This is a genomic window from Streptomyces sp. NPDC059201, assembly GCF_042754585.1.
Taxonomy (GTDB): Bacteria; Actinomycetota; Actinomycetes; order Streptomycetales; family Streptomycetaceae; genus Streptomyces.
In genome coordinates this window covers 173,216-630,214 of sequence record NZ_JBHZBB010000001.1, presented here as the reverse complement: position 1 = coordinate 630,214, position 456,999 = coordinate 173,216, and the positions used below count along the sequence as shown (strand labels likewise).

At 71.6% G+C, this 456,999-nt stretch carries 387 protein-coding genes and 17 pseudogenes; 201 read left to right on the top strand and 203 right to left on the bottom strand.

All coding sequences use genetic code 11. The annotated features are described in order from the left end of the window. Positions 1–468: 468 nt before the first annotated feature. The 12 genes from ACFXMG_RS02840 to ACFXMG_RS02785 are packed head-to-tail and all read right to left on the bottom strand — an operon-like array spanning position 469 to position 11,147. A complete protein-coding gene (locus ACFXMG_RS02840; RefSeq protein WP_383816316.1) occupies positions 469–1,020 on the bottom strand; it encodes a phage tail protein in 552 nt (183 codons plus the stop codon). Positions 1,021–1,025: 5 nt separating this feature from the next. Then, complete coding sequence (locus ACFXMG_RS02835) at positions 1,026–3,002, bottom strand: putative baseplate assembly protein (RefSeq protein ID WP_383816313.1); 1,977 nt, start codon at positions 3,000–3,002, stop codon at positions 1,026–1,028. After that, positions 2,999–3,403 carry a GPW/gp25 family protein gene (locus ACFXMG_RS02830; protein WP_383816311.1) on the bottom strand — a complete coding sequence of 135 codons (405 nt, stop codon included), beginning with the start codon at positions 3,401–3,403 and terminating at the stop codon, positions 2,999–3,001. Before ACFXMG_RS02830 ends, ACFXMG_RS02835 begins: the two co-directional genes overlap by 4 nt. A gap of 6 nt (positions 3,404–3,409) precedes the next feature. Next, on the bottom strand, positions 3,410–3,691 hold the full coding sequence (locus tag ACFXMG_RS02825) for a PAAR domain-containing protein (protein ID WP_383816308.1): 282 nt from the start codon (positions 3,689–3,691) through the stop codon (positions 3,410–3,412). A gap of 17 nt (positions 3,692–3,708) precedes the next feature. Then, positions 3,709–5,550 carry a VgrG-related protein gene (locus ACFXMG_RS02820; RefSeq protein WP_383816305.1) on the bottom strand — a complete coding sequence of 614 codons (1,842 nt, stop codon included), beginning with the start codon at positions 5,548–5,550 and terminating at the stop codon, positions 3,709–3,711. Next, positions 5,550–6,359, bottom strand: a complete 810-nt coding sequence (locus ACFXMG_RS02815; RefSeq protein WP_383816303.1) for a LysM peptidoglycan-binding domain-containing protein — start codon at positions 6,357–6,359, stop codon at positions 5,550–5,552. The genes ACFXMG_RS02820 and ACFXMG_RS02815 overlap by 1 nt, the downstream gene beginning before the upstream one ends. 5 nt (positions 6,360–6,364) lie before the next feature. Then, positions 6,365–6,805 carry a phage tail protein gene (locus tag ACFXMG_RS02810; protein ID WP_383450770.1) on the bottom strand — a complete coding sequence of 147 codons (441 nt, stop codon included), beginning with the start codon at positions 6,803–6,805 and terminating at the stop codon, positions 6,365–6,367. Between the two features lie 53 nt (positions 6,806–6,858). Continuing rightward, a complete protein-coding gene (locus ACFXMG_RS02805; protein ID WP_383816300.1) occupies positions 6,859–8,514 on the bottom strand; it encodes a hypothetical protein in 1,656 nt (551 codons plus the stop codon). 18 nt (positions 8,515–8,532) lie between these two features. Then, on the bottom strand, positions 8,533–8,676 hold the full coding sequence (locus tag ACFXMG_RS02800; RefSeq protein ID WP_319012562.1) for a DUF6760 family protein: 144 nt from the start codon (positions 8,674–8,676) through the stop codon (positions 8,533–8,535). Beyond that, on the bottom strand, positions 8,676–9,116 hold the full coding sequence (locus ACFXMG_RS02795; protein WP_383816297.1) for a hypothetical protein: 441 nt from the start codon (positions 9,114–9,116) through the stop codon (positions 8,676–8,678). Before ACFXMG_RS02795 ends, ACFXMG_RS02800 begins: the two co-directional genes overlap by 1 nt. Then, the gene (locus ACFXMG_RS02790; RefSeq protein ID WP_360315393.1) at positions 9,116–9,559 is read right to left on the bottom strand and encodes a phage tail protein; all 444 of its coding nucleotides are present in this window, start codon (positions 9,557–9,559) and stop codon (positions 9,116–9,118) included. Before ACFXMG_RS02790 ends, ACFXMG_RS02795 begins: the two co-directional genes overlap by 1 nt. 10 nt (positions 9,560–9,569) lie before the next feature. Further along, positions 9,570–11,147, bottom strand: coding sequence for a phage tail sheath family protein (locus ACFXMG_RS02785; RefSeq protein WP_383816293.1), 1,578 nt, complete (start codon positions 11,145–11,147; stop codon positions 9,570–9,572). 236 nt (positions 11,148–11,383) lie between these two features. On the opposite strand from ACFXMG_RS02785, the gene ACFXMG_RS02780 reads away from it, so the two are divergent. Beyond that, positions 11,384–15,019, top strand: a complete 3,636-nt coding sequence (locus ACFXMG_RS02780; protein ID WP_383816290.1) for a hypothetical protein — start codon at positions 11,384–11,386, stop codon at positions 15,017–15,019. A gap of 45 nt (positions 15,020–15,064) precedes the next feature. Further along, the gene (locus ACFXMG_RS02775) at positions 15,065–15,763 is read left to right on the top strand and encodes a hypothetical protein (RefSeq protein WP_383816287.1); all 699 of its coding nucleotides are present in this window, start codon (positions 15,065–15,067) and stop codon (positions 15,761–15,763) included. Positions 15,764–15,766: 3 nt separating this feature from the next. Here ACFXMG_RS02775 and ACFXMG_RS02770 read toward each other — a convergent pair whose 3' ends face one another. The 4 genes and pseudogenes from ACFXMG_RS02770 to ACFXMG_RS02755 form a co-directional block, all read right to left on the bottom strand. Continuing rightward, the gene (locus ACFXMG_RS02770; protein WP_383816419.1) at positions 15,767–17,731 is read right to left on the bottom strand and encodes an ATP-binding protein; all 1,965 of its coding nucleotides are present in this window, start codon (positions 17,729–17,731) and stop codon (positions 15,767–15,769) included. A 38-nt stretch (positions 17,732–17,769) separates the two neighbouring features. Then, positions 17,770–18,345, bottom strand: a pseudogene (locus ACFXMG_RS02765) (DUF4255 domain-containing protein); the annotation flags it as partial. A 7-nt stretch (positions 18,346–18,352) separates the two neighbouring features. Next, positions 18,353–20,428: an HYR domain-containing protein gene (locus tag ACFXMG_RS02760; protein WP_383816284.1), complete on the bottom strand. Its 2,076-nt coding sequence runs from the start codon at positions 20,426–20,428 to the stop codon at positions 18,353–18,355. 142 nt (positions 20,429–20,570) lie between these two features. Then, complete coding sequence (locus ACFXMG_RS02755) at positions 20,571–21,200, bottom strand: response regulator transcription factor (RefSeq protein WP_383816282.1); 630 nt, start codon at positions 21,198–21,200, stop codon at positions 20,571–20,573. Between the two features lie 226 nt (positions 21,201–21,426). Here ACFXMG_RS02755 and ACFXMG_RS02750 point away from each other — a divergent pair, with 226 nt between their 5' ends. Further along, positions 21,427–22,788, top strand: coding sequence for a hypothetical protein (locus ACFXMG_RS02750; protein WP_383816279.1), 1,362 nt, complete (start codon positions 21,427–21,429; stop codon positions 22,786–22,788). Between the two features lie 63 nt (positions 22,789–22,851). Here the strand turns inward: ACFXMG_RS02750 and ACFXMG_RS02745 are convergent, their stop codons facing one another. The 6 genes from ACFXMG_RS02745 to ACFXMG_RS02720 all read right to left on the bottom strand — a co-directional run bounded on the left by ACFXMG_RS02745 (position 22,852) and on the right by ACFXMG_RS02720 (position 28,639). Beyond that, on the bottom strand, positions 22,852–23,697 hold the full coding sequence (locus ACFXMG_RS02745) for a DUF4157 domain-containing protein (RefSeq protein ID WP_383816277.1): 846 nt from the start codon (positions 23,695–23,697) through the stop codon (positions 22,852–22,854). A 168-nt stretch (positions 23,698–23,865) separates the two neighbouring features. Then, the gene (locus tag ACFXMG_RS02740; RefSeq protein WP_383816274.1) at positions 23,866–24,495 is read right to left on the bottom strand and encodes a hypothetical protein; all 630 of its coding nucleotides are present in this window, start codon (positions 24,493–24,495) and stop codon (positions 23,866–23,868) included. Beyond that, positions 24,488–25,123, bottom strand: coding sequence for an RNA polymerase sigma factor (locus ACFXMG_RS02735; RefSeq protein ID WP_383816417.1), 636 nt, complete (start codon positions 25,121–25,123; stop codon positions 24,488–24,490). The genes ACFXMG_RS02740 and ACFXMG_RS02735 overlap by 8 nt, the downstream gene beginning before the upstream one ends. A 231-nt stretch (positions 25,124–25,354) precedes the next feature. Further along, positions 25,355–25,825: a hypothetical protein gene (locus ACFXMG_RS02730; protein WP_383816271.1), complete on the bottom strand. Its 471-nt coding sequence runs from the start codon at positions 25,823–25,825 to the stop codon at positions 25,355–25,357. A gap of 279 nt (positions 25,826–26,104) precedes the next feature. Further along, the gene (locus ACFXMG_RS02725; protein ID WP_383816269.1) at positions 26,105–26,404 is read right to left on the bottom strand and encodes a hypothetical protein; all 300 of its coding nucleotides are present in this window, start codon (positions 26,402–26,404) and stop codon (positions 26,105–26,107) included. Positions 26,405–26,497: 93 nt separating this feature from the next. Then, complete coding sequence (locus ACFXMG_RS02720; protein ID WP_383816267.1) at positions 26,498–28,639, bottom strand: hypothetical protein; 2,142 nt, start codon at positions 28,637–28,639, stop codon at positions 26,498–26,500. 108 nt (positions 28,640–28,747) lie between these two features. Here ACFXMG_RS02720 and ACFXMG_RS02715 point away from each other — a divergent pair, with 108 nt between their 5' ends. Continuing rightward, on the top strand, positions 28,748–29,050 hold the full coding sequence (locus tag ACFXMG_RS02715; protein ID WP_383816265.1) for a DUF6225 family protein: 303 nt from the start codon (positions 28,748–28,750) through the stop codon (positions 29,048–29,050). A 19-nt stretch (positions 29,051–29,069) separates the two neighbouring features. Here the strand turns inward: ACFXMG_RS02715 and ACFXMG_RS02710 are convergent, their stop codons facing one another. From ACFXMG_RS02710 to ACFXMG_RS02695, 4 genes are all read right to left on the bottom strand, one after another. Further along, entirely contained in the window at positions 29,070–29,537 is a 468-nt protein-coding gene (locus ACFXMG_RS02710; protein WP_383816263.1) for an SHOCT domain-containing protein, read from the bottom strand. A gap of 28 nt (positions 29,538–29,565) precedes the next feature. Next, positions 29,566–30,207 carry an HdeD family acid-resistance protein gene (locus tag ACFXMG_RS02705; protein WP_383816260.1) on the bottom strand — a complete coding sequence of 214 codons (642 nt, stop codon included), beginning with the start codon at positions 30,205–30,207 and terminating at the stop codon, positions 29,566–29,568. Positions 30,208–30,421: 214 nt separating this feature from the next. Beyond that, on the bottom strand, positions 30,422–32,806 hold the full coding sequence (locus ACFXMG_RS02700) for an ABC transporter permease (protein WP_383816258.1): 2,385 nt from the start codon (positions 32,804–32,806) through the stop codon (positions 30,422–30,424). Next, positions 32,803–33,555: an ABC transporter ATP-binding protein gene (locus ACFXMG_RS02695; protein WP_383816255.1), complete on the bottom strand. Its 753-nt coding sequence runs from the start codon at positions 33,553–33,555 to the stop codon at positions 32,803–32,805. Before ACFXMG_RS02695 ends, ACFXMG_RS02700 begins: the two co-directional genes overlap by 4 nt. A 242-nt stretch (positions 33,556–33,797) precedes the next feature. On the opposite strand from ACFXMG_RS02695, the gene ACFXMG_RS02690 reads away from it, so the two are divergent. From ACFXMG_RS02690 to ACFXMG_RS02680, 3 genes are read left to right on the top strand one after another with little or no spacing between them, the layout of a single operon-like run. Next, positions 33,798–35,093 (top strand): sensor histidine kinase, encoded by a 1,296-nt coding sequence (locus ACFXMG_RS02690; RefSeq protein WP_383816415.1) that lies wholly within the window; start codon positions 33,798–33,800, stop codon positions 35,091–35,093. Further along, positions 35,090–35,779, top strand: coding sequence for a response regulator (locus tag ACFXMG_RS02685; protein ID WP_383816253.1), 690 nt, complete (start codon positions 35,090–35,092; stop codon positions 35,777–35,779). The genes ACFXMG_RS02690 and ACFXMG_RS02685 overlap by 4 nt, the downstream gene beginning before the upstream one ends. Before the next feature lie 32 nt (positions 35,780–35,811). Next, complete coding sequence (locus ACFXMG_RS02680) at positions 35,812–36,477, top strand: phosphatase PAP2 family protein (RefSeq protein ID WP_383816412.1); 666 nt, start codon at positions 35,812–35,814, stop codon at positions 36,475–36,477. Between the two features lie 45 nt (positions 36,478–36,522). Here ACFXMG_RS02680 and ACFXMG_RS02675 read toward each other — a convergent pair whose 3' ends face one another. The 22 genes from ACFXMG_RS02675 to ACFXMG_RS02570 form a co-directional block, all read right to left on the bottom strand. After that, entirely contained in the window at positions 36,523–37,848 is a 1,326-nt protein-coding gene (locus ACFXMG_RS02675) for a glutamate-1-semialdehyde 2,1-aminomutase (protein WP_383816250.1), read from the bottom strand. A gap of 7 nt (positions 37,849–37,855) precedes the next feature. Then, a complete protein-coding gene (locus ACFXMG_RS02670; protein WP_383816248.1) occupies positions 37,856–38,407 on the bottom strand; it encodes a dTDP-4-dehydrorhamnose 3,5-epimerase family protein in 552 nt (183 codons plus the stop codon). After that, positions 38,404–39,669: a polysaccharide pyruvyl transferase family protein gene (locus tag ACFXMG_RS02665; protein ID WP_383816247.1), complete on the bottom strand. Its 1,266-nt coding sequence runs from the start codon at positions 39,667–39,669 to the stop codon at positions 38,404–38,406. The genes ACFXMG_RS02670 and ACFXMG_RS02665 overlap by 4 nt, the downstream gene beginning before the upstream one ends. After that, positions 39,666–40,613: a glycosyltransferase family 2 protein gene (locus ACFXMG_RS02660; RefSeq protein WP_383816243.1), complete on the bottom strand. Its 948-nt coding sequence runs from the start codon at positions 40,611–40,613 to the stop codon at positions 39,666–39,668. The genes ACFXMG_RS02665 and ACFXMG_RS02660 overlap by 4 nt, the downstream gene beginning before the upstream one ends. Then, positions 40,610–41,947: a hypothetical protein gene (locus ACFXMG_RS02655; protein WP_383816240.1), complete on the bottom strand. Its 1,338-nt coding sequence runs from the start codon at positions 41,945–41,947 to the stop codon at positions 40,610–40,612. Before ACFXMG_RS02655 ends, ACFXMG_RS02660 begins: the two co-directional genes overlap by 4 nt. A gap of 4 nt (positions 41,948–41,951) precedes the next feature. Then, on the bottom strand, positions 41,952–43,226 hold the full coding sequence (locus ACFXMG_RS02650; RefSeq protein ID WP_383816237.1) for a DUF4910 domain-containing protein: 1,275 nt from the start codon (positions 43,224–43,226) through the stop codon (positions 41,952–41,954). Beyond that, entirely contained in the window at positions 43,223–44,248 is a 1,026-nt protein-coding gene (locus tag ACFXMG_RS02645) for an NAD-dependent epimerase/dehydratase family protein (RefSeq protein ID WP_383816234.1), read from the bottom strand. The genes ACFXMG_RS02650 and ACFXMG_RS02645 overlap by 4 nt, the downstream gene beginning before the upstream one ends. 3 nt (positions 44,249–44,251) lie before the next feature. Further along, entirely contained in the window at positions 44,252–44,899 is a 648-nt protein-coding gene (locus ACFXMG_RS02640) for a PIG-L deacetylase family protein (RefSeq protein ID WP_383816231.1), read from the bottom strand. Next, a complete protein-coding gene (locus ACFXMG_RS02635; protein ID WP_383816228.1) occupies positions 44,896–45,690 on the bottom strand; it encodes a glucose-1-phosphate cytidylyltransferase in 795 nt (264 codons plus the stop codon). The genes ACFXMG_RS02640 and ACFXMG_RS02635 overlap by 4 nt, the downstream gene beginning before the upstream one ends. Then, a complete protein-coding gene (locus tag ACFXMG_RS02630) occupies positions 45,687–46,922 on the bottom strand; it encodes a class I SAM-dependent methyltransferase (RefSeq protein WP_383816226.1) in 1,236 nt (411 codons plus the stop codon). Before ACFXMG_RS02630 ends, ACFXMG_RS02635 begins: the two co-directional genes overlap by 4 nt. After that, a complete protein-coding gene (locus tag ACFXMG_RS02625; protein ID WP_383816223.1) occupies positions 46,919–48,130 on the bottom strand; it encodes a glycosyltransferase in 1,212 nt (403 codons plus the stop codon). The genes ACFXMG_RS02630 and ACFXMG_RS02625 overlap by 4 nt, the downstream gene beginning before the upstream one ends. 7 nt (positions 48,131–48,137) lie before the next feature. Next, complete coding sequence (locus tag ACFXMG_RS02620; protein ID WP_383816221.1) at positions 48,138–49,379, bottom strand: O-antigen ligase domain-containing protein; 1,242 nt, start codon at positions 49,377–49,379, stop codon at positions 48,138–48,140. Continuing rightward, a complete protein-coding gene (locus ACFXMG_RS02615) occupies positions 49,369–50,922 on the bottom strand; it encodes a right-handed parallel beta-helix repeat-containing protein (protein WP_383816409.1) in 1,554 nt (517 codons plus the stop codon). Before ACFXMG_RS02615 ends, ACFXMG_RS02620 begins: the two co-directional genes overlap by 11 nt. A 66-nt stretch (positions 50,923–50,988) precedes the next feature. Beyond that, complete coding sequence (locus ACFXMG_RS02610; RefSeq protein ID WP_383816218.1) at positions 50,989–52,947, bottom strand: alginate lyase family protein; 1,959 nt, start codon at positions 52,945–52,947, stop codon at positions 50,989–50,991. Continuing rightward, positions 52,944–55,130, bottom strand: a complete 2,187-nt coding sequence (locus ACFXMG_RS02605) for a bi-domain-containing oxidoreductase (RefSeq protein WP_383816215.1) — start codon at positions 55,128–55,130, stop codon at positions 52,944–52,946. Before ACFXMG_RS02605 ends, ACFXMG_RS02610 begins: the two co-directional genes overlap by 4 nt. A gap of 16 nt (positions 55,131–55,146) precedes the next feature. After that, entirely contained in the window at positions 55,147–57,081 is a 1,935-nt protein-coding gene (asnB, locus tag ACFXMG_RS02600; protein WP_383816213.1) for an asparagine synthase (glutamine-hydrolyzing), read from the bottom strand. A 3-nt stretch (positions 57,082–57,084) separates the two neighbouring features. Next, positions 57,085–58,602, bottom strand: a complete 1,518-nt coding sequence (locus ACFXMG_RS02595) for a Wzz/FepE/Etk N-terminal domain-containing protein (protein WP_383816210.1) — start codon at positions 58,600–58,602, stop codon at positions 57,085–57,087. Next, entirely contained in the window at positions 58,599–60,008 is a 1,410-nt protein-coding gene (locus tag ACFXMG_RS02590; RefSeq protein ID WP_383816208.1) for a polysaccharide biosynthesis protein, read from the bottom strand. Before ACFXMG_RS02590 ends, ACFXMG_RS02595 begins: the two co-directional genes overlap by 4 nt. Next, positions 60,005–61,252: a glycosyltransferase family 4 protein gene (locus ACFXMG_RS02585; RefSeq protein ID WP_383816205.1), complete on the bottom strand. Its 1,248-nt coding sequence runs from the start codon at positions 61,250–61,252 to the stop codon at positions 60,005–60,007. The genes ACFXMG_RS02590 and ACFXMG_RS02585 overlap by 4 nt, the downstream gene beginning before the upstream one ends. Then, complete coding sequence (locus ACFXMG_RS02580) at positions 61,242–62,558, bottom strand: nucleotide sugar dehydrogenase (RefSeq protein ID WP_383816202.1); 1,317 nt, start codon at positions 62,556–62,558, stop codon at positions 61,242–61,244. Before ACFXMG_RS02580 ends, ACFXMG_RS02585 begins: the two co-directional genes overlap by 11 nt. A gap of 73 nt (positions 62,559–62,631) precedes the next feature. Then, on the bottom strand, positions 62,632–64,110 hold the full coding sequence (locus ACFXMG_RS02575; RefSeq protein WP_383816199.1) for a sugar transferase: 1,479 nt from the start codon (positions 64,108–64,110) through the stop codon (positions 62,632–62,634). Between the two features lie 677 nt (positions 64,111–64,787). Further along, positions 64,788–65,075 carry a hypothetical protein gene (locus tag ACFXMG_RS02570; protein ID WP_383816198.1) on the bottom strand — a complete coding sequence of 96 codons (288 nt, stop codon included), beginning with the start codon at positions 65,073–65,075 and terminating at the stop codon, positions 64,788–64,790. Positions 65,076–65,134: 59 nt separating this feature from the next. On the opposite strand from ACFXMG_RS02570, the gene ACFXMG_RS02565 reads away from it, so the two are divergent. Then, a complete protein-coding gene (locus ACFXMG_RS02565; protein WP_383816197.1) occupies positions 65,135–65,626 on the top strand; it encodes an HIT family protein in 492 nt (163 codons plus the stop codon). Here the strand turns inward: ACFXMG_RS02565 and ACFXMG_RS02560 are convergent. Next, the gene (locus ACFXMG_RS02560) at positions 65,623–66,459 is read right to left on the bottom strand and encodes an NAD-dependent epimerase/dehydratase family protein (protein WP_383816194.1); all 837 of its coding nucleotides are present in this window, start codon (positions 66,457–66,459) and stop codon (positions 65,623–65,625) included. The genes ACFXMG_RS02565 and ACFXMG_RS02560 overlap by 4 nt on opposite strands. Before the next feature lie 207 nt (positions 66,460–66,666). Here ACFXMG_RS02560 and ACFXMG_RS02555 point away from each other — a divergent pair, with 207 nt between their 5' ends. The 3 genes from ACFXMG_RS02555 (at position 66,667) to ACFXMG_RS02545 (ending at position 70,114) form a co-directional block, all read left to right on the top strand. Beyond that, the gene (locus ACFXMG_RS02555) at positions 66,667–67,404 is read left to right on the top strand and encodes a translation initiation factor IF-2 (RefSeq protein WP_383816193.1); all 738 of its coding nucleotides are present in this window, start codon (positions 66,667–66,669) and stop codon (positions 67,402–67,404) included. A gap of 205 nt (positions 67,405–67,609) precedes the next feature. Then, the gene (locus ACFXMG_RS02550; protein ID WP_383816190.1) at positions 67,610–69,049 is read left to right on the top strand and encodes a Gfo/Idh/MocA family protein; all 1,440 of its coding nucleotides are present in this window, start codon (positions 67,610–67,612) and stop codon (positions 69,047–69,049) included. Between the two features lie 33 nt (positions 69,050–69,082). Then, positions 69,083–70,114 (top strand): NEW3 domain-containing protein, encoded by a 1,032-nt coding sequence (locus ACFXMG_RS02545; RefSeq protein WP_383816187.1) that lies wholly within the window; start codon positions 69,083–69,085, stop codon positions 70,112–70,114. Between the two features lie 207 nt (positions 70,115–70,321). Here the strand turns inward: ACFXMG_RS02545 and ACFXMG_RS02540 are convergent, their stop codons facing one another. The 4 genes from ACFXMG_RS02540 to ACFXMG_RS02525 form a co-directional block, all read right to left on the bottom strand. Further along, complete coding sequence (locus tag ACFXMG_RS02540) at positions 70,322–71,128, bottom strand: DeoR/GlpR family DNA-binding transcription regulator (RefSeq protein WP_383816185.1); 807 nt, start codon at positions 71,126–71,128, stop codon at positions 70,322–70,324. Positions 71,129–71,237: 109 nt separating this feature from the next. After that, complete coding sequence (locus ACFXMG_RS02535; RefSeq protein ID WP_383816182.1) at positions 71,238–71,900, bottom strand: HisA/HisF-related TIM barrel protein; 663 nt, start codon at positions 71,898–71,900, stop codon at positions 71,238–71,240. Positions 71,901–71,973: 73 nt separating this feature from the next. Beyond that, positions 71,974–72,963 (bottom strand): 4-hydroxythreonine-4-phosphate dehydrogenase PdxA, encoded by a 990-nt coding sequence (gene pdxA / locus ACFXMG_RS02530; RefSeq protein WP_383816179.1) that lies wholly within the window; start codon positions 72,961–72,963, stop codon positions 71,974–71,976. Continuing rightward, positions 72,960–74,165 (bottom strand): four-carbon acid sugar kinase family protein, encoded by a 1,206-nt coding sequence (locus tag ACFXMG_RS02525; RefSeq protein ID WP_383816176.1) that lies wholly within the window; start codon positions 74,163–74,165, stop codon positions 72,960–72,962. The genes pdxA and ACFXMG_RS02525 overlap by 4 nt, the downstream gene beginning before the upstream one ends. Positions 74,166–74,274: 109 nt before the next feature. On the opposite strand from ACFXMG_RS02525, the gene ACFXMG_RS02520 reads away from it, so the two are divergent. The 11 genes from ACFXMG_RS02520 to ACFXMG_RS02470 all read left to right on the top strand — a co-directional run bounded on the left by ACFXMG_RS02520 (position 74,275) and on the right by ACFXMG_RS02470 (position 83,286). After that, entirely contained in the window at positions 74,275–75,171 is an 897-nt protein-coding gene (locus tag ACFXMG_RS02520; protein ID WP_383816173.1) for a LysR substrate-binding domain-containing protein, read from the top strand. Between the two features lie 87 nt (positions 75,172–75,258). Then, positions 75,259–75,846, top strand: coding sequence for a YdcF family protein (locus ACFXMG_RS02515; RefSeq protein WP_383816171.1), 588 nt, complete (start codon positions 75,259–75,261; stop codon positions 75,844–75,846). A gap of 98 nt (positions 75,847–75,944) precedes the next feature. Then, positions 75,945–76,796, top strand: a complete 852-nt coding sequence (locus ACFXMG_RS02510; protein WP_383816169.1) for an NAD(P)H-binding protein — start codon at positions 75,945–75,947, stop codon at positions 76,794–76,796. A gap of 192 nt (positions 76,797–76,988) precedes the next feature. Continuing rightward, on the top strand, positions 76,989–77,165 hold the full coding sequence (locus tag ACFXMG_RS02505) for a hypothetical protein (RefSeq protein ID WP_383816167.1): 177 nt from the start codon (positions 76,989–76,991) through the stop codon (positions 77,163–77,165). Between the two features lie 58 nt (positions 77,166–77,223). Beyond that, positions 77,224–77,406 (top strand): hypothetical protein, encoded by a 183-nt coding sequence (locus ACFXMG_RS02500; RefSeq protein WP_383816165.1) that lies wholly within the window; start codon positions 77,224–77,226, stop codon positions 77,404–77,406. Between the two features lie 53 nt (positions 77,407–77,459). Beyond that, positions 77,460–78,029 (top strand): GNAT family N-acetyltransferase, encoded by a 570-nt coding sequence (locus tag ACFXMG_RS02495; RefSeq protein ID WP_383816163.1) that lies wholly within the window; start codon positions 77,460–77,462, stop codon positions 78,027–78,029. Between the two features lie 119 nt (positions 78,030–78,148). Then, entirely contained in the window at positions 78,149–78,625 is a 477-nt protein-coding gene (locus ACFXMG_RS02490) for an SRPBCC family protein (protein ID WP_383816161.1), read from the top strand. A 722-nt stretch (positions 78,626–79,347) separates the two neighbouring features. After that, positions 79,348–80,115 (top strand): glyoxalase, encoded by a 768-nt coding sequence (locus tag ACFXMG_RS02485; RefSeq protein ID WP_383816159.1) that lies wholly within the window; start codon positions 79,348–79,350, stop codon positions 80,113–80,115. 86 nt (positions 80,116–80,201) lie between these two features. Then, entirely contained in the window at positions 80,202–80,939 is a 738-nt protein-coding gene (locus ACFXMG_RS02480) for a TetR family transcriptional regulator (RefSeq protein WP_383816157.1), read from the top strand. A 167-nt stretch (positions 80,940–81,106) separates the two neighbouring features. After that, on the top strand, positions 81,107–82,717 hold the full coding sequence (locus tag ACFXMG_RS02475) for an MDR family MFS transporter (protein ID WP_383816406.1): 1,611 nt from the start codon (positions 81,107–81,109) through the stop codon (positions 82,715–82,717). 296 nt (positions 82,718–83,013) lie between these two features. Beyond that, positions 83,014–83,286, top strand: coding sequence for a hypothetical protein (locus ACFXMG_RS02470; RefSeq protein ID WP_384899904.1), 273 nt, complete (start codon positions 83,014–83,016; stop codon positions 83,284–83,286). 96 nt (positions 83,287–83,382) lie between these two features. On the opposite strand, the gene ACFXMG_RS02465 is transcribed toward ACFXMG_RS02470, so the two are convergent. From ACFXMG_RS02465 to ACFXMG_RS02450, 4 genes are all read right to left on the bottom strand, one after another. Beyond that, entirely contained in the window at positions 83,383–84,999 is a 1,617-nt protein-coding gene (locus ACFXMG_RS02465; RefSeq protein ID WP_383816153.1) for a serine/threonine-protein kinase, read from the bottom strand. Further along, positions 84,996–86,606, bottom strand: a complete 1,611-nt coding sequence (locus ACFXMG_RS02460; protein ID WP_383816151.1) for a serine/threonine-protein kinase — start codon at positions 86,604–86,606, stop codon at positions 84,996–84,998. The genes ACFXMG_RS02465 and ACFXMG_RS02460 overlap by 4 nt, the downstream gene beginning before the upstream one ends. 192 nt (positions 86,607–86,798) lie before the next feature. Beyond that, positions 86,799–87,350, bottom strand: a complete 552-nt coding sequence (locus ACFXMG_RS02455; RefSeq protein WP_383816148.1) for a hypothetical protein — start codon at positions 87,348–87,350, stop codon at positions 86,799–86,801. Between the two features lie 54 nt (positions 87,351–87,404). After that, complete coding sequence (locus ACFXMG_RS02450; RefSeq protein ID WP_383816147.1) at positions 87,405–87,743, bottom strand: thioredoxin family protein; 339 nt, start codon at positions 87,741–87,743, stop codon at positions 87,405–87,407. Positions 87,744–87,975: 232 nt separating this feature from the next. On the opposite strand from ACFXMG_RS02450, the gene ACFXMG_RS02445 reads away from it, so the two are divergent. Next, positions 87,976–88,197, top strand: a complete 222-nt coding sequence (locus ACFXMG_RS02445) for a hypothetical protein (protein ID WP_383816145.1) — start codon at positions 87,976–87,978, stop codon at positions 88,195–88,197. Positions 88,198–88,298: 101 nt separating this feature from the next. Continuing rightward, a complete protein-coding gene (locus ACFXMG_RS02440; RefSeq protein WP_383816143.1) occupies positions 88,299–88,751 on the top strand; it encodes a VOC family protein in 453 nt (150 codons plus the stop codon). Positions 88,752–88,754: 3 nt separating this feature from the next. Here the strand turns inward: ACFXMG_RS02440 and ACFXMG_RS02435 are convergent, their stop codons facing one another. Both ACFXMG_RS02435 and ACFXMG_RS02430 read right to left on the bottom strand, forming a co-directional pair. Next, on the bottom strand, positions 88,755–89,354 hold the full coding sequence (locus ACFXMG_RS02435; RefSeq protein WP_383816140.1) for a GNAT family N-acetyltransferase: 600 nt from the start codon (positions 89,352–89,354) through the stop codon (positions 88,755–88,757). A 27-nt stretch (positions 89,355–89,381) separates the two neighbouring features. Beyond that, entirely contained in the window at positions 89,382–90,338 is a 957-nt protein-coding gene (locus ACFXMG_RS02430) for a helix-turn-helix transcriptional regulator (protein ID WP_383816138.1), read from the bottom strand. Between the two features lie 252 nt (positions 90,339–90,590). Between ACFXMG_RS02430 and ACFXMG_RS02425 the strand changes: the two genes are divergently transcribed. Both ACFXMG_RS02425 and ACFXMG_RS02420 read left to right on the top strand, forming a co-directional pair. Then, the gene (locus tag ACFXMG_RS02425; RefSeq protein ID WP_383816136.1) at positions 90,591–91,628 is read left to right on the top strand and encodes an MFS transporter; all 1,038 of its coding nucleotides are present in this window, start codon (positions 90,591–90,593) and stop codon (positions 91,626–91,628) included. A gap of 236 nt (positions 91,629–91,864) precedes the next feature. Beyond that, positions 91,865–92,725 (top strand): aldo/keto reductase, encoded by an 861-nt coding sequence (locus ACFXMG_RS02420; protein ID WP_383816134.1) that lies wholly within the window; start codon positions 91,865–91,867, stop codon positions 92,723–92,725. Here ACFXMG_RS02420 and ACFXMG_RS02415 read toward each other — a convergent pair. Then, the gene (locus tag ACFXMG_RS02415) at positions 92,715–93,983 is read right to left on the bottom strand and encodes a hypothetical protein (RefSeq protein WP_383816131.1); all 1,269 of its coding nucleotides are present in this window, start codon (positions 93,981–93,983) and stop codon (positions 92,715–92,717) included. The two genes, ACFXMG_RS02420 and ACFXMG_RS02415, sit on opposite strands and share 11 nt — an antisense overlap. Before the next feature lie 282 nt (positions 93,984–94,265). Then, complete coding sequence (locus ACFXMG_RS02410) at positions 94,266–96,263, bottom strand: hypothetical protein (protein WP_383816128.1); 1,998 nt, start codon at positions 96,261–96,263, stop codon at positions 94,266–94,268. A 207-nt stretch (positions 96,264–96,470) separates the two neighbouring features. Here ACFXMG_RS02410 and ACFXMG_RS02405 point away from each other — a divergent pair, with 207 nt between their 5' ends. Then, positions 96,471–97,553 carry a TerC family protein gene (locus ACFXMG_RS02405; RefSeq protein ID WP_383816126.1) on the top strand — a complete coding sequence of 361 codons (1,083 nt, stop codon included), beginning with the start codon at positions 96,471–96,473 and terminating at the stop codon, positions 97,551–97,553. 316 nt (positions 97,554–97,869) lie between these two features. Here the strand turns inward: ACFXMG_RS02405 and ACFXMG_RS02400 are convergent, their stop codons facing one another. The 7 genes from ACFXMG_RS02400 to ACFXMG_RS02370 all read right to left on the bottom strand — a co-directional run bounded on the left by ACFXMG_RS02400 (position 97,870) and on the right by ACFXMG_RS02370 (position 107,315). Then, positions 97,870–98,937: an ABC transporter permease gene (locus tag ACFXMG_RS02400; RefSeq protein ID WP_383816123.1), complete on the bottom strand. Its 1,068-nt coding sequence runs from the start codon at positions 98,935–98,937 to the stop codon at positions 97,870–97,872. Further along, entirely contained in the window at positions 98,934–100,526 is a 1,593-nt protein-coding gene (locus ACFXMG_RS02395; protein WP_383816121.1) for a sugar ABC transporter ATP-binding protein, read from the bottom strand. Before ACFXMG_RS02395 ends, ACFXMG_RS02400 begins: the two co-directional genes overlap by 4 nt. Positions 100,527–100,638: 112 nt before the next feature. Then, a complete protein-coding gene (locus ACFXMG_RS02390) occupies positions 100,639–101,691 on the bottom strand; it encodes a substrate-binding domain-containing protein (RefSeq protein ID WP_383816118.1) in 1,053 nt (350 codons plus the stop codon). A 354-nt stretch (positions 101,692–102,045) separates the two neighbouring features. Then, positions 102,046–103,797 carry a beta-galactosidase gene (locus ACFXMG_RS02385; protein ID WP_383816115.1) on the bottom strand — a complete coding sequence of 584 codons (1,752 nt, stop codon included), beginning with the start codon at positions 103,795–103,797 and terminating at the stop codon, positions 102,046–102,048. A 138-nt stretch (positions 103,798–103,935) separates the two neighbouring features. Further along, the gene (locus tag ACFXMG_RS02380) at positions 103,936–105,270 is read right to left on the bottom strand and encodes an ABC transporter substrate-binding protein (protein WP_383816113.1); all 1,335 of its coding nucleotides are present in this window, start codon (positions 105,268–105,270) and stop codon (positions 103,936–103,938) included. Between the two features lie 80 nt (positions 105,271–105,350). Continuing rightward, positions 105,351–106,340, bottom strand: coding sequence for a carbohydrate ABC transporter permease (locus ACFXMG_RS02375; protein ID WP_383816404.1), 990 nt, complete (start codon positions 106,338–106,340; stop codon positions 105,351–105,353). Positions 106,341–106,388: 48 nt separating this feature from the next. Further along, a complete protein-coding gene (locus ACFXMG_RS02370; protein ID WP_383816111.1) occupies positions 106,389–107,315 on the bottom strand; it encodes a carbohydrate ABC transporter permease in 927 nt (308 codons plus the stop codon). Between the two features lie 282 nt (positions 107,316–107,597). On the opposite strand from ACFXMG_RS02370, the gene ACFXMG_RS02365 reads away from it, so the two are divergent. Beyond that, the gene (locus tag ACFXMG_RS02365; RefSeq protein WP_383816402.1) at positions 107,598–108,596 is read left to right on the top strand and encodes a LacI family DNA-binding transcriptional regulator; all 999 of its coding nucleotides are present in this window, start codon (positions 107,598–107,600) and stop codon (positions 108,594–108,596) included. 74 nt (positions 108,597–108,670) lie between these two features. Here ACFXMG_RS02365 and ACFXMG_RS02360 read toward each other — a convergent pair whose 3' ends face one another. Next, positions 108,671–109,666, bottom strand: coding sequence for a LacI family DNA-binding transcriptional regulator (locus ACFXMG_RS02360; RefSeq protein WP_383816108.1), 996 nt, complete (start codon positions 109,664–109,666; stop codon positions 108,671–108,673). A gap of 494 nt (positions 109,667–110,160) precedes the next feature. Between ACFXMG_RS02360 and ACFXMG_RS02355 the strand changes: the two genes are divergently transcribed. Together ACFXMG_RS02355 and ACFXMG_RS02350 are read left to right on the top strand one after the other, a co-directional pair. Further along, positions 110,161–111,600, top strand: coding sequence for an RICIN domain-containing protein (locus tag ACFXMG_RS02355; protein WP_383816105.1), 1,440 nt, complete (start codon positions 110,161–110,163; stop codon positions 111,598–111,600). 162 nt (positions 111,601–111,762) lie between these two features. Beyond that, positions 111,763–114,183 carry an RICIN domain-containing protein gene (locus ACFXMG_RS02350; RefSeq protein WP_383816102.1) on the top strand — a complete coding sequence of 807 codons (2,421 nt, stop codon included), beginning with the start codon at positions 111,763–111,765 and terminating at the stop codon, positions 114,181–114,183. Positions 114,184–114,244: 61 nt separating this feature from the next. Here ACFXMG_RS02350 and ACFXMG_RS02345 read toward each other — a convergent pair whose 3' ends face one another. Further along, on the bottom strand, positions 114,245–117,157 hold the full coding sequence (locus ACFXMG_RS02345) for an RICIN domain-containing protein (RefSeq protein ID WP_383830457.1): 2,913 nt from the start codon (positions 117,155–117,157) through the stop codon (positions 114,245–114,247). 304 nt (positions 117,158–117,461) lie between these two features. Here ACFXMG_RS02345 and ACFXMG_RS02340 point away from each other — a divergent pair, with 304 nt between their 5' ends. The 11 genes from ACFXMG_RS02340 to ACFXMG_RS02290 all read left to right on the top strand — a co-directional run bounded on the left by ACFXMG_RS02340 (position 117,462) and on the right by ACFXMG_RS02290 (position 129,474). Beyond that, entirely contained in the window at positions 117,462–118,511 is a 1,050-nt protein-coding gene (locus tag ACFXMG_RS02340; protein WP_383830460.1) for a DUF6083 domain-containing protein, read from the top strand. 82 nt (positions 118,512–118,593) lie between these two features. Then, a complete protein-coding gene (locus tag ACFXMG_RS02335) occupies positions 118,594–119,721 on the top strand; it encodes a hypothetical protein (protein WP_383830463.1) in 1,128 nt (375 codons plus the stop codon). A 120-nt stretch (positions 119,722–119,841) separates the two neighbouring features. Further along, positions 119,842–120,222, top strand: coding sequence for an FKBP-type peptidyl-prolyl cis-trans isomerase (locus ACFXMG_RS02330; RefSeq protein WP_383830465.1), 381 nt, complete (start codon positions 119,842–119,844; stop codon positions 120,220–120,222). 241 nt (positions 120,223–120,463) lie between these two features. After that, a complete protein-coding gene (locus tag ACFXMG_RS02325; RefSeq protein ID WP_383830468.1) occupies positions 120,464–123,088 on the top strand; it encodes a S8 family serine peptidase in 2,625 nt (874 codons plus the stop codon). 80 nt (positions 123,089–123,168) lie between these two features. Further along, on the top strand, positions 123,169–124,113 hold the full coding sequence (locus ACFXMG_RS02320) for a helix-turn-helix domain-containing protein (RefSeq protein WP_383830470.1): 945 nt from the start codon (positions 123,169–123,171) through the stop codon (positions 124,111–124,113). Positions 124,114–124,311: 198 nt separating this feature from the next. Beyond that, positions 124,312–124,623 carry a hypothetical protein gene (locus ACFXMG_RS02315; protein ID WP_383830473.1) on the top strand — a complete coding sequence of 104 codons (312 nt, stop codon included), beginning with the start codon at positions 124,312–124,314 and terminating at the stop codon, positions 124,621–124,623. Further along, on the top strand, positions 124,620–125,975 hold the full coding sequence (locus ACFXMG_RS02310; protein WP_383830476.1) for an MFS transporter: 1,356 nt from the start codon (positions 124,620–124,622) through the stop codon (positions 125,973–125,975). The genes ACFXMG_RS02315 and ACFXMG_RS02310 overlap by 4 nt, the downstream gene beginning before the upstream one ends. A gap of 326 nt (positions 125,976–126,301) precedes the next feature. After that, positions 126,302–126,889, top strand: a complete 588-nt coding sequence (gene sigK / locus ACFXMG_RS02305; RefSeq protein ID WP_383813939.1) for an ECF RNA polymerase sigma factor SigK — start codon at positions 126,302–126,304, stop codon at positions 126,887–126,889. Continuing rightward, positions 126,886–127,632: an anti-sigma factor domain-containing protein gene (locus ACFXMG_RS02300; protein WP_383813937.1), complete on the top strand. Its 747-nt coding sequence runs from the start codon at positions 126,886–126,888 to the stop codon at positions 127,630–127,632. Before sigK ends, ACFXMG_RS02300 begins: the two co-directional genes overlap by 4 nt. Before the next feature lie 199 nt (positions 127,633–127,831). Further along, entirely contained in the window at positions 127,832–127,993 is a 162-nt protein-coding gene (locus ACFXMG_RS02295) for an LPXTG cell wall anchor domain-containing protein (RefSeq protein WP_383813935.1), read from the top strand. Then, positions 127,990–129,474 carry a glycosyltransferase gene (locus ACFXMG_RS02290; RefSeq protein WP_383813933.1) on the top strand — a complete coding sequence of 495 codons (1,485 nt, stop codon included), beginning with the start codon at positions 127,990–127,992 and terminating at the stop codon, positions 129,472–129,474. The genes ACFXMG_RS02295 and ACFXMG_RS02290 overlap by 4 nt, the downstream gene beginning before the upstream one ends. Positions 129,475–129,508: 34 nt before the next feature. Here the strand turns inward: ACFXMG_RS02290 and ACFXMG_RS02285 are convergent, their stop codons facing one another. Next, complete coding sequence (locus ACFXMG_RS02285) at positions 129,509–130,606, bottom strand: thioester reductase domain-containing protein (protein ID WP_383813930.1); 1,098 nt, start codon at positions 130,604–130,606, stop codon at positions 129,509–129,511. An 18-nt stretch (positions 130,607–130,624) separates the two neighbouring features. Here ACFXMG_RS02285 and ACFXMG_RS02280 point away from each other — a divergent pair, with 18 nt between their 5' ends. Further along, entirely contained in the window at positions 130,625–131,191 is a 567-nt protein-coding gene (locus ACFXMG_RS02280) for an EF-hand domain-containing protein (RefSeq protein ID WP_383813928.1), read from the top strand. 123 nt (positions 131,192–131,314) lie between these two features. On the opposite strand, the gene ACFXMG_RS02275 is transcribed toward ACFXMG_RS02280, so the two are convergent. Together ACFXMG_RS02275 and ACFXMG_RS02270 are read right to left on the bottom strand one after the other, a co-directional pair. Next, a complete protein-coding gene (locus tag ACFXMG_RS02275) occupies positions 131,315–133,324 on the bottom strand; it encodes an ATP-binding protein (RefSeq protein WP_383813926.1) in 2,010 nt (669 codons plus the stop codon). A gap of 40 nt (positions 133,325–133,364) precedes the next feature. After that, positions 133,365–135,188, bottom strand: coding sequence for a cytochrome c biogenesis protein DipZ (locus ACFXMG_RS02270; protein ID WP_383813924.1), 1,824 nt, complete (start codon positions 135,186–135,188; stop codon positions 133,365–133,367). Between the two features lie 470 nt (positions 135,189–135,658). Here ACFXMG_RS02270 and ACFXMG_RS02265 point away from each other — a divergent pair, with 470 nt between their 5' ends. Together ACFXMG_RS02265 and ACFXMG_RS02260 are read left to right on the top strand one after the other, a co-directional pair. Further along, on the top strand, positions 135,659–136,291 hold the full coding sequence (locus ACFXMG_RS02265; RefSeq protein ID WP_383813922.1) for a fasciclin domain-containing protein: 633 nt from the start codon (positions 135,659–135,661) through the stop codon (positions 136,289–136,291). Between the two features lie 48 nt (positions 136,292–136,339). Next, positions 136,340–136,483 (top strand): hypothetical protein, encoded by a 144-nt coding sequence (locus ACFXMG_RS02260; protein ID WP_383813920.1) that lies wholly within the window; start codon positions 136,340–136,342, stop codon positions 136,481–136,483. A 107-nt stretch (positions 136,484–136,590) separates the two neighbouring features. Here the strand turns inward: ACFXMG_RS02260 and ACFXMG_RS02255 are convergent, their stop codons facing one another. Then, positions 136,591–139,716, bottom strand: coding sequence for a BTAD domain-containing putative transcriptional regulator (locus tag ACFXMG_RS02255; protein WP_383813919.1), 3,126 nt, complete (start codon positions 139,714–139,716; stop codon positions 136,591–136,593). A gap of 242 nt (positions 139,717–139,958) precedes the next feature. Between ACFXMG_RS02255 and ACFXMG_RS02250 the strand changes: the two genes are divergently transcribed. The 3 genes from ACFXMG_RS02250 to ACFXMG_RS02240 all read left to right on the top strand — a co-directional run bounded on the left by ACFXMG_RS02250 (position 139,959) and on the right by ACFXMG_RS02240 (position 143,173). Next, positions 139,959–141,437: a GDSL-type esterase/lipase family protein gene (locus ACFXMG_RS02250; protein WP_383813917.1), complete on the top strand. Its 1,479-nt coding sequence runs from the start codon at positions 139,959–139,961 to the stop codon at positions 141,435–141,437. A 216-nt stretch (positions 141,438–141,653) separates the two neighbouring features. Next, a complete protein-coding gene (locus ACFXMG_RS02245; protein WP_383813915.1) occupies positions 141,654–142,418 on the top strand; it encodes an IclR family transcriptional regulator in 765 nt (254 codons plus the stop codon). A 119-nt stretch (positions 142,419–142,537) separates the two neighbouring features. Beyond that, positions 142,538–143,173 (top strand): carbonic anhydrase, encoded by a 636-nt coding sequence (locus ACFXMG_RS02240; protein WP_383813914.1) that lies wholly within the window; start codon positions 142,538–142,540, stop codon positions 143,171–143,173. 70 nt (positions 143,174–143,243) lie between these two features. Here ACFXMG_RS02240 and ACFXMG_RS02235 read toward each other — a convergent pair whose 3' ends face one another. Continuing rightward, complete coding sequence (locus tag ACFXMG_RS02235; protein WP_383813913.1) at positions 143,244–143,768, bottom strand: VOC family protein; 525 nt, start codon at positions 143,766–143,768, stop codon at positions 143,244–143,246. A 117-nt stretch (positions 143,769–143,885) separates the two neighbouring features. Next, the gene (locus tag ACFXMG_RS02230) at positions 143,886–145,082 is read right to left on the bottom strand and encodes a S8 family peptidase (protein WP_383813911.1); all 1,197 of its coding nucleotides are present in this window, start codon (positions 145,080–145,082) and stop codon (positions 143,886–143,888) included. Positions 145,083–145,330: 248 nt separating this feature from the next. Between ACFXMG_RS02230 and ACFXMG_RS02225 the strand changes: the two genes are divergently transcribed. Beyond that, complete coding sequence (locus ACFXMG_RS02225) at positions 145,331–146,149, top strand: isocitrate lyase/phosphoenolpyruvate mutase family protein (protein WP_383813909.1); 819 nt, start codon at positions 145,331–145,333, stop codon at positions 146,147–146,149. Here the strand turns inward: ACFXMG_RS02225 and ACFXMG_RS02220 are convergent. Beyond that, positions 146,121–147,032 carry an acyl-CoA thioester hydrolase/BAAT C-terminal domain-containing protein gene (locus ACFXMG_RS02220; protein ID WP_383813907.1) on the bottom strand — a complete coding sequence of 304 codons (912 nt, stop codon included), beginning with the start codon at positions 147,030–147,032 and terminating at the stop codon, positions 146,121–146,123. The genes ACFXMG_RS02225 and ACFXMG_RS02220 overlap by 29 nt on opposite strands. 53 nt (positions 147,033–147,085) lie before the next feature. On the opposite strand from ACFXMG_RS02220, the gene ACFXMG_RS02215 reads away from it, so the two are divergent. Continuing rightward, positions 147,086–147,718: an SMI1/KNR4 family protein gene (locus ACFXMG_RS02215; protein WP_383813905.1), complete on the top strand. Its 633-nt coding sequence runs from the start codon at positions 147,086–147,088 to the stop codon at positions 147,716–147,718. Positions 147,719–147,761: 43 nt separating this feature from the next. Here ACFXMG_RS02215 and ACFXMG_RS02210 read toward each other — a convergent pair whose 3' ends face one another. From ACFXMG_RS02210 to ACFXMG_RS02200, 3 genes are all read right to left on the bottom strand, one after another. Then, complete coding sequence (locus tag ACFXMG_RS02210; RefSeq protein WP_383813903.1) at positions 147,762–148,118, bottom strand: hypothetical protein; 357 nt, start codon at positions 148,116–148,118, stop codon at positions 147,762–147,764. A 93-nt stretch (positions 148,119–148,211) separates the two neighbouring features. After that, the gene (locus ACFXMG_RS02205) at positions 148,212–149,507 is read right to left on the bottom strand and encodes a UDP-glucose dehydrogenase family protein (RefSeq protein WP_383813901.1); all 1,296 of its coding nucleotides are present in this window, start codon (positions 149,505–149,507) and stop codon (positions 148,212–148,214) included. 157 nt (positions 149,508–149,664) lie between these two features. Next, on the bottom strand, positions 149,665–152,073 hold the full coding sequence (locus ACFXMG_RS02200) for a hypothetical protein (protein WP_383813899.1): 2,409 nt from the start codon (positions 152,071–152,073) through the stop codon (positions 149,665–149,667). Positions 152,074–152,198: 125 nt separating this feature from the next. Here ACFXMG_RS02200 and ACFXMG_RS02195 point away from each other — a divergent pair, with 125 nt between their 5' ends. After that, positions 152,199–152,399, top strand: coding sequence for a hypothetical protein (locus tag ACFXMG_RS02195; protein ID WP_383813897.1), 201 nt, complete (start codon positions 152,199–152,201; stop codon positions 152,397–152,399). Positions 152,400–152,410: 11 nt separating this feature from the next. On the opposite strand, the gene ACFXMG_RS02190 is transcribed toward ACFXMG_RS02195, so the two are convergent. Continuing rightward, a complete protein-coding gene (locus ACFXMG_RS02190; protein WP_383813895.1) occupies positions 152,411–153,577 on the bottom strand; it encodes a sensor histidine kinase in 1,167 nt (388 codons plus the stop codon). Continuing rightward, complete coding sequence (locus ACFXMG_RS02185; RefSeq protein WP_383813893.1) at positions 153,574–154,341, bottom strand: response regulator transcription factor; 768 nt, start codon at positions 154,339–154,341, stop codon at positions 153,574–153,576. The genes ACFXMG_RS02190 and ACFXMG_RS02185 overlap by 4 nt, the downstream gene beginning before the upstream one ends. A 199-nt stretch (positions 154,342–154,540) precedes the next feature. Here ACFXMG_RS02185 and ACFXMG_RS02180 point away from each other — a divergent pair, with 199 nt between their 5' ends. The 26 genes from ACFXMG_RS02180 (at position 154,541) to ACFXMG_RS02055 (ending at position 185,034) form a co-directional block, all read left to right on the top strand. After that, entirely contained in the window at positions 154,541–155,077 is a 537-nt protein-coding gene (locus ACFXMG_RS02180) for a hypothetical protein (RefSeq protein WP_383813891.1), read from the top strand. Further along, on the top strand, positions 155,074–156,141 hold the full coding sequence (locus ACFXMG_RS02175) for a peptidoglycan-binding protein (RefSeq protein WP_383813889.1): 1,068 nt from the start codon (positions 155,074–155,076) through the stop codon (positions 156,139–156,141). Before ACFXMG_RS02180 ends, ACFXMG_RS02175 begins: the two co-directional genes overlap by 4 nt. Next, positions 156,138–156,908, top strand: coding sequence for an ABC transporter ATP-binding protein (locus ACFXMG_RS02170; RefSeq protein ID WP_383813887.1), 771 nt, complete (start codon positions 156,138–156,140; stop codon positions 156,906–156,908). The genes ACFXMG_RS02175 and ACFXMG_RS02170 overlap by 4 nt, the downstream gene beginning before the upstream one ends. Further along, positions 156,905–158,110: an ABC transporter permease gene (locus tag ACFXMG_RS02165; RefSeq protein WP_383813886.1), complete on the top strand. Its 1,206-nt coding sequence runs from the start codon at positions 156,905–156,907 to the stop codon at positions 158,108–158,110. The genes ACFXMG_RS02170 and ACFXMG_RS02165 overlap by 4 nt, the downstream gene beginning before the upstream one ends. Positions 158,111–158,172: 62 nt before the next feature. Next, a complete protein-coding gene (locus ACFXMG_RS02160) occupies positions 158,173–158,826 on the top strand; it encodes a class I SAM-dependent methyltransferase (RefSeq protein ID WP_383813884.1) in 654 nt (217 codons plus the stop codon). Positions 158,827–159,087: 261 nt separating this feature from the next. After that, on the top strand, positions 159,088–159,570 hold the full coding sequence (locus ACFXMG_RS02155) for a hypothetical protein (RefSeq protein ID WP_383813882.1): 483 nt from the start codon (positions 159,088–159,090) through the stop codon (positions 159,568–159,570). A 161-nt stretch (positions 159,571–159,731) separates the two neighbouring features. Beyond that, positions 159,732–160,307: a hypothetical protein gene (locus tag ACFXMG_RS02150; protein WP_383813880.1), complete on the top strand. Its 576-nt coding sequence runs from the start codon at positions 159,732–159,734 to the stop codon at positions 160,305–160,307. A 393-nt stretch (positions 160,308–160,700) separates the two neighbouring features. Beyond that, positions 160,701–163,487: a hypothetical protein gene (locus ACFXMG_RS02145; RefSeq protein ID WP_383813879.1), complete on the top strand. Its 2,787-nt coding sequence runs from the start codon at positions 160,701–160,703 to the stop codon at positions 163,485–163,487. Between the two features lie 42 nt (positions 163,488–163,529). Continuing rightward, positions 163,530–164,300 (top strand): hypothetical protein, encoded by a 771-nt coding sequence (locus ACFXMG_RS02140; RefSeq protein ID WP_383813877.1) that lies wholly within the window; start codon positions 163,530–163,532, stop codon positions 164,298–164,300. Positions 164,301–164,369: 69 nt separating this feature from the next. Further along, a complete protein-coding gene (locus ACFXMG_RS02135; RefSeq protein WP_383813876.1) occupies positions 164,370–165,800 on the top strand; it encodes a hypothetical protein in 1,431 nt (476 codons plus the stop codon). 11 nt (positions 165,801–165,811) lie between these two features. Then, the gene (locus ACFXMG_RS02130; RefSeq protein WP_383813874.1) at positions 165,812–166,210 is read left to right on the top strand and encodes a hypothetical protein; all 399 of its coding nucleotides are present in this window, start codon (positions 165,812–165,814) and stop codon (positions 166,208–166,210) included. An 18-nt stretch (positions 166,211–166,228) separates the two neighbouring features. Beyond that, entirely contained in the window at positions 166,229–166,441 is a 213-nt protein-coding gene (locus ACFXMG_RS02125) for a hypothetical protein (RefSeq protein WP_383813872.1), read from the top strand. 22 nt (positions 166,442–166,463) lie between these two features. Continuing rightward, the gene (locus ACFXMG_RS02120) at positions 166,464–166,667 is read left to right on the top strand and encodes a hypothetical protein (RefSeq protein ID WP_383813870.1); all 204 of its coding nucleotides are present in this window, start codon (positions 166,464–166,466) and stop codon (positions 166,665–166,667) included. Positions 166,668–166,897: 230 nt separating this feature from the next. Next, positions 166,898–170,872: an AHH domain-containing protein gene (locus ACFXMG_RS02115; RefSeq protein WP_384119501.1), complete on the top strand. Its 3,975-nt coding sequence runs from the start codon at positions 166,898–166,900 to the stop codon at positions 170,870–170,872. A 22-nt stretch (positions 170,873–170,894) separates the two neighbouring features. Next, positions 170,895–171,404, top strand: coding sequence for a hypothetical protein (locus ACFXMG_RS02110; protein ID WP_383813866.1), 510 nt, complete (start codon positions 170,895–170,897; stop codon positions 171,402–171,404). Beyond that, a complete protein-coding gene (locus tag ACFXMG_RS02105; protein ID WP_383813864.1) occupies positions 171,401–171,826 on the top strand; it encodes a hypothetical protein in 426 nt (141 codons plus the stop codon). Before ACFXMG_RS02110 ends, ACFXMG_RS02105 begins: the two co-directional genes overlap by 4 nt. Further along, positions 171,817–173,562, top strand: a complete 1,746-nt coding sequence (locus tag ACFXMG_RS02100; protein WP_383813862.1) for a hypothetical protein — start codon at positions 171,817–171,819, stop codon at positions 173,560–173,562. The genes ACFXMG_RS02105 and ACFXMG_RS02100 overlap by 10 nt, the downstream gene beginning before the upstream one ends. Continuing rightward, positions 173,562–173,933: a hypothetical protein gene (locus ACFXMG_RS02095; RefSeq protein ID WP_383813860.1), complete on the top strand. Its 372-nt coding sequence runs from the start codon at positions 173,562–173,564 to the stop codon at positions 173,931–173,933. The genes ACFXMG_RS02100 and ACFXMG_RS02095 overlap by 1 nt, the downstream gene beginning before the upstream one ends. Before the next feature lie 134 nt (positions 173,934–174,067). After that, positions 174,068–174,586 (top strand): hypothetical protein, encoded by a 519-nt coding sequence (locus ACFXMG_RS02090; protein WP_383813858.1) that lies wholly within the window; start codon positions 174,068–174,070, stop codon positions 174,584–174,586. Next, positions 174,583–175,908, top strand: a complete 1,326-nt coding sequence (locus ACFXMG_RS02085) for a baseplate J/gp47 family protein (RefSeq protein WP_383813856.1) — start codon at positions 174,583–174,585, stop codon at positions 175,906–175,908. The genes ACFXMG_RS02090 and ACFXMG_RS02085 overlap by 4 nt, the downstream gene beginning before the upstream one ends. After that, positions 175,905–180,380, top strand: a complete 4,476-nt coding sequence (locus tag ACFXMG_RS02080; protein ID WP_383813854.1) for a LamG-like jellyroll fold domain-containing protein — start codon at positions 175,905–175,907, stop codon at positions 180,378–180,380. The genes ACFXMG_RS02085 and ACFXMG_RS02080 overlap by 4 nt, the downstream gene beginning before the upstream one ends. After that, complete coding sequence (locus ACFXMG_RS02075) at positions 180,373–180,963, top strand: hypothetical protein (RefSeq protein WP_383813852.1); 591 nt, start codon at positions 180,373–180,375, stop codon at positions 180,961–180,963. Before ACFXMG_RS02080 ends, ACFXMG_RS02075 begins: the two co-directional genes overlap by 8 nt. A gap of 46 nt (positions 180,964–181,009) precedes the next feature. Next, entirely contained in the window at positions 181,010–183,070 is a 2,061-nt protein-coding gene (locus tag ACFXMG_RS02070) for a hypothetical protein (protein ID WP_383813850.1), read from the top strand. A 90-nt stretch (positions 183,071–183,160) separates the two neighbouring features. Continuing rightward, positions 183,161–183,826 carry a DUF6308 family protein gene (locus ACFXMG_RS02065; protein ID WP_383813848.1) on the top strand — a complete coding sequence of 222 codons (666 nt, stop codon included), beginning with the start codon at positions 183,161–183,163 and terminating at the stop codon, positions 183,824–183,826. 22 nt (positions 183,827–183,848) lie between these two features. Beyond that, positions 183,849–184,421, top strand: a complete 573-nt coding sequence (locus ACFXMG_RS02060) for a 2'-5' RNA ligase family protein (RefSeq protein ID WP_384899867.1) — start codon at positions 183,849–183,851, stop codon at positions 184,419–184,421. A 157-nt stretch (positions 184,422–184,578) separates the two neighbouring features. Continuing rightward, positions 184,579–185,034: a hypothetical protein gene (locus tag ACFXMG_RS02055; protein WP_383813845.1), complete on the top strand. Its 456-nt coding sequence runs from the start codon at positions 184,579–184,581 to the stop codon at positions 185,032–185,034. A 16-nt stretch (positions 185,035–185,050) separates the two neighbouring features. Here ACFXMG_RS02055 and ACFXMG_RS02050 read toward each other — a convergent pair. Further along, positions 185,051–185,164: pseudogene (locus ACFXMG_RS02050) on the bottom strand (DUF664 domain-containing protein); the annotation flags it as partial. A 37-nt stretch (positions 185,165–185,201) separates the two neighbouring features. Then, positions 185,202–185,654, bottom strand: coding sequence for an Lrp/AsnC family transcriptional regulator (locus ACFXMG_RS02045; RefSeq protein ID WP_383813843.1), 453 nt, complete (start codon positions 185,652–185,654; stop codon positions 185,202–185,204). A 107-nt stretch (positions 185,655–185,761) separates the two neighbouring features. Here ACFXMG_RS02045 and ACFXMG_RS02040 point away from each other — a divergent pair, with 107 nt between their 5' ends. After that, positions 185,762–186,727 (top strand): SMP-30/gluconolactonase/LRE family protein, encoded by a 966-nt coding sequence (locus ACFXMG_RS02040; protein WP_383813841.1) that lies wholly within the window; start codon positions 185,762–185,764, stop codon positions 186,725–186,727. Between the two features lie 35 nt (positions 186,728–186,762). On the opposite strand, the gene ACFXMG_RS02035 is transcribed toward ACFXMG_RS02040, so the two are convergent. Then, positions 186,763–187,725 carry a GlxA family transcriptional regulator gene (locus ACFXMG_RS02035; protein WP_383813839.1) on the bottom strand — a complete coding sequence of 321 codons (963 nt, stop codon included), beginning with the start codon at positions 187,723–187,725 and terminating at the stop codon, positions 186,763–186,765. A gap of 115 nt (positions 187,726–187,840) precedes the next feature. On the opposite strand from ACFXMG_RS02035, the gene ACFXMG_RS02030 reads away from it, so the two are divergent. Next, positions 187,841–188,773 (top strand): NADP-dependent oxidoreductase, encoded by a 933-nt coding sequence (locus ACFXMG_RS02030; protein WP_383813970.1) that lies wholly within the window; start codon positions 187,841–187,843, stop codon positions 188,771–188,773. 52 nt (positions 188,774–188,825) lie between these two features. Here the strand turns inward: ACFXMG_RS02030 and ACFXMG_RS02025 are convergent, their stop codons facing one another. Beyond that, complete coding sequence (locus ACFXMG_RS02025; protein ID WP_383813838.1) at positions 188,826–189,299, bottom strand: MarR family winged helix-turn-helix transcriptional regulator; 474 nt, start codon at positions 189,297–189,299, stop codon at positions 188,826–188,828. Between the two features lie 82 nt (positions 189,300–189,381). On the opposite strand from ACFXMG_RS02025, the gene ACFXMG_RS02020 reads away from it, so the two are divergent. Beyond that, complete coding sequence (locus tag ACFXMG_RS02020; RefSeq protein WP_383813836.1) at positions 189,382–189,762, top strand: cupin domain-containing protein; 381 nt, start codon at positions 189,382–189,384, stop codon at positions 189,760–189,762. A 123-nt stretch (positions 189,763–189,885) separates the two neighbouring features. Continuing rightward, a complete protein-coding gene (locus ACFXMG_RS02015) occupies positions 189,886–190,326 on the top strand; it encodes a VOC family protein (protein ID WP_383813834.1) in 441 nt (146 codons plus the stop codon). Positions 190,327–190,351: 25 nt separating this feature from the next. Here the strand turns inward: ACFXMG_RS02015 and ACFXMG_RS02010 are convergent, their stop codons facing one another. Beyond that, positions 190,352–191,026, bottom strand: coding sequence for a TetR/AcrR family transcriptional regulator (locus ACFXMG_RS02010; RefSeq protein ID WP_383813832.1), 675 nt, complete (start codon positions 191,024–191,026; stop codon positions 190,352–190,354). A gap of 210 nt (positions 191,027–191,236) precedes the next feature. Between ACFXMG_RS02010 and ACFXMG_RS02005 the strand changes: the two genes are divergently transcribed. Both ACFXMG_RS02005 and ACFXMG_RS02000 read left to right on the top strand, forming a co-directional pair. Continuing rightward, a complete protein-coding gene (locus ACFXMG_RS02005) occupies positions 191,237–192,316 on the top strand; it encodes a serine hydrolase domain-containing protein (RefSeq protein ID WP_383813968.1) in 1,080 nt (359 codons plus the stop codon). A gap of 43 nt (positions 192,317–192,359) precedes the next feature. Continuing rightward, complete coding sequence (locus ACFXMG_RS02000) at positions 192,360–192,755, top strand: cupin (RefSeq protein WP_383813830.1); 396 nt, start codon at positions 192,360–192,362, stop codon at positions 192,753–192,755. A 95-nt stretch (positions 192,756–192,850) separates the two neighbouring features. Here the strand turns inward: ACFXMG_RS02000 and ACFXMG_RS01995 are convergent, their stop codons facing one another. Then, complete coding sequence (locus ACFXMG_RS01995) at positions 192,851–193,750, bottom strand: GNAT family N-acetyltransferase (protein WP_383813828.1); 900 nt, start codon at positions 193,748–193,750, stop codon at positions 192,851–192,853. A 208-nt stretch (positions 193,751–193,958) separates the two neighbouring features. Then, positions 193,959–194,696 (bottom strand): hypothetical protein, encoded by a 738-nt coding sequence (locus ACFXMG_RS01990; RefSeq protein WP_383813827.1) that lies wholly within the window; start codon positions 194,694–194,696, stop codon positions 193,959–193,961. A 79-nt stretch (positions 194,697–194,775) separates the two neighbouring features. Here ACFXMG_RS01990 and ACFXMG_RS01985 point away from each other — a divergent pair, with 79 nt between their 5' ends. After that, entirely contained in the window at positions 194,776–195,678 is a 903-nt protein-coding gene (locus ACFXMG_RS01985) for a LysR family transcriptional regulator (RefSeq protein ID WP_383813825.1), read from the top strand. A gap of 30 nt (positions 195,679–195,708) precedes the next feature. Here the strand turns inward: ACFXMG_RS01985 and ACFXMG_RS01980 are convergent, their stop codons facing one another. The 7 genes from ACFXMG_RS01980 to ACFXMG_RS01950 form a co-directional block, all read right to left on the bottom strand. Further along, a complete protein-coding gene (locus tag ACFXMG_RS01980; RefSeq protein ID WP_383813824.1) occupies positions 195,709–197,220 on the bottom strand; it encodes an alkaline phosphatase family protein in 1,512 nt (503 codons plus the stop codon). Positions 197,221–197,356: 136 nt separating this feature from the next. Further along, entirely contained in the window at positions 197,357–200,218 is a 2,862-nt protein-coding gene (locus ACFXMG_RS01975) for a ricin-type beta-trefoil lectin domain protein (RefSeq protein ID WP_383813822.1), read from the bottom strand. Between the two features lie 64 nt (positions 200,219–200,282). Next, positions 200,283–201,899: a beta-N-acetylhexosaminidase gene (locus ACFXMG_RS01970; RefSeq protein WP_383813821.1), complete on the bottom strand. Its 1,617-nt coding sequence runs from the start codon at positions 201,897–201,899 to the stop codon at positions 200,283–200,285. Between the two features lie 6 nt (positions 201,900–201,905). Next, the gene (locus tag ACFXMG_RS01965; RefSeq protein WP_383813819.1) at positions 201,906–202,772 is read right to left on the bottom strand and encodes a carbohydrate ABC transporter permease; all 867 of its coding nucleotides are present in this window, start codon (positions 202,770–202,772) and stop codon (positions 201,906–201,908) included. Then, the gene (locus ACFXMG_RS01960; protein ID WP_383813817.1) at positions 202,769–203,749 is read right to left on the bottom strand and encodes a carbohydrate ABC transporter permease; all 981 of its coding nucleotides are present in this window, start codon (positions 203,747–203,749) and stop codon (positions 202,769–202,771) included. The genes ACFXMG_RS01965 and ACFXMG_RS01960 overlap by 4 nt, the downstream gene beginning before the upstream one ends. 128 nt (positions 203,750–203,877) lie before the next feature. Then, the gene (locus ACFXMG_RS01955; RefSeq protein WP_383813815.1) at positions 203,878–205,206 is read right to left on the bottom strand and encodes an extracellular solute-binding protein; all 1,329 of its coding nucleotides are present in this window, start codon (positions 205,204–205,206) and stop codon (positions 203,878–203,880) included. Between the two features lie 145 nt (positions 205,207–205,351). Continuing rightward, positions 205,352–206,539 carry an ROK family transcriptional regulator gene (locus ACFXMG_RS01950; protein WP_383813813.1) on the bottom strand — a complete coding sequence of 396 codons (1,188 nt, stop codon included), beginning with the start codon at positions 206,537–206,539 and terminating at the stop codon, positions 205,352–205,354. Between the two features lie 368 nt (positions 206,540–206,907). Here ACFXMG_RS01950 and ACFXMG_RS01945 point away from each other — a divergent pair, with 368 nt between their 5' ends. Next, positions 206,908–209,718, top strand: a complete 2,811-nt coding sequence (locus ACFXMG_RS01945; RefSeq protein WP_383813812.1) for a TIM-barrel domain-containing protein — start codon at positions 206,908–206,910, stop codon at positions 209,716–209,718. Positions 209,719–209,740: 22 nt separating this feature from the next. On the opposite strand, the gene ACFXMG_RS01940 is transcribed toward ACFXMG_RS01945, so the two are convergent. Beyond that, positions 209,741–210,199, bottom strand: coding sequence for an SRPBCC family protein (locus ACFXMG_RS01940; RefSeq protein WP_383813810.1), 459 nt, complete (start codon positions 210,197–210,199; stop codon positions 209,741–209,743). Positions 210,200–210,374: 175 nt separating this feature from the next. Between ACFXMG_RS01940 and ACFXMG_RS01935 the strand changes: the two are divergent. Both ACFXMG_RS01935 and ACFXMG_RS01930 read left to right on the top strand, forming a co-directional pair. Then, a pseudogene (locus tag ACFXMG_RS01935) lies at positions 210,375–210,593 on the top strand (helix-turn-helix domain-containing protein); the annotation flags it as partial. A gap of 174 nt (positions 210,594–210,767) precedes the next feature. Beyond that, positions 210,768–210,947, top strand: a complete 180-nt coding sequence (locus ACFXMG_RS01930) for a hypothetical protein (protein WP_383813975.1) — start codon at positions 210,768–210,770, stop codon at positions 210,945–210,947. 5 nt (positions 210,948–210,952) lie between these two features. Here the strand turns inward: ACFXMG_RS01930 and ACFXMG_RS01925 are convergent, their stop codons facing one another. The 3 genes from ACFXMG_RS01925 to ACFXMG_RS01915 form a co-directional block, all read right to left on the bottom strand. After that, positions 210,953–211,111, bottom strand: coding sequence for a hypothetical protein (locus ACFXMG_RS01925; RefSeq protein WP_384899854.1), 159 nt, complete (start codon positions 211,109–211,111; stop codon positions 210,953–210,955). Between the two features lie 198 nt (positions 211,112–211,309). Then, positions 211,310–211,915: an Asp23/Gls24 family envelope stress response protein gene (locus tag ACFXMG_RS01920; RefSeq protein WP_383813807.1), complete on the bottom strand. Its 606-nt coding sequence runs from the start codon at positions 211,913–211,915 to the stop codon at positions 211,310–211,312. Next, positions 211,912–212,496, bottom strand: coding sequence for an RNA polymerase sigma factor (locus ACFXMG_RS01915; protein ID WP_383813805.1), 585 nt, complete (start codon positions 212,494–212,496; stop codon positions 211,912–211,914). Before ACFXMG_RS01915 ends, ACFXMG_RS01920 begins: the two co-directional genes overlap by 4 nt. A gap of 288 nt (positions 212,497–212,784) precedes the next feature. Here ACFXMG_RS01915 and ACFXMG_RS01910 point away from each other — a divergent pair, with 288 nt between their 5' ends. From ACFXMG_RS01910 to ACFXMG_RS01895, 4 genes are all read left to right on the top strand, one after another. After that, the gene (locus ACFXMG_RS01910) at positions 212,785–213,333 is read left to right on the top strand and encodes an Asp23/Gls24 family envelope stress response protein (RefSeq protein ID WP_383813803.1); all 549 of its coding nucleotides are present in this window, start codon (positions 212,785–212,787) and stop codon (positions 213,331–213,333) included. Between the two features lie 63 nt (positions 213,334–213,396). Then, a complete protein-coding gene (locus ACFXMG_RS01905) occupies positions 213,397–213,582 on the top strand; it encodes a hypothetical protein (RefSeq protein ID WP_383813801.1) in 186 nt (61 codons plus the stop codon). Further along, entirely contained in the window at positions 213,579–214,553 is a 975-nt protein-coding gene (locus ACFXMG_RS01900) for a DUF6286 domain-containing protein (protein WP_383813799.1), read from the top strand. Before ACFXMG_RS01905 ends, ACFXMG_RS01900 begins: the two co-directional genes overlap by 4 nt. After that, positions 214,550–215,113 (top strand): hypothetical protein, encoded by a 564-nt coding sequence (locus ACFXMG_RS01895; protein WP_383813797.1) that lies wholly within the window; start codon positions 214,550–214,552, stop codon positions 215,111–215,113. The genes ACFXMG_RS01900 and ACFXMG_RS01895 overlap by 4 nt, the downstream gene beginning before the upstream one ends. On the opposite strand, the gene ACFXMG_RS01890 is transcribed toward ACFXMG_RS01895, so the two are convergent. From ACFXMG_RS01890 to ACFXMG_RS01840, 11 genes are all read right to left on the bottom strand, one after another. Beyond that, positions 215,084–217,084, bottom strand: coding sequence for a hypothetical protein (locus ACFXMG_RS01890; RefSeq protein ID WP_383813796.1), 2,001 nt, complete (start codon positions 217,082–217,084; stop codon positions 215,084–215,086). The two genes, ACFXMG_RS01895 and ACFXMG_RS01890, sit on opposite strands and share 30 nt — an antisense overlap. Positions 217,085–217,114: 30 nt before the next feature. Next, entirely contained in the window at positions 217,115–217,876 is a 762-nt protein-coding gene (locus ACFXMG_RS01885; RefSeq protein ID WP_383813794.1) for an alpha/beta fold hydrolase, read from the bottom strand. Continuing rightward, positions 217,873–218,688 carry a DUF1295 domain-containing protein gene (locus tag ACFXMG_RS01880; RefSeq protein WP_383813792.1) on the bottom strand — a complete coding sequence of 272 codons (816 nt, stop codon included), beginning with the start codon at positions 218,686–218,688 and terminating at the stop codon, positions 217,873–217,875. The genes ACFXMG_RS01885 and ACFXMG_RS01880 overlap by 4 nt, the downstream gene beginning before the upstream one ends. Continuing rightward, positions 218,685–219,965: a class I SAM-dependent methyltransferase gene (locus ACFXMG_RS01875; protein ID WP_383813790.1), complete on the bottom strand. Its 1,281-nt coding sequence runs from the start codon at positions 219,963–219,965 to the stop codon at positions 218,685–218,687. The genes ACFXMG_RS01880 and ACFXMG_RS01875 overlap by 4 nt, the downstream gene beginning before the upstream one ends. After that, positions 219,962–220,687, bottom strand: a complete 726-nt coding sequence (locus ACFXMG_RS01870) for a DUF1365 domain-containing protein (RefSeq protein ID WP_383813966.1) — start codon at positions 220,685–220,687, stop codon at positions 219,962–219,964. The genes ACFXMG_RS01875 and ACFXMG_RS01870 overlap by 4 nt, the downstream gene beginning before the upstream one ends. Positions 220,688–220,746: 59 nt before the next feature. Beyond that, the gene (locus tag ACFXMG_RS01865; RefSeq protein ID WP_383813788.1) at positions 220,747–222,003 is read right to left on the bottom strand and encodes an NAD(P)/FAD-dependent oxidoreductase; all 1,257 of its coding nucleotides are present in this window, start codon (positions 222,001–222,003) and stop codon (positions 220,747–220,749) included. 245 nt (positions 222,004–222,248) lie between these two features. Beyond that, a complete protein-coding gene (locus ACFXMG_RS01860) occupies positions 222,249–223,370 on the bottom strand; it encodes a zinc-binding dehydrogenase (protein WP_383813786.1) in 1,122 nt (373 codons plus the stop codon). 28 nt (positions 223,371–223,398) lie between these two features. After that, positions 223,399–224,217 carry a phosphonate ABC transporter, permease protein PhnE gene (gene phnE / locus ACFXMG_RS01855; RefSeq protein ID WP_383813784.1) on the bottom strand — a complete coding sequence of 273 codons (819 nt, stop codon included), beginning with the start codon at positions 224,215–224,217 and terminating at the stop codon, positions 223,399–223,401. Continuing rightward, the gene (locus ACFXMG_RS01850; protein WP_383813782.1) at positions 224,217–224,927 is read right to left on the bottom strand and encodes a phosphonate ABC transporter ATP-binding protein; all 711 of its coding nucleotides are present in this window, start codon (positions 224,925–224,927) and stop codon (positions 224,217–224,219) included. Before ACFXMG_RS01850 ends, phnE begins: the two co-directional genes overlap by 1 nt. Next, positions 224,927–225,835 (bottom strand): phosphate/phosphite/phosphonate ABC transporter substrate-binding protein, encoded by a 909-nt coding sequence (locus ACFXMG_RS01845; RefSeq protein WP_383813780.1) that lies wholly within the window; start codon positions 225,833–225,835, stop codon positions 224,927–224,929. Before ACFXMG_RS01845 ends, ACFXMG_RS01850 begins: the two co-directional genes overlap by 1 nt. Positions 225,836–226,066: 231 nt before the next feature. Beyond that, positions 226,067–228,151 carry an alkaline phosphatase D family protein gene (locus ACFXMG_RS01840; RefSeq protein WP_383813778.1) on the bottom strand — a complete coding sequence of 695 codons (2,085 nt, stop codon included), beginning with the start codon at positions 228,149–228,151 and terminating at the stop codon, positions 226,067–226,069. Positions 228,152–228,313: 162 nt separating this feature from the next. On the opposite strand from ACFXMG_RS01840, the gene ACFXMG_RS01835 reads away from it, so the two are divergent. Then, positions 228,314–229,042 carry a GntR family transcriptional regulator gene (locus ACFXMG_RS01835; RefSeq protein WP_383813776.1) on the top strand — a complete coding sequence of 243 codons (729 nt, stop codon included), beginning with the start codon at positions 228,314–228,316 and terminating at the stop codon, positions 229,040–229,042. Positions 229,043–229,201: 159 nt separating this feature from the next. Here the strand turns inward: ACFXMG_RS01835 and ACFXMG_RS01830 are convergent, their stop codons facing one another. Together ACFXMG_RS01830 and ACFXMG_RS01825 are read right to left on the bottom strand one after the other, a co-directional pair. Then, the gene (locus ACFXMG_RS01830) at positions 229,202–229,855 is read right to left on the bottom strand and encodes a CoA transferase subunit B (protein WP_383813774.1); all 654 of its coding nucleotides are present in this window, start codon (positions 229,853–229,855) and stop codon (positions 229,202–229,204) included. After that, positions 229,855–230,631: a CoA transferase subunit A gene (locus ACFXMG_RS01825; RefSeq protein WP_383813772.1), complete on the bottom strand. Its 777-nt coding sequence runs from the start codon at positions 230,629–230,631 to the stop codon at positions 229,855–229,857. Before ACFXMG_RS01825 ends, ACFXMG_RS01830 begins: the two co-directional genes overlap by 1 nt. A gap of 348 nt (positions 230,632–230,979) precedes the next feature. On the opposite strand from ACFXMG_RS01825, the gene ACFXMG_RS01820 reads away from it, so the two are divergent. From ACFXMG_RS01820 to ACFXMG_RS01805, 4 genes are all read left to right on the top strand, one after another. Further along, complete coding sequence (locus ACFXMG_RS01820; RefSeq protein ID WP_383813770.1) at positions 230,980–232,428, top strand: tannase/feruloyl esterase family alpha/beta hydrolase; 1,449 nt, start codon at positions 230,980–230,982, stop codon at positions 232,426–232,428. Positions 232,429–232,605: 177 nt separating this feature from the next. After that, positions 232,606–233,400 carry a 3-hydroxybutyrate dehydrogenase gene (locus ACFXMG_RS01815; protein ID WP_383813768.1) on the top strand — a complete coding sequence of 265 codons (795 nt, stop codon included), beginning with the start codon at positions 232,606–232,608 and terminating at the stop codon, positions 233,398–233,400. 157 nt (positions 233,401–233,557) lie between these two features. Continuing rightward, positions 233,558–234,925, top strand: a complete 1,368-nt coding sequence (locus tag ACFXMG_RS01810) for an MFS transporter (RefSeq protein ID WP_383813767.1) — start codon at positions 233,558–233,560, stop codon at positions 234,923–234,925. 164 nt (positions 234,926–235,089) lie between these two features. Beyond that, complete coding sequence (locus ACFXMG_RS01805) at positions 235,090–237,039, top strand: helix-turn-helix domain-containing protein (RefSeq protein ID WP_383813765.1); 1,950 nt, start codon at positions 235,090–235,092, stop codon at positions 237,037–237,039. A 28-nt stretch (positions 237,040–237,067) separates the two neighbouring features. On the opposite strand, the gene ACFXMG_RS01800 is transcribed toward ACFXMG_RS01805, so the two are convergent. Then, positions 237,068–237,679 (bottom strand): hypothetical protein, encoded by a 612-nt coding sequence (locus tag ACFXMG_RS01800; RefSeq protein WP_383813764.1) that lies wholly within the window; start codon positions 237,677–237,679, stop codon positions 237,068–237,070. Positions 237,680–237,965: 286 nt separating this feature from the next. On the opposite strand from ACFXMG_RS01800, the gene ACFXMG_RS01795 reads away from it, so the two are divergent. After that, positions 237,966–238,169, top strand: a complete 204-nt coding sequence (locus ACFXMG_RS01795) for a cold-shock protein (protein WP_383813762.1) — start codon at positions 237,966–237,968, stop codon at positions 238,167–238,169. A gap of 228 nt (positions 238,170–238,397) precedes the next feature. After that, on the top strand, positions 238,398–240,134 hold the full coding sequence (locus ACFXMG_RS01790) for a fibronectin type III domain-containing protein (protein WP_383813760.1): 1,737 nt from the start codon (positions 238,398–238,400) through the stop codon (positions 240,132–240,134). A gap of 85 nt (positions 240,135–240,219) precedes the next feature. Here the strand turns inward: ACFXMG_RS01790 and ACFXMG_RS01785 are convergent, their stop codons facing one another. After that, complete coding sequence (locus ACFXMG_RS01785) at positions 240,220–242,205, bottom strand: galactose oxidase-like domain-containing protein (RefSeq protein ID WP_383813758.1); 1,986 nt, start codon at positions 242,203–242,205, stop codon at positions 240,220–240,222. A 325-nt stretch (positions 242,206–242,530) separates the two neighbouring features. Here ACFXMG_RS01785 and ACFXMG_RS01780 point away from each other — a divergent pair, with 325 nt between their 5' ends. Beyond that, positions 242,531–244,798 carry a Dyp-type peroxidase gene (locus ACFXMG_RS01780; RefSeq protein ID WP_383813756.1) on the top strand — a complete coding sequence of 756 codons (2,268 nt, stop codon included), beginning with the start codon at positions 242,531–242,533 and terminating at the stop codon, positions 244,796–244,798. Between the two features lie 25 nt (positions 244,799–244,823). On the opposite strand, the gene ACFXMG_RS01775 is transcribed toward ACFXMG_RS01780, so the two are convergent. The 12 genes and pseudogenes from ACFXMG_RS01775 to ACFXMG_RS01720 form a co-directional block, all read right to left on the bottom strand. Further along, positions 244,824–245,363 carry a hypothetical protein gene (locus ACFXMG_RS01775; RefSeq protein WP_383813754.1) on the bottom strand — a complete coding sequence of 180 codons (540 nt, stop codon included), beginning with the start codon at positions 245,361–245,363 and terminating at the stop codon, positions 244,824–244,826. Between the two features lie 43 nt (positions 245,364–245,406). Continuing rightward, positions 245,407–245,925: a ricin-type beta-trefoil lectin domain protein gene (locus ACFXMG_RS01770; protein WP_383813753.1), complete on the bottom strand. Its 519-nt coding sequence runs from the start codon at positions 245,923–245,925 to the stop codon at positions 245,407–245,409. Positions 245,926–246,063: 138 nt separating this feature from the next. After that, positions 246,064–246,243: a hypothetical protein gene (locus tag ACFXMG_RS01765; protein WP_383813973.1), complete on the bottom strand. Its 180-nt coding sequence runs from the start codon at positions 246,241–246,243 to the stop codon at positions 246,064–246,066. A 91-nt stretch (positions 246,244–246,334) separates the two neighbouring features. After that, a pseudogene (locus tag ACFXMG_RS01760) lies at positions 246,335–246,595 on the bottom strand (serine/threonine protein kinase); the annotation flags it as partial. 25 nt (positions 246,596–246,620) lie between these two features. Beyond that, on the bottom strand, positions 246,621–246,875 hold the full coding sequence (locus ACFXMG_RS01755; RefSeq protein ID WP_383813751.1) for a hypothetical protein: 255 nt from the start codon (positions 246,873–246,875) through the stop codon (positions 246,621–246,623). A 320-nt stretch (positions 246,876–247,195) separates the two neighbouring features. Beyond that, positions 247,196–247,819 carry a hypothetical protein gene (locus ACFXMG_RS01750; protein WP_383813749.1) on the bottom strand — a complete coding sequence of 208 codons (624 nt, stop codon included), beginning with the start codon at positions 247,817–247,819 and terminating at the stop codon, positions 247,196–247,198. A gap of 199 nt (positions 247,820–248,018) precedes the next feature. After that, positions 248,019–248,597, bottom strand: a pseudogene (locus ACFXMG_RS01745) (serine/threonine-protein kinase); the annotation flags it as partial. Then, positions 248,594–248,758: a hypothetical protein gene (locus ACFXMG_RS01740; protein WP_383813747.1), complete on the bottom strand. Its 165-nt coding sequence runs from the start codon at positions 248,756–248,758 to the stop codon at positions 248,594–248,596. The gene ACFXMG_RS01740 and the pseudogene ACFXMG_RS01745, both read right to left, overlap by 4 nt. 263 nt (positions 248,759–249,021) lie before the next feature. Continuing rightward, positions 249,022–249,816, bottom strand: a complete 795-nt coding sequence (locus tag ACFXMG_RS01735; protein ID WP_383813965.1) for a DUF429 domain-containing protein — start codon at positions 249,814–249,816, stop codon at positions 249,022–249,024. 42 nt (positions 249,817–249,858) lie between these two features. Continuing rightward, positions 249,859–250,566: a hypothetical protein gene (locus tag ACFXMG_RS01730; RefSeq protein WP_383813745.1), complete on the bottom strand. Its 708-nt coding sequence runs from the start codon at positions 250,564–250,566 to the stop codon at positions 249,859–249,861. A gap of 103 nt (positions 250,567–250,669) precedes the next feature. Continuing rightward, positions 250,670–251,473 carry a phosphatidate cytidylyltransferase gene (locus ACFXMG_RS01725; RefSeq protein WP_383813743.1) on the bottom strand — a complete coding sequence of 268 codons (804 nt, stop codon included), beginning with the start codon at positions 251,471–251,473 and terminating at the stop codon, positions 250,670–250,672. Then, positions 251,470–253,233 carry an aminotransferase class I/II-fold pyridoxal phosphate-dependent enzyme gene (locus tag ACFXMG_RS01720; RefSeq protein WP_383813741.1) on the bottom strand — a complete coding sequence of 588 codons (1,764 nt, stop codon included), beginning with the start codon at positions 253,231–253,233 and terminating at the stop codon, positions 251,470–251,472. The genes ACFXMG_RS01725 and ACFXMG_RS01720 overlap by 4 nt, the downstream gene beginning before the upstream one ends. 316 nt (positions 253,234–253,549) lie before the next feature. On the opposite strand from ACFXMG_RS01720, the gene ACFXMG_RS01715 reads away from it, so the two are divergent. Beyond that, positions 253,550–254,119: an EF-hand domain-containing protein gene (locus ACFXMG_RS01715; protein WP_383813739.1), complete on the top strand. Its 570-nt coding sequence runs from the start codon at positions 253,550–253,552 to the stop codon at positions 254,117–254,119. Positions 254,120–254,213: 94 nt separating this feature from the next. Here ACFXMG_RS01715 and ACFXMG_RS01710 read toward each other — a convergent pair whose 3' ends face one another. Continuing rightward, positions 254,214–256,139 (bottom strand): ABC transporter ATP-binding protein, encoded by a 1,926-nt coding sequence (locus ACFXMG_RS01710; RefSeq protein WP_383813738.1) that lies wholly within the window; start codon positions 256,137–256,139, stop codon positions 254,214–254,216. 473 nt (positions 256,140–256,612) lie between these two features. Between ACFXMG_RS01710 and ACFXMG_RS01705 the strand changes: the two genes are divergently transcribed. The 3 genes from ACFXMG_RS01705 to ACFXMG_RS01695 all read left to right on the top strand — a co-directional run bounded on the left by ACFXMG_RS01705 (position 256,613) and on the right by ACFXMG_RS01695 (position 258,838). Further along, the gene (locus tag ACFXMG_RS01705) at positions 256,613–257,437 is read left to right on the top strand and encodes a hypothetical protein (RefSeq protein WP_383813736.1); all 825 of its coding nucleotides are present in this window, start codon (positions 256,613–256,615) and stop codon (positions 257,435–257,437) included. Between the two features lie 183 nt (positions 257,438–257,620). After that, the gene (locus tag ACFXMG_RS01700) at positions 257,621–258,370 is read left to right on the top strand and encodes a 2OG-Fe(II) oxygenase (protein ID WP_383813734.1); all 750 of its coding nucleotides are present in this window, start codon (positions 257,621–257,623) and stop codon (positions 258,368–258,370) included. Positions 258,371–258,406: 36 nt separating this feature from the next. Beyond that, positions 258,407–258,838 (top strand): hypothetical protein, encoded by a 432-nt coding sequence (locus ACFXMG_RS01695; protein ID WP_383813732.1) that lies wholly within the window; start codon positions 258,407–258,409, stop codon positions 258,836–258,838. A gap of 29 nt (positions 258,839–258,867) precedes the next feature. Here ACFXMG_RS01695 and ACFXMG_RS01690 read toward each other — a convergent pair whose 3' ends face one another. After that, on the bottom strand, positions 258,868–259,500 hold the full coding sequence (locus ACFXMG_RS01690) for a translation initiation factor IF-2 (protein WP_383813730.1): 633 nt from the start codon (positions 259,498–259,500) through the stop codon (positions 258,868–258,870). A 374-nt stretch (positions 259,501–259,874) separates the two neighbouring features. Between ACFXMG_RS01690 and ACFXMG_RS01685 the strand changes: the two genes are divergently transcribed. From ACFXMG_RS01685 to ACFXMG_RS01670, 4 genes and pseudogenes are all read left to right on the top strand, one after another. After that, positions 259,875–261,599: an FG-GAP repeat domain-containing protein gene (locus ACFXMG_RS01685; RefSeq protein ID WP_383813728.1), complete on the top strand. Its 1,725-nt coding sequence runs from the start codon at positions 259,875–259,877 to the stop codon at positions 261,597–261,599. Positions 261,600–261,790: 191 nt separating this feature from the next. Beyond that, positions 261,791–262,009 (top strand): annotated as a pseudogene (locus ACFXMG_RS01680) (GNAT family N-acetyltransferase); the annotation flags it as partial. A gap of 72 nt (positions 262,010–262,081) precedes the next feature. Further along, on the top strand, positions 262,082–262,549 hold the full coding sequence (locus ACFXMG_RS01675; RefSeq protein ID WP_383813726.1) for a hypothetical protein: 468 nt from the start codon (positions 262,082–262,084) through the stop codon (positions 262,547–262,549). Positions 262,550–262,750: 201 nt separating this feature from the next. Further along, entirely contained in the window at positions 262,751–263,593 is an 843-nt protein-coding gene (locus ACFXMG_RS01670) for an oxaloacetate decarboxylase (RefSeq protein ID WP_383813724.1), read from the top strand. A 28-nt stretch (positions 263,594–263,621) separates the two neighbouring features. On the opposite strand, the gene ACFXMG_RS01665 is transcribed toward ACFXMG_RS01670, so the two are convergent. The 5 genes from ACFXMG_RS01665 to ACFXMG_RS01645 all read right to left on the bottom strand — a co-directional run bounded on the left by ACFXMG_RS01665 (position 263,622) and on the right by ACFXMG_RS01645 (position 270,559). Next, positions 263,622–265,181, bottom strand: a complete 1,560-nt coding sequence (locus tag ACFXMG_RS01665; RefSeq protein ID WP_383813722.1) for a serine/threonine-protein kinase — start codon at positions 265,179–265,181, stop codon at positions 263,622–263,624. 172 nt (positions 265,182–265,353) lie between these two features. Further along, a complete protein-coding gene (locus ACFXMG_RS01660; RefSeq protein ID WP_383813720.1) occupies positions 265,354–266,724 on the bottom strand; it encodes an FG-GAP-like repeat-containing protein in 1,371 nt (456 codons plus the stop codon). A gap of 146 nt (positions 266,725–266,870) precedes the next feature. Beyond that, positions 266,871–267,917 carry a LuxR C-terminal-related transcriptional regulator gene (locus tag ACFXMG_RS01655; protein ID WP_383813719.1) on the bottom strand — a complete coding sequence of 349 codons (1,047 nt, stop codon included), beginning with the start codon at positions 267,915–267,917 and terminating at the stop codon, positions 266,871–266,873. Between the two features lie 40 nt (positions 267,918–267,957). Further along, positions 267,958–269,400, bottom strand: coding sequence for a F0F1 ATP synthase subunit beta (gene atpD, locus ACFXMG_RS01650; RefSeq protein WP_383813717.1), 1,443 nt, complete (start codon positions 269,398–269,400; stop codon positions 267,958–267,960). 259 nt (positions 269,401–269,659) lie between these two features. Further along, on the bottom strand, positions 269,660–270,559 hold the full coding sequence (locus ACFXMG_RS01645) for a LysR family transcriptional regulator (protein WP_383813715.1): 900 nt from the start codon (positions 270,557–270,559) through the stop codon (positions 269,660–269,662). Positions 270,560–270,699: 140 nt separating this feature from the next. Between ACFXMG_RS01645 and ACFXMG_RS01640 the strand changes: the two genes are divergently transcribed. After that, entirely contained in the window at positions 270,700–271,449 is a 750-nt protein-coding gene (locus ACFXMG_RS01640) for an SURF1 family protein (RefSeq protein ID WP_383813713.1), read from the top strand. Between the two features lie 41 nt (positions 271,450–271,490). Here ACFXMG_RS01640 and ACFXMG_RS01635 read toward each other — a convergent pair whose 3' ends face one another. Beyond that, positions 271,491–271,970, bottom strand: coding sequence for a GNAT family N-acetyltransferase (locus ACFXMG_RS01635; protein ID WP_383813711.1), 480 nt, complete (start codon positions 271,968–271,970; stop codon positions 271,491–271,493). 156 nt (positions 271,971–272,126) lie between these two features. Between ACFXMG_RS01635 and ACFXMG_RS01630 the strand changes: the two genes are divergently transcribed. Both ACFXMG_RS01630 and ACFXMG_RS01625 read left to right on the top strand, forming a co-directional pair. Then, positions 272,127–272,546 carry a DUF6578 domain-containing protein gene (locus ACFXMG_RS01630; RefSeq protein WP_383813709.1) on the top strand — a complete coding sequence of 140 codons (420 nt, stop codon included), beginning with the start codon at positions 272,127–272,129 and terminating at the stop codon, positions 272,544–272,546. Between the two features lie 257 nt (positions 272,547–272,803). Then, positions 272,804–273,445, top strand: coding sequence for an SMI1/KNR4 family protein (locus tag ACFXMG_RS01625; protein WP_383813707.1), 642 nt, complete (start codon positions 272,804–272,806; stop codon positions 273,443–273,445). A 57-nt stretch (positions 273,446–273,502) separates the two neighbouring features. Here ACFXMG_RS01625 and ACFXMG_RS01620 read toward each other — a convergent pair whose 3' ends face one another. The 3 genes from ACFXMG_RS01620 to ACFXMG_RS01610 form a co-directional block, all read right to left on the bottom strand. Next, the gene (locus ACFXMG_RS01620; protein WP_383813963.1) at positions 273,503–274,390 is read right to left on the bottom strand and encodes a D-alanyl-D-alanine carboxypeptidase family protein; all 888 of its coding nucleotides are present in this window, start codon (positions 274,388–274,390) and stop codon (positions 273,503–273,505) included. A 108-nt stretch (positions 274,391–274,498) separates the two neighbouring features. Then, positions 274,499–275,848 (bottom strand): sensor histidine kinase, encoded by a 1,350-nt coding sequence (locus ACFXMG_RS01615; RefSeq protein ID WP_383813705.1) that lies wholly within the window; start codon positions 275,846–275,848, stop codon positions 274,499–274,501. Continuing rightward, the gene (locus ACFXMG_RS01610; RefSeq protein ID WP_383813703.1) at positions 275,845–276,501 is read right to left on the bottom strand and encodes a response regulator transcription factor; all 657 of its coding nucleotides are present in this window, start codon (positions 276,499–276,501) and stop codon (positions 275,845–275,847) included. Before ACFXMG_RS01610 ends, ACFXMG_RS01615 begins: the two co-directional genes overlap by 4 nt. A gap of 196 nt (positions 276,502–276,697) precedes the next feature. On the opposite strand from ACFXMG_RS01610, the gene ACFXMG_RS01605 reads away from it, so the two are divergent. From ACFXMG_RS01605 to ACFXMG_RS01590, 4 genes are read left to right on the top strand one after another with little or no spacing between them, the layout of a single operon-like run. After that, positions 276,698–277,225, top strand: coding sequence for a hypothetical protein (locus ACFXMG_RS01605; RefSeq protein WP_383813701.1), 528 nt, complete (start codon positions 276,698–276,700; stop codon positions 277,223–277,225). 2 nt (positions 277,226–277,227) lie between these two features. After that, positions 277,228–278,415, top strand: coding sequence for a peptidoglycan-binding protein (locus ACFXMG_RS01600; RefSeq protein ID WP_383813699.1), 1,188 nt, complete (start codon positions 277,228–277,230; stop codon positions 278,413–278,415). After that, a complete protein-coding gene (locus ACFXMG_RS01595) occupies positions 278,412–279,116 on the top strand; it encodes an ABC transporter ATP-binding protein (protein ID WP_383813698.1) in 705 nt (234 codons plus the stop codon). Before ACFXMG_RS01600 ends, ACFXMG_RS01595 begins: the two co-directional genes overlap by 4 nt. Further along, on the top strand, positions 279,113–280,309 hold the full coding sequence (locus ACFXMG_RS01590; RefSeq protein ID WP_383813696.1) for an ABC transporter permease: 1,197 nt from the start codon (positions 279,113–279,115) through the stop codon (positions 280,307–280,309). The genes ACFXMG_RS01595 and ACFXMG_RS01590 overlap by 4 nt, the downstream gene beginning before the upstream one ends. 157 nt (positions 280,310–280,466) lie before the next feature. On the opposite strand, the gene ACFXMG_RS01585 is transcribed toward ACFXMG_RS01590, so the two are convergent. After that, a complete protein-coding gene (locus ACFXMG_RS01585; RefSeq protein WP_383813694.1) occupies positions 280,467–281,213 on the bottom strand; it encodes a phosphotransferase family protein in 747 nt (248 codons plus the stop codon). A 107-nt stretch (positions 281,214–281,320) separates the two neighbouring features. Between ACFXMG_RS01585 and ACFXMG_RS01580 the strand changes: the two genes are divergently transcribed. Then, positions 281,321–282,685 carry a hypothetical protein gene (locus ACFXMG_RS01580; RefSeq protein WP_383813692.1) on the top strand — a complete coding sequence of 455 codons (1,365 nt, stop codon included), beginning with the start codon at positions 281,321–281,323 and terminating at the stop codon, positions 282,683–282,685. Positions 282,686–282,758: 73 nt separating this feature from the next. Here ACFXMG_RS01580 and ACFXMG_RS01575 read toward each other — a convergent pair whose 3' ends face one another. From ACFXMG_RS01575 to ACFXMG_RS01555, 5 genes are all read right to left on the bottom strand, one after another. Then, entirely contained in the window at positions 282,759–283,841 is a 1,083-nt protein-coding gene (locus tag ACFXMG_RS01575; protein WP_383813690.1) for a C40 family peptidase, read from the bottom strand. A gap of 28 nt (positions 283,842–283,869) precedes the next feature. Next, a complete protein-coding gene (locus tag ACFXMG_RS01570; RefSeq protein ID WP_383813689.1) occupies positions 283,870–284,352 on the bottom strand; it encodes a poly-gamma-glutamate biosynthesis protein PgsC/CapC in 483 nt (160 codons plus the stop codon). An 88-nt stretch (positions 284,353–284,440) separates the two neighbouring features. Then, positions 284,441–286,078 (bottom strand): poly-gamma-glutamate synthase PgsB, encoded by a 1,638-nt coding sequence (gene pgsB, locus ACFXMG_RS01565; protein WP_383813687.1) that lies wholly within the window; start codon positions 286,076–286,078, stop codon positions 284,441–284,443. Positions 286,079–286,086: 8 nt separating this feature from the next. Continuing rightward, the gene (locus ACFXMG_RS01560; RefSeq protein WP_383813962.1) at positions 286,087–288,378 is read right to left on the bottom strand and encodes a HAMP domain-containing protein; all 2,292 of its coding nucleotides are present in this window, start codon (positions 288,376–288,378) and stop codon (positions 286,087–286,089) included. 327 nt (positions 288,379–288,705) lie between these two features. Beyond that, the gene (locus ACFXMG_RS01555; protein ID WP_384899821.1) at positions 288,706–289,908 is read right to left on the bottom strand and encodes a CapA family protein; all 1,203 of its coding nucleotides are present in this window, start codon (positions 289,906–289,908) and stop codon (positions 288,706–288,708) included. Between the two features lie 116 nt (positions 289,909–290,024). Between ACFXMG_RS01555 and ACFXMG_RS01550 the strand changes: the two genes are divergently transcribed. Beyond that, positions 290,025–290,894: a hypothetical protein gene (locus ACFXMG_RS01550; protein WP_383813685.1), complete on the top strand. Its 870-nt coding sequence runs from the start codon at positions 290,025–290,027 to the stop codon at positions 290,892–290,894. Positions 290,895–291,077: 183 nt separating this feature from the next. Here the strand turns inward: ACFXMG_RS01550 and ACFXMG_RS01545 are convergent, their stop codons facing one another. Continuing rightward, on the bottom strand, positions 291,078–291,434 hold the full coding sequence (locus ACFXMG_RS01545) for a hypothetical protein (protein ID WP_383813683.1): 357 nt from the start codon (positions 291,432–291,434) through the stop codon (positions 291,078–291,080). A 115-nt stretch (positions 291,435–291,549) separates the two neighbouring features. Here ACFXMG_RS01545 and ACFXMG_RS01540 point away from each other — a divergent pair, with 115 nt between their 5' ends. Continuing rightward, on the top strand, positions 291,550–291,792 hold the full coding sequence (locus tag ACFXMG_RS01540; RefSeq protein ID WP_383813682.1) for a hypothetical protein: 243 nt from the start codon (positions 291,550–291,552) through the stop codon (positions 291,790–291,792). A gap of 36 nt (positions 291,793–291,828) precedes the next feature. On the opposite strand, the gene ACFXMG_RS01535 is transcribed toward ACFXMG_RS01540, so the two are convergent. Beyond that, the gene (locus tag ACFXMG_RS01535; RefSeq protein WP_383813681.1) at positions 291,829–293,565 is read right to left on the bottom strand and encodes an amidase; all 1,737 of its coding nucleotides are present in this window, start codon (positions 293,563–293,565) and stop codon (positions 291,829–291,831) included. A gap of 237 nt (positions 293,566–293,802) precedes the next feature. Between ACFXMG_RS01535 and ACFXMG_RS01530 the strand changes: the two genes are divergently transcribed. Further along, positions 293,803–294,537, top strand: a complete 735-nt coding sequence (locus tag ACFXMG_RS01530; protein ID WP_383813680.1) for a TetR/AcrR family transcriptional regulator — start codon at positions 293,803–293,805, stop codon at positions 294,535–294,537. A gap of 42 nt (positions 294,538–294,579) precedes the next feature. On the opposite strand, the gene ACFXMG_RS01525 is transcribed toward ACFXMG_RS01530, so the two are convergent. Next, positions 294,580–295,482 (bottom strand): HAD family hydrolase, encoded by a 903-nt coding sequence (locus ACFXMG_RS01525; protein ID WP_383813678.1) that lies wholly within the window; start codon positions 295,480–295,482, stop codon positions 294,580–294,582. A gap of 181 nt (positions 295,483–295,663) precedes the next feature. Here ACFXMG_RS01525 and ACFXMG_RS01520 point away from each other — a divergent pair, with 181 nt between their 5' ends. Beyond that, the gene (locus ACFXMG_RS01520) at positions 295,664–296,527 is read left to right on the top strand and encodes a hypothetical protein (RefSeq protein ID WP_383813676.1); all 864 of its coding nucleotides are present in this window, start codon (positions 295,664–295,666) and stop codon (positions 296,525–296,527) included. A 397-nt stretch (positions 296,528–296,924) separates the two neighbouring features. On the opposite strand, the gene ACFXMG_RS01515 is transcribed toward ACFXMG_RS01520, so the two are convergent. The 3 genes from ACFXMG_RS01515 to ACFXMG_RS01505 form a co-directional block, all read right to left on the bottom strand. After that, the gene (locus ACFXMG_RS01515) at positions 296,925–298,742 is read right to left on the bottom strand and encodes a TerD family protein (protein WP_383813674.1); all 1,818 of its coding nucleotides are present in this window, start codon (positions 298,740–298,742) and stop codon (positions 296,925–296,927) included. 293 nt (positions 298,743–299,035) lie between these two features. Further along, entirely contained in the window at positions 299,036–299,548 is a 513-nt protein-coding gene (locus ACFXMG_RS01510; protein WP_383813672.1) for a DUF3995 domain-containing protein, read from the bottom strand. Further along, positions 299,545–299,895, bottom strand: a complete 351-nt coding sequence (locus ACFXMG_RS01505; protein WP_383813958.1) for a DUF6191 domain-containing protein — start codon at positions 299,893–299,895, stop codon at positions 299,545–299,547. The genes ACFXMG_RS01510 and ACFXMG_RS01505 overlap by 4 nt, the downstream gene beginning before the upstream one ends. Positions 299,896–300,630: 735 nt before the next feature. Between ACFXMG_RS01505 and ACFXMG_RS01500 the strand changes: the two genes are divergently transcribed. The 8 genes and pseudogenes from ACFXMG_RS01500 to ACFXMG_RS01465 all read left to right on the top strand — a co-directional run. Next, the gene (locus ACFXMG_RS01500) at positions 300,631–300,846 is read left to right on the top strand and encodes a hypothetical protein (protein WP_383813671.1); all 216 of its coding nucleotides are present in this window, start codon (positions 300,631–300,633) and stop codon (positions 300,844–300,846) included. 137 nt (positions 300,847–300,983) lie between these two features. Then, positions 300,984–302,633, top strand: coding sequence for an IS21 family transposase (istA, locus tag ACFXMG_RS01495; protein WP_383813669.1), 1,650 nt, complete (start codon positions 300,984–300,986; stop codon positions 302,631–302,633). After that, positions 302,630–303,463 (top strand): IS21-like element helper ATPase IstB, encoded by an 834-nt coding sequence (gene istB / locus ACFXMG_RS01490; RefSeq protein WP_383813667.1) that lies wholly within the window; start codon positions 302,630–302,632, stop codon positions 303,461–303,463. The genes istA (ACFXMG_RS01495) and istB overlap by 4 nt, the downstream gene beginning before the upstream one ends. 79 nt (positions 303,464–303,542) lie before the next feature. Beyond that, positions 303,543–303,863 carry a hypothetical protein gene (locus tag ACFXMG_RS01485; RefSeq protein ID WP_383813665.1) on the top strand — a complete coding sequence of 107 codons (321 nt, stop codon included), beginning with the start codon at positions 303,543–303,545 and terminating at the stop codon, positions 303,861–303,863. 1,243 nt (positions 303,864–305,106) lie between these two features. Further along, the gene (locus tag ACFXMG_RS01480) at positions 305,107–305,412 is read left to right on the top strand and encodes a DUF6247 family protein (RefSeq protein WP_383813663.1); all 306 of its coding nucleotides are present in this window, start codon (positions 305,107–305,109) and stop codon (positions 305,410–305,412) included. Next, the gene (locus ACFXMG_RS01475; RefSeq protein WP_383813661.1) at positions 305,409–305,672 is read left to right on the top strand and encodes a hypothetical protein; all 264 of its coding nucleotides are present in this window, start codon (positions 305,409–305,411) and stop codon (positions 305,670–305,672) included. The genes ACFXMG_RS01480 and ACFXMG_RS01475 overlap by 4 nt, the downstream gene beginning before the upstream one ends. Positions 305,673–306,015: 343 nt before the next feature. Continuing rightward, a complete protein-coding gene (locus ACFXMG_RS01470; RefSeq protein WP_383813660.1) occupies positions 306,016–306,384 on the top strand; it encodes a hypothetical protein in 369 nt (122 codons plus the stop codon). Between the two features lie 103 nt (positions 306,385–306,487). After that, positions 306,488–306,583, top strand: a pseudogene (locus ACFXMG_RS01465) (hydrophobic protein); the annotation flags it as partial. A gap of 723 nt (positions 306,584–307,306) precedes the next feature. Here the strand turns inward: ACFXMG_RS01465 and ACFXMG_RS01460 are convergent. Next, positions 307,307–307,918, bottom strand: coding sequence for a TetR/AcrR family transcriptional regulator (locus ACFXMG_RS01460; RefSeq protein WP_383813659.1), 612 nt, complete (start codon positions 307,916–307,918; stop codon positions 307,307–307,309). A gap of 80 nt (positions 307,919–307,998) precedes the next feature. Between ACFXMG_RS01460 and ACFXMG_RS01455 the strand changes: the two genes are divergently transcribed. From ACFXMG_RS01455 to ACFXMG_RS01445, 3 genes and pseudogenes are all read left to right on the top strand, one after another. Next, entirely contained in the window at positions 307,999–308,406 is a 408-nt protein-coding gene (locus ACFXMG_RS01455) for a RidA family protein (protein WP_099284266.1), read from the top strand. Between the two features lie 35 nt (positions 308,407–308,441). Then, positions 308,442–309,379, top strand: a pseudogene (locus tag ACFXMG_RS01450) (IS5 family transposase); the annotation flags it as partial. A 511-nt stretch (positions 309,380–309,890) separates the two neighbouring features. Then, positions 309,891–310,328 (top strand): ATP-binding protein, encoded by a 438-nt coding sequence (locus ACFXMG_RS01445; protein WP_383813656.1) that lies wholly within the window; start codon positions 309,891–309,893, stop codon positions 310,326–310,328. A 179-nt stretch (positions 310,329–310,507) separates the two neighbouring features. Here ACFXMG_RS01445 and ACFXMG_RS01440 read toward each other — a convergent pair whose 3' ends face one another. Beyond that, the gene (locus ACFXMG_RS01440; protein ID WP_383813654.1) at positions 310,508–310,765 is read right to left on the bottom strand and encodes a WhiB family transcriptional regulator; all 258 of its coding nucleotides are present in this window, start codon (positions 310,763–310,765) and stop codon (positions 310,508–310,510) included. A 475-nt stretch (positions 310,766–311,240) separates the two neighbouring features. Further along, positions 311,241–311,663 carry an ATP-binding protein gene (locus tag ACFXMG_RS01435; protein WP_383813653.1) on the bottom strand — a complete coding sequence of 141 codons (423 nt, stop codon included), beginning with the start codon at positions 311,661–311,663 and terminating at the stop codon, positions 311,241–311,243. A 370-nt stretch (positions 311,664–312,033) separates the two neighbouring features. Between ACFXMG_RS01435 and ACFXMG_RS01430 the strand changes: the two genes are divergently transcribed. After that, positions 312,034–312,885 (top strand): RNA polymerase sigma factor SigF, encoded by an 852-nt coding sequence (locus ACFXMG_RS01430; RefSeq protein ID WP_383813651.1) that lies wholly within the window; start codon positions 312,034–312,036, stop codon positions 312,883–312,885. Positions 312,886–312,948: 63 nt separating this feature from the next. Here the strand turns inward: ACFXMG_RS01430 and ACFXMG_RS01425 are convergent, their stop codons facing one another. Further along, entirely contained in the window at positions 312,949–313,839 is an 891-nt protein-coding gene (locus ACFXMG_RS01425; RefSeq protein ID WP_383813649.1) for an oxygenase MpaB family protein, read from the bottom strand. A gap of 845 nt (positions 313,840–314,684) precedes the next feature. Between ACFXMG_RS01425 and ACFXMG_RS01420 the strand changes: the two genes are divergently transcribed. Further along, complete coding sequence (locus ACFXMG_RS01420) at positions 314,685–314,927, top strand: hypothetical protein (RefSeq protein ID WP_383813647.1); 243 nt, start codon at positions 314,685–314,687, stop codon at positions 314,925–314,927. 63 nt (positions 314,928–314,990) lie between these two features. On the opposite strand, the gene ACFXMG_RS01415 is transcribed toward ACFXMG_RS01420, so the two are convergent. Beyond that, positions 314,991–315,671, bottom strand: a complete 681-nt coding sequence (locus ACFXMG_RS01415) for a DUF4230 domain-containing protein (protein ID WP_383813645.1) — start codon at positions 315,669–315,671, stop codon at positions 314,991–314,993. Between the two features lie 182 nt (positions 315,672–315,853). Here ACFXMG_RS01415 and ACFXMG_RS01410 point away from each other — a divergent pair, with 182 nt between their 5' ends. The 7 genes from ACFXMG_RS01410 to ACFXMG_RS01380 all read left to right on the top strand — a co-directional run bounded on the left by ACFXMG_RS01410 (position 315,854) and on the right by ACFXMG_RS01380 (position 324,070). Further along, complete coding sequence (locus tag ACFXMG_RS01410) at positions 315,854–316,570, top strand: VanZ family protein (RefSeq protein ID WP_383813643.1); 717 nt, start codon at positions 315,854–315,856, stop codon at positions 316,568–316,570. A gap of 512 nt (positions 316,571–317,082) precedes the next feature. Then, positions 317,083–317,823: a dienelactone hydrolase family protein gene (locus ACFXMG_RS01405; RefSeq protein ID WP_383813641.1), complete on the top strand. Its 741-nt coding sequence runs from the start codon at positions 317,083–317,085 to the stop codon at positions 317,821–317,823. Between the two features lie 237 nt (positions 317,824–318,060). Then, a complete protein-coding gene (locus tag ACFXMG_RS01400; RefSeq protein ID WP_383813639.1) occupies positions 318,061–318,516 on the top strand; it encodes a hypothetical protein in 456 nt (151 codons plus the stop codon). 276 nt (positions 318,517–318,792) lie between these two features. Then, entirely contained in the window at positions 318,793–321,933 is a 3,141-nt protein-coding gene (locus ACFXMG_RS01395; RefSeq protein ID WP_383813637.1) for an alpha/beta fold hydrolase, read from the top strand. Positions 321,934–322,052: 119 nt separating this feature from the next. After that, entirely contained in the window at positions 322,053–322,244 is a 192-nt protein-coding gene (locus tag ACFXMG_RS01390; protein WP_383813636.1) for a hypothetical protein, read from the top strand. Between the two features lie 46 nt (positions 322,245–322,290). After that, positions 322,291–323,130 carry a proline hydroxylase gene (locus ACFXMG_RS01385; protein WP_383813634.1) on the top strand — a complete coding sequence of 280 codons (840 nt, stop codon included), beginning with the start codon at positions 322,291–322,293 and terminating at the stop codon, positions 323,128–323,130. A 100-nt stretch (positions 323,131–323,230) separates the two neighbouring features. After that, positions 323,231–324,070 (top strand): PhzF family phenazine biosynthesis protein, encoded by an 840-nt coding sequence (locus tag ACFXMG_RS01380; RefSeq protein ID WP_383813633.1) that lies wholly within the window; start codon positions 323,231–323,233, stop codon positions 324,068–324,070. Positions 324,071–324,105: 35 nt separating this feature from the next. On the opposite strand, the gene ACFXMG_RS01375 is transcribed toward ACFXMG_RS01380, so the two are convergent. Then, positions 324,106–324,591 (bottom strand): RidA family protein, encoded by a 486-nt coding sequence (locus tag ACFXMG_RS01375; protein ID WP_383813631.1) that lies wholly within the window; start codon positions 324,589–324,591, stop codon positions 324,106–324,108. Positions 324,592–325,087: 496 nt separating this feature from the next. Between ACFXMG_RS01375 and ACFXMG_RS01370 the strand changes: the two genes are divergently transcribed. Continuing rightward, positions 325,088–325,618 carry a hypothetical protein gene (locus ACFXMG_RS01370; RefSeq protein ID WP_383813629.1) on the top strand — a complete coding sequence of 177 codons (531 nt, stop codon included), beginning with the start codon at positions 325,088–325,090 and terminating at the stop codon, positions 325,616–325,618. Positions 325,619–326,046: 428 nt separating this feature from the next. Here ACFXMG_RS01370 and ACFXMG_RS01365 read toward each other — a convergent pair whose 3' ends face one another. From ACFXMG_RS01365 to ACFXMG_RS01355, 3 genes are all read right to left on the bottom strand, one after another. Beyond that, positions 326,047–327,444 carry an MFS transporter gene (locus ACFXMG_RS01365; protein WP_383813956.1) on the bottom strand — a complete coding sequence of 466 codons (1,398 nt, stop codon included), beginning with the start codon at positions 327,442–327,444 and terminating at the stop codon, positions 326,047–326,049. Between the two features lie 200 nt (positions 327,445–327,644). Further along, entirely contained in the window at positions 327,645–328,250 is a 606-nt protein-coding gene (locus ACFXMG_RS01360; protein WP_383813627.1) for an NAD(P)H oxidoreductase, read from the bottom strand. A gap of 90 nt (positions 328,251–328,340) precedes the next feature. After that, complete coding sequence (locus tag ACFXMG_RS01355) at positions 328,341–329,099, bottom strand: SDR family oxidoreductase (RefSeq protein ID WP_383813625.1); 759 nt, start codon at positions 329,097–329,099, stop codon at positions 328,341–328,343. A 127-nt stretch (positions 329,100–329,226) separates the two neighbouring features. Between ACFXMG_RS01355 and ACFXMG_RS01350 the strand changes: the two genes are divergently transcribed. Further along, the gene (locus ACFXMG_RS01350) at positions 329,227–332,649 is read left to right on the top strand and encodes a BTAD domain-containing putative transcriptional regulator (RefSeq protein ID WP_383813623.1); all 3,423 of its coding nucleotides are present in this window, start codon (positions 329,227–329,229) and stop codon (positions 332,647–332,649) included. A gap of 120 nt (positions 332,650–332,769) precedes the next feature. On the opposite strand, the gene ACFXMG_RS01345 is transcribed toward ACFXMG_RS01350, so the two are convergent. After that, complete coding sequence (locus tag ACFXMG_RS01345; RefSeq protein WP_383813972.1) at positions 332,770–332,991, bottom strand: hypothetical protein; 222 nt, start codon at positions 332,989–332,991, stop codon at positions 332,770–332,772. Here ACFXMG_RS01345 and ACFXMG_RS01340 point away from each other — a divergent pair. Further along, a complete protein-coding gene (locus ACFXMG_RS01340) occupies positions 332,891–333,961 on the top strand; it encodes an MFS transporter (protein ID WP_383813955.1) in 1,071 nt (356 codons plus the stop codon). The genes ACFXMG_RS01345 and ACFXMG_RS01340 overlap by 101 nt on opposite strands. A 259-nt stretch (positions 333,962–334,220) precedes the next feature. Here the strand turns inward: ACFXMG_RS01340 and ACFXMG_RS01335 are convergent, their stop codons facing one another. Further along, positions 334,221–334,625: a hypothetical protein gene (locus tag ACFXMG_RS01335; RefSeq protein WP_383813621.1), complete on the bottom strand. Its 405-nt coding sequence runs from the start codon at positions 334,623–334,625 to the stop codon at positions 334,221–334,223. 701 nt (positions 334,626–335,326) lie between these two features. Here ACFXMG_RS01335 and ACFXMG_RS01330 point away from each other — a divergent pair. After that, the gene (locus tag ACFXMG_RS01330) at positions 335,327–337,570 is read left to right on the top strand and encodes an MFS transporter (protein WP_383813619.1); all 2,244 of its coding nucleotides are present in this window, start codon (positions 335,327–335,329) and stop codon (positions 337,568–337,570) included. 215 nt (positions 337,571–337,785) lie between these two features. Further along, entirely contained in the window at positions 337,786–338,133 is a 348-nt protein-coding gene (locus ACFXMG_RS01325; RefSeq protein WP_383813617.1) for a hypothetical protein, read from the top strand. 320 nt (positions 338,134–338,453) lie between these two features. On the opposite strand, the gene ACFXMG_RS01320 is transcribed toward ACFXMG_RS01325, so the two are convergent. Next, positions 338,454–339,035 carry a dihydrofolate reductase family protein gene (locus ACFXMG_RS01320; protein WP_383813615.1) on the bottom strand — a complete coding sequence of 194 codons (582 nt, stop codon included), beginning with the start codon at positions 339,033–339,035 and terminating at the stop codon, positions 338,454–338,456. A gap of 510 nt (positions 339,036–339,545) precedes the next feature. Here ACFXMG_RS01320 and ACFXMG_RS01315 point away from each other — a divergent pair. The 4 genes from ACFXMG_RS01315 (at position 339,546) to ACFXMG_RS01300 (ending at position 342,176) form a co-directional block, all read left to right on the top strand. Then, positions 339,546–340,373, top strand: a complete 828-nt coding sequence (locus ACFXMG_RS01315) for an isocitrate lyase/phosphoenolpyruvate mutase family protein (protein WP_383813953.1) — start codon at positions 339,546–339,548, stop codon at positions 340,371–340,373. A gap of 393 nt (positions 340,374–340,766) precedes the next feature. After that, positions 340,767–340,988 carry a hypothetical protein gene (locus ACFXMG_RS01310; protein ID WP_383813614.1) on the top strand — a complete coding sequence of 74 codons (222 nt, stop codon included), beginning with the start codon at positions 340,767–340,769 and terminating at the stop codon, positions 340,986–340,988. After that, positions 340,985–341,188: a Tn3 family transposase gene (locus ACFXMG_RS01305; RefSeq protein WP_383813612.1), complete on the top strand. Its 204-nt coding sequence runs from the start codon at positions 340,985–340,987 to the stop codon at positions 341,186–341,188. The genes ACFXMG_RS01310 and ACFXMG_RS01305 overlap by 4 nt, the downstream gene beginning before the upstream one ends. Positions 341,189–341,438: 250 nt before the next feature. Further along, complete coding sequence (locus tag ACFXMG_RS01300; protein ID WP_383813610.1) at positions 341,439–342,176, top strand: dienelactone hydrolase family protein; 738 nt, start codon at positions 341,439–341,441, stop codon at positions 342,174–342,176. Between the two features lie 314 nt (positions 342,177–342,490). Here ACFXMG_RS01300 and ACFXMG_RS01295 read toward each other — a convergent pair whose 3' ends face one another. Both ACFXMG_RS01295 and ACFXMG_RS01290 read right to left on the bottom strand, forming a co-directional pair. Then, entirely contained in the window at positions 342,491–343,030 is a 540-nt protein-coding gene (locus ACFXMG_RS01295) for a hypothetical protein (RefSeq protein WP_383813608.1), read from the bottom strand. Positions 343,031–343,393: 363 nt separating this feature from the next. Then, positions 343,394–343,888 carry a hypothetical protein gene (locus ACFXMG_RS01290; RefSeq protein ID WP_383813606.1) on the bottom strand — a complete coding sequence of 165 codons (495 nt, stop codon included), beginning with the start codon at positions 343,886–343,888 and terminating at the stop codon, positions 343,394–343,396. 340 nt (positions 343,889–344,228) lie between these two features. Here ACFXMG_RS01290 and ACFXMG_RS01285 point away from each other — a divergent pair, with 340 nt between their 5' ends. The 3 genes from ACFXMG_RS01285 to ACFXMG_RS01275 all read left to right on the top strand — a co-directional run bounded on the left by ACFXMG_RS01285 (position 344,229) and on the right by ACFXMG_RS01275 (position 346,179). Continuing rightward, entirely contained in the window at positions 344,229–344,786 is a 558-nt protein-coding gene (locus ACFXMG_RS01285) for a S1 RNA-binding domain-containing protein (protein WP_383813604.1), read from the top strand. A 543-nt stretch (positions 344,787–345,329) separates the two neighbouring features. Continuing rightward, positions 345,330–345,884, top strand: coding sequence for a tellurite resistance TerB family protein (locus tag ACFXMG_RS01280; RefSeq protein ID WP_383813951.1), 555 nt, complete (start codon positions 345,330–345,332; stop codon positions 345,882–345,884). A 67-nt stretch (positions 345,885–345,951) separates the two neighbouring features. Beyond that, positions 345,952–346,179, top strand: a complete 228-nt coding sequence (locus tag ACFXMG_RS01275; RefSeq protein ID WP_383813602.1) for a DUF6296 family protein — start codon at positions 345,952–345,954, stop codon at positions 346,177–346,179. A gap of 890 nt (positions 346,180–347,069) precedes the next feature. On the opposite strand, the gene ACFXMG_RS01270 is transcribed toward ACFXMG_RS01275, so the two are convergent. The 3 genes and pseudogenes from ACFXMG_RS01270 to ACFXMG_RS01260 form a co-directional block, all read right to left on the bottom strand. Then, a complete protein-coding gene (locus ACFXMG_RS01270; protein ID WP_383813601.1) occupies positions 347,070–347,882 on the bottom strand; it encodes a hypothetical protein in 813 nt (270 codons plus the stop codon). Positions 347,883–348,915: 1,033 nt separating this feature from the next. Beyond that, positions 348,916–349,160 (bottom strand): annotated as a pseudogene (locus ACFXMG_RS01265) (transposase); the annotation flags it as partial. A 16-nt stretch (positions 349,161–349,176) separates the two neighbouring features. After that, the gene (locus tag ACFXMG_RS01260; RefSeq protein WP_383813599.1) at positions 349,177–349,749 is read right to left on the bottom strand and encodes a TetR/AcrR family transcriptional regulator; all 573 of its coding nucleotides are present in this window, start codon (positions 349,747–349,749) and stop codon (positions 349,177–349,179) included. Positions 349,750–349,858: 109 nt separating this feature from the next. On the opposite strand from ACFXMG_RS01260, the gene ACFXMG_RS01255 reads away from it, so the two are divergent. The 3 genes from ACFXMG_RS01255 to ACFXMG_RS01245 all read left to right on the top strand — a co-directional run bounded on the left by ACFXMG_RS01255 (position 349,859) and on the right by ACFXMG_RS01245 (position 352,396). Then, positions 349,859–350,740 (top strand): NAD(P)-dependent oxidoreductase, encoded by an 882-nt coding sequence (locus ACFXMG_RS01255; protein WP_383813597.1) that lies wholly within the window; start codon positions 349,859–349,861, stop codon positions 350,738–350,740. Positions 350,741–351,138: 398 nt separating this feature from the next. Then, positions 351,139–351,333, top strand: a complete 195-nt coding sequence (locus ACFXMG_RS01250; RefSeq protein WP_383813595.1) for a hypothetical protein — start codon at positions 351,139–351,141, stop codon at positions 351,331–351,333. A 538-nt stretch (positions 351,334–351,871) separates the two neighbouring features. After that, a complete protein-coding gene (locus ACFXMG_RS01245) occupies positions 351,872–352,396 on the top strand; it encodes a hypothetical protein (protein WP_383813593.1) in 525 nt (174 codons plus the stop codon). A gap of 44 nt (positions 352,397–352,440) precedes the next feature. Here the strand turns inward: ACFXMG_RS01245 and ACFXMG_RS01240 are convergent, their stop codons facing one another. Then, a complete protein-coding gene (locus tag ACFXMG_RS01240) occupies positions 352,441–352,818 on the bottom strand; it encodes a hypothetical protein (protein ID WP_383813591.1) in 378 nt (125 codons plus the stop codon). Between the two features lie 906 nt (positions 352,819–353,724). On the opposite strand from ACFXMG_RS01240, the gene ACFXMG_RS01235 reads away from it, so the two are divergent. The 4 genes and pseudogenes from ACFXMG_RS01235 to ACFXMG_RS01220 all read left to right on the top strand — a co-directional run bounded on the left by ACFXMG_RS01235 (position 353,725) and on the right by ACFXMG_RS01220 (position 356,257). Then, entirely contained in the window at positions 353,725–354,168 is a 444-nt protein-coding gene (locus ACFXMG_RS01235; RefSeq protein ID WP_383813589.1) for a TIGR03618 family F420-dependent PPOX class oxidoreductase, read from the top strand. 480 nt (positions 354,169–354,648) lie between these two features. Next, positions 354,649–355,368: pseudogene (locus ACFXMG_RS01230) on the top strand (ISL3 family transposase); the annotation flags it as partial. A gap of 241 nt (positions 355,369–355,609) precedes the next feature. Then, positions 355,610–355,765, top strand: coding sequence for a hypothetical protein (locus ACFXMG_RS01225; RefSeq protein WP_383813587.1), 156 nt, complete (start codon positions 355,610–355,612; stop codon positions 355,763–355,765). A gap of 84 nt (positions 355,766–355,849) precedes the next feature. Further along, positions 355,850–356,257 (top strand): transposase, encoded by a 408-nt coding sequence (locus ACFXMG_RS01220; RefSeq protein ID WP_383813586.1) that lies wholly within the window; start codon positions 355,850–355,852, stop codon positions 356,255–356,257. Positions 356,258–356,280: 23 nt separating this feature from the next. Here the strand turns inward: ACFXMG_RS01220 and ACFXMG_RS01215 are convergent, their stop codons facing one another. Next, positions 356,281–356,841, bottom strand: a complete 561-nt coding sequence (locus ACFXMG_RS01215) for a YrhB domain-containing protein (RefSeq protein WP_383813584.1) — start codon at positions 356,839–356,841, stop codon at positions 356,281–356,283. A 244-nt stretch (positions 356,842–357,085) separates the two neighbouring features. Between ACFXMG_RS01215 and istA (ACFXMG_RS01210) the strand changes: the two genes are divergently transcribed. After that, positions 357,086–357,961, top strand: coding sequence for an IS21 family transposase (gene istA, locus ACFXMG_RS01210; RefSeq protein ID WP_383813582.1), 876 nt, complete (start codon positions 357,086–357,088; stop codon positions 357,959–357,961). After that, a pseudogene (locus ACFXMG_RS01205) lies at positions 357,951–358,280 on the top strand (ATP-binding protein); the annotation flags it as partial. The gene istA (ACFXMG_RS01210) and the pseudogene ACFXMG_RS01205, both read left to right, overlap by 11 nt. Positions 358,281–358,369: 89 nt before the next feature. Here the strand turns inward: ACFXMG_RS01205 and ACFXMG_RS01200 are convergent. Further along, the gene (locus tag ACFXMG_RS01200; protein ID WP_383813580.1) at positions 358,370–358,861 is read right to left on the bottom strand and encodes a hypothetical protein; all 492 of its coding nucleotides are present in this window, start codon (positions 358,859–358,861) and stop codon (positions 358,370–358,372) included. Between the two features lie 423 nt (positions 358,862–359,284). On the opposite strand from ACFXMG_RS01200, the gene ACFXMG_RS01195 reads away from it, so the two are divergent. Continuing rightward, positions 359,285–360,724, top strand: a complete 1,440-nt coding sequence (locus ACFXMG_RS01195; protein WP_383813578.1) for a hypothetical protein — start codon at positions 359,285–359,287, stop codon at positions 360,722–360,724. 1,454 nt (positions 360,725–362,178) lie between these two features. Beyond that, positions 362,179–362,709, top strand: a complete 531-nt coding sequence (locus ACFXMG_RS01190; protein WP_383813576.1) for an EF-hand domain-containing protein — start codon at positions 362,179–362,181, stop codon at positions 362,707–362,709. A gap of 201 nt (positions 362,710–362,910) precedes the next feature. Here the strand turns inward: ACFXMG_RS01190 and ACFXMG_RS01185 are convergent. From ACFXMG_RS01185 to ACFXMG_RS01170, 4 genes and pseudogenes are all read right to left on the bottom strand, one after another. Then, positions 362,911–363,078, bottom strand: a pseudogene (locus tag ACFXMG_RS01185) (TetR/AcrR family transcriptional regulator C-terminal domain-containing protein); the annotation flags it as partial. A 654-nt stretch (positions 363,079–363,732) separates the two neighbouring features. Next, the gene (locus ACFXMG_RS01180) at positions 363,733–365,316 is read right to left on the bottom strand and encodes a prenyltransferase (RefSeq protein ID WP_383813574.1); all 1,584 of its coding nucleotides are present in this window, start codon (positions 365,314–365,316) and stop codon (positions 363,733–363,735) included. Continuing rightward, complete coding sequence (locus ACFXMG_RS01175) at positions 365,313–366,773, bottom strand: cytochrome P450 (protein ID WP_383813572.1); 1,461 nt, start codon at positions 366,771–366,773, stop codon at positions 365,313–365,315. The genes ACFXMG_RS01180 and ACFXMG_RS01175 overlap by 4 nt, the downstream gene beginning before the upstream one ends. Positions 366,774–366,820: 47 nt before the next feature. Further along, positions 366,821–367,714 (bottom strand): hypothetical protein, encoded by an 894-nt coding sequence (locus tag ACFXMG_RS01170; protein WP_383813570.1) that lies wholly within the window; start codon positions 367,712–367,714, stop codon positions 366,821–366,823. Positions 367,715–368,330: 616 nt separating this feature from the next. Here ACFXMG_RS01170 and ACFXMG_RS01165 point away from each other — a divergent pair. Both ACFXMG_RS01165 and ACFXMG_RS01160 read left to right on the top strand, forming a co-directional pair. Continuing rightward, the gene (locus ACFXMG_RS01165) at positions 368,331–368,750 is read left to right on the top strand and encodes a nuclear transport factor 2 family protein (protein WP_383813568.1); all 420 of its coding nucleotides are present in this window, start codon (positions 368,331–368,333) and stop codon (positions 368,748–368,750) included. Between the two features lie 25 nt (positions 368,751–368,775). Beyond that, entirely contained in the window at positions 368,776–369,102 is a 327-nt protein-coding gene (locus tag ACFXMG_RS01160; protein WP_383813566.1) for an SSI family serine proteinase inhibitor, read from the top strand. Between the two features lie 571 nt (positions 369,103–369,673). Here ACFXMG_RS01160 and ACFXMG_RS01155 read toward each other — a convergent pair. Then, positions 369,674–370,411, bottom strand: coding sequence for a TetR/AcrR family transcriptional regulator (locus ACFXMG_RS01155; RefSeq protein ID WP_383813564.1), 738 nt, complete (start codon positions 370,409–370,411; stop codon positions 369,674–369,676). Between the two features lie 107 nt (positions 370,412–370,518). Here ACFXMG_RS01155 and ACFXMG_RS01150 point away from each other — a divergent pair, with 107 nt between their 5' ends. Next, entirely contained in the window at positions 370,519–371,943 is a 1,425-nt protein-coding gene (locus tag ACFXMG_RS01150) for an MFS transporter (RefSeq protein WP_383813563.1), read from the top strand. A gap of 566 nt (positions 371,944–372,509) precedes the next feature. Here ACFXMG_RS01150 and ACFXMG_RS01145 read toward each other — a convergent pair. From ACFXMG_RS01145 to ACFXMG_RS01125, 5 genes are all read right to left on the bottom strand, one after another. Beyond that, positions 372,510–373,007 (bottom strand): DinB family protein, encoded by a 498-nt coding sequence (locus ACFXMG_RS01145; protein ID WP_383813561.1) that lies wholly within the window; start codon positions 373,005–373,007, stop codon positions 372,510–372,512. A 47-nt stretch (positions 373,008–373,054) separates the two neighbouring features. Next, a protein-coding gene (locus ACFXMG_RS01140) for an IS5 family transposase (protein ID WP_383813949.1) occupies positions 373,055–373,862 on the bottom strand; the annotation gives its coding sequence in 2 pieces (ribosomal slippage) (positions 373,055–373,526 and positions 373,525–373,862; 810 coding nt in all). 87 nt (positions 373,863–373,949) lie between these two features. Continuing rightward, positions 373,950–374,252, bottom strand: coding sequence for a hypothetical protein (locus ACFXMG_RS01135; protein ID WP_383813559.1), 303 nt, complete (start codon positions 374,250–374,252; stop codon positions 373,950–373,952). A gap of 138 nt (positions 374,253–374,390) precedes the next feature. Then, positions 374,391–374,957: a TetR family transcriptional regulator gene (locus ACFXMG_RS01130; protein WP_383813557.1), complete on the bottom strand. Its 567-nt coding sequence runs from the start codon at positions 374,955–374,957 to the stop codon at positions 374,391–374,393. Positions 374,958–375,782: 825 nt separating this feature from the next. Further along, on the bottom strand, positions 375,783–376,256 hold the full coding sequence (locus ACFXMG_RS01125; RefSeq protein ID WP_383813555.1) for a hypothetical protein: 474 nt from the start codon (positions 376,254–376,256) through the stop codon (positions 375,783–375,785). 79 nt (positions 376,257–376,335) lie between these two features. On the opposite strand from ACFXMG_RS01125, the gene ACFXMG_RS01120 reads away from it, so the two are divergent. Next, positions 376,336–376,752: a PPOX class F420-dependent oxidoreductase gene (locus tag ACFXMG_RS01120; RefSeq protein WP_383813553.1), complete on the top strand. Its 417-nt coding sequence runs from the start codon at positions 376,336–376,338 to the stop codon at positions 376,750–376,752. Between the two features lie 698 nt (positions 376,753–377,450). Here the strand turns inward: ACFXMG_RS01120 and ACFXMG_RS01115 are convergent. Next, a complete protein-coding gene (locus ACFXMG_RS01115) occupies positions 377,451–378,965 on the bottom strand; it encodes an MFS transporter (RefSeq protein WP_383813551.1) in 1,515 nt (504 codons plus the stop codon). A 112-nt stretch (positions 378,966–379,077) separates the two neighbouring features. Between ACFXMG_RS01115 and ACFXMG_RS01110 the strand changes: the two genes are divergently transcribed. Further along, complete coding sequence (locus ACFXMG_RS01110) at positions 379,078–379,602, top strand: MarR family winged helix-turn-helix transcriptional regulator (RefSeq protein ID WP_383813549.1); 525 nt, start codon at positions 379,078–379,080, stop codon at positions 379,600–379,602. Between the two features lie 934 nt (positions 379,603–380,536). Continuing rightward, complete coding sequence (locus ACFXMG_RS01105; RefSeq protein ID WP_383813547.1) at positions 380,537–380,851, top strand: hypothetical protein; 315 nt, start codon at positions 380,537–380,539, stop codon at positions 380,849–380,851. A gap of 570 nt (positions 380,852–381,421) precedes the next feature. Here the strand turns inward: ACFXMG_RS01105 and ACFXMG_RS01100 are convergent. Beyond that, the gene (locus tag ACFXMG_RS01100) at positions 381,422–382,168 is read right to left on the bottom strand and encodes an NAD(P)H oxidoreductase (RefSeq protein ID WP_383813545.1); all 747 of its coding nucleotides are present in this window, start codon (positions 382,166–382,168) and stop codon (positions 381,422–381,424) included. Between the two features lie 44 nt (positions 382,169–382,212). On the opposite strand from ACFXMG_RS01100, the gene ACFXMG_RS01095 reads away from it, so the two are divergent. Beyond that, positions 382,213–383,142 carry an AraC family transcriptional regulator gene (locus tag ACFXMG_RS01095; RefSeq protein ID WP_383813543.1) on the top strand — a complete coding sequence of 310 codons (930 nt, stop codon included), beginning with the start codon at positions 382,213–382,215 and terminating at the stop codon, positions 383,140–383,142. Positions 383,143–383,261: 119 nt separating this feature from the next. On the opposite strand, the gene ACFXMG_RS01090 is transcribed toward ACFXMG_RS01095, so the two are convergent. Together ACFXMG_RS01090 and ACFXMG_RS01085 are read right to left on the bottom strand one after the other, a co-directional pair. After that, entirely contained in the window at positions 383,262–384,470 is a 1,209-nt protein-coding gene (locus tag ACFXMG_RS01090) for an APC family permease (RefSeq protein WP_383813948.1), read from the bottom strand. 522 nt (positions 384,471–384,992) lie between these two features. Next, complete coding sequence (locus ACFXMG_RS01085) at positions 384,993–385,646, bottom strand: hypothetical protein (protein ID WP_383813541.1); 654 nt, start codon at positions 385,644–385,646, stop codon at positions 384,993–384,995. A gap of 408 nt (positions 385,647–386,054) precedes the next feature. On the opposite strand from ACFXMG_RS01085, the gene ACFXMG_RS01080 reads away from it, so the two are divergent. The 7 genes from ACFXMG_RS01080 to ACFXMG_RS01050 all read left to right on the top strand — a co-directional run bounded on the left by ACFXMG_RS01080 (position 386,055) and on the right by ACFXMG_RS01050 (position 394,203). Further along, positions 386,055–386,801, top strand: coding sequence for a hypothetical protein (locus tag ACFXMG_RS01080; protein ID WP_383813539.1), 747 nt, complete (start codon positions 386,055–386,057; stop codon positions 386,799–386,801). Between the two features lie 382 nt (positions 386,802–387,183). Next, positions 387,184–389,574 carry a S8 family serine peptidase gene (locus ACFXMG_RS01075; RefSeq protein ID WP_383813537.1) on the top strand — a complete coding sequence of 797 codons (2,391 nt, stop codon included), beginning with the start codon at positions 387,184–387,186 and terminating at the stop codon, positions 389,572–389,574. Positions 389,575–389,784: 210 nt separating this feature from the next. Then, positions 389,785–390,258 carry a tyrosinase family oxidase copper chaperone gene (locus ACFXMG_RS01070; RefSeq protein ID WP_383813535.1) on the top strand — a complete coding sequence of 158 codons (474 nt, stop codon included), beginning with the start codon at positions 389,785–389,787 and terminating at the stop codon, positions 390,256–390,258. A gap of 35 nt (positions 390,259–390,293) precedes the next feature. After that, positions 390,294–391,175: a tyrosinase family protein gene (locus ACFXMG_RS01065; RefSeq protein WP_383813534.1), complete on the top strand. Its 882-nt coding sequence runs from the start codon at positions 390,294–390,296 to the stop codon at positions 391,173–391,175. Between the two features lie 46 nt (positions 391,176–391,221). Further along, positions 391,222–391,893 (top strand): response regulator transcription factor, encoded by a 672-nt coding sequence (locus ACFXMG_RS01060; RefSeq protein WP_383813532.1) that lies wholly within the window; start codon positions 391,222–391,224, stop codon positions 391,891–391,893. A 5-nt stretch (positions 391,894–391,898) separates the two neighbouring features. Then, positions 391,899–393,200 carry a sensor histidine kinase gene (locus tag ACFXMG_RS01055; RefSeq protein ID WP_383813530.1) on the top strand — a complete coding sequence of 434 codons (1,302 nt, stop codon included), beginning with the start codon at positions 391,899–391,901 and terminating at the stop codon, positions 393,198–393,200. 214 nt (positions 393,201–393,414) lie between these two features. After that, positions 393,415–394,203 (top strand): DUF4344 domain-containing metallopeptidase, encoded by a 789-nt coding sequence (locus tag ACFXMG_RS01050; RefSeq protein ID WP_383813528.1) that lies wholly within the window; start codon positions 393,415–393,417, stop codon positions 394,201–394,203. 103 nt (positions 394,204–394,306) lie between these two features. Here the strand turns inward: ACFXMG_RS01050 and ACFXMG_RS01045 are convergent, their stop codons facing one another. The 8 genes from ACFXMG_RS01045 to ACFXMG_RS01010 all read right to left on the bottom strand — a co-directional run bounded on the left by ACFXMG_RS01045 (position 394,307) and on the right by ACFXMG_RS01010 (position 411,050). After that, entirely contained in the window at positions 394,307–396,742 is a 2,436-nt protein-coding gene (locus ACFXMG_RS01045) for a LuxR C-terminal-related transcriptional regulator (RefSeq protein WP_383813526.1), read from the bottom strand. Positions 396,743–397,077: 335 nt separating this feature from the next. Further along, positions 397,078–398,910: a S8 family serine peptidase gene (locus tag ACFXMG_RS01040; RefSeq protein ID WP_383813525.1), complete on the bottom strand. Its 1,833-nt coding sequence runs from the start codon at positions 398,908–398,910 to the stop codon at positions 397,078–397,080. 351 nt (positions 398,911–399,261) lie between these two features. Next, a complete protein-coding gene (locus ACFXMG_RS01035) occupies positions 399,262–401,694 on the bottom strand; it encodes an immune inhibitor A domain-containing protein (protein WP_383813523.1) in 2,433 nt (810 codons plus the stop codon). A gap of 235 nt (positions 401,695–401,929) precedes the next feature. After that, positions 401,930–403,588 (bottom strand): alpha/beta hydrolase, encoded by a 1,659-nt coding sequence (locus ACFXMG_RS01030; RefSeq protein WP_383813521.1) that lies wholly within the window; start codon positions 403,586–403,588, stop codon positions 401,930–401,932. A 384-nt stretch (positions 403,589–403,972) separates the two neighbouring features. Next, entirely contained in the window at positions 403,973–406,723 is a 2,751-nt protein-coding gene (locus tag ACFXMG_RS01025) for a LuxR C-terminal-related transcriptional regulator (RefSeq protein ID WP_384899778.1), read from the bottom strand. Between the two features lie 75 nt (positions 406,724–406,798). Next, positions 406,799–407,344, bottom strand: coding sequence for an ATP-binding protein (locus ACFXMG_RS01020; RefSeq protein WP_383813517.1), 546 nt, complete (start codon positions 407,342–407,344; stop codon positions 406,799–406,801). A gap of 232 nt (positions 407,345–407,576) precedes the next feature. Then, positions 407,577–408,074, bottom strand: a complete 498-nt coding sequence (locus ACFXMG_RS01015) for an ATP-binding protein (RefSeq protein ID WP_383813516.1) — start codon at positions 408,072–408,074, stop codon at positions 407,577–407,579. A 171-nt stretch (positions 408,075–408,245) separates the two neighbouring features. Beyond that, positions 408,246–411,050, bottom strand: coding sequence for an ATP-binding protein (locus ACFXMG_RS01010; RefSeq protein WP_383813514.1), 2,805 nt, complete (start codon positions 411,048–411,050; stop codon positions 408,246–408,248). Positions 411,051–411,421: 371 nt separating this feature from the next. On the opposite strand from ACFXMG_RS01010, the gene ACFXMG_RS01005 reads away from it, so the two are divergent. The 5 genes from ACFXMG_RS01005 to ACFXMG_RS00985 all read left to right on the top strand — a co-directional run bounded on the left by ACFXMG_RS01005 (position 411,422) and on the right by ACFXMG_RS00985 (position 415,433). Next, a complete protein-coding gene (locus ACFXMG_RS01005; RefSeq protein ID WP_383813512.1) occupies positions 411,422–411,934 on the top strand; it encodes a hypothetical protein in 513 nt (170 codons plus the stop codon). 264 nt (positions 411,935–412,198) lie between these two features. Continuing rightward, positions 412,199–413,263: an NAD-dependent epimerase/dehydratase family protein gene (locus ACFXMG_RS01000; protein WP_383813510.1), complete on the top strand. Its 1,065-nt coding sequence runs from the start codon at positions 412,199–412,201 to the stop codon at positions 413,261–413,263. A gap of 186 nt (positions 413,264–413,449) precedes the next feature. Beyond that, positions 413,450–414,145 (top strand): glycosyltransferase family 2 protein, encoded by a 696-nt coding sequence (locus tag ACFXMG_RS00995; RefSeq protein WP_383813508.1) that lies wholly within the window; start codon positions 413,450–413,452, stop codon positions 414,143–414,145. Continuing rightward, positions 414,142–414,774 carry a DUF2064 domain-containing protein gene (locus tag ACFXMG_RS00990; protein ID WP_383813507.1) on the top strand — a complete coding sequence of 211 codons (633 nt, stop codon included), beginning with the start codon at positions 414,142–414,144 and terminating at the stop codon, positions 414,772–414,774. Before ACFXMG_RS00995 ends, ACFXMG_RS00990 begins: the two co-directional genes overlap by 4 nt. After that, positions 414,771–415,433, top strand: a complete 663-nt coding sequence (locus ACFXMG_RS00985) for a class I SAM-dependent methyltransferase (RefSeq protein ID WP_383813505.1) — start codon at positions 414,771–414,773, stop codon at positions 415,431–415,433. Before ACFXMG_RS00990 ends, ACFXMG_RS00985 begins: the two co-directional genes overlap by 4 nt. On the opposite strand, the gene ACFXMG_RS00980 is transcribed toward ACFXMG_RS00985, so the two are convergent. Both ACFXMG_RS00980 and ACFXMG_RS00975 read right to left on the bottom strand, forming a co-directional pair. After that, the gene (locus ACFXMG_RS00980) at positions 415,409–415,813 is read right to left on the bottom strand and encodes a hypothetical protein (RefSeq protein WP_383813503.1); all 405 of its coding nucleotides are present in this window, start codon (positions 415,811–415,813) and stop codon (positions 415,409–415,411) included. The genes ACFXMG_RS00985 and ACFXMG_RS00980 overlap by 25 nt on opposite strands. Before the next feature lie 11 nt (positions 415,814–415,824). Then, entirely contained in the window at positions 415,825–416,994 is a 1,170-nt protein-coding gene (locus ACFXMG_RS00975) for a molybdopterin-dependent oxidoreductase (RefSeq protein ID WP_383813501.1), read from the bottom strand. Between the two features lie 113 nt (positions 416,995–417,107). Here ACFXMG_RS00975 and ACFXMG_RS00970 point away from each other — a divergent pair, with 113 nt between their 5' ends. The 6 genes from ACFXMG_RS00970 to ACFXMG_RS00945 all read left to right on the top strand — a co-directional run bounded on the left by ACFXMG_RS00970 (position 417,108) and on the right by ACFXMG_RS00945 (position 426,682). After that, positions 417,108–418,523 (top strand): glycosyltransferase 87 family protein, encoded by a 1,416-nt coding sequence (locus tag ACFXMG_RS00970; RefSeq protein WP_383813499.1) that lies wholly within the window; start codon positions 417,108–417,110, stop codon positions 418,521–418,523. A gap of 474 nt (positions 418,524–418,997) precedes the next feature. Beyond that, a complete protein-coding gene (locus ACFXMG_RS00965; RefSeq protein WP_383813497.1) occupies positions 418,998–420,590 on the top strand; it encodes a DUF4331 domain-containing protein in 1,593 nt (530 codons plus the stop codon). 78 nt (positions 420,591–420,668) lie between these two features. Then, positions 420,669–422,021, top strand: coding sequence for a tetratricopeptide repeat protein (locus ACFXMG_RS00960; protein WP_383813495.1), 1,353 nt, complete (start codon positions 420,669–420,671; stop codon positions 422,019–422,021). Beyond that, positions 422,018–423,676, top strand: coding sequence for a sulfite exporter TauE/SafE family protein (locus ACFXMG_RS00955; protein WP_383813494.1), 1,659 nt, complete (start codon positions 422,018–422,020; stop codon positions 423,674–423,676). The genes ACFXMG_RS00960 and ACFXMG_RS00955 overlap by 4 nt, the downstream gene beginning before the upstream one ends. A 150-nt stretch (positions 423,677–423,826) precedes the next feature. Further along, a complete protein-coding gene (locus tag ACFXMG_RS00950) occupies positions 423,827–424,696 on the top strand; it encodes a DUF4394 domain-containing protein (protein ID WP_383813946.1) in 870 nt (289 codons plus the stop codon). Positions 424,697–425,356: 660 nt separating this feature from the next. After that, entirely contained in the window at positions 425,357–426,682 is a 1,326-nt protein-coding gene (locus ACFXMG_RS00945) for an FAD-dependent monooxygenase (RefSeq protein WP_383813492.1), read from the top strand. A 108-nt stretch (positions 426,683–426,790) separates the two neighbouring features. On the opposite strand, the pseudogene ACFXMG_RS00940 reads toward ACFXMG_RS00945, so the two are convergent. Continuing rightward, positions 426,791–427,384: pseudogene (locus ACFXMG_RS00940) on the bottom strand (nucleoside deaminase); the annotation flags it as partial. 358 nt (positions 427,385–427,742) lie between these two features. Between ACFXMG_RS00940 and ACFXMG_RS00935 the strand changes: the two are divergent. Continuing rightward, positions 427,743–428,111 carry a hypothetical protein gene (locus tag ACFXMG_RS00935; RefSeq protein ID WP_383813491.1) on the top strand — a complete coding sequence of 123 codons (369 nt, stop codon included), beginning with the start codon at positions 427,743–427,745 and terminating at the stop codon, positions 428,109–428,111. Between the two features lie 1,173 nt (positions 428,112–429,284). Here the strand turns inward: ACFXMG_RS00935 and ACFXMG_RS00930 are convergent. Continuing rightward, positions 429,285–430,148: an NAD(P)-dependent oxidoreductase gene (locus tag ACFXMG_RS00930; protein WP_383813489.1), complete on the bottom strand. Its 864-nt coding sequence runs from the start codon at positions 430,146–430,148 to the stop codon at positions 429,285–429,287. A gap of 95 nt (positions 430,149–430,243) precedes the next feature. Here ACFXMG_RS00930 and ACFXMG_RS00925 point away from each other — a divergent pair, with 95 nt between their 5' ends. From ACFXMG_RS00925 to ACFXMG_RS00905, 5 genes and pseudogenes are all read left to right on the top strand, one after another. Then, entirely contained in the window at positions 430,244–430,816 is a 573-nt protein-coding gene (locus ACFXMG_RS00925; protein ID WP_383813487.1) for a CGNR zinc finger domain-containing protein, read from the top strand. Between the two features lie 149 nt (positions 430,817–430,965). Then, positions 430,966–431,553, top strand: coding sequence for a DUF6597 domain-containing transcriptional factor (locus ACFXMG_RS00920; RefSeq protein WP_384899766.1), 588 nt, complete (start codon positions 430,966–430,968; stop codon positions 431,551–431,553). 30 nt (positions 431,554–431,583) lie between these two features. After that, positions 431,584–431,994, top strand: a complete 411-nt coding sequence (locus ACFXMG_RS00915) for a hypothetical protein (protein ID WP_383813482.1) — start codon at positions 431,584–431,586, stop codon at positions 431,992–431,994. 148 nt (positions 431,995–432,142) lie between these two features. Further along, positions 432,143–432,268: pseudogene (locus tag ACFXMG_RS00910) on the top strand (deaminase); the annotation flags it as partial. 224 nt (positions 432,269–432,492) lie between these two features. Further along, positions 432,493–434,412 (top strand): SMI1/KNR4 family protein, encoded by a 1,920-nt coding sequence (locus ACFXMG_RS00905; protein WP_383813480.1) that lies wholly within the window; start codon positions 432,493–432,495, stop codon positions 434,410–434,412. Between the two features lie 347 nt (positions 434,413–434,759). Here the strand turns inward: ACFXMG_RS00905 and ACFXMG_RS00900 are convergent, their stop codons facing one another. After that, positions 434,760–435,437 carry a recombinase family protein gene (locus ACFXMG_RS00900; protein ID WP_383813478.1) on the bottom strand — a complete coding sequence of 226 codons (678 nt, stop codon included), beginning with the start codon at positions 435,435–435,437 and terminating at the stop codon, positions 434,760–434,762. Between the two features lie 240 nt (positions 435,438–435,677). Between ACFXMG_RS00900 and ACFXMG_RS00895 the strand changes: the two genes are divergently transcribed. Further along, a complete protein-coding gene (locus ACFXMG_RS00895; protein WP_383813476.1) occupies positions 435,678–436,397 on the top strand; it encodes a hypothetical protein in 720 nt (239 codons plus the stop codon). A gap of 83 nt (positions 436,398–436,480) precedes the next feature. After that, positions 436,481–436,963: a hypothetical protein gene (locus ACFXMG_RS00890; RefSeq protein ID WP_383813474.1), complete on the top strand. Its 483-nt coding sequence runs from the start codon at positions 436,481–436,483 to the stop codon at positions 436,961–436,963. 12 nt (positions 436,964–436,975) lie between these two features. On the opposite strand, the gene ACFXMG_RS00885 is transcribed toward ACFXMG_RS00890, so the two are convergent. Continuing rightward, the gene (locus ACFXMG_RS00885; protein ID WP_383813472.1) at positions 436,976–439,039 is read right to left on the bottom strand and encodes a transposase; all 2,064 of its coding nucleotides are present in this window, start codon (positions 439,037–439,039) and stop codon (positions 436,976–436,978) included. A 719-nt stretch (positions 439,040–439,758) separates the two neighbouring features. Then, positions 439,759–440,121: pseudogene (locus ACFXMG_RS00880) on the bottom strand (DUF4158 domain-containing protein); the annotation flags it as partial. Between the two features lie 187 nt (positions 440,122–440,308). Here ACFXMG_RS00880 and ACFXMG_RS00875 point away from each other — a divergent pair. Continuing rightward, a pseudogene (locus tag ACFXMG_RS00875) lies at positions 440,309–440,719 on the top strand (dihydrofolate reductase family protein); the annotation flags it as partial. A gap of 73 nt (positions 440,720–440,792) precedes the next feature. Here the strand turns inward: ACFXMG_RS00875 and ACFXMG_RS00870 are convergent. Next, positions 440,793–442,481: an FG-GAP-like repeat-containing protein gene (locus ACFXMG_RS00870; protein ID WP_383813470.1), complete on the bottom strand. Its 1,689-nt coding sequence runs from the start codon at positions 442,479–442,481 to the stop codon at positions 440,793–440,795. Positions 442,482–442,986: 505 nt separating this feature from the next. On the opposite strand from ACFXMG_RS00870, the gene ACFXMG_RS00865 reads away from it, so the two are divergent. From ACFXMG_RS00865 to ACFXMG_RS00845, 5 genes are all read left to right on the top strand, one after another. Then, positions 442,987–443,940 (top strand): ABC transporter substrate-binding protein, encoded by a 954-nt coding sequence (locus ACFXMG_RS00865; RefSeq protein ID WP_383813468.1) that lies wholly within the window; start codon positions 442,987–442,989, stop codon positions 443,938–443,940. Positions 443,941–443,954: 14 nt separating this feature from the next. Then, positions 443,955–444,923 (top strand): amino acid ABC transporter permease, encoded by a 969-nt coding sequence (locus ACFXMG_RS00860; RefSeq protein ID WP_383813466.1) that lies wholly within the window; start codon positions 443,955–443,957, stop codon positions 444,921–444,923. A gap of 8 nt (positions 444,924–444,931) precedes the next feature. Continuing rightward, positions 444,932–445,684, top strand: coding sequence for an amino acid ABC transporter ATP-binding protein (locus ACFXMG_RS00855; RefSeq protein ID WP_383813944.1), 753 nt, complete (start codon positions 444,932–444,934; stop codon positions 445,682–445,684). Continuing rightward, the gene (locus ACFXMG_RS00850; protein WP_383813464.1) at positions 445,681–446,898 is read left to right on the top strand and encodes a M20 family metallopeptidase; all 1,218 of its coding nucleotides are present in this window, start codon (positions 445,681–445,683) and stop codon (positions 446,896–446,898) included. Before ACFXMG_RS00855 ends, ACFXMG_RS00850 begins: the two co-directional genes overlap by 4 nt. 81 nt (positions 446,899–446,979) lie before the next feature. Next, positions 446,980–448,269: a cyanophycinase gene (locus ACFXMG_RS00845; RefSeq protein ID WP_383813463.1), complete on the top strand. Its 1,290-nt coding sequence runs from the start codon at positions 446,980–446,982 to the stop codon at positions 448,267–448,269. A gap of 72 nt (positions 448,270–448,341) precedes the next feature. Here ACFXMG_RS00845 and ACFXMG_RS00840 read toward each other — a convergent pair whose 3' ends face one another. From ACFXMG_RS00840 to ACFXMG_RS00830, 3 genes are all read right to left on the bottom strand, one after another. After that, on the bottom strand, positions 448,342–449,220 hold the full coding sequence (locus ACFXMG_RS00840) for a MurR/RpiR family transcriptional regulator (protein WP_383813461.1): 879 nt from the start codon (positions 449,218–449,220) through the stop codon (positions 448,342–448,344). Positions 449,221–449,425: 205 nt separating this feature from the next. Then, complete coding sequence (locus ACFXMG_RS00835) at positions 449,426–451,180, bottom strand: ThuA domain-containing protein (protein WP_383813460.1); 1,755 nt, start codon at positions 451,178–451,180, stop codon at positions 449,426–449,428. A 22-nt stretch (positions 451,181–451,202) separates the two neighbouring features. After that, the gene (locus ACFXMG_RS00830; protein ID WP_383813458.1) at positions 451,203–454,058 is read right to left on the bottom strand and encodes a PQQ-dependent sugar dehydrogenase; all 2,856 of its coding nucleotides are present in this window, start codon (positions 454,056–454,058) and stop codon (positions 451,203–451,205) included. Between the two features lie 435 nt (positions 454,059–454,493). Here ACFXMG_RS00830 and ACFXMG_RS00825 point away from each other — a divergent pair. Beyond that, positions 454,494–456,831, top strand: a pseudogene (locus ACFXMG_RS00825) (lectin). The last annotated feature ends 168 nt before the right edge of the window (positions 456,832–456,999 follow it).

Sequence of the window (456,999 nt, the reverse complement as noted above, 5' to 3'; positions counted from 1 at the left end):
GCCCAGGGCCAGCCCCAGCCCCAGACTCCGCGCCAGCGCCAGTCCCGGCGCCGGCCCCCAGCCTAGGTGCAGACCCCGGCCTAGGCGGAGACCCAGCGCCAGTCCCCGCGCCAGCCCCAGACCCCGCGCCAGCCCCAGTTCCGGCGTCAGGCCCCGGCCTGGGCGCGGACCCAGCGCCAGTCCCACGCCCATACGCAGCCCCAGCGCCAGGCGCAGACCCCGCCGCAGCCCCAGTCCCGGCGCCAGGCCCCGGCCTAGGCGCAGTCCCAGCGCCAGCCCCAGGCCCATGCGCAGGCGCGGCGCCAGCCCCAGCCTCAGCGCCAGCGCCACCCCCAGCCTCAGCGCCAGCGCCACCCCCAGCCCCCGACCCCGCCCCCGCCCCCTCCTCCCCGTCCCAGTCCAGAAAGGCTCCGCACGAGGCGCAGAACGGGGTTCCCGGGGTGTTGCGGAGGGCGCAGGTCGGGCAGGTCATGGGGTACCCCCGGGCAGCAGTTCCAGCGTGAAGCCGACGTGGGCCGGGATCTCGGCCGTGACGAGTTCCTCCAGGCGTGCCCGGTTGACCCGGCCAGGGTCCGGCACGCCGAGCCGGATCGTCACCCATGGGCGCGCGGTGCCCGGCAGGGGGGTGCCCGGGGTGGACGACCAGACCGTGCCGCCGCTCTCGGCGATCTCGACGCGCGCCCCGCCCGTCTCCAGGCGCAGCGCCTCCGCGAGGCCGTGGAGCGTTCCGCGCGTGCGGTGGCGGTCGACCGCGCCGAGGACGGCGGCGCGGCGGCGCTCGGGCGGGCTGTCGTCGTGGGGTTCGACGGCGACCCAGCCGGCCAGCCAGTCGAGGAGGTCGTCGGGCGCGGTGCGCGGGTCCAGGTGCGCGGGCAGGTTGTCCAGGCTCAGCAGCACCGGTGCCAGGACCTCGTCGAGCGCGGCCAGGAAGCGGGTCAGGAAGCCGTGCTCCAGGTAGACGGCGGGCAGCAGGTCGATCAGCGGGTGCGGGCTCGGCAGCCCGGGGACGTCGGTGCGCACGGCGGTCAGACCTCCCGGACCCGCAGCTGGTGCTCGTACGAGAAGACGAGGGCGTGCCGGTCGAGGGGGATGCGCCCGTCGGGCACCTCGGTGCGCTGTCCGGTGACCGGGTCGGCCCGGTAGAGCCGTACGTCGTCGACGAGGTCGACGCCCGGGACCCGCTGGAGCACCGCGTACGCCTCGCCGGTCTGGACCGGGCGACCGAAGGGCCAGCCGGTGCCGGCGGGGCCGCCGGTGAGCGCGTTGAAGTAGCCGTCGAGGGCGGCGAGGGCCTCCTCCCGTACGCGCTCCGCCGCCGCGCCCCGGCTCGCCTGCACGGTCGCGACGAAGGTGACGCCCTGGTAGTACGGGGGTTCCACGACCACCCGCGCGCCGATGGGGCGGCGGGCGTCCAGGTACTCGGCGATCCGCGCGAGGGTGCGCGGCGGGGGGATCAGCTCGTCGAAGGCGATCCGGCCGCGTGCGTCACCGCGCCCGGACGGCACGATGAGCAGCCGTACCCCGGCCTCGGCGTCCTCGGGGACGCAGTGCACGCGGGCCGCGTCCGGGGCCACCTCGCGGGCGAGGAGTTCGTAGTCGCGCGGGACGACGGCCCGTTGCAGCGTCCGCAGGGTGAGCGGGCCGCGTACCCGCGCGCTGTCGACCGTCTCGCCGTCGACGCCGCCCAGCGCCCGGCGGCGGTTCTCCACGCGCGCCACGAACGGCACCGTGCCGCGCAGCACGCGCAGGGTGGAGCGGGCCACGTTTCCGCGCACCCCGCCGCCGGTGCGGTAGGCGCGGACCCGTACGGTCGCCCCCTTGTCCGGCACGGCGCCGAAGTTCCTTACGGAGCCGTCCTGTTCGCGGACGGCGGGGCCGAACTCGACGCGGCCGGTGCCCTCGTCGAGGGTGAAGTGGCGGTCGGCGGGCCCGGAGTGGGCGAAGTCGTCGACCCGGGTCCAGGGCGCTTCGGGTCCGTCGGCGTCCTCGGGCGCGATCACCTCCAGGGCGAACTCCCCGGGCACCACGGGAGGTCGGGCGACCGTGAAGGACTGCCCCGCCACTCCCTCGGCCGCGCCGAGCACCTCGTCCGTGATCCGCTCCGCGTGCTCGGCGGGCACGGTCGCGCCGATGGTGAAGGCCGTGATCCCGCGCACCACGGGAGGCGCCACGTACGTCGGCTGGTCGGGCGCCGCCGCCACGAGCCGGCAGCGCAGCCAGCCGGCGGTGCGCCGGACGATGCTCAGGGCGGTGTGCGTCGGGGGCAGGTGGAGGATCAGCTCGCCGGACCGGTTGAAGCCGCCGGTGTCGTCCTTCTCCACCTCGCAGGCCGTCCAGCGGCGCCCGTCCCACGCCTCCCACAGCAGCGGCGGCCGCAGCGGGTCGACGCCCACGCCCTGCACGTCGCAGTCGAGGCGCAGCACCACGACCCCGGCGGGCACGGCCGCCGACAGGCCCACGTAGAGGGCGTCGCCGGGGGTGGGCGCGGGGGAGAAGCAGGGGACGTCGCGGCGCAGCTCCAGCTCCTCGGTGCGGTCGACGGCGGCCGCGTCCGCCCCGGCCCCGGAGGCGGCTCCCGCCGCGGGCAGCGTGGCCAGCGCCGCGTACGCGCACGGCACGATCGTCAGGTCCCGGGTGGTGCCGAAGACGACGGCCGGCTCGGTCTCGGTGCGGACCGTCGCCACCTCCGTACCGGCCCGGACGAACACCGGCTCCCGCTGCGGCGCCGACAGCCGGAACGTGACGTCGGTGCCGGCGGCGGTCGGCGGGTGGAGCCGTACCCCGATGAGGTCCAGGAAGGTCAGATAGCTCTTCTCCGGCACCCGGTTCACCCGGTAGACGAGGTGGTCGACCATGGTGGCGAACGCCTCGATGAGGGTGACGCCCGGGTCGGACACGTTGTGGTCGGTCCACTCCGGGCAGCGCCGCTGCACCAGCCGTTTGGCCTCGTCCACCAGGCTCTGGAAGTGCCGGTCGTCCAGGTTCGGGCTCGGCAGGGTCATGCGCGGTCCTCTTCCGGGATCACATAGAACGGGAACACCAGGTTGCGGGGGTCGTTGGCGCCGCGCAGCGTGTAGCCGATGTCGATGTACAGCACGCCGCTGTCGACCTCGTCGAAGCGGACCGCGACCTCCGTCACCTCGACCCGGGGCTCCCACCGCTCCAGCGCGAGCCGTACCTCGTAGGCGAGTTGACCGGCCGTCCCCGCGTCGGCCGGAGCGAAGACGTAGTCGTTGATGGCGCAGCCGAACTCGGGCCGCATCGGCCGCTCCCCGGGCGAGGTCGCGAGGATGAGCCGGATCGACTCCTCCAGCTCGCGCTCGCCCCGGACGAGCGCGATCGACCCGGTCGCGTCCGTGCGCGGCGGGAAGGCCCAGCCCGCGCCGACGAACTCCTGGCCCATGGTCCCTCAGCCTCCGATCAGCACGGACGGGCAGCCCGACACGATCGCCGAGCCGCACGCGGACAGGTCGCCGACCCGGGCGGCCGGACGGCCCCCGATCAGGACCGTGGTGGAGCCGGGCGGCGCGAGCGCCGACGGCGGGTGGGCCGCCGGTGACGCGCACTGGTGCGCGGTGCCGACGGTGGCCGCCGGCTGCCCGCCGATGAGGACCGACGACACCCCGGAGGGGCCGATCACCCCCGGATGCGCGGTCGGATCACCGACCCGCGCTGCGGCTGCCTGTGCCATGTCTCCCCCCGTACCCGTCAGTTGATCTTCACGAGGGGGGCGCTGACCGACAGCGTGGAGCCGCCCTTCAGCTCCGTCCGCTGGGTGCCGTCCACGGTGACCGTCGCCCCCTGGACGTCGACCGTGCCCCCGGTCGCCAGCCTGACCGCCCCCTGCCCGCCGTCCACCTTCACTCCCTGACGCGCCGTCACCGACACGCTGTCACCGCTCAGTTCGAGAGCACCCCGCTCGGCCGCGACGCTCACCCCGCCCGAGGCCGTGATCGACACCTTCTCCTTCGCGGTGATCCGCACCGCCCCGTCGCTGCCGATCGTGACCGCCGTCCCCGACTGGTCGAGATCGATCGTCAGCTTCCCGTCGCCGGTGCGCAGCCGCACACCCTGTGCCCCGCCCGCCGTGTCGAGCAGTTCGAGCTTGTGCCCGCCCTTGGACGCGAAGGCCCGCCGGTCGACCGCCCCCGACGTCGGGTCCACCGCGCCGCCCCCGGACGGCCGGTCCTGGCCGTTGTACAGCCCGCCCAGGACGTACGGCCGGTCCAGCCGCCCGAGTTCGAAGCCGACCACCACCTCGTCCCCCACCTCAGGGATGTACGGCTCCCCGCCCCCGGTGCCGGCCGCCTGCGCGGTCCGCGCCCAGTCGCTCGCGTACTCGTCCGACAGCCACGGGAACGTCACCTTCACCCGGCCCGACCCCTCCGGGTCCTGAGTGTCCGTCACGGTCGCGTTGACGAGCCCGCCCGACCGGGGCCCCTCGGCCGGCGCCCCGCCCGTGAGCCCGAGCAGCGAGCGCTCCTGCTGCCCCGACACCGTGATCCACGTCTCGTACCCGCGCAGCGCGTCGAAGACGTGCCGCGAGGACGTGACCGTGTACCGGCCCTCGAAGGGCGCGCCGACCGCGTTGAGCGCCACCGCCGTGCCCGCCCGCACCTCCGGATTCCCCCGGATCACCGCCTCCAGCTCCGCGAACGAGCCCGCGATCCGCTCGGCCAGCGCCTTCGCCGCCCGGTCCACCCGCTCCTGCGTGCCGTAGCCCCCGTCCGTCACCACGTGCCGCGCCTCGCCGAGCGGCTCCGTCACCTGCGCCGCCGTCACCCCGAGCGCCAGCGTCGACGAGGAGCCCGCCGGAGCCCGGCCCACCAGCGCCCGCTTGCCCCGCACGTCCCAGCCCCGCACCTCCACCTCGGAGACCTGCTCGGCGGCCGACACCGACGCCCGGCAGCGCAGCAGGTTCGCCCCCCGCTCCAGGACCAGCGGATCCCGGTCCGCCCGCGCCGACGCGTCCGGCGCCCCGCCCGCCTCCGCCGGCTTCACCACGTGCAGCATCCCGTCCCGCACGTACGCCTGCGCCCCCGCCTCCTCGGCCAGCCCGCGCACGAACGCCCAGTCGCTCACGTTCGCCTGCGCCACGTGGTCGAGCACCGGACCGGCCACGTCCACCGTGCCCGGCTTGAGACCGGCCCGCTGGGCGACCTGGCCGACGATGTCGGAGAGCGTCATGTTCTGGTACGCCGCCACCCGCGCCCCGCGCAGCAGCTTGTACGTCTCGTCGAGCCCGCGCACCACCGTGTACGTGCCCGACTCGTCCAGCTCCAGCTCCAGCGCCGTCACCACCCCGCTCAGCAGCGGCCGCGGCTCCGTGCCGCCCCCGCTCCGCGCGAGCAGCGCGATCTCCGTGCCGACCGCGATCCCGCCCTGCGCGAGCAGCGCCCGGTCCGGGTCGCGGAACCGCAGCAGGAACAGGTCCGGCAGCGTACGGCTGTCGTCGACGTACCCCTCGACCAGGGTGTTCATCAGCCGTGCGGGCAGCGGACGCCCGCCGACCTCCACGACGAGGGCCGAGGCGACCCCGGGCGCCGCCATCAGGGCCCCCGCCGGACCGGGGCGGCACCGGACGAGGCGTCCTCGCGCAGCCGCCCCAGCTCGTCCGGCGCGGGCAGCAGCAGGCGCGTACCGGGCACGAGCCGCAGCGGGTCGTCGATGCCGTTGGCCTCCGCGATCACCCGCCACGCCGCCGGATCGCCGTACTCGCGCTGCGCGAGGGACGGCAGCGAGTCGCCGGCCGCCACCCGGTGCGTACGGCGGGCGGTCAGCGCCCCCGACGTCGGGTTCTGCCCGGGCGTCTCGCCGCTGATCTCCTCCATCGTCACCAGGCAGACCGCCCGGATCGGCACCCCCGAGGTCGTGAACAGCGTGTACTTCGCCTGCACTTGACTCACGTACCCGGGAAATCCGGTCAGCCCGCCCCAGTGGAACACCACCCACGGCGGCGACGACCGCTGCTGCTGCCGGGACTCGCTCGTCGGCACACAGCACGCGAACAGCTGCTCCACCGAGGTCACCACGCGCGTGTCCTGGGTGTCGCCCGCGTCGAAGAACATCTCCACCGTCAGCTTGCTCGGCTGCGGACCCTGGTACTCCGGAGGCCCGGCGCTCTTCGCGCCCTTCGCGGGCGTGCGCTTCCAGGCGGCGGCCTTGGTGAGGCTCAACTCCTTGGGATTGAACTGGAAGTCGATCCGCCCGCACGGCGCCCCGGGCGTCAGCCCGCCGCCCGACGGCGGCGTCCGCAGCTCCAGATACGCGTGCTCCAGCTTCGGCCGCGCGGAGCCGCCCTTCGCGGCGGACGCGACACCGGACGCGCCGGCCGCGCTGAAGGCGATGGGGGCGCTCATCCCGCTCAGCCCTCCATCACATAGCCGTGGTGGGCGATCTCGATCGTCTCGATCGCCACCTTCGGCGACTCGGGCGTGAACGAGGGCCCCGTCCACCGCACCGGCACCACTTCGAGCAGCCCCCACTGCGCGACCTTGCGCCCGTCCCCGGTCCGCGCCTCGATGTGGGCGGTCTTGCGCGTGAACCCGGTCGTCATGCTCGCGAACCAGCGCGCCACCTTCTCGGTCTCCCGGGTGAGCGGGCGCGAGAGCTTGACGTTCGAGTACTTGAGGCGTGTCGGCAGCTGCCAGACATGCCCGTTGTTGCCGCCCTCCTCGCGGGTCTCCAGGACGACCTCGCAGCCCAGCCCCTCACAGGTGTTGAAGGACCCGAGCTCGATGTCGTCGATCGTGACGACGAAGCAGACGCTGACGGCGGGTTCGTCGCTCTGCGCGGCGGTGGCCATGGGTCGCTCCTTCCGTTCGCGTGTCTGGGGGTGGTGCGGTGGCCGTGCCCCGGTCAGAACCGGGTCTCGATGAGCCGCCCGGCCCGCTCACGCTCCAGCCGCAACTCGGCCTTGAGGAGCCGGGCCAGCGGCGGGTAGAGGGCACGGACGAACTCGTCGGTGACGGGGGGAGAGCCGGGGGAGGGGGCGGCGGACGTGGGTGTGGAGATGGCTGCCGTGGTGGGGTCCGTGCCCGTGGGGCCGTCGGTTACGGGGTCGGATTCCGGTTCCGGTGCGACCGCCGGAGGGTCGTCGGGCGGTGGCGGCGGAGGCTCCTCGACGGCCACCTCGCGCTGGACGAAGGGAGTCGGCGGAAGCACGCGCTGCACGGGCGGCGGCTGCGGCGCGAACACCACACTGCCGTCGGCCATGCGCTGCGCGATGCCGGCGGCGACGGCGACGTCACCCGCGTTGCGGGGGGCTTGGACGGGGGCGGGAGTGGGGCGGCGCTCGGCGGGGCGCGCGGCGGGGCGCGCGGTCGTTCGCTGGACGGGGGTGGGGATGGTCGGGGTGGTGGGTACGTGGGTGTGGTTGCGCTGTACGGCGGGGGTCTCCCACCGGACAGGGGCGGCGACCGGTTCGGGGGACGGGCCGATGGCCGGGGGAGCGGCGTCCGGGGTCACGGTACGCAGCACCAGGGGGCGGTCGGCGAGCAGCGGGGCCACCGGGTCGGGGTCGGGGGTGGGGGCCGGTGCCGGGCCTGGGGCGAGGCTTGGGGATTCCGGCTGTACGGGGGCGGGCGCGGCGGCCGGAAGGGGAACGGGACCGGGACCCGGACCGGGGGCCTCGCGCTGGGCGGTCGGCGGGAGGGCCGGGAGCGGCGCGCCGAGGCCAGGGGCGCGACGGGGCGCCGGAGAAGCGGAGGGCGCCGGCGGCAGGGACCGCTGGACAGGGGGAACGCTCGCGGGGTGAGTGGGGATCTCGGTGACGGGCCCGGGGCTTGTGTCGGGTTCCGGCAGGTCCAGCAGTGGCTGCTCGCCGACCAGGGGGCGTACGGAAGGCTCGGCTGCGGCCTCGACGGTTCCGGGCTCTCCGGCTTCGGCAGCCCCTCCGGGCTCGACGGCGGCGGGCCCCTCGGCCGCCGGAGCCGGGAGCTCGACGGGTCCGACGTTCCTCGCGGTGTCCGAAGTGCCCGAGCTGGGCGGGACAGCCGAGATCCCTGGTGTTCCTGAGGTCTCAGAGGGGGCCACCGTCCGCTGGACCCCCGCGTTCACCACCGGCCCCGCCGCCTCCGGCTCCGACGGAAAGGCCACGCGCGTAGGCTCAGGCGCCCCGGCCGTCCGCTGTACGGGCGGCCTCAGGGGCTCGCCCCCCGGAGCCGCCCCCAGCGTCGGTGCGCGCCGGCCACCGTCCCGTACAGGAAAGTCCACCACCGAGCGCTGGACGGGCGTCGTCACGCCCTGGATGAGCCCGCTCGGGGCCTCCGCGCTGACCAGGTGGCCCAGCGGGGTGGTCAGGGCGGTCGGCTGCCGGGTGGGGAGCCCGCGCTCGAAGGCCGAGGGGTCGGTGATGAGGGTCGGGGCGCCCAAGGTCCTCTGGATGGCCGGGAGTTCGACGACGTCGAACCGATCCTCACGTGACGCGGGCACGGGTGCGGGCGTGTCCGCCGGGCGGTCCGTACCCCGCCCGCCACCGCCACCGCCTCCGCGCAGCCAGGACAGCAGTCCCATGGTTCCCGTCCCTCCCCGTCATCCTCCGCCGAGGCGGGCCACTTGGGCGACGAACCTCTGACGTTCCGCGTGCTCCAGGTCGAGGAGCTGATCCAGTGGCCAGTGGAAGTGGTAGGCGAGGTACGCGACCTCCTCGTACAGCTGGTCGGCCGCGTACGTCACTATTCCCCCAGGCGGCCACCGGCGAGGTCCACCGCGAACTCCTCCTGGCACGACGGGCAGGTGACGGCGGCGCGGGTGTGCCCCTCCGCGTTGACGCGCCGGTAGAAGTCCTGGAGGAAGGCGAGGTCGGAGGCGAAAAGGTCCTCGATGATCCCGGGATGGATGTCGTCGACCGCGCCGATCCTCGTGACGACGCGAGAGATGAGCACCACCGACAGGTACGCGGAGTTCTCCCGGACCCGGTCGTCCCGCAGCGGCACCAGTTCGTCGCGGGCGGTCGCGAGCCGCATGACGCCGTCGCGGTGGACGGTGCCGTGCTCGTCGACGTACCCGCGGGGGAGCCGGAACGGGAACTCGGTCCGCAGCCCGGCTCCCGCCCCGTCGTCAGGTCCCGCGTGGCCGGCGTGGGACGGCGCCGCCGCCGCCGTCGTACGCCGCATCAGTCGACGTCCATGCTCTCGTAGGTGATCACGAGCTTCTCCGTCAGGACGGAGGTGTCGCCGGCCTTGAGCGCGCCGATCTCCAGCGACTTGGGCCAGGCGTTGATCAGCTTGTAGCGCTTGATGGGGAGGCCCTCGTAGTCGTAGACGATGATCGCGCCGTTGCGGCGCGCGTCGCCCATGCGGCCGAAGCGCGAGTCCTTGATCCACCGCTCGAAGCTGTTGTCCTCGGTGAGGCCGCGGGAGACCGTGACCTCGCCCGCCTTGGGGCGGCCGGGCAGCTTCTTGATGGCGTACTTGCCGTCCGCGGTGTTCTGCTTGAGCTCGATGACGTCCTGTTCCATCTTCAGACCGCTGACCTCGGTGATCTGCCGGATGATGACGCTGTCGAACTCCAGGCCGAAGGAATGCCCGACGGAACTGTCGAGATCGGGAAGGGGCACGAGGGACTCCTCACTCGTCGACGGCACCGGTGCCGCTGGTCAGCTGGGACAGGCGGAAGACCACGAACTCGGCCGGCCGGACCGGCGCGACGCCGATCTCGCAGACCACGTGGCCCGAGTCGACGCTCTCCGGAGGGTTCGTCTCGCGGTCGCACTTCACGTAGTACGCCTCGTCGGGAGTCAGCCCGAACAGGGCACCCTTGCGCCACTCGTTGACGAGGAAGGCGCCGACGGTGCGGCGGATCCGGGCCCACAGGGCGTCGTCGTTCGGCTCGAACACCACCCACTGGGTGCCGGCGAGGATCGACTCCTCCAGGTAGTTGAAGAGCCGCCGCACGTTGAGGTAGCGCCACGCCGGGTCGGAGGAGAGGGTGCGCGCGCCCCAGATCCGGATGCCCCGGCCGGGGAACGCGCGGATGCAGTTGACGCCGATGGGGTTGAGCCGGTCGTGCTCGCCCTTGGTCAGCTGCGTCTGGAGGGCGACGGCGCCCCGGACGACCTCGTTGGCCGGGGCCTTGTGCACCCCGCGCTGGTCGTCGTTGCGGGCCCAGACGCCGGCGACGTGACCGCTCGGCGGGACCGGGGAGACCCGGCCGGTGGACGGGTCGGCGACGTTGATCCAGGGGTAGTAGAGCGTCGCGTACTTGGAGTCGTACCCGGCGCGCTCGGAGCGCCAGCCCGCGACCTCCTGGGGGCTGAGTCCGGGCGGCGGGTCGAGCACCGCGACCCGGTCGCCCATCAGCTCGCAGTGCGTGATGAGCGCCTGCTGGACGGCGAGCACCCCGTCGAGGTCGGTCAGCCCGCGCTCGTACGCGCTCATCAGGTCCGGCACGGCGACGGTGGTGATGTCCTCGACCGCCTCCAGGCCGCCGATCCCGGAGCGGCGGTCCGCGTCGCCCACGTACACCTCGGGCGTGAAGGGCGCGCCGGATCCGGCGGGGACGGGCAGGGCGGGGGCGAGTGTGACCGTCTGCGGCTCGGGGCGGACGGGCGCGGCGCCGGTGCCGGGCTCGGTGATCTCGATGAGCGCGGAGGCGGCGTTGACGCGGGTGGCGACGTTCTCCTTGCTCCGCTTGGTGGTGACGGAGGGGTACGTCTCGACGGCCTTGCCGTTCTGGCTGACGATCAGCCGGAAGGCGTCGGACGGCGGGTCGTCGCCCTCGACGTCCGCGACCTCGACGGTGATCGTGCCGGTGACGCCGAGCCGGGCGACGACGGAGTACGCGCCGAGGGCGGTGGGGCCGGGGGCCGCGTCCACGGCGGGGCCGGCGCCCTCGGGAGCGGTGGTGCCGTCGGGGGTTGCGGTGCCGTCGGGAGTGGTGGTGCCGTCGTCGACGCGTACGACGTAGCAGGTCCCGCCCCCGTTGGCGAAGAAGCCGTACACCGAGGCGGCGAGGTACGTCCCCTCGACGAAGTCGCCGAAGCGGCTCACGAACTGGCTCCAGTTCGTGATCAGCGTCGGCTCGTCGAAGGGCCCCTTCCGGGCGAAGCCGACGAAGGCGGCGACGGAGGTGCCCACTCCCTCGATCGGGCGGGAGCCGGACTGGACCTCTTCGACGTAGACGCCCGGGGACAGGTACGACGGCATACGGTGCTCGCTCTCCTCTACGTCACTCCTCGACCGGGGAACCGCTCCCGCTGAACCGGGCCATTCTCACCACCGCGCCGATCACCCGGAACGGATGATCGGCCGCCCACCTGGGCAGCGTGAACTGCCCGAAGGTGCAAGGGAGTCGGCGTCGTACGGGTCCCCCCGCGCCCTCCGTACGGCCCCGGCCCCGCGGGCAGCCTGGCCGTGCGGCCACGGCTACCGGGAGGGCACGGATGAAGGAGGTCCCGGAGAAGAAGCCGACGCCCGACCGTCCGGCCGGCGACCGTCCGACCGGCCCGGCCTCACCCTCCGCCTCCCGCGCGGGCGGACTCTCGCCGCACAGCGTGCAGCGCCTCCAGGGGGCGGCCGGTAACGCGGCGGTGGCGCGGCTGGTGGCTCAGCGTTACACGGCTCCGGTGAAGACGCCCGCGAGTGCGGCGCCGGGTTTCCGGCGGGTGGGTGCGGATGTGGTGGCGAAGAAGCGGACGATGGCCGCGCACGCGCCTGCGGCGGCGGAGTCGCGGTCGGCGCAGGACGCGGCGGTGGCGCCTCCGGACGACAAGGAGGCGCAGGGCAAGGCGGCGAACGCGGAGAAGATGAACGCGGCGAAGCCGGGGGAGTTCGACAAGGCGGCGTTCGTCGCGGCGGTCGACAAGGCGATCGAGGCGCAGGCGCCGAAGAACCTCGACGAGGCCGACAAGTTCTCCAAGTCCGGCAAGGCGGACAAGGTGAAGGACGAGGTCGACGGGAAGGTCACCGACGGCAAGAACACCTCGGCGAAGGACATCGAGACGGCGACGAAGGCCCCGCCGGACACGTCGGCGGCGAAGGACAAGCCGGTCACCCCTCTCGATCCGGACCGCCCGCCCGGCAACCCGGGCGCCCCTGCCGCGAAGGACGCGATCCCGCAGAAGCAGCCGCCGGCGGTGACGGACTTCTCGCAGGGCCCCGCGGAGAACGACAAGGCGATGGCCGACGCCGAGGTGACGGAGGAGCAGCTCGCCAAGGGCAACGAGCCGGAGTTCAACGACGCGCTGAAGGCGAAGAAGACCGCGGAGACGGACTCCGCGAAGGCCCCGGGCAAGGCGCACACCGCCGAGGACCGGCAACTGTCGGCGGCGAAGGCGGGCGCGGCGGCGGCCGGCGCGCAGGCCATGAACACGCTGACGGCGACGAGGGCGGCGTCGGGCAAGGCGGTCGACGGCGGCAAGGGCGAGACGAAGTCGAAGGACGAACAGAAGCGCGCCGAGGTCACGGCGCGTCTTCAGAAGGTCTTCGACGCGACGAAGAAGGACGTGGAGGCGACGCTGGCGGGCCTCGACACGAAGGTCGACGCGGCGTTCACGTCGGGTGAGAAGGCGGCGCGGGACGCGTTCACGGCCGACCACAAGGCCCGCATGAAGAAGTACAAGGACAAGCGCTACAGCGGCTTTTGGGGCAAGGGCAGGTGGCTGAAGGACAAGTTCGCGGGCCTGCCGAAGGAGGCGAACGACCTCTACCAGGAGTCACGCAAGCTGTATGTGGCCCGCATGCGCACGGTCATCTCGCAGGTGGCGGACATGATCGGCGTGGAACTGGGCCGCGCGAAGACCCGCATCGCGCAGGGCCGGACGGACCTGAAGGCGGAGGTCGACAAACTCCCCGCCGACCTGAAGGCGTTCGGCGAGGAGGCGCAGAAGGACTTCGAAGGCAAATTCGAAGACCTGGAAGCCACCGTCGACGAGAAGTCGGAACAGCTGGTCCAGGACCTCGCCAACAAGTACACGGCCGCCCTGAACGCCGTGGACGAGGAGATCAAGAAACTCCAGGAGGCCAACAAGGGCCTCATCGACAAGGCGAAAGACGCGATAGCCGGCGTCATCAAAACCATCAACGACCTGAAGAACCTCCTCCTCGGCATCCTGGCAAAAGCAGCCTCCGCCATCATGAAGATCATCAAGGACCCCATCGGCTTCCTGGGCAACCTGGTGAAGGCGGTAGGCGCCGGTCTCAACCTCTTCCTCACCAACATAGGCACCCACCTGAAAACGGGCCTGGTCTCCTGGCTCCTGGGCACAGCGACAAAGGCCGGCCTGGAACTCCCCCCACGCTTCGACCTACGCGGCATCATCCAACTCATCGCCTCCCTCCTGGGCCTGACCTGGGACAACATCCGCACCCGCATCACCCGCAAGGGCGTCCCCGACGAAGCGATGACAGCGGTCGAGTCGACGGTCCCGGTGGCCCAGTCCCTGGCGAAAGAGGGCCCGGCGGGAGCGGTCAAGGAGATCCAGGCAGAAGCAGGCGACCTCAAATCGACGATCCTGTCGAAACTGACGGAATACCTGATCCCCACTGTCATCATCGCCGGCATCACCTGGATCCTCTCCCTCCTCAACCCCGCCTCCGCCTTCATCCGCGCGGTCAAGGGCATCATCGACATCGTCACCTTCGTCGTGACCCAAGGCGCCCAGATAGCCGACTTCGTCAACGCCGTCCTGGACGCAGTCATCCACATAGCCAACGGCGGCGCAGCCGGCGTCCCCAAAATGGTCGAAACAGCCCTAGCCGCCAGCATCCCCCTCCTCATCGGCTTCCTCGCCTCCCTCCTCGGCATAGGCAGCCTCGCCAACAAGGTGAAATCGGTCTTCCAAGCGGTCTCAAAACCCGTCAACCGAGCCATAGACAAGATCGTCGACTTCATAGCCAAGAAGGGCAAAACCCTCTGGCAGAAGCTGAAGGATAAGTCTCGTCCCAAGAAGGAGGGGCAGGAGGACATTAAGGGGAACGCGAGCAAAGCTGCCACGTCGTTCCCGCTTCCCCGAAAGGGGTTCCGATCGCTCGATAAGGAGAGCCACAAGGTTCAGTTCGATGCGAAGAGTCCAGGTGCCAGGCTGATGGTCCACAGCAGCCCGCAAGACATCGAGAAGTACCTGACGGGCTGGGAGACCGAACTGGAGACCGCTGCCGACCCTGGCGGTGCTTCCCGCGCGGCGCTGAACGATGCCGGTCGACAGAAACAAGAAGTCAAGAAGCGGCACGATGCCTTCCAGGCCCTGCCCGCGGGGGCTAGCGCCAGTCAAAAGGCATATGACGATCTCCTCGCCGCCCTTGCGCAGCTCGCGCAGCTCCTTGCGAACCGACCGGGTGCTACGCCCCCGTTGCCCCCGCCGGTGCTCCCTCCGATGGTGTCGGGCGTCCTCGCGAGTCCGTTCAAGGCGAGCTACATCGACCAGGGCATCAAGAAGGGGACCGAGGCGAACTCGTACGACGGTGCGACGCTGAACGGCTGGGCCATAGCCAGGACATACAACTACCCGGCGCGGGGCCACCCAGACAGCAACGCCTGGGTCAAGATGCACCTGTTGCCCGCCTTCCTCGGCGGAGATGCGGTCGACTCGAACCTGGTTCCGGCACGAGGATTCGTCAACAATCCGATGTTCTACAGCGGTATCGAGAACCCTGCCAGGAAGTCGCTCCACAAGGCTGTGTCGGATCCGGCATACGAGCGAATGGTCTGGTACCGAGTAGGTGTCAACTACTTCTCAGGGCACCCGGGATTTCCAGAAGAGATCGAGGTCGAGTGGGGTGGATACGATCACTCGAACGGCACGTGGACCGAACGTGCTCCTCGCGGTGGCGGCGGATCATTCTCGGATCGGCAGGACCCGCCAGAGCCTCTTAGTAATGATGTGTTGCGCGTAAATGCGCGAGGGGTGAAGTACAGTGTTTTCGATTCCCTCGGAATATCTCGAACGGATGCGGAAAGGGTCAAGGCGGAGTCGAAGAAGAGAGAGTTTGTCGACTTCGCTGACCTCGTCGGGAGATTTCCGCACCTCGCGCCGCAGTTCACCGCTGCTGCCACGGCGGGTCGCCTCAGGATCGACTGACCTTCGCTTGCAGAAGAGATCAGATGAGCGTAACGAGGAGGAGACGTGGAAACCGACTACGAGCGCCAACTCCGAGAGATGGTGGAGCAGGTACAGGCGTGTGAGGCCCTGCGCGTCGACACCCATGATCGCGGGCCGCTGGCGGCCTACATGGAGAGTGTCGAGGACGCCTTTGACATCGTGCGGGCCGTGGAGAGGACCCCGCTGCCCCTTGCTTTGACTCAGAATTTCCACCGACACTCCGGCTTCGTGTTCGCCTGGCGAGCCCTGGAGCCCTGCCAAGCGATCGCCGGGGAATTTCACCTGAGGCACTTCGCTGAGGCGGTGCTCCTCGGCGCTGCCAAGAAGCCGGTCTCCGCGACGGCATCCGAGGAAGAGCGGCTGATTCATGGGCTAAGAATCTTCGAGACCCATCCCATCGGCGGAACAGGCACGTACACCGCCATGCGACTCGTTCCCGACCAGGCTCCCCCTGAGCTCTGGTACGTCGATCTCAGACAGGGACCTACCCGGCTCCACCTCGACTACGGTGAATATCTCGACACAATGCTGCGCGCCAAGGGCCTATATGACTGGCAGTACCTGTTCTCGGATCCGGATCCGGACAACTACGGCCTGCGCGTCTCGCTGCCCTACTTGAGTGAGGGACTCGACTTCCTCATCAGAGAGTTTCCCGATGACGACCTGGCGGATCTCCGGGCTAGGCTGGAGGAGCTCATGAGTGTGCTGGGCGAGGACACGTAACCTTCAGATCAATAGTTCCGCGTACGACCCGAATTCCGAGGCCAAAGTCAGCCGCCCCAGTTTCTGGTACTCGCGCTGTACCGCGTGGATCAGCATCGGCATCGTCAGGGGGCCGGCTGCCTCCGCCGCCAGGTACGCCGCCGTTACTGCGATCGAGCGGATGTTGCCGCCTGACAGTTCGAAGGCTTCCGCGCAGAAGGGCAGGTCCAGGTCCGTGGCGCGGGGGAGGTTCGGGCCTAGGGTTCGGTCCCAGAGGAGGTGGCGTTGGGGGGCGTCTGGGACTGGGAAGTCGATGATGAGGTCTAGGCGGCGGGTGAAGGCGTCGTCCAGGTTGGCTCGGAGGTTGGTGGCCAGGATGGCTAGGCCGTCGAAGGATTCCATGCGTTGCAACAAGTACGCGGACTCTACGTTGGCGTAGCGGTCGTGGGCGTCTTTCACGTCCGAGCGTTTGCCGAAGACGGCGTCCGCCTCGTCGAAGAGGAGGACGCCGTTGACGCCTGCCGCTTCCGTGAAGATGCGTTCCATGTTCTTTTCCGTCTCGCCTACGTATTTGTCTATGACTGTCGCCAGGTCGACCGTGTAGAGGTCCAGGCCGAGGTCCGCCGCGATGACCTCCGCCGACATCGTCTTTCCCGTGCCCGAGTCTCCGGCGAACAGGGCCGCCACGCCTCGGCCCCTGCCTCCTCCCGGGCGCATCGACCACGTGCCCAGGACGTGGTCGCGGTGGCGGGCCCTGGCCGTCAGCTCGCGGAGTTGGGTCTCCGTGTCCGGGGGGAGGACCAGGTCTCGCCAGCCGACCGTGGGTTCTATGCGGCGGGCCAGGCGGTCCAAGCCTGCCGCGTTCTGGGCGCGGGCTCCCTGGCGGATGTGGTCGGGCGTGACCTCGGTCGATTCCAGTCGGGCCTTCTGCGTCGCCGCCCTCGCCGAGCGCACGATCTGCTCCGGCGTGAGGAGGAAGGGGGACAGGAGGTCCCGCACCGGGAGGTCCACCTCCTGGCCCGCGTTCTCCCGCCACAGGTCCGCCCGCGCCTCCGGGCCCACCCTCGGCGCCCTCACCAGCAGCGGCGGGGCCGTCGACCACGCCGCGTCCCAGGGGAGGCGGCCCACCAGGGCCACCGGTACCGGCAGGTCCGTCACCGCGCGCAGCAGGCCCGGGCGCTCCCTCGCCACCGCGTCGACGGGCGCGCACACCAGGCCCGCGCCCGTCAGGCGCGCCTCGCGGAGGAGGCAGCGGACCGCTTCCGCCGGTGCCGGGTCCTCGGCCAGGCGGGACAGGTCCACGCCCAGGACCGCGTGGCCCGCCGCGTCCAGGGCCGACGCCGCCAGGGCCGTACCGGCACCGCCCTGGTCCTCCTGGAGGTAGACCAGGCCGGCTTCGTCCGAGGACAGGAAGCGGGCCAGCGGCGCCGGGTCGCCCACGCCTCGCACCGGCTCCCACGGGGCTCGTACGTCGGCCAGCCGCGCGTCCGGGGTGTCGTCGCCCAGCAGGTACGCGGTCACCCGGTCCGGGACGCGTAACGCACGGCCCAGGAAGGGGCCCTCCCGGTCCTCCACCAGCAGCAGGCCGCCCGCCCGCAGGGGCGCGCGCTCGCCGAGGCGCGCTCTCGCCTCCCGGTCCGCGTGCGGCATCCCGCACAGGCCCAGGGCCAGGCCGGCCGACGGCCTCCGGCGCGTCACGTCGTCGTTGAGGTAGCCGTAGAAGGACTCGAAGCGGTCGTCCAGGTCCGGCAGCAGCGCGATCAGCAGGATGTCCACGTCGAGGGCGGAGAGGCCGAAGTCCGCCACCAGCGACCCCAGTCGGGATTCCGCAGGCACCTGCGGAAGGGGGTCCGGCCGGGGGAAGACGCGCGGCGCCTCCAGCAGCCGCTCCACCGCCTCCTCCGTCAGGTACAGGCCCCGGAACGCGTCGTCCGGGTCCGGGTCCACCGCTCTCCGGGCCTCCACCGCGCGGCGGATCCGGAGCTCCATCTCACGGGCCCTGGCGAGGAGTTCGGCGGTCACCTGGTGGGCCCCTCGCCGAAGCGGACGTCCAGCCGCTCCTCGCTGACCGGCGGACCGACCGCGTACCTCGGCGAGGCCGTCACCGGCACGCTCACCACCAGGTCCAGGGACGGCTTCAGCTCGCCTCCCAGGGCGCTCCACACGTCAGCGAACGACCGGTCCTCCGGCGGCGGCAGCGCGATCGACAGCGGCACCGCCGCGCCGATCTCCGCGAGCGTGCCCGTGAGCCGCGCCGGCGGGAGCGCCTCGTACCGCAGCAGGCAGGCCAACAGGGAGGACAGCAGGCGGTGTTCGTCCTCCGGGCGCTTCGTCCACGCCGTGATCAGGTACGACAGTTTGAAGTAGCGCGGCGGGCGGCGGCGGGCGACGACCACGCCGCGCTCGTCGTACTCGTTGTGCAGACCGCGCTCGCGGCGGCGCATGTCCTCGCGGATGTCGTACAGGTACAGGTTCACCATCGGGGCGTTGACCTTCGCCGCCCACTCGCGCGTGGGCGCGTCGAAGACCACGGCCACCTGTCCGCCCTCCAGGACCTCCGCGCGGATGAGGGAGCGCAGGACGTCGTCGACCTCGTGGATCAACGGATCCTCACCCCCGGCCCGCGAAGTCCGGCGGCTGGAGCGCGTGTTGCACCACCAGTACGGGCTCCTCCAGGCGTTCGAGGCGCGCGACCTCCGCGCGCAGCAGGCGCGGTCCGATCTGGTCCTTGCGGAGCACGAGGACCTGGGTCTCGAAGCGGCCGTCGCGGGCCACCGTGAGGGGGGTGGTGTCGGCGGTCAGGCCGGTGGACCAGGTGAGCCGGACGCGTGCGCCGGGCGGGAAGTCCGTGCCGCGTACGGTCACGGGCTCGCCCGGCCTGAGCACCAGGGGGGAGACTTCCAGGCGGGGCTGGATCACCCGCAGCGGCGCCGTGGCGGTGTTGTCCGCGGGCTCGGGGTCGGAGAGACGGCCGTGTACGGTCGCCCGGACCGTGCCGGACGCGGCCTCGGCGTAGGTGGCCGTCTGGGTCACCACGATCCGGCCGCCGGGCGGGATGGAGCAGGGCGCGGCGGCCGTGCACCGGCTGGTACGGGAGAGGGCGCGGCCCGCTCCGGCGGGCCACGCGGCGTCGACGGTGACGTTCCGCGCCGTGTCCGGGCCGGCGTTGGTGAGGGTGTAGCGGGCGGCCACCGCCCGTCCCGTGTAGGTGCGTTCGGGGGAGAGGGACAGGGACACGGCCAGGTCCGCGAGCGGCGGCACGGGCGGGGGCGGGTCGCCGCCGGGCGGCGGTGTGACCGGCGGCAGCACGCGGAACTCCGCTGTGTCCGAGGCCGTGTTGCCCGCCGAGTCGGTGGCCGTGCAGGTCACGGTGGTGGTGCCCACGGGGAAGACGGATCCCGACGCGGGGGTGCATGTCGGCGTCAGAGGACCGTCGTTGGCGTCCTCGGCGGTCGCGGTGAACGCGATCGGGGCGCCTTCGAGGCCGCCCGCGCGGGCGGTGCGGTCGTCGACCGTGACGACGGGGGCGGACACGTCGTTGACCGTGATCGAGATCTGCTGTTCGTAGGCCGGATCGACGGCGGCCGCCCCGATCGCCGCCGTGTCCGGTGCCTGGGTGCCGAGCAGGAACTCCACGGTGCAGCTGAGGGTGGCGCCCTGCGGGGCGTCCGGCGCGACCGTGATCGTCTCGGCGAAGTCGGCGGTCTCGCCGCTGACGACGTCACGCGTGGGCGGGTCGAGGGTCACGGTGAGCGCGGGGTCGCAGTCCCTCAGGCGGTGGCCGACCCGGGTGGGCAGATTGCCGAGGCCCTCGACGATGGCCTCGGCGACCCGGTCGGGGTTGATGCCGCTGAGCTTGCGGCCGCCCGTCGCCTCGATGATGCGGGTGGCCTGGCCGGGGGTGGTGCGCGGCACCTCGATCTGGTCCTCGATGCCCGCGTAGCCGGTGCCGTCCAGTCCGTCGCCGACCGGGGTCTCCACGTCGACGCCGAGGACGCGGGCGTTCTTGTCCTGGAGGGCGAAGATCGTGTCCTCGATGTAATGCCCGTTGCTGGGGTTGTGGCTGGAGGCGTCGCTGACGAGGACGATCACCGGGCTGGAGTTCTCCCGGAAGACCGTCTTGCCGCCGGCGCCGTTCGCGATCTGCCAGAGGCCGTTGATCCAGTCCTCCGAGGGGCCCATGCTGCCGTTGCCCCGGCCGATTCCCAGCGCGTCGACCCCCTCGCGCAACCGGACGTCGTCCTGGGTGAGTTCGGCCGTGACGTCGAACCCCGCGCCCGGATCGACCTGCTGGTCACCGAAGGTCGTCACCGCGAACCGGGCGTCGGGCTGGTTGGACCGCACCTTGGTGATGATGTCCGACAGCCCGGCCCGTACGTCGGTGACCACCGGCTCCATGCTCCGCGTCCCGTCCACCAGCAGCACCACCTCCGGCATCGGCGGCACCACCGGAGTCGTCACCCGCTTGTCCACGCCGATCGAGGCGCCGGGATCCAGCGCCTGCGACACGCTCGCCGGAGTCACCGGCTCCACCGGCACGGGCACCGCCGAGGCGGACGTCGACGCCGGTACGGCCCCGGCGGCGAGCAGCAGCAGGGCGAGCGAGGCCCGGGCGGACGTGCGGCGACCGGGCCGGCGGGGCGCCGACGGCTCCGTACGCCCGGACGACGACTGGAACCAGCGCACGGCACAACCCCCTCGGCCTCACGTCCCTCGACGGCCCGAGGATGCCGTATCCGGACCTCGTCGTCTGCGTGCTGCAAGTCACCTTCAAGGGAAGGGAGTTCTGCCTCTACGGGCAACCGGGAGAACCCCACCCGTCCTTGGCTCAGATCAGCCCCTGCCGCATCGCGTACGCCACTGCGTGCGAGCGGTTGCGCAGTTGGAGCCGGGTGATGACCGCGTGCAGCACGTTCTTGATGGTGCGCTCGGAGTACGAGAGCTTCGCGGCGATGTCCGCCGTGTCGTAGCCCTCCGCCACCAGGCGCAGCACGTCCACCTCGCGCGCGGCGAGCCCCGTGAAGTGCAGCCCGCGCGGGCCGAGGACCTGGCCCTGGAGCCGGCCGACCTCCTCCAGGAGGCGTCCCACCAGGTCGGAGGGGAGGTGTCCGGCGCCCTTGGCGACCGTGCCGATGACGTGCACCAGGTGTTCCGGTGTCGCCTCGGCGCGCCGGATCACCCCGGCGACCCCGCACTCCGCCGCGCTCACCAGCTTCTGTTCGTCGATGTCCGTCGTCACCAGGACCGGGCGCGAGGTGCTGGTGCGCCTGATGTGCCGCAGCTGCCGCAGCACGTCCTCGTCGACGGTGTCCACCACGAGCACGACGACCTCGGGCGCCGGGTCGGCGGTCTCGCTCCATTCCGTCACGTTGATCTCGGGGCGCGTGCGTAACTGACTCGTCACCCCGGCCTGCGAGATCGGATCCTGCGCGCGCAGCGCGACAGCCGTACGTTCCATGTCAAGCTCCCCCCCCGGGCTGGCAGAGGCCGACGCGGGTGACGCATGGGCCCCGTGGAAACCGTCTGCAACGTCAACAACGCCATTCTCTTTGGTAGTTCGGCGGACGGGAGATTCCCTGACTGACCGTCATGAAAACTGAATCGTTGCTTCGGGCACTGAATCTGCCCGAAAGTGTTCCTTCTCTGACGATGCTGTGGAGGAGCCCGGATCCTACGGTGCGCCCATGAGTCTTACGGCAAGCCTCGACGCATCGTCCGTCACCGCCGTACCGGGCGAAGAGACGAGCCTCCCTCTTCAGGTGCGCAACTCCGGAACCACCGTGGAGGAGTACCGCTTCGAGGTGGCCGGCGCCTGTGCCGCCTGGACGACGGTGGAACCGGCGACGCTCTCCCTGTACCCCGGGAGCACGGAGACCGTCTCGGTCACCTTCCGGCCGCCCCGCGACCCGTCCGTGCCCGCGGGCGAGACGCCCTTCGGTGTCCGCGTGGTCCCCACCAGCGACCACGCCGAGCCCGTCGTCCCCGAAGGGCGGGTGACGGTCGCGCCGTTCACCGAGGTCACCGCCGAACTGGCGCCCCGGGGCTCGCACGGCGTGCGGCGCGGCGCCCACAAGGTCGCGGTCGACAACCGGGGCAACGCCCCCCTCACCGTCGGGCTCACCGCCCGCTCCGGCACCGAACGGGCCGGGATCTCCTTCTCCCACCCGGAGCTGCGCATCGAGCCGGGCCGCGCGGCCTTCACCGAGCTGCGCGTCAAGCCCGCCAAGCGCCTGTGGCGCGGCACCCCGGTCGTCCACACCTTCCAGGCCGTCGTCGTGCCGCCCGCCCCCGAGGGCGAGGAACCGCCCGCGCCCGTCCTGCTCGACGGCTCCTACCAGCAGGAAGCGATCCTGCCGCGCTGGCTGCCGCGCGCGCTCATCCTCGCCTGCGTCCTCGCGCTGATCCTGACCGGCTTCTGGTACGGGATGCTCCGGCCGGCGGTGAAGTCGGCGGCCCGCGAGGCGATCACCCCCGAGGTCATCGCCTCCGCGACCTCCGGCCCCGACCAGAGCGGCGGCCAGACGGGCGGCGGCTCCGACGGAGGCGCCTCGCCGACCCCGACGCCCACGCCGACCCCGACGCCCACCCCCACGCCGACCGCGAAGCCGAGCGTCAAGCCGAGCCCGAAGCCCACGGCGAAGCCCAGCGCGAAGGCCACCGGGAAGCCGCTGCCGCCGCCCGCGCCGACCAGCGCGCACGTGCAGGTCAGAGACGGTGTCGGCGGCGGATCGCGGAGCGGTACGGCGCTGACCGTGCCGGCCGGGAAGGCGTTCCAGCTCACCGACATCGTCGTCCAGAACCCGCAGGGCGACGCGGGCACCGTCGTCATCACCGTCGGCCAGGGCTCCCCCTTCCTGACCCTGGCCCTGGAGAACTTCCGCGACGCCGACAACCACTTCGTCACCCCGATCGTGGTGCCCGCCGGCGGCGAGGTGGTCATGACCGTCAACTGCCGCAAGGTCGGCCGGCCGGTCAACGCCCCGGCGCCCAGCCGGTGCGCCCAGTCCCTCTTCATCGGCGGGATCATGGAGTCCGTCAAGCCCTAGGCGACCGGCTCCCAGGCCGAGGCCCCCTCCGCGTACGGCACCCGGATCCATGAGTGACCCGGCCTACGCGGGCGGGGCCTCTTCCTCCTCGGGCCCCGCCTCCTCCGCCCGCTGCACGAACGAACCCTGTACGTCGGCCGGCTGCTCCTCCTCGTCCTCCGTCGCCGCCCGCTGCACGGCGGGCGCGGCGGGTGCGGCGGCCGCCTGGGGCGCGGGTGCGGGCGCCGCCTCCGGAGCGGGGCCTGCGGGCTCGGCCATCACCCGCTCCGCGTTGGAGACGGCCTCGCGCTCGAAGCGGTCCGAGGGGTCGCTCACCCGGATCCCGCCGGGCGCCTCCGTACCCTCGACCGGGCCGCTGCGCTGCTGGATGACGTGGGTCAGCTCGTGCGCCAGCGTCGTCCGGCCCTGCGGCGACGCCGGGTCGTACGCCTCCCGCTGGAACACGACGTTGTTGCCGACCGTGTACGCGTGCGCGCCGATGCCCTTGGCGGAGGCGTCCGCGGCGGAGTCGGTGTGGATCCGTACGTCGGAGAAGTCGGCGCCCATCCGGGCCTCCATGTCGCCGCGGGTCGCGGTGTCGAGCGGCTGCCCGCCGCCCGAGGCCAGCACGTCGTGCACCGGCGAACGCGCGCCCTCCTCCGCGCCGGCCTCGGCGTCCGCGCTGCGGCTGCGCTGGACCATCGCGCCCACGGCGCCGTTGCCCACCGCCCGCTGGAGCGCGCCGAGCCCGGACGCCCCGACGACGTCGGCACGTCCGGCCGCCGCCGCCTCGAAGAGCCGCGCGGCACCGGGACCGCCGTCCTGAGCCCTCTCGTCCCGGAGCCGGTCGTCCCCCACGTGCGCGGGGCCGTGCCCCTGGTGATGGTCGTGGTCGTGCTCCTGGCCATGCTCGTGCTCGTACGCACTCATCGTCAGCTCCCCGAACGGCCCCGAAGACGCCCTCCGCGACGCCCTCCACAGGGGCACGGCGGCCCCCTGCCCCCCAGCCTCCCCACCGGCCCGGTGCCCCGTCCAGCCCCCGCCCCGGCCGCCGGGGGCAGGAAGCGCTGCCCCTTCGCGCAGGCCCAGCCGGCGGCCTCAACGGCCGGACCGACGAGGACCACCGGCCCGCCCGGGCTCCGCACCGCCGCGCCCCGGCGGCTCCTTCGCGGAGCGGGGCGCCCGGGAACCCGGAGGGTGCTTCTCCTTGTCGGGAGCCGGTACGCAGGACGGGGCGTCGGCGCGCGAGGGCTCGGCCTTCTCCGGCCCTCGCCCGTGCCGGTGCTTCTGGCACCGGGCCTTGGAGGTCGCGTGTCCGGGGACGGCGGGAGCGGATGGCCGTGCCACGGGGAGAGAGGGGCGCGGGGCGGGGGAGGGAGTGGCGCCCGCGGGAGGGGGCTTCTCGGGGGGCGGGGCGGTGTCGGGGGCGAGGCCGGCCGATGCCGCGGCGACACCGCTGAGGGACAGGCCGGCGAGGGCGGCGGCGAGCCAGGTGCGCAGCGTGAAGCGGGACGCGCGGGCCGGGGTACGGGGGCGCCAGTCGTCCTCGGGGCGCGGCTCGGCGTCGAGCGCGCCGGAATCGCGCGCGGCGCGGAACGCGGCGAGGGCGGTCGCCTCGGCGGCGGGCGACGGCGCAGTGGGCACGAGGGCCTCGCCGAGGAATCGGGCAATCTCGGGGTCAGACGGGGAGGCGGAGGAGGGGACGGCGGCGGCCGGGCGCTCAGTCATCAGGGCCTACAGGAGTCGGGACGGCGGGCGGACGGCGTACGGGCAGGGCAGCGGCCGGGCCGCGGTCCGTGTCCGTTAAGGGGAGTCTGCGGCGGAGGGTGGCGAGTCCCCGGCTGACGGCCATGCGTACGGCGCCCGGGCGCTTCCCGAGGACGCGCGCGGCCGACGGGTGGTCGAGGCCGACGACCGTCGTGAGCAGCACGGCTTCCGCCTGCCCGCGCGGAAGCTCGGCGAGCCGGGCCAGCACCTGCTCGGTGGCGAGAGCCTGGAGCGCCTGATCGTCCGTGAGGTCCGGGGACGCGGGGTGAGGCAGGTCCTCCATGGCGATGGAGGACCGCTGGGGGCGCACCTTCTGACGGCGCAGGAGGTCCAGGGCGCGATGGCGGGCGATGGAGACGGTCCAGGCCCGGAAGCCCGGTCCGTCACCGCGGAACCGCCCGAGATCACGGGCGATCTCCAGCCAGGCCGTGGCGCAGACGTCCTCGGCCTCGTCGCCGACGATGCCCCGCAGGTAGCCGAGGAGGAGCGGGTTGACCAGGCGGTAGGCGAGGGAGAAGCCGTCCTCGTCCCCGCGCTGGGCCCGCCGCACCGCCTCCTCCAGCTCGCCGTCGCGACTCCGGCCCCCCAGGCCCCCCTCCCGGCTCCGGCCCTCCCGGCTCTCCTGCCGGCTCCGGCCCTTCAGGCCCCTCTCCCGGCTCCCCTCCCGGCCCCCGTGCCGGGACGCCTGTTTCTGCTCGTGCACCCCTGAAGTCCCATTCCGTACGTACGTCCCCGGACCCGTTCGCGCCCGCCCCCGAACCCGGTGATCAACTCGCACAGGAGTATCACAGCGCACCCACAGTCCGGCCGTCGCACCAGGTCAGGGCCGTGCGCGCGGGCGGCGGGAGCGGCCGGGGAGCGTCAGGTAGAAGGCGTACAGCGACTCCTCGGCGCCGAGACGGAACCGGTTCTCGACCTTCGAGAGCGGGCTGCGTATGCGGCCGTCCGGCATCCTCACCCCCACCCCCTGGCCGAAGAACTCCCGTTGGGATTCGTCGAGGTCGACCCAGACCGCGCCAGCCCTCCGCACCAGGACCTCACCGACGTACGCGCCCAGCCCGAAGAGCAGCGGCCGCAGCGTCTCGGCGGCCAGGCCGCCGCCGTCCCGGCGCAGCCCGTCGATGAGGAAGTCCACGACGCGCAAGCTCGGGCCCGAGTAGTCCAGCGGCAGCGGACCGTGGGCGGTGGCGGACCGGCGGGCGGCGAGCTGCCGGAGGAGTCCCGTCGCGTGTCCCGGCATCTCGGCCGCCGTGGTGTTGCCGTGCTGGTCCAGGTCCAGGTCCAGGTCCATGGCGGTTCCCTCGAAGTCGCTCCGGAACCGACGGTCTCGATTCCCTCGCTTCCACAGCGGACCGGGGCGCGGAACTGTCACACCCGCCCCGAGAGGCCCGGGTGTCCCGGGCATGACTGTGCCCCACACCCGAAGGATGTGGGGCACGACAGGAGCGAGATCCAACGACCAGTCGGCTCTCCCTCCGTGCTTCTCAACCTACCGGGTGCGCGCCCCCGCGACGGCCGATTCCGGGGGTGGACGACCCGAATGAGTGACGCCCGGCGGGCAGTTGTCAGGTCAGGCGGAGAAGGACCCGGCGCCGCCGGGGACGTGGGTGCCGTAGCCGGGCTGGACGACCACCGAGGGGCCGAGGCAGAACGGGTTGCCGTAGACCCTCACCGGCCGGTCCGTCTGGTTCGTCAGCACGTGCGCGACCGTCGGCAACTGCCGGCAGCCGGACGGGTCCTGGTAGACGTCCAGTGGCTGCGCCTCGGTCGAGAAGACGACGACGTCGCCGGTGGCGGCCTGGGCGGACCCGGCCAGGCCCAGCACCGCGCTCGCGGCGACCAGGGAGATCAGAACTGCTCGTGTACGCATGGTCATCCTCACCACAGAAGATCCCGCCTCGACGCGGGCTCCCTCCACAGCTATCGGGACACGACGTTCAAGATCCACTTGAACCGGCCGGTTTCACTCTCCAGGGCTAGCCGAACGCGCCGCTGAGGATGAGGCGTTGACGAGCCACTGCGCCGCCGCGGCCTGCTCGGCCTCGGTCGGGGCGGGCCTCAGCTGGTCGGGGTAGCGGAGGAGGTAGTGCTCGCGGGCCGCCTTCAGACCGACCGCGCGGGCCTCGGGGGAGAGGCCGGGGTGATCGGCCACCGTCACGGCGCGCTGCCACCAGCCCCGGCTGCGGGGGTTGACCGCGTAGTACCACAGCGGCTGTTCCGGGTCGGCCACCGCCAACAGTGCCCGGTGCAGGGCGGGTTCGCGCACCCCGGGGGTGCCGAGCAGCCGGTCGGCGACGAGCAGCGGGTGCTCGCCGTCGAGGCGCGCCCGGACCAGCACCCAGGTCATCAGCTGCCCGACGTCGTGGGTGCGGGAGGTGACGAAGTCCCACAGTTCGGCGGCTTTGGCCTCGTCGGGGGCGCCAAGATGGGTGAGGAGCCGCAGCTCGTTCTTCCAGACCGGCCGGGGACCGTTCCACCAGGAGACCAGCTTCCCCGCAGCCGGGTGACCCAGGTCGAGGGCGAGGCAGGTCAGGGTGACGAGCGGATGGCGCCATTCGGTGTACGTGGTCCGGTACTTCTTCGTGAGGTCCTTCCACCGCCGCGGCAGCAGCGCCTCGACCTCGGCCGGGCCCGCCAGACCGTGGGCGTGGAGCAGTTCGAGGCAGAAGCCGAGCCCCTGGAGGCCGGTGCCCGAGTCGGCGACCCGCTCCCGCAGCCAGCGCACGTCCGCGTCGGTGAGCGTGCGGTACCGGTGCCACACGTCTCCCAGCGCGCTCTCGACGGCGGTGAGGTCGGGGCCGGCGCCGGACAGCAGCTCCTCCCGCATGGCCTCGTACCGCGCGATCGCGTCCGGCGCGGAGGACAGCTCGGCGGCGAGCGCGGGGGGATCGGCGTCGGGCACGGTGGGCTCGGCAGCGGTACCCGCTGCGGCTTCGGCTCGCTGCGCCCGCTCGCGTACGAGTTCCACCTGGTCCCGCGCGTCGAGGGCGGCGAGGGCACGCAGGGCGCGCGGCAGGCGGGCGTCCGTGGTGAAGCGGATCGCCGCTAGGGCGGCGTAGGACTGGCCGGTTCCGTGGTTCGCCCCGGTCTCCTGGCGCCAGTCGTTCGTGACGGCGCCGATGAGCGCGTGGTACAGCCCGCGCAGCGCCGCCTCCGGCGCGTCATGGGCGGTGAGGTCGGCGGCGAGGGCGACCACGGCCCGTACCGCGTCGGGCTCGTGGAGCGCCCGGTGCAGGGCCAGCCAGGCGGAGACCGTCGTGCGGTCGCCCGCGAGCGCGGAGGCCCGTACGACCTCCAGGGCGCGCCCGGACGGGACCTCGGCCAGCACGCGCGCCGTCATCGGCCCGAGGTCCGCGACGACCTCCCACGCCTCCTCGCGGTCGAGGCGCAGCAAGGCATGCAGCAGTTCCGGCCAGCCGATCCACTTCACCAGCCGCCCCGCGTACGCCTCCCGCCAGGCGTGCAGCAGCCGTTCCGCCTCTCCGGGGGTGAGGCTGTCCCGCCGTTCCAGCGCGACCGCGCACCGGGTGACCGCGGCGAGGTCCGGAGGGCCGGCGAGCCGGTCGTGGAGCCATGCGGCCTCGCCGGGGGACAGCGCCCGGTAGCGGAGGACGGACGCGCCGCGGTCCACCGGCTTGTCGAGCGCTTCGAGGAACTGACGTACGCCGGCGGGGTCCGCGGGGTCGGGCAGCCCCGCGTCGTCGCGGCGCGTGATCCGGTCCAGCTGGAAAGCGCCCTGAGGCCCGCCGTCGGCGAGGCGGAAACCGGCCGGACCCTCCCCGAGCCCGGCGGCGACGACCGCGTGGTCGCCGCCCCAGTGCAGCAGCAGTTCGCCCCTGAGGGCGCCCGCGCGGTCGAAGGCCCGCCCATGGGACTGCCAGTGCCAGTACGCGAAGGAGACGGGCCCGGCGAGACCCTGCCGGGCGGCCAGTTCGGCCGCGTCCTCGTGCCCGTCGGTCTGGGTGTACCGGCCGCGCCCCGGCGGCGGGAGCACGAGGAAGCCGTCGCCACCGAGCCCCCGCCACCAGGCCGTGACCACCGCGAGGTCCGAGCGCCGCCGCTTCGTAGGGCCCTCGCCGATCGAGGTGCTGCCGGGGTCGTTCACGTACCGCTCCTGAGTCCTCCGCGATCGCACGGGAACCCTCGGGATCCCCGGGGACGGTGGCCCCGTCCACGGGCCACCCTGTCACAGGGGCCCGCTAGCCTCCGGCGCATGGCAGAGAACGGAGAACAGAGGGAACATCGCCCCGTCGTCTGGACGGCGGGGCGGCTGCGCGAAGCGCTGAAGGACGTGCCGGACGACGCCGCCGTCCACATCGCCGTCGCACCCGTCCCCGGGGCCGAGGACTTCGACGACCGCGTCCTCGTCGGCTACGCGGCGGTGAGGATGGTCCGCCCGGCGACCGAGGAGTCCCCGCCGCGGGTGGAGATCGAGCACACGCTGTTCGCCGACTGGCCGGCGGGCACGTACGAGGCGGGTTGCGGGCCGTACGACGAGGAGGACGGGCTCTGCTGAGGGCGGGGCCGTACGGGAGTCACTGACCGGAAGCCGACGTCGCCGGGGACTGCGTCTCCGTGGCGGATGTGGCGGGCTGCTCGTCGGCGAGGACGAGCGCCTTCGCCCTGCGGAACTCCTCGTCCGTGATGTCCCCGCGCGAGCGCAGCTCGGACAGCCTGGCCAGTTCGTCGACGCTGCCGCGCCGCCCGGAGCCGGAGGCGGCGTTCCGGATGTACGCGTCGAACTCCCGCTGCTGGTCCCGTGCCTGGGCGATCTCGCGCCGGCCCATGTCCTTGCCGCGGGCGATGACGTAGACGAGGGCGCCGAGGAACGGCAGGAGGATGACGAAGGCCATCCAGCCCGCCTTGGCCCAGCCGTTCATCTCGTGGTCCCTGAAGAGGTCCGTGATGATCCGGAACAGCAGGATGAACCACAGGATCCACAGGAAGAACCAGAGCATGCTCCAGAACACACTGAGCAGCGGGTAGTCGTAGGCCAGGTACATCGTCCACTCCGTTCGCGGGTACGGGCGCTCAGGCCGAGGTGCGGGTGTCCCCCCTGTCCCCGTCGGTGATCCCCGCCTTCTGGAGGGCGGAGCGCCAGGCCAGGGCGAGCGCGGTCTCGGCCAGGCCCAGCAGGACGAGCCAGAGGCCGAGCAGGCGGGTCAGGACGCGGGCCGACTCGGCCGGCATCGCCAGCACCACGATCCCGGCCGCGATGCCGAGGACGCCGAGCGCGAGGACCAGGCCCCGGTGCGGCAGGCTCCTGGCGGCGAGGGCGCCGTACAGCGTGACGACGCCGGAGACCAGCCAGACGGCGCCCACCACGAGGGAGAGCGCGCCGATCGTCTGGAGCGGGTGGCGCAGGCACAGTACGCCGCCCAGCACGAACAGGACGGCCACGATCAGCCCCGGCAGCCGCTCACCCGCCTCGCGGCGGCCGAAGACCATGACGAAGCGGAAGCCGGCGGACACCAGCAGGTACAGCCCGACGAGCACGCCAAGGACGTGAAGGGTCGCCTTCGGCCAGACCAGCGCCAGGATGCCGGGCACGAGCGTCGCGACGGCCCCGCCGAGCAACCACCACCACGACCGGCCCCATCGCGCCAGCAGATCCTCCGGATCGGGCCCGCCGTGGGGCGGAGCTCCGGGTGGAGCCCCGGGTGGAGAGACCATGTCTCCTCCTCGCCGTGCCGAGAGGACGCTACGTCACCATCCGGGATATTGGAGGAACTATCCGATATCCGGCCTATCGACCGTACCCTGCGGCCCACCGGCTGTCTCGCGGAGAGTCAGCGGCGGGCTACTGAGCCGGACCGGCCGGACCGGACCGAGCCGGACCGGCCGGACCGGACCGAGCCGGACCGGACCGCGCATCCCTGGACCGCCCCTATTCCGTGCGCACGGCCGTGGCGGTCCGGGCCCTGGCCGCCCAGCCGGCGGGCAGCAGGGCGCCCAGGACGGCGATGACCAGGCCCCCGAAGGCGAGCGGGAGGACGTCCGCCGCGCCGTAGACGGCGAGCACGGAGTCGGGGAGGCGCAGGCCCACGCTCTCGCCCATCGTGGGGACGACCCAGCCGTGCAGCGTCATGCCGAGCGGGACCCCGGCCGCGCCCGCGGCCAGTCCGGTCAGGACGACCGAGGTCAGGACCATGGCGACGGTCTGGCGCGGGGTCATGCCGAGCGCCTTGTGGACGCCGATCTCCCGGACGCGCTCGCGCGTGTCCAGCAGGACGCCGTTCAGCACGCCGAGCGCGGCGACCGCCACGATCATCAGGGTGAGGCTCAGAGAGAGCGCGCCGAGCGTGACGGCCATGTCGCTGCCCGAGCCGACACCGCCCGCCTGCGCGGCGGCCCCCAACGGCGCCAGTTCCCCGTTCAGTCCGCCGACGTAGGCGGTCACGTCGGTCCCCGGCACGACGGCGATGTGATGGCTCGTGTACGTGAGGTCGGGCCGGGCCGCCGCGAGGGACGCGGCGTCGGTGAAGACCTGCTTGCCGTCGTTGCGGGGGTCCAGGAGCTCGCCGACGATCCGGACGGTGACGGGCCGGCCCCACCCGTCCAGGGTGACGGTGTCGCCGACGCGGGTGCCGGTGGCGGACAGGAAGGCGGTCGGGACCACCGCCTCGCCCGGCGCCTCGAACCAGCGGCCCGAGACCATCGTGTAGCCACCCCAGGAGGCGTCGCCGGTGAAGGCGAGGACGTCGACGATGCCGGGCAGACCGGACACGGTTCCCCGCACCTTCGCGGAGCTGTAGTGCTTCGCGGTGCCCGCCGCCGCGTCGATGGCCTTCGCGATCCGTGCCGCGTCGGCCCGGGGCGGGCCGTCGGCGCGAGGACCGCCGGGGCCACCGGGACCACCGGGACCGCCGGGGCCTCCGGGGCCGAAGTCCGGCGCGGGCGCGGGCACCACGACATCGGCCGCGTCGTGCGCCCGGGCCTCCATCACCTGGCCGAGCGAGGCGCTCATCCCCACCGTGAACGTGACGGCGACGGTTCCGAACAGGATCGCTGTGCCCATGGCCAGCGCTCGGGCGGGCCGGGCGAACGGCCGGGCCAGGCCGAGGGCGACGGGCTGCGGCAACGGCAGCCGTCCGGCCAGCCGGGCCGCCCACCGGCCGCGACCCGCCGAGGTGGCCCGTCCCACGGCCAGCGCGTCGACCGTACGCAGCCGGCCGGCCCGCCAGGCGCTCGCCCACGCGGTCACCGCCACCAGCCCGAGGACGCCGGCGACCACCGCCACGTCGACCCAGGGGGCGACGGCCGGGGACGGCGTGCCGTACACCTCGCCCGTCTCGCTCAGGACGGGCACGGCGAGCAGATGCCCGGTCAGCACACCGAGGGCGGTACCGGCCGCCGCCGGCACCAGCGCCTGGCCCACGTACGCCCGGACGACCTGCGACGGGGTGAAGCCGATCGCCTTGAGGATGCCGATGCGGCGCGTCGCCGTGCCGACGGCGGAGGCGACGACGTTGCCCACGACGAGCACCGACATCACCAGGCCCAGGGCGCCGAAGGCGACGAGGAACGGCACGTAGACGGCGGTGTCGCGCTCGGCCTCCTCCTTGACGGTGAGCCAGGACTGCCTGCCGACGGCGGCGTCCGGGGGCAGCCCGTCCGTCACCGTCGCGCCGCCCGCGGCGACCCGCGCGGCCGTGCCCGCGTCGGCGAAGCGGTACAGCATCTGGTAGCCGCCCCCGCCGGGGACGGTGAGCGCCGGCATCTGCTCCGGAACCACCCAGGCGTCGGCGGTCTCCGTGACCGAGCGCGCCACCCCGACCACCGTCAGGGCCGGAGCGCCGGGCAGATCGGGGAAGGAGACCCGCGCGCCGAGGACCGGCGCGAGCGGGGAGCGGGCCGCGAGGACGATCTCGCCGGCGCGCGCGGCCCACCGCCCTTCGACGAGCGCCACCTCGTCCACCCCCCGGCCCGGATCGCCCCGGCCGACCACGGTGATCGGCCACCCGGAGCCGGGCCCTTCCGACCACGGGGCGACCGTCGCCGTACGGAACGGACCCGCCGCGGCGCTCACCCCCTCGGCGTCCGCGGACTCCGCCAGCGCTCCCGCACCCACCTCGTCCGCGTCGAACCGCACGGACAGGTGCGCGCCGAGCTGCCGCGCGAAGGCGGCGTCGAAGGGCGCGCCCGAGACGACGAGCAGCGAGCCGCCGAGGACGGAGGCGGCCACCGCGATCATGGTGGCGAGGGTGATGACCAGGGTCTGCACCCGGCGCTTCCCCACCCCCGAGCGCACCACCGTGCCGAGCGCGCTCATCGCACGACCTCCGAGGCACCCGAGGCACCGGTTCCCGAGGCGCCGATGCCGGAGGCGACGGCGGCGGCCCGCGACCGGACGTCCTCCGTGATCCGGCCGTCGGCGATCCGCACCGTGCGGCCCGTGCAGGACCGGGCGAGGGCCAGGTCGTGGGTGACCACAACGATCGTCTGGCCCTCCGCGTGGAGGTCGGCGAGGAGCGCGCTCACGTCCTGACCGGCGGCCGTGTCCAGGGCCCCGGTCGGCTCGTCGGCGAGGAGCAGCGCCGGCCGGTTCATCAGGGCGCGGGCCACCGCGACCCGCTGCCGTTCGCCGCCGGAGAGCCGCCCGGGGTAGGCGCGGGCGTGCCGGTCGATGCCCAGCAGCTCCAGGAGTTCGGCCGCCCGCCGTTCCGCCCGGCCGCGTGCCGCACCGGCGAGACGCGCGGGCAGGACGACGTTGTCGGTGACGGTGAGGTCGTCGAGCAGGTGGAAGAACTGGAAGACCATGCCGATCTTCGTCCGCCGGTAGAGCGCCGATCCGGCCTCGCCCAGCTCGTCCACCCGCACCCCGTCCACGGTGACCGTCCCCGCGTCGGGCCGGTCCAGACCCGCGATCAGGTTGAGCAGCGTCGACTTGCCGCTGCCCGACGGGCCGACGATCGCGACGGCCTCACCCCGCGCGACGGTCAGCGACAGCTCGTGCAGGGCGGGCGGCCCGCCGTCGTACCGACGGCTCACCTCACGCAGTTCGATCACCGGCAGGGTCATGACGTTCTCCTCGGGTACGAGCGGTCGGGCTCGTGCACGCTAGGAGCGGACCCGGCCCGCCCGCGTCGGCCGCCCGGACCCCTTGCCGTACCGCGCTGGGACCAGGCGTTCCGGACGTCATCCCTGAGATGTAGGCGCCCGATGTACGCCGCGCGCCGAAAGCCGCCTCGGAGTCGGACTCGCCGGGGCCGGGCGGCGGTGACAATGAACCGGTGACGGATCGACGGACGACGCCGGAAAGGCTGCGGGAAGCCGCTTGCGGGACGCTCCGCGACCTCTGGGTGCCGAGCGGGCCCCCGCCACGGCCCACGCGGCGCGCCTGGCACTTCGACGTGCTGACGGCCCTGGTCCTCGGCGCCACCACCGTCTACTACGGCATCGACAACGTCGGCGTCGTCCTGGTGCGGGAGATCGCCCCCGGCATGGAGCGCGTCGTCCTGACGCGCCCCTCCGGCGCGGGCGGTCTGGCGCTCATGGTGACGCTCGCCGTCCTCGCCTCCGGCGCGCTGGCGTTCCGCCGCCGCTACCCCCTCGCCGTGCTGTGCGTGGTGACCGCCGCGACCCTGGCCACGCCCCAGAGCGTCCTGCGGCTGACCTTCTACGCGTTCGTCATCGCCGTCTACAGCGCCGCCGTGTACAGCCCCTACCGCGTCGCGACCCTCGCCGCCCTGCCCGTGTCGGTCGCCCTGGTCGGCACCTCGGGGAACTCGGTGACGCCCATCGTCCCCAACGAGTACATCGCCCTGCTGATCCTGGTCCCGATGGCGGTGGCGGCCGTCGGCCTGCGGACCTGGAGACTGCGGACCGACGAGGGCCGCACCCGGCTCTCCGCCCTCGAACGCGAACAGGCCGAGGCGCTGCGCCGGGCCGTCGAGCACGAGCGGGCCAGGATCGCCCGCGAACTCCACGACGTCGTCACCCACAACGTCAGCGTGATGATCATCCAGGCGGGCGCCGCCCGCACCATCATGAAGACCTCCCCGGACCAGGCCGCCGAGGCGCTGCTCGCCGTCGAGGCGGGCGGACGGGCCGCCATGACCGAACTCCGGCACGTCATGGGCCTGCTGACGATGGACGATGACGACGACGCCGCCGACGACACCGGAACGGAGACGGACGGGGGCCTGTCGGGTACGGAGGCGGAACTGGCCCCGCAGCCCGGCCTCGACCAGCTCGGCACGCTCGTCGGGCGGGTCCGTGACGCGGGGCTGCCCGTGGAGCTGACGGTGACCGGCCCGCCCCGCCCCCTCCCGCCCGGCCTCGAACTCGCCGCGTACCGCGTGGTCCAGGAAGCGCTCACCAACACCGTGAAGCACGCGTCCGGGGCCACCGCCGCCGTCACCGTCGAGTACCACCCCGACCGGCTCCGGGTGGAGGTCACCGACACCGGCGGCCGGCCGGCCGCCGGAACCGGCAGCGGCCGGGGCCTGATCGGCCTGCGCGAGCGCCTCGCCGTCCACGACGGGACCCTGCGCGCGGGCCGCCGCCTGACCGGCGGCTACCGTGTGGAGGCCCTGATCCCCCTGGAGACCACATGAACCGGCCGCCGCGGGTGGTCCTCGCCGACGACCAGACCCTGGTACGCACCGGATTCCGGCTGATCCTCGGCGCGGACGGCATCGAGGTCGTCGCCGAGGCGACCGACGGGGCGGAGGCGGTCGACGCCGTGCGGCGTACGCGTCCCGACGTCGTCCTCATGGACGTACGGATGCCCGAGATGGACGGCCTGGAGGCCACCCGCCGCATCCTCGCCGGCGGCTCCGACGCGCCCCGCGTCATCATCCTGACCACCTTCGACCTCGACCGGTACGTCTACGCGGCGCTGTCCGCCGGGGCGAGCGGCTTCCTCCTCAAGGACGTCACCCCCGAGCAACTGACGGCGGCCGTCCGTACCGTGCGCACCGGCGACGCGCTCCTCGCGCCCGCCATCACCCGCCGCCTCGTCCAGCGCTTCACCCGTCGCGGCGCCGACACCGCCGCCCTCCACCGCGACCTCGCCGCCCTGACCCCGCGCGAACTGGAGGTCCTCGGCCTGCTCGCCCGGGGCCTCAGCAACGCCGAACTCGCCGCCCGGCTGCACCTCGCCGAGGCGACCGTCAAGACGCACGTCGCCCGCATCCTCGCCAAGCTCGGCCTGCGGGACCGCGTCCAGGCCGTCATCGTCGCGTACGAGACGGGGCTGGTCAGCGCGGGCACACGCGAAGACAAGCCCCAGTCCGACTAGGGGCCCGACAGGAGGGGGAGGTGCGGCGCACGATGCTGGACGGGGTCAGGGGCCGGGGGGCGGCCGTGCTGCCCGCCGCGCTGCGTGCGTGGCTGGGAGTGACGGCGGCTCTGGCCGCGCTGGTGGTCGTCGTGCTCGGGGTGCTCTTCGCCGGTGCCAGCGGGCCCGGACGGGTGGACCAGCGGGTCTTCGGCGTGGTGGACGGGGTGGGCCCGTCGTGGCGGCCCTTCGCCGACGCCACGGACTTCCTGGGGGAGCCGTACGGCGCGGCGGCCCTGGTCGGCACGGGCGTGCTGGGCTGTCTGCTGCTGAGGCGTCCGCGCGCGGCGGTTCTGGTGGTGGCCGGGACCGGCACGGCCGTCGTGGCGACGAAGCTGCTCAAGCCCCTGGTGGGGCGCACCATCCACGGCGGCCACCTCGCCTTCCCGAGCGGCCACACCGCCTTCCTCACCGCCTTCGCCATCGTGGCGGCCCTGCTCGCGACCGGCCGGCTCGGCCTGGGCAGGACGGCCGGACTGTCCCTCGTCCTCACCGCCGCCCTGGCGGCGGGCGCCGCCATGGGCTGGGCCCAGGTCGTCCTGGGCGCCCACTACCCGACCGACACCCTCGGCGGCTGGTTCACGGCGCTGGCGGTGGTGCCGGCGACGGCCTGGGCGATCGACGGGATCGCCGACGCCCGTCGGCCGGACCGGCGCTGACTTCGCGTCACCTCAGGCCCGGCGGCGTCACACCCGCCCGGCACCTCACGCCCTGCGCCGGAACACCGGCTTCACCGGGCGTCCCGCCAGCCAGGGTGTGGGGTCGGGGGCGTCCAGGGCCTTGCGGTAGACCGCGCACGCCTGGGCCACCACGTCCACCGTGTGGTCGATGTCGGCGTCCGTGAGGGCGCTGCTCACCACGAACGAGGGGGCCAGGACGCCGCCCGCGAGGAGTTGGTGGAGGAACAGGGTGCGGTACTCCTGTGACGGCCGGAGCTCCGCGTCGAGGGTGGCGAAGACGAGGTTGCTGGGCCTGCCTCGTACGAGCAGGTGGTCGCCTACGCCCATGGCGGCCGCGGCTTCGCGGACTCCGGTGGCCAGCCGTTCCCCGAGGGCGTGCAGGTGGGCGGTGACGCCCTCCTCGGTGTAGGTGGTCTGGACGGCCACGGCGGCGGCCAGCGCGTGCGTCTCCGCGCCGTGCGTGGTGGACAGCAGGAAGACGCGGTCCCCGGAGTGGCGCAGCCCGCCCCGTTCCATGAGTTCGCGGCGCCCGGCAAGCGCGGAGACCGCGAAGCCGTTGCCGAGTGCCTTGCCGAAGGTGGAGAGGTCGGGGACGACGCCGTACAGGCCCTGGGCGCCTGCCTCCGACCAGCGGAAGCCGGTGATCATCTCGTCGAAGACGAGGACGCAGCCGTGGCGGTCGGCCAGTGCGCGCAGGCTCGCCAGATAGCCGGGCGGGGGCTCGGTGTGGGTGGCCGGTTCGAGGATCAGGCAGGCGATCTCGTCCGGGTGGCGGGCGAACAGCTCCTCCGTGGCGGCCAGATCACCGTACGGGAAGGCCACCGTGAGGTCCGTGGCCGACGCCGGGATGCCCGCGGACATCGGCGTCGTACCGATGAACCAGTCGTCGACGGAGAAGAACGGGTGGTCGGCGCAGACCGCCACCCGCGGGCGCCCGGTCGCGGCGCGGGCGAGACGCACCGCGGCGGTCGTGGCGTCGGAGCCGTTCTTCGCGAACTTCACCATCTCGGCCGTGGGCACCGTGGCCAGGAACCGTTCCGCCGCTTCGATTTCCACCACGGACGGCCGGACGAAGTTGCCGCCCCGGTCGATCTCCCGCCGCACCGCCTCGGTCACCCGGGGGTGCGCGTGCCCGAGGCTGACCGACCGCAGCCCGGAGCCGTACTCGACGTAGCGGTTGCCGTCGATGTCCCACACGTGCGCGCCGCGGCCGTGGCTGATGACCGGCGCGAGGTTCTCGGGGTACTGGTCGTCGCCCTTGGCGTACGTGTGCGCGCCCCCGGGAATCAGGGCGTGCAGCCGCTCGTTCGCCGCCCGCGACCGGGGCAGCCGGAACTCCTCGGTGTCCACGCGGGCCTCAGCTCTCCTTCTGCTTCAGGGCCTCGGCGAGGCCGGGGGCCTCCCGGTCCCGCCGGGACATGGAGGTGACCGGCAGCGGCCACGGGATGGCGAGCTCCGGGTCGTCGAAGGCGATCGTCACGTCCTCGGCCGGGTCGTGGGGGCGGTCGATGCGGTACGAGACGTCGGCGGGCCCGGTCAGCGCCTGGAAGCCGTGCGCGCACCCCGCCGGGATGTAGAGGGTCGTCTGCGTCTCGTCGGACAGCTCGAAGAAGGCCCGGTTGCGGTAGGTCAGCGAGTCCGCCCGGAGGTCCACGACGACGTCGAAGATCCTCCCGTACGAGCACCGCACCAGCTTCGCCTCGCCGGCGCCGGAGCGCAGGTGCAGCCCGCGCAGCACGCCCCGGACCGAACGGGACAGGCTGTCCTGGACGAAGGCGTCCGGGTCGATGCCCACCGAGCGGACCACGTCGGCGTCGAAGGTGCGGCAGAAGGAGCCGCGTTCGTCGGCGTACGGGGTCGGCTCGAACAGGTACGCGCCGGCGATCTCCGGGACTTCGGTCGCTTTCATGGGGCCTTCCTCGGAACGGGGGCAGGGGCGTGATGGTGGAATTCGTCGCGGTCTTGGGTCGGGAACAGGGCCGCCGTCAGGGCCGTGAAGTGGTCCGACAGTTGCCGGGCGGCGACCTCGTTCCGTTCGGCTAGGGTCGCGCGCAGGTCCGCCGAGCGCTTCTCCAGCGCCCGGAACTGTTCGAGCAGCCGGCCGGCGTCGACCTCGCGCGCCGGATGGCGGTACGCGCCGAGCCCCATCCGCTCCATCAGCGCGTCGCTCTTCGCGGCGTAGCTGAGCGCGAGCGTCGGCGTCCCGGCCTTCAGCGCGCAGACCAGGTTGTGGTAGCGGGTCGCGACCACGGTGTCGGCCGCCGCCGCCTCCGCCATCAGGTCGGCGAGCGAGGCCGTCACGGCGGCGGTGACCAGCGGCGAGTCCACCGCGGCGAGGATCGCCTCGACTACCGGCGCGTCGCACGCGTCGCCCGTGAGCAGCCGTACCGACCGCCCCTCCTCGGCGAGCGCGCGGACGAAGGCCGTCGTCCCGTCGAGGTAGCGCCGATGGATCTCCTCGGCCCGAGCGCGGTCGTCGTTGCCGCCGTGGAAGGCCATGACGCCGACGCAGACCCGGCCCGTCGCACGCGAGGACGCACCTGGGGACGCGTCCGCCTCCGGGCCCGCCCCCGGCGTCGGGAGGGCGAACGCGAGGTCCGGGTGGACCTCGTCGCGCGCGGTGTCCACCCCCATCGCCCGCATCGCGTCGCGGGACAGCTCGTCCCGGTAGGAGCGGTACGCGGCCAGCCGTGCCGACCAGCGCACCAGGGCGCGGGTCGGCCGGTCGCGGATCGCGGCGGCGCCGACGCCGACCAGCGCGACCGGGGTACGGGACAGCCGGCCGGCCGCGCAGAGCAGGAACAGCGCGTACGGGAAGCCCCACGGCCGCAGCGGCAGCGTGGCCTCCAGGACGCCCATCCCGGGGACGATCACCACGTCGTGCCGGCGTACCCAGGCGGCGGTGCGGACGGCGTCGACGAGTTTGCCGAGGCCCTTGCCCGCGACCGCGCCCGCCCGCGACGCGGTCCGGTACTCGCCGCGGTACCAGTGCAGCCGTGTCGCGGGGATCCCGTACCGGGCCGTCACCGCCTCGGGGCCCCCGCACAGCGCGTCCACGACCGCGTCCGGGTGCGCGGCGCGCAGGTACCCGAGCACGGCCTCCAGCGAGCCGTCGTTGCCGAGGTTCCCCGAGCCGAGCAGGCCGAAGACCCCCACCCGTACCGGAGTCACGCCCGCCTGCCCTCGCGTCCCGCGACGAGCGCGTCGACGGAGACCGAAAGCTTCGCCGGGTCGACCGGGGCGCGGTCCTCGACCCGCTCGCCCGCGCCCGGCCGGGCCCGGCTGGCCGCCCACTCGGCCAGGTGCCGGTAGCAGGCGCGCCGGTCGGCAGGGGACAGCGGCGCCCGCCGGATCGCCGCGACGAAACCCCACACGTACTCGGCGAGCAGCCGCGGGGTCGGGTGCAGGAGGCCCGCCCGGCGCGGGTCCAGGTTGACGCACCGGGAGCGCTTGGACGGGTTGGCCCGCTCGGCCCGGGTGGGGTGGTCGCGGCGGAAGTACAGCAGCTCCGGCACCTGGTGGAAGGGGCCGTGCAGGCCGATCTCGGAGACGAACGTGCGGTCCGCGTGGTGGTAGCTGTCGTGCGGCTTCACCCGGCGCAGCACGTCGGCGCGCATCACGCCGTAGAAGTCGTCGCCGCCCGGCTCGAACAGCATGCTCCGGAAGCGCTCCGGCGCGGACGGGGAGGCGGTGGCGAGGGTGTAGTCGTACGGGACCTTCACCCGGCCGTCCTCGTCGATGACCGCCTGGTCGGCGTGGGCGAGGATCACCTCCGGCCGCTCGTCCAGGGCGTCGACGCAGCGCCGTAGCAGGTCCCGGGCGTACAGGTCGTCGTGCGAGGCCCACTTGAACAGTTCGCCGTGGCACTGGGTGAAGACGTGGTTGTGGTTCGGGGCGGCGCCGATGTTGCGCGGCAGGCGTAGGTACCGGATGCGCGAGTCCTTCTCCGCGTAGCGGCGGCAGATGTCCCGCGTACCGTCGGTCGAGGCGTTGTCGGAGACGACCAGTTCGAAGTCCTCGTAGGTCTGGCCGAGCAGGGCGTCGAACGATTCGGCGAGGTACTCCTCGCCGTTGTACACGGGCAGGCCGATGCTCAGCCGGGGTCGGGCGGTCATGAGGTCCTCACTTCGGGTACTTCCGGAACTTCGGGAACGTCGGGAGCATCTGACAGGTCGGCACGGTGGTTCCGGTGGTGCTCCCGCAGGGCGGAGCGGAGCTGGAGCCACCACACGGCGGAGCCGCAGAGGGTCGCGGCGGCGACGCCCCAGGCAGAGCCGGCGGTGCCGTACGCGGCGGCTCCGCCGAGCCCGCCGGTGACGTAGCAGGCGGAGGCGACCAGTTGGCTGCGCAGGCTGCGCCGGGCCGCGCCGAGCGCGCGCAGCCCGGCCGCCGCGCCGGTGCCGAGGCCGGCACCGGCGACGCCGAGCGTGACCGGCACGATGAGCTCCGAGGCGGCGCCCCAGACGTCGCCGAGCACGAACGCGCCGGCCCCGTCCGGGACGAGCAGCAGCGCCCCGCCCCAGAGCAGCGCGGCGACGGCCTGCCCGCCACCGAGGAGCAGGCAGAAGGCGCCGAGGCGGTGCGGGGCCCGCCGCAGCACCCGCGCCGCCTCCGCGACGGTGACCAGGGAGAGGCCCATCAGCACGGCGAGGAACGGGCCGAGGAGCAGCTCGGCGCCGCGGATCACCCCGACCGCGCCGACCCCGGCGATCACGCCGAGCCCGTACGCCCGCAGCTGGCTCGCGCCGCTGTTGGCGACGTTCTCGACCAGGTAGCGGGAGCCGAGGTCGCGGTGCTCCCGCAGCCACGCCCGCGCCCCGCCCGGCCGGGGCCGGATGCCGGACTGGAGCCAGCCGTAGACTGCGGCCACCGCGGCGGACGCGCCCCAGGCGAGCACGAAGGCGGCCACGCCGCCCACGCGGGTCGCCAGCACCATGGCCGGGACGAGCGCGATGCCCCAGACCAGGTCGTTGACGAACGCCTTCCGCCCGGCCCCGGCGGCGAAGAACGCGAACCGCCACGCGTCCATCAGGAGCAGTCCCGGCAGGACGACGCCGAGGCACGCGAACGCCGTGCCCAGGCCGCCGCCGACCACGAGGCCGACCACCAGGGACACGGCGCCGAGGGCGGCCCCGACGCCGAGCGCGGTGCCCGATGCCCGGGCCACCGCCGCCTGCCAGGCCGGGGCCGGCACGCCGCTGAAGCGCACCATGAGCGGGTCCGTGGCCAGGCCGCGCGAGACGTTGAGCACCACGCCGTACGTCAGCCAGGCCAGGCTGAACACGCCGAAGGCGGTCAGCCCGAGCGAGCGCGCCACGCAGATGCCCACGGCGAAGTTGGACAGGCTGGACACCGCCTGGTCGGCCAGTCCCCAGGACAGGCGCCCCGCCACGGCCCGCTTGGCGGTCCGCCGCTCCGCCGGTGTCGTCGTCTCCTCCTCGGTGCTCATCGCGTCAGACCTTGATCAGCCCGGCGGCGCCCAGCGCGTCGGCCGCGTCGGCGACCGTGTCGAACGGCAGCCCGGCACGCTCGGCGACGTCGAGCAGACTGTGCCCGCCGTCGGAGAGGCTCAGCACCCAGAGCATGGCCATCTGGGCCTGCTGGGCGTCGCTGCGCCCGCCGAGGGACGCGTACAACCCCCTTCGTCCCAGCTGGGGTTCGCCGTACGGGCTGAGGTTGACGTACGTCCGGTTGCGGTCGAGCACGGCGAACGCCTCGCGGCACACCGCGAGGGTGTCCTCCATCGCCTCGGGGGAGACGAAGTCCGGGTTGTCCGCCGAGGTGTGGTACTCGGGATAGCCGGCGTACGGCGTCCGGCTGAGCGAGCCCACGCCGAGGTCGAAGCCGGGCGAGCAGTACTGCCGCTCGTCGTAGCCGTACGGGGTGAACTCGGCGATGTGGTGCGGCCGTTCGGACGAGGTCAGGACGTGCCGCATCACCCGGTCGATCTCCGCGTCGCCGCGCCTGCTCCGCTTGTACGTCAGACGGCCCGGGTCCCCGGCGCAGGCCAGCACGAGCCCGTGCTTGACCCGCTCGATCCTCTCCCTGTTACGGGCGAGCCAGGTGATCGCCCCGATGGTGCCGGGCGCGTAGATGAACCGGTAGGTGTAGTACGGCGTCCGCTCCGCGAGCGCCCGGGCGAGGAACGTCGCCACCGCGATACCGGCCAGGTTGTCGTTGGCGAGCGAGGGGTGGCAGACGTGGCAGGAGACGATCACCTCGTCGGCGACCTGCCCGGGGACCACGTGCTCGGCGTAGGTGAGGTGCCCGTCTTCGAGCGTCGAGTCGACGCGCACCTCGTACGCGCCCTCCGGCAGCGCGTCCAGGGTCTCCTGGGCCAGGCAGAACCCCCACTGCGGCGTGTAGTAGCTGGTGCGGTACGGCACCCAGGACGGGTGGTCCGGCAGGGTGTGGAGGTGTCCGCGCAGCTCGGACAGCGGCATGGTCGCCGACACCGGCACGCTGTAGCCGAGCACGTGCAGGCTGGACGCGGCGAAGTCGACGACCCTCCGGCCCGTGGAGTCGGCGACGTACGCGTCCCGGATGTTCCACTCCTGCGGCACCGTCCAGTCGAGCACCTGGGTCCCGGTCGGCACCTCGTGGACCTGGAGGGGGACGTACTCGCCGACGATGTCCAGGGTGGCGCGCACCCCGTCGCCCGTGATGCTCCGGCACAGCGGGTACAGCCGCTCCACCAGCGCGTGCATCTCCTCGCCGGCCGTCGTCATCGGCGCCACCGCAGGGTGTCGTCGACGGTGCCTTCCCCGGTCGCCGCGCGCAGCACGGCGAGGCGGGTGAAGCGCCGCTCGAAGTCCTGGCGGGTCAGGCTGTGTTGCCGGTAGGCGTCGGCGAGTTCCAGCGCGCCGCGCTTCACCGACCACTCGCAGTCGAAGCCGGGGACCGCGGCGCGGAAGCGGGAGAAGTCCACGCGGTACGACCGCGGGTCGGCGCCGGTCTCCCCGGTGATCACCACCCGTGAGCCGTCGACCGCCTCGGCGACCTGCCCGGCGATCTCGGCGACCGTCACGTTGTTGGCCTCGCTGCCGATGTTGAAGGCCCGGTCGTGGACCGACTCCCGGGGCGCCGTCAGGGCGGCGGCGAAGGCGCGGGCGATGTCGGCGGCGTGCACCAGCGGGCGCCAGGGGGTGCCGTCGGAGAGCACCCGGACCTCGCCGGTCAGGAGCGCGTGGCCCACCAGGTTGTTCAGCACGATGTCGGCGCGCAGCCGGGGGGAGAAGCCGAAGGCGGTGGCGTTGCGCAGGTACACCGGGGTGAAGTCGCCGTCGGCCAGCGCGCGCAGGTCGTCCTCGACGCGCACCTTCGACTCGGCGTACGGCGTCACCGGGCGCAGCGGCGCCTCCTCGGACACCAGCTCGTCGCCGCCGGCGGCACCGTAGACCGAGCAGGTCGACGCGTACAGGAAGCGCCGCACGCCGGCGTCGCGGGCCAGCCGCGCCAGCCGTACGGAGGCGTGGTGGTTGATGTCGTAGGTCAGCTCCGGCGCCAGCGATCCCAGCGGGTCGTTGGAGAGTGCGGCCAGGTGGATCACGGCGTCCACCCCGGCCACGTGCTCGGCGGTGACGTCGCGCAGGTCCACCCGAGGCCCGGGCGGGTCCACGGGCCGGGGGCCGAGGACGCAGTCGGCGAACAGGCCGGAGTCGAGCCCGACGACCTCGTGCCCGGCGGCTTCGAGGACCGGGACCATCACGGTCCCGAGGTAGCCCTGGTGTCCGGTCAGCAGTACACGCACGTGTCATTCCCCCAGGTCGAGAGTGAGTTTGGTGACGTCGAACGCCTCGGCGTAGCGCGCGTGGCACTCGATGCCGCGGATCCGGGCGAGTCCGAGGAACGCCTCCCGGTCGTACCAGGGCCGGTGCCGCTGCGAGGGGTAGTGCTCCTGGAGCAGCCGCACCTTGTCCTCTGCGGTCTCCGGTGTCAGCGGCTGGTAGGCCGTGGGGCGGCCGAGGTCGGCGTCCCACTTGACGATCTCGTAGCCGAGCACCAGGTGGTCGCGGAACGCGGTGGGCATCAGCCGCGCCAGACCGCGGTGGTCCTGGTGCGCGTCGGCGGTGCGCGGGGCGAGCACGAGGTCCGGCTCCGTCCCCGCGCGCAGCTCCTCGACCGCGGCCTTGGCCTCGTCCCAGTACGCGGGCAGCCGGCCGTCCGGCAGCTTGAGCACGGTCAGCCGCAGGTCGGCGTCCGGGCAGAAGGCGGCGAGCGCGGCCCGCTCCTCCCGCTCCCGCTCGCCGCCCCCGCCGGTGAGGACCAGCGCGTCGACGCGGACGCCGGGCCGCGCCCGGCACAGCGTCAGCAGGGTCCCGCCGGCGCCGATGGCGATGTCGTCGCAGTGCGCGCCCACCGCCACGACCCGCTCCAGGGGCCCGGCCCCGAGCCGGATCACGCCCGGACCCCGGCGGCGGCCCGCTCCCACACGGCCCAGGGGCGGTCGCCCCGCGCGTAGGCGTCGTCGAGCGCCGCCCGCTCCTTCACCGTGTCGGTCGGCTTCCAGAAGCCGCGGTGCCGGTGCGCCACCAGCCGGCCCTCCTTCGCGAGCCCGGCGCAGCCGTCGGCGACCAGGTCCCCGTCCTCGGGTATGTGGTCGAAGACCTCCTGGCGGAGCACGAAGTAGCCGCCGTTCTCCCACAGCGGCAGCTCGCTCACCGGGGTGATGCCGCCCACCAGGCCGTCCTCGCCCAGGTCCACGCAGTGGAACGAGGACTGCGGCGGCACCACCATCATCGACGCGCCCGCGTCGCGCCGCGCGAACCGGTCGATCATCTCCGGCAGCGGGGCGTCGGTGAGCACGTCGGCGTAGTTGGCGAGGAACATCTCGTCGCCGTCCAGGTGGTGCCGCACCCGGCGCAGCCGCTCGCCGATCGGCGACTCGATGCCGGTCTGCGCGAACGTGATGCTCCAGTCGGCGATGTCGGTGGACAGCAGCTCGGTCCGCCCGCCGCGCAGCACGAAGTCGTTGGACGTCGTCTCCTCGTAGTGGAGGAAGAAGTCCTTGATGTGGTGGGCGCCGTAGCCGAGGCACAGGATGAACTCCTTGTGCCCGTAGTACGCGTAGTAGCGCATGACGTGCCAGATCAGCGGCCTCGGGCCGACCATCGCCATCGGCTTGGGCATGTCGTCGGAGGCCCCGGCGCGCATGCGCAGCCCGTAACCCCCGCAGAACAGGACGACCTTCATCGCGTCACCTCGACGATGCTCAGTTCCGGGATGGGGAAGACCAGACGGCCGCCCCAGTCGTGCACGAAGGACAGCTGCTCGACCAGCTCGTCGCGCAGGTTCCACGGCAGGACGAGCACGTAGTCCGGCCGGTCGGCGGCGATCCGCTCGGGCGGCAGGATCGGGATGCGGGTGCCCGGGGTGAACCTGCCGTGCTTGTAGGGGTTCCGGTCGACCGTGTACGCGAGCAGGTCGGGCCGGATGCCGCAGTGGTTGAGCAGGGTGTTGCCCTTGCCCGGGGCGCCGTAGCCGACGACCGTCTCGCCGCGGTCGGCCGCCTCGACGAGGAACCGCAGCAGGTCCCGGCGCACCTTGGCCACCCGGGCGGAGAACTCCGCGTACCCGGACAGCTCCTGGAGCCCGGCCGCCTTCTCCCGGTCCAGGACCTCGGCGACCCTGCGCGTCGGCTCGCCGGCCGCCTCGGACGGGCGGGCCCACAGGCGGATCGACCCGCCGTGCGTGGGCAGCAGCTCCACGTCCACCAGCGATAGCCCGCCGCTCGCCAGGGCCCGGATCGCGGACGCGACCGTGTAGTACTGGAAGTGCTCGTGGTAGATCGTGTCGTACTGGTTCTCCTCGATCAGGGTCAGCAGGTGCTGCACCTCGATCGAGACCCAGCCGTCGTCCGCGACCAGCGCCCGCAGCCCCCGGGTGAACCCGACGACGTCCGGGATGTGCGCGTACACGTTGTTGGCGACGACCAGGTCCGCCGCGCCGTGCCCGGCCCGCACCGCCGCCCCGGTGGCCTCGTCCAGGAACTCCGTGACCGTCGGCACGCCCGCCTCCCGCGCCGCCGCGCCGACGTTCACCGACGGCTCGACGCCGAGACAGCGGATCCCCCGGTCCACCACGTGCCTGAGCAGGTACCCGTCGTTGCTCGCGACCTCGACCACGAACGAGTCCGGCCCGAGCCCCAGCCGCTCCACCGCGCCCGCGACGAACGTCCGCGCGTGCTCCACCCAGGACGTCGAGTACGAGGAGAAGTACGCGTACTCCTTGAACGTGTCCTCCGGCGTGATCAGCGGCGGGATCTGCGCGAGCCAGCAGTCGGTGCAGACCCGCAGGTGCAGCGGGTACGCGGGCTCGGGCAGGTCCAGCTGGTCCGCGGCGAGAAAGCTCTCGCACGGCGGGGTCGCCCCCAGGTCGACGACGCTCCCCAGCGCCGCCGAACCGCAGAGTCGGCACCGTGTCATTGACTGCCCCCCATCGATTCCGTCCGCCCCGCGATCGCGGCGCGGTACTCCTCCACCAGGCGCTCCAGCCCGACCGCCGGGCTGAAGAACCGCTCGTAACGCAGCCGGGCCGCCCGGCCCATCTCCCGGTCGCGGGCCCGGCCGGCCGCCACCTCGCGCAGACGGGACGCGAGCGAGGCGGGATCGCCCGGACGGTGCAGCAGCCCGGTCACCCCGTCCTCGACGAGCTCCACGAACGCGCCGTGACGGGCGGCGACGGCCGGTACCCCCGCCGCCATCGCCTCCGCGACCACCAGACCGAAGGTCTCCAGGGACAGCGAGGGCGCCACCACGGCCACCGACCGCGCGACGGCCTCCCGGCACTGGACCGGGTCGTACAGGCCGACGTACCGCACGTCGTCCCGGTCCGCCGCCCACGCGGCCACCTCGCGCTCCAGCGGCCCCGCGCCCGCGATCACCAGCGGCACGCCCACACCGCCGCCCGCCGCGACCTCGTCCCACGCGGCCATGAGCAGCCGTACGCCCTTGGCCTCCGCGAGCCGCCCGAGGAACAGCAGATGGTCCCCGGCGCCCGTGCGGCCCGTACCCGGATCGGGTACGAAGTTGTGCTTCACCACCAGCCGTTCGGCCGGCATGCCGGACCGCACCAGGACGTCGCGCTGCGCCGCGGAGATGCAGAAGAACCGCTCCACCCCCGACCACCACCGCCGCCGGTTGACCGCCAGACCGACCGCCAGCGGCACCGTCGCCAGCCGGGAGTTCCGGTAGCAGCCGTGCCGGACGGCGGGCAGCGGCACCTTCGGCCCCACGCACTCGCCGCACGCCCGCCCGTCCCGGTGCAGCGTGCCCGGCGGGCACACCTGCGTGTAGTTGTGCAGTGTCGCCACGACCGGCACGGCCACGTCGGCGCAGGCGGCCAGCACCGCGGGCGACAGCAGCGGGAACACGTTGTGGACGTGCACCACGTCCGGCCTCCCGGCCCGCAGCCGGGCTGCGAGCTCCGTCCGGACCGCCGGGTTCCACGGCACGAGCAGCGGCACCGCCACCTTGCCCAGCAGCGACCGGGCGGCGATGTCGTCACTGCGCCGCTCGAACAGCTCGACCTGGTGGCCGGCCGCCCGCAGCAGCCCGACCTCCTCGTCGACGACTCTGTTCTCCCCGCTCGGCTGCGCCGAGGAGTAGCGGTTGTGCACCACAAGGACACGCATGTTCAGGTCACCTCCTGGCCCATCGCGGGACGTGTCGTGGGGGAAGCCCGCCCGCCACCGGGGGAGCCGCCGGGTGAGCCGCCTGCGGAGCCGTGGTGGGGACCACCAGCAGCGAGGCGGCCAGGGCGAGATGCAGCAGATAGGCCGAGGCGTCACCGAGCCCGACCTCGGTGTACGAGGAGAGCGCGCAGTAGCTGATCAGGAAGATCGCGCAGGCCCTCGGCAGCGACGGCGGGCGCAGCAGCGCGACGCCGCCCAGGACGACGAGGAGCGCCGCCACGAGGCTGACGCCCAGCAGACCCTGCTCGTGGTAGACGGCGAGCCAGCTGTTGTCGATCGGCAGCCCGTCGAAGGACTTGTCGCCCAGGCCCACCCCGAACAGCCGCTCGCCCGCCGTGCGGGGCGCCGCCAGCAGGGCGTCCCAGACCTTCGCCCGGCCGGTGAGGTTGGAGAAGTTCTCCTGGCTCTGCCCGCGCAGGAACCACGCCCGCAGCGCGGAGCTGAACACCAGCGCGGCCACCGTGGCGCACAGCACCGCCCAGGCGAAGACCTTGCGAGCGGCGGCGCTGGTCAGGAAGAGCGAACCGATCGCCAGCCCCAGCCCGATCAGCAGCCCGAGCGTGGCCGTACGGGTATGGGTCATGGCGAGCAGGACCAGGGACGGCACGACGACCACCGCCGCGCCGAACGGGGTGGTCCTGCGGCCCAGCAGGAGCAGCACGGTGAGCCCGATGACCACCGCCGCGTACTGCCCGATCTGCGGCGGGGTGAGCGGCCACAGCGCGCCGACCAGCCGCCCGCCGTAGTACTCGGGCATCGCCGTGCCCGGCGCGACGACCAGGCCGGCGGCCACCAGCCCCAGCACCGCGACGTACATGCGGATGTGGTGCCGGACGAAGGTCAGGCCGCCGTCCCACCAGCGGGTGAGCAGCCACAGGGTGGCGACGAAGAGCGTCAGCCGGGTACACCGGAACAGCGCGCCCAGCCCGACCTCCAGATGCACGCTGGCGATCACGCTCGGCACCAGCAAAAGGGTCAGCAGGAAGACGAAGGCGCTGGGCCGGACGCGCAGCGGACGGTTGACGGCCAGCGCCAGCGCGAACGCGACGACCAGCGCGCCCATGGTGAGCATCTGGATCAGCGAGCGGGGGATCGGGACGACGGTCTTCGCCCCGGCGGAGCCGAGGGTGTTGAGGGCCAGCAGCGCCCAGGCCACCCCGACGATCCTCGGCGTGCTCTCAGCGGTCATCCCCGTCACCCCCCTGCGCGAGGAACGTGCTGCCCGCGTCCTGCCCGTACGGCGCCGCCCGCCACTGCCCGGCGTCCAGGTTCCGTCCCGGGTCGCGGGCGGTGAACGTCCAGGGCCCGACGTAGACGTTGTCGTGCCAGCGGTTCTCCTGCCGATGGGTGATCGCCTCGGCCACCCCTCCGCCCCGGTACGGCGACCAGTCCGGAGCGCTGCCCTGGTTGGCCAGCACCGCCATCCGGCCGCACGCCCCGGCGCACCCGGCGGCGGACTCGCCCAGCACGAAGCGGTTGTGGTGGACGTCCACCCGCCGGGTCTTCCAGCGGCAGTCGGAGTGGAGCGGCGCGGAGGCGATCGCGGGCGGGGCGCAGCGGGCCGGATCCTTCACCAGGAGCGTGCAGTAGTCGGCCGAGGTGTTCGACGGGCTGTTGCAGAACCGGTCGGCGTCCTCCCACAGCGTGATGCCCGACCAGTTGTCCTCCAGCACGTTGCCGTGGATCTCGATCCTGTCCGTGCGGGCCGGGACCCGCGGCTCGCCGCCGGACTCGGAGACGTAGACGGTCCCGTACGGGAAGTCGTCGCCGGTCTCGGCGGCCGCACGGCCCTCGACCTGGCCGTTCCGCCGGATCGTGTTGTTCCGGACGACCGCGTTGTAGCTGATCTCGTAGATCAGCGCGGCGCCGTCGTTGGCCTCCAGCACATTGCCCTCGAAGAGGAAGTCGTTGTTGTTCGTGTCCGCCCACAGCCCGGCCCCGCGGTTGTCGTGCACCCAGTTGCCACGGATGTCGGCACCGTCGACGGCCCAGAACTTGATGCCCCCGGTACAGCCGCAGCCCGGCTGCCGCCGCTCCCAGTCGTCGGTGTTGTTGCCCGTGATCTCGTTGCCCTCCACGACCAGGCCCCGGATCGAGTCACCGGTCTTGTACGCGTTCATCCCGTACTGGCCGTTGCCGCGCAGGCAGCTGGCGCGCAGGTGCTGACGGGCGCCGGCCATCAGCCCGGCACCGGAGTTGTCCTCGATCCGCGTGTGCTCGATCACCCACCCGTCGGCCATGTCGTGGTTGACCACGCCCTCGTCCTTCGGCGCGGCGAAACCCCGCACGGTCAGATGGCGGAGGGCGACGGCGGGGGCGGTGCCGCCGAACGCGTACTGGTTGACCCTCCGGCCGTCGAGCACCGCGCCCGGCGCGCCCACGTACCGGTTCCCCTCCTTGGTCTCGACCTGCGCGTACGGCTCCGGGGCGAGCGTGTGCGTCCCCGGCCGGAGCCAGAACGTGGTGCCGGGCGGGCTGCTCTCGGTCTTCGCCGCGAGGTCGCCGACGACCCCGGGGTCGACGGTCACCGCGCCCGCGGGCGGCGTCGCCGGGCCGGGGGTTGGCGCGGCGCACACACGGGCCAGGGCGGGGGAGGGCGCGCCGGGCGTGGAGGTGTCTGATGCGGAGGTCCCGGGCGCCTTCGACGGGGTGCCCGGGGTGCCGGGCGCGCCCGCCGTGCCTGTACAGCCGGTCGCCGCCGCCAGCGACAGCACCGACAGCACCGACAGCATCAGCGGCACCAGAGGTGCCCTCGGCACCCTCCGGTGCCGCCGCTCTGTCACCACGCGTTCCTCCCCCTAGCCGTGGAACCTGAGGACGGTGGTGAACCCCGCCATGCCGTCGGCGGTACCGGTGCCGACGAGCGCGGTGGCGGGTTCCTTGCGCCCGAAGCCGGGGGAGTACCAGCCCAGCGGCGGGGCGCTCTCGCCGCGGTGCGCCCGCCAGGACAGCTCCTCGGGCAGCTCCAGCACCGCGGAGCGGTCCTCGCCGTCCCGGCTCCACGTCAGCACGGCCCGGTTGTCCACCAGCTCCGCGCCGACCGTGGGGCCGAGGTGGAAGGCGAGGCGTAAGGGCCCCCGGCCGCCGTGCACCTCGTCGACCACCCGGAGCTCCCGGCTCGCGGCGGTCAGCTCCACCCGGCGGCGGTGCACCACGCCCTCGTAACCGTCGTGTTCGGCGCACCAGCGGGCCACCGGCCCACCGGAGGCGTCCGCGACGAGGACGCGGGTGCGGGCGTGCCGGGTCCACAGGAACGGGCCGCCGGAGACGGACTGGTCGGCGCCGTCCCACTGGAGGGTGTTGTGGGCGAGGGTGGAGCGGAAGTACCGCCGCCACTCGGGCTGTCCGTGGTAGCAGTACGTCCCCGGGTCGGCGAGCACGTCGACCCCGTCGTGGCGGACCTCCACGGACAGGGCGTCCGCGTGGGCGTGCGCCGCGATGGACAGGAAGCCGTGCGGACCGCCGTCGCAGCGGCACCAGATCCCGTCCGGGCCGCGCAGGATGGTCAGGCCCGCGTCGGCGAAGTGGGCGGGCCGGCTCGACGGGCGGGTCACGACCGGTGTCGTCCCCGGCTTCGCGTACGGCCGCAGGAGCGCGGCGAGCAGCGGTGTGCGCACGTCGGTGCCGGTCACCTCCGGCCACCAGGGGAGCCGGCCGAAGACGGCGTCCCCGGTGGCCAGCAGCGAGCCCCAGCGGTCGGTGCCCGCCCCGTCCACGATCAGGCCGTGCCCGTCGTCCGCGTCGCCCTGGCGCGGCGGCCGGAGCCGGCCGTCCACGACGGCGGCGAGCGCGTCGGTCATCCGCAGCAGCACCAGCCGGGCGGTCGCGGGCACCGGCACGCCGGCGGTGTCGGCCTCGGCCAGCGCGGCCAGGCCGAGTTCGAGGACGAGGCCGTGGTACTCGGTGGCCAGTTCGCGGTTGAGGCCGGACGGGAAGGTGTTGCTCCGCAGGTGCTTCTCCAGCGAGCGCAGCGCGTCGTCCCGCCACCGCGCCGACGAGGGGAACCAGCCGAACGCGCAGGACGCGGCGAACTGCCCGGCGGCCTCGGCGACGATGTGGTTGTTCGCCGAGGACCCCCGGCTGGGGAAGGCGGCCAGCCAGCGCTGGTGGTGCCAGATCTGGCCCACCGCCACCGGGTTGTCCTCGAACAGCGCGGCCGCCCCCGGCCAGCCGTCGAGCAGCCGCCGGATCCAGACCCAAGACAGGAGCCGGATGCCCAGTTCGATGCCGCTGGTCCAGTGCACCCCGCGCAGCGGCGCGTTCGCCGCCCACCACGAGCGCAGGTGCTCGGCGACGCGCTCGGCGTACCGCTCGTCCCCGGTGAGGGCGTAGGCGGCGGCGAGCACGGTGAGGTACTGGTGCCGGGACAGCTCCCAGATCTGCTTGATGTCCCCGACCGCCTCCTCGTCCCGGTACGGCACGTCGAAGGCGTAGCCCCACGGGGCGCGGCGGCCGGTCTTCGGGTCGTACCACCAGTCCGGGTCGGCCAGGTCGTCGCGTTCCACCCCGAAGTACTCCGCGTGCCCGGCCATCAGCCGGTCCGCCTCGGCGACGAGCCGCTTCGCCGCGTCCGGCGGCACCGCGGCGAGCGCCCCCGGCGGGAGGACCGCCGTGAACCGGGCGCCGGTCACGCCGGGGCGGGCCGGGCGCGCCGACCGCCACCGCCGCCTGCGCACCGCGTCGCCCACCCGGCCGCCGACCTCGCGCGGCCCCATCCGGGACAGCCGTCGCAGGTACCAGCCCGTGCTCATGGTCATCGCGCCGCCGCCGTCGTCACCGGTACGCCGGCGGCCAGCGAGGCGCCGACGGCGAGGGTGGCCGCCGTCGTGGCCACCAGAGACTCCAGCGGCACCGGCATCGGCCCGCCGGTCCGTACGGCCCTGACGAACGCGGCCAGCTCGGCGGACTGGCCCTTGTCGCGGGCCTTCGGCAGCCGCGAGCTCACCCACCGCTTGGGCCCGTGGACCGAGGCGCGGACGAAGTCGTCGAGCCGCAGCACCCTGCCGTCCGCGAGGAGGTCGAGCGTCTCCTTGGGGAAGCCGGACGCGCCGCTGGTCACGTAGCTGAGGGTGGCGGTGGACCCGTCCGGGTAGCCGAGGACCACCTGGAGGTCCTCGTTGCCGGGCGTGGCCGCCGCGTACACGGAGACCGGGTCGGCCCCCAGCAGCCAGCTCGCCGTGTCGATGAAGTGCCCGCCCTCGCCCTCGAACCGCGAGCCCTCGGAACCCTGCCGGAGGTACCAGCTGCTGTGGTCGAGCCGGCCCGCGTTGACGAGGTACCGGAGGCTCGCCGGGCCGGTCCGGGCCCCGAACCGCTCCTTGGCCTCCCGCAGCAGCGGCGCGAACCGGCGGTTGAAGCCCACCTGGAGGCGGTCGTTGCCGGACTCCTCCACGGCCTTGAGCACCCCGGCCAGCTCGTCCTCGCTGAGCGCCAGCGGCTTCTCCACGAAGACCGCCTTGCCGGCGAGCAGCGCCCGCCGGGTCAGCTCGGCGTGCGAGCTGTGGCGGGTGACGACGAACACCGCGTCGACGGACGGGTCACCGAGCACGGCGTCGAGATCCGTGGTGGCCCGGGCGAAGCCGAACTTCCGCTCCGCGTTGGCGGCGGACAGCGCCGTCGTGGTGACGACCGTGGACAGCTCGACGCCGTCGCGCCCGGCCAGGTGCGGCAGCAGCATCGACGTCGCGTAGTTCCCCGCGCCGACGAACGCGAGGCGCACCGGCCGCCCGGTGATCCGGGCCGGGGCGGGCGCCCCGGCGGCGCGCCGCACCGAGGGCACGGCCACCGAGGGCGCCTCCGCCGGCGTCTCCGCGGTCTCCCCGGGGTACCGGAACAGCACGGCCACGGCCCTCAGTTCGCCGTCCGTCAGCCGCCGGTACGTCTCCACGGCGTCGTCGAACGGGGCGACGTGGGACACCAGGGGCTCCACGTCCACGCTGCCCCGGGCCATGAGGTCGAGGAAGCAGGCGAGGTTGCGGCGCTCGGTCCAGCGCACGTAGCCGATCGGATAGTCCCGGCCCTCCAGCTCGTACTCCGGGTCGTAGCGCCCGGGGCCGTAACTGCGGGAGAAGCGGACGTCCAGCTCCTTCTCGTAGTACGCGTTCCACGGCAGGTCCAGGCGGCACTTGCCGATGTCGACGACCCGGCCGCGGTCCCGGCACAGCCGGGCGGCCAGCTCGACGGGCTGGTTGCTGCCGCCGCCGGCCGCCAGGTACACCTGGTCCACGCCGTGGCCGCCGGTGAGTTCGGCGACCGCGTGCTCCACCGCCGCCGAGTCGGGGTCTCCGCAGGCCGCCGCGCCCAGGCGCTCGGCGAGCGTGCACCGCGCCGGGTCGGGGTCGACGCCGACGACCCGGACGCCCGAGGCGGCGAGGAGCTGCGTCACCAGCTGCCCGATCAGCCCGAGGCCGATGACCAGCGCCACCTCGCCGAGCCGCGGCTCGCCCTGGCGGACGCCCTGGAGCGCGATCGACCCGACGGTCCCGAAGGCCGCGTGGCGGGCCGCGAGGCCGTCCGGCACCGGGGTGTAGAGGTTCTTCGGCACCCAGTTCAGCTCGGCGTGCAGCGCGTGCTCGTTGCCCGCGCAGGCCACCAGGTCGCCGACCTTCACGTCGTCGATCCCGGCGCCGACCCGCTCGACCACCCCGCACAGCGAGTAGCCGAGCGGCGTGTAGGAGTCCAGCTTGCCCATCACCTTGCGGTAGGTGGCGGGCACCCCGTTGGTGGCCACGCTCTGCACGACCTTGGCCACCTGGTCGGGCCGGGAGCGGGCCTTGCCGACCATCGACATGCCCGCCTCGGACACCTTCATCAGTTCGGTGCCGGTGGATATCAGGGAGTAGGCGGTCCTGACCAGCACTCCGCCCGGCTTGCAGCCGGGCACCGGCACGTCGAGCAGCGCCAGCTCGCCGCTCTTGTAGTTCTGCACTACCTGTTTCACCGAAGTCCTCTTGTCTCTACGCAGTGAGGGAAGGGCTCTGGCCGGCCTTGGAGGTCGCGCCGCGGTACCAGTACTCGAGGGTCAGCACGTGCCACAGATGCTTGGAGTAGTCGCGGTGTCCGGCCGCGTCCTCGGCGACGAGCCGCTGGAGCGCGTCGCGGCGCAGCAGCCCGGAGCGGACCAGCTCGCCGTCGTGCACCACCTCGCGCACCAGCGGCGCGAGATCCCGGCTCATCCAGGCCCGCAGCGGGGCGCTGAACAGGCCCTTGGGCCGGTACACGATCTCCCGGGGCAGGATCGAGGACGCCGCCTCCTTGAGGACGGCCTTGCCCTGCCGCCCGACGATCTTGCGGTCGCCGGGTACGGCGAACGCCGCCCTGACCACCTCGACGTCCACGAACGGCACCCGCACCTCGGTCGACGCGGCCATGCTCGACCGGTCCGTGTACGCGAGGTTCAGCCCCGGCAGGAACATCCGGGCGTCGCCCAGGCACATGCGGTTGACGAAGTCGTCGAGATCGTTGTCCCGGTAGACGTCCGCGTGCTCGGTCAGCACGTCGTCGACCGTCCCGGCCAGGTCCGGATCGACCAGGGCCAGCAGCTCCGCCCGGTCGTACATGGTGTAGCTGCGGCGGAACGCGGTCTCCTCCGGCAGGTCGGCGAAGGAGAGGAACCGCTTCGCGAAGCGCACCGACCGGTACCCCCGGCGCGCCGAGGCGACCGGCAGCCGGTCCACGGCCCTCGACAGGCCGCGCCGCAGGGGCCGGGGGACGCGCTGGTAGCGCAGCGCGAGCAGGTTGGCCAGGTGCTTGCGGTACCCGGCGAACAGCTCGTCCGCCCCCATCCCCGAGAGCATCACCTTCACCCCGGCCTCCCGGGCGGCCGAGCAGATCAGGAAGGTGTTGATCGCCGCCGGGTCGCCGATCGGCTCGTCCAGGTGGTACGTCATCCGCGGCAGCAGTTCCAGCACGTCCGGCGCGATCTCGATCTCGTGCAGGTCGACGCCGAACCGCTCGGCCACCTGCCGGGCGTACCGCAGGTCGTCCGGCATCGCCTCGAACCGGGCGTCCTCGGCCCGGAACCCGATCGTGTACGCGGAGATCCCCGGCTGGTCGCGGGCCGCCAGCGCGGTCAGATAGCTGGAGTCGAGACCACCGGAGAGGAAGGTCGCCACCGGGACGTCCGACAGCAGGTGGCGCCGGGTCGACTCCTCGACGACTGCGGCCAGATCCGGCACCTCGCCCGCCCGGGCCCGGTCCCGCCCCTCGGCGGCGACGTCCCTCAGGTTCCAGAACCGCCCGCGCTCCACCCGCCCGTCGGGCCGGCACCGCAGCCAGCTCCCCGGCGGCAGCTTCTCCGCCTCGCGGAACGCGCACCGGGAGTCCGGCACCCAGTAGTACAGCAGCGAGGCCACCAGCGCCGCGTGGTCCACCTCCAGCGACCCGCCCGTCACGGCGGCGAGCGCCTTCAGCTCGGACGCGAAGACCAGACCCCCGCCCCGCCGGAGCAGGAACAGCGGCTTGATGCCCAACTGGTCCCGGGCGAGCACCAGTTCACCCGTGCGCTCGTCGAAGACCCCGAACGCGAACATGCCGCGCAACCGGGGCAGACAGTCCGTGCCCCAGCGCCGCCACGCCTCCAGGACGACCTCGGTGTCCGACGTACCCCGGAACCGCGCCCCGGCGGCGGCCAGTTCGGCCCGCAGCCCGGGCGCGTTGTACAGCTCGCCGTTGTACGTCAGGACCAGCCCGTCCGAGACCATCGGCTGGGCGCCCGTCCCGGACAGGTCGATGATGGCCAGCCGGCGGTGCCCCAGGTGCACCTCGCCGTCACCGACGGGGTGGCTGTAGCGGCCCTCCCCGTCCGGACCGCGGTGGGCGAGGGTGTCGGTGAGCCGGTCCGCCACGGCCTTCCCGTCCGGCCAGCGGTACGTGCCTGCGATGCCACACATCTCCTACCGTGCCTCCTGGTCGCTGTCCGGGACCCGCGCCGCCCACATCGGCAGCCGCTCCGTCCGCCACCGGCCCTCCCCGTCGTGAGGGACCGGCCGTTCCTCCTGCCCGAGCGCCGCGAGCCCCGGCCCGTCCCACAGCGTCCCGTCGGTCCGGTCCCGCGGATCGGGATCGACCAGCACCACACCGACCACCGGAACGCGCTGGTCCGCGAGCTGCCGCGCCACGGTGTGCAGCCACGCCGCGCTGCTGTGCCCGGCCCGCACCACGAGAACCGTCCGGGCGCCGAGATACGGGAGATCGGCCCACGCCGCACCGGGCGCCACCGAGCCGACGCCGACCCTGCGCTCCCGGTACGACAGCTCCGTGACCCGGTCGCCGGTGACCACGGCCGGATCACCCGGCTTCGGGCGGCGCCCGGCGAGCGGCAGACCGGGCAGACCGTCGACGACGACCACCGGCCCGTCCGCGCCCAGCGCCGCCGCGAGGTCCAGGGCGAGCGCGCCCGTCACGCGCGCGCAGCCCAGCTCCAGCAGCGACAGCGGCTCCGCCGAACCGCGCACGGTACGCGCCAGGGACCGGGTGAGCCGCTCGTGCCCCGCCCGGACCGCACGCCGCCGCCAGGGCCCGGCCGGGCGGGGCAGCTCCCCGACGACCGAGGCGCCGAGGTGCACCGCGATCTCCCGCCGCAGCACCGGGCGGTCCGCCACCACCGTGCCGACCGCGGCCACCGCGAGCCCGAGGGCCAGCCCGAGGACGACCCCGATCGCCGCGTTGGTGGCCGCGCTCTTCGGCAGGGAGTGCCGCACCGCGCGCGGCGCGTCCACGATCTGCGTCCCGGCGATCAGATGGGGCGTGCCGACCCGCGCCTCCGCGGCGCGCTGGTCGAAGTCGGAGATACGGGACGTGAGTTCGGCCCGGCGGGCGAAGAGCGACTCCATGTCGGCCGACGCCTCCGGCCCCTGCTCCCGCGCCCCCTCCCCGATCGTCTCGTTGACCCCGGCGAGCTCGTCCCGCATGCGGTCGCGCTGGTCGAGCAGCGCCTTCGCCTCGGCGTCCGCCGCCTCCCGGATCCGCCGCACATGGTCCGCGACGAACGCGTCGGCCAGCGCCCCGGCCCGGGCCACCGCCTCCGCGTCGCTGTCGCCCGACACCGTGATCTGGAGCAGGTTGTTCGTCAGACCCAGACCCTCGTAGTCCCGCATGAACTCCTCCGGATCCACCGGGGACTTGAGCGACCGCAGCGCCTCACCGGCGATCCGCGTGGTGTGCAGCAGCGCGACATCGGTGCGGATCAGCGTCCCGGGGTCGTTCGGCTGGTCCTCCTGATGCGCGACCAGCAGCTTGGCCGTCGCCGTCGGCGGCGGCACCAGCAGGAACGACAGTGCCACGCCGACGAGCAGCCCGAGCAGCGCCAGCGACGACCAGAGACGGCGCCTCCCGCGCACCGCCACCACCAGCGTCTGGAGGTCGATCAGCGGAGCCGCGGCCGGCGGCTCCGGAGCCGTACGCCCACTCACCGCACACCCCCCGCCGCGTCGCCGCTCGCCACGGACGCCGGGGTCCCGGCGTGCCGGGACCGGCCGGAGCCACGCGCCGGACGCCCCCGGACCACCCCGGCCAGGACGACACCGACGACGTCCTGCCCCGCGTCCCCACACGCCTCGGCGATGCCGCCGAGCTCGCCCGAGGTCCAACTGCCCGGACTGACCACCACCAGGACACCGGACTCGTCGTCGCGGTCCGGCAGTATCGGATGCGACGCCGTCACCCCCACCAGCCGCAGCATCGGGAAGCCCTGCCCCGGGGCGCCCGGCGCACGACCGCTCCCGGCCTCGGCGACGAGCTCCCCGGCGGCCCGGTGGGCGACCTCGTCGCCGTCCGGCACGACGACCAGGAGCCGCCGGGGAGCCGGCACCTGCTCCCGGAGCCGGGCGCACACCCGCCGGTAGCGGATCCGCCGGTCCGCCTCGTCGCCGGAGGCCCGGGGCGCCGGGACGTCCCAGCGGACGTCGAGCCCCAGCAGCCGGCGGAACCAGGCCCGCGGGCCACGACTGCCCGCAGGCCGGTGCGCGGGCCTCCCGCCGGACACGTCGACGGTGCCGACCAGCGCCGTGCCCAGCGCGGCGGCGATCTCCGGCTCGGTCCGCGGCCGGCGGCTCATCCGCGCGGCGGCGAGATGCCCGACCACCGCGAGCAGCAGGAACAGCAGCGCCCCGGCGGCGACGAGCTGCGTCCTGGTCGGCGGCGCCTCACCGGCCGGCCGGGCCGCCGGCCCCATCACGACCATGGCGGCCCTCCCGGACCGGTCGGCCGCCGGGTCGGTCTCGTCCAGCTTGGTGAGGGCGTCACGCAGCGCCGTACGCAGCTTCTCCAGCTCCGTACGGGCCTGCACGCTCTCCACCGTCCGCCCAGGGTCGGCCGCGTCGGCCAGCTCGGTGATGCGGCGGCCTGTCTGCTCGACCGTCTTCCGCAGCGTCTCCAGCCGCGTCGCCGCCTCGGGATCGGCGTCGCCGCCGACGATCCGCGCGGCGAACGCGACGAACTGCTCGGCCATCCGGTCGGCGAGCCGCTGCGCGCGCTCCGGGGTGTCCGCCGTCCCCGTGATCCTGATGATGTTCCCCTCGGCGGCCTCCGCGCTCACCCGCTCCCGCAGCTCGATGCCGTCGACCCCGCTCCAGCCGAGCCCGTCGGCCACCCGGTCCACCACCACCGAACTGGTCGCGACCTCCGCCTGCGTCACCAGCTCGCGCTCCTCCCACGACCCCGGCAGCAGCACCGACACCGACGTCGTGTAGCGCGGCGGGATCAGCAGCGAGGTGCCGTGGCCGACGAGCGCACCCACCACGGCGAGGAGGACGAGGAGCCGCCCGCGCCGACGGAGAATCCGCCCGATGGTGACCAGGCGTATCGTGTCGTCGCTCAACTGCGCGACCTCGTCCCCGCCCGGCCCGGAGCGCCCCCCGACACCGCGGCGGCGTAGGCGGCGAGCAGCGCCCGCTGGGAGTTCCGCCAGGCCAGCGGCCCGCCGATCCGCTCCTGCCCGATCTTCCCCATCAGGGCCCGCTTCTCCGGGTCGTCGAGCAGCAGCGCGACGAGCCGGGCGAACTCCGACTCGTCGTTCGCGGGCGCGTAGACGGCGGCGTCACCGGCGGAGACGCGCGCCTCCCGCAGGTCGAAGGAGACGATCGGCCGGCCCATCACCATGTACTCCAGGACCTTGTTCATGGTCGACACGTCGTTGAGCGGATTGCGCGGGTCGGGGGAGAGACACACGTCGGCGGACGACAGGTAGCGCACCAGATCGGCGTCCGGCACCCGCCCGGTGAACTCCACCTGCTCCGAGAGCCCCAGCCGCCGGGACAGTTCCACCATCGCGTCGAAGGTGTCACCGCCGCCGACGAACACCGCGTGCCAGTCGGTACGTCCACACTCGTCGCGCAGCTTCGCGAGGGCCCGCAAGGCGTAGTCGACACCGTCCTGCGGCCCCATCACCCCCAGATAGCACAGCAGATGGGGCTTGCCCCGCTTCAACTCCGGCTCGGCGGGCACGGGATGGAACCGGTCGGTGTCGGGCGCGCTGCGCACCACGAACACGTCCTCGGGCCGCCGGCCGCCACGGCGCACCGCGACGTCCCGGTAGCTCTCGTTCGTGGCGAGCACCACGTCCGCCGCCCGGTAGGTCATCCGCTCCAGCGCGCACACGGCCCGGTGCAGCAGGTCCTCACCCCGGCCGAACCGCGACAGGTACAGCTCCGGCACCAGGTCGTGCTGGTCGAACACGAACCGCGCCCCGCGCCGCTTCAGCCACCGCGCCGGAAGGAACAGCAGGTCGGGCGGGTTGCAGGCGTGCACCACGTCGACCGGTCCGACCCGCCGGGCCAGCCGGAACGTGTGCCACAGCGCGGAGCCGTACTCCCGCAGATAGCCGGCCGGGCCACCGGTGGCCGCCCGCAGCGGGTAGCGGTGGATCCGCACCCCGTCGATCACGGCCTCCGGTTCCGTGTCCCGCTTGCCGCCCGCGGGACAGATGACGTGCACCTCCCAGCCCGCGTCCCGGAGCGTCGTGCACTCCTGCCACACCCGCCGGTCGAACGGCACCGACAGGTTCTCCACCAGGATCAGCGCACGCCGGCCGTGCCGGTCGCCGCTGGTCGCTTCACCAAGCAAGGCCCACGTACCCAGGTTCGGCCCGGCGCGCGTCGGCGTCGGGAAGGTGGATGAGATCGACGATCACCGGCTCGCCCCCGTGGGGCAGCGCCGCCAGGACGGCCGGGTCCCTGGTCCCCACGAGGCACACCTCGGCGTGCTCCAGCACCTCGTCGACGGAGTCCGCGAGCAACTGCGCGAGGTGCGGCAGCCGGGTCTCGATGTACTCGCGGTTCGCGCCCAGGAGCCGCGACAGGTTCACGTTGGCGTCGTGGATCCGCAGGTCGTACCCCCGGCCGAAGAGCCGCTCCGCCAGCTCGACCAGCGGGCTCTCGCGGAGGTCGTCGGTGCCGGGCTTGAACGAAAGACCGAACAGGCCCACCCGGCGCTTCCCGGTCCGCTCGACCAGCTCCACCGCACGCTGGAGGTGGTCGGCGTTGGAGGGCAGCACATGGGACAGGATGGGCACCGACACGTCGGCCCGCTGCGCCGCGTGGACCAGGCTGCGCAGGTCCTTGGGCAGGCAGGAGCCGCCGAAGGCGAAGCCGGGCCGCAGATAGGCGGGGCTGATGTTCAGCTTGCGGTCGGCCAGGAACACGTCGATGACCTGGTGCGAGTCCACCCCGAGCGCCCGGCACACCGCGCCCAGCTCGTTCGCGAAGCCGATCTTGAGGCCGTGGAAGGCGTTGTCCGCGTACTTGATCGCCTCGGCCGTCGGCACCGGCACCCGGAACACCTCGCCGGGCAGCCCGTCGTACAGCGCCGCCACCACGTCGCCGCTCGCCGGGTCCAGCTCGCCGACGACGGTCTTCGGCGGATCGAAGAAGTCCCGCACGCTCGTGCCCTCGCGCAGGAACTCCGGATTGACCGCCACCCCGACGTCCACGCCGGCCGTGCCGCCGACGTACTTCTCCAGGATCGGCACCAGCAGGTTCAGGCAGGTCCCCGGGAGCATGGTGCTGCGGAAGACCACGGTGTGCCGCCCGCCCCGCTCGGCGAGCGCCGCGCCGATCTCCTCGGTGACCCGCTCCAAGTACGTCGTGCACAGGCTGCCGTTGGGCTCCGACGGCGTCCCCACACAGACCAGAGACACCTCACTGGCCAGGATCGCCTCGCGCACGTCGGCGGTGGCGCGCAGCGCCCCCTTCGCCACGACCTCGGCGACGAGCTCGCCGATCCCCTCCTCGACCACCGGCGCCCGGCCGTCGTTGACCAGATCGACCTTCACCGGGTTCACATCGACCCCGATGACCTCGTGCCCCAGACTGGCCAGGCACGCGGCCGACACGCAGCCCACGTAGCCGAGCCCGAAAACGCTCACCCTCATGACCCGCTCCTCCCCCCGGGCAGACCCTTCCGGCCTGCCCTCCACGTGCCGGTCGGACGACGAACTCCTTGCATCAGTAGGCCCCTTGACCATGGATCACCGCACGCAGCGTCTTCCAGAGGATCACCGTGTCCAGGGCGAGCGACCAGTCCTCCACGTACCGCAGGTCCAGCCGCACCGCCTCCTCCCACGACAGGTCGCTGCGCCCGCTGATCTGCCACAGCCCGGTGAGGCCGGGCTTGACCAGCAGCCGCCGCCGGATGTCCGGGCTGTACGCGGCGGACTCCTCCGGCAGCGGGGGCCGCGGCCCGACCAGCGACATGGACCCGGTCAGGACGTTGACGAGCTGCGGGAGCTCGTCGAGCGAGTACCGGCGCAGCACCGCCCCCACCCGGGTCACCCGCGGATCCCGCCGCATCTTGAACAACAGCCCCGCGCCCTCGTTGAGTTGGGCCAACTCGTCACGGGCCCGGTCGGCCCCCGCGACCATGGTGCGGAACTTGAGGATCATGAACTCGCGCCCGTCCTTGCCGACCCTCCGCTGGCGGTAGAACACCCCGCCCCGGCTGTCCACGAGCACGAGCACCCCGACCGCCACCATCAGCGGCGCGAGCAGCACCAGCAGCACCGCCGCGCCCAGCCGGTCGACGACCTCCTTGACCGCCCGGCGGCCGCCGGTGAAGGCCGGCATGCTGACCCGCAGCAGCGGGATCCCCAGCACCGCGTCGACGTGCAGCCGGGGTCCGGCCACCTCCATCAGCACGGGCGCCACGACCATCTCGGCGTCACTGCCCTCCAGGTTCCAGGCAAGCCGCCGCAGCCGGTTCGGCGACCAGTGCGGGTCCGGCGTGACCGCCACGACCCGGAAGCCGTCGCGGTGCACGTGGTTGGCCACGTCCGCCAGCCGGCCGACGACCGGCACCCCGTCCAGCTGGTCCCCGTCGGGCCCCAGCCCGTCCGTCGTGCACACCGCGTCCACCCGCCAGCCGAGGTGCGGGAACTTGCGGGTCCGGTTGATCAGATCACGGACGGTGGCCATGCTCCCGGCGGCGAGCACCGGACGCAGACACCGTCCCTCCTTACGCTGCTTGTGCAGCCACAGCCGCAGCAGATACCGCGCGGTCATGGTGACGAGCGCGATCGCCGGGATCGCGACGAAGATCCAGAGTTTGATGTTGCGCGAGGTGAGGGCGATCCCGCCGAGCGCCAGCACGACGGTCGCCATGAACAGGGAGCGGCCCAGCCGCCGGAACTCCTCGGCGCCCTGTCCGAGCACCGCCGGAGCCCACGACCGGCTCACCGCGAGCGCCCCCAGCACCAGAAGTTCGGTGCCGAAGGCCAGAATGCCCCACTTCTCATGCCAGTTGGCCGCGTCCCGCGCCCCGAAGAAGTCGCCTATCGTCGCCACGACGAAGGCGGTGGCCAGCGTGTCGCTGGTGATCACGGTACGTCGGTACCGCTGCTCCCAGTCCATGGCCGGCCTGCTGATGGTCCCGTTCGCCAGACGCTCGCGCGCAGACGGAAACGGGCTGAGTAATCCCCCTTGCCGCACAGAACCCCCCAGGTCCCCAGTGGTTCGACGTGTTCGCCAAGCACTGTTCCTCAGCCCGGGAGGCCCCTCGCCCTCCCCGCACGGCATCCCGGATGCTCCCCGCATCCAGGACCCCTTCCGGACCCCTAGTACGCAATCGCCCCACGTCCGGCACCAGGGACACGGAGGCTGGTCTTCCGCGGTGCCGGACTTAAAGATCATTACTGGTCGCCTCGTGCCCGATCGGCCGAAGCATGGTCAATCTAGAGCATGGGAACCGGCTTGGAGAGTGGATGTGTGGAATTTGTGCGTTAGCTTTGAGACGTGATCCACGGGGCGCTCACCAGCCACAGACGCCTTCACGCCACCATGTGCTCCACCAGCCACTCTCTCCCCTCAACCACGTTTCCGCCGCGCCGAGTTGGGGGATTCTGGTGACCCGTCAGATCGTGCTTCCGCCGTCCACCGGAATGCGCGCCCGGTGATCCCCGAGCCCGCGTACGAGGCGAGGAGAAGGACCGCGACGGCCACCTCGACGCGGCGGGCGGTCCGGTACGCAGCAGGGCGGCCAGGCGGGCGAAGTCGTCGGCCACCGCCGAAGCCGCGAGCGTCCGGGTGGAACGCGTACGGAACCCTGAGCTGCGTGGTGCCGATGCCCGGCATCTCGGCCGCCGCCCCAGCGCCTGCCTACGACACTCTCAGCCGAGCCCGCGATGCGCGCCCCACAGCTCGGCGGCACGGCTCGCTGCGTCGGCGACCAGAGCCGCCAGTTCGGGCTCGTCGGGAACCGGGAACGACACGTACGCGCCCCGTCCGCCGGCCACCGGCCGCCCGTACGCCTTCACCGCGAGGCGCCCGTCCGGAAGGAGCCGCACGTTGAGCGTCGACAGCGCGAACTCCTCGCCGCGCCGGGTGTCCGTCCAGCGCAGCGCCGGAGGAATCGTGACATTGATCGCCAGCGCACTCACTTCCAGCTCACCACTCATCCCCCGATGATCGCACGCGAGGCCACCCGGGCCGACGTCGCCCGGCACCACGGAGGAGCATGATGGAGCACCGGACTCCCCTGGACATGAAGGCGTACGAGGAACGGGCCCGCCGAGGCCCCTGCTTCGTCTGCGCCTTCCTCGACGGACACCCCGACTACCGGCATCACGTCGTCTTCGAGGACGCCGACCACGTCGCCTTCCTCGACCGCTGGCCCACACTCCCGGGCAAGGTGCTGGTCGCCCCCAAACGCCACATCGAGCACGTCGTCCGCGGCTTCACCGAGGACGAGTACACGGCCATCATGCGTGTGGTGCGCAGAGTCGCCCTGGCCGTGGAGAAGGTGTTGACGCCCGAGCGCACCTACCTCCTCTCCCTGGGCTCCCAGGAAGCCAACGCACACGTCCACTGGCACATCGCGGGCCTGCCCGCCGGCGTCCCGTACGCCCAGCAGCAGTTCCACGCCCTGATGTCGGAGCACGGCGTGCTCGACACCTCGCCCACCGAGACCGCGTCCATCGCGGCCCGTCTCCGTGAGGCCCTGGCCTAGGCGTCCTGGTCGGCGAAGCCGGTGCGCCAGGAGGGGCGGGTCGGGGTCCAGCCGAGAGCGCGGGCGCGGGTGTTCAGGGCGCCTCGGGCCCAGGGGGTGCGGCCTTCGGTCCGGCGGGGGGACGTTACACCCAGGGCCGCCGCCAGGACCGGGAGCCAGGTGTGGGCGGGGGCGGGGTCGTCGTCGACCACGTTGTACGGGCCCGAGGGCCAGGTGAGGGCGCGTACCGCCGCTTCGGCGGCGTCGGCGACGTGGACGAAGGAGCTCACGGACGCGTCGGCCGTGGTGCTGCCCAGGAAGCTCGCCTCCGGGTTCCCGCCCAGCGCCGCGGCCACCGCGCCGCCCGGCGCGTACCAGGTGCCGGGGCCGTAGAGGATCCCGTACCGCAGGACGACGGCCTCCGGGAGCTCCGCCACCGTGTCCTCCAGGGCGCGCACTCCGGCGACGATCCGGGCGCGCGGTGACTCCGCCGTCCCGTCGAGCGGCACGGACTCGTCGGCGGGCGCGTCCCCGGGGGCGTACGCCCAGCTGATCGACTGCGCGACGATCCGGCCGACCCCCGCGGCGCGCGCGGCCTCGACGAGGTTCCGGGTGCCCTCGATCCGCAGCCGGTTGTTCGCGGCGCCGTCCGCCGCGCCCAGGTCCGTGAGCTGGTGCACCACCGCGTCGGGCGCGACCTCGGCCACCACCCGCCGTACCGCGTCCGCGTCCAGCACGTCCACCGGGCGCGGACCGCGCCGGGAGAGGCCCGCGACCTCGTGCCCCGCCGCCTCAAGGCGAGGGACGAGCTGACGACCCACGGCGCCTGTTGCGCCCGCGACAAGTACCCGCATGGGGCCCAGCGTAGAAGATCTTCTCGTCCGGACGGCGGGGGAGGGGGTGTGCGCGGCGGGCAGGGCGACCGAAATCAACTACCAGGGAAGGGACTTGGGCGGTCTGCCCCGTCGCGTGCTCGCCCCACCGGCTGAGTACGATCGCCTACGCCCGCCTGAGTACGCGACCCGTTGCCCCGCCGAACGCGGCGCCGGAAGGGTGGAGCCATGCGCCGACTCCTGCTGCTCACACCGCTGTTGCTGTTCGCCACCGGCTGCGGCGTGCTCCAGAACTCCGAGGACGAGGCGACCGACGAGGCGCGGGACGTCGCCCGGAACGCGGCCCAGCGCCTCGACAGCCAGCGCCCGCGCACGGCGGAGGAGGTCGGGCGCTCCGCCGCCCGCCTCGACGGCGTGGAGGTGATGCGGCTGACCGGCACCTCCACCCACGACGGCGAGGGCGTCGACGTCGTCGTCCGCACCTCCGGCTCGGCCTACGACTCCTGGTACGACGCCCAGGAGATCGTCGTACGGCGCTGCTTCGAGCTGCGGGTGTCGCCGAAGACGGAGTGGGGCGGCGAGGAGCCCCGGGACGTGGACTGCCCGGACGGCCTCGCGCTGACCTTCGCCCCGCCACCCGCCCCGCCCCAACTGCCCTACGAGGAACTGGGCGAGAAGCTCCCCAAGGTGCCGAAGGGCGGCCGCGTGGACGAGGCCGCAGTGCGCCGCGCGCTCGCCGCCCTGGACCTCCACCCGGAGATCCGCACCGAGGTGCTGGCGGAGGCGGGCCAGGTGGGGATCCTCCTCTCGCTCAAGCCCAACGGCTACGACCCACAGGACTGCGTCCTCGCCCGCGTGCGCCCCGGCGCCACCGAAGTGTGGTCGCCGACCCGCATCCAGCGGATGCCGGGCGAGGGCGGCTGCTCCGTCGGCTACGCCCTCCGCCCGCTCCCGCCACCGCACTGAACGGGGCGGCCGATGCCCGCTCCGGGGCCTCCGGGTGACGAGTTGGCGGACCCGATTGCGTACGGCATGCGCGATTCCGCCCCCAGTGTTGCGCATTAATGCTTCCAACGAGGGCTGAATGAACAACTATTGACATGTCCGGGACCGCCCCGTCAGAGTCGTTGCCGCACCCGCTGCCCGTACGTGTCGAGGAGCGATGACGAACATGCCAGAGATCCGAGCCGTCTCACGCCGCCTGCTTCTGGGAGGTGCTCTGGCGACGACCGGGGCCCTCGCGGCCGGAGCGGGGGCCTCACCGATCGCGGCCGCCGCACCGCCGGCGGCAGCGGCGGCCGTCCCCCGCAGGCGACCCGGCCAGAAATCCATGATCGACGTGCCCTACACCGCCCACCAGACCGTACGCGTCGGTGTGATCGGGCTGGGCAACCGCGGCTCCGGCATGACCACGGGCTGGTCCGTCGTCCCCGGCTGCACCGTCACCGCCGTCTGCGACATCCGCGCCGACCGGGCCAAGCGCACCGCCGACGCGCTCGTGAGGGCTGGCAAGCCCCGCCCCGCCGAGTACGGCGGCTCCGCCGACGCGTACGCGCAGATGCTGAGCCGCGACGACATCGACCTCGTCTACATCGCCACTCCCTGGGAGTTCCACTACCAGCAGGGCAAGGCGGCGATGCTGGCCGGCAAACACGTCATCGTGGAACTGCCCATCGCCACGGAGCTCGACGAGCTGTGGGACCTCGTCGACACCTCCGAGCGCACCCGCAGGCACCTCATGCTCGCCGAGAACTGTAGCTACGGCCGCAACGAGCTGGCCATGCTCAAGATGGCGCACGAGGGCCTGTTCGGCGACATCACGAACGGACACGGCGGCTACCTGCACGACCTGCGCGCCCTCCTCTTCTCCGACACGTACTACACCGACTCCTGGCGCCGCCTCTGGCACACCCGCAGCACCGCCTCCTTCTACGCCATGCACGGCCTCGCCCCGATCGCCGCGGCCATGGACATCAACCGGGGCGACCGGATGGCCACGCTCACCGCCACCGCGACCGCGCCGAAGGGCCTCGCCGACTACCGGGCCCGCTTCGTCCCCCAGGGCCACCCCTCGTGGAACGAGACGTACGTCAACGGCGACCTGGTCACGTGCCTCATCGAGACGGCCAAGGGCCGGATCATCCGCGCCGAGCACGACGTGAGCTCGCCACGCCCGTACAGCCGGATCAACACCCTCGCCGGCAGCCGGGGCATCTTCGAGGACTACGCGGGCGTGGTGTCGGCCGGCGGCGGCCGGATCTACGTCGAGCCGGACCACGGCGGGCACTCCTGGCGGGACTTCGGCTCCTACCGCAAGGAGTTCGACCACTGGCTGTGGAAGAAGATCGGTGACGACGCCGCGAACAACGGCGGCCACGGCGGCATGGACTACGTCCTCCAGTGGCGGACCGTCCAGCTCATGCGGGCGGGACTTGTGCCCGACATCGACGTCTACGACTCGGCGGCCTGGTGCGCCCCCGTCCCGCTGAGTGTCATGTCCCTGGAGGCCAAGGGGCGCCCCGTGCAGATCCCCGACTTCACCCGGGGCGCCTGGGTCAACCTCCGTATGGGCCTCGACTCGCGCACCACCGAAATGCCCCCCGTCGCCTGACGCAGCCTCCGCCCCTCCCCGAAGGAGCAGCACGTGAGACCAGCAGGACTGATCGGATGGCTCGGAGCCACGGCCGTGGCGGGCGCGTTCACCCTCCTCCCGGCCTCGTCCGCCACCGCCACCACCGCGACCCCGACTGAGGCTGTGATCGTCGCCGAGGCACGGCCGGCCGCCGCCGCGGCCGCGACCGGGGTGGCGATCTCGTCCGTCGACCTGGACGGACCCGCGATCTCGACCGTGAAGGTGACCGTCACCAACGCCGGGCCGGAGCGCATGCGCGCGCTCAAGGTGTCCTTCGGCGGGCCGGCCGGCTGGGCCGTACAGCCGTCCGTCCTCCAGGTGGACGGTTCCCTCGCGAAGGGCGCCTCCGCCGAGGCCACCTTCCGGATCCAGGTGCCGGAACGGCGCGCCGGATTCACCGTCCGCACGTTCACCGCGACCGCGACGTACAAGGGCGGGGACGGCGCCGGATCCGCCACCGCCACCAGGTCGCAGCACAGCGGCACCCCCCTGGCGAACCTCGCCGCCGCGTACAACAACGTCGGTGTGACCGACGAGAGCGCCACCGCACCCGGGAACTACGACGGCGAGGGGAACAGCTTCTCCGCGCAGAAGCTCGCCGCCGTCGGACTGCGCCCCGGGGAGCCCGTCACCGCCCTGGGCGCCACACTGCGCTGGCCGAACGTACCGAGCGGCACCCGGAACAACGTCTCCGCCGCGGGCCAGGCCATCACCCTCGGCGGCTCGGGCAGCCGGCTCGTCCTCCTCGGCTCGGGCGTCACCAGCGGCGCGTCGGGCACCGTGACCGTGTACTACACGGACGGGACGACGGGCTCCGGCCCGATCGGCTTCCCGAACTGGTCGTTCGACCCCGCGAACGCCCACGGCGCGACACTCGTGGCGTCCAGCGACGGTCGCAACCGGCCCAGCGGCTACGGCAACGCGGGCATCGCGTACCGCGTCTTCGCCCACTCGGTGCCGCTCGACCCGGCGAAGAACGTGGAGTTCGTGGTGCTCCCGGCGAACGCCAACGTTCATGTCTTCGACATGGCCATCGCCCCCTGATCGTCCGTCGGTACGCGGTGGCCCCGGGTGTCATGAGACGCCCGGGGCCGCGGCGTACCGCTGGGCGCCGGACGCCGGACACGTAATACCGGATACCAGGTATTGGATACCGGATACCGGATACCGGATACCGGATACCTGATACCGGATATTGGATACCGGATGCTGGCCGATGGGCGCCGGGCGATGGGCCCCGTGCCCGCGGCCTCAGACCCGGATCACCTTGATGCCGGCGTCCTCCAGACGGGCCACCGCGTCCGCCGGGGCGGCCGCGTCGGTGACGAGGGTGTCGACGGCGTCGAGTCCGCAGATGCGGGCGAAGGCCCGCTTGCCCAGCTTCGACGAGTCGGCGACCAGGACGACCCGCTGGGCGCGCTCCGCGAACAGCCGGCTGACGCTCGCCTCGTCCTCCTGGCGGGTCATCACGCCGAGCTGCGGGTCGAGCCCGTCCGCGCCCAGGACGGCGATGTCGAGGACGACCTCGTTCAGCACCCCGGCCGTCAGGGGGCCCACCAGCTCGTACGTCTGGGGACGGGCGACGCCGCCGGTGACGACGAGCTTGATCTGGGGACGTACGGCCAGTTCACCGGCGATGTTGAGCGCGTTGGTCACGACGGTGAAGACGGGCGCGGTCGTGTCCGTGGCGGCCGACGTCTCCTGCCGCCCCCCACCGGCCCGCAGCGCCAGCGCGCGGGCGACCTCGGTGGTGGTCGTCCCACCGTTGAACCCCACGACCTCCCCGTCACCGACGAGTTCGACGGCGGCGGCCGCGATGCGCTGTTTCTCGGAGGCGTGCCGCGACGACTTGTACCGCAGCGGCAGCTCGTACGAGACGCCCTGCGCGAGAGCCCCGCCCCGCGTCCGGACCAGCATCTGCTGCTCGGCCAGCTCGTCCAGATCCCGCCGGATCGTCGCGGACGAGACCTGGAGGGCCGCGGCGGTCTCCTCGACCTCCAGCCTGCCCTCGTTGGCCAGCAGTTCCAGGAGTGTGTTCCACCGCTCCCGCTTGGACATGCTTGGGGACCCCTTCGGCCTCTGAACCACGAGCTGCGCCCCCACCATACGCTCGCCACACCCATACGCCCGCCCCGCCGCCGGCAGCCTCGTCAGGCGGCCGGAGAACTCACGCGAGCGCGACCACGGGAGCCAGCTGGGACCGGATGGTTCCGGCGTGGGGCTGAAGCGACCCGTCGAACGCGGCGGATCCGATGGTGAAGGCATCGGCCCCGGCCGACGCGAGCGCCTGGATCTGGTCGGTGGTGCTGATGGAACCGGCGACCACCAGACGCCCGGTGGTGGCCGCGCGCGCGGCGCGGACGAGGTCGAGCGGGTCGGCGTCGGTGGCCCGGTACGCGAGCAGGTCCACGCCCGCGCAGCCCGCCGCCTCCGCACGGCGGCAGTCGTCGGCGATGCGGTCCGGGTCGCCGGCGAGCCGGGTGGGATGCCCGAGGGGCTCGCCTGCGAAGGGGAGGTACCGGACGGACGTGCCGTCCAGGAGGCGGAGGGTCTCGTCGATCCAGGTGCCGCCCATCAGCCAGTCGACACCGAGCTCGGCGGCGGTCCGTACGGAGGCGAGGGCGGCGTCCCGGTCGGTGCTGACCACTTCGAGGTAGGTGGTGGCGCCGCTGTCCTTGATGCGGGTGTGGAGCCGGCCGAGGGTGTCGCGGTCGACGCCGACGTCCTTGAACCCGATGTGGGTGACGCCGAGGTCCGTGATGGTGTCGAGGACGTCGAGGCAGTCGGTGACGGTGCGGTCGTCGCGGGTGAGCATGAAGATGAAGTCCATGGTGTCTTTGGGCCCTTCTGTCCTTCGGGTGTCTGTGGCGGGGTTCCGGGTGAGTCGGCCGCCGACGGCCGGGTCACGGGCGGTCCGTCGCCCGGGAGGACAGAAAGTCGGCGTGGCGGAGCGCGGCCAGGAGACTGGTGGGGTCGGCCGTGCCGAGACCGGCGATGTCGAACGCGGTGCCGTGGTCGACGCTGGTGCGCACGAAGGGCAGGCCGATGGTGATGTTGACGCCGTGCTCGATGCCGAGGTACTTGACCGGGATGAGGCCCTGGTCGTGGTACTGGGCGACCACGGCGTCGAAGGCCCCGGCGCGGGCCCGCATGAAGACGGTGTCGGCGGGCCAGGGCCCGCTCGCCTGGATGCCCTCGCGCTGCGCGGCCCGGACGGCGGGGCCGATGATGTCCAGGTCCTCCCGGCCGAACAGGCCGTTCTCCCCGGCGTGCGGATTGAGGCCGGCGACGGCGATGCGGGGGACGGCCACACCGCCGCGCCGGAGTGTGTGATGGGTGAGGCGGATGATGTCGAGTTCGCGGGCGGCGGTGATCGCGTCGAGGGCGTCGCGGAGCGACTGGTGCACGGTGACCAGGACGACGCGCAGCTCGTCGGTGGCCATCATCATCGCGTACTCCGTGGTGCCGGAGAGATCGGCCAGGATCTCGGTGTGCCCGGGGTAGGGGACACCGGACATGCGCAGCGCCTCCTTGTTGATCGGCGCGGTGACCAGGGCCCGTACCTCGCCGTCCAGGGCGAGTGCGATCCCCCGGCGGACGTACTGGAAGGACGCCGCCCCGGCGCGGGCGTCGAGGGCGCCCCAGGGCAGGTCGTCCGGCAGGGCGCCCTCGGTGAGGACGTCCACCGTGCCCGGCGCGAACGCCGCCTGGCCGACGGACGCGACCGGCCGGAGGGTGAGGCCGGTGCCGGCGACCTTGTCGGCGCGCGCGAGGACGTCCACGTCGCCGATGACGACGACGGGCGCGGTGCGCCGGGGATCGGCACAGGCTTTGAGGGTGATCTCGGGACCGATCCCGCAGGGGTCGCCCATGGTGATGGCGATCGGGGTCATACGTGCTCTCCCTGGTCGAGGGGGTGGCGGTCGACGGGGTGTCGGTCGACGGGGTGTCGGATCAGCCGGCACAGGCGCAGGAGCAGGGCGTCGTCCCCGAAGCCGCCCGCCTTGATCAGTACGGGGAGGGGGAGCGGCCCGAGCAGGGATCCGCGGGCGACGCCGGGCTCGGGCTCGTCGACGAGGCGGATGCAGGTGGCACCGAGGGCGGGGAGGACGGTCGCGGCCGTCTCGCCCCCGGTGACGACGAGCGCGTCGACGACCTGCTCCTCGGCCAGCCCCCGGACGACCGCCGCCAGGGACCGGGCGAGCGCGCGTGCCGCCTGCGGCGCACGGCGTTCCCCGGGCATCTGGAGGGTCAGTACGGGCGCGGTCGAGCGGCTCAGCGACTCCACCGCCCGCTCCGGATCGCCGCCGACGGTGACCCCCTGGACATCGCCCCGCCTGCGGAGCGCGGCCACCTGCCGCAGGGCCGCGGGGTTGGCGCTGCCGACGACGAACAGGGGCCGTAAGGCCGGCTCGGGCACCGGAACAGCCCCACCGGCACGCGCGCACGCGCGGGCCAGCGCGGCCGCGAGCCCGGGGGAGCCCACCCACAGCACGTCACCCAGGCGCGGTACGCGTTCCACGAGCCGGTCCAGATCGCCGTCGGAAGCGGCGGAGCAGACGATCAGGCCGCCCCTGCCGATCAGTTCGGGCAGCTCGGCCGCCCGGTCCGACCCGACCTGTACGGCCTCCGGGAACAGCGCCGCCAGGTCCGAGCACCGTACGGGGTGCACCGGGTCACGGGCGAAGTCGCTCTCGTGGACCGGCACGCCCCGCACGTACTGGACTCCGGCCACCGTCATCCGCTCCTCCCCGGGGAAGGCGGGAGCGATGACGACGGCCCGCCTCCCCGACCCCGCCCACGCGGCCCGGACCTCCGCCGCGACATGACCGCGCAAGGTGGAGTCGACGGTCTTGAAGAGCAGCCCGGAGCCGGAGAACAGCCGCGCCGCCCGCTCCGTACGCAGCGCGGCGGCGCCCTCGTCCAGCACCCGGCTCCCCAGGTCGATCGCGGCCACGTCCGTGGCCCCGTTCCGCGGCAGCAGCCCCGGGACGGAGAGCAGGATCCGGGCCTCGTGCCCGGCCCGGCGGAACGGAGCGGCACCGTCCCCGGCGCTGGTGAGGTCGTCCGCGAGGATGACGATGCCCGACCGCATGGCCCACCCCTCCAAAGTTCAGGATTCCTGTGACGGAATCGATGCTGACGCAGCCAAATGAGCAGGACAACCGATTCGTTCTCACGACCTCTGTGACTAAAATTCACGCATGCGATGGCCGTCCCTACCGCCCCTGAACACCCTGCTGCCCTTCGAGGTGACCGTCCGGCACGCGAGCATGACGGCGGCGGCCCAGGAACTGCACGTGACGCACGGCGCGGTGAGCCGGCAGATCCAGAACCTGGAGCGCCACCTCGGAACCGCGCTGTTCGAACGCCGGACACGCGCCCTGCGCCCCACCCCGGAGGCCCACCGGTTGGCGGCAGCCGTCCGGAACGCCCTCGACGAGATCGAAGCGGCGACCCGTCAGATCTCCCACCGCGCACCCACGGGACCGCTCACCCTCTCCTGCGAACCCACGCTCCTGATGCGGTGGCTCATCCCCCGACTGCCCGATCTGGCGGAGCACGTACCGGACGTCACCGTCCACCTGTCCGCGGGCGGCGGCCCCGTCGCCTTCGAACGCGACAACATCGACCTGGCGATCCGCCGAGACGACTTCCCCTTCCCCGAGAACATCACCCGCACCCGCCTCTTCGCGGAACACATCGGCCCCGTCTGCCGCCCCGACCTGGCACCGAGCGACGTACCGAACGCGCCCCTCCTCCACACCGCGACACGACCGGGAGCATGGGACGACTGGCGCCGCATCACCGGCATGAAGGCCGAGCCGGCCTCCCAACAGACCCTGGAACACTTCTACTTGACGCTCCAGGCCGCCACGGCCGGCGTCGGCATAGCGATCGCCCCCTACGCCGTAGCCCGCGACGACCTGGCCCGAGGTACCCTGACCGCCCCCTTCGGCTTCACCCCCGACGGCACCAGCTACCACCTCCTCTGCCGTCCGAACCTCAAACAGGACGCACGCGTGGACCGCCTGACAACATGGCTACGGACCCAGGCGAGCCAGCTGGAAGCCGCTGCCGAGGTGAGGGACGGGGCATGACGGAAACGGACGGCCGTGCGGAGGAGGAAGCGGAGACGGGCATCGGCAGCGGGCCGACTGCGGGTGGTGGCCGACTAGAGTCGCCGCATGCGAAGGCGGGCTGCGTGGGTGTCAGCAGGGGCTGCGTTACTGGCCTGGAGCGAGTGGGTCAACTGGCGCTGGTCCCGGACTCTCGTCGGGAGCCGCGAGGGAGGCACCGAGGCGGTGGTCGTTCTGGGCTTCCGGAACCCCCAGCCGAAGGCGAACCTCGTCAACCGCTGGCGGGTTCGCGCCGGCCTGCGCTCCATCGACGCCGACGGATCTCGTGAGACGCGCGTGATCTTCAGCGGCGGGGCGGTCGGCGGCAACGAATCCGAGGCCAGGCTCATGGCCACCTACGCCCGGGAGATGCTCGCCTTCGACGGCAACGTGCTCCTGGAGGAACACAGCACAACGACATGGGAGAACGTCACGAACGTGATCCCGCTCCTCGAAGACGTCGACCGCATCAAGTTCGTCTCCCAGCCCGCCCACGCACTCAAGGCCCGCGCGTACCTCCAGCGGCAACGCCCGGATCTAGCGCACAAGCTCGTACGCGCAGACGACTACCGCCTGGCGGAGTGGCTCCCCGCCAAGCCCCTGCTCGCTTTCTACGGCCTCTGGTCCCTCCGACGTCTACGCCCCGAGGAGCGCTGACCGGAGCGCGCGGCGACGACCAGGAGGCCAGTGCTTGACCTCAACCTTGGTTGATGTACGAGAGTCATGTCATCGAACGGCGAGACGAGGAGATTGCGATGACACAGCCCAGGATCCTGGTGGCCGGTGCGACGGGAAAGGTCGGCGGCGCCGTGGTGAGCCAACTGCACGCGGCGGGCGTGCCGGTGCGGGCGCTGGTGCGAGGGGAGGCGGACTTCCCGGAGGGTGTGCAGGCAGTGCGCGGCGATCTCGGTGATCCCGCGTCGCTGGGCGCGGCTCTGGAGGGCGTCGACGCGGTCTTCCTGGTGTGGCCGTTCCTGAGCGCCGAGGGCGCGTCGGACGTCTTCGACGTGATCGGGAAGCACGCCCGGCGGGTGGTGTATCTGTCGTCCGCCGGAGTCGGGAACGAGACGGAAGAGCCGGGCGAGGCCATCACCATGTTCCACACGGAACTGGAGCGGCTGGCCGAGGCATCGGGCCTGGAGTGGACGGCGCTGCGGCCCACCGGGTTCGCGAGCAACACGCTGGGCTGGGCGGAGGAGGTCAGCACCACTGGTGCGGTACGGGCTCCGCTCGCAAGGCTGGCCCGTCCGCTGATCCACGAGGCGGACATCGCCGCGGTCGCCGTCAAGGCGCTGACGACCGACACCCTGCTCAACGCCCGCCCCGTGCTCACCGGCCCCGAACTGATCACCCAGGAACAGCAGGTGGCCCTGATCGGCGAGGCGATCGGTCGACCGGTGAGATTCGAGGAGACCTCGCTGGCCGAGGCCGCCGAGCAGATGAAGGCCGCAGGCTACCCGGCAGAACTGGTGGACGCCGTACTCCCGGCCCAAGCGAAGCTGCTCGACGATCCGGAGCCGGTCAACGACGAAGTGCTGCGCATCACGGGCACCCCGGCCCGCTCCTTCCACCAGTGGGCGCTGGACCACGCAGCGGACTTCCGCTGAACCCAGAGAGCTCGACGCGGCTCTCCTGACCGGGAGCCGCGTCGCGGCCTTCCTCAAGCGGGACGGCATCCGTGACGCCCTGCCCCCGATCCGCGCCTGGCCACCCTTGAGCCGAGCCAGTCGCCTAGCCGGCGGTAGCCTCGTCCGAGCGCTTGTGCCTTAGCGCGCGGCAGATGGGGGATGACAGTGGACGTGACCGAAGAGAGCCGTGACTCCGCCGAGCTCCAGGCGGTCATCGAACGAAGCCGGAAGGCTGAACGACTCGGATGGTCGGCCATCGCTGTGGTGGTGGGTCTCGGGGTGCTGGCCGCGCTCGCCGTGCTCGTGGCTGTCGTGTGGTTCGCCCTCGCGGCAGTCAGCGTGAACTGACGCCGTCGCGGCTGTCGCCGAGCTCGTCGGTTTGCCGAGAGGTTGTCGAGGAGGAGGTATGGGGGCGGGGCGTAGTTGGGAGCACGGACTGATTGACGGTGCGGTTGTCGTCACCGACCCATACGGTTACCTCACCCACCTTCAGCTGTCGTACACCCCGCTCGGCTACAGCCCCGACCTGCCGGCCGAGCAGGACGGCGCCGCTCTGGAGCGCTGGGTCATCGCTCACGTCGACTGGTGACCTTGGCCTCCGTGCTGGTGCGGCGTTGCGCGGCCTCCAGGCATGGTGGAGGGATGCAGACACCGTTCATCGTTCCCCGGATCGCCGTCGGCGACGGGCTTGTGCTGAGGCCCTGGCATGTGGGCGACCTGCCGCTGGTGCGTGAGGCGGCCGAGGACTCTTACATCCCGCTGGTCTCGACCGTGCCCAGCCCGTACACCCACGACGAAGGTGTCGCGTTCCTCGCCCGGCAGGAGGATCGGGCGCTCAGCCGCACCGGCTATCCGTTCGTCATGGCGGAGGCGGCGGGCGACCGTGGCCTCGGCCAGATCGGGCTGTGGCCGAACGCCACCGACGGGGGCAGGGCGTCCGTGGGGTACTGGACGGCGGGGTCCGCCCGCGGGCGCGGTGTCGCCGCCGTGGCCTTGCGCGCGATCGCCTCCTGGGCCTTGCGTGACCTCGGCTTCGAGCGGGTGGAGCTGTACGTCGAGCCCTGGAACACCGCCTCGCGCAAGACCGCCACCAAGGCCGGCTTCTCCTGCGAAGGCATCCTGCGGAGCTGGCAGTCGGTGGGCGGTGAGCGCCGGGACATGGCGGTCTACTCCCGGATCGCCACGGACCCGGACGCCGGCGATGGAGTGTAAGAGCTCCCACCCTGTCCGGGACACGGAGGCGTCTGTGCGTGTGAGGGAGGCGGGTTGGGGATAGCCTCGGCCGAGTCCACGGACGCCCATTTGTATGGAAATGAAGGCAGGCGGTCATAGTGTCCCGGAATCGCCGTTTGATCCTGAGCCCGCCGTCCCGGGTGTGGGGCCTATTGGCCGATGGTCTTCGTTACGGGGAGTGGGTCTCGGGTACGCAGCAGGTCATGGCCGCCGACCCGCACTGGCCCGAGGTCGGCGCCCGGCTCCGCGTCCGGGTGGGGCTCGGCCCCCTCACGCTCGACGACACCTGCGTCGTCCGTATCTGCGAGCCCGAGCGCCGCCTGGAACTGGAGGCGAAGGCGGATCCCTTCGGTGCCGCCCGCATCGCCATGAACCTGATCCCCTGGGGCGGGAACACGCTCTTCCTCCTCGAATGGCACCCCCTGCGAGGCCCCGGCACCCGCATGCACGGGCTCCCCGTCGACTACCTCGTCTCCATCCGCAACGGCATGATGCTGACGAAGCTCGCCCGCATCGCCGTCCGTGAACAACGCACCAGCACCGCCGGGCCTGTGCCGGAGAGCGTCGATCGCTGAGGCTGCGGCGGTGATCACGCCATCGCCCCCCCAGGACGAGCCGGCTCAGCATCTGCGATGCCACCACGCCAACTCCGGGTCCGCCATGGGCTCGTGATGCGTCCGCCTCAGCAGCACCTCATCCAGACGCTCCACCTCCACCCGAAGTTCGGTGGCAGCGTGCGGAGGCAACATGAGCAGCGCATCTTGCAGCTTGTCCCGAGCCCAGCCCTCACCGCAGCACGCGCAGGTGAACTCCGCCTCCTCACGCCTCCAACGCCGCTTGCTCCCGTGGACACGGGCGGACCACACACTCAACGCCACCGCCACGATGCCCGGGCTCAGCCGCTCCCGCTCAAGGGTCCGTACGGCCGCATTCGCTGCCCCCGACAGTCCGGGGACGTCGCGATAGCGCGCCCAGGGTCGCCGTCCCCGTCTGCGATCAGGCGACCGAAGCGCACCTGGCCTTCTACGCGGCACGATCCCTTCGAACATCAGCATCAGTCATGAACGGCATCCTTCCACAGCCCAAGATCGGCCGGCCCTCTCCTTCGCGGAGAAGCCTGATGCGGCGAACCCGGCAGTGGCCTTGTCAACATGCCTTGCCACCCCTCCCTCCACAGACACCCCTCCCACCTGCGGAGATAAAGGGCACATAAAAGCTCCACAGGCGTCAGATCTCGTTCTGCCCGAGGCTTGAGGGGTCCCGGACGGGGACGGTTGCACGAGAAGAGGCGGAGTACATGACGGAAGCGACGACGCGGGCCAACGAGACGGCGGTGCCGGTGATGCCGTGCGTGTCGGTGGACGAGACCGTGGAGTTCTACGAGGGCCTCGGTTTCAAGACCGTCTACAAGCAGAAGAGGCCGTACGTCTACCTGGCGTTCGCGTGGAGCGGTTTCGAGCTGCACTTCGGGGACGCTCCGGCGCACCTCGACCCGTCTCTGGAGAACGGCGGGGGCTGCCTGGTGCTGGTCGACGCGGTCGCGCCGTACCACGCCACCTTCACCCGGGCGATGCGGGAGAAGTACGGGAAGGTGCTGGTCAAGGGGAGGCCGAGGATCACCCGGTTCCGGCCCGGGGCCAGCCGTTTCACCCTGGTCGACCCCTCCGGGAACTCGATCATCTTCATCCAGCGCGACGAGCCGATGGAGCTGGAGTACGGCGGCTCGAAGGAGCTCGAAGGTCTGGCCAAGGTGCTGGACAACGCGCGGATCTTCAGCGAGTTCAAGACCGACGACCGCACCGCCTTCCGGGCCCTCACGGTCGGCCTGCGCAAGCACGGGGACACCGCGCCACCGGCGGACCTGGCCCGGGCGCTGGCCACCCTGATCGAGCTGGCGACGGCACTGGAGGAGTACGACTCCATCGACCAGTGGCGCCGGCGGCTGGCCGAGATCGAGCTCACCGACGCCGAGAAGCGACTGGTGGAGGACGGGCTGCGCAACGCCGACGCCCTCCAGCTCTGGCGGACACCGGGCGGCGGCACAGCCGGCACCTCGTCGAACTGACACCCCTATCTCTCCGTCCCTCTCTCGGTCGGGTCGTCGTCGGGGACCTTTTTTGCACGTCGTGCATTTTTGCGTACCATGCACGCATGGCTGAGAGTGTGCCGGCCCGGGGTGGGCTCAGAGAGCGTAAGAAGAAGGCGACGCGTGCCGCGCTGGTCGAGGCGGCCGTGCGGCAGGCGGCGGAGCACGGGGTCGAGCACGTCACCGTCGACGCGATCAGCGCGGCGGCGGGGGTGTCCACCCGGACGTTCTTCAACTACTTCGACTCGCGCGACGAGGTCTTCGTCATGATCGGCGCGGACTCCGGCGAACGGGTCCGCCAGGCCGTCCTCGCCGCCCCCGCCGACCTCTCCCCGCTCGACGTACTGCGCCAGGCCCTGGCCGCCGAGCTGGTGGAGGTCGAGCACCAGCAGGAGCTGTGGCGGCTGCACGCGGAGGTCCTCGGCAAGAACCCGCAGCTGCTCGCGCGGACCCTCGGAGCGCACATGAGCGACGAGATCCTCCTCGCCGAGGCGATCGCCGAGCGCATCGGCCAGGGCTCGCCGCTCTTCACCCAGGACCGCCCCGCCCACGCCTCCCCGGAAGAACAGGACCGGCGTCGTGCCCTCGCCCTGTACCCGCGCCTCCTGGCCGCGGTCGGCGGCACCGCCGTCCGCATCGCGGTCGAGCACTGGTGCGTGCGACAGGCCGAGGTGACCTTCGCCGACGTCTTCCGGGAGGCGTTCGAGCACCTCGCCGCGGGCCTCCCCGAAGCCCCCGGAACCCCCGAAGCCCCCAGAACCCCCGGAACCCCCGAACCCTCCGTTCACGACAGCGGGCGCTGAAGCGTACGCACCCGTGCGCTCCGCCCCGCCGGACGGATCCCCTGGAGGGCCGTCACCCGCACCCGCACCAACACCCACACACCGCGGGCGGCACTCCGCACCACCGAACCCCTGAGAAGGAAGCTGTGAACTCAACAGCGGCGCCGGTCGAGGCGCCACCGACCTCCATGTCGGACCGGCAGATACTCCAGGCCATGTCCGGCCTGATGGCGGGCATGTTCGTCGCCATCCTCGCCGGAACCGTGGTCGCCAACGCGCTGCCGCGGATCATCGCGGACCTGGGAGCGAGCCAGTCCTCGTACACCTGGGTCGTCACCGCCGAACTGCTCGCCATGACGGCGACGGTGCCGCTGTGGGGCAAGCTCGCCGACCTCTACAACCAGAAGCTGCTCCTCCAGATCTCCCTGGGCCTGTTCGTGGTCGGCTCGCTGCTGGCCGGGTTCTCCCAGGAAGTCGGACTGCTGATCTTCAGCCGTGTCGCCCAGGGCATCGGCGCCGGCGGTCTGACCGCCCTCGCGCAGGTCGTCATGGCGGCGATCATCCCGCCGCGCAGGCTCGGCAAGTACGCCGGCATCTTCGGTGCCGTCTTCGCCGTGGGCACCGTTGCGGGCCCCCTCATCGGCGGCGTCCTCGTCGACACCTCCTGGCTGGGCTGGCGCTGGTGCTTCTTCATCGGCGTCCCGTTCGCGCTGCTCGCCATCGTGCTGCTCCAGCGGACCCTGAAGCTGCCCGACCTGCGCCGCGAGGCGAAGATCGACTACCTGGGCGCCTTCCTGATCGTCGCCGGCGTCTCCGCGCTCCTCATCTGGGTGTCGCTGGCCGGCAACAGCTTCGACTGGGCCTCCTGGCAGACCGCGGCCCTGACCGGCGGCGGACTGGTGCTGCTCGTCGCGGCCGTCATCGTCGAGTCCCGGGTTCCCGAGCCGATCATCCCGCTCGGCATCTTCCGCAACCGCACCGTGTCGCTGACCACCGTCGCCAGCCTCTTCGTCGGCCTGGCGATGTTCGGCGGCACCGTCTTCCTCTCGCAGTACTTCCAGATCTCCCTCGGGAAGTCCCCGACGGTCGCGGGCCTCATGAGCCTGCCCATGATCCTCGGCCTGCTGGTCTCCTCCACCGTCGCCGGACAGATCATCAGCAAGACCGGCCGCTGGAAGGTCTACCTCGTCGCGGGCGGCATCCTGATGACCGCGGGACTCGGCCTCCTCTCCACGATCGGCGCCGACACCCACTTCGGTCTGACCAGCGTCTACATGGCCGTCATGGGCGTCGGCGTCGGCATGCTGATGCAGAACCTCGTCCTGGCCGCCCAGAACGACGTGCCGGCCACCGAACTCGGCGCCGCCACCTCCGTCCTGTCCTTCTTCCGCAGCCTCGGCGGCACCATCGGCACGAGCGTGCTCGGCGCGATCCTCGCCAGCCGGGTGGCCTCCGAGATGAGCAAGGGCCTCGCGGACGCGGGCGTCCCCGCGGGCGGCGGCGCGGCGGGGCACGGCGCGATGCCGGACATGACGACCCTCCCGGCCCCGATCCGCGAGATCGTGGAGCACGCGTACGGCGTCGCCACCGGCGAACTCTTCCTCGTCGCCACCCCCTTCGCCCTCCTCGCGGTGATCGCGGTCCTGTTCATCAAGGAGAAGCCGCTGAAGACCACCAGCGGCATGGAACGCCTCGCCGAGGAGTCCGGCGCCGCCGGGCACGAGGGCGGTACGGACGCGACCGAGCCGCCCGTGGTGACCGCCGCCGGAGTCCCGGCCGCGTCCGCCGAGAAGGGCTGACAGCCCCGGGCGGCAGGTGCATGCGTACCACCTGCCGCCCGGCAGCGGCCTCTCCCACAGGGGACGGTGGGGGAGGCCGCTCTTGTGTACGGTCATGGCCACCACGGCACCCGCGAGCACGGCCACCTGCCCGCACCGCGACTCCCCGATCCGCGAGTCCTACGCCGGCCGAAGCGCCAACGGGGCCCATGAGGGACGATCCCCTCATGGAGCGGGTTATCGATCTTGATGAAGCGGCCGCCGTTCTGTCCCAGCGGACCCCGAGCTGGACGGCGGCCGGCCTTGAAGTCGGCCCGGTGACATGGAGAGACGCGGAGGCCCCATGGCCCCAGCCACTGGAGACCGACAGGGCCCGGGTCCGCGATCCGGACTCGCTCGGCGTGGTCGTCTCCGGGCGGGCGGAGGCCGCGCTGTCGGTGGTGCTGTTCCGCGGCGGCTGGGCGGACGTGGACTACGTGGCCGACCTCGACGACGCCGGCTGCCTGCCGGCTTCCGGAATCACCTCGGCGGCGGACTTCGCCGCCCGCATGGACCGGTGGGTCACTCGCGTCTTCGGGAGCCTCGGCTGAGGGCTGCGCTTGCGTCACGGGCCGGTCGGCTCATCACGGTCAGGACGCCTACGACTTCGGCCACAGTGCCAGCCTTAGTGCGAGCCTTTCTCGCTCTCACGTCGTGCTCGGGACCGCGTGCACGGCTGCCTCGGCGATCTTCGTCGCCTCCTCCTCGCAGGTGCCGGTCGGGTGGCGTTCGCCGGCCAGGGCGACGTACACGGTGAGGTTCGCGGTGCGGACGGAGAGGGCGCAGGTCCAGCTGCCTGCGGAGGCCGATGCCCAGAACGCTTCGTCGGCGAAGGCCAGGCCCGTCGCCGGGCGCCCGCCCTTCGCCTCGTCCGCGAACTCCTCCGCCTGGCGCTCCGTGGCGTTCTCGGAGTAGCCCGCGGAACGGCGCAGGTACCAGCGGACGTCCGCGTGCGCGGAGACGTCCCAGCCGTCGGCGAGCAGCTCGTTCCGGTCGTACCAGGAGCAGGAGGTTTCGGCCGAGGAGGTGAGGTCGCTGGTCCTGTCCATGTCCTTCCGCCGCTCCGGGAGAGGGAGACCCCGCGTTGCCTCCGCGCAGGTCGGCATCGTCAAGTACCGATCCTGCGGCCCGGCTTCACCCTCGTCCCGTACGTACCACCAGGCACCTGCGCCCAGGAGGGAGAGGGCGACCGCGGCCGCGGTCCATGCGGCTGGAGCCCGGCGGCGTCTCCGGCGCGGGGCGGGAACGGTGGGAGCCGTGGGGCTGGAGAGCTGGGTGACCACGGCTGTGGCGGTGCCGCCCGCCTGCGGCAGGAGCACCGTCCGCTCGCGGTCACGGTCACGGTCTCGGTCATGGTCGGAGTCCGGGCCCATGGCCAGGAGTGTCTCGACCCCCGCCCGTTGTTCCGCGATCGCCGCGTGCACCGCCGGTGGCCAGCATCGGGGCGCGGGCGTCGCAGGGCCCAGGGCGGCGAGGAGTTGCCCGGGGGTCGGGCGGCCGGCCGGGTCCTTGGCCAGGCAGGCGGCGACGAGGCTGCGCAGTTCGGCCGGTACGGCGTCGAGCGCGGGGGCGGTGTGCGCGACGGCGTACAGCTCCTGGAGGGGCGAGGGTCCGGCGAACGGACTCGTTCCCGTCGCCGCCAGGACGAGCACCGAGCCGAGCGAGAACACGTCGCTCGCCGGGGTGAGTTCACGTCCCTCCGCCTGCTCGGGCGACATGTACGCGGGGGAGCCGACGACCAGCCCCGTCCCGGTCAGCTCCGCCACCTGCCCGCTCTCGGCGGCGCGCGCGATGCCGAAGTCGATGACGCGCACCCCGTCCTCCGACAGCAGGACGTTCTCCGGCTTCAGGTCGCGGTGGATCAGCCCGGCCCGGTGGATCTCTTCCAGCGCCGTCGCCAGCCCCACGGCCAGGCGCCGTACGGTCTCCGTGGGCAGCGTGCCCGAGCGCGCGACGGCCGCGCCGAGCGAGGGCCCGGCCACGAACACGGAGGCCAACCAGGGCGTCGCCGCCTCCGTGTCGGCGTCCAGGACGGCCGCCGTGCAGGCCCCCGACACCCGCCGCGACGCCTCCACCTCGCGCCGGAAGCGGGCCCGGAAGCCCTCGTCCGCCGCGAGCCGCGCATGCACCTGCTTCACGGCGGCGAGCCGCCCGTCCGGCGCGACGCCCAGGAACACCCGCCCCATACCTCCTCGGCCCAGCTCGGCGAGGAGCCGGTACGGGCCCGCCCGGCGCGGGTCCTCGGGACCCAGCGGGCGCGTCACCGGGCCTTCACCGCCGCCACGGCCTGCCGGCCGATGTCACCGGCGACGGCCTCGCAGCGCCCCACCGGGTACGCGGGGCCCTGGACGACCACGAAGACCATCAGGTTCCGGTCCCTGCCGCGCAGGACGCAGTACTGGTCGCGGGGCTTCTCCCAGAGGGCCTCCTCGACGAAGCCGAGCGAGACGTCACGCGGCGTCACACCGCGCCGGTGGAACTCCTCGTACCGCTCCTTCATCCGCTCCGCCCCGGTCCGGCCGCCGCCGGTCGCGTACTGGTCCCAGGTGATGTTGATCCGATCGCCGGAGCGAGTGATCCACGTGCACTGCGTCGACCGCTTCCCGTCCTGCGGGGTGACGCGGGTCGGGGGATCCATGGTGGGCTGCGCCGCGAACCCGGCGGGCGTTCTCACGTCGGCGAACACGCGGTCGCAGGTGGGCAGCGCCTCCGTGTACCGGTCGGCGACCTGGCTCAGCGGTACGCCCCCCGGCGTCGGGACGGGCTCCGGCACCACCATGTAGTACACGTCAGCCGCCCACCCCGTCGCGGCGCCCACCGCTCCGACGACCACGAGGACCCCGGCGGCGACGGCCGCGGCGATCCGCCCCCGGCGGCGCCGGGGAACCGGGGCGGGGGGAGGGGCTGGGGAAGTGGTCGGGAGAGTGGGCGGGAAAGTGTGCGGGAATGCGGGTGGGGGAGTGGGCAGGGGAGCGGCGGCCGGTGGCGTACGGTCGAGCCGGTCGACCTCCGCCCGCTGTGCCGCGATCCGGGCGTGTACGGCCTCCGGCCAGGGGCGCGCGGCGGCGGGTACGGCCCCGAGCCAGGCGGTCACCTCCTGCGGGGAGGGTCGCAGGGCCGGGTCCTTGGCGAGGCAGGCGGTGACGAGCTCGCGCAGGCCGGGCGGTACGGAAGCGAGGTCGGGCTCCTCGTGGACGACGGCGTGCAGGACGGCGGGGACCGAGCCGCCGTCGAAGGGCGGCCTGCCGGTACAGGCCACGACGAGGGTGGCGCCGAGCGCGAACACGTCGGCGGCGGGCCCGGGGTGGCCGCCCTCGATCTGCTCGGGCGCCATGAAGGCCGGGGAGCCGATGAGGGCGCCGGTGTGGGTGATGCGGGTCGCGTGGTCGGCGGCCCGGGCGATGCCGAAGTCGATGACCCGGACGCCGTCCTCGGTGAGGAGGACGTTCGACGGCTTCAGGTCCCGGTGGACGAGCCCGGCCCGGTGCACGTCGGCCAACGCCAGGGCGAGCCCCGCGGCGAGCCGCCGCACCGCCTCCTCGGGCAGGACGCCCGCCGCCTCCAGCGCCTCGCTCAGAGTGGGTCCTGGCAGGAAGAGGGAGGCCAGCCAGGGCGCGGCGGCGTCCGGATCGGCGTCGACCACCGGCGCGGTGTAGGCCCCCGAGACCCGGCGCGAGGCGTCCACCTCCCGCCGGAACCTGGCACGGAACCCCGCGTCGTCCGCGAGGTCGGCGTGCACCCGCTTGACCGCGACGAGCCGCCCGTCGCCCGCCGCCCCCAACAGAACCCGCCCCATGCCCCCCTGCCCGAGCACGGCGACCGTCCTGAACGGCCCGACGTACGGCGGGTCGCCGGGTCCCACTGCCTGCATGCCGATGTCTCCCCCGAGAAGCCCTGCGCATCCTGTGAACTAGAACGCGATCCTAGTACTCCAGGAAGGGCCGTCCCTGAGCAGGTCGGTGAGGCGGCGTCACCTCGGCCGTCAGGCGGGGGACGACGCCGTACCCGGAGCGCGGCCGGGAAGCGTCGACACGCCGCCCACGGCACGCACTCCCGCCGGGGGTCAGGAGCCGGTCGTCGGGAGGGTCAGGAACAGGTCGAAGTAGGTGCCGAGCGACAGGAGCAGTCCGAGGCCGCCCAGGACGGCACCGGCGACGGCGACCGCGCGGACCCAGGCGGGCTGACGGGGGCGGGTGAGGACGAGGGCGGCGACGATCAGGGCGAGGAGGGCGAAGACGCCGTTGACCAGGGCGGTGCTGTGCCAGGCGTCACCGTAGATCTCGCTGATCTGCTGCGCGGGAGTGCCGCCGGAGGAGGTCTTGATCTGCCCGATGAGCGTCTCGCGCTCGGAGACGACCTTGGCGGTCCAGGTGCCGCTGAGCGCGACGCCGGAGAGGACGGCGGACACGACAGCCGCGGCGGCGGCCCCGACGCCGGTGGCCTCCGGGCGGGAAGCCGCCTCTTCGTCCTCGTCCTGATCGTCATCTTCGTCGAGCAGGTCCGTGACGTCGTCGACGTTGTCGATGTCGTCGGTGGCGTCCTCGACGGGCTCGACGGGCTCGGCGTCCGGCCGTGAGGTGGTGTCTTCGGTCTTCTCGGTCGTCTTCGTGTCCATGGGGCGCACGCTAGGTGCTCCACATGAGAGCGGCCTTAACTGATCGTTCTCCGCTCAGAGGTGCGGGTCCAGGAGTTCCCGTACCTCGGTGGTCGTCATGAGGCCCGTGCCGTGCGCCACCGCCTCCCCGTCCTTCAGGAGGACGTAGGACGGCGCCCCGGTGACCCCGTATCGCTTGGTCGCGGCCGGACAGCGCGTGATGTCGGTGCGGACGGCCGTCAGACGGCCCGTGTACTCGTCGGCGATGCCGCCCACGACGAGGTCCATCGCCCGACAGGGCTCGATGGCCTTGGGCCATGTCCCGGTGAAGTAGGCGAGGACCGGGACCTGGCTCATCCCGAGGATGAAGTCGAATTCCGCGTCCTCACGGGGTTGGTGAACCCGCTTCGCCATGGAAGTTCCTGCCTTTGTGTTCCGTCGTGACGATTTCTAGCCCGAGTATCTCCTGTTCAGCCCACCACTGAGCCCCCCCTACGCTGGCCCTGGTGGGACATCGACACCGGAAGTGACCTCATCCACTGGAACGGGGTCATGGCCCTGGGCGTGGAGACCGGAGGGCGGGCCACGGGACCGGAGGTGGGGCTGTTCCGGACCCATCCGGCGGCGCCCGACGAGTTGCGGGCTGGTGACGCCTGCATGGCGCTTCGACGGGCCCTGGAACTGGACCCCCTTCGACCAGGAGCCCGCCGGCAGGGGCCTCGAGTGGCCGCTCACCCTGCTCACCCGGGCGGCCACCCCCTGCACCACCGAGGACGCGCGGGCGGTGGGCGCAAGCACGGCGAGCGGCTCACACCAGGAGACCGTCCAGGAGTGGATGACCCTTACCGAGGCTTCCCCTACGCCCTGAGCCGGGACACCCGAGAGCCGGTACACGGCGAGTGTCAGTGCTCCGTTGCAGACTGGAGTCGAGTTGAGGGAAGGGACCACTGTGAGAGAGACCGGGACCGGATGCGGCGCGCGCGTCGAGGGGGTGGCCTTGTGAGCGGTGGGCCGACGCATGGCACCCTGCATCACGTCGAGCTGTGGGTGCCGGACCTTGGACGGGCGCTGGGCTCGCTCGGGTGGATGCTGGAGGCACTGGGTTACGTACCCTTCCAGAGCTGGGGCGGCGGCCGGAGCTGGCGGCTGGGGCCGACGTACCTGGTCGTCGAACAGTCCCCGGCCCTCACCGCCGTACAGCACGACCGGTGCCGGCCGGGACTGAATCACCTGGCCTTCCACGTCGAAGACGCCGCCACCGTCGAGAAGTTGACGGCGGATGCCGCTCAGCACGGCTGGCGCCTGCTGTTCCCCGATCGGCATCCGTACGCCGGAGGCGGACAGCACTACGCCGCGTACCTGGAGAACGACGACGGCTTCGAGGTCGAACTCGTCGCGATCAAGCCACCCGAACGAGACTGAGGCTCAGGCTTCGGGGTCGCGCAGGCCGACGCAGTCGAAGGCCCAGAAGGTCTCCGAGTAGACGAAGGTGCCCGTCATCCAGGGCTCGTGCGCGGACAACCGGGCGACCTGGAAAGCGGGTTCAGGGATACGGAGCGACGGCGAACGGAAGCCGACCGGGCCGGCGGCCTCGAAGCCGCGGGTGCTGTAGTAGTGCGGTGAACCCTCCAGGAACACCAGCGGCACGCCCTCGCTGTCGGCCGCCTTGAGGGCGTGGGTGATGAGCTGCGTACCGATGCCCTGGCGCTGGAACTCCGGGAGCACGCCCAGCGGTGACAGCGACAGGACGTCCACGATCCGGCGTGGAGCGTCCAACCGCGAAGCGCTCAGCAGCACATGCCCGACGACCCGGTCGTCGACGACAGCGACGAACGACATCGGCGCCAACGGGGCGTCCGCGACGCGCAGCGCCTCCACGAGCCCGGGAACCCGATCCCCGTCACCGAACGCGCGCGTATGAACCTCGCGTACCTCTCGGTGATCGTCGGCGCCCTCTCGCCGGATCACCAGCCCAACACCCTCGTGAGCGATCCGGGAACCTTCAAGTGCATCGTGTGACGTCATGCGCGCGAGCGTAGATCGCGAAGCGGCTCACACGCGAGGCATTTGCGGACCGGGCCGCTCGTCTCCGTGGCGTGTCCCGGGCCTGCTCGTGTCGCTGGACGGGGGTGTGGTCATGTCGAGGAGGATCATCGCGTCGTGGTCGGGGGTGCCGGGTTCGGCGGTGTAGACGCCGAGGCGCCGGCCGGGGGTGCCGTCGAGGAACATGGACTGGCCGGTGAGGTGCAGGGTGCCCACCAGGGGGTGGTGGAAGGTCTTGAGGGCGGGCTTGTCGGCGGTGACCTCGTAGCGTTCCCAGAGCCGCGCGAAGTCGGGGCTCTTGAGGAGGAGTTCGCCGACGAGACCGGTCAGGTCGGGAGCGTCGGGGATGGTCCCGGCGGTGGCGCGCAGGCGGACGACGCAGGCGCGGACCTGGCGGTCCCAGTCGGGGAACAGCTCGCGCGAGGCGGGGTGGAGGAAGAGGTAGCGGGCGAGGTTGCGCTGCTTCACCGGCCAGTCGGCCAGACCCGCGTAGAGGGCAAGCCCGCCGGGGTTGGAGGCGAGGAAGTCCAGGCTGCGGCTGACGATGTACGCGGGGTTCGGGCGCATGGTCTCCAGCAGCAGCCTCAGATGCGGGCGCACGGTGCGGCTGGGCGGCGGGGGCGGTTCGGGGGCGTAGCGGGCGGCGTGGACGGCGAGCTCGCGCAGGTGCTGGTGCTCCTGGTCGTCGAGGTGGAGCGCGCGGGCGAGGGAGTCGAGGACGGCGGGGCTCGGCCGGGTCTCCTTGCCGCGCTCCAGGCGCACGTAGTAGTCGATGCTGATCCCGGCGAGCGTGGCGAGCTCCTCGCGGCGCAGGCCCGGGGTGCGGCGCAGCCCGGCGCCCACGGTGAGTCCGACCTGCTCGGGACGTGTCTGGGTACGGCGTGCCCGGAGGAACCGGCCCAGTTCAGTGCCGCCGCCAGCGCCGTTGCTGCTGTTGGGGGTCGGGGTGGTGGGCTCGTGTGCCATGCGTTCAGTGTCACACCGCCGTGACCGGGCCGGTGGCAGCGTGAGGGGCCCTGTCACTCCCTGCGAACAGCCCGGCCTGCCACGGAGCGGGAGACGGCGCGAGGGTGGAGGAACACCTTGCCCACCCCCTCTCTCCCCCCCGTACTGCGGAGATCCTTCGTGTCCTCCACCTCCGATACATCGCTCACACCCCCTACGTCCTCCGGATCTCAAGCCCCCGCTCGACCGGCGGCGTCCGGTCTGTCGGCGGCAGTGCGCACGCCCGGATCGCAGTGGGTCGTCGACGGCTACACCCTCTCCTTCGCGGCGTTCCTGCTCTCCGCCGGTGCGATCAGCGACCGGATCGGCGCCCGGCGGGCCTTCGCGGCCGGCCTCGTCCTGTTCACCGTCGCCTCGGCCGTGTGCGGTCTCGCCCCTGACCTGAGCGTCCTGGTCGCGGCGCCGATCGTGCAGGGCGTGGGCGCCGCCGTGGTCCTGCCCTCCTCCCTGGCCCTGCTGCGTGAGGCGTTCCCCGACCCGGCCGGGCGGGCGAAGGCGATCGCGCTGTGGGGCGTGGGCGGCTCGGTCGGCTCCGCGGCGGGACCGGTGGCCGACGGGCTGCTCACCATCGCCGACTGGCGCCTGATCTTCTGCGTCAACCTGCCCGTCGGCGCGGCTGCCCTGCTCCTGCTGCGCCGGGCCGACCGCTCCCCGGTGTGGCCGGCGCCGTTCGACTGGACCGGGCAGATCGCCGCGGTGCTCGTGATGGGTGTGCTGACCTTCGCGGCGATCGAGGGCGGAGCCGACGGATTCACGACGGCGCCCGTCCTCCTGGCCCTCGCGATCACGGCCGTCGCGGCGACCCTGTTCGTGTTCGCGCAGGCGCGCGGCCGGCACCCGATGACCCCGCTGCCGCTGCTGCGGAGCCGGGTGATGTCGCTGTCGTCCGCGATCGGCTTCGCCCTGAACGTCGCCTTCTACGGAATGATCTTCCTGATCGGCCTGTACTTCCAGCAGGTACGGGGCCTGAGCCCGCTCGCCACCGGCATCGCGTTCCTGCCCATGGCGCTGACCACCGCCGCGATGGGGCCCGTGGCCGCCCGCCTAGCGAACCGCTTCGGTGCCCGCACCCCCGTCCTTCTGGGCCAGGCACTGATCATCGGCGGCCTGCTCGCGATGTCCGCCGTGTCCGCCGGACCCGCCGCGGCGCCTGTATGGCTGCTGGTCGTGCTGATGGTGCCGATCGGCTCCGGCGGCGCGCTCGCCGTCACGGCGCTCACCGCCCTGCTGCTGGAAAACGTGCCCGCCTAACGAGCCGGCACCGCGAGCGGGGTCCTCAACACCTCCCGCCAGACCGGCGGAGCCCGGCCGTCGCCGCCGCCACGGTCCTCGCCGCCGTCGCGGCGACCCTCCGCCTTCGGACCCTGCCGGCGCGCGAGGAACGCCGGGGTGCGCGAGCGTGATCAAGAGCCGCCGTACCCGCCCGACCTTGTCCCCATCCCCGTACAGATCCCCGTGCGCGCACAGAACGGAAGAACGGAAGAACGATGCAGCACGTCACCCTGAACAACGGCGTCCAGATGCCCATCCTCGGCTTCGGCGTCTACCAGATCCCGCCGGAGCAGACCGAGCGGGCCGTCGCCGACGCGCTCGCCGCCGGCTACCGCCTGCTGGACACCGCAGCCGCGTACGGCAACGAGGAGGCCGTCGGCCGCGCGATCAAGAGCAGCGGGATCCCCCGCGGGGACCTCTTCGTCACCACGAAGCTGTGGGTCCAGGACGCCCCCGCCGAGGACAACACCCGGCGCGCCTTCGAGACCTCCCTGACCAAGCTCGGCCTCGACCACCTCGACCTCTACCTGATGCACCAGCCCTTCGGCGATGTCTACGGTCAGTGGCGCGCCATGGAGGCCCTCCACCGCGAGGGCCTCACGCGGGCGATCGGCGTCGCGAACTTCTACCCCGACCGCCTGGTCGACCTGACCCTCAACAACGACATCACCCCCGCGGTCAACCAGATCGAGACCCACCCCTTCTTCCAGCGCACCGACTACCACGACCTGATGCGCGAGCGCGGCGTCCAGCACCAGTCCTGGGGCGGCTTCGCCGAGGGCAGGAACGACCTGTTCACCACGCCTCTCCTGGCCGAGATCGGCAAGGAGTACGACAAGTCCGTGGCCCAGGTCGTCCTGCGCTGGCTGACCCAGCGCGGCGTCGTCGCCATCCCCAAGTCGGTCCGCCCCGAGAGCATGGCCGAAAACATCGACATCTTCGACTTCACCCTCACTGACGAGCAGATGTCCGCCATCGCCACCCTCGACACCGGCCACACCCTCTTCTTCGACCACCACGACCCCGCCATGGTCGACTGGCTCGCCAAGCGCCGACTCGACGCCCCTACGCCTTGAACCGGAGCTCAGGGTCGGCCTCGGGCCATGTGGTGGTCGAAGGGTGGCGCGGACGGGGTTCGGTCTGGCGGAGGGCGGCCACGGCTTCTTCGGTTCGGCCGAGGTCGATGAGGTAGCCGGCCAGGGCGTGACTGTTCGCGGGCGCGTGGCGTCGCAGCATCGCGACAGCCTCCTCGGTACGGCCCGCGCCGGCGAGGAGCTCGGCAATGTGCGGTGCCGCGTACGAGGTGCCGCCCTCGGGGTGGGCCTGCGCGCGGTTCAGCGCTTCTTCGGTCTGCCCGCAGGCGGCCAACAGAGGGAGCCGTATCCAGAAGAGGTCCCACTCCTCCTCTCCACGGCGTTCCTTGAGGGCGTCGAGGTGGGCCAGGCCGTCCTCGGCGCGGCCCTGGTCGAGGTAGAGGGAGCTGAGGATGTGGAGGATCCAGTCCTCGGCACCGCCCGAGGCGTCGGCCAGGGTTCGCATCGTCTCGATCGCCTCGTCCCCTCGTCCGTGTCGAGCCAGCAGGTGTGCGAGGTGCACCGACATGTGGCCCTGGTGAACCGATGAGGTTCGGGCGTGCCGGTACGCGGCGATCGCGCCCTCCACGTCACCGCGTTCCTCCAGCAGTTCCGCGAGGCGCTGTGTGGCGTGGCCCAGTTCCTCGGACAGCGCGTAGGCGCGCAGCTCGTCGGTCCGGTCATGCCGGGCCAGCAGCTCGGCGAGCTGGTCCCGGCCGTTGGCGGAGGTGTGGTTGCGCGTACGGAGCAGGGCGATCGCTTCGTCGATGCGGCCCTGGCGTTCGCGGATCGTGGCGAGCAGGCCGACCGCCGTGTCGGGATCGAGGCCGCGGCAGCACCACGGCGCGTCGCAACGGTGCTCGTCCGGGATCCGGGCGGCGAGCAGGGCCGCGGCCTCCTCGTCGCGGCCGGCGTTCTCCGCGACGTCGACGAGTGCCGTAGCGAGGGACCGGTCGTCGACGTGTGGGCGCAGCAGCGTGAACGCCTCGTCGCCGCGGCCGTGCCGGGCGAGCAGACGCGCGTACGACTCCAGTGCCTGCGGATGCCCGACCTCCATACGAACTCGGGTCAGCGCGATCGCCTCGTCCGCCCGCACCCAGCTCTCCAGCAACTCCGCCGTGGCGCTCGTCGCCGTCCACCAGCCCGTAGCGAGGTACGGGGCGAGTACCTCCAGCGCCTCAGCCTGTCGCCCCCGCTCACCGAGCAGCCGCGCCCACTCCCGCGCACAGAACCACTCCCCGCGCCCGGCCCAACGCTCCACCTCCTCAAGATGCCCGAGCTCAAGAAGCCGGGAGACCAGAAGCGGCGGGATGCACCCGGACTGGGTCCGGGCCCCATAGTCAAGATCAGCAACGTCCACAGCGACGTACCGTAATCCCTCCCCCTGACACGACCATCGCCACGACCTTCAACTCCGAACACGGCGTACCCGTTGACCCGAACCGGCTCGGCGTCCGCCATGGTCCCGCGGGCGGGGCCCCGATGCCTGCCGCGACTGGCTCGCCCTCCGGTGGGCGACGTCCCCGTCCGGCGGTCTCGGTTGTCATGGGCGGTGGCGGCGGGCCAGGTGGGTCTGGAGTTCGTGGTGGCGGAACTGGTAGGCGGCGCCGGCTGTGCGCAGGATTCCTGCCTGGTGGCAGGTGTGGAGGAAGCGGGTCAGTCGCCAGGGCAGCGTTCCGCGGGCCAGGATGAGGAAGACCGCGTAGCGGAACGCCAGGGTGTGGAAGGTCAGGGCACCGAAGAGGGCCAGGGGGAAGAGTCCCAGGAGCATGCCTCGTGGGCCGGTCGCTCCGTAGCCCAGGAGGGTGAAGATCGCTACGACGTCCGCCAGGAACAGGGCCCAGGAGACGATGTCGCGGCGCACCAGGGCGCGGGGGCCGTCCCGGCGTTCGTCGGGGGTGACGGCGATGCCCATGGCACCGCCGATCATCAGGGCGAAGGCCACCGCGCCCGCCGCCCAGGCGCCTGCCGATCCCGTCGTGGGAACGGTGAGTTCGATGAGTATGAAGGGGGCGGATCCCAGGGCGCATCCCAGGACGAAGCGACGCGGACGCAGAAGCATCAGGTCCTCGCCCTCCCACAGGTTCACGCCGAAGGCATACATGAGGGTGAGCAACGGGAGGAAGGAGAGGGCGAGGCGGTCCCAGGACGTCGTGGCCGCCGCGACCACCACCGCCAGTTCGAGCGTCGCGGCCCAGGCCAGGCACGTCCGGCGGATGGCGCGTGTCGTGCGCTCCGCCCCGACGATCGGCCACAGATCGGGCAGCACGAGGTCCGTGGGGGAGAGGGTGCGGCCTTCCGCGCGTCTGCCGTGGCGGTTCGCGTCGAGGTAGGAGGCCAGGACGGCCAGCCAGTCCCGGGCCGGGCCGTCGGGGTCCACCGTCGCGTCGCCGCGCGCGGCCAGCATCGCCGGGACGTAGAGGTCGAGGAGGTGGTGGTGGAGCGTTCCGGACGCGGCGAGCGGGAGGAGCTCGGCGGGGTCGCGCCGGTAGTGGCCGTCGGCGGTGCGTTCCTGGTACACCGCGACGGTGAGCGACAGGCGCCAGGGGGTCGCCAGTGCCTGGCGCAGCCGCATCACGGCGGGCGTCTGCGCGGACGGGGTCCCGCGCGAGGCGGTGGCCAGCGCGTCGAGTACCGGCCGCCACCGGCTCAGACCCGCCTCGGTGTCGGCCACGCTGCCGCGGAGGAAGGCGTGGCTCTGCTCCGCGTCGACCGGCGCCAGCCGCACCACCGCGGCGGCCCGCAGGTGCGCCTCCGCGCCGACGAGACCGTCGTGGACGCCGCGCCGGCAGGTGACGACCACGGCCGCCGGCTGCGTGCCGTGCTGCCAGGCGTTCAGGAGGCGTACCAGGTCGGCGGCGCGGCTGGAGTACGGCGCGGTGCCCGGCGGGTCCAGCTCGTCGATGCCGTCGACGACGGGGAGCACGAGACGTTCCTCCACCAGCCGCCGCGCCGGGCCCCTGCCCACGCCGAACGTCGTCACGAGATGCCGGACGAGCCATTCCTCCAGCTCCTGGCCGGTCCACGAGGTGGCCGCCATGCGCAGGGCGACGGCCTGGCCGGGCTGTCTGTCCCGCGCGAGGTCGAGCACCATCGACAGGGCCGCCAGGGACTTGCCGGTCCCGGCGTCGTCCAGGACGTCGGCGCCGGTGATGACCATGCGCGACGGCGAGAGCCGAGCGAGCAGGGCGGTCAGCTCACCGAGCCTTCCCTCCGTCGGCGCGCCGTCGACCTGGCCGTGGACGAGCACGGTGTACGCGAGGTCGATACGTCCTCCGGCGCTGCCGTCCAGCCATCGCACGTACTCGCCCTGCTCCCGCCGCACCACCTCGCCCGCCAGCCGGTCCGCCAACTGCCCCGTGTCCAGCGGAGCGATCAGCGCGTAGGTCAGGCCCGCGACGCCCGCCAGCGCTCCCACGACACTGGCGACGGGATCCGCGAGATCCCACCCACCCCAAATCCCTAACGCCAGCAGCCACACCGCGACCGCGCCCGCCCCCGACCACAGCAGACGGCGCTGGATCGCTCGCCGTATCCCCATGCGCGGAATCCTGCCGAACCGAGGACGGGAGGCGCCAGACGCCGTACCCGACAGGCGTTCGGGCCGGTTCGTGGCGCGCGCAGGGCGCGTACAGGGCAGGTGGTGGTAGCGGGTTCGCGGCTCCTGGAATCGCCTCGGTGCGGTTATGGACGGAGAATGCAGGAAACGGGCCTGTGCGTCGGCGTGGGCCATCGGGGAGTGACTGGCGTGCTTGAGGTCCCGCTCTGGTTGTGGGGGGCGTTCGCCGCGACGGTGGTGGTGTCGCTGGCGGTGGACTTGCTGGCCCACCGCACCGCGCACGTCATCGGCTTCAAGGAGGCCGCCGCGTGGAGCGCCCTGTGGGTCGGGCTTGCCATGATCTTCGGCGGGGTGGTCTTCGTCGTGCTCGGCACGACCGCCGGCACCGAGTACACCACCGCGTGGCTGCTGGAGAAGAGCCTGTCGGTCGACAACCTCTTCGTCTTCGCCGTGATCTTCGCGTACTTCAAGGTGCCCCGCGCCTATCAGCACCGCGTGCTGTTCTTCGGCGTCATGGGCGCGCTGATCTTCCGCGGCATCTTCCTGTCGCTCGGCGTCGCCGTGGTCAGCCGTTTCACCGCGGTGCTGTTCGCCTTCGCCGCCGTGCTCTTCTACAGCACCTACAAGCTCATGAAGGACGAGGAGGAGAGCTTCGATCCGGGGAAGAGCTTCGCCGTACGGATGCTCCGCAAGATCATGCCGGTCCGCGACGAGTACGCGGGCACGAAGTTCTTCGTCAAGGAGGCCGGCAAACGCGTGGCCACGCCGCTGCTCGCGGTGGTGGCCGCGATCGAGGCGGCGGACCTGATCTTCGCCGTCGACAGCGTTCCCGCCGTCCTCGCGGTGAGCGACGACGCCTTCATCGTCTACACCAGCAACGCGTTCGCCATCCTCGGCCTCCGAGCCCTCTACTTCATGCTGGCCGGGCTGCTGGACCGGTTCCACTACCTGAGCAAGGGCCTCGCGATCATCCTCGCCTTCATCGGCGTCAAGCTGATCCTCCAGGCGTCCCACAAGATGATCAGCCCCAGCGTCCCGGAGATCCCCTCACCGATCAGCCTCGCCGTCATCGCCGTCGTCCTGGCCGGCTCCGTGGCCCTCAGCCTGCTCAAGCCCCCCAAGCCTCTGCATCTCCCTTCCCCCGTGGGCGAGGACGAGGGCGAGGACGAGGTCGCGGCAGCAGAGGCCCAGCCACCCGAGGACGCGCCTGCCGAGGGCAGGAACGATCCGCCGCCCCCGCCCCCACCTCCGCCCCCACGGCCGCCGGGCTGATCAACGGCTCAAGGGCAGGCTGCCGCGGTCGCTCCTGTACCCCCTTTCGGCACCCAGCGCCTATCGTTAAAGAATGAGTAAAGCCGAGCATGAGACCGGTCCCCAGGGGCGGCTTGTCTGCCCGGTCTGCAAGCAGCCCGTCTCCACGACCGTGAAGCGACGACACAAGACGCTCGGGACGTTCGTACCCGTATGGCGCCCCGGCCCTTGCCACAACCCCGACTGCCCCGAATACCTGGAGGACCCGGAACACCCCGGGCACGCCGACCACTGACCGTGGACGGCGGCCGGGGGCTGCTGGTGCCCGACCACGCACTCAGTGGGGTAGTCCGACGGCGCGCTCGCCGTTGCGGCGCTGCTGGATCACCACGGCGGCCACGAGCAGGGCACCCTGGGCGACGTTCTGCCAGAAGGTGTTGATGCCCTCGACCGTGAGGCCGTTCTCCAGGGCGCCCAGAAGGGCTACGGCGAGGAGCGTGCCGCCGACGCCTCCCTTGCCGCCCTTGAGCGCGCAGCCGCCCAGCGCGGCGGCGGTGATGGCCTTCAGTTCCAGGCCCTCGCTGCCGGAGACGGGCTGGCCGGAGCCGGTGCGGGCGGTGAGCAGGATGCCGGCGATCGCGGCGACGACGCCGATGAGTGCGTAGACCGCGACGAGGTACTTGTTGATGTTGATGCCGGCGAGGCGGGCGGCGGTGTCGTTGCCGCCGATCGCGTAGAGGTTGCGGCCGATGTCCGTGTACCTGAGCATCACGTGCACGGCGACCGCCACGAGGATCAGGATCCAGATCATCACCGGCAGACCGGCGATCTTGCCGCGCCCGAGGAACACGAAGACCGGGTCGTTGAGGACGTACCCCTGCGCCCGCCCGTCGGAGACGAGCTGCGCGACGCCCTTGTACGCGGCGAGCCCGGCGAGCGTGGCGATCGTCGGGTTGACGCGTCCGTAGACGATCGCCACGCCGTTCACGATGCCGACGAGCGCCCCGATGACGAGTGCGGCGCCCATGCCGAGGTACGGGTTGGCGCCGGTCGACGTAAAGGCCATCGCGCTGATCACGGAGGCCAGGCCCGCCTGCGAACCGACCGAGATGTCCAGGCCGCCGCAGATGATGACGACGGTCTGGACGACGGCGAGGAGGCCGGTGATCGTTACGGCCTCGCCGATGACCTGGATGTTGCCCCAGCTCAGGTAGTTCTCGTTCAGGGCGCCGAACAGCCCGAGGACCAGGACGAGCGCGCCGATGAGGCTGAGGTTCTGCGCACCGAGGGCCGCCAGCGGCGAGCGCGCGCGGGCCGCACCCGAGCCCTTCCCGGCCCCGGCCGGCCCCCCGTTCTCCGGCGGCTTCCCGGTCCCGGCCGGGGAGGTGGTCGCGGTGCTGGTCATCGGGGGCCTCCATGGGCGGAGTCGGTACGGGGGAGGGCGGGGGCGGCATCGGCCACGGCCAGGTCATCGGCCATGGCGAGGTTGAGGATCGATTCCTCCGTCGCCTCGCCGCGCCCCAGCTCGCCGGTGATGCGGCCGTTCTGCATGACCACGACGCGGTCGGCGAGGCCGAGCACCTCGGGGAGTTCGGAGGAGATCACGAGCAGGGCGACGCCGTCCCGCGCGAGGTCGGCGATGATCCGGTAGATCTCCGCCTTGGCGCCGATGTCGATGCCCCGCGTGGGCTCGTCGAGGATCAGGACCTTCGGGCGGCGCAGCAGCCACCGGGCGAGGACGACCTTCTGCTGGTTGCCGCCGGACAGCTTGCGCACCTCGTGCTCGATGGACGGGGTACGCACCCTGAGCCGGTCGGAGAACTCCTGGGCGACGGCCCGCTCCTGGCCGGTGCGGACGAACCGCATGCGGCGCAGGCGCTCCAGGCTGACCAGGGAGGTGTTGTCGCGGATGGACCGCTGGAGGAAGAGGGCCTGGGCCTTGCGCTCCTCCGGGGCCAGGCCGATGCCGGCCCGGATGGCGTCCTTCGGGCTGCGCAGCCGCAGGGGCCGGCCGTTCAGGCAGATCCGTCCGGAGCGCAGGGGGCGGTCGCCGGCGAGGGCGAGTCCCAGTTCTGAGCGCCCGGCGCCCATCAGTCCGGCGAGGGCGACCACCTCCCCGGCCCTGACCCGGAGGCTGATGTCGGTGACGTCGTCGGTGGTGACGCCGTCCAGTTCCAGGACGACCTCGTCCCGGGCGACGTCCTGGCGTACGAACAGCGAGGAGAGGTCGCGCCCGACCATCATCCGTACGACTTCGCTCTCGTCGGTCCGTGCCGCGTCGAGGACGCCGGCGGAGGCGCCGTCGCGGAGCACGGCGATCCGGTCCGCGAGGCGGAAGATCTCCTTCATGCGGTGGGAGACGTAGATGATCGCGATGCCCTGGGCGCGGAGCCGGCCGATCAGGGCGAAGAGCGCCTCGGCCTCGTTCTCCGCGAGCGAGGAGGTCGGCTCGTCGAAGGCGATGACCCTGGCCTCGCCGGTGAGGGCGCGCAGGATCTCCACCAACTGCCGCTGTGCTGCGGTCAGTTCGGAGCCAAGCTGGTCGGGGTCGATGACCTTCTCGAACCCGAGCCGCGTCAGGTCGGCGGTGATCCTGCGGCGCAGTTCGGCGCGGTCGAGGCGCCGGCCGGCCCTGCGGGGGAGGGATCCGGCGTAGACGTTCTCCGCGACGGAGACGTGCGGAATGATCTCGGGCTCCTGCGGGATGATGCGGATCCCGGCCCTGCGCGCGTCCTGCGGCGAGGCGAAGGAGACCGGTGTGCCGTCGAGGAGGACGCGTCCTTCGGTGGGCTGGTGGTCGCCGGTGAGGATCTTCAGCAGCGTGGACTTGCCCGCGCCGTTCTCGCCCATGAGGGCGGTGACCTGCCCGGGGAGGAAGGACAGGGTGACGCCGCCCAGGGCCTGGACGGCGCCGAAGCGCTTGGTGATGTTCTCGACGGCGACACCGACACCTGGGGTGGTCGGCGTGGAGGGTGGGGTGCCGGGTGTGGTCATGCTGGCCTCACGTGCGGGAAGCGGGAAGCGGGAAGCGGGAAGCGGGAAGGACGGGGGAGAAGCCGGTGCGGCGGGCGGGACGGTCCGCCACACCGGCGCCTGGGGGCGGGGCTCAGCCGCAGGTGACTCCGGCGGACTTCCAGCTGGAGGCGTCGACCATCGTGGTCGGGGCGAAGGCTTCCTTCGGGAACTCCTTGCCGTTCTTGAGCTTGTCGTACATCGTCTGCACGGCCAGCGCGCCGACGTCCTCGCCGTTGATGAACAGCGCGGCCTTCATGCCGGACGGCTTGCCCGAGCTCCAGTTCTTGCAGGCCAGGTAGGCGCCGAGGCCGACGCCGATGATGTCGTCGGCCTTGAAGCCGGCGTTCTCCAGGGCGGTCACCCCGCCCTGAACGTTCTCGTCGTTGCAGCCCCAGACCACCCAGTGCTTGACGCCGGGGTTCGCGGTGATCGTGGCGGCGATCTTGTCCTGCGCGCCGGTGGGGCTGTTGTCCGTGGGGACGTCGATGTTCTGCACCTTGGCGCCGGAGCCGGCGGCGAAGGCGTCCTTGGACGCCTGGACGCGATCGGTGCAGACGGTCACGTCCTGCTTCCAGGCGGAGATCGTGCGGGTCTCGGCGGGGTTCCACCCGGCCTTCTTGAACTCCGCGGCGGCCCGCTTGCCGACCTCGCCGCCCATCTGGGCGCCGCTGAAGCCGATCCGGGGCACCAGCGCGTCGGCCGGGCAGGAGGACGGGTCCGGCCCGGTCGTGCAGATCTGGTCGTCGGAGGTGAGCAGGGCGACCTTGGCGTCCTTGGCGATCTGGGCGACCTGGGGGCCGACGGCCGGGTCGGGGACGACGACGATCAGGCCGTGGCTCTTCTGCGAGATCGCCGACTGGGCCTCGCTGATGGTCTTGTTGGCGTCGGTGCCGAGGTTGACGACCTTCAGGTCGATGCCGAGCTCGTCCGCCTTGGCCTTGGCGCCGGCCGCCTCGCCGACGAAGTACTCCTGGTCGCCCTGCTTCTGAAGGTACGTCAGGGAGATCTTGCCGTCGACCTTCGTGTTCTCCCCGCCGCCCGGGCCGGCCGTCTGCTGACCGCTGGAGCAGGCGGACAGCGCGAGTACGGAGGCCAGGCCCAGGGCGAGCGCCGTCACCGGCCGCTGGTTGGATTCAGTGAACATGTCATTCCCCTTGCTGGGACGGGCCGCACATGGCCGATCGGTGAGGCGCGGAATCTGGTGGGCTCGCGGAGGGTCGTGGCGAGGGAGGGAACGACGGTTCCGGTCCGGTCCGGCGACGGTGCGCGAGCGGGCGACCGGGCTCTTCGTGCGCGCGAAGTCACCACAGTCGATCGTTAATCAACTCAGCAGGTCATATGAAATCGCGATATCCAACAAAAGGCAACAGTGTTGAGGCGTTGAAAAATGTTGGACTCGGCGCGGGGAAGGGCGGTGTGCCGGACCGGTGCCAGGACGGCGAAAGGCCGGGCTCGGACGCACGGGGGACGCGTCCGAGCCCGGCCTCGCCGGGTGTTCCTACTCCTCGGTGGGGCCGAGGTCGGGCTGCTCGCGGAAGTCGACGGTACGGGCCCGGGGGCCGGCGTGGAGCTCCAGGACGACGATCTCGTTCGTCCCGGCGCGCAGCACGGGGGCGGGGACGTACAACGACCGCTGCGGGCCCCGGGACCAGTAGCGCCCGAGCGGGAAGCCGTTGACCCAGGCGTTGCCCTTGGTCCAGCCATCGAGGTGCAGGAAGGTGTCGGCCGGTTCGGCGACCTCGAAGGTGCCCCGGTGGAAGGCGGGGCCCACGGGGGTCGTCGTGCCGGCCGTGAAGGGTACGTCCTCCAGCGCGGTGAGCGGCAGCGGGCGGTTCGTCCAGGCCGCCGGCTCGACGCCGTCGACGAGGACCGCGCCGAGCAGCCCCTTGCGGTCGTGGATGCCCTGGCCGTAGTTCACCCGGCCCTGGTTCTCCACCAGGATCGAGAGCACGCTGCCGGACCGGGGGGCCGTGAAGGCCAGGGAGTGTTCGTGGTTCTCGCGCTCCAGGACGCCCACCGGCTGCCCGTCGACGAAGACCTGGGCGCGGTCGCGGACGTGCTCGACCTCCAGCAGGGCCGGACCGCGCACCGGCACGGTCGTCTCGTACAGGACGAAGCCGAAGTCCTGCTCCAGCTCCTCCATGGTCAGCGGCCGACGGGAGTCGACCCGCGAGGCGAGCGCGTCCGCGCTGGGCAGCAGTGCGGCGCTCTCGGTCAACTCGACCGGCGGGAGGCCCAGTTTGACGCCGGGCGCGGGCAACGGACCGTCGGGCACGGGGGCGTACTTGGCGATGACGTCGCGGAAGGCGGTGTACTTCTCCGTCGGGTCGCCGGCCTCGTCGAGCGGCGAGTCGTAGTCGTAGGAGGTGACGGTGGGGCGGTAGGTGTGCTTGTCGTTGGCGCCGTTGGTGAAGCCGAAGTTGGTGCCGCCGTGGAACATGTAGAAGTTGACGGAGGCGCCGGTGGCGAGGGCCTCGTCGAGCTCGCGGGCCGCCTCGTCGGGGTCGCGCACCACGTGCCGCGCGCCCCAGCGGTCGAACCAGCCGATCCAGAACTCCGTGGTCATCAGCGGCCCTTCGGGACGCTGGGCGCGCAGGTCGGCCAGATGGTGGGCCGAGCGGCTGCCGAAGTTGGCCGTGGCGAGGATGCCGGGCAGGGCGCCCCGCTCCAGGTCGGCCGGCTGGTCGCAGGTGAACAGGGGTACGTCGACCCCGCACGCGCGCAGCGAGTCGGCGATGTGCTCCATGTAGGCGGTGTCGTCGCCGTAGGCCCCGTACTCGTTCTCCACCTGCACGGCGAGGACCGGGCCGCCCCGTGAACCGAGGTACGGCTGGAGGGGGGTGAGCAGGCGGTGGAAGAAGTCGTCCACCGCTGCCAGGAACCGCGGGTCGCGGGAGCGGAGCCGTATGTCCGGCTCGGTGAGCAGCCACGAGGGCAGACCGCCGCCCTCCCACTCCGCGCAGATGTACGGGCCGGGGCGAAGCAGCACGTGCAGCCCCTCGGCGGCGGCGAGATCGAGGAAGCGGGGGAGGTCGAGCCCGCCGTCCATCACGAAGCGGTCGGGGCGCGGCTGGTGGAGGTTCCAGGGGACGTACGTCTCGACGGTGTTGAGCCCCATGAGCCGGGCCTTGCGGAGCCGGTCCTGCCACTGCTCGGGGTGGACCCGGAAGTAGTGCAGTCCGCCGGACAGGAAGCGGAAGGGGCGTCCGTCGAGCAGGAATCCGGCCTTGTCTGTCTGGAGAACGGGCATGCGCTGCTTGCTCCTGTAGGTGAAGGGTGGTGCGAGGTGAGGTGCCAGGCCCCGCATGTCTGTTGATCTTTGTTTACGCAAACATGCGGGTCATGGCGCGCTCGGTCCGAGGGCTTGCGAGGGCGGGGCCGAACGGGACTACTTGTTGACGGTGAAGCCCTGGGCGTTGCCGTACTTGACGCTGGCCTCCTGCCAGGCGTTCAGGCCGTCGGAGATCTTCGTGGGGGAGACGTACGCCTTGCCGACGGTGTCGTTGAAGATCGAGTTCGCGTACACCTGGAAGGGCAGGTAGGACCAGTGGGCGCCGACGTTGCGGGCGGACTCGGCGAAGATCCGGTTGGCCTGCTGGCCGCCGAAGTACGGGAACTTGGTGTCGAGAAACGCCTTCGACTCCAGGTCGGCGCGGGTGGCGGGGAAGGCGCCCTCGGCGACGCGGCTGCTCGCGCCGGCGCCGGTGGTGGCGAACTCGGCGAAGGCGTAGGCGAGTTCCTTGTTCTTGGCGGCCTTCGGCACGGCGAGCGAGCTGCCGCCGTTCTCGGCGGTCGTCTTGTCGCCCTTCGTCCACTGCGGCAGCGGGGCGACCCGCCAGTCACCGGACGCGGAGGCGACACCGGAGGTGAGGTTGGCCGGCATCCAGGCGCCGATCGACAGGGTGGCGATGGAGCCGTCGGCCAGTCCCTTGTACCAGGCGTCGCTCCAGGAGCTGATCGGCGCGACCAGCTTCTCGTCGAGGAGCTTCTGCCAGGTGGTGGCGTACTTCTGGGTGCCCGCGTCGCCGAAGTCGACGGTCACGTTGGTGCCGTCCGTCCGGTAGGGGCGGCCGCCTGCCTGCCAGATGAGGCTGGTCGTGGCGCCGGCGTCACCGGTGTCGTTGGTGATGAAGATCTTCGGGTCGGCCTTGTGGAGCGCGCGGGCCGCCTCCACGTACTCGTCCCAGGTGGTCGGCACCTTGATCCCGTGCTTGTCGAAGACCTTCTTGTTGTAGAAGAACGCCATCGGGCCCGAGTCCATGGGCAGGGCGTAGATCTCCTTGTCCTTCGTCACGGCGTTCCACGGGCCGGGCGTGAAGGCCGTGCCGTACTTCTGGGCGCCGTAGGGAGCGAGGTCCTCGACGGTCTTGCCGATGGAGAACTGGCCCAGGGCGTAGTACTCGACCTGCGCCACGTCGGGCGCGCCGGAGCCGGCGGCCATCGCGTTCTGGAGGGCGGTGTACTGCTTGTCGCCGGTGCCCGCGTTGACCAGCTCGATGTCGACCTTGGGGTACTTCTTCTCGAAGTCCTCCGCCACCTTCTTCAGCGTGGGCTCCCAGGCCCAGACCGTCACCTTGCCGCCCTTCTCGAGCGCGGCGGCGAGGTCCTTCGGGGCGCCGCCGCCGGTGTCCCCGCCGTCGGAGCCGCAGGCCGTGACGGTCAGCGAGAGGGTGGCGAGGACGGCGAGTGCGCCGAACAGTCTGCGGTTGGTGTGGGTACGCATGGGAGTGCTCCTGGTCGGTGGTGGGTCGGTGGTGCGGGTGGGAGGGACTTCCGGGACGGGGATGGATCGGAGCCGGTCCGTCATTCCTTGACGCTGCCGGCGGCCAGGCCGGACTGCCAGTACCGCTGGAGCAGCAGGAAGACGGCCACGATCGGGACGATCGTCAGCAGGGAACCGGTGACGATCAGGTCGAAGACGGCCTCGCCGCCGGCGGTCTGCGCCTGGGCGTTCCAGGCGTTGAGGCCGAGGGTCAGCGGGTACCAGTCGGGGTCCTTGATCATGATCAGCGGCAGGAAGTAGTTGTTCCAGGTCGCGACCATGGAGAACAGCAGCACGGTCACGGTGCCCGGCACGAGGAGCGGCAGCGCGATCGTGAAGAAGGTGCGCAGCTCGCCCGAGCCGTCGATGCGGGCGGCTTCGAGCAGCTCGGCGGGGACCGCCTCCGCGGCGAAGACCCACATGAGGTAGAGGCCGAAGGGGGAGATCAGGGAGGGGATGATCACGGCCCAGGGGGTGTTCGTCAGGCCCATGTTGCTGAACATCAGGAAGGTGGGCACCGCGAGGGCCGTGCCGGGGACGGCCACCGCGCCGATGACGACGGCGAAGACCGCCTTGCGGCCGGGGAAGTCGTACTTCGCGAGGGCGTAGCCGCCGAGGACGGCGAGGATCGTGGCGCCGCCCGCGCCGGCGGCCACGTACAGCAGGGTATTGAGCAGCCAGCGGACGAAGACGCCGTCGTCGTAGGTGACCGTGCGGGTGATGTTGTCCCACAGGTCGAAGTCGTCGGCGAACCACAGTCCGAAGGAGTCGAGCAGTCCCCGCTGGCTCTTGGTGGCGTTGATGACCAGCCAGGCGAGCGGGAGCAGGGTGTAGACGAGGACCAAGCCGGTGACGAGGGTCAGCGGGATGCTGGGCCGGGGGTTGAGCGGGGTGTGCGGGAGCCGCCCGCGGCGCCCGGTCGTGGCCTTGTGCCCGGCCGTGGCCTTGCGGGCGCGGCCCGAGGAGGTGGCGGCACCGCCGGTCCGCGGGTCCGCGGGGGAGGGGGTGGGCTCGGTGGCCGCTGTGTTCATGGACGTCGTGGACGTGGTCACGGACGTGTTCATGGACGGGGTCATGGCTCAGCCCTTCCGCATGCCGCGCAGCTGGACCGCGTAGGCGATGATCGCGGTGATCACGCCCATCACGATCGCCACGGTCGCCGCGTAGTTGTGCTGCTGGCCCGAGAAGGACAGCGAGTACGTGTAGAGGTTCGGGGTGAAGTCGCTGGTGATGGCGTTGGGGGCGAGCTTCTGGAGGATGCTCGGCTCGTTGAAGAGCTGGAAGCTGCCGATGATCGAGAAGATGGTGGCGATCACCAGGGCGCTGCGGATGGCGGGCAGCTTGACCGAGGCGACGATCCGCCACTCCCCGGCGCCGTCGATCGCCGCCGCCTCGTAGAGCGAGCGGGGGACGACCTTGAGCGCGGAGTAGAAGATCAGCATGTTGTAGCCGACGAACTCCCAGGTGACGATGTTGCCGATCGAGGCGAGGACAAGGGAGGGGGAGAGCGGGTCGGGGAGGCTGACGCCGAGCGCGTCGTTGATGTTCCCGACCAGGCCGAACTGGTTGCCGTAGATGAATCCCCAGATCAGGCTGGCGACGACGGCGGGCACGGCGTACGGGAGGAAGATCGAGACGCGGAAGAAGGACTTGCCGTAGAGCCGGCCGCTGTCGATCGCGAGGGCCACCAGGAGCGCGATGCCCAGCATGACCGGCACCTGGACCAGCAGGAAGAGGCCGACGCGCATCAGGCCGTCCCAGAAGCGGGGATCGGTCAGGGCCTCGCCGTAGTTGTCGAGACCGACGAAGGAGGTGCCGCCGATGAGCCGGTCCTGGAACAGGCTCAGGTATCCGGCGTACCCGATCGGCGCGAGGAAGACGAGGCCGAAGACCGCGACGAACGGGCCGGCGAACCCCCAGCCCACGAGGGCCTCCTTGCGGAGGCGGAAGCGGGCTCGTGGGCGGGGCGGTGGTGCTGCCGTAGCACGCGTCGACAGGAGCGTCATGGCTTGGTTCCTAGCGTCGGTGACCGAGCGGTCCGGAGACGGGAGCGGGGGGAGGGGGTCTGGGGCCGGCCTGTGGCCGAGAACCGACCCTGCGGAAGGGCTGGCCGACGAGAAATGTTTACGTAATCATCGGTAGCGTGATGGTGACACTCCCACTGAGGGGCGTCAAGCACGAAGTGGCAGCGAATGAGAGGGAATCGGGTGACCGAGCAGAACGCGACCGGCCGGCCGGCGGCGAACGACGGCCGGCGGGGTACGCGCACCAGACCGCGCCGTGTCTCCATGGCGGACGTCGCCCAGCGGGCGGGGGTCTCGTCGCAGACGGTCTCCCGGGTCTCCAACGGCGACTCCGCCGTCGTCGAGTCCACCCGGAAGCGGGTCCTGGAGGCGATGAAGGAGCTGGGATACCGTCCGAACAGCGCGGCCCGTGCCCTCAAGCGGGGCGAGTTCCGCGCGATCGGCGTCATCACCATGGGGCTGACCAGCACGGGAAACGTCCGGACCCTGGACGCCATCGCCGGCTCGGCGTCCCGCGCCGGCTACGCGGTCACCCTCATCCCGCTCGACGCGCCCACGCAGGACAACGTCAAGGGGGCGTTCACCCGCCTCGACGAGCTGGCCGTCGACGCGGTCGTCCTGATCATGGAGGTGCACCTGCTCGACGCCGCCGCCCTCACCCTTCCGCCGCACGTCAAGGTGGTCGTGGTGGACTCCGACGCCACCGGACGCTTCCCGGTGGTGGACACGGACCAGCGGCAGGGCGCCCGCACCGCCGTCCGGCATCTGCTCGGCCTCGGCCACGGCACGGTGTGGCACGTCGCCGGACCCGAGGAGTCCTTCGCCGCGGGCCGCCGCACCGAGGCGTGGGAGGTGGCGCTGCGCGAGGAGGGGCGCCCGGTGCCGCCCGTACTGCGCGGGGACTGGACCCCCGAGTCGGGTTACGAGGCCGGCCTGAGGCTCGCCGAGGAGTCCGACTGCACGGCGGTGTTCGTCGCCAACGACCAGATGGCCCTCGGCGTGCTGCGCGCCCTCCACGAACGGGGCGTCCGCGTCCCCGAGGACGTCAGCGTCGTCGGCTTCGACGACATCCCCGAGGCCGCCTCCTTCATCCCGCCCCTGACCACCGTCCACCAGGACTTCGCCCAGGTCGGAGCGCTGTGCGTCGACGCGGTCCTGCGGGAGCTGGCGGGCGAGACGGTCACGGGCGTGCAGCTCGTGGCGACGACGCTGGTGGAGCGGAGCAGCACGGCGGCCCCGGGCGGGCGGGGCCGGGAGCGCTGAGGAGGGTCAGCCGAGGAAGTTCAACCGAGGGAGTTCAGCCGAGGGGGTTCAGGGGGTGGCGTCCGGCCGTGGGCTCAGGCCGTGGCGCCCGGGCGGGGCGGGGCCGTGCTGGAGCGTACGACCAGGACCGGTTCGACCGCCCTGCGGCGGGGGCCGTCCTTGCGGCCTTCGATCTGGTCGAGCAGGAGTGCCACGCAGTGCTTGCCGACGACCTCGAAGTCCTGGTGCACGGTGGTCAGGGGTGGGTGGAGGTACGCGGCCTCGGCGATGTCGTCGAAACCGGCCACGCTCACGTCCCCGGGGACGCTCTTGCCCGCTTCGTGCAGGGCGCGCATCAGTCCCATCGCCATCTGGTCGTTCGCGGCGAAGACCGCGGTGATCTCCGGGCGCCGGGCGATGTCGAGGCCGATCTGGTAGCCCGACCTCGCCGACCAGTCCCCGTGCACCACCGGCGGGACGGGCGCGCCCGCGTCCGTCAGGGTTCGGCGCCAGGCGTCGGCGCGGCGGCGGGCGGCGAAGGAGTCGGGCGGGCCCGCGAGGTGCCAGACCGTGCGGTGGCCGAGGCCGAGCAGGTGGGAGACCACGCTGTGGGAGCCGTGGGCCTGGTCGAAGTCGACGTTCGGGTACGCGTGCCCGGTGTCGCCGTCGGCGACGACCACCGGCATCGACGGCGGCAGGCGCAGCGACGGGGTGTCGAGCATCTGCGACTCGACGAGGACGATGCCGTCGACGGACTGGAGCATCAGATGCTGGAAGGCGTGGCGTACGGCGGCCTCGGTCTGGGCCCGTACCCCCATGAAGTTCACGGAGAAGTCGGCCTCGCGAGCGGCGTCGGCGATCGCGCCGAGCGTACGGGCGTTGCCGTGCGCACCGACGTCGAAGCTGACCACGCCCAGCGCCCCGAAACGGCCGGTGACCAGCGCGCGGGCCGCCGTGTTGGGGCGGTAGCCGAGCGCCTGCATGGCGGAGAGCACCTTCTCGCGGGTGGCGGAGTCGACGTTCTGCCGGTTGTTCGCCACCCGGGACACCGTCTGCGAGGAGACGCCCGCCATCGTGGCGACGTCCGCCATGGACGGCCACTGACGGGCCGGCCGTGAGCGGGGCGACCGTGTTCTGTTGTCCGTCGCCATCGCGTGACCTTCCGTCGCGAACGTCCGGGGCGGCCCGTGCGGAGGGGGCCCGCGGTGTGTTGGCGTAAACATACCAGTCAGTCGACCTTGAGCGGATCGTGTCCGAATCCTTGACAGCCCTGGCCGCCCCTCCCAAACTCTCGTCCCAAGCGCTCGTGTTAACGCGAACACGACCAGGCGACATCTCCCCGTAACGCGGCGGCCACGCGCCGCCGGCGTCCCCGGACCCTCCGGCGGTCGCCTCTGGCGGTCGCCTCCGGCGGGCCGCGATCCCGCGGGCGCCCTCCCTCCCGGCCGCAGGCATCCCCGTGCCAGAAACAGGCCCACGCCTGCCCCGTCCGCCACACCAGACACCTTCGCCACACACCTCTGCCACAGCACACACCTCCGCCACACCAGCCACATCCCCCCTCCAGACCACGAGGTACGCGATCATGCGACGCACACCCTCGAGGACGGCCATGGTGCTCACCGCGCTCTGTGCCGTTCTCCTCTCCCTGCTGGGCACCGCCGGCACCGCCCACGCGGCGGCCGTGACCGTCACCAACGCCACCCAGTTCACCGACCCGGCCGGCAACCCCGTCCACGCCCACGGCGGCGGGGTCGTCAAGGTCGGCGCGTACTACTACTGGTTCGGCGAGAACCGCAACGCCGACAACAGCTTCAAGTACGTCTCCGCCTACCGCTCCACCGACCTGAAGACGTGGGAGTTCCGCCACCACGTCCTCACGGCCGCCAGCCACCCCGAGCTCGCGGGCGCCAACATCGAGCGGCCCAAGGTCATGTACAACGCCTCGACCGGCCAGTTCGTGATGTGGATGCACAAGGAGGGCAGCGCCACCGACTACTCCGAGGCCCGGGCAGCGGTCGCGGTCTCCTCGACCGTCGACGGCGACTACACCTGGCGCGGCAGCTTCCGGCCGCTCGGCCACATGTCCCGTGACATCACCACGTTCGTCGACACCGACGGCACCGGCTACATGATCTCCGCCGCCAACGAGAACGCCGACCTGCACGTCTACCGGCTGACGCCCGACTACACCGACATCGCGGCCCAGGTGCAGAAGCTGTGGGCCGGACACTGGCGCGAGGCGCCCGCGATGTTCAAGCGCAACGGCGTCTACTTCCTGCTCACCTCCGGCGCCACCGGCTGGTCCCCGAACCAGCAGAAGTACGCCACCGCCACCAGCGTCACCGGCAGCTGGAGCGACCTGAAGGACATCGGCGACTGGAACACCTACGGCACCCAGACGGCGTACGTCCTGCCGGTCCAGGGCACGTCGGGCACCTCGTACCTCTACATGGGCGACCGCTGGGGCAACTCCATGGGCGGCATGGTGAACGACTCCCAGTACGTCTGGCTCCCGCTGAGGTTCCCCACCGACACCACCATGACCATGGACTACTACCCGCAGATCACCGTGGACACGGCCGCCGGCACGGTGCAGGGCCTCGGGACGTGGGAGACGCTCACCGCCTCGCACAGCGGCAAGTGCGCCGACGTCGCCGACCGCTCCACCGCCGACGGCGCCGCCCTCATCCAGTGGGGCTGCGCCAACGCCGTCAACCAGCAGTTCTGGCTCAAGGCCGCCGGCACCAACCGGGTGCAGATCGTGTCCCGCTTCAGCGGCAAGTGCCTCGCCCCGAAGGACGGTTCGACCGCCGACGGCGCCGCGATCGTCCAGTACCCCTGCAACGGCACGGCCGCCCAGCAGTGGAGGGTGACCGGCTCCGGCGGCACCGTGCAGCTGTCCACCGCGCCGAGCGGCAAGTGCCTCGACGTGACCAACCAGTCCACGGGTGACGGCACGGCGCTCATCCAGTGGAGCTGCAACAACGGCGCCAACCAGAAGTGGACCCGTACGGCCGCCTGATCGCCGTCCCACACCACCACCGACCCACCACTGACCCACCGCTGAACCACCGCTGACCTTCTGTCACGACCACACCGGGCAGGCCCCGCACACCAGTCGGGGCCTGCCCCCCCCACGACGGCCGACGGCCGACGCCCCACGAACCACTCAGGGAGACCGACCATGCGCTCCACCCGTGAACGACCCCCGACCCGCGTGCGCCGGAGCGGCGCGGTCCTGGGCGCCGCCGCCGTGGCCGCGCTCCTCGCGAGCGGGCTCACGCCCGTGACCGCCGCGGCGGCCGAGGAGGCCGGGCAGGCGGTGACGGTACGCCCCGACCCCAGCTACCAGCAGCAGCCGTTCGAGGGGTGGGGCACGGCGCTCGCCTGGTTCGCCGAGGTGACCGGCGGCTGGCCGGACGCCCAGCGCGAGGCGCTCGCCGACGCCCTCTACGGCGCGGACGGCCTCGGTTTCACCATCGCCCGCTACAACATCGGCGGCGGCGACAGCCCCGAGACCACCCCCTACATGCGGGCCGGCGCCGCCGTCCCCGGCTGGTGGAACCGCCCCGGGCCCGAGTCCCCCGACTGGTGGGACCCGGCCAACCCCGCCCACTGGAACCCGAACGCCGACGCCAACCAGCGCTGGTGGGTCACCGCCGCGAAGGCACGCGGCGCCGACACCTTCGAGGCGTTCTCCAACTCCGCGCCGTACTTCATGACGAACAGCGGGCTCGTCTCCGGAGCGTGGGACCCGAACCAGGACAACCTCCGCTCCGACCAGTACGAGCGCTTCGCCGCGTACCTCTCCGGCGCCATGAAGCGCGCCGAGAGCGCCACCGGCGTCACCTTCGACTCCCTCTCGCCGATCAACGAGCCGAACACCGGCTACTGGCGCGCGGGCGGCAGGCAGGAGGGCTCGCACTGGGACCCCGCCTCCCAGGCGCGCATGATCACCACCATGCGGGCCCGGCTGAACGCCGACGGCCTCACCACGCCCATCGCCGCCATGGACGAGACCAACCCCAACATCTTCCGCGCCAACTGGGACGCGTACGACCCGGCGGTCAAGTCCTCGATCGGACGGCTCAACACCCACACGTACGGCACCGGAGGCCGTACCGGAGTCCGTGACATCGCCAAGGGCTCGGGCACCCCGCTGTGGATGTCCGAGGTGGACCTCGGCGGCAGCGTCGGACAGAGCTTCACCGACATGAGCCCCGCCCTCGACCTCACCCAGCGCGTCAACGAGGACTTCCGCGAACTGGAGCCCCGCGCCTGGGTCCTGTGGCAGGCCGTCGAGGACTACGAGAACATGACGCCGGGGCGCGAGAACTCCAACTGGGGCCTCATCCAGACCGACTTCACCCCGGACGACGCGGCGACCGAACCGCTCCGCAAGAACAAGAAGTACTGGGCGATGGCGAACTACACCAAGTTCGTGCGGCCGGGCGCCCGCGTCATCAACACCGACAACGCCGACACCTTCGCCGCCCTCCGGCCGGCCGGCCAGGGCGCGGTCGTCGTCCACACCAACCCCACCGGCGAGCCCCAGCGGCTCACCCTGAACCTCGCCGGGTTCCAGAACGTGGGCACGGGCGCCGTCCAGCGCTACACCACCGACGGCACCAAGAACCTCCAGCGCGAGACCGACCTGACCCCCGTCGGCAAGACGCTCACCGCCACCGTGGGCGCGGGCTCCGTCACGACCTTCGTCCTGCCCGGCGCCACGGGCGTGAACGCCTCCGACACCACGGCTCCCACCGGCGCCGCGCGGCAGCTGCTCAACGACCACAGCGGCAAGGCGCTGGCGGTCGCCACGGCCAACGGCCAGAGCACGCTCGTCCAGCGCACCTCCAGCCCCGGCACAGCGGCGCAGCAGTGGAAGTTCACCAAGCTGTCCTCCGCCGACTGGGGCAACACCGCCGCCTACCGCATCACCAGCGCCGCCAACGGCAAGGCGCTCGCCGCCCAGGGCGACTCCCTCGCCCTGGTGAACGCGGGCTCCGCCGCCGACCAGAAGTGGATGCTCTCCACCACGGGCGACGGACACCACACCCTCGTCAACAGCGCGAGCGGCAAGCTCCTCGACGTCAGCGGCGAGTCCACGGCCGACGGCGCGTCCGTCGGCGTCTACCGTCCGACGACCGGTGCCAACCAGTCCTGGACCCTCCGCTCCGTCGCCGCCGACACGTGGACGCCGCTGCGTGTGCGCCACAGCGGCAAGTGCCTGGACGTGAGCGGCGCCTCCACCGCGGACGGCGCCCAGGTCGTCCAGTACACCTGCGGCGGAGCGACCCACCAGCAGTGGTCCCTGCGCCCCGCCGGCGGTGGTTACGTGAACGTCGTCGCCCGGCACAGCGGCCGCTGCCTCGACGTCACCAACGAGTCGACCGCGGACGGCGCCATCGTCTTCCAGTACGGGTGCAACGGCGGCGCCAACCAGCAGTGGTCGGCGCACAGGTCGTCCGACGGGTCCCTCACGCTCGTGGCCCGCCACAGCGGCAAGTGCCTGGACGTGAGCGGGGCTTCGACGGCGAACGGCGCCGTGGTCGTCCAGAACACCTGCGGTACCTCCGCCGCCCAGCAGTTCGCCACCTCGTAACGACCGAAGGCCGGTCCGGCAGCCCTCCGGCTGCCGGACCGGCCTTTTCGCGTCCTCCTCGTCAGAGGGCGACGAGCGTCCACTCCTGGCCGGCGGTTCCGTCGGCCGGCGCCTGGACGATCCGGGCGCCGTCGCTCGTGGCGCCGTTCTCCACGGCCGCGTACATCCCGCTGGATCCGTTGACCAGGTGGTAGCCGCCGCTCGTTCCGGCGGGCACGAGCTTCCACCACTGGTTGGGCGCGTCCGTGTCCGTCCACTGGTCCAGCGCCTGGCCGGCGGTCGTGGACGCGCCCGGGTTGTCGAGGACCTTGCCGCTGTGGACGTTGGACAGGCGGAAGGACCCGTCGTAGTTCGGCCACAGCCGCCACCGCTGGTTCGCGCCGCCCGACCAGGGCCACTGGATCACGGCGGCCCCGTTGCCGGTCGACTCGTCCGCGACGTCCAGGACCTTTCCGCCGGCCCGGTTCACCAGACGGTAGGTCCCGGTGAGCATGCCGACGGTGATCTGTGTACGCGTCCCCGCCGTGAGGGACAGCCTGCGGGCGTGGCCGCCGAGGGTGGAGGCCGTCACCTGCGCCGAGCCCGCCGGGGAGACGGACAGGGAGGTGATGCCCCGGCGGCACACGAGGTCGAGGGTCTGGGTGACGTCCGAGACGAGGGTGACCGTGGCGGTGCGGGCCGCGGTGTCCCAGGTCAGGCTCTCGACGAGGACGCGGTTACGGCCCCGGACGCCGCGGATCGTGCCCCGGGCGAGCTGCTCGGGCAGGGCCGGCAGGAGCTCCAGGTGGCCCGGCCGGGTGTAGAGGAGGGACTCGGCGATGATCGCCGGGAGGGAGTGGGCGGCGTCGCAGTTGTAGATGTGCAGGTCGGGGTTGTGGGAGGTCACCAGCGAACGGAAGACCATGTTGCCGCCGAGGACCTTGCGGAGGTTGTCGTAGACGCCCGCGCCGTCCTTCAGGCGGCTCCAGGCCAGCGCGCGGTGCAGGCTGCCGTGGGCCGAGGAGTTCTCGTCACCGCGCATCCTCAGAGCCTTGCGGGCGGAGAAGACCAGTTCGGACGTCTCCTCGGGGTTGATCTCGTGCAGGGGCCACGCCCCGTAGAGGTGCTGGATGTGGCGGTGGTTGTAGCGGTCCTGAAGACCGGGCCAGGACCACTCGGCGAGGGCCCCGTCGCCGTTGACGGTGTACGCGGGCAGCCTGGCCAGCAGCGCGGTCCAGCGCGCCACCCCTTGGCCGACGCCCTGCTCCACGCCCTGCGTGTTCGCGGCGTCGATGGCGGCCTGGAGGGCGTGGCGGCCGGCCATGATGTCGCCGGTGGCGTTGATCGACAGCATCTGCCCGGTGTTGGAGGGGGAGTTCTCCATGGAGAACGACGGAACGAAGACGACCTTGCCGTCACGGTCGGTGCGGGTGAGGAAGTCCTCGTAGAACAGGGCGAGTTCCATGAGGGCAGGGCCGAGCTTGTCGCGCAGGAACGCGGCGTCCCCGGTCACCTGGTAGTGCTCCAGGAGCGGGTAGAGCATCCAGTCGGCGCCGCCGGTCCAGCACTGACCGGGGAAGTCGGCGCCGTCGAAGTGCAGCATGTGCCCGTGCTCGCCGTCGGTGCGGGACGGTACGTGGAAGCCCCGGGCGCCGTAGAGGTGGGTGGCGTTCGTCCGCCAGTCGTCGAGCTGGCCCAGGACGAGGTCGAAGAACCCCTTCATGGCGTCGCCGTGGCTGAGGATGTTGCCGCCCGCGACCTGGAGGTTGACGTTGGCGTCGGTGGTGAAGTCGTCGGCCCAGGCGCCGTTCCAGCTTCCGGCCCAGATGCCGGTGAGGCGCGGGGGGAGGATGCCGGAGGAGCTGACGAACAGGTAGCGCCCGGAGTCGTACATGCGCTCAAGGAGCGCGAGGTCGACGGTCCACCGGTCGCTGTTCTGGCGTGCCGTCAGCTCCGAGGTGGACAGCCGGCGGTCTGCGGCGCTGACACCGAGGTCCAGGCTTGACCCGTCGAACATCGCCTGATGCAGGGGTGCATGACGACTCATCAGGAGGCCGTAGTCCGTGGTGAGCGCGCTCACGGCGGCGTGGAGCGGCTTGGCGTTCCAGTCGCCGGCGTTCTCGTAACGGCCCAGTTTGGTCAGGAGCAGGACCCGGGTCGCGCGGGCGACGGTCAGCTTTCCGCCGCTCGCCGAGACGGAGGCGCGTGCGCCGGTGACGACGACGCGGGTGACGCCCTCGTACCCGAACGCGCCCTTCCCGGAAGGGTAGGTGGCGCGCAGGTTGAGGTAGCCCTGTCCACCGGAGACGGTGGCGGTCGTGGTGAAGCCGACGTCGCCCGGCACTCCTTCGAGTGCGGTGTCGACCGAGAGGACCGTGTCGACGGTCTTCCCGGCGGCGGGCAGCAGCTCGTGCACGAGGACCTTGTCGGCCCGGGAGGCGAACGCCCGCCGCTTCCAGGTCCCGGCGCTGTCGGACCACGAGTGCGTGACCTCGCCGGTACGGAAGTCGGTGACCCGGGCGTAGTCGTTCGCGACGGTCGCGCCCGGCGTGCTCAGGTGCAGCTCGTACCCGGGGTGGAACGCCTGGGTCCAGCGCAGCGACCAGCCGTCGGCGAACTCGCCCGCCGCGCCCCAGTAGTCGCCGGCCAGCGCCCGGTCCCGCGCCGACTCCAGGCGATCCGACAGGACCGGGGGCTTCACGTCACGGGTGCCGTTGGGCAGCACGAAGCGGTGATGGTTGAGGACGACCTTCTCCAGCTGCGGCGCCCCGTGGAGCACCGCGCCGTACTCGCCGTTGCCGGTGACGAATCCGTCCGTCCACGACCAGGCCGGGACGGTGTCGTACATACCTCGCTGCGGCAAGGTGACCTGCGGCGGCACGGCGGCGGTCGCCGGCGGCGCCAGGACGCCACCGGGAAGCGCGACCGCGCCCGCGGTCACCGCGGCCGCTGTGATGAACCCTCTGCGGCCGAGAGGGGCGTCAGAAGACGACATGACACGACTCCTTCAATGCAAGGAGAACAGTAGGGGGACACGCCGAAGCGACCTGCGACGACAGCAGCCCCGGCGGCGTCCCGTCCGCCGCGGTCATCGTCAATGGCAACGTAAACATGCGTGCCGAGTCAGTCCAGCACGGCGTTCGCGAGCCCGTCAATAGCCATGCCGCCGCATGGTGCGGGTGGCGGCCGAGCTCCCGACCGTGGCCTCCGGGGGAGGGATCCGGTCATTCATTCGCTCAAAAGAGCTGGCGTTCAGGAATCAGCTCATACACGGACATCATCTGATCTACGAATCCCTTGTGACAGAACGGAACTGGGACGGCACGCCGATCGACGGCGGATCCACCGCCCACTGGGCTCGTCGACACCTCCGCATCCACAAGAACAGCGCGTCCAAGACCCTGCGCCGGGAAGCCGTGGAGCGGTGTCGCTACTGCCATCACCCCATCGACTGGTATCAGCGCTACGACAACGACGCCTGGATCCCTCTCCTGTTGGGGGAGTTCCCCGCTCACAGACTGCACCCTCGCCTTCACTGGTCGGTCTTCAACGGCGTCGCCCACAGCGGCGACGACGGCACGACCCGGTGCCGGATCCCTCACCCGGCCGTCTGCCCCGCGCTTCAGCACGACGACGACCTCACCGAACTCGAAGGACTCCGGCGCAGCTACGCCGTGACGACGCGAGGCTGGATCGACGAAGGCGTGTTCGTTCCCGCCCAGCGCCAGGTCTCCGAAGAAGAGATCACCGAGCAGTTCATCGAGGGCGTCGGCGTCATCCGGCACACGGTCTCCTACGCCTCCGTCCTGCTCCTCGCGCCGACGACGGTCGACGAGCTCCGCTGCATCGCCAGGGCCGCCACCACGGGTGGCCGCTGCCAGAGGACGGTCTTCGACACGGGCCGGCCGGAAGGGCACTGGGACGAGGTCCACATCCCGGTCCCGTCGGGAAGGGCGGGGCAGGCCACGTTGTGGGACGGGCAGAGGATGTGGATCTACAGCCTCGACGCGCTCTACCCACTGGAGTGGAAGCGGTGGCGCAGCCAGCGCTGCACGGATCACGCCGAGACCTCGGCGCCGTCCGTGGGCAAGGAGGAGTGGCTGCCCTTCCACGCCCTCCGGCACGACGACTTCATCGTCCGCGACCGTCCCGCCGACCTGTACACCCGCGACCGAGGCATCGGCCTCGGCGGCTCGCTGTTCCAGCCCAAGGTGGGCCAGTACAGGTGCGCGAGCTGCACGAACCGCAGCTACGAGCCGCAGTCGAAGGACTGGTTGTGCTGGGAGTGCGCGCCGGTGGCGGCGCGCCGGGCCAGGACGCACGCGAAGTGGCAGTCGCCGGGAGGGTGAAACATTTCCGGGGGCTCGTGGCGTCGGAGGTACGGAGAGCACGAAGATCAGCTCTTCTCCTTCGATCCGAGGACGCACTTTCATGCTTCTTTCCCTCCCGCGCGCGGCAACGGCCCTCGCCCTGGGGTTAACCGCGGTCGTCGGCATCGCCGCCGCACCCGCCGCCGCTCAGACCCGGAACTGGCGGGACATCAGTCCCTCGGACAGCAACGGAAGTGTGCTGTACGAGGTCGAGACGGCGGGAGGTGCGACGTGGGCGGTCGGTCTGCGCAGTGACGCGACCACCCGCCCCTTCGCGCCGGTCGCGATGCGCTGGACGGGTACGGGCTGGCAGGCGCCCCCGCAGCCCGCCGAGCACGGTCGCCTCGACGACCTCGCCGTCGGCGCGCCCGACGAGGTGTGGGCCGTCGGCAGCCGCAACGACCCGGTGAGCGAAGAGGACTGGGGCCGTGGGCGCGCCCTGCTCCAGCACTGGAACGGCACCGAGTGGAGCGAGGTCGCCCCGCCGATCCCGGAGGGCGCGGTCGACTCGTCGCTGTCCGCCGTCGACGTGGACGCGCGCGGCTCCGTGTGGGTGTATGGCACGTACCTCGACGAGGCGGGCCAGTACACGCCCGTCCTGTTCCGCGGGGAAGCGGACGGAGGCGGCGGCTGGACCCGGCTGCCGGGGGACACCGGGCTCAACTGGGTCTCCCAGCTGGAGGCGGGCCCCGGCGGCGTCGTCCACGCCATCGGCGACGGCGTCTCCGTCTTCGACGGCACCGCGTGGACCAAGCGGAGCCTGCCGCCCGCGCTCGACGGGGCCATGTACGACGGCATCGAGATGCGGTCGGCGAACGACATCTGGGCCGTCGGCCACATCAGGGACGAGAACCTGTGGCGGCGCCCCGTGGTCGTCCGCTACGACGGGCGTACGTGGCGCACCGTCCCCACCCCCGCCGAGACGGGCCAGCTGTTCGACATCGCCTTCGACGGCTTCGGGCGCCCCGTGATCGTGGGCGAGACCATGAACCCCGCCGTCAACCCGGACGGGAACTACGTCCTGACCCCCGGCCCGCTCGGCCGGCTCACCCGTACCGAAGAACCGCCCGGCGCCGGATACCTGTACGGAGCCGCGACCGACGCGGCGGGCCGGGTCTGGACGGTGGGCGGCACGGCGGGCGCGGAGGGCGGCATCTCCCCGGCGGCGTACGCGGGCATCCGACGCTGAACCGGACGCGTCGGTCCGCACGGTCAGCACCGCCCGCACCGTCGCTCTGTACCGTGATCACCTGTGCTGCGACGCGTCCGTGCGTCCGCGGGTGTGTGTCCGGAGAGTGGTGAGGCCGCGATGAGTGAACCGACGAAGCCCGAGGTCGTCGTTCCGGAGGGGGACGCTCCGTCCGAGCTCACCGTCCGGGACCTGGTCGTCGGGGAGGGCATCGAGGCGAAGCCGGGCATGGTCGCCCGGGTCCACTACGTCGGGGTCACCTTCGAGACCGGGAAGGAGTTCGACTCCTCCTGGGACCGGGGCGAGCCGTTCAAGTTCGCCCTGGGCGGCGGCAGGGTCATCAAGGGCTGGGACCGGGGTGTGAGGGGGATGAGGGTCGGTGGCCGGCGCGAGATCATCGTTCCCCCGCGCCTCGGCTACGGCAAGCAGTCGCCCTCGCCGCTGATCCCGGCCGGCTCGACCCTCGTCTTCGTCGTCGACCTGGTCGCGCTCGCGGTCTGAACCCCGGACCCGTGGTCGGTCGGCCCGTTCACAGCGACGGGTGGCACAATGACCGTGGCTTCCGGTATCCCCCGTATACGGAGGCCCCGTCCGGTCCCATCGGATCCCCCCGTTCCGGTGGGACCGGACCCCACCGCCTCTCCCCGTCCCCGGGCGAGCGGATGACGGGATTCCGCCAGGGCGGCAACGCGCCAGGTCAGAGCATTGATGCCCGCCGCGTTTCCCTCTTGGATCGTGCGTTGTGTACAGACAAGCGATCCCGGCCGCCGCGGCCCTCATACTCTTCCCGGCGGTCCTCCCAGGCAGTCCGGCGCCCGCCGGCCCGGAGGACCGTACGGGTCCCACCGTCACCCGTATCGTCACCCTCGACGGCGCGCCCGCCGCGCGGCAGGCGGCTCCGGGGGAGCGCGACGGGGCCCGCCGCGCCGTCGACACCTCCCAGCGGGCCCTCGTCGCCGCGGCGCGCGAGGCCGGCATCGACCTCACCGTGCGGCGCTCGTACCGCGAGGTGGTCAACGGGCTCACCGTACGGGTGCCCGCCTCCCAGGCCGCGCGGCTCGCCGGACTGCCGGGCGTCGCGCAGGTGTCGGAGCCCGTCGTCTACGCGGCGCCCGAGCGTCCCACAGCCGTCCCCCAGGAGGTCGTGGACCGGGCCATCGCCCAGGCCGGCCGGGAGGAGGCGCGTACCGGAGGACCGGCATCGGGACGCGAGATCGTCACCGTCACGGAACTCACCCGGGTCCCGCAGGCCCACGACGCCGGCCACACCGGACACGGCGTCACCGTCGGCGTCATCGACAGCGGGATCGCCTACGACCACCCGGCGCTCGGCGGCGGCGGGTTCCCGAACGCCAAGGTCCTCGGCGGGTACGACTTCGCCGACGAGGACGCCGACCCGTACGACGACGTCTACGGCCCCGCAGCCGGCCACGGCACGCACGTCGCGGGCATCGTCGCCGGTGACGACGGCCGGATCCGGGGCGTCGCGCCCGACGCCACCCTGCGCTCCTACCGCGTCTTCGGACAGAAGAACCAGGCCACCGACGAGATCGTGATCGCCGCGCTCGACCGGGCCGCCGCCGACGGGGTCGACGTCGTCAACATGAGCCTCGGCGCCACGGGGGAGCGCAGCAGCGGGGTGCTCTCCGAGGCCGTCGACCGCCTCGTCGCCACCGGCACCCCCACCGTCGTCGCCATCGGCAACGGCGCCGCCGGTCCCTTCAACGCCGGCGCGCCCGCGATCGCCGAGGGCGCCATCGCCGTCGGCAGCACGTACAACAGCCGCTACCCCTACCTGGCCTTCACCCTGGACGACGGCTCCACCGCGCCCGTCCCGTACCTGGACTCCGGCCGCGCGCCCGCCGCGCCCGCGACGGGGACCCACCCGATCACCCGGATCCCGTCGAGCTGCGACCCGCTGCCGGCCGGCAGCCTCGCGGGGCGGAGCGCGCTCTTCGCGCCGTACAAGGGCGTGGACTCGTACAAGTGCCGTCCCCTGGACATCGCGCGTGCGGCCCGGGCGGCGGGCGCCGTCGGGGCGATCCACTACGACCCGTCCGACACCTCGGGCCAGCTCCCGCTGGCGCCGTGCTGCGGCAGCATCGACATCCCCGTGGTCGGCGTCCGCCTCGCCGACGCGCAGCGGATCGACGCCGCGCCCGGCGCCTCCCTCACCTGGGGCGGCTACGCGGGCGCGGCGCTCAACGCCGACGCGGCCGGCCTCATGGACCGGACCTCCTCCTGGGGGCCCGGCAACGAGCTGGAGTTCAAGCCCGACGTCGCCGCGCCCGGCGGCTACATCCTCTCCACCCTGCCCCGCGCGCAGGGCTGGTACGGAGTGAACTCCGGGACCTCGATGGCCGCGCCGCACGTCGCCGGGATCGTCGCGCTGCTGCGCGAGGCCCGCCCCGACCTCACCCCCGCGGCGCTCCGCACCGCGCTGAAGAACACCGCCACCCCGCTCGCCATGACCGGCGACCACCAGCGCGGCGCCCAGCCGCTCGCCCAGCAGGGCGCCGGCCGCGTCGACGCCGTCGCAGCGCTCGCCGCCGCCACGGGCACGACGCCCACGGCGTCGCCCTCCGCACTCGCCCTCGGCGACCTCGAAGGCCGGCAGGCCGTCCGGCGCGTCACCCTCACCAACCCGACCGACCGGGCGGTGACCTACCGCACCGGCCACACCGCGGCCGTCTCCGCCGCCCCGCCGTACACCGGCTGGTGGAAGCCCGAGGACGCGTCCGCCGACGTCAAGCCGAACAAGCGGGAGATCACCGTGCCCGCCCACGGCTCCGCCTCGGTCACCGTGCGCGTCAAGGAGCCCCGGGACGTGCCGGCAGGGACGCTGTTCACCGGCTGGGTCGAGTTCACGCCCGTGAAGCCCGGCGGAGCCGTGCTCCGCGTCCCGTATCTGGGCGTCGCCGGCGACCTCGACGCGGTGTCGGCGATCAACTCCTCGTTCGTCGAGGTCAACCCCCTCCTCGACAACCCCGCCCTGCGGCCCGGCTACTACAGCTTCGGCAGGAACGAGCCGACCACCGTCGACCTCACCGACACGGCCACCGGCAACGACAAGGCATGGGTCATGCTCTCGCACGGCTTCCCCATGCTCGAACGGCTGCGGCTCCAGGTCCTCGACCAAAGCGGCCGGGTGATCGCGACCCCGTACGACGCGGCATGGCTGAAGCGGAACTCCGGCGCCGGCACCGGCATGCAGTTCTACGACTGGGACACCCTGCACGCCGACGGCACCCCCGCCGCCGCGGGCACGTACCGCCTGCGCTTCGTCTTCGACAAGGCCCTCGGCGACCCCGACCGGGCACCCGGCACGGAGACCTGGACCTCACCGGAGATCACCCTGGTCAGGTGACCCCCGAGCCCGAGGGCGCCGCCCGGAGCCGGCCCCCCGTCTGCGAGGATCCCGTCGGAACATCGGTACGGGAGGTCGGCATGGCACTGGAGGAACTCGGGCTCGCGGCCGACGAGGAACGCGTCTACCGCGTCCTCGTCGAACGGGCCTCCGCTACTCCGCAGGAGCTGGCGGAGGCCCTCGCCGTACCCGCCCCCCACGTCGTCGCGGCCCTCGGCGGCCTCGCCGAACGCGACCTCGTGAGCAGCCCGCCCGGCACGGAGCGGTACGTCGCCGCGCCCCCGGCCGTCGCGCTCGGCGCCCGCCTCGCCGCCCGCCGCGAGGGCCTCCAGCGGGCCGAGGTCGCCGTGGCCCGGCTCGTCGAGGCGTACCGCACGGGCAGCATGGGGCGCGCCCAGCGGGACCTCGTCGAGGTCGTCGAGGGCCGCGACGCGGTCCGCCAGCGCTACCTCCAGCTCCAGCTCGCCGCGCGCCGCTCCATCGACACCTTCGTCACCGGCGCGGTCCAGGTCGTCGGCCCCGCCAACACCGAGGAGCCGACGGTGCTGGCCCGCGGCCTCACCGCGCGCGGCGTCATCGACCAGAGCTTCCTCTCCGAGCCGCGCGGCGCCGACAACGTCGACGAGTCGATCGCCGCGGGCATGGAGGTGCGGACGGTGGAGTCCATACCGCTCAAGCTCATCGTCTGCGACGGCGAGGCGGCCATGCTGCCCCTCCAGGGGCGGGGCGACGAGGTCGACCCCAGCCTCGTCCTGCGCGGCGGCCTCGCCGCGGTGGCCCAGGAGCTCTTCGACTCGGTCTGGCACCGCGCCCGCCCGTACGGCGCCCCGCGCCACGACGTCGACCGCCTCGACACCCGCATCCTGCGCCTCCTGCTCGCGGGCCTCACCGACCAGGCCGTGGCGACCCAGGTGAACGTGTCCCTGCGGACCGTACAGCGCCGCATCCAGGGCCTGATGACCAAGGCCGACGCGACGACCCGCATCCAACTGGGCTGGCACGCGCGCCACAACGGCTGGGTGTGACCCCAGGCCGTCGCAGGCGGGCGGAGGGGGCACGGCACTGAGCCCGCTCAACCACGCCCGCCTGCCCAACCACGCCCGCCGCGTCAGCCGCGCCCGCCGGGCTCCGCCGTACGGTGGCCCGCCTCGGCCAGGCCCTCCGAGACCGCGTCGGCGAACGCCGCGATCGCCTCGTTGTGACGGCCGGGGACCCAGGAGGCAGTGCTGCGCCGGCACCCCGCAGTCGCCGACGCCGGAGTGGTGGGTGTCCCGGACCCGGTCCGGGGCCAGGCGGTCAAGGCGTGGATCGAGCTCGCGCCCGGCCGCGAACCGGACGCCACGCTCGCGGAGGAGATCTCCGCCTTCGCCCGCGAGGCGCACTCCCGCTTCGCCTACCCCCGGCTGATCGAGTTCGTCGACGCGCTGCCCCGCTCGGCCACCGGCAAGATCCAGCGGGCCGCCCTGCGCGCCCGTGACCTCGACCCCGCCGGCCGCCCGGCCGCCACGTCACCCCGGAAGGACGGCCGGCCATGACGACCGACAGCCGCACGCCCCAGCCGCCCGCCGCAGCCGCCGCCGTGGCACCCGAAGGGCCCGACGCGCCCGCCGTGCGCCGCAAGGTCGCCACCGCGACCGCCATCGGCAACTTCGTCGAGTGGTTCGACTCCGGCGCCTACGCCATCATGTCCGCCACCATCGCCGGACTCTTCTTCCCGCAGTACGACAAGACCGCGGCCCTCCTCGCCACCTGGGCCGTCTTCGCCGGAGGCTTCATCGCCCGGCCCCTCGGCGCCGCGTTCTTCGGCCGCTACGGCGACCGCATCGGCCGCAACCGCATGCTGGCGCTCAGCGTCCTGTGCATGAGCGGCTCGACGCTCCTCATCGGCCTGCTCCCCAGCTACGCCACCCTCGGCATCGCCGCACCCGTCCTGCTCTTCCTCCTGCGGGCCCTCCAGGGCTTCTCCACCGGCGGCGAGTACACCGGCGCCTCCGCCTTCATCATGGAGTACGCCCCCGAGGGCCGGCGCGCCCGCTACGCCAGCGTGGTGCCGCTGACCGTCGGCCTCGCCTCCGTCGCCGGAGCCCTCACCGGACTGCTGATCACCTCCTCGCTCGACGAGGCGGCGCTGAACAGCTGGGGCTGGCGCATCCCCTTCCTGCTCGCGGGACCGCTCGGCCTCATCGGCCTCTACCTGCGCAGCCGCATCGACGACACCCCGGTCTTCCGGGCGATGGAGCAGCGTGAGGCGGTCCAGGAGGCGCCGCTGCGCGAGGCGTGGCGGGTCTGCCGCCGCCAGGTCCTGACCCTGTTCGGCTACAGCATCACCAACGCCGTCGGGTACTACCTGACGAGCAGCTACATGATCGCCTACATGTCCGAGGAGGTCGGCTACACCAAGTCGGAGGCGATGCTCACCAGCGTCATCGCCATGCTCGCGTACAGCGCCGCCTGCCCGTTCATGGCGGCCGCGAGCGACCGGTTCGGCCGCAAGCCGATGCTCCTGGTGGCCTGCGGCGGCTTCGCGGTGGCGACCCTGCCGGCGTTCTGGCTCATCGGCACGGGCCTGCCGGGAGCGATCACCGGCACCGTCGTCCTCGCCGTCCTGGTCTCGGTGATCGGCACCTCGAACGTCCCGGCGATGGTCGAGATGTTCCCCGGCCAGCTGCGCGCGAGCGGCTCCGCCATCGGCTACACGGCCGCGTACGTCCTCTTCGGCGGCACCGCCCCGTTCGTCGCGACCGGACTCGTGTCCCTGGCGGGCACCCCGCTCGCCCCCGGCTTCTACCTGATGGGCCTGGCGGTGGTGTCGGCGCTCGTGGTCCTGTTCTCCTTCCGCGAGACCCTCCACCTGCCGCTGACCCGGACCACCGTCCTGGAGAAGTAGCGCCCCCGCGCGCGGCACGACGGCATGAAGGCATGAAGGCGGGAGGGAGGGCCGGTCCGGGACACCCGGACCGGCCCTCCCTCCCGCGTACTCCCTCACCGGCAGGTTCACTCGCACGGGTGGACATCCGGTCGGCGACGGGCCGAAACCGCCTCCCATCCGTGCACGCGTCCGCTACGAAGACCGTGCAAGAGACAGCCGGCCCCGCGTGTCCCGCGCGAGGCCCGGTCCGTACACGGTCTAAGGACACGCATGCGATGGACACCCCACTCACGGCCGGCAGGATCCGGACGCTTCGGCCGGTCCCGTCGACCGGAGCCCGGCCGGTGAACCGACCGCTCCGCTCCGGTGCCGAGGAGGACCCCGGCCGCGGCGAGCTCGCCGCGGTCATGCGCGAGGTCGCCCAGGGCGACAAGGACGCCTTCTCCACGCTCTACGACGCCCTCGCCTCCCTCGTGTTCGGCATCGTCGTCACCGTCGTGCGCGACCGGGCGCAGTCCGAGGAGGTCGCCCAGGAGGTCATGATCGACCTGTGGCGGCAGGCCGGGCGCTACCGGCCCGAGGCCGGGTCCGTCACCACCTGGGCGGCGACCATCGCGCACCGCCGGGCCGTGGACCGGGTCCGCTCCGCGCAGGCCGCCTCCGACCGCGAGCACGCCCAGGCCGCGCGCGAGCACACCACCGCCTTCGACGAGGTCGCCGAACAGGTGGAGACCCGGCTGGAGGGGGAGAGGGTACGCCGCTGTCTGCGCGCCCTGACCGAGCTCCAGCGCCAGGCCGTGACCCTGGCGTACTACCAGGGGCTCACCTACCGTGAGGTCGCCGAGGCCCTGCACGCACCGCTTCCCACCATCAAGACACGCATGCGCGACGGACTGATCCGGCTCCGCGACTGCATGGGGGTGACCGCATGAAACGACACGCGTCCGTCCACACCCTCGGCGCCGCCTACGCGCTGGGCGCGCTCGACGCGGACGAGCGGCGGGAGTTCGCCGCCCATCTGCGGGAGTGCGACGCCTGCCGTCAGGAGGCCGTGGAGTTCGAGGCGACCACGGCGCGCCTGGGGGCGGCCGTCTCCCGGACACCCCCGGCGGGGCTCAAGACGACGGTCATGTCCGCCGTCGACGGGGTGCGCCAGCTTCCCCCGGAGACTCCCGCCACCACGACCGCGGCCGGCTTCGGCGTCGCCGTACGGCGCAAGGCGCCGGCCCTGGCCCTGGCCGCCAGCGTGGCCGCCGTCGCGCTCGGCGGCCTGGCCGTGAACCAGACGCAGAACGCGCAGGAGTACCAGGACCGGGCGCAGCAGGCCGAGCAGCGCATGGACGACGTCAGCACGGTCCTGGCGGCACCCGACGCCCGGACCGTCCACGGCAAGGCCACCAACGGGGCGCTCGCCACCGTCGTCGTCTCCGACACCCAGGACAGGGCCGTCTTCACCGCAGGCGGTCTGCCCGCGCCGGCGGCGGGCAAGACGTACCAGCTGTGGCTCGACCACGACGGGACGATGCTCCCGGCCGGTCTCATCGCCGCCGACGGGACCGTGCCGATGACCGGCAGCCCCGCCGACGCGACCGCCGTCGGCCTCACCCTGGAACCGTCCGGCGGCTCGGACACCCCCACGAGCGACCCCCTCCTCCTGATGTCCCTGCCCGCCTGAACCCCACAGCGGCACCGCCCGGTGCTCAGACCCACCCCAGCCGGGCGGCCCGCCGGCCCAGCTGGAGGCGTTGCTCCATGCCGGTACGACCGCACGGCCATCGGGGGCTCTCCGTGGACGCGCCTCCCCGAGTGGCGTGTCGGGGACTTCCTAGCATCCCGGCATAAGTAGGAAAAGCCTACGAATGGGAGGATGGTTCATGTCGTACGGATCGATCGGCGGGCCGGGCGGGACCCTGGCGGCGACGGGGATGGCGACCGGGCAGGCATGGCTCGTCGCGGCGAGCGCCGCGTTCGTGCTCGCGGGCGTCACCCTCGTACGGTTCCGCTTCCGGCGCGGCCGCGGGCCGGTCTCGCTGTGACCCAGCCCGCCGGCGCGGTGGCACCCGGAGCCTCGGCTCCGGGTGCCGTCAGCCCCGGTTCTCCCCGGAAGGCACCGGTCACCGGCCGCTGGCCGGGAGTCCCCGTCCTGCCCTCCGCGTGGCACGTGTCGTCCTGGTTCCTCGTCCTGCTGGGCGTGGGGCCGCTGGCCGCGTTCTCGGCGTGGGGCATCGCGCACGCCGTGACCGTCGTCCAGCACGCCGGCGGCGTCGAGGCCGGCGGCCTGGCCGTGCCGTGGCTCGTCTCGTTCCTGCTCCTGTGGTGGGTCCCGCTGGCGTGGCTCGAACGGCCCAGCACCCCCGCCGGGCCGGAGGCGGACACGGTCGACGCCCTCACCGTGACCGTACAGATCCCGGTCTACAACGAGGACCCCGCCGCCCTCCGCGCCTGCCTGCACTCGGTGCTCGTCCAGTCCCGCCCGGTGACCCGCGTCCGGGTCGTCGACGACGGCTCCGTCCACGCGGACGGAACCCCGATGACGTACGCGGACGTCAAGGCCGAACTCCTCGAACGCGCCGCCGCCCGGGACATCGAGGTCACCTGGGACCGCACGCCCAACCGCGGCAAGCGGCACGCCCAGATGCACGTCCTCGCCGACGACGACGCCGACGTCTTCGTCACCCTCGACAGCGACTCCGTCCTCGACGTCGACGCCATCGCCGAGGGCCTCAAGCCCTTCGCCGACCCGAAGGTCCAGTCGGTCGCGGGCCAGGTCATCGTGCTCAACCACGCCGCCAACGCCCTCACCCGCCTGATCGGCGTGCTCTACCTCCCCTTCACCCGGGGCCTGCGCAGCGCCCAGTCGGTCCTGCGCCGCGTCACGATCAACTCGGGCACCCTCGCGTTCTACCGCGCGGACGTGGTCAGGGGAGCGGCGGGAGCGTACGAGAACGAGCGGTTCCGCGGCCGGCCGATGCAGATGAACGACGACTCGATGCTCACCTTCTACGCCCTCCTGGCGGGCGACACCGTCCACCAGCCGTCGTCGCTGGTGTTCACGCTGGTGCCGGAGCGGTGGCCGCACTACCTGCGCCAGCAGATGCGCTGGATGCGCGGCACCACCGTCCGCCACCTGTGGTGGCTGCGCTACATGCCCGTCCGGGGCGTCGTCTTCTGGAGCACCGTCGCCGAGTACCTCCACCTCGTCCTCGGCCTCGCCATCCCGGTCGCCCTCGTCTCGCACCCCGGCTTCCGCGACCACCTCGGCGCCGTGCTCCTGCTGGCCGTGGTGATCGGCGTCGCCATGAGCTACCTGATGGCCCTGCGCCTGTTCACCGTCTCCCGCACGGACATGACCCTGCGTCAGACCTTCCTGCTCTTCGCGCTGGCCCCGCTGGCGTCGCTCTGGCGGGTCGTCGTCCTCCGCCCGATGTACCTGTACGCGATGGCCACCTGCCACCGCGTCAACCGCTGGGGCACCCGCGAGAGCGTCGAGGTCGGCCTGAGCGCGGCCCGCGCCTGAGACGGCGGGATCCCCGACGGACCGGAAGGGCGGATCAGGGCGCGGGGATGATCCGGCGGTCGATCAGGTGACGGAGCATCCGGTCGAGCAGCTCGGGACCGGTGGTCGTCGAAGGGGTGGCGCCGATGCGGGCGAGCTCCGCGTGGGTGGCCCGGGAGTCGACCCGGGGGACACGGTAGTGGGGTTCGGTGGCGAGGAGGCGCTCCACGCTGTCCCACAGGGCCAGGACGACGAGGGCCTCGGGGCGGGCCAGGTTGGTAGAGAGCACCTCCTTCCACTCGGCGGGGGTGCACCGGCGGAGGGGGTAGCCGAAGGCGCGCAGATGCTCGAAGACGTCGTCGAACCGCAGGTGTTCGGGGTCGATGAGGTGGAAGGCCCGTCCCGTGTGGCCCGGTTCGAGCGAGAGGGCGATCAGCCCGCGGGCCACCTCGTCGACCGGGCCGACCGGGATGTCGCCGTCGGAGTCGGGGGCGACCCCCAGGGCGATGGCGGCGCGGACGACGCGGACCAGCAGGTCGGTCTCCGCGCACGCGCCGGTGCGGCTGTCGGCGACGATCACCCCGGGCCGGTACAGCGTGACGTCGGCCGCAGCGTCCCGCGTGAGGAGCTCGGCCTGGTACTTGGTCCGGGTGTAGCCGGTGGGGCCGGTGAACTCGCTCCGGGGCAGCGTGGTCTCGTCGACGTCGGGCTGGTCGCAGGCGCGCGCGTTGGTGAAGATCCCGAGGGAGGAGACGTGGTGGACGGGCTTGGGGCGGCGGTGCCCGGCCAGGTGCAGGATCGTCCGGGTGCCGCTCACGTTCGTGAGGGCGAGCCGGTCGTCGCCCGCGGCGAGGTTGACGGAGGCGCCGCAGTGGTAGAGGGCGTCCGTGGTCTCGGCGAGGCGGTCGTAGGCGTCCGCGGAGAGACCGAGCAGGGGCTCGCGGAGGTCGCCGCGCAGGGCGACGAGACGGCCGGGCTCGACGGGGCGCCGCGCGATCGACGTGACGTGGTCGTGCAGGCGGCGGGCGGGACCCGGGCCGGGCCTGCCGCGGACCAGGCAGTGGACGGTGGCGGACGTACGGTCGAGGAGCTCCGCGGCCATCCGGCCGCCGAGGAAGCCGGTCGCACCGGTCAACAGGACATGGTCGGTCATGTCACATAACGTACACGCATGACCACAACGAGTGAGGTCTTCCCCCGGGAGGACCGCATCCAGAAGAGCTTCCGCCACCTGGACGTGGACGGCAACGGATACATCGAGTACGACGACGTCATCGCGCTCGCGTCGCGGATCATGTCGGCCTTCGGCGAGACCCCCGCCGAACCCAAGGGCCGGGCGCTCCTCGACGGGTTCGAGACCTGGTGGCAGGCGCTGCTCGCCTCCCTGGACCTGGACGGCGACCGGAGGATCAGCCCGCAGGAGTACCTCCAGGGCATCCCCGAGGCGTTCGCCGACCGGCACCGCTTCGACAAGGCGTTCCGGCCCGTGGCCTCGGCCGTCTTCCGCATGGTCGACACGGACGACGACGGCGGCATCACGCCGGACGAGTGGGGCCGGCTCCAGCGGGCCTTCCGCAGCAGCGAACAGGACGCCGAGCTCTCCTTCCGGCACCTGGACACCGACCGCAACGGCTACCTCGACGTGGACGAACTCGTCGAGGTCGCCCGGCAGTACTACACCGGCACGGACGACTCCGCCGCCGCGAACTGGCTCTGGGGCCGCGTCCAGCCCTCGTGAACCCCGCAACCCGAGCACCCCGAGCGGCGACCCGCAGGCTCCCGGCCACCCGGCCGGGAGCCCACGCGTTGTGGCATCCACGGACGGATTCACGCCCACGGACGGATTCACGCCCACGGACGTTCAATCCGCCCCCAGCACCCCCTCCAGCGTCACGAACGGGTCCGCGAGCGAGGCCAGGGTGTAGACCGTGTCGTACGCGGCGCTGCCGAGCTGCCGCCGCGCCGAGCGTTCCGACCGCTCCCGCAGCGGACCCAGCTCCGGGGTGCCCCGCTGCGGATGGCCGACCATGTTCCAGAACGCCTGCCCCGCCCCGTACGCCACGGCCGACTCGCCCGCCCGCTCCAGCGACGCCAGGGCGGCCGCCAGCAGATCGAGACCCAGACCGAGCCCGAAGGCGTCACCGATCGCCCGCTTGTCCCGCAGCATCGCGCGGGCGTGCGAGGCTGCGTCGGCCGGCCTCCGCTCGTACAGCGCTATCACCGCCAGCTGGTACTCGGTGTAAGCCCGGGTCCACTGCTCGCCCGCGTCCACGGCGTCCGCCCGCAGGGCCTCGGCCTCGGCGCGCGCGGCCTCCAGGGCACCGGAGGCGGTCAGCCCGAACACCCGCACCAGCCGGCAGCGGGCGCGGGCCGAGGCCGCGTCGTGCGGGATCGTCAGCGCGCGGTCGGCGGTGGCCAGGGCGTCCCTCGGGCGCCCCCGGAGCAGCATCACCAGCCCCTGCACGTACGCGGCGTCCGCGAGCAGCCGGCCGTCCCCCGCGAGCACCGCCTCCTCCCGCGCGCGGTCCCCGAGCCGGGCCGCCGACTCGTACTCCCCCTGGAGGGAGCGCACGACGCCGAGCGCCCAGCACACCTTCGCCAGGACCGCGGGCGGCCCCGCGACCACCTGCATGCACTCCTCCAGGTAGTGCCCGGCCTCGTGCAGTTGACCGCAGCACGCCCAGAAGAAGCCGAGACCGCCGGCCATCGCCGCCGCCCGGGTCGGATCCACCGCCAGCAGGTGCTCCAGCGCGGCGCAGAGATCGCCGAAGCAGCCGGCGATCATTCCGTACGCCTCCGCCTGCTCCGGCCCCCACCAGGCGGCCTCGGCGGAGACGACCAGGTCGTGGAAGCGGCGCGCGTGCCGGTCGCTCGTCGCCCGCGCCTCGCCGAGCTCCGCGAGCCACATCCGCCCGTACTCGCGGACCGTGTCCAGCATCCGCAACCGGTCGCCGTGGAGGGTGACGAGGCTCTTGCGCCGCAGCCCGGCGAGCGCCCGTACCAGCGCGGCGTCGGTCAGCGGCCCGCCGAGACAGACCTGCACGACGTCGTCCACGGTGGCGTCCGAGCGGAACACCGAGAGCCGTGCCCAGAGCAGCCGTTCCTCGGGATCGCAGAGTTCGTGGCTCCACCCGATGGTCGTGCGGAGCGCGCGATGACGCGCCGGCCGGACCCCGCTGTCCGCCCGCTCCTCCAGCGCGAGCCGGTCGCGCAGGAGCCGGGCCATGATCCCGACCGGGCGGTCGGGCAACTGGGCGGCGGCCAGCTCCAGGGCCAGCGGAATGCCTTCGAGCCGGCGGCACACCTCGGCGGCGGCCACGTGTTCGCCGGGGGTCTCCCAGCGCACGCCGACATCGGCCGCGCGCCGGGTGAACAGCTCCATCGCGTCCGGCTCCGCCGGCAGCGGCTCGACGGAGAACACCGACTCCCCGGCCGCCCCCAGCGGTTCCCGGCTCGTCGCGAGCACCACCAGGGCCGGGCAGCGCGCGAGCAGCGTCTCCACCAGCGCGGCGCACGCGGCGACCAGATGCTCACAGGAGTCCAGCACGAGCAGCAGGCGCCGCGCGCCGATCCACGAGGCCAGCGCGTCGGCCGGCTCGCGCGGCGAATGGTCCGACAGGCCGCAGGCGTCGGCGACCAGAGCCGTCAGCAAGGTCCCGCCGTCCAGCGACCACAACGGTGTCCAGTGCACGCTCCCCACGGTGTCCGGCGCGAGCCCGCCCGCGACGCGCGCCGCGAGACGGGACTTGCCGACCCCGCCCGCTCCCACCACCGTCACCAGCCGGTGCCGCCCCAACCGCCCCGCCAGCTCGGCGACTTCCCTCTTCCGCCCCACGAACGCCCCGCGCTCCGGCGGCACCCAACTCTCCACACCCACATTGTGCTCGCGTGCGGACCCGTTATCGGTCCGGTCACCCGAAGGTGAACGCGAACGCTTGCAGTCCGGGAGTCAGCCGGAGCTCCAGGCGGACCTCGCGGGCGGTGTCGTGGTCGGTGAGCCGGTACAGGGTGGGTGTGCCGCTGACCCGGATCGTCTCCGTGCGCTTGCCGTCGACGAGGACGGTGACGGTGCCCTCACCGGCGAGGACCAGCCCGGCGTTCTTCGCGAAGTACGTGAGCGCGACGCGGGCGTCGGCACCGGCCGTGAAGTGCTCGTACGACGCCTTCCAGGTACCGGCGAGGGACACCTTGTTCAGCGGCACCCCGTCGGCCGGGAAGGAGTAGACGACGTTCTTGTCCGGCGTGATGTCGGGGGTGCCGGTGTATCCGCGGATGCGGTGCGTGCTGAGGTACGTCTCCGGGGTGCGGCCCTCGGTCAGCTGGTCGTCCGCCTGGTCGGTGGGCGGCGGGAGCGGGACACCCGGGTCGGCCTCCTTCAGCAGCTCGCGGATGTGTCCCTCCGTCTGCGCGTACCGGCCCTCGCCGAACGCGAAGTACCGTACGGTCCCCTCCGCGTCGATCAGGTACTTCGCGGGCCAGAAGCGGTTCCGGTAGTTGTCCCAGGTGTCCAGGTCGTTGTCGAGGGCCACCGGGTAGGTGATGCCGAACTTGCGGGTCTGGTCGGCGACGTTGCCCTCGTCCTTCTCGAAGGCGAACTCGGGGGAGTGCACCCCGATGACGGTCAGACCGCTGTCCCGGTAGGCGCGGTCCCAGTCCTTGATGTGCGGGAGGCTGCGCTGGCAGTTCACACAGGAGTAGGTCCAGAAGTCGAGGAGCACGACACGGCCGCGCAGCGCTTCGAGGTCGACCGGGCTGCCGTTCGGGGTGTTGAGCCAGGCAGCGATGCCTTCGAGCGGCGGTGCCTGACCGCAGGAGCGGAGCTCGTCGACCCCGTCCTCGCAGCGGGAGAGCTCCTTGTTGGAGTCGTCGTAGAGGCCCGAGAGCTGCTGCCGGGCGAAGTCGCTGTCCTCCACCTGCCGCTGCGCCGCCGAGGTGTAGTTCGGCAGTGCCCGCTGGAGGGCGGTCGTCACGTCGAAGGCGAGGGCGAAGGCCAGCGCGATCATCACGATCCCGGACACGATCCGGAGCTTGCGCGCCCGGGTCCGGAAGGCGGCGACCCGCTCGGAGACCCGACGGCCGGCGAGGGCGAAGAGGAGGAGCGGGATCGCCGTGCCCACCGCGAACGCCAGGGTCAGGGCGACGATGTCGGCGGAGATCTCACCCCGGGCGCCCGCGACGGTGATCGCCGCGAGGACCGGCCCCGCACAGGGGACGTACAGCAGTCCGAGACCGAGCCCGAGGACGAAGGCGCTGCCCTCCTTGTTGACCCGGCGCTGCGGGATCCGCGCGAACGGCCTTTCCAGCTGCCGTTCGATCGGCGGGAAGATGAGGCTGAGCCCGATGAGCACGAGGAGCGAGAGGCCGAGGTACCGCAGGACGTCCTGCGGCAGGCCCAGCGCCGAGATGATCGTGACGCCGAGCAGGGTGAAGAAGCTGAAGCTCAGGACGAGGCCGGCGACGACCGCGTAGGGGCGCCAGTTGCGGGCGGGCCGGGGCGGAGGCGCGGGCGTCGGCCCGTCCGCCGTACCGCCGTCCCGCTCACCCCCGTCCTGTGGCTCCCCCTCGCCTGGTACGCCGCCCACCCGGGCGCGCTCACGTGGCGCCGGTGCGTCCTTGCCCGGTGTGTCCGTACCCGGGCCGCCCGTGAGGAAGACGACCGGGAGGACCGGCAGGATGCACGGCGAGACCGCGGTGATCAATCCACCGAGGAGGCCGATCAGGACGAGCGTGAGCATGAGGACCGCCTCTTCCGGGGAATTCCGATGAACCCGACGAGTCCCGCCGTGTTCCGTCGTTCCGTCGTTCCGTGGTGCAGCGTCTTTCGACGCCTATTCGGACCGGGCGCGCGGCCGGATGGGCGGACTCGCGGAAAGGACGGGGCGGGCGGGGGTTTCCGGGGTGATCGCGCGGCTACCGTGACAAGCTCCGGTCCGCCGCCGGGAACCACTGCGCGGGCCGGGGCCTGCCCCGGGCCGCGGGCGGGGTGCGTGGTCGACGCACCCGGCACGCAGAGCCGCGGCCCGGACAGGCCGGCCGCCGCGCCTCCCGCACACCGTTCCGATGCGTCGCTCCTTCGGGGGACGGACCAATCCGTCCCCCGGCCTCGCGCCGAATGCCTGGTGTGAGCGCCTTCCGCGTCAGTGCGGAAGTCCCGCCGCACCGACCGCTCCCCGATGGGGAGCGACCCTTCCAAGGAGCGCAGATCATGAACGCCATTTCCCTCCGCCGCGTAGCCGTAGCCGTGTCCGTCGCGGCGTTGCTGCCCCTCTCGCTCGCCGCCTGTTCCGACTCCGGCGGCTCCGACGCCGGGCGGAACGCGCCCGCCGCCGACGGGGCCGCGATGGCGCAGAGCCCGGCGACCGGCGACGAGCCCTTCGGCCCGGGCTGTGCCGGAGTTCCCAAGGAAGGGGCCGGATCGTTCGACGGGATGGCCAAGGACCCGGTCGCCACGGCCGCCTCCAACAACCCCGAACTCTCCACCCTGGTCACGGCGGTCCAGAAGGCCGGCCTGGTCGAGACGCTCAACGACGCCGAGAACATCACGGTCTTCGCGCCGACGAACGACGCCTTCGCGAAGATCCCGAAGGCCGACCTCGACAAGGTGCTCAACGACAAGGCCATGCTCACCAAGATCCTCACCTACCACGTCGTCGGTGAGCGGCTGACCCCGGAGCAGCTGGAGAAGGGCTCCTTCGACACGCTGGCGAAGAGCAAGCTCACGACCAGCGGATCCGGTGAGAACTACACCGTCAACGACTCCGCCAAGGTGGTCTGCGGGAACGTGCCGACCGCGAACGCCACCGTCTACATCATCGACACGGTTCTGATGCCCAAGTAGTGCCCGGGTACGGCCCCGGGCGCGACGGGCCACAGGTGGTGAACCGCCATGACCGACGAAGAGTTCCTCCGGCTCCAGGAGGCGGCGCGGGCCGAGTCCCGCAGGAATCTTTTCCCGCCGCCGATGGACGACGACGACTCGCGGTACGAGCGGGCCACCCGGCACGCGGAGTCCGGGGCCGCGGCGCACTGACGCCGTCGCCGTCAGTCCCTCAGTTCCTTCAGTTCCTCAATTCCTCGGTTCCTCGGTTCCTCACAGCGTGGCCCGCCCGGCGGGCCACGCTGGTTCTCTGCCCGGTGTCAGGAGGTGGGGCGGGGGAGGGCGGGTACGCGCGTCCCGCCGCCGGCGCGCAGCGAGGCCAGTGCCTGTGCCGCGGCCCGGCTCTCCGCCGTCAGGCCGCCCAGCGGCAGGGACCGGTCGATCGCCTCCCCGAGCACCGCGATCGCGTCCCGCCGCCGGCCGTGCAGCGCGAGGGCCCTGCCGAGGACGGTGAGCGCCGTGACCTCCTTGCGGGCGAAGCCCAGCTCCCGGCTCAGGTCCCTGGCCGTCTCGGCCGCCGTGAGGGCGGCCGGGGCGTCCCCACACTCCAGGTGGGTCTCGGCGACCATGACCAGCACGGCGGCCTCCACGAACCGCAGGCCGAGCATCCCGGCCAGCGTCAGCGCGCGGCCGTAGCACGCCTGCGCCGCGGCGAAGTCGCCCAGCATGCGCCGGGCGGTGCCGTGGTGGACGAGGACCTGGGCCTCGCCCATGGGATCGCCGAGCCCCCGGTAGAGCAGCAGCCCGGCGGCACCGGCGCGGACGGCCTCCGCGACCTGGCCCAGCGCGATGTGGGCGGCGGCGAGATTGCCCAGGGTGTTGGCCTCGCCGGAGGTGTTCCCGGTGCTCTGGTGGATCTCGGCGGCCTGGCGCAGCAGCGCCACCGTGTCCGGCGCGTACCCGTTCCGGGACGCCGCCACCAGCGCCGTGACGGTCAGCGCCTCGGCCAGGATGAGGGGTTCGTCCTGCGCGTGGGAGAGCCGGGCGGCCGCGTGGATGTGATCGCTCGCCTCCTCCGCGCGCGACAACTGCCACAAGGCGCCCGCGAGCATGTAGCGCACGGCCGCCTCGGCGCTCGGCAGCCCCGCCCGTACGGCGGCGGCGGCCAGTTCCAGGCCGGGGTCCACGATGTCGGGCCAGGCGTAGCCGCGCTCCAGGAGGGGGTCGAGGCCGAGGAGCAGCCACGCGGCGCGCTCCACCAGCCCGGGCGCCCCGCCCGCCGCCTGCCGCATCACCCGCATCAGGAAACCCCGTTCACGGTCGAACCAGGCGTGGGCCTCCTGCGGGGTGGGGAAGGGAGCGGGATACGGCCCATGGGCGGCGCCGGCGTCGGCGGGGGCGGGGGTACGCGCGCCGAGCCGGTGGGCGAGCCCGTGGCCGGGGCGCAGGAGGAGATAGGCGGCGCGGGCCCTGTCCAGCAGGTCGTCGAGGAGGCGGACGAGCGCCTCGTGGACGGCCTCCCCGGACTCGACGGCCTCGCACCGACCGCGTGCGAAGAGCCGCAGCAGGTCGTGGAAGCGGTACGTACCCAGGGCAGGGGACTGGAGCAGCCCCCGGCGGACCAGCTCGTCCAGCCGGCGCTCGGCCTCGTACGGGTCGAGCGCGAGCAGCGCGGCCGCCGAGGACAGCGACAGGCTCACGGCGTCGGGGACGGCGAGCAGCCGGAACGTACGGGCGAGGGCGGGGTCGAGCTGGTCGTAGCCGATCCGGAAGCAGGACTCGACGTCCAGGTCGCCCGTGCTCAGCCGCCCCAGCCTGCCCCGCTCGTCGGCCAGGTGCCCGACGCAGTCGGCCAGCGGAGTGCCGGGACGCGCGGACAGCCGGCAGGCGACGACCCGTACGGCGAGCGGCAGATGGCCGCACAGGGAGAGCAACTGCTCGGCAGCCCCGGCCTCGGCCTCCACCCGCGCGGGGCCGATCACCGAGCGCAGCAGCTCCCTGGCCTCGTCCGGGGAGAACGCGTCGAGCTCGACGGAGTGCGCGGGGACCGCGCCGAAGCGCCCCCGGCTCGTCACGATCACCGCGCACGCCGGGTCGCCGGGCAGGAGCGGCTTGACCTGCGCCGCGTCCGCCGCGTCGTCCAGCACCAGCAACACGCGGCGGCCGGCCAGCGTGGAGCGGAACAGCGCCGCTCGTTCCTCCGTGGCGCCGGGGACGGTGTGGTGAGGGACGCCGAGGGCGCGCAGCAGCCCGCCCAGCACCTGGTGCGGGTCCGTCGGCCGTTCCCCGGCCCCGTGGAGGTCGACGAACAGCTGCCCGTCGGGGAACGCCGCCCGCACGAGGTGGGCGACGTGCACCGCGAGCGCCGTCTTGCCCGCGCCGCCGATCCCCGCCACCACGCACACGCGCACGGCCGTGCCCGACGGCCGGAGCAGCACCTCGCGCAGCTCGGCGACGGCCTCCCGCCGACCGGTGAAGTCCATGGCGTCGGCGGGGAGCTGGGCGGGGCGGGGAAGGGACGCGCGGCCGGGCGGCGGTCCGGAGTCCTCCGCGCCGCCGGACGCCGGTCCGCCCGGAGCCGAGCCCGCGTCACCGGGCACGGCGACGCCCGTGGTGACGACCTGTACGGCCGCCACGGTCGACGCGGTCGGCGCACGAGGTGTCAGACCCGGGTCGGAGCGCAGGATCCGCTCGTGCAGCTCGCTCAGCCGCCGGTCAGGGTCGATCCCCAGCTCCCGCGCGAGCAGCGCCCGCGCACGGTGGAAGACCTCCAGAGCGTCGGCCGTACGGCCTGACCGGTGCAGCACCCGCATCAGGAGCTCCCACAGGCTCTCCCGCAACGGATTCGCCTCGGCGGCGGCCGACAGGACCCGCACCCACTCGGAGAGCTCCCACGCGTCGTCGCACTCCAGGTCGGCCCGGGCGGCGGATTCGAGCGTCGCCAGGCACCACTGGGTCAGATGCTCCCGCCACGTTTCGGCGAACGGCCCCGGAAGCCCTTCGAGCGGAGAGCCCTGCCACCGCGCGAGAGCCTGGCGGAACGACCGCCGCGCCAGCTCGGCGTCCCCGTCCCGACGGGCCCGCACCGCCGTCTCGGACTCGCGCCGCGCGAGGGCCACGTCCAGCGCCCCCTCGGGCAGACGCAGCGCATAGGCGGAACCGTACGAGGAGAGCACGCTCGGAGCGCCCTCCACCCCGGACCCGACCTCCAGGACCGCGCGCAGCCGGGAGACGTAGGTCCGCACGATCGTGGCGGCCGTCTTCGGCGCGTGATCCCCCCACAGCCCCTGGATCAGCTCGGCGACCGTCACCGACCGCCCCTCAGCCAGCAGCAGCGCGGCCAGCACGGCCCGCTGCTGCGGCCCGCCCAGAACGAGTTCCCTGTCACCCCGCCGACCCCGCAGGGGCCCCAGAAGCGTGAACGAAAGAGGCGTACCGGAGCCCACCCTGAAAGACCTTCCGATCGTGCCGCCCCGCGGTCCGTGCGTACCCGCGTGCCCCCGCACCTCCCCGGACCCGTGCCACGGCACCCGCCGACCCGAAGGCCCCGAACGTACAGGCCAGCGCCCCCACGACTCCTCAGTCGTCCATGCAATGAGACAAAACGGCCCACATGCCGGATCGCGAGATACGTCCGGGTGGCCCTCTCGGGGAGCCGTGGCCGGTCGGCGTGCCTACTGTGACGGGCATGCCGAGTGCAGCAGCCGACCAGCTCAGCAGGCGGGTCGGCCTTCGACTGAGCCGTCTCCGGTCCGCCGTGGCCCGGGAGGCGTGGGCGTGGCTCGAACGGCACGGCCGCATCACGTCCGACGACCCGGGCGGGCGCCGCTTCGGGTATCTGGGCCGTGGCGTGTCCATCGGCTTCCCGGTGGGCTCGCTCTACGGCGAACCGTGGATGGAGATCGGGGACGGCACCCTCGTCGGCAGCCAGGTCACCCTGACGGCCGGACTGCTGCCGGGGATGGACCTCGGGCCCGAGCCGGTCCTGCGGATCGGGGCCGGCTGTGTGATCGGGCGCGGCAGCCACGTCGTGGCGCACGAGTCCCTCACCATCGGCGACGACGTCTTCATCGCCCCGTACGCCTACCTCACCGACCAGAACCACGGCTACACCGACCTCCGCGTCCCCGTCGGCCGCCAGCCGCCGCGCAACCGCCCGGTGGTCATCGGCGACGGCTGCTGGATCGGCGCGGGCGCCGTCGTCCTGCCCGGCACCCGGCTCGGCCGGAACGTCGCCGTGGCCGGAGGCTCCGTCGTCCGCGGCGAGTTCCCCGACCACTGCCTCATCGGCGGCGTCCCCGCGCGCGTGCTGCGCCGCCACGACCCCGTCAGGGGCTGGATCCGGCCGGGAGCGGCATCGGCACGCACCACGTACCCCGAGACGAAGACGAAGGAGACCCTGATGGACCTGGCCCGTCCCGAACGCACCCCCGACATGATCAACATCATGATCGTCGGCGACTCGATCAGCCACGGCAGCAGCGGTGACTGGACCTGGCGCTACCGCTTCTGGAGGCACCTGCGCGACCACGGTGTCGAACTCGACCTGGTCGGTCCCAAGGCCACGCTCGACAACATCCGCACCGAGGAGGTCGGCGACGACGACGCCACCTACGCCGACCCGGAGTTCGACCCCGACCACGACGCGCAGTGGGGCCGCCCCTACCTCTCCGAGAAGGACGAGATCGAGGAGAAAGTGCGAGAGCACCGGCCCGACCACCTGCTGGTGCTCCTGGGTATCAACGACCTGTTCTGGTACGGGGTCGAACCGCCGCAGTTCGAGGAGAACCTCCGCGCGTTCGTCTCCCGTGCCCGCAACGCCAAGCAGGACCTGAACATCACGCTCGGCACCGTCCTCCAGTGCCAGAAGGGCGTGGACGAACCGGACTTCGGCGCCCGGATCGACGCCACGAACGAGCGGATCCGGGCCGTGGCGTTCGACCTCGACAGCCCCGCCTCACCCGTCCATGTGGCCGAGACCGCCGCCGAGTTCGTGGCCGCCGAGCACACCTGGGACGGCACGCACCCGAACCCGAACGGCGAGCTCCGCATCGCCGCCGCCTTCGCCGACGCGCTCGCCTCCCGCTTCGGCATCGGCGCACCCTACCCCCGCCCGTATCCGGACGTGCCGCCGGTCACCCCGCAGGCCAAGGCGAGCGTCGACTGAACCGACTCACGCGCATACAGGCGGGTTTGCGCCATGGCGTAAACCCGCCCAAGGAAAGGCTTGCCGGGCGCTGGCCGGCCTGGTTGTCTCTGGACCCCTGCCCTCTGTGTCACGCCCGTGCTTCATGCCTCATCACTCCGGAAGTGCCGTGATGCCGCTCGCGCCGCCGACCGCGACGGCTTTGAACCCGCCTCATTCAGATCGAGAGAACACTCAGTGTCGTCGGCACCACCAGCGTCGGACCCCAAGACGCTCATCCACTCCGTCCAGCGGGCGCTGCGCCTGCTCCGGATCCTCGAAGAGCGGGGCGGCCACGCCACCGCGAAGCAGCTCGCCCGGGCGGCGGAGCTGCCGCTGCCGACCGCGTACCACCTGCTGCGCACCCTCGCGCACGAGCGGGTGGTGTCCAAGGAGCGGAGGACGTACGCGCTGACCGGCATCCCGGAGCGGTACACCGCCTCGGAGGCACCGATGCCGCTCCAGGGGTGGGTGGACCACCTCAGCCTCGACCTGGACGCGGCCGTGTACTTCGCGACCTACCAGGAGGGTGAGATCCGCGTCTCGAACGTGTCCCGGAACCCCGAGCGCCCTCCCGTCGAGGAATGGGCCGACTTCGGCGCCACGGGCCACGCCCACGCGTTGGGACGGGCGATCCTCGCGCACCTGGACCCGGAGGCGCGCGCCGACCACCTCAGCCGCCATCCGGTCACCGCGCTCACCCGGTTCACCGTGCCCGGCCGCACCGCCTTCGACCGCCTCATCGCCGTCTCCGGCCCCAGGACCCCGGTCCTGGAACAGCAGGAGTACGCCCTCGGCACGGTCTGCGCGGCCGTCCCGATCACCGTCGGTTCCTCGGTCGCCGCACTGGCCCTGTCACTCCCGTCCGCGAGAGCCCAGGAGCTGAAACCCCTGGCGGAACGCCTCCAGACCCGCGCCGAGAACGTCCTCCTGGGCCTCCACTTCAGCATCCGCCCCGCTTGAAGGGGCGACCCCGCCCCCTCGTTCACGGCCGTCGTGGCGAACAGGACACCCGTCTCGGGATCCGGACGTGGGGGTGTGCCCGTACGGGATTAGTGGTGGTCGGCCGCTAGGGTGACGTCATGCCCAGGACCTCTCCCACAGTCGCCCTCGACGCCCTCCTCGCCGGCAACCGCCGCTTCGTCGCCGGTACGCCCGAGCATCCGAACCAGGACGCCGCGCGGCGTACGGAACTGGCGCCCGGCCAGGACCCGTTCGCCGTCGTCCTCGGCTGTTCCGACTCGCGGCTCGCCGCGGAGATCATCTTCGACCGGGGGCTCGGCGACCTGTTCGTCGTCCGCACCGCCGGTCACGTGACCGGCCCCGAGGTCCTCGGCAGCGTCGAGTACGGCACCAGCGTGCTCGGGGCCCGCCTGGTCGTCGTCCTCGGCCACGACTCCTGCGGTGCCGTCGCCGCCGCCCGCGCCGCCGTCGCCGACGGCTTCCCCGCCGGCGGCTTCGTCCGCGACGTGGTCGAGCGCGTCATGCCGAGCGTGCTCGCGGCCAGGGCCGCCGGCCTGACCTCCGACAGCGACATCATCGACGAGCACGTCCGCCACACCGTCGACCTGCTGCTCGACCGCTCCCGCGTCCTCTCCGAGCAGGTCGCGGCGGGCGAGACCGCCGTCGTCGGTCTCGGCTACCAGCTGACCGACGGCCGCGCCCGCGTCGTGACCACACGCGGCGTCACCGCCCCCGAGGCCGTCCCGGCCATGTGACCTCCCGCTCCGGCCCGGGGTTTCCGGGCCGGAGCAGGTCGTCGGCGCCTGGCGCGCCGCGGCCCCTGAATCAGTTCTTCGGAAGCTGCGGGGCGCTGGACACCCCTGTCTCCCGGCCGCTGAGCGCCGCGTCCAGGGTCTCCTGGGCCGTGCTCATCGCGTCGGCGTACTTCGGCTCGGACATCCGCTGCCAGGCAACGTCGGGATCGACCTCTTCGACCCGGCTCACCACCCACCAGATGTTGCCGAACGGGTCGCGCACCCGGCCGCCGCGATCCCCCCAGGCGCTGTCACTGACCTCGGTGATCACCTGTGCCCCGTGCGCGACGGCAGAGGCCATGGCGGCGTCCGCGTCCGGGACGTAGATGCGCAACAGCGAGGGCATGACCGGCCAGTCGGGCCGCCGGTCGAAGGCCAGCACGACCGTGTCGCCGACGCGGATCTCGCCGTGGCCGATGGTGCCGTCCTCGACCGGCACGCGTGCGATCTCCTCGCCCTCGAAGGCGAGGGTGATGAAGTCGAGCAGCGCGGCGGTGTCGTCGGTGACCACCCACGGCGCGACGCTGGTGTAGCCCTCGGGTGCGGTGTGACGCATCGGTGTCGTCCCCTTCTGTGGTTCTGCGGATGAGATGACGCTAAGGCCCAACTAGGCCAACCAGTGTCCTAGATGAAGCAGGAACCCAGCGCCATCCCACGCTGACCCGATGGGGACTTACAGGCCGCCGGTGAACAGCAGCTTGTTGGGGGTGTTGTTGCTGAGGTTGGTCAGGACCCCCTTGGTGGAGTTGCCGTCGAGCCACTGGCTGATCTCGGCCGGGGAAGCCGTGGGGTGCTCGGCCTTGTAGAGCGCGGCGACGCCCGCGACGTGCGGGGCGGCCATGGAGGTGCCGTCCAGCGAGACGGAGCCGCCGCCGAGCTTCGCCGACACGATGTCCTGGCCCGGCGCGAAGAGTTCGACGCACCGGCCGTGGTTGGAGAAGGACGTCTCCTCGTCCCACACGTTCGACGCCGCGACCGTGAGCGTCCCCGCCGCCGAGGCGGGCGAGACGGTGCAGGCGTCCTTCGCGGAGTTGCCGGCCGCGATGACGGGCAGCACGCCCGCGGAGTAGAGGGCCGTGGCGGCGTTGTTGAGGGCCACGGACCTGTCCCCGCCCAGCGAGCCGTTCAGTACGGCCGGCTGCTTGGCGTTCTTGGCGACCCAGTCGAGACCGGCGATCATGCCCGAGTACGCGCCCCGGCCGTCGCAGCCGAGGACGCGGACGCTCACCAGCGCGGCCTTGCCGGCGACCCCGTACGTGTCGCCCGCGACCGTGCCCGCCACGTGCGTGCCGTGGCCGTTGCAGTCCTGGCCGGAGCGTCCGTCGCCCATCGCGTCGAAGCCGAACGTGGCCCGGCCGCCGAACTCGTCGTGGGCGTAGTCGATGCCGGTGTCGAGGATGTACGCGGTCACCCCGGCACCGCTGCCCTGGGTGGTGAAGTCGTTGTCGAGCGGCAGGCTCCACTGGTTGATCCGGTCCAGGCCCCACGTGGCGGCCGGGCTGCGGGTGCCCACCGGCGTGGTCGGCTGGGGCGGGGTGAGGGCCACCGCGTCCTCCTCGACGGACGCCACCCCCGGCGTCTTCCTCACGAGGTCCAGCTGGAGCGCGGTCAGCGGCGCCGCGAACCCGTTGAGCGCCTTCTCGTAGACGAACGTGGGCTTCAGACCCAGCTTCTCCGCGGCCGCGGCCGCGTCGACCGTCTTGTCGAGGGTCACGATGTACTTGCCCGGCACCGCGTTGGTGGCGGTGACGAGCGGCGCCGGAGTCGGGTCCGGTGCGGCGGCGGACTCCGAGGCGAGGGCCGCCGGGCCGGCGAGGGCCAGGGCGGCGGTGGCAGCGCTTGCGAGAGCGAGCCTGGTACGTGTGTTCATGGCGGGAGGGCATCATGCAGAGACGATCACTGACTATGACATTCGCTCTGATTCCGGCAGATGCGCGAAAGATCACCGCAATGCGCTCCGCCGAAACGGTGTCGTACGCCTCCGAACAGTGGACGCGGGCCCCTTGCCCGCCCCTTGCCCGCCTCTTGCCCGGAGGGTGTACTCGGGTACCCGCGGCCCTGACCTTGGTGTCGGATTCCTGCCAGACAGGAGACGTGGGGCGTTGCTTGACTGAGTCCATGATCACGAGCCACACGGACAAGACCCTGCTCTTCCGCTCCCTCCACACCTCCGCCCGCCCCCTCGCGCTGGCCAACGCCTGGGACGTGGCCAGCGCCCGCGTCATCGAGACCGCCGGGGCACCCGCGATCGCCACGACCAGCGCCGGGGTCGCCTGGTCGCTCGGTCGTCCGGACGGCGAGACCCTCACTGCCGATCAGGTGGTGGACCTGGTCGCCCGGATCGTCGCGGCGGTCGACGTACCGGTCACCGCCGACATCGAGGGCGGCTACGGGCAGGACGCGGCCGGCGTCGCGGAGACCGTCGCGCGGGTGCTGGAAGCAGGTGCCGTGGGCATCAACATCGAGGACGGCACCCGTCCGCCGGCCGAACTCAGGGCACGGATCGCGGGCGCCAGGGAGGCGGCGGAACGAGCGGGGGTGCCCCTCTTCGTCAACGCCCGTACGGACACCTACCTGTTGGGCCTCGGCGACCCCGCCACCCGACTGGCGGACACCCTGGAGCGGGCGCGCGCATACGTGGACGCCGGCGCCGACGGCATCTTCGTCCCCGGCGTCACCGACCCCGCCACCATCGCGGAACTGGCCGCGGGCATCTCCGTCCCGCTGAACGTCATGGCCGGCCCGGGAGCACCGGACGTCGCCGCACTGGGCGGCCTCGGCGTCGCCCGCGTCAGCCTCGGAGCAGGACTCGCCCAGGCCGCCTACACCGCCACCCGCCACGCCGCGCAGCGGCTGTACGGCACCGGCGACTACCAGCCGCTCGCCGACGCCATCCCCTTCCCCGAACTCAACGGCCTGTTCCCGAACCCTCACTGACAGACCGTGAGACTCGACCATCGCGCGGGCTTCCGCCGTGGAGCGCGTCCAGGATGTGTGGCCAGGCAGCGGCGCCCAGGAGTGCGTCCGCGCCGGGTGTGCCTCCGTACAGGAAGTGCGGGGAGTCCGGCGCCGGGGTCTCTCCCGGAAAGCGCGGCCGGTGGCCGGCATCGGGGCGGGTGATCAGCCGCACCTGTGCCCCGGCCGCGCGCCGGCGTCGCGCGAGCTGTTCGGCGAAAGGCAGGGACGGCCACATCGCGTCGTCGCCGCCCGCGACGAGCAGCAGATCAGCGCGGGCCTTCTCCGCGGGTATCTCCGCAAGGGCGACCCGATGGCCGAAGGCCCTCTCGCTCCTTTCGTACCATCCCCGAAGGGCGACGGGACCGCCCGCCGGTTCCGGCGCAGTCCAGGAGTCGTCCATCGGTACGAACGGAAGCGGCCGCTCCCGCCACGTCCAGGACGATCGGTACGGCAGCAGCCGGCCGTCGTGACCTGGTCCGACGTTGCACCAGACCCGCGAGGTCGGCGACAGTGCGATCACCACGTCCACGCGCGGATCGCGCACGGCGGTGAGCAGCGCGGCTTCAGCGCCTTTGGAGGCGCCGAGGACGCCGATACGGCGGACCCCGCTGTCGTGGAGCAGATCGACCGCGGAAGTGAAGGATTCCAAAGGGACTTCGCAGATCCCCGGAGACTGCCCGGGCCCGCCGAACCACCGGATCGCGAGCGCCGCCACTCCCTGCTCCGCAAGGACACGCGCCCTCTCGCGATCGATCCGCCCGCTGGACCCCGCCAGAACCAGAACGCCGACATCGGCGCCGGCCGCGGGCGTGATCAGAACGCCTTCCCACGGCCTGGTCAACTCACGCTCTCTCAGTGCCACGTGCTCACCCCCTTCTCGTCCTTCGGCCCGCGCCGTCCGGCAGGATGGCGTTCATGGCACAACAGACCCTGCACCCGTCGGAATCCTGGCGCCGGATCGACGCCTGGCTGGCGAGGCACGCGGCGTCCGACTTCGCGCTGCTCAATCCTCCCGCGACACGGGACGACATCCAGCGCGCGGAGCAACTCCTCGGCACTCCGCTGCCCGGCGATCTCGCCGCGTCTCTGCGTTGCCATGACGGCGTGAGCGCCTGGGCGACCTTCCTGCCGGAGCAGTCACCGCTCACGGTGAGCGGCATCGTGGAGCACTGGCAGACCCACATGGATGTCGCGGCCGAGAACGACGGCCTGACCCGTCGCCCCTGGGACGACGAGCCCTGGTGGCACCCCCTGTGGGTTCCCTGGGCGGAGAGCGCCGATGGCGGGGCGCAGGTGATCGACCAGCGTCCCGGCCCGGACGCGGGTCGCATCGGGTGGGCGGGCCACGGGGGTTGCGGCGACTTCACCGATTCCTGGCCCGATCTGGCGAGCCTCCTCGATGCCGTTGCGCATGCGCTGCACGAAGGCGGTGGCGTGCGCGGGCTGTATCCCTACCTCACCGCACAAGGGGGGATCTGGTGGGACGAGGACGGCCAGGAGGAGATCGGCGGTCACCCGCTGAGGAGAGCCCCCATCGGGCTGTCCTGACCTGCCGCCCCCCGAGACGCCCCCGCCGGCAGCCACTACCGGGTCATGGAGTGGGTGGGCGTGGGGGACCGGCCTCTGGCTTTTTCGGTGGGTACTCGATCCGGTCGGGCTGCCAGTACCAGTCCTCTCCCTGGTGGACCGCCCGTCCGGGACGGGGGTTCGGGCCGTCCCGGCCCGCGTGCCAGTGGATGAAGGCGACGACCGCGACGAAGAAGAGCACCATGCCGAGGCCGGTCCACGCCGTCGGATCGCCCTCGGCAAGCCGTGGCACACCCGTGGTCCAGAGGAAGCGCCCGAGCCGCCAGGCCGCCATCACCAGCACGTACGCAAGCCCCAGGATGAACGGCAGGAACACCAGTCCGACAGCCAGGCAGCCCTTGTCCACACCCTTACGACTCATGGCTACCCCCGTATGCCCGCCCGCTCGGTGTCGTCGGGGCGGGGCATACCCTGCCTCGGCCGTCCCGACACCGCAGGCGGGCGGGTGCCCGCGCTACGGCCGTCCGACCGACATGTACGTGAACCCCCACGCCCGCATCCGCGCCGGGTCGAGCAGATTCCGACCGTCGAAGAGGACCGGCCGCCGCATCGTCCGCGCGGCCGCCGCCCAGTCGACGTCCGACAGGTGCGGCCACTCCGTCACGATCACCGCCGCGTCCGCGCCCTCCAGGGCCTCCTGTGGGCTGGCGTACCGGGTTGCGGACGCCCACGGCTGCACGTCGTCAGGGCGGGCCAGGGGGTCCCAGCACCGTACGCTCGCGCCTTCGGCGAGGAGCCGGGAGGCGAGGACCGTCGACGGCGCCTCGCGCATGTCGTCCGTACCCGGCTTGAACGCCATCCCCAGCAGGACGACCTCCCGCCCCGCCAGATCACCGCCCAGGACGTCCTTGAGCTTCTGGACCGCCCGCCGTTTCTGGATGTTGTTCACGTCGATCACGGCGGACAGCAGCATCGGGTGGAAGCCCGTGTTCGACGCGATCTGCCGCAGCGCCTCGGAATCCTTCGGGAAGCACGACCCGCCCCACCCGATCCCCGGGCGCAGGAAGTGCGGGCCGAGCCGGTGGTCCAGCCCCACCGCGCCGAGCACCTTCATCGCGTCCGCCCCCGTGTTCTCGCACAGCGTCGCGATCTCGTTCGCGAAGCTGATCCGGGTCGCGAGCAACGCGTTCGACGCGAGCTTCACCATCTCCGCCGACCGGACGTCCATCACCTCGACCGGCGCGTCGATCCCCGCGTGCAGCCCCGCGACGAGCCCGGCCCCTTCCGGATCGTCACACCCGACGACGATCCTGTCCGGGCCCATGAAGTCCCGCACCGCCCGGCCCTCGGCCGTGAACTCCGGATTCGACACGTACGCGACGCCGCCGAGCCCCGCCTCGTCCAGCAGCGCCCGCGCCCGGGCCCCCGTACCCACCGGCACGGTCGACTTCATCACCACGGCCCTCAGGCTCGCCGCGCCGACCAGGGAGCCGACGACGGACCACACCTTCGACAGATCGGCGTCACCCGACGCCGACGGAGGCGTGTCCACGCAGACATAGGCGACCTCGGCCCCCTCCAGGGCCTCACGAAGGTCGAGCGTGAACCGCAGCCGCTCCTTGTTCCGGGCGATCATGTCGCCCAGGCCCGGCTCGTAGATCGGCACCTCGCCGGCCCGGAGCACCCGCACCTTCTCCGGATCGATGTCACGTACGACGACGTCGTGCCCCAGCTCCGCGAGGCAGGCGCCCGTCACGAGCCCGATGTAGCCCGCGCCGAACACGGCGACCCGTCGATTCCGGAACGTCATAGTGGCCCGTCCAATCCCGGCCGCCGAACGAGCATGCCGAAAGGGGGAGTTACCGCAGAATCCCGCGAAAGGTGGCCCCCACCCTATCCCCGCCGCAGTCCTCACCCGGTGACGCGAGGCCGCCCCCGCCCCCACCCCGCCCCGCTTCACCCCACGGTCATGAGGATTCCCAGCGCGGTGTCGGGGTGCCGTCCGGGTCCAGGCCGTGCGGCCACAGCTTCTCGAAGATTGGCCGGTTCACCCTGCTGCCGCCACGGTCGGCCGCTTCGCGGTAGAGGGCTTCGGCGCCGCGCAGGTCTCCCGTCTCCTCCCGCATCGCGGCCAGCCGCGACAGGGCTTGCGTGTCGCCGAGGTCGGCCGCCTGCCGGTAGAGGGATTCCGCGCGGTCCCGGTCCCCGGCCTCCTTCCGCCGCCGGGCGAGGTCATGCACGGCGAAGTTGTCGTCCAGCCGGGCCGCCCTCAGAGCCAGGGCCTCGGCGGCTTCCTGGTCCCCGGTCTCCTCACGCATCCGGGCGAGGTGGGAGAGGGCGAAGCTGTCGTTGCGGTAGGCGGCTTGCTGGTAGAGGGACTCGACGCCTTCCGGGTCTCCCGCTTCCTCCCGCCGCTGGGCCAGGTAGGACAGGGCGATGCTGTCGCCGTGCAGGGCCGCGTGCCAGTAGAGCGCTTCGGCGCCTTCCTGATCCCCGGCCATCTCCCGTATGACGGCCAGCCGGGACAGGACGAAACGGTCACCGCCGCGCGCCGCTCTCAGGGCCAGGGCTTCGGCGGCTTCCTGGTCCCCGGCCTCTTCCCGTATCCGGGCCAGATGCGACAGGGCTTGCGTGTCGCCGAGGTCGGCCGCTTGCCCGTAGAGGGCTTCGGCGCCCGCGCGATCCCCGGCCTCCTCACGCTCCACGGCCAGACCGAACAGCGTGGGACCGTCGCGGCCGAGGCCGGCCGTTCCCCTGACCAGGGCTTCGGCCTCGGAGCCGTATCGGATACTCGCCTCCCGCGACTGCCGGGCCGGCGCGAGAGCGCTGTCGCGCTTCCTGAAGTCCGCAGCGCGGCGGTTCAGTTGATGGGCCCATTGCAGACGGTGACGCTTCTCGGCCGCCTCGGCGAGGTTGTGGAGGTCGTCGGCGTGGGTGAGGTGGAGGTGGGCGGCGTGCCAGAAGGAGGCGGGCGGGCAGAGGTGTCGGCGGGTGGCCCGGCCGTGTTGTTCGAGGTAGTCGGCGAGCCGGAGGACGGGCCCCGGTCCATGCCCCGACCCCGACCCCGACCCCGGTTCCGGTTCCGTCCTCGCCGTGGAGGGGCGGCGTGCGGGCCGGAGGGTGGTGCGGCGCAGGGGGCTGTGCTTGCCGTGGACGGGTTCGGTGAGTTCGGCGAAGGCCCGTTCCGCCCAGTCGTCGGTGAGGTGGTCGTACTCGGTGTCGGTGAGGTAGTCGATGGCGGCGTCGGTCAGGAAGGCCCGGGGGAGGTGGAGGCCGACGCCGAGGCGACGTGCGTCCATCGCCGCTTCCAGCAGCGCCCGGGCGGCGGGTGTGGCGTGGCGGAGCCGGTCGAGGAGTGCGGGAGCCCCGGCCAGATCCTGGGTCACGCGGCCGTCGGCACCGGCGCGGGTCAGGGCGTCGGCCAGCAGTTCATCGCCGCGCTTGGCGAGCGTGGCAGCCGCGGCCAGAGCCTCGGCGTCGAAGAACTCGGGAAGGGGCGACGTACGACCGGAGAGCAGTTCACGGACGCGGCTGTACGGGTCCGGCCCACCCGGCACGGGCAGTGCCGTGTACCGGTGGGCGTACTCGGGCCACAGGGTGCCGAGCAGGAGGACGGGTCCCCGCTCGGGAGTGACGAGCAGGTGGTGCAGGGCGGCGGCGATCCGCTCGCCGTGGGCCCGGTCGCCGAGGTAGTGCTGGGCCTCGTTCAGCCACACCACCGTGCGCGGGCCCACGCGGCACAGGTCGTCGAGCGCGGCTTCGGCCCGGGTCGGGTCGAAGGGATGCCACAGGTGCCAGCCCTCGGCGGCGAGCGGCTGCACCGCCTCCCAACAGGCCCGCGTCTTACCGGTGGACGACGACCCCACGAGTACGAGCATCCTGCTCCGCCCCGCCGCCGCGTCGTTGACGGCCGCGGCCAGGACACGATCGTGCTCCCGCCGTACGTACCCGGCCAGCGCGCGACCCGGAGCCGTGCCCGGACTGCCCGCGTCCGGCACGGCCGGAGTGACCGGGCCGGCCGGATGCACCTCCAGCGCATGCGGCTCCCACTCCCGGATGGGGCGCCCCGGCCCTGGCGCGTCGACTCCTGCTCCTGCCGCGTCCGCGCCGGAGTCGGCCACCGTCGCCGCTGCGGACCGGCGCAGTCCGAGCATCTCGTCCACGTCGAGGTGCAGGACTCCGGCGAGGGCCGCCACGGTCTGCTCCGACGGCACAGGCCCCCCGTCCCGAAACGCCTCGGACACCGTCGTACGCCCCAACGCGGCCTGCCGCGCCACCTGCGTCTTGGTCCACCGGCGCGTGGCCAGCGCGCTGCCGAGCCGCCTCCGAAGCTCGGCGAGAGCCGCCTTCCCGCCCTGCTGCCCGTCCCCGTCCACGTACGCACTCCCCGGCCCGTGTGGTGTTCGCCGATGTTCATCTTCGCCCGGCGCGCACCACGGCGAACACCGTTTCCGCGACCTTCGATCACGTCAGCATCCCCCCTTCCCACCAGGAGCCTGCCGTGACCCTCACCCTTCCCCTCGTCCTGCTCACGGCCACGCTCGTCGTCGTCATCGCACTCCTGGCAGCGGCCGGCGCGGCCAAGCTGGCGCGCCTGGACGGCGCCACCTACCCCACCGCCCTCACCCGCGCCGCCATCGCCTTCACCACCGTCATCACCCTGGCCACCGCCCTCACCAGTACCTTCACAGGACTCCTGTAGCGGTCGGCATGTCACGGGAACGTGATGGTGATGGTGAGGCCGCCGTCTTCGTTGGCTTGGGCCGTGGGGTCGGCGTGGTGGGCGTGCGCGATGGAGGCGACGATGGCCAGGCCGAGGCCGGCTCCTTCGCCGGGGGTGTGGGTGCGTTCGGTGAGGCGGCGGAACGGTTCGAAGAGCTGGGGGGCGATGGGGGGAGGGATCTTCGCGCCGGTGTTGGAGATGGTGAGTGTCCTGCCGGTTAGGGAGACGTGGACGTGGCCGCCGGGATGGTTGTAGGTGAGGGCGTTGGCGAGCAGATTGCGGACCAGATAGCGCAGCAGGACGGGATCGCCGGTGACGGTGGTCGGCTCCAGGGCGAGGTGGAGGCTGATGTCGTTCTCCCGGGCCTGGTCCGAGAAGCCGGTGGTGACGTCGGCTGTGATCTCGTCGAGCGCGCTCGGTTCCCGTCGCTGAAGGCCCTGGTCGGTGGCGGCGAGCAGGAGTAGGGAGTCGATCAGTTTCTCGCTGGTGTCGGCGGCTTCGAGGAGTTCGCGGCGGATCCACTGGACGCGTTCGGGGTCGGGGTCCGCGAGGCCGATCTCGGCCGCCGCGCGCTGGATCGCGAGCGGGGTACGCAGTTCGTGGGCGGCGTTGGCGGCGAACCGCTGCTGCGCGCTGACGAGCCGCTCCAGGCGTTCCAGCATCGCGTCGAACGTGTCGGCGAGGTCTTTGAGTTCGCCGGGCGGCGCCTTGAGATCGATGCGCTGGTGGAGGTTCTGACCCGAGAGTTTCCGTGCGGTCGCGGTGATGACGCCGACCGGGCGCAGGACCCTGCCCGCCATCCACCAGGCCAGGAAGAGGGAGACGACCGTGTACAGGGCGAAGGCGATGGCGCAGACGGTCAGCAGTCGGCTCAGGGTGGTGGCGGTGATGGCGTCCACGACCACCGTCTGGGCGTAGCGGCCGGCCTGCTCGGACGGGACGAGGTCGCCGGGCGGCGGGGTGGTCGGGGAGACGTGATGGCCGACGGTGGCGTCGGTGAACGCGCCTTGGATACGGCTGTCCAGGCCGTCCTGGACCAGCAGATAGATCACGGCGCTCAGGACACACCCCGCCAGCACCAGCAAGCCCCCGTACAGGGCGGTCAGGCGGGCCCGCTCGGTCGTCGGCCGGAGGCGGCTCGAAAGTCGGCGGATCATGCCCCTGTCTCCCTTCTCTCCCCTGTCTTCCCTGTCTCCCCTGTCTCCCGTGTTTCCCCGGTCTTCCCGGTGGCGGTGGGGCGCTCGTTTTCCGTCCCCCGTCGGCCGGTCGGGATGCGGTAGCCGGCGCCGGGAACGGTCTCGATCACGGCCGGGTCGCCGAGCTTCGCGCGCAGGCGGCTGAGGGTGACGCGTACCGGGTTGGTGTCGTAGCCGGCGCTCTCGTCCCAGACCTTCTCGATGAGGTCCTCGCCGCTGACGACCGCTCCGTCCGCGCGCATCAGCGTCTCGAGGACGGCGAACTCCTTGCGCGACAGGGGCAGCGGTGCGCCGTCCCGGAACGCCTGGCGGCGTGCGGTGTCCAGACTGATGCCGGCGCGCTCGATCACGGGGGGCAGCGCGGGCTGGGCACGCCGTCCGAGGGCGAGGACGCGGGCGAGGAGCTCGTCGTACGCGAACGGCTTGGTCAGGTAGTCGTCCGCGCCGAGGCCGAGGCCCTGGACGCGGTCGGGGACCGTGGTGGAGGCGGTGAGCATCAGCACCCGTGTGAGCAGGCCCTGCGCCACGAGCCGGCGGCAGACCTCGTCCCCGTGCATGCCGGGCAGGTCCCGGTCGAGGACCACCACGTCGTAGTCACCCAACTGGAGCTTGCGCAGCGCGGTCAGACCGTCGAGCGCCACATCGACGGTGATCGCGTCGCGGCGCAGCCCGTCGGCAATCATCGCGGCCAGGAACGCCTTGTCTTCCACTACCAGAACACGCATGTCCCCTGTCTACCTGACCTGCGCCTTTCACCGCTGTTACAGCAGGGCGGCATCGCGGCAGCAGGACAGGCAGGCGGCTGTAAGGGAAATGAAACAGCCCTCCTGGTCACGATGCCCTCGTCCGCAATCAGGCGGGCCACCGACGCGACACGACGCGACGCGAAACGACGCCGCCCCGGTGGCCCCTGCGCGAGGAGACATGACCTTGAGGAATCAGAAGATCGCCCTGGCTTTGATGTCGGCCCTGACCGGGGTGACGCTGTTCGCCACCGGCTGCTCCCAGTCCTCCGACAGCCCCAGGCCGGAGGAATCAGCCACCTCCGCCTCGGACGCCTCGGGCGGCTCGGGCGGGTCCGGTTCGGACACGGCCGGGTTCGACAAGGCGCAGGCGCTGCGCAAGTGCCTGCGGGACAAAGGCGTGGACGTGCCCGACCTTCAGCCGGGTGAGAACCCGTACGCCACGATGCTCACTCCGCCGGAGGGCACGGACCCGGCGAAGTGGTCCAAGGCGCTGGAGGACTGCGGCTCGGGCACGAGCGGCACCGGCGGTGGCGGGGGCGCCGGCGATCAGCAGGCGATGGACCAGCAGGTCAAGATCGCCGAGTGCCTGCGCGGGAAGGGCTTCGACATGCCCGACCCCAAGGCCGGGCCCAACGGTTCCAGCAGCGGGTACAAGATCCCCGACGGCGCGGACCCGGACAAGTTCATCACGGCGCTGAACGAGTGTGCGGCATGAGGCGTACGACCCTGATCGTCTCGGTCATCGCTGCCGCCGCCGTCGTGGCCGGCGGCGGTTTCGCCGCCACCACACTGACCGGACGCGACGCGGCCGACGCCGGGCAGGCGCGGGCGAACCTGCCGGCCGCCACCGAGGCGATCGTCCAGGGCGACCTGGTGAGCACCACCAGCGTGGACGGCACCCTCGGCTACTCGAAGCAGCGCAAGATCAACTCCGGTACCGGCGGCACCCTCACCTGGGTCGCGGCGGGCGGTGCGAAGGTCGGGAGGGACGGGAAGCTGTACGCGGTCGACGGCACGGCGGTCCGCCTGTGGTTCGGCACGGAGCCGATGTACCGGAAGCTGAAGAACGGTGACACCGGTACGGACGTCAAGCAGGTGAAGCAGAACCTGATCGCGCTGGGGTACGGCGCCGGTCTGGCCGCCGACGACAGGTTCACCGACGGCACCACCAAGGGCGTCAAGCGCTGGCAGAAGGACCACGGGCTCAAGCAGACCGGCGAGATCGGTCCGGAGACGGTCGCCTTCGCGTCAGGGCCGGTGAGAGTGGCGGGCGCGGAGGCGTCGGTCGGCGACCGCACCGGTCCGGGGCAGTTGGTGCTGACGACCACCAGCGCCGACAGGGTCGTACAGCTCAAGGTCAAGGTGTCCGAGGCGGCTCTGGCCAAGCCGGACGGCAGGGTGGAGATCCAGCTGCCCGACAACACCACCACCAGCGGCACCATCGCCTCCGTCGGCACCATCGCGAAGAGCGGCGACGGCCCGGACGACAAGACGCCCCGGATCGATGTGACGGTCACCTTCGACGATCCGGAGAAGGTCTCCGGCATCGACCAGGCCCCCGCGACGGTGAAACTGACCGGGCAGACCCGCGAGGGCGTGCTCAGCGTGCCCGTCGGAGCCCTGCTCGCGCTCAAGGACGGTTCCTTCGGCGTCCAGGTCGTCGACGGCGACCAGGTGCGCGAGGTCGGGGTGACGCTCGGCATGTTCGCCCAGGGCCGCGTCGAGATCACCGGGGACGGCCTGAAGGCCGGCATGCGGGTCGGGGTGCCGTCGATATGAACGACACCGCCCACATCCACGGGGCCGCCGGCGGACGCACCGCCCCGGCGGGCCCGGTGGTCGAGCTGGCCGGGGTGACGAAGACGTACCCCGGGGGTGTCCACGCCCTCCAGGGCGTGGACCTGACCGTCGACCGCGGGGAACTCCTCGCGATCGTCGGTCCCTCGGGGTCGGGCAAGTCCACCCTGCTGCACATCGTCGGGACCCTCGACCCCGCCACCACCGGCTCGGTGCACATCGCCGGCCACGACACCGCCGCCCTCACCGACCGGCAGCTGTCCGCGCTGCGGGCCCAGCACATCGGGTTCGTCTTCCAGGCGTTCCACCTGGTGCCCGGCATGAGCGCGCTGGACAACGTCGCCGAGGGCCTGCTCTACTCCGGCCTTCCCCGCCCCCAGCGCCGTCGCCGCGCAGCCGAGGCGCTGGAGCGCGTCGGCCTCGGGGACCGCGCGCGACACCGGCCGCACGAGCTGTCCGGCGGGCAGAAGCAGCGGGTCGCCATCGCCCGCGCCGTCGTCGGCGAGCCCGACCTGCTGCTCGCCGACGAGCCGACCGGCGCCCTGGACACGGCTTCCGGTCAGGCCGTCATGCGGCTCATCCACCAGCTCAACCAGGAGGGCGCCACCATCGCCGTCATCACGCACGACACCGAGATCGCCGACCGTCTGCCCCGCCAGGTCCGCGTCCGCGACGGCCGCGTAGTCCAGGACACCGCCGGTAAGCACATCGCCGGCCCGCGTACGCTCACGGTCGGGCAGGAGCGGTGAGCCGCCGCCGGCCGGACCTCAAACCGGCCCGTCTGAGCCCGCGGGACATCCTGCACACCGGCTCCGCCGGGATGCGCGCCCGTCCCATGCGGATCGTCCTGTCCGCACTCGGCATCGCCATCGGCATCGCGACCATGATCTCCGTGGTGGGCATCTCCGCCTCCAGCAAGGAGCAACTCCTCCAGGAACTCGACAAGCTCGGCACCAACATGCTCGTCATCACCCCCGGCACCGACCTGCTCACCGGCAAGAAGATCCCCCTCGCCGAGGACGCCGCCGGACGGGTGGCCCGCCTCGACGGCGTCGAGCGCACCGGCGCCACCGGCCTGCTGCCGCACACGGTGCGCCGCTCGGAGAAGATCGCCGACACCATCACCGGCGGCATCACCGTCCAGGCCGCGACCGACGACCTGCCGGCCACCCTGCGCGCCACCCTCCACTCAGGGACCTGGCTCAACGCGGCCACCGGCAAGTACCCGGCGGTGGTCCTCGGCGACGTCGCCGCACAGCGCCTGGGCATCACCGCGCCGGGCCAGCAGGTCTACATCAATCGGCAGTACTTCACCGTGATCGGCATCCTCGATCCGCTCCCGCTCGCCCCCGAGATCGCCCGCTCCGCCCTGGTCGGCTGGGAGGTCGCCGCCGGACGGCTCGGCTTCGACGCCCGGCCGACCACCGTCTACGAACGCTCCGCCGACGACAGGGTCAAGGAAGTGCACCAGCTCATCCCACGCGCCGTCGACCCCCAGACACCACGGAACGTCGAGGTCTCCGACCCCTCCGCCTCCCTCCAGGCCAAGGCCGCCACCGAAGGCGCCTTCAGCAGCCTCCTGCTCGGCCTGGGCGGAGTCGCCCTCCTCGTCGGCGGCGTCGGCGTCGCCAACACCATGATCATCTCTGTGCTGGAGCGCCGCCACGAGATCGGCCTGCGCCGCTCCATCGGCGCCACCCGCGGCCAGATCCGCGGCCAGTTCGTCACCGAGTCCCTCCTGCTGTCCACACTCGGCGGCGTAGCCGGCATCCTCCTCGGCGCCGCGGCCACCGCGGTCTACGCCCTGGCCGGCGACATCCCCTGGGTCATCCCCCCATGGGCCGTAGCCGGCGGCTTCGCCGCCACCCTGGCCATAGGCACCCTCGCCGGCCTCTACCCCGCCGTCCGCGCCGCCCGCATCTCCCCAACCCTCGCCCTCCACGCCGCCTAGGCAGAAAGGACACCCCCGCGCGCAGGGCGCACAACCTGCCCCGGACGTCTAGGGTCGCCCGCATGGCTGAGCCCTCCTTCCTGACCGCCGTCCGCGCGTCGTACGACACGGTCGCCGCCGCCTACGTCGAACGCGTACCGCCTCCCGGCGCGATGGATCCGCTGTCACGCGCGATGCTGGCGGGGTTCGCCGAACTGGTGCGGACGGGCGGGCGGGGGCCGGTCGCGGATCTGGGGTGCGGGCCCGGGCGGGTGACGGCGTACCTGGCCGGGCTGGGGGTGTCCGTCTTCGGCGTCGATCTGTCGCCGGAGATGGTCGGGCTGGCCCGGCGCGCCTATCCGGACCTGCGGTTCACCGAGGGGTCGATGACCGCGCTGGAGTTGGATGACGACGAGCTCGGCGGCATCCTGGCCTGGTACTCCACTCATCACACGCCCCCGGAGTGGCTGCCGGAGGTGTTCGCCGAGTTCCATCGCACGCTCGCGCCCGGCGGTCACCTGCTCTGGGGAGACTACGTCGGCGATGAGCGGCTGCGGCCGACCCACGGCTATGGCCGTCCGGTGTCCTACGAGTCGTACCTCCTGCCCCTGGACCACGTGGCCGACCTGCTGGAACAGGCCGGACTCGTCGTCACCGCGCGCCTGGAACAGGAGCCCGGCGGGCTCGCGAACAGGCCGCACGCCTGCCTCGTCGCTCGCAAGCCCGAAACGCCCTGACGCACGGTGCTCGTGCCGGCCCGCCGGCTCCGTCAGCGGCCCAACTGGCCCCCGCCGGCGGGTTCGGCGGGCTCACGCCCCGGTGTGGGGTGGGGGCATGCTGTGCGGATGAGACGGATACGCAGGGTGGGAGCGGCGGCGGCCGGTGTTGTCGCGGTGGTCGTGTGGGTGGCGGGCTGCGGTGGCGGTGGGGGTGGGGAGAGTGAGCGGGTTACGGGGGCGACGGAGGAGCCGGCGGGGCCCTGGGCGGAACTGGAGGCCATGGCCGAGAGGGGCGGCTGGCAGGTCGACGACGAGTCCTCCTCCGTGGCGCGGTACGTGGACCAGTTCTGCCGGCGGATCGCGAAGGAGAGGCTGGAGGAGCAGACGCGGCCGCAGTGGGTGGTCGAGAACGGCTACTTCTGGGAGGACGGGCCGGTGATCCTGGAGGCCGGGGTCCCCATGCTGTGTCCGGAGTGGACCGACGAGGTGACGGCGGCGGCTTCGGGGACGTACGAGCGCTGGTTCACGGCGGGTCAGTACAGGGTGTCCCCGAAACCGACGCGGGAGTTCCGGGAGATCGCGGCTGGTGTGTACCGGGCCGAGAGGCCGCTGCCGGGCTGCTCCTGGAAGCGGGCCGCGAAGGGCGGCGACGTTCTCGACGGGCGGCCCGCCGAGGGTGCCCGCACGGCCACGGTGACGCTCGCCGCTTCCGACCGGGTGTTCATGTCGGCGAACTGCGGGACGTGGAAACCTGTGACGTAGCAGGCGGGGCGACTCAACCGCCGACAGTGTTGTCACTCGCCGGTGGAATATGCGGGGATTCGCCTGCGGACGCTCCGTACCGTACGTCACCGTGGAAGCGAGGGCCGCTGCCGGTGAAAGGCAGCGGCCGTGCCTAGCGGGTGAGATGGGGAGGACCGGTCATGTGGGAGCCGGACGGTGCGGAAGGGCATGTGGGCAAGGTCGGGGTGGTGCTGGAGGACGGCACGGTGCCGGGGCCGGTGTACATCGACATCGGCAGTTCGGGGCACGTCCCCAGCTTCACCGACTGGTGGTACTACAACGGCGCGAACAGCCGGCCGCTCGCGGACCGGATGCGCGCGGTGTGCGCCTGCGGCTGGCACGCCGAGACGTCGTATCCGATCGACTGGAAGCGGGTACCCCGCCGCGAGCCCTACCTGTACGACACCTCGGGACCCGAGCGGGACTGGGAGACCCACACCCGGAAGATCAACGCCGTCGCGGTGCCGCTGCCCGAGGACGTCGCCCGCCTCATCTCCCAGATCCGCGAGCGACTGGACGAGTTCGAGGACTCCGACCCCCTGACCGCCCTGCGGATCGTGGGCGCCCTGGACGCCGTCGTCGAGACCGACGGGCCGTACGCCACCCGCCTTGCCACCCGTAAGCACACCGACGAGGAGATCGCCACGGCGCTCGGCAGCACCGAGAAGGCCCTCGCCGCCCGCCTGCGCCGGTACGACAACACCCGCTATTACTGAAAAACCGGCGCCGCCCCTGTCGTGACCGTGGGGAACCTGTCGGGGCCGCACCTGTCGTGAGGGGTCGTCAGAGGCCGGGCCGTCCGGCGCCCGGCCCGGAGCCGTACCCCCGCCGAACCAAGAATCTTCAAACAATCTTCCACCCTCTTCAGCGGCTTCGACCCGTCCGGTCGCGTGGTCCCCTTGCCGACACGGTTCTAAGCTGGTGTGGGGGACGCCGCCGCAGGCGATGGGAGCAGAAGCCATGGGCGGCAGCAGACAGAACTGCTGCATCTTCGGAACGTACGCGGCGGTCGCCGGTGGTGACCGTCCGGCCGCTGTGCCCGTGCGACGGCTCCAGGCCCCGGGGTGGGCCCCAGGGGGTTGGGATCCGTGTGTGCAGAGGAGCACGTCATGGGCCGGAACGAGGTACGCAAGGGCGGCACGGTACGGAGGCACAGGAACGATCCGGGGCCGCTGCCCGGCCTGCCCCTGAGGCTGGCGCCCGGGGTCGGTGAGCACAGGAGCGCCGGAGGCGTCCTGCGCAGGTACCTCGATCCCGGCGCGACCCTCTTCCGCGCGCCGACCGCGCGCAGGGCCATCAACACCTTCGTACGCGAGCGGGCGAAGGAGCTCGGGACGGAGGGGGCGGATCTCCGCGAGGTCGGTCACGACGAGGGGCCGGCGACGCTGAACGTCCGCTATCAGCAGTTCCACCGGGACGTTCCCATCCGGGGCGCCACCCTCCAGATGGTCGCCGACACCGGGCAGGCCGCCGTGGTGCAGGTCGAGAACGCGACGGAGCTCGACGTCTCCGACGCGCCCGACGTGGGGGAGGCCCGGGCCGCCGACGTCGTCGAGAGGAGCGCCCTGGCCCCCTTCCGTACCGGATACAGCGCCGCCGCGGTCGTCCGCGACGAGCTGGTCTACCTGCGGGACACGGCCAGGCCCCCGCTGCCGGAGGCCGACCGGCCCACCGCCCCGCTCGCGCTCCTGCGGAAGGGGAAGAGGCGGCCGGACGGCAGGCTGCACCTCGTCCACGACCTCGTCGTCGAGACCACCGGGCCCTTCGAGCACTTCCGGGTCGTCGTGGACGCCGTCGACGGGAAGCTGCTCTGGATCGAGGTCGCGGGGAAGTACGTGACGGCGACGCTCAAGGTGTACCTGCCCGACCCGGTGACGGAGTCCGGGAACGGGCTGCTGAATTCCCAGTCCACCCACGACGAGCTGAAGGGGCTTGCCCACGAGGTCCAGACGGAGATCGCGGAGGCCGACGGGCACGGAGACTTCCACCTCGCGGGGGAGTGGTGCTTCTGCACCGACTGGGACGCCCCGGCCGTCGAACAGCCGGTCTCGGAATCGCCCACCTTCGTGTTCGACAGCCATCGCGAGAACCCGGGGTTCCTCAGCGCGAACGCCTACTACTGGACCGACTCCTTCGCCCGCTACCTCCGCGACTTGGGCAACGCGACGCTCAACGCCCGCATGGCCCGCGTCGAGGTCGACCCGCAGGGGGCCCAGAGCACCGACAAGAGCGAGTGGATCGGCACGACGACACCACCGCGGATGCGTTTCGACATGAAGCACGTCCCCGGAGCCGCCGACCTCGGCATCATCGTGCACGAGTACACGCACGGGGTCGTCCAGTGGCTCAGGACCGGCGCCACGGGACCCCTGGAGTACGAGCACAGCATCTGCGACGTCATGGCCGGCGTATACCGCGACCGCTTCAACCCCGCCGGCAACCGGCGGACCGAGACGTTCCCCTTCGACAACAACGTGAAGGACGAGTGGAGCAAGGAGCGACGGCTCGACCTGACCCAGCGCTTCGACGACGCGGGCTTCGCCGGATACGGCCCCGACCTGCGCACCTCCATGCTCGCCTCGGCGCTGTGGCAGTGCTACCTCGGCATGGGCGGATCGTCGAACGACAAGTTCGTCCGGGCGAAGGCGGCCGACAAGATGATCAAGGTGCTCCTCGCGATGGTGCCGCGCCTCGGGCCGGACACCCCGCAGAGCAAGGACAACGCCTTCCACCTGGCCAACATCTGCATCGCCGCGGACGCCGAGGTCCACGGCGGTCTGCACCACAACGTGATGCACGACGCCTTCGTCCGCCAGGGACTCTTCGCCAAACCCGACGTCGACGTGTTCATCGCCGACAGGCCGGGAGACACCGGCGACGAGCCGAGCGGCGGCGACCACGACCCGTTCTGGACCTCGCCCGACATCTGGGTCCGCCACGAGAAGGACGGCGGGAACGAGCACCAGGAACCCATCGTCAACCAGCCGAACTACCTGTACGTGCGCGTGCACAACCGAGGGACGGACGAGGCGCGTGCGGACAGCTTCAAGGTCGAGGCGCGCCGGTGCGCCCCGGGCACCGGCATGACGTGGCCCCAGCACTTCACCCCCATCGCCTCGGAGACGATCCGCGCCGCGATCCCGCCCGGCGGATCGGTGCGCGTCGGACCCTTCCCCTGGACGCCGACCATCGCCGACCACGAGTGCCTCATCGCGTACGTGCACGGTGCGGACGACCCCGCCGTCGTCGCGACCTCGGGTGACCCCGTCGCCCACGACAAGCTCGTCCGCTTCGACAACAACGTGGGTCAGCGCAACGTGTACCCGCGGCCCTCCCTCCTCGGCGGCCAGACCAAGATGACGATCCTGCTCAACGGCGGGCCGACGGCGACCGACTGCGCGTGGGAACTGGACGCCACGGCCATGCCGCCGGACACCCGGATCACCATCAAGACCCTGAACCGCGTCGTCCAGCCCTCCACCCTCAGCAACATCCAGGTGACGGAGACCGGGGAGATCCGGTCCACCCTCCAGATGAACGGCGGGGTCACGGCCGTCCTCGACGGCTTCCCGCTCGCCGCCGAGGACGTGGTGTCGGCCGACGTCACCATCGACTTCGCGCACGAGGCGGTGCACATGCAGCACTACGACCTCGTCGCCACCCAGCTCCAGGACCACCAGGTGGCCGGACGCCTGACGATCGTGATCACCGCGGTCAAGGAGCTGGACGAGTGGTTCTTCGGCAACCGGAAGACCCACGAGGTGCACATCGGCACCTGCTCCTTCTGGAAACTGATGAGCCAGGCGAACAAGGAGCCGTTCCCGCGCATCGATCTGGCCATGGCCCACGGCTACAACGGCTGCGCGTACTGCCTCCCCGAGTTCAACTCCGGCTGACCCGGTCAGCGCTCGACGTACGCGGGAAAGGGTGACAGCGAGATGCCGGCGACGATTCCCTTCACGGACGGACTGATGCTCCGGTACCTCCGGCCGGAGAACGTGAAGGAGCTGCTGCTTCCCGCCGGTGACCCGGAGCTTCGGCGCATGCGGTCGCTGCTGGTCTCCGTCTACGACCCGACCTTCCTCGACATCGCGTCGCTGGAGTCCGTCGAGATCGGCCTGCCGGAGTTCCAGGCAGCCGTCCACGCCTCGCTCGCCGTCCACGGGACGTGGGACAAGTCGATCCCGGCGACCGAACAGGCCCGGGCCACCGTCGAGATCCCGGCGACACCCCCCGTCCAGTGGATCGACATGTCGCTGGAGACCGTCGTCGTGGTGAGAGCCGCCCCGGTCGGCAGCCTGCTCACCTCCGTGGACGCCGACGCCTGGGCGGCCGCCGACGGCGCCGGGGCGCGGGAGGACGCGTACGAGCGCCGCTACCGGCTCCACTACGCCGATCCGGCCGACCCACCCCATCCAGCCGATCCGTCAGCACCGGCCCGCAGCCTCCCGCTGCGGGTGTCGGTGCTGTTCTTCGACCGTCTCGACCTGGTCGACGCGCTGCGCCGGCTCAGCCAGGCCAAACGGGCGGTCGACACGGCGAGCCCGCAGCCGGAGATGCACGACGGCGGCGCCATGCTCGCCTCCAGCGCGTGGCTGGCGGTCTTCCCCGCCACCACGAGTGACGACCCGTCAGAGGCGACCGAGCAGATGGTCGGCGCCCTGCTGGCGACCCAGGGATTCGTCGCCGCCTTCGAGACGGCGCCCTGAGAGTCCGGCGGACCCCGGCCGCGTCCAGCCCCCGGAGAGAGCGGGCGCGTACACGGTGAGGAGCACTCCATGCCGTTCAACTACGTCACTGTCACAGCGAGCAGTGATCTCTTCACACCCGCCACCAGAGCCTTCGGGGACATCCTCGTCATCGGCAAGGGAACCGTCGGGGGCAGGTCCTCGGACCCGCAGTCGTTCTCGTACCCGGGCGAGGCCGTGAAGGCGTACCCGCTGGGGACGACCAAACTGTTGGCCAAGGCCGAGGCGGACGCGAACACGGTCACCGTCGAGGCGCGCTTCCCGGTCGGCACCCAGGTCGCGATCGGGTCGGAGGAGAGCGCCGAGGTCCGCAGGATCACGGCGCTGAACGCCCCGGCGGACGAGAAGGCGGACGAGAAGGCGGACGAGAAGGCGGACGGGAAGGCGGACGAGAAGGCGGACGGGAAGGCGGACGGGAAGGCGGACGGGAAGGCGGACGGGAAGGCGGACGAGAAGGTCGTCTGGACCCTCAACGCGAAGCTGAAGACCGCTCACGAGGTGAACGAGCCGGTGGTCGGGCTGAGCCTCAGCGACCTCGCCGCCGCCATCGCCACGGCCTTCCGGCAGACCCCGCCCCCGACCCGGATCTGGGGCATCGAGGTGAACTCCGGCAATCCGGTCTGGAGCAACGCGTTCACGCAGGCGAAGGACGTCCCGGCACAGATCGTGGTGCTCGCCAACACCCCGCTGAGCGACGACCCGGACACCGAGCACCCCGTCGAACTCCTGGCACAGCACGTCGTCGAGGTCTCCAACACAGGCGGAGACGGCAACGAACGCATCGGGGTCGCCATGCTCGACCCGACGCTGTCCCAGAGCGAGCAGGTCGCGCTGAACAAGGGGGCGATCCACGACAACCGCATGGTCCTCGTCGCCGCCCACTCGTCGGTCAAGGGCGACGTGGCAGCGGCCGTGGCCGGAGTCATCGCGGGCCGCGAACCCCACGTCTCCCTCCTGCTCAAGCCCGTCTCGATCGAGATGCCCGAGCTCTTCACGGCCACCCAGATCGAGAAGTACTACGAGCACTCGATCAACTGGGTGACGAGCCCCGTCATGCTCCCCGGGCACGGCCTCTACCTGGGCGAGGGCCTGACCGCCAGCCCGAGCGGCAACAAGAAGTACATCGACATCGTGCGCACGCTCGACGACATCAGCTTCCGCGTCAAGGCCGCGCTGATCGAAGCCGTCGGAGACCTCCGCATCGACCGCCCGGGCCTGCGCACCGTCGTGACGCTCGTCCAGAGCGTGCTGTCGCCGCTCGTGACCCGCGGCGTCATCGAGGACTACGCCATCCACATACCGCTGCTGGTCCTCCTGGAACGCGAGCGCGCCACCCTGAACGCCGCCGAGCTCAAGCAGATCGGCACGGGGCGGAGCGGCCGCAGCGTCGACATGGAGGTCTCGGTCGTCTACGCGGGCGTGATCCACCAGATCGCCGTCAAGCTGGTTCTCAAGGGTTAAGGAGCGAAGAGATGCCCGAGGTCAAGTGGGACACCCGGTTGGCGGTGATGCTCGACACCACCGTGATCACCCCCATCGACTCCTTCAACCCCACGTTCAACAGTCCGGTGCAGCCCCTGCACTCCCTGGAGGCCGACAACGTCGCCCATGTCGTCCAGCCCAAGGCGTTCACCTTCTCCATGGCGGTGAAGGCCATCGGCCCGGCCGTCGCCAAGCTCACGCAGATGGCACTGGAGCACCAGAGCTTCAACATCGGGCTCCAGGAGGCGTCCGGCAGCGACTGGACCTTCCAGCAGATCGTGTTCAACGACTGCTTCATCACGTCCGCGGCGAGCACGATCCTCATCGACGGCGTGCCCACCACCACCTTCAACTGCGTCTGCCTGGAAGTCACCCCCACCAGCGCCTGACCCGAGTGCGGAGGAGCCATGTCGCCGTCGCAGCAGTGGGAAACCGCCCCCGAGCCCTGGAGCGGCCCGCCCGAGGCCGGAGGGCCGGAACCGATCGTGGTCTCCGGCCCCGAAGCGGACCTCCACTTCCACTTCCCGATCGAGGTGGTCCTGGCCGGGGACATCGCCGAGGAGACCCGCCAGGAGCTCGTGACCGGAATCTACGAGGCCCTGCACGAGGCGCTCAGCTGAGCGCACGGCCTGGAGGGTCTCCATGACCAGGATCACCTGCCACTTCCCCATCACCGTGAGGATCACGGGAACCCCCTCGCCCGCCGCGCTCGAACGCCTGGGAGAAGTGGTCGAGAAGGCCCTGGCCGAGCGCCTGCGCTTCGCACGCGCCAGGATCGCGGCGGCCGGATACCCCGAGATCGTCCCGGCCGAGGAGGAGCCGGACGGCGCAGGGACGGCGCCGTGAAGACGGCGGTAGGCGGAGTGGCGTACCGGCGACTCCATCTCCCGACCTCGGTCACGTTCACCGGGGACGACGAACGGCACTCGTACGAAGGGCCGCTGGAGGCCCTGCTGCTCCGTGCCGTAGCCGACGCGATCGACGAGGACGACGAGCGGGCGGGGATCAGCGGGCCGCGGCTTGGGCGGAGGCCGGAACCCGCTCCTGTGGAACCTGCTTCAGTGGAATCTGCCCCAGTGGAACCCGTTCCGAGCGGGCGTAGCCATCTCACCTTCGCCATGGCCGTGGCCGGCCCGGACGAGGGCGGGGGAGAAGGGGCGGGGGAGAAGGAGGCGACCGACCAGCCTGACCAGGGCGAGGACCGAGTCGCCGGTACGGAGGGGACCGAAACCGTCGCCGCGCAGCCCGCCGCCCCTCCGCCGGTCGCCGCGCCGAAGAAGGGCTCTGGCGCAGCCGTCGCCGGCAGCGGAGCCCGTACGCAGACGAGTACCGCCCCCGCCACCGTCACCGACCCCTCTGCCCCCGCCCCCACGCCGGTCGACATCGAGGCGGCGCCGGGAGGCTCCGAGAAGGACCCCGATGTGACCGTGACGACGGAGCCGGAGAGCGAGGTGATCCAGGGGCCGAGTCCGGTCGACGGGCGGGCGGTGATGGTCATCGGGGCGACGCAGCTCGTGATGCTCGGCGAGGCGACGCGTCACGCCCGCTCGCTCAGCCTCCTCCACGCGGTCCAGCTCGGTGACCACCTCTTCGGCGCCCGCTCCTACGCCGTTCTCGAAGGCCCGCTCGGTACGTCGGCCAGCCACTTCTGGGCCGTGGCCACCGCCCCCACCGTCACCGACGAGACCATCGGCACGGCCGTGGCGAACTGGGAACTGGAGGGCCAGAAGATCAGCACCTTCGCGGGCTTCCGGGTCCTGCCCGTCGTCACCACGCTGGACGGCCACCGGTACGGCGTCAACCTGCTCTGGACCAAGGAGCGTGGCTGGGTGTGGGGGGACGTGGCGGAGGGCAAGCGCTGGATCCAGCTCAGCCGGTCCTCGTACGAGCACTGGCTCTCGGCCGAGGAGCTGAAGATCCTCACCTTCCAGGAGATCGACCGCCTGGTCGACGCCGGACTCGCCGGGGACGACGAGAGTCTGGAGAAGGCCGCCGCCCAGCTCGGCGAGATGAACGCGAAGGCGTTCTCCCTCGTGGACGAGGAGACGAGGGCGCGGTATCTGGAGGTCCTGGTCAAGGCGTGGACGTTCGAGGAGCAGCGGCACGCGATCATCCAGATCATGATCTCGCTGGACGGCCTGGCGCAGTTGCAGACCGTACGGGACCGGCTGATCCAGGCCGGACTCTACGAGCAGCTCTTCGCCGACCTGGGAAGCGACCTCTGGGACCTGCTCACGGCGGTCGGCAAGAAGTTCGGCGACCAGAAGTCCCTGACCGTACGCGAGTTCATCGGCCTGGTGGCGGAGGCGCTCAACCTGTCGATGCGCCACGACGCCGGGCTGACACAGAACGTGGAGGCGGAGCGGACCGCCGTCATCGGCCTCAAGAAGCTGGTCGAGATCGAGGAGGCCGTCCGGGCGGCGACGGGATTCGTCCTGGGGACGCTCGAATCCTTCAAGATCATGCTGACCCAGCCGGAGAAGATCCTCTCCGGGCTGTGGGAACTCCACAAGCTCACGGTCTCCTGCTACATGGCCCAGTGGGGCGACCCCGTGTCGACCCGGCAGATCGAGGAGCTGCTGCGGAAGGTCGGCGGGGCGCTCGTCGACGGTCTGCGCGGTGCCGCCCTCTTCGGGATCGGCCCGCGCGCCCTCACGAGGATCAAGTGGGCCGTGATCATCGAGGCCCTCACCTGGATCACGGAGATCAAGGCCGCCGTCGAGGCGCTGGTCAAGCTGGAGAAGGTCGTCTCCATCCTGCGCTTCCTCAAGATGCTCAAGGTGTTCGAAGGTGAGCAGATCGCCGCCCGGTTCACCCGGCTGGCCGAGGCCCTGCACGGCGGCAGCGCCGTCCTGAGGGGGCTCAAGGACGAGCACGCCGTCGCGGAGTTGCTGATCATGCTGCCCGAGGAGGACGGTGTCCGGCTCGGCGCGGTGCTGAGCGAGGTCGAGGTGCCGAAGGGGAGCCGGCTCGCCGAGCTGATGGAGCATCCCCGCCTCGGCCCCGTACTCGCCGAGATCCGGCCGAAGGCCGAGGTCCTCCGGGTGCTGGGCGCCAAGTCGGGCGGCCTCACACCGGAGCTGGCGCAGACCTTCGCCCGGCTGACCGGCAAGGACGGCTTCACGATCGCCGAGGTCGCCAAGGTGGCCGAGGCGCTCCAGGAGGGCGAGGGCGCCCGGTTCGCCACGATGCTGGAGGAGATCGGCTTCGGCCGGATCGGGGCCCAGTCCCAGGTGAAGGCCGACCTGCTGGCGATGCTGGCCGGGGACAGCCGGCGGATGGACGCGGTCCACCAGTACGGGATCGGTGTGGTCGGTCAGATGCACGCGCGCTCGGCGGGGAGGGCGGAAGCCTTCGACGTCATGCTCGCGAGACTGGAGAAGCTCCGCGCCCAGCACGTCGCCGACGGCAAGGCGGTGGAGTTCAGCGAACTCGTCGGCAAGCTCGGGGAGGGACAGAAGGGTGCCTGGCGGCGGGTGGACCGGCCGCTGAAGGCGCCTCGCCCCAAGGCACCTCGCGCGACCGCCGCTGAAAGGGCACCCGTACGACAGCGGATCAAGGAACTGCGCGAGCGGTACCCGAAGAACACGCTCAAGGACCCGAAGGCGATGGACGACGCGCTGCGGCAGATCGCGCGGATGTCCGAGACCGACCCCGCGAAGGCGATGGAGCACCTGGAGAACTTCGAGGACCTCCTCAAGGCCCGGGGGACGACCGAGGGCCACGTCGCCGAGATCGTGGCCGAGGCGGAGGCGAAGGCGAGCCGGGAGGCCAAGGCCCTGCACCACGAGCCCGACGAAGCGCCACCGGAGCGGCTGACCACCCGCGAGAAGATCAAGACGAAGACCGGAGAGGCCGGGTCGCCGTCGCACCAGCTCACGGAGGCCATGGAGGCCATCGGCCAGCACAAGGGCCACGGAAACGACGCGCACCACGCGCTGGCGGCGTCGGACCGGCGCGCCGAGCCGGTGCGGGAGACCCTCGAATGGGCGGGGGTCAACCCCGACGCCGATCCGCTGAACGGCGTCTACCTGCCCAGGACTTCCATGGACCCGAAGATCATCCCGCAGGCCGCGACACGCCACCAGGTGCTGCACACGGACAACTACTACAAGGAGATCACGCGGCGCATCGTCGAGGCCAGGAAGACCGGCGGGGCGGACGGGGTGATCCACGAGATGTCCCGGATCAAGGAGGACCTCCTCCACGGCTGGCACCCGCCGGCCGCCACGGGCACCAACCCGGAGAACTTCGCCCAGTGGTTCGCGAAGTACCGGCACAACCTGGAGTGGCTGACCGATGCCGAGCAGCTTGAGCTGCTGGAGAGGGTGAGGGCACCGGCGCGCAAGAAGCGGGCGGCGGCGCCGAAGGTGGTCCGGAAGGCGGCACCGAGGCCGACGGGGCCTGAAGCGGCACCTCAGCAGCCTCCGGTGAAGGCGAGGGCCAAGCCGAAGGCCACGGTGGAGCCGAAGGCTGAGGTGAAGTCGAAGTCGAAGTCGAAGGCTAAGGGTGAGGTTGAGGCCCGGCCCAAGTCCGAGCCGAAGCCCAAGCCCAAGTCCGAGCTCAAGGCTGAGGAAGCGAGGCCCAAGGTCAAAGCCAAGCCCAAGACGACGGCGAAGGCGAAGGCGAAGGTCAAGTCCAAGGCGAAGACCAAGTCCAAGGTCGAGACGAAGCCGAAGGCCAAGCGCAAGGCCGAGACGAAGCGGAAGGCGCCCGAAGCCGCGCCCAAGTCCAAGCCCAAGGCAGAGGTGGAGCCCGAGCCCGCGACCACGCCCGAGCCGCAGTCCGAGCCTGACGTGCACGTACGCGTGGACATCGAGGGCGAGGCCGCAGCCGCCGACGTAGCCGCCGAGCCCGCCGCAGCCGGCCCCCGCGTACACCTCGGCCCAGAACCCCACATCCGCGTCGGGCCCAAGCCCCAGATCCGTGTGGACGTGGGGGCCGAGGACGTGGCGGGTGAGCCGCTGTTCGACGTCGTCGTCGTGGACGACGCGCCGAAGCCGGAGCAGAAGAAGAAGCGGGCGCACCGGCGAGGAGGCGGGGGGTCATGAGCAGGGAAGGGAGGCGCGGACCATGCCCGCCGGTGTGAACGTCCCCGTCCTGATCGGCGCGGTGCCGCTGTTCACGGTCACCAGCCTGTCCCTCAGCGAGGGGTACCAGGTGGCCAGGATCGCCGGCAGCCGTCTCGCGCAGCTCGTCGCGCCGACGACGAGGACGATCAGCGTGGAGGCCGTCCTCGTCGGCCGGACCCGGCTGCTCTCCAAGAAGGGCCTGGAGGCGATGGCGCTCACCTCGCGCGCCCTGGCGGCCTCCACGGCGCCGCTGATGAAGGTGGCGGGACTGCCGGTGGTCTGCGGGATGACCGTCAGCCTCGACATGCAGATCACCAGCCTGCGCTTCACCCAGTCCAACCAGAAGCGCGACGCGCTCGACGTCTCCATCAGCCTCGAACAGGTCCCCCGCTCCAGCCTCACGGCGATGCTCGGCGAAGCCATGGACCTCGCGCTCGCCGCCGGTACCGTCGCGATCCCCAGCGTCAGCGAGATGATCTCGCCGGCCCGGCAGCTGGGAGGTGGCCTGTGACCGCCGAACCGCTCTTCCACCGGCTCCCCGTCGAGCCCGACCTGGGGCTGCCCCAGGCGTTCCGGTGCCCGGTGGGCGAGTTCGCGTACGACTTCGCCCTGTACGCCAACTTCTCCGGGGGCGAGGACGACCCGCCCGAGACGCTGTACGACCTCGCGGAGTGGAGCCGGGCGCCCCAGCCGATCGACCCCGGGCTGCAACGCGTACCCCCCGGCCATCTGGTGCTCAGGGTGACGGCCTCGGGCCCCGACGGGCCGCGCGTCCTCTTCCTGCGCAAGCTCGTACCGGAGCCGGACCTCGTCCACGCGGCGGGCCCACTGGCCGTCAAGCTCGTCGAGGCGACGGTGGCGCGCGGCAACCTCAACGGAAGCGGCCACTACGGCTCCCGGATCGTGATCGGGGTGGCGCGGCGATGGGCGTGATCCTCTGGTACATGCTGGACTTCCCGATCCTGCGGCAGAAGATCTCCAACGACGTCCGCAGCGGCTCGGTCCTGGCCGACGCCGAGATCGTGGTCAAGTACGAGATCGGTGAACCGGGCACGTTCGACATCACCTTCGCGGACCTGCCGATCGCCCTCCACAAGGCGCTGACGGCCGCCCTCGTGGAGAAGACCGGCCCCGACGCCGGGATCGACGTCGACATCCACCTCGGGTACATGGACGACCCGTCAGGGCGGGAGGTGGTCCTGTCGGGCCGGGTCGACGCGATCAGGTCGACGACCCGGTTCCCGCCGCTCGCGATGCGCCTCACCGGGTTCGAGGAGGCCGCGTTCCGGCTGCTGAACCACACCGATCCGGGCAGCGATCCGCCCAGGGCCGCCTACTCGCGGCCCCTGACGAACCCCGTCGAGGCGGCCCAGCACATCGCCGGGCTCGCGGGAGTCGAGGTGGTGGGGCCGAAGGAGCCCTGCCCCCTCCTCCGCGAGATCAACAGGACCGGCAAGAACGCCTTCGCGCTGCTCAGGGGAGTGGCCGACGCGTGGGGGTACGAGATCCTCGTCCAGGACGGGGTCGTCCAGTGCGGCAAGACCCTCAGCCATCCGCCCGAGCAGAGCCTGATCCCCGACATCCCCAAGGACGCGGTGCTGGCGGCCATGATGCTCAGCGAGGAATGCCTCGTCGCGCACAAGACCATGACCGTCGCCCGGCTGGCGGAGTTCAAACCCGCCCAGCTGCAAGCCGTCGGCAAACAGGCCCTGGTCGGCGACCCGGCGGACCCCACCAAGGTGGAACTCTTCGACTTCACCGTGCTCGGAGTCCCCTCCCTGCGGGCCGGGCAGTTGGTGGCCGCCGGAGTGGAGGGGTACGAGAAGCCGCTCCGCAGCTTCCGCGTCCTCCAGCTGACCCACACCTTCTCGCCGCGCAACGGATACACCTGCTCCGGCCGCGCCGTGCAGTTCAGCACCCGTGACGGCAACCACCGGCGCAGCGGGCTCGCCCGCAAGGCGAGCGCCCACTCGATCGCGGACCTCATCGCCGGCAAGGCGCAGGAGAACGCCGCCGCCACCCCCTCCGTCGACGTCGGCCACGTCGAGAAGGCCCAGCCGGGCCGACGGGTGGCGAGCGTGACCGTCGGACAGCGGCCCAACGAGGCCGTCGCCTCGCCCAGCGTGGACGTGGCGGTCACCGCGGAGAACGGGGAACGGCGCGACAAGCCCGTCGCCTCCCCCTTCGCCTGGCACAAGGTCGGCCTGTCGGTCCCGGTGTACAGCGGCATGCGCGCCCTCCTCAACCACGTCAGGGACGACCCCGACGACGCCGTGGTGACGGGCTTCCTGTGGGCCAACGACCCCGAGACGGACCGCCCGAAGTCCAAGGACGGCGACTGGTGGCTCTGCCTGCCCACCGAGCTCACCGGCGACATGCCGCCCAAGCCCACCGGCAAGGGCGCCAACGACCTGATCGCCGCGGACGGGCGCCGGGTCGTGGAGGCGGTCGGGCTGAAGATCGCGATCGGGGGGAAGGCGTGCTCGCCCGTCGGCGAGCGGCCCACCGAAGGCGATGCCGACGTCTTCCTGCTCACCCACACGTCGGGGACCACCGTCTCGATCGACGCCGGCGGGAACGTCACCGTCGACGGCGGCCCGCAGGACGTGGTCCTCAAGGCCGGGGGAGTCACCCTCACGATCGGCAAGGGAAAGGTGGCGATCAGCTGATGCCCCTCGTACTCGTCGAAGGCGCGATCATCCAGTGCACCCACCAGGGCCGGCTCACCCTCGCCAGGGGCGACCCCCGGGTCACCGTCAAGGGCAAAGGCGTCGTCCTCGCCGGCAAGGAAGGCGGCCTGACGTTCGGCTCGGCCGCCACCCCCGTACCCGGCATGATCACCCCCTGTACCGCGACCACCCCCAGCGGCCCCCAACCCTGCGTCACCACCCCGGCGACCCCCGACGGCTGGTCCAAGAAACTCACGGTCGGCGGCAGCCCGGCCCTCCTGGCCACAGCCTCCGGCATCACCGCCAGCGGCCAGGGCCCCGGCCGCTGGACCGTGGCGAACCCCGGCCAGACCATCCTGGAGTCCCAGTGACGCCTCCGAACGCACCACTGGAACCGCCCCCGGCGAGGCCCGGCGAAGGCGGCGGCTCCGCCGACCAGCCCGGCGGACAGTCCGGCGGACAGTCCGGAGGCCCGTTCGGCGCCGGCGCCGGCCCCGCGCCCCCCATGGCTGCCTTCCGTGATCCGGCAGCCCGCTTCAGCGACCCCGCGAGCGAGGCGCCCCGCGACGGCGCGCCGAGCCTCGGGCGCAGCCTCGCGCTGGAGGACGGGGACCTCGTCCTCGACGGGCGTACGCACGACCTCGCCCTCGTCTTCGGTGCCGACGCGCTGGAGCAGGCGCTGGGGCTGGGGGTCGCCACGCAGACGGGGAGCGACCGGCTCAACACACGGTTCGGGTTCGACCGGCTGGCCATCGGGGCGTACGCACCGGACCTGGCCACCCGCAAGGAGTTCCTCACGATGGAGCTCGTCCGCTGCGTCAGCTCGGACCCGCGGGTCACCGACGTGCGCGAGGTGTTCTTCGACGACGACCAGCGGTACCGGGAGCTGCGGCCGGGGCTCGACGAGGAGACCCACCGCCGGCAGGTGGCCGCCGCCCACGCGGCGCGCGTCTACGCGGTGTACGCCGTCGTCGACACCATCGCCCGCTCCACTCTCACCCTCCGCGCAAGGGGCACCCCATGACCTCCGAGGAACGGTTCGGCGTCGGCGAGGACGGGTTCGTCGTCAAGGGCATCGACCGGATCATCGCCGACCAGCAGGCCCGCGCCCGGGCCATGTTCGGCGACGACGTCGACCTCTCCTCCGGCAGCGCGCTGCGCAAGGTCCTGGACGCCGCCGCCCTCGACACCCACGAGCTGTGGCGGGCCCTGGAATCCCAGTACTACGGCGCCTTCGTCACCACCGCCGAAGGCCCCAGCCTGGACCTCCTCGGCTGCGACCTCGGACTGCCCCGCCGCGAACTCCGCGCCCGCGGCCCCGTCCTCCTCGCGCTCGCCGCCCCGGAGGACGACCGGCGGTACGGCCTCCCGCAGGGCACGCTCCTCCTGACCGTGCCCGAGGCCGACGAGCCCGTCCTGGCCTTCCGGAGCACCGGAGCCGCCCTCCTCACCGCGGAGCGGAAGACCGCCACCGTCGAGGCCGAGGCCATCGCGCGAGGTGCCGAAGGGAACATCGCCAGCGGCCGGAAGCTGCGCCTCGACCCCGACTGGGCCCGGCACAACCTCGACCTGGGCACCGCCGAGATCGAGGGCGTCGCCCAGCAGACCTTCGGCGGCGGGGACCTCGGCGAGTCCGACGCCGCCTACCGGGCCCGGCTGCTCGGCGTCCCCCGCACCGTCTGGACCCAGGAAGCGCTGCTCGCCCAGGTGCTCGACGTGAACGGCGTACGCGACGCGGCGATCTTCGATCCCCTCGGCGGCGTCGAGGCCACCCGCCACACCTACGGAACCTTCCGCTTCGGCAGCCGCACCTTCTCCGGAGAGCGCCGGACCGGCTCCCCCTACTTCTTCGACCTTGTCGTCGCCGCCGAGCCCGGCTGGCCCTGGAACAGCGGCGAGGCGCACGTCACCGGCGTGTACGACGAAGTCCTCGACGTCGTACGGCAGTGGCGGCCGGTGTCCGTCTTCCCCGACATCCTCGCGGCCAACCAGGTCGACGTCGGGATGCGCGCCACGCTGGTCGTCGAGGCGGGCCACGACGGGGAAGCCGTCAAGGGCGCGATCCTCGACGCCGTACGCGCCTCCGTCAACCGGCTCCGGCTCGGACACGGCGTGCTCTACTCCGACGTCGTCCTCAGCGCCCGCACCGCCGCCGGCGTCACGGACGTCCAGAACCTGCGGCTGCGCCGCTTCGCCCCCGCGTTCGGACAGACCTCCTACGGCGGAGGGACCTACGGCGCCTCCCAGGAACTGTCCGTGGGGGAGAACCTGGACCTGGCCCCCGACGAGATCGCCCGCTTCTCCGTGGACACCTCCATGGCCGACCTCCGGGTCGTGGTCACATGAGCACCAAGCAACCCTGCGGCCACTCCCACCCCAGCCTCCGCGCCCCGCTGCCGGACGGCGCCCTCGCCGTCATGCGGGACGCGCTCCCCGCCCCGTACGACCGGGGGATGGAACGCATGACCGTTCCGCTCGACACCCCGCAGGACGGCGGGCCGGTCACCGTCCCCGCCTACGACTTCGACCGCTACGAACGCTTCTACGGCAGGCCGCCCGCCTCCCCCCGCTATCTGCTCGCCCCCCGGCAGGACGTCACCGAACCCCTCACCGTCCGGGTCGCCTTCACCCGGGCCACGGGCGCGGAAGCGGAGCACGACGAGCACGTGGAGCACGTGGAGCACGTAGACGTACGGATCCCGGCGGGACACCCGGGCGGACGCGCCGTGACGATCCCGATCCCCGGCCGCGCGGCCGAGGTCACCGACCGGCTGCGGCTGGCGAGCCTCGCGCCCCTCGCACCCGCCACCACCTTCGGCACCGTCACCTGGGAGGTCACCGCCCTCCTCGGGAACCTGGCCAAACTGCTCTGGGTCATCGGCGCGGAACACGAAATCGTCGCGGAGCAGCTCCGCGACGTGACGGCCCAGCGGAACACCGAAACCGCCCACGGCGTGAGCCTCGACCTCCTCGGTCTCGACCTGGGCGCACCCCGCTTCCCGCCCCGGCCACACACCGTGGACGGCGCGACGATCGCGCTCTTCCACCTCGACGACGTCCCGCCCTCCGACTCCGGCGAACTCCCGGCCATCGGCGCCGAGGTGACCACGGTCACCGACGCCGCCGCGCCCACCCGGCAGGGCGTGAACAAGGGCGCCCGCAGCGGCCGGACCGGGCGTTTCGCGCACGCCTTCGGCTTCGGACCGGGCGAGAGCGTCATCAGCGTCGCCGACGCTCCGGCCTTCGCCCTCCCGGCCACCGCCGACTTCACCGTCGAAGCCGTCGTACGACCTGACGGGACCGCCGCGACCGGGGCGACCGCGCCCGGGGCCCCCGGCGTCGTCGTCGCCAAGCAGGAGAAGCCCGGTACTCCCGAGGCCAAGGGCTGGGCCCTGACGTTCGGCACCTTCCGTGGCATCGACCACAACCTTCGCTTCTCCGTCTCCGACGGCCGTCGCACGGTCGAGGTGTTCGCCGACCGCGACCTCGCCGACGGCGCCTTCCACCACGTCGCCGGCGTGCTCGCCCGCGAGGCGGAGACCGCCGCCGTCCTGCTCCACGTCGACGGACGGGAGGTGGCCCGCAAGGGAACCGAGACCTCCCTCGGCGTGCTGACCAGCACCGCCAAGCTCGTGATCGGCCGGGCCACGGACACCCCGGAGGAAGCGGCGAGCAGCACGCAGTACACCGGTCTGATCGAGGAGGTACGGCTCTCCAGCGCCGCCCGTGACGCCTTCGACCCCGTCACCGGCGAACCCGACGAGCAGTACCGCCGCAGGCTCCGGATCTTCCACCGCTGGCTCCTCCCCACCCCCGACGGGCTCCAGGCCGCGGTGAACGCGGCGGCCGGACCGGTCGCCGACCCGGACAACCCGGACGAACCGGGCGACCCCGAACCCTTCGTGGTACGGGAACGGACCGAGGTGCTCGCCACCGGCGGACGCAACCTTCGCGTCCTGCCGACCCAACTCCCCGTGAGCCAGTCGATCACCGCCGAGGGCGCCTTCGGCACACCCGAGGAGACCGCCGTCGGCACCGCCGCCCGCGACGAACCCGACTTCGACCCCGCCTGGCTCCTCAGCCACCCCGACCGGCCCGGCCTCACCTTCGCGGACGACGAGAACAGCCGCAGGATGCAACTCGGAGTCGTCCGCGCCCTGGACGCCCTCCTCGACCGCCTCGCCGCAGGCCCGGACCCAGGCCCGGACCGAGGCCCGAACCGAGGCCCGGACCGCCCCCCGGGTGACGCCCCCGCGCAGCCCGCCGGTACGGCCGCCGCCGCCGGCACCCTGCGCGTCCTCAAGGCGTACGACCCCACCGCCACCGGCCTGCACGGCGTCGGCCGCGCCGTGCTGCTCACCCACGAGCCGACCATCGGCCCCGCACGGCTCGGCGCGCTGGCGCACGCGGCCGGGTTCGGCTGGGTCCACCACACCAGGGACGGCCACATCTACGCCGCCCAGCCGCGCGGCGACGTCTTCCGCATCGTCACGCGGCCCACGGAGGCGCCTCCCGGTCAGCCGGACGTCACGGAGGGCGGCGCGCTCGTCCTCGGCATCGAGCCCGACCCCTCCCGCCTCCCCGACGCCGAGGTCCACTGGTCCGTGCTCCGCTCGGGAGCGGGCGACGCCGTCTTCCCGCCGCGCGAACCGGGCACCCTCCGCGCCCGCGCCGCCGGCGACGTCTCCGTCCGCGTCGAGGTCGTCCGCCACGGCCACGTCGGCAGCGGCACCCGCGTCCTCCGGATCGGCCTCTCCGACTCCTCCCTCTCGGCCGGACACGCCATCAGCGGCACGGGCCGCCGGGACGCCACCGAGGCGGCCGCCGCCGGGCCGCCCACCCCCGGCTTCGACCCGCGCATGCTCCGCGTCCGCACCGACGACCTGACCCAGCCCCCGCGCCGCGTCGCCTACGGCACCGAGCCCGGCAACCGCCTGACGCAACGCGTCACCGCCGCCGCCCTCGACCGCCTGCTCGACCTCCTCTCGGACACACCCGGCAACCTCCTCGTGCTCACGTCGTACGTCCCCGAGGCCCCGACCGCACCACCCCCGGACGACCCCACCCCAGCCGACCCCGACACCGCCCTCCACACCCAGGGCCGCGCGCTGCGCCTCCGCCACCCCACGCTCACCGCCCCGGCCCTCGCGGCACGAGCGTTCGCCGCCGCCTTCGACCACATCCGCATCGACGCACCCCCGCCCACCGAGCCGGACGAACCGGAGACCGTCCGCGTCGCGGTCGCACCCGGCGAACAGCTCACGGTGACCGCACGAGCCGGGCCCGAAGCCGAGGATCCCGTACCACTCCGGCCGGGAGCAGAGGATCCCGTACCGCTCGGGACCGAAGTCGAGGATCCCGTACCCCTCCACGTCGAAGCCCGCCGCTCCCTCCTCGTCGAGGTCGACCCCGCCGCCGAACCCTCCGCCGCCTGCTTCGCCGCCGACGGTTCGCGGGTCTTCCTCGCCGAACCGGGCACCCACCGGATCACGTCCTTCGCCCTCGCGGCGAACCCCCCGCGCCCCGCACCCCGGATCCGCCTGGACACCTCACGCCGGGTGGCCCCCTTCCCCGGAGCCCTCGCGTTCGGCGGCGGCCACCTCTTCGTGGCGCACGAAGCGCTCAACCGCATCGCGGTCCTGACCCCCGCGACGCTGGAACCGGCCACCACCCCACCGGGCGACCTCACCTGCCCCGGACCGGCCGCGCTGGCGACCGACACCACCCGGCTCTACGCCGGCTGCGGCGACAGGACGCTGCGCGCCTTCGCCCTCACCACCGGCGCGCAGGCGGCCTCCTTGGCGTTGCCGGCCGCGCCGCGATCCCTCGCGGTCGCCGCCGACACCCCCTCCCTCTTCGCCGTCCTGGACGACGGCCGATGGTGCCGCGTGGAACGCTCGCCGCTGGCCGTGCGCGAAACGGTCGACACCCAGGACCCGAACGCCCACTCCCTCGCCGTCACGGCGAACGGGAAGAAGCTCTACGTCATCTGCCCCGGACCGGGCCGCCCCGCCGGCGCGGCGAGGATCCTGGCCTACCGTCCCCCGGACCGGAACCCGAAGGTCGTCATCGACGGATTCCCGTCCGGCACCGAGCCGGTCGCACTGACCCTCAGTGGCGACGGGAAGCTGCTGTACGTGGCGACGGAAGGCCCGCCCCCGGCGACCGGCCGGGTGTACGTCGTCGACGTCGCCACCGACAGGCGCCTGCCGCAGACGTTCAGCCCAGGCCGGGGCGGGCCCGCCCTCGCCGCGAGCCCGTCCGGCGCCGCGTACCCGCCCTGCCTCGTCATCGCCCCGCGCCACGGAGGCACCGTGCTCCTCGCGGATCCGGCACCGCTCGCCGCGAACCCGCCCGGCCCGCCGCGGCTCGACGCGGAGCTGCCGCTCGGCACCGGTCTGGGCGAGGTCCTCGCCTGGTCGTCCACCCCGGACGGCCACGGCGCCGCCGAACCGGAGACGCCCGGCGCCCCGGTGAGCGCGGTCGCCGGTGTCGTGCCCGGACGGGTCCTGCTCCGGGCCATGTACCTGCCCGCCGAGGGGCTGCGGCCCTACCAGTGCGAGGTCCGGCTCAAGCCCGCGCTGGAGTCGAAGCCGGGCGTGGTCGTCACGAGGGAGCAGTACGACCTGGTCCTCAACGTCCTCAACTGGTTCCACCCCCTCGGCGTGGAATGCCGCACGGACCGCCTGCGGGCGTCGGCGGGACTCGACGGCGAGGGCGCGGACGGGCCGCGCCTGTACACCGTCCCGGCGTACCACGTCGCCGACCCCTTCTCGTCCCCCTTCATCCGTCTACGCAAGGACGGCCGTGATGATTGAGCGCTACGTACCCAAGTTCAGCCACAAGGACTGGATCGACCATCAGGACCGTGTCCAGGCGGGTGGCAAGGACGGTCTCAACAGCCGGTTCCACCGGCTGGAGGAGGAGTTCGCCGGTCTCGCGGACAACCAGATCAACCGGATCCTCGACGTGCTGGGGGCGCCGACGAGACATCTCACGCTCGTCCCCGCCCTCATCCGCTACACGGACGCCGAGGCCGAGGTGCCGCCCTGGGCACAGAGCGTCGACAGCGTCGAGAAGCCGGACGGCGAGACGGAGGCGCACGGCGTCATGAACGTGCTGCTGCCGGACGGGGTCTTCGTACGCTCCCTGCTCGTGACGGGCGACAACCAGTCCAGTACGGGCACGCTGACGGTGACCCTCAAGAGCCGGAAGATCGACAACACCGGCGGGGGCGCCAAGGCGCTCATCACCTCCACGGCGCTCGACATCCCCGCCGTGCCGAGCACGGAGGTGAAGATCCAGAACGACGCGAACCGCTACTTCCTGACGGTCGATGTCGAGCGCGCGGAGGCGAGCGAAACGGTCAGTGTGTTCTGCGTCCAGCTCGTCTACCAGTGACCGTCCGTCCGGAACGGTCTTCGGCACCCCGGGAGAGGAGACGGACATGTCACCCGTGCAGCCCCCTGAAGCGCAGGACGGCGCCAGCCAATTCGACCCGGGGACACGCAAGTTCGGTGTGTGGGGAGACTGTAGCTCGGGCAACGGCGTACTCGGCAGCAGCGGCAACGCGGGCACGGCGGAGGATCCGATCGGTGGCGTCGCGGGTGTCCACAACCGCTCCGGCGGCGTAGGGGTGGTGGGCCGGTCCCGGCATCCCGGCGGAGGCACCGGAGTCGTCGGCATCAGTGCGGGCGGGGTCGGCGTGTCGGGCGTCAGCGAGGGCGCCGGCGCCGGCGTGTCGGGCACCGGCGTCCAGGGCCCGGGCGTCCACGGCACCAGCACCCAGGGCCCCGGAGTGACCGGTACGGGCGGATCCGGCCACCCCGGCGTGACCGGCACCGGCACGGACGCCCCCGGCGTGGCGGGCACGAGCACCCAGGGCGCGGGCGTGTCCGGCACCGCCACCGGGTCGGGACCGGGACTGCGCGGGACCTCGGAAGAAGGCCCCGGAGTCTCCGGCGAGACCACCGGCACCGGCCCGGGCGTGACCGGCACCGGAGTCACCGGCCCCGGAGTCGCGGGCACCAGCGAACAGGCCGACGGCGTCATGGGAAAGGGCGGCGGCACGGGCGCGGGCGTCCTCGGCACCGCGTCCGACGGCCCCGGACTCTCCGGAACGAGCACCGGCGGTGCCGGAGTCCTCGGCCAGGGCGGCGGCACCGCGCCCGGCGTGGACGGCAAGGCCACGGGCGGCCCGGGAGTCTCCGGTACGAGCACCGACGGCGCGGGCGTCGCGGGCACCAGCGTGAAGGGCGACGGCGTCACCGGCCAGGGCGGAGGCCAGGGCGCGGGCGTCAGGGGCCGGGCGACCGAAGGTCCGGGCGTTCAGGGAAGCAGCACCACCGGAGCCGGCCTGCACGGCGAGGGCGGAGGGACCTCCGCGGGCGTCGAAGGCGTCGGTACGTCCGGCGTGGGCGTGCTCGGTACGAGCAGCCAGGGCGCCGGGGTCTCCGGCACGAGTACGCAGGGAGTGGGCGTCACCGGCGAGGGTGGCGGCGCGCACCCGGGCGTCGAGGGAACCGGCACCTCGGGCCCGGGCGTGTCCGGCACCAGCACACGGGACGCCGGCGTGTCCGGCACCGGAGGAGGCACCGGCCCCGGAGTCCTCGGTACGGGCACCGCCGGCGCCGGCCTCAAGGGCGTCAGCGCCAGCGGTGCGGGGGTCCTCGCCGAGAGCGCGAGCGGCGCGGGCGTCTCCGCGTCGAGCACCCGGGGCGCCGGTGTCGCGGGCACCAGCGAGCAGGGAGCGGGCGTCACCGGCAAGGGTGGCGGTACGAAGCCCGGCGTCGAGGGCACCGGAGGCGCGGGGCCCGGCCTGTCCGGCAGCAGTACGGGCAACGCCGGTGTACACGGCAAGGGCGGCGGCATGCACCCCGGCGTCAAGGGCACCTGCACCCTCGGCCCCGGCGTCACCGGCACCAGCGTCCAGGGCAACGGAGTGGAAGCCCACGGAGCCGTCGGCCTCTACGCGAAGGGATCGTCACAAGCCGCCTACCTGGACGGCGACGTCGTCATCACCGGAACCGTCTCCGACGGCGCGGCCCTCATGCGCATCGACCACCCTCTCCAGCCCGAGGACCGCTACCTCGTCCACGCGACGGTCGTGTCCTCCGAGCTGAAGAGCGTCTACGACGGCACGGTCGTCCTCGACGACGACGGCCACGCCACCGTCGAACTCCCCGACTGGTTCGAGTCGTTGAACCAGTCCTTCCGCTACCAGCTCACCTCCGTCGGCGCCCCCGCCCCCGAACTCCACGTCAGCCGCCCCCTCACCGACCACACCTTCGCGATCGCGGGCGGCGCGCCGCACCTCGAAGTCTGCTGGCAGATCACCGGAGTCCGCTGCGACAGCTGGGCCCGCGCCCACCCGCTCACCGCGGAGGAGAGCAAACCGGCGGAGGAGAAAGGCTACTTCGTCCACCCGGAACTGATAGGCCAGCCGCCGACCCGCTCCCTCGCCACACGCGTGGCGAGCGAAGCGGCCCCCAGGGAAAGTACGGACTAACACCTCCCAGACCAGCGCGAACTGACTACGATCACCCGAGAGATCACTCAGGGACCACCCCAGCCGGACCACAACCGAAGCGGAGCACGAATGCCCAAGGCCACCCCTCCGCACCCCACCCCGGCAACCCTGACCACCCTCCTCCAGGCCCACCTCACCGCCCCCCGAGCCATCAAGGACCTGCGCGACTACTTCGCCACGTACACCGGCCGCCACTTCGAACACCTGGCAGGCGGCGGCGACCGTCCGGAGACAGCCCACCGCATCACGGCAGAAGACCTGATCGCGGTCCAGACACTCTCGGTGACCGTGCCCACTGCTGTAGCGCTCGACATCCTGGAGGGCCCACTAGGCACGCGCCTCTCCGACCTGCTCCGCGCCATCCCGGTGGACAAGGACATGGCCGATGCCGAGCCCACCGACCTGTCCGGCGGCTCACCGGCGCACCAGGCATGGCATCTCCTCGTGGCCCAGCCCAAGGTCGGACCGGTCATCGCAGGCAAGCTCCTGGCACGCAAACGCCCCCGTCTGCTCCCCGTCTACGACAAGGTCGTCCGCTGCGCCCTGGGCAGCCCGACCCCCTCATTCTGGCTAGCCCTCCACACGGCCCTACGCGCCGACGACCACACCCTCCACCACCAACTCCTCGCCCTACGCCAGTCCGCCGAACTACCGGACACGATCAGCGCCCTGCGCGTGTGCGACGTAGCGGTGTGGATGGGACACCGCGCGGAGAAGCACGCCTGTCCCCGCTGACGACTTCTGCCAAGGAGGCGTGGTGTGCAGGGCAGAGGTGGCAGCATGCGGTGTCATGGCAGAGGACAGCACCCGTGCGTTTCAGGCGGGCCAGACGGGTCTCATCGTCCGGATCCCGGAGGCGGAGCCGTCCGTCCGCGGGTGGCGTGAACGGCTCGACCCCTCCGCCCAGGCCGGTGTCCCAGCCCACGTCACCGTGCTCTTCCCGTTTCTCGACGAGAGCCGGATCGACACGCTCGTCCATGCCGCTCTCGCAGACGTCCTGGTCAGCCACGATGCCTTTGACCTACGGTTCGAGCGCTGCGGACGGCTCCCGGAAGTCCTCTACCTCGCCCCGGAGCCTGACAAGCGGTTGCGGCAGCTCACGGAGGCGATCGCCGATCGCTGGCCCGAGGCTCCGCCGTACGGCGGCCGCTACGCCGAGATCGTGCCGCACCTGACCATCGCTCAAGGCCAGGAAGACACCGTCCTGGAGGAGGTCGCGGCCGACCTCGCCGGCAGCCTCCCGTTCACGGCTCACGTCTCGTCGGTGGAACTCATCGTTCACGACGGCACGAAGTGGCAAGAACGAGCATCGTTCGCGCTCGGAGGGTGAACCAGTTCAGGGACGGGACAACAGCGCTGTACAGCGTGTTGCAGCAGGCGCTCCTGGTGCAGGTGGGCTCGGTGAGCGGGGTCGGGGGAGACGGAGAGAGACGGACCGGATTCAGGCGGAGGCGAGAACCGAGACGGAGCGCGACTGGCTGGCCGCGATGCCCGCGGGGCTGGAGGGGACTGCCGACCGGATCCTCGACCTGTCCCGCACCGGCGGTGGCCCGTCTCCCGAGTTGCTCGCGGATCTCACGGACCGCCTGCAACGGGCGTTCCCCGACCCGGTGGACCGGGCGCTGGCCCTGCTCGGCTGGTACGGCTCCGGCAGCGGGCGCTGCTCCGGCTATCCCGTCCACGAGGGCGTACCCGGCGAACTGCTCGGCACGGTACCGATCGCCGATCTGCTCGCCGCCTTGTCCGACCCGCGGGCCGACGAGCGGCACGACGCCGGAGCCGTTCGGCACCTGGTGGGCTGGAAGACCCGCCCGCGCCAGAAACGCGACGTCGCCCGCCTGACGGAACCCCTGCGTATCCGACTATTGGCACACGCCCGCCGCTCCGAAGACTCTGACAAACAGAACCGCGCCGAACGGTGGCTGGCACCGCCGAGGGCCTGACATGCAGGCTGGTGCGTCACCTGCCGGTGGAGCCGTCAGCCTCCTCGCGGAGGATGTCGGCGTGGCCGGCATGGCGGGCCGTCTCCTTGATCATGTGGACGAGCACCCACCGCATCCGCGGTGTACCCGTCCACCGGGGCGCGACCGAGGTCGACGGTGTGAGGCGATCACGGCGCCTCTGCGGTCAGCGGTGAGAGCGGTCGCTCGAAGAAGGTTTCCAGGGCCACCGTGGCCTGCGTTCCGCTGACCCCCTCGATCGCGTAGATCCGGCGCAGTACGTCCTGGAGTTGCTCGGTCGTCGCGGTCCTGACCTTCACCAGCACCGAGGCGCTGCCGGCGATGACGTGCGCCTCCAGGATCTCGGGGAGCGCGGCGAAGGCCGGTCCCGACTCACCCATCCAGGACGTCGAGTCGACCATGACGTAGGCCAGGACGCCGCTGCCCACGGCCGCGGGGTCCACCTCCACGGAGGTACGCCGGATGACGCCGCGCTCCCGCAGCTTCCGCACCCGCTCGTGTGCTGCACCGGCTGACAGGCCGACGGCCTGGCCGAGCGTGGCGTACGGCTGTGTGGCGTCCTGCTGGAGCTGAGCCAGCAGTGCACGATCGATGTGATCCACAAATCTCCATTCGGAATCCACTAGCCTGGTCAGTATCTCATCTTGCAGGATCGGTGACAGGCTGATTCTGGTTCGGTGTATGACCGTTACCTTGAGGAGTGGACTCCATGAGCGGCGAGCGCCCGGGGCTGTACGAGATGCTGGACGACCGGTTCCGTACCGGCAGGTGCATGAACGGGGACGACGCGCTGGAGGTCCTGTTCACCGGCTGCCGTTGGGCGGAGGGGCCGATCTACCTGCCGGCCTGGCGCCAGGTGGTCTGGAGCGACATCCCCAACGACCGGATGCTGCGGTGGGACGAGGAGACCGGCTCGGTCGGCGTCTTCCGCCGCTCCGCCGGACACACCAACGGCAACACCCTCGACCGCGAGGGCAGGCTGATCACCTGTGAGCAGGGCAGCCGCCGGGTCACCCGGACCGAGCACGACGGCACCGTCACCGTGCTGGCCGACCGCTGGCAGGGCAAGCGCCTGAACAGCCCGAACGACGCGGCCGTGAAGTCCGACGGCTCGATCTGGTTCTCCGACCCGGACTTCGGCATCACCAGCGACTACGAGGGCTACCGCGCCGAGAGCGAGATCGGCGCGAACAACGTCTACCGCATCGACCCCGCCACGGGCGAAGTCCGCCTGGTAGCCGACTGCTTCGACGCGCCGAACGGACTCGTCTTCTCGGCCGACGAGCGCCAACTGTACGTCTCCGACACCCGCGCGGGCCTCGTCCGGGTCTTCGACGTACGCGACGACGGCACGCTGTCCGAGGGCACGGTCTTCGCCGACGCGGCGGCCCGCGAGAAGGCCCGCTTCGACAACCTCCGCTTCGACGACGGCGGTCGTCTCTGGGTCGCCGCCATGGACGACGGCGTCCACTGCTACGACCCCGGCGGCACCCTGATCGGCCGCCTCGACGTCCCCGAGGCGGTCGCCAACATCGCCTGGGGCGGCGCCAAGCGCAACCGCCTCTTCATCACCGCCGAGACCAGCCTCTACTCGGTGGTCATGGGCGTCACCGGCACCCACCCGACCGGCCCGGGACGACGGCCCTGGCTGGAGGCGGCGCCCCTGCCCCGATGAACTCGCCACCGATCGTCACCCTGTCGACACGGCACTCACCGCGCCGACGCGGCGGTCCCCCGGAAGGTGCGGCGGTACGCCATCGGCGAGACCCCGATCGCGGAGTGCAGGTGCTCGCGCAACGAGGTCCCGGTCGCGAAGCCGACCTGTCCGGCGATGTCGTCGACGGCCAGGTCGGTGATCTCCAGGAGGTGCTGCGCCCGGGACACGCGCTGCTGGATCAGCCAGCGCCCCGGGCTCATCCCGACTTCCTCGTTGAACCGCCGGGTGAACGTGCGCAGGCTCATCCGGGCATGCCGGGCGAGCTGCGCCAGGGTCAGCGGCTCGTGCAGGTTCTCCAGCGCCCACTGGCGCGTCGCCGACGTGCCGTTCGCGGCTGACGGGGGCACCGGATGTTCGATGTACTGCGCCTGGCCGCCGTCCCGCCACGGCGGTACGACGCAGACCCGCGCCACGTGATTGGCGACGGCCGCACCGTGATCCCGCCGCACGAGATGGAGGCAGACGTCGACGCCGGAGGCGGCACCGGCCGAGGTCAGGACGTCGCCGTCGTCCACGAACAGCACATCCGGGTCCAGCGCGACCGCCGGATACCAGGACCGGAAGACGCCGGCGACCGCCCAGTGGGTGGTGGCGGGCCGGCCGTCGAGCAGCCCGGCCGCCGCCAGGACGAAGGCACCCGTGCAGATCGACACGATGCGGGTCCCCGGCCGGACCGCCGCGAGGGCCTCGGCCACGGCCGGCGGCAGCTCGCGCGAGAGCCGGGAGATGTCGAACGGCGGCAGCAGCACCGTGTCCGCCGTCGCGAGGACCTCCGGGCCGTGCGCCACCGTCACCGAGAAGTCGGAGTTCGTGGCGACGGGGCCGCCGTCGACGGAGCAGGTCACGACCTCGTACCGGTCCTGGAGCGCGCCGAGGATCCGGCTCGGGATGCCGAGCTCGAAGGGGTACACCCCGTCCAGGGCGAGGACGACGACACGATGGACAGCGGTGGTCATGGCACGATCCCGTCGGAAGTTGTCATTCATGCCATGGTACGGGGGAGCGGCTCCGGCAAGGCTGGTGCACATGACGAACCCCACCACCCCAAACTCCACTCCCACCACGCCCACCATGCGCGCCATCAGCCAGAACACCCACGGCACCCCCGACGTCCTCGCGGAGGTCGTCGTGCCCCGGCCCGCGCCCGCCCCGGGCCAGATCCTCGTCGCCGTCCGCGCCGCGGGCGTCAACCCGACCGACTGGAAGCACCGCGCCGCCGGGCTCTTCCTCGGCCGTCTGCCGCTGGTCCTCGGCTGGGACGTGTCCGGCGTCGTCGAGGCCGTCGGCTTCGGCGTGACCGTGTTCAAGCCGGGGGACGAGGTCTTCGGGATGCTGCCCTACCCGCACGGCGTCGGCTCCCACGCGGAGTACGTGACGGGCCCCGCCCGCGGCTTCGCGCACAAGCCCGCCGGCATCGACCACGTCCAGGCCGGAGCCCTGCCGCTCGCCGCCCTCACCGCCTATCAGGCGATCGTCGACACGGCCGCGGTCCGCCCCGGACAGCGTGTCCTGGTCCACGCGGCCGCCGGTGGCGTCGGCCACCTCGCCGTCCAGATCGCCAAGGCCCGCGGCGCGTACGTCATCGGCACCGCCAGCGCGCCCAAGCACGACTTCGTCCGCTCGCTCGGCGCGGACGAGGTCATCGACTACCGCACCACCGACTTCCGCGACGCCGTCCAGGACGTCGACATGGTCCTCGACCCGCTCTCCGGCGACACCCGCGCCCGCTCCCTCGACGTCCTGCGCCCCGGCGGCGTCCTGGTGTCGCTCCTGCCGGGGACCGACCCCGACGAGGCCGCGAAGGCCGCGGCCCGCCAGGTCCGCGTCGAGACCCTCCTCGTCGAGGCCGACCACGCCGGCATGAACGCCGTCGCCGACCTGGTCGCCTCCGGCTCCCTGCGCGCCCACATCGAGGCCGTCTTCCCGCTCGCCGAGGCGGCCAAGGCCCACGCCCTGGGCGAGACGGACCGCACCACCGGCAAGATCGTGCTCACCGTTTCCTGAACCTGAACTGGAAGCAGACCCCAGGGCCGGTAGCCGGGCTTGGCCCCCGACGTCACCAGACGGGGCGCCAGGGTGGGATCGAGTCTCCGGCCAGCGCGCGGATGAGCGCCGCGAGTTCGGCACGCGGAACGTGATGGCCGGCTTCGTGGAGCTGCTTCGTCACCTGCGCCTCCAGTTCGTGCAGGGTCCGCCCGGCCACCGTCAGGTGCTCCCGCGCCTTCGCGGTCAGGACGACGAGCTTCCGGCGCCCGCCGGCGGGGTGCGGTTGCCGCTCGACGTAACCCCGCTTCTCCAGGTCGTCGATGATCTGGCCGGCGGCCTGCTTGGTGACCCCGAGTCGCTCCGCCAGCTCGCTGCTCGTCGCGCCGGAACCCCGTAGCGCCTGGAAGACGAGCCCGTGCATGGGCCGCAGATCGTCGTAGCCGGCGGCGTCGAGACGGCTCACGAACTCGGAGAGGACGAGCTGGAAGGCCATACCGAGCAGGAAGGTGAGCTCGGCACGCTCAAGGGGGTCAGGAGTCTCCACCGGTTCATCTTGACACACCTGAATAAAGCGCCTTTACTCGCAGCGAGTGAGTAAAGGCGCTTTACGCGGGAGGAACACGCAGATGCGGATGCACGTAGTCAGTGAGAGCGAGCAGCGGACGACCACGACGCCGGCCGGCTCGATGTTCGGCCTGGCCGGACCCAGCCAGGGCAGTGCCGAGGTCAGCACCTGGCGGGTGGCACTCGGCGCGGACTCCGCCACGCCGGTGCACATCATCGACCGCGAGCAGGTGTGGATGCCGCTGTCGGGCGAGTTCGAGATCGAGACGGACGGCGACACCGGATACGCCAAGCCCGGCCAGGCCATCATCGTCCCCGCCGGAGCCGTACGGCGGCTGAAGGCCGCGCGCGGCCCGGCGGAGGCACTCGTCGCCATGCCCGTGGGCGGCAAGGCGATGATGCCCGGCGGCGAGGACAAGATTCCGCTCCCGTGGGCCGAGTGACCCGATAGCGACCCGATACCGAACGATGCCGATGCACGGGTGTCGCGAGCGGGCCGCCCGCTCCGTCCTCGGTATACCGGTGGTGGCCTCGGAGGACTGTGCACAGCAGTAGGGAGCACCACCATGACGCTTCAGCGGATGGACAACGTCGGGATCATCGTCGAAGACCTGAACGCCGCCGTCGCCTTCTTCACCGAGCTGGGAATGGAGGTCGAAGGCAGGGGGCGGATCGAGGGCCTCTTCGCGGACCAGGCCGTCGGAATCGACGGAGTCCGTAGCGAGATCGCGATGATGAGGACCCCGGACGGCCGCGGCAAGCTGGAGCTCGCGCGGTACGACACCCCCGCGGCGATTGGCGACGGCTCGCACCACCCGGCGCCGAACACGCTGGGCCTCCACCGGGTCATGTTCGCCGTCGACGACATCGACGACACCCTCGCCCGTCTGCGCCCCCACGGCGCCGAACTGCTCGGCGAGGTGGCGCGGTACAAGGACATCTACCGCCTCTGCTACCTCACCGGCCCCTCGGGCATCCTCCTCGCCCTGGCCGAACAGATCGGCTGACGGCCGCGGCCCTTCGGGCCGGCCCTCACACGGAGGTCGGCCGGCCCGTCGGGATCGCGGCCTCGATGTGGGCGAGGTGGGCGGCGAGGATCTCTTCGAACGCGGCGTGGCGGTCGACCCCGAGGGGGCGGAGGTCGCGGCCGAAGTGGGCCAGGGCGGGGAAGCGTTCGGGGTCGGCGCCGAGTACCGCGACGCGGAACAGCTCCATGCCCTGCTCGTACTCCTCCGGGGTGATGGTGCTGACCCCCGCCTCGGAGGCGATGAGCGAGGCGATGAGGACGGCGAGCCGGTGATAGCGCGCCGGGATCTCCTCGTCGGGCAGTCCCGACGCGCGCAGGGCCTGTAGCGCCTCTTCCATGACCAGCCGCGAGCCGGCGCCGCCCGACGCGTACCGTCCCCAGACCGCCGCGAGCTGGGGCTGCTGGCCGAACGCCTCCCTCACGCGCAGGGCCAGGGTGGTGATGCGCTGCTTCCAGTCGCCCTCGGCGCGGTAGCCGTCCATGGAAGCCAGGAGGATCCGGTCGGCGACCGCGCGTAGCAGCTCCGTCTTGCTGCGGAAGTGCCGGTACAGGCTGGAGGAGTCGGTCCCGAGGGTCGCGGCGAGCTTGCGCACGCTGAACGACTCCGTGTCGCTCGTGCGCAGCAACTCCGCTGCCGCATCCAGGATCTCCTCGGTCGACCAACGCCTTCGACCTGCCATTTCGCCCCTCTCGTCGCACTCATTCTAACCATGCACTTGGTGTTGCACGCGCTGCGTGCATAATGAGGACATGAGCGTGCCGAGCGTCGCGGCAAGACCGGGCCGCCGTGGAGTTCGCCTCGAAAGCCATGCGAAAGGACGGATGTCGTGGGGAAGTTACTGGATCCGACGGCGCTGGACGCCGCCTTGGAGAACGTCCACCAGGCCGGGATGCCGGGCCTGTTCGCCGAGGTGCGTGACGGCGACCAGGTCTGGCGCGGTGCGGCCGGGGTCGCCGATGTGGCCACCGGCCGCCCCGTCACCGCCGACATGCGGCACCGGGTCGGCAGCATCACCAAGACCTTCACCGCCGCCGCGGTTCTCCAGCAGGTCGAGGCCGGTCGGATCGGTCTCGACACACCGATCGGCCGGTACCTGCCGGGTCTGGTTCCCGGCGCACGCGGTGACGCGATCACGGTCCGGATGCTGATCAACCACACCAGCGGCCTCGCCGAGTACCTCCCGTACGCCTACCCCTCGTTGAAGGCGTTCCCCTCCCTCGCGGACACCAGCCCCCAGAGCCTGGACGACCACCGCTACACGCTCTTCGACCGCACCGAACTGATCGAGCTGGGCGTCGCCGCCCCTGCCGTCGGCACGCCGGGCGGCACCCTGGGCGTGTACTCCAACACCAACTACCTGCTCCTCACCCAGCTCCTGGAGCACGTGACCGGCACGACGGCCGAGCGGTACATCACCCGGAACGTCATCGAGCGCGCCGGACTCCAGGACACGGCCTTCCCCGCCGGACCGCACATCGACGGCCCCCATGCGCGGCACTACGAGGCGTGGTTCGGCATGATCGACCCGCCGCGTGACTACAGCGTCTACGACATGTCATGGGTGGGGCCCGCGGCCTCGCTGATATCGACCGTCGCGGACCTCAACCGCTTCCTCGCCCTGCTGCTGGCCGGCGAGATCATCAGCCCGTCGTCGCTGGCACAGATGCAACGCACGGTCAGGATCGTCTCCCAGGAGGGAAAGACGGTCGACTACGGCCTCGGTCTGTACCCGATGGAGACGCCACATCCTCGCACCGAGCAGCGCACTGAGCAGTGCACCTTCTGGGGCCACGGCGGCACGGTCTGGGGTGCCGGAGCGCTGGCCATGATCCGTGCCGACGGCCGGCGGCAGATGGCCGTCGCGGTGAACCTCCAGCGGTGGAACAGGCTCGACACCTCCGGCAAGCCCGAGCCCCACCCCATCGACGAAGCGCTCGCGGCCCTGTACCGCGTGGCGATGTACGGCTGACACCTCACCCGATGCAGGACCACATCAGGAAGGACGTCCCCGCATGACCGTCACCCCGATCGAACTCTTCGGATCCTTGATCCACCTTCACCCCAGCGGCCGGATCGACACCGAGCAGCCCGCCACGGACACCGAGCTGGAGCGGGACGGCTGGCTGCTGATGGTCGCCCACGCGGAGACCGACGACGACGTCCACGGCGACCACTGGGAAATCCACACGGAGGCGGACGAGTTCGTCTCCTGCCTCACCGGCGGCATACGCGTCATCCTCCGCCCGGACCAGCCGGGAGACGAAGAGGAGGAGATCGCACTGCCGGCGGGAACCGCGGCGATCGTGCCCCGAGGCCGATGGCACCGCCTCGCGGTGGACGCCCCGAGCACCATGATGGCCGTCACCCTGCCCCGCGGCACCCACGAGGAAAAGCGCACCGAAGGCTAGCCCGAAGCCCCACCCGCGGGCCGCAGACAGCCAGAGACCGGTGAGTGGTCCGGCCCTGCCCAAGGACCGGACCACTCACCACGGGCTACTCCTCGCTAGGAGGCGTCGCCCGTCGGGTGGAAGTTGATGCGTTCGCTGATGACGGGGAAGCCGGCCTTCGCGAAGTTCGCGGCCATGGGGAAGTTGCCCTGGTCGGTCGCTCCGGTGATGAACTCGGCGCCCTGCTCGACGAGGTGGTGCGTGCACTCCGCGAGGAGGTCGTAGGCGTAGCCTCGGCCGCGCTGTTCCGGTACGACTCCGATGAAGCCGATCGTCGGACCGGAGGGGTTGTGGGCCGGGATGTGGATGCCGGCCAGCTCGCCCTCCGGCGTGCGAGCGATCTGCCACCACTCCCGCGGGGAGGGGCACCAGTGGAAGAAGTCGAGCTCCTCCTGGGCTGCCCGGTCGAGTCCGCCCTCCTCGATGGCCCGGATCGCGTGGGCGTCCAGGGTGACGGAGTGGATACGGCGCAACGCGTCGAAGAACGCGGCGTCGTCCGGCTCGGCGCTGAACCGCAGGCGTCCGGGCCGCTCGGGCAGACCTCGCTCCGGAGTCCAGCGGTACAGGAAACGTTCCACCAGGAGCTCGTACCCAGCGGCTCGCGCGGCGGCGAAGCGCGCCTCGGCGCTGGCGCGCAGGTCGGCGCTGTCCCGCCAGCCACCGGGCAGGTTGATCTCGAGTTCGACCTGCCAGGGAGCGGAGCGGAGCAGCTCGACCCCGGCCTCCTCCTCGCCCTCGGCCACGTCGAACCAGTTGATGTTGACAGGCTCCGAGTCCTCGGGCCCGCCCCACCACGCCCCGCGCGCGACGACCTCGCCGTCGCGCAGGGCGACGCGCTTCCACTCGGTACGGAACTGGGTGCGCCGATGCTTCTCACGGGCGCCCAGCGGGTCGGGGAGTGCGTCGAAAAGATGAGCGTCGCTCGCGGAGAGCGCGCGGATGACCAGATCGGTCATGGATTCCTCCGGGAAAAAAGCTGCTTGGAGCGCTCCCGGTCAGAACTCGCGAATCACGCCGGGACAGCGAACGAGGGAGCGCTTGGTGAAAGATCTGAACCGCACAGCACTCGCCTCCTTCCATCCGTCTCAGGGCGTGCAGCCACACAGTACGTGATCTTCCGCGGATCCGCCCACGAATTACCGCGAGGTTCGAACGAAGTCTCGATCACGGGGTCGGCGGGGCCGTCAGCGCCGCGACGAGGCGGGCGAACTCCGTGCGTTGCCGGGCGGTCAGGGTGGCGTAGAGCGGTGTCTGGAGTTCGTCGGTGAGGTGCTCGGCGCGCTGCCACCGGGGGATCAGGGTCTCGGGGGCCGGTGTCGGCTCCGGCCAGCCGTAGTGGCGGGCCTGGTCGACGCCGAGGTTGACGGTCATCGCTTCCCAGGCGCTCAGCCCGCTCGCCCGTACCGCCGCCAGGTGGCAGGCGCCACGGTGCTCGCGCAGAACGTGGAGGCGCTGCATGGCCGCACCGACGGGGTCGTCGGCGGGGCAGGGCAGCGTATGCCACCCGGCGAACAGGGGGAGTGCGTCGGCGTCGGCGGCGTCGATCAACCGCTGGGCCAGGTCGTTGACATGTTCCACGTCGACGTCAGCGGGGATGTGGGCCCGCCCCCACGCACGGACCGCCTGCGCATACAGCTCGGCGGCTTCCTCCGCCCGCATCGCGGAACGCCCCGCCAGCCAGCCCGCGGTGACCAACTCCGGGCCGAGGAAGCCCTGCACCGCCTGGACCACTTCGACCGGCACCTCGCCGAGCACGCCGAAGCGGCCCCGGCAATAGAAACCGCGGCCCGGGGGAAAGCCGGCGTCCCGTCCCACGGCGGCGGTCGCCTCGTCGGACATGAACTCGTCACCGAAATCGTGGATGGGCCGGGCGACGGCCGCGATGCAGCTCAAGATCTCCATGCGCTGACGGTCGCTCATCACGAAACAGCAGGTCAAGGGGATCTTTCCTGAGGTGACCCTTTAGGTAACCTCACGCTTCATGCTCGATCTCCGCCGTCTGCACATGCTCAGGACCGTCGCCGCCCGAGGCTCCATCACCGCGGCCGCGCGATCGCTGGAACTGTCCGCCGGGGCCGTGTCCCAACAGCTCTCCGCGCTGCGGCGGGACGTCGGCGTCGAACTGCTGCGCCCCGACGGGCGCACCGTGGCGCTGACGGAGGCGGGACGGACCCTCCTCGACCACACCGACCGGATCCTCGCCGCCGTACGGGAGGCGGAGAACGCCGTCGCGGCCGTCAAGGGAACGGTCGGCGCGACCGCCACCCTCGCAGGGCTGCCGTCGACGGCCTCCCGGATCCTCGCCCCCGCCCTGGACGCCCTGCGCACCCGCCATCCAGGGCTCACCCTCACCTGCCTGATCACCGACCAGGCCCAACTGCGAGAACTCACCCTCGGCACCGTCGACGTGGTGGTAGGACAGCGGTACCACCACCTCCCCGACGCCACACCCCAGGGCATCGAGGTCACATCCCTCCTCGACGACCCCCTGCTCATCGTCACGGCAGCAGACCGAGCCGACGAACACCCCGTCCCCCTCCGCGAACTGGCCACGCGCGACCTCGTCCTGCCACCGCCCACCACGGACTGTGGCCAAGCCGTCCTGCACGCCTGCCACCAGGCCGGCTTCACCCCCACGCCCCGCTACGTCACCGCCGACATCGCCGCCCAGCTCACCCTCGCACGATCCGGCCTCGCCACCGCGCTCGTCCCCCGAACGGCCATCGACCCGACGGCATCCGGAATCCGCACGACCCCCATCGAGGACCGCCCGATCACCCGCCTCCTGTTCGCCGCGACCCGCTGCACCGAAACCCCGAACCCGACAACCACCGCCGTCGTCACGGCCCTGCACACCGCCGCCCACGCCCACCACCACCCGTGACCACCGCTCCCAACCCGCGCCTTCCAGCGCCTAGTTCGTCGTGACGCGGACCTGGTCGATGACCCAGTACCAGTTGTTCTCGCCGGTGTAGCGGAATCTCACGCGGACGTTGGTGGCGCCGGTCGGTACGTTCAGCTGGAGTTGCTCGGTGCGGGAGAGGGCGTCGCTCGTGTAGGTCTTCACGCTGATCGGGGTTCCGCCGTTGTAGCTGACCAGCACCTCGCCCTTCTGGGGGCTTTCCTGGAGGTAGTGGGTGACGTAGGTGAGGGTGGCGGTTCGGCCGGCGGTGACCGGCCAGGCGGGGCTGATCAGGGTGGAGTCGAAGGTGCCGGTGCGGGGGGCGTCGTACCACTCGTCGCCGTCCGCTACCGCGAAGACGTCGCGCGCGCGGACGTTGGACTCGCGTGACTGGTCGGGGGCCGCCTTGGTCCAGAACTCGTCGGTGGTGAACGTCCAGCCGCGCCACTCGGTGACCCCGCCCGTACCCATCCGGGAGTTGTCGACGGACCAGCCCGCGGGCGGGGCGTGCGTGAAGCCGACGACGCCCGCGCCGATGTGCGTCTCGTCGACCGGCCCCTGGAGCTGCGCGCGCAGGGCGTCGAAGTCGTCCGGGGAGGGCTGGGAGAGAGGGCGGCCGTCGAGTGCCCAGGCGGGGTCGATCGGGATCCCCAGGTGCGCGAGGGCAGAGGCGGCGACATCGGGCAGCTTCACGTCGTACCGGACCGAACCCGGTGCCGTGGTGCCTCCGGTGGCGATGACGAACGTCTGCCGCTCGGGCCAGCTCGATCCGCCGTGACCGCCTCCGTCGGTGTGACCGTGGTCCGTGGTCACCATGATCAGCCAGTCCTCGGAGGCGTACGAGGCCCGGGACTTCACGGCCGCCACGATCTCGCCCACCCTGCCGTCCACACCATGGATGGCGTCCAGGTACGCCTGGCTCGCCGCGCCGTGGTTGTGGCCGGCGTGGTCGACGTCGTCCAGGTGGACGAAGACGGCGTCCGGGTTGGCGTGACGCAGCTGGGCGACGGCCCGGGAGGTCGTACCGGCGTCGTACTCGGCACCGGGCGTCGAGATCCGGGTGTCGACCTTGGCGGAGAGGATCGTGTCGGTGATCGAGTTCCAGGAGGCGACCGCGTACGTGGACAGCGAGGGCCTGGCCGTCTCGATACGCGTGAGGAAGTCCGGGTACTGGGCCAGCCTGTGCCCACCGAACGAGTTGTCCCTGACGTTGTGCTTGTCCGGCCAGACCCCGGTGAGGGCGGTCGACCAGCCAGGGCCGGACATTGTGGGCGCCATGGGCTGCGCGTAGAGGGAGCTGGTGGCGGTGAGGCCCTGCGCCATCAGAGACTTGAGGTGCGGGGCGTCGGCGTCCCTGACCCGCTTGAGCAGCGTGCCGTCGAGTCCGATGACGAGCACTTTCGGCGTACGAGCGGCGGCGCGGGCCAGGGTGGCGAGGGGGCCGGCCGAGACCGCGAGGGCCGCGGCACCGGCGAGCAGCGAACGGCGGCTCAGGTGCATGTTCCGTTCCGTGTTCCGTTCCATGTTCCGTCTCCTGTGGGCTATCTGGGTCCTCCGGCCCGGCCGGAGGAACGGTGCGGAAGAGCGGTGGGGAAGGGCAGCGAGGGGACAACGGCCCGGGCGTCCGGAGATGCCCGGGCCGCTGGATGCCGGGTCCCGGCTAGAAGTCGTAGACCTCGATCGACCAGAGCGAGTAACCGAACGCGCTGCCCCGCTCGGTTCCGTACACGCGCAGATAGCGTCCGGAGCCGTTGAGGTTGATCAGGTCCTCGGTGCCGCCGACGCCGGCGGTCGTGGCGTGGACGGTCGTCCAGGTCGTGCCGTCGTCCGAGGTCTGGATCTGGTACGCCTTGCCGTACGCGGCTTCCCAGGCGAGCTTGACCTGCTTGAAGGAGCGCTTGCTGCCGAGGTCGACCCGGATCCACTGCGGGTCGGAGTACGTACTGGCCCAGCGGGTGGAGGCACTGCCGTCGGTGGCGCGTTCGGCGCCGAGGCCGGCGGCTTCCGTCGAGGACGCCGTGGTCGGGCGGCCTCGCGCGAGGTCCGTTCCGGTGACGGTCCACTGGAAGGTGGCGAAGCCCGAGGCTCCGGTGGTGTCGGTGACCGTGAGGGTGACGCTCCGGGATCCGACGCTGACCGGGGTGCCGCTGATCTGCCCCGTGGTGGCGTTGACCGACACCCCGGCGGGCAGCCCGGAGGCCGCGTACGTCAGGGCCGCGCCGGACGAGCTGGCCGCCTGGACCTGGATCGGGGCGATGGCGCTGCCCGCCGCGCCGGTCCTGTCACCCGGGTTCGTCACCGTCACCGTGCCGACCGAGCCGCCGTCCACGGGCGTCAGCTTGAGGCTCTGCGCGGCGACCGGGCGGGTGTCCCCGGCCGTCCCGCCGTTGTCCCAGCCGCGCTGCGGGGAGGTGAGGACGGACTGGGTCCCCTGGTCGGTGAGGCTGAGGGCGAGACCGCTGTAGCGGTTGACCAGGCGGAAGGAGCCGGTGGCGACAGAGGGGCCGCTCGTGGCCGGCGCCTGGGTGATCTCCTGGATCGCCCACTGCTGGCCGACGGCCGGGGCGGCTCCGAGCGTGCCGAGGATGACGCCGGCGCCCCACGCGCGTCCCGCGTCGCCGCCGCCCACTCCGAGGGCCTGGCCGGAGGAGGCGTTGGTGATGCTGTAGAAGCCGTCGCCGGTGGGCTTGAACCTCCACTGCTGGGCGGGGGCCGTTCCCGAGGGGGAGGTGCCGAGGGCGGAGCCGTTCTGGGCGAGGTGGCGCCCGTTCGCCGCGCCGATCCGGTAGGTGCGGCTCGCGGTGACCGGCGGGGTGGGCAGGTCGGCCGAGGAGCGCGGGGTGATGGTGATCTCGGCCCCCGTGCTGGGGCAGTCGATCAGGCAGTACGAGCGGAAGGTCTTGCCGACGATCGTGGTGCTGGTCTTGCTGACCGGGTCCAGCATCCAGCGGTACCAGGCCGCGTTCGGCACCTCGGGGACCCAGCCGATGTCGGTCCACTTCTGGGTGGCGAGGTCGTCGGTGGCGTAGAACTTCAGCGGGGTGCGGGTGCCCGTGGCCTGGGCGATGTTGTTCTGCGGGGTGCCGATGTACTTGCCCAGGTACGCGTTCCACGTGATGTTCATGACGGCCAGCTGCGAGTGGTCCGGCATGGTGCCGTTGGCGACCTGGGTCTGCACCGTCCCCTTGGTCATGGGGGAGTAGTCCTCGGCCGGGGCGGTGTAGCCGCTGCCGATGCCCTCGGACGGGATGATGTTGCTCTCCGCCCCGCCGGTCCCGGGGGTCGACCAGGCGCCGTCGTACCACTTCCTCCACGAGGAAGGCGCCATCTTCTGCGAGATGGGGGCCCGGGCCACGTGCTGGAGCCAGATCGCCTTGCCCGTCTTGTTCAGCGCGCGGCTCGCGTAGAAGACGTAGAAGTAGCCGGAGGGGTGGTCGACGAAGAGCCGCGGGTCGCCGTCCCCGTAGTAGTACGTGTCGTGCGGGAACGCGGCGGTGTCGCCGCGCTTCGTGCTGAACGGGGAGGTGATGGCCTCACCCGCGATGTTCCAGGTCTTTCCCTTGTCCTTGGAGACCGTGTAGTCGATGGAGTCGTAGTGCAGGCCGTCGCCGAAGGGCTGGGGCGTGAACTCGTTGTGCACCAGGCCGTACCACCAGCCGGTGTCGGGGTCGACCCAGACGCCGAGGAGGTCGCAGTAGTTGCGCTGCGTGTAGTGGCTTCCCGACACGTACGTCGACTTGAGGCCGGTCGGGCTGTTGTCGCAGCGCTTGGTGGTGTCGTCGTTCCGGTCGGCCGGGTCGGCCGGGTTGACCGCCGTACTGATCGGGTCCTTGGTGACGGTGTCGAAGTCCGTGCCGGAGTAGAAGTCCCAGCGGCGCGGCGCGTTGCTCTCGTACAGGGCGAGGGCGTCCTGGCTGTAGAACTTCCCGTTCGCGTCGATGTACACCGAACGGGGCGTGTCGCTGCCGTTGTGGAAGGGGACGTCGGCGCCGGCGGACAGCAGGTACTTCGGCTGCGGCGCGGTGGACGCCTGCCACTTCTGCGCCGTCTGGACCGGATCGCAGGACGCGAGGCCCACGCGCGCGTTGTTGACGACGCCGCCCTGGACGGCCAGGCACTTGCCGGACTTGGCGCTGTAGATGGTGCCGTCCGGCAGGTACCTGAACCTCTGCCGGTCGGAGCTGGAGCAGTCGTAGAGCTGGACGAGTGCGCCGGTGGCGTTGGAACCGCCGGTGACGTCCAGGCACTTGGTCTGCGCGTTGACGGTGATCGTGACGCGGCCGTCGTCCTGCCAGGTCCAGCTCTGGGCCGCGCTGCCGTTGCAGCTGTAGAGCTGGACGACGGCGCCGTTGTTCGTGTCGAAGTCGGCGTCGTCGAGGCACTTTCCGCCGATGGTGATCGCTCCGGGGCCGGCCGCGGCGGCCGCCGCGGGCGTGAGCGCGGCGGTGACGCCGGCCGCCAGGGCGAGAGCCGTGCAGGCGGCGAGTCCGGTCCGCGCGACCGGGGTTATTCTTCGTTGCACAGTTTCCTCCAGTGTGGCTACGGGACGGGTACTGCGCTGAGCGTGCTCGTCCTACCGGGCACGCTCAGGTCTTGATGTGGGCCACCAGACCTTCGATGAAGGCCGCCCACTCGTCGCGGGTCGAGGTCTTCCCCTCGACCCCGGGGCGCGTCTGCCAGGGCAGCGGGCCGCCCTCGCGGCGGTACTCCACGCCGATCGCGTCCAGCCGGAGCAGATGGGGCCGGAGCCGGTCGCGGAACTCCTCGAAGTCGCGCTCGCCGGTGCACCAGAGCGCCTCGGCTATCGCGCAGAGCCGGGGGAAGGCGTAGTAGTCGACGGTGCGCGGCGAGTCCATGTGCTCGGTCCACACGTTCGCCTGGCCGCCGAGCACCCGTGCCGCCTCCTGGGGGCCGAGCCCGCCCGGTACCGGGTCGAAGCCGTACGCGTCGCGCAGCGTGAGGGGGACGGCGAAGGGGATGGGCTCGTCCGGCAGTTCCGACTGCCGGTAGTCGAGGTAGACCTGGTCGTCCGGGCAGGACACGACGTCGAAGCCCCGCGAGGCGGCGGTACGCGCCCCGGTCATGCCCCGCCACGAGGCGACGACCGTGCTGTCGAGCAGGCTGCCCTCCAGTACGTCGTCCCAGGCGAAGACGCGCCGGCCATGCGTGGCCAGGTGCTCGGCGAGGTTCTTCAGGAACCACGCCTGGAGCTCGCTCTCGTCCCTCAGACCCCGAAGGCGCATGAGTTCCTGCGTACGCGGATCCTCGCGCCACTGGTCCTTCGGGCACTCGTCGCCGCCGATGCCGACGTACGGCGAGGGGAAGAGGTCGACGATCTCGTCCAGTACCTCACGGAAGAACGCCACCGTGGAGTCCTCGGTGTTCAGCAGATGCGGGCTGATGCCCCACTCGGTGCGCACCTGGAGCGGTTCGCCCGACACACCGAGCTCCGGGTACGAGGCGATGGCCGCCTGGGAGTGCCCGGGGACGTCGATCTCGGGCACGACGGTGATGTGCCGCTCCGTCGCGTAGGCGACGATCTCCCGGATGTCGGACCGGGTGTAGTAACCGCCGTGCGGCCTCCCGTCGCCCGGCGCCCCGTCGCGCGCTCCCAGCTGGGACTCGCGACGCCAGCAGCCGACCTGGGTGAGCCGGGGATGGCGGCGGATCTCCACCCGCCAGCCCTGGTCGTCGGTGAGGTGCAGATGCAGCAGGTTGAACCGGTGCAGCGCCAGGAGGTCGATGAAGCGCAGGAGTTGGTGCTTGGGCATGAAGTGGCGTGCCACGTCGAGCATCACCCCGCGCCACCGGAACCGAGGGGCGTCCTCGACGGTGACGGCCGGCATCCGCCACTCGCCCGGCAGCGGGGAGCGCCGGTACACGGCCGGCGGGAGGAGCTGGAGCAGAGCCTGGCAGCCGTAGAACACCCCCGCCGCGTCCCCGCCGGTGACGAGGACTCCCCGGGGGCCGCTGGCGAGGCGGAAGCCTTCGGGCGCCGACTCCCCGTCCAGGGCGAGGACGATGCGGTGCGGTCCGGCTCCGGACGGGGACACCGGGAGGCGGAGACCGGTGGCGGGCCGCAGGGCCGCCTGGAGCCAGTGTGCGACGGATGTGAGCTCGGCGGGGGCGACGATCGTCGTCGCGTCCGTGAGCGTGAACTCGCCTTCGTCCGCGCGGAACGACGCGGGGCGGGGCAGGAGCATGGGGCGTCAGCCTTTCACTGCGCCGGCGGAGACGCCGGAGACGAGCTTGCGCTGGATGAGCAGGAAGAAGACGACGACCGGCAGGGAGAAGAGGACCGAGCCGGCCATCTGCCCGCTGAAGTCGGTGCCCGTCGTCGGGTTGGTGAAGGACTCCAGCCACACCGGCAGGGTGTACTGGCTCTGGTCCTTCATGAAGGTGTACGCGACGAGGTAGTCGTTCCACGCCGCGATGAACGCGAAGACGCTGGACGCGACCACGCCCGGCGCCACCAGGGGGAACAGGATCTTGTAGAGGACCTGCCAGGTGGAGGCGCCGTCGATCCGGGCGGCCTCCTCGACCTCCGGCGGGATCGCGATGAAGAAACCCCGCATGACCCAGATGGAGAACGGCAGGACCGTGGCGACGTACGCGAGGATCAGACCGGCGTACGTACCGAGCAGTCCCATGCGGTTGAAGACGAGGAAGGTCGGGATGAGCAGGGCCGTGGCCGGCAGCATCTGGATGACCAGGATCGTCACCATGATCGTGCGCCTGCCCCGGAACCTGAACCGCGACAGCGCCGCCGCCGCGAACATCCCCAGGAGCACCGCCAGGACGACGGTGCCGCCGACGACGATCAGGCTGTTCCACAGGTTCGTGAGGAACGTCGTCCCGTTGACGGCGGTGTCGAAGTTCGCCAGGGTCGGCGACGTGGGGACGAACCGTGGCGTCGTCGTCATCGCCTCGGACCGAGGCTTGAACGCCGTGTTGACCATCCAGTACACCGGGAAGATCCACACCAGGCAGAAGAGCACCGCCAGCGTGTTCACCAGCGGCCCGCCGCGCGGTCCGCTCGCCCGGTCCCGACGGCGGACGCGTACACGGGTGCTCACAGGTCCTCCCCGGAACGCAGCAGGCCACGGATGTAGAAGGCGGTGACGGTGACGAGGATCAGGGTCGTCACCACGGAGAGCGCGGCGCCCTGCCCCACCTCGAAGCCGACGAACGCGGTGGTGTACGCGAAGATCCCGAGGGTCGTCGTCGCGGAGTCGGGACCACCCGCCGACACCAGCCAGATCTGGTTGAAGACGTTGAAGTCCCAGATGACCGACATGAGGGTGACGAGCATGAGGGTGGGACGGAGGAAGGGCAGGGTGACCGACCACCACAGGCGCCATTCCCCCGCGCCGTCGAGCCGGGCCGCTTCCTGGAGTTCGGCCGGAAGCTGCGTCAGCGCCGCGTACAGGGTGAGGGCGATGAACGGCACCGCCTGCCACACGACGAGCAGCCAGATCGACAGGGAGGCGAGGAAGGGGCTGTTGGCCCAGTCCGTGTCGGTCATGTCGCCGAACAGACGCGTCTGGGTCAGCATCCAGTTGACGACGCCGTACCCGGGCTGGAAGAGCCACTTCCACACGAGGGACGAGGCGACCGTGGGCATCGCCCACGCGAGGATCAGCACCACCGTCACCAGCGTGCGCAGCCCGGCTGCCAGCTTGGTCATCATCTGGGCCACCGCCACACCCGCGACGATGCTGCCCGCCACCATGGCCGTGGTGAACAGGGCGCTGCGCACCAGGGCGTCCCAGAACCGTCCGTCGGACAGGAGGGCCGTGTACTGCCGGCCGCCGACGGAGTCGTACGCCCCGGTGAACAGCGACCGCTGGTCGTAGTCGGTGAACGAGGTGAAGACCAGGAAGACGATGGGCGCGACCGTGACCGTGAGCATCACCAGACCGGCGGGGGACAGCAGGAGCCAGGCGGCGCGGGTGAGGTGGCGGGAGTGGGAGGGGGAGCGGGAGCCGGAGCGTGCGGGGGACGGCCTGGCGTGAGGCACGCGGGGCGTCGGTGCTGAGGGACTCGTCGTCATGGGCTTCTCTTGTCGGCTTCGGGACGTGAGCGCGGGGGTGCCCCGAGCGGGGCGGGGCACCCGTTGCGCTGGTGCTCGTGCCTGTACGGGTACGTGTGCACCAGGGGAAGGCTCGGCCTGCGCGGCGGCTAGCGCGCGGCGTTGAGCGTCGTGTCGAGCGCGGCGTCGAAGGCGCTCGCGGCGTCCGAGGTGCTCTTGCTGCCGGAAGCGACCGCGGAGAAGAGCTTGTCGATGTCCTTGGTGCCTTCGACCTTCGCCCAATGGGCGCTGGCCGGCGTCGCCTTGGACCGCAGGGCGGCGTCGAAGAAGCCGCGCTTCAGCTCACCGATGGTGGATCGCGCCGCCTCGATCCCCTCGGAGCTGTTGGGGATGAAGCCCTCGTGACCGACGATCCACTGGGTCTGGATGTCGGGACTCGCCGCGATCTTGATCCACTGGAGGGCGAGGTCGGCGTGGGCGCTGCGGGCGGGCACGCCCCAGTCGGAGCCGCCGAGCATCACCGGCTGCGCATGGCCCGAGCCGCCGGGCAGCGGGAACGTGCCGAGGGAGGCGTCCGTCAGCTGGGGGTTGGCCTCCTTGATCCGGCCGATGAACCCGGACGTGGCGATGATGGCGGACGCCTTGCCGTCCGCGAAGACCTGCACCTGGTCCGGGGTGAGGGCGTCGACGGTACGGGAGGCGGGCGCCGAGAACGTGTTCTGGAAGTCCTTGAACGCGGCCAGGCCCTTCTGCCCGGCGGGCGAGGACAGGCCGCCGGCCCAATTCTGGCCCTCCTGGGCGGCTATGTCGCCGCCGGCGTCCCATACGAACTGCATCCCGGCCGGCCAGTTCTGGCCGGGGAAGTAGAGCGCGGAGAAGTCGCGGGCCGGATGGGCGGCCTTGACCTTGGTGAGGGCTTCGGTGAGCGCCTTGAAGGTCGTGGGGGCCTTGGTGACGCCGGCCTTCCGCCACATGTCCTTGTTGTAGATGACCGCGCGGGCGCCGGCGAACCCGGGGACGGCGTACAGCTTCCCGTCGACGGTGGCGGGTTCGACGAGGCCGGGCAGCCACGTCTGCCCCTGCCGCAGGTCGTCCGCGAAGGCGGTCAGGTCCTTCAGGCCGCCGTTGGTGGCGAAGCTTGCGACCTGTGTGTTGCCGAGGTCGAGGACGTCCGGCGGGGACGAGGTGGCGAGCGCGGTCGTGATCTTCGTGGCGATGCCGTCCCAGCTCTGGATCTGGACGTCGACCTTCGCTCCGGTCCGCTGGGTGAATTTGGCCGTGATGGCGTCGAGCGTCTTGGCGGAGTAGTCGCCGTCCATCACCCACACGGTGATGGACTTTCCGTCACCCTTGGTCGTCGGTACGGCCTGCGGGGAGGAGGTCCCGGAACCGCCGGTGCCGGAGCTGGAACAGGCGCCGAGCGTGACGGTCGCCGCCAGTGCGGCAACGAGGGCCGCACCGTTTCTGAAGGGTTTCATCTGCGATGTCCTTGGGTTCTTCGCGGCCGGTGGGCCGGCCGCGCGATGGTGAGAGACCGGCGGACCGGCATGGGCCCGCCGCGGCTCGGGTGACAGCCGTGCCGCGTGCGGCGGACCCGGCCGGGCACGCCCCGCCCCGAAGGGCTCAGAAGACTCCCAGCTCCGCCGCGAGTACGAGACAGGCGGCGCCGAGCGTGTTGAGCTCGGCGTCCCCCACCAGGTGCCGGATGCTGAGAGACGCGCCGATCGGCGGCAGGGTGCGAGCCCGTGCCGTCTCCAGCGCGGTCGTGATCAACGGCCCGTCGAGCAGTTCGGCGGGTCCGGTGAGGACCACTTCGTTGAGGTTGAGGGCACTGACGATGGGCGCGACGACGATGCCCAGCGCCCGCCCGGCTTCCGCGAGGAGGGCGTCGCGCCGCTCGGCGGGCGACCTGTCCAGGCGCCGGCGCAGGTGACCGGCGTCCAGGAAGCGGTCGAGGCAGCCGCGCCGCCCGCAGACACACGGCTCACCGTCCTCGTCGACGGTGATGTGCCCGATCTCGCCGGCCGCGAACTGGTCGCCCTCGACGAGCCGGCCGCCGACGATGAGACCCGCGCCGACTCCGTGCTCCGTGGTGACGACCATGAGGTTCCGTGCCTCGGTCTTGCCGAAGTGGAGCACGGCCAGGGCCGCCAGTTTGACGTCGTTCCCCACGTGCGCGGCGATGCCGAACCGTTCGGTGAGCAGGTCGGCAAGTGCCCAGTCGTTCCACCGCAGATGGGACGCCAGACGGATGACGCCCCGGTCGTCGATGATGCCGGGGGACGCGACGCCGATGCCCAGGACCCGGCGCTCCGCCTGCCGCAGCAGCTCGCCGGTGAGCTGGAGGACCAGGTCCTGCGCGGCCGTTCCCAGGGCCCCGTCGAGCGGGACCCGGGCCCGGGTGACCACCTCGCCGCGCAGGTTGGTGAGCGCGCCGTAGAAGTGGCCGGCCCGGGAGAGGTCGAGGATCAGGAGATGGGCGCCGTCGTCCTGGATCTCGACGAGCGTGGACGGTTTGCCCCGCCGCCCGGTGTCGGGGGCGGGACCCGTGTCCGCCACGAGGCCGTCCGCTTCCAGGTCGGCGACCAGTGCCGAGATCGTCGGGGCGGTCAGCCCCGTCGAACGGGCGAGGTCGGCGCGGCTTTTGGCCCCCTCGTGGTAGAGGACCGACAGGACCAGCGAGCGGTTGTGGACCCGGCTGTCCCTCGTGCGGGCTTTGGGACGTGCGATGGACCGCGGACGCGGCGACGCGTGCAGGGTCGTGGTGGTGGGACGGTTCGAGCGCTTCACCGTGTGGGCGGAGCGACCCATTTCAAGACACCCCCTTCGCCGCGGGCTGCCCGGGGGGACAGCTTTTCTTAGGCGGCTTTACTTAATCCGCCCCGAATGATTGGGCGTTGAGCAGTCGCTGTCAAGAGTGTGCGTATCCGTTGTCAGGGGGATGCGCGACCACCCTGCCGTTCACCTGCGGCTTCTCCGGTCCAGACCGTTTCGCGGCCCGTTGGGAGAGGGCGTCACCAGGTCTATCGGTGCGCAAAGATGCTCGAAACTGCGATGTTTCACGCACTTGACGTCAGTGAGAGGGGCTGCTGCCATGGGTGCCGCCGCAGTGGCGCCCGCACCACCGAACTGGCCGGCCCGGACCATCCGGGATCACAGACCTCGTGAGGTGACCTCTCATGCGTTCCGCTGTCCTCTCCGTGCTTCCCCGCCCCGGCAACCGGGGCATCAGACGCTCCGCCCTGGCCCTGGCCGTCGTCCTCGTGGCCGCCCTCCTGTCCGTCCTCGCTCTCACCCCCGCCGCGCACGCGGCGACGGCGGGCAACGTCACCGGCGTGACACAGGCGGGGGACACCTTCACCGTCACCTCCTCCAGCGGCGCCGCCGCCCGCGTCGTGATCGCACGCGCGGACATCCTCCGCATCTGGCTCTCGCCGGACGGCACGTTCACCAACGACCCGGCGGGAGCGGACCTCGCCGTCCAGACGTCCTTCGGGGCCGTCGGCTCCACGCTCACCGACGCCGGCTCGTACTACCGCGTGAAGACCCCGTCCCTCAGCCTGCGCATCAACAAGTCGCCCCTCACGTTCGCGCTGTACAAGGCCGACAACACCACCCTGATCTGGGCCGAGTCCCAGCCGACCAGCTGGAACGGCTCACAGACGACCCAGTACCTGACGCGCGGAGCGGACGAGCAGTTCTACGGCACCGGCCTCCGGCTCGGCGAGTGGGCACTGCGCGACAAGACCGTGCCCGTCGCGGTCAGCAACCAGTGGACCGAGAACACCAACGCCAGCCCCGCGCCCTTCTACATGTCCACCAACGGCTACGGCGTCATGCGCAACACCTGGGCCCCGGGCTCGTACGCCTTCGGCGCGCCCACGTCCCTGCGCCACAACGAGAACCGCTTCGACGCCTGGTACTTCGCGGGCGACTCCCTCAAGCAGGTGCTGAACGGCTACACCGACGTCACGGGCAAACCTTTCCTCGCTCCGATCTGGGGGCTCGAACTCGGCAACGCCGACTGCTTCAACGCCTCCAACCCGGACTACCAGGGAGACCACAACCGGGCGCGGCACCGGACCACTCCGGACGTCGTCGGCTACGCAACGGACGCCCGGGCCGCCGACATGCCCTCGGGGTGGTTCCTGCCCAACGACGGATACGGCTGCGGATACACCGACCTGCCCGCCACCGCCGCCCAGCTCAAGGCCAAGGGCTTCCAGACCGGCCTGTGGACCTCCACCGGCCTCGGCAACATCGACTGGGAGGTCGGCACGGCCGGCTCCCGCGCGGTGAAGACCGACGTCGCCTGGATCGGCGGCGGTTACAAGAGCGCCTTCGCCGGCGTGAAGCAGGCGGTGGACGGCATCGAGAACAACTCCGACGCGCGCCGCTTCGTCTGGACCGTCGACGGCTGGGCCGGCACCCAGCGCAACGCCGTCGTGTGGACCGGCGACACCAGCGGCACGTGGGACGCCATGCGCTGGCACGTCCCCGCCATCACCGGCGCCGGCCTGTCCGCGCTCAACTACGCCACCGGTGACGTGGACGGCATCTTCGGCGGAAGCCCGAAGACGTACGTCCGCGACCTCCAGTGGAAGGCGTTCACCCCTGCCTTCATGACGATGTCCGGCTGGGGCCCCACCAACCCCCAGGCCGGATACCAGGACAAGCAGCCGTGGCGCTTCTCCGAGCCGTACCTGTCGATCAACCGCAAGTACCTCAAGCTCAAGATGCGGCTGACGCCGTACCTGTACACCATGAGCCGCACGGCCACCGAGACCGGCGTGCCCTCCACCCGGGCCATGGTGCTGGAGTACCCGAACGACCCGGTGGCGCGCGGCAACCGGACCAGCGGCCAGTTCATGGCCGGTGACTCCTTCCTCGTCGCCCCCGTCGTCAGCGACACCAGCACGCGTGACGGCATCTACCTGCCGGCTGGCAGCTGGACCGACTACTGGACGGGCAAGGTCTACAACGGCCCCGGCTGGCTCGACGGATACGCGGCTCCGCTCGACACCCTGCCCCTGTTCGTCAAGGCGGGCGCGATCGTCCCCATGTGGCCGCAGATGAACCACAGCGGCGAGAAGCCCATCTCCACGCTCACGTACGACATCCACCCGCGCGGCACGTCGTCGTTCACCCTGTACGAGGACGACGGCCTGACCCGCGCCTACAAGTCGGGCGCCTACGCCCGCCAGCGCGTCGACGTCACGGCCCCCACCTCCGGCACCGGTGACGTCACGATCTCCGTCGGCGCCTCCACGGGCACCTACACCGGCAAGCTCGCCTCGCGCGCCTACGAGTTCACCGTCCGCACCGCGAGCAGGCCCGCTTCCGTCACCAGGGGTACGACCACGCTCCCGACCCTGGCCACCAAGGCGGCGTACGACTCTGCCACCACCGGATGGTTCTACGACCCGGCCGACCGCGCCGGCACCCTCTGGATCAAGGCGGGCGACGCCTCCGGCGCCTTCACGGTCACCGCGACCGGCGTCGGCATCCCCGCAGGCTCACCGGTCGGCGGCTCGACGAGCGGCCCCCTCGACCGGTCCGCCTGGACGGTGGCCCACACCGACAGCCAGGAGACCGCCGCCGAGAACGGCGCCGCCACCAACGCCATCGACGGCAACACCTCCACCATCTGGCACAGCCAGTGGTCGAGCGGCACCCCCACCCTCCCGCACGAGCTCCAGATCGACCTCGGCGCGCGGTACGACGTCGACTCCGTGACCCTCCTCCCACGCCAGGACGGCGGGATCAACGGCCGCATCGGACAGTACGAGCTGTACGTCTCCGACAGCACCAGCGCCTGGGGGCCGCCGGTGGCGACGGGCACGCTCGCGGACGTCGCGACCGCCACGAGAGTGACGTTCACCGCGAAACCGGGCCGCTACCTGAGGCTCAGGGCCCTCACCGAGGCCGGCGCCCGAGGCCCCTGGACAAGCCTGTCCGAACTGAACGCCACAGGCCGCCCCGCCGCCTGACGACCTTGGGAACGGCGCCGGATCAGGCGCCAGGAACGGCGCCGTTCCCGGGACGGATGGCGGCGGTCGGGAGCCGCTCGGCGACCGCGTCGCCCATGCGCTCGAACTCGGCCCTCAGGAGCGGTGTGGCGAGTCTCGCCAGCCCCTTGAACCGCAGCGACGCCCGGTAGGTCAGCCGGGTGAGGGAAGCGGACTCGGCCGCGAAACGGAGATCGTCCGTGGCGGTCACCGTCTTGTTCTCCCCGACGAACACGAGGCGGGCGGGCTCGCGCCGCACGAGCTGATAGTCGAGGTCGGTGGTACGGCCACGGAAGCGCGAGGTGTTGCGCCACCGGGCCCCGGGCCGTACCGGCCCCTCGTCCAGACGCACGCAGCGGACGGTCCCGGGATCCCACTCCTCGGCACGGCTGAAGTCCTCCATGTACGCGACGAGCTCGTCGAGCGGCAGCCCGACGACGAAACTCCGTTCAACCGTGATCACGGTACTGACCTCCACTTTTCCGCGACAGGACCCAGCGCCCCGCTAGGAACACCCGCCGTAACCTGCTTCCCGGTCCGGCCCCGAACGGATGCACCCTCGCCGCTTCCGATTGCGGCATTCGAGGTATTCCTCTTCCCGCTTCATCACATAGTCGGACCTTCACTGTCGTACGGGCATGACGATCCACACGCAAGTCCAGGCACACCCCTCACGCCCTCGCCACCGGTCCGACCAGCCGGCGCTACCTGCACCCGCGGAACGGGGAGCCCTGCGCCAGGCGTGGCATCTGTCCGAGCACCAGGTCGCCGAAGCCTTCGGCGTGACCGCCGCGACCGTGCGGTCCTGGGAAGCGGGCCGCACCTCGCCCACGGGAAGACGACGCGCCGCCTACGCGGCCTTCCTGGGCGGACTCGCCTCCGGCATGGCTTCCGGCATGACGTCTGCCGGGGCCACCGGCCTCAGCAGGCCCCCCGCACAGGCAACCCGAGCGGTCCTACGGGACCGCTCCCGACCGCAGAGCACCGACGAGCCTCGAAACCCCGCGCCACCGGAGATCCGCAGCGCCCCCGTGCCGGCACAGCGTGCCACCGTCCGGCGCGCTGTCGAGCTCACGGGGCTGCCCGTGGGCGGCGGGTTCGACCCCGTCTCTCCCGAGCGGAAGCGCAGGCTGCGTCTCGCGGCGGCGGCCGTCGGCGTGTGGACGGTGACGCTGCACCTGATCCTGACGGTGCCGCCACCACTCCTCTGAACCGCTCACACCAGGCCGGTGATGGTGACGCTCACCTGCGCCGCTCCGACCGTCTGCGCCGGAAGCAGCGCGGCGAGGCGTGCCTCGACGGCTGTGCGGGCCGCCCGCGCGACGTCCACGGAGCGCCGGGACCGCAAGGCGACGAGACGGACCTCCACCTGCAAGGGCGAGGTACCGTCTCCGCCGCGCACCCGGACTCCCGCCGAGGACGAGGAAGCGGCCGTCGTCCGTGAGGCGACGGGCAGACCGGCACGGAGCAGCCCCGAGAGGCCCGGTCTCAGGAAGGCGACGCCCGGCACGTTCCGGGCCGTCCGGGCGATGTCGTCCGCGAGCGCGGCTTCGCGTGAGGGGCTGGGACCGAGTCACGACTCACGGCCTTCCTGGTCAGGTGTGGGACCGACGAGATCGCTGATGAGGATGTCCACCGGCGAGACGGTCATACCGAGCTCGCCCGTCGCCGCCGACCGGACCGCGGTCCGGATCCGTTCGGCGATCTCGGGCAGCACGGCGTCCGCCGGCGCGTGCACCTCCATCCGGACCGCGACCTCCGGGGCGTGCGGGCGGAGTTCAAGACGGCAGGAGCCCGCGTGGACGCCGGGAACGGTCTCGGCCGCTTCCCGCAGGGTGCGGGCGACGACCGCCTCCATGATCGAAAGGTTCTCCAGAGGATCACCGAGCGGGAGCGGTCGCCCCGGACGCAGTTCGAGCCGTACGACGTCCATCACCCGCCGCGTCAGAGCGGTCACGTCCGCGCCCGTCGGCTCCGTGTCGTCCCGCAGCCCGTGCACGGCCGACTCCAGCCGTTCCAGGTCCTCCACCTCGTGACGGCAGTGCTCACAGTCCGTCAGGTGGGCGTCGTGATCCTCTCTCTCCCATCGGTCCCAGACCTCGGAGATCAGCCGCCCGCAAGGCAGCCGGGCGTCCTCGTCGCCGGTGTCGTCCGTGGGCGGAGTGACGTGTGCGTTCATCGCCAGGCCCCCAGTGCTTGTGTCAGACAGCGTCGTGCGCGGAAAACGCGGGCCCGTACGGCTTCCTGGCTGATGCCGACCGCTTCCGCGATGAATTCATAGGACTGGCCGTCCAGCTCCCGCAACACCCAGCAGGCGCGCTGTTCGGCGGACAGCAGATCCAGGGCATCGCGCAGTTCCCGTACCGCGTCCCTCCCCTCGGCGATTCTCGCCGGCGACACCGTGTGCTCGGCCGCCGCGACATCGCCCGCCGCCTCCAGCGACACCGCGGCCTGCCTGCCGCGCAGCACGTTGAAACAGCGATTGGTGACAATACGGTAGAGCCAGGTGCCGAACGCGGATCGGCCGTGGAACTCGGGCAGTCTGCGCCACGCACTGATGAATGCCTCCTGCACGGCGTCCTCCGCCTCCGTACGGTTGCCCAGCAGGCGGGTCGCCAGCCCCAGCAGCATGGCTGTGTGGCGCTCGACGAGCACGCCGAACGCCTCCTCGTCCCCCTCCGCGGCTCTGGCCACGAGCAGGACCTCACCCTCGGCGTGGCCGATGCCCGCTGGCGTGATGCCTGTGCCGACGCCCGTCACGGGGCAGCTCCTCTCCTTCGCCTTCACCAGTGAGACACCGATGGGCCGCACTCGTTACGGAGCACTTCGTGGCAGGCGCGAACGCGGATGCACGGCCCCACGCTGCGAACGCCGGCGCCCCGCCGACGTCACCCCGAACTCCCGAGCGGGCGCCTTGCCGACGAAGCCTCGCCGGGTGGCCTGCGAAGAGCGGCGAGAAAACTCGTCGAGATTTCTGCGTCACAGCTCCGCGCGACCCGTGTCGATACGGGTGAGAACGGCTCAGCGACACGGACGAGAGGGAACACCATGACCACCACCGCCACGGCAGCCACGGCAGCCACGAGGAACGCCCCCGCTCCGCAGAACACCCGGAACGGACAGGCCCCTTCGCCCGCGCAGGGGGATCACCACCGACAGACCGAGCCGCAGACCGAGCCGCGGACCGAGCGGCCGGCCGACCTGCCGATCGGCGAGCGCGGCAGGACGGCGATCGGGGACGTCGTCGTCGTGAAGGTCGCGGGCATGGCCGCCCGGGAGATCCCCGGGGTGCACGACATGGGAGGCGGCCTCTCCCGGACCCTCGGCGTCGTGCGGGAGCGGGTGCCGGGCGGGCGGCCGAACGTCGGGCGCGGCGTGAAGGTCGAGGTCGGAGAGCGGCAGGCGGCGATCGACCTGGAACTCGTCGTGGAGTACGGCGTCGCCATCACGGACGTGGCGCAGGACGTCCGGGAGAACGTCATCGTGGCCGTCGAGCGCATCACCGGACTGGAGGTCGTCGAGGTGAACATCACCATCAACGACGTCCACCTCCCGGAGGACGACCACGTGACCCCGGTGGACTCACGGGTGGAGTAGGCACGCACCACGCATCCGTAGGTCTTTCGACATGTCTCCCGACGAGCGGAACAAGGATCGGCAATGAGCAAGGCGTTCACAGGTATGGCCGCCGGCATCGCCCTGGCCTTCGCGGCCTTTTTCGGAGGGGTGGGGGCGTTCCTGCTCGTGGCCGCGCTGGGGGGCCTGGGCTGGGCGATCGGCGCCTGGCTCGACGGCGGCGGACGCGTCCAGGATCTGCGCGAGACCGTCGAGAGGAGCCGACGATGACGACGCCAGGCCGCCGGGGTACCACCCGTGTCTCGGAGAAGGCGGTCCGCACGACCGCCCACCACGCGACCACCGAGGCGCTGCCCGCAGGCAGCACCGCGAACCGGACGACGGCGAAGGTGAGGGGAGGCCAGGCGCACGTACACCTCGATGTGAGACTGCACCGCCCAGACTCCGTGCCGGACGCAGTGAAGAGCCTGCAAGAGCATGTGGCCAGCCGTACACAGGACCTGACGGGCCTTCACTGCGAGAAGCCCGGCGTCCGGGTCTCCGCCCTGACGCTGTCGTCTGCCGAGACCCCGCCGTCACCGGAGTTCACCGCGAGTGGCGCCGCACCGACGCCACGGACGCCACGAAGGTGCTGGTCGCAGCGCCGGATCCCTGTGGCGGTCCTGTCCCTGCTGGGCTCACTCGCCCTCGGCGCCCTGGCGGTGGAGGTCGCGATGGACCGCCTCCAGGGGCGCCGGGTCACCGTCTGGCCGGCCGCCACTGACGCGGGAGCGCTCCTGACGGCCCTCGCGGCTGGGGCGGCCCTCGCCATGGGGATCCTCATGATCCTCATGGCGCTGACTCCGGGGCACCGACGCCGATGGACGGTCTCCTCCGCACCAGCCCGGACCGCCTCCGTCGACCGAACGGTGATCGAGACTCTCCTCCGTGATGCCGTGGGCGCCGTGAGTGGCATCGGACCAGTCGAGGTACGAGTGAGCCGCCGCACGGCCGCCGTACGAGCCACGCTGACGTCCGAGGACCGAGAGACCGCACTCGCTGAGGCTCAGCAGGCAGCTCACCAGGCGCTGAGTGCCTGCCGGCTGGCGCGCCCACCCCGACTGCGCGTGGCCGTCAGAACCACTGTCCCAGAAGTCCCCGTGCCCGAGCCCGGATCCGTATCCGGCCGTTTCGGGGCTCCCAGAACCCCGAAGGACGACGACACGCCGTCGATCGCGATCCGTGAAGGAGCAGACGCGTGACACCACGACACCTCACCATCGCCAACCGCACTTTCCTGGCCCTCGCCAGCCTCGTGTCGGTCGGGTGCGCGGTTCTCCTCATGAGTCGGCGCGACCAGGGATCGCAGGGCTTCGGGATCGCCACGAGAGTTCTGGCGGAGCTCCGACTCCAGGTGTGGTGGCCGGCGTCCGTGGTCGCCGTGGCGACCGTGACCTCCGGGCTCCTCGCCCTGTGGTGCGCGCGGCAAGTCAGGCGCGGCGCGCATGCGAAGCTTCCTCTCACGACGCGTGACACGGTCATGCTCCGGAGAGCGCTGGAGCGAGCCGTCACCGAGGAGGCACTAAGAACAGGCGGAGTGGCCCGGTGCAGGACCCGCGTCACCCGCGACGGCCGCCACCTGAGACTGCGCATGAAGATCGCACTCCGACGCGACGCCTCCCCCGACGAAGCCCTCCCCGCGATCGACGTGCTGCTGGCGGGAGTCAACGACACCCTCGCCCCGCAGACGGTGAGAGCGGACATCCACTTCGTCTCGGCCGCATCCCACCGCTCACGGCCCCGGCTCTCCCCAGCCCCGTAGCTCACCCGAGCCGGGCACCGAGCCGGTCAGACGGACTTGGCCGGTCGCGTTCGTGCGGACGGCCAGGATCTGTCCTCGGACGGTGGCGGAGACGGGGCCGCGGGCGGTGATCGTGGTCAGGGCGCGGCTGCCGGCGGCAAGGTAGTAGCGGGCTCCTGACGGGGCCGTCCAGTACGTTCCCGCCAGCAGGTGCTGGCCGAAGCGACTGCACGCCGCCGTGTCCGGGGGCGGCGGGCCCGAGGCTCGTACCGGCGTCGGGCGGGAGCGGGGGTCCGGTCCCTCCCACGCCACCGTCACGCGGGCGCGACCGTCCCAGCTCTCCGCGCGGGTGCAGGTCCAGGTGGCGCGTCCGGCCCGTTCCGGGAGGGTCTGCTGGGCGAACTCCCACCGGTTCACGGCGCGAACGCCGGTTCCCCGCAGCTCCGACAGCGCGCAGGCCGAACGGGCCCAGGCGGCGAGGCCCGCCGAGGACGTCGCCTCGCGCGGCTGGCGCGCGGGGGCTCCGGTCCCGGGTGCCGGGGTCCACGTCAGGTGGGCGGGGGCGAGCTCACCGAGGTCCGTCAGGAGGAAGGAGTGGTCCTCGACGATTTTGGTGGACGAACGTACCTGGAGCGCGGGAACGCGGGCGCAGTCGTCCGGTGCCTGCGGTACGGGGTCGGTCACGCCGTCCTTGGAGACGGGCAGTTGTTGGGCGGGCACGTCGGGGCGCAGGAGGTCGCGGAGTGCGCTCTCGTCGATCCAAGGGGCGAGCAGGAACCGCGTTCCGAGGGGCGTTCGGCTCACGGCCACGGCCGCGCCGCTGGTCACGTCCGCGTCGTCGGCTCGGGCCAGTTCGAGCACCGTCTCGCCTCCGCCGGTGAGCGGCTCGGCGTACCGGACGAGCCGGCTGCCGTCGTACAGGAGGACGACGGCGGAGTCGTCGACCGGGCCGGCGAAGAGCAGCCGGGCCGGTGTGGCGGGTGGGGTCTTAGGGGTGTCCGGTGTGACGGTCACCCGGACGCCGGGGCGGTCGTCGGCGCCTCGGGCCCAGGCGTCGAGGGCACGGGACAGCAGGGCCGTGTCGCCGGTCCGTGCCCCGCGGGCGGGCCACGCGGTCAGATCGACGCTCGCCGTGTCGGCCCACTGCTCGCCGGGGGCACGGACCAGGAGCCCGGGGTCCGCCGCGCGGGCGGACGCGGCGGCGAGAGCCGTGACGGGCGGCGCGGGTGCGGGTGGTGCGGGCGGCGGAGGGCGCAGCGCGAGCACGGCGGCGGTGGACGCGGCGAGCAGTCCGGCGGCGGAGAGGGCGGCCAGTCGTGTTCGGTGCCGGCGGCGCAGAAGGTCCGTGGGGCGGGCCTGCACGGTGCAGGGGTCGAACTCGACGCCGTGCAGGAGCGATTCGCTAGCGGCGCCGACGGTGGCGCGGAGGCGTTCGGCGGCACGGAGGGCTTCGCCCGGCGAGGGCACGCCCGCGGCGGAGAGGAGAAGGGAGGCGGAGGGCTCGGTCAGTCCTTCGAGGACGCGCAGGGCGAAGGCGGCCCGCACCTCCGGGGCCACGGTGGCCAGTTCGGATTCCAGCGCGAGTTCGTCGTCGCCGCCGGCCCGGGGGAAGACCCTCAGGCCGAGGACGGCGGGGAGGGGGGCACGCCAGAGGGACCAGCGGGGACGGGCCGCCGTGTGCAGAGCGGCGGACACGACGCGTTCCCGCAGCCAGGCGAGGACCGGTCCCGGTTCGCCGCGCTGTGCCGGAACCGTCGGGCCGGTGGCCGGGCCGGGGCGTGTCGGGGCCGCCGACGCGAGGGACTTCTGTACGAGCGCGTGTGCGGCGAGCACGCGGCGGTGTCGGCCGAGGGCGGGAGGGAGAATCAGATGGGCGAGCCGGACGAGCCGTGGATAGTGCTCGACGAGCGCCGCCTCGGCGTCGTTCCGGCCGGGGCGAGGGGGTGCGGCGGGCGATATGTCGGTGCTGGGGAAGGTCTCGTGCGGCTGCATGACAGTGCAAACGAGAGGGGCACGGAGCGGTCACCTCGGACGGGTGCTCTGAGTGTCCCCCGGATCGAGCGGAATCACCGTCGCATCGTTTGCGCGTCGTTCCATCGGAGCCGCGGGAGCTGCGGGAGCCGCGGGGGTCGCACCAGGCAGTAGCGAGGCGGTGAGTTCGGCGGTGCGGCGGTGCCAGTCGGCGGCGCCGCGGAGCATCGAGTGGCGTCCGGTGGGCATCGGGATCCCGAACGCCTGAGCGCCCGCCGCTCGGGCTCTGCGTACGAAGTCCCAGGACTTCCGGGCGGAGGTGATCCGGTCGGACTCGTCGTGCAGGACGTAGATCGTGCGCCCCGTGAGGTGCTCGACGGGTTCGCCCGGCGGGCACCAGGGCGCCAGGGCCACCACGCCGCGGACCATCGGGTCGCCGGCGGCGCTCAGCGCGGCGCGGCCGCCCATCGAGTGGCCGACGAGGACGACGGGGAGGGGTCCGGTTCGCTCCCGAAGTTGTGCGAGGGCGGCCGTCGTGTCCCGGGCGGCGTCGCGGCGGGTGCCGTTCCAGCCCCGGTGGCGGTAGCGGACCTCCGCGACGAGCACGTTCCGGTCGGCGAGCGCGCGGGCGACGGCGGTCGCGAACGGGCGCATGCGCAGGGCCGGCAGGTCGACCCGGGGTGGTGGTCCGAGGCCCTCGGAGCGGCCGCCGGGGAGGAGGAGCACAGCCGCTTCCGGGGCGGGCGGTGCGTTGCGTACGACGAGACGGCCGGCGTCGCCGCGCCGGGGAGTGGGGGTGGCGTCGGGCGTCATCGCGCACCGGTCCGGTGTGCGGGTCGGCGGGGCGGGCGAGGGAGGAAGCCGCTCGTGCGGGCGGCGTAGTCCGCGTAGCCGGGGCGGTGCGCCATGTGGGCCTCCAGGAGCCGCTTGCCGCTTCCCCAGATCAGCAGGGCACTCATCACCAGGGGCGACACCAGGACGAGGGCAGCCGTCGGCCAGTTCGCGCAGGCGGTCAGGTAGAGCCCCCACCAGACCAGGAAGTCACCGAAGTAGTTGGGGTGCCGGGTCCAGCTCCAGAGCCCCCGGTCCATGATCCGTCCCCGGTTCGCGGGGTCGGACTTGAAGCGGGCGAGCTGGTGGTCCCCGACCGTCTCGAAGGCGAGGCCCGTCGCCCAGAGGAGGAGGCCGAGCGCGAGCAGCAGGTCGGGTCCGTCCGGCAGGTAGGCCGCCGCCTGGACGGGCAGGGAGACGAGCCAGACGAGGGCGCCCTGGAGGAGGTAGATGGAGCGGAGCGCGTAGAGGCGCGGACTGCCGGGGGCCCGGGCGAGCATCTTCGCGTAGCGGGGGTCCTCGCCGTGGCCACGGCCTCTGCGGGCGATGTGGAGGGCGAGGCGCAGCCCCCACAGGCAGGTCGCCAGGGTGACGGCGAGCCTGCGGCCGTCGTCCCCGTACCCGGCGGAGAGCGCCCAGGTGACGGCGGCGACGGCGGCGAACGCCAGGCCCCAGGCGATGTCGACGATCCGGTGCACGCCCTTGACCGAGGCGATCGCGAAGGTCACCAGCATGACCGCGAGGGCCGCCCCGGCCGACGCGGCCAGATTGACCGCCAGCGCGGACCAGGTCATCGGGACGCTCCGGGGGAGTCCGCGGCGACGAGGCGGAGCTGGCGGACGTCCAGGTAGTGCGCGCGGAAGCCCGCCTCGGAGTACGCCAGGTACAGCTCCCACATGCGGTGGAAGGCCCGGTCGAAGCCGAGTGCGCCGACCGCCGCAGACTCCCGGACGAACGCCTCCCGCCAGAGCCGGAGCGTCTCGGCGTAGTGCGCCCCGTAGCCGGTGTCGTGGGTGATGCTCAGGCCGGCGGCGGCGCTCTCCCGGGCGAGGGCGTCCGGCGACGGGATGAGGCCGCCGGGGAAGACGTACTTGCTGATCCAGGTGTGGGTGCGGGCGGTGTGCAGCATCCGCTCGTGCGGCATCGTGATGGCCTGGACGGCGACGGCCCCGCCGGGCGCGAGGACGCGGCGCAGGGACGCGAAGTAGGTCGGCCAGTACTCGGCGCCCACGGCCTCGATCATCTCGACGCTGACCACGGAGTCATACCGGCCCTCGACTTCCCGATAGTCGCGCAGTTCGACGCGTACCCGGTGCGCCACACCCGCCTCGGCGATCCGGCGCAGGGCGAGCGCGCGCTGCTCCTCGGAGAGCGTCACGGTGAGGACGTCGGCGCCCCGGGACGCGGCGCGTATCGCGAGTTCACCCCAGCCGGTGCCGATCTCCAGGAGCCGGGTCCCCGGGCCGACTCCGGCCAGGTCGAGCAGGCGGTCGATCTTGCGGTGCTGGGCGGTGGTGAAGGCGTCCGGGGTGGCGGGGAGGGCGTCGAACACGGCCGAGGAGTAGGTCATGCTCGGGTCGAGGAAGCGGGCGAACAGGTCGTTCGACAGGTCGTAGTGCCGCTGGACGTTGTCGCGGGCGCCTTCGAGGGTGTTGCGGTCGCGGGCCGGGCGGCGGTGCACCCAGGCGCGCCGGAGCCGGCGCAGCGGAGCCGGTACGAGGTCGTCCACGTGCGTGGCGAGCACGGTGAGGAGGCCCACGAGGTCGTCGCTGTCCCACTCGCCGGCCATGTACGACTCGCCGAAGCCGATCAGCCCGTCGGCGCCGATCCGCCGGTGGAAGGCGGCCGGGTCGTGCAGCGTCAGGGTGGGCTGCGCCGGGGGGAACGGGGTCGTCTCGCCCGTCCGGAGCGGCAGCCGGGCGAAGGCGCGGGCCAGGACGCGCCGGGCGATGGCGGTGCGGAGGGCCGAGGCGCGCGGGAGGCGGGCGACGTCGGGCCAGCGCTCCGGATCGACGGGCGGGAGGCCGGGGGCCGCGACAGGAAGGGCGGCCGACGGGACGGAGACGGTCACAGCATGCCTTCTCTGGTGGGCGGGACGGGACGGGGACGGACGGGAACGCCCTTGAGGTACAGGCGGATCCCGTGCCATCGGATGCCGGCGCTGACGGCGGCGGTGGACCAGGGGTGGCGCAGTGCCGCCGTGAGGAGGCCGCGTGTGCCGGCCTGCCTGCGGTGGCCGCGGACGGTGGCGGTCAGCGGCCGGCTTCCGTCGGCGTGCCGCAGTTGGACCGTGAGGTCGAGGCGCTCGCCGGGGAGGGGGAGCCGCATCCGGTAGGAGCCCTCGACGTCGAAGAACGGGGAGACGTAGAAGTCCTTGGCGACGTCGGCGCGGCCCGTGGCGTCGGGCCGCAGGAGGTAGCAGTGCCGGCCGCCGTAGGTGTTGTGGACCTCGGCGACGACGCAGACGGGGCTGCCGGTCCGGTCGTGGCACCAGTACAGGGTGAGCGGGTTGAAGACATGGCCCAGCACGCGCGCGTGGGCCAGCATCAGCACCCGTCCGTCGGCGTCCCGTACGCCGTGGGACGCGAGGTAGGCGTCGAGGCCCGCGCGGAGGGTGGGGGCCCGGCCGCCGAAGTGGTCGCGGGCGTCGAAGCGGGCCAGCGGGCGCAGGAGGCGGGGCAGCCGGGGCAGGTCGTCGAGGTCGACCAGCCACAGGTACGTGCGCTGCCGCAGGGCATGGTGCACCGGCTGGACGCGGGTGTGGGCGACCTCGCAGGGGTAGAGCGCGGGCACCGTCGGAGCCGTCGGCGCCACAGGCTTCACCAGGGGGGCGGGTGTGCCGCGGTCGGTGGTCACCAGGTCACCCCCAGGGCGCGGGCCGCCTCGACTCCCGAGCGGCAGCCGTCCTCGTGGAATCCCCAGCCGTGGTAGGCGCCGGCGAAGGCGGTCACGGACGTGGCGAGGCCGGGGAGTTCGCGCTGGGCGGCGACGGAGCGGGGCGTGTAGACGGGGTGCTCGTACACCATGCGGGCGAGCACCGTGCTCTCGTCGACGCGGCCGTCGGCGTTGAGGGTGACGATGTGCGGTTCGTCGACCGGGAGGCGCTGGAGCCGGTTCAGGTCGTAGCTGACCTTGACCGCCTCGGGGCGCGCGTCGCAGGAGGGGAGCCAGTAGTTCCACGAGGCGCGGGCGTGCGGCGCGGCCGGAAGGACGCTGGTGTCGCGGTGGAGCACGGTGGGGTTGCGGGAGTACGTGAACGCGCCGAGGATCCGGCGTTCGTCGGGGGTGGCGTCGGTGAGCATCCGCAGGGCCTGGTCGGGGTGGACGGCGACGACGACGGCCGCGTGGGTCTCGGACTCGCCGTCCTCGGTGGTCACGCGGACCCGGTCCGTGCCCCGTTCGATCGCGCGGACCGGGGTGGCGGTGCGGACGGCGGCGAGTCGCTTGGCCACCTTTTCGACGTACGCGCCGGAGCCTCCCGTGACGGTCCGCCACTGCGGCGAGCCGGTGGTGGAGAGGAGCCCGTGGTGGTCGAGGAACCGGAAGAGGTACGCCGCCGGGTACAGGAGCGCGGTGTCCGGGGCGCAGGACCAGACGGCGGACACGAGCGGGACGGCGAAATGACCGACGAAGTACGGCGAGAACCCGCCGCGTGCCAGGAACATGCCGAAGGTCTGGCTGTCGTCTCCCGCGGCGAGCAGCCGGCGGGCCGCCCGGTGGAAGCGCGGCACGTCGGCGAGCATCCGCAGATGACGGCCGCGGCGCAGGTTGCCGCCGCCCAGCAGACCGCGCGGGCCGCGGGCGCCCGCGTAGGCGAGACCGCAGCCGTCGCACCGTACCGACATGCTCATCTCGGCGTCCTGGGTCTCCACGCCGAGTTCGCGGAAGAGCCGCAGGAGCAGCGGGTAGGTCCGCTCGTTGTGGACGATGAAGCCGGTGTCCACGTGGACGGTGCCGCCGCCCCGGGTCGGCAGCTCATGGGTGTGCGCGTGTCCGCCGAGCCGTGCGTCCGCCTCGTACAGCACCACGTCGGCGGTCCGCGACAGCACGTGAGCGGCGGTCAGGCCGGCCACTCCCGCCCCGACGACCGCGACGGTTCGCCGGTTCATCCGTTCCCCCTCGCGTCACGGGGCGTCCGCGCACCGATTGCGCGGAGCGTCCCCGCGGGTGCTTCGGCGCCGTGGGCCGTACGGATGGGTGCGGATGTGGCTGTGGGTGCGGGTATGGATGGGGGTGCTGGTGCCGCTGCGCTCATGACGACTCCTCCTCCGGCCCGCTGCCTGGGCGGGGGCTCCGTCCTCCTCAGGTTCCGGGGAACGGCGGCAGGTCCTCAAGGCGCATCGTTCGTGCGTCGTTATGAGACCGGGGGAAGGACGGCGACGCGCGGTGCGGTGCCCTCGCGGGCGGCGGCCACGGCCGCGTCGAGGTCGTTCAGGGGGAGCGCGTACGGCACCAGGGCGGCGAAGCGGTCCTGGAGGGGGGTCCGGTCCAGGAAGCGGACCGCTTCGGCCAGGTCGTCGACGGTGTAGTTGTGGGTGCCGACGACGCGCGAGAGGTTACGTACGAAGGCGTCGGGCGCGAAGTCGACGCGGGGGCCGGGGGAGACCGAGCCGACCAGGGCGACGCGCCCGTCGATCCCGACGACCTCCAGGGCCGACCGCACGGCGTGGTGGTTCCCGGAGAGTTCGAGGACGACGTCGGCGCCGTACGCTCGGGCGAGTTCCGCCAGTCCGTCCGGTCCGCACACGGCGGTGGCCCCGAAGTCCAGGGCCTGCCGCCGCCTGCTCTCGTCCACGTCGCAGGCGACCACGTGCTCGGCCCCCAGTTCGCGGGCGTAGGCGATCGCGGTCAGGCCGAGCATGCCGCAGCCGATCACGATGACGGAGTCGCCTGCCGACAGACCCGCCCGGCGTGCCGCGCAGACCACGGTGGCCGTCGCGCAGTTGGCGGGAGCCGCCACCTCGGCGGGGAGGCTCGCGGGCACGGTCACGAGGCCGGTGCCCGCGACGAGGTGGCAGTGGGTGGCGAAGCCGCCGTTGAGCCGCCAGCGGTCGGTGAGTGCCTCGTGCCCGTACTTGCGCAGGTCGGAGCACTTCTGCGGGACGCCCCGGGCGCACCGGCGGCAGCTTCCGCAGGAGGTGCCGACCGTCCAGGTCACGCGCTGTCCGGGGGTGACGGGCCGGCCGTCCGCCGTGCGGACGGAGCCGGCCACCTCCTCGACGTGGCCGACCGCCTCGTGGCCGAGGACGGTCGGCACCGGGGTCGGCCGGTCGCCCGCGAGGGTGTGGAGGTCGCTGCCGCAGATCGTGGCGAGCTCGACGCGGACCAGGACCTCGCCGGGGGCCAGCTCGGGGCGGGGCTGGGGGACGAGGGCGAAGCCCCCGTCTGCACCCGACCACACGGCCGCCAGCGGCGGGGCCGCGGCCTCGGGGGAGGCGGGGCCGGGGGACGAGGGGCTGGGGAGGGAAGCAGTCATGGGGGTCTCCGCGGGGGGTCGGCCGGGGTCAGGACAGGCGGCGCCGGACCAGCGCCGACAGCCGGTCGACGGCCACGATCAGGACGAGGACGACCAGGATGTGCGTCAGCATCTCGTCGAACTGGAAGAGCTTGATCGACTGGTTGATGAGGAAGCCGATGCCGCCCGCGCCGACCAGCCCGAGCACCAGGGAGGAGCGGACGTTGACGTCGAGCCGGTACATGAGCAGTCCGATGAACTGGGGCGTCACCGTCGGCAGCAGGGCGTGCGCCGCCACCTGGATCCGGCCGGCGCCGGCAGAGCGGAGCACGTGCGCCGGCCCGGGGTCCGCGTCCTCCAGCGCCTCCGCCCACAGCTTGCCCATCACGCCGACGTTGTGGAGGAGCAGGGCGAGGACTCCGGGGAAGGGGCCGAGGCCCACCGCCGTGACGAAGACGAGGGCGAACACGACGTCGGGCACGGCGCGCAGGAACGACAGCAGGGACCGGGACGCCTGGTAGACCGCCTTCGACGGCGCGGTGCCGCGCGCCGCGAGCAGGGCGAGGACGAGGGAGAGCGGCACGGACAGGGTGGTGCCGAGGAGGCCGATCCAGAGCGTGACGAGGGCGCCGTCGAGGCTGGGCCGGAGGACCTCCCAGCTGAGGTCGGGCGGGACGGCCTCGGCGAGGAAGTCCACCATGCCGCCCCAGCCCTCGGCGAGCGCGCCGAAGGACATCTCGGTGGCGTCCCAGGCCAGGAGGTGGGCGGCGACCACGACGGTGGTGACGGCCGTGCCCAGGAGCACGGCCCGGGGCCGGCGCGGCTTGGCGGGTACGGGGAGCCTCCGTACCTCGTGGGTGAGGGTCATCAGACGGCCTTCAGGATCGTGGGCTGGTACAGGATGTCGACGTCCTGGCGCGGGGGGCCGTCCAGGACGACGTGTCCGTCGCGCAGGCCCACCACTCGGTCGGCGTGCCGGGCGGCGAGCGCGGGCTGGTGCAGGACCGCCAGGACGGCGAGCCCTTCCTCGTGGGCCAGCTCGGCGAGCAGGGCGAGGACCTGTTCCGAGGCGGCGGGGTCGAGGGCGGAGACCGGCTCGTCGGCGAAGAGGACACGGGGGCGCTGGCAGAGCGCGCGGGCCACCGCGACCCGCTGCTGCTGGCCGCCGGAGAGGCTGCCCGCCCGGTCGTGGGCGCGGTCGGCGAGGCCGACGCGGTCGAGGCAGGCCATGGCCTCCTCGCGTACGGCGCGCGGGAAGAGGGCCGGGACGAGCGACTGCCGCAGCGACAGGCGGCCGAGGGCGCCCGCGCACACGTTGTCGAGCACCGAGCGGCGCCGGACGAGGTGGATGTGCTGGAAGACCATGGCCACGTCCAGCGGGCCCAGGGACGTACCGTCGAGGGTGACGGTGCCCGCCGCCATGGGTTCGAGGCCGGCGGCGGCGCGCAGCAGGGTCGACTTGCCGGAGCCGTTGGCGCCCAGGACGGCGAGGAGCTCCCCGCGGGCGACGGTGACGTCCACGCCGTGCAGGACCTGCCGCTCCGCGTAGCGCACGGTGATGCCGGTCAGGTCGAGCATCAGACGTCCTTCTCGGTCAGCTTGAGCGTCTCGGCGAGGTCGAAGAGCGGCTTGTAGGTGGACGAGTCGACCGGGACGAGCGGGGCCGGCGGGTCGACGTCGAGCAGGGCGCCGATCTCGCCGACCTTGTCGGCCGGCAGGCCGAGGAGCGCGTCCTTGACGGCCTTCTTGAACGCCGGGTCGAGGTCGCCGCGGACGGTGATGGGGTCGTTGGGGATCGGGGCCGAGGACCAGACCTTCGTGAACTTCGACGCGTCGAAGGTGCCGGAGGCGGTGGCGCTCGCGAGCTGCTGGGAGTTGATCTCGGCGGCGTCGACCTTGCCGTTGACGAGGGCGAGGAGCGCCTCGGGGTGGCCGCCCGCGTAGGTGACCTTGACGTCGTCCTTCTTCAGGCCGGCGTCGAGCAGGGCCTTGCGGGGGAGGGCGTCGCCGGAGGTGGAGCCGACCGAGCCGAGGGCGAGGGAGCGGCCGCGCAGCTCGCCGACGGAGGTGACGGGCGAGCCCTTGGGGACCCAGATGCCCGCGGTGTAGCTGGAGAGCACGCCCTTCTCGTCGCCGAACGAGACGAGGGCCTCGGCCTTGGCCCGCTTCTCGGCGAAGACGTAGCCGAGGGGGCCGAAGAGGCCGATGTCGAGCTTGCCGTTCTCCATGGCGAGGACCTCGGCGGCGTAGTCCTCGGTGACCGTGAGCTCGACCGGGCAGTCGAGGCTCTCCGAGAGCGCGTCGGCGAGCACCTTCGCGGCCGGGGTGAGCTTGGCGGGGTCCTCGAAGGGCTCGACGCCGAAGCGGATCCGCCCGTCGGGGCAGGTGGCGGAGGCCGGCTTGCCGGAGTCGCCCGCGCAGGCCGTCAGGGCGAGGGCGAGGGAGACGGTGAGCAGGCCGGCGAGGGCGGGGCGGCGGACGGACACGATGGGCTCCGGTGAGTGAGGTGAGGCGAGGTGGGGTGAGCGGAGGGCGGGGCCGGGCGGGGTGGGGGGCCCGGACCGGGGCGGGGTGGGGCGGCGAGGGGGAGTGCGCCCCGGCGGGTTGTCCCGTACGGGGTCGGCAACGGCACGTTTTCAGGCGCTGCCGACCCCGGTCAATGACTTGTATGGACAAGTCGTTCGTTGTTCATCTGACAGTCGGGCGGACGTCTCCCGTCACACCCGGTGGCCCATTTCCGATGCCTTCCGGCGCACCTCGAAGAGCCGCCGGCCGTCGCGGTTGATCCACGTGGCGGTGAGGGTGGGGTCGCTCACGGTGGTGTCGGCGACCAGCTTCAGGAAGGTGTGCGGTTCCACGGCGCTGTGGACGAGGTGGGGGCTCGGCACGTTGAGGCTCGGGATGGTGCGGTCGTGCAGGGGGCTGACGATGAACTGCCAGAGGTCGTAGCCGACGCGCGGGCCGTAGTCCAGGGCACGGGAGACGTGGATGTCGCCGCCGACGAGGAAGCAGCCGGGGATGCGCTCGGCCGTGATGAAGTCGAGGATCGCGTCCCGCTCGTGCGCGTAGTAGCCCCAGTCGTCGGACTCGCTGTTCTGCTTGTCGTCCCAGATCATCCCCGTGGCGAGCGCCTTGAACGGGGCGGTGCTCTCCCGCAGCCGCTCCCGCAGCCAGTCCCACTGCACCCGCCCCAGACAGGTCGGCTTCGACGGGTCGGCCCAGCTGGGTTCCGTACGGCTGAACCAGCGCGGGTCCAGCAGGAAGACCTCGATCGGGCCGCGGCGGAACGAGGTGTAGACCCCCTCGCCCGACCCGCGGTCGGTCAGCGGGAACCCGTCGGCGTCGTGGCCGAAGGTGGCGTTGGCGCGGTGGTCGACGAACGCGGTGCGGTTGTTCGCCTTGCCGGTGTAGTCGCCGTGCTTGTCGTTGCCGCCGAAGTCGTGGTCGTCCCAGGTCGCCCAGACGGGCATGGAGCTGATCAGCCGGGATATCTCGGGCTGGACGAGGAACTCGCGGTGCTTGCGGCGGGCGACGGCCACGTCGGAGCTGTCCACATAGGGGGTGTCGCCGAGCATGACGAAGCTGTCGCACCCCTCGTCCATGACCCTCGTCCAGACGTGGTCGGGGGTCGAGGGGGCGCAGGAGCCCAGGCCCATCGTGACGACGCCCGGGCGGCGGGGCGGAGGGGCGGTGGTGAACGACCCCGTCAGCGGCGTGAACCCCGGGGCGGGCGCGAACGGTTCGAGGGTGAACTCGTACCGTGTGCCGGGCCGCAGTCCGCACAGGTCGACCAGGAGGGTGCGGTCGTTCTCCTCCGACAACTCGGCGACGACCGTACGCCGGGGGCGCGACCCGGTGCGGAAGGTGCACCGCCACGCCGGGTGGAGGGCGGCGTCGAGTCCGGGCCGGGCCCAGATCCGGGCGCTCGCCGTGTCCACGTGCCCGACGAGGGGTCCGGCCGGCGCCTCGGGCGGCATGGGCGTGGGCGTCACGGCCGGAGCCGTGCCCGCCCGCACCAGGCGGACGTACCGCGCGAGCGCCGTGAAGAACGCGACGCTGTCCTCGACGGCCGCGGCGGGCTGGGTGGCCGCGCCCGTGGCGCCGAAGCACTTGTCGACGGTGAGGCTGGAGACCAGGAACCGGCCGGAGCCGTGCCGCCCCTCCAGCAGCGCCGGCGGGAACACGGTGGCGTCGCACGCCATGAGCACGCGCATCGAGCGCCACTCCTTGACGGTCTCCCAGCTGACCCGGACGCCCGTCGCGCGCCCGGTGAACAGGCGGCCGCCGTCGGTCCGGAGGCCCGCGACCAGCGGGTGGTCGGGGGCCGTGGGATGGATGGTGTCGTAGTCGGCGTCGGTCCGCACGGCGCCGAGCCCCTCGGGCAGGTAGGCGACGCGCGCGCCGAACTGGTCGGACTGCGCCAGGTCGAGGGCGACGCCACCCGCCGCGACGAAAGCGCGCAGCGAGGCGCCGTGCGCCGCGATGTACGCGTCGTAGCGCGGCTCGTTGTTGGTGAAGCTGCCGAAGGCGATGAGGTCCACGGGCTCCGGCTGCGCGTCCGCCGGCCGGGAGAGGTCGAGCGGGACGACCGTCACGCCCGCCCGGCGCAGCAGCTCGGCCAGGCCCGTCGCGCGGGTCCACTGATCGGCGTGCTCCAGCACGGCGGCGCGGACGGGTGCGCCGTCGGCGGCCGAGGCGCTCGCGGGGGCGGCGGTGGCGGTCAGGGTGGCGGTGGTCAGGGCGGCCGCGACGCCGCCGGCCAGCATCGTCCGTCTGTCGATGCCGATACCGATTTCGGCCATGGTTCGTCTCCTTGCCGTAGCAGTCGGGGGAGCGGTCACGGAGAGAACCTGGCAGCCGGTCACGACGTACGACAAGGACTTGTATGTACAAGTCATCGAGAGTTCACCCGCCCGCCGGGCGGGCCCCGGATCCCTCGGCAACGGCCGGGTAGGGTCCCGGACATGGCTACTCCCTTGCACCGCTCCATCGCCGACGAGCTCCGCCGCCGCATCCGCCGCGGCGAACTCAAGGTGGGTGAGTCGGTTCCGTCCGAGGCCCAACTGGGCGAGGAGTTCTCGGCGTCGCGCGGCCCGGTCCGCCAGGCACTGGCCACGCTGCGGGACGAGGGCCTCATCAGCGGGGGCCAGGGGAAGCGGGCCACCGTCCTCGACGCCGTCCCGGCCCAGCCCTTCGAGTCCTTCCTCTCCTTCACCCGCCGCGCCGAACTGACCGGGCACGTGCCCGGCCAGCGCCTCCAGGAGATCGCCCTGCGCCGGCCGGAACCCGAGACCGCGGCGGCGCTGGAGACCGACCCGGACGACCTGGCCGTGCAGCTCGTGCGCCTGCGGCTGCTCGACGGGCGCCCCGCGATGCTGGAGCGCATGACGTACGTGGAGCCGATCGGCCGCCGCCTCCTCGAAGCCGACCTGGACGCCGGGTCGATCTACGCGCTGCTGACGGAGCAGGGGGTGGACCTCCACTCGGCCCGGCACACCTTCGACGCCGTCCCCGCCGACGCCCTCGACGCCCGGCTCCTCGAAGTGCCCGAGGGCTTCCCCCTCCTGAGGGAGCGTCGGCTCACCACCGACTCCCAGGGAGTCCCCATCGAGTGGTCGGACGACCGCTACCGCTCCGACATCGCCACCGTCACGGTCCGCAACACGCGCAGCTCCCGGACGGCGATGCTCTGAGGAAACGGGTCCGTCCCGACCGCGAGGCAGGGCAGCCTCGGACAGGGCGCGGTCGGGACGGAGCATGAGGGGCCTCGTGTCGGAGGCCGGTGGACAGCGGGAGTACGGCGAGTCCGCCGGCCCGGTGGCTGTCCGGGAACACCGGACCGGCGGAAGACCTCAGGAGGCCGCGGCGACCGCCTGCGGCACACGCAGCGGCGCCGCGGTGGCCGCGACGACCTGCTCGACGGTGACGCCCGGCGCCGTCTCGACCAGGACGAACCCGTCGGAGGCGATGTCGACGACGGCGAGGTCGGTGATGACGCGCTGGACGACGCCACGGCCGGTCAGGGGCAGGTCGCAGCTGTCGACGAGCTTGGGCGTGCCGTCCTTGGCGGTGTGCTCCATCAGGACGATCACCCGCCCGGCTCCGTGGACGAGGTCCATCGCGCCGCCCATGCCCTTGACCATCTTGCCGGGGATCATCCAGTTGGCGAGGTCGCCCGCCGAGGAGACCTGCATGGCGCCGAGGACCGCCGCGTCGATGTGCCCGCCGCGGATCATCCCGAAGGACAGGGCCGAGTCGAAGAACGAGGCGCCGGGCAGCGTCGTGACCGTCTCCTTGCCCGCGTTGATCAGATCGGCGTCCAGCTCGTCCTCGGAGGGGTACGGGCCCACCCCGAGGATCCCGTTCTCGGACTGGAGCACGACCTCGATGCCCGGCGGGAGGTGGTTGGGGATGAGCGTGGGGAGGCCGATGCCGAGGTTCACATAGCTGCCGTCGGTCAGCTCCAGGGCGGCGCGGGCCGCCATCTGCTCGCGGGTCAGGGCCATCAGACGTCGCCTTCCTGTCGGACGGTACGGCGCTCGACGCGCCGCTCGGCCGCGGGGTCGCCGGGCGTCACCCGGACCACGCGCTGGACGAAGATGCCGGGCAGGTGCACCTCGTCCGGGTCGAGCTCGCCCGGCTCGACCAGGTGGTCGACCTCGGCGATGGTGACCCGTCCGGCCATGGCGGCCAGCGGGTTGAAGTTGCGGGCCGAGGAACGGAACACGAGATTGCCGTGCCGGTCGCCGATGGTCGCCCGTACCAGCGCGAAGTCCGTCGTGATGCCCTCTTCCAGCAGGTACGGACGCCCGTCGAACTCCCGCGTCTCCTTGGCAGGCGACGCGACCGCCACCGTCCCGTCGGCCGCGTACCTCCAGGGCAGACCGCCCTCGCCGACCTGCGTCCCCGTGCCGGCGGGGGTGTAGAAGGCGGGGATCCCCGCGCCGCCGGCCCGCAGCCGCTCCGCCAGCGTGCCCTGCGGGACGAGCTCGACCTCCAGCTCCCCGCTCAGGTACTGGCGGGCGAACTCCTTGTTCTCGCCCACGTACGAGCTCGTCATCCGGGAGATCTGCCCCGCGGCGAGCAGCAGACCGAGACCCCAGTCGTCGACGCCGCAGTTGTTCGACACGATCCTGAGATCGTCGACCTCGCGCTGCCACAGGGCGTCGATCAGCGTGCCGGGTATCCCGCACAGCCCGAAGCCGCCCACGGCGAGGGACGCGCCGGCGGGGATGTCGGCCACCGCCTCCGCCGCACTCGCGACCGTCTTGTCCAGACCCATACGGACCCTCTCCTTCGGGCGACCGGAGCGACCTCGGGGGGCCGGAACCGGTGGCCGATACAACCGATGGGAAGGGAGCCTAGGCAGGCGGTACGGGCCCGACCATGGCTGTCTCCCACACATCAACCCCCCGCCGCATGGTGCTGATCACCGCGTCCGGCGGCCTCGGACGGAAGGGGTCGCGGCGCCTCCCCGGCGTACACCCCGGGGCCGTATCGCCGCCCACGGCGGATGTCGGCGGAGCCCATCGACGGCCCCCCGACGGTGGGCCGCACACCCATGTCCGGCCGGCGGACCGGCGGCATAGCCTCCCGCGGTCCCCGTCCACGAACCACTGGAGGCAGACCCATGCGTCGCCCCACCTTCCGTCCCGCGTCCCGCCCCCGGCGGCGGAGCGCGTCGGCGGCCCTCGTGCTGGCCGCACTCACCCTCACCACGGCCCCGGCGACCGCGGTGGCACCGCACGCCCCCACCGGCCACTGCGCCCGCCAGAGCCAACTGCGCGTCCCCGGCGCCGAACTCCAGCGGGCCGCCTGCCTTGACGAGCTGACCACGGCCGGAACGGTCGCCTCCGGGCACACCGACCCGGCCGACTGGGCGGGACTGACACCCAAGGACCTGGCCGTCCCCAGCGGAGTCCCCGGCATCCAGATCGACGGCTACTTCCCCGACACCTCCACCACCAACACCAACCACGGCTGGAAGCACGACGCCCAGTTCGTCATCCGCCTGCCCGACCGCTGGAACGGCGGCCTGGTGATCGCCGGCACCCCCGGCAACCGCGAGCAGTACGCCAACGACCGGGCCATCGCCGACTGGGTGCTGGCCCGGGGCTACGCGTACGCGGCCACCGACAAGGGCAACACTGGCCTCGCCTTCCACCGGGACGGCAAGGCGCCGGGCGACGCCATCGCCGAGTGGAACGACCGGGTCACCCAGCTCACCCGCGCGGCCCGCGCCACCATCGCCCAGCGCTACCACCGCCCCCCGGCCCGCACCCTGGTCACCGGCATCTCCAACGGCGGCTACCTGGTGCGCTGGCAGCTGGAGAACCACCCCGAGCTCTACGACGGAGGCGTGGACTGGGAGGGCACCCTCTGGCGCACGGACGGCCCCAACCTGCTGGACTTCCTGCCCCGGACGCTGCGCGCCTACCCCGTGTACGCCGCCGGCGGCGAGGGCGCCGCCAGGGCACGCGAGGAGATGCACGCCGCCGGATTCCCGGCCGAGTCGGAGTTCCTGTGGCCGTACCACCACAAGGTCTACTGGGACCTCACCCAGCGCGTCTACCGCGAGGAGCTGGACCCCGGCTACGACGGCGAGACCGAGGCCGGCACCCCGTACTGCGCCACGGGCACACCCGGCTGTGACGCCGACTACGACTACGCGACCCGGCCCGACGAGGTCCGGCGCGCCGTGCAGAAGATCGCGCTGACCGGGCGCATCGGCAAGCCGCTGATGACCCTGCACGGCACCCTCGACACCCTCCTGCCCATCGGCCAGGACTCCGACGTCTACGCCCGGATGGTGCGCGACGCCGGACGCGGATGGCTGCACCGCTACTACCGCATCGACGGCGGCACCCACACCGACTCCGTCGTCGACCTGTTCCCGGACAGGCTCCGGCCGCTCACGCCGTGCCACCGGACCGCCTTCACGGCCCTGGAACGCTGGCTCGCGACAGGCCACCGCCCGCCCGCCTCGGGCACCGTCGCCCTGCCCGCCGGCCAGGACCCCGTGACCCTCGCCAACAGCTGCGCCCTGGACACGAGGAAGGCCACCGGCGCCCCGCGCTGAGGCCCGCGGCCGCCGCACGGCCACTGTGCGGGCGTGACAGGGGTGCCATGAGGTGCCATGAGGTGCCATGAGGTGTCATGGGGTGCCTCCTATGGTGTCCCGCACCACTGGATTGCCGGGCACTGTGGTGGACACATCCATGGGCCGGGCAGAGGGCCCTCCCTACTGTTTCCCGCCATGACGAACACATTTCCTACCCCGAGCCCACTGCCGTCACCCGGCGCCGGCATCGACCTCAGCGGGCGTACGGCGCTGGTGACGGGCGGCGGCAGCGGCATCGGCCGGGCCTGTGTGCTCGCTCTGGCACAGGCGGGCGCCCTCGTCCACGTCGTGGACCGGGACGCCGGGGCGGCCAAGGCGGTCGCCGAGATCGCCGGCGGCCGGGCGCAGGTGGCCGACCTCGCCGACCCGGGAGCCGTCGACCTCCTCCCCGCGGAGGTGGACATCCTCGTCAACAACGCCGGCCTCCAGCACGTCGCGCCGCTGACGGAGTTCCCCCCGGAGCGCTTCGAGCTGATCCAGAAGGTGATGGTCACCGCCCCCTTCCTGCTGATGCGCCGGGTCATGCCGCACATGTACGCGGAGGGCTGGGGCCGCATCGTCAACGTCTCCAGCGTCCACGGCCTGAGGGCCAGCGCCTACAAGGCCGCGTACGTCACGGCCAAGCACGCGCTGGAGGGGCTCAGCAAGGTCGCCGCGATCGAAGGCGCCTCGCAGGGCGTGACCAGCAACTGCGTGAACCCCGGATACGTCCGGACCCCCCTCGTCGAGGGCCAGGTCCGCGACCAGGCCGCCGCCCACGGCATCAGCGAGGGCGACGTCCTGACGAACGTCATGCTGGCCCGCTCGCCCGTCAAGCGGCTCATCGAGGCGGAGGAGGTCGCCGCGGCCGTCCTGTGGCTGTGCGGCCCCCACTCCGGCTACCTCACCGGCGCGTCCATCCCGCTCGACGGCGGCTGGACGGCGGGCTGACCCCCAGCGGCCCGCCGCACCGAACCCGCACCACCCCCCCGTACCACTCAAAGTCCCGCCCCCTGTTCCGTCCCTATCCCGTACCGCCCCGTCCCGCCCCATCCCGTCCCCATCTCGTCCCCCGTTCCGTCCGTTCGTTCGTGAAACCGGTGAATCCATGTCTGACACCACCACCAAGCCGAGAGGCGGCATCGGCCGCATCGTCGGAGCGAGCCTGATCGGCACCACCATCGAGTGGTACGACTTCTTCCTGTACGGCTCGGCCGCCGCGCTCGTCTTCAACACGCTGTTCTTCCCCACCGCCGACCCGCTGGTGGGCACGCTGATCGCCTTCATCACGTACGCCATCGGGTTCGCCGCCCGCCCGCTCGGCGGCATCGTCTTCGGGCACTACGGGGACAAGATCGGCCGCAAGAAGCTCCTGGTGCTCAGCCTCCTGATGATGGGCGGCGCCACCTTCGCGATGGGCCTGCTGCCCACCTACGAGTCGATCGGCGTCTGGGCGCCGATCCTGCTGACGATCCTGCGCCTGGTCCAGGGCTTCGCGCTCGGCGGTGAGTGGGGCGGCGCCGTCCTCATCGTCTCCGAGCACGGCGGCGACAAGCACCGCGGCTTCTGGGCCTCCTGGCCGCAGGCCGGCGCCCCGGGCGGCAACCTGCTCGCCACCGGTGTCCTCGCCCTGCTGGCCGCCGTCCAGTCCGACGCCGACTTCCAGTCCTGGGGCTGGCGCATCCCGTTCCTGCTCTCGGGCCTGCTCGTCATGATCGGCCTGTGGATCCGCGTCTCCGTCTCCGAGTCCCCGGTGTTCCTGGAGGCCCAGGCGAAGGCCGAGGCGGCCGCCGCCGCGGGCGTGAAGGAGGAGGCCCCGGTCGTCGAGGTGTTCAAGCGCAGCTGGCGCGAGGTGCTCTCGGCGATCGGCACGCGGTTCGGCGAGAACATCTCGTACTACATCCTCACCTCCTTCCTCCTCGTGTACGTCACCGTGCACCTGGAGCTGCCGAAGAGCACCGCGCTGAACGCCGTCCTCATCGGCTCGGCCGTCCACTTCGTCACCATCCCGCTCTGGGGCGCGCTCTCCGACCGGATCGGCCGGCGGCCCGTCACCCTGATCGGTTCCGTGGGCATGGCGGTCTGGGCCTTCGTCTTCTTCGGCCTCGTCGACTCGAAGTCGTTCGTCGTGATCGTCCTGGCCGTCACCGCCGGACTGCTGCTGCACGGCGCGATGTACGGCCCGCAGGCGGCGTTCATCTCCGAGATGTTCGACACGAAGGTCCGCTACTCCGGCGCCTCGATGGGCTCCCAGCTCGCCTCGATCATCGCCGGCGCCCTCGCCCCGATCATCGCGGTGGAACTCCTGAAGGAGTACGACTCCTCCACGCCCATCTCCGTGTACCTCTGCATCGCGGCCGTGGTCACCACCATCACCGTGGCCGTCACCCGCGAGACCCGGGGCCGGGACCTGACCCGCGGCCGGGACGAGGAGCCCGCGGCGGAGCCCATGGTCACGGCGGGCGACCGCGCCTAGGACCTCAGGGCCCAGGACCTAAGGGCCCAGGGACCGAATGACACCGCCACGTGCGTGAGGTGCCCGGTCCGCCGTCATCATGGGGGCGTGATGACGGCGGACCGGGCTCACGTCCGCACCACCCCATCCCACCCCACCCGCTTGTACGGCCGCGAGGAGGCCCCATGACCGACGGCCGTCGAGACGACGCCCGCCCGCCGTCGTCCGCCGAGTCGGCCGCGCGCGGCATGCTGGACCTGCTCGCCGCCGACGCTCCGGCGCAGGAGTTCGCCGCGCGGCTCGCGCGCTCCCGGGCCACCGGGACGGACCCGGCGGACCCGGCGGACCTCGCGTGGATCGAGGAGACCACCGAGGTCGCCCTGTCGGTGCGGCGGGTGCTCGACCAGTACCGGCGCCGGGAGACGGAGCTGGTCGCGCTGTTCGACACCGCCGGCGACCTGGCCGGCCTGCGGGACCTCGACGCCGTCCTTCGGGCCATCGTCCGCAGGGCCCGTACGCTCCTCGGCTCGGACATCGCCTACCTCACCCTCAACGATCCGGTCGCGCACGACACGTTCATGCGCGTCACCGACGGCTCCGTCTCGGCGGCCTTCCAGCAGCTCCGGCTGGGCATGGGGGAGGGCCTGGGCGGCCTGGTCGCGCAGACCGCCCGCCCGTACGCGAGCACGGACTACCGCACCGACCGCCGCTACCGGCACACCGGCACCATCGACGAGGGCGTCGCGGAGGAAGGGCTCCGTGGGATCCTCGGCGTCCCCCTGCGGCTCGGCGAGGAGATCATCGGAGTCCTGTTCGCGGCCGACCGCGCCCCGCGTGAGTTCACCCCCGACGCCATCGCCCTGCTGGCCTCCCTCGCCGACCACGCAGCCGTCGCCATCGACAGCGCCCGCCGGCTGGAGGAGACCCGCACCGCCTTCACCCGGCTCGAAGCCGCCAACGCCACCGCGCGCGCCCACAGCGAGGCCCTCCACCAGGCGTCCGACGCCCACGACCGCCTCTCCAAACTGGTCCTGCGCGGCGCCGGGATCGACGAGGTCGCCGCCGAGATCGCGGCGCTGCTCGGCGGGGGAGTGGCCATCCACGACACCGACGGCAGCGAACTCGCCCGGGTCGGCACCGGCACCGCACCCGTGCCCCCCTCCCTCGCGCGGATCGACGCCTCACACAGCGAGGGCCGCGCCGTCCACGCCCACGGCGTCTGGACCTGCGCCGTCCTCGCCGGCGCCGAACCGCTGGGCAGCATCGTCCTGACCGGACACGCGGAACTCTCCGAAGCCGACCGGCGTCTGTTCGAACGCTCGGCCCTGGTCACGGCGATGCTGCTGCTGATCCGCCGCTCGGTCGCCGAGACCGAGGACCGGGTACGCGGCGAACTCCTCGACGACCTGCTCGCGGACCCCGCCTCCTCGGCGCACTGGGACGGCGGCAGCCTCACCCTCCGCGCCCGCCGCCTCGGCGTGGACCTGGCCCGGCCGCACGCCGTCGCCGTCCTCGACTGCGAGCCCGCCCTGCGCTCCCGGCTCGCCGCGGAAGCCGGCCGCGCCGTGCGCGGACTCGGCGGCCTGGCGGGCACCCGGCAGGGCCGCAGCGTCCTGCTCACCCCCACCGACCAGCCCGGCCTGCTCGCCCGCGAACTCTCCGCCGCCCTCACCCGGGCCATCGGCGCCCCCGTCACCGTGGGCGCCGCCGGCCCAGGAACCGGCCCCGAACAGCACGCCGCGCTGCACGGCGAGGCCCTGCGCTGCCTCACCGCGCTCCACGCCCTCGGCCGCACCGGCGAAGGGGCCGGCATCGCCGACCTGGGCTTCATCGGCGTCCTGCTCGGCGAACGGGCCGACATCGGCGCGTACGTCGACCGCGTCCTCGGACCCGTCATCGCGTACGACACCGAGCGCGGCACCGAACTGGTCCGTACCCTGCACGCCTACTACGACCAGGGGGCGAGCCTCGCCCGCGCGAAGGACGCCCTCCACGTGCACGTGAACACGGTCGTGCAACGCCTCGACCGCGTCGCCCAACTCCTCGGCCCCGACTGGAACACCCCCGACAGCGCTCTGGAGATCCACCTGGCACTCCGCCTCCACGAACTCGCGCGCGGCACGTCAGGTCACTGAGTCCGCCGTCCCGTCAGAGGCCCCGCAGTCAGTTCGTGGTGGCCTGGTAGAGGCCACGGCCGGCGCGGTCGGCGCGCGAGGTGGCCACCAGGCGGTCGAGTGTGCTGCGGACGGCGTTGACGGAGCCCACGGAGATGTCACGGCCGAGCGCCTCCGCCACGTCCCGCGCGCGCATCGGGCTCCCGGGCGACTGCGCGAGGACGGCGACCACCTGCTCGGCGACGCTACCGACGCCACCGGGCTCCTTCACCGCCGAAGTGGCGGGGGAAGGGGAGGGGGAAGGGGACTTGGCCGTGGGCTTGGGGGCGGACTTGCGTCCTCGCGTGGCACGCGGTGCGGCGGCCTTTCGGGGTGCGGGGACCGGAGGGGCATCCTGGGCCGTCACCTCCTCGGGCGCCTCGGCCGGGATCTCACCCTCAGTGGCGACCGGTTCGGGTGCCGGCTGTACGGCGAGCGGGGCGGGCGTGTCGGCCAGGGCCAGCAGGGCGGTCAGTGCCGTACGCACCGAGAGCACGCGCTGGGACACCGCGGCCAACTCCTGCTCCAGGTCCTGCTGGTGCTGTTCCAGTCGGGGAAGTTCTTCCTGGAGGGCGGCGGTTGTCGCGTCGATGCTGGGGGCGGAAGGGCGGGATGCGACCACGGAAGGCTCCTGGGCGAGTGGGGGGACCGGACAGAAAGGAACCGGCCATCGGATGTGCAGGGTACGTGTTCCTGAGCCGTTCAAGTGAGGCTTGAGCGATATCCGCTCTGCCCGCGGAGGGCGCCGGCTCGTCGTGAACCGGCAGCTCATGGACCGGGAATCCGAAAAAGATCTGAAGAATGTGTGTAGGCGTGAGAGTGCTGGGGGAAGAGTGGATCGGGTATCCGAAGGGGATGCCCAGGGGGCCCGATCCCGGGCCGCCACTGAATTGACCAGAAGGACGAGCATGGCCAGCGGCACCGTGAAGTGGTTCAACTCCGAAAAGGGCTTCGGCTTCATCGCCCAGGACGGAGGCGGCCCGGACGTCTTCGCCCACTACTCCAACATCTCCGGCAACGGATACCGCGAACTGACCGAGGGCGAGACGGTGACGTTCGACATCACCCAGGGCCAGAAGGGCCCGCAGGCGGAGAACATCGTCCGCGGCTGACCCCGCTGACCGCTCCCCCTTCAGGCGGCGTCCGCACCTCGTGCGGGCGCCGCCGACTCATGTCGGCGACGCATGTCCGCCGCATGTCACCGACTCATGTCGCCGGCGCGCGGCGCCACGGTAACGCGCGCCACATTGTGGCCCCGGGAAGTGGTGGCACGACATGTGGGCCGGGGGCGCCCGCGTTCTCCAGGATGTCCGCATCCCCCACCCCTCCTGGAGATGCGCATGAAGATCAGACAGCTCGTCGTGGCCGCTCTGGCGGCCTTCGGCATCGCCGCCACCACGGTCGGCGGCGCGACCGCCGCCGTCCCCGCGCCGACCACGGGTCCGTTGCAGCAGTACAACATCAGCTCGACCTACGTGAGCGGGTTGTCGTCCGGTGGGTTCATGGCCAACCAGTTGCACGTCGCGTACTCCGACGTCTTCAAGGGCGCGGGCATCTTCTCGGCGGGCCCCTACGACTGCGCGCAGAACAACCTCAACACGGCGCTGTACGCGTGCATGGACACCTTCATGGCCCGCAAGACGCCCGCTCAGCTCGCGCAGTTGACCCGGGACCGGGCGGCGGCCGGCAAGCTCGACCCGGTCGCCAACCTGTCGGCCGACAAGGTCTGGCTGTTCCACGGCACCAACGACAGCACCGTCAAGCAGCCGGTGAACGACGACCTCGCCACGTACTATCGCGACCTGGGCGCGGACGTGGTCTACGACAACACGTCCACGTCGGGCCACGCGTGGGTCAGCCCGATCGGCCCGAACGCGTGCACCTCCACCAGCTCGCCGTACATCAACAACTGCGGCGGCGACCCGGTGAAGGACATGCTGACCCACCTGGTGGGCGGCGTGAACCCGGCGAGCTCCTCGGCCCTGACGGGCAAGCTGGTCCAGTTCGACCAGAGCGCGTACACCCCCGGCGGGAGCCCCAGCGCGATCAGCATGGGCAACGAGGGCTTCGCCTACGTCCCGCAGTCCTGCCAGAACGGCGCCGCCTGCAAGCTGATGGTCACCCTCCACGGCTGCTACCAGTACTTCGGCCTCGTCGGCAACGCACTGATGGACAAGGCGTACCTCAACGAGTACGCCGACACGAACGACATGATCGTCCTCTACCCGCAGACCACCACGATGTCCGGCAACCCGCGCGGCTGCTGGGACTGGTGGGGCTACAAGTCGGCCGACTACGCGCAGAAGAGCGGCCCGCAGATGACGGCCGTGATGAACATGGCCAAAGCCCTCGGCGCCGGCACCACAAGCACCCCGCCCCTCCCCGCCCCCACGGGCCTGACCACCACCGCGACCACCGACACCACCGCCTCGCTGTCCTGGAACACGGTCGCGGGCGCGGCCTCGTACCACGTCTTCCGCAACGGCACGAAGGTGAACACGGCCCCGGTGACGACCGCCACGTACACGGACACCGGCCTGGCCGCAGGCACGACCTACAGCTACACGGTCGCCGCCGTCGACGCCTCCGGCACCGCAGGCACCAGGTCCAGCGCGGTCGACGCCACCACCACAGGCACCCCGGTCACCCTCCCCGCCCCGACGGCTCTGACCGTCACGGGGACGACGGACACCACCGCCTCGCTGTCCTGGAACACGGTCGCGGGCGCGGCCTCGTACCACGTCTACCGCAACGGCACGAAGGTGAACGCGGCCCCGGTCACGGCCGCCACGTACACGGACACCGGCCTGACGGCCGGAACGACCTACAGCTACACCGTGGCCGCCGTCGACGCCTCCGGCGCCGTCGGTGCCAGGACCGCGCCCGTCACCGCCACGACCGGGGCGGCCCCGGTGTGCGTGACCGCCAGCAACTACGCTCACACCCAGGCCGGCCGGGCCCACCATTCCGGCGGGTACACCTACGCCAACGGCTCGGAGCAGAACCTCGGCCTGTGGAACGTGGGGGTCACCACCACCATCAAGGAGACCTCCCCGGGCTACTGGGTGAAGTGCTGACCCACCCCCAGCCCCAGCCCACCACCCGAAGCACCCCCGATGCCCTGCCCATGGTCTCCCACGGGCAGGGCATCGAAGGCTGCTGTCAGGCGTCGGGCTTCGCCTTGGCGGGGGTGGTGGCCGGGGTCTTCGCGGCGGGTGTGGGGGGTTTGAGCTGGACCCAGCCGGCCTTGCTGGGGGCGCCCTCCTCGTTGAGGAGGAAGAGCATGTAGTGGCCGGGCGGGGCCGCGGCGGCGCTCGGCGGGGCCTGGAGCTCCAGGAAGTTGCCGCCGCGGCTCTTGATGCGCAGTTCGAGGTGGCGCTGGCTGGTGTTGACCGAGTGGGTCGCGGTGGTCGGGGCCAGCAGCACGGCGCGGGTGACCTCGGTCGGTGTGCTGGTGCTGACCGTGATCTTCTCGTTGTAGCCGACGCTGGGGTTGAAGACCAGACCGAGCGCGGGGCGGCTGCCCTGGTGGAGGTAGGCCGGCTCGTAGATCTCGATGCTGCCGTTGTTGTTGTCGGTGACGTCGGGGTCGTTGGCGAGCTGCTGGAGCTCGTCGCCCGTGATCATGACGCGCCCGTCGGGGAGGACCACGCCGTTGGAGTGGTAGCCGCGCGGCAGCCGCTGGACGGGGCCGAGCTTCCAGTCGCCGTTCGCGTCGCGCAGTTCGACCTGGCGGTACTTCAGGTCGGCGTTGGGGTTGTACGGCCCGTTGCCGTAGTCGCGGATGTCGAAGGCGCCGTTGACGGTGAGCAGGTCGCCGTTGGGCAGGATCAGGGTGTCGTCCTGCGTACGGCCGAAGGCGCGGGGCTTCTCGGTGTTCCACTTGCCGCCGGCCAGGCGGTAGGTGTTCGGGTCGTTGCGGTCGCCGCCGAGGACCAGGACCGAGTCGGGGCCCCTGAAGCCGGCCGGGAGGGGCACGGCGGAGCCGTAGTTGCGCCTCCACTCGCCGCCGTCCGGACCGGGCATGTTCTTGTTGACGTCCGGGCGGTTCGGCAGGTCGGTCTTCGTGTCGGTGGCGGTGTCGAAGAGCCACTGCTGGTCGACGGAGCGGCCGAGGCCGTAGATCTTCCCGTCGCGCAGCGAGAACAGGTGAGGGTAGTCCCACTTGAAGGGGGCTTCGGTCTTGAGCTTGTCCACCCCCCAGCCGATCGGCTTGACCGTTTTCTCGAAGGGCACCGGGTGGGCCGCGCCGGGGAAGCGTTCGACGACCGGCGTGGGCGTGCCCCAGCCGAGCTCCGACTGACCGGACATGATCAGCTGGCGTCCGTCGGCGCCGGTGACCACGCTCGGATACCACCGGCCGACGGACATGTCCTTGTTCAGGTACCACTCCTCCGCCCAGGGGTCGAAGACCAGGGACAGCTTGGCGCCTGAGCCTCCGTTGCCACCGAGGTTGCCGCCGAACACGCCGAGCATGCCGTTGGGCAGGAAGGAGTGGCCGGCGCAGAAGAACGGGGCCGGGCGGGGCTCGTTCTTGCCGTCGGGCATGTTGATGACCGGCGGCTTCTTCTCGGTGAACGCGCCGGCGCCGGTCCCCTTCGCGGGGTCCCAGATCCAGGCGCGCCCCGCGTTCTCCTTGCCGATGGTGTCGGTGGGAGCGGGCTCCTTCTGCGGGTTGTTCTCGATCCGTTCGAAGGAGAACAGCAGGACCTTGCCAGTGGGCAGCAGCGCGACATGGGCCGCGAAGTCGGGGGACTGGAAGTACTCCCGGAACCGGCCGAACTCGGCGGCGTCGAAGGCGGCGTTGGCCTTCTCCTGGGAGGCGGTCAGCGCGTTGAGCCGGGCCGTACGGGTCGTCTGCGGGTACTCGCCGACGTCGGCCATCGCCCTGCGGGTACGGGCGTGCTCCTCGGCGTGCTCCTTGCCGAGCGTCGCGGCCTCGTCCGGGTCGACGGTGACCGGCGCGGTCGCCGCCCGGGAGGCGGGGGCATACGGGAAGGCGTCGCCGTGGTCTCCGTCACCGGTGTGGGCCAGTGCGGGGCTTGCCGACGCCAGGGCCATGGACGCGGCCATCGCGGTGGCGGCGCAGACCGAGATCGCCGTGACGAGGCTCCTGCGGCGAGGCAGGGGCGGACTACTGCGGGACATGGGACTCCTTGCTGCGGAGGGGAAGGCGCAGCGGTTCCGACAGGGGGACGCGTCGGAGGGGACGGGCTGCACCGGGGCTGCCACAGAATCACACACAGTGACGATGTCAGTGTTGCGGTGTGCCGCCCGGCTGTCACCTCGGGGAACGCAGGCGGGTGATCAAGTCGCCGGAAGTCATGGGTCCGACCAGTGCAGTTGTGGGCGGCGAACGAGTGACGGAGGGACTTTCCGGCCAGGCGAAAGCGAAAACACATACGAATGATGCATATGTTGTCGATCACTCTATGCAACCACGGTGTAGAGGTGTCGATCTTCTGGAGAGAACATGGTGGACGATCTCAAGCTGCGTGAGAGCGAAGACATCCAGGGCGACGTGATCGCCGGCTTCAAGAAGGACCAGATGACCCTGCTGTTCCTCAAGTTCGAGGACGCGGCCAGGGCGCGCACCTGGGTCAAGGCGCTGGAACCGCAGATCTCCACGACGAGACAGGTGGCGAGCTTCAACGCCGCCTTCAGCAAGGCCAGGAAGGCATCGGAGGGCGACGACCCGAGGGCGCTGAAGGCCACCTGGATCAACATCGGCTTCACCTGGGCGGGCCTCAGGGAGCTGGCCGGGAAGGACCCCCTGCCCACGGTCGCGCCCGGCAGCGGCCTGGAGGCGTTCAAGCAGGGCTCGGACAAGCGGGCGCTCGGGGACACCGGCGACAGCTCGCCGGAGCGGTGGCTCTTCGGCAACGGCAAGGGCCAGATCGTCCACGCCGTCCTCACCGTCGCCGCCGACACGGTCCAGGACCTCCAGGCGACGGTCAGGCAGCAGCGCGAGGCGTGCGCCGCGGCCAAGATCGTGATCGTGTTCCAGCAGGACGCCGCCACGCTGCCCGGCAGTCGGCGGGGCAAGGAGCACTTCGGCTTCAAGGACGGCGTCAGCGAGCCCGGCGTGATCGGCTTCGACGAACCGGACCCCGTCAAGCCCCAGTACGTCAAGGGCCATCACGGCACCCGCCTGATCCCGCCCGGCGAGTTCGTCGTCGGCCACCCGCGGGTCGGCGGCGTCCCGCACGAGACGCCGGACTGGGCCGACAACGGCACCTTCCAGGTCGTACGCCGCCTCGGCCAGGACGTCCCCGGCTTCTGGTCCCAGGTCGCCGGGCAGCTGAAGGTGCTCAAGGAGGCCAAGGTGGTGCCGCCCGAAGCCACCTCGGAGTGGCTCGCCGCCCGCCTCGTCGGCCGGTGGCGCTCCGGCACCCCCGTAGCCACCTGCCCCCACGCCGACCGGCCCTCCAACGCGCTGTCCGGTGACGACAACGACTTCGGCTTCCGCAACGACCCCGAGGGCTTCATCACCCCGCTCTTCTCCCACCTGCGCAAGACCAACCCCCGCGACGGCCTCCAGGAGAAGCCCGGCGATCCGCCGTTCGACGAGAACCCGGTGATGGACCGCCGCCGGATCATCCGCCGCGGCGCCCCGTACGGCGCGCCCTTCGACCCCGCGTCGGACGGGCCCGGCGGGCCCGACGAGAAGCGCGGCCTGGTCTTCGTCTGCTACCAGTCGGACCTCGTGCAGCAGTTCGAGTTCATCCAGAAGGCGTGGATCGACAGCCCGGACTTCCCGCCCAACCGGCCCAACAAGCCCGGCCCCGACGGCATGGTCGGCGCCGCCGGCCAGCTCAGCTACGAGACTCCCGGCAAGACCACCCGCCTGAGCCTGAGCCAGTTCGTCTTCACCGAGGGGTCCGTCTACACCTTCGTCCCCTCACTGACCCTGCTCCGGCTGCTCGGCGACGGCCGGCTCACCGACAAGCCGCCCGCCGCCGTCCGGACGACCGACGCCTTCCTGCCCATCCCCGACCTGCGCGGGATCAACGGCAAGAGCTGGTACTGGGCGTACGGGACGGGCGCCGACGGTGAAGCCGTCTGCCGGACCCTCTCCATCGCCGACGGGGACGAGCACGTCGACACCCGTGAACGCCCCGACCGGCCGCTGAGCACCTGGCCGTGCTACGCCGGGGTCAAGAAGGTCGACGCGATCCTGCCCGTCCCCGACGAGCAGCGGGTCGGCGGCCGCAGCCGGTACTGGCTCTTCCACACCGTCGAGGGCCGGCAGGTCTACCGGAAGATCTCCATCGCCGACGGCGCAGAGTCGGGGCTCCCGCCCGAGCAGGTCGGCACCATCGACCTCCCGGACCGCTCGCTCTCCGCGTGGGCCTCGTTCAACGGCGTCGAGAGGGTCGACGCCTTGCTGCCCGTCCCCGACCTCCAGCGGGTCGACGGCAAGAGCTGGTACTGGGTGTTCCACACCCTGATGGACCGACAGGTCTACCGCCTCATCTCGGTCGCCGACGGCAGGATGCACCGGGACACCCTCGAACGCGGCGACCGCGGCCTCGACCTGTGGCGATCGCTGGCCGGGGTCACGCGCGTCGACGAGTTCCTCGCCGTACCGGACATGCAGCGGATCAACGGCATGAGCCTGTTCTGGGCGTTCCACCAGGACAAGTACCGGATCATCGTGATCCGCGACGGCCAGGGCCACGAGGACCAGATCACGGTCGAGGACCGCCCGCTGACGATGTGGAAGTCCTTGACGGGCTGAGGGGGCGGCAGGTCACAGCCTCAGGTCACAGCGGGAGGATCTGGACGGAGCTCTGCTCGTCCTGCCCGTGCGTCCTGCCCTGCCACCGGCCGCGGTCGTGGACGGTGAGGGAGATCAGGTGGTCGCCGTCCCGGACGGCGAGGTACTGGTAGGGGCGCCCCTTGCCGAGGTCGTCGCTGACGAAGGTCTCCCACTTCTGGAAGGCGCTGTCCTTGTCACAGGTGGCCAGGGTGATGTCGCCGCTGCCGTTGGGCGCCGTGAGGCACTTGCCCTTGGTGGAGGCGCGGGCGTTGGTGATCTGGCGGGTCGCCGGGTCGAAGGACCAGGTGGCGGGCGCCTCGAAGATGCCGCACGACTGCCCGGCGAGCAGATGCGGGGCATCGTCTCCGGCGTACGCGCACATTTCGTGGTACTCGCTGCGGATCTGAAAGGTCCCGGCGGGAAAGGAGAGCGCCTGGTCGACCGCCCTCGGGGCCGCGGCGGGAGCCGCCGTGGCCGCGGGGGCGGTCAGCAGGGCGGCGGCACAGAGGACGGCGGCACCCAGGACGGGGGTGGGGCGGGGCATGTACGGCTCCGGTGTGTGCGTGGGGGGTACGGGGGCGGGGTGGTCACTTGCTGATGGGCCGGAAGACCAGGCCGCCGGTGCGGCCGGGCACGCCGGGTGCCACCAGCCAGGGGTCGCCGTCGCTCATCGCGGCCAGGTAGTGGCCGCTCTTGTCGGCGACCTCCAGCGCGGTGCGGTCGTCGCTGACGGCGAGCGTGATCCAGCGCTGACGCGGGTCATGACGGTCGCATGGCTGCATGGTCAGCCTCCGGTGCGCCTCGTCCTGGATGGTCCTGGGCGCGGCCAGGCACTTGCCGCGCGCACTCTGACGGCCGTTGGTGATCTGCCGGCTGCCGGTGTCGTAGAACCAGCGCGAGGGCGCGTCCACCTCGGAGCAGGACTTCTCCCTGATGTAGTGCGGGGCGTCGTCCCCGGCGTAGGCGCAGTCACTGGTGTCCCAGCCCGGGTTCTCCATCTGGAACGGTCCGGACGGCAGGTCGGCGGCCGCGGCCTGAGGCGCGGCGGCCATTCCGGCGACGGCGGCCAGCGCGCAGGCGGCGGCGAGCGGGGCAAGGCGGATCACGGACGCTCCTGACAGTCGGCGAGGGAAAGGTGTACGCATGGTCACCACGCGCAATCGCAGGGTCACCCGGCGCCACCCCGCGTGCAACCCGTACGCTCCTCCCGGCGCGCCCCGCGCCCACCGCACGCGCGGAGCTCCTCAGGGACGCACCGCGGCGCCGCCGCCCGGTCCTGGTGACGGAGCGTCGGGGAGGGCGCGGGCGGCGCTGACGGTGTCGTAGCGGCCCAGGTCGTGGAGGGATCCGCCCTCGACGCGGTGGAGGAAGACGCCGTTCTCGGGGACGAACCCATGGCGGACCGGATGGAAGACGATCTTCATGGCGAGGCCCTGGTGGGTGGTCCTCGGCAGGCGCCCCGAGCCCTTCGAGGACGAGCCCCACCGCGTCGTGGGCCTCCACGGCCCAACGGCCGGGGCCTGCGCCGTAGCGGTCGCGGTGCCGCGCGACGAAGGAGCGGGCGGCCGGTATCCGAGCGGGGTCGGTGAACCACGTGGCGAACAGCCAGCCCTCGCCCGCCTCGCCCGCCCGGGTGACGAACACCGGTCCGTCCAGAACCGGTTCCAGCGCGAGGCGCGGCCCGGTGAACCCCGCCCGGTGCAGAGCGGAGGCGCAGTCCGCCGCGCGAGCGGGGAAGGTCCCGCCGAAGACGCCCGCGCCCGCCCCGGACGCCACGACGGTCCGCGCGACGGCGGCGAAGTCACCTGCCGCCGGGCGGCACGCTCTGCAACGACGTCACGACCTTCCAGCCGATCCTTCCGCCGGCCTGGTCGTGGACGACGGCGGCGTGCTTCACCCCTGCCGCATGGTGCAGGTGGTGGAGCACGCCGACCACCAGTTCGTCCGTGCCGGGACGCAGCCTCAGAGCCCCGGGGTGCTCCGCGTCGACCGGCGGGTCGACCGCGGCGCTGACGAGGAGCAGCGGCATCCCCGCCGCACGGTACGGCTCGTGCACGGCCGTCAGGGCGGGGCCGTCGCCCGGGCCGAGGACGGCGAGGACCCCGGGGTCGCCGATCAGCCGCCGCGCCGCTTCCGGGCCGGGGCCGCGGCCGCCGCGTCGTCCTCGACCCTCAGGGCGAGGTCGAAGGCCCGGCCGGAGCGGGTGTTGTGGCCGTCGACGGCGAGTTCGGCACCCCGCCGCAGCGCCCGACCGAGCGCGACCGCGCCGGCGGAGCCTGTGGCGGAGACCTGGAGTCCGATGGTGTGGCGCGGTAGTTCGGCGTCCGGGGCGGTGCCAGTACGGCCCTGGCCCCGCTCCCGGTCCCGGAGGACGTTTCAGCCTGCCGTCGCGGCGGCCGCGAGGGCCCCGGCGACGCCCAGGCGCCGTCCGGGGACCCCCGGCCGGGGCGGGGGCGGTGGCCGCTGGCCAGTGGCTCCCGAATTCCGGAGCCTCGGTACGGGGAGCCGGGTCCTGGATCTCCAGGGCGCGGGCTGCCCGTTCGGCGAGCAGCGCCCGTACGCCGGCTCCGTGAGGCGACCGCTGATCTCGTCCGGGGTGGGACGGTGCACCGGTCGGTTCGCGAGGCACGCCCGTACGAGGGGGAGCAGGTCGTCCGGTACGCCGTCGAGGTCGGGGTCCTCGTGGACGGTGTGGAAGAGCACACCGGCGGACGTACCGCTCCCGAGGGGCCGTCTGCCGGTCGTCACGTACGCGAGGACGCAGCCGAGGGCGACGACGTCGGCGGCGGGCCCCGCTTCCTCTCCCCGTGCCTGCTCGGGTGCGAGGAACCCGGGGGCGCCGAGGACGGCAGGATGTTGCCCGGTTGACTTCGCGGTGCACGAGCCCGCCTGCGTGGACCTCCGCCAGGGCGTCGGCCAACCGAGACCCGAGGAAGCGGACCCGGTCGAGCTGCAGGGGACCGTGACCGGCGACGGCCTCGGCGAGCGAGGGCCCGGCACGTACGGCGTGGCGAGCCAGGGAGCCAGGCACGTCCGGATCGGCAGCGGTCACCGGGACGAACCACGGCCCCGTACGCTCGCGGCGGTCGCGACCTCGAGACGGAGCCGGCTACGGAACCGGGGGTCCACGGCGTGCTCGGCCCGGATCACCTTCAGCGCGACGAGCGCGCCACCGGACGAACGCGCCAGATACACCACCCCCATGCCCTGCCGACGCGCCCTCGTTCTGTTCGGGGGCGAGGAAGCCGGGGTACCGACGACCACGCCTTCGGTCGTGAGCGCCGGGTCTTCGGCACCGCGCGCGATGCCGAAGTCGATCAGCCGCGGACCGTCTGCTCCCAGGACGACGTCGGCGGGCGTGACGTCACGGTGGACGAGCCCCGCCGCGTGGACTGCGGACAGCGCTCGCGAGCGAGCCGTCCCCAGGATCCGGACGGCCTGGCTTGGAGAGGGGCCCGTGACCGGCCACCGCCTCCGCGAGCGACAGACCGGGGACGAACACGGTGGCGAGCCACGGCGGATCGGCCTCCGCGTCGCTCCCGACCGTCCCCGCCACCCAAGGGCTGCGCACGCTCCCGGCCGTCGCCGCCTCGCGCCGGAACCGCTCCCGGAAGGACTGGTCGGAGGCGTACTCGCCCGGCATCGCCTTGACCGCGACGAGCGAGCCGTCGGCCGCGCGCCCGAGGTACACCACGCCCATGCCGCCCGCGCCGAGCCGCCGCAGCAACCGGTGGCCGCCGAGCGCGGAAGGGTCGGAGGGCCGCAGCGGCTCGGTCATCGGGTGCCGCCTTCCTCGTGCTCCTGACGCAGTTCGGACCGGACGTTCATGTCGGCGGCCGCGCCGATGACGAGGTCCGACACTTCGTTCGACGTGAGTCCGCGCGTTCCGTGCACGGCCACCGCCGTGGTGACCGTCCCCATCCGCTGCTGCCGCCACATGTAGGGGAGTCCGTCTCCCGGTGCCCGACGAGGCGCCGCCCCGCGTCGAGCTGCTGCTCCGGACAGCGCAGTACCTCTTCCAGGGAGCGCGCCATCTCGCGGTCGGCCCCGCCGACGTCCCGGTGCACGGTGACGACCGCGGTGGCGGTCACCGTGGCCTTGCCTCCGGCGGCCGGGAGCTCGTAACGGCGCCGCAGCGTCGCCAACACGCCGCCAGGCGGGGCGCCGGACCCCCTGAGAGGTCGGTGTGCGCGAGGGCAGGGTCAGGGGGTCACTCCGTCGCGCACGGCGGTGAGTGAGAGGCCCTGTCGGGGGAGGTGTATCCAGCCTTCGAGCGTGGCCATGGCGCGCTCCTCGTCCGTGGCCGGGAGGTGGGTCATTCCGCAGGCGGCGGTGCGGGCGACGACCGCGGAGATCAGGGCGTCCAGGTCGTGGTCGCTCCGGGTGCAGCGGTCGCGTACGTGTTCGCTGAGGTTGAGGCGCAAGCCGTCGGTGAGGCCGGCGAGGATCTCGGCCCTCGCGGCGGGCGCACCGGGCTTTGAGCCCTTGTAGCTGACCTTGCTCGCCAGTCCCCACTGGATGAGCGCGAACGCCGGGTAGACCTCGACGACCGAGCCGGACCCGTCCCGGGGGATGGGCGGGCCAGCGTCGGCGAGTCGCTCCAGGAGGTCCACCGCCCGCATGGCGACGATGCCCAGCTTGTCGGCGGCGACCGACAGGGGGCGCTGCTTCCCTGCCCCGGTGCGCTTCCACGCCACGTCGTCGGTCAGGCGGTGGGTGAATGTGTTCAGCCCGTCAGGGCCACCCGGGTGCGGCGTGTACCGGGCCCGCTCAGGCAGCTTCGTACCCGCCTGGTACGCGGCGAGCAAGGACATGAACGCCAGTGGCCAGCCGACGGGCGAGTCCAGGCCGGTCTTGTCGGCGGTCCTCATCGCCGCCAGCAGGTCTTCGTCGCTCCTGGCATCGAGCAACTCGACGACCGGCCGCTCCACCCACGTGACGCGGCAGACCCCGGTCGTTCCGGTGTACCCGGCCAAGTCGATCCCCACGGTCACCATGGGTTTCACTTCGTCTCCCCGTCCCCTTCTCTGTGAGCGCCGTCAAAGAGATCGGCGCACGCCGGGAGACCGTGCCTCGGTGGGGCCGTCCGCCCCGTCCGTACCGTCCGTGCCGTCCACCGCGTAGATCCGCCCTTGCAGCTGCTCATCGGCCCAGTCCAGATCGACACCCAGGTCGAACCAGTGCCGATCCTTGCGGACCCCGGGCGGCGCGAGGTTCACCGCCGCCCATGAGAACACTCCCAGGAGCACGGAGCGTCCGTGTTGTGCGGTGCGGACGGACAGGGCGAACGGCGCGGCGAGGGCTGCGCGGGTCACCAGCATGACCTGTTCGTCCTCGGAATGCGGGCGGCCGCCTGTGAGGAACCGGGGGGTTTCGAGGATCTTGATCCAGTCGACCACCGCGTCCGCCACCTGGGCGCGCAGGGACTCTTCGATGCCTTTTCGGATGGCGGCCGCCGGATCGTCGCCGAGCCAGCCCAGCCAGTGATCGGGGTCGGTGAGCTTGCTGAAGTCGTCCTGGGGAAACCCGTGGCGGGGGTTCTCCTGGTACTCGCCCGTCAGTTTCCCGTTGCTGTCCACCACCCACGCGCCACGGATCGCCTCGGGCGGGACGTAGCCGTTCGGGTCGTCGATGTGCGTCCGGTCGATCTCGGCGACGCTGCCACCCGGATTCTCGGCAGCCGCGGCCAGCAGTCCCGGCTCGTTCGGTATGCCCTTGCGCCGGCTTCGCCAGCCGAAACGTCCCATGTCCGTAACCCCCCACTGTGGCCTGCCCAGTTGCCTGCGATTGTGCCGCAACTGACTAGACCCCCAGGACCGGGGTCTGTGACGCTCATGCTCTCCCGATTTCTCACCCCAGCAGCAACAGCACCGTCAGGGCGACGAGGAGGGAGTCGATCCGGTCGAGGAGGCCGCCGGAGCCGGCCAGCCAACGGCCGGCGTCCTTGGCGCCCGCGCCGCGCTTGACCATCGACTCCAGCAGGTCCCCGAGCGGGCCGCCGACCGCCACGGCCACCGCCATCTGCCAGGTCAGGGACGACAGCACGGCCAGCGTGAGGAGACCGGCCGCGGCCCCGGCGAGCGTGCCGCTCCACCGTTTGGCGGGCGACAGCGGGGAGAGCCGGGGGCCGCCGAGACGGCGACCCGCCGCGTACGCGACGATGTCGGCGATCGAGACGGCCACGAACAGGACGAGGCCGAGGACACCCGACGGTACGAGCACCGCCAAGGCGCCCAGCCACACAAGCCCCAGCAGGCCCGCCCCCAGGCGGCGGAGCCCGTGCTCCGCGTCGCCCGAGAGCAGCGGCACCCCGGCGATCGCGAGCGCCCCGGCCGCCGCCACCCGGAGCACCTCCCCGGGGGCCAGCCAGGCGGTCACGATGACCCCGATGACCGCCGCGCCCAGCACCGCCCGGTCCACCAACCCCAGCCGCAACAGGCCGCCGTACTCCGCCACCGCGACCACACCGACCACGGCCGCTAGCACCGCGATCCCGGGCGGACCGAGCCAGAACGCGGCCGTCACCAAGGGCACTCCGAGCGCCCACACGCACCAGCGGACCATCAGCTCGCGGCGCCGGGTCGCCGCCACCGCGACGCCCCCGACCGCCAGCGCCCCGCCGAGGTACGGAACGAGACCGGCGACCGTCGTCACCGGGAGTACCGCCCCGGCGCGCCCGCCACCACAGCGCCCGGCGTACGCAGCGCTTCCAGGGCGCTCCGGCACGCCGCCACGATCCGCGCGTTCTCCGCCGTGTCGCGGACGGCGATCCGGACGGTCCGCCCCTCGTACGCCGGGGACATCGGCGACAGGTCACGCAGGAAGACGTCGTGCCGCCGGCACTCGCGCACCAGCCGCGCCGCGCTCGGTCCGTCCGGCGGCAGGGTCACCGTGAGGAAGTTCGCCACCCCCTCGTCGACGGAGGCGAATCCATCCAACTCCCTCAGTCCGTACGCGAGTTCCTGACGCAGTACGTGCGTGCGGGCCCAGCGCTCCGCGTAGTACGCGGGGTCGCGCAGCGCCGTCACGGCCGCCAGCTGGGCCGGCAGGCTCACGGGCCACGGCGGCGTCCAGCGGCGCAGCTCCCCGGCCGTCTCCGGGCACGCCACGAGGTAGGCGGCCCGCATGCCCGACAGGGCGTACATCTTCGACAGCGAGGTGCAGACCACGACCCGGGGGTTGGCCGAGGCCAGCCCGGCGAGCGAGTCCGCCGGATCGACGTAGCCGAGGTACGCCTCGTCGATCCACCACCGGGTCCGCGCGGGCGAAGCCTCGATCACCGCGCGCAGCGCGTCGGCCGGGGCATGGCGGCCGGTGGGGTTGTTCGGGTTCACCACCACGACGAGGTCGTACCGTCCGTCGCGGGTCGCGGCGGCGAGCCGGGCCGGGTCGAGCAGCCAGCCGTCCTCGCGGCGCAGCTGGAGCCGGTCGACCTGGCAGCCGATGACCCGCTCGGTGACGTGGGCGTACTCCCCGTAGCCGGGGTCGAGCAGGAGTACGCGGCTGCCGGGCGTCAGCCACCGGCCGAACGCGCGGAAGATCAGGTCGGACGAGCCCGCCCCGACGACCAGCGACTCCACCGGAAGCCCGCGGACCCTCGCGATCTCCGCGAGCAGTCCCTCCGCGCCCGTCGGCGGCGAGGTCCGGGCCGCCCACCCCGGGTCCTCCGCGAGGACCGTGCGGACCTCCGGCGACGGCGGGAACCAGGCGTCCAGCACATCCGCCGCGACCACCTCGTGACGGCGGGTCAGCGTCCGGAAGTCGGTGCCGATCGCCGAGAAGAACGCCCCGCCGTGCTCACAGCCGTCCGCGCGCGGCGCGAAGGGCACGTCGAGCTGCCAGTCGAGGCCGGTACGCAGCCGCTCCAGGGTCCGGCCGTGGCGCTCCGCGACCGTCCTCGTCAGCTCGGCCACGGAGCCGCTGAGGACCTCGAACGAGACCGCGCCCGAGCGGATCGTGCGCCCCACCGGCCGCAGCCCGGCGGCGAGGTACATGTCGAGCAGCTCCGTGCGTCCCATCGCCACCACCCGGCGGCCGCCGCGCGCCGCGACCCAGCGCAGCGCCGCGTACATGAGGAGCGGCGCCGCCGCGGTGGACCGCCAGCGCTCCTCGACGGTCAGCACGCGGATCTCGAACGGCGCCTCCTCGGTCAGGACCGGCAGCTCCTCGCGCGTCAGGTACTTGTCGAGCGAGTAGCGGCCGACCCATGGCGGCGTGAGGCTGACGAAGCCGATCCGCGTCTCGCCCCGCGCGGCCACGAGATAGACGTTGTCACCGTCGAGCCCATCGCTCAGCCTCCCGGACGGATCCACCGGATGCTGGCCGAGCTCCTCCGCGTACACCCGGTGGCGCAGTTCGTGGATCCAGTCGAGATCCCGAGGTGTGGCGGCGCGCAACTGGAGGGCGTGGTCCATGGATGTGTTCCTCTGTGAAGATCCGGTGTTCGCGCCCCAGCATGGAGGAGCCCGGCGGGCGACACCTGAGTACGCGTACTCAGCCGGGCAACGGGGTGGGGGAGTTGGAGGCGCGCTCCGGCGCCGCCGGTGACGGGGGAGTACACGGGCGGCCGTGGCGGCGTTCCCGCCCGCAGGCGTAGCGACGCCGTCCACCCCCTTCGCCGCGGCCCGATCTTGCCCCACCGTGCGTTTCCTTCTGGTTGGATCGTCGTTGCCCTGCTCGGCGGGGCGCTCCAGTGTCCTGCCGTAGCGCGCGCATATCCGAGGAGCGGTGATGGCTGAGCAAGGCTTTCTGACGGCGAAGATCGAGCAGGGTTTCGACAAGCTCGATGTGAACGGGAACGGTGTGCTGACCGAGGAGGACCACGTGGAGATGGGCCGTCGGGTGGCGTCCTCCCTCGGCCACGCCGAGGGCTCCCCCGAGGAAGAGCGGATCATCGGGGCCTACCTGGCCATCTGGCGGGAGGTGCACCTGCCGTTCCTCCCGGCCGGTACCGAGGAACTCTCGCGGGAGCGGTTCGTCGCCTCGACCCGTACACTCGCCGACAATCCCGAGGCCGCCAGGGCTGCCCTCGGTGGGATCGCGGAGACCTACCTGCGGATCGCCGACATCGACCAGGACGGCCGGATCAGCCCCGCCGAGTTCCTGGCCTTCCAGCGGGGGCACTTTCCGGAGCTGACCGAGGAGAGCGCGGCCGAGGCGTTCGGCCACCTCGACACCGACGGCGACGGGACGCTGTCGCCCGCCGAGTTCACGGACGCGATCATCGGGTTCTGGACCAGCACGGATCCCGCCGCGCCCGGCAACTGGTGGATGGGACGCCCCACCTTCCTCCCGGCCTGACCCAACCGGACCTGAAGCGCGCCGTGCTCCAGGTCCGTCCGATCCTTCCCCGGTGAACCTCGGCTGTACGGCCCCGGCTCGCGGCGCGCGATTCCTACGCCGTCGTCAGGAACTGCGTCGCCGCCAGCTCCCCGTACAGGTCGTCGCCCTCCACCAGTTCCGCGTGTGTGCCCACCGCGCGGACCCGGCCCGCCTCCATGACGACGATCCGGTCCGCGAGCGTCACCGTCGACAGCCGGTGGGCCACGACGAGGACCGTCGTCTCCCGGGCCACCTCCGCGACCACGTCGCGCAGGGCCAGCTCGTTCACGGCGTCCAGCTGGGAGGTTGCCTCGTCGAGCAGCAGCAGCCGTGGCCTGCGGAGCAGCGCCCGGGCGATGGCGACCCGCTGCCGCTCTCCGCCGGACAGCTTGGAGCCGCGGTGGCCGACCACCGTCTCCAGTCCCTCCGGCAGCCGATCCACGAGCGCGTCGAGGCGGGCGCGTACGAGAACACGGCGGATCTCCTCCTCGCCGGCGTCCGGCGCCGCGAAGGTGAGGTTCTCGCGCAGGGTGCCGGACAGGACGGGCGCGTCCTGCTCCACGTAACCGATCGACGCCCGCAGCTCGGCCAGCGGCCACTCCCGTACGTCCCTGCCGTCCACCAGGACCCGGCCGCCGGTCGTCTCGTAGAAGCGCTCGATCAGCCCGAACAACGTCGTCTTTCCGGCCCCCGACGGCCCCACGAAGGCCGTCATGCCCCGCCCGGGCACCTCGAAGGACACGCCTCGGTGCACGGCCGGGAGGTCGTCGCGGTAGTGGAAGGTGACGTCCTCGAAGACCACGGACGCCGGCCCGCGCCCGCCGCTCCGCGCCGAGACCGCCGTCCCGGCGCCGGTCTTCCCGGTGTCCAGCGACTCGAACTCCCGCGCTTCGACCTTCGGCTCCGCGACCTTCGGCTCCGCGACCTTCGGCTCCGCGACCTTCGGCTCCGCGACCTTCGGCCCCGCGACTTCCAGCTCCTCGATCTCCAGTGCCTCGGCCTCCAGGATCCGCGACACCGCCGCCGAGCCCACCTGGAACTGCGTCGCCGCCTCCACCAGCTTCGAGATCGGCTCGATCAAGTAGAAGAGGAAGAGCAGGAAGGCGATCAGGGAGGAGATCGACGTCGCCCCGGATGCGACCCGCGCGCCGCCGATGCCGAGGACCGCCAGGAACGACACCTGCACGGCGAGCCCGATCGAGGAGCCCGCGAGCGACTGCCACTTGGCCGACTTCACGCCGTGCCGCCAGGCATCCCGCGCCGCCGCGTCCACGACGGCCGTCTCCCGCGCCTCCGCGCCCGACGCCTTGATCGTCCGGAAGGCGCCGAAGGCGCGCTCCAGGACGGTGGAGATCCGGCCGACCGCCTCCTGCGAGCGCCGGGTCGCCGCCGCGATCCGCGGCATGAGCACGGCGACCGCCCCGCCGATCAGCACGATGACGCCGACCGTGACACCGAGCAGCACGGGGTCCATGAATCCCATGAGGACGAGCGTCGCCACGAACGAGAGCCCGCCGGTCGCCGCCGACACGACGGACTGGGTGGTGACCGCCCGCAGCAGGGTGGTGTCGGAGGTGATCCGCGACATCAGGTCGCCGGGTTGGGTCCGCTCGACCTCCGGCAGCCGCAGCCGCAGCAGCCTCCCGATCAGCGAACGCCGCGCCGCGAGCACCACCGACTCGGCGGTCCGCTCCAGCACGTACGACCCGACCGCCTCCACGGCCGTGCCGAAGACGACCAGCGCCGTCAGGATCAGCAGGATCGAGGTGATCGGCTCGTCGTGGCCGAGCCGGTCCACCAGCGCCTTCGCCGCGAGCGGCTGCGCGAGCCCGCTCGCCGCACCGATCAGCGCGAGCACCGCGCCGAACGCGACGGCGGCCCGGTGCGGCCGGAAGTGGGTGTAGAGGGCCCGCCAGACCTCACGGGTCGGTACGGCGGGGGCGGAGGGAGCGGCAGGGGCAGCGGGGGCGGGTGTGGTCGTTTCGACAGCACTGGTCACACCGATCAGGACGCGAGAACGCGCTGTTCACCTGACTGGGGACGGGTATCACTTCGCGGGTCCGCCGAGTGCGTCGGGTCCGCCGGGTCCGCCGGGTGCGCCGGGTCGAGGCGGGCGACACGGCGCGTCGACCATTGGGGGGATGCTGCTGGACACACGAATGTGCGGACCGAAAGCTTGGCTACGACATGGCCCCTTCGGCGCACCTCGTGACAGTGGTCGCGCTGAACGCATCTTCGCGATCCTGAAGAGGCTCCCTTGACGGATTCCCGCTACCCGCCTGCTGAGGCGTGGTTCACGATTGCTCCCGCGTCGGCCCTCTACGCCTCGCCGCGGTTACGGCTGGATCCCTCTCCGGGGACTCCAGCCGACCGTTCGACGCAGGTCCACCCGGCCGCCCCGTCACGCCTTCGCCCGTCCTCCCCGGTGGGCAGGGCATGCGGGGACGTCCACCGACCCGACCCCTCCAGGCCATGACCCTCACCTCGCTCATCACCGTCGTGGCGATCGTCACGGCCCTCGCAGTCGGCCTGCTGGCCAACAACCACCGCCGTCGGCGCCACGTCGGCGACGGCGACGACGACGGCGAGGCGTCCGTCAGCGACCTGGTCAGCCCTCTGGAGACACTCGCCGTCCTCCTGGTCGCCTTCGTCATCGTCGTCGCGGCCGAGTCGTACGGCTCCGCCTCCGCGGCCGTAGAGGCCGAGGCCGGCCGGGTCGACCAGCTCTACGAAGTGGCCGACTACGCCCCGGAGCCACAGCGCGAACGCCTCCAGGCCGCCGCCGTCTGCTACTCACGGGCCATCGGTTCCGCGGAGTGGCCTCTCATGGCCGAGGGCGGCTCGAAGTCGCCGGTCGCTTCCGCGTGGTCCACCGACTTCCGCCGGCACTTCAAGGAGCTCGCCCACAAGGAGGACGCCACCTTCCCCCTCCTCGTCGAAGCCGACGACGAACGCTCCAAGGCCCGGCAGACCCGGATCTCGGAGGCGAGCCCCGCCATCCCCTCGTTCGTCTACTGGTTCATGGTCGTGGCCCTGGCCGCCACCGTCGGCGCCTTCGCCTTCGGCCTGCCCCGCAACCGGGGCCCCTCGCACATCGTCCTGCTGAGCGTGCTGGCGGTGCTGTTCACCGGTTCCCTGCTGCTGATCGAGGACATCGACAGCCCCTTCTCCGGCCGGATCCGCGTCACGGGCGACGTGATGCAGGAGGCCGCGCAGGACATCGCCGAGGACTTCGCCACCGACCACCCCGCGAGCACCCTGCCGTGCGACGCGAACGGCAGACGTACCACGACCTGACCGTCTGAACCGTCGGAGCCGTCTGAACCGTCTGAACCGTCTGAATCATCTGAACCGTTTGATCCGGCCGATCGAGCCACCTTCGCTCCCGGAACTCGACGTCGGAAAGGTGCCAGCGCCCCGCCCGCCCGACGCCGAGCATGGAAGCCAAGAACACGGCAGGCGCACCACTGAAGGAAACCCATGAACGCACCGAACCCCAACCCACTCGGCACACCCGTGGCGCCACCGTGGCGGGCGCGGGTCGAGGACACGGACTGGCAGGCCCTGGCCGATGAACTCGACACGCACGGCTGCGCACTGACACAGCCCCTCCTCACCCCGGCCGAGTGCCGCGACCTCACTTCCCTCTACGAGGACGCCGAGCGCTTCCGTACCACCATCGACATGGCTCGCTACCGCTTCGGATCGGGCCAGTACCGCTACTTCACCCACGATCTCCCCGCACCCGTGGCCGCCCTGCGCACCGCTCTCTACCCCCGGCTGCTCACCATCGCCCGCGCGTGGGCGGAACGGCTGGGCCGTCCGGCCCCATGGCCGGACTCCCTCGACGAGTGGATCGCGAGGTGCCACTCGGCCGGACAGGACCGCTCAGCGCAGATTCTGCTGCGCTACGAGGAGGGGGACTGGAACGCCCTGCACCGCGACCTCTTCGGCGACATGGTCTTCCCGATGCAGGTCGTGATCGGTCTCGACTCCTACGGTTCCGACTACACAGGCGGCGAGTTCCTCCTCGTGGAGCAGCGCCCGCGCGCCCAGTCGCGGGGCACCACCGTCCCGCTGCCCCAAGGTCATGGCCTGGTCTTCACCACCCGCGACCGCCCCGTACGCACCCGACGGGGCTGGTCCGCCGGAGCCGTACGCCACGGCGTGAGCACGGTCCGCGGCGGCCGACGCCACGCCCTCGGTCTCGTCTTCCACGACGCGGCCTGACCCGGTGCACACAAGTACGCGCGACCAGGAGGAACGGTGACGCGCACGTCCCCCCTGATCCCCGCTGCCGAAGCGGCCGCCTACGCCGCACTCCCGCCGCCCGCGCCCCACACGCCCGCCGAACTCGCCGCCCTCATCCGCCTGGTGGCCCGCTCCGGACACCACACGGTCACCATCGGCCACAGCCGCGACAGCGCCTCCGTCGCGGCGGCGGGGGCCTTCGCCGCCGCGTGGCAGTCCCGGGGTGGCCAGGTCCTGGACACGGTCGACTGGCCCGAGCACGCCGCGTCCTGGCTCCGTCCGGCCCGCCGCCTGACGGCCCGTACCCCCGACGCCTGGGTGATCGCCGCAAGCCCCCTGGGCTGGGCCCAGATGAGCAGCCGCCTCCTCCACAGCACCACCTGGACCCCGAACCGCACGTTCTCCTTCACCGGCACCACCGCCCAAGGCACCGCGTGTGAGATCTGACCGTCTCCGGCTTCCCGGCCGCAGCGACCTCACCGCTGGGGGTTCAGGGCGCTGTCGAGGGTGCAACCGCCTCCGCCGAGCATCCGCGTTGCCCGGGGCGGCGCCCAGACCTCGGTGGCGCCGGGGGCCACGCGGACGAGGAGGCAGTCCTGGTCTCGGAAGGCGTCGGCCGGCAGGAGCAGGAGGACGCCCACTCGGCCGCCGTCGGCCCTCGTCTCGGTGAGGATCGCGGGATCCAGCTGGAGGGAGGCGATACCGCGGCGTACCTCGTGCTCATCCACCTCGCCTCCCTCTGGTACCCGGGGGAGTTCCGCGTGGATCTCCTTGCCCGGCAGATGGGGAGGTCGGGACAGCCGGTCGAAGACCAACGGCGGACCGTCCGGGCATTCCACCGGCTGGGGAGCCGCGTCGCGGTCGGCTCGGTGATACACCCGCACAGCGAAGCAGGGATACACCCTGTACTGCTTGGAGGAGAGCCATCCGTCGTTGACCGAGCCGTACGTGCGCAGCACCAGATGGACGCCGTCCCCGTCGTACGTCGAGGTCCCCGTCACCCGCAGCACGGTCACCCCGTCGATGAGGGAGGCAGAGCGTCCGACCTCCTCCGCCGTGCGCGTGTCCTGGTTGTGCGACAGCAGCTGCCGGTTTGCCTTCGTGGCCACCTCCCGGGCCATGGCCGTCGCCCGGTCCTCGGAGGACGGCAGCAGCCCGCAGCCGGCAGCCAGCAGCAGCAGCGGGGCGAGTCAAGGTAATCGACGCATGCCGCCACCTTGGTCGAGCGGTGTTCGGAAGGCAACCGCCCACGTGCGCGAACCGGGCCGGGCCACCGGCCGAGTGTCAGATCCACCGGACCCGGTGGATCCGGTGGATCTGACAGACTCCGAAACTCGCTTGTTCTCGTGATCATTGCTGGGAGTACACTCCGCCTACACATCCGGGGGGGTGTCCGCCCTCTGCACGTGCCCGTTTCCGTGGCCGTGCGGAGGCGCTGTGGACCCCCGTTCCGGTCCTTTCATTTTTCCCCAGGGGGGGATCTTTGCGTTTCGCGTTCTCCGGGCGTGCCAGCCACGTCACCACTTGCACCGCGCTCGCCCTCTCCGCCGGCATGCTGCTGGCGTCGCCCGCCGTTGCCGACTCGGCTCCCTGGCCCGTGCTGGAGCGGCCGCTGACCGAGACCTCGGCGATGCCGACGCTCGACGAGTCGGCGCTGGACGGCACGGCAGGTATGGCCGCCACGGCCCGTGCCGCCGCGGCCACGGCCGTCCCGAAGCCCCGTTTCGACGTGACCGGCGACGGCAAGACCGACCTGATCCATCGCACGCGGAACGGCTTCACCTTCGTCCCGCCGTCCGCGGGCGGGGAGCACATCGAGTTCAAGACCGCCGGCACGACCAGCGACCTCGACCTCGTCCCGCTCGGCGACCTGAACGGCACGGGCAAGCCCGAGGTGCTCTCGGTCTCCGCGAACGGCTCGCTGCGGCTGTACGCGGACGCCTCCATTTCCACCGGCACGCACCGATGGACGGGCTACGGCTGGAACATCTACAACAAGGTGTTCTCGCCCGGTGACGTCGACGGCGACGGCAGGGCCGACGTCATGGCCCGCCAGTACAACGGTGAGCTCTACTTCTACCGTTCGACCGGTTCGGTGACGGCGCCCTTCTCCGGCCGTGTCAAGGTGGGCCCGGGCTGGGGCGTGTACGACCAGCTCGTGGGTCTCGGCGACAACGACGGCGACGGCAAGGGCGACCTGCTCGCCCGCACCCCGTCCGGCAAGGTGTACTTCTACGGCAGCACCGGCAACACGCGGGCGCCGTTCAAGCGGGCCAAGTCGCTCGCCACCGGCTGGCACGTCTACAACCAGGTCGTCGCCGTCGACGACCGCAACCGCGACGGCCGCGCCGACGTGTTCGCACGCGACCTGAACGGCACCCTGTGGGCCTACTACGGCCGCGGCAACGGTACGTTCACGGCGCGGGCGCAGACCGGCACCGGCTGGACCCGGGTGGAGCAGTTCGGCGGGGCGGGCAACATCCCCTCCATCGGCAAGACCCTGTTCTTCGGCCGCGACAAGGCCGGAACCCTCTTCTGGCACCGCGGCCTGAACAACGGCAAGCTCGCCGCCCGCGAGCAGATGAGCGAGACCGGAGGCTGGGCGGGCGCGGACATCACGCTCGCGTACGCGCTGGACGGCAACACGATCCCGGACCTCCTGTTCGTCTACCGGGGCCACCTGATCAACACCTCGAACAAGCGCGACATCGGCGGCGGCTGGCAGGTCTACAACCAGCTCGTCGGCCCCGGCGACCTGAGCGGCGACGGCAAGTCGGACCTCCTGGCCCGTGACAAGTCCGGCGTCCTGTACCTGTACCAGGGCAACGGCGCCGGTACGGGCTTCGCCTCCCGCATCCGGGTCGGCGACGGCTGGAGCGCGTACAACCAGATCCTCGGCGCGGGTGACTACACCGGCGACGGCCGCGCCGACGTCCTGGCCCGCGACCGCTCCGGCAACCTGTTCCTCTACCGTGGTACGGGCTCCGCCAGGGCCCCGTTCGCGGGCCGGCTGAACCTCGGGGGCGGCTGGGGCTCGTACACCAAGCTGGTGGCGCCGGGCGACATCAGCGGCGACGGCCGCGCCGACCTGCTCGCGGTGAACGCGGCGGGCGACCTGTACCGCTACGTGGGCACGGGCACCAACTCGGCGCTCAGCTCCCGCGTGAAGATCGGCTCCGGCTACCAGACGTACGGCAACCTGTACTAGGCAGCTAGGCAGCTAGGCAGCTAGGCAGCTAGGCGGCAGAGCCGATGGGCGCCCCGCACCGGAGTCCAGGTGCGGGGCGCCCCGCTTCAACGCCGTCGCCGTCGCCGCCGCCACGGCACGTATCACCGAGACCGCCGGGACGCTGGCGCGTACCGGGCGTCGCTTCTCCTGGTGGGTGGGGCCCGCCTCGACACCACGGCATCTACAACATCTCCACCCTGGCCGCCCACCGCCGACGCGGCTACGGCGGTGCCATCACCCTCGCGGCACTTCGTACGGCCCGCGACGGTGACCACCGCGTCGCGGTCCTCCAGGCATCGGCCGAGGGCGAGCCCGTCTACCGGCGCCTGGGCTTCCGCCCCTGCGGCCAGTTCACCGAACACGCCATCAACTCCTCCGTGCGAAAATAGGCACTTGTTCTACGGGGGGTAAGGGACCTTCGTGCGTGGCGATTTGGGAGAACTGTGCGCAAGGTGACGTGGGTGGCCGCGGCCACTGGTGTGGTGCTGCTCGTGGCGGGGTGTGGCGGCGAGGGCGGCTCTTCGTCCGGGGGTTCGGGCTCGAAGGGCGTGAAGCTGGACGCGGCCACGGTGACGAAGGAAATCGACACGGCCGCGACGAAGGCCGGGTTCACGAAGGACCCGTCGATCGACACGGTGGAGCCCGAGCTCAGGGCGTGCATGGTCAACTGGGCGGCGGACGACCCCGGCGAGGCCGCCGATCCGCACAAGTCCTTCGCGGACGCGATCGCGGCCCTGGTCAAGGCCGGCTGGACCGAGGAGAAGAGCACCCGGAAGGGCGACACCGAAATGAAGATCCTGGCGAAGGGCGACTGGAAGATCAGGTCCGCGTCCGACCTGGGCGCCGGAATCAAGGCCGTGGTGTTCGCCGGCTCCAGCGAGTCCAAGGAGTGCGCCGAGCTCTTCATCGCCGAACTGGGCAAGAGCTAGGCATCCTGACGGCCGGCGGAGAACCTAGCCGCCGGACCCGCCGGACCCGTCGAGCCGACAGGACGTTTCAAGCTGCCTGTGCCGCCGACTTCTCCATCTTGCCCGACGCTGCTGCAGAGACCAGGATGGGCGCGACCAGTTGGCGAACCGCCCGGCCGCCGGGCACGGGATGAGGTTGCGTTGTCGGATCGTGGCGGGTCCTTGAGGAGTCTGCTGGGGAGCGGGGAGATCGTCCTGGCGCCGGGTGCGGCGGACACGCTCACCGCGCGTCTCGTGGAGGCGGCGGGCTTTCCCGCGGTGTACATGACGGGGTTCGGTGCGACGGCCAGCCGTCTGGGCATGCCGGACATCGGACTGCTCACCCAGACGGAGATGACCGAGCAGGCGCGGAACATGACGCGCGCGGTGTCGATCCCCGTCGTCGCGGACGCCGACACCGGGTACGGCGGACCGGGCAACATCGACCGCACCGTGCGCGAACACCTCCAGGCCGGGGTGGCGGCGATCCACCTGGAGGATCAGGCCATGCCTAAACGCTGCGGACAGACCGGGGGCGTACGGCTCCTGGACGCGGAGAGGGGCGTCCGACGCCTCAAGTGCGCCCTCCAGGCGCGCGGGACGGGCGACCTGCTCATCATCGGCCGCACCGACGCCCTGCCCGTGGAGGGCGTCACGGAGGCGGTCCGCCGCGCCCACCTGTACCAGGACGCGGGCGCCGACCTGGTCTTCGTCGACGGCATCAAGACCATCAAGGACCTGGAAGCGGTGGCCGCCGCGGTCGACGGACCCAAGGTGGTGTCCATCGTGGACGGCAACGAGACCACCGCGCTCACGGCCAAGGACCTCCAGGACCTGGGGTTCTCCCTCGCCTTCTACGCGCTGACCGCCCTGTTCACCGCCACCCGCGCCGTCGCGGACGCCCTGACCCACCTCCGGGCGGCCGGCACCCCCGCCGGAGGCCCGCCGCAGCACACCTACGCGGAGTTCACCCAGATCGTCGGCGCCGACTTCCACCAGGACCTCGACGACCGCTTCGGCGACTGACACGCGGCGCCCGGCGCCTTCCGCGCGCTCACCTCTTCTCCACGGTGAAGGTGGTGCAGTTGTCCGATGCCGTGCCGTCCGTGTTGGTGACGGATCCCGTGATCCTCCGCGGCGACTTCCCGGTGACCTCCGCGGAGAGGCCGGCCATGCCGTAGCCCTCCGGCTGCTGGAGCCACCGTTCGCCGTAGAGCCTCATGTGCGTGCCGGCGTAGGTCCCCCGCATGGCGAAGGAACCCCGGGAGATGTCGGCATTGGTGGGTACGGGGTAGAAGTCGAAGGTGGCGGTGAGGGCTTCGGCGTCCTGGGAGATGGTGAGGGTGAGTCCCGTCTCGCCTTGGGTGCAGTGGTAGCTGCCGCGCCACTCGCCGACCAGGGGTGAGGGCTCCTCCGGCGCCGGCTCGGTCGAGGGGGCCGTCACTTGTTGGGTCGGACGGGGCGACGTGATGTCGGGTCCGGCTCCGGAGGGCGTAGAACCGTCGCCGGCGTTGGCCGCGATGACTCCCGCCGTGACCGCCGTGACCGCCGCGAGAGCGGCGACGATGATCCATGGAAGGGACTTGACGCCCTGGCCGCGACGGTTCGTGGTGGTCGCGCCGGGACGGAAAGGTGCCTGCGGGGGTGGAGGAATGGGGACACCATGCGCGGCTGCCGTCTGGGTCGGTGCGGCATGGAGATCGAGGGCCGGACGGGGACCCATCGTGGTCGTGACGGCGGTGGGTGGGATCGGGGCACGTCCGGCGCCGGGGGCGGCCTCCTCCCCGTCCAGGTTGAGCAGATGCTCGGCCTTGCGGGCGATCGCGGAGGCGACCGGAGCCGGCAGCCAGTCAGCTCCGCCGCTCGGCCGTGCGGCTTCCGCTCGGGCTCGCAGCGCTGCCGGGGAGGGCCTGTGTTCCGGGGACTTCGCCAGACACTCCCGTACGACGACGGCGAAGGCGTCCGGCAGGCCGCTCAGGTCGGGGTCGTGATGAACGATCCGATAGAGCAGATCCGGCGCGGTACCGCTGCCGAACGCTCCTCGTCCGGTCGCCGCGTGGACGAGTACGGCTCCGAGCGAGAAGACGTCGCCGGCCGCGCTCACCTCCCGGCCTTCGGCCTGCTCCGGCGACATGTACCCGGGCGAACCGACCACGAGTCCGGTCCCGGTCAGAGCGGCCCCGTCGGCGGCGCGCGCGATCCCGAAGTCGATCAGCAGGGGGCGGTCCAGGGACAGCAGGACGTTCGAAGGCTTCAGGTCCCGGTGGATGATCCCGCCGGCGTGCACCACCTCAAGGGCCTCGGCCAGTCCTGACAGGAGCCGCCACAGGGACGCCTCGGGCAGTGGCCCGTGCCGGTGCACGGCCTCGGCGAGGGAGGGGCCGGGTACGTAGGCGGAGGCCAACCACGGAACCGCGGCGTCGGGGTCGGCGGCCACCACCGGCACGGTGCCCGTCCCCGAGACGGCCCGTGAGGCCCGTACCTCCCGGGCGAACCGCTCCCGGAAGCCCGGCAGCCCGAGCAGCCCGGCATGCACCAGCTTCACGGCCACCGTCCGGCCCCCGGGCGAACGCCCCAGGTACACCCGGCCCATCCCGCCCTCGCCCAGGCGCATCAGCAGGCGGTACGGCCCTACCTGCCTCGGATCGTCGCCAGTCAACGGCTCCACCCAACACCCCCCACAGGACAGACACTTGGACTGATCTCACCATCGTGCCACGCCTGACGGGGCATGCGTTCGAGGGCGGAACGCCGGCCGTGTGGAACTCGTACAGCTGCCGCTATCGTCAGGCGATCGCGGTGAACGCCTTCCAGCCGCTGCCGATCTTGACGCCCGCCTGGAAGCCGCCGGTGCCGGTGCCCTTGTAGAGGTAGAGGTCGCCCGCCGCGTTGCGGGCGAGCAGGTCCGCCTTGCGGTCACCGTTGTAGTCGCCCGGGGCGAGGAGGGTGGTGAAGCCGTTCCAGCCGGTGCCGACCTTCGTCCGGCCGCTCTGGAAGCCACCCGTACCGCTGCCCTTGTAGAGGTACAGCTCCCCCGTGGTGGTACGGGCCAGGAGGTCCGGCTTGCCGTCTCCGCTGAGGTCACCCGCGCCGACGACGGCGGTGAAGCCGTTCCAGCCGGTGCCTACCTTCGTACGGCCGCTCTGGAAGCCACCCGTACCGCTGCCCTTGTAGAGGTACAGCTCGCCCGCCGAGGTACGGGCCAGCACGTCAGGCTTTCCGTCACCCGTGAAGTCGCCGGGCGTCACGACGGCGGTGAAGCCGCCCCAGCCGGTGCCGATCTTGACGCCTGCCTGGAAGCCGCCGGCTCCGTTCCCCCTGTAGAGGTAGAGGGCGCCCGCCGCGTTGCGGGCCAGCAGGTCGGCCTTGCGGTCGCCGCTGAAGTCCCCAGGCGTCAGGAGGGTGTTGAAGGCGTTCCAGCCATTGCCGATCTTGGTACGGCCGCTCTGGAAGCCGCCGGTTCCGCTGCCCTTGTACAGGTACAGCTCGCCGGTCGAGGTACGGGCCAGCACGTCCGCCTTCCCGTCGCCGCTGAAGTCGTGGCCGGAGACGGCCGGGTTCGGCGTGGGCTGGCCGCAGTTGGTGCTCTTGATCGGGGCACGGCCGGTCGTGTGCCGCCACGGCGCGCCGTCGAAGTACGCCTGGACGATCCTCGTGCCGTCGTACTGGTCGTAGTGCAGGTGGTGCGCGCCGGGGGAGCCGACGTCGCCGACCTTGCCGACGATCGTCCCGGCGGTGACCTTCGTGCCCTTGCGGATCAGGGTGTTGGTCTGCATGTGCAGGTAGCGGGTCTTCCACCCGCCGCCGTGATCGATCTCGACGGCGGAGACGCCGTCGCTGTACAGGCCGGACCGGATGACCGTACCGGCGGCACTCGCCCGTACCGCCTTGCCCTTGTCCTGGGATCCGGTGCCCCAGTTGAAGTCGATCGAGTCGGGATCCGAGTGGTGCCGGCCGTTCGTGCCCACCCACGTCTCGTTGCAGCTGAACGGGGCCTTGAACAGGGGCCGCGGGGTCGTCGCGGCCTGCGCCGGGGCGGAGAACGCCGCCGTCAGCGCCCCGCTCGCCGTGAGGGTGGCGAGGCTGAGTGCGGTGAGCCTGCGCGAGGGCTTGAGCGTGGCCTTGCCGGGGCGTGCCGGGGAAACGATGCGAGACATGGCATCTCCAGTCCGGTGAGTGAGTGATCGAGTGATCGAGTGATCGAGGAGCGGCCGAGGTGGCGAGCATCCGGGCCGCGGGATTCACGTTATGAACCCTGACCAGCGACTTCAACGATCTGTTGAGTCCAGTGGCGGACGTGGCACTACGAGGACAGGGACGCCGTCCCGTGACGCTCCCTCGACTCTCCGTAGTCGAGCCACCCTCGCTCCGCCGCGTGCACGGCCAGCTGGAAGCGGGACTCCACGCCGAGCCGGGCGGTGATGTCGGAGATCATCCGGCGGACGGTCCGCGTGGAGACGCCGAAGCGGCGCGCGACCGTCTCGTCCTTGGCGCCTTCCGCCAACAGGCGCAGAATCTCGCGCTGTTGAGGCGTCGGGCCGTCGCCCGCGTCGGCAGGCGTGACGTCCACGGGCCGGCCCTCGCGCCAGTGGCGGTCGAAGAGGTCGCTCCCGATCGCCATCGGTCCCGGGGCCCCGAACCGCACCATCCCCCTCCGGTGTTCCCCGGGATCGAGAGCCCAGAGCCCGTACGTCCGGTCGACGAGGAACAGCCAGGCCGGTATCGCCGCGGTCGTCCGGACTTCGGCGCCCTGGCTCGCGATCCAGCGCGTCCCGTCCCACAACGCCGGGTTGGCCCGCACCGATTCCAGCGCCACGATCCTGATCCGTACGCCACGCTCGGCGCCCGCTGCCGCGAGCTGCCACAACGGCTCGAAGCCCTCGGCCCCGGAGCTGTCCAGGCCCGGCGCCAGGCCGGCACCGGCCAGGACGTCCACCCGGCACCGGGCCTGCGCGGCCATCTGCCTCAGGCAGTCCCATGCCTCCTCCCAGCCCACCACGATCGCGGAGTCCTCACCGAAGCCGCAGGGAGCTCCACCGAAGCTGGCCGACAGCTCGGCCACATGTGCCTTCGACGCCTCCACGGCATGCGTACGGGCTGCCGCCTCGGCTTCGGCCCGGGCCACGAGCGGTGCCAGACCCACTACGGGATGCACCGCCCGCCACCCGCCCTGCTCGTCTCCGGACCGCCGGACCAGGCCCAGCACGAGCAGCCGTGACAACGCCGTCCTCACGCCGTCGGGGGCCGCACCGGCGCACACGCCCAACTCGTCCACCGTGGCCTGCGGTCGGGCCAGAAGCCCCCGGTAGACGGCTGTGGACAGGTCGTCCACCCCCAGAGCGGCCAGCATCACGTTTCCCTTCACACACGAGTCTCGGCGAGCCGGGGGCTCAGGAGACGCCGAGCGCCTTGGCGTTGGCCTTGAGGTCGTCCATGCCACCGCACAGGAAGAATGCCTGCTCCGGGAAGTGGTCGTACGCGCCGTCGGCGATCGCGTTGAACGCGGCGATGGACTCGTCGAGCGGGACGTCCGAACCGTCCACGCCGGTGAACTGCTTGGCCACGTGGGTGTTCTGCGACAGGAAGCGCTCGACACGGCGGGCGCGGTGGACCACGAGCTTGTCCTCCTCGCTGAGCTCGTCCATGCCGAGGATCGCGATGATGCTCTGGAGGTCGGCGTACTTCTGAAGGATGCCTTTGACACGCATGGCGGTGTCGTAGTGGTCCTGCGCGATGTAGCGCGGGTCCAGGATCCGGGATGTTGAGTCCAGCGGGTCCACGGCCGGGTAGATGCCCTTCTCGGAGATCGGTCGGGACAGGACCGTCGTCGCGTCGAGGTGGGCGAAGGTGGTCGCGGGCGCCGGGTCGGTGAGGTCGTCGGCGGGGACGTAGATCGCCTGCATCGAGGTGATCGAGTGTCCACGCGTGGAAGTGATGCGCTCCTGGAGGAGGCCCATCTCGTCGGCCAGGTTGGGCTGATAGCCCACCGCGGAGGGCAGGCGGCCGAGCAGCGTCGACACCTCTGAGCCCGCCTGGGTGAAGCGGAAGATGTTGTCGATGAAGAACAGCACGTCCTGCTTCTGCACATCGCGGAAGTACTCCGCCATGGTCAGGCCGGTCAGCGCGACGCGCAGCCGGGTGCCCGGGGGTTCGTCCATCTGGCCGAAGACCAGGGCGGTCTTGTCGAGGACACCCGATTCGGTCATCTCCGCGATGAGGTCGTTGCCCTCACGGGTTCGCTCACCGACACCGGCGAAGACCGACACGCCGTCGTGGTTGTTGGCCACGCGGTAGATCATCTCCTGGATCAGCACGGTCTTGCCGACGCCGGCACCACCGAACAGACCGATCTTCCCGCCCTTGACGTACGGCGTGAGGAGGTCGATGACCTTGACTCCGGTCTCGAACATCTCGGTCTTCGACTCGAGTTGGTCGAATGCCGGGGCCTTGCGGTGGATCGCCCAGCGCTCGGATATCTCGGCGTTCGCCTCGGGCTTGTTCAGGATCTCGCCGAGGGCGTTGAACACCTTGCCCTTCGTGATCTCGCCGACGGGGACCGTGATGCCGGTGCCCGTGTTGGCCACCGGCGCCTGGCGGACCAGGCCGTCGGTCGGCTGCATGGAGATGCAGCGCACGCGCCCGTCGCCGAGGTGCTGGGCGACTTCGAGGGTCAGCGTCTTGAGCTTGCCGTTCTCGGCGGGGTCGGCCACCTCGACGGTCAGCGCGTTGTAGATGTCAGGCATCGCGTCGACGGGGAACTCCACGTCGACGACGGGGCCGATGACCTGGGTGATACGGCCGGTGGCGGCGGTCGTCCCCACGGTGGTCGTCATTACTCGTCACTCCTTGCCCTCGCGTCGGCCGGTGCCGCGGCGCCGGCGCGATCTCGCTGAGGTCCCCGCAGCGGCCGGAACGGCGCCCCGCCCAACGGACGGACGGACGCTCCCATTTCATCGGTCGACGAGGACGTGTCATCCGGTTCGGCGCGCTCACGCACGCCGAACTCGGTACGTGCCCACTGAAACCGAGGGCGTACGGGACTGTCCACGCGGCGATCCCGGAGGCTCGTACGGTGTCACCGCGCGGCGCAGGTCAGCGGATCGACAGGGCGGCGGCCACGTCCGCCATGATCTCCGTCACGGCAGGGGCACCGGAGCCGACCGACGCCGTGTCCGTGCCGGGACCCGCCCACACCAAGGCGTGGCGCAATCGTGGGGCAGACCCCAGGGGCCGCCACACCAGGCCCGGCCCGTCCGCCTGCGAGGTGACCGGGCGCAGCGCCACCAGCCGCCGGGCGGCCAGGAGTTCGGCGGTGAACAGTGCCCGCCGGGGCGGACGGGCTCGCAGCGTCGGCCACCAGCCGGCGGCGCGGCAGACGGCCAGGACGTCGTCGTGATAGCCGGGCGCGAGCTCCCGGGGGAACCACAGCAGTTCCTGGTCGGCCAGGTCCGGCCAGGCCACCTCGGAGCGCTCCGCCAGCGGATGGCCGTCGGCCATGAGGACCCCGAGCGGTACGTCGCTGACCAGAGCCGTACGCATGCCGCGGGCGTCGATGGGCAGACAGACCAAGCCCACCTCCAGCGAGCCGACACGCACGGCGTCCAACTGTTCGGCGGTGGAGGCGTCCACCGGTTCGGCCGCGATGCCCGCGCCCCGCAGCGCGTCCCAGACGCGGGCGACGAGCTCGTGCGGGCTGCCCGGGGTGACCCCCACCCGCCAGCGGCGCGCAGCGCCCGCCGACTGCTCGACGGCGCGCCGCGCCACACCGGCCGCGGAGACGACCGCATGGGCATGCGGCGCGAGAGCCTGGCCCGCCGCCGTCGGCACCATCCCCGAGGGAGTACGGCGGAACAACGGCACGCCCATCTCCCGCTCCAGCGCCATGATCTGCTCGCTCAGCGCGGAGGACCCCATGCCGAGCGCCTGGGCGGCCCTGGTGAGGTTACGCTCCTTGAACACCGCTCCGAAGTACCGCAACTGTCTCAACTCCATGCCCACTTCACCTCACGCTCCCTCTCTGTGCAGGTCGCGTCGACTCTAGGAAGCCGCGGCGCCGGCACGTCGCCCGGGGCAGGCGACCTGATCATGAGTGCGCCGGCAGAGGGCCGAAGACCGTCTCGTATCGTGAGCGTATGTACCGGTTTCTGCTCGCCCCTCGTTGGTGGGGGCTCAACACACTGCTCTTACTCGGCATCCCCTTCTGCCTGTTGATGGGCATGTGGCAGGTCGAACGGTTCGAGGACCGCATCGACGCCCACCGGGGCGCGCAGCGCCCGCCGGCTGCCGCCGGCCAGGACGCCCGGCCGCTGGACCAGCTCCTGCCCGTCAGCAAGCAGACCGTCGGACGCATGGTCACGGTCCGCGGGCGGCACACCGAGCAGTTCGTGGTACCGGACCGCTACATGAACGGCGAGAAGGGGCACTTCGTGCTCTCCATCCTGCGCGCGGACAGCGGCAGGGCCATTCCCGTGGTCCGCGGCTGGCGCCCAGGAGACGCGGACCACGCCGCCCTCCCGCCCGCCCCGACGGGAGCCGCCCTGGTCACCGGGGTTCTCCAGGCTTCCGAGGTCGCCGGATCGCGAGGCGTCGGCACCACCACCGCACTCCCGCATGGTCAGTTGGGCCTGATCAGCGCCGCAGTACTGGTCAATCTCGTGCCGCACGACATGGACGACGCCTGGATCTCAGAGTCCGCTCCAGGAGAAGGACTCACGGCAGTCCCGGTGAACGTGCCGCAGAACACCGGTCTCGATCGCAAGGCGTTCGTCAGCCTCGGCTATTCGCTGCAATGGTTCAGCTTCATCGGCTTCGCACTCTGGATGTGGTTCCGGTTCTTCCGCCGGGAGACGGAAGCGATCAGGGACGGCGCTGTAACTCGGTGATGGACGGGCACCCTGCCTGACCGGCTGACCGGCCGGAGCTGTCACAGGACGCGGTGGAGGATGTGGAGGCCGACCGGGCCGTGGACGGGATGGGCATAGGCGCGCGGAACGGTGCCCACGATGGTGAAGCCCAAGGACTCCCACAACCGAAGCGCCGGATTGGTCTCCACGACGGCGTTGAACACCATGGCCGTGTAGCCGTCCCGGCGCGCCTCGATCAGCACATGCTCGGCCAGGAGCCGGCCGATCCCCCGCCCCGCGCGGGACGGGGCGACCATGAACCCGGCGTTGGCCACGTGCCGCGCCGGCCCTCCGTAGTTGGCCCGGACATAGGCCGAGGCGACCACCTCGCCCGCCTCCTCCACGACGAACACCCGGGACCCGGGCGCCATCCACAGCGCGCGTGCGGTGTCCTCGTCCGCGGAAGGGTCCCAGGCATAGGTGTCCCCCGCCCCGACGATCTCGCGCCAGAACGGCCAGATACTCGACCAGTCCTCCGGACACGCATCCCTGATCAACACCCTCGTCCCTCCGTGGGTTGCACGCGCAGACCGCAGCCACTGAAACCGAGGACGAGCGAACCTGTCCACACCGCGACACCGGACGCCCGTCCGCCTCCACCGCGCACTCCAGGTCAGCTGGTCAGCCGACGAGCGTCCCCGGGTGGACAATGAGGCATGACGTGGACGGTTTGGGTCGACGACTGGCAGATGCAGTGCTGCGGAGAGAGCTTCGCGCCAGGGGATGTGGTCGCGTGGAGGCTGCTGGAGGCCGATCCGGAGGACTACGCCGACATCGTCGGTAGCGAGCGTGCGGAGGAGATCGACTTCCGCGAGGAGCATCACGGGGAGGGGGAGGGGCGCGCGCCTACCTCGGTGGAGGTGGTGTCGATCACCGAGGTCCACTGCCGCTACGGCGTACCTCCAGGCGCCAAGGAGAGGGTGAACCACCCCGTTCCGGGCACGACCGTACTGGTTCCGGTCAAGGAGGCGGACGGCTGGGCGAAGGCCAGGCCGGACGTCAGCTTCACGGGCTACCTGGTGACGGTCCGAGCCGGGGCAGACGGGCCGGAAGGCGCGGTCGCCCGCGCTCGCTGAGGGAGCCGGCGGTACCGTCTCCTCGTGGAGCTGTCCCCGCACCCGTGGGGATGGTCCCTACGACGACACGCCGGCACCTGTGTGGCGGTGATGCTCCCCGCATCAGCGGGGATGGTCCCATCTTCGTGGTCGCGGTTCTTCAGAACCTGGCCTGCTCTCTGCCGGTGCAGAGATGGCCCCTTCGCGCTCGCCGGCCAACGCTCCGGCGTCGCCCTGCTCCCCGCACCTGCGGGGATGCTCGGTGCGAGAATCCAGAGGTGTCTGAGGAGGAGTTGTCGCGCTGGTATCGGGGCCGCCTTGTCGTGGGTCCGTTCAGGCCGTTCGAGGCCCGTGAGCTTGAAGATCTCGAACGGGAGATCGGCCTGCCTCTGCCGCCGCCATATCGGTCCTTTCTGGCGGAAGCGGGCGGCTCTGGCTTCCCGTACTCGGTTCGTGTGCCGGCGTGTGAACCGGAGCCGTTCCAGAGTTTCGACGACCTCTACCAGCTCGGCCGTGACGACGAGGGCGCATACGGCTGGGGCACCTTGCTCGGCGAATACCGCCGCAGCCGTGACGGGTGGCTCGCCGGCGAGGTCTCGCCGGCCGGCCTGCTTCCGATCGCCCGGAACGGCGGCAGCGACACGTTGTTCCTGGACCTGAGCCCGGCCACCCACGGCCGGCTCCTTGCCTTCGTGCGGGGCATCCCTCACCCCGGATACCTGTCGAACAGTGTCTTTACCAAGGTCGCTGACGACTTCGACGCCTACCTCGACAGCCTCGTCGTCGACCCGGACCTCGCGCAGGACACCTGGGCCGACGTCGCAGGCGGCGACTCCACCGATCCCTGGCGGCGGACCGTCGAGCAATGGCTGGACAAGGAACTGCCGGGCTGGCGTGGCGAGCCGTGGGCGATGGCCTGAGTGCGCGCTGCACGGCTACATGGCGGCGGGCACCAGAGGGGTGCCCGCCGTTGTTGGTTACTTCGTGAAGCCGTAGTCCAGGAGCTTCTTGACGTCGGCGGCGCGGTTCGTCTCGCTCGGGGCGGCGAGGACCGTGCCTATGACGGTCTTGTTGTTGCGGGTGGCGGCGAAGACGAGGCAGTACTTGGCCTGCTGGCCGGAACCGGTCTTCACGCCGATCGCGCCGCTGTAGGTGCTCAGCAGCTTGTTCGTGTTGGTCCACGCCATGTTGCGGTAGCCACCGGTCCTGGTGGTCACCTTCTGCGTCGTGGACTTGGTCTTGACGATGGTGCGGAACGTCGCGTTCTTCATCGCGCTGCTCGCGATCTTCGTCAGGTCGCGCGGGGTCGAGTAGTTCGACCCGTTGCTGATCCCGTCGAACGAGTCGAAGTGCGTGTTCCGCAGGCCTATCTTCCTGGCCTCTTCGTTCATCTTGCCGATGAACGACTTGACCCGGGCCGCCCGCGTGGAGCCCGTACCGAACTTGTCGGCCAGCGCGTACGCGGCGTCGCAGCCCGACGGCAGCATGAGGCCGTAGAGCAGCTGCCGGACCGTCACCTTGTCCCCGACGATCAGGCGAGCCGAGGACGCGTTCTTCGAGACGATGTAGTCGCTGTACGCCTTCTGGATCGTGACCTTCGCGTCGAGGTTGAGGCCCCGCTGGGCCAGCACCACCTTCGCGGTCATGATCTTGGTGGTGGAGCCGGTCGCCCGGCGGGTGTCCGCGGCCTTCCCGTACAGCGTCGCGGAGGTCCCGTTGTTCATGACGAACGCGCCCGGGGCGGTGATGGCCGGGGCGGGCCGCGTCGCGGCCTGCGCCTGGCTCGCGGAGAAGCCGCCGGCCAGCACGGCGGTGGTGGTGACGACGACCGTCACGGCACGGCGTACGCGCAGTGGCGTAGATATCAAAGTGTTCTGTCCTCGATAGGAGTTGTCGTTGCCGACGAGGTCCGTACGGTCCTCGCGCACAGTAGATGCGCGAGCGGGCCGAATGGATGCACGGAAGGCGGTGATTCACCTCGCATTCCCGCGCTGCGGGGACATGGCAGGGCGCGGGAGGTCGATGCGGACCGTGATGCCGCCACCGGGGCGCGGGGTGGCGGTGATCGTGCCGTCGTGGGAGAGCGTGATGGCGCGGACCACGGCCAGCCCGAGACCGAAGCCGTTGCCCGGGCGACCCGCGCCGCGCCGGAAGGGTTCGAAGAGCGCGGGGATGTCCCGCTGTTCCAGGACGGGGCCGCTGTTGGCGACCTCGACGAACGCGCGCCCGCCCTGGATGCCGGTCGCGATCGTCGCCGTACCGCCGCGGTGGTTGTGCCGTACCGCGTTGGCGAGCAGGTTCGACGCCACCTGGGCCAGCAGGGCGGGGTCGCCCGTGACAGGGGCCGGGGCGAGGGCCGTGGTGACGTGGACCTCGGCGGTACGGGCCTCCTCGGCCAGTTCCGCCGCCGCGTCCCGCGCGGCGTCCGCGAGGTCCACCGGGTGCGACGTCCGGGTGCCGCTCTCGCCGCGGGCCAGGGTCAGCAGGGACACGATCAGGCGCTCGGTACGGGCGTTGGCGTCCAAGGCGCGGCGGACCGCCGGTTGCAGGTCGTCGGGGACGCGCCCCTGCGCGAGGGGGATCTCCAGAGCGGTGCGCTGAAGCGTGAGCGGGGTGCGCAGTTCGTGCGAGGCGTGGGCGGTGAACTGCCGCTGCGCGTCGAAACTGCGGTCCAGCCGGTCGAGCATCGCGTCGAACGTGTCGCCGAGCTCGTGGACCTCGTCGTGGGGGCCGGTGAGGTCGAGCCGTTCGTCCAGACTGCTCCCGGTGCTGATGCGGCGGGCCGCCGCGGTCACCTGAGTGAGCCGGTCCAGCGAGCGACGGGCCGCCCACCACGCGAGCAGCGCGGCGAGTGCCGTGAAGACGAGGAGCAGGAACAACGACCGCGTCAGGACCAGAGTGAGGACCCGGTCCTGGAAGTCCTCGAACCCCTCGGCCGGGGTCAGTGGCGCGGCGGGCGTGCCGGGGTCCGAGGGGTCGGCGGGGGCGACGGGGCCGGAGGGCGCGGGGACCGTGGTGGTCCCCGGCACGGCGGGACCGATGGGTGTGCCGGGCGGGACGGGTGTGCCGGGCGGGACGGGTGTGACAGGCACGGTCGCCACGGCGGGGACGACCAGAGACCGGTTGTCCTCGATGAGCTGCTGGGCGCTGAGCCAGTTGAGGAAGACGAGCCCGGCGCCGAGGACCAGGAAGACCAGCGTGGTCATCAGGGTCAGGCGCCCGCGCAGCGGCAGACGGTGCAGCAGCTGATGCGGCAGACGGTGCAGCAGCCGGTACGGAAGAGCGCTGCGGGCAGCCTCGGGCCCGCGCTTCGGTGCCGTCACAGCCGGTACCCGTAACCGGGGGTGTGGCTGATCAGCCGTGGCTCGCCGAGTTTGCGGCGCAGGGCGTGCACCGTGACCCGGACCGCGGTGGTGGCGGGGTCCAGGGCCGGGTCCCAGAGCCGGTCCCTGAGCTCCTCGGTGGTGACGGGTGCACCGTCCGCGGCCAGCAGCAGCTCCAGTACGCCCAGCTCCCTCGGCGTCAGCTTGAGTGGACGCCCGTCGCGCTCGGCGACGCGGCGGACGGTGTCCACACTGACGCCGTGCCGGCTGAGGACGGTGGCGGCGGTGCCGGGGCTGACGCGGCGGGCCAGCGCGCGCAGCCGGGCGACCAGTTCCAGGTACGAGAAGGGCTTGGACATGTAGTCGTCGGCGCCCTGCCCGAGGCCGTCGACCAGGTCGCTCAGGGCTCCGGCGGCGGTGAGCATCAGGATCCGCGCCGGGTATCCGGCGGCGTTCAGCGCCCGGCAGACGGCGTCCCCGCTCAGCTGCGGCAGGTCCCGGTCGAGTACCAGCACGTCGTACGTGGCGGCGGCCGCCATCTCCAGGGCCCGGGCGCCGTCGGGGGCGACGTCGCAGGACATTCCCTCGCCGCGCAGGCCCTCCGCGAGCATCGCGGCCAGTTCTTCCTCGTCCTCCACGATGAGCACGCGCATGTCGTTCTTCTCCGCCTCTCCGGTGCCCTGAGCCGTCGGGTCCAGGCCCCGACCAGGTCAAGGATGCCGCCGGGCACGTGAGCCGCGGGTTAGGCGGACGGTCACGTGTGTCTCACCGGGGGCTCCGTAGAACGGTTCCGATGCCCTGGTCGACAGCGACAGCGGCGTCACCGTCGAGATCAGCGAGGAGCAGAACATGCGCAAGCACGTCGGACGGACGCTCGCGGCGATGACCGCCGTGGCGGCGGCCCTGGTGATGAGCGGTTGTTCCGCGTCACAGGACGCGGCCCCCAAGGTCGCCGGGGACGACGGCTCGGACAGCGGCACGCCGCAGGACGACGCCGCGATCAAGCAGTCCTGGGTGAGCTGCATGCACGCCCAGGGCCAGACCCAGGTCCTCCTCGACAAGGAGGGCAACATCGCCATCCCCGCATCGGGCACCGGTTCCGCCCCCGTCGGCGGCTACGAGGCGGCGGCCAAACTCTGCGACGAGAAGAACCCCGGCATCCACCAGGTCCAGAAGAAGAACAGCAAGAAGTTCGTCGACATGGCACGCGCCTTCGTCGCGTGCGGCCGGAAGAACGGCTACCCGGACATGCCCGACCCCGACCCGGAGGACGGCATCCTCGTCTTCACCGCGCAGCAGTTCGACCCGGCCAAGTGGGACGCCATCCAGCCCGCCTGCGGCCAGCTGCCCATGCCCGGCTACCGGATCGGCTCGTGACCATGTCCCGTACCGAGACGCCCGCCGGGGCACACGCCGAGCCCGGACCCGCCGAGCCCGGAGCCGCCGGACCCGCCCCGCAGGGCAGGCGTCGCAAGCGGCGTCCGACCGTCGTACCGCTCGTCCTCACCGCCGCGATCACCGGCGCGGCGGTCCTGGGCGTGACGCGCCCGTGGGAGGGCCAGGACTCCGCCGCCGCGCCGCCGCCCGTCGCACACGGCACCGTCGTCGTACAGAAGGGGTCGCTGTCCAGCGGCATCCTGATCGCGGGGACGCTCGGGTACGACGAGCCCACGCCCGTGGTCGCCGCAGGCCGCGGCACCGTCACCGCGCTCCCCGCCGTCGGGAGCGTCATCAAGCCCGGTGGGCAGCTGTACGAGGCCGACGGCCGCGCCGTCATCCTCATGCGGGGCACCCGCCCGCTCTGGCGCGACCTGGGACCGCGTACGAGCGACGGCGCCGACGTCGAACAGCTCAAGCGGAACCTGGTCGACCTCGGGTACGCCGACGGGCTAGGCCTGGCCGTGGACGAGAAGTTCACCCGGGGCACCGAGACCGCCGTCAAGCGGTGGCAGAAGGCGCTCGGGGTGAAGCAGACCGGAACGGTCACGCTCGGCAGCGTCGTCATGCTGCCGCAGGCGAGCGTGCGGGTCCAGCAGCTCGGCGTACAGCTCGGCGCGCCGCTCGGGACCACCTCGGTCATGACCGTGAGCGGCACCAGCCTCGTCGCCACCGTACGGCCCGCCGACAACCAGCTGTCCCGCTTCAAGCCCGACGGCAAGGTCGAGATCAGGCTGTCCGACGGCAGCACCATCACCGGACGCGTCCGCTCCCTGATCCGCGGCGGCGCCGGCGGCCCCGGCGGCCAGGACGAAGGCGGCGGCGGTGCCGGGGGCGGCGGGGGCGATCAGCAGAAGACCACCGTCACCATCACGCTGGACGACCAGCGGCGGGCGCGCGAGGCCGGGCCGTCCTCCGTGACGGTCACCGTCGTGGGCGACAGCGTCAGCGACGCCCTCATCGTGCCGGTCACCGCGCTCCTCGCGCTGGACGGCGGTGGCTACGGCGTCAAGGTCGTCGACGGTACGGGCACCCGCCTGGTCAAGGTGCGGCTGGGTCTGATCGCCGACGCCCAGGCCCAGATCTCCGGGGGCGTCGAGCCCGGCGCGCGGGTGGTGATCCCCAAGTGACGCCCGTACTGGAGCTGACCGCCGTCACCAAGGAGTACCCGGGTTCCCCGCCGCTGCGCGTCCTGCACGGCGTCGACCTGACCGTCGAGGCCGGTGAACTCCTCGCCGTGGTCGGCCCGTCCGGCTCCGGCAAGTCGACCCTGCTCGCCCTCCTCGGCTCGCTGGACCGGCCCAGCGACGGACGGCTGCGCTTCGAGGGACGCGACCTGTCGGGCCTGTCGGACGCGGACCTCGCCTCGGTGCGCGCGCACCGGATCGGCTTCGTCTTCCAGCAGTTCTTCCTGCTGCCGGGACTCACGACGGTCGAGAACGTCGCGACCGGCCTCCTCTACAGCGGCGCCCCGGCGGCGCGGCGGCACGCCGCCGCCGTCGAGGCCCTCCACGAGGTGGGCCTCGGCCACCGGCTCGAACATCGCCCCGACCAGCTCTCCGGCGGCGAGAAGCAGCGCGTGGCCATCGCCCGCGCCCTCGTCGGGCGCCCCGCCCTGCTCCTCGCCGACGAACCCACCGGCGCGCTCGACAGCGTCTCCGGCACCGCCGTCGTCGACCTGCTGCGCACCCTGAACGCCCACGGCACCACCGTCGTCGTCATCACCCACGACCGCGAACTCGCCGCCTCCTTCCCCCGCCGCATCGGCATCCGCGACGGCCGCATCGACTTCGACGAACGCGGCCTCCACCCGACGGGAGCCGTCCAGTGACCGCCCGCCCCCGCCGCACGCGGCTGCGCCTGATCGACCTGCTGCGCCTGGGCCTGATCGGTCCCCGCACCCGGAAGACGCGCTCGGCCCTCTCGGCGCTGGGCATCTCCCTCGGCATCGCGGCCGTCGTCGCCGTCACCGGCATCTCCGCCTCGAACCAGGCCCATCTGCTGGCCCGGCTGGATCGGCTCGGCTCGAACCTGATCACCGTCGCCGCCGGGAAGGACGCCTCGCAGCAGCTCGTACCCCTGCCCTCCACGGCGGAGAAGATGCTGGGCAACATCGCCCCGGTGCAGGAGGTCACCGCCGTCGGCGCCACCAAGGCGGAGATCTACCGCAACAACCTGGTGCCCGAGCAGCAGACCGGCAGCCTCTCCGTGCTCGCCGCCCGGCTGAACCTGCTCGACGTCCTGCACGGCTCCCTGCGGAGCGGGACATGGCTGGACCGGGCGAGCGAACGGCTCCCCGTCACCGTGCTCGGCGACCAGGCGGCCCAGCGCCTGGGCGTCACCGCGCCCGGCGAACGGGTCTGGCTGGGCGGCCAGTCGTACGCCGTCGCCGGCATCCTCGCGCCGAACGAACTGGCCCCCGAACTGGACACCGCGGCCCTCGTCGGCTGGCCCCAGGCCACCGCACACCTGGGCGCCGACGGCTCCGCGGCCACGGTCTACCTGCGCGCCTACCCGGAACGCGTGCCCGCCGTCCAGAGCGTCGCCGCGGCCACCGCGAACCCGGCGAGCCCGAGCACCGTCGCCGTCAGCCGCCCCTCCGACCTGCTCCTGGCACGCGACGAGGCCAAGGGCGCCCTCACCGGTCTGGTGCTCTCGTTGGCCGGAGTCGCCCTGCTCGTCGGCGGCGTCGGCATCGCCAACACCATGGTCGTCGGCGTGATGGAGCGCCGCGGCGAGATCGGCCTGAGGCGCGCGCTGGGCGCCCGCGGAGGACAGATCGCCGCCCAGTTCCTCCTGGAGGCAGTACTGATGGGTTTCATCGGCGGCGTAGCGGGCCTGGCCGTGGGCAGCCTCACCGTCTACGCCTACGCCCTGGTCCAAGGCTGGCCGGCCTCGATCCCGTACTACACGCTCGCCGGCGGCCCGGTGGTCTCGGTGCTCGTAGCGGCGGTCGCGGGCATCTACCCGGCCATGCGCGCGGCCAAGGCATCCCCCACGGACGCCCTGCGCTCGGCGGCCTGACGCGCCGCGAGCCCGGGAACCGCAAGAGGGGCGGCGCGACACGCGGCCCTGGCCCCGAGGACGGGGCCAGGGACGGGGCCAGGGCCAGGGCCGCGGAGCGCCTGTCGCGGCGGTCGTACCCGCGCAGCCTCAGACCCGCAGCCTCACGCCAGAGCCCTCACCCCCGCGCCCTCAGCACGTCGACCTCACAACCTGGCGCGAACGGGTCGAAGCCGTGCTCGATCAACCAGCGGACCGCCAGCAGGCTTCGCAAGGACCACCACGCGTGGATCACGTCGAGGTCGATGTCGGTGCCGTAGCCGGCGAGGACGTCGGCGAGGTGCTCCTCGTGTCCGAGCGTGAAGGTGGCGAGGTCGTACAGAGCATCACCCTGGCCCGCCTCGGACCAGTCGATGATCCCCGTCACCTCGTCGCCGTCGACGAAGACGTGCGCGATTTGCAGATCGCCGTGCGTGAACGCCGGACTCCACGGCCGGAGCGCGGCCTCGGCGACCCGGCGGTTACGGGTGACCAGGTCAGCGGGGAGGAGGCCGTTCGTCACGAGTAACTCGCACTCGGCGTCGAGTTCCGCTGTCAGCGCGACGATGCTCCTGCCCGCCCGGCCGGGCCGGGGCGGCAGCGGCGCGTCGTGCAGCTTCCGGAGGGCGGCGCCCGCCGCGGCCCACGCCGCCGGAGACCCGGTCGACGGCCCGCCGAGGCGCCCGAGCGTCGTCCCCGGGAGCGCGGCGATCGCGAGCACGGGAGGCTTGCGCCACAGGACCTCCGGGGTCGGGACCGGAGCGAGGGCCATCGCCTCGACCTCGGCGTCGATACGCGCCTGATCGGCGTCCACCTTCAGGAACACGTCGCCGACGCGCAGCGTCGCCCGCTCGGAATGGGCGACGACGACCTTGACCTCATCCATGGGCGACCAGTATCCCGGAGGTGATCGCCGACGGCGCCGGTTTTTCGCAGGGGATGACGCAGCTGACCGCGTCCCCCTACCCGCTGCGGCCCGGCTAGCGTGAACGCATGGTGCATCTCGAACAGCCGCAGTTGTCCGGGCTGGGGCGGAACCCGGCCGCCCCGACGCATGTGTTGGTGCGGCTGACCGCGCATGTCGCGGGCCGGCAGGGTCTGTTCGTGCGTGGGGGCCGGTTGGCGGACCCGGTCGTCGAAGGGCTGCTCGCCCACGGGCGGGGCGATGCGGCGATCCGCTTGCATGGGGGCGACCGGGTCTCCCCGGCGATGCGTCACCGGATCGCGGAGCATCCCGACCCCGCGATCCGTCACGCCTTCGCGGACTTCGTCCACACCTCGGTGGAGAGCGGACTCGGGCTGGGGGTCGACGCCCTGGTCGAGACGTACGGCCTGTCGCCGGCGGAGCTCGCGGCCAGCCCCGACCCCAAGCTGCGCGCGGCGATCGCGCGGGACTGGCACGACCGGCCCGCAGCCGTGCAGGAGGCGCTGCTCACCGATCCGGATCCCGGGGTGCGCGCCACGGCGGCGAGGGCCGGACGCCAGGATGTCCCACCGGCACTCCACGAGCGCTGCCTCGCGGATCCGGCGGTCCAGGCCCACCTCGCGGACCGTCTTCCCCTGACAGCCCAGCAGTTCGACCGGCTGCTGGCGACCGGTGACGAGGAGGTCCTGCACGCGGTGGCCGGCAATCCGTACCTGACCGCCGCGATGGTGGCCCGCCTCCAGGACAGCGAGGACCCCGCCGTACGTGTCGCGGTGGCCTACAGCCGCCCCATCGCGCCCGAGAGCCGGGACCGGCTGCTCGCACGGGTGGAGGCCGAGAAGGCGGCCGGAAGCATCGAGGCCGAGGTCGCTCTCCACTGGTCGTCCTATCGCCCCCACTGGCTGCGGGACGAGCCGCTCGCCGTACGCCTGACCTACCTGAACTGCCCCCACGCGGTGTTCCGGCAGACCCTGGCGGAGAGCACGGACCTGCCGGACGAGGCATGGCGGCGGCTGGACGAAGACGCCGTGACGTCCGTCCGGTACGCCGCCGCCAGGCGGCCCGACGCCCCCGCGGCGGTACTGCTCCGACTGGCCCGGGAACACGGTGATCCCTCCGCCCACCGGCCTGGGCTCGTCGACCACCCCAACTTCCCCCGCCACGAACTGCGCGCCCTCGCCGACGAACCGAACCCGCGGGTACGCCGCCTCGCGCTGGAGGACCCCCACCTGCCTGCCGCGGCCCTGCGGCGGTTGGGGGCCTGCGAGGACGCTTCCCTACGCGCGGGAGTGGCCCGGCACCCCCACATCAGCACGGACCTGCTGGAGCGCCTGCTGGCGGACCCCGAGCCGAACGTCGCAGACCACGCCGCGGCCAACCCCGCCCTGCCCCAGCCACGGATGGACCGCATCACGGCAGAAGCCGGTCTCTGAAGTACCGCACCTTGCGCGCGGAGCGCCGGGCCGCGTGCACGTGTGGGGAGGGAGCGGTGCAGCCGGTGGCGTGTCAGAGGCGCTTCGCGCTGCGGAGGGTTTTGGCGTAGTAGCCGTTGCCGTCCAGGCGGGAGACTCCGCCGACGTCGCCGATGGTGGGGCCGTTGACCTCCTCGCGGCTGGAGACGAAGATCAGGTGGCCTTCGGTGTCGTGGCCGAGGACCATGCCCACGTGGTCGAGGCGCTGGCCGGTGCGGGTGTCCAGCTTGAAGAAGACCAGGTCGCCCGGCTGTAGCTGGTCGATGGCGGAGGGGCGGTCCTGTGCCGCCACGCCGGTCAGGGGGAGCACGTTCACGCCCTCACCGGAGCGTGCCATGCCGTTCGCGGTGCGGGGCAGGCCGTCGCCCGACGTGTCCGAGGACATCAGGGGGTAGCGGGCGCGGTAGCCCAGCACCATGCGGATGTAGCCGGAGCAGTCGAGGGAGCGGGCGCGCATCGTCTCGGGTGTGCCCACGGCACCGTCGCGGAAGGGGTACGGCGTGCCGAGGTAGTCGTAGAAGTCGGACTGTTCGAGGCGCAGGTCGCCGCCCTCGGTGCCGGAGGTGTTCAGGGGGCCGAAGTTCGCGTCGCCGGCGAAGGCGAGGCCCTGTGCGTCCTTGCGCTGCGGGGCACCCGCCACGTACTGGAAGGCGATGGCGAAGAGGTCGTCCTCCTTGCTGGTCGCGTACGCGGCGTACCAGTCCTTGAACCACTTCGTCTTCTCCGCGCCCTTGGTCCACGCCTTCGGCATCAGGCGTATCCAGTCGGTCGTGGACACCTTGGAGGCGGTGGAGGCCGGCTCCGCGAACGTACGCGCCGGGCCCTTGAGCGTGGCGGTGCGGGCGCCGTCCGTCAGGATCGCCTTCACCTGCCCGTCGGCACCGCGGAGCACGCTGCGCGCGGGGTTCTCCAGCCGGGACCAGCGCGCTTCGGTCTGTTCCCCGCCCGTGGCGTCGGCCTTCGCCTGGGACCCGTTCAGCACGCCGACGTTCCGGACCTCGGTCACGCCCTGCTGCTCCTGCTTGCGCAGTTCGAGGGTGAGGTATCCGGAGGCCGCGACGAGCCCGAGGACGACGAGGCCCGAGAGGACGGGACGGGACTTCTTCTTCCCAGACATGGGTGGTTCCTCGATTCTCGGACGGTGCTCAGGCGGCGGGCATGACGCCGAGCAGCAGGCCGGCGGCGATGACGATGTAGGCGGTCAGGGAGACGGTGGCCGTGGCCAGCAGGGTCGGCCCCTTGGGCTGGCGGACCAGCTGGTAGGCGATCAGGCCGGGCACGATGAAGCCGAGGGTCTGGTTGCCGTACAGGAGCGGGAACTCGATCGACAGGACGATCATCACCGTGGCCTGTAGCAGGACGCCCAGCAGCACGACGGCGGCGAAGAGCCGCTTGCCGTACAGGATCACCAGCCGCTGCATGAGCTTGGTGCCCGCGTAGGTCAGGGCGGTGACGCCGACGACCATGGCGGCGCGCTGAAGGTCCTCGATGAGGGTGAGGGCGAGCCAGCCCGGGGTGATCATCCCGCCGGGGGAGAGGTTGGTGGTGAGGTAGCACAGCAGGGAGAAGAGCAGCCCGATGGCGATGCCCAGGGCAGCCATCTCGGGGGTCAGTGCGGCGGTGGTCAACGGAGGCTCCGGGCGCGGGTACGAGGAGGAGAGCAGGGGGGGGCAGGGGGCAGGGCAGGGGGAGTGGCGGGCGAGTGGGCCGGATCGGTCAGGAGTGCGGCGGCGGCCCGTCGTCCTCGGCGGGGGAGTGGAACCAGCCGAACCCGCCTGGCTCGCCGGACCGCTCCCACCCGGCGGTGGCCGCCTGCTGCCGATGCGGCTCGGCGTACGCGCCGGTGGCCTGCGCGCCCGTGGCCTGCGCGCCGGTGGTCTGCGCGCCGGTGGTCTGCGTGCCGGTGGTCTGCGCGGGGATCCGTACGCGGGGCAGCTTGAGCGTCTGGGACGACGGGTACCCCGCCTCGTACCTCTCCCCGTACGCGTCCGGGTACGCCGTCCCGTACGCCTCCGGGTTCGAGCCGTACGCGTCCGGAACCGCAGGCCAAGGGCTCGCCTCAGCCTTCGCGTCCAGGACCATAGGCCGCGGGCTCGCCCCAGGCGGCGCGTCCGGCACTGCGGGCCGAGGGTTCGCCCCAGGGCCGGCGTCCAAGCTCGTCGCGCCCGGTGTGTCGTCCGCCGGGAGCCCCGTCAGGTACTCCAGGAGTTCCTCGCCCTGCCCGTGGATGTTGCCGATGGCGACGAGCGAGGAGCCGTCGGGCATGGCGGCGAGCATGGCCGGCATGAACTCCTCGGCGGGGCGCCGCTCGCCACCGAGGTCGACCGCCCGGTCCCGCCAGGCGGCGGGGATCGCGTCGACGGCGCTCTTGGCGGGGTGCCCGATGACGAAGACGCGGTCCGGCTTCAGGTCGGGGACGATCTCGCCCATCTGCCCGTTGCGCTCGACGCGGTCGGGCCGGCAGTTGACGACGACGTTCAGGGGGCGGCCGATGGCGCCGAGGTCGAGCAGCTGGTTGACGTTCATCAGGGTCGACTCGGGGTCGTTGGCCGCGAAGACATTGGCGAACGCGAGGCGCTTGCCCTCGGGCGTCACGTACCGCTCCACCGACAGCACACCGGGGTCCGGCGGAGCGTCGTACATCCCCTGGAGGGCGACCTCGCGCTCGATGCCGAGGAGCTCGGCGACCGTCAGCGCGATCGCGACGTTCTCCTTGAAGGTGAACCAGCTGAAGCCGCGCAGCTCCGCGTCGGAGACGGACTCCGGGTCGGCGTAGACGAGCGTGCAGTTCCGGGCGTCCGCCTCCTCCCGCAAGATGGAGAAACGTTCCTTCTCGGCGGTGACGCAGATGCCGTTCTCCGGCATCGAGCGGCACAGGGACCGTGCCACGTCGTCGAGGGTGGGGCCCATCTCGGCGAGGTGGTCCTCGCGGACGTTGCACAGGACGCCGATGGTGGAGCGGATGAGCTTGCTCTGGTTGACCTCCTGGAGCGCGGGCATGACGGCCATGCACTCGATGACGAGGGCGTGGGGCCGGTACGCGGCGGCCCGGCGCACGATGCCGATCTGCTCGACCACGTTGGCGATGCCGAACTTGCGGTAGACCGGCTCCTCCGTCGCGTCGGGATGGATGAACCGCGCCGCCGTGCCCGTGGTCTTGGCGACGGTGACGAGACCGCCGCCCCGCAGGGCGCCCGCGCACAGGCGGGTGATGGAGGACTTGCCCCGGATGCCGTTGACGAGGACCCGGGTCGGGATGACGTGGAGGGCGGCGTAGTGCCTGCGCTGTTCCACGATGCCCGCGATCAGCAGGGCGACGCTGCTGATCAGCAGGACGAAGTAGAGATAGAGCACGCGCCTGGTCACCTTCCGCCCGCGCCGGCGCCGGACGGGGCGTCCGAGGGCCGGCGGGCCTGGTCGTGTCTGTGGGCCTGCGCCTGTTGGCGCAGGAGTTCGAGGCTGCGGACGACCGCGCCCACCTCGTCCTGGTACCGGGGGTAGAGGACGGTCCTGAGGTCGCCGTCCGCGAGCCTCTCGGCGCTGGTGGCGAGGGCGCGCAGCGGGCGTACGACCACGAGGTGGATCCAGCCCAGGCAGAGCAGGGCGGCCGCGAGGCCGAGCATGCCGGCCAGGACGCCGCGGTCCTCGCGTTCGTACGGGGTGATCTGGAACCCGGCGGCGTCCTGCCGGCTGACGACGGTCCAGCCGATGTCGGCGGTGACGCCTCCGCCGGAGAACGGGGCAGCCGCGGCCACGGAGATCCGGTCTCCCTCGCGGATGAGCAGGCCGTTCTCCACCGGTCCGGCCCCGACCCGGACGCCGGCGGCGCGGACGAGGCCGGTCAGGGCCTCCCCGGGCAGCTTCTCGAACGCCAGGAACCCGTCGCTCGCGGCGATGGTCAGACCGGCGGAGTCCACCACGCGGACCTCGCCCAGACCGGGCCGGGCGAGCAGCGAGTTGAGGAACTCGACGCGGATCTCGCCGACCAGGGTGCTGCCGTCGCCCTCGGGCACGGAGGCTCCGGCCTGGACGACGGGCTCCTTGCCGCCGTGCCCGGACACCCGCACCGGCGGCTGGTCCTCGTCGGGGCTCCAGGCGTGCGGCTCACCGCCCGCGCGGGCGGTGACGGAGCCGTCGGCGGCGACGAGGTAGAGGGCCTGGTAGCGGGTGTGCTTGACCAGCGCGTCCTCCAGCAGGCGGCCCGTGGAGGCGTCGTCGCCGGCTCCGATCAGGCCGGCCGTGGAGACGAGGTCGGCCTGCGCCTCGTTGAGCGCCCTGCGGAGCCGGTCGGCGATCAGGTCCGTACGCTCCCGCTGGTCGTTGACCATGGTGGTCGGCACGCTGACCGACCCGTCCGTACGGTTCAGCAGCAGACCGACGGGCACGCCCCAGAGCAGCAGCAGGGCGCCCGTCGCCACGAGCGGCCCGCGGGTGCCGACCCGGACCCGTCCGGACCGGACGGCGCCGGCGTCCTGGCCTTCGCCCTCGCCGTAGCCCTCTCGGCCGCCCTCGCCGTCGTCCTCGCCGTTCAGACGGCGGCGTACGCGCTCCAGCGCGAGGCCGATCCGCTGGGCCTCGCCCCGGCGAGGTACCGGGACCGGCCGGTGCAGGTCCCCTCGGGCGAGCCGGCGCGACTCCAGGAACAGGCGGAGCAGCGGTCGCTGGACCGTGGTCCACAGCACCGCCGCCGCGACCAACCCGAGGAGGACGAGGGCGCCCGCGGCCGCCAGGCCGAAGAGCCGGCGGTCCGGCTCCTGGCCCCGCTGGTCGACGACGGGGAGCAGGGCCACGACCGTGAGGCCGAGGCCCGCGGCGACGCTCGGCTTCTCCTCGGGGTCCGAGGCGGCCAGCGAGGCGTACCCGGCCGTGGCCACCCGCCCGTTGTACTCGCCTCCGATCAGGGTGCCGCTGACGCCGGGGTAGCCCCGCGAGCCGGGCTCGCGGGCCTGGACGGGGTGCTCCTCGGTGCGGACCGCGGCCTGGTCGGCGAGGCGGGTCATCTGCCGGTGGAGGAAGGAGAGCTCCTGGCGCTCCTGGTCGGAGTTGAGCGCCTCGGCCCGCTCGAAACCGGCGGTCGCGAGGATCTCCCCGTCCTCGGCGACCACCGACATGCTGCGGAACGGCCCGAGGCTCACGGCGGGCACGGACAGGCTGCTCGACGCGAGCAGCAGCTGCTGGGGCCGGCCGGGCCAGTCCAGGACCGCCATGGTCATCAGGCGTACGTCGCCGGTCTCCAGCCGCACCATCCGGGGCGTCAGGGCCCGCTCGCCGACGAGGGCGTCCTCGTCGAGCCAGGCGAGGGGGACGGTCTCACCGCGGGCGGCGAGCACGTCCCCGCTCTCCAGGTCCACGACCGTGGTGCCGGTCCACTTCTGGTACGTACGGCCCAGGTCCGACAGCACGCGTCCGGGCTTGGCGGGGCGACCCGCGTTGAGCGCCGCCGCGGTGCGCTCCAGGTCCGCCACCCGCTCGTCGATGGAGGCGCGCAGGGCGATGGCGCCGTCCTCGGCGAAGTACTGCTGCGAGGTCAGTACGGCCTTCGGGGCCACGGTCTGCTCGGTGGGCCCGAGCACCTTGGCCGTCAGCCCGGCCAGGGCGAGGACCAGCAGGCACAGGACGGCGATCGGCGGGCGGATGCCGCCGAGAAGCGGCATGTCCGCGCGCCTGCGGCTGCGCCGCCGCCCTCCCCGGGCGGCGTACGCGGCGTTCTTCGGTGTCACTGCTGTGCTGCTCTCTCCTGGTTCCCGCGGCCCGGACCGCCGGGCCGCGGTCACGGGGCCGGCCGGAAGCGCCCACGTCGGTTTCGTGTGGGCGCGGGTGCGGCGCGGCAGGCGTGGGGCGGTGCGCGACGCGGTGGGCGTGGGATGGGTTGGGGGCGGGTGCGGCGCGGGAGGCGCCGTGGACGGGGTCACGGGGCGCGCCGGATCCGTATCGGACACGTGCTTGGTGCATCTGCGATCCCGGGCGAGGCGGGCGGGCTCTCATTCCTCCAGGGAGAGCTCGGCCAGTCCGTCGCCGCCCGGGGCTCCGCGGTTGTAGAGGAACCCCTGTGTCCGGTCCGCGGCGAGGCGGTAGCGGGCGAGCCGGTCCGGTGCGAGGTCGCCGGGCCGGTCGAGCGCCTGGCGGACGTCGACCAGCCTGTGGTCCTCCACGGCGCCGACGGGCGGTTTCTCCCCTGGCTCCGCCTCGGGCGGGATGTCGACCAGCGTCGTGCGGTAGCGGGCGGCGACGTCCCAGCCGTCGTCCGTCTCCCGGAACTCGAACCAGCCGATCACGCCCTCCTCGGTGAGACCGGTGGGCGACGAGTGCCGGGCCACCTGGTTGCCGAGGCTGTAGGCGACCCAGGTGCCGTTCAGCTTCTGGATCGGCTGCACCACGTGCGCGTGGTGCCCGATCACGAGGTCGATCCCGGTCTCCTCCGTGAGCCGCTCGGCGAGCTGTAGCTGCGGCACGCTGGGCTCGTTGTAGTGCTCGAGACCCCAGTGGACCGAGAGGATCACGACCTCGGCGCCCTGCTGCCGGGCCCGCGCCTCGGCTTCCTTGATCTCGTCCGTGCTGATCCGGTTGAACGCCCAGCGTTCCTTCTGGGGCGTCGGGTTGAGGAAGGACTCCCAGGAGTACGACAGGTGGGCCACCTTGACGCCCTTGACGTCCCGGATGTTGATCTTCTGCGCCTCGTCACGGGTACGGGCCGAGCCGACGTGGCCGAGCCCGACCTCGTCCATGGTGTCCAGGGTGCGGCGGACCGCCTTGAGACCGTGGTCGTAGGTGTGGTTCGAGGCGGTCGAGCAGGTGTCGTACCCCACGTCCTTCAGCGCGGTGAGGATCTGCGGCGGGACGAGGAATTCCGGGTACCCCTGGAAGGGGCCCTTCGGCCTGCCCACGGGGGTCTCCATGTGGCAGATGGCCAGGTCGGCCTTGCTGATCACTGGGCGCACCCCGGCGAGCAGCGGCCCGAAGTCGAGGCCGGCCTCGCCCCGGCCGGTCGCGTCCGCGTCCTTGGACGCCTGTTCCACCAATTCGGGATGGATGAGAACATCTCCCGCGGCGGCGACGGTGAAGGACCGTCCGCCCTGCTTGATCCGCGCGTCCGAGGGCGACGCCGCGCAGCCGGTTCCGAGAACGGCGAGGGCGGCGGTCACCGCCAGCGCACGCCCTATGGGGAGAGATTCACACAATGCCACCGGAGGATCTTCACACGCGTCACAAGATCATCCCTTATATGATCATTACGAGACGATCACTTTTCCTTTACGTTCTCGGAATTCTTTGCGTGTCGTTTTCCGTGACGGGCTGTCAGATGCAGGGTTCCGGCCCCGACGCGACCGGGCGCCCGGCCTCCTCCGAGCTGGTCGACCTGGATGCCCGCATCGTCGACTACGCCCGCAGGGCCGCAGCGCGCGAGCGCTACACGCCCCCCGACGACACGCGACGCGACCGGCTCGCCCGCGGGGTCGGCCGCCTCCTCGACGGCGACCCCGACGACGCCGGACGGATGCTCGCCGACGCGGGCTTCCAGGTGACCCGCCTCACCGACGCCACCTCCGGCCGGCGCTACGACGAGGTCGCGGCGCGGGAGCGGGGCGCCGAGGACCGATGGGGACGGCTGTACGTCCCCGCCGACGGCGAGGTCCGGTGGAGCGTCCAAGTGCCCCACCCGGTCGCCGACCGCGACACCGAGCTCCTCGGCGCGCGGCTCCTGGAAGGTACGCCGCACGGCGCGCTCGTCCTCGCCGGCGCCCACCGCACCTCCGGCAGGGGCGACGCGGCGGACGTGGCGCACCGCACCGACAGCGTGTTCCACGCCATCGTCCTGGAACTACAGAAACGTGATGTCCCCGGGATCCAGCTGCACGGCTTCGCGAAGGCGCCGGACCGCCCCTACGACGCCATCCTCTCCACCGGCGCCGCCCGAACGGCATCCGAGGACGCCACGCTCCTCGCCGACCGCATGGTCCACCGCGACCTGCGCGTATGCCGGGGCTGGTCCGCCCCCTGCCCCCTGGAAGGCACGACGAACGTCCAGGGAAAGGCGGCGGACCGCCACGGAACGCCCTTCCTCCACCTCGAACTCGCCCCGGCGGCGCGAGGCGACGGCAGGGAGGCCGAGCGGGCGCGGACGGCCGTGGCTGGACTGCTGGCGACATGGGCTGACACGGGGAAGTCGTGACGTGTCCGACCGCCCGGGAGACCTGTGTTCCGGGCGGGCACCGACCAGGCGGATCGGCGCTGTGGCCGGCGCCTGCCTGGTGAGCGAGGACGCCTCGTACGTCAGCGGTCGGACCCTCTGCGTCAACGGTGGCGCCCGTTGTTCCCGCTGGAACCTGTCCGGGCCATCAGGTGCGCCGTCGGCTCACCTGTCGTACGCCACGACGCCGTCCCAGGTGTCCAGCCAGTTGGAGCCCCTGCCGATCGCCTGGAGGTAGACGGGCTCTCCGGAGGCGTACACCCACGAGGAGGACCAGTCGGCGTCGGCGACCCTGACGGGTCCGCCGACCACTCGGTTCGTGTTGCAGGACACGAGCCGGACGTCGATCGCCGGGCCGTCGTACTTGGTGACCTTGTACCAGCCGTTCGTCGCTCTGAGGCACTCGCTGAGCGAGGTCTTCCAGTCGAGCCGGATCACCGCGGCGTCGTAGACGTAGACGCCACGTATCGAGGCGGACGCGGGAGCGGACGTCATGAGCAGCGCGGCCATCGCCGCGGGCACGCATACCAGGGCAGCTCTCGTCGTTGTCTTCACACGACCCATTGGGCAAGAAGCCCCGAGGCCGCGGCAATGAGCGAGACCGAGAATGGCGAGATGCCGCTCTCCTGAGCCGTCAATGAGCCACTCCCACCGACGGTACGGCTCCGACACCGGCCGGGGAGCCGTCATGGAGGGCAACCTCACCGCGCAGTTTCGGATCCTGCGCGCCGCTCAGCCGTACGTCAGGCCCCACCCCACCCACTACCGCCGGGAGGACGCCCGCCTCACGCAGCAGGCCACCACCGTCCGTGCCGTCGAGCTCGTCGGGGGCAGGGCGTGGCCGACCGCACGCCACGCCCACCCCACCACCCCGCCGTGAGCCCCGCCTGCGATCCGCCCGGCGGCCTCCCTCAGGTCACTCCGCCGGCAGGCGCGGCGTGCGCGGCGGTGCCGTGCGACGGGTGCCGGTCTTCTCGAAGGCCGCGGCGAGGGACAGCAGGGCGTTGTCGTCGTAGGCGCGGCCTGCGAAGGTCAGGCCGACGGGCATGCCGGTGTCCGTCATGGTGCCCATGGGCACGGTCACGGTCGGGATGCCGAGGTGGCGGGGGACGAGGTTGCCGTTGGCGACCCAGACGCCGTTGCGCCAGCCGAGGTCGGCGGAGGCCGCGTCGACGTCCATGTCGGCGGGGCCCACGTCGGCCACCGCGGGGAAGACCACCGCGTCCAGGCCCAGCCCGTCCATCCACATCTCCAGGTCGACGCGGCGCGTCTCCTCAAGGCCGCGCAGCCCCTGCTCCAGGAGCGGCATGTCGGCGAGGGACGCGTACGGGCGCTCGCGCACGAAGCGGGGGTACTCGCCGATCGTGTCGTCGAAGCCCTCGTACCGGTCGGGCAGCTCACCCTCCCGCTTGGGCCAGATGCGGTCGCCGTCGACGTCGGCCAGGGTGGAGAGCGCCGGGTCGCCGTTGGCGCGCAGGAAGTCGTCCCAGGCCCAGGCGGACAGGTCCTCGATCTCGAAGGCGAGGTACTCGCGGCCGACCAGCCCGCGGGTGAGCAGCGAGGGCGCTCCGGGGCGGTCGGACTCGTAGTGGGACACCACGGGGAAGTCGACCTCGACCACCTCGGCGCCGGCGGCCTCCAGGTCGCGGCGGGCGGCTTCCCACAGGGTGATCACCGAGGGGCGCGTGTCGACGCGCTGACCGGTCTGGCCGCCGATGCCTCCGTCGGGGTTCGTCCCGGCGTCGGGGTCGGCGTTGATGTACATCCGGGGCACGCCGACGCGCTTGCCGGCGAGCGCGCCGGACGCGGCCTCGGCGTCGGCGGGCGCGAGGGCCGGGTAGGAGGCGGGGCGCACCTGCGACGCCGAGGGCAGCGCCACCCACGGCTGCGCGCGCCACAGGTCCCCGCGCGTGTGCGGGTCGTCCGCGACGATGACGTCGAGCAGTTCGAGCAGGTCGGCCATGGTGCGGGTGTGGGGGACCACGACGTCCATGGTCGGTACGAGAGGCCAGTTGCCGCGGACCGAGATCACGCCGCGGCTGGGGGTGTAGGCGCACAGCGCGTTGTTCGAGGCGGGGGCGCGGCCCGAGGACCAGGTCTCCTCGCCCAGGCCGAACGCGCCGAAGGACGCCGCCGTCGCCGTACCGGAGCCGTTGGAGGAGCCGGAGCCGTACGCGCTGGTGAGCCACTCGGCGCTGTACGGGCTCTCCGCGCGGCCGTACACACCGCGCTGCATGCCGCCGTTCGCCATCGGCGGCATGTTGGTCAGACCGATGAGGACCGCGCCGCCCGCGCGCAGCCGCTCGATGGCGAAGGCGTCACGCTGGGCGACGAGGTGCTCGAACGCCGGGGAGCCGGACGCGGCCGTGAGCCCCTCGGCGAGGTAGCTGTCCTTGGCGGTGTACGGGATCCCGTCCAGCGGGCCCAGCGTCTCGCCGCGGGCACGGCGGGCATCGGATGCCTCCGCTTCCGCCCGGGCGCGCGGGTTCATCACGACCATCGCGTTCAGAGCGGTGGCCGTACCGGGACGGTCGTACGCCTCGATCCGCGCGACGTAGGCGTCGAGCAGTCCGACCGCGGTCGTCTCGCCCTTCTCCAGCGCGGCGCGCAGGTCGGCGATACAGGTCTCCACGACATCGAATCCGCGCGGCATACGGGTGTCTCCTGGGTGCTGAGTAGGGCAGGCGGGACAGGGCGGGACAAGGCGGGACAGGGCAGCTGGCCAAGGGGGGCCACTGGCCGTAGGGGCGACTGCGGTGACTGCGGCGTCCGCGCACAAGCCGGCCGTCGCGCCCTTCATCGCTCTGACTAGATTTTCAGTCTAGACTAAGAGTCTAGATTCTCGGAACCTAGACTTGGGACCTGGATTTCCGGAACCGAAGGTGAGCTCATGCCGACGTCAGAGACCGGGCCCGCGCTGCCCGACCGCCTCCCCCCGTCGAAAGGCGTGACCGGGCCGGCGGGCGACCAGACCGGCGCCCTCTCGCGGCCCGCCGCCCGGGTCCCGCTCGACAGGAAGCGTCAGCCCAGTGGGGACGAGGCGAGGGAGCGGGCGATGCGGGCCGCCATCAGCGTCATCGCCGAGAAGGGCACCGCGGCGCTGCGGATGTCGGACATCGCCGCGCGGGCCGGCATGAGCACCGGGCACATCCTCTACCACTTCGGCAAGAAGGACCGGCTCCTCCTGGAGGTCCTCGCCTGGAGCCAGGCGGAACTCTGGACCCGGTTCGAGCGGGCCGCCGACCAGGCCGCATCGCCCGCCGAGAAGCTGGACCTGTTCGTCCGCTTCTACCTGCCCACCCATCAAGGCGACGAACGCTACGCCCTGTGGACACAGGTACTGACCCAGCACCACGACGAAGCAGGCCGACACATCCTCACCCAACTCCTGGACGGCTGGGACGACCGGCTGGAAGCCATCCTCCGGGAGGGCCAAGCCCTGGGACACTTCGCCGAAGTGGACCTCCCCGAGTTCACCATCCGCGCCGTGGCCATGCTGAGCGGGCTCTCCGAAGACGTCATGTTCGGACGCTCCCGCTGGCAGCACGCCTCCCCACACGCATTCGCGCTCTCCGCCCTAGAACGCGAACTGCGCCCTACCGGCCAGGGGGCGGCCCCCTCTTGACGCTCCCGCGTCTCACGCTTCCGATTGCCGCCGCGGAACCGATCAGCGCCTCCGTTCCTGGCCCGTCCGGGAGAGGAGCCAGATGCAGGCGTCCACGGTGGAGTGCGCGGTGTGTTGAGGGCGCGGGCCACCGGGGTGGGTGCGGCCGTGGGAGATCCAGAGGGTGTTCAGTCCCGCGCGGAGACCTCCCGCGATGTCGGCCGCGAGCGAGTCGCCGATGACCCACGCGCCTTCCGGGCTTGCGCCGAGTTGAGCGAGGGCGGTGTGGAAGAGCGCAGGGTCGGGCTTGCGGACCCCGTGGTCCGAGGAGACGACGACCGTCGGCAGCAGGCCGGTGAGGCGCGCGGCGGCGAGTTTGGCGTGCTGCGCGTCGTGGTCACCGTTGGTGACGACGGCGAGTTGCCAGCCGTTGTCCGCCAACGCCGAGACGGCAGCGTTCACCGCGGGCCGGAACGGGACCAGTTGGGGCGTGCGACGGCGAAACTCGGCGTAATGCTCATCAACGGTGCCGGGCAGGGTGTGAGCGGCCTTGGCCAGGGCGAAGAAGTCACGGCGGCGGCCCGAGTGGGTGGCGTCGGCCTCGTGAAGCCACTGCTCAGGGATGGAATGGGCGGCGGCGAATTCCTCGGCCCAGGCAGCGAAGGCAGCGGCCCGGTCGGTGAGGGTGTCGTCCAGGTCGAACAGAGCGATGGGCTGCACGGTGATGTCCCTCCGGGGCAAGGCGTAGCGGCGGAGCGAGCAGGCAGGCCAGCGGTCGCCGCCATTCAGCGCGGCGTCCTCGCTACGCGTGCCCCCATCTGGGCGCTGGTCAAGCGCGACTTCGGCGACCTCGCCGCAGCCGACCTGGGGCAGATCACGTGGGTCGTGAAGCGTCGACTCAAGCAGATCCAGTACCGAACGGAGCTGGTTGACGGCTGTCTCGTCGGTACAAGCCTCATCATGCACCGCTGACCGACGGTACGAATCACGTCTCGGTGGAACGTTTGGCGTCGCGTCGTCTGAAATCCCCTTGCTCCTTGTGCCGCCCGCTTGGTGGGATGCATGGGTTTCGACGGCGGGAGGGGACGGCTTGGCGGTGTTCGGGTGTGCGGGGTGCGGTGCGGTTCTGACGGCGGTGGTGTCGGAGGTGGCGTTGCCGATTCACCTGGCCGATACCCACTGGGAGACGCTGCACCCGCCACTGCTGGAGGCCGGTTCCTACGCCCTCGACCCTGTGCCGTACGAACCGTCGGACACCGTCCTGCTCGCGCCCGGCGACTTGCGCGGCACCAGGCTGATCCTCGAACGGGCCGGGGGTTACTGCATGGGGATCGACGGGCGGGACGGGCCGAACCTCGCCTGCCTGGGCTGCGATCTGCCGGTCGGAACGAGGATCGACGACTGCGGGTGCTGGCAGGTCGTCCGGCTCGCCCCGCAGGCGGTAGTACGGCTGCCCGGCCCGCCGGAGCGGCCGGTCATGGACTGGGCGGAGCTCCTTGCGACCGGCGCGCTGTGGCACCGGCTGAGCGAGTACCGGGACATCCCGGCGGGCGTGGCCCTCGCCCAGGTGGTGGTGGCCGCGGGTGGCGCGCCGGTCGAGGTGGCGCCCGGGCCGGTCGCCGAGCTCCTCGGCCGGGCACTCGGCGCGCTGCTGCCCGTCGGCGAGGGTGCGAAACGGCTGGACCTGGCGGGGCCGGAGTTCGGCGAGCCCGCCGCTGACCTGGTCCTGGTGCCGGTCCATCCGCAGACCGGAGCCATGTGGCAGCCGCGCGCGGGAGCGGTGCCGGTGCCTATGGATGCCGCGCTCTGGGCCGAACTCGCCTTCCCACCACACCGGACCCGGCTGCCGGTGGTCGGAGGGCTGCCGGCCGGGGTGGAGCGTGACGATCCGCTGCCGCCGCACCCGTGGTACCCGTTCCAGCCGTCCCGAGAGGCGTTCCGGTACACGCTCGCGCAGATTGCCGCCGTCAGGGAACCGTGGCTGCGGGCGATCCACGACCGAGGATGGTGACTCGTCGGAGGGGCGGAGAACAAGAAGTCCAGGGACGACCTGCCGGAGGCCGAGCGAAGCATCGGCCGAGATTGCGTCGCACCACTTCGCCCGCCATTGAGCCGAGCCATGCACAATGGCAAGCTGGGCTTCTCCTCGCTCACGCGGGGATGGTCCCGACTGCATCGGTAAGACAGGCCGGCTGACCGGCTGCTCCCCGCCCTCGCGGGGATGGCCCCGATTTCCACCAGGCCGGTCACATCACCCGGCCCTGTGCCCGCCAGGCGGCATGGGCCTGCCAGGGGGCAGGCGGGCAGGGGGCAGGGGGCAGGGGGCTCCTCCTGGGCCCGGGAGCGCAGCGGGCTCCCGGGCCCGGATCTGGAGCGGGGCGCCCGCCGGGTGAGTTCAGGTCGGGCGGCTACCGCACCTCGACGCCGTACTGGCGGACCAGCGCCTCCAGGTCGTGGTCGTAACCCTGTCCTACGGCGCGGAAGCGCCACAGCGGGCCTCTGCGGTAGAGCTCGGCGAGGAGCAGGGTGCGTTCGCTGGTGGCGGCGTCGAGGGTCGCCTGGGCCGTGGTCGGGGCGTCGGTGCCGGGTGCGAGGGTGATCTGTACGGCGCCGATGTCGCCGAAGGTGGCCGCGCCGTCGATGGCAGCTGCGATCGCGACTCTCCGGGCGGCGGGCGGGAGGACGGCCAGATCGACGGTGATGGTCTGTTCGGTCGGGCCGTCGCACAGGAGGCGGACGGCGCCGTCGGGGCTCTCGGGGGCGCCGTAGAAGACGAAGTCGCCGTCGCTGGAGACCTGTTCGTCCTCGTCGAGGACGAACGCCACGACGTCGATCTCGCAGGGCGTCTGCCGGGCCCAGGAGGCGCCCACGTGCCAGCGTCCGGCGGAAGGGAGTGCGGGGAGGTCGACCACTCCGCCGCGGGGGAGGAGGGAGGTCAGCGCGCCGCTGTGGACGGGGGCGTCGGCCGGCTCGGGTGCAGGCGCGCCGAGCCAGGCGGGGGCGTGGACCGGCAGTCCCAGCGAGGCGACGCGGGTCATGCGCCGGTCCTCCTGGCCGCCGGGCAGGAGGACGACGTCGGTGACGCTCGCCGAGAGGTTGAGGGCGGCGGCCCAACCCCGTTCCACGATCTGGGCGCGCGCCGCGGACGCCTCCTCGTGGGTGCCGCCCAGCGCCAGGACCCGGCGCCGGCGGGGCGGGGCGGTGGCAGGGGCCGGAGGAGCGGTCCGAGGCGCCGGGACCGCGGGAGGGGGAGGGGGAGGGGTGGACGAGACCGGCGCGGCAGCGGGCGGTTCCGGCGTCTGCGTGTGGGGCGTACCGGGACGCACGTCGCCCAGCAGCTTGAGGAAGGTGTGCTCGTCCAGGACGGGGACGCCTTCCGCGGCAGCGCGCCGGGCCTTGGCCGAGCCGGACGCCACCTCGTTCGTGACGAGAGCGCTCGTGTGCCGGCTGACCGACGACATGACGTTGAGCCCTGCGGCGACCGCCCGGGCCACGAGCTCCGCCCGCCCGGTGGCCGTCTCACCGGTGATGGCGACCTTCATGCCCTGGACGAGCGGGCCTCCCGCTTCCAGACGGCCGGGGTTGCGATAGGCGCACGGCGTCTTCGGCGGGCTCGGCGCGAACTGCGGGTCCTGGCGAGGAGGGCACGGGACCAGGGGCAGCGGAAGGTCGAGCCGTACGGCCTCTGCCAGGGAGGCGCGGAAGATCCCCGCGAGGACGCGCGTGTCGTCGAGCGCGTCATGCGCCTGGGTCTGCGGCACTCCGTAGTGGGCCGCCAGCGAAGCGAGACTCAGATCGCCGGTCGGGGGTTCCACGCGCCGGTTCAGGGCCAGCGTGCACAGGCGCTGGGTGACGGGAAGGTGGAGCCGCGCGCGGGCGAACTCGTGCGCCAGGAAGTCGTAGTCGAACTGCGCGTTGTGGGCCACCAGGACCCGGTCCTGCAACATCGCCCCGACACGCCCCGCGACCTGGTCGAAGGTCGGGGCACCGGCCAGCCGCTCCCGGGTGAGCCCGTGGATATGCACGGGCCCGGGGTCGCACCCGGGGTTCACGAGGGTGCTGAACTCCCCGGTCTGCGCCCCGTCCGGACCGAAGGTCAGCACCGCTATGGAGAGAACCCGGTCACGCCGGGCGATGAGCCCGGATGTCTCCACGTCGACCAGGGCCCAGTCGTAGGCGTAGTCGGGCAGGCGGGACACGTCGAGGTCTGCGGCTGTGGAAAGCATGTCGGTAAGGATGAACCGGACGTGATCATCGATTCAACCGGAAGAGTCTTTTACGGCGCTATGTCGCACTTGGCGTGCGGCTGAGTGTCGTGCTCGACCGCCGACGTCCGCGACCTCGATCTCGATCGAAGCGGACCCGGGCAGCCACGATGCAGCGAAGCGGTGGCGGGCGGGAGACCGGGACGCGGAGGCGGCCGGTCTCCCTGCGGAAGGCGGAGTCGTACGGCGTCCCGAGAGCGGGTGCAGGGCCAGGTGAGCGCTGCGGGGTCGTGCTTCTCCTGCCTCCACGGAAGTCAGGAGCTGGAGGCGGCTGGCGGTGCTGCGTCGGTGTGCCTGCCAGCGCGAAGTGTGGCGAGGCCGAAGGCGATCCCTCCGGCGATGAACCAGGGATTCCACAGGGCCAGCGTCCAAACCTTCTGCTGTTCGCTCACGGAGGCGTCCAGGGGCGCGGTGCCGGTCAGCAGCATTAGTTCGAGACCGATGCCACGTATCAGCAGGACGGCGCTGACGCCCCACCCCAGCCACCTCACCAGCGCAGCGGGCGTCTTCCGGAGATCGGACCGGGTGAGCAGCTGTGCGAGCACGGCGGCGAGGAGGCAGAGCGCCCCCACGCCCCACAGGCCGGCGACGACGAACCACAGCGGACGCTCGGTGGCCAGCGGGCCGGCGGAGACACTCAGCCCCACATCACCGCCGAGGCCCCAGTAGAAGTGCAACCCCGCGAAGGCGACCGCCCACCCGCATGCGATGCGCCCCCACAGCGCGGACCGTCCGGAACCGCCTGTTCTCTCCCGCCCGCGGTTCACCGCCGGACCTCCCGGGCCTCGCGCCCGTCGGCCGGTGGGCCGTCCGAGTCCCGCGGCACGACGATGAACGCCGTGCCCTTGGCCAAATCGACGCTAGAACGGGGCGGCGCCCCGTCACTCTCGTCGTCCCGCCGCAACAGTTCCACCCGGCGCTGCTCCAACTCCGCCGTCTTGTTCCCGTTCACGGTCGCCGTGAACTCGTCGAAGGCCACACTGGACAACGACCGCCCCGTACGCCTACGGACCCACGGAATCAATCCCAGCCCGGTAAACCATCGCCACGCCCCCTCCACCAGCGCAAACAGCACCAGCAAACACACGAACGCCGGAAACGACGCGGCCCACATCGCCACAGCTGCCCCCCCATCATCCTCAACACAGCTGACGGTCGGGAAACGGCGCGGGGGGCCAAGTCGTTCCCCTCAGACGTACGCAGCGGCATGCGGTGCAGGTCAAGCTCCGCTCCCTTGCCGACTCCGGGCCGCCGCAACAGCCCCACCACTCTGAACCGCTGCGCCCGGCGCAGGCCGAGACCGCTTCCATCGCAGGAGAGCTGGTTACAGGTCTCGACGCCGGCACCGCACGCGGGGCCGCGATGCGGGATCCCCTGGAAGGCATCGACCTGGTGCATCGCGTTCCGCCTGGGGTGCGCACATGCACTCGCGGCCGAGGCCCGCCTCGGGCGCCTCGGCCCCCGTGTCGGGACGCCTATCAGCGCAGCCCCGGGCGCTGCGGGTTCCCGGACCACTCGCCTTCAATACTGGTGGCAGACCCTCCAGGACCGGAGCCAGGGCAGGGGTCCAGCTTCCTGCGGGAGCAGTTTCGAGAACGGTGCTCCCCTCGGGGACCGGCAGGCGTACGCCGTCGACGTGGGCCCCTGCTCAGCCACCGCGAACGGCGCGGCCCCGCGTATTCCTATGGGGCTGGAGACGGCCTGAGATCCCGTGAACGGTGAGTAGCTGGCCTGGGGCATTGGTCTGGTCGCTGGCTGCCCCCGATACTGACCGGACAGACGCTTCGAGCCGATTGCCGTGTCCCTCGACGCGGCTTCCGTGGACTGCGATTGCTGAAGGAGCGCGAGGATGACCACTGATCTGGCTGCCCTGCGTGGCATGTCAGACGTCGAACGGCTGGCCGCACTGAGGTCCTTGACCCCGGCCGAACTGGCCGAGCTGAAGGACCGCATGCAGGCCGCGCATGCCGAAACCGAGCGGCTGCATGGCGTCCTGCCGCGGGTCAGCCTGTCTAGGACGGCCTTCTTTGGCCCCGGGGTAACGGGTTCGTCTGGCCCCGGGTGAGGAACGGTTTGAAGTGGCCCCACCTGGCTGCCGGGACGACTGAGTGCACTCGTTTGGAGTAGTGCCGGATTGACCGGGTTGGCGGCCGGGATCACGCTGTGTGGGTTCGTGGTTACGGCCGTGTCAGGAGGCCGGAGTTGCAGCGTGTTGAGTTGTTCGAGCGGATTCGTCGTGACCGGAGGCTGGAGGACGCTTCGGTCCGGAGTCTGGCTCGGCGTTACGGGGTCCACCGTCGGGTGGTGCGTCAGGCATTGGACAGCGCATTGCCGCCTCAGCGGAAAGCACCGGTGACGCGCCGGACGGCGCTGGACCCGGCCAAGGGCTGGATCGACGAGATGCTGCGGTCAGATCTGACCGCGCCGCCGAAGCGGCGTCACACCAACATTCGGATCTTGGACCGGCTGCGGGACGAGTACGGCTTCAGCGCCGTCGCCTACACCACCCTCAACGACTACCTGCGGGTCCGCCGGCCTCAGATCAAGGACGAGGCGGACCGGGCCCGGATGATCCACGAGGGCATGGTTCCGCAGTTCCACCGGCCTGGTGAGGAGGCGGAGGTCGACTTCGCCGAGGTCTGGGTCCGGGTGGACGGCAAGCCGATGCAGTGCCAGCTGTTCACGCTGAGGCTTTCGTACTCGGGCAAGGCGGTCCACCGGGTGTTCTCCACCGGCGGCCAGGAAGCTTTCATGCAGGGCCACGTGGACGCCTTCCGGCTGCTGGGAGGCGTCCCGACCAGGCACATCCGCTACGACAACCTCAAGCCGGCGGTCTCCAAGGTCTGCCTCGGACGCTCGAGGGTGGAGTCGCAGCGGTGGGTGGCCTTCCGCTCGCACTACGGCTTCGACGCCTTCTATTGCCGGCCGGGCATCGAGGGCGCCCACGAGAAGGGCGGGGTCGAGCACGAGGGCGGACGGTTCCGCCGCTCGCACCTGGTCCCGGTCCCCGAGGTCAACACGCTGGCCGATCTGAACATCAGGATCGAGCAGATCGAGGCCGCTGAGGACGCCCGGCACATCGACAACCGCCCGACCTCGGTGGGCTTCGACTTCGAATATGAGGCCCCGCTGCTGGCGCCCCTGCCCTTCGAGGAGTTCGATGTCGGGCTGACGCTCACGCCGAAGGTCGACAAGACCTCCCGGATCACGGTCCGCCTGAACAAGTACTCGGTCCCAGCCCGGTTCATCGGCGAGAACGTCCGCGTCTCACTGCGGGCGGACGAGGTGTGGGTCTTCGACCGGCACGAGATCGTCGTCCGGCACGAGCGGCTGGCGGGCCGCTACGGGTTCCGTGACCTGTTGGATCACTACCTGGAGATCCTGCGGCACAAGCCCGGAGCCCTGGAGAACTCCACCGGTCTGGCCGCGGCCCGCGAGAGCGGGCTGTTCACCCCGGTCCATGACGCGTTCTGGGCCGCTGCCCGCGAGGCCAGAGGCCGACCGGAAGGCACCCGGGCCCTGATCGAGGTGCTGCTGTTGCACCGGCGTCTGCCCCACGAGGCCGTGGTCGCCGGGATGAACGCGGTCCTCCAGGCCGGATCGGTCTCCCCGGACCTGGTCGCGATCGAGGCCCGCAAGGCGGTCGCCGCCGCCGGCGGGCCACCGCCAGTGGTCATCACCCCGCCCGCTACCGCTTTGAGCGAGGACGGGCCCGAAGACCAGGACACCGAGTCCGCCCGGGTCATCTCGTTGCCCGCGCGGCGTCCTGCCCTCCCGCCGGACACCCGGCCGGAGCCTTCGCTGGCCGCTTACGGCCAGTTGCTCTCTATCCAACCGAAAGGCTCAGCATGACGCAGAGCACCACCCCCGCTCCCGCGACGATGGGGCGGTGGGGCTCCTTCGGTCTGCCCGCTCAGCGCGGCGCCGGCCCGTCGGCCGCGATCGATGCGGCCTGCCGGAACCTGGGCCTGGCCACCATCCGGGACCGCTGGGAGGAGTTCGCCGCCCAGGCGCTTCGTGAGCAGGCCTCCTACGCGGACTTCCTGACGGAGCTGCTGGGGAGCGAGTGCGAGGACCGGGACGAGCGCCGCAAGATTCGCCAGGTCAAGGAGGCCAACTTTCCGCGGAATAAGCGGATCGAGGACTTCGACTTCTCCAAGAACCCCAACGTCACTCCGGAGGTCATCAACACCCTCACCCAGCCGGGCTGGGTCCAGGCCGGTCACCCGCTCTGCCTGATCGGCGACTCCGGCACTGGCAAGTCCCACCTGTTGATCGGCCTGGGAACCGCGATCGCCGAGGCAGGCGGCCGAGTCCGCTACACGACCGCGGCGAACCTGGTGAACGAGCTGGCCGAGGCCGCCGGCGACAAGCAACTGGGCCGCACGATCAAGAAGTACGGGCGCGTGGACCTGCTCTGCCTGGACGAACTCGGATACGTCAAGCTCGACCGGCACGGCGCCGAACTGCTGTTCCAGATTCTCACCGAACGCGAGGAACGGCACGCGATTGCGATCGCTTCGAACCGGCCGTTCACCGAGTGGGACCAGACCTTCACGGACAAGCGTCTCTGCCAGGCCATCGTCGACCGGCTCACCTTCGAAGCCCACATCATCGAGACCGGCACCCAGTCCTTCCGCCTCGCCAGCACCACCGCCAAGCGCAAGGCAGCCGCGGCCTGAAAGAGTGTGAGGATCGTGCCGTGTGTGCACCAAGGAAGGCAGTTGCGCACGTGGCGGCCCGAAGGGCCAAGGAGGGGTGATGGAAATGTTCGCGGGGAGAGTGGCGCGGCTGGTGGTCAGCAACGACGGCGAGGAGCCGCTGGATCTGATGCTGGAGCCCTGGGGTGACGTCCATCGGATCTTGCCGAAAGAGACCTGCGTCGTTGTCACTCATTCCTCTGCGGGAGTTGGTTCTTGGCCCGGGACGCAGCTTGGGGACGAGCCGTTCCAGGTTGACCATCGGCCCGACTCTGTCACGGTGTGGGCCAACGGCCACTGCTTCCACCTCAGTGACTGGAAGGGCAACGAAATCGAACCGTACGTCTACGGGGGGTGCCCTGCCCAGAACCCGGCCACCTGAAGGAGTGCTTGACCTGGTGGATCAGCGGTTTGCGGTGCTTCAGCAGTAGCCGACGAGCTGGCGGTGATCCGGCACCGATGTGCTCACGCGTCGCGCCAGTTCGGGGTGGATTCGCGGGTGAGCCGTCGGCTCATGAGGTCGATCATCGCGACGAAACGGTTGTGACACCCATTGCGAACCGAACCGTCCTACGGGCGGGCGCCGAAAACACGGCGCCCGCCCGTTCGCATTCCTGTCAGGGGACGCGGCCGGGCGGGCGCCTTGAGCCACACGCTACCGGTCCCCGGCAGGCTCCTCCCGCACCTCGCTCACTCCGTCGCAGGACAGCCCGGAAACGTCACCCGATCGAGGGGTGGGGCCACTTCAACCCGTTCCTCCCGGAGACCACCTGAACCGTTCACCCACACAGCCCAAAAGTGGGGCCAGAAGAATCCGTTTCAGTGGGGCCAAAACAACCCGTTGAAAACAGTCAGCCCATGGCAGTACGACGGCGAATGTATCGACCTGCCCTGATATCCAGCCAGGCGTCGATCGTGCGGATCGAACCCGGGCAGTAGCCGTCCTGCGGCCTTCTTTCCGCTGCTGCCCGCACGTACGGGGAGGTTTCCCCGTACACGTCGACGGGGAGGGGAGCCTGGCCGACTGGGTCCCGCGCCCGCGGAGCCGGTTCCCGCCCGTACGGCAGGCTGGCCAACGACGCCCACTCCCAGGTCGCAAGCGGTGGTCACCTGCCATCCACCAGAACCGCATCTCCCAGCTCCGCAAGGACGTCGGAGCTGCCCCGGAGGGACCCGTACCTCCTACACGGCGCTGGCACCCACAAGGTTTCCCCGAACACTGCTATTGCGGGTCCGCTTCTCCCGCCTCTCGAACGCGGCCTCACTCGCAGCCCTTCCACCGGCTGCCCCGACCGCGCCGTCGCACACCGCGTCATCCGCCAGGGCCTCGACATCGTCGACAGCGGCGAACTCCTCTACCTGGACTGGATGCATGCGCACTGACACCCTTGCTCGACGTCAACCGCAGCCTCGACACCAGCACGGAACCCGAACTCGAGACAATCTACGAACAGATCGTCAGCCGCAGCACCCGAACGCTGGACGCTGGGCGGCAGCCGTAGCCGGCATACGCCGCCGCCCCTTCCCATTCGGCCTCTGCCTGAAGAGCGCTCCCAGCGAACCCAATCCACGCGGCCACCTACACCGCGTACGGTGGTGCCACCACGTCCCTCATGGAGGTGCCGATGAGCGCGCCGGCCGACCACATCTCCGCCCCTCAGTACGCCCCGGCGCCCGGAGCCCCGGCCGAACTCCTCGACCGGCTGCGCGCCGACCGCCGCGCCGACCGTTGGGTACCTGCCTTCGAACGGGAGTGGGCGGCGGCTCTGGAGGAGTCCCGGGCCACCTTCTCCCTGACCACGTTGTACGAGGTCATCAACATCTGGACCGCCCGGCTCACCTCCGCCCCCGCGGTCGACGCGTTCGATGCCTCCGGCCAGGACGACACTGGCTTCATCGACATGGCCGAACTGCGCAGCAGGGTTCAGTGAGCGGCACGCCCTCGTACGCGGTCCGGCTCTCTGCCCAGGCCGCGAAGGTATTGGCCGCACTGCCTGAGGACGCCGAGCAGACGGCCTGGGACGTCCTGGACGCCGCGGCTGCCGCTCCATGGGGCTTCCCCCAGTGGGACCCGGGCGATCCCGAGGGCGAGGACGTGAGGATCGCGTCGGTCGGGCGACTCTCCGTGGTCTACTTCGCCAACCGAGCCCTGCACCACCTGTCCGTACTGGACATCGTCTGGCTCACATAGCTGACGCTCCACCGTGGCGGCATGGCAGTTGCTCGGACCTCGGGGCGCGCAGTGGGAAGGGTGCTGCATTACGGGCTGACGCAGCTGTGCTGACGTCGTGCGCCTGCCGGCCGACGCTGCCGCCGCTCGCACAGGGGACCTCAAGATCAAGATCTAGCGCCGCCCAAGGGCTGAAGGGTATTCCGGTCGTCGGCCAGGGTGCGTTCTCTCGGTCTTGGGGCAGTGGGTGAAATGCCTAGCCTCGCCTCGGTATGTGCCGTGCCTGGCCCCGTCCCGGCGGGCTGCGGGGGCTCCCGATGCACCGGAGATGTTTAGCCTGGGCGGGTACGGCGAGATGTTGCCCATGAGTGCTTCGGAGAAGAGCGAACAGAACGCGTTCCACCGGACCGGCCCGTACGCCGTGCCCGACTACCCCGACATGACGTGGACGGACGTCCCCTACGGGGAGGAGGGCGAGGACCTGGCGGAGCTTGGGGCGCCGGACGTGATTCCGACCCCGTGGGCCGAGAAGGCCCGCGCAGCGGCGCACGCGGCGAGGGGCGCCGGGGGTGCGCTGTGGACCACAGTGCGCACCGACAAGGTGGCTGCTGCTGCCGTCGCGGGCGCGGCGACCGCGATCGGCCTCGCGTATCTCGCCAAGCGGCGGGCCGGGCGACGGGCGGCGCGGAGCGGCCTCGGGCCTGTGACCCTGCTGCTCGAACGCCGCCGCTGAGCGCGCGGGCCCCGCACGGCCCCGGAGGCGTGCGCTTTGTCTTCCGGCTGCCCGCCTCCTCGCGACTCCGCCCTTCCGGCGGCCGGTAGGCGTATTCCCCCCGTTGCTCGCCCTACTGCTCTTCGGCGTCCGGTTCGAGCTCAGAGCTCTCTGGTTGGTCGCCGTGATCGTCCTGGTCCCGTGGCTGCTGAGCTTCGTGGCCCTGCGCGGGCGGCCCGGGTCGCTAGCCGCCTCGACCGTCTGCCGCGTCGGAGGCGTATTGCGCGGGGTGGCACAGCATCCGTTCCTGGACCCCCTCCGTACCGGTCTCGCGCCCGCCGATACGCCGTGACCTTCGCAGCCCTGCTGCTCATCGAGCACGGCTTCACGTTCCCGCACCGCGCGGAACCCGTACAGGCTCCTGCCGGCCTGCTCACGTGTCCGCGGCTACAGGGTCGGTGTTCTCGTCGTCGTCCTGCTGGCGGGCCGGGGCGCCCCGGAGATCACCGCAAGCCTGGCTGAGGTCGCCGAGGCGTCGGACGCGCCCTGCGCGTCACCGACCGCACCTGACCTGTGCCGCCGCACCCGCCGTACGCAGGCACTCAGCGCCGGGGAGAAGCGGTGGGACACCCTGCCGGGCCGACCCTGCACAGGACCGGCCTCCGACCGCCACGCCCACCGGGAGCCCGCCTCCACCTCCAGACGTCACCGTCTGGACGGGATCGTGACCGAGCACGAACTCCAGCGCACCGCCGTCGCCGCCGACGGGGCGGGCCTCGCCCCCGGGCCGCCCTGGTGAGCACACCTTCGCCCTGATGGCGATCCGCAACGCTCGGCGGGCCGGTCTCGACCTGGCGGCTCAGGCCAGCCCCCCACCGGCCAGGCCCTCCACGGGCAATCTAGGGCGTGTCTCTCCGATCACGAGAGCCGGACCGGGCTGGAGCTATCCGGCCCCGGCCCAGCCGTGCTTGACCGACCGGCGACATCGGTCGGGTTCGTCTCCTGCGCTGGTGAACAGTGCGGTCAGCATGGGCACGCCGTGAGCAAGTGTCTGGGGCGGCAGGGGGCCTGTGGCGACGAGTGAGGCGAGTCCGTGTCCGATGATCCAGCTCTGTGTTGCCAGTTCCAGCGGGTCGACCTCGTTGCGGAAGCGGCCGTTGGTCTTGGCCCGGTCGATGCCGCGGACGAGGCGGTGCAGGGTTTCGTCCGCGGCGCCGGTGTCTTCGAGGTCGAAGCCCGAGTCGAACATGACGCGGTAGAGGTCGGGGTTTTCCATGGCATTGGCCAGGTAGGCGGCTCCCAGTGCGGCGAGGTCTCGTACCGGGTCCGCGGACATCTTGACGGACGCGAGCTTGGCGGCCAGGCGTGTGAAGCCTGCCTGCCGCAATGCCTTCCACAAGCCGTCCATGCCGCCGAAGTAGGTGTAGACGGCCATCGTTGACACGCCGGTTCCGGCGACCAGGGTGCGGAGTGTGACCGGTTGTCTCGTCCGCAGCATGTGTGCGGCCCGGTCGAGCAGCAGGGAGCGGACCGCTGGATCTTTCGTCCTCGCCATGGCCCCACAATACATAGCGTCGCTATGCTTTGATGGGGGCTGATCTTGCTGCTCCTGACGCCAAGAGGAAGAGGCCGTCAATGTCCGTGACGCTGGTCAATCCCGAGGGGTTGCCGAAGCCCGAGGTCTACCGGCAGTTGTCGGTCGCCACCGGATCGAAGCTGGTGTTCCTGGCGGGGCAGGTCGCCCGCGATGCCGACGGCCGGCCCGTGGGCGAGGGAGACTTCGCCGCTCAGGTCGAGCAGTGCTATCTCAATATCGCCACCGCTCTGGCCGGGATCGGCGGCTCCTTCGACGACGTGGCGAAGCTGACCGTCTATGTCGTCGACTGGAGTCCCGAGAAGATGCCGCTGCTGGGTGAGGGGGTGGGCCGGGCCGCAGCGAAGCTGGGCATCGATCCGGTCAAGCCGATCACCCTGCTGGGCGTTGCGGCGCTGGGGGAACCGGACCTCCTGGTCGAGGTCGAAGCCACCGCGGTCATCGAATAGCCGTCGCTGCAAGCAGGGAGACCGTGCGGTCGGCCATGTTGAGTCGGGGGGACCTGACGGGCGGCGAGTGGGCGGTGCTGGAGCCGCTGCTGCCGGTGAGTAACAACCGGTGCGGCCGGTGGCGCGATCACAGGCAGGTGATCAACGGGATCATTCACCGGCTGGGCACCGGGGTGCGGTGGCGGGAGCTGCCCGAACGCTTCGGCCCGTGCAAGACCGTCCACAAGCGCCACTTGCTGTGATCGGCCGACGGCACCTGGGAGAGGCTCCTGCGGCACGTTCAGTCCGCCGTCGACGCCGAAGGCGGCATCGACTGGAACATCAACGTCGACTCCACCATCACCCGCGCTCACCAGCACGCCGCAGGAGCACCTAACACTCCACCGCCGGCGCTGAGCCCTCCAAAAGGGGGCCGCCGAAGGCCAGTGCGGCGGCTGCCGGTCATCGCGATGCTGCACGGACTCCTGGAGGGGGCGGCGCGCCGGGTGAGGCCCTCGGCCGGTCCCGCGGTGGCCTGACCACCAAGATTCACATGTAGCAGAGGGCCGCTGCCGCCCGCTGTCTCTGCTGATCACGCCGGGACAACAGGCGGACTGCACCCAGTTCGAGCCGGTCATGGACAAGATCCATGTCCCACGCGCGGGACGCGGCCGTCCCCGCCGCACGCCGGACAGCGTGAGCGCCGACAAGGCATACAGCAACTGCAAGATCCGCGCCTACCTCCGCAAACGCGGCATCCGGCACGCGATCCCGGAGAAGAAGGACCACAAGGCCGCCCGCCTGCGCCGGGGTTCACGCGGCGGACGGCCCCCGGGATTCGACAAAGACCGGTACAAAGATCGCAACACAGTGGAGCGGGCCCATCGGCAAGCTCAAGCAATTCAGAGCCGTGGCCACTCGGTAGGACAAACGCGGATACGTCTACCTCGTCACCGTCACCGTCACCGCCGCCGCACTCCTCATCTGGCTCCGATCACGATCGGAGAGACAGGCCCTAGGTGGTCGACGCCAGGTTGCCGACGTTTGGGCGCATCCCCGCAGCGGAGACCGAGGGGCATCGTCGCCTGTGGTGCGGGCGAGACCTTCGCCGCCGGAGAGCAAGAGGGAATGGACGGCGCGGCCGGCCTGAATGGTGCGGATACCACCAGAGTCGTCCTACTGGCCCTCCGCGCGGCGCCTCGCGGCGTGCCCGACGCCGTCCTCGTGCTTTGCGTCCACTGGGGCGGTCACGCCTCCCGGACGCCGGAGGAGGGGACGGGACGTGGGTCCCGCGCCGGCATCGCGGCCGTTCTGGCGCACCGCCGCCGGGTGTGATCCCCAGCGTGATCGGTGTGGAAACCATGAAGCGGGGATAGGCGGGGTACGAGATGTCCAGCCGCGCCCACCTACCTACCTACCTACCCACCCACCCGGACGAGGGGAGTACCAGCACCATGACGGATGCGATCACCACTGCGCGCGCAGCATCGGCGCCCCTGTTGTCCGTGAGTGCCGTCTACGACGACGCCGCCCACGGCGGCGCGATCGCCTCCGCCCGCGCCTTCACGGCGGACTTCCTCGCGGCAGCCCCGTCCGTACGGGGCGAGCCGGTGGCGGACGAGCTCGTCGAACTGGCGCAGTTGGTGGTCAGCGAGCTGGTGACCAACGCGGTACGGCACGCGGCCGGGCCCTGCCGGCTGCTCCTGGAGCTGCGCCGGGACACCTTGGAGATCTCGGTCTTCGACCGTGAGGCCGCCGCTGCCCCCGTACCCCGCGGACACGACCCCTGCCGCATCGGACAGCACGGCGTCGAGATCGTCCTCGCCGTCTGCGAGAGTCTGACCGTGGAGCCCGACCCGTACGGGAAGCGGGTCCGCGCGCGCCTCTCTCTCCAGCCGGACCACACCGATACGGCGGAACCGGCGGACCTGCACACGCGCTGACATGCGCCGCCGTCTCCCGACCGGCCCGCCCGCGCGCCCTTGTGGTCACCGTGGGTGCGCTCGCCGAGGGGCGGTCGCCGGGCTGGGCGGTCACAGGGGGAGCGGGTACGGGGAGGGCGGTCACCGAGCCGGGCGGGGCACCGGGGGAGTGCGTACCAGGGAGGTGGCCGGGCGGCTCCTCATCGCCGTGCGGCTGCTTCACGGCTCGCCGGCTGCCGGAGCGTGCCCCGTTCGGCCTCGGTGAGGCCGCCCCAGACACCCGCCGGCGGCTGCGGTTCCGCCATCGCCTCACGCAGGCACTCCTGCTGCACCGGGCAGCGCCGGCAGACCTTCTTCGCCCTTTCGGCCTGGGCGAGAGCAGGGGATCCCATCCCCACGGGAAAGAACAGATCGGGGTCGACCTCCTGGCAGGCCGCGTCCGCACGCCAGTTGTCCATGTGAGCCTCCTGACTCAGGAGTCGGGATACGTCCGCCTGTCCGCCTGACCGCTCCGCCGATCGCGAAACCGGGGAGGGCACGGCCGAGACCGACATCAGGCCGTCACGGGGAATCCGTCCAGGGACCGCCGGGCACGGACCGCCGGGCACGGGCGTGACGCTCCACCACACCATCGCCCATACGACGACACCGAAGAGCAGGATCAGTACGACCACGGTGACGGAACCTCGCAGAGTCCCGAGACCACTGGCACATCCCCGCCCTCCTAGAACGTCCCCCCAGCCGTCAGCTACACCTTCCGCGCCCCGCGTCCCGCGCCCGCTGAGCCTCGCCTTCCACCACACGGGCGACGATGCCGTGGTCTGGCGTCTCGACCGCGAGATGATCCACACCGTGGCTGGCCGCCCCGCCGCGGTCGGGTGCGACCAGTCGGGGCGCGGTGTGCAGGCCGTCGTACGGGGTGGAGCGCGTCCCTCACCTCGGCGCGGCGGGCGGGGGCGGGCCGAAGCAGGCGGTCACGTCCTTGCCCCGCGGGCAGGGGTGGGTCCGCACCTCGTCGGCGAGGGCGACGACCAGGAGCAGGCCGCGCCCGCCCAGGGCGCCGTCGTCGGGGCTGCGCTGCTCGGGAATCCGGGGCGACGCGTCGTGCACGGTGACGTGCAGGCACTTCTCGTCCCAGGCCAGGATGAGTTGCGCGTCGCTGTGGGCGTGGACGTGCGCGTTGGTGACCAGTTCGGAGACGGCCAGCACCACGGAGTCCGCGACCTCGGGCGCGGTCCGGTCCCAGCCGAGGGTCGCCAGGTGCCCGCGCGTCCAGTCCCTGGCGGTCTTCACACTGCTGCCGACGGGCAGCGACCTCGCCCATCCGACGGCCCTCATCGAGGGATCCTGTGTCATGACTCTCTCTCCCTACTCTCCTTCGGACGACCACATCGTTCGCACGTTCCGTCTGCCCTGCGGCCGGGAGGAAGAACCCGGCGCCCGGCCTTCCGCGTCCCCGACACCCGGACGGAGCACGGCGACTGAGTGCGCGTGAGCTCGGCTCCGTACCAACCACCCACCGACCAACCCACCCACCGACCAACCCGCCAACCACCAATCACTAACCACCAATCACCCACCACCGTCCCGCGAACACGCCAGCGGTGCGACCGCGCCTCGGGGCCGATTCGAGAAGGGCGGTGTGGAGGGGCGAACTTCGGGTAGGCGACCTCTCACGGGGCAACGCAGCCCGGTCGGGGACAGACACAGGTGAAAGGGGAACGGTGTGACGGTCACCACGATGTCGACCACAGTAGTTGAGGTCGGAACGGGAACGCTGCCGAGGATCCCGGACACATCGGCGGTCGCGCCCAGGGACGCCCGGACTCTGTCGAAGGTCTTCTTCCAGGAGCTCGCGCTGCTGGAGGAGGGGACGCACGAGTACCAGTACGCGCGCAACACCCTCATCGAGATGAACATGAGCCTCGTCCGCTACGCCGCCGGACGGTTCCGTCACCGCGCCGACGAGATGGAGGACATCGTCCAGGTCGGCATGATCGGCCTGATCAAGGCGATCGACCGCTTCGAGCTCTCGCGGGAGGTGGAGTTCACCACCTTCGCCGTCCCCTACATCGTCGGCGAGATCAAGAGGTTCTTCCGCGACACCTCGTGGGCGGTGCACGTCCCCCGCCGGCTTCAGGAGGCCCGGGTGGAACTGGCCAAGGCGACCGACGAGCTGAGCACACGTCTCGGCCGGACGCCGACGGTCAAGGAGCTCGCCGAGCTGATGAGCCTCACCGAGGAGGAGGTCATCGAGGCGCGGCTGGCCTCCAACGGCTACAACTCCTCGTCGCTCGACGCCGCGCTCAGCAGCGAGGGCGAGGACGGTGACGCGTCGCTCGCCGACCTGATCGGCGGCGAGGACCCCGCGATGGAGCTGGTGGACGACCTCCACTCGCTGGCCCCGCTCGTCGCCGACCTGGACGAGCGCGACCGCCGGATCATCCACCTGAGGTTCGTCGAGGAGCTCACACAGGCCGAGATCGGAGAACACCTGGGCTGCTCCCAGATGCACGTCTCGCGCCTGCTCGCCCGCACAGTGAAGCGCCTGCGCGCGGGCCTGCTGGAAACCGGCTGATCCGGTCACAGGGTCGTCACTCCCCCCGGACGTTCGCCGTCCCCCGCCACCCGCTGTCAGTCGTCAGCCGTCGACCGTCGCGGGAGGGCGGGTGGGTGGCGGGGGCGTCACCCAGCGGATGGCCGCGATGACGAGCCGGCCGCCCGGCCGCGCCACCGGCAGGAGGAGCCGGATGTGTACGGGCAGGGGGACGAGCCGCCTCGCCCACGGGGGCAGGAGGTCGACCGCGGCGGCCGCGAGGAGGGCGTACGGAAGGCGGGCCGGCCAGGGCAGGGGCGGCGCGGCCAGCAGATAACGTGCTGTCCCGGCCGACTCGTCGGTAGCCGCCAGCTCGCCGCGCCGGCACTCCAGCGCCCCCACCAGGGCCGCCTCTGTCCTGGGAGGGTCGGGGATCCCCAGCCGCCGGGCGACCGACGCCATGTCCGCGACGTAGCCGTCGCGGCGGGCGGGCGGCAACCCAGCCTTCCCGTACCGCTGGTAAGCCCGCAGGAAGCAGCAGGTCTCGGCGAGATGCACCCAGGAGAGCAGAGCCGGATCGGAGGCCCGGTACGCCACTCCGCCCGGCGTCGTCCCGGTCACCCGCGCGTGTACGGTACGCACCCGCTCCATCGCCCGCTCGGCGTCGGCGGCCGTCCCGAAGGTCGTCTCCGCGAGGAAGGTGCTGGTCCGCTGGAGCCGACCCCAGGGGTCGCCCTGGAAACCGGAGTGCGCCCAGACGGCGGCCATGGCGACCGGATGCAGCGATTGCAGGAGGAGCGCGGCAAGGCCCCCGACGTACATCGAGGCGTCCCCATGCACCACCCGCACCGGGCGATCCGGGGCGAACCAGCGCGGGCCAGGAGCGCCGTGGATCCGGGCACGCTTACGGTGCGCCGCAGGGCCGGCCACCCGCCGCAGCAGCGCCTCACCGGCCTTGGCACGCACCGTGTCGATCAGCACCGGACGCATCGGCATCGCCTCCTTCCTCGACTGCCCGCAGTCCCCGTCCCGCATGCCCCACGTCACCGCCCACCCGCGCGGGCCGAGGACGCACCTTGCGTCGAGCCGCGTACTCCCCATGGGACCGGAGAGCGCGACCCGCGGGGAGCCCGTCCCTGGAGCAGGCGCTCAGCGCGACGGTGCAGGGCACAGGGCGCCGACGGCAGACGTGTACCCGCTCTTGCCGGCCCAGCCGATGCTGTGCATGGCGGCATGGCGGCATGGCGGTGCGCACGGTGGCGGTGGCCGGTGGAGGCGTGGGAGGGCCACCTCGCGTGGGAATGGGGCGGCAGGAGGACATGGCTCGGCTGTACGGGACTGCCGCGGCCGGGCTGCCGTCGCGCCACAAGCCCGCGCTCGCCTTCCCGCCCCTGCACGGGGCCCACCGGTGGGGGAGTGCCTGGACGAGGCGTACGGCTCTGGAACATCCCCGGCCATCCCTCTCCTCCACTCCAGCCCGGACCCGCGCAGACCGGACGAGCCGACGACGCCCTGCGGAGACGGCTCTCCACAGGCGCCCTCGGTACCCTGCCTCGGCTCCCTGGTGCGTAAGAATCAGTACCGCACCGACGAACTCAGTCGCGAGCCGATCACCTGCACGGCCACAGGGCCGCCCGGCCGCTGGTACGACGTTCGGTCCCCCCGACGACAGCGGCATCAACACCTTCGTCCCCCTCCCGAGCGCCGCGACCAGCCCTCCGATGCCCGCCCTCGCGCGTCACCGCCACACGGGAGGGCTAGGCGGAACCGGTCGGCACGGGCCCCACAAGTCGATGCAGGCCCGGGCGCGCCCCGGTGGTCTCGCAGCGCCGGGCCGGGCGATGCTGTACGACGCCGAGCACGATCTGGCCCGTGGCCTCCAGCAGGCGCTCCTGACCGTGACCGTCCTTCGCGTCCCTCAGCCGGCCGTCGCCGCCCGCTACCTCCCGGCGGCCCACGGCACCATCGACATCGGCGGTGCCTTCCACGACCAGATCCGCCTCGGCGACACCTCTGCCACGGTCATCTGTGACGTACAGGTCCGCAACGCAACATCACCGCCATCACCGCCGCCGCCTGCATGAGCCGGATTCGCACGGCCCGACATCACCGCCGACCTCGCCCACCACCTCGACAGGCGGGCCGGCTCATTCGTAGGTGACCGTCACCCGCTCGAAGCCGAGGCCGAGAAGGAGTCCCTGGAGCATCGCCGTCGTGTTCCGTTCGGCCCGGGAGGTCAGGTCGGACGCGCGGGCGGCGTCGCCGATCCGCTCGGCGGCGAGGACGTGGACGGCCTGCTCGCTCGCGGGGTTGTCCGAGAAGAGGTCGCCCAGCCGGTCGAGCAGACCGCGCTGCTTGGACACGGCGTACGAGCGCTCGGGATCGAGCGCCGCGGGGGTCAGCCGGGCGTGCGGCAGGCGGAGCGATGCCTCGGTCCGGTCGGCGTCGACGGTCACTCGGTCGCCCCGGAGACCGCCCAGGTCCACGTAGGCGTCGACGCTGCCGCTCGCCACGTACAGGGTGCGGGTGCCGCGTATCGCGTCCGGCAGGAACCGCGCGTCGTGCTCCAGGTCGACCACCACCTGGTAGGTCCCGGCCGCGCCCTCGTACCGGCTCAGGTCCTGGACGGACTTCAGGACGGCGGGGCCGGAGCGGTCCTTCACGTCCGTCCCGAATACGTCCAGACCGGGGATCCTGAGGAACTGGCCGATCAGCATGAGGGCGACGGCGACCACGAGCAGGGCGACGGTGACGAGGCGCCACCTCCCACCGGAGCGCTTCCGGCCGCCACGGTCCGGCGAGGGTCTGTTGTCCGTGTCTTCTTCCATGTCCGCCTGGTGCCCAAGTCGGCGGCTCTCATTCCCAACTCCGTTCAGATGCGGGCTGGTTGATGCTCGTGAGAAAGGTGTGCCGGAGGGCAGGCGCCCGTACGGAGCAGCTGGCATGCGGCGGCCCGGCGGGGGTAGGCGGGTTCCGTTCGCAGACGGCCGACCAGCGGAGGAGCAGGCACATGATCGGTGCGAGACGAAAGGCCGGGGAGGACCCGGCAGGGGGAGAGCCGAAGCACGAGGAGCCGGTCACTCCGGCGCCGGGCGCGAAGCCGAAGCCGAAGCTGAAGCTGAAGCGAAAGCCGGAACCAAAGGCGAAGCCTGAGCCGGAGCGAAAGCCGGATCCGGAGCCGAAGCCGAATCCGGCGCCGGAGCCGCGGTCCGAGGTGGTGCCGCCGGGCCCGCGGAGGCCGAACCGCTTCATCCGGGCGCTGGTAGCGGTCGCGGCCCTAGCCTGCATGGTGGCGTTCGCCGTGGTCCTGGCCCGGCTCACCCTGGCGGCCTCCCCGGCGTCCGTACCCCTCACCCACAGCAACCTGACACCGGGCAGATCGATCGAAAGCTACCTCGGCCGGCCCGGCTTCGTGGAGACAGTCGAGCAGCTCGGGGGGAACATCCTCCTCGGCGTCCCCTTCGGGATCCTGCTCCCCCTGCTGTCCCGCAGGGCGCGCGGCTTCCTCCGCGTCGCGTTCGCCACCGCGGCCACCATGCTGCTGGTGGAGCTGGTGCAGGGTGCGCTCATCACCGGCCGCGCCTTCGACATCGACGACGTCCTCCTCAACACGGCGGGCGCACTCCTCGGCTACGTGATCGTAGGCCGCCGGCTGGGCCGCTTCGTCCATCCCCGCACTCGACCCCGCTGGTGGCAGCGCCGACGCCTGAGCGAACCGTCAACGTGACACCCGGCGGCGCCGGGTCGCGCAGAACCGCCCCAGTCGGGTACACGGCGGGACACGGCCGAACGAAGCATCCTCTGCCTCGCCCGGCAGCAGCGGCCGACGACCGGGGCGCTTGCGGCGCGGGACGGCGAGGCCGGTGCTGAGGCAGGCGCCCGGACCGCGATCAGCGCGCCGTCCACGGTCCTCCACCACGCTTCGCCCGCTCCACCCCGCTCCACCGCGTCGGCCGGCCGCACGCATGCCGAGTCGATGGCCGGCAGCGGCCAACAGCCGCTTGACCACCACACCGTCGTCATTTCCCGCTCGTCGGCGGTGGCATCCGGCCGCGAGGGCTCCGTGGAAAACCGTTTGGTGGGCGAGGGCGACCACTGCTACGTTTCCGGAGGCCGTGCGAGAGAGCGAGGAGGTGGTACCCGTGAACGTATTCACATGGGTGCTCCCCTCTGGAGTCATGGTCGGGCGATAGATCGTCCGGGAGCGCCGTTTTCTGAGCCCTCCCGAAAGGCATGACCATGCACTTCACTTCTGAACAGCGCCTCGACGACGGTGTCCTGGAGCGTGAGTTCACCCTCGGCGAGATCCCCGGCATCCTGTGGACACCCGGATCCGCACCCGCACCCGCGTCGACACCGCTGATCCTGCTCGGCCACCCGCCCCTCGGGCTGCGCAGGATGTACCCCCGACTGGTAGCGCGAGCCCGCCAATGCGCGGCGCTGGGCTACGCCGCGGCCACCATCGAGCTCCCCGGAAGCGGCGACCGGCCCCGTTGGCCCGCCCTTGAACAGGCACACGCCGACCTGCGTCAGGCCCTGGAGGCCGGCGAGCCGGTCAGCGGCGAGATCGTCGACGCGCTCATCCTCCCGCTGGTCGACAGGGCGGTCCCGGAATGGCAGGCCGCCCTGGACGCCCTCCTTTCGCTGCCCGAGATCGGCGGCCCGGTCGGGTACTCGGGGGGAGTGATCTCCATCGGGACCCGGCTGGCGGCGATCGAGCCGCGTATCTCGGCCGCGGTTCTGTTCGCCGGGAGTTTCGTCCCGCGCGTCATGTTCGATGAGGCCCGCCACGTCACGATTCCGCTGCACGTCCTGCTCCAGTGGGACGACGAAGGAAACGACCGGCAGGCCGCCCTGGACCTGTTCGACGCCTTCGGCTCCAAGGAGAAGACCCTGCACGCCAACATGGGCGGCCACACCGGCGTCCCGCAGTTCGCGGGGGAAGCAGCAGACCAGTTCTTCACCCGCCATCTGAAGTGAGGCCGGGCCGCCAGACCGGCAGCGGCAGGTAGCTGAGGCCGGCTGCCACGCACCTCGTCGACGCCCGGTCCAGGCCCTCCGAAGCTCTCTAGACCGTGGGCCCCTGCTGAACTCTCGGCAGGGGCCCGTGCTGCCTGAAATCACAAGCTGCTCTCGTTCGTCCTGGTCACCGCCAATGGTTCCTACGGCAAGGCCGAGGTCGCCGCCCGTGGCGAGGCCCGCGCTCTGGACCAGCTCGTGGAGACCGCCGAGTACGCCCCCGCGCTGCACAGGGATCGGATCCAGGCCGACGCGGTCTGTTACGCGCGTGCGGTGCGGCTCCAGGAGCGGCCCGCGATGTCCGGCGGAACTGGCTCGCCGGCCCCGAGTGTGTGGTCGACCTCGTTCAGGGAGACCTTCGAGACGTTGGAAGGCAAGACGGCCTTCGGGATGCTGGTCGCGGCCGATAACCAGCGCACCGACGAGCGCGAGGAACGCCTGACCCAGGGCGACCTCCAGCATCCCCAGCATCATCTTCTGGTTCCTGCTCGCCACCCTGGCCATCACGGTGGCGGCCCTGGGGATACAGCTGCCCTGCTCTCCGCGCCCGCTACGCAAAGCCCAGCTGTGGCCGCGCGGCCACAAGACACCGCCATCCCCGCTGCCCTGGTCGCCTTCTCCTTCGCGCATGAGTACCGGGGCCCGTCTGCCTGAGTACCCCGCACGGTGCCCGGTGCCCCGCGTTGTTGGTGGACTGCCGTCATGGACACGAAGACCCGGCGCCCGCGCCCCCTGTACACCGCCACGACCGCCACGACCGCCACGACCGCCGCCACCGGTTCGGCCGTTGACGCCGCGTCGCGCCGGAGGGTCACCGCATCTCGTAGTGGCCCTATCAGTGGCCCCTCGTGCATCATTGACGTGACAACCGATTCATCTGCGATCGAACTGATTCTCTTTCAGCTAGCTTCCTGATTGCGGAGGTTCGCGATGGCGTCCACGCGCGTCGACCTCGTTCTGGTGCACGGGCTGTTCTCCTCCGCGAAGGTGTGGCAGGCGTTCGAGACGCTCCTGGCGGACGACCCGGAGCTCGCCGGCTGGGTGAATGTGCACACCTTCCAGTACGACTCTCCTGTCGTCCGGCTGCGGCCCGACCGCCGGGTCGCCGAGACCGACGACGTCGCCGACCAGCTGGGCACGTTCCTGGAGACCGAGCTCGCCGACGCCGAGCGGATCGTGCTGGTCACGCACAGCCAGGGCGGGCTGGTCGTGCAGCGGTTCCTGGCCCGGAAGCTGTGGACGGGGGAGGGGCGGGAGCTCGCCCGGATCAAGCACTTCACCATGTTCGCCTGCCCCAACACCGGCTCCGGGTTCTTCCTCACCGTCCGCAAGTACCTGCCGCTGTGGCGCAACCCGCAGGAGCGCCAGCTACGCCCCTTCGACCGCGCGGTGACCGAGGCGCAGCGGACTGTGCTCAGTTCGGTGGTGCACGCCCGCGGGTACTCGGACCAGGAGTGCCCGATACCCGTGCGGGCCTACGGGGGCACCGCCGACGAGGTCGTGCCGCCGGTCGTGGCCCGAGGCGTGTTCCCCAAGGGCGGGGTGGTCACGGCCGACCACTTCAGCATCGTCCAACCCGCCGACCGCAAGGCCGCCGCCTACCAGGCCGTCCAGCGCGCCCTGATCAAGGTCGCCGAGCAGGCCCAGCGTGAACAGCAGGAGCAGCAGGAGCAGCAGGAACACCAGCAACACCAGGCAGAGCGTAAACAGGGAGAACACGAAGCCCGGCCGGCGTGGGAGCCGTCCGATCCCGGCCGGCACGAGGCCGTCGCCCCAGCTGCCCCCGTCACCCCCGTCGCCCCCGCCCTCCCCACCCAGTCCGCCGGCGCCCCCGGAAAGCCCCCAGCTCACGGCGCCGCCACCCCCACCCCCACCCCACCATCCCTCCCCCAAGACGCCCCAGTTCCCCGCCCCAGCCTCGCCGTTCCCCCAACCCCCCTGCTCCCGGACTTCGTCGGCTTCCCTCCGCCGCCGTTCGGGCAGCTCGCCGACGGGCAGCTGAAGGGCAAGGACCGGCTGGCGCTGGTCGCGTACCTGCTGTCCGAGGAGGCACGGCAGCACGTGCACGTCGTGGCCGGACTCGGCGGCTCCGGCAAGAGCCGGATCGCCCTGGAGGCCGCGGACCGGGCCCGCCGCGCCGGATACCGGGTCTGGTGGGTGTCGCCCCCCGAGCTCAACCTGCGCATGCGGATGATCGCCAGCGACCTGGGCGCCCCGTCGATCACCGTGGAACGGGCCTGGCTCGTCGGCACGGCCATGGACCTCGTCTGGACCCTGCTCGACGCCTGCCCCGACCCGTGGCTGCTGATCTTCGACAACGCCGACGACCCGGAGCGGCTCGGCCCGCCCGGCGGACCGGTGTCCCGGGGCACCGGCTGGCTGCGTACGCCGAAGAACGCCAACGGGACGGTACTCGTCACCAGCCGGGTCCGCAGCCGGAGCGCCTGGGGCGACGCCAGCCGCATCCACCAGGTCCTGCCGCTCGACGAGAACGACGGCGCCTCCATGCTGCTCGAACGGACCGCGGGCCTGGGCGGGACCAACGAGGACGCCCGCCGGCTCTCCCGGCAGCTCGGCGGACTCCCGCTCGCACTGCGCCAGGCGGCCGACGTGATCAAGACCGTCCACGAGAGCCGGATCCGGCTGGACAGCGACATCAGGGACTTCGAGACCTTCCGGCGCGTCGTGGAGCCCGGCGACGGCACCGCACCCGGCCAGGACGGGCCCCAGCTCGGCGAACTCCTGGGCCGGGAGATCGTGGAGAAGGTCTGCGGCATCGGCATGGACCTGCTCACCCAGCACGACCTTCCGCAGGCCCCCACGCTGCTGAAGGTGTTCGCCTGCCTGAGCATCGCCCCGATCCCGTACCGCCACCTGCTCTCCGGGCCCGCCCTCGCCCAGTCCCCGCTCTTCCTCGGCGCCGCCGGCTCGCTGAGCCCCGCGCTCAAGGGCCTCGAAGAACTCGGCCTGGTCGACGCCTACGAACACGAGGACGTACCCGACCCCGATCTGGCCGCCCTGCTCACCCTGCACCCCGTCGTGCACGGAGTCCTGCGCGAGGACGAGGACGTCCGCGAACGGCCCGCCGACTACTACGGCCTGGCCCTGCGCATGCTGCTCGCGGCCACGCACCCGCGTAACCCGGACCACCCCGCCAACTGGCCCCTGTGGGCCGCACTTTCCCCGCACGCCCTCGAGGTCGCGCGCGCCTGCCTGCTCGGCGACCTCAAGCTCAACGACCGCACCGTACGCACCGACGCCCTCGAACTCGCCCGGCTGACCGCCCGCTACCTCATCGCCGCCGGACTGCTCAGCCCCGCGTACGCCCTGGTGCTCCCGCTGATCGAGCGTTGTTCCTCGTACGGGTTCCACCGCGACGACCGCGAGATCCTGGGCCTGCGCCACGAGCAGGGCCGTATCCACCTCGACCGGGAACAGCTCAGCCAGGCGGAGGAGGTTCTCACCCTCGTCGTGGCGGCGCGCACCGAGATCCTCGGCGAGAACGATGCCGACACCCTCGCCAGCCGCCACAAGCTCGCCCGCGCCATCAACGAGCAGACAGGACGTGAGGGCGAGGCGGAGGTCCTGCTGCGCTCCATCGTCGAGGCGGAGAACCAGGTCCGCGGGCCCGAGCACTACGACACCCTCGTGGTACGCCACACCCTGGCCCGGACGATGCTCGCCCTCGGCACCCACCGCGAGGCCGAGGCCGAGGCGCGGGAGATCCTCGCCATCAGCCGCCGCGACCACTGGCCGCCGGCCACCCCCGAAACCCTCCGGGTCCGGGAGACCCTGACGCACGCGCTGCTCCGCCAGGACCGCCCGCAGGAGGCCGAGGAGGTCATCAGCGGCGCCCTGCGCGACGCCTCCCAGCCGCAGGACTCCAACCTCGTGATGCGGCTGCGCTACACGCACGTCCTGGTGCTCCTCGGCATACGCGGCCGTACCCCCGAAGCGGTGAAGACGCTGCGTGCCCTGGTGCACGACCTCGACCGGGTGGTGACCTCGGACCATCCCCTGTCGGTGCAGGCCAGGGGGCTGCTCGACCGTTTGCGGTCGATGCCGACCTGAAACCTCCATGCCGAGGGCAATGCCGGGAATCCCCGTCGGCCCCGGCGGTCTTGCGCGTAGCCTGACGGTGCCTCACCCTGTGTGATGCGTCCCTTGCCGAAACGTTCGGAGGTCCGCCGATGACTTCTCACCCCGCCGACTCCTATGACGACCCGTCCCTGACATGGGGGGCACCGGGGAGCGAGCTGGAGGAGATGCAGGCCGAGTTCGGCCGGCAGGTCGCGATGGAAGCCCTGGAAGCGGGACGTCAGGCACTCGAACTCGACGCGAAGACCGCGTTCCGCACCACCAGCGGAGCACATCCCGGATAGGCGCCGTCGTTTTCCGTTGTCTTTCAGAATGTCGGGGGGCCGACGAATGACCACAGGGAACTTAGGGAACTTCACGCAGAACCCGCCGTCCACGGCGTTGCACGATCCGTTCTTCCGCGTCGCCAGCGCGTCCGCCTTCACCCGCGAACTGCTCACCGGTCTCGCCGGCGGCAGGTACGCGGCCGTCCGCGTGCCCGGATTCCTGCCCGCACAGCGGTGCGCGGAAGTGCTCGCGGCCCTGGAGGAACGGGACTTCGACACGTACGGCAGCGCCCGCGTCGAACCGCGGGTGATGCGGTTCGGCGTCGGCATCAGCGATCACATGGCGGGCGGCGGGGTCGCCGACAGCTACTGGACGGCGCTGGAACACCATCACGAGGCATGGCGGGGCCTCGGCCTCTCCTACGACCCCTTCGCCCTGTGCCGAGAAGGGCTCGGCGCCCACTGGCCGGGCGGTGTGGAGGTCGGTCGTAGAGGCGGGCGTGAACTCGGCGCCGGGGTGGCCAGGGAGCCGAACCAGGGCTTCCGCGTGCACTTCGACGATTCGCTGCGCGAGTACGAGCACGACCTCCTCGACACGCCCCTGATCGGCCAGTTCGCCTTCAACCTCTATCTCAGCGTGCCGCCTTCGGGCGGTGAGACGGTCCTGTGGCGGCACCGCTGGCAGCCCGAGGACGAGTCCTACCGGCTGCCCGCCTCGTACGGCTACGACGAGGCGGTCGTACGGGACGCCGAGTCACTCCAGATCACCCCGAGCGTCGGCGAGGCCCTGCTCATCGACCCCCGCTACTTCCACGCGGTACGCCCGAGCCTGGGCGCCCGCAGAATCGCACTGGGATTCGCGGTGGGCGTAGCGGCGAACGGCCAACTGCTCACGTGGGCCTGAACACCCCCTTCGACCGGCAGCTTTCTGCATGCTCGACCGCCAAAGTCCTTCCGATGCACAGGCTTTGACGCTCACGTGACAAAGCGGATACGTTCGGGCGATGGACATCCTGCGTTACGTGGCCTTCAGCACCGACCCGCTCGGCGGGAACCCGGCGGGTGTGGTGCTGGACGCCGCGGGCATCGACGAGGCGACGATGGCCGCCACCGCGGCCCAAGTCGGCTACTCGGAGACGGCGTTCGCCGTCCCGCGCGCCGACGGGACGCTCGACATCCGCTACTTCAGCCCGCAGGTCGAGGTCCCGTTCTGCGGCCACGCCACCATTGCCACCGCCGTCGCCCACGCACACCGGCACGGCGCCGGCGAACTGCTCCTGCACACCAAGGCCGGGCCCGTCCCGGTGACCACCACGGCCCGTCCCGACGGCTCCGTCGTCGCCACCCTGATCAGCGTCGCACCACGCACCGAGGAGATCGGCGACGCGGACCTGGCCGAGCTCCTCGCCGCCCTGCGCTGGAACGCGGCCGACCTCGATCCCGCCCTGCCACCCCGGGCCGCCTACGCCGGCGCCTGGCACCCCGTGATCGCCGCCGCCACCCGAGCCCGGCTGGCCGACCTCGCCTACGACATGGAGGCGCTGGGCGCCCTGATGGCGCGACGCGACTGGGCCACAGTCGCCCTAGTCCACCGCGAGTCGGACACGGTCTTCCACGCCCGCAACCCCTTCCCGCCCGGCGGAGTAGTCGAAGACCCCGCGACCGGCGCCGCGGCCGCCGCCCTAGGCGGCTACCTCCGCGACCTCGAACTCGTGGACACCCCAACTGTCCTGACAGTACATCAGGGCGTGGACATGGGCCGTCCGAGCCTCCTCACCGTGGGCGTCCCGGCGGACGGGGCGAGCGGCATCGAGGTCACGGGCACGGCCGTCCCCATCGCCTGACGGAGTCAGGGAAGGGCGGCGCGCCGCCCTCCCCGTCACCCGACTGCGTCTTCGGCGCCGTCGGCGGCCTCGAGCACGATCTCGATCTCGACGGGCGCGTCCAGGGGTAGCACGGCCATGCCGACGACGCTGCGCGCGTGCCGGCCGGCGTCCCCAAAGACGTCGATCAGCAACTCGCTCGCCCCGTCGACCACCGCCGGCTGCCCCACGAAGCCAGGGGCGGAGGACACGTACCCGACCACCTTCACCACCCCCGTCACCGCCTCCAGAGGCACCACCGAGTCGGCCGCGGCCAGAGCCGCCAGAGCACACTGCCGGCTCAGCTCCTTGGCCGTCTCAGGCGAAACCTCCGCCCCGACGCGCCCGGTAGCAGTCAACTCCCCGCCACTCAACGGAATCTGACCCGCAATGAAAACCAGGCGCCCGCTGCGCACGGCAGGCACATAGGCCCCCTTCGGAGCGCTAGCCCCCGGCAACGTCAGCCCCAGCTCGGCGAGCCGCTCACGGATGTCCTTGCCCATGACCCCTCCTGATGGCCGGTGACACCCGATCGTCCCACCACCCCACTCCCCACGGCCCGGCCTTGCCGGTTGTACGAACGCCCGCGGCAGACATCTGCTAGGCCCCACTGAGAGTCCCACCCCGGCATCCGGTCAGCCGCGCAACGCCTCAAGCCTTCTGGGGAGCGGCGCCGGACGCCGCTGTCCTTCCGGCTCGTGGAGGGGTTCACGTGACCACGCTCCTCCTTGCCCAGGGGCCAGCGGCGACTCACTGTTGACCACCGCCCGCATCGTAGAGATGGACCCGACAGCCCGTATCCGCCTCGGCGAGGTCGCAGGCACCTTGCCCGGCTCCATCGTCGACCTGGCCCTGGAACAAGTCGCTTCCCCGGCAGCCAGCCCGGCTGCGTTGCCGTCAACTGGCTGCGAGCCGCTGCCGACGCCTATGCCGCCGAGGTGGCCGCCGCGCGGCCTCGCTCACCAACACTCTCGTTCACGACACAGAACAGGGCGCCCGATGATCACTCCGGACCCATCTGTCGATTGGGTCGCCACCTGGCAACGCGGGATCACCGCCATGCTTGAGCAGCACCTCGCCCGCTTCGAGACCGTCCACGGCTACCCGCCAGGCGACAACGACGTTGTCGCGGCCGACGAGCAAAGCCGAGCTGCGGCCGCGCAACTGGAAGACGCCGCCGCCCCCGCGGCTCTTGTCGCCTTCTACTCCTCGGTCGCTGAGCTGCGGCTGTCCGACATCGACCACGGATACTTCATCCACTCGCCCGACCTGGTGCTCGACCATCTCTCCGAATACGGACCAGTCCGCCTCACCGACCACCGCACCGGCATCGTCTTCGGCAGCGACGGCGGAGGCATCCTTTTCGCTCTCGATCAGACCGGGCAGGTCCACCGATCCACCACAGCGTCATGGTCCGACGACTTCGAGCCGGAAGCCCCAACCTTGACTCAGTTCCTCGAACAGCTCTACCGGGCCGTCGCGCTCTTCACGGACGCCGCCAAGCGCCCCTCGGCTACCGAACACAGCTGACCGAAGTAAGGGGTGGCAGGACGTCCCATGCCACTTCGAGCCCCGGAAGGCGTTGTGTCCATCGGAGGACACGCTGCTCCCCGTACGCGCGGGGATGGTTCCTGGTGCGCATATGGGGCGGGTGAAGGATGGGCTGCCTGACGGTTGGACGATCGAGCGAGTGCGATGTGCGGCAGAGGATCCTGAAGCCGACTTGCTGCCCCTCGACCGGCTGGTCGCGGTCGAGTGCCACGACCGCATGGACTACGCATCGCTCCGGCCCGACGTCATCCTGGCCTTCCTACGGAACTGACTTGGGCGAGGCCATCCGCGGCTAGTAACGAAGCCGGGCCTCGTCCGGAACGCGACAAGGCCCGTCCTGCGGAAGCTGCCGGGTGACGCCTGGCGGCTTCCGCAGGACGGGCCTCTTTTGCTTCCCGCCCCGATTCCTACTCTTCTGAGGAGATCTTCGGCACCTTCCGTAGGAGTACCGCCACCAGCACCGCCGTCAGCAGTGCGAAGCTCGCGCTCAGTGTCGACGCCGACTGAAGGGCCGTGGTGAAGGAGTCTCGGGCGGTTGCCAGCAGTTCCTCGTCCGCTACCGTGCTTGCCGCGCCCAGCGACTCGCGTGCCGCGGCCGGGGCGTCGCTGGGGATGCCGTTGCGGTAGACCGCTACTGCGACGCTGCCGGTCACTGCGATGCCGAGGGCCAGGCCCAGGTCGTATGCCGTCTGGCCGGTCGCCGCTGCCGCGCCCGCCTTCTCCGGGGGTGCGGCGCCGACCGCGAGGGTGGTGCCGAGGACGCTGATCGGGGCCACTCCGAACATGATGACCGCGAGGCCCAGGGAGGCCGTTCCGACTCCGGTGGCCAGGGCGATCGCCGCGTACCCGGTCAGCGATACCAGGAGGCCGCTGATGAGGACGTACGCGGGGCGGAAGCGGCGGGCGAGCGGCGGGGTCAGTTGCGATCCGGCGATCAGTGCCGCCGCCCCGGGCAGCAGCCAGAGTCCGGCCTCCAGGGGCGACTGGCCGGCGACCGCCTGGAGGTACTGCGGGACCAGGTACTCCACCCCGTTCAGCGCGGTCATGCCCAGGAGCAGCGTCAGCAGCGCTCCCGTGAAGGCCCGGTCGCGGAAGAGGCGGAGATCGAGCAGTGGCGTGGCCAGGCGGTTCTGGCGGTGGACGAAGAGCAGTGTGAGGGCCGTACCGGCGGCGAAGGCCGCGGCCGCCTGCGCCGTCGGGCCGTGCGAGGCCACCGACTTCACCCCGTACACCAGGGGCAGGACCGCCAGCAGGAAGAGCGCCACACTCGGCATGTCGATCCGGCCGGCCCCGGGATCGCGATACTCCGGAAGGAGGACCGGGGCGGTGACCAGGGCGATCAGCATGATCGGCAGACCGATCAGGAACACCGAACCCCACCACCAGGACGCAAGCAGCACCCCGCCGACGATCGGGCCGATCGCCAGGCCGACCGAGAGCGCCGTCACCCACATCGCGATCGCGGTCGCCCGCTGCCGTGCGTCGGCGAACATGTGGCTGATCAGGGCGAGTGTGGAGGGCAGTACGGCGGCTCCCGCCACGCCCAGCAGGGCGCGGGCGGCGATCAGGGTCCCGGCGTTCGGGGCGTACGCGGCGAGCAGCGAGGCCAGCAGGAAGCCGGCCGAGCCCGCCATCAGCAGCCGGCGGCGGCCGAGGCGGTCGCCGAGCGTGCCCATGATGACCAGGGTCCCGGCGGTGAGGAAGCCGTAGATGTCGGTGATCCAGAGCAACTGGGCGCTGCTCGGCCGCAGATCGGCGGCCAGGTAGGGGGTGGCGAGCCAGAGGACGCCGAGGTCGGCCGTCATCAGGGTGACCGGCAGGAGGAGGACGGCGAGGCCGAGCCACTGGCGGGCGCCGGCCTTCGCCGGGGGCGCCTTGGCCGGGGAGGTGGGGGAAGCGGTCTTGGTGGGCGAGGCGGCCTCGGTGGGGGAGCTGACCTCGGCGGGGGAGGCGGCCTCGGCGGGGAAAGTGGGGGAAGTGGGGGAGGAGGGGGTGCGGGTGGTGGTCATCGCGGCAGCGCTCCGTTCAGGGATTCCTCGGCGGACTTCAGCAGTTCCCGCACCCGCTGCGGGCGCAGTGCGCGCGGTACGCCCGACAGCTCGGTGCCGTACACGATCTCGACGGACGAGTCCTCGATCCCGCAGAACCGGGAGACGGCGACCCGCAGTTGGAGGTCCAGGACGGTGGACAGCCCCAGCTGTTCGATCTCCGCCTCCGCGTTGCCCATCAGAGCGAGCCAGAGCATGCGCTTCCCCGCCAGGCGGGGCTTGCTGCGGCCGTAGGCGAAGCCGTAGTTCCACACCCGGTCGATCCACCCCTTGAGGACGGCCGGCGGCGCCATCCACCAGACCGGGAAGACGACGACGATGTCGTCGGCGGCCAGGATCCGGTCCATATGGGCGTGGACCTCGGGGGAGTACGCCTTCTCCCGGTTCTCCCAGTCCGGCTCGTCGGCCGGCCGCAGGACGGGGTCGAAGCCCTCGGCGTACAGATCGAGTACGTCGACGGTCTCGCCGCCGTCCTTCAGCCGGGCGTGCAGGAGGTCGGCGACCTGGGCGGTGAGGGAGTCGGTACGGGGGTGGGCGTGGACGAGCAGGGTGTGGCGGGGCATGGCGGCGTCCTTCGGAAAGGTCTTCGGGAGGGTCTGGGGGGTGGTCTGCGGGGAGTCGGGCGGGCACGGGGGCGGGCACGGGGGCGGGCGTCAGAGACCGAGGCCGGAGCCGCCGCTCGCGTCGATGTTCTGGCCGGTCACCCAGCGCGCGTCGTCCGAGGCGAGGAAGCCGACCACGTCTGCCACGTCCCCCGGCTGTCCGACCCGGTTGAAGACCGAGAAGCCGGCGGCGTGCGCCTTGGCGGCAGGGTCGGCCATCCAGGGGTGGATGTCGGTCTCGATCGTGCCGGGCGAGACCGCGTTGACGGTGATGCCCCGGGAGCCGAGGGTCTGGGCGAGGGTCAGGGTCAGCACCTCGACCGCGCCCTTGGAGGCGGCGTACGAGGTCATGCCGGGGAAGGCGACCTTGGTGACGCCGGAGGAGATGTTGATGATCCGGCCGCCGTCCCGCAGCCGGCCGAGGCCGTGCTTGACGATGAAGAACGGCGCCTTGGCGTTGACCGCGAAGACCCGGTCGTAGTCGGCCTCCTCGACCTCGTCGATGGTGCCCGCGCCGGCGATACCGGCGTTGTTGACCAGGATGTCGACGCCGTCGGCGTGCTCGTCGAAGGCATTCCAGAGGGCCTCGGCGTCCCCGGGGACGCCCAGTTCGGTGCGGATCGCGAACGCGGAACCGCCGGACTCCTCGATCGCGGCGACCGTCTCCTTCGCGGCGGCTTCGTTGGTGGCGTAGTGGACGGCGACGCGGGCGCCGTCGGCGGCCAGCCGCAGGGCGATCGCGCGGCCGATGCCGCGGCTGCCGCCCGTGACGAGCGCGGTCTTGCCGGTGAGGGTGGTGGAGCGGGCCATCGGAGTCTCCTCGGTGGTGGTGTTTCCTGCTGACGAGGAAGACTTTGCGGGAGCGCTGTTCGGGTTCGGCTCGGGTCGTGTTCGGGTCCGGTTCGGGTCCGGTTCGGGTGGGAGTTACGGTGATCCCATGCGATTCGGGGTGCTGGGGGAGACGGCCGTGTGGACCGAGGACGGGCGGCCCGTCCGGGTTCCTGAGCTCAAGGTGCGCGCCCTGCTCGCCTCGCTGCTCGTCGACACGGGCCGACCGGTCGCCACGCACCGTCTCGTCGACGATCTGTGGGGCGAGGAGCCGCCGGGCAATCCGCTGCGTGCCCTCCAGGCCAAGGTCTCCCAGTTGCGACGCGTCCTGGAGGAGGCCGAACCGGGCGGCCGCGACCTGGTGGCGTCTCGTGCTCCGGGCTATCAACTGGTGCCTTCGGAAGGCACCTTGGATGCGGAGCGGTTTGCCGCGCTTGCTGCCTCTGCCCGCGTCGTATCCGACCCGGCGCGCCGCGCCGCGCTGTTCGCCGAAGCGCTCGGCGTGTGGCGCGGACCCGCGTTCGCGGACTTCGCGGAGGAACCGTTCACCCGGGCGGCCGTGAACCGCCTGGAGGAGGAGCGGCTCGTCGTCCACGAGGAGGCGGCGGAGGCACGCCTCGCCTCAGGGGAACACGCCCTGCTCGCGGGGGAGTTGGCGGAGATCGTCGGGCGTCATCCGCTACGTGAGCGGCTGCGCGCCGTGCAACTGCGCGCGCTCTACCGCTCGGGCCGGCAGAGCGAGGCCCTGGCGGGATACGAGGAGTTGCGCGTCCGTCTCGCCGAGGACCTGGGCCTCGACCCGAGCCCGGAACTGGTCGGACTCCAGCGGGCGATGCTCCGCCAGGACCCTGCGCTGGAACTGGACCTGGAAGCGGTACGTGCTGAGACCGGGGCGACGTCCGGCGACGTACGAGATGCGGTGCTGGGTGGAGGCGTACGAGAGTCGACGCCGGACCCAGACCTGCGAGAGTCGAGCGCGCTTCCGGTTTTGGGTTCGGCACCGGCCCGGGACGATGGGCCGGGCGGTGCCGGCCGGGGCGGGGCGCGCGGCAATCTGCCGGTGGCCATCAGCGGGCTCGTCGGGCGCGACGTGGCCGTCGGGGAGATCCGGGAGCTGCTGGCCGGGCGTCGGCTCGTCACGCTCACCGGCCCCGGAGGCGTCGGCAAGACGCGGCTGGCCGTGGAGGCTGCCGGGCAGGCACGAGGGCTGTTCTCGGACGGTGTGTGGCTGGTCGAACTTGCCGGTGCTCACGGCGAGTTGGCTGAGGTTGTCGCCGCGGCCCTTCAGCTGCGCGACGACGGGGCGTGGGGGATACGACCCGAGGCGGGACGGGCACCGAGCGTGGCTGAGCGACTGGCGGACGTCCTGCGCGGGAAACGCATGCTGCTCGTTCTCGACAACTGCGAGCACGTCATCGACGAGGCCGCCGCGCTGGCGGAGCTGCTCCTGCGGTCCGTCCCCGACCTCGTGGTGCTGACGACAAGTCAGGAGCCCTTGGCGCTGGCAGGGGAGACGCTGTGGTCGGTGCCGCCGCTTGATCTCCCGGGCGCCGTCGAGCTGTTCGTCGCCCGGGCGGCGGCCTCGGCGCCCGGATTCGTACCGGACGACTCCCAGCGGGCCGCCGTCGAGGACATCTGCCGGCGCCTCGACGGCGTGCCGCTCGCCTTGGAACTGGCCGCCACCCGGGTGCGCGCACTCGGCGTGCACCGGCTGCTCGAACGGCTCGACGACCGCTTCCGGCTGCTCAGCGCCGGACAGCGGGGCGCCCCGGCCCGGCAGCAGACGCTGCGCGCGGTCATCGACTGGAGCTGGGAGCTGCTGCCCGAACCGGAGCGCCTGGTCCTGCGCCGGCTCGCCGTCCACGCCGAGGGCTGCACGCTGGACGCGGCGGAACAGGTCTGCGGGGGCGGCGAGGTCGCGGCCGACGACGTACTCGATCTACTGGCACGGCTGGTGGACCGTTCGCTGGTCGTCGCCGTCGAGGGGAAGGACGGGCCGCGCTACCGGCTGCTCGAATCCGTCGCCGCGTACTGCGTCGAGCGGATGGCGGACGCGGGCGAGACCGAGGACGTACGCGGTCGGCACCTGACGTACTACACGCGCCTCGCCGAGGCCGCCGAGCCGGCGCTCCGCGGCCCCGCGCAGCGCGAGTGGCTGGCCCGCCTGGACGCCGAGTCCCCGAACCTGCGCGCCGCACTGGACCGCGCGGCGCAGCGCGGCGACGCCGAACACGCGCAGCGGCTCGTGGACGCGCTGGCCTGGTACTGGGTGCTGCGCGGGCGCCTGGGCGAAGCGGTCCGCTCGACGGCGACGGCGCTGGACACGGCCGGCACCTCCCCCGACCCGGCGGAGGGTCCCGACGCCCTCGCCCCCGCGCTCGCCCGGGTACGGGCCCGGGTCGCGGTCTGGCGGACCGGGCTGACCGTGATGAGCGGCGACGGTACGGACCGCCACCGACGTATCGCGAGCGCGCTCGCATCCGTCGACGCGGCGTACGGAGCCGGCCCCGCCGTGCTCGCCTGGGCCCGCTGGTTCCTCGCCCACGCGCTCTGCGGCACGGGGAGCCAGAGCGAGGGCGAGGAGCTGACGAACGCGGCGCTCGACGGGTTCGCGGCGACCGGGGAGGCGTGGGGAGAGGCGGCGGCGCTCGGGGACCGGTCCGTGCAGCGGCTGCTCAGGGGCGATCTGACGGGGGCCGAGGACGACGCGGCCCGCAGCGCCGCGCTCTTCGCGGCGGTCGGGGACGCGTGCGGGGGGCTGTGGTCCGTGTACCCGCTGGCGACCGTGGCGGAGATCCGCGGCGAGTACGAGCGAGCGGACAAGCTGAAGCGTGCCGCGCTGGACACCGCCGAGAGCTTCGGGCTCACCACCGAGGTGCCCGACCTGCTGTCGGGGCTCGGCCGGACCGCGCTCCTCAGGGGCGACTTGCGGCAGGCGCGCGCGTACCACCAGGCGGGGCGGGAGAAGGCCGTCGAGGTCGGCTTCCGGGCGGGCGAGATCAACGCCGTCCTCGGCCTGGGCCTCGGAGCCCGCAGGGAGGGCCTCCTGGACGAGGCCGAGCTCCACCTCCGAGAGGTCCTCGCATGGCACCGACTGGTCGGACTCGACGGAGCCAACGCTCTGATCCTGGCGGAACTGGGCTTCGTGGCGGAACTGCGCGGCGACGCGGAGACGGCCCTCGCGCTGCACGGGGAGGGGTACGCGACGGCTCTGGCGAGTGGAGACCCGCGGGCGGTGGCCCTGGCGCTGGAGGGCCTGGCCGGAGCCCATGCCCTGGGCGGGCGGGGTGAGGGGGCGGCTCTGCTGCTGGGTGCGGCGGGGGCGCTGCGGGCGTCGACCGGGGCGCCGTTGCCCTCGGCCGAGCGAGGGGACGTGGAGCGGGTCGAGACGGCTGTGCGCGCGGGGCTGGGTGAGGGGGCGTTCCTGGCCGCCTGGGCCCGGGGCGAGCGGCTTGATGCGGAGGCGGCGGTCAGGGACATCCCTCTGCGGAATCCCGCGCCTATCGCGGTGAAGCCCGCTCAGGCGGGCTGATGGTTGGTGTCGGGAATCTGCCAGAGAATGGCGCCCGTTCCTGCTGGACTAGTGGTCACACTCTGTATGTGATGTCCAACTCGGGACGGGATTCATGTCCACAGCAACCACCGCTTCTGTTCAATCTCCTGCACCGCCGGATCGATCGGCGTTAGTTTCCTGGCTGGCCGTGATTTCGGTGATGCTGGGGATTTTTTCGATCGTCACCACTGAAATTCTGCCGATCGGCCTGCTGACCTCGATCGGATCGAGTTTCACCATCTCGGACGGAATGGCTGGTCTCATGATGACCATGCCAGGATTCCTGGCCGCGTTTTCAGCCCCCTTGGTCACGGTGGCCACGGGGCGTATCGACCGGCGGGTCATGCTGGGTGTGTTCATCCTCTTGCTGGCGCTGGCCAATTTCCTGGCCGCGATCGCGCCGAACTACTGGCTGGTCCTGGTCTCCCGCGTCCTGGTGGGGGTCACCATCGGCGGCTTCTGGTCCATCGGAGCCGGGCTCGCCGGCCAGCTGGTGCCTGCCGAATCCGTCGGCCGCGCGACCTCCGTGATCTTCTCGGCGGTACCGCTCGGCTCCGTACTCGGGGTCCCGCTGGGCACGTTCATCGGTGACATCGCGGGCTGGCGGACCGCGTTCCTGGTCATGGGCGGCTTCACGCTGGCCGTCCTCGCCCTGCTGCTCCTGGTCGTGCCGCCACTCCCTGCCCACCAGGCGACACGCCTCGACGTCCTCGGCGGCCTGCTCCGGAGCGTCAATACGCGCTTCGCCCTGGTGATGACCTTCCTCGTCGTGCTCGCTCACTTCGGCACGTACACCTACGTCACCCCCTTCCTTGAGCAGGTGACCCATGTGAGTTCCGGTCTCATCACGGTCTATCTGCTCCTCTATGGAGCAGCCGGAATCGCCGGCAACTTCCTCGGTGGATCCACGGTGGGGCGCTATCCGCGGGCGACCTTCGCCGCGGCTGCCGCGTTGATCGCGGGTGCGGTCCTGCTCCTCCCGGTCCTCGGACGGTCGGACGTGGGAGCGGTGGCGCTGTTGATCGTCTGGGGCGTCGCCTACGGAGCCGTACCGGTCTGCTCGCAAACCTGGTTCGCCAAGGCTTCGCCCGACTCCCCTGAGGCGTCCTCCGTCCTCTTCACCGCCTCCTTCCAGGCCACCATCTCTATCGGGGCCCTGACCGGAGGGGCCGTCCTCGACCGCTCCTCGCCCTCGACGGTCATGGCGCTGGGAGGTCTGGCAGCCGTCCTGACGGTGCTGGTCGCCTGGGCCCACTGGGCGGGGAGATTCTCCTGGTCCAAGGCTTCCTAGCCACGGCGTGTCGGGTGCAGCGATCCTCCTCCTCGGCACGTGCCCCGCAGTGTTCGCCCTCGCGTTCAGGCGCGCCGCCTCACTGAGACCTTCGGCCGGCTGGTGCGGGGCTCGGCCGTAGTGCCTGGTTCCCCCCCCCACGACCTGGCCGCCGTCCGTACCCACGGCTTGGGCGAGGCACTCACCGCGGCCGGCATCATCACCGCGATCACCCAGGCTGTTCTCGTCCTTCACGACGCGTCAGCATGAGGTGGCGCGCTCAGTCGCTGAGGCGGGGGCCGCGCTCGGTGGAGGTGACGCGTTGGGGTGCTGAGGGGGGTTCGCCTTCGAATTCGGCCTGGCAGGCGTAGTCGGTTTCCTTGCCCAGGGGTACCAGAACGGCCTCGGGAATGTCGTTGCAGCGTACTGTCTTGGCGCCGGAGTGCTCGTTGTAGAAGGCTTCGACGACTGCATCGCGCAGGATCAGGCCGCTGCGGGGAACGGTCTTCCAGTAGGTGTCGTCCGTGGTGACGTCCCAGGTCACCACGACATTCTTGATGCTGCTGGTGCAGGTCAGAGCATCACTGGAGTTCGGTGACTTGGGTGAACACCGCGCGGTGATCTCTCCCGCGTATCCCGCCAGCCAGACGGTCTCGCGACGCACCTTCCGTACCACGTTCTCCATGTACGGAGTGAAGTCGTCAGGCTCGGGGAAAGCGTCCGGGTCTCCTGGCGGGGGCTTCGGCAGGACATGGGGAAGCAGCTCCGACGGCTGGGCGACGGGGGTCGGGGAACTTGAGGTGGGCCCGACCGGGCCGACCCCGCCTGTCTACTGGTGTGATCGGTCCTCGGTGCTCGGCTCGATTCCGCCTGAAGGCCGATGAAGTGGTGCGACCGACGTCGCATGCTTGCCCGAGACGCTGGCTACGGTGTGCCTGACCCCACTCGCTGTATGAGGACCCACCACCACCGCTCTCGCGATCGCCTACTACCGCCGTCGAACCGGCGTCCTCGCCGGGTGGGGCCGGAAAGCTCGACAGTGTCGGCACCCTCTTCGCCAGCGAGAGGGCCGCCGTTCGGCGAGCGTGGTGGCGGCCTTCCATCATCAGGCGACGCCAGTACCACCCGAAGACTTGAGAACCACCCTCTGAAAGGAGGCCGGTCTGTCAGGGCAGCGGGAGTCGTTCCTGCCTCGGCGGCCCGGGATGGGAAAGGATCTGCAGGGTGGAACGGTCTGTGGTGGATAGTCCGGGTGCAGGCGGTGCAGGCGGTGCAGGCGGTGCAGGCGGTGCAGGCGGTGCAGGCGGTGCAGGCGGTGCAGGCGGTGCAGGCGGTGCAGGCGGTGCAGGTGGCGCTGGAGGCCGGGGCGGGCGTTCGAGACGGCTGGTGCTCGTGGCCGGTCTCGCGCTGGGTGTGCTGGCGCCGACCCTGCACAACTTCGTGCTGGTGCGGGCGGCTGCCGATCTCGGTATGGACGGGCGAGAGCGGGGCTGGGCCCAGGTTCTGGTGGTCGTCGCCTCGTTGGCGGGGGTGCTCGGGGCAGGCCGGGCTGCCGACCGGTTCGGCACACGCCAGGTGGTGGTGGTCTCGCTCCTGGCCTCCTGCGTGGGTGGGGCCGTCGTGGCGGTCGCATGGGGCCCGTGGGCCTACGGGGCGGGGCTGGTGGTGGAGAGCGCCGCGGTGATGGGGGCGGTGGCCGGATACATGGCGTCGGTGCCGGTGGTGCATCTGACGGGGCGGCTGAGCCGGGCCGTGGGTGCGGCGTTCGCGATGCTGGCCGCGGCGTTGACCGTCGGAGCGGTCCTGGCGCTGGTCGCCGACGAGGTGGGCGGCTGGCGGGCGGTGGAGGCTGTGGTGCCCCTGGTCTCGGCGGGGCTGCTCCTGGCGGCGTTGCGCGTTCTTCCCCCATCGGCGCCGCCCGCGTCCGTACTGGCCCTTCCAGTGTTCGGGGCAGGCGCCGTGGTGGTCGTGGTGGCGGGTGGGGTCTTGCAGGCGAGCACGCTGCGGTACTGGCGGGACTTCGAGATGGTGGTGCTGCTGGGGGCTGTGCTGGCCGTCCTCGCCGTGTGCTGCCGGCCCGGCGCTGTCTCCTGGCGCGGCCCGTGGGCCCGCCGCCCGGTGTCAGGCCCCGACGGTCCCGACGGTCCCGGTGCGGTGGTGTGGTGCGCGGTGGTGGCGGGCGGCGTGTGGGGGCTTGCGCAGTCGGCGGTGGCGACGGTGCTGCTGGTGGTGCTGTCCGAGCGGGGCGGCGGACAGGGCGGAAGCCTGCTGGCGTGGGCCGGGTTCGGAGTCGGGTTCACCGCCGCCGGGCTGTACGGGGCTCGCCGCGGTCTTCAGGAGCGGACGGGTTCGGCGCTCGGCCTCACCCTCGCCGCCGTCGGCACCGCCCTGCTGTCGACTCTCCCGCACGGTCATGAGGGAATCGCTACGGCGCTGGCGGCAGTGATGGCCGCGGTGGTGGGGTTCGGGATCGTGCTGGCCCAGGTGCCCTGGGCGACCCGGCTGGTGGCGGCCCTGCCCGCGCGGGGGCGAGGGGCGGTGGCGGCGGCCTACCCGGCGTCGGTGGTTCTGGGCGGCGCGGCGGTCACGGGCATCCCCTACGAGTCGGTGATCTCACCCGCCACCCGGGCCGCGACCGTGCACGAACTGCTGTGGATCACCGTGACCGTTCTCGCGTCGGCCGCCGTCGTGCTGGGCCGGTCCGTCGCGCCCCTCGCGGTCGCCGGAGCCTGTGCCGCCCTGTACCTGCTGGTCGCCGGGCTGAGCGATGACAGCTACGCGCGGCGCCCGGCGTCGATGGCCGTGTTCCTCATCGGCGGCGCGGCCGCCGGGCTGGCTGTGTGGGCCCGCGGCCGGCGGACCGAGCGTCTGGCCCGCAGTCTCGCCGACGCCGCAGCCCTCCAGGAAGCCGTACTGCGCCCTCTGCCAGCCCGAGCCGGCGCCTTGGAGGTCGCGGGCCTGTACCGGCCCGCGACGGCCGGCACCGGCATCGGCGGCGACTTCTACGACGTCGCGGACACCGCCTTCGGCACCCGGATCCTGATCGGCGACGTCCGGGGCAAGGGCCTGAAAGCCGTCCAGACCGTCGCCGACATCCTGGGCTGCTTCCGCAGCCAGGCCCACGAAACCGCCGACCTGAGCGAGCTCGCCGCCCGCCTGGACCGGCACCTCACCCGATGCGCCCAGGCCCGCGGCGACAGTGAACTGTTCGCCACCGCCCTGCTCCTGGAACACCCCGGCATCGGCACCGCACTCAAGGCGCTCAACTGCGGACACCTGCCACCAGTGATCATCCACCCCGGACGCCACGCCCAGGAGACCGACCTGCCGGCCGTGCTGCCCCTGGGCCTGGGCGCCCTGGACCTGGCCGCCCCCACCCCCACCACCCTGGACCTCCCCGAGGACGCCACCCTGCTCCTGTACACCGACGGCCTGACCGAAGCCCGCGACGCCACCGGCACCTTCTACCCCCTGACCGAACGCCTAGACGGCCTCCCTCCGGTCCCCCTACCCGCCCTGGTGGACCACCTGGTGGCCGACGTCGAACAGTGGACCTACCGCCTCACCGACGACATCGCCCTCATCACGCTGACCCCCACTCCCACCCCCACCCAGCCAGCCGACGCGTGAGAACCCGCCCTCCGACATCCGCCGAGGCTCGGGCACTGCCGCACCGACGAACGGCCCGATCCGGTCGCTGATCAGGCCGAGCACGGCCGAGGAAAGCCGCGGACCGGCGGGACGAAACAGAGGCCGATGAGGCACCAGCGGCCTCGGCCAGCGGGCCCAGGAAGATCCGGCAGGCATGATCTGCGTCGTTCCTTCTCGCACTCCATACGGGAGCTATGAAGGTGGTGTTCACCGAGTGGGTGGCCTGTCATCTGGATGAGTTCCGTCCCGAGGTGGTGGACAGGCTGCGGCAGGAGATCGACGAGCGCGTGGCCTGTCTGCGGAACCATGTGTTCGTCGAGGCCAAGGACGGGTCGTGGGCTTCGGCGGTTGTCCATCTGCTGAGGCGGAGCGGCCGTGTGTGCGGCGCCGATAGATCGTGTCGGCGTCGGGGCCAGGACAAGGACGCATGGATCGCGGTAACCACGTTCGCGCACGCACTGGTCGAGGAGCTGGACGACCGTCCGGTGCTCGGTCTCTCTCGGGCGCGCGGCTTCCCGGCGCTGCTGCAGACCGGGCGGTGAACCGGACTCTGCGCTTGGTCTATATCTGGCAGAGGAGGTGGGGGCTCGGCTCGTGCCGTGTCGGCGTTCCACACACGGTCGCCGTCCAGGAGGCGTCGGTGGGCTCCCTGTCGCCGCGAAATTCGGTCCTCGTCCTGGGCAACCAGCACGAGGACGAACCGCCAAACCTTCGGCCGACCAGCGGGTCAGCAGTTCTGGAGGAACATCAAGTCGCGGCTTTGAACCGTGGTCGGTCGGGAATCCGCTCGTCGAGGGGGAGGGGTGGCCCGACCTTGTGTCACCGTTCGCGATGGACTTGTTGTCGCACCCGCTCAGACCGGTCAACGGCGCACCCGATAGCGCAGGTGAAGCACGCGGTTGCCCTGAATCGCCACCTCAGGATCCTCCAGCAAGTGCTGCGCGTGGACCGACCCGAAGTAGCGTTTGCCGGATCCGAACACGACGGGTACGACGTCCATGCGCACTTCGTCGATCAGACCCGCGGCGAGCACCTGACCGCCGACGTCACCAGCGGCGACCTCGACCAGGCGGTCACCCGCAAGCTCTTGCGCCTTGGACACGGCTGCCTCGACGCCGTCGACGAAGTGAAACGGCGCCTTGGGGTCCCAGCCCTCGGGCTCCGGCCGGTGCGACACGACGACCACGTGGTCGATGCCGCCCGGAGGCTTCCCGCCCCAGCCGTCCGTCAGGTCGAAGACGTGGCGGCCGACGATCGTGACTCCGATCTGGTCCCAGTACGGCCGGGTGTAGTCGTAGGACGTCTGCGACACCTTCAGCTCACCGCTGTCGTCCAACGGGAGGTCACCGCTGGACAACCAGTCGAACAGTGGTCCCGGCTGGTCATTCTCGTCCGCGACGAAGCCGTCCACCGACACCGAGCTGTACATGACCACCTTGCCCACGGGGCTCTCCTCTGCTCTGGGGTGCCCCAAAATTAGCGTGCCAGGAGCTGTTGCCCTTGTAAGAAGACAATCGGCCGGCAGCAGCCAGCCGTCCCGCGCGTGGCCGGGATGCTCCCCACGAATCCGCACCAGTACCAGAAGGATTCCGTAACGGTCCGTCAGTGGCGGCGCTGACCTGGGCGAACCCGATCGCGTGTACCTGGCTGGACGAGTCTCACCCCTCCTCCCTCACGGCGAGCAGCACAACCACGCGCTCGGTGTCCGGTACGCCGAAACCTACCCAGCGCGCGGCCCTCACTGGACTCGGTATCACCGAGACCTGAACCACGGGAGGGCCTCGGGCCCCGACCTGTCGTCGCTGTGCCGCCCGCTTCCAGCCTCCGCCACCCCGGCGGATCTACCCTTTGCCGAGACCGAGCGCGACGTGCCTTGGGCGGCGGGCGTGCGGTGCGTCATGAACGGGCGGCGTGACGGTGTCGTCCCGCCGGTTATGAGGGAATGGGATGGGTGATGGTGGATCAGGTATCGCGGGCAGAGGTCTTCCGGGCGCTGCACGAGAAGCAGGATGTGTTCGTGGTCGCGAACGCGTGGGACGCGGGATCGGCGCGGCTGCTGACAGGTATGGGGTTCGCGGCGCTGGCGACCACCAGTGGCGGGCTGGCGGCGTCGCTGGGGCGGCCGGACGGGCACAACCGAGTGACCCGGGACGAGGCCCTGGCCAACGCGGCGGTCATCGCTGCCGGTACGAGCCTGCCGGTGACGGCGGACCTGGAGAGCGGCTACGGCCGCACCGACCAGGAGGTGGCGGACACCATCGGCCTTGCGGTGAACGCGGGCCTCGCCGGTGCGTCGGTCGAGGATACGACCGGCGACCCGAGTGCGCCGGTCAGGGACTTGGCAGAGGCGGTCGACCGAGTGACGGCCGCGGCCGAGGCGGCACGATCTGTGTCGTCCGGCTTCGTGCTGACCGCGCGGGCCGACAACTTCCTCTACGGCCGCCAGGACCTTGCGGACACCATCGCCCGGTTGCAGGCGTTCGAAGCGGCCGGGGCCGATGTGCTGTACGCGCCAGGGCTGCCGGACGCGGCCGCGGTTCGGGCGGTCTGCTCGGCGGTCGGCAAGCCGGTCAACGTACTGGCCTCTCCCGCGATGGGCAGCGTGGCGGAGCTGGCGGCGCTGGGGGTACGCAGAGTGAGCCTGGGCTCCGCATTCGCCCGGGCGGCACTGGGCGGCCTCCTGGCGGCGGCGTCAGAGGTGTCCGAGCACGGGACGTTCAGGTTCCTGGCCGACGCGCCGACCTACGCCCAGGTCAACAGCCTGTTCGATTCGGATCGGTAGTCGTCAACCGCACGGCTGGAAACCCCTCGAGCTGAAGTCCCGACCCAGTTTCAGTCAGGTACCCCCCCGACCGCCTGCTCTCCGTCCCCGTCGTTCCTCATCACGGGGAAGGACTCCTCACTCGTGCGTGATGAGGGATCCTTCTCCGTTTCGGGGAACCTGCCTCCGCGGCCGGCGGGTGCGGGACGACCTGGCGACGATGCTGTGTAAGCGGGTGGCGACGAAGATCAAGAAGGCCAAGGCGGAGCTGGAGGAGATCCGGCTGGCCGAGCGGGAGATCGTCGAGTCCCTGATCGGGAACCACCGCACGGTGCTCCAGCATATCGACGAGGGCAGCCCGGCCCAGGAGTCGCTCACGAAGGCCGCGGCCATGACCGCCGAACTCCGCCAGGCATGGAGGGCGGCCTGGACGAGGAGGCGTCGGTGGACGTGGTCGCGACTCGGCTGGAGGGTAGGGTCTCCCCGGCGGTCCTCTCCCTGGCGAAGGCCCAGGTGGTGCAGGCGGGTGAGTTCGGTGAGGTCACCCGCGCGCTGGAGGACTTCGGTGGCTCCGCGAAGCAGTACGAGCAGATCGAGAACATCTCCGCTCACCACGGCTACTTCTGGGCCGGGTGATCCGCACTGTGCAACCGCGGCGTCATCGCCGCCACCGACCCCATAGAGCAGGAGAAGGCGATGAAGTTCAAGGCATTCGCCTGCTCACAAACGCGGTGATCTTCCTCAATGCCCTGGACATCGCGGAGATCGTGCGGCAGCTGCTGGAGGAAGGCTGGGAGATCGGCCCGGAGGACCTGGCGCACATCTCGCCGTACTGACGGAGCACATCAACCGGTTCGGCGAGTGCAGCACTCACGAGCTGGGGATCCAGCCCGAGGCGTACGACCCGAAACTCGGACGACTTCACCCCGCTGCGCGAGCAGGATCTGTGAGGTGAACTTGCTGGTGACGCCCTTCACAGGAGTGGGCCGGTACACCCAGCATCCGGCTGCGAGGGATACCCGCGCTGTTCTGCCAGCGGCAGAACAGCAGCCGGACCGGGTTCGACGATCACTACAGTCCAGAGTCATGACGACGATTACGAGGCGTGTGGTCGAGTATCCGGCCGACGGTTTGACGATGATCGGGCACCTCGCGCTTCCGGCCGGTGTCGACCGCCGGCCCGCGGTGCTGCTCGGGCCGGAGGGGATGGGGCTCAGCGACGTCGAGCGCCGCCGGGCCGATGCTCTCGCCGAGCTGGGATACGTAGCGCTGGCCTTCGACCTTCACGGTGGGCGCTATGTGGGCGACCCCGACGAGATGCTGGCCCGTTGCCTGCCGCTGCTTGCCGATCCCGAGCGGATGCGAGGCATCGGCCACGCGGCGCTTGACGTGTTGCGCACCGAACCGCGGACCGACCCCGACCGGATCGCCGCCGTCGGTTACGGCACCGGGGGCGCCATCGCGCTGGAACTCGGGCGCGATGGCGTCAGCCTGCGCGCGATCGGGACGGTCAACGCAACCACCACGGGCCGACCGGGGGAGGCGGCGCGCATTCGCTGCCCGGTGTGGGCCGGGGTCGGGTCGGAGGACCCGATCATGCCGCCCGCGCAACGGGACGCGTTCACCGCCGAGATGCAGGCCGCGGGCGTCGACTGGCGCCTCACGGTCTACGGCGGCGCCTTGCACGCCTTCCACCACCCGCCGGTCGACCACCCCACGGTCCCCGGCGTCGGCTACCACCCACGGCACGCGCAGCGAGCGTGGCGCGACGTCGTCGACCTGCTCGCCGAGTGCCTGCCCGTGACGGAGAATCTGGGGGTCTGACTCAGGCGAACGCGCTGGCGCCTGGCCGGGGCGGCGTCGGGCGCTGGCAGTCCTCTTCCCTCAAGTCCGCACAACAGAAACGCATTCGGGCAGATGCTGGATTGCGGAGACGTGTGGACAACTGCCACAGCGGATGCCGGATGCCGGATTTACTGTGGCAGGGCCCATACGGTGATCACCGCGACCTGCGGCGGACCAACCCTCTTTCCAGGGTACTGGCCCCGATGCTGGGCGTCGGCGTCAGGACCGGAGTCCCCCATCCTGATCGAGGTCGGCGACGGCAGCACCTTCCCTACCGTCGACGACCTCGCCGCCTACGCCGAGCCGAAGTCCTCTTCGCGATGCTCAGGTATGGCACCTTCTACGAACCGCAGCCGTCGGCCCTCATCGAGGAGGACGACCCGATCGGCCTCGACGTCGAACCCGAGCACCGCGTGGCCGTACTCGCCCTCTGGGTCCATCAGCACCGGCTTGCTCAGTCGACGCCCGATCTCCCGAAGAAAGCCACAGAGCACATCGAGTCGGTCTTGGCCCTGCAACTCCCGTAGGTCAACGTCGAAGTCGACTTCGTCGTCGGCATGGAATCTGAAGACCGCCAACACATCGTCCGTCGGCCAGACCCGCAGGGCCGGGCATTCGGCATCCGCCAGACGGGACAGCACGGCCTCCGCCCGGGGCACCGGGAGCACACTCTCTCCCTCGGAGTACTGGCACTTCCAGCCCTTCTCCGCGACAAGGTCGAGGACCGCCTGCCAGTCCTCCACCGAGGCATTCGGGACACGCACGTCCGGCAACGCCCCCGTCAAGTCCACGTCGAAGAAGTACTCCACGTCATCCCACAGCAGGTCGCTCACGCCGCCATGCTGCCCGGATCGCCGACCCAACGCACACCCGTTTCCCTTGACCAACGACGTAGGGCAACCCTCCCGCGACGTTGCGGCCTTGTCGGAGTGGGTGGCTGTTCTCCGCATTCGCGGGGACGGCCCGCGGATGCGGTCGCTCACCACTGCTGTCACCACCCGGGAGAGGTTGTGGTGGGTGCGTGGGGTGCTGCGGGGTGTGGCGGGGTGGTTCGAGGGCTGTTGTGCCAGGTGGATGGGCATGCCTAGACGGGGTGGTGCGCTTTGCTTCCTGGCCGGTGGGAACGGCTCTCCGTCACGGATGGTGACGCCCTGGATGGCCGGCCGGCTCCCCGCCCGGTACCGCGGGACGCCGGATCAGCCAGCCGTGCCGGTGAGGTGGTAGGTCGTGTCGACCTGGAAGCCCTCCGCCGTCGTGCCCTTGATCTCGAGGACGTACTGACCCGGGACGAGCGGGGTGAGGGCGGACCAGAGGCCCCAGGCGAGATGCGTACGCAGACCCACGCGGAAGGGCGGGGCGACGAACTCGCGGAGGGGGAGTGGGGCGCCGTTGAGGTACGCCTCGGCGCTGGTCACGTCGAGGGAGAGGGGCTTGCGAGAGTGGAGCTTGGTGTGGTGGATGTTGAGCACCGGGAAGAACACGGGGCGCCCGGCCGGAATTTCACAGCGGCGGACCACCCGGCCGCCGTAGGTGCCCGCCAGGAACCACAGGTCGTCCGGCTGCCGCCAAGCGGCGTGTGCGCCGGTCGTGTCGGCCACCGGGCTCACGTCGTCGGGCGCCGACAGGGCCCACTGCCACCAGCGGGCGGCGAGGACGCCGCCTTCCTCATCGGATATCTGCCATGCACTCACGCCGCACACCCTACGGTGCGGCGGTGCCGGAGAGCCCGGGAGGGCCGGTCGCGTGAGACCAGCACCTACACCGGTGCGGCTGCGGCGGCCCGGAGCCGGAGCGGGGACTCAGCCGCAGGGCGACACATGGGTCCACGGACGGAACGCGCCTCGTCCTTCCGGGGAGCCGACATCCGTCCGCCGAAGGCCGGTCCCAGTCCCTCAGGCACCGGTCGCCCGTGAGCTGTGCTCCCACACGGTCGGTCCCGAGGCGCCCCAGGTGAAAGGGCGCCCACCGTGACTGCTCCTCACTCGCGGTGACATGCTCCGGTCCCTGCCGCATTGTGAAAGGCTGGACCACATGATCGAACCGGCGCAGAACCCGGAGCTCTGGGAGTTCCTGGGCTCGCTGCGGGAGGGGGACTTGCTTTCCGGTACCGTCGCGGCCATCGAACCGTTCGGGGTGTTCGTCGCTCTGGACGAAGGTCCCCTGCATCCCTGCTTCCCGGGGGTCGGGTTCCTCACGCTGCCGGAGCTTAGCTGGCGCCATTTCGCCGACGCGTCGCAAGTCGTTCACGTGGGGGAGCGTGTCACCTGCGAGTTCCTGCAGTTCGATACGTACAACGGGGAGGCCAGGCTGTCGCTCAGGGCCACGGAGCCCGATCCCTTCCAGGCGTTCGCCGAGAACGTCGGTCTGGGGCAGGAGCTGACAGGACGGGTCGTCCGGCGGCTTCCGTTCGGTGTCGTCGTGGAGGTCGCCGACGGGATCGAGGGGCTCGTCCACATGAGCGAGCTGGACCCCGATCGGCCCGACCCCGAGGCCGACTTCACCGTAGGTGAAGAGATCGCGGTGGTCGTCACCGAGGTCGACCGGCAGCGCCGAACGATGAGGCTATCCCAGCGGAAGGCAGCGCCCTGACGGAGTGCGGAAGTCGGGCATCGACGACGGATGGCGGTCCATCGGTCCCCCACGCGCCTTTGCATGGCCGGGGGGTCGGCGTCCGTCATGCCCTTGGCTGGGGGGTCCACGTCGGCGATGTGTGTGGTGGCGCGTGCGGTCAGGCCGCCGACGAGGCCGGGTGTGAGGAGGCTGCCTTCGCTTCCTTGACGCCGAAGTGGTTGATGGCCTGGTTCGGGGTTTGAGCTGGAGGGCCTGGACGGATGCGACAGCCCGGCGCCGCCGACTTTCCGTACCTGCAGGGAGGGTCCCCTCGGCTCCCGCGAGCGGGGACGGACCCCCAGGCTGCTGCTCCCCAGGTTCGAGGGCCTCTGCGGCGAAGACTTCCGGACCGGCCGACCGCCGCTGCTCCGGCCCGCGCCCGCGTAGGAGCGGCACGTGTGCTCAGGGCGTCACGTCACTCACGGCGGCGGAACTTTGCCGTGTGGGGAAGACGTTGGCAGGGTGGTACGCGATGATGCGTGTCCGACGACGGACGACATGGCAGAAGCCGGGGTGGCACGAGTGGCGATGTGGGATCGGATCAAGGACCAGGCGACCAGGGGTCTGCAGCAGGCCCAAGGGGCGCGCGGCGGCTCCGGCGGCCACGGGCCGTCCGGCGCACGGTCCGGCGGCGGTTCCAGGGCCGAGCTCGTGAGCGCGCTGAAGTTGCAGCTCACGTCGCTGAAGACAGAGCTGAAGAGCGGCGCTTTCCGGGACGCCAGCATGGCTATGTGCGCGTTGGTGGCCGCGGCCGACGGACGCGTCGACCCGGCCGAGCGTCAGCACGTCGAATCGCTCATCCTCACCAACGACGTCCTTCAGAACTTTCCCGCCGACCAGCTCCGCCAGCGTTTCAACAAGCACGTCGACCAGCTCTCGGTCGGTTTCGTCATCGGCAAGGCTGCGGTGCTTCAGGAGGTCGTCAAGGTGGCGAAGAAGCCCGCCGAGGCGCGGGCCGTCATCCAGACCGGCATCGTGGTCGCGGGTGCGGACGGCTACATCGAGCCTGCCGAGGAGCAGATCATCCGCGAGGCGTGTGCTGCGCTTGGCCTGTCGGCGGCGGAGTTCGGCATCTGACCCGCGCACCTCGGCGAACAGGCGCGCAGCCGGTGTGGGGGTCACGATGGAAGAGGTGGTGGCATCGATGGAATATCCCGAGAGCTACGAGCTCGTCTTCCAGGAGTCGCCAGTAGCTGACGACGTGGTCGTGGTCCGCCGCACGGAGCGCGCCGGGCCGGGTGGTTGCCCGGTCTACGAGGACGATACGGGCATCGTGCGCGCGGAGATCAGCGAGCGCGGAGACGTCCGCATGCTGGCGAGCGGCGGTCACCAGGCCCACGCCTTCCCTGTGACGGCTCGCGCGCGGAGGTAGGAGAGGGCAGGCGAATTCACCCCGCCCGTCGTCGCGCGACCACCGGCCCGCGCTCCGGATCTTGGCTGGCCGGGGTGCCGGTGGAGGCGGAGCGGATCGACCGGGGCCGGTGATCCGGTGGTGAAGGCCGTCCAGTGGCCGCTGCCGAGGGACGGATACACGCTGACTCCCGGTGGCGGGCGGCGCCCTTCCTGTCGGGACCTTCTTCGCAGCGGTCTTCTTTCCTGCTTTGGCATCGGCCTCGACGCCTCTGCTTCCCGTACCTGAGGGGCCGGCCCCGGCGGCCAGGCCCCGCCCGGGACAGTGCCCGCCCTCCCGGCTGTGCGGCCCGACCCGCGGCCTACCTCTCCGTACCAGTGCAGATGATCTTGGCATCGTCAAGGGGCCAGGATGCAGGTCACCCTCGCTCTCGCTGCTGCTCGGGCCTGCGGGGTGGTCTGCACCGCTGCCAAGGACGCTGGCTCCACTGATCCCCGCACGGGGCTGTCTGTTGGGACACATGTGTCGGCTTAACAGTCGCTTCGGTCGCTGCGGGCTACGGAGAGGGAGGCAGGCGGCGATCTTGGAGCGCAGCCGGTCTCCGAAGTCCGTCAGCAAGCAGGTGGTGCGGGGCCAGGTCTCTGGAAGGTGGCCGTGCCGGCCACCGACCGCCAGCAAGGGTGGGCCAGAGATAGGCGAGCAGGACGGTCATCGACGTGGGCTGTCTGTCCGGTGTCCTCGGAGGCGCGACGCGGACAGCCCCTGGGCAATGCGCACGCTGCCTGGGGCAAGGTCGACGGGGCTGTCCGCTCCGAGGGGGAGATCGGGTGAGTGCGAGTGCGAGTGCGAGTGCGAGTGCGAGTGCGAGTGCCGGCCGCGTCGACTCGACCCGAGGTCTCTGACAGTTCCCGTTAGCAGCCCTCGTCGAACTTCATGGCATGCAGTGTCACTGGCTGGCCGTTGAGTTCCGTTCCCGAGGCGGGTGCCTGTGAGCAGACCTGCCAGTTCGACTCGACGAGGATCATTCGATCCGCGCCGGACGCGTCCTTGAGGGTGAGGCTGGTGGAGGAGTCGAGTGCCTCGCGCGCGACCTTGACGGACTTGCCTGTGAAGTTCGGCATCGTCGAGGCGGGGTCCGCGACGTCACCGCCAGCGTCCTTGGCGGGGCAGGTCTCCTCCAGCTTGACGGTGCCGAAGTCGATCTCGGTGGTGTGGGGGTGTCGGCCGGGCTGAGGAGACTGGGAGCAGACCTTCCAGTTCCGGTCGAGGACTTGGTTGCGTCCGCGGCCAAGGGCGTCATGGGAGGTGAGGTAGTAGTAACCGAGCTCCTGAGCCTTGTCCTGCGCGGACTGGAGGCCCATGCCGAAGAAGTTGGGCAGCTGCTCGGCGGCGGGCTTGACCGGTGTGTTGCTGGGTGCGGACGTCGTGACCGGCGGATCGGATGGCGGATCGGGCTGCGGATCGGCCGGTGTAGTGGACGGCGGCTCAGGATCGGGTGACACGGTGGGCGTGGTCTTCGCGACCGGAGCCGAGGGCTTGCCGGCCTTGTCGTCCTGGGAGTCCTCGGGTCCGGCTAGCGCGCCGAAGAGGATGAGGAAGACGCACAACCCACCGACCACCATCGCGACGATGGCGCCGGTGGAGCGCTTCTTCTTCGGGGGGCCGTACGGTCCCGGGGGAGGCGAGTAGGACGGTTGTTGCTGCCCCGGAAACTGCTGGTTCACTGTTCCTCGCTCTGTGTATCTACTGTGGTGAGCGTGTGACCATATCGTGTGGGGTTCGTCGAGTGAATACGCGCGTTCACCTTCGGCGCTCGACGGGTAGCGGCGACCGGTCTGTCCGTCCAGACGGTCGCCGGCGACGGCTGACTGCGTGAGAGCGCTTTTTGTGCGCCCAAGGCGCGAGGTCAGGGGCCGATGCTGACGCCTCCCATTCCGGGCATGATTGCCCGGTTCAATGGGCGAACACCCCGGGGAGGAAGGTCCGTTGCTGAGGGAGAGGTGACTGCGGTTAGCGGAGCGTCGGGGCGGGGGTGCGCACCCAACGGGTGGAGAAGTACCTGCGAGCGAGTCGGGAAGGGGTGGGGTGTCGCCTAGACAGTGGCCGGGCACCACACTGGGCTCCAGGTCGGCCAGGCGCGTTCCTGTACCCCATCCCACCGCGACCGTTCAGGCCGAAGATCCTGTTGCGCCTGCGGGGATGGTTCCGACCGTACGCAGACGGCCGTCGTGACCAGCTGTTCTCCGATCGCGTGGGAATGGTCCCAGATGGCGGCTTGCACTCGATCGGTGTGGTGTCCGCGCGCACCGGTCGTGGGAGGAGGACTACCGGACCCGCATCCGGAAGACAGCCGCGCGAACGGCCGTGGACGACCTCCACGACGAGATACGCCGGGCCGTGGCCGTTCGCGGGCAGATCTTCGCTATGCACTTGGTGCGGCAGAAGGTTGCGGTGCTGGCTCACGCAAAGGTCGTCGAAAACGTCGATGCTCTGCGGCGCGGCTCGGCACCGGTCCATCTTGTGGCTGGTTCCACCAAGGCTCTGATCCATCTACGAGAGTGCGCTGGAGGCTCACGGCATGAGCCGCCCCTACAGACCTCGCCCGTAGAAGCCGGCGTGCCGGATCCTATTCTCGCGACGCGCCTCCCGGGTGCGCTCAGATGGTCCCTGTGGCGAAGCCGAGGCCCCGTACGCCATCTCATGCGTTCCGTTCCCGCGCTGGTGGCCCCAGCCGCGCTCAAAGCTCAGCCGATCTCGAACTGCTCCCTCAGCGATCCGCTGGCGAACCGGCAGCGGATCCCACGGCGACGGGTTCACGAACTGCTGCAGAGACCGCATGCTCCCGTCCGGCAGCCGCCCGGTCATTGGCTGGACCGACTTGCGCCGGCGGTCCAGCATCAGACCCGCAGATGCCCCCCGCCCCACCGCCGCTGATCCCGCCGCGACAACGAGCCGAACACATCGGCAACGAACTCCGAAAGATCATCCCGGAGGCGTTTCACCTCCCCAACCTCCTAGTTAGACCTCGTACGAACGTACGAGGCGGGCGAGTTGCCGGCCCGCCATGTGTAGTGGCTCCTCGCTGCGGTTGACCTGGGCGGTGACTTCGGCACCTTCCAGGGTGGAGATGACGGTGGTCGCCAGTTCCTGGGCGCTCTGGGAGGGGAAGCCGCAGCGCAGCAGCTTGTCGCGGACCAGGTGCTCCCAGCCGCGCAGTGCGTCGGCGCATGCCTGCTGGATCTCCGAGTCGGTGCCGAGCGTCTCGAGGGCCGCTGCGGTCACGGGGCAGCCGTCGATCCAGCCCGACTCGCGCAGCTCGTCGGCGAGTTGCCGGGCGCAGGCCATCACGGCCTCGGCCGGGTCCTCCTCGCTGTCCAGTGCCTTCCGCAGGAGCGTCGCGAATTCCTCGGTGCCGTGCTTGATCGCGGCGACGGCGACAGCCTCCTTGCCGCCTGGGAAGAAGTGGTAGACGGAGCCGAGGGTGGCCTGCGCCTCCTGGGCGATCTGCTTGATTCCCGTGCCGACATAGCCCTGCCGCTGCAGGAGGCGTGCTGCGGCGACGACGATCCGGTCCCGTGTGCTGGTTTGCATGCAGCCACCGTATCGACCTCTTGGGTAGAGCGCTCGTTCTAGAGCTGTGATACGTTCTCACCACGCGCTAAATAGAGCGCTCGTTTTAGTGAGGAATGGAGATCTCATCATGAGCAGCACCCAGCAGTCGGTCACCGTCATCGGCCTCGGCCCCATGGGCCAGGCCATGGCCGGTGCCTTCCTCGACCGCGGTTACGACGTCACCGTCTGGAACCGCACCGCGTCGCGCGCGGACGACCTGGTCGCGCGCGGGGCGGTGCTCGCACCGAACGTGGAGCAGGCCCTTGCCGCCAATGAGCTGGTGATCCTCAGCCTCACGGACTACGCCGCCATGTACGCCACGCTCGAGCCCGCCACGGCCGCGCTGGCCGGCCGGATCCTGGTGAATCTCAGCTCGGACACGCCCGAGAAGGCCCGGGCCGCGGCCGGCTGGGCGGCCGAGCGGGGTGCCGTTCAGCTGACCGGCGGCGTCACCGTGCCGCCCTCCGGGATCGGGCAGGCCGAATCGTCGACCTTCTACAGCGGCCCGCGTCAGGTCTTCGACCAGCACCGGCCCGCGCTCGAAGTCATCACGGGGCGGGCCGACCACCGGGGAGAGGACCCCGGGCTCGCCGCGCTCATGTACCAGATCGGCATGGTCATGTTCTGGACCTCCATGCTGAGCTACTGGCAGGCCATCGCCCTCGCCGACGCCAACGGACTGACGGCGGCGGACATCCTGCCGCACGCCGTGGAGACCGCGAACTCGCTGCCGGGATTCTTCTCCTTCTACGCCGATCGCATCGATGCCGGCCGGCACATCGGAGACGTGGACCGCCTCGCCATGGGCATGGCCAGCGTCGAGCACGTCCTGCACACCAACGCCGACGCGGGAGTCGACACCACGCTTCCGACCGCGGTCGTCGAGCTCTTCCGGCGCGGCATGGACGCCGGTCACGCCGCGGACAGTTTCTCCACTCTGATGGAGTTGATGAAGAAGGCGGAGGCGTAACGGCACCTGCCCGACGAGCGACTTACCGCGCCGGACATGATCAGCAGAGGTGATCTGGCCGACGAACAGCGGGCCATGCTGGACGCGCTGCTGCCGGTGAGTGGCAATCGGTGCGGCCGATGGCGCAGTCACCACCAGGAGATCAACGGAATCGATCACGGGCTGGGCGCCGGAGTGCAGTGGCGTGAACTGCTCCAGCGGTTCCCGCCCGTGGCAAACCGCCTACCAGCGCCACCCGCTGTGGTCGGCGGACGGCACCTGGGCCAGGCTGTTCGCCCGGCGCCGACCGGCGGCCGGCGGCCCCGGATCGTCGACGAAGCGAGTCCCTCCGCGCGGCGTTTTAGGGCCCATGCCTGTCGCGCCCGCGCCCGCTTCGCGCACTGGACTCGCGTCGCCCGTTGGGTACGGACTCCGAGCCGGAGGAACTGCTGGGGCTGGTAGAGGCCGCCGACCTCCTCCTGCCCCTGGAGCCGGAGCGGACGCCCCCAACCCTCCCGCCCGACCCGGTGACAGCCGAGACTGTCGTGCCCGGTGCGTCCACCGGCCCCGACGAGGACGACGGCGGGACCGAGGCAAGGTGGGTGCTGGACTGAAACCAGAACCGTGCCGGCGTCGCACGCGCGGCTGACATCAGCTGGGTGCGATGTGCCGGGTTGGCACCAGTGACGGTCTGTCAGGGCGGGGTGCTTTCGCTGGTCGGGTGGTCAGGGAGGGCGGGGATTCTTCCGAGGGCCGTGCGGCGGCACCGTGGTCGGTGGCCGACCTTGAGTGGGCGCAAGGGGCGTGGGATGGGGGAGTGGAGGACCAGGGTGCCGTCCGTGGCGACGGTGGGTTGCCTGTTGCCCCGAGGATCACACGGCGGCCTCAAGCCAGTTCGGGAGCCGTCTACCGGAAGGCTGCTTCCCGCGCCCTCAGGGATGGCCCCAGCCGGGGGGCACCGGAAAGCCTTGCTCCCTGCTCCCGTGGGGATGGTCTGCAGCGCTCGTACGCTCAATTTGTGGTCGACGGGCGGTTCCCCGTGTTCTTGGAGGATGGGGTCCTGCGGGGCTTCGCGGGAAGTCGGGCGGGCCGGAGCGCTGTGACTGCTTCTCCATGAGTCTCGTCAACCCAGTGAGCCGTAAGGTGCGGCCCATGGATTCTTTGATCGCTGCCATCCGAGAACAGGACGAAGCTGCCCGTTTTCTCGCTTGGCCGGGTGACTTCGACCTGGACCGAGGCGACCACGGCGAAGAAGTCCACCTCGCCTCGGGTGCGGCGCTCGAGAGTTTCGCGGGCGACGGCGCTGGGGGCACGTACTTCTTCTGCGGTGAAGGTGGGGAGGACCGTCCCGTCCTCTTTGCCGACTCCGAAGGAGGTGCGGCCCTGGTTGCGATCGGCCTGCCCGAGCTCCTGCGGCTGCTGCTGGTCGTCCCTTGGTGGCGCGACTGCCAAGCGTTCACGGACGAGGAGAGCCGCGCGCTCGCGGTCGCGTACCTGGAGGACATGCCGGATCTCGTGGCCCGGAGAGAGCGTGCCGCGGCAGCCCTGGGTCTCGACCTGCTCTCCCAGGCAGACGTGTTGGCCCGCTTGCGGGAGGTAGCTGTGCGGATGGGCGAGAACTTCGTCCTCATCCTCACGTCGGAGGGCCACCCCTACGCGCCTCTCATCAGGAACTGAGGCGCACCGCGGCAGCAAGTACGGGCTGTTCCAGGCACGAGGTATCAGCCCACGACGAGACCGCGCTGAGGTGGTAGGACGTCGATGGTTCTCTGGCCGCGAATGAGGGCCCACAGGACGTCGAGGTGCGCGGCGGACGATGGCGAGGATCGCCTGCTTGTGGCTCTCGCCCTCGGACCGTTCGCGGTCGTAGAAAGTCTTCGAGGCTGGACAGAAGTGGGCGGCGAAGTGAGCGGAGAGGTAGAAGACGAGTAATGGCGGGCATCGGTAGGGGTGTGGCCGGCGTACGTTGACACTGATGCGGCCTGAGCCCTCTGGGCCGGGGTGAGACAAGCGGCTCCGGCGAGGCACCCCGCAGTCCAGAAGGCATCCATGTCGTCCCAGGTGCAGGCGATGAACTCCGCCTCCAGCGAAGGACCCATCCCGGGCATGCTGACGATCACTTCCGTGTCGCGATGCTTACGGAAGAAGGGCAGCGATCCTCAGGTCGATCCTGGAGATCTCCTCGTCCAGGGCCACCACGGCCTTGACCAGGGCTTGGACCTATCCGTCGCAGGGCAGCTTGAGTCTGGTAGCTGGTCAGCAGCACGAGAGCACCCTTGGACGCGGTGTAGTCGAACGCCCGCTCCAGACTGGGGAAGTACTCCAGCAGCTGAGCCGCATGCGGTTGATGGCTCGCATGCGGTTGGCTGCTAGGTCGTAGCGGCGAGCGGTGAGTATCTTCAGGTCCAACGGGAGCCGATCCCCATCATGCGGAGGCTGCAGGCCACGGGTCATTTTGAGCCAGCGCGAGGGCGTTGCCGATCGGTTCCAACAGTCCAGCCTCGTTGTTCGGTACTCGGGGTGGGAGCACCATCGTCCCGACTGTGTCGATCACCGTGCAGTGGTGCCCGGGCTCGCCGGCGTCTGTCGCCGTCCAGAGCTCGGGCACCCGAGTCTCCTTTGTCGATCGGTTGACTGGCCCTGCAGACGACCACGCGGACGTGTCCTTGGGAAGTGATCTCTGTTCGCTCATCCCCATGAGCGGCCGTGTTGTCGCGGGGCGCTGGGTGGCCTATCAGTCAAAGCCACACGTGCGGTATGAGTGCTTTCAGCCGTACGCCCAGGCACCTGGGCCACCCGATCGTACGAAGGACCGGAATTTACCCGTCAACAAGATAATGGGCGCGACTGAGTGCGAGCCCTGGCGTGCGGGAGCGAGTGGGCCGACTCGACCCGGTGCGGTACGAGTGCGAGTGCCCGCCCGCTGCGATGTCTCGGATCCGGGGCCGAAGCCCGGGGCGGCTCGTGCCTGGGCATCGCTCGATTGCGGTGAGTACTCTCCTTAGATGGCTGCGACTTTCGATGAAGCTGTCCGTGCCCGGCTGCTGGCTCCCAACATCTGGTACGTGGGCACTGTGTTCGCTGATGGGGCGCCGCAGGTCAGCCCGATGTGGGTGGATCTGGAGGGGGAGGGGGAGCTGACCTTCAACACGTCGGTGGGGAGGGTGAAGGAGGAGAACCTGCGCCGCGACCCCCGTGTCTATCTCTCGCATGCGGATGCCAGCGACCCCTTCGACCGAGTGCAGATCAGTGGCGTGGTGGCCCGCTTCATCGAGGGCGCAGAGGCGCACGACCGGATGGACCGGTTGGCCCGCAAGTACCTGGGCAGCGACTATGAGTGGGTCATGCCGGGGGAACAGCGGGTCGCGGTGATCGTGCGCCCGGTAAAGGTGCGGCACATCGTCGGGGTGGAGCGGTTCAGGCCCGGTGGCCCTGTCCCGGCTCCCTGATCGACCGGCACACCCATCGTGCGAGTCGCCGCCGCCAGCAGCTTCACCTGCATCCCACGTCCGCGGGGATGCTCCGCGGCGGCGCTTTCCTTCGCGGTCGACCTGGCTGGCTCCCTGTACAGGTGGGGATGGTCCCACCCTCCGCAGCAACGGGCCCAGCGCGATCAACTGCCTCCCGCACGCGCGGGGATGGACCCGGCGGTTTGCCCTGCCCGACGCCCGACTTGCCCGCAGCCACCAGCTCCCTGGCGAGTGGCTGCGCCGGCAATGCCGTGCCAAGGGCGATCCCACTCACCTGGTCGCCGCCCACACGCTCTTCGCGGCTCATAGGGCCCGCGCTGGCTTTGATCACGAGTCGCGGTTCTGGCCCAGGTTCTGTGACGCGCCCACGCTGAGTGACGGCTGAGCTTCTCCGGGCAGTGCGTGAAGTCGCCCGAAATTAGACCGTGGTCAAGGCAGCTGGGCTGACAGTTCGGGTCTGTGGAAGAGATCGTGTCCCAGTTGAAGGAGCTGTTGTTCCCGTCGATCGCGGACGTCGCGGTGTTGTCGGTGGACGTGAGCATCGCGATAGTGCGGGTCGACACGGAATGCACTGCAAACGGTGCCGCTGGCCCTGCGTGCGGGGTCTGGTCGAGCCGGGTTCATGGTTCCTACCTGCGGTTTCCGGCTGATGTGCCCAGCGCCGGACGAAGCGTTGTTCTCCAGCTGAGGGTCCGCCGGTTTGCCTGCCGGAACTCGGCATGCACCTGCCGCACCTTCGTCGAGCAGGTACCCGGCCTGACCCGTCGGCACCGTCAGCGGACCGAGCGGCTGCGCGCGACGCTGGCCGCGGTCGGTCTCACCCTGGCGGGCCGCGCCGGCGCCCGCCTGAGCTCCGCGCTCGGGGTTTGCGTCAGCCGGAGCACCGCCCTGCGCCTGGTCGACGCCCTGCCCGAGCCTGAAGTGCCCGCCCCGCGTGTGGTCGGCGTTGACGAGTACGCCACCCGCAAGGGCCGCCACTACGGCACCGTTCTCGTCGACGCCGAGACCCGCCGCCCTGTCGACCTGCTGCCCGACCGGGAGGCATCGAGCCTGGCGGCCTGGCTCGCCGATCGGCCCGGCGTTGAGGTTGTGTGCCGGGACCGGGCGCCGTTCTTCGCCGAGGGCGCCACCGCCGGTGCACCGCAGGCCGTCCAGGTCGCGGACCGGTGGCACCTCTGGCACAACCTCAGCGAGGCCACCGAGCGGAGCGTCGCCCAGCACCGTCGCTGCCTCCGCGCGCTGGCTTCCACGGTTCCCGCACCCGCTCTCCAACCCGAGGCCGTCCCGGCAGCGGACTCGCACGGTCCTCCTTGGCCGCGCGGGCACCGATTCGCCGACCGGACCCGGGCCCGGCATGCCTCCGTCCACGCCCTGCTGACAGCGGGACACAGCCGTCGCTCGGTCCAGCGGCAACTCGGGGATGACCTACCGCACCGTCAAGCAGCTCGCAGACGCCGCGATGCCGGAGGAGCTGTTCACTGGTCAGTGGCAGAACCGGCCCTCCGTCCTCGACGACTACAAGCCCTATCTGGACGACCGCTGGAGCGAGGGCTGCACCAACGCCTGGAAGCTGTAGGAGGAGATCGTGCCACTCGGCTACAAGGGGAGCTACAAGCGCGTTCGCGCCTACCTGCACGACTAACGCACCTCACCGCAGCCGGTGACCGCCCGGCCGCCCACGCCCCGAACCGTCGCCGGATGGATCCTCCGCCGTCCGGACACCCTCACCGAACCCGAGCAACTCCAACTCAAGGCCGTCCGGACGCACTGCCCCGAAATCGACGCCCTCACCAGGCACGTCCGCTCCTTCGCGACCATGCTCACCGAGCGCCAGGGCGAGCGCCTGCCCGACTGGCTCGACGCCGTCCGGCAAGACGACCTGCCCAGCCTCCACACCCTCGCCGCAGGCATCGGCCGCGACCGCGACGCCGTCATCGCCGGCCTGACCCCGCCATGGAGCTCAAGTGCTGTCGAAGGCCATGTCAACCGGATCAAAATGCGCAAGCGCCAGATGTTCGGCCGCGCTGGTTTCTCGCTGCTGCGCGAGCGAGTCCTCCTCACTTCGTGAGGACAGCCGCTGCTGTCAGCACCTCAACGGTTCACGGCTCTGCGAATGGTCACCACGGACAAGATCGGGTCGGTAGGCGGCACCAGTTCCCTGGAGGAGACCTCTACAAGGTGCGCCGGAGCACCGCCATGTTGCAAGGCGGTCACGTACTCGACGATCTGAGCGTGGGAGAGCACGGGCACTCTTTGGCGCAGGGTGTGCATGGCATGAACTCTCCCACGAGCGCCTGCCACCGCCCGGACCTCATCGTGCAGATCGTCCACTGCGGTCCGCGTGACCTGCCTTCGAACGCGGACTCGGTAGTCCGCCTCCCACGCGTCCGTTACCGCGGAGACGACACCGATCTGATGCAGGCTCCCGTCGACGCGGTCAACAAGGTACGGCCCATTCCCAGCCAGTGCGAAGTCTGGGTTACGGGTGCGCAGGTACTCCTCAGATGTCCAGAAAATGATCCATACCAGCTCATGCTGCTCTACATGCGACACAGCCATGCGCATCGGGACAAGCCCAAGCGACAGCTCGCGCTGGTAGTCGCGTTCCAGTTCTTCCTCAACGATCTGAACCGCGGCATCTCGTTCAATCACTTTGGCAGCATCTCGTACGGCCCGGATGGCTACCACCAAGTTTCCTGCTCGCTTCACGTCTTGCCAGACCGCAGCGGACGCAACTGAACGCCGCCAACACTGCTGACTCTCCGCGCTAAGTGGTAACCCCGACAATCACTCACGGTGACCCCGTCACAGAACCTGAGCCAGAACCCGAGTTTCGACGTCACTGGGGTGCTTGCCAGGCCAGCATCGGGAGTGCTCCTGGTGAAAGGCCCTGGTCATGCCGCAGATGTCGAAGGTCGCGCTGTACGCCGCGATCCGGCGCGACCACCGAGACTGCATGACGATGCGGGAGATCTCGCGCAAGTACAACGTGCCGTGGCGGACGATCAGGAAGGCTGTGGACTCGGTCTGGCCGGAGCCGAGGAAGAAGCTCCCGCCGCGAGCGACCGCACTGGACCCGTACGCGGCGGTGGTCGACGGGATTCTGCGGGCGGACCTGGACGCGCCGCGCAAGCAGCGGCACACGGTCACCCGGATCTTCCACCGGCTGGTCGAGGAGCATGACGCCGAGGTCTCCTACCAGCAGGTCCGCCGCTATGTGGCTGACCGCAAGCCGCAGATCCTGGTGAAGTCGGGCAAGGCTCCGATCGAGGCGTTCGTCCCGCAGACCCACCAGCCCGGCATGGAGGCCGAGGTCGACTTCGGCGACGTGACCGTGAAGCTCGCTGGCGAGCTGGTGACCTGCTACTTGTTCTCCTTCCGCCTGTCCTACTCGGGCAAGGCCGTCCACCGCGTCTTCGCGTCCTGCGGGCAGGAGGCGTTCTTCGAAGGCCACGTCCACGCCCTGCGGACGCTGGGCGGGGTTCCGCGGAGCAAGGTCCGTTACGACAACCTGAAGGCCGCCGTTGCCCAGGTGTTGGGGCTGAGCCGGCCACGGGTGGAGGCCGACCGGTGGATCGCCTTCAGGTCACACTTCGGGATCGAGAGCTTCTACTGTCGGCCCGGCATCGAGGGCGCCCACGAGAAGGGCGGCGTCGGGGGCCAGATCGGCTGCTTCCGCCGCAACCACTTCGTTCCGGTGCCAGAGGTTGATTCGCTGGCGGAGCTGAACGAGCTGGTCGAGCAGTGGGACCGGCACGACGGCCGCGGATGAGAAGCAGCTGAACAAGACCATCGCCCGCTACGGCCGTGTCGACCTGCTCTGCATCGACGAGCTCGGCTACATGGAACTCGACCGTCACGGCGCCGAGCTCCTCTTCCAAGTGCTGACCGAGCGCGAGGAGAAGAACAGCGTCGCCATCGCCTCGAACGAGTCCTTCGGCGGCTGGACCAAGACCTTCACCGACCCCCGCCTCTGCGCGGCCATCGTCGATCGCCTCACCTTCAACGGCACCATCATCGAGACCGGAACCGACTCCTACCGCCTCGCCTCCACGCGGGCGCGGGCCGGGGAACCGGCGAAGGCCGGCTGACCGCTGCGAGCACCTACTCGACGGCCCTGCGCCCGGAGGGCGAAGGGCCGTCACCGCTGATGAGGATCCGCACGCGCGTCCTCACCGGCCTAACGCCACATATCCGCACCGTCGCGCCCACTCGGGTCCATCGTCAACAGGTCCTCGTGAAGACCTGAGAGGGGACGGCCAGTGGGACCTCCGTCCTCGCCAGACTCCATGACGGCCCAGCCGACATCGACCCCCGACACGTTCACGTCCCCGCCCCGGTCGAGCTCGTCCACCGCGGCAAACACCGCTTCATAGGCGATCGCCCGAGCCAGCAGCACCAAGTCGTCTCGGTCTTCCCCCGCGTCCAACAGGCGCCGGGCCGCGGCCACCTGTTCCAGAGCTCCTGGGTCAGCCCAGCCATCGATCGCGCCTCGCCACAGCACGAACCGCGCCAGCTGCGGCTGGTTCTCATCGATCTCAGACCGCACCCAATCCGGTGCGTCAGCCACACCAAGGGCCTCGAACTGCGTCCGAAGCGACTCTGCCGCTGCTCGCTTCGACGATGCCAGTCCGGACAACCACGACTGCCACATCGCCTCGACATCATTCATCGCACCAGGATGCCTCACCGAACGCCAGCACCGTCAAGATCAACAATTGACGCAGATCCCGATCCTCATCGCCGTCGAACGACGCCATTTTTGGTGAGCATCCGTAACACCCAAGATCGCCAACTGCTGCTCCAACCGCTGATCAATCGCTGCTACTTCACTTGAACGAAGCCATTTGCGACAGTCCACCCGGTTTGACGCCGTCGCTGCACGCGGTGGGGGAGGAATCGGCCTCGGTTACTGCCCCCGCCGTTGCGGACCCATCACCGGGGTCGGTCTCCTCAGAGTCAGGTTCTCGCGTCGCCTCCCGAGCGGTGTGTCAGCGGCATGCCGTTGGCGCCATCATGAGCGCATTCAAAGATGTGCGACGATCACGACGTGGCCATACCTGCCCCTCCACCGTCCGACGTACCGCGTTCGCCCATGCATCCCGCCTCGGCCACGTCCGTTCTGGCGGCGTTGCTGGAGCGCTCGCTGGACCAGATGACGGAGGCTGCAGCTGATGTCCGCCTGTTCGACCGGGAAGCCATTCGTGCGGCGTCGGATGTGTGGGACAACAATGTGTTTCCGCTGTTCTGGGCCGCAAGCACGTCTGACGCCGGTGAGCGCGAGCGGCGGGCGAGGACCGTACTGGAGTGGATGGCCGGTCTTGGCGAGCGGCGGCGCGGGTGGATGATCGAGCAGGCCGCGATCGCCGGGTACGACATCGAAGTGCTTCTGCCACCAGCCAAGCCGCACACGCGAGGCCGCGACTATCGCGGATACGTCACGGCACCGCAATGCCGGCTTACGCACCAGAACGTGGATGAGCTGGTCCCCGACTACGATCTGGCGACGGCGTCCGTCCGCCATCTGCGGGTGGAGCGTGCTGGCTCTCGCCTTGCTGGCTTCCTCCAACTGGTCGCTGATCGCACGTTCGCTGTCGATGAGCCCGCGCCGCCCGCCCTGCTGGACGTGTGGTTGGATGACGTCACCGACATGGCCTTCGACCTTTCCGACGCACGGGGAGTAGTCCTGGACGCCGGAGTACGGGAGATCGGGATTTCCCTGGGTTTGGGCGGTCGGCTCCGCGCCGCCGGTGGCGAGTACCGTCTGGACGACCGTGCATGGCACCTGTCGACCGCCGGTCGACGCGTGGACGCGGCCACCCCGCCCCGCACCAGCCGGTCGGGGTGCCCGAGTCGGCCGCCAGGCGGAGACCTGAGCCCTGACGCGCACGCTGCCGCGGTGCTGCTGCGCGACGCCATGCTGGAGCTCCGCTCGGTACGCTACGCCGCCCGCGCGGATCATGTCCCCGTGCTGAAACTGTGCCGAGCCTTTTCAGGAGCCGGTGAGGCGATCTTGGCCGCGGGAGCGCAACGCGGCGCCCGCCACCGTGACGCGGCTTTTCGGGACGTGATTCGAACCTGGGCGGAGCAAGGAGGCCCGGGCGTCACCCGCTGGTTCTCTGCCATCCTCAGGGAACGAGCAGGCCGTTCGGACATCATCGAGGCACCACGGGCTCCTGAACGAAGGCCGCCCTCCCTTACCGACGGCTCACCCTCGTCCGGTCCGCCTTCGCAGGCAGTTCTCATCATGGCCGCCTGGACAGCGCCACACCTCGACTACCGGACAGAGCGTCCGGCCGCCGCGCAGCTCCAACTCGCCCTGCCGCCCCGCGCCCACGAGGACCCTGCCGGACCTTGGCGACTGCGCACTGTGGGCTGCACCGAGCCGAATTCCTTCCGCCTCCACACCGGCGCGTTCCATGGGCCCGGCCCGTTCGTCCAGGCAGGGAAGCCCACGGCTTCCTCCAGCCTCGACTTGCACCGGGGCGCCCTACTCGTCGCGACCGAAGACGGCTGGAGCGCGTCTGCGAGCTGATTCCTACTCGCCGCCATCCGTTGCGTACCAGTCGCAGCGCGTGTGGGCTGGCCCACGGGACAGGGGACACCGGACGGGGGCGTTGTTACAGACGGGCTGTTCATGGGCGGGGATTCGCGCGCGAGGACGTAGGGCACGATCGAATTTGGACCGCTGCCGCCGCGCTCCGTATGGGGGCTACGATGCCAATTCTCTCCTCAGTGGATCTACCTTCCCGTAGATTTCACCGTCACCGTCACCGTCACCGTCACCGTGGTCGCCCCGTTCTTCGGCGGTGGCGACGGCTTCTACCTCTGTTCGGTGGCGCGCCGAAGGGCGTGCCGAAGGATTCGTACGGCGACAGCGTGCTGCTGCCCCCCCCGCACCAATACCAGCTGGAACTGATCGGCACACCCGAGCAGTGGCGGGAGCGACCAGGCTTTGTTCTGAGGCGGGCCATCGCGGAAATCTCTCAAGACCCTGACGGGACGATCTCGCTTCGCGTCAGTGCCTACCCCGAAGTGGGGCTCGCGGGGCTCGATGAGCTGGCGAGTGAGCTGGGGTGGCGTCTCGACCGTGGGCGTCTGCGGTTCCAGGTAGTGGCCCTCCATCCGGTGTCCGCGCCTCATTGACGCTCGGCGAGACCGACGACCACACACTGCTGACCTGCAACTACTGAACTTGATTGGGTGATGTCGGCGCCGTTCGCCTGACGGCGGCCGCTCGCCTCCGGTAGCCCTGGTCCGTGCGTTACACGCAGGGCGGCGGGTTGACTGACGCTGGGAGGGCCGCGCGGGAGCGGATCCGGCGGCAGGCCGTTGAACGCTTCGAGCGCAGCGCGGCAGCGATCTAAGTGACACTGGCCGCCGCGCGTTACTGGCTGCAGACGCACCCTTGATTACGAACGACCAGCGCCCAACGGGCTCCGCGACACCGCCGACTTTCACGAGTTCAGGTTCAGTAGCCAGGGTGAAGGGGGCCCGCCGAGCGACTGCCGTGGCTCCTCGATCGCTGCTCTGGATCAGACGGACTCACGACCTAGTCCGCCGGTTGTCGCCATGCAACGAAGGCCGCATCGCCGATGCCAGATCCTTGCCAGAGCCGCCGAAGTGCACAGGTGAGTTCGGGTGAACGTGCCTGCAGGCGCTCCACCTTCGGTCATGGACCCCGTGCCGCGTCTTGAACAGGAGCTGGCTTCCAGCACGGTGTCCGGACAGGCTCTTGGGCGAGATCGAGCACGTATACGCCCTCTACTTCGTCACCGTCCTGAAGACGGTCGGTATCTCCTGCAGTGAGGTCTCGGAGTCGGCAGGCAGGCCCTGGGCCTGCGGCCGTCCGGAACTTGCCCGGACTGCCGGCGGATCGCGCGGAGGTATCGGCTTGGGTGTCGTCTGTTGTGTCCCGCCCCGGGTTCGGGGGTCCGGCCGATAGCGTTTCCCGTGGGGGTTCGGCGTGTGAGAGCGGAAGGTGACGGGATGTCGGACGCAGCGAAGCGGCGTATCTTCACGATGCTGGATGTCGACGGTGACGGCGTGATCACCGAGACCGAGTACCTTGCCCGGGTCGACCGGGCAGCCACCGCCTGCGAGCGCGACTCCGACCATCCCCTGGTCGCCGTGGCTCGCGCGGCCCACCGGGAGGTCTTCCGGCAGATGGATGCCGACGCCGACGGTGGTGTCACCTTCGAGGAGTACCGATCCTGGGCCGGGCACGATGCCTTCGAGAAGTCCTGCCGGCCCGCCCTCGGCTCCCTCTTCGACCTTGCCGACCATGACGGTGACGGGCGGGTGACCCGCACCGAGTTCACCCGGCTGCGCGCGGCGACCGGCAACAGCGCCGAGGGAGCCGATACCGCCTTCACCGCCCTCGACACCGACAACAGCGGCACCGTGGAACGGTCCGTCTACCTGGCCGCGATCCACGACTTCCTCACCATCGGCCAGTCCCCCATGACTGACGCCTACCCCGCCGACCACACCGGCGCCCAGGAACCCGCCATCCCCTGACCTACGGCAGCCACCGAGGGTGCGCGGCGCAGATTGCGACGCCATCACCAGGGCGGACACCGAGTACCGACATCCCGTGTGTGGTGCAGCAGCAACGCCTTGTGTCCGGCAGTCAGTGCATCGGCGGCGGCGCGAGTCCGTAGGGACTGTGGGTGCCGCTCCGATCTCGCTCGCGTTCGGTGGGGGCTGAGCGTCATGCCGGGGGCGGGTGAGTTTGGTGGCTACGGTGTCGAGGATCCAGTTCAGGCCGGTGGTGAAGGATGTCTTGGCGTCCACGTCGGTGCCGTCGTACACGGCCTTGGCCAGTGCGGGGAAGCGGCCCGTGGCCAGCATGTTCGTCTGGTGGGGGCCGTGGGCGCGCCGCCAGTCGTGCTCGCCCACAAACCCCGCCTGCGCGCCGTCGCGGACCGGGGGTTCGGCGCGCCGCTGGACACGGTCCTGCCGGCGGTCACTTGCTCCGTCCGTCCAGTCCACCTTCCTCTCCGGCCGGCTGCACGGCGAGCACGGCGGCGTCGGCAACGGCTGGTACGGCCGGGAGATGGGCGAGGTCGCGTTCTGGCGGCAGTACCACGCCCTCGTCCGGGACGGGCAGGAGAAGGCAGGCTTGCGCCCCGCGCGCCGGGGGGCTCGTAGCCGTCTTCGACCTCGCCGAGCCGCTGGTCATGGCGAGGGTGGCCCTCGCCATGGCCAAGTTCAAACTCGGCGTACGCACCGCCATGTCCGTCGCCCCTACCGCCCCGTCCTGCGTCCGACGCAGCCACGGCCGCCTCCCGGACGACCCCGAAGGCGTCCCCGTCCTGCTCTGCTCCACCCCCACCCACGCCGGCACCCGCACCTGCTTCCACTCCACCGAGATCAAGGAACTGCTCCTCGCCTGCCTGGACGCCCCGACGCTGGCATGGCCCCGACCCACGTCTCCCGTCCCGCCGGGGGTGGGAGGTCCGGCTGTTGCCGACCCCTACGGGGACGGGTTTCTCACGTCCGCAGACCTCGGAGGCTGTTGCGGGCGAGCCCTGCTTGGCGTCAGGTCCGGAACGGGGGATGGAGAACTCTCGGATCCCGGTCGTCGGTGTTGGCTGCGGCCATCGTGGACGCTGTCTCGGCATCGATGACCGTCGTGGGGGCGTATAGCGTCTTGTCGTGCCAGCGGGGCGGGTGGGGTCGCCGTTCCGTGCGGTGCTCGGTGATCCACCGTACGGCTCTGGACACGGCCAGAGCGGCGTCATGAGGGGTGGTGGTGTGGAGAATCTGGATGCCGTAGGCGGTCTCCTCCAGGGTGCTCTGCCACACCCCCCAGGAGCCGTCGGGGCGTTGGCGGTCGATGGCCCAGCGGCCGGCTCGGCGCAGTGCCGAGCGGTGGGCGGGGTGAGGGGAGCGGGCGAGGGCTCGGCAGACGCGGCTGGTGGCGTACAGGGGTGAGGCGTGCCACTTGTCCGTCCAGTGTCCTTCGGGGAGTTGCTGTCGCGTGAGCCAGTCCGCGGTGCTTCGTACGGCCGGGTCGGAGCAGGGGTCGGGCACCGAGTCCCACAGGGCGGTCAGCACGTGCGCGTTGGCGGAGACGGATCCGGTTGCCTCGCCGATGTAGCAGGCGAAGTGGTCGCCGGTGGCGAAGGGCGTCAGGGTGCCTGGGTCGGCGTCCAGTCCCAGGGCGGTGGCGACGTGGACCATGAGCGCGGTGTCGTCGGCGTCGGGGGCGAGGCCGGGCGCGCCGGGTATGGGGGCACGCCGCGGCAGGGGCAGGACCAGTTGGCGGGCGACCGGGTTGCCCGGGGTGATCAGGCCCGCGCGCAGCAGCGCGGCCAGGACCCAGAGGCGTTCGAAGGTGGCGAGTGGAGCGGCCTCGGGGAAGAGGTGACCGTAGCGCTGGCCGGCCGCGATGAGGGCGGCGCGGGCGTCTCCGGGGTGGGGGGAGACGGCCAGCCATGCGGCGGTGGCCGCGGGTGAGGCTCCGAGCAGAGTGTGGCCGCCGTGGCCCCGGGGCGGGGGTGGCGGCGGGCAGTACGGTGCGAGTGCCTCGAAGCAGTGGTGCAGTTTCACCGGGAGCGTGGGTGTCGCGGTGAGCTTGCGCAGAAGGCTGTCATCGGCGGGGGCCAGCGAGTGGACGATCCCGAGGCGGCGGTGTGCGGCTGCGAGCCGCACCGTCGTGGAGGGCCGGTCCTCGATGTCGTCCAGGGTCCTGTTCACATCGGCGAGCAGTAGCGGGACGAGCAGTTCGACCGCCGCGGTGTCCGGCAGGGTGCCGTGCGCGGGTAGCTTCGCCAGGGCGGTGAGCGCGGCGTCGGTGGCCCGTGTCAGCCGTGCTGTGAGGGCGGCGCTGAGAGGCAGGGCACTGCGGGTCAGCGCGCGGAGGAAGGCGTCGACGGCGCTGAGGGTCGGCAGGAGCCGGTAGGCGGTAGGGCCCTCGCCCCACAGGCCGTCCGCCGACTGCTCCGCCAGCAGCCACTCGGTGCGGGTGCGGTGGCCGGGGAGGTCCGGGGCCCAGGCCTGCACCCGGGCCGTTTCGTACACGGAGGGGCTGAACGACCCCCAGTCGTCCCGGGCGGTCCGCGCCAGGATGTCCTGCGCGCGGTGCGTCTCGGCGTCGGGCAGGAGTGACCTCGTCGTCATCGCCGCGGCTCTCCCTCGCGGCCGGACCGGGGAGTCGGATCCAAGTCCGGCTCCGACTCCGACTCCGCCTCCTGGAGGGACCGCTCCGGGGCGGTGGCCCCCGTGACCCCCGTGGCGCCATGCCGCTGCACGCGGGCGTTCATCCTTCCGGGGTTCAGTGTGAGGTGGGGCAGGCGTGGCAGCCCGAGGCTGTCCGCTTGCAGCCGCAGGTCCCAGTGGGAGGTGAGGCTGGCGAGCAGCAAGGTGCCTTCCAGGACGGCGAACTCGTCGCCGATGCATTTGCGGGCACCGCCGCCGAAGACCACGGGCGGTACGGGGGGTGGGGTGCCCTCCTTGCCCGGAGCCCACCGGTCGGGGTCGAACCGGTCGGGGTCGGGGTAGCGCGACGGTTCGTGGGTGGCGAGGTAGGGGCTGAAGGCGACGGTCGTGCCGGCGGGTAGGTCGTGGTCGCCGAGGCGGGTCGGCGTCATGACCCGCCGGGTCAGGATCCAGCCCGGTGGGTACATGCGGAGGGCCTCGGTGAGCGTCTGGCGGGTACAGACGAGGCGGTCGAGGTCCTCCCAGGTCGCGGTGCGCCCGCCCAGGACCTCCCGGGCCTCGCGGGTGAGCTGTCGGTGTACGTCGGGGTGCAGGGCCGCGAGGTAGACCGCCCAGCACACGGCGCCGGCGGTGGTCTCTGTCCCGGCGACGTAGAACGTGACCGCCTGGTCCGCGATCTCCTCGTCGGTGAAGGTCTGCTGCTTGCTGTCGGGATCGCGGGCGTCGATCAGCATGGACAGGAGCCCGGTCCGGTCGGCGGCCGGATCGGCGCGGTGCCGGTGGATGAGGTCGAGCATGACCCGGCGGGAGCGGCGGGAGGCACGCAGAAAGCGCATGTTGCCGGGGGTGGGTAGCCACAACAGTGCCTCGGGCAGCAGAGCGCGGCGCAGGATTCCGTCGGTGAATTCCTTCAGGTCCGCTGCCAGCCGGGCGTGGGCACTCGGGCTCACCTCGGTCCCGAAGACGGTGGAGATCAGGATGTCGGCGGTGATACGCCGGGTCTCGCGCGTGAGGTCGACGACGCTGTCCGGGCGCAGGCCCCGGATGACGGTGTCCATGCGCTCGCTCATGATGCGGGCGTAGCCGGGGAAGCGTTCGGTGCGGAAGGCCGGCTGGATGAGACGGCGCTGGCGGCGGTGCTCGTGGGCGGGGCAGGTGGCGATGCCGTTGCCGCCCGCTTCACGCAGCCGGTCGTAGATGGGCCCGCCTTTGTCGAAGACGCGGTCGTTGACGAGCAGGCGGCGCGTGAGGTCGGCGTCGCACACGAACGTCATCCGCTGTCCGGCGAGGCGGAGTTCGACGAGGTCGCCGTGAGAGGCCAGGCTGCGCAGGAAGGGCAGCGGCGCGCGCAGGAAGGGCACGAGGTGGCCGAGCAGAGGGGTGATCCCGGGCGCGGGCGGCACGGTGGCGTGGGGCATTCGGCTCTCCAGGAATCGGGATGGCACGGTGGCGGGGACGTTGACGCTCAGCGGGCCGAGTAGCGGTCGGGCATGCGCAGGGTCAGCAGGCCGTCGAGGAAGTCCCGCAGGCCGTCGAGGTGGGTGCGACTCTCCTCGGCGGCGGTCCGGGAGAGTTCCTCGTGCAGGCGCCTCGTCTCCGCCGACGCGTGCGTGAGCATGGCCTGGACGTGTGCCCTGGCCTCCTCGGCGCCGATGCCGGGCGTCTCCTCCCGCAGGAGCGCGATCGTGTTCGCCGGTACGGTCGCGATGGAGCCGGCCACATGCCGTTCCTCCCATGCGGCGGAGGCCAGGTCGTTGAAGAGGGCGACCACGTCGGCGAACCGGTCCAGCAGCAGCCGCATAGCCGGGAGGCGCAGGAGGTCGGGGGGCACGGCACGGCCCGTCGCGACCTCGACGAGGACCGGAAGGATCCGCCCGAAGGAGAGGTGACGGCGCATCGAGAGGAAGGTGTCCATGTCGGCCTCCTGCGCGCTCTGCTCCCACAGCAGGGCCAGGAAGTAGCCGCGCAGTGCGTCGGCGAAACGGTCGTCCTGCGAGGAATCGAGTACGTGCCCGCAGCGGGCACGTACCGCGGCGAAGGCCCCCACAGTCGGGTCGTTCTCCGGAGGGCGCGGCACCCCGTCGGGCTGCTCCAGCGCGGCCACCAGCCGGGCCACGACCTGAGCGGTGCGGGTGCCGGCGCGCTCGTAATGGTCGTCGAAGGCAGTGAGCCAGGTGATCGTCTCGGTGATGAGGACGAGGGCGGTGCCGTCGGAGAACGGGAAGCAACGGGCGACGGCGCTGCCCACCCGGGAGGCCGTCACCCGCCGGACCACCGCCTCTGGCACCATGTCCCAGCCCCGAAGGACCGCCTCGGCGTGGGCGTTCAGCCCGCCCCGGTCCGGGGCGGTGTCACTCACCGCCGTCTCCCGGTGCCGGGTGGGAGATGTATGGCTCGGCCCTGCGCGCAGAGCAGCACCCGTGCGGGAGGCGACGCCTTTCCGACCTCACGAGCCCTTGTCGGCCCGTCGCTGAACCGGCCCGCGTGGTGTCCGACCGTTCCGGCTCTCGACCACGGGCTTCGACGGGGGCACGCGTGTTGCCGAGGAAGCCGCGCGACTCGTCGGCTGGAATCAAGGACGGCTCCGACAGACGAAGCGCAGGCTAAGACGGGGCGGGAACGCACAAGATCTGACATGCCTACCTTGGATACTTGATCCCGTACACGGAGACACGGGGAGTATGGGCGACGCGCAGGCCGGGACACAACGGTGCTTTCGCGCCGCACGGCCCGCGTGAGCGGGGAGGGGCAGAGGGCATTCAGCAGGTAGGGGCGGTGGCTCCTGGCTCTTGGCTACGGGGAAGGAGCGACAGCGACCGCGGAACGGTGCCGGTGTGGGGAGGGTCCGCGTCCCCGGTGACGAGACGGACGAGTGGGCGGAACCAGGACCCCCGTGGCCAGATGATCGTGGATGGTCGCGGCCATCCCGGCCTCTGGGCGCGCGGCAGCGGTGCCGGCAAGCCTAAAATCGAGTCATGTCCGAGAACCTCAGTGGAGACCCGACCGGCACGGTGGTCGCGGACCTCACGGCCGTCGCTGAGGCATGGGCCGCGGCCATCGTCTCCAACGACGCGGCACGGATCGCAAGCTTCATGACCGATGACTGGGCCATCGTCTCGGAGTCCGGCATCGCCTCCAAGGACGAGTTCCTCGCTTACGTCGCCTCCGGGCAGCTGACCCACTCGGCCATGGACCTCGTCTCCAGACCCCGAGTCCGGGTGCACGGCGACACAGCGGTTTTCAGCGTGCGGGTGACCAACACCGCTCATTATGGGGGCCGGCGTTTCGACGCCGACGAGTGGACGTCGGATGTGTTCGTGAAGCGGGACGGCCGCTGGCTGTGCCTGCTGAGCCACATCACCGCGGCGGCACCGGAGTCGGCGGCACCGGAGTAGGCGAAGACGGCAGGCTGAGTCCGGAGTGGGCGACGACGGCAGGCTGATCCGGAGTGGGTCGGCGTCCCGCGCCCTTCGGAAAGGCTTCCCTGCCGACGGCGGTCTCCGGGCGTGGCCGGCACGGCGGTGCAAGTCTCACGCGACCGGCGTGCTCGCCGGCGAAATCTGGCTCGACTGCCCCGGCACCGCGGGCACCGGCCACCCCCACCGGGCGTCCGCATGCACCGACATCGCCACCGTGCACGGCGACGTCGATGCCCTTCCAGGCCGCGACGAAGCGAACTGCTGGGCAGGTATCACTCGGGTCGTCGCGACCGCTCACGGCACGTACCGGCACCTACCGGGGCCGTGAGGTCCACTGGGAGCACACCTACGAATCCGAGTGCGAGCTGATCCTCGCCACCGGCAACGTCTTCGCGTTCTGACCCCACCGCACCCCCGGCGGCCCCACACAGGCCCCGACTCTGAGTGAGGAGCGGCGCGAGCTGCCGACTGGTCAAGAACGCCCTCGTACCCCCGCCGCCCGTCTGATCCCTCCGACTCCCCATTCCGGGGGGGGGGAGGGGAGGGGGCAGCCGTATCCGGACTCGCCCCGAGATCACTCGTCCGCGTGGCCCCCGACCGAGTCACCGCCCCGCGCGCTCGCCGGTCACGGCAGCGTGGCGCCCATGAACCGCCGCACCACCACCGCCGTCTTCGCCCTGACCGCTGCACACCAAAGCCTGGCCGGCCGCTCCGCAACATGCCGCTCCCGACAGTGAAGCCCGGTCCCGCAGTGCGGTCCAGGCTCATGTCTGTCATCTGCTGGCCCGCTGGTCGGCCGAATGCCGCGTGAAGGGGACATGGCGCGTGACGGTGTCGCTCGGATCGGCCTTCGGGCACTCGCCTGAAAGCGAAGTTGCGGCGTCGACGTGACACCCGTGCTATGTCGAGGCGTCGAGATGGCTGCGGATCTGTGCGACGACGACGGAGACGAGCTGGTCGAACTGGGTGTCCGCGGTGGGGAGGGGGAGCGCGGCGGCTTGGCGCAGGGCGGGGAGGTCGAGGTCGGCGTGGGCCGCCAGCCATGTGTCGGGGATGAGCGTGCTGCGGTCCGTCGGGGTGTCCGTGGCGTCCGTGGCGTTCGTAGCGTCCGTAGCGTCCGTGGAGTCCAAGGCGGGGCGGTCGACCACGAGCGCGAAGGAGAACACGAGCAGGGAGAGGTGGCGGTGTACCTCCAGGGCGGTCGGGAGGCCGATGCCGATGCCGTGCAGGAGTTGGAGGAAGCGGTCGAGGTTGAGCAGGCGGTTGGGGTGTACGGAGGCGGGGGGTACGTCCTCGTCGAGGGAGACCAGCAGGGCGCGCGGCCAGCGCCGGTACAGCTCGCGCAGGGAGCGCGCGTAGCCGGCGACGGATTCCTCCCAGGCGGTGGGGTGCAGGGGAGGGGTGGTCCAGGAGTCGAGCATGAGCCACAGGGCGAGATCGACGACGTCCTGGCGGTCCTCGACGTAGTTGTACAGAGCCCGCACGGTCACACCGAGTTCGGCGGCCAGGGCGCGCATGGTGACGGACCGGAACCCCTGCGTACCAGCCATCTCCAGCGCCTTGGCGGCGATGGCCTCCCGGGTGAGGACTGGGCGGCCCTTGCGGGTCGTGGGACGGCGGCGGGGGGCGGCAGGCATGGCGCCATCGTACGGCCGTCCGGTTGAACTACACGCCTGTTGACTTTTAGCGTCGCGAGCCCCCAGGCTGACGGAACCGCCTGTGCACGCCTGGAGGTCGTATCCGCATGGCAGCTCAGAAGTCTCGCCGTTTACCGCCCATGAGCGGGGTCCTCGTGCTGGTGATGGCCTCCACGGGGCTGGTCGTCGTCGACCTCACGATCGTGGCCATCGGACTCCCGCTCATCAGCGCCGATGTCGCGCACGGGGATTCGGCGGAGTCGGTCGTGGTGACCTACATGGTCGCGATGGGGGCACTGACCCAGGTGGCCGGAAGCCTCTCGGACCGCTGGGGGCGGCGATCGCTGTTCCTGGCCGGGATCGCCGTGTTCACTCTCGCCTCCCTGGCCGCGACGTTGGCGCAGGATTTGTCGTGGCTGAACGCCGCCCGGGTGGTCCAGGGCTGCGGAGCCGCAGTGATCATGGTGAACGGCATTCCTCTGCTCTCGGACCGCTACACCGGCGAGGAGCGCAATCTCGCCATCGGCGCCTGGGGTTCGTTCGCGGCCACGGCCGGGCTCCTCGCCCCGACCCTTGGTGGAGTGCTGATCGACGCCTTCGGGTGGCGTGCGGTGTTCGCGATCAACCTCCCGCTCGGCGCGGCGGCCTGGGCGCTGGCCGCCCGCGTGCTGCCGCCCACCTCTCCCGCACCCTCCTCGACCGGGCGCCCGGACTGGCCCGGAAGCCTGTTGCTCATGCTCGGCCTCGGTACGGCGACCCTGCTCATGCTCCGCCCCGGCGACACACCCTGGGCAGGCCAGGACACCGTCGCACTGCTCACCGCCTGCCTGGCACTGGCCGCCTTCCTGGTTCTCCAACTCCACGTGCCCACACCGACATTGGAGCTACGGATGTTCACCCGGCCCGCCTTCTGCGGCGCGATGCTGGCCATCCTCCTCTCCCGCGTCCTGACCATCGGCGGCGCGGTCTACCTGGTGCTGTACCTGTCGGACGGGATGGGACTGAGCCCGACCTCGGCGGGACTGCTGATGACGCCGATCTTCCTCGCGCAGATCGCCACCGGCATGGTCGGCTCCAAGCTGCTGAGCCACTGGGCCCCCGGCCTGGTGATCGGATCCGGCTACGCGCTCAAGGGCATCGGCTTTACGGCCCTGGCGCTCCTGGTCACACCCGGCACACCGTGGTGGGCGCTGCTCGGGCCGCTGCTGGCCTGGGGAGCCGGCGGCGGAATCGCCGGCGCGCCCGTGATGGCCGTGGCGGTGCAGGTGACCGAACCCGAGCGGGTCGGCATGGTCGCCGGGACCGTCGCCACCCTCGCCTCCCTCGGTGCGGGCGCCGGCACCGCGGCACTGGGCGCGATCTTCGCCCTTCACGGCGGCAGCGGTACAGGCAATCAGGCAGTCGCCGACGGCACGCGGGCCGTCCTCATGGTCTCCGCCGTGCTCGCGTTCCTCGCCGTGCTCATCGCACTCGTCCTCATTCATCCGCGCCGTGTTCCTCGTCCCGACCGAAGCCAGGAACCGACCCGGTGACCATGAATTCCGCCTGCTAACGATGTGAGAACGGAGCGGTGCGGCCGGCCGGCGGGACAAGGTTTAGCCACGGAGGCACGGCGGGGATGCTCGGCTGCCAGCTGGGCGGCCTCTCCGCCGTGCAACGGCCCGCACACGCGGCGCCGAGCGCGGCCTAGAGGACGTCGCGGATGGCCTCCTCGCCCTTGTTCCTGATGGTGGAGGGGAGGCGCTCCATCTGATTGCGGGCGTGGCACAGGAGGAGTAGGGCCTCGGCGTGCCGGGACCGGCGGGGCGGGAGACAGACGGGAGGGGTGGAGGTACGGGGACGCCGTCGGGCCGGTCAGTACGCCGTCAGGTAGACGCGGACACGATCCGCCGACACCTCACCGATGTGGATCTCGATGCCCTGGACGTGGCGCCGCCTGGAGTCGCCCGCACAGGGCGGGCGTGCGCTCGTCGTCCGTACGCTCGTGAGCTCCTGCGGCGGCTTGAGGCCGAGGTGTCTGACTGATCGTTTCAGAATGAGTTGAGCTCCGGACTTTGCGCTCGACGATCCTGGTCGGCAGAGCGGAGCGGCTCTTCTGTCAGGTGACAACCAGCCGCTGCCTACCGTCGATGAGTTCGCGCACGGCGTCCAGGTGGCCGGCGTGGGTGGCGGTCTCAGTGATCACGTGCAGAATGACCTCGCGGAGGTTGTCGTACCGCCAGCTGCCGAAGAAGTCCGGCCACCAGCCCGGGGCCGCGTCCAGGTCGGCGCCGGCCAGGAAGGCGTCCGCGAGCTCGCCTTCCTGGCGGTAGAGGGCGAAGACCTCCTCGGCTGTCATCTCCAGGGTGGGCTGCCACGCGTTCTCCCCGGATCCGAGGATCTCCTCGATCGCCGCTCGTTCTCCCGCCGCAACCGCGCGGAACCAGAACTTCTCGTCGTCCAGGGCAAGGTGGTGCACCAGCCCCAGGCACGTCCAGCCGGACGGTAGCACCGGGCGCCGCAGCGCTTCCTCGTCCAGGCCCTCCAAAATGTCCAGGACGTGCTTGCGCTTGCTGTTCAGGACGCCGAGCAACGTGGTCAGTTCAGTGTCAGTCATGGGCCGGACCGTATCGGGCCCCACTGACACCCGACTCGCTGGTCGTTTCAGGATGCCGTTCTGAGTCGTCGCAGGCAGATGATGACGCAGGCCAGTTCGAGGAGGCCCCGGTGGAGGTCGGCGCGCCGTTCGTAGCGGGTGCGGAGTCGCTTGAACTGGTGCAGCCAGGCGAAGGCCCGCTCTACCACCCAGCGCACCCTGCCCAGCCCGGAGCCGTGTGCGACGCCGCGTCGGGCGATCATCGGCTTGATGCCGCGCTTCCACAGCAGGCGGCGGTACTTGTCGAAGTCGTAGCCCCGGTCGGCGTACAGACGTCGAGGCCTGCGGCGGGGCCGTCCGCGCAGGCCCCGGATCGGCGGGACTGCGTCCAGCAGCGGCAGAAGCTGGGTGACGTCATGTCGGTTCCCGCTGGTGAGCGTCACGGCGAGCGGAGTCCCGTGGCGATCGACGATCAGATGATGCTTGGATTCGGGGCGGGCGCGATCGACGGGCGAGGGGCCGACGTGATCCCCCCTTTGAGGCTCGGACATGGGACCCGTCCACAGCGCAGTCGTCCATGTCCAGAGCGTCCGCGCGGCGCAGTGCGCTCAGCACAGCGGCGTGCAGGCGGGGCCAGACGCCTGCCTCGGTCCAGTCCCGTAGCCGGCGCCAGGCCGTGACGCCCGAGCAGCCCACGGTCTCGGCGGGGACATCGCGCCAGGCGACACCGGTCCGCAGCACGTACATGATGCCGGCCAGGGCGGCCCGGTCCGGTACCCGCAGTCGCCCGGGATGGCGGAGGCGCCGTTCGGAAGCCAGTGGCAGCAACGGAGCCACCCGCTCCCACAGGTCGTTAGGAACAAGATCAGCACACACCCGGACACAGTGCCGACCAAGATCGCCGAGCGCAAGACCAACAACTCGACTCATTCTGAAACGATCAGTGAATCCGTCCCCGCTCAGCTACGAGGAGAACGGGCTCTCCACTGCCAAGGGGCTGTCGGGGTGCAGGTCCTCGGTGATCGTCTTTGCGGTCCGCTCGCTCGTGATGAAGGACAGGAGGTAGACGTTCGCCTGCGGTTGAACCCGTACGGCCCCCTTCACCTCCGTCGCCCCCTCGGGGATCTGGAGCTGGGGGAGGGAGCCGTACGCGTGTGCGCTCCGAGGGCGCGGACGTACAGCCGCCGAGCGCCAGCCCGGTGCGCCGCCGTGAGTGTCCGCGGTGACGGTGACGAACCCGGAGACGTTCTGCGAGTGGGCTCCCACCGCGCGGAACGGGGTCGGGCGCAACCCGGGCCAGTTCGAAGGGCCGTGAGTTCAATCGCCTGCTCCAGCGGGGCATCGGCTGACAATGCGGCCGCGGGCAACTCGTACGTGGTGGAGGCGAGTGACGCATGCTGCTTGTCACAGGAGGCGCCGCACGGCCTCCATGATCGCGCTCCGGCATTCCGCCGGGTCCGATGTCAGGCCAGGCGTCGCCGACATGCTCGCGGCATTCGTCGGGCTCCAGGCCGAGGCGATGGCCAGGACGAGGGTGAGAAGCGTGGCCGGGGTGAAGCCCGGTGTGCCCACTCGGTCCGTGTGGACCGCTTCCAACGAGGCGAGTTTGTCGTCGCGGGTGGGCTTGGTGACGGCAGCGTCCCGTTCCACGGCAGTGCCGCGTTCCAGCCGGTGCCACGTCGCCAGGCGGAGCACCTCGGGGTGCTTCTGGTAGAAGTCGAACAAGCGCCCGGCATAGTCCGGCAGGTCGTCAGGTGTGAAGGGCACCATGTCAAGACCTCGCCCGACGTGTGCGTCGAAGACGGCGTCGAAGAGCCCGTCCTTGTTGCAGAAGTAGACGTAGATGAGGTTCTTGTTCGCCGACGCAGCCTTGGCGATCCGGTCGACGCGGGCCCCCGCGATCCCATACGCCGCGAACTCCTCGGTCGCCGCGTGAAGGATGCGCGCCTTCGTGGCCTCGGCTCGGGACATGGGAGCCATGCTAACAGCGCCTCAATGTGCCTTACCGGGGCGTAGAAACTCGTTGTCGTTGCCGTTGGTAGGTGAGCGCTTTCGCCGCTGGGGCCACTGTGAGTTGTGTGCTCAGGCCGTGCCTCCGATGGTCGGGCCGGCAGGCCAGACCGCTGGTGGTGTGCACACTGGATCCATCAGCCCGCGCGCCCTGCCCTTCCGTGACTTGTGGAGAGCGAAGTGCCTTATCAGGGGCGTGAGTTGCCACTGGTCGGCGACGACTGGACCGAAGGCCGGCGCGATGTGGAGATCCAGGACGAGGAGGGCTGGAAGGCCGTAGCGAAGTCGCCCGTGGGTGGTGGAGGGCATCGCGAAGCTGCACGAACTCGTCGCGCGCCGCGGCGGGGAGACCTGGATCCGGCCGGGGTGGCGGTGGGGATCGAAACCAACCGCGTTCGTGGGTGCAGGCACAGATTGCCTCCGGTTACGAGATCTGCGCGATCGCCCCGCGGCAGGTCGCCCGCTTCAAGGAGCGACACGCACCTCCAGGCAAGGGCGACGAAGGCGATGCGCGCGCGTGGGCATGGTCCGCATCGGCCGTGACCAGCTGTGGCCAGCGGGCACTTGCCGCCCTGCATGTCTCACCCGGCGCCCGGCACCACGTCGACGGCCAACGCGCCCGCGAAGCCGGTTGCGATCCGGCCGTCCGCCGGCTCCGCAGCCGACTCGTGGCCATCCTCCACGGATACGTCAGAATCCCGCACCCACTTCGGCGAAGCGACCGCCTGTGCCTCTCCACCCTGCGCCCAGCCCTCGCGATCAGGGGTCGGTACGCGGTGTGTGTTGTCACCTCAGTCCGAGCGCGTCGATCAGTGCCTCGGAGGCGAGCAGCATGACGGTGCACCACAGGGTGACGCCTGCCATGAGCCAGCCGAGCAGCGGCCACCGGGGCAGGCCCAGCGCCGTGCCCAGCATGGCCGATCCCCAGGTGCCGAAGAGCGCCGGCCCGATGATGCCGAAGCCGATCACGCCATACCGGTTCACCACGCGCCGGGCCCGCCGGCCAGTGGGGCCGTCGAGGCGGTTCCGACGATTCTCGGGCGGCGCCCCGGCGGCGACGGGCCGCCGCTCTGAGCGCCAGACCAGCCATCGGGTACGCAGCCATCCGGCCGCGAAGACGGCGGACAGCAGGCACCCGACCGCGCCGAGGAGCACGGCGATGAGCGCGATGGGCGGCGCGAGGGAGATCGAGAGGCCGAAGGGTACGGCTGGGGTACCCAGAACGAATCCGGCGAGCACGGCCCAGGCGAAGTTCAGCACGTATCACTCCTCGTCGTCGGGACGGACGCCACGTCGGTCGTGGCGGACAGGGAGTTAACTAACCAGTTATGCTATCGCGATGACAACCTCACCATCCGCCTCAGCGTCCTTACCGAGCAGCCTGGTTGAGCGACTGGCGGCATCCAGGTACGTACTTCTCACGACGTTCCGCCGGGACGGGCGGGCAGTGCCCACTCCGGTGTGGGTGATGAGGGACGGGGACTGTCTGGCCGTGTGGAGTGTGGCCGACGCCGGTAAGGTCAAACGGATTCGCAACAGCGGCCGGGTGACCGTCGCCCCCTGCGACTGGCGGGGGACCCCGAAGGGGGAGCCCGTGCCGGGTGTCGCCGACTTGCCCGCCGAGCAGGACACCCTTCACTACCCCGACCTGATGAAGCGCAAGTACGGTCTTGCCGCACGGGTCGGCTTGCTGGGCAGCCGATTCAAAGGGCCGGGGCACCGCACGGTGGGCATCCGGATCCGACTCGCGGAGTGACCTCGCGGCGCCCGTGCCGCGTGACGGTCACCGCCCTGGGGGCTTGGTCGGGCGGCCAGTGAACGACTCATGGAGGATGCCGCGTACGGCACCCACGGTCCGCCCCAGGCTCCGGGGAGGGGCGGCACGGTACGAAGCCCACTTCGACCCGACGCCTCGGAACCGCCCGATGAAACATCGACGCCATGGCGGGTCCGGCGGGCGGTGCGGTGACCGTCCGGTGGCGGTCGAGGATCATCAGGGTGCGCACGTTTTCGGCGAGCGCGACGACGGCTGGGGTGCGTACGGTGACGAACCGCGAGTGGTAGGCCAAGCGCTCTCCGAGGCTGCGGGGCGGCGCCCCGGGTGGGAGAGTGAGTTCGCCACGGGAGTGGTGGCGAAGGCTTGGAAGCCGTCCCACGCGGTCACTGAGGGCTGCTGTGCCTCTGGAGTGTCGGCGCCGCCGTGGCTGCTGCGGTTCCGGGCGGCCGGTCGGCTGCCGACGGGGAACTGTCGGCCGTAGTGACCACCATGGTTCGGCCTCGGCCTCGGCCTCGGCTTCGGTGTCCCATAGTCCGTTGGTTCCTATCCGCCTGCCTCCGCCGGCGTCGCCGCAGCCTGCTGCGGTAGGCGCCGTGTTCCGTTCCCGCGGTGCTGCGGGTGCGGCGCAGGAGCTGGGCGAGCCGGGGGCCTTGCCGTGTGCGGTCCCCGGCCGGGACTCACACGGTGAGGTGCTGCTTGGTGTCGGAGTCGTCGGCAGGCGTCTCAACGGCTACGCCGTGCTGCTCGTCTTCGGGGCGGCCCTTCGTGGGGAGCAGGAAGGTGATCGCGAGGAAGACCACCAGTAGGCACGCCTGGACGAGCAGCGCGCGGTGGAAGCCGCCGGTGAAGTTACCGGTCTTGGCCTGGGCGAAGAACACCGAGCCGAAGACCGCGACGCCGATGGAGCCGCCGACCGCCTGGACCGCCGACAGGACACCGGAGGCGGATCCGATCTCGTCGTCGTCGACGGCGGCCAGGATGAAGCTGAACAGGGCGGCGATCACCATGCCGGCGCCGACGCCCGCCACCGCCGTGCCGGGAACGATGTTCCAGATCGAGAACGAGGCGGCGTCGAGGCCGTCGACGCCGTCGAGCTCGAACCACAGCACGGCCGCGCCGGCCAGCTGGACGAGCGGTCCGATCTGGAGCACCTTGCGGCCGATCTTGTCGGCGAGGAACGCGCCGCTGATGGCGCCACCGATCGCGGTTCCCACCGCGAGGGGCAGGTTGCCCAGTCCCGCGTCACCGGCGGTGAAGTGCCGGCCGATCTGGAGGAACAGGGTCAGTACGAGCTGGGTGCCGATGAGTCCGCTGAAGAACAGGGCGATGCCGCCGAGTCCGACGGTGAAGGCCGGCTTGCGCAGCAGGCCCGGGGTCACCAGCGGCTCGCGCCCGGCGGCGGCCGTGCGGCGCTGCTGGAGGGCGAAGAGAGCGAAACCGATCATCGAGGCGGCCATGGACAGCCATGTCCACAGGGGCCAGCCGTTCTCCTGCCCCTGGTTGAGCGGCAGCACCAGCAGGGCGCAGGACGCCACGACCAGGGCGGCGCCGGTCATGTCGACCCGTACGGTGCGGTCGCCCGCCTTCTTGGGCACGAACTTCGCGGCGACGAGTAGTGCCGCGATGCCGATGGGCAGGTTGATCAGGAACACCGACCGCCAGCCCAGGTCGAAGAAGTCGCCTTCGATGAGGAAGCCGCCCAGGACCGGGCCGATGATGCCACCTAGGCCGAGGACGGGTCCGAAGATCGCGAAGACCTTGGTGAGCTCGGGGCCGGAGAAGTTCTCCCGTAGCAGGCCCAGGCCCTGGGGCAGCAGCATCGCTCCGGCGGTGCCCTGGAGCAGACGGAAGGCGATCAGCGACTCGATGTTCGGGGCGATCGCGCACAGCAGGGAGGTCGCGGTGAAGGACGCGAGCCCGATCAGGAACATCCGGCGCCGGCCGTAGCGGTCGCCGAGCCGGCCGCCGAGTACGAGCCCGGCGCCCAGGGTGAGGGCGTAGCCGCCGATCACCCATTGCAGTCCGACGGAACCGGCACCGAGGGACTTCTCCAGGTCCGGTCCGGCGACGTTGACGATCGAGGCGTCCAGGAGATCCATGATCTCCGCAACGATCATCACGGCCAGGATCAGCCACCGCCATCGGTAGGGCTCGGTCGTCTCGTCGGGGATGTGGGGGGACGGGTCACGCACGCCAGATACCTCCATGGTGAAGTAATTCCATGGTGAAGGTAAAGTGGCGAAGGTAGGTTGTCAAAGCGGGATGACCGTGCGGGACCGTGTGACAGGAGAGGAGGCCGGAAGCATGGAGGAAGCAGTGCGCGACGGTGTCGTGGAGCAGCGCGAACGGCTGATGGAGTCGCTCAGGATCTACGGCGGCCACTACGCCGAGCTCAGCCGGCGCTTCGCCTCCTGGCTGGGCCTGCACTCCACGGACGCGACCGCGGTTCTGCAGATCGCCGCGGCCGAGGAGCGCGGCACCCCCCTGTCGCCGGCGCGGCTGAGCGAGCGGATCTCCCTGTCCACGGGCGCCACCACCGCGCTGCTGAACCGCCTCGAAGCGGCGGGCCACATCACCCGGGCCCGCGAGCACTCCGACCGGCGCGTCGTCACGCTGCGCAGCGGCGGGCACATCCAGGAGAGAGCGGACGAGTTCTTCGGCCCGCTCGCCCACCGCCTCGACGCGGCGATGTCGCACTACCCGCCCCCATTCCTGGAACAGGTCGAAGCGTTCATGGCCGACCTGAACACCACCATGGACACCCACCTCACGGAACAGGACGCGGTGCCCCCGCGCTCCCCCCGCAACTCCGCTGGACAAACCCCCTGACCGGCTCTCTCCCGCCGCCCAGCCAGCCGCTTCTCGGCCCGCGCCCGGCCCTACGTACCAGGTGCAGACGCCGTTATGCCGGGCTGGCAGGGGCTCAACCTCCTCGTTACCGCCCTGGGGCGTGTCCGGATCTAGGGAAGGGCAGCAGCCCCTGGCCGGGACCGCTGGCAGCGATGTGTCGGGCCTTGGGGTGGGGAGGGGCGGGCGACGTCCTCGCCCTTGGTGTCGTGTCCCTCGGCGCGTAGCCAGGCCACGGCGGCGTCCAGGTAACGGGTGTTCCAGGGCGCCACTGTCTCCAGAGCGCCACCACCTTGAGGGCCAGCGCTCCAGGCTCGCCGCCTTCGACCCAGTCCGTACCGGGCCAAGCGTGGCCGGACGATGCCGTGGGACTGCGACGGGCGCACCCGGCCCAGACCGAACGCGCCGATCTCATCGACCTGCTCCAGCGACCGCCCGAATGCTGTCCCGGTTGTCCCCGTCGGCGGCCGACACAGCCCTCCAGCTCGGAGAACCGGGCGCCCTCCGTCATCACCAGTGTGGCCACCAGGTCCCCCGGGCAGCGCCGCGCCTCCACCCACACCAAATCGGCCATGCCCGGATCGAGGAACACGTCGCCGACCGCCCACCGCATACGCTCAGGGCTGTTCCCCGCGCCCCTGGGGATGGTCCTGACTACACCGCGCTCTTCGCCGATGAGTGCGGCTGCTCCCCGCACACGTGGGGATGGCCTTGGGGAGTTTTGGACGAGGCGCCCGAGCCCACTGCCCCGAACTCGACGCACTCACCCTGCATGTCCGGTCCTTCGTGACCATGCTCACCGACCGCCAGGGCCAGTGTCACCCCAGACCTGTAACGGGGGGGGGGGGGGGCGATGTGGGCGGCGCCGGGCCGCACAGACAGAATCGGCAGACTGTTGAGGGACGAGGAGGGGACAGTGCCCGATTTTGGGGCGGTGCTCGGGGCGGTGGGCCGGGGCGCGCGGGCGGTGGGCCGGTTGGTGTGGGAGGCGCTGAACTCTCCGACGGCGGCCGACGAGGACGACGCCCGCTCGGAGATAGACCGGCTGGCCGGATTCATCGACCGGGAGGTACCGGAAGAGCTGCAGGCGCGGGCGTGGGGCCTGGTGGTCGATGAGCTGCGCGTGGTCGACACTGCCATCGAGCGGATGGTCGAGGAGGTCAGGGCCGAGGAAGCGGCGGCGGCCGAGGATGACGAGCGGGACGACGAGGAAGAGTTGAAGACGAAGTGACCTGGCAGCCGTACCCCCAGCAGGGGCGGCCGTTCCCGCCGGCGGGCGCCCGGTCTGCATCGACATCGACAGCTCGGGCGGCGTCCCGGGTTTCACGGACTGGTTCTACTGCGACGGCGCACTGACTCTGCCTCGCGCTGAACGGACGCATGCCGTCTGCGCCTGCGGCAGGTTGAGCGACACGACGTACGCGATCGACTGGGACCGCGTTCCGGGCGTGCCACACCACGACGACACTCATCAGGTGGCCGCCGCGGCTGCTTCATCCTTGTGGTTGTGGCACTGCCCGCGGGGATCGTCCGCGATGGGGCGTCAGTTTCGGCGCGGAGTTCCGCTCCTGCTCACCGCGCCCGTGGGGATTGTCCTTTGCCCGTTCGGATGATGGCGACCCTATTCGGCTGTCTCGTCAGCCACTGGGCGGGCTCGCGGTCCGGACCGGTGGTGTTGACCGGCGAGGCAGCGCTCGGCCGGCGGCCGGGGGGAAGTGCGCCCGGGCGTCCGCCGGTCCGAGTCGGGGCGTCAGGGCCTGCGCGTACTGCTGCTGTGACGGCCCATGGGGTCCGCAGGGCGTCAGGCGGGGACGAGTTCGTTCGTGAGGAACTCGGCTACGTACTTTTCTGCGCGACGGTCGAAATCGGCGTACTGGGCTTCCCGTTCGGCGCCGGCGGTTGCTTCGCCTACCAGGAGGTTGCCTTCTGCGTCGATGCGCTGGGGGCGATCCTCCGCGTCCAGGAGCAGTCCTACGGTGGAGTGGGAGAAGCCGCAGTAGTAGGCGATGCCGTCGCTCAGGTTGGCCTCGAGGACGGAGTGCATCGACTCGGCGATGGGGTCGTCGGCGGTGGCGCCGGCCAGGGCGAGCCACAGCATGCGCTTGCCTGCCAGGCGGGGCTTGCTGCGGCCGTAGGCGAACCCGTAGTTCCATACGCGGTCGATCCATCCCTTGAGGACGGCGGGGACGCTCTGCCAGTACACCGGGAAGACGGCTACGACGACATCGGCGTCGAGGATCCGCCGCATGTGGGCGTGCGTCTCGTCCGAGTACGGCTTCTCCCGGTTGCCCCAGTCCGGCTGGTCCTCCACGTTCATCCGCGGGTCGAAGCCCTCGGCGTGCAGGTCGAGCAGGTCGATGCGGTATCCGGCGGCCTCGAGTTGGGCGGCCGCGCGGCGGGCGGTGTGGGCGGTGAGGGAATCGCTGCGGTGGTGGGCGACGACCACGAGGGCTGTCCTGGTGTCACTGCTGTGCTGCGGCACGGTGTCTCCCGAGGGCTCGATCGGTGCGGTGAGTCCAGTACAACCGCCCCGCTGTAGATGATCCATGGGAGAAACTCTCCAAGGCATAGGAGATCGTCTACAGTTGTGCTGTGGATCCTCTGAGTTCATTACTGAGCGGCATCCGGGCCGAGGGCTCGGTCGTCAGCCATGCCGTCCTGACGGCACCCTGGAGCATCACCTTCGCCGACGCCGCACCGCTCACCATGATCAGCGTGCTGCGCGGGGGCGGCACGCTGCTGCTGTCCGATGGGACCGAGCGAGCCATCGGCGCGGGCGACACGGCCATCGTCCGGGGCCCCGCGCGGTTCCGCCTCGCGGACGAGCCTGCCACTGTCACCCGTCCCCACACCGCGTACGAGATCCACTGCTTCACCGCGGACGCCGCGTGCGCCGACCAGGAACTCGACGGCATCCACTGGGGCACCGGCCCGGAGGCGGCGACCGCGCTGATCGTGGGCGCCTACCGCGCCTCGGGGCACCGCCACGAACGGCTCCTGCGCGCCCTGCCGCCCGTCCTGGTCGTCGCCGAGGACGCCGAGGTCTGCGCCTGGCTGGAGAACTCCGCCGCCGACGCCGCCCGGCTCTCCGCCGGTTCACAGGCGCTGATGGACCGGCTCCTCGACTGGGCCCTGGTATGCACGCTGCGCACCTGGTTCGACCGGGCGGGCACCGGCGCGCCCGCCTGGTACCGCGGCCTCGCCGACCCGGTCCTCGCTCCCGCCCTGCACGCTTTCCACAGGCAGCCCGGCGACAGCTGGACGGTCGCGTCGCTCGCCGCTCAAGCGGGTGTCTCCCGGGCACTGTTCGCCCGGCGCTTCACCGAGCTGATGGGGCGTCCGCCCCTCGCCTACCTCACCGAGTGCCGCATGGACGACGCCGCGGCACTCCTGGCCGATACCGATCTCAGCATCGCCAAGATCGCCAGGACCGTCGGCTACGCCGACGCCTTCGGCTTCAGCACCGCCTTCAAACGCCACAAGGGCCTCAGCCCCAGCACGTTCCGCACCACGGCGGCGTAGGTCAGGGCACGCGGCCACGAAGACACAGGCGTGCGCGCATCCGGGATCGGCGGGCTCCGGTGACTCGCTGTTGATTTCGATCTTGCTCGCATGAAATCACCGCTTGTACGAGGACGGCATCACAGGGCGCGTACGCGGCGCAGAGCGAAGACGGCGGCGCCGATCGCGAGAACGGCGGCGCCGGTGATGACCGAGGTGGAGGGGAGGGCGAAGGCCAGGATGAGGCAGCCTGCCAGGCCGATGACGGGGACGATCCGGGGCGGGCGGTTCTCGTCCGGGGAGAGGGTCCAGGCGGAGGCGTTGGCGATGGCGTAGTAGGCCAGGACGCCGAAGGAGGAGAACCCGATCGCGCCGCGGACGTCGGTGGTCGCGGCCGCGGTGGCCACGACGGCTCCGATGAGGAGTTCGGCCCGGTGGGGGACCTTGAACCTGGGGTGCACCGCGGCCAGGGCGTGCGGGAGGTGGTGGTCGCGGGCCATGGCCAGGGTGGTGCGGGAGACGCCGAGGATCAGTGCGAGCAGGGATCCGAGGGCGGCCACGGCAGCGCCGACGCGCACGACCGGGACGAGCCAGTCGGCACCGGCGGCCCGGGCGGCGTCCGTGAGTGGAGCCGTCGAGGCGGCCAGGCCGTCCGGGCCCAGGACGAGCAGGACGGCGACGGCGACGGCCGCGTAGACGGCGAGGGTGATGCCGAGGGCGAGCGGGATGGCGCGGGGGATGGTGCGGGCCGGGTCGCGGACTTCCTCGCCGAGGGTGGCGACTCGGGCGTAGCCGGCGAACGCGAAGAACAGCAGACCGGCCGCCTGGAGAACCCCGCCGAACGTCGCGTCCGACCCGACTTCGAGGCGGGCGGTGTCGATGGCGCCGGAGGTGAGTGCGGCGACGATGAGGGCGGCGAGGACGGCGAGGACGACGGCCACGATGATGCGGGTCAGTAGGGCGGACTTCTGCACCCCGGCGTAGTTGACCGCGGTCAGTGCCACCACGGCGGCGACCGCGAGGGCGTGGGCATGACCGGGCCAGATATAGGTGCCGACGGTCAGGGCCATGGCCGCGCACGAGGCGGTCTTGCCGACGACGAACGCCCAGCCGGCCAGGTATCCCCAGAAGGTGCCCAGGCGTTCGCGGCCGTAGACGTAGGTGCCACCCGAGGCTGGGTAGAGGGCGGCGAGGCGGGCGGAGGAGGTGGCGTTGCAGTAGGCGACGAGGGCGGCGAGCGCGAGGCCGATCAGCAGGCCGGAGCCCGCGGTGGCCGCTGCGGGGGCCAGGGAGGCGAAGATCCCGGCGCCGATCATCGCCCCGAGGCCGATCACCACCGCGTCCGACACCCCCAGGCGCCGCTGGAGTCTGTCCGGCACCCCGTGGGCGGGTGGGGGTGTGGGTGTGGGGATGCTGCTCACCGTCGTTGCTCCCTGTAGTTCCTCGCCTCAGGGTATGTGTCCTGTGGTTCGCGCAGACGATAGGGGATCGACTTGAACACGTCATGACCTGCCCCCCCGGACCTCTGGAGCGCGGACGCCGTCGGTCGTCGGCCCGGCCTGGGGAGTACGCCAGCGCCTGGAGGGTGGGCGGCGAGGTAGCCGCCGATCCCCGGAGGTGCGGGGAGGTGCCCAGACCGGCTGGGCTTGCAAGGACGGGGTCGTCTGTTCCGCGGTCGGGCGGGGATGCGCCCCCCCCGCGAGTCGGTGCCGGCGAGCGTGCCCTGTAACTGCGCCCCGCTCGCGTGGGGTTGATCCGTCGGTGCAGGACGGCGGTCCTGGTCTGCTCCTGGTTCGTTGGGGTGGTTCCGATTCCCGGAAGTTCGCCTGTGATTGCTCCGTGGTGGTGTCGGCGTGTTCGGGCGCCGGGGTTCAGAGGTGGGGGAGGGGGATGCGGAGGGGCGTGTTGTGGGTGGGGTCGTTGAGGATGATGACGGGGGTGGTGGGGGTGGTTGTGGTGGTGTGGGTGAGGGCTGTGTAGGCGTTGAAGGCCGGTACGGGGTCGGTGCGTCCTGTTTCGTCGGGGACTGGTGTTCCGTTTGGGTGGGTGAACAGGGCTCGTACCGGTTGTCGTGGCCATGGGTCGGTGAAAGGTGGCGCTCCGGGGCGCTGGGCCGCGGTGGCGACGATGTGTGTGCCGTGCGGGGAGGTGATGACCCCGTTGTGCCACACGATCCACTCCGTGTCCTCGTACACGACGGCGGGCGGGAAGGGCATGGCGAGGTTGGCCGCTGGGCCTTGGAGCGCTTTGAGCTGCTGCGTGTAGGTGTGTTTCTGGCCTGGCAGGACGACTTCGAGGTCCCATGTGCCGGCCGGCCCGTCTGCGGCGTCGGCCGGGAGGATCAGGTACGACAGACGCGGTACGCCGGGCCCGGCGTCTCCGGTCAGTTCGTCGGCGGTGACGTGGTGTCGGCGTTTGCCGTGGCCGGCGGCGACCTGGACGGGGTCAGGTGCCCGGTCCTCGTGCGCGGGGACGAACGATCCGATGAGCGTCTCGATGCCGAGGGGAGTCTGCGTGGCGGACATCCATACGGCCCCGGAACCGGCAGCCGGCCATCCTTCCGGCTCTGTCAGCCATCCGAACCCGAGGTGTGAGAACCCTGTCAGTTCGCGCATGCGAGTCGCACCGCCTCCGACGTGCCACCGGTCTGGTAGACGCCGTTCTCCTCGGCGTACTGGTGGGCGTTGGCCAAGACATTGCTGTGAAGACATTGCTGTGACCGGAGCGTTCGTCCTCGGATTGGTCTTGGACGGCCTGAGCACCGGATCCCGAACCGATGATAGCGATCACAGCGGTGGCGGAGAGGAATGCGAGGGCCTTCGTCATGATGCCGGGCAGAGCCGTGGGCCGAGAAGCCCGCTTCCCACGAACGCTGAATCCCTCGTCTTGTGCGGTGGTTCGTGCTCCTGGCGGCGTGGGAGATGATTCCCGGTATGACGAACGGCATGGCGGCGGGGGCGGGCGCGGGGCCGGGTGGTGACGGTGCTGATGCCTGGCGTGCGCGGTTGGGCTGGGCGTTTGGCCTCGTAGCGGACGGTCCCGCTGAGCGAGAGGCGGCACTCGCGCATCTGGATGGGGCCCGGAGGAATGTCCGGGTGGCTCTCGGCCGATCGAACGAGTTGTGGCATCTCACGCGGTCGCTGGGGCTGGAGGAGCAGTACCGGGATCCGGCGTTCAGGCGGGCGCGCGAGGTGTACGCAGAGATGTGTGGCCATTCCCTGCCCGAAGGGCTGTGGGTGGGCGAGGGCGCCCGCGGGCCGAGTCTGCCCTATGCGCTTCTCTTTCTGGAGTGGGAGGCGCGGTTTCCCCGCGAGTGGACCGCGCATGCGAAGGCGTGGGGCACGAAGGAGTCGCTCATCCGCTGCATGGCTGTCGCCGACCATGACCATGACCAGCCGACCAGGGCGAAGCTCGTCGAGCTCGTCGAGGTCGTCGTCCAGCGGGCCTACCGCTGCAAGGACCGCGAGTACGTTCGTGTGGCACGAGCGGTCGACGGTGAGGATCTCCGCCGCAGGCTCGGTGCGGCCGCCGCCTCGGACAACCCATGGGCACGACTTCACGCCGGATACGTCCTCTGGCTTCTCGATCGTCCCGAGGTACCGAACACGCGGCACGTCTGGCGCACGTGGGTCCGGGAAGAGTCCGGCGGGCACCATGGCTCCTCCGTTCCCCGCAGGTAGTTCAGGGTGACCGCAGGCGCTTACCCCCCTGCCACCCCCCTACACCGCCCCCGACAGCCGCCCCTCAGCACGCCTTGACCAGCGGCACGACATCGCGAGTTCACCTCAGGGACCGTCTTCTTTCCGTATCCGTGATTCCGCTTCCCTGATGGCCATGGGCGGCTCTTCGGCCCACAGTGATCGTCGCATCGGGGCCTGAGGGGGTGCCGGAGGAACGCCGCGGGCGGGACTCCCGTGGCACCCCGGGGCAGTGGCGGGCGCGCGTGGCGCTTGCCCACTGGCCGGTTCCGGTGTCGTGGGCCGGCGTCAGTTTCGCGTCGGTGCCGACTGATCGAACGTCTTCACCCGAGCCGTAAGAGGTCACTCCATGCCATCAAGATCCGTGCGACGCCGTACACGCGTCGCGATCACCAGAGCCCTGGTCGTCGCTGTCGCCGTCGGCGGCGCAGCCCTGGCCGTTCCGTCCGGCGCGTCCGGCGCCTCCGCCGAGCCTGCCCCGCGGCCGGGGCGCGCGCAGCTCGACGCGCTGCGGGACGGCGAGCTGTACGACCAGTTCATCGTCAAGTTCCGCGGCACCTCGCCGGCGGGTCACCAGAAAGCCGAGCGGGCCAAGGCGCTGCGGGAAACGGGGGCGAAGCTCGGTGTCGACGCCGCCGAGTTGCGTCCCGCGGCGGGCGCCGGCGTGGTGTTCCGTACCGACCGCAAGCTGGACGAGGGGGGTGCGGAGGGGCTGCTGCGCTCCCTGGCCGCGCGCGGCGACGTCGAGTACGTGGAACCCGACATCCGGATGCACGCGACGCTGACCCCCAACGACACCCGCTACGCGGAGCAGTGGCACTACTCGGAGAGGGCGGCCGGACTCAACGCGCCCACCGCGTGGGACCGGGCCGACGGCACCGGCGTGACGGTCGCGGTGCTCGACACCGGTGGTACCGCGCACCCGGACCTGGACGGAAACACGGTCGCCGGCTACGACTTCGTCAGCAGCGCCGCCGAAGCCCGCGACGGCAACGGCCGCGACAACGACCCGACCGACCAGGGCGACTGGACCGCTATCGGGGCCTGCGGCACCGACGAGCACGGGAACCCGGAACCGTCGTACGCCTCGGACTCCTCCTGGCACGGCACCCACGTGGCCGGCACGATCGCGGCGGTCTCCGACAACCGCCAGGGCGTGGCCGGAGTGGCCCGTAACGCCCGCATCCAGCACCTCCGTGCGCTGGGCCGGTGCGGCGGCACCACCTCCGACATCACGGACGCGATCATCTGGGCCTCGGGCGGCAGCATCCAGGGCATACCGGACAACCCCACGCCCGCCAGAGTGATCAACATGAGCCTCGGCGGGCCGGGCGCGTGCGGCGCCACGTACCAGAACGCCATCAACAGCGCGGTGAGCCGCGGCACCACGGTCGTCGTCGCCGCCGGCAACGAGAACGACGCGGCCGTCAACCACAGCCCCGCCAACTGTGCCAACGTGATCACGGTGGCCGCCGCCGACCGCCAGGGCAACCGGGCCGGGTACTCCAACTACGGCGCCTCCGTCGACGTCGCCGCCCCCGGCGGCGAGACCGACGACAAGACCCTCACGTACTGGCTGCGGGTCAGGTCCGACGAGACGGAGCAGATCGCCAACGACACCCTGCGGGTGGACCTCGTCGACTCCGCCGGCACCCGGATCCGGACCCTGGCCACCCACTCCAACCTCAACGCCAACACGGCCTACGTCCGCAAGAAGATCGAGCTCAACAGAGACCTGGCCTCGCGCGTCGGGCAGGACGTGAGCCTCCGGTTCACCAGTACCGAGAACGGCACGCTGGCGACCAGCTTCCTGATCGACGACGTGGCGATCAGCGACGGCCGCACGGCGAACGTGCTGTCCAACGGGGGCTTCGAGTCCGGCAACACCGACTGGACGGCGAGCAACGGCATCATCGACAACGACAGAGCGGCCGCCGCCCGCACCGGCGCGTGGAAGGCATGGCTCGGCGGGACGGCCACCGCCCGCACGGACACCCTCTCCCAGACGTTCCGGGTGACGTCGCTCAACGAGCAGAACACGATCCTGTCCACCTACAACACCGGCACCACCACGCCCGGCGCCGCCACCTACGCCTTCTCCCAGGGCACCAGCATGGCCGCCCCGCACGTCGCCGGCGTCGTCGCGCTCATGCGCGGCGAGAACGCCGACCTGACGCCCGCGCTGATGGAATCCCTCCTCAAGGAGACCGTGCGCCCGCTGGCGGGCACGTGCACCGACGGCTGCGGCGCGGGACTGGTCGACGCCGTCGAGGCCGTCGATGCCGCTGACGGCTTCCAGCAGCTCGCCAACCGCGGCTTCGAGTCGGGCAACACCGCCTGGACGGCGAGCAACGGCGTCATCGACAACACCACGGGTACCCCCGGCCGCACCGGCGCGTGGAAGGCGTGGCTCGGCGGGCACGGCTCCGCCCGTACCGACACCCTCTCCCAGCGGGTGACCATTCCGCAGGCGGCCACCCGGGCCAATCTGCGGTTCTGGCTGCGGGTCATGTCCGACGAGACCGGCACAGGCGCCTACGACACCCTGAGGGTGCAGGTCCTCGACGACTCCGGCGCGGTGCTCTCCACCCTCGCCACCTACTCCAACCAGAACCGGGGCACGACCTGGCTCAGGAAGAACTTCGACCTGAGCGCCTACCGGGGTCAGAGCGTCACCCTGCGGTTCACCGGCCAGGAGGACGCCAGCCTCAAGACCTCCTTCCTGGTCGACGACACCTCCCTGTCGACGTCCTGAACCCCTGACACCTCCTGACCCCATGACTCCGTGAGTCGACGCCGGGCACCCGTTGCGGTGCCCGGCGTCGCTCTGCGTCCGCACGGCCCCCCAACGCGGCCCCACCGGGGCCGCCTTGCTCCTTCGCCGGGTCGGCCTTCATCAATTCCTCACGTTCCCTCGTCCAAGATCTCTGCGCGTGCACCCCTCCCCTTCACGAAAGGCCCTGCCATGACCCGAAGTTCCCGCGGCCACCACGCCGCGGCCAAGACACGTCGCCGTTTCCTGGTGGGCGCGGTTGTGACGGTCACCGGGGCGGCCGTGGCCGCTCCGCTGGCCGTCGCGCGACAGTCCGGCGACGAGTCGTCCTCCGCGCACGACCACCACGCCTCCGGAGACCCGACGCACGTCGACGAGATCTACCAAGGGCGCCGCATCCAGGTCCGTACGATCCGCGACGCCGGCCAAGAGAGCCACGGGCAGCACGGGCAGCAAGGGCAGAACGGGCATAACGGGCACCACGCCACAGGCCCCGGCCCCCGGATCGAGGTACGCATCGACGGCAAGGACCTGCATGTGATGCGGAACGCCGACGGGTCCTGGGTGAGTGTCGTCAACCACTACTCCACCTTCGACACCCCCCGCGACGTCGCCCGCGCGGCCGTCGACGAACTCGACGGCGCGCAGCTCGTACCCCTCGACTGATCCGCACGAGACCCCGAGACGAGAAGAGACACTCCATGCGCAAGAACCAGGCGACGCTCACCGCCGCCGAGAAGACCGCCTTCGTCGACGCCCTGCTCGAACTCAAGCGCCAGGGCGTGTACGACAGGTTCGTCCGCACGCACGACGAGTTCGTCATGAGCGACTCCGACTTCGGGCCGCGCGTGGCCCACCGAAGCCCGTCCTTCCTGCCCTGGCACCGCTACTTCCTCATAGAGTTCGAGCGCGAGCTCCAGCGCGTCGCCCCCTCGGTCTTCCTGCCCTACTGGGACTGGACGGACGACCGCTCCCCAGAGGCGAGCCTGTGGGGCGAGGACTTCCTCGGCGGCGACGGGCGGGCCGAGGACGGACAGGTCACGAACGGCGCCTTCGCCGGAGACCGCGGGGCGTGGAACATCACCGACCGGGTGGACACGTGGACCTCTCTGCGCCGCTCGATGGGCGCCCGCGGCCGGACACTGCCCACCAGGCGGGAGGTGGATTCCGTCCTCGCCCTGGCGACGTACGACCAGCGGCCGTGGAACAGCAGGTCGCAGGGCTTCCGTAACCGCCTGGAGGGCTGGGTCGGGGCCAACCTGCACAACCGCGTCCATACGTGGGTGGGTGGCAACATGGTCAGCGGCACCTCTCCCAACGATCCCGTCTTCTGGCTTCACCACTGCTTCATCGACAAGCTCTGGGCGGACTGGCAGCGGCTCCACCCCGAGTCGACCTATCTCCCCCTGCGCCCGACGGCGGACGTCGTCAGCCTCCACGACCGCATGCGCCCGTGGAACACCGTGCGGCCCGTCGACATGCTCGACCACACGTCGTACTACTCGTACGACACGGACCCCGACACCGGCACGTCCCCCGACACCGACACGGACCCCGACACCGGCACGGACGAGGACGGGTGAGGGTGCGGCAAGGCCGTCCCCCCATGCCGAGGCTATGGTGACGCGTGTGCGAGTACTGGTGGTCGAGGACGACGAGAATCTGCGCTTCGGGGTGGTCGCGGCCCTGAGGGCCGCCGGTCTCGCGGTGGACGAGGCCGGTGATCTTCCCCAGGCGGACGAGATGCTGTTCGTCACCTCCTACGACTGCGCCGTTCTCGACCGGATGCTGCCCTCCGGTGACGCGGCCGCCTACGTGGAGAGGCTGCGGCGCGCCGGCCGGGACGTGCCCGTGCTGTTCCTGACCGCGCGGGACACCGTGGCCGACCGCGTGGAGGGCTTCGCGAGCGGTGGGGACGACTATCTGGTCAAGCCGTTCGCCGTACCCGAGCTGGTCGCCAGGGTACGCAGCCTGTGTCGCCGCGCCACGGCCGTACGGCCGCCGGTCCACACGGTCGGGGACCTGGAGATCGACACGGCCCGTCGGTACGTCCGCCGGGGCGGCGTGCTGCTCACGCTCACCAGCAGGGAGTTCGCCGTCCTGGAGGTGCTGGCCGCGCGCTCCGAGCAGGCGGTGCCACGCGGCGAGCTGATCGAGAGCTGCTGGGACGAGATGGCCGAGCCCCAGTCCAACGTCCTGGAGGTGCTCATCTCCCAGCTCCGCCGCAAGCTCGGAGACCCTCCGCTGATCCACACCGTCCGCGGGGTCGGCTACCGGCTGGCGTCCGAGGCCCCGCGGTGAGGGTCATGCCTCGCCTGTTCCGGAGGTCACGCGAGCTCACTCCCACCGGGCGGGTGCGGCGCCTGCGCCGGCGGATCACCGCGCTGTTCGCGCTGACCAGCGCCGTGGGCCTCGTCGCGATGGCCGTCCTGGCGGTACGCAGTGACGACGCGCGGTGGCGGGAGCAGCTCGACCACTCGATGGACGCCGACACCAGCTGGGCACTCGGCCTGCTGGAGACGGAGCCGGACGGGCGGCTGAACACCGACGTGCTCGTCGACACGATCGACACCGACTGCCCGCCGATGACTGTGCTCGTCGTGCCACCCGCCCCGAAGGCGGACCTGGTCGTCCATGAGGCGCCGCGCCGGCCGTGCCTGGACGTGAGTCCCTCCGTCGTCCAGGAGGTGTCCCGGGCCGTCGTGCGTTCCGAGGAGGCCAGGGGGTTCGACCGATGGACGACGGACGGGGAACCGGCGAGGGTGTTCGCCCTGCCGTTCTACGCACCCGACGCGGAGGAGGGCGAGGGGCCGGCGGGGGTGTTGGTCACCGTGTCCGGATCGTCCGCCGAGCGGGCGGACCACAACCGTCTGAGGTGGGTGGTCACCGGCGGATGCGCCGTCCTGGTGCTCCTGTCGGCGGCGGTCGGCCACCTGCTGTCCGGGTGGGCGATCCGCCCGGCCCTGACAGCGCTGAGACGACAGGAGGAGTTCCTCGCGGACGCCGCCCACGACCTGCGGACACCGGCGGCCTCGGTGCGGGCGCTCGCCGAGACGGCGTTGCGGGGGGACACGGACAGCACCGAGGTGCTGCGGCGCACCCTGCGGGTGGCGGAGGGCATGGGCCGTCTCGTCGACGGACTGCTCACCCGGGCACGGCTCATGTCCGGTACGGAGACGATCGCGCGGGAACGACTGCGGCTGGACCAACTGGTGGAGGCGGTCGTCGCGGACACCCCGGCGGAGGGACACCGGGTGACGGTACGCACCGAGGAGGCCGTGCTGGCCGCCGATCCGGACCTGGTGCGCCGGGCGGTGGCGAACCTGCTGGGCAACGCGCTCGCCCACGGTCACGCGCCGGGTGTGCCGGCCGACGTGCTGGTCACCGTCGCCCGCGACGGCACGGTGACGGTCGACGACGCCGGCCCGGGGCTGCCGCCGGAGGTGGCGGGCGCGCTCTTCGAACGGTTCCGCAGCGGGTCGGGGTCGACGGGCCTGGGGCTCTCCATCACCTCGTGGGTCGCCCACGCACACGGCGGGAGCCTCGTCGCCGACCGCGGTGAACGCGGCGGAGCCCGCTTCACCCTGCGCCTGCCCACCGGCGACTGAGGGCCCGCGCCGTCGCACGGGCGACGACTTACTCGCGTATCCGTATCTGTCGTGGCGCTGATTGTCCGGGCGGGTGAAGACGCGCACTCTGCACGGACCAATCGTTGCCGCGGGAACGGAGCGAGCCGTGGAAAATTCAAGTGCGTCGACAGGTGGTACGGGTGCCCGAGGGCGGAGGCGCCCGCGAGGCGGCGGGGTGTGTGCGGGGGTGGTCGTGGGGGCGGTTCTCCTCGCGTTCCTGCCGCACTCCGGGCTTCCGGTCGCGGAGGCGTCCGCGCCCGTCGCTCTGGCGGAGACCGCCGCGGACGACGTGGGTTTCGTCTCCACCTACGAGGAGGCCGATGCCGAAGACGTCGACGAGCAGGAGTTCCTGGAGGATCGCCGGCTGCTCGAAGGGGTGGCGAAGGATCTGAACCGGCAGCTGGTCATCCCGGCGACCATCAAGCTGACCGGAACGTCCTGCGGCCACACCGACGTCGGCTACATCGCCAAGCAGTCGAAGATCGAGGTGTGCTACGAGTACGTCGCCGAGGTGCGCGACCTGTTCGAGAAGGACGGCGACGAGAACGTGGCGAAGAAGACCTCCGGCGTACTCACCGAAACCCTCTACCACGAGGCGGCGCACGCCCTGATCGACAAGCTGAAGCTGCCGTTCACCGGCCTGGAGGAGCAGGTGTGCGACCAGTTCGCCGCCTACCAGCTCATTCCGCAAGGGGCCACGGGGCAGGAGGCACTGCTCGCCTCGGCGGAGAACATGACCCTCATGGCGCCGAGGCCCGAGAAGACCGACTTCTCGGCCACCCACCCGCCCTACCCCTTGCGGTCGGCGGCCTACCGGTCCTACCTCTACGGCGCTGACCCCGAGCGCTGGGAGCACCTGGTCGACGGCGCACTCCTGTCGCGGGACCGATCGGCGTGGTCGGAGGAGGAGTACCAGCACCTGCGACGGGGCTGGTCGAACGTGCTGAAGCCGCACGTGGAGACCGCGGAGCAGGGCGCGTAACGCGTCGTGGTCGATCTGTAGGGATCACCCTCGCCACAGAGCGGGAGTTCGTCGGGCCGTACCTGCCGGGTGGCGAGTACGGCCCGTACTCCCGGTTGCCGCGTCAGCGCCCCGCCAGGGCGCGCCGCGATTCGGCGCCGAGCTTGCGCAGGGCGCGGGCGACGTGCTGTTCGACGGTGCGGGGGGAGAGGTGGAGGGTGTGCGCGATCTCGCGGTTCGTCAGGCCCGCGCCCGCGAGCTGCGCGACCTCCCGCTCGCGTGGTGAGAGCTCGTTCTTGTAGGCGGGCCGTCCTCGCGCGCGTCGCTTCTCGGGCCGGTGGGCCCGCAGCACCGCCCGTGCCCGGGCGGTGTCCCAGGTGGCGCCGAGCTCGGTGTACTGCTGCACACAGGCGTCCACTTCGCGGACAGCCGCGGTGACGGCCGGATCGTCCAGGCCCGCGCCGGCGGCCGTGGCTGCCCGCAGAGCGCACCGGCCGGCGCCTTCCACGGTCTGCGCGTGGGCATAGGGGTGGGGCATGGCCGCGTACGAGGCGGCGGCTTCCCGGTACAGCCGCTCGGCGTCATGGGGCCTGCCGTCGCATTCGGTGAGTACGGCCTCCGCCCAGGTGAGCGAGGCCGAGGCGGCGGGGGCGTCCCGTCCCTCGAGTCCGGCCTCCAGCGCGGCCACCATCTCCCGCGCCGCCCGCACCCCGTCCACCAGGGCCACCGCTTCCACGGCCCAGGGGGCCAGATCCGCCGCCCGCACCCAGATCTCCTTGGCCGCCATCCTCCTCCAGGCCGTACGAGCCCGCTGCGCGGCGGCCGGCAGATCCCGGCGGGCGAGCGCGAGGCGCACCAGCGCGCCGGCCATGGCCATCTCGTGCTCCTGGTCAGGGACGGTTCCCTCCTCCCCGGAGAGCAGGGAGTCCGCCCGCTCCCATCGGCCACGGGCCACGGCGAGAAGGCCGAGCACCATGCGGATCTCTTCGCGGAACCGTGCCTGCTGGGTGTTCTCGGCGGTGAAGGACTCGCACATCTCGGCCAGCCCCTCCCACCGCCCCGTGCGCCAGCGCAGCACCAGCCCGGTGGCGCGGCCCGCCTGCTCGAGGAAGGTGTCCCCGCTCCGGGCGGCGAGCTCCCTGCCCTCGGACAGCAGCGGCTCCACCCGCTGGTGGTAGCCCAGCCACATCGCGGCGTCGGCCAGGTTGCACAGTCCCTGGGCGCGCTGACCACGGATCTCCGGACGGTCCGGAGGGAGCGTCCTCATCCGCTCCCAGCCCCGCGGGTCGCCACAGGTCAGGTCGAGTACGGCGTGGGTGTACGCGACGAACGCGCCCGCCACCTCGTCACCGCTCGCGGCCGCGGCGTCCTCGGCGCGTGCCATCCAGGCGCGGTGGGTCGCCAAGGTGTGGTGGTCGGCGGGTGAAGGCACCGCGAGCGCGACCATCGCCCGGGCCGCCCGGTCGGGCTTCGGGCCGCGCAGTTCGTGGGCGGCTCGTTGCAGTTCCACCCAGCCGCGGTCCCCCCACACCACCTGGTTGCGCAGCAGCAGCCCCAGAGCGAGCCGTATCTCCCCGCGCACGACGGCGGGCAGTGTGTCGTGGGCGACCATCTGGGAGAGCACGTGCACCGACTGCTCCACCCCCAGGCCCATCACCGCGCTGCGCGCCAGCATCAGGGCCAGCCGGGCCCGGTCCTGTCGCGGCACGAGCTCGGAGGCCAGGGTCTGCTCCAGCAGGGTCGCCGCCTCCTGGTGCCGACTGGCGTCGGCGGCCTCCCGCGCGGCCTGTTCGACCGCGCGCAGCCATCCCCGCACCCGGTGGCAGGCCCTGCGGTGCCGGGCCAGGGCCGGCCACGGCACCAGGCGCCGCCGCGCCAGCACGTCCGCGGCACGGCCGTGCAGGTCCTGCTGGAGGGGCCACGGCAGGCGTTCCCGTACGGCGAGGGCCGCCAGCGGGACGGGGAGGACGTACCGGCTCTCACCGTCCCTGGCCAGCACGGCACCGGCGACCGCGTCGTGGAGAGCATCCAGGCCACCGCGGTCGTCCGGCAGCCCGGCCACCGCGAGGAGCTCACGTCCGGTGGCCGGTTCGTCCAGGACCGCCGCCGCCCACACGGTCCTGCGGGCATCGGCCGTCAGGGCCGCCGTGCGGCTCAGGACGAGCTCCGCCAGGCGCACCGGCACTCCGGCGGCGTCCACGTCCGCGGCCGTACGGCGTCGCGGGCCACTGTCCCGCAGGGTCGAGACCAGGTCCGCCACGACCTGGGCCACGCCGCCCGACCGCTCGTGCAGCCGTGCCACGGCCTCGGGCGAGCAGTGTTCCCCGAGGGCGCCGACGGCGGTCCGGCGCACCTGTTCGAGCGTCCACGGCTGAACGTGGTGGCGTACCACCACCATGTTCGCCGGGTAGGGGACGGGCCGGGGGCCCAGCGGCAGCCCTGGGTGGGGCAGCTCTTCGGGGCGGTAGGACACGACGGTCGCGAGGCCCGAACGAGGGTGCCCCAGCAGGTGGCGCAGGCGCGACTGCCCCTCGGTGTCGCTCCGTTGCGCATCGTCCACCAGAAGGAGAAGCGGCCCGCTGTCCGTCGGCAGTCGAGGGAAGGGCTCTCTGCCGCACCGCCACGTCACGTGCGGGGTCCGCGCGAGCTCAGGGTGTCGGGCAAGGCGTCGCAAGAGCCACGTCTTCCCCGTTCCGGCGGCGCCCTCCACCCACACCAGCAGGGGGTCGTGACCGTCCTGGGTCAGCGTCCGTACCAGTCGCTCTTCCCAGAGCGCCTCCGTGACCATGGGATCTCCGTAACTACCGGTCGAAAAGGGTGGAGCGGGGGTTCCCGCCGGTGCCCGGAGGGGCCGCCGGCAGAAACCCCCGCCGAGAGGTCAGCGTGTCCGCAGGGTCAGAACGTCAGACTCCAGGAGTCGAGGTGGCCGGTGTAGCCGCTGTAGGCGTCGGCGACGCGCAGCGTCCAGGTGCCATTGGCCGGCACGGTGGAGGCGTCCAGGGCGTAGGTGGTGATCAGGTCCTTCCCGGGCTCCTCGTAGGTGGCGTCCTTCAGAGGCCAGGCGGCGCCGTCGGGCGCGACGAGCTCGAGGGTGAGGTCGCCGCGGTAGGGGTGCTTGATGTCGACGGCGAGCTTCAGGTTGTCGGGGCCGCTGCCCTGTCGGCCGCTCACCTGGATCGTGGAGGTCGTCCAGTAGATGCCGGCGTCCGGGATGGCGACGTCGTCGGTGTTGGTGAAGACGTTCGTGCCCGGCGTGGGGGTGGGGGTCGGATCGGTGCCACCGCCCTTGCCGAGGGTGGCCGCGGCGTCGGCCAGGCCCGCGCCGCAGCCGCCGCCGCAGGAGCCGGGCAGGGCGCGGGCGTTGTTCTTGACGGCGGTTTCGACGTCGCCGGGGGTGATGCCGGGCTTCGCCTCGTACAGCAGGGCGGCGAGGCCGGCGATGTGCGGGGCGGCCATGCTGGTGCCCTGGTACGCCTTGTAGGTCTCGCCGGCGGGTGCGCGGGTTCCGGTGTCCACCGTCGACAGGATGCCGTCGGCCGGGCGGACGTTCGTCTCGCCGCCGGGGGCGGTGATGTCGACGGCGTCGCCGTAGTTGGAGTAGCGGGCCCGGTTGCCCTCGCGGTCGCCGGCGGCGACGCTGATGACGTTGTCGCAGCTGGAGGGGGTGTAGTTGCCGGCGTTGGCGTTGCTGTTGCCGGCGGCCACGACGACGGTGGTGCCGCGGCCGACGGCGCTGTTGATGGCGCTCTGGGTGCCCTGGTCGCAGGCTCCGTCGCCGCCGAGGCTCATGTTGATGACGTGTGCCGGAGTCGGGTTGTTCGGCACGCCCTGCACGGTGCCGCCGGAGGCCCAGGTGATGGCGTCGATGATGTCGGCGGTGCTGCCGCCGCACTTGCCCAGGACGCGCACGGGCTGGATCTTCGCGTCGTAGGCGACGCCCGCGATCCCCTTGTCGTTGTTCGTGGCGGCGGCGATGGTGCCCGCGACGTGCGTGCCGTGCCAGGAACTGTCGGTGTCGCCGGCGGGTACCGGGTTGCCGAAGCGGTCGGTGCCGCACTCGCCGCGGGTGAGCCAGTCACCCGGGTCGGCGGCGTCGCCGTCCCGCCCGTCGCCGTCGTTGGCCGTCTTGGTGCTGGAGATGAAGTCGTAGCCGTCGACGATGTTGGCGGCGAGGTCGGAGTGCGCGACGTAACCGGTGTCGATGACCGCGACCTTGATGCCCTTGCCGGTGGCCTTGTCCCACGCGCCGGGCACGTTCATACCGGCGGCGGACTCGAACAGGTCCCACTGCCGGCTGTAGAGGGAGTCGTTCGGGGCGGCGGCGGTGGCGTACATGCGGGCGTCGGGGACGACGTACGCGACGTCGGGGTTGGCCTTGAAGGCGGCGATGACGGCGTCGAGGTCGTTCTTGCCCAGTGCGACCCCGAGGTCGATCAGGGCGGCGCCGGTGCCCAGGCGGCGGCCGAAGTCCGCCGACAGGCCGGCCTTCTTGGCCGTGGCCTTGGCGTTCTTCTCCGCTTCGGCGTTGGACCTGGAGGCGCCGGACTCCGCCTTGTAGCCGACGATGAGGCGTTCGGGCGCCACGGACGCCACGGCATCGGAAGCGGGCGGGGCGGCCGGGGCGGTCGGGGCGCTGGGCGTGGCGAGGGACGGTGTCACCGCCGCGCCGAGGATGGTGGCCGCTGTGGCGGCCACCAGGGATATGCGCAGGGGTCGGAAACCGGTCACGGTTCCTGCCTTTCGCGGATGGGCTCCCGGGGGAGGCTCGGTTCATGTGGGGGAGGGGGGAGCACAGACGGAAGCCGCAGCGGCGGCGAGCGTGCCAGTGGTGTGGCACGCCCGTGTCCGATGCCGGCGGATCCGGCTCCGTACCGCCCGGCCACGATGAGGGCCACGCCGTGTCTCCCAAGGACACGCCACGGGCCGGGCGATGGGTGGAAACCTACGAGCGCGCCAGGACCTCGCCTATCCGGCCGCGGGTGATACGGATACGCGACTTAATCGCGCCGATCGGCCGTTGCCCGACGGGGGCAACGGCCGATCACGCTCCGACCGCGGTGATGACTGCTCCTGCTCCTGCTACTTGCCCGACGGACCGACCTTCACCGTGACGCTCTGACCGTTCGCCGGCTGCCGGCTGATCGCGATCCTGGTATTCGTGTCCGTCACCTTGACGCTGTGGGTCGGGTTCTGGGCGTTCCAGTAGGTCCCGAAGTGATCGTCGAAGACGGAGACGCCCTTCTTCGACGGGATCCGCTGGACCACACCGTCCTTGTGCAGCGTGATCCCGTCGTACCGGGAGGTGCTGAACGTCGCGTCGAAGGACTGGATGCGGTTGCGCATCAGGGTGCCGTCGGACCACTTCATCGGCTGCGGGTTCGCGTCGATCGGAAGGATCAGGCCCTCGCCCGGGTGGACGTGGGTGTTGTTGTCCTTCTGGGAGGTGTCCCACTGCCAGATGAGCAGACCGTTCTGGTACGGGAAGCGCTCGGCCCAGTTGTCCTTGGGAGCCGGGAAGCCGAAGTTGTACGGGCCGCCCTTCAGGGTGGCGTCGTACGACACGTACTGGCGGTTCTCGGCGATGTAGTACTGCTCGTACTCCTTGGTCAGGCCGTCTCCGATACGGGAGAAGCCCTTGGCCGTCCAGCCGGCGACCTCGTTCTCGGCGTCATCCGAGAACAGCGGCGCGCCGTCGGCCCTGACGGCGAGGGAGTCGGCCGTGAAGCCCTTGCCGGCCACACCGCCGTCGGTCAGGTAGCGGAAGCGGACGTCGATCTTCTTGCCCGCGTAGCCGTCCAGCGGGTAGACCAGCTTCTTGTGGCCGCCCGACGGGCCGGTCAGGGCCGGCTTGTCGCCCGCGTCGCGGGTGAGGGCCTTGCCGTCCGCCGTACCGTCGAGGGCCGTCCAGGTGGTGCCGCCGTCGGTCGACGCCTCGGCGTAGAGGTAGTCGTAGTCCTCCTCGATGTCCCACCAGCCGGCGAGTTCGAGGGACGCCCTTGCCTTGCCGGTCAGGTCGACCGAGCGGGACAGGGTGTTCTTGAGGTCGTCGCCCATGCCGCTCCACCACTGCCTGGAGCCCTGGGCGGGCTTCACGACGGTCGTGGTGACCGGCTTCTTGGGCAGGTCGACGACGAGTGCTTGCGGACGCCTGGTGTTGTACTCCGCGACCCCCAGCGTGTGGGTGGAGGCCGTCGCCGCCTTGGCCTTGGTGTAGTTCAGCCAGCCCAGCTGGAGCTTGTCCCAGGCGGTCAGGTCGCCGGGCATGTCACCGGTGCCGTTCTCGCCGGTGCCGAGCAGACAGCCCAGCGACATCGCGGTCCAGAAGCCGGTCCCGTTCTCGCCCTTGCCGGAGGTGTCGTACAGGTCCGGGAGGCCGAGGTCGTGGCCGTACTCGTGGACGAAGACGCCGAGGCCGCCGTTCTCCGACTGCATGGTGTAGTCGCCGACCCAGATGCCGGTCGAGCCGATCTGCGTGCCGCCCGCCTTGTTGCCCGCCGGGCCGGTCCTGTCGGCCTCGGTGCCGTAGGCGTACCAGCGGTGGGCCCACACGGCGTTCTCGCCCTGGATGGCACCCGACGACTCGTCCTCGCCCGAGTAGACGAGCTGGAAGTGGTCGATGTAGCCGTCGGACTCGTTGAACTCGCCGTCACCGTCGAAGTCGTAGCGGTCCCAGGCGTCGTACTCGGCCACGGCCGCCTTGATCTCTGCGTCCGACTTCCCCTTGGCCTTCTGGTCGGCGGCCCAGGCGTTCACGCCGTCACGGACCAGGTCCCACACGTTGCCGCAGTTGTTGTCGCCGCAGTAGTTCGACCCGTAGCGGGCCCCGTTGTACTCGATCTTGACCCAGTCGGAGACGGTTCCCTCGACCGAGTAGCGGCCCGAGGACGCCCGCTCGTAGTAGGTCTTCACCGAGTGCTTCGGGGCGCCGTTCTTGTCCTTGCCGGAACCGAAGTAAAGGTCGGTGAAGTACTGGCGGTTGAAGTCCTCCTCCCAGATTCGCGAATTGTTGACCTTGCGGTCCGGCTTGGCGATCTTGTTGTGCAGCGGACCGGGATCACCGCCGTACTTCTTCACCGGTGGCTTGGGTCCGTCCGGGCCGTCCGGGTCGTGCAGCGTGCTGTTGTCGACCTTGTCGCCGAACTCCACGAGAATGGCGAAGATCTTGTCGGTCTTCTCCCGGCCCAGTTCGACGTACTTCTTGTCGTCGAGCTTGACGACCTTGGACGCGCCGCGCTTCTGTACGCTCGCGTCGCCGGATATCACCTGTTGCAGGGCGGCCTCGCGCTGCTGCTCCTGCTGCCGGCTGAACGGGCCTTCGAGGTCGTGCGAGACGTGACCTATGCGGCTCTCACCTGCACCGATCGGTTCTTTTTGGTCGGGCCGCTCGACGCCCGCGGACTTCCCGTGCGTGCCGTCCGCCTGTGCGCTGGTGAAAGCCGAGGCCGTCGCGGCGGTCGTGGCGAGTGTCACGAGCACCGCGACCGCTCTGAATTTCCCTCTTCTACTGCTCACTTGAAAGCTTCCTCTCCATCTCGAGTGGCGACATTCGACAGGACCGGAGAAAGAAAAGAAAGGTCTTGACTATGAGATGTCGGCTGAACTAGGAGAGAAAGCTTCCGGTGTTGAGCCAATGGCAAAGCAGAACAAGCGGTGTGTACTTCCGTCATAGGGCAGGCGGAAATAGCCTCTTGTTCCATGTGCGTGTGCTGCTTGTTTTTTGCGTATAGGTAGAACTACGGCGGTGAGTTCAGCAGACGGTGCCCTTGCGGAGGGGACGCAGGTCGACGAGGTACGCGTCGACGGCGTCGGTCACGCAGGAATTGCTGCGGCCGTACGCGAGGTGGCCGAAGCCCTTGTACGTGAGCAGCATGCCGCCAGGGAACTGCCGGGCCAGGCTCTCGGACTCCGCGTACGGGGTGGCGGGGTCGCCCGTGGTTCCCACGACCAGGACCGGGGCGACGCCCTTCGCGTTCACGCGGTGCGGCTTGCCGGTGCCGGCCGGCCAGTCCTTGCAGTCCAGCGTGTCGAGGACACTCGCGGTGCCGTACAGGCCGGCGTGCCGCTCCGCCTGGGCGAGCGCATCCCAGTAGGGCTGTGCGGTGCGGGGGTGCGGGATGTCCAGGCAGTTGACGGCGATGATGGCGACGTCACTGTTGTCCGCCGGGGCCTCCTCCGCCTCTGCTCCCTCTTCGGAGCCGGAAGCCTCCTCGGTCTCCGCTCCCTCGGCCTCCGCTCCCTCGGCCTCCGTCTCCTCGGTCCCTGTCTCCTCTTCGGGGCTGGAATCGTCCTCCGCGCTCTCACCCGACGCCAGCGCGGAGAGCTTCGTGCCGTCCCCGCGGCCCGCGTCGGCCAGTGCCTCGGAGAGGTCCTTCCACTGGTCCTCCGGCGCGTACATCGACATGGCGACGACGTCCATGACGCCCCGCGCGTCGACCACCTCGTCCGAGCCCTTGACGGGGAGCGGCTCTGCCGCGGCCTCCTTGTAGAGGCCGTCGATCAGCGTCCTGATCTCCTCCGGGGTCGTACCGGGGCAGCTGTCGCCCGCGAACTCGGCGCAGTTCTCCGCGTAGTCCTTCACGGCGCGCCGGAAGCCCGCCGCCTGGCTCATGGCCCGTTCCGACCAGTCCAGTGACGGGTCCACGGCCCCGTCAAGGACCGCGGCGCGTACCCGGCGCGGGAACTCCTCCGCGTACACGGTGCCGAGGCTCGTGCCGTACGAGAAGCCGAAGTAGGTCAGCTTGTCATCGCCGAGCGCCGCCCGCAGGACGTCCATGTCGCGTGCGACGTCCACGGTGCCGACGTGGGGGAGTATCGGGCCGCTTCGCTTCTTGCAGTCCGCGGTCACGGCGGCGGAGCCTTCGAGTGCCTGTGCCCGTTCCGCCGCGGTATCCGGGTTCAGCGGCCTCGCCACCTCCTCGTCCTCCGCCGGCTCGGTCCCGCGGGCCGGGGTGCAGTCCACGGCGGGCACGCTGTTGCCGACACCACGCGGATCGAACGACACGATGTCGAAGCGCTCCCGCGCCCTCGTGCCGAACGACTCGGCCCCGCCCGACTCCAGGTCTCCCGCCCCGCCGCCGCCGGGACCGCCCGGGTTGTAGACCAGCGATCCGATACGGCGCTGCTGATCCTTCGCGGCGAGACGCGCCACCGGCAGGGTGAACGTCCGGCCGTCCTGGGGCTTCGAGTAGTCCATGGGCACCGTCAGAGTGGTGCACTCGACGTCGCCGCACTTCCTCCACTCCAGCCTCTGGCCGTAGAACGACCGCAGCTCCGGCCGGTTCGCGGGGTCGGCGGCCACCCGGGGTTTGTCGTCCCGTTCCAGCGGACCGCATCCGGAGGCGGCGACGCCGCCCAGAAGAGCGAGGGAGAGGACGAGGGCGTGTCCACGACGGATGTCGTTCTTCATAACGGAACTCCAGATGTGTCTGACGGTATCCGCAGCCTGAGGGAAGGAACCTGAGGTTCTGATGAGGAGCCGTGACAGCGGGGAGGCCGCGATCGCGGCGGTCGCCCGCCCGGCTTCCTGCGTCCGCGCTCACTGCGACTTCTTGACGTATCCGTAGAGGGCTGGTTACGGATAGGCGCACGGTCGTCGGGCCCATAGGTTGACCCCATCGTTCGGCGGAACGCGCGATCGCGGCGGCAAAACCACCGGGTCCGCGGGCGTCCGACGAGACCACACCGAGCGAGTCTGCCCCCCCAGCCCGCGTGGGTGTGGAACCGCCTCTGGCGGGGGTGCCAGCACCCCGGAACCCCCGCCAGGGCACCGTGCCCCAGCGCGGGGGCCACCTCACGCGGGCCCCGAGGCGTGCCCGAGCTGTCGGCGGGACAGCACCCCGAGCTTGCGCATGGCCCGAGCGACATGCTGTTCGACGGTCCGAGGCGACAGGTGCAGAGTGGCCGCGATGTCCCGGTTGGTCAGACCGGCGCCGGCCAGACCGGCGACCTCCTCCTCCCGAGGGGAGAGCTGTCCGCCGTAGCGAGGTCGGCCTGTCCGTCGCTCGGAGACCTCGTGCTTTCTCAGGACCGCCCGGATCCGCGCGGCGTCCCAGCCCGCGCCGAGCTTCGTCATCTGGGTCTCCGCCGCGCGCAGATCGTTCAGTGCCGTGGGGGATCCCGGCCGGCCGGCCAAGCCGGCCAGCCCGGCGGCCTCGGCCGCCAGCGCCGCCTCGTACGGCCGGGGGAGGGCCTGGTACCTCTCGGCCGCCCGCCGGCACAGTTCCACGGCGAGTTCTCCGGAGCCCTCGGCATCGGCGAGGACGCCGCGGCACCACTGGAGCGCGGCGGCGGCCAGCGGCGCACGCGTGCCGCTCATGCCCGCCGACATGGCGCGGACCATGTCGTGGGCGCGGTCCGGCGCGCCGGCACGCAGCGTCGCCTGTACGGCCCACGGTGCGACGGTCGCGGCCCATGCCCACACGCCGTTGGCGCGCAGCATCGCCCACACCTCGGCGGCCTCGGCCTCGGCCTCGGCGATCCGGCCCCTCGCCAGTGCCAGGCGGATGCGTGCGCTGGAGGCGGTCGCTCTGATGGCCACGTGCCCTTCCCCGTCCGCCTGCCGGTCGGTGAGCCATGTGCCGAGCCGGTCCCATTCCCCCCTGGCGAAAGCGATCATCCGCACGGTCAGCCGGGCCTCCTCGAAGCCAGCCGGGATCGCCTCGGCCTCACGGATCACCCCTTCGGCCTCGTCCAGCAGACCGTCCCAGCACCCTGTCGCCCAGCGCAGATGCGCACCGGTCACGCGGGCCGTCAGCTCCGTCCATGGTGTTCCGCCGCGCTCGGCGAGTTCGTGTGCCCTGCGCAGCAGGTCCGGCACACGGGCGTACTCACCCAGCCACAGCGCCGCGTCGGCGGCGTGGAACAGTCCATCGCCGCTGTAGTGCAGGACGCTCAGGTCGTCACTGTCGAGAGGCAACCGTTCGATCTCCGACCACGCGGCGGGGTCGCCCGTGGCCATGAGAAGGCCGATCCGGTGGGCCGCCACGGCGGTACGGGTGACCAGGTCACCGCTCTCGGCCGCCTCGGCCTCCGCCTTGGCGAGCCAGTCCCGGCATTCCGGCACCGACGCGCCCAGCGGCGCCGGCAGGGCCAGGGCCGCCATCGCCCGGGCGGCGGCCTGCACAGGCCGGCCGGCGACCTCCTGTACGGCCTCGGCCAGCTCCTCGCGCCCCCGGACGGAGCGTCCCATCCGGTGGAACATGATCAGGGCGAGGCCCACGCGGACCTCACTCCGTACGGCGGCGGGAACGGCACGGTCGGCCACCATGCGCCTCAGCATGGCCGCCGTCCGGTCGGAACCGGGCCCGGCCTCCGCGCTGCGGGCGAGGATGAGAGCCAGGCTTCCCCGGGCCGCCTCCGGTACCGCGGTATGGGCCAGAGCCTCTTCGGTCAGGATGACGGCCTGCCGGTGATCGCCCTGGTCGGCGGCGCTCCGGGCCGCGGCGGCGATGCTCTCCGCCCACTGCGACAGGTGCCCGGCGGCCAGCTGATGCCGGGCCAGCATCTCCGCCGGCGGGGGGTTCCGCCGCGCCAGTACCGCGGCCGCCCTCTCGTGCAGCGCTTGCCGCAGCGGACCGGGCACTGTCCGGTACACCGCCTCCGCCGCCACGGGGGAACGGAAGCCGAAGGCGTCCGGGCCGACCGGACACAGGGCGGCGGAGCGCATGGCCGCCAGCAAGGCCAGCCGGCCCATGGGCTCGGCGAGCCCGGCGACGGCGGCGAGCTCGCCGCGGGTGGCGGGCTGTTCCAGCACCGCCGCCGCCCACACCAGCGGCCGGTGCTCCTCGTCGAGTCTCATGGTGCGCCCCACCGTGCGCTCCGCCAGACGCGGCGGCGCGGGCGCCTTGTCCACCGCTTCAGCCGTCGGCCTCTCGCGGCGGTGGGCGAGACCGGCGAGGACGTCGCTGACGACCTGGGGCACACCGCCGGTGCGCCGGTGGAGCCGCTCGGCGAACCCGGGGGGACAGCCGGCGCCGAGGCGCTGGGCAGCGAACCGGCCGGTCTCCTCCTCGGTCAGCGGTTCGAGCCGGATCTGGACGACCTCCAGTTCGGCCGGATAGTCCATGGCCGTCTCCAGCACCAGACCGGGGACGGGCAGTTCCTCCGGCCGGTAGGTCAGCACCACGCACAGCCCGGCCGGTGGACGGGTGAGCAGTCTCCGCAGCCTCTCGCGGGCCGCCGAGTCCGCGCGGTGCACATCCTCGGCGATGAGCAATCCGCCGCCGATCCCGCTGAGTGGATCCCCGGGCTCCGCGCTGCCGACGCCCTCCCCGTCGACGGGCCGGCCACGCCTCGCCCCTTCCGGACCCTCACCCTCCGTGGCGGATCGCGCCGGCCCGTCCTGAACATGGAACCCGACCGCCGAGAAGCGGACCATGGTGCAGCCGGTGAGACGCGCCTCCGGCAGAGCCAGAAGACGGTGGACCAGGTGGGTCTTGCCCATCCCGGCCTCGCCCTCCACCAGCACCAGCACCCGCCGGCCGGCGGCCGCGGAGACGAGCACCTCACGCAGCGGCACAGGATCCCCAGGCACGTCACGCATTGGCGCCGCCTACCTCCCTCACGGCGCATGCGAGGCCGACCGGCGGCGCCGCGACACCTCTGCGCGGACGAAGCATCACGCGACGGCCTGCATCGCGTGCTCGGGCTCGTGCGCCGAGGGTGTGGTCTCGGGGCCGAGCGCGGGGGCGGTGTCCTCCGGGACGTGCGTGGGCAGGTCCGCCCACACGACGTGCTCACCGTCGACGTGGGTCGCCCCCCACATCACGGTGAGGCATTCGACGATGGCCAGGCCGCGCCCCGAGGTGGCGAACAGGTCGTCCTCCTCGGCGCCGGGCCCGTGCGGGGCGGGCGCCTGCGGGGCACGGTCACAGCCCTGGCCGTGGTCGCAGACGGCGAAGTGCACCGCCGTGGACCCGTCGACCATGACCACCTGGTGCAGTGCGTGCCACACCGGTCCCTCGCCGTGTCGGATCGCGTTGGTGACCAGTTCGGAGACGATCAGGAGGGCGTCGTCCACCAGATCTGACATGCCCCAACCGATCAGTGTCCGCATGACCTGCCGCCTCGCCACGGCGATGCCCCGAGCCGTCGCGGGTTCCACGGCCCAGTGCGGACCGACGGCCAGGGTCCGAGGGTGTTCGGGAGTGCTGGGACGGTACATGACGTGTCCTGACGTGGGGGGAGGTCTCGCGCCCGGCATCAGCCGGATACCAACAGGAAAACGCCGCCACCACTGGGGCGGACAATGCGGGCACACCCCTATTTCTCGACTCCCTCATTCCGTAGGTAGGCGAATGCGGAAATCCGCAGACGAATGTGGCGATGATCCCCCAGTGCCAGGGGAGGCTCTGGGGGAGTGGGGGCGACTGGAGCGGCGGGCGGACTGAGCCTGGTCAGGCGGCGGCTGCGGAGGCGCGGGTGCTGTCGGCGGTGGACCTTCCGCCGCCCCCGCCCGGAACCGCGGTGGGCAGGTCCGCCCACACGAGGTGGCCGGCGTGGGACCGGGTGGACCCCCAGGCGCTGGACAGGGCGGCGACGATCATGAGCCCCCGTCCGGAGGTGCCCTCCGCGGCCGTGACGGGCTCCCCGGCCCTGGCCCCCCAGCCACGGCCGCGGTCGCCGACGACCACATGGACCGCGTAGCCGCCCGCGACCAGGACCACACGCAGGGTGTGCCACACGGGGCCCACACCGTGGCGCAGCGCGTTCGTGGTCAGCTCGGACACGACGACCGCGGCGTCGTCCACCAGGTGCGGCAACCCCCATGCGCACAGCGTCTCCGTCACCTGCCGGCGCGCCCGGACGACGGCGTGCGCCGATTCCCGGGGGACGCGCCACAGGGGCGAGGAACGTACGACCTGTCGGTGTTCGGGGGTGCCGGAGCTGTCCATGAGATTTCCAGGTGCGGCTCTGCAAGCGGCTGGTCCGCTCGGACCACCCCAGGGAACGCCGAATAATCCTCACGCAACAATGCGTAGAGCCACCTAATCGGACATACTTAAAGTTAGGGGACTAGTAGCGGAAAAGGGGCCGCACGAGCTGCCCACCGTGCGTCGGGCGGTTCAGCCAGGAGTCCCACGGGTGAGTTCGGCACGGGTCGTGCCGAGTTTGCGGAGGATGCTGGCCACGTGGTGCTCGACGGTACGGGGCGACAGGAACAGGGCCGTGGCGATGTCCTTGTTGCCCGCGCCTGTGGCGAGCAGGTCACGGACCTGTTCCTCACGCGGCGAGAGCTGCTCGCCATAGCCGATGCGGCCGGGCTTGGTCCGCGGCGCGGGGCGGTCCTGGCCGAGGGCGCGCAAGTGGTGGTGGCAGCGGGCGGTGTCCGAGGTGGCGCCGAGGCGGTCGAACTCGGCGAGGGGCTCGGCGAGGCGCGCGGCGACCTCGGAGGGAACCGGGCGGGTCAGGGCGGCGTGCTCGGCCGCCAGGACCGCTCGGTAAGGGCGTCCGATCGCGCGCCAGAGGCCGGCGGCATGATCGAAGGCCGCCAGCGCACCGTCGGGGTCCCGCGCGCGGAGCAGCAAGCCGCGGCACAGATACTGTTCGGCGATCGCGCCGGGGGCGTCCCGACCCTCGATGCCGGCTGCCTGTTCGTCCGCCAATTCCTGGGCCCGCTGATGCTCGCCCAGGGCGAGCAGGATCTCGACAGCGGTGGGTACCAGGTTCCACGTGTACGTCCACGCCTCCTTGCGCCGCAGGAAATCGAGGTGATCGAGCGGGTCGCGCAGGGAGGCCCAGGCGCCCTCGGGGCCGTGACGGGCGAGGCTCACCCGGGCGGCTCCGGCGGCGGCGCCCAGGGTTTGCAGGCTCAGGCCGTCCTGGGCGAGCACGCGGTCGAACTCGGTGGCGGCCTCGGCGGTACGGCCGCATGCGGCGGCGGTCAGGCCGTGCACCGTCGCCACCAGGCCGCGGTCCCACAGCGGGGTCTCCGGATAGCGGGCCCGGCAGTCCGCGAGGCCGCGTTGCCACTCGGGCCAGCGGCCCGCCTGCCAGTCGAGGATGATCCGGTAGGAGTGCGCGTAGGCGGCGAGGACCGGGATGTGCGCCTCCGGCGCCAGGGCGAGGACCTCGGTGACGAGGGCGGCCGCACGGGCGTCGTGGCCCAGGCACAGGTAGCTCTCGGCGCCGTTGCTGAGGATGACCAGCGCGGCGCGCCGGCTGATCCGGTCACTGCCCTCGCGGGGGAGCGACCCGAGCAGTTCCGGAAGCTTCGGGTCTCCCTGGATGCCCAGCAGAATGTGGTACGAGACCTCCAGGGCGTCACGCGCCTCTTCCTCCCTGCTGACGCCGGCCGCCAGCGCGCGACCGCGCTCGACCATGGCCCGCTGCTCCGAGGACGAGAAGCGGCCCGACTCGGACGCGCCCAGCGAGGCCAGTACCCGGGCCGCGGTCGCGGGATCGTCGTCCCCCACCTCGGACAGGGCGGTCAGGAGTTCCTCGTCCGCTGTCTCCTGCTCCTGGGCCTGGTTGGCCAGCATCCCCCCGAGGTAGGACCGGACCTTGCCGCGTACCGCAGTGGGCAGCCCGGGCAGCAGCACGATCCGCCGTAGCGTGGCCACCGTCTCGGCATGCTCGATCCCGTTCCTGGTGACCATGGCGAAGGCGAGGGCCGCCCTGCCGAGTTGCTCGGAGCCCAGCCCGGGAAACTTGATGATGTCGCGGAGGAGGGTGGCGGCGGTTCCGTCGTCTCCGACCTCCATGGCCTGGTCCGCGGCGGCCTGGGCCTGTGGCAGCCATGTCCGGAGATCGCCCATGGCGCGCGTGTGGTGGGCGATCTGCACCAGGGGCGGCGGATCCTGTGCCTGGAGGACGGCGAGCACCCGGCGGTGGTGCCGATTGCGAACCGGGCCGGGCAGCGCCTCGTACACCGCTTCCTGCGCCAGACTGTGCGCGAACCCGTAGGTGTCCGGGCCGCTCTGGCGCAGCACGGAGGCCGCCAGCGTCTCCAGCAGGGCGTTCGCGCCCTGCGTGTCGTCGAGTCCGGCGGCGAGGGACAGCAGCTCCTCGCCGGCGGGGCGCGCGAGCACCGCCGCGGCCCCGGCCAGCGCCAGCCCGTCCGGGGACAGCGTGCCGGTGCGCTGTGTCATCACCTCGTGCAGACTGCGGGGCACCTTCAGGGCCGTGGCGTCGGGTCCTCCGGCGAGAGTGATCAGATCCTCCTCGATGATGAGCGGCAGACCCGCGCTGCGTTCCAGCAGAGTGCGCACCAGCGCCGCCGTGGGCTCCCGGCCGAGACCGCTGCGAGCCAGCGCCCTCAGCGCGACCTCGTCCAGGGGGCCCAGGGCCAGTTCGGCCCCGGCGGTGCCGGGCGGGCGGCGGTAGGGCATGCCCAGAACCGGCCGGCCGCCCGGCAGGTCCTCGGCGCGGTAGGTGAACACGAGCGCGGTCTCCCGCGGCACATCCCTGGCGAGCAGCAGGAGCAGTTCCCGGGTGGCGTCGTCCGCCCAGTGCAGGTCCTCCACCAGCAGGACCGCCGGGGCGATCGCTTCCAGGAGCGTGCGCACCCCCGAGGCGAGGCGGTGCCGCTGCCCGCCGGGTCCGGCATCCGAGGTGGGAGGCTCGGGCAGGCCGCGGCTGAGGTCAGGCAGGAGGGGGGCAAGCGCGCCGGCCGACGGCCCCAGCTGGTCGACCGGGGGCAACCATGGGCCGACCGCGCGCAGAGCATCGATGACCGGGCCGTACGGCAACGGCTCGCGCAGGGGGTGGCAGGCACCCACCAGGACCCGCATCCCGTCCTCGGCCAGGACGGCGCCGGCCTCCGTGACCAGCCGTGACTTGCCGATCCCGGCCTCGCCCTCCACCAGGACGACCGCCGGGCGCGCCGCCACCGCCGCCAACACCGTACGCAGCTCGGCCGAGCGTCCCATGAACGCCAGAGGCCGCGCCGAAAGAGGCCCTCTCCGCTCCCTGCGGTCGCCGTGATCGTCCACTACGTGCTCCCGTTCCGCCCCGCGATCCGAGGCTGATACCACCCGGAGCGCTCAGGCGACATAGCCAGCACCTACCCACCAGTGTCCAACGCCCCCGCACCCTCGTCCATGCCTCCGCTACGCTGCGTGACGAGAGCACAACGACATGCTGCCCGCGCCGCTGACCGGCCGGCGGCTGGGGGCCGGGTCGTGTCGGACCTCGCTGTCAGACTCTCCGCATGACGAGCATGGAGAGCGTTCTCGTGGATGTCCTGACGAGGGTGGACAGTTGGACACCGGATGTCACAGCCCTTCACCCTGTGGGCCCTTTGACGGTGGTCGAAGGCGCGGTGGAGTGCAGCGGCCCCGACGCACCGGAGATCGTCACCGCCGACGACGTTCCGCCCGGAAGCCATGACGTGTGGGCGGTCTTCCCCGTGCAGGCGGGGGAGGCCGGGGAGACGGACTGGGGCACCCCGGGGTGGGAACGCCCCGCCCTCGCCGTCGTGCTCGTCTGCGCGGGACACACTCCCGAAGCCGTCCGCGACGCCGTCTACGAGGACCCCGCCTCCGATGTGACGCACTTCGGCCGCGGCATCGCCTACATCGGCGACGGCCCCGCCGCGCAGGCGGTCGGCGCCGAGGCCGAGTCCGCGATGGAGCGCGAACTCCGAGCAGCCGAGATCCAGGGCGTTCTGCCCAACACCGTGACACACACCCCCGAAGGCAGCCGCGGCGCCGATCTGATCGCTCTTCCCATCGAGGCATCCACCGGTCGTCTCTACGAAGGCCGCTCCGGCACCGGCGAGCTCGTGTGCGCGGTGTGGGTGGTCGAGGAGTAGCACGACCGGACAGGCACGCACACACGCGGCTGCGGGCGTCTCCGCAGCCATCCGGCCGCGGCCGCCGTGGTCCCAGGGGTACGTACGTCTCGCTGCGTCATGGACCGAGTAGGGGCCTGGCGGCCCCACCGTGCTCCTGGGTTCAACCATCCCTTGATGGAAGGGAGTCCGAACGAGACGTGGATGCCCCACCAGGATGACGGACGTCCTACGGCCCGGCGCGGACATCGCCGTCCGGCGGTGGCGGTCCGTAGCGTCGCGCCCATGCGCGTACTCGTCACAGGAGGAGCCGGTTTCATCGGCTCGCACATCGTCACCTCGCTCCGCCGGGCCGGCCACGAGCCGGTCGTGCTGGACGCGCTGCTGCCCAGCGCGCACCTCACCGCCCCGGAGCCGCCAGGCGTGGAGTTCCTGCACGCCGACGTCCGGGATTCGGCGAGGGTAAGGGCGGCACTGCACGGGATCGACGCGGTCTGTCACCAGGCCGCCATGGTCGGCCTCGGCAAGGATTTCGCCGACGCTCCCGCGTACGTGAGCTGCAACGACCTCGGCACGGCGGTCCTGCTCGCGGAGATGGCGGACGCCGGTGTGCGGCGGCTCGTCCTCGCCGGGTCGATGGTGGTGTACGGCGAGGGACGGTACGCGTGCCCCCGGCACGGTGTCGTCCGGCCCGGCCCCCGCTGCCCCGAGGGCCTCGAAGCAGGGCGGTTCGAACCGTGCTGCCCGGCGTGCGGCTCCGAGCTCGCACCCGGTCTGGTCGACGAGGACGCGCCGGCCGACCCCCGCAACGTGTACGCGTCGACGAAGCTCGCCCAGGAGCACGTGGCGGCGGCCTGGGCGCGGGCCACGGGCGGGACGGCGGTCTCGCTGCGCTACCACAACGTGTACGGGCCCGGGATGCCCCGGGACACCCCGTACGCCGGTGTGGCCTCCCTCTTCCGCTCGGCGCTCGCCCGCGGCGAGGCCCCCCGGGTCTTCGAGGACGGCGGGCAGCGGCGGGACTTCGTCCACGTACGGGACGTGGCGGCGGCCAACGTGATCGCGCTGGAGGCCGCGGGCGGACTTCCGGCCGGTGCCCTCACCGCGTACAACACCGGCAGCGGGGACCCCCACACCGTCGGCGAGATGGCGACGGCGCTGGCCCGAGCGCACGGCGGCCCGCCGCCGGTCGTGACGGGGGAGTTCCGCCTCGGGGACGTACGGCACATCACGGCGGACTCCTCCCGACTGCGGCGCGACCTCGGCTGGCGCCCGGAGGTCGGCTTCGCGGAGGGAATGGCGGAGTTCGCCCGCGCCGGACAGCGGGCATCGGCGGCCGTCGGCGGATAACGCGGTCAGCCGACGGCCGCAGGCAGGGGGACCTCGAAGCGGCAGCCGCCGGCACGGCGACCGCGGGCGGATGCCCCCGAAGCGGCGGCCGCCGGCACGGCGACCACCGCCACCTGGGCGGACGTCGCACGGCGTCCGCGTTTCGTCAGGACTTCCACGGCCTCGAAGCGCTCCGCGATTCCTACGGTGGGGGATGTGACCACCCTTCCTGTAGATGTCGTCCTTCCCTGTCTCGACGAGGCCGAGGCCCTGCCGTGGGTGCTGGCCCGCATCCCCGCCGGCTGGCGGGCCATCGTCGTCGACAACGGATCCACCGACGGTTCCGCCGCGCTCGCGGCCGGCCTCGGCGCCACCGTCGTGCACGAACCCCGGCGCGGCTTCGGCGCCGCCTGCCACACCGGGCTCCTCGCCGCCGAGGCCGACCTCGTCTGCTTCTGCGACTGCGACGCCTCCCTCGACCCCGGCCTGCTGCCCGGCCTGGCGCGTTCCGTCGCCGACGGCTCCGCCGACCTCGTCCTCGGCCGCCGCCGCCCCACCTCGCGCGGCGCGTGGCCCGCGCACGCCCGGGCCGGAAACCTCGCGCTGTCCCGACTGCTGCGCCGCCGCACCGGGCTGCGGCTGCGCGACCTGGGGCCCATGCGGGTCGCACGGCGCGAGGCGCTCCTCGGTCTCGGTCTGACCGACCGGCGCAGCGGCTACCCGCTCCAGATGGTCGTACGGGCCGCCGACGCGGGCTGGAACGTACGGGAGGTGGACGTGCCCTACCTCCCCCGTTCGGGCCGGTCCAAGGTCACCGGCACCTGGAAGGGCACCTGGCAGGCCGTGCACGACATGCGCCGGGTACTGGACGAGCCGGCGCCGGTCGGCGGTGAGCGCCCGTGACGACCCTCCTCGTCATCGCGAAGCAGCCGCTGCCGGGCCGGGTCAAGACCCGGCTCACTCCCGCGTTCACCTCCGAGGAGGCCGCCGCCCTCGCCGAGGCGGCCCTCGCCGACACGCTCACCGCCGCCGCGCGCGTCCCGGCGGACCGGCACGTGCTGGTGCTCGACGGGGAGCCCGGCGCCTGGCTCCCGTGGGGCTTCGAGGTCGTGCCCCAAGCGGCGGGCGGGCTCGACGTACGGCTCGCCGCCGCGTTCACCGCCTGCGACGGGCCGGCGCTGCTCATCGGCATGGACACCCCGCAGGTCACCCCCGCCCTGCTGGCCCCGGCCCTGGACTGGGACACGTACGACGCCTGGTTCGGCCCCGCGGCGGACGGCGGCTTCTGGGCCCTCGGCCTGGCCGCTCCCGACCCCGCCCTCCTGCTCGGCGTCCCGATGTCGCGCCCCGACACCGGCGCCGTCCAGTACCGGCGGCTGCGCGCGGCCGGGCTGCGGGTCGGTACCCTGCCCGTCCTGCGGGACGTGGACACCGCCGAGGACGCGCGCGTCGTGGCGGCCGGGACGCCGGGCAGCCGCTTCGCCGCCCTGCACTCCGCACTGACCGCGGCACCGGCGGGAGCGGGCGCGTGACCTCGACGATCGCCTGGCACACCGACCCGTACACCGACGCCCTGCGCACCGGCCGGGGCCCGCTCTTCCTGCTGCGCGACGACGGATGGCTCCTGCCCCTGGAGGTCGAGCGCTGGTGCGAGGCGCCCGACCCCGCGGACCGGTCAGTCCTGGACCGCTGCCGCGGCACCGTCCTCGACGTCGGCTGCGGTCCGGGGCGGCTCGTCGCCGCCCTCGCCGCCGAAGGGCGCCGCGCTCTGGGTGTCGACGTCTGCCCGGAGGCGGTCGCCCGCGCCGTTCGGCACGGCGCGGCGGCCCTGTGCCGCTCGGTCTTCGCCCCCCTGCCCGGCGAAGGATCCTGGGACACGGCCCTGCTGATCGACGGCAACATCGGGATCGGCGGCGACCCCGCCGCCCTGCTGAGCCGGCTGCGGCAGGTCGTGTCCCGCTCCGGCCGGGTCATCGCCGAATGCGTGCCCGTGGACGTCGACGAACGCTGCGACGTACGGGTGGACGACGGCCGGGGAGGGCGGGGAGCCCCCTTCCCCTGGGCCCGCGTCGGCGTCCGCGCGCTGTCCGCGCACGCGGCCGCCACGGGCTGGACGGTGTCCGAACGATGGGACCTGTGGGGCCGTCACTTCACGACCCTCACCCGTCAGTCGTCGTCCGTGCTCCGCTGAGGACGCGCCCGCCACCTGCGTACGAGGATCACCGCGGCCGCCACCACGGCCACCGCCGCGAGGACGATCGCGAGGTTCCGTCCGTACGGCAGCGGCAGGGCGGAAGGGTTCGGCGGCTCTCCGGGGCGGACCAGCAGCGGCAGCGTGACCAGGGTCAGACTCCCCGCCACGACCAGCGCGCCGCGCAGTACGCCCCGTTCGGAGCGCCCGACGAGCAGCAGACCGACAGCGAGAACCAGCGGGGCGATGATCCCGTCGTGCAGGACGATCGCGCCGGCCAGCCACACCAGCACGCCCAACGGATCGGGCTGCGCCGCCACCCGCCAGGCCCCGACGCCGATCAGGACGAGCCCCAGCCCACCGGCCGCGTATCGGAACACACTGACGGTCCTCACAGCACCTCCAGGCGGTGCACCCACTTGGTCTGGAGCACCCCGGGCCGGTTGGGGGCGATGATCCGCGCCGGGAATCCGTGGTCGAGGGAGAGGGGCTGCCCGTTGAGGGCGAGGGCGAGGAGGGTGAGCGGATCCTCCACGTACTCCGTGCCCATCTCCATCACCCGGTAGGCGCCGCTGACCTCCAGCGAGGTGACCCGTACGGCGTCCCGGCCCGCCCGTCCGCCTGCCCGCTCCACCAGATCCCGCACTCGTACGCCCGCCCAGTCGGCGTCGACGCTCCAGCCTTCGACGCAGGCGATCGGCAGCCGGACCCGTTCCTGGGGAAGCCCGCGCAGCTGGTCGAGCGCGAGCGCGTACGGGCGGGGCCCGGCGACCTCGAGACGCCAGCTCCCCAGGCCCCGCTCCGAAACCCCGGCCGCGGCGGCGGTGCGGTTCACCGGCAGTCCCTGCGGACCGTGGTCCGGGTGCCGGGGCGCGAGCAGGTCGAACGCCTTCAACGGCGTGAAGGACTGCCCCACCGTCGTCAGCGTGACCACTCCGACAGCGGCACCCGTCCCGAGGAGGAGGGACCGGCGGTCGACTGCCTCCTCGGCGGGCAGCGTCAGCGTCCCGGCCGATCGCCGCCCCCAATGAGCGGTGATCTCGGGAGCCTTGACCGCGATGTGCAGCAGGATCGAACCGGCCGCGATCCAGGCCACGGCGAAGTGCACCGGTACGAACGCGAACGGCCACGGGTACCACTCGACGATGTTGAGCAGCCCGGTCAGCACCTGGAACACGGCGGCGGCCACCAGGACCGCGACGGACAGCCGCTCCAACGCGTGCCGCACGGACCGCACCGGCGGCCACACGAACAGCCTCGGATACACGGCCCACAGCTTGGCCATGAGCAGCACGATCGCCGCCAGACCGGTGGCGACGTGCAGCCCCTGCGTGAGCCGGTAGCCCCACGAGGGCCGGGTGGGCAGGTGGTCGGCGAGCCAGCCCGGCGGGTGCTGGAGATAGTGGCTGACAAGACCGGTCGCGAAGCAGACCGCGAACGCGAGGCCGAGCCACCGGCCGACGGCCGTCGCCGTGCGCGCGTCGTGCAGACGACCGGTGAAGGTGGGCGGCCGGAGAACCGGTGCGGCGAGGCGCCGCGGTTTGGACATGCGGAAGGTCATGACGTCCATGACACCGCCGCTCGCCTCCGTACGGAGGCTCCGACACCTGACGCAACCCGAACGCCTCGACGGGTCGCCCGAGCCAGGACCGTGGGCGCTGCCAGGCTGCGCCCATGCCGCGTGCCCGTCCGCTCGTCCTCACCCTGATCCTGCTCGCCGCACTGCTCGCCGCACTGACCGCCGCCCTGACCGTCCTGCTGCGCGGGGACGCCCTCGGGGTCCGCTTCCTGGCGGGGTACGCGGGGTGCTGGGCGCTGTTCGCGGCAGCCGCGGTCGCCCTGCGCCGGGTTCCGGCCCGCGCGGTGGTCCCGCTCGTGCTCGCGGGGGCTGTGGCCGTCACCGCCACCGGGCTGCTGGCGGCGCCGCGTACGAGCACGGACTCCTACCGGTACGCGTGGGACGGCCGGGTCCAGGCGGCCGGCATCTCCCCGTACGACCACGTCCCCGCCGACCCTGCCCTCGCCCCGCTGCGCGACGGTTGGCTCTTCCCCGCCCCTGCCACCTGCGCGAAGGACCACGACCTCTCCCCGCTGCCCCACGGCGCATGTACCCGCATCAACCGGCCGGCCGTGCACACGATCTACCCGCCCGTCGCCGAGGGCTGGTTCCTCCTGGTGCACACCCTCTCGCCGGCCGGAAGCCGCCACCAAGGGCTCCAGACCGGTGCCGCCGTCCTCTCCCTCGCGGTGACCGGCCTGCTGGTCGTCGTCCTGCGCCGACGCGGCGACCCCCGCACGGCCGCCCTCTGGGCCTGGTGCCCGGCCGTCCCCGTCGAAGCCGTCAACAACGCCCATGCCGACGTCCTCGCCGTCCTGTTCTCGGTCGCCGCCCTCGCCGTCGTCGGACGGCGACGCGTCGCCGGCGGCATCCTGCTCGGCCTCGCGATCACCGCGAAGCTGCTTCCGGTCATCCTGCTCCCGGGCGCCCTCTCCGGTACGCGCCGACCGCGCACGGTCCTGGCGGTCGTCGTGCCGACGGTGGCGGCCGTCGGAATGTTGTACCTCCCGTACGTCCTCCTCTCCGACGGCTCCGTCCTCGGCTACCTGGGCGGCTACGCGCAGGAGGAGGGATACGACGACGCGGGCGCGGGCGGCCGGTACGCGCTGCTGCGCCTCGTCCTGCCCGACGCGTGGGCGCTGCCGGCCGTCCTGGCGGCCATGGCCGCGGTCGCCGTCGCGGTCTGGTGGCGCTCCGACCCCGAACGCCCCTGGCGCGGCGCACTGCTCACCACCGGAACGGCCTTCCTCCTCCTGACCCCCGGCTACTCCTGGTACGCACTCCTGCTCGTCGCCCTGGTGGCCCTGGACGGACGCGGGGAGTGGCTGGGCGTCGCCCTGGCCGGCGCGGTCGCCTACCTCGCCGGCCCCGAGGTCGGCTACGGAGCCGCGACAGCCGCGTACGCGGCGGCGGCGGTGGCGGTGGCGGTGTGCGCCGTAGCGGAGCGGCGGCGCCGCCGGGGCTGTGAGGAGGGAACGGCCCTGGCGGCCGAGGCCCTCTGGGAGGGGAACGAGTGTCACGAGCGACGATGAACGCTGGACCGACCTGCGGGCGATCAACCCGGTCAACCCCGTGCTGTGCGAGGCGACCGTACGAAAAATGCGCAAGCCTTCCCTGTTCACCCAACACCCCAACCCCGTCCGCTTATTGCGCATAATTCGCAATAAGCGGATACCTGCCCGGGTGGCGTAATAACGGCATTTCGCGTCGAGCGCGCTTCTGGAGCAATGGGTCTGACCTTCTACAGGCCCTCACCTGCGCATTCACCTGAAGCCCCTCTCGGGAATCACATTCCGTTACCGATTGTGCAGCGCTGGTGACGCTGCGCGCATGGTTTTCTACGGCTTACGCAGCCTGCGCGTGGTGATCCATACGACGGCCCGGCCCCGAATCGTTGTGACGGACCGTCGGCCCCGCTCGATCACCCTCCCTCACGTGCTGAACCTCACCTGACCGCCGCATCCGGCCGGGCGGGGAGGGTTCGCAGCTGAAAGGACCAGCCGTAGATGTTCCGTTCCAAGAGGCCCGGTAAGCGCGTCGTCGACCAGTCGCTCGTCGTCCTGGGCGCCGGCGCTCTGGCCACCGGCCTGGCGGTGCTCACCCTCGCCCCGGGCACCAGCGTCGCGTCCAGCCACCGCGAAGCTCCCCTGATCGCCGGTGACCCGCGCGCGGACAACACCGACGTGTACGCCTTCACCAGCCCCGACCGCACCGACACCGTCACCCTCGTCGCCAACTGGATTCCGTTCGAGGAGCCCAACGGCGGACCGAACTTCTACCCGTTCGCCGACGACGCCTGCTACACCATCAAGATCGACAACACGGGTGACGGCCGGCCGGACGTCACCTACACGTGGAAGTTCCGCAACGAGATCCGCGACGCGGCCAACCAGTTCCTGTACAACACCGGACAGGTCACCTCCCTGAACGACCCGGACCTGAACTTCCGCCAGTTCTACGACCTCACGGTCACCGACGCGCGCGGCAAGACCCGCACCCTGCTGCGGAACGCGCCCGTCGCGCCCTCCCGTACGGGCGAGGCGTCCATGCCGAGCTACGGCACCCTGCGCTCGCAGGCGGTGCTCGGCCTCCAGGGCGGGGGCAAGGCGTTCGCGGGGCAGACGGAGGACCCGTTCTTCGCCGACCTGCGGGTCTTCGACCTCCTGTACGGCGGCGACCTGAGCAAGCGTGGCCAGGACACCCTCGCCGGGTACAACGTCAACACCGTCGCCCTCCAGGTCCCCAAGAAGGACCTGGCCCTGCGCGGCAACAGCACCCGCAACCCCGTCATCGGCATCTGGTCCACCACCGAGCGCCGCGGCGCCGACGTGACCGGCAAGGGCTCCGAGACCAAGACGAAGGACGGCTACCGCCAGGTCTCGCGGCTCGGCAACCCACTGGTCAACGAGGTCGTCGTCCCGCTCCAGTTCAAGGACGCCTTCAACTCCCTCTCGCCCGACCAGGACCGCACCGTCCAGCCCGTCGTGGACAAGGTCCTCGACCCGATCCTGCCCAAGCTCATCCAGCAGGTGTACGGCATCCCCGCGCCGGCCACCCCGCGCAACGACCTCGCCGAGATCTACCTCACCGGCATCTGCAAGGCGTGCGGCCCGATCCAGGCCGACCTCAACGCGCACCGGCTGAACCAGGACGCCGACCTGCGGCAGATCGTCCCCGCCGAGGAACTGCGCCTCAACATGGCCGTGCCGCCCACCGCCCGGCCCAACCGCCTCGGCGTCCTCGCCGGTGACCTGGCCGGCTTCCCCAACGGCCGCCGCCTGGCCGACGATGTCATTGACATCTCCCTCCAGGCCGTCGAAGGCGCCGCCCAGACCGGACAGCTCGTCCCCGCCCTGGCGGAGGGCGACAAGGTCAACGCCAACGAGGTCCCCTTCGGGGCGTCGTTCCCCTACGTCGCCCTCCCGCACACCAAGAACGTCAACCGCTCCGGCGGCGGGAGCGGCGTCCAGCAGTCCTCCCAGCAGTCCTCCGGGCAGTCCTCTCTGAAGCCGGCGCAGGCATCCGCCTTCGGCGCGATGGGTGTGCTGCTGCTCGGCGCGGCCGGCTACCGCACCTGGCGGCGTCGCCGGACCGCCTGACGTACCCGGCCCGGTGGGGCGCGGCGGTCGCCGCGCCCCACCGGGGCGCCGCCCCCGCTCCGCACGCCCGGAGGACCAGTGCAGGACCAGAACCCCACCGCCCCCGAACCACCCCGCAAGCGCGGACGCCTGCGCGGGACGGCGGTGACCCTCGTGCTCGGGGTGGTCATGTTCGCCGTCGGAGCCGTAGGACTGGCCCCGCCAGGCTCCTCGCCGACCGGCCCGGCGGAGGGCGGGAAGGCGTCGCGGACCACCGCTGCCGGGCGGGGGTCCGTGGCCGCGCTCCAGGAACGCGTACGCCGACTCCCGAAGGACACGGTCGGCTGGGCCGCGCTGGGCATGGCGTACGTCCAGCAGGCCCGCGCCACCGCGGACCCGGCCACCTACGACCGGGCGGAGAACGCCCTGCGCACGTCGCTGAAGCTCCAGCCGTCCGGAAACCACCCGGCCGAGACCGCGATGGGGGCGCTCGCCGCCGGGCGTCACGACTTCGCAGAAGCGCTCGACTGGGCGGAGAGAGCCACGACGACCAACCCGTACAGCGCGACCGCTCATGGCGTACTGGCCGACGCCTACACCCAGCTCGGCCGGTACGAGGACGCGTACCGGGCCGTACAGCGCATGGTCGACCTCCGGCCGGACAGCGCCTCCTACGCCCGGGCCTCCTACACCTGGGAACTACGGGGTGACGTGGGCCGGGCCCGCGATCTGATGACCCGATCCCTCGGCGCGGCGGCGACCACGGGGGAGAGGTCCTTCGCCCGTACCCATCTGGCGCTCCTCGCCCTGGAGAACGGCGACCCGCGCACGGCCCTCGCGCAGGCGGGCGCCGGGCTCGGGGAAGACGCGCGAGACACCGCCCTCCTCGAAGCCCGCGCCCGCGCCCACGCGGCACTGGGCGACACGGAGCGGGCCGTCACCGACTACACGGCCGCCATCGCCATCGCTCCACTGCCCCACCACCTGCTCGGCCTCGGCGAACTCCAGCAGGCGCTCCGGCGGCCGGAGCAGGCCGAAGCGCAGTACGCGATCCTGCGCGCCCAGGAACAGATCCGCCGTGCGAGCGGCGGCCCCGCCGACGTCGACGCCATCCTGTTCGAAGCCGACCACGGTGATGCCCGCAAGGCCGTCACGATGGCAGGCGAGACCGTGGCGGGAAGGCCCTTCATCGCCGTCCACGACGCCTACGCGTGGGCCCTGCACCGCGCCGGCCGCTCCACGGACGCGCTGGCGCACGCCGACCAGGCCCTCGCCCTGGGCACCCGCAGCGCCCTCTTCCACTACCACCGCGGAATGATCCACGCCTCCCTCGGCCACAGCGCACAAGCCCAGGGCGACCTGCGGCGGGCACTGGCCATCGATCCCCGCTTCCATCCCCTGCACGCCCCCGAAGCCCGCAGCACGCTCAGCAGAATCGACGGCACCGCATGATCCCGATCCTCCCGCGCGCGGCGGCCTGCGCGGCGACGGCCCTCCTCGTCGCCGGTGCCTCCGCCCCCATCGCCTCCGCGCACCCGCTCGGCAACTTCACCGTCAACCACCACACCGGACTCGTACTCCACCCCGACCACGTCGAGGCACGACTGGTCGTCGATCGGGCCGAGATCGCCGCCCTACAGGAGCTCCCGACCGTCGACCGCGACCGGGACGGCAGGATCACGCCCCAGGAGTCCGAGGCGTACGCGAGCAAGACCTGCGCCACCCATGCCGCACAGCTCCACGCGACCGCCGACGGCGTCCCGCTCCGCTGGGCCCCGGTCACGGCCGCCCTGACCGATCCCCCCGGCGAGGCCGGGCTGAGGACCAGCAGGCTGGAGTGCGCCCTGACCGCCACGGCCGACCTGCGCTCCCCCGCCCACATCGAACTGCGCACCTCCTACGACACCCGCCGCATCGGCTGGCAGGAGATCACCGCCCGGGGCGACGGCGTCAGGCTCCTCGAAGCGGACGTGCCGGCCACCTCGTCCACCGACGAGCTGCGCCGCTATCCGCAGGATCCGCTGGCCGCCCCGTCGGACCAGCGGACGGCGTCCCTCCGCGCCGAGCCGGGCGAGAACGGTCCCGCGTCGGTCCCGGGGAGCACCGCCGGCGGCGCCGGTCCCCTCGGCACGGTCCTGGACACGATCTCCTCGACCTTCGAATCCCTGGTCGGACGGCGGGAGTTGACCGTGCCTGTCGGGCTCCTGGCGCTCGCCCTGGCCATCGTCCTGGGGGCGTCGCACGCGGCGCTCCCCGGTCACGGAAAAACGCTCATGGCCGCCTACCTCGCCGGCCGTCGAGGAACCCCGAGGGACGCGGTCACCGTCGGGGCGACCGTCACCCTCACCCACACGGGCGGGGTCCTGTTCCTCGGACTAGCCCTCCCGCTGGCCACCCATCTGGCCGGTGAGACCGTCCTGACCTGGCTGGGCATCACCAGCGGGCTGCTGGTCACCGGCATCGGGCTGTGGCTGCTGCGCTCAGCCCTGCTCAACCGTGCGACGGGCCACCACGGTCACGGCCACGGCCACGGGCATGGCCATCACGGCCACAGTCACGGGCATCACCATCACCATCATCATGACCACGGGCACGGACATCACCATCATGCCGAGAGCGAACCGACTCCGGTCGTCCCCGACAGCCGCCACCCTCACACCGAACACGAGCAGGGCGGCCCCGTCGCACTCCTGACCCGCGAGGACCACACCCACGCCGACACCCACCCCCACCCCCACGCCACCGAGTCCGAGAGCGAGCCCGCGCGAACGACCCGGGGCGGTCTGATCGGCATGGGGATCGCGGGCGGCCTGGTCCCGAGCCCTTCCGCGCTCGTCGTACTCCTCGGCGCTGTCGCACTGGGCCGCACCGCTTTCGGTGTCCTGCTCGTCCTGGCCTACGGCCTAGGAATGGCGGCCACCCTCACCCTCGCCGGACTGCTCCTCGTCCGGCTCCGAGACCGCGTCGAAGCCGGACTGAAGACCGCCGCGGCCGACCGCTTCAAGCGGGTACGGCGCCTGGCCCGCTACGGGCCGGCCGGCACCTCGGCCCTCGTCCTGATCGTGGGCCTCGGACTGACCGCGCGCGCTGCCATGGGTCCGTGGTGACCCCCAGGAACCCCGATGGGGTAACCAGACGCCCGATCGTTGCGTCACGCGGGTGGTGTCCGCCCGCCAGACCCCTCCAGCCCGCCTGCGGTGGCACATAGATCATGTCGCTCGGCCGGCCGGGCCGAGTCATCACATCTGGGAGTGAACTTGCGACACCGCACCGCTGCTGCCGCTGCCACCGCCGTCGTGCTCGCCGCCCTGTGCGCCGCACCCGCGATCGCCGCCGCCCCCACCGCACCGCAGGCCGGGCCCGCCACGGACCACAAGGGGCTGACCGCGATCGGCCTGACCGCCGACCAGCGCCTGGTCGAATTCGACGTGCACAAGCCGTCGAAGAGCCGGTCGCTGGGCCGGGTGACGGGCCTCGCGGGCGACACCAGGCTCGTCGGGATCGACTTCCGTGTGCAGGACGAGAAGCTGTACGGCGTCGGCGACAAGGGGGGTGTCTACACCCTGAACACGAACGCCCGCGCGGAGAAGGTGTCGCAGCTGACGGTCGGGCTGACCGGCAAGGCATTCGGCGTCGACTTCAACCCGGCCGCGAACCGGCTGAGGGTCATCTCCAACACCGGACAGAACCTCCGTCACAACATCGACGACGCCTCCGCACCACTGACGACGACCGTGGACGGGACGCTGACCAATCCGACCATGCCGCCGTCGACCGCGAAGGGAGTGACGGGCGCCGCCTACACGAACAACGACCTGAGCCCCGCGACCGCGACGACCCTGTTCGACCTCGACACCATGGCCAACCGGATCTCCCTCCAGTCCCCGGCCAACGCGGGCACCCTAGCCCCCACAGGCAACCTCGGCGTGGACGCGCGCCTGGACGCCGGCTTCGACATCTACACCCGCCCGGACACCGGCAGGAACCACGGCTTCGCCACCATCAACGACGGCAGCGGCTACCACCTCTACACCGTCGACGTCCTGACAGGAAAGGCCACCGACAAGGGCGCCTTCCCGAAGCGGCACCAGGCCACCGACCTGGCCCTCCCCCTCAACCAGAAGTAGCCCCCACCAGTCCCCCTCGCCGCCGACCGTCAACCGAACACCGCCGTCACGACTCCCGGCGCATGCCCTGAGCAAGCCAAGCCGGTGGTCCGGCACCCTTCGAGACGAAGGATCCCGGACCACCGGCCGGCGGCCTTGCCGACAGCGTCATCAGCGGTACGCGAGAGACAGCAACGGCAGAGGACTCCAACTGTGCTTGGTGCTTGTGACCTTTGCCGGCGTGGCTTTGCGTGACACCACTGAAGCCTGGGCAGAGGCTGCCGGCTCCAGGGTTCTGGTAGTTCAGAGAAGACCGAGATCGTTGCCGGTGATGACGCCGCCGTTGCCGATCCACGCGAGAAGTCGTGGAACGCCTCGGCCTTGTTCGTTGCGGCGGCCACCCGCGGGTGCGGCGGAGCGCCGGAGGGTACGTGCGGGGCTGAACCCCCGGTCGAAGCCCGGGAACCGCGCGCAGCGCGCCGGCTCGGACCGAAGCGGAGCGCTTTCGGCAGGCGAGCGGGCCCGTGTACTGATCGTCGCGGCGCACCTCGAGCATCCGTTGGTCGTCTCGGCGCTGCGGGTCCCGCGCATCGGCTCCCAGGAGGCTCTTGATGGGCGCGCGGTAGTGTCCTGAGCAACAGCGTTCGAGGACTCGGCCGTTGCACTGAGGTGGGGGTTCATGTGAAGCGGGCCATCGTCATGGGCGGAAGCTACGGGGGGCTCTTCGCTGCCCGTGTGCTGAGCGATCACTTCGAGGACGTCGTGGTGGTGGAGTCCGACGTCATCGGAGACGACGGACTCGGTCGGCGTACCCCGCAACGGCATCAACTGCACGCTCTCCTGTCCATGGGACACACACAGCTGGAGCGATGGTTCCCCGGCATCACTGATGAGCTGGTGAAGGCCGGTGCTCAGCTCGGTGAGGGCGACGATGTCCAGTTCTACCTGGACGGGCGCCTGAAGGCTCCGGTGGCGGGCGCGCGCATGCTGGGTGCCACCAGGCCATTCCTGGAGGGTCACCTGCGGAGCCGGGTGGCCGCCATCGAGAACATACGGTTCAGCCAGGCGCAGGCCACCGACCTTGTGTTCCGCGACGGCCGTGTGGTCGGTGTGACCACCTCGGCGCCGGAGTCCGAGGGCGGCGGCGAGGGCAGTGAGACGGTCGACGCCGAGTTCGTGGTCGATGCGATGGGGCGGAAAAGCCCGCTGGAGGAGTGGCTCGTCCGGCACGGCTGGAGCAAGGCACCCATCGACCGCATGAGGATCGACCTCGGCTACGCCACGGCCTCGTTCCGCCGGGGTGACGAGCTGGGCAGCACAGTCATCGCCCACTCCAGCCCTGGGCCTGGCAGCGACTATCAGCCCACGCTGACGGAGCCGGGGGCGCTGGCCGCAGTGGAAGGCGACCGCTGGTCGGTCGTCCTGGCCGGCTACGCCGATCACCGGCCTGGGCCTGACCCCGAGGAGTTCCTCCGCCGGATGCACCGTTGTGTCGCCCCGATCCGGACGGTGGCTGACGTCTCCGAGATGATCGGCGAGGTCAGGACGTACCGGTTCGTCGAGAGCCGCCGCCGGGTGCACTCCCGCCTGAGCCGGTTCCCCGGCGGCCTCGCCGTCGTCGGTGATGCACTGGCGAGCGTGAACCCCGTCTACGGCCAGGGCCTGACGCTGGCGGCCCTGGAGGCAAATGCGCTCGGCGTCTACCTGAGCTCGGCCCCGTCGCTGCGGGACCCGTCCTGGGATTACTTCCGTCTAGCCGAAGCCGTCGTGGACGCGGCATGGCAACTCTCCACGGCCGCCGACCTCGCGCAGCCCCACGTGACGGGCCCCTACCCCCGCGGCTACCGCGCGCAGAAGTGGGTCGCTGACCGGCTCACCGAGGCGTCCGTACGTGATTCCGATGTGAACGCGCGGTTCATGGCGGTCGTGAACATGGAAATGCCGCCGACGGCTCTGACCGACGTCCGGTTCCTCGCCCGTGCCGCTCGCGTGCTGCTCAGCAGCTAGGGGCGGACATGTGGGGAGGTGTCCTCGACCGCGCCGCCGTCCGTGCGCCGGAGGCCCGCAGCGGGTACACGCCACAGCGCGAGGCAACCACCTCCCGGCACGCAACCCTCAGTCCCTGCTGCACGGAACCTGTGCCAGAACCCGAGAACGGCTCTGGCACAACTTTCGTGAAGGCGACCCGTCGCTTGGCGAAGGAGGCCGGCGGCCCTGAAGAACACTGGCACAACCCGCTGTCTCGGGTTCCAGTTCCCGGCAGCGGACCAGGATTTCCGGTTCCTCTCCTTCGGGCGAGGCCGCCGAAACGCTCCGGAGGAACATGAGGTTGGCTGCCACCAGCCAATTCTGCCTGCCCAGGCCGGTCACACCCGAGGAGCCGTTGCTGCCGTGGGTGAGTGCCCAGGGGTCGGGGGCCAGATACCTCACCGAGCCCGCGCCGGTGAAGGACGCCGCGGCCGTGCACATTGAGCAGGGTTCCTGAGTGCTCCACAGCGTCATGGTGCCCAGTTCCCATCCGGTGCGCGCAGCCCCCAACGCGTTCATCTCGGCGTGTGCGAGCGGTGTTCCGGGTAGGGGACCGGTTCCGGGACCGTGGTCGTAGGCGTGGTTGCGTCCTTCTGCCAGCACGGCCCCGTTCGAGTCGGTCAGTACCGCCCCTACAGCCAGTCCGCCGGCTGTCAGGGCTTGGTACGCCAGGGCCAGACAGCGTCTGACGGCCTCGGGTGCCGCCGCTCATTCCACTTCGAAATGCTCCATGCAGGGCAACCTCTCACGTCGTCAGAACCAGGACTCGGCACTTGGTGGATGGCGTCACCACAGAGATGTGCCGGAACTTGAACCCGTGAACATCGGCCCGCCCGTGAACCGGGCGCCTTTCGAGCTCATCGACGAACGACTCCCAGTCTCGGGTTCTGGCTCATGGTGCACCGCTCCCCGCCTGTGTCGGCACGTGGCCGGCCGGTCGACCGTGCGCACGCCGGCGGTTTCCGTCACCGACCGTTGCGATAGTGCAGAAGTTCGACCGACTCGGAACTGTGGGCGGAATCGAAGCGTCCGACTTGTTGTGAAGGAAGAGATCAAGGGCCTCACCGGTTTCCTGATAGCCGGTCTGGGCGCCGCAGCGACGCTGGTGGCCTGGGCGCCGCTGGCCCGGGTCAACGTAGAGGGTGGGTTCACCGGAATCCACAGGGACCTCAGCGTGCTCTACGTCGACCTGCCACTCATCACCGCAGGGGGTGCCCTGGTGCCGCTCACCTTCTGGGTACTCACCTTGCGCCGGTTCCATCGGCCGTGGCTCGCGGCCCTGGTCGCGGCTGCCGCGACCGCCCTGGGAATCTGGGGCCTGACCAGTTCATGGGTCCCCTACCAGGCGCCCGAATTCGGCTACGAGAGAGCCCTTCATGGCCTCATGAACAATTCCCTTCTCGCCTGATAGACGTGCACCCAGCCTGGCGCCCAGCGCGCTCCCTCTCCTGGGCGCGCTCCCGAACACCAAGGGCCCATCCTGAGGCCGCAGGATCACCGCACCTTCATCGAGCCGATTCGTGGATCGATGAACCAGCACCACGGAAGCTGAGCCAGAGCCCGTTATCGGGTACAGAGCCGGTGGGTGGTTTGCGGGCTTCGGTGAAGGTGGTTCAGGCGGGGTTGCTCGTAGGGGAGGGCTGCAGGTCAGGGAGTCTGCTTCCCGTGTACGCGGGGATGGCCCCTCCAGACCGTGCGGCGATGACGAGTTCCATTGCCTGAGTAACAGCAAACTGCGAGACCAGCCCCCACCCGGCGTCTTGGCCCCGACAGTCGAGGGCGGACCGGCGAGGCATACAGGTCGCCCGCCCACCTCGAGCAACGCATCAACCCCGTCACGGGACCGATGCTGACATCAGCAGTAGGGCCCCGTAGCCTGTTCTGACTCAGAACGGCGTGATCTTCGGCGGTGGCTCTCATGACAGGCGGCAGGTCCAGGACGGACATCCGCGGCGGTCACATCGGACTGGTCGTGACGATCATTGCGTTGATCATTTGCGGCTTCTTCTCCGGCGCACGCTGGCCCTTGATCGTCACAGGAAGTTTCACTGCCTGGTTCACCCTCGCACTCGCCGTCATCCACAGCAGGGGCGGACGCGGCAGGGAAGCACTTCGACGGGCCTATGTCGCCACGTTCGGCTGGGGCGATTACGTCACCCTTGCTGATCCCGGCCGGCCCAAACCTCCGGCGAGGTCGTTCTCGTCAGGATCTCCCTTGGTTCGACTGCTCATGCCGGTACGCGGAGGCGGTGACGCGGTAGCGGCCGAGCACCCCCGCGTACCCTGAAGTCCGAGCCCGACCCGCGGGGATCGCCCCACGGCGGTGCTGGCCGGGGCCTGTTGTGTGGGCTGTTCCCCGCTCGCGCGGGGATGGTTCCGGTTCCGAGTGGCGGATACGGATGTACCGCGCCTGCTCCGCCCGTCTGCGGGGATGGCCCCCTGGGCTGGGCGGCGAGGTGTCCGTTGACCTCCCGCTCGGCTGTGACGGACCCTCCGGCGGGGCACCATCACCGGCACGGACCGACCGCGGACCCCCCGCGCTGGACGCCGCGCGCCGGCGGCCGTACGAGCGGTGGTGTGTTCAGCGTGGCTGCTGTTCGGCAATCACAGCCCAGTCGTCCGCTGCGCGGCCGTCTGCGACCGCCTGGGCGAATACGTCTCTGAGTAGTTCGCCGAACGGCAGGGGGACGGCTTGGCCGGCTGCTGCCTCAAGGGCGAGGTGGAGGTCCTTGCGTCCGAGTGCTGTGGTGAACCCGGCCGGCTGGTAGCTCCGCTCTGCGATCATCGTCCCGTAGCCGGAGTAGACGGGTCCGGGAAAGATGGTCGAGGCCAGCAGTTCGACGAACTGACCCGGGTCGACGCCTACCGCGTCGGCGACGCTGACCGCTTCCCCGAGCGACTGGATCGCGCAGGCGATCAGGTAGTTGCCCAGGATTTTGGCGATGTTGGCCTGCTCGGGCAGCTCGCCCAGGCGCCAGGTGCGGGATCCGATCACGTCGAAGAACGGCTGGGCACGGTCGATGAGTTCGGGCTCTCCTGCGACGAGGATGTTCAGCGCACCGGCCTCCGCGACGCTGACCCGGCCGAACACCGGGGCCGCGAGATAGTCGATCCCGTGCGCAGCGTGCGCCTCTGCGGCACGGCGGGCGAGCCCGACGCTCACCGTGGCCACGTTGACGTGGACCGCCCCCTGCCGGGCCTCGCCGAGGACTTCGGAGTCAAGGAACGTCTCCGCGAACGCTGTGTCGTCGGACAGGACCGAGAACACCACCGGGCACTGGAGCGCCTCCGTGACGGACGCGACGCGGAGGGCACCCGTCTCCGCGAGCTCTTCCGCGGGTCCCGCTGAACGGTTCCACACCACCGTCTCGTGGCCTGCCCGTACAAGATTGCGCGCGATCGCCCGCCCCATCCCGCCCAGACCGATGACTGCAACCTCACCCATCGCGCAACCTCCCATGTGAACCGTCTAAGCCGGTTCCATTGTGGCGCGGGTCGACGCCTGTGTCGAACCGGCTAAGCTGGTTCTTGCTGTGGTCCATGGCGGTGCGGAAGGTGGTGACAGTGGCGGCCCGTCAACTGTTCCGGCTGGACAACGAGGTGCTGGCGTTCCGCTTCACTGCCACGATGAGCGACCGGGCCGGCAGGGCGCCCCAGGAGCGGCTCTCCAGCCGCGGCCGACTGAAGCTCTGGTTGCGTGCCGTGGGGCTCGGCGTCCCCGATGTCTCACCCGCCGAGCTTCAGGCTGCGCTCGTCCTGAGGGAAGCGATCTACCGCGCCGGGCTGGCCGTTACTGCCACCCAGCGACCCGATCCGGGTGACGCGGCGATCCTGAACACGGCCGCGGCCGCAGGACAGCCAAGGCCCGCGCTCGAGAACGGGCTCGACGTCTGGCACCTCAGCGAGGAAGCACCAGTGCCGGACGCGCTCGGAGCGCTTGCCGCCGACGCCATCCACGTACTCGGAGGCCCCGACCGCAGCCGGATCAAGGCGTGCGAAGGCCCTGACTGCGCCGGCCTGTTCCTCGACACCAGCCGCGGCGCGAACCGCCGCTGGTGTTCGATGAACACCTGCGGCAACAGGGTCAAGAAGGCCCGACTCGCCAACAAGTAACCGACTACAGGCAACCTCCCCCAAGCGATTCGCTACCGCCCCGCGCTGGGGGAGTGGTGAGCGGCGATGGGTTGTGACGTCGTGTTGTCCGTGACTGGGTGTGGGTCGCCTGTGAAGCGGGCTGAAGCCTTGTCGGCGAGCATGGGTTCATGGAGTACGTCGGCCGGGTGCCCGCACCGCCGCTCGACCGGTTCATCGACGACATCTATTGCCTGAGCGGCGTGCCGGGCCACCGCCGGATGGATGTCCCACCGATGCCGTTGGCGCACCTGGTCATCAGCCTGGGGGAGCCTGCCCGTCTGCGGGATTCGGACCCTTCGGTGCCGCCGGAGGTGGTGTCGGACGGGTGGTTCCTTGGTCTGTGGACGAGGCGTTTCCTCTACGAGTACCCCACGCGGGTACGGCTAGTCGGGGTGCATTTCAAGCCGTGGGGCATGTCGGCGTTCGTCGACATGCCCCACGGCCGAGCTGCGGGACTGTTGGGTGCCCGTCGACGCGTCACTCCGAAGAAGTTCGCCCGGATGTGCCGCTTCGCGCGGCTGATCCGGTCCGTGGACGTTCTGCACCCGGTCGAGTGGTCGGACCTCGCTCTTGCGGCGGGCTACTTCGCCCAGGCCCACTTCGGCAAGGAGTTCAAGGACTTCACCGGCCGCACCCCGACGGAGTACCTGGCCCTGCGGCACCGGATCCCGGCCGAGCGGGAGGCCCGTTCCCGGGCTCCGCACAATCGGAGGTGACCAGTCCGGAAGACTTGAGGAGAACCTCTCATGGGTGCAGTGATCATGCATAGCGTGGTGTCGGTGGACGGCTTCATCGCCGACAAGAACGACGGAGTGGGGGACTACGACCACACGGACGGTGCGGGCGGCTTCAAGCTCTCGCGTGCCTCGGCGGCGTACGGCCAGCCGGTGTGGGACTCGATCGGCGTGATCGTCATGGGCCGTCATCAGTTCGACCTGGTGAAGGGCTGGGAGGACCGGCCGCCCGCGGGTGAACACGTGGTGCTCGCCGCCGGCCTCATCGACGAGGTGGCGATGGACGTGGTGCCGGTCGTGTTCGGGTCGGGCAAGCGTTTCTTCGGCAGCTTCGACGGTCAGCAGCTGCTGGGGGATCCCCCCGTGGTAATCCAGGGCAACCGCGTGGTGCACCTGAAGTTCAAGGTCTGCCGCCAAGAGTGAAGTCGCCCGCGATCTGGTGGGTCCGGGTGATGATGCCGAACCCAATGCGTCGGCTGAATCGGCTGCCGGCATCCCCCGGCCGGCGGGTGGATCGCAGCCCTCTTCCCAACGCCTGCACACCCGGTCAACCGCACTTCAGGAGAGCTTCATGTCCGCTACCTACACTTTCGACGTCTTCTCCAGTCTCGACGGTTTCGGCGCCGCCGGCGGCAACTGGACCGGCTATTGGGGCAAGCAAGGCCCCGAGCTGCTCGACCACCGCCTCGCTCTGTACGGGGCATAGCCCAGATACGCCAGAAACCCGCCACGGGATGATCTTGGAGTCCAGGCCCGCTACGGGGTGTCGCCCGCGAGGGTGCTGACGCGGTTCTCGTACTCGCGGCGGGCCTTGTGCTGGGCCGGTCTCTGCTCGTGCTGATCAACGGCCATGTGGAGTCCTACGGTGGCGGGTGACGTCGCGGAACCCCGTTGTCGGTGCCCGCTGCGAGGATCACTGGCATGGAGATCAAACATGTCGACTGGCGGAACTTCCTGGCCCGGTGGAGCGAGGAGTGGGCGGACGCGCACGGGCACGTCGATGAGCTGAGCCCCGACGACGCCGCGGCACGGCGGGGCCGATGGCTCGGCGCCGATCCGGCCACCGAGGCGGACATCGCCGCGATGGAGGACCGACTCGGCCGCGCGATGCCGCCCTCCTATCGGGAGTTCCTGCGGGTCAGCGACGGCTGGCGGCACGCCGGCGCCTTCGTCTGGAAACTGGCCGGCACCCGAGAGGCGCGCTGGCACGACGACGCAATGGGCCTCGGCGAGGATTTCGACGAATTCTGGGGCGAGGAGGACAACCCCGAGGAAGTGCGGGCGCAGGTGGGCCTATGGTCCAGGGCGCTGCAACTGGACGTCGAGTCGGACATCACCTTCGTGCTGCTCGACCCGGAGGACGTGGGGCCGGACGGCGAATGGGCGGTGCGGGTGTGGGCTTCCTGGCGGGCCGCCGGGGACCCTGAGCGGTATCCGTCGTTCGCTGCGTTCATGATCGCCATGCACCAGGAGTTCCACGTGCACGCGCCCAGCCGGAGCGGGGAGGACGGCCCCGCATTCGACAACGGCACGACCCGGGCCCAGGACGCCGCCGTGGCCAGGGCTCGGACCGCGGCACTGTCCGGTCGGCACGAGGAGGCGGCCGCCCTGCTGGCGGAAGCGCAGAAGTACGGCCGGCCGTACGCGCACGAACTCCTGGACCAGATCTCGCAGCTGGACGGCCCGCGCGGGCGCGGGGTCGAGACGCCGCACCCCGACAACCCCCGCTTCCTCAGCGAACAGCTCCCCCTGAAGGCCGCCGACCTGCTCAACAGCGGCCGGCCCCCGGAGGACTGGCACTACTCCGACCCAGCCATCTTCCCCGACACCGCGCAGGCCGCAGCGGACATCCAGCGCGCCGTACGCGAGGGGACGTACCGCTACCAGCCCGGCGGAGCGTTCGGCGAGGCCGTCCACGAGGCCCGCGAGCAGGCCCGGTGGGGTGACACCGATGCCGCCTGGCAGGTTCTGCGTGCCGCGATCCCGTTGTGGGAGCCGCTCGGCCCGGGCCACATCGCGCCGGTGGGCCTGCTCGCCGACCCTCTGCTCGCTCCGGTACTGACCGCCGAACGGCGCCTCGAACTCCTGCGGACCCCACGCGGCGGCGAGAGCGGCCCGGCCCCGGCCCCCGCCGGCGACCGGAACCCCGACGGCCTGTCCTGGCTTGTCCGGCCCGGCGCGCTGCGCCCCTGGCAGACCTCGGTCAGTGACTACCGGATAATCCTCGTCGAAGGCACAGCCCCGGACGAGCTGCCCGCGCTGCTCGGCTCATCGCCCGGCACGCCGCTCTCCCCGCCCCTGCGGCAGTGGGACGTCACCCGACACCACCGATCCGGCCAGCGGGTCTTCTCCAGCTACGACGACAAGGCACTGCTCAGCGTCGGACGGGCCGGGCCGGACTGGAGTTTCGCCTTCGAACAGGACCCCTCCGCCGGGTTCGACACGCCGCGCTTCGTCTCTCCCGCACCGGCCGCCTCGGCCCGCGGCGGCCGGGCGATCGTGATCTGGCACGAGCGGCGCCGGGGCACCCCGGTCTTCCACGTGTCGGCCGCCGAGGGCAGCACGCCGCGCTACGCGTTCACCGTACGGGGCGGAACGCTCGAAACCACCGCTGGCGCCGTTCCCGCCGAACTGGCCCCACCCGCACTCGGGTTCGACGCCCCCGACGCGGACGGCCAGGCCTCGGCGGCATCCCAGGCCCTGGACGCCATTGCCCGGCTCCACGGTGTCACCGTGCCCCGCCTCGCCCTCACCGAGGGCCGGCTGCACACCTTCGAGTCGCTCTCCTGGAGCCGCCCACCCGGCCCCGGAGAGACGTATACGACGATCAGCATCGGCTAACCCCGCGCGCCCGCTGCGGCGCCCCCCGCCCTCGGTAGGAGGCATGAAACTGGCGCCGGAAACCCACCACGGGATGATCTTGGGGGCCGGGCGACTGGCTACGGAGTGTCCCCTGTGAAGGCGTTGACTCGGTTCTCGTACTCGCGTCGGGCCTTGCGCTGTGCCGGGACGATCGGGGCACCCTGGGCGCCGTCGAGGGGCTGGCAGCGGGCGAGGAGTCCGCGGTGCACGGATGGGGTGGCACTGACGCGCAGGGTGTAGCCCTGGCCGCGCCGTACGGTCGCCCCCTGGTCGAGCGCGGCGCGCTCGGCGGGCTCCAGCTCGGTGGTGCGGAGGTAGTCGGCGACCTAGCCCGGCATATCGAGGGTGACCGGCAGCTCCGGGGCGGTGGCGTCCTCCTTGGGGGCGGTGTGGTCGGGCAGGAGGTCGGCGACGGCGGTGCGGATCGCGCCGCGGCTGACGCCGTGGTCGCGGGCGAGGGCGGTGATGGAGCGGCCTTCCAGGTACACGGTGCGTACGTCACCGGTCTTCGTGGCCACCACGGCGGGGCGGCGCCCGCCTTTCGCGCCCTTGGCCTCGGCGGCGCGCAGTCCGTCGTACGTCAGCTCCCGCTGGAGATCGCGTTGGAGTTCGCCGGCGGCGGCGAGGGTCTGCACCATGAACTTCACGGTGGACAGCAGTTCGCCGGTGCGCGGGTGGCGGGCGGTAAGGTCCATCGCGGAGAACGCGCCGTCATGGATACGCAGGGCGAGGCGGTCGCGGTGGAGGACGTCGAGCACGTCGAGGATGTGTCCGGTACCGCGTACGAGGCGGAACATCTCGGAGATGTGCACGGTGTCCCCGGGCCGTGCGTAGTCGAGGAGCGCGCGGAACTTCGGGCGCTGGAGGGGATGGAGACGGCTGGAGGTGCCCGGGTCTTCCTCGAAGACGACGGGGCCCTCGATCCCGGCCTCGTCCAGGACGAGGTTCTGCCGGGCGGTCGACTGCTGGTCGGTCGAGACCCGCTTGTAGACCAGGTTCGCCACCGATAGGCCCCTTGCGTACGGAGGATCGGACCCTATCTGTCGTCAAACCCTGTCAGCAATCACCATCGGATCTGATTGGATTCGCGCCGCCGCGAACCCTCGGATTGCACGGGTTCATTGGACGCGCCGCCTGCCTGTCGTCAAACGATCGTTTGCCGACAGGTGGCCCCGAAAGAGCCACCACTCGACCCTGTCAGGTTCTACCTGACATCCCTCGATTGTCAGGCTTAGCCTGACGGCATGACGAATGCTGAGCACGACCCCGACACCGAGCGGTACGCGTACAGCCCGAAGGCTCTCGCCCGTCTCGTCCTCTCGCACGAACTGCGGGAGCTCGCCGATGCTGCTGCGGCCGGCGTGCCGACCGGCAGCGACGAGTACGCCGAGCCCGGCGAGGAGGTTGCTGCCGCGCTCGAACTGGTGCGGCAGGCCCAGCAGGTGGTGAACCGTGCCGTGATTTACGAGCGGGCGAAGGGCACGAGCTGGGAGGCGATCGGCGAACAGATGGATATCAAGCGGCAGTCCGCTCACGAGCGGTACCGCGAGATCGAGCAGGCGTGGAAGGACGACCTGCATACCCCGTTCCACCCGGTCCCGCCCGGTCAGGACCGCAGCAACTACCCGCGTCTGCACTCGGCGGCCTACGCGCCGGTGAACGCCGGGCGGAGCCTCGACGCGTGGGCGCAGGAGCGGGGCCAGGGCGAGCACGCGGTCACCGGCGGCCTGCCCACGCTCTCCCTTCTCGACGAGATGAGCCAGCTCCTCGACGGCCTCAAGTACCTGCACCGGGACATGTACAAGCGCCCGGACCCAGTGGCCCGCCTCCGGCTGACCGAGCGCAAGGCGGCCCTGTTCGACCGGATTGCCATCGAGGAGGGCCGTCCCGAAGCCGCCGCCCAGGCGGAGGAGGCCCGCGCTCTGGCCGCTCAGCTGCGGGCTGAGATCGAGGGCACCGCGTAGCCGATCCGGCACCGAGTCCGGACCCGGTCGTTGTACTCCGTAGAGCCCGCCAACCGGTATGGGCCGGAACCGAAGGGACGGGCGTGGACCCGCAGACCATGTACAGCATCGACCTGTCCGGGCCGCCGGTCCCGATGGACATGCAGGCGTGGAGCGTCGACCACCTCAGCCGTGCCCAGGTGGTGTTCACCACCACGCACCGCATCGAGACGTTCGAGCCGGGAGGCGGACGCGGGCCCGACCCGCACCTGCACGGCCTGGCCACCGGCGGCTGGGCGAAGTTCGACGACTTCGCCGCCTGGGCTGAACCCGCCGCCGGCTGGTCGGCCGTCCTGGACGTACCCGGCGACCTGTTCACCGTGACCGGCCCCGGAGGCGTCGCCTTCTACACGGGCGCCCTGAACAGCTCGAAGACGTGGCGGCGCCTGGCCCGCCGCCACAAGGTGTTCATCGCCCTCGCCGGGGACATCGCGCACCCGGCCGACATCCCGGCCGCCCAGGACCGAGGCCAGACATACGCCCTGCTGTGCCCCGTCACGCTGACTGTGCCCGACAAGACGACGTGATCCGAGCAGAGGTCACGCCGCCTGGCCGTAGCCGTCCGGCGCGGGCGGGGCGTCACCGCGCAGCGGGCTGAAATCGACGTCCAGGTGCGGGTCGTACGCCTCGGGCACGACGCCGAGCTCATGGGTGGAGTACTCGCCGAAGCGGCGGACGTGCTCGGTCAGGTACGGGGAGATGTGGGCCAGGTCCTCGGGGTCGATGGCGTGGCCCTCCTCCTGGAGCTGGCGCACGATCTCGGCGATGTCCAGGGCGCTGTGGAAGATCACTGCGTTCGTGAGCAGCGCGTTGAATTTCGCGGTCTTCTCCTGCTCGACGGGGTCGTTGTCGGTGATGACGCCGCCGTTGCCGAAGCCGATCCACTGGGAGAAGCCGTTGAACGCCTCGACCTTGTGCGTCGCGGCGGTCACCCGCCGGCGCAGCGGGGCGTCCGAGAGGTAGCGCAGCAGCTGGACGGTGCGGATGACACGGCCGACCTCGCGGAACGCGGTGTAGGTGGCGTTCTTGCGCGAGCCGGCCCGCAGACGCCGCAGTAGCAGCGTGGAGGAGATGGCGCCCTCGCGCACCGAGACGGCCACCCGCATCAGGTGCCGGAACTGGGACTCGATCAGGTCGAAGTCGATGACGTTGCGGCCGCTCTCCCCGAACAGGGCGTCGATGTGCACGTACTCGGTCCGCTTCGTGGGCCGATAGAAGGTCAGATCCTTCCAGTTCCGGATCCTGGGCATCAGGTCGAAGCCCAGCAGGTGGGCGAGCGCGAAGACAGGGAACGACTGGCCCTGCGTATCCGCGTGCACCGTGGTCGGCTTCACCTCGGACGTGTTCTTCAGCAGACCCTCGATGATGTAGACGGCCTCCCACACCCCGCACGGGATGAAGTCCGTGAACAGCGCGATGTACGTGTCGGAGATGTGGTGGTAGGCGATGCCGCCCGGCTTGCCGTACCGCACGGACGTCTCGGAAAGCAGGTTGTTGAGGTAGGTGTCCATGTGGGTGCCGTCCGCGGCGACCGCGGAGCCGTCGCCCCACGCCTGCGAGATGTCCAGGCGAGCGTGCGCGTTGACCAGGTCGGCGATCGCCTCGTTCAGCGTGGGGATGGAGAAGTGCCGGTTCGCGGCCAGCGACAGCTCGTGCCCGCTCACGCCAGGGATGTGCCGGGCAGCCTCGTAGGGGCCCATGTTCGTGCCCTTCACGAAGGTGGTGATCACGTACCGGCCGAAGGGATCCTTCAGCTTCGGCTCGTTGCCGGACGCGGGGCCGAAGCGGTGCCACCACTCCACCCAGTACGCCGTGCGGGAGATGATCCCGAGCAGGGAGCGCTCCGGCATCCGGGCCTTGATCTCCTGCTCCAGGACCTTCGCCGAGGCCCGCTGGCCCTCGGAGCGGTGGGCCTTGAGGGAGGGGATGCCGGTCTCAGGGTCGATGACCAGGCCCTCGTTGTCCGGGTATCCGGCGTCTGCCGCCGCGGCGGCCGCTGTGAGCTTGTCTTCCAGCTGCCGGCGGAAGGCGACCGCGTCGTACGGCGTCTCGTCGCCGGGCTCGGCGAGACCGACCTCCACCAGGTAGTCGCCCAGCTTCGCCTCGACGTCCTCCCACGGCAGGAGTTGCTCACTCCAGTCGGCGTACTCCTCCGACCCGGCCACCGCGACGTCGCCAGTGCGCAGTTCCTCAGCGAGCGCGGCGAACACCATCGCCTCGAAGTGCTTGCGCACGAAGACGCCGGGCCGGTTCTTGTCCCGTACGGCCTTCTGCCAGTTCAGCGTGGCGAAGGAGATGTCGACCGGGCGGCCGTCCTCGTGCCGCTCCGGGATGTAGTCGCGGGAGGTCTTGTACCGGCGGGCGTGCGCGAGCGCGTCCAGGACGCGGTTGTCCTCGGAGGTTGCCCGCAGCTCCACGCGGCTGGTCAGGTCGTACATCGTGGAGCGGTCCTTGAGCAGATGCCCGTACAGCAGCACCTCCCAATAGTTGCCGTGGTGGGCTGCGACCTTCTCGATCTGCTCGTACTGGCCCTCGAACCCGCCGAAGTCGTCCACCGCCGCCGCGGGCACTCCCAGGGCGCCGGCCTGCACGCGCAGGGCCATCGCCATGGTGTGCAGCGCGAATGCGAGCCCCTCGCCGAGCCGGGCCGCGACGGTGTCAGGCGCGGCGTCCCGGTCGAGTTCCCGGACGCCGCCAGGACCTCGGCGGTCAGCGCCGCCGCCTTCTCCCGGGCGGCCTGGACGGGGCTGTCGGCGTCGATGTGCTGGAGCACCGTACGGTAGTTCCCGATCAACGCCTCTACGATGGCCTGCTGCCGCTCCCGGATCTCCTCCAGCTCCGCCTTGGCCCGCTTGACCTGCAACGCGATCCGCTTGCAGAACATCGTCGTCAGGTCGTCCCGGGCCCGCATCCGCGCCTTGTGGACCAGGCACACCAGCAGCGCGAGCCGCTTCACCAGGCTGAAGTCCCGCAACCCCGGCGCGTCCACTGAGTCCGCCTCACCGGCGAAGTCCGTGATCTTCCCCGAGGCGACGCCGGCCAGCCACACCCCGGTCTCGCCCAGCTCGTCCACCCACCCCAGGTGCTCGGCCTGGGCACGGAAGTGCGACCACGTCGGGGCCTTCGCCGACTGCTTCAGCCGATTGAACTTCGTGGTGCCGGAGGTGTCCTTCTCCGACAGCAGCGCCAGCAGCCGCTCGCGGTGGGCCTCGCTGAGCTGGTCGTAGACGCCCATGCAGATCGCGGCGTTCACCTCGGTGCGGACCTTCGCCGCGAGCGCGTCCAGCGTGGTGAAGCCCGGCAGCTCCAGCCCGGCCTCGACGACCTTCTCCAGCGCGATGTTGATGAGATCGGCCGGGCGGTTCTTCGACACGGCCTCGCTCCGCATCACCACCTCGGCGATCTTCCGGGCCTTCGCCTTGTCGTACGACAAGCCCGTCCGCTGCCGTACGGCGGTGCGCTGCCGTTCCGCCGTACGGTTCGCGGCCCTCGGCACCGTGCCCTCCGGCAGGTCCGCCGCGCGGCGGACGAAGTCGACCACCGTCTCCGGGATCTCATCCAGCTTCGGGAAGCACCCCATCCGCTGGTACGACTTCAGCGCGAGCAGGTGGGTCAGGAGGTGCTTGTCGCAGTCGGTCCGGGCCGCTGCCCACTCGACCTCGTCACGGCTCGGCGCGAAGAACAGATGCAGCTCATGCGCGGTGATCAGCCGCTTGAACCGCGGATACGCGGTCTTCGATCGAGGTCACAACCCACCCCGCCCCTGACAGAAGCCAACATCACCACCAACGACAGTGGGCCGCACGGGTGACGGGGCAAGGCGCTCAACAACTCAAGATCATCTCGTGGCGGGTTTCTGCCGTATCTGGGTCATGCCCCTGTACGGCGAGGAGCAGCGGATGGTCTTCGGGGCCCACACCTACCGAGCGTTCGCGCGGATGACGAACCTGCCGGCAACGGTGATGTCGTCCACGCTCGAAGAACCCCTCGACTGGCCGGCTGCGAACGTCGTGCACGGCGATGCCGTCGACATCGTCGCCCGGCTCAAGGAGGAGCCGGCTGTACCGCTGCGCTCGCACGGCAGCCTGTCGATGAACCGGGCGCTGATGGCCGCCGGCCTGGTCGACCGCGTCCAGGTGACGCTCTTCCCTGTCATCACCGGTCAGACCGGACGTGAACCGATCTTCGGAGGTGCAGCCGACTTCGACCTCGAACTGATCGAGCACCGGACGCTCGACGGCCGCATCCAAGAGCTCAACTACCGGCCCACCCTGCACGCCTGAAACCCGAGACATCCCGCCCCCCCCCGGAGACAGGGAGGAGGGGGCGGGCCGCAGCCGATCCCGACGGGCCGGATCAGAACGTGGTGACGCTCTTCCAGCCCCAGCCGATCTTCACGGGGGTCTTGAGGGCGCCCTTGCCGTCGCCGTCGTAGCGCCACAGGGTGCCGGCGGTGTCGGTGGCGAGGATGTCGGGTACGCCGTCTCCCGACAGGTCGCCCGCACCCGTCAGGTGCAGAGCCTTCCAGCCCTGGCCGATCCTGGACCGGCCGCCGCGCTCGTAGCGGTAGAGCTCCCCGGCCGGGGTCTGGCCGAGGTAGCTCTGGTAGCCGCCCGCCGTGACCGCGCCGATGCCCGTCAGACGGTAGCCGGTATAACCGTGGCCGGTCTTCTGGCGGCTCTGGAGGCCGCCGCGGCCGTTGCCCGCGTACTGCCAGAGGGCCCCCGAGGGGTCGGTGGCCAGGACGTCACCGAAGCCGTCGCCCGTCAGGTCGCCCACGCCGGTGAGCTTGAGGTCCTTCCAGCCGGTGCCGATCTTCACCTTCGCCGCGAAGCGGCCGTCCGCTGTCCCGTCGAGGCGCCAGAGGCCGCCGGCGGTGTCCTGGGCGAGCGCGTCGGGGCGGCCGTCGGCGTTGAGGTCGCCGGCGGCGGTGAGGCGGTAGCCCTTCCAGCCCCAGCCGATCCTCACGCGGGCCTTGAGGGCGCCCTTGCCGTCGCCGTCGTAGCGCCACAGGACGCCCGCGCCGTCCAGGGCCAGCACGTCCCCGCGGCCGTCGCCGTTGTAGTCGCGGCGGAAGGTGCCGTGGGGGTTCCATCCGCGCGGGGTGACCCAGGAGAGGTCGGAGGCGGTGGTGTCGGGGGCCGAGAGGATCTTGGGGGTGCTGCCGGGAGCGGTCGCGCTGCTGACCGTCGCCTGCTGCTCCGTGCCGCCGGAGATGTACGCGACCTGGGAGCCGTCCGGGGACCACTCGGGGAACATGACGTTCCTGCCCTTGGACAGGGAGTACTCGCTGCCGCTGCTCAGGACGCGGGCGCGGACGTCGTACGCGCCGTCGACGAAGGCGGAGAAGGTGATCCGCTCGCCGTTCGGTGAGAACGTCGGGTGCAGGCCGTAAGTGATGGGCTTCGGGGCACCGCCCACGCGCGGGTCCCAGATGTGGACCGAGCTGCCGCGCAGGAAGGAGATGCGTCCGTCCCAGGCCACGTCGACCTGGGTGTCCCAGGTCCGCTCGGGGGCTGCGAAGACGTAACCGAGGCCGCTGCCGTCGAGGTTGACCCGCATGATGCGCAGGCGGTCGTGGCCCGGCTTGGACCTGAAGCTCAGGTAGAGCTGCTTGCCGTCGGGAGTCCAGTCGAGGCCGGTGAGCCAGCCGTCGGGCTCGTCGATGTCCATGCGGACGGGGCGCGCGTTGCGGCCGTCGGCGTCGGCGACCCAGATGTCGCCGTAGCCGGCGTTGTTGATGAAGGCTATGCGCAGGCCGTCGGGCGAGTACGTGACGCCACTGATCTCGGCCCTGGTCAGGCCCGGGCCGGTGGGCAGGAGGGTGCGCCGGTCGGTGCCGTCGGCATTGACCGTGACGATGGTGCTGTGGCGGATGCCGGCGATGTCCTTGTACTCGGTGAAGACCACGCGGGGCTTCGGTACGACCCCGGCGGCCTGAGCCGGTGCCGTCGTGACCGCGGTGAGCGCGGCGGAGGAGGCGAGGACGGCCAGGGCGGCCCCGAGAGCGCGACGGCGCCCCCGGATGCGGGTGGTGCGGGTCAAGTTGATCCCCCAGAAGGAACGGATGTCGTCGGACGCGGTCGGTGACGTCGCCCGCGGAGTACGACCGTCCGCCCGGTCGAAGGGTTGTACGCCGCCAGGGAATTCGTACTACCAGGTCCTCGACGACCGCTGCCCGCTCGCGCCGGGATGCTCCCGCACTGAGCCTGCCGTGCATGGGTTCGCTCATCTGAAGCTGACGTACCTCGCAGGGGCGGCGAGAGCCTCGGTGCTCGTGACGCCGCCTTCGCCCGGCTCGTAGCATTAGCTACAAGTTGGCGGCCAAGTCCGAAGGATGTAACGCCACATCTGTCTCCAGTCCCCTCCGTGCGGCGAATTGATCCCGTTTAGGGCGGACAAAGGTGCCTTGCCCGCCGCCAGCTGAGCCGATGCGCGAACGTAATAGCAAGTACATCTAGTCAGGAGAATCTTCTATCTGTAACTTCCCTCATGTGGCTGGCGGCCTCAGGATCCGTCGGCGAATCGTTCTCTGAGAGGTACCACCCGCATGAACGCACCTACCGCCCGCCGTGCTTCGGTGGCCGCCGTGACGGCCGTCGCGGTTCTGTCCATGGCCGCTTGTGGAGGCGGTGACGGCGCCTCGTCCGAGCCCGAGCCGGTCGGCGAGGTCTCTGTCGCCGGTGTCGAGGTCGTGAAGGACCAGAAGCTGCACGATCTCCTGCCGGAGGAGATCAGGAAGGCGGGCAAGGTCCGCGTCGCCACCGACGTTCCCTACCCTCCCTTCGAGATGTTCGTGAAGGAGGGGGAGACTGCCCTGACCGGGCTGGACTACGACCTCGGGCAGGCCCTGGGTGCGAAGCTCGGGGTGAACTTCGTCTTCACGCCGCAGAAGTTCGACGGCATCGTCCCCGCCATCCAGGCGGGCAAGTTCGACGTCGCCATGTCGGCCATCACCGACAACAAGGAACGGCAGCGGGTCGTCGACTTCGTCGACTACTCGCAGTCCGGGTCCGGGATCCTGGTCGCCGAGGGCAACCCCTCCCAGGTGAGCACGCTCGACGACCTGTGTGGACAGAAGGTCGCCGTCCAGACCGCGACCAACCAGCTCGATCTGCTGAAGACCCATCAGGGTGCCTGTGAGAAGGCGGGTGCGGGGAAGATCGACATACAGACCTTCCCCAAGGACTCCGACGCCCAGCTCGCTCTGCGTTCGGGCAAGGTCGTCGCCCAGGTCCTGACCAAGCCCGCCGCCGGCTGGGTCGCCAAGACCGCGGACGACGGCAAGGTGTTCGACCTCGTCGAGGACCCGGCCGCGCCGGGCGGCTACAACGCCTCCCCGAACGGCATCGCGGTCAGCAAGAAGCTGCCGGAACTGACGGACGCGATCCAGAAGGCCCTTCAGGCGCTGATCGACGACGGGACGGTGGTGGCGGTGTACGGCAAGTACGGCGTCGCGTCGATCGCCGTCAAGGAGGCGACCAAGAACGCGGCGGTGGACTAGAGATGGAGATGGAGATGGACCGCAGTACTGAGATCCCTCCCGAGGTGGTGATCACGCGCCGCCCCGCCGACGTCCAGGACCTGGAGGTCGTACCCGTACGCCACTACGGGCGCTGGATCGCCGCCGTGGCGTCCGGCCTGGCTCTCGTCGGCCTGGTCGGCTCCCTCGCCAAGAACGACAACCTCCACTGGGACGTCGTCGGCGACTACCTCTTCGCCGGCCTCATCTTCGACGGCCTCGCCACCACACTCTGGCTGACCGCGGCGGCGATGTTCCTCGGCCTGGCGCTCGGCACGCTGATCGCCGTCATGAGGCTCTCCTCCAGCCCCGTCCTGTACGGCATGGCGAACGCCTTCGTCTGGGTCTTCCGCGGCACCCCGCTGCTGGTCCAGATCATCTTCTGGGGCTACGCGGCGGCCCTCTACCAGTACGTGAAGATCGGCGTCCCCTTCACGGAGATCACCTTCTTCCAGGCCGAGACGAACGCGCTGCTGACCCCGGCCGTCGCGGCCCTGCTGGCCCTGGGGCTCAACGAGGCCGCCTACGCCTCCGAGATCGTCCGCGCCGGCATCCAGTCCGTCGACCTCGGGCAGGCCGAGGCCGCGCACTCGCTCGGGATGCGTCCGGGGCTCACGATGCGCCGGATCGTGCTGCCCCAGGCGATGCGGGTGATCATCCCGCCGATGGGCAACGAGACCATCAACATGCTCAAGATGACCGCGCTCGTCTCGGTGATCTCCGCGCACGACCTGATGTCGAACATCCAGGACGTGTATGCCCAGAACTACCAGGTCATCCCCATGCTGGTGGTCGCCAGCATCTGGTACCTGGCCCTCGTCACGCTGCTCAGCGTGCCCCAGGCGTGGCTGGAACGGCGCTACGGACGCGGCACCACCCGCGCCGGGCACGTGTCCCCGTTCCGGCGGATGCTCGGCGGCACCATGGAGCGGATCGGCAAGAACAGCAAGGAGCAGAGCCGATGAGCACTCCGATGGTGCGTGCCGAAGGCGTCCGCAAGCACTTCGGCAGGCTGGAGGTCCTCAAGGGCATCGACCTCACCGTGGAGCGCGGTCAGGTGTGCTGTCTGCTGGGGCCCTCCGGGTCCGGAAAGTCCACCTTCCTGCGCTGTATCAACCACCTGGAGAAGGTGGACGGCGGGAAGCTGACGGTCGACGGAGAACTCGTCGGGTACCGGCAGCACGGCAACAAGCTCCACGAACTGCGCGAACGCGAGGTCGCGGACCGCCGACGGGACATCGGCATGGTCTTCCAGCGGTTCAACCTCTTCCCGCACATGACCGCCGTCGAGAACGTCATGGAAGCCCCCGTCAAGGTCGGATCGGTCCCCAGGAGCGAGGCCCGCGAGCAGGCCCACATCCTGCTCGGACGCGTCGGTCTGGGCGACCGTGCCCAGCACTACCCCGCCCAGCTGTCCGGCGGCCAGCAGCAGCGCGTGGCGATCGCCCGCGCGCTCGCCATGAAGCCCAAGCTCATGCTCTTCGACGAGCCGACCTCGGCCCTGGACCCCGAGCTCGTCGGGGACGTCCTCGACGTGATGCGGCAGCTCGCGGCCGACGGCATGACCATGGTCGTCGTCACCCATGAGATCGGCTTCGCCCGAGAGGTCGGCGACACCGCCGTCTTCATGGACGAGGGCGTCGTCGTCGAGGCCGGGGACCCCCGCCGCGTGCTCGTCGAGCCGGAGCAGGAGCGCACCCGCGCGTTCCTGTCCAAGGTCCTGTGAGCGCCGCCACCGGCCGGCCCGGCCTCGTCCCCGGTCTCCTCGACCTGGCCCGCGACCGCCGGAGCCGCTACCTGCGCGACCTGGAACATCTCGTCTCCATCGACTCCGGCTCCTACAGCGCCGACGGAGTCAACACGGTCGCCGACTGGGTCGCGTGCCGGCTGAAGTCGCTCGGCTTCGAAGTCGAACGCCTCCGTCTCCCGCCCGCCCCGGACGGACACCGGTCCGGGGACGCGCTCGTCGGCCGCCGACGAGGCAGCCTGCGCGAGTCCGAGGGAGGCCGCAGGATCCTCCTCGCCGGCCACATGGACACGGTCTTCGAGGACGGCACCGCCGCCGAACGCCCCTTTCGCGTCGCTGGCTTCATGGCGTACGGCCCCGGTGTCAGCGATGACAAGGGAGGTCTGCTCGCCGGTCTCACCGCCCTGGAGATCCTCGGTGAGCTCGGCATCGACGCCTACGACGAGCTGGTGTTCCTCGCCACCCCCGACGAGGAGATCGGCTCGCCCGCCAGCCGTACGCTCATCGAACGCACCGCCCAGGACGTGCACTTCGGTCTCGGCCTCGAATGCGCCCGGGAGAACGGCGACCTGGTGATCGCCCGGAAGGGTGTCGCGGACTTCCTTCTCACCGTCACCGGCCGGGCCGCCCACGCCGGCATCGAACCGGAACGCGGGGCGAACGCGGCCCTCGCCGCCGCCCATCTGACCGTCGCGCTCCAGGCGCTCAACGGCCACTGGGACGACGTCACCGTCAACGTCGGCGTCGTCAGGGCCGGAACCCGGGCCAACATCGTCTGCCCCGAGGCGGAACTCAGGGTCGAGGTCCGCGCCGCCACCACGGCCGACGTCCAGCGCGTCACCCGGGCCATCCACGAGGCCGCCGACCGTACCGGCGTCCCCGGTGTCACGGTCGACGTCGAACAGCTCGACCTCTGCCCTCCCATGGAGGACACGCCCGCCTCCCGGCGCATGCTCGACCGCACCCGGCGCGTGGCCCGCGCGGCCGGGATCGACCTCGGCGCCGCGGCGACCGGCGGAGTGGGCGACGCCAACCTGATCGCGGGCATGGGCGTCCCCGTCCTCGACGGACTGGGCCCGGTCGGAGGCGCCGACCACACGCCCCAGGAGTGGCTCGACACCCGCACGATCCCCCAGCGCGTCGCCGTGCTCGCCGGCCTCATCGCCTCGCTCGGGGACGCGGCTGGCGTCTGACCCCCTGCCATGGAGCGGCGGCAGAGCTCCGCGCCGGGTGGACGTACGAACCCCGATCATCCGATTCCTCATGGAGGCACCATGCGCGTACCACCCCGTCCCGCCCGCCGCACCGCCGTCGCCTGCGGCCTCGCCGTCGCCCTCCTCGGGGCGGCGCCCGTCGCCCATGCCGAGCGAGGGCAAGCCCGCCCCGGCGGGGGATCACTCGTGCTGATCGGCGGGGCCCTGAACGAGAACAACACCGAGATCTACGGAGAGATCATCCGGCGAGCCGGCGGACCGGAGGCCCGTATCGGCGTCATCACCGCCGCGTCCGTGCCCGAGAGCCAGGACCCGGACGCCGACGACCCGGAACGGTGCTCGAACTCCGCCTGCAACGGCGCCTACTACGCCGCTCTGTTCGAGCGGCACGGCGCGGCGAAGGCCGAGTGGATCCCGCTCGACATCGACCACGTCGCCGACGCGGACTCCGACGCCGTCGTCGCCCAGGTCGATTCCATGACCGGCTTCTTCTTCGGCGGCGGGGACCAGTACCGCTACGTCACCACCCTGCTGCGCGGCGAGCGGCACAAGGACTCGAAGGTGCTCGCCGCCATACGGGCCAAGCTCGCGCGGGGAGCCGTCGTCTCCGGCTCCTCGGCGGGCGCGCAGATCGTCGCGGGCCCCGACATGGTCAGCGGCGGCGAGTCCTACGAGGGGCTGCGGGACGGCAGCGCCCCGGGGTACTTCGACGACCCGACCCGCCTCGGGTACATCCCGCGGGGAGGCTTCGGTTTCCTCACCTCCGGACTGATCGACACGCACACGGGGGCGTACGGGCGGGAGGGCCGGGCCTACCGCCTCGCCGCCGACACTGGGCACGACCGTGTCTACGCCCTGGAGGAGAACACCGCCCTCGTCGTCGAAGACCCCGGCGGCCGACGCGAGCGGATGCACGTCCTGGGCCCCCACGGCGTCGCGGTCCTCGACCTCCGCGGCGCCCGTACCCACACCGGCGCGGCCGGCTGGAACCTGCGCGGCGCCCGCTACACCTACCTCACGGACAAGGACCGCTACACCCCACGGACCTGGTCGACCCACCCGTCCTCCGACAAGCGCCGCCTGCGTGCCTCCGGAACCGCGGGCGTGCCGGTCAACGAGGACGTCTTCTTCTCCGTCGCGAACCCCGACGGAGCGCCGTACTCCTTCCGGACCACGGCACGGGCCCTCGCCGCCACCCGAGCCCAGGCCGGTGCCGAGGCCCGGTCCTTCGAGACCGACCCGCGCTTCACCGTCACCTTCACCAAGACGGACGCCTTCCGCGCCTGGACGACGGACGGCACGAGCCCCCGGACCCTCGTCGACCTGCGGATCGACATGGCCTCCCGCTGACCGACCGCGAGGGAGACCGTGGAGTCGCGGAGCCGCGGAGCCGGGGAGCCGTGGAGCCGTGGAGCCGGGGAGTCAGATGAGGCCGGTGCGGCGGGCGATCCGCTCGGCCTCCTTCATCCGCGTATGACCGACGTCCCCGGTCCGGTCGAGGACGGCGCCGATGAGCGACTCGATGAGCGCGAGGGCCGGGGCCAGGCTGTCGTACGGGGAATCGGACGAGACCTGGGTGATGAGGACGACGTCCGCGTGCGCGGCGGCCGGCGAGAGCCACGGGTCCGTGAACACGATGACCTTGCCGCCCCGCTCGCGCGCCAGTTCGCCGATGAGCGTCTTGTCCGTCTCGTAGCGCCGGTAGTCGAACAGGACCGTGACGTCCCGACGGCCGAGCTGGGTGAGGAAGGAGGTGCGTTCCACGTCCTTGTCCGGCAGGACGCTCACCTGGTCCCGGAAGTGCGTCAGGTGCAGTCCCAGGTACTCCGCCAGCAGATGGGTGAAACGCCCGCCGGCGAGGTGCACCCGGCGGCGCGGATCGCTCAGGAGGTCGACCGCCTGCTCGAACTCATGGGGGGCGACCTCGTTGAAGGTCTGTGCCACGGCCTGCTGGAGAAGTGCCAGGTCGTGGCCGAGCCGGGGGCCCACGGAGTCCCCCGCGGCCCCGGCCGCCGCCCGAGGCGAGGCGCCGGTGGTCTCGTACAGCGTGATCGGCGAGGCGTTGCGCGCGTCGAGCTCCTGGCGCAGCGCCGCCTGGAGGTCGGGGAATCCCTTGTACCCCAGCCGGGACGCGCACCGCAGCACCGTCGGGGCGGACACTCCGGCCCGATCGGCGATGGTGGCCACCGTCTCGAAGACCGCGGAGGGGTATCCCGCCAGCAGGATCCGCGCGACCTTCCGCTCGGCCGGGCTCAGGTCTCCGAGCCGACTGCGGATCTCGTCGGCCAGCGTCGGGCCCATGAACGTCCTCCCTGCGACGAGCGACCGGCCCGGAACACCCCGGGTGCTGGTCGACCTGTCGTGTCAGATCTCCGTGTGTGCGATGCAAATGTATCGCCTGTTACGGAGGCGGGGCCCCACGGCGAAGGATCTTCCGGCCGCGGCTGTGCCCCGGTGGTCGGGGAAGACCACCGGGGCACGGTTCACCCGCTTCTCGTGAGGGAGGTCAGGGGAGGGTCCACTTCTGGTTGGGTCCGGTGTGGCAGGTCCAGAGGTGGACGGGGGTGCCGTCGTTCCAGGTGCCGCCGGAGGCGTCGAGGCACTTGCCGGACTGGGGGTTGCGGACGGTGCCGTCGGCCTGGGGTGTCCACTTCTGGGCGCCGGTGCCGTTGCAGGTCCACAGCTGGATCTTGGTGCCGTCGGCGGTTCCGCCGCCGGAGACGTCCAGGCACTTGCCCAGGGCCTTCACCGTGCCGTCGCCGTCGACCGTCCACCGCTGGGCGGCTGTGCCGTTGCAGGTCCAGAGCTGGATCCTCGTACCGTCCGCGCTCTGGGAGTTGTCCACGTCGAGGCACTTGCCGTTGACGCCCTTGACCTCGCCGGTCCTGGGGCCGGGCTGCTGGCCGCCGCTCTGCTTGACCCGGACGTCGCGGAAAGACACCTCGTCGCCGTCGCCGTGGTTCTGGAGGCCCACGTGGCCCTGGCGCAGGCTGCGGGCGGGGTCGGTGTTGGTGAAGTCGTTGATCTTCCGGCCGTTGAGGAAGATCTCCAGCCGTTCGCCGGTCACCCGGAGTTCGTACGTGTTCCACTCGCCCGGCGGGTTCAGCGCGGCGTCCCGGGCGGCGACGTCGGCGGACCGGAAGCCGTAGACGGCGCCGGTGGTGCGGTCGGCGCTGTCCGTGGCGTCGATCTGGATCTCGTAGCCGTTGTTCACCGCGGACCAGGGGTCGTCGGAGGCCGGGAAGCCGAGGAAGACGCCGGAGTTGTCGTCCCCGGCGGCCTTCCAGTCGAGCTTGACGGAGTAGTCGCCGGTGAACTCCTGGGCCGCGTACCAGAGCATGCCCAGCCCGCCCTGAGAGGTGAGCGTGCCGTCCGCGAGGTTGAACCCACCGGGGCCGGCCTGCCGCCAGCCGGTGGTGGACGAGCCGTCGAACAGGGAGGTGTAGCCGGTCTCGGGCCGGCAGTCGGCGTCGGTCATGCCCGCCGCCCACCGGATGCCGCCGAGGACGTGGCGGCGGAAGGCGGGCTCGGCGTACGACGCGTCGGTGTGGCCGCCGCCGGTGTAGAAGGCGCGGCCGCCCTCGTAGTCCTTGCACCAGGCGATCGGGTGGTCGCCCGCCATGTTCCCGCCGGAGTAGCTGGACTCGTCGAGCGAGGCGAGGACACGGGCGGTGGTGCGCGGGTTGGTGCGGTAGTTGTACCACTCGTCGGTGCGCTGCCACGTGTCGCCCAGATGGGCCGTGGCGTCATGGGCGCGGTCCTCCACGTCGACGGTGGCGGACTGGATCGCCGGGTGCGAGTGGAAGAGAGCGCCGGCCAGACCTTCGTAGAAGGGCCAGTCGTACTCGGTGTCGGCGGCGGCGTGGATGCCGACGTATCCGCCGCCGTCCTGGATGTACTGCTCGAAGGCGGTCTGCTGAGGACCGTCCAGGACATCGCCCGTCGTGGAGAGGAACACGACGGCCTGGTACTGGGCGAGGTTGCCGCCGGTGAACGCCTGGGCGTCTTCCGTGGCGTCGACGGTGAAGTTGTTGGCCGCGCCGAGGGCGTGCAGGGCCGCGATGCCGTCGTCGATCGAGGAGTGGCGGAAACCGGCGGTCTTGGAGAAGGCGAGGACCTTGTACGCGGGGTCGGCCGTCGCACGTGCCTCGGCGGCGGTGACGGAAGCGCCCGTCGCCACGGGCAGGGCCGCGGCCTGCGGAGCCAGTGCGAGCGTGGCGCCGGCGAAGAGACCGAGGATCGCTTTCAGAGAGGTTCGCATGAGGATCGTCCTCCTTTCGGGGCTACGGAAGGGTCCACTTCTGGTTGGGTCCGGTGTGGCAGGTCCAGAGGTGGACGGGGGTGCCGTCGTTCCAGGTGCCGCCGGAGGCGTCGAGGCACTTGCCGGACTGGGGGTTGCGGACGGTGCCATCGGTTTGTGGTGTCCACTTCTGGGCGCCGGTGCCGTTGCAGGTCCACAGCTGGATCTTCGTTCCGTCGGCGGTTCCGCCGCCGGAGACGTCCAGGCACTTGCCCAGGGCCTTCACCGTGCCGTCGCCGGCGAGCGTCCACCGCTGGGCGGAGGAGCCGTTGCAGGTCCAGAGCTGGATCTTCGTACCGTCCGCGGTCAGCGCGTTGTCCACGTCCAGGCACTTGGCGTTCACGCCCTTCACCTCGCCTGCCGTCGAGCCGCCGGCGGCCGAGGTGGTGAAGGAGAACTCGTCGACGTCGAAGAGGGAGCCGCTGCCACCCTTGAAGACGAGGTACAGCGTGGTCGATCCGGCCGGGCCGCCGGCGAGCGGGGCGGTCACGTCCTGGAAGGTCTCCCAGCCGCCGGTGACGGGGACGGTCGCGGTGCCGAGGAGCGTGCCCGTGGGGGAGCCGGCGCGCACCTCGATCGTGCCGCCCGAGCCCGCGGAGGAGACGCGTGCGGTGAGCCGGGTGACGTTGTCGAGGGCGTACGGGGTGAAGGAGATCCAGTCGCCGTTGTCGATGTAGCCGACGGTCTTGCCGCCGTGCGCGGGGGTGTGGGTGACCACCTGGACGCCGGAGGAGGCGCCGTGGTGTTCGGCCTGCCGGTGGCTGGGCTGGGTGACGTGCTGGGCGTGGGTGGTCAGGGCGGGCTGGCCGTTCGCGCCCTTGTCGGTGTACTCGGCGTCGACCACGCCGAAGATGTTGGCGTTGGGGTCGTGCTCGCCGTCCGCGAGGGTCTGTAGGGTGCCCGAGCAGCCGGTGGTCGAGGTCTGGGGGTGGCCGTGACTGTCGTGCCCGACGATGAAGGTGATCTTGACCTTGGAGCAGTCGATGGTGCCGTCCTCGGGGTCGGAGACCGTCACCCTGAAGGGGATCGCGGCGCCGAAGTCGTAGACGCGGCCGTCCACCGGGAGTTCCAGCCGCACGGTGGGGGCCGTGTTGCCGACCGTGATCTGGACCGAGGCCGTGGCGGACTTGCCGGTGGCGTCCGTGACCTTGAGCGTGGCCGTGTACTGCCCGTTGGCGGTGTACGTGTGGGAGGGGTGGGCGGCGGTGGAGGTGGCGCCGTCGCCGAAGGTCCAGGCGTAGGAGAGCGCGTCGCCGTCGGGGTCGGCGCTGCCGGCCGAGGAGAAGGCGACGGACAGCGGCGCCGCGCCGGAGGTGACGCCGGCCCTGGCCTGCGCGGTCGGGGCGAGGCCGCCGGTGACGTGCTCGATGCGGTACAGGGCGGAGTTCTGGTCCCCGCTGAAGTAGCCGGTGCCGTAGTCGAGGACGTACAGGGCGCCGTCCGGCCCGAAGGCCATGTCCATCACCTGCGTACCGCTCCAGGGGAACGCGTGGATGGACTGCACCGTGCCCGCGGCGTCGGAGGCGACGCGCCTGATCCAGCGACGGCCGAACTCCCCGGCGAAGTACTGGCCGTCGAACTCCTGCGGGAACTTCACGTCGGAGGTGGACGCGGCGTCGTAGCGGTAGACCGGCCCGCCCATCGGGGATTCCGAGCCACCGCCGAACTCCGGCACCGAGTCGCCGTCGTAGGGGATCCAGGCGGCCCGGGCGGGCGGCAGGTCGGTGAGGCCGGTGTTGTTCGGCGAGGTGTTCTTCGGGGCGGCGCAGTTGAAGGCCGAACCGGAGGCGCCGGTGGCGAAGTCGTAGTCGACGTAGGCGTCGTTGTCGCCGGTGCAGTACGGCCAGCCGTAGTTGCCCGCGCTGGTGATCCGGTTGAACTCCACCTGGCCGGCGGGGCCGCGGGTGGGGCTGGCGCTGCCGGCGTCGGGGCCGTAGTCGCCCAGGTAGACGATGCCGGTGGCCTTGTCGACGCTCATCCGGAACGGGTTGCGGAAGCCCATGGCGTAGATCTCGGGGCGGGTCTTCGCCGTGCCGGGTGCGAAGAGGTTGCCGGACGGGATCGTGTACGAGCCGTCCGCGGCCACCTTGATCCGCAGGACCTTGCCGCGCAGGTCGTTCGTGTTGCCCGACGAGCGCTGGGCGTCGTACGCGGGGTTGCGTGACGGACGTTCGTCGATGGGGGTGTAGCTGTCGGAGGCGAAGGGGTTGGTGTCGTCGCCGGTCGACAGGTACAGGTTGCCGGCGGCGTCGAAGTCGAGGTCGCCGCCGACGTGGCAGCAGATGCCCCGTGAGGCGGGGACGTCGAGGATCCGCTTCTCGCTGCCCAGGTCCAGGCTGCCGTCCGTCCTGAGGACGAAGCGGGACAGGCGGTTGACCCCGTCGAAGGGGGCGAAGTCGGCGGCCGTGCCGTCGCCGGGGGCGTCGGCGGCGGGGGTGGTGAGCTTGGGCGCGTAGTAGAGGAAGACGTGCCGGTTGGAGGAGAAGGCGGGGTCCACGGCGATGCCCTGGAGGCCCTCCTCGTCGTGGCTGTACACGTCGACCTTCCCCGCCACGCTCGTCGCGCCCGCGGCGTCCGTACGGCGCACGGTGCCGTCCCGGGACGTGTGCAGCACGGAGCGGTCCGGCAGCACGGCCAGGGTCATGGGCTCGCCCATCTCGGCGACGCCCTTGGCGAGCGTGACCTGCTGGAACTCCGGAGCGGCCGCCGGGGCCGGGGCCGGGTCGTGGTGCAGCGGCGGCGAGGCGGCGGCCGGGGACACCGGGAGCAGGAACCCGGCGGTACAGGCCAGCCCGGTCAGGAAGTGGAGGCGCTTGCGTCTGGGCGTTCTCGTGCGCACAGAAGGTCTCCCGAAGAGAGAGGGGGGTGGCGGTGGCCTCGCTGGGCCACCGGGTGTGTCTACGGGCGCGCGCCGTCACGCCGTAGCGACCGGCCACCATCTTGTGACCGGTACATTTCAATGAAGCTAGCGCCCTTTGTCGGGCTCCGTAACCCGGCGGGCGCAAGTTCTCGGCACTTCTTCCCCGTACGGGACAAAGCATGGACGAGGCCGGAGGAAGTCCCTACTGTGTGCGGCGCGGCGGTGCGCAGGTACTGAACTCCCGCCCGCCCAGGCCCCCTTGGCCGGGACGACGGCGCGTCCCGGCGGGGGTGGGACCCCCCCGATTGCCCGATCGAACCCCTCGCTGTCGAGGGGTCGTCAGGAGGTCACGTGTATCCACGGCTGTACGCCCGCCGGCCGGCCAGACGCCTCGCCGGAACACTCCTCGTCTCCCTGCTCGCCCTCGGCCTCACGGCGGCTCCGGCCCCCCGCGGACGACGCCGCTGCCGCCGCCCTTCCACCGCAGGAACCGGGGGTCACCCTCCGGGTCTTCGACGTCCAGGTGCCGCTCAACGACCTCTGCGCCCTGAAGCCGGGCCAGACGCCCAACATCGACAAGCTGATGCCGCTGATCGACTGGACCTCGCCGGCCGACTTCGGCCTGGACAGCAACTTCGTCACGCAGGTCGTCGGCAACCTGAACGCACCGGCGACGGGCACCTACACGCTCCGCCTCACCAGCGACGACGGCTCACGCCTCTGGATCGACGATCAGCCGGTGATCGACCACGGCGGCCTGCACGGGCCGGAACCGAAGGAAGCCGCGGTGAGCTTGACGGCAGGGCACCATGCCCTGCGCATCGAGCACTTCGAGCGGGGCGGCGGCGAGCAGTTGACGCTCGCGTGGAAGCCGCCCGGCGCCTCCGGTTTCACCGTCGTCCCGAACTCGGCCCTCAGCACGGACGCCGGCGTCGTCCGCGTGACGGCGCCGGGACGCAAGGAGTGCGAGGCCGGCACGGACTCGCCCGGTGACGGACTGCCCCTCGCCGGCGTCCACCCCAACTACACCCTCACCGACCTGAGGCCCGCCGGCTTCGAGCCCCAGGTCTCCGCGATGGACTGGCTCCCCGACGGACGTCTGGCCGTGACCACCTGGGGCGGCAGCAACAACACCGCCGGCGAGGTCTACCTCCTGTCGAACGTGACGGGGAACACCGGACCGGACAAGGTGACGTACAAGAAGATCGCCTCGGGCCTCAAGGAGCCCATGGGGATCAAACACGTCGACGGCAAGCTCTACGTGTCCCAGAAGCACGAGCTGACCGAGCTGAACGACACGAACGGCGACGAGGTCACCGACCAGTACCGCAGGGTTGCCACCTGGCCCTTCGGCGGCAACTTCCACGAGTTCGGCTTCGGGCTCCTCTACAAGGACGGGTTCTTCTACCTGAACCTGTCCGTCTCGATCAACTACGGCGGGGCGACCACGGACCCGCAGCCGGCGCCGAACCGGGGCACCACCATCAAGGTGGACAAGGAGACGGGCGCGGTCTCCTACGTCGCCGGAGGGCTGCGCACTCCCAACGGCATCGGCTGGGGTCCCGAGGGCGACATCTTCGTCACCGACAACCAGGGCGGCTGGCTCCCTTCGTCGAAACTTGTGCACATCAAGCAAGGCCGGTTCTTCAACCACTACACCCATCCCTCCGGCCCCTTCGACGACCAGCCCGTCACCAAGCCCGTGCTCTGGCTGCCGCAGAACGAGATCGCCAACTCACCCAGCACCCCGCTCCAGTTGACCGAGGGCCCGTTCGCGGGCCAGATGCTGTTCGGTGACGTCACCTACGGCGGAATCCAGCGCGCCCATCTGGAGAAGGTCGGAGGGGAGTACCAGGGCGCGGTCTTCCGGCTCACCCAAGGGCTGGAGGCCGGTGTCACCCGGATCAGCGTCGGTCCGGACGGCGCGCTGTACGCGGGCGGGCTCGGCGCGGGCGGAAACTGGGGCCAGGAAGGCAAGCTCGCCCACGGCCTCCAGAAGCTCACGCCCAACGGCACCGATGCCTTCGACATCCGCGCCATGCGGGCCGTTCCCGGCGGCTTCGCGCTCGAGTACACCCAACCGTTGTCGGCGGAGACCGCCGCCGACCTCGCCGAGCAGTACAAGATCAAGCAGTGGCGGTACGTACCGACCGCCGACTACGGAGGCCCGAAGGTCGACGAGGAGACCCTCACCGCCCAGTCCGCGACCCTGTCCGGCGACGGCCGCACGGTCACTCTCGCGATCCCGGGCCTGAAGGCCGACCGTGTCGTCCACGTCCGATCGCCCCGTCCCTTCAGCTCCGCGAGCGGCGAGTCCCTGTGGAGCACCGAAGCCTGGTACACGCTCAACCGGTTGCCGGGCGGAAGCGCGGGGACGGGAGAGGTGAAGGGCGTGGGCGGCAAGTGCCTCGACGTCGACAACTCGCAGACGGCGGACGGCACGAAGATCCAGCTGTGGACGTGCAACGGCACGGCCGCCCAGCGGTGGACCGTCCCCGGCGACGGCACCGTGAGGGTGCTGGGCAAGTGCCTGGACGTGTCGAACGGCGGCAGCGCGGACGGCACCAAGGTCCAGCTGTGGACGTGCAACGGTACGAACGCGCAGCAGTGGCAGGCGCGGGACGACGGCACGGTACGCAACCCGCACTCCGGAAAGTGCCTGGATGCCTCGGGGGGTACCTGGAACGACGGCACCCCGGTCCACCTGTGGACCTGCCACACCGGCTCGAACCAGAGATGGGCGCTCCCCTGACGCGACGTGGCGTGAGGTGATGTGACGTGAAGTGCCGGGCGTGGGGCGCCCCCGCGGTGGGGCCCGCCCGGGGGGACACGGGGGGGATACACCGGGCCGGGGGGGCCTTGTGCGCCCCAGGGGGAAAAGGTCACCCCCCGTAAGACCCAGCTAGTTGCCCCGACGGAA

Excerpts from the sequence above, each read along its gene's own strand:
- ACFXMG_RS02835 (WP_383816313.1), bottom strand. The coding sequence starts at position 3,002 with ATGACCCTGCCGAGCCCGAACCTGGACGACCGGCACTTCCAGAGCCTG.
- ACFXMG_RS02830 (WP_383816311.1), bottom strand. The coding sequence starts at position 3,403 with ATGGGCCAGGAGTTCGTCGGCGCGGGCTGGGCCTTCCCGCCGCGCACG.
- ACFXMG_RS02825 (WP_383816308.1), bottom strand. The coding sequence starts at position 3,691 with ATGGCACAGGCAGCCGCAGCGCGGGTCGGTGATCCGACCGCGCATCCG.
- ACFXMG_RS02820 (WP_383816305.1), bottom strand. The coding sequence starts at position 5,550 with ATGGCGGCGCCCGGGGTCGCCTCGGCCCTCGTCGTGGAGGTCGGCGGG.
- ACFXMG_RS02815 (WP_383816303.1), bottom strand. The coding sequence starts at position 6,359 with ATGAGCGCCCCCATCGCCTTCAGCGCGGCCGGCGCGTCCGGTGTCGCG.
- ACFXMG_RS02810 (WP_383450770.1), bottom strand. The coding sequence starts at position 6,805 with ATGGCCACCGCCGCGCAGAGCGACGAACCCGCCGTCAGCGTCTGCTTC.
- ACFXMG_RS02805 (WP_383816300.1), bottom strand. The coding sequence starts at position 8,514 with ATGGGACTGCTGTCCTGGCTGCGCGGAGGCGGTGGCGGTGGCGGGCGG.
- ACFXMG_RS02795 (WP_383816297.1), bottom strand. The coding sequence starts at position 9,116 with ATGCGGCGTACGACGGCGGCGGCGGCGCCGTCCCACGCCGGCCACGCG.
- ACFXMG_RS02785 (WP_383816293.1), bottom strand. The coding sequence starts at position 11,147 with ATGCCGTCGTACCTGTCCCCGGGCGTCTACGTCGAAGAGGTCCAGTCC.
- ACFXMG_RS02780 (WP_383816290.1), top strand. The coding sequence starts at position 11,384 with ATGAAGGAGGTCCCGGAGAAGAAGCCGACGCCCGACCGTCCGGCCGGC.
- ACFXMG_RS02770 (WP_383816419.1), bottom strand. The coding sequence starts at position 17,731 with ATGGAGCTCCGGATCCGCCGCGCGGTGGAGGCCCGGAGAGCGGTGGAC.
- ACFXMG_RS02755 (WP_383816282.1), bottom strand. The coding sequence starts at position 21,200 with ATGGAACGTACGGCTGTCGCGCTGCGCGCGCAGGATCCGATCTCGCAG.
- ACFXMG_RS02750 (WP_383816279.1), top strand. The coding sequence starts at position 21,427 with ATGAGTCTTACGGCAAGCCTCGACGCATCGTCCGTCACCGCCGTACCG.
- ACFXMG_RS02745 (WP_383816277.1), bottom strand. The coding sequence starts at position 23,697 with ATGAGTGCGTACGAGCACGAGCATGGCCAGGAGCACGACCACGACCAT.
- ACFXMG_RS02740 (WP_383816274.1), bottom strand. The coding sequence starts at position 24,495 with ATGACTGAGCGCCCGGCCGCCGCCGTCCCCTCCTCCGCCTCCCCGTCT.
- ACFXMG_RS02730 (WP_383816271.1), bottom strand. The coding sequence starts at position 25,825 with ATGGACCTGGACCTGGACCTGGACCAGCACGGCAACACCACGGCGGCC.
- ACFXMG_RS02725 (WP_383816269.1), bottom strand. The coding sequence starts at position 26,404 with ATGCGTACACGAGCAGTTCTGATCTCCCTGGTCGCCGCGAGCGCGGTG.
- ACFXMG_RS02715 (WP_383816265.1), top strand. The coding sequence starts at position 28,748 with ATGGCAGAGAACGGAGAACAGAGGGAACATCGCCCCGTCGTCTGGACG.
- ACFXMG_RS02710 (WP_383816263.1), bottom strand. The coding sequence starts at position 29,537 with ATGTACCTGGCCTACGACTACCCGCTGCTCAGTGTGTTCTGGAGCATG.
- ACFXMG_RS02705 (WP_383816260.1), bottom strand. The coding sequence starts at position 30,207 with ATGGTCTCTCCACCCGGGGCTCCACCCGGAGCTCCGCCCCACGGCGGG.
- ACFXMG_RS02700 (WP_383816258.1), bottom strand. The coding sequence starts at position 32,806 with ATGAGCGCGCTCGGCACGGTGGTGCGCTCGGGGGTGGGGAAGCGCCGG.
- ACFXMG_RS02695 (WP_383816255.1), bottom strand. The coding sequence starts at position 33,555 with ATGACCCTGCCGGTGATCGAACTGCGTGAGGTGAGCCGTCGGTACGAC.
- ACFXMG_RS02685 (WP_383816253.1), top strand. The coding sequence starts at position 35,090 with ATGAACCGGCCGCCGCGGGTGGTCCTCGCCGACGACCAGACCCTGGTA.
- ACFXMG_RS02680 (WP_383816412.1), top strand. The coding sequence starts at position 35,812 with ATGCTGGACGGGGTCAGGGGCCGGGGGGCGGCCGTGCTGCCCGCCGCG.
- ACFXMG_RS02670 (WP_383816248.1), bottom strand. The coding sequence starts at position 38,407 with ATGAAAGCGACCGAAGTCCCGGAGATCGCCGGCGCGTACCTGTTCGAG.
- ACFXMG_RS02660 (WP_383816243.1), bottom strand. The coding sequence starts at position 40,613 with ATGACCGCCCGACCCCGGCTGAGCATCGGCCTGCCCGTGTACAACGGC.
- ACFXMG_RS02655 (WP_383816240.1), bottom strand. The coding sequence starts at position 41,947 with ATGAGCACCGAGGAGGAGACGACGACACCGGCGGAGCGGCGGACCGCC.
- ACFXMG_RS02650 (WP_383816237.1), bottom strand. The coding sequence starts at position 43,226 with ATGACGACGGCCGGCGAGGAGATGCACGCGCTGGTGGAGCGGCTGTAC.
- ACFXMG_RS02635 (WP_383816228.1), bottom strand. The coding sequence starts at position 45,690 with ATGAAGGTCGTCCTGTTCTGCGGGGGTTACGGGCTGCGCATGCGCGCC.
- ACFXMG_RS02630 (WP_383816226.1), bottom strand. The coding sequence starts at position 46,922 with ATGACACGGTGCCGACTCTGCGGTTCGGCGGCGCTGGGGAGCGTCGTC.
- ACFXMG_RS02625 (WP_383816223.1), bottom strand. The coding sequence starts at position 48,130 with ATGCGTGTCCTTGTGGTGCACAACCGCTACTCCTCGGCGCAGCCGAGC.
- ACFXMG_RS02620 (WP_383816221.1), bottom strand. The coding sequence starts at position 49,379 with ATGACCGCTGAGAGCACGCCGAGGATCGTCGGGGTGGCCTGGGCGCTG.
- ACFXMG_RS02615 (WP_383816409.1), bottom strand. The coding sequence starts at position 50,922 with ATGCTGTCGGTGCTGTCGGTGCTGTCGCTGGCGGCGGCGACCGGCTGT.
- ACFXMG_RS02610 (WP_383816218.1), bottom strand. The coding sequence starts at position 52,947 with ATGACCATGAGCACGGGCTGGTACCTGCGACGGCTGTCCCGGATGGGG.
- asnB (WP_383816213.1), bottom strand. The coding sequence starts at position 57,081 with ATGTGTGGCATCGCAGGCACGTACCGCTGGCCGGACGGGAAGGCCGTG.
- ACFXMG_RS02580 (WP_383816202.1), bottom strand. The coding sequence starts at position 62,558 with ATGAGGGTGAGCGTTTTCGGGCTCGGCTACGTGGGCTGCGTGTCGGCC.
- ACFXMG_RS02570 (WP_383816198.1), bottom strand. The coding sequence starts at position 65,075 with ATGAGTGGTGAGCTGGAAGTGAGTGCGCTGGCGATCAATGTCACGATT.
- ACFXMG_RS02565 (WP_383816197.1), top strand. The coding sequence starts at position 65,135 with ATGATGGAGCACCGGACTCCCCTGGACATGAAGGCGTACGAGGAACGG.
- ACFXMG_RS02560 (WP_383816194.1), bottom strand. The coding sequence starts at position 66,459 with ATGCGGGTACTTGTCGCGGGCGCAACAGGCGCCGTGGGTCGTCAGCTC.
- ACFXMG_RS02555 (WP_383816193.1), top strand. The coding sequence starts at position 66,667 with ATGCGCCGACTCCTGCTGCTCACACCGCTGTTGCTGTTCGCCACCGGC.
- ACFXMG_RS02550 (WP_383816190.1), top strand. The coding sequence starts at position 67,610 with ATGCCAGAGATCCGAGCCGTCTCACGCCGCCTGCTTCTGGGAGGTGCT.
- ACFXMG_RS02540 (WP_383816185.1), bottom strand. The coding sequence starts at position 71,128 with ATGTCCAAGCGGGAGCGGTGGAACACACTCCTGGAACTGCTGGCCAAC.
- ACFXMG_RS02535 (WP_383816182.1), bottom strand. The coding sequence starts at position 71,900 with ATGGACTTCATCTTCATGCTCACCCGCGACGACCGCACCGTCACCGAC.
- pdxA (WP_383816179.1), bottom strand. The coding sequence starts at position 72,963 with ATGACCCCGATCGCCATCACCATGGGCGACCCCTGCGGGATCGGTCCC.
- ACFXMG_RS02525 (WP_383816176.1), bottom strand. The coding sequence starts at position 74,165 with ATGCGGTCGGGCATCGTCATCCTCGCGGACGACCTCACCAGCGCCGGG.
- ACFXMG_RS02520 (WP_383816173.1), top strand. The coding sequence starts at position 74,275 with ATGCGATGGCCGTCCCTACCGCCCCTGAACACCCTGCTGCCCTTCGAG.
- ACFXMG_RS02515 (WP_383816171.1), top strand. The coding sequence starts at position 75,259 with ATGCGAAGGCGGGCTGCGTGGGTGTCAGCAGGGGCTGCGTTACTGGCC.
- ACFXMG_RS02510 (WP_383816169.1), top strand. The coding sequence starts at position 75,945 with ATGACACAGCCCAGGATCCTGGTGGCCGGTGCGACGGGAAAGGTCGGC.
- ACFXMG_RS02500 (WP_383816165.1), top strand. The coding sequence starts at position 77,224 with ATGGGGGCGGGGCGTAGTTGGGAGCACGGACTGATTGACGGTGCGGTT.
- ACFXMG_RS02495 (WP_383816163.1), top strand. The coding sequence starts at position 77,460 with ATGCAGACACCGTTCATCGTTCCCCGGATCGCCGTCGGCGACGGGCTT.
- ACFXMG_RS02485 (WP_383816159.1), top strand. The coding sequence starts at position 79,348 with ATGACGGAAGCGACGACGCGGGCCAACGAGACGGCGGTGCCGGTGATG.
- ACFXMG_RS02480 (WP_383816157.1), top strand. The coding sequence starts at position 80,202 with ATGGCTGAGAGTGTGCCGGCCCGGGGTGGGCTCAGAGAGCGTAAGAAG.
- ACFXMG_RS02475 (WP_383816406.1), top strand. The coding sequence starts at position 81,107 with ATGTCGGACCGGCAGATACTCCAGGCCATGTCCGGCCTGATGGCGGGC.
- ACFXMG_RS02460 (WP_383816151.1), bottom strand. The coding sequence starts at position 86,606 with ATGCAGGCAGTGGGACCCGGCGACCCGCCGTACGTCGGGCCGTTCAGG.
- ACFXMG_RS02455 (WP_383816148.1), bottom strand. The coding sequence starts at position 87,350 with ATGGACACGAAGACGACCGAGAAGACCGAAGACACCACCTCACGGCCG.
- ACFXMG_RS02450 (WP_383816147.1), bottom strand. The coding sequence starts at position 87,743 with ATGGCGAAGCGGGTTCACCAACCCCGTGAGGACGCGGAATTCGACTTC.
- ACFXMG_RS02440 (WP_383816143.1), top strand. The coding sequence starts at position 88,299 with ATGCGGCGCGCGCGTCGAGGGGGTGGCCTTGTGAGCGGTGGGCCGACG.
- ACFXMG_RS02435 (WP_383816140.1), bottom strand. The coding sequence starts at position 89,354 with ATGACGTCACACGATGCACTTGAAGGTTCCCGGATCGCTCACGAGGGT.
- ACFXMG_RS02430 (WP_383816138.1), bottom strand. The coding sequence starts at position 90,338 with ATGGCACACGAGCCCACCACCCCGACCCCCAACAGCAGCAACGGCGCT.
- ACFXMG_RS02420 (WP_383816134.1), top strand. The coding sequence starts at position 91,865 with ATGCAGCACGTCACCCTGAACAACGGCGTCCAGATGCCCATCCTCGGC.
- ACFXMG_RS02410 (WP_383816128.1), bottom strand. The coding sequence starts at position 96,263 with ATGGGGATACGGCGAGCGATCCAGCGCCGTCTGCTGTGGTCGGGGGCG.
- ACFXMG_RS02400 (WP_383816123.1), bottom strand. The coding sequence starts at position 98,937 with ATGACCAGCACCGCGACCACCTCCCCGGCCGGGACCGGGAAGCCGCCG.
- ACFXMG_RS02395 (WP_383816121.1), bottom strand. The coding sequence starts at position 100,526 with ATGACCACACCCGGCACCCCACCCTCCACGCCGACCACCCCAGGTGTC.
- ACFXMG_RS02390 (WP_383816118.1), bottom strand. The coding sequence starts at position 101,691 with ATGTTCACTGAATCCAACCAGCGGCCGGTGACGGCGCTCGCCCTGGGC.
- ACFXMG_RS02385 (WP_383816115.1), bottom strand. The coding sequence starts at position 103,797 with ATGCCCGTTCTCCAGACAGACAAGGCCGGATTCCTGCTCGACGGACGC.
- ACFXMG_RS02380 (WP_383816113.1), bottom strand. The coding sequence starts at position 105,270 with ATGCGTACCCACACCAACCGCAGACTGTTCGGCGCACTCGCCGTCCTC.
- ACFXMG_RS02375 (WP_383816404.1), bottom strand. The coding sequence starts at position 106,340 with ATGAACACAGCGGCCACCGAGCCCACCCCCTCCCCCGCGGACCCGCGG.
- ACFXMG_RS02370 (WP_383816111.1), bottom strand. The coding sequence starts at position 107,315 with ATGACGCTCCTGTCGACGCGTGCTACGGCAGCACCACCGCCCCGCCCA.
- ACFXMG_RS02365 (WP_383816402.1), top strand. The coding sequence starts at position 107,598 with ATGGCGGACGTCGCCCAGCGGGCGGGGGTCTCGTCGCAGACGGTCTCC.
- ACFXMG_RS02360 (WP_383816108.1), bottom strand. The coding sequence starts at position 109,666 with ATGGCGGACGTCGCCACGATGGCGGGCGTCTCCTCGCAGACGGTGTCC.
- ACFXMG_RS02355 (WP_383816105.1), top strand. The coding sequence starts at position 110,161 with ATGCGACGCACACCCTCGAGGACGGCCATGGTGCTCACCGCGCTCTGT.
- ACFXMG_RS02350 (WP_383816102.1), top strand. The coding sequence starts at position 111,763 with ATGCGCTCCACCCGTGAACGACCCCCGACCCGCGTGCGCCGGAGCGGC.
- ACFXMG_RS02345 (WP_383830457.1), bottom strand. The coding sequence starts at position 117,157 with ATGTCGTCTTCTGACGCCCCTCTCGGCCGCAGAGGGTTCATCACAGCG.
- ACFXMG_RS02335 (WP_383830463.1), top strand. The coding sequence starts at position 118,594 with ATGCTTCTTTCCCTCCCGCGCGCGGCAACGGCCCTCGCCCTGGGGTTA.
- ACFXMG_RS02330 (WP_383830465.1), top strand. The coding sequence starts at position 119,842 with ATGAGTGAACCGACGAAGCCCGAGGTCGTCGTTCCGGAGGGGGACGCT.
- ACFXMG_RS02320 (WP_383830470.1), top strand. The coding sequence starts at position 123,169 with ATGGCACTGGAGGAACTCGGGCTCGCGGCCGACGAGGAACGCGTCTAC.
- ACFXMG_RS02310 (WP_383830476.1), top strand. The coding sequence starts at position 124,620 with ATGACGACCGACAGCCGCACGCCCCAGCCGCCCGCCGCAGCCGCCGCC.
- ACFXMG_RS02300 (WP_383813937.1), top strand. The coding sequence starts at position 126,886 with ATGAAACGACACGCGTCCGTCCACACCCTCGGCGCCGCCTACGCGCTG.
- ACFXMG_RS02295 (WP_383813935.1), top strand. The coding sequence starts at position 127,832 with ATGTCGTACGGATCGATCGGCGGGCCGGGCGGGACCCTGGCGGCGACG.
- ACFXMG_RS02285 (WP_383813930.1), bottom strand. The coding sequence starts at position 130,606 with ATGACCGACCATGTCCTGTTGACCGGTGCGACCGGCTTCCTCGGCGGC.
- ACFXMG_RS02280 (WP_383813928.1), top strand. The coding sequence starts at position 130,625 with ATGACCACAACGAGTGAGGTCTTCCCCCGGGAGGACCGCATCCAGAAG.
- ACFXMG_RS02270 (WP_383813924.1), bottom strand. The coding sequence starts at position 135,188 with ATGCTCACGCTCGTCCTGATCGGCCTCCTCGGTGGATTGATCACCGCG.
- ACFXMG_RS02265 (WP_383813922.1), top strand. The coding sequence starts at position 135,659 with ATGAACGCCATTTCCCTCCGCCGCGTAGCCGTAGCCGTGTCCGTCGCG.
- ACFXMG_RS02260 (WP_383813920.1), top strand. The coding sequence starts at position 136,340 with ATGACCGACGAAGAGTTCCTCCGGCTCCAGGAGGCGGCGCGGGCCGAG.
- ACFXMG_RS02250 (WP_383813917.1), top strand. The coding sequence starts at position 139,959 with ATGCCGAGTGCAGCAGCCGACCAGCTCAGCAGGCGGGTCGGCCTTCGA.
- ACFXMG_RS02240 (WP_383813914.1), top strand. The coding sequence starts at position 142,538 with ATGCCCAGGACCTCTCCCACAGTCGCCCTCGACGCCCTCCTCGCCGGC.
- ACFXMG_RS02235 (WP_383813913.1), bottom strand. The coding sequence starts at position 143,768 with ATGCGTCACACCGCACCCGAGGGCTACACCAGCGTCGCGCCGTGGGTG.
- ACFXMG_RS02230 (WP_383813911.1), bottom strand. The coding sequence starts at position 145,082 with ATGAACACACGTACCAGGCTCGCTCTCGCAAGCGCTGCCACCGCCGCC.
- ACFXMG_RS02225 (WP_383813909.1), top strand. The coding sequence starts at position 145,331 with ATGATCACGAGCCACACGGACAAGACCCTGCTCTTCCGCTCCCTCCAC.
- ACFXMG_RS02215 (WP_383813905.1), top strand. The coding sequence starts at position 147,086 with ATGGCACAACAGACCCTGCACCCGTCGGAATCCTGGCGCCGGATCGAC.
- ACFXMG_RS02210 (WP_383813903.1), bottom strand. The coding sequence starts at position 148,118 with ATGAGTCGTAAGGGTGTGGACAAGGGCTGCCTGGCTGTCGGACTGGTG.
- ACFXMG_RS02205 (WP_383813901.1), bottom strand. The coding sequence starts at position 149,507 with ATGACGTTCCGGAATCGACGGGTCGCCGTGTTCGGCGCGGGCTACATC.
- ACFXMG_RS02190 (WP_383813895.1), bottom strand. The coding sequence starts at position 153,577 with ATGATCCGCCGACTTTCGAGCCGCCTCCGGCCGACGACCGAGCGGGCC.
- ACFXMG_RS02185 (WP_383813893.1), bottom strand. The coding sequence starts at position 154,341 with ATGCGTGTTCTGGTAGTGGAAGACAAGGCGTTCCTGGCCGCGATGATT.
- ACFXMG_RS02180 (WP_383813891.1), top strand. The coding sequence starts at position 154,541 with ATGACCTTGAGGAATCAGAAGATCGCCCTGGCTTTGATGTCGGCCCTG.
- ACFXMG_RS02175 (WP_383813889.1), top strand. The coding sequence starts at position 155,074 with ATGAGGCGTACGACCCTGATCGTCTCGGTCATCGCTGCCGCCGCCGTC.
- ACFXMG_RS02170 (WP_383813887.1), top strand. The coding sequence starts at position 156,138 with ATGAACGACACCGCCCACATCCACGGGGCCGCCGGCGGACGCACCGCC.
- ACFXMG_RS02160 (WP_383813884.1), top strand. The coding sequence starts at position 158,173 with ATGGCTGAGCCCTCCTTCCTGACCGCCGTCCGCGCGTCGTACGACACG.
- ACFXMG_RS02155 (WP_383813882.1), top strand. The coding sequence starts at position 159,088 with ATGGCCGAGAGGGGCGGCTGGCAGGTCGACGACGAGTCCTCCTCCGTG.
- ACFXMG_RS02150 (WP_383813880.1), top strand. The coding sequence starts at position 159,732 with ATGTGGGAGCCGGACGGTGCGGAAGGGCATGTGGGCAAGGTCGGGGTG.
- ACFXMG_RS02145 (WP_383813879.1), top strand. The coding sequence starts at position 160,701 with ATGGGCCGGAACGAGGTACGCAAGGGCGGCACGGTACGGAGGCACAGG.
- ACFXMG_RS02140 (WP_383813877.1), top strand. The coding sequence starts at position 163,530 with ATGCCGGCGACGATTCCCTTCACGGACGGACTGATGCTCCGGTACCTC.
- ACFXMG_RS02135 (WP_383813876.1), top strand. The coding sequence starts at position 164,370 with ATGCCGTTCAACTACGTCACTGTCACAGCGAGCAGTGATCTCTTCACA.
- ACFXMG_RS02130 (WP_383813874.1), top strand. The coding sequence starts at position 165,812 with ATGCCCGAGGTCAAGTGGGACACCCGGTTGGCGGTGATGCTCGACACC.
- ACFXMG_RS02125 (WP_383813872.1), top strand. The coding sequence starts at position 166,229 with ATGTCGCCGTCGCAGCAGTGGGAAACCGCCCCCGAGCCCTGGAGCGGC.
- ACFXMG_RS02120 (WP_383813870.1), top strand. The coding sequence starts at position 166,464 with ATGACCAGGATCACCTGCCACTTCCCCATCACCGTGAGGATCACGGGA.
- ACFXMG_RS02110 (WP_383813866.1), top strand. The coding sequence starts at position 170,895 with ATGCCCGCCGGTGTGAACGTCCCCGTCCTGATCGGCGCGGTGCCGCTG.
- ACFXMG_RS02100 (WP_383813862.1), top strand. The coding sequence starts at position 171,817 with ATGGGCGTGATCCTCTGGTACATGCTGGACTTCCCGATCCTGCGGCAG.
- ACFXMG_RS02095 (WP_383813860.1), top strand. The coding sequence starts at position 173,562 with ATGCCCCTCGTACTCGTCGAAGGCGCGATCATCCAGTGCACCCACCAG.
- ACFXMG_RS02090 (WP_383813858.1), top strand. The coding sequence starts at position 174,068 with ATGGCTGCCTTCCGTGATCCGGCAGCCCGCTTCAGCGACCCCGCGAGC.
- ACFXMG_RS02085 (WP_383813856.1), top strand. The coding sequence starts at position 174,583 with ATGACCTCCGAGGAACGGTTCGGCGTCGGCGAGGACGGGTTCGTCGTC.
- ACFXMG_RS02080 (WP_383813854.1), top strand. The coding sequence starts at position 175,905 with ATGAGCACCAAGCAACCCTGCGGCCACTCCCACCCCAGCCTCCGCGCC.
- ACFXMG_RS02075 (WP_383813852.1), top strand. The coding sequence starts at position 180,373 with ATGATTGAGCGCTACGTACCCAAGTTCAGCCACAAGGACTGGATCGAC.
- ACFXMG_RS02070 (WP_383813850.1), top strand. The coding sequence starts at position 181,010 with ATGTCACCCGTGCAGCCCCCTGAAGCGCAGGACGGCGCCAGCCAATTC.
- ACFXMG_RS02065 (WP_383813848.1), top strand. The coding sequence starts at position 183,161 with ATGCCCAAGGCCACCCCTCCGCACCCCACCCCGGCAACCCTGACCACC.
- ACFXMG_RS02055 (WP_383813845.1), top strand. The coding sequence starts at position 184,579 with ATGCCCGCGGGGCTGGAGGGGACTGCCGACCGGATCCTCGACCTGTCC.
- ACFXMG_RS02040 (WP_383813841.1), top strand. The coding sequence starts at position 185,762 with ATGAGCGGCGAGCGCCCGGGGCTGTACGAGATGCTGGACGACCGGTTC.
- ACFXMG_RS02035 (WP_383813839.1), bottom strand. The coding sequence starts at position 187,725 with ATGACCACCGCTGTCCATCGTGTCGTCGTCCTCGCCCTGGACGGGGTG.
- ACFXMG_RS02030 (WP_383813970.1), top strand. The coding sequence starts at position 187,841 with ATGCGCGCCATCAGCCAGAACACCCACGGCACCCCCGACGTCCTCGCG.
- ACFXMG_RS02020 (WP_383813836.1), top strand. The coding sequence starts at position 189,382 with ATGCGGATGCACGTAGTCAGTGAGAGCGAGCAGCGGACGACCACGACG.
- ACFXMG_RS02015 (WP_383813834.1), top strand. The coding sequence starts at position 189,886 with ATGACGCTTCAGCGGATGGACAACGTCGGGATCATCGTCGAAGACCTG.
- ACFXMG_RS02010 (WP_383813832.1), bottom strand. The coding sequence starts at position 191,026 with ATGGCAGGTCGAAGGCGTTGGTCGACCGAGGAGATCCTGGATGCGGCA.
- ACFXMG_RS02005 (WP_383813968.1), top strand. The coding sequence starts at position 191,237 with ATGCCGGGCCTGTTCGCCGAGGTGCGTGACGGCGACCAGGTCTGGCGC.
- ACFXMG_RS02000 (WP_383813830.1), top strand. The coding sequence starts at position 192,360 with ATGACCGTCACCCCGATCGAACTCTTCGGATCCTTGATCCACCTTCAC.
- ACFXMG_RS01995 (WP_383813828.1), bottom strand. The coding sequence starts at position 193,750 with ATGACCGATCTGGTCATCCGCGCGCTCTCCGCGAGCGACGCTCATCTT.
- ACFXMG_RS01990 (WP_383813827.1), bottom strand. The coding sequence starts at position 194,696 with ATGGAGATCTTGAGCTGCATCGCGGCCGTCGCCCGGCCCATCCACGAT.
- ACFXMG_RS01985 (WP_383813825.1), top strand. The coding sequence starts at position 194,776 with ATGCTCGATCTCCGCCGTCTGCACATGCTCAGGACCGTCGCCGCCCGA.
- ACFXMG_RS01980 (WP_383813824.1), bottom strand. The coding sequence starts at position 197,220 with ATGGAACGGAACACGGAACGGAACATGCACCTGAGCCGCCGTTCGCTG.
- ACFXMG_RS01970 (WP_383813821.1), bottom strand. The coding sequence starts at position 201,899 with ATGCTCCTGCCCCGCCCCGCGTCGTTCCGCGCGGACGAAGGCGAGTTC.
- ACFXMG_RS01960 (WP_383813817.1), bottom strand. The coding sequence starts at position 203,749 with ATGACGACGAGTCCCTCAGCACCGACGCCCCGCGTGCCTCACGCCAGG.
- ACFXMG_RS01955 (WP_383813815.1), bottom strand. The coding sequence starts at position 205,206 with ATGAAACCCTTCAGAAACGGTGCGGCCCTCGTTGCCGCACTGGCGGCG.
- ACFXMG_RS01950 (WP_383813813.1), bottom strand. The coding sequence starts at position 206,539 with ATGGGTCGCTCCGCCCACACGGTGAAGCGCTCGAACCGTCCCACCACC.
- ACFXMG_RS01945 (WP_383813812.1), top strand. The coding sequence starts at position 206,908 with ATGCGTTCCGCTGTCCTCTCCGTGCTTCCCCGCCCCGGCAACCGGGGC.
- ACFXMG_RS01920 (WP_383813807.1), bottom strand. The coding sequence starts at position 211,915 with ATGAACGCACACGTCACTCCGCCCACGGACGACACCGGCGACGAGGAC.
- ACFXMG_RS01910 (WP_383813803.1), top strand. The coding sequence starts at position 212,785 with ATGACCACCACCGCCACGGCAGCCACGGCAGCCACGAGGAACGCCCCC.
- ACFXMG_RS01905 (WP_383813801.1), top strand. The coding sequence starts at position 213,397 with ATGAGCAAGGCGTTCACAGGTATGGCCGCCGGCATCGCCCTGGCCTTC.
- ACFXMG_RS01900 (WP_383813799.1), top strand. The coding sequence starts at position 213,579 with ATGACGACGCCAGGCCGCCGGGGTACCACCCGTGTCTCGGAGAAGGCG.
- ACFXMG_RS01890 (WP_383813796.1), bottom strand. The coding sequence starts at position 217,084 with ATGCAGCCGCACGAGACCTTCCCCAGCACCGACATATCGCCCGCCGCA.
- ACFXMG_RS01885 (WP_383813794.1), bottom strand. The coding sequence starts at position 217,876 with ATGACGCCCGACGCCACCCCCACTCCCCGGCGCGGCGACGCCGGCCGT.
- ACFXMG_RS01880 (WP_383813792.1), bottom strand. The coding sequence starts at position 218,688 with ATGACCTGGTCCGCGCTGGCGGTCAATCTGGCCGCGTCGGCCGGGGCG.
- ACFXMG_RS01865 (WP_383813788.1), bottom strand. The coding sequence starts at position 222,003 with ATGAACCGGCGAACCGTCGCGGTCGTCGGGGCGGGAGTGGCCGGCCTG.
- ACFXMG_RS01860 (WP_383813786.1), bottom strand. The coding sequence starts at position 223,370 with ATGACTGCTTCCCTCCCCAGCCCCTCGTCCCCCGGCCCCGCCTCCCCC.
- phnE (WP_383813784.1), bottom strand. The coding sequence starts at position 224,217 with ATGACCCTCACCCACGAGGTACGGAGGCTCCCCGTACCCGCCAAGCCG.
- ACFXMG_RS01850 (WP_383813782.1), bottom strand. The coding sequence starts at position 224,927 with ATGCTCGACCTGACCGGCATCACCGTGCGCTACGCGGAGCGGCAGGTC.
- ACFXMG_RS01840 (WP_383813778.1), bottom strand. The coding sequence starts at position 228,151 with ATGGCCGAAATCGGTATCGGCATCGACAGACGGACGATGCTGGCCGGC.
- ACFXMG_RS01835 (WP_383813776.1), top strand. The coding sequence starts at position 228,314 with ATGGCTACTCCCTTGCACCGCTCCATCGCCGACGAGCTCCGCCGCCGC.
- ACFXMG_RS01830 (WP_383813774.1), bottom strand. The coding sequence starts at position 229,855 with ATGGCCCTGACCCGCGAGCAGATGGCGGCCCGCGCCGCCCTGGAGCTG.
- ACFXMG_RS01825 (WP_383813772.1), bottom strand. The coding sequence starts at position 230,631 with ATGGGTCTGGACAAGACGGTCGCGAGTGCGGCGGAGGCGGTGGCCGAC.
- ACFXMG_RS01820 (WP_383813770.1), top strand. The coding sequence starts at position 230,980 with ATGCGTCGCCCCACCTTCCGTCCCGCGTCCCGCCCCCGGCGGCGGAGC.
- ACFXMG_RS01815 (WP_383813768.1), top strand. The coding sequence starts at position 232,606 with ATGACGAACACATTTCCTACCCCGAGCCCACTGCCGTCACCCGGCGCC.
- ACFXMG_RS01810 (WP_383813767.1), top strand. The coding sequence starts at position 233,558 with ATGTCTGACACCACCACCAAGCCGAGAGGCGGCATCGGCCGCATCGTC.
- ACFXMG_RS01805 (WP_383813765.1), top strand. The coding sequence starts at position 235,090 with ATGACCGACGGCCGTCGAGACGACGCCCGCCCGCCGTCGTCCGCCGAG.
- ACFXMG_RS01795 (WP_383813762.1), top strand. The coding sequence starts at position 237,966 with ATGGCCAGCGGCACCGTGAAGTGGTTCAACTCCGAAAAGGGCTTCGGC.
- ACFXMG_RS01790 (WP_383813760.1), top strand. The coding sequence starts at position 238,398 with ATGAAGATCAGACAGCTCGTCGTGGCCGCTCTGGCGGCCTTCGGCATC.
- ACFXMG_RS01785 (WP_383813758.1), bottom strand. The coding sequence starts at position 242,205 with ATGTCCCGCAGTAGTCCGCCCCTGCCTCGCCGCAGGAGCCTCGTCACG.
- ACFXMG_RS01780 (WP_383813756.1), top strand. The coding sequence starts at position 242,531 with ATGGTGGACGATCTCAAGCTGCGTGAGAGCGAAGACATCCAGGGCGAC.
- ACFXMG_RS01775 (WP_383813754.1), bottom strand. The coding sequence starts at position 245,363 with ATGCCCCGCCCCACCCCCGTCCTGGGTGCCGCCGTCCTCTGTGCCGCC.
- ACFXMG_RS01765 (WP_383813973.1), bottom strand. The coding sequence starts at position 246,243 with ATGAAGATCGTCTTCCATCCGGTCCGCCATGGGTTCGTCCCCGAGAAC.
- ACFXMG_RS01740 (WP_383813747.1), bottom strand. The coding sequence starts at position 248,758 with ATGTGGCGGCAGCAGCGGATGGGGACGGTCACCACGGCGGTGGCCGTG.
- ACFXMG_RS01735 (WP_383813965.1), bottom strand. The coding sequence starts at position 249,816 with ATGGTGACCGTGGGGATCGACTTGGCCGGGTACACCGGAACGACCGGG.
- ACFXMG_RS01730 (WP_383813745.1), bottom strand. The coding sequence starts at position 250,566 with ATGGGACGTTTCGGCTGGCGAAGCCGGCGCAAGGGCATACCGAACGAG.
- ACFXMG_RS01720 (WP_383813741.1), bottom strand. The coding sequence starts at position 253,233 with ATGGACCACGCCCTCCAGTTGCGCGCCGCCACACCTCGGGATCTCGAC.
- ACFXMG_RS01715 (WP_383813739.1), top strand. The coding sequence starts at position 253,550 with ATGGCTGAGCAAGGCTTTCTGACGGCGAAGATCGAGCAGGGTTTCGAC.
- ACFXMG_RS01705 (WP_383813736.1), top strand. The coding sequence starts at position 256,613 with ATGACCCTCACCTCGCTCATCACCGTCGTGGCGATCGTCACGGCCCTC.
- ACFXMG_RS01700 (WP_383813734.1), top strand. The coding sequence starts at position 257,621 with ATGAACGCACCGAACCCCAACCCACTCGGCACACCCGTGGCGCCACCG.
- ACFXMG_RS01665 (WP_383813722.1), bottom strand. The coding sequence starts at position 265,181 with ATGCGCCTGGGCGAGGGCGGGATGGGCCGGGTGTACCTGGGGCGTTCG.
- ACFXMG_RS01660 (WP_383813720.1), bottom strand. The coding sequence starts at position 266,724 with ATGTCTCGCATCGTTTCCCCGGCACGCCCCGGCAAGGCCACGCTCAAG.
- ACFXMG_RS01655 (WP_383813719.1), bottom strand. The coding sequence starts at position 267,917 with ATGCTGGCCGCTCTGGGGGTGGACGACCTGTCCACAGCCGTCTACCGG.
- atpD (WP_383813717.1), bottom strand. The coding sequence starts at position 269,400 with ATGACGACCACCGTGGGGACGACCGCCGCCACCGGCCGTATCACCCAG.
- ACFXMG_RS01645 (WP_383813715.1), bottom strand. The coding sequence starts at position 270,559 with ATGGAGTTGAGACAGTTGCGGTACTTCGGAGCGGTGTTCAAGGAGCGT.
- ACFXMG_RS01640 (WP_383813713.1), top strand. The coding sequence starts at position 270,700 with ATGTACCGGTTTCTGCTCGCCCCTCGTTGGTGGGGGCTCAACACACTG.
- ACFXMG_RS01630 (WP_383813709.1), top strand. The coding sequence starts at position 272,127 with ATGACGTGGACGGTTTGGGTCGACGACTGGCAGATGCAGTGCTGCGGA.
- ACFXMG_RS01610 (WP_383813703.1), bottom strand. The coding sequence starts at position 276,501 with ATGCGCGTGCTCATCGTGGAGGACGAGGAAGAACTGGCCGCGATGCTC.
- ACFXMG_RS01605 (WP_383813701.1), top strand. The coding sequence starts at position 276,698 with ATGCGCAAGCACGTCGGACGGACGCTCGCGGCGATGACCGCCGTGGCG.
- ACFXMG_RS01600 (WP_383813699.1), top strand. The coding sequence starts at position 277,228 with ATGTCCCGTACCGAGACGCCCGCCGGGGCACACGCCGAGCCCGGACCC.
- ACFXMG_RS01585 (WP_383813694.1), bottom strand. The coding sequence starts at position 281,213 with ATGGATGAGGTCAAGGTCGTCGTCGCCCATTCCGAGCGGGCGACGCTG.
- ACFXMG_RS01580 (WP_383813692.1), top strand. The coding sequence starts at position 281,321 with ATGGTGCATCTCGAACAGCCGCAGTTGTCCGGGCTGGGGCGGAACCCG.
- ACFXMG_RS01575 (WP_383813690.1), bottom strand. The coding sequence starts at position 283,841 with ATGTCTGGGAAGAAGAAGTCCCGTCCCGTCCTCTCGGGCCTCGTCGTC.
- ACFXMG_RS01560 (WP_383813962.1), bottom strand. The coding sequence starts at position 288,378 with ATGCCGCTTCTCGGCGGCATCCGCCCGCCGATCGCCGTCCTGTGCCTG.
- ACFXMG_RS01550 (WP_383813685.1), top strand. The coding sequence starts at position 290,025 with ATGCAGGGTTCCGGCCCCGACGCGACCGGGCGCCCGGCCTCCTCCGAG.
- ACFXMG_RS01540 (WP_383813682.1), top strand. The coding sequence starts at position 291,550 with ATGAGCCACTCCCACCGACGGTACGGCTCCGACACCGGCCGGGGAGCC.
- ACFXMG_RS01535 (WP_383813681.1), bottom strand. The coding sequence starts at position 293,565 with ATGCCGCGCGGATTCGATGTCGTGGAGACCTGTATCGCCGACCTGCGC.
- ACFXMG_RS01530 (WP_383813680.1), top strand. The coding sequence starts at position 293,803 with ATGCCGACGTCAGAGACCGGGCCCGCGCTGCCCGACCGCCTCCCCCCG.
- ACFXMG_RS01515 (WP_383813674.1), bottom strand. The coding sequence starts at position 298,742 with ATGCTTTCCACAGCCGCAGACCTCGACGTGTCCCGCCTGCCCGACTAC.
- ACFXMG_RS01505 (WP_383813958.1), bottom strand. The coding sequence starts at position 299,895 with ATGTGGGCCGCGTCGTTTCCGGCGTTCGTGTGTTTGCTGGTGCTGTTT.
- ACFXMG_RS01500 (WP_383813671.1), top strand. The coding sequence starts at position 300,631 with ATGACCACTGATCTGGCTGCCCTGCGTGGCATGTCAGACGTCGAACGG.
- istB (WP_383813667.1), top strand. The coding sequence starts at position 302,630 with ATGACGCAGAGCACCACCCCCGCTCCCGCGACGATGGGGCGGTGGGGC.
- ACFXMG_RS01485 (WP_383813665.1), top strand. The coding sequence starts at position 303,543 with ATGGAAATGTTCGCGGGGAGAGTGGCGCGGCTGGTGGTCAGCAACGAC.
- ACFXMG_RS01480 (WP_383813663.1), top strand. The coding sequence starts at position 305,107 with ATGAGCGCGCCGGCCGACCACATCTCCGCCCCTCAGTACGCCCCGGCG.
- ACFXMG_RS01470 (WP_383813660.1), top strand. The coding sequence starts at position 306,016 with ATGAGTGCTTCGGAGAAGAGCGAACAGAACGCGTTCCACCGGACCGGC.
- ACFXMG_RS01460 (WP_383813659.1), bottom strand. The coding sequence starts at position 307,918 with ATGGCGAGGACGAAAGATCCAGCGGTCCGCTCCCTGCTGCTCGACCGG.
- ACFXMG_RS01455 (WP_099284266.1), top strand. The coding sequence starts at position 307,999 with ATGTCCGTGACGCTGGTCAATCCCGAGGGGTTGCCGAAGCCCGAGGTC.
- ACFXMG_RS01440 (WP_383813654.1), bottom strand. The coding sequence starts at position 310,765 with ATGGACAACTGGCGTGCGGACGCGGCCTGCCAGGAGGTCGACCCCGAT.
- ACFXMG_RS01435 (WP_383813653.1), bottom strand. The coding sequence starts at position 311,663 with ATGACACAGGATCCCTCGATGAGGGCCGTCGGATGGGCGAGGTCGCTG.
- ACFXMG_RS01425 (WP_383813649.1), bottom strand. The coding sequence starts at position 313,839 with ATGCCGATGCGTCCGGTGCTGATCGACACGGTGCGTGCCAAGGCCGGT.
- ACFXMG_RS01420 (WP_383813647.1), top strand. The coding sequence starts at position 314,685 with ATGCTGTACGACGCCGAGCACGATCTGGCCCGTGGCCTCCAGCAGGCG.
- ACFXMG_RS01415 (WP_383813645.1), bottom strand. The coding sequence starts at position 315,671 with ATGGAAGAAGACACGGACAACAGACCCTCGCCGGACCGTGGCGGCCGG.
- ACFXMG_RS01410 (WP_383813643.1), top strand. The coding sequence starts at position 315,854 with ATGATCGGTGCGAGACGAAAGGCCGGGGAGGACCCGGCAGGGGGAGAG.
- ACFXMG_RS01405 (WP_383813641.1), top strand. The coding sequence starts at position 317,083 with ATGCACTTCACTTCTGAACAGCGCCTCGACGACGGTGTCCTGGAGCGT.
- ACFXMG_RS01395 (WP_383813637.1), top strand. The coding sequence starts at position 318,793 with ATGGCGTCCACGCGCGTCGACCTCGTTCTGGTGCACGGGCTGTTCTCC.
- ACFXMG_RS01390 (WP_383813636.1), top strand. The coding sequence starts at position 322,053 with ATGACTTCTCACCCCGCCGACTCCTATGACGACCCGTCCCTGACATGG.
- ACFXMG_RS01385 (WP_383813634.1), top strand. The coding sequence starts at position 322,291 with ATGACCACAGGGAACTTAGGGAACTTCACGCAGAACCCGCCGTCCACG.
- ACFXMG_RS01380 (WP_383813633.1), top strand. The coding sequence starts at position 323,231 with ATGGACATCCTGCGTTACGTGGCCTTCAGCACCGACCCGCTCGGCGGG.
- ACFXMG_RS01375 (WP_383813631.1), bottom strand. The coding sequence starts at position 324,591 with ATGGGCAAGGACATCCGTGAGCGGCTCGCCGAGCTGGGGCTGACGTTG.
- ACFXMG_RS01370 (WP_383813629.1), top strand. The coding sequence starts at position 325,088 with ATGATCACTCCGGACCCATCTGTCGATTGGGTCGCCACCTGGCAACGC.
- ACFXMG_RS01365 (WP_383813956.1), bottom strand. The coding sequence starts at position 327,444 with ATGACGGCCGACCTCGGCGTCCTCTGGCTCGCCACCCCCTACCTGGCC.
- ACFXMG_RS01360 (WP_383813627.1), bottom strand. The coding sequence starts at position 328,250 with ATGCCCCGCCACACCCTGCTCGTCCACGCCCACCCCCGTACCGACTCC.
- ACFXMG_RS01355 (WP_383813625.1), bottom strand. The coding sequence starts at position 329,099 with ATGGCCCGCTCCACCACCCTCACCGGCAAGACCGCGCTCGTCACGGGC.
- ACFXMG_RS01350 (WP_383813623.1), top strand. The coding sequence starts at position 329,227 with ATGCGATTCGGGGTGCTGGGGGAGACGGCCGTGTGGACCGAGGACGGG.
- ACFXMG_RS01335 (WP_383813621.1), bottom strand. The coding sequence starts at position 334,625 with ATGGAGAACGTGGTACGGAAGGTGCGTCGCGAGACCGTCTGGCTGGCG.
- ACFXMG_RS01325 (WP_383813617.1), top strand. The coding sequence starts at position 337,786 with ATGAAGGTGGTGTTCACCGAGTGGGTGGCCTGTCATCTGGATGAGTTC.
- ACFXMG_RS01315 (WP_383813953.1), top strand. The coding sequence starts at position 339,546 with ATGGTGGATCAGGTATCGCGGGCAGAGGTCTTCCGGGCGCTGCACGAG.
- ACFXMG_RS01310 (WP_383813614.1), top strand. The coding sequence starts at position 340,767 with ATGGAGGGCGGCCTGGACGAGGAGGCGTCGGTGGACGTGGTCGCGACT.
- ACFXMG_RS01300 (WP_383813610.1), top strand. The coding sequence starts at position 341,439 with ATGACGACGATTACGAGGCGTGTGGTCGAGTATCCGGCCGACGGTTTG.
- ACFXMG_RS01285 (WP_383813604.1), top strand. The coding sequence starts at position 344,229 with ATGATCGAACCGGCGCAGAACCCGGAGCTCTGGGAGTTCCTGGGCTCG.
- ACFXMG_RS01275 (WP_383813602.1), top strand. The coding sequence starts at position 345,952 with ATGGAATATCCCGAGAGCTACGAGCTCGTCTTCCAGGAGTCGCCAGTA.
- ACFXMG_RS01260 (WP_383813599.1), bottom strand. The coding sequence starts at position 349,749 with ATGCAAACCAGCACACGGGACCGGATCGTCGTCGCCGCAGCACGCCTC.
- ACFXMG_RS01255 (WP_383813597.1), top strand. The coding sequence starts at position 349,859 with ATGAGCAGCACCCAGCAGTCGGTCACCGTCATCGGCCTCGGCCCCATG.
- ACFXMG_RS01245 (WP_383813593.1), top strand. The coding sequence starts at position 351,872 with ATGGATTCTTTGATCGCTGCCATCCGAGAACAGGACGAAGCTGCCCGT.
- ACFXMG_RS01240 (WP_383813591.1), bottom strand. The coding sequence starts at position 352,818 with ATGGGTCCTTCGCTGGAGGCGGAGTTCATCGCCTGCACCTGGGACGAC.
- ACFXMG_RS01235 (WP_383813589.1), top strand. The coding sequence starts at position 353,725 with ATGGCTGCGACTTTCGATGAAGCTGTCCGTGCCCGGCTGCTGGCTCCC.
- ACFXMG_RS01225 (WP_383813587.1), top strand. The coding sequence starts at position 355,610 with ATGACCTACCGCACCGTCAAGCAGCTCGCAGACGCCGCGATGCCGGAG.
- istA (WP_383813582.1), top strand. The coding sequence starts at position 357,086 with ATGCCGCAGATGTCGAAGGTCGCGCTGTACGCCGCGATCCGGCGCGAC.
- ACFXMG_RS01200 (WP_383813580.1), bottom strand. The coding sequence starts at position 358,861 with ATGAATGATGTCGAGGCGATGTGGCAGTCGTGGTTGTCCGGACTGGCA.
- ACFXMG_RS01195 (WP_383813578.1), top strand. The coding sequence starts at position 359,285 with ATGCATCCCGCCTCGGCCACGTCCGTTCTGGCGGCGTTGCTGGAGCGC.
- ACFXMG_RS01190 (WP_383813576.1), top strand. The coding sequence starts at position 362,179 with ATGTCGGACGCAGCGAAGCGGCGTATCTTCACGATGCTGGATGTCGAC.
- ACFXMG_RS01180 (WP_383813574.1), bottom strand. The coding sequence starts at position 365,316 with ATGACGACGAGGTCACTCCTGCCCGACGCCGAGACGCACCGCGCGCAG.
- ACFXMG_RS01175 (WP_383813572.1), bottom strand. The coding sequence starts at position 366,773 with ATGCCCCACGCCACCGTGCCGCCCGCGCCCGGGATCACCCCTCTGCTC.
- ACFXMG_RS01165 (WP_383813568.1), top strand. The coding sequence starts at position 368,331 with ATGTCCGAGAACCTCAGTGGAGACCCGACCGGCACGGTGGTCGCGGAC.
- ACFXMG_RS01155 (WP_383813564.1), bottom strand. The coding sequence starts at position 370,411 with ATGCCTGCCGCCCCCCGCCGCCGTCCCACGACCCGCAAGGGCCGCCCA.
- ACFXMG_RS01150 (WP_383813563.1), top strand. The coding sequence starts at position 370,519 with ATGGCAGCTCAGAAGTCTCGCCGTTTACCGCCCATGAGCGGGGTCCTC.
- ACFXMG_RS01145 (WP_383813561.1), bottom strand. The coding sequence starts at position 373,007 with ATGACTGACACTGAACTGACCACGTTGCTCGGCGTCCTGAACAGCAAG.
- ACFXMG_RS01130 (WP_383813557.1), bottom strand. The coding sequence starts at position 374,957 with ATGTCCCGAGCCGAGGCCACGAAGGCGCGCATCCTTCACGCGGCGACC.
- ACFXMG_RS01120 (WP_383813553.1), top strand. The coding sequence starts at position 376,336 with ATGACAACCTCACCATCCGCCTCAGCGTCCTTACCGAGCAGCCTGGTT.
- ACFXMG_RS01110 (WP_383813549.1), top strand. The coding sequence starts at position 379,078 with ATGGAGGAAGCAGTGCGCGACGGTGTCGTGGAGCAGCGCGAACGGCTG.
- ACFXMG_RS01100 (WP_383813545.1), bottom strand. The coding sequence starts at position 382,168 with ATGGATCATCTACAGCGGGGCGGTTGTACTGGACTCACCGCACCGATC.
- ACFXMG_RS01085 (WP_383813541.1), bottom strand. The coding sequence starts at position 385,646 with ATGTCCGCCACGCAGACTCCCCTCGGCATCGAGACGCTCATCGGATCG.
- ACFXMG_RS01080 (WP_383813539.1), top strand. The coding sequence starts at position 386,055 with ATGACGAACGGCATGGCGGCGGGGGCGGGCGCGGGGCCGGGTGGTGAC.
- ACFXMG_RS01070 (WP_383813535.1), top strand. The coding sequence starts at position 389,785 with ATGACCCGAAGTTCCCGCGGCCACCACGCCGCGGCCAAGACACGTCGC.
- ACFXMG_RS01065 (WP_383813534.1), top strand. The coding sequence starts at position 390,294 with ATGCGCAAGAACCAGGCGACGCTCACCGCCGCCGAGAAGACCGCCTTC.
- ACFXMG_RS01055 (WP_383813530.1), top strand. The coding sequence starts at position 391,899 with ATGCCTCGCCTGTTCCGGAGGTCACGCGAGCTCACTCCCACCGGGCGG.
- ACFXMG_RS01030 (WP_383813521.1), bottom strand. The coding sequence starts at position 403,588 with ATGAAGAACGACATCCGTCGTGGACACGCCCTCGTCCTCTCCCTCGCT.
- ACFXMG_RS01025 (WP_384899778.1), bottom strand. The coding sequence starts at position 406,723 with ATGCGTGACGTGCCTGGGGATCCTGTGCCGCTGCGTGAGGTGCTCGTC.
- ACFXMG_RS01020 (WP_383813517.1), bottom strand. The coding sequence starts at position 407,344 with ATGTACCGTCCCAGCACTCCCGAACACCCTCGGACCCTGGCCGTCGGT.
- ACFXMG_RS01015 (WP_383813516.1), bottom strand. The coding sequence starts at position 408,074 with ATGGACAGCTCCGGCACCCCCGAACACCGACAGGTCGTACGTTCCTCG.
- ACFXMG_RS01010 (WP_383813514.1), bottom strand. The coding sequence starts at position 411,050 with ATGGGACGCTCGGCCGAGCTGCGTACGGTGTTGGCGGCGGTGGCGGCG.
- ACFXMG_RS01000 (WP_383813510.1), top strand. The coding sequence starts at position 412,199 with ATGCGCGTACTCGTCACAGGAGGAGCCGGTTTCATCGGCTCGCACATC.
- ACFXMG_RS00975 (WP_383813501.1), bottom strand. The coding sequence starts at position 416,994 with ATGACCTTCCGCATGTCCAAACCGCGGCGCCTCGCCGCACCGGTTCTC.
- ACFXMG_RS00970 (WP_383813499.1), top strand. The coding sequence starts at position 417,108 with ATGCCGCGTGCCCGTCCGCTCGTCCTCACCCTGATCCTGCTCGCCGCA.
- ACFXMG_RS00965 (WP_383813497.1), top strand. The coding sequence starts at position 418,998 with ATGTTCCGTTCCAAGAGGCCCGGTAAGCGCGTCGTCGACCAGTCGCTC.
- ACFXMG_RS00955 (WP_383813494.1), top strand. The coding sequence starts at position 422,018 with ATGATCCCGATCCTCCCGCGCGCGGCGGCCTGCGCGGCGACGGCCCTC.
- ACFXMG_RS00930 (WP_383813489.1), bottom strand. The coding sequence starts at position 430,148 with ATGGGTGAGGTTGCAGTCATCGGTCTGGGCGGGATGGGGCGGGCGATC.
- ACFXMG_RS00925 (WP_383813487.1), top strand. The coding sequence starts at position 430,244 with ATGGCGGTGCGGAAGGTGGTGACAGTGGCGGCCCGTCAACTGTTCCGG.
- ACFXMG_RS00920 (WP_384899766.1), top strand. The coding sequence starts at position 430,966 with ATGGAGTACGTCGGCCGGGTGCCCGCACCGCCGCTCGACCGGTTCATC.
- ACFXMG_RS00915 (WP_383813482.1), top strand. The coding sequence starts at position 431,584 with ATGGGTGCAGTGATCATGCATAGCGTGGTGTCGGTGGACGGCTTCATC.
- ACFXMG_RS00905 (WP_383813480.1), top strand. The coding sequence starts at position 432,493 with ATGGAGATCAAACATGTCGACTGGCGGAACTTCCTGGCCCGGTGGAGC.
- ACFXMG_RS00895 (WP_383813476.1), top strand. The coding sequence starts at position 435,678 with ATGACGAATGCTGAGCACGACCCCGACACCGAGCGGTACGCGTACAGC.
- ACFXMG_RS00885 (WP_383813472.1), bottom strand. The coding sequence starts at position 439,039 with ATGGCCCTGCGCGTGCAGGCCGGCGCCCTGGGAGTGCCCGCGGCGGCG.
- ACFXMG_RS00865 (WP_383813468.1), top strand. The coding sequence starts at position 442,987 with ATGAACGCACCTACCGCCCGCCGTGCTTCGGTGGCCGCCGTGACGGCC.
- ACFXMG_RS00860 (WP_383813466.1), top strand. The coding sequence starts at position 443,955 with ATGGACCGCAGTACTGAGATCCCTCCCGAGGTGGTGATCACGCGCCGC.
- ACFXMG_RS00855 (WP_383813944.1), top strand. The coding sequence starts at position 444,932 with ATGGTGCGTGCCGAAGGCGTCCGCAAGCACTTCGGCAGGCTGGAGGTC.
- ACFXMG_RS00845 (WP_383813463.1), top strand. The coding sequence starts at position 446,980 with ATGCGCGTACCACCCCGTCCCGCCCGCCGCACCGCCGTCGCCTGCGGC.
- ACFXMG_RS00840 (WP_383813461.1), bottom strand. The coding sequence starts at position 449,220 with ATGGGCCCGACGCTGGCCGACGAGATCCGCAGTCGGCTCGGAGACCTG.
- ACFXMG_RS00835 (WP_383813460.1), bottom strand. The coding sequence starts at position 451,180 with ATGCGAACCTCTCTGAAAGCGATCCTCGGTCTCTTCGCCGGCGCCACG.